The organism is Lacibacter sp. H407 (assembly GCF_037892605.1).
GTDB lineage: Bacteria > Bacteroidota > Bacteroidia > Chitinophagales > Chitinophagaceae > Lacibacter.
The window spans coordinates 3978936-4440308 of sequence record NZ_JBBKTU010000001.1 but is presented as its reverse complement, the minus strand read 5'-3'; the positions used below and the strand labels follow the sequence as shown (position 1 = coordinate 4440308).

Sequence of the window (461373 nt, the reverse complement as noted above, 5' to 3'; positions counted from 1 at the left end):
AACACAGTTAATGCGGTTGGGAATTTTGTTTTTGTTACAGGTTTCTCCCTTCAATTCATTATTCACTGAATTGCCTGTACGGCTTTCTTCCCGCCTGCCTGCTTGTCAATTCAAAAACAACATTTTAGTATGTTATCACAACCTATCAGTAAATCATTCGATTTGGGTGATGGCCGTATTGTTACCATTGAAACCGGTAAACTGGCCCGCCAGGCCGATGGTGCTGTAACCGTTCGCCAGGGCAATTGTATTTTGCTCGCAACCGTTGTTGCCAATAAGGAACCAAGAGAAGGACAGGATTTTTTCCCGTTGTCTGTTGACTACCAGGAAAAATTTGCTTCTGCAGGTCGTATTCCCGGTTCATTTTTTAAGCGTGAAGCAAGATTGAACGATTATGAAATTCTCACCAGTCGTTTAATTGACCGTGCATTACGTCCGTTGTTCCCTGAAGATTATTTGTGCGATGTGCAGGTCTTGATCAGTCTCGTTTCCTCTGATGCAGAGGTTATGCCCGATGCATTGGCTTGTTTGGCTGCATCGGCTGCTTTAGCTGTTTCAGATATTCCGATCAAAGAAATTATTTCGGAAGTACGTATTGCAACAGTTGACGGAGAAATGGTGATCAACCCAACCCGTTCACAATTGGCAAGAGCCACTTCTGAATTCCTTATCGCAGCTACTGAAAAGAATCTGATGATGGTGGAAGGTGAAGCAAAAGAGTGCAGTGAAGAAGATCTGGTAAAGGCTTTGGAAATGGCACATGATGCCATTCGTCTTCAAATTAAAGCACAAGCTGAATTAAGAGACCTGAAAGCAGTTGCCGGTAAGCGTGATTATAGGAAGCCGGAATCAAATGAAGAGATCAACCAAAAGGTGATCGCTTTTGCAAAAGATAAAGTGTATGCTATTTCAAGAGCTGGCAGTGCAAAGAACGAACGCAGTGAAGCTTACAGCAAACTGAAAGAAGAGTTGATTGCAAGCCTCGGAGAAGAAGCAACCGATGCGGATAAAAAGTTTGCAAAGAAATACTACGAAGATCTGAAATGGGAAGTAGTGCGTAATATGATCCTTGAAGATCGTGTTCGTTTGGATGGACGCAAATTAGATGAGGTACGTCCGCTTGCAATGGAAATTGAGCCATTGCCAACTCCACACGGTTCAGCTTTGTTTACTCGTGGCGAAACACAATCTTTAACAACTGTAACCTTAGGTACAAAACTCGATGAGTTGTTGGTAGAAAGTGCTGCAAACAGTAACTATTCAAAATTCTTCCTCCATTATAATTTTCCTCCTTTCTCTACAGGTGAAGTGAAAATGATGCGTGGCGTTGGCCGTCGTGAAGTTGGGCATGGTAACCTTGCACAACGTTCATTGAAACAAATGATGCCGGGCAGCGAATATCCATACACGGTTCGTGTAGTGAGTGATATCCTTGAATCAAACGGGTCATCTTCAATGGCAACAGTTTGCGCCGGTTCATTGGCGTTGATGGATGCAGGTGTGCCGATGCAAAAACACGTAAGTGGTGTTGCAATGGGATTGATCACTCGTGGCGATGGTAAGTATGCGATCTTAACTGATATTCTTGGTGATGAAGATCATTTGGGAGATATGGACTTTAAAGTAACCGGTACACGTGAAGGTATTTGCGGTGTGCAGATGGATATTAAAGTAGATGGTTTGAGCATGGATGTAATGCGTGAAGCATTGAACCAGGCAAAAGCAGGTCGCTTACATATTCTTGATGCCATGTACGAGTGTATGCCGGAAGCTCGTCCTGAGGTGAAACCACATGCACCACGTATGGAAAAACTGATCATCGATAAAGAATTTATTGGTGCAGTGATCGGACCAGGTGGTAAAGTGATCCAGGAAATTCAACGTGAAACAGGTACTACAATTACCATTGAAGAAGTAGGTAACTATGGTGAAGTAAGCATCTTCTCACAAGAGAAAACTGGATTGGATAAAGCGGTTGCTTGGGTAAAAGGTATCGTGATGGTTCCTGAAGTAGGTGGCGTATATGAAGCTACTGTAAAAGGAATTAAAGAGTTTGGTGCATTCGTAGAATTCCTGCCAAAGAAAGAAGGTTTATTACACATCAGTGAAATAAGCTGGAAGCGTTTGGATAGCATGGAAGGTGTACTGAACGTAGGCGACGTAGTAAAAGTGAAATTGATTGGTTTAGATCCACGTACCGGTAAGTTTAAACTGAGCCGCAAAGCGTTGATGCCAAAACCAGATGCAGCCCCACGTCCGCAGGTACAGCCCCGCAACGAAGAAGGAAACAATGGTGAAGAGCGTCTTTAATTTCATTTAAATAAATGACCTTTACGGTCCCGCCAAAAGCGGGACCTTTTTTATTACATATGGACAACTATATTAAGATAAGCATCACCGTTACTGAAGAACAGGAGCAGGAATTATTGCTTGCTTTGCTGAGCGAAGAAGGTTATGATGGTTTTGAAGAAACGGAAGATCAACTCAACGCCTACATCAGTGAACAGGAATTTAACGAAGCCCAACTAACAGAGTTGTTGCAACCTTTTTCTAAAACATATCAAAAGGAACTCATTGCTCCCCGCAACTGGAACCAGGAGTGGGAGCAAAATTATGAGCCGGTGATCGTGAATGATTTTGTGGCTGTACGTGCGCATTTTCATCAACCCATTACAACTGTGCAGCATGAAATTGTCATCACACCAAAAATGAGTTTTGGTACGGGGCATCATGCCACTACCTGGCAAATGATGAAACAAATGCAGCAGATCGATTTCAACAACAAAACAGTGTTTGATTTTGGCTGTGGTACAGGTGTGCTGGCCATCCTTGCAGAAAAGCTTGGTGCAACTGACATAATAGCTATTGATAACGATGAAATATGTGTTGAAAATTCATTGGAGAATGTAACGAACAATCATTGCAAAAACATTCGTGTGGAAAAAGCAACCGCACCACCGGAAGAAAAAAAGTTTGATATCATACTGGCGAACATCAATCGTCATATTCTGCTCGCAACAATGGGAACAATGGCAACTGCATTAAACAGCAATGGTTATTTGCTCATCAGTGGATTCTATGCAACCGAAGATCAATTGCTCATTGATGCTGCAAACACTCAGCAATTGCAATTGCAACAATCATCGGAACGGAATCAATGGAGTTGTTTATTGTTCAGCAAACAAGCATAAGATGAACCTTGCATTGTTGATCATAGCTGCTTATCTCATCGGTTCCATTCCAACTGCTTACTGGATCGGCAAACTCTTTTTCAATATTGATATCCGTGAACATGGCAGTAAAAATATGGGTGCCTCCAATACGTTTCGGGTATTAGGTGCTGTATGGGGAATTATTGTACTGTTGATCGATATGGGAAAAGGAATCGCTGCTGTGCAACTTGCAGCTGCTGTTCAATCGTCTTCATGGTTAGGAACGGAACTTACATTCTGGAAATTGATATTCGGATTAACAGCAGTTGCCGGACACATCTTTCCAATATTTGCAGGTTTCAGAGGAGGGAAAGGCGTGGCTACTTTATTTGGAGTGGTTATCGCTATTCAACCGTGGACAGCACTGATTAGTGTAGGCGCTTTTTTGATCGTGGTATTTTTAACGAAATATATTTCGTTAGGGTCCATCATTGCAGTAGTAGTATTTGCTGCATGTGTTTGGTTTGCGGTTGTTGAAAGTAATATTTACATGCGTTGGTTTTCGGTAATTGCAGCAACATTGGTGACCGGGATGCATTGGTCCAACATTCTCAGGTTGTTTTCGGGGAAAGAACATAAGTTTAACGGATTCAGAAAGAAAAAGAAACCTTAACATTCTGTACGATATTCTTATTTTAAACTTGGTACACAAATTGAAATCTATAAAACAAATCAACGAACGATGAAAAAAATACTCAGCTCATTTGTTGTAGTTGCCTTCCTCATGGCAGGTTGTGCAAAAAACCAGGTAACAGGCCGTAGTCAACTTCGGTTATTACCCGAAAAAGAATTGCAGTCGATGGCAACACAGCAATACCAACAATTTCTGTCGCAGAATAAAATAGTGCCGGTAAACGTAAACAAAGATGCCGAAATGGTAAGGCGTGTGGGCACTCGTATTGCGTCTGCCATTACCCAATATTTACAGAAGGAAGGGAAAGGCGATCTGCTGGAAGGTTACAAATGGGAATTTAACCTGATCGATAATAAAGAAGTGAATGCCTGGTGTATGCCGGGTGGTAAAGTGGTTGTGTACACAGGCTTATTACCTGTTACACAAAACGAAGCAGCGCTTGCGGTGGTTGTGGGGCATGAAATTGCCCATGCCATTGCCCTGCATGGTAACGAGCGTATGAGCCAGGGTTTGGCGCAACAATTAGGGGGGGTGGCGTTATCTGTTGCAGTTGCCAATAAATCAGCAGAAACACAAAATCTGTTTATGACGGCTTACGGCATTGGCTCAACAGTAGGAGGAACCTTACCGTTTTCTCGTAAACAGGAGCTTGAAGCCGATCAGTTCGGGCTTCGATTTGCAGCTATGGCCGGTTACAACCCGCAGGAAGCAATTCCTTTCTGGCAACGGATGGCACAGGCCAGCGGTGGTCAAAAACCGCCGGAATTGTTGAGCACTCACCCTTCCGATGCTACACGTATTCAAAAAATGCAGACTTACGTAAAAGAAGCGATGCCTTACTACAAACCGTTAGGTAAATAATTATAAACCAGTTGTTTACATATTAAATCCCTTCCTTCCGGAGGGATTTTTTTTGTACATACCGGGTAAAAAAGATGCCCTGTGTATGCACATTTACGGGTAAAATGGACTACTTTTGCAGTCCAACTCTAGTTCTCATCAAAATTTACATTGGCATGTCTATTTCTCTCTTGGAAAAACTCCAATTGAACGAAGAAAAGAACTTACTCATTCAGGGATTACCCTCTTCAATCGAAAAACAATTTGTGAAGCTGTCGTTTGCAAAAAACGTCACTCCGTTGTTACGTAGTAAGAAGATTGACTTCGCCCTGATTTTTGCGGTAAATCAGAATCAATTGAACGGGATCTTAAAGGAAGTGTTACCTGCTTTGGCTCCAAATGCCAAGTTCTGGGTAGCATATCCGAAAACGGCTTCTAAAATTGTGAGTGATTTAAACCGTGATGGAAGCTGGCAGTTCGTTTGCCAGTGCGGATTTGAAACTTCAGAAGAAGTGGTGTTGGATCATGTTTGGACAGCTATGCGTTTTGAACACGCCATGGCATTAGCTCCAAAACCAACAAGAACAAACAGAACTTCAAGGTTAACACCGGCTGAAGCTTAATCCGTTCACCAACTAATTACACTAGCCGTCTGCAAAGGCGGCTTTTTAGTTTACATGAGCCACCAGAATGTTGAAATAAAAGCACGCTGTGCAGATGCGTCCTTCATCCGCAACTATCTTCTTCAAAAAGATGCATTCTTCAAAGGAGTAGATGAACAAACGGATACGTACTTCCACACAAATAACGGTCGGTTGAAATTGCGGCAGGGTGCCATTGAAAATTCACTCATATTTTATAAACGAGCCGACAGTGCCGGTCCAAAGCTGAGTGAAGTGCATTTGCTGCAGGTAGAAAAAAACAGTGAACAGTTAAAAGAACTGCTGATGCACGCCAATGGTGTGAAAGTGGTAGTGAAAAAGAAACGGGAAATTTATTTCATTGAAAATGTAAAGTTTCACATTGATGAAGTGGAAGGACTTGGCAGTTTTGTAGAAATAGAAGCGATTGATAAAGATGGTACACTCGGTTTTGAAAAGATTACCGAACAATGCGACTATTACCTGAAGCAATTTAACATACAGGCGGCTGATCTTTTAACGCATTCTTACAGCGACCTGTTACTGAAAGCAACGTAGTTTTGTAAAGGAAATGAATTGGAAGTATAACCATCCTACACGTAATCTGTTTACCTATGCAACGATTCTTTTTTTGTTGCTGGGAGCGGCTGCCCTGTTTTACTGGAACAAAGAGCAGGTGTTTTTATGGCTTAATCACCAACATACTTATACCGCAGATGTGATCCTGAAATACTTCACCTATATCGGTGATGGAATTTTTATGATCGGGCTGGGTTTAGTGTTGTTGCTCTTCCGCTTCCGCAAGCTCGGTGTGTTAATGTTACTTTCATTTTTACTAAGTGGTTTGCTTGCACAATCGATCAAGCGAATTGAAGCACGACCAAGGCCGGGATTGCATTTTCAAAATCCCGATATCATTCACAGAGTTGATGATGTATTGTTGAAAGGGAAGAACAGTTTTCCAAGTGGACATACAACCACTGCTTTTGCCACATTCAGCTTACTTGCTTTCGCAACACGAAATAAATTTGTACAGTTTTTATACTTCGCCATTGCAGTAACCATTGGTTATTCCCGTATTTATTTAGGACAGCATTTTGCAGAAGATGTATTGATGGGAGCGGCAGTAGGATTTCTCAGTTCCTTTTTCCTGAGTTGGTTGCTGCGAAAAAAAGATTGGGATTAATCTGTCAACGAAAAATCACTGTGCCCATTTCTTTGGTGAGCGCCATTTCCAGTTGTTTTAAATGCTGATGTGTTTTAATAAGTGTTACCAGCTCTTCCGAAGTATGCGGACGTTCCATATCACGCTGGTTTTCATCCATCATTTTTTTGATCTTACGCAGTTTCAGATACGTAACAACCGATAATACTTCCTGCATGTACATTTCTTCTCTTGTAGCAAATGGCTTTTCGTAAATCCGGATCCAGTTCGGGCTGAGCTCTTCACTGAAATCAGCTAAGGCAACTACATTTTTACTAAGCGTTTGATCTTCATGAAACAAAAAGTTTTTCATATTCGGCTCTAACCCATCGTTGAGCCATTGTTTGTATTGCGCCGTGATCTGTTGCAGGTCCGGATGGTCGATCATTTCCCATTCATCCGCTTCTGCCATGATGTATTGAGCAACCGTTTGTGTTTCATCCCACGGCATCAAACCAAAATCAAGCAGGCATCGAACGAGTGCACGTTCATGTTGTTCATCCGTTGTGAACAATTCTGCTGTATCACCAATGCCATCCTCATATACCGGCATATCCGGTGGCATGTCTGCAGTTTGTTGTGCTTTCTGTTCAAACTTGGTAACACGTTCACGAATGAACTTATTGACCAATGCATGCAAACCTGTTTCATCGATGCGTAACAGTTCTGCACTTTTATGAATGTAATCCTGCTGACGGGTAAAGTCTTCAACCTTGTTAATACGACTGATGCTTTCTGCGATCGTATTTACGGCTGCAGCTTTCTTCGTAGTATCATTGCCCGCATCTTTCAGCATTACTTCCAGCTGAAAAAGAATAACGTCTTTTTTATTTTGTTTGATGAACTCAATAAAACCGGAAGCACCCACTTTATTTACATAACTGTCCGGATCTTCTTTATCAGGAATCAATACAAGATTTACATTCAAGCCTTCTTCCAGTGCAAGATCTAAACCACGCATGGCAGCTTTTACCCCGGCTGCATCACCATCATACAAAATGGTAAGATTGTTACTGTATTTTTTGATCAATCGCAATTGATCAGGTGTAAGCGATGTACCACCACTTGCTACCACATTTTCAATACCGGCCTGGTGCAACGAAACAACATCGGTATAACCTTCCACCAATAAACATTCATCATTCTTATCAATCGCCTGTCGTGCAAAATAAGTACCGTAAAGAATTTTACTTTTTACATAAATCTCATTTTCCGGTGTATTGATGTACTTCGGTGCATTTTCTTTTTTGCCAATGATACGTGCACCAAAGCCGATTACTTTTCCGGTGCTGTTGTGTACAGGAAAAATGATTCGCTCACGGTAGTTGTCCATCAACTCACCATTACGTTCCGCTACTAATCCTGTTTTGGTAAGTAACTCCGGGTTGTATTGTTGTTTGATGGCTTCACTTGTAAATGCATCCCGTTGCCGTGGTGAATAACCGATCTGAAATTTCCTGATCACCTCTTCACGGAAACCACGTTCTTTCAAATACGTTAATGCAACGGATGTTCCTTCTTCCGTTTCAAACAATTGCTGACTAAAAAACTGTTGTGCAAACGAATTAATGATATGTAGACTGTCGGCAGTTTGCCGTTGTTGCACCACTTCCGGTGAAGAATAGGTTTCCTCAACGGTTACGTTGTATTTCGCTGCCAGATAGCGCAGGGCATCTACATAACTGTACTTCTCATGCTCCATGAGAAAGCTCACAGCATTGCCGCTGCGGCCACATCCAAAACATTTGTAAATTTCTTTGGTAGGCGAAACTGTGAACGAAGGTGTTTTCTCATTATGAAACGGACAAAGACCGAGATAACTGGTGCCTCTTTTTTTCAGTTTCACAAAGCCGCCTACGATCTCAATGATATCGATGCGGCTGAGAATTTGTTGTATGGTATCCTGTGTAATCAATCGGTTGGCAAATTACGAAAAACAATCTTGCTTCAGGTTTTGGTTTGCGCAAACGGTTCCAAACGGAAACTCCCTTAAACTCCTTACATTTGCAACCTTATGACATTAGAAAAATTAAACGATATAAGGGAACGCATACTTGTCCTGAGGAGGTTTCTTTGACGTCGAGAACCGACTATATAAAATCGCAGAAGACAAGCAACTCTCTCTAAGTCCCGGTTTCTGGGACGATAATAAGCGGGCAACCGAAATTTTAAAGGAGACGAAGAACAACGAGTATTGGGTAAAACTTTATGAGGATACCAATTCTGCCGTTGAAGATTTTGCTGTGCTGTTTGAATTCTGGAAAGCAGGTGATGCTACAGAAGAAGAAACAAAAGAAGCATACGAGAATGCAGTGAATGCAATTGAAGATGCGGAATTTAAAAGCACGCTTAATCAACCCGAAGACGAATTACCCGCAGTTTTACAGATCAACTCCGGTGCCGGTGGAACGGAAAGCCAGGATTGGGCCGAAATGCTTGCACGGATGTATCGCATGTATGGCGAAAAGCAGGGCTGGAAAGTAACCGAAATGGATTGGCAGGATGGGGATGGTGCCGGTATTAAAACCTGTACCTACCAGTTTGAAGGTCCGTTTGCCTACGGTTTTCTGAAAGCTGAAAGTGGTGTGCATCGGTTGGTTCGTATATCACCTTTTGATAGTAATGCAAGACGGCATACTTCGTTTGTAAGCGTGTATGTGTATCCGTTAGTGGATGATACAATTACAATCGAGATCAATCCGGCGGATGTAAAAATGGAAACATCACGAAGTGGTGGTGCGGGTGGACAGAACGTAAACAAAGTAGAAACGAAAGTACAGTTAACGCATATTCCAACAGGTATTGTGGTGGTTTGTCAGCAAGACAGAAGTCAGCTGGGTAACCGTGAACTGGCGATGCAGATGTTGAAGAGCCGGTTGTATGAAATGGAACTGCAAAAGCGGAATGAGTTGAAGGATGCTACTAATGCAAAGAAGAAAAAGATCGAGTGGGGCAGCCAGATACGCAGCTATGTGTTCCATCCGTACAAAATGATCAAAGATCATCGTACCGATTATGAAGTGGGCAATGTGGGTCCGGTAATGGACGGTGAACTCGATGGATTTATCAAAGCCTATTTGATGAACGAGAAAGAAACAGAAGCGAAGTAATTAACTAATTTTCAAATTATCTCTTATGAACTTAGGTTATTTCAACTATCCTTTACCGGTGAATGAGCCAGTATTAAACTATGCTCCCGGTTCAGCAGAAAAGAAACGCTTAAAAGAAGTATTAGCTGAATTAATAAGTACAGAGATCGATGTGCCTATGTACATCGGTAACAAAGAAGTTCGTACAAATAAAAAACATGCCATGCGACCGCCGCATGAACACAAGCATGTACTCGGTTATTTTCATGAAGGTGAAGAGAAACATGTTCAACAGGCAATTGATGCAGCATTAGCAGCAAAAGAAAGCTGGGCCAATATGAGTTGGGAAAGCCGTGCAAATATTTTCCTGCGTGCTGCTGATCTTATCGCTACCAAGTATCGTCCGTACATGAATGGTACAACCATGCTGGGACAAAGCAAAAATGTGTACCAGGCAGAGATCGACAGTGCATGTGAGATCATCGACTTTCTTCGATTCAACGTCCATTTCTTAAGTGATATTTATCGTCAGCAACCGATCAGTGGTGCAGGTATGCATAACCGTATGGAATACCGTCCGCTCGAAGGTTTTGTTTTGGCAGTAACACCATTCAACTTTACAGCTATTGCTGGTAACCTCCCAACTAGTGCTGCCATGTGTGGTAATGTGGTGGTTTGGAAACCTGCGAATACAGAAGTGTACAGTGCACAAATGATCATGCGTGTATTGAAGGAAGCAGGCTTACCTGATGGTGTTATTAACCTTATTTATGTTGATGGACCAACGGTTGGTAAAGTATGTTTCAATCACAAAGATTTTGCCGGTGTGCATTTCACCGGTTCAACAGGTGTGTTCAACAATATGTGGGAAACCATTGGAAAGAACATGGGTATGTACCGCAGCTATCCACGTATCGTTGGTGAAACAGGTGGAAAGGATTTTGTATTAGCACATAAGAGTGCAGATCCTGATGTGGTGGTAACAGCTTTGTTACGTGGTGCATTTGAATACCAGGGACAAAAATGTTCAGCCGCATCAAGAGCATATATTCCAAGTAATATTGCTGAAGAAGTAAAGAAGAAATTGATTGCCGGAGTGAAGAGTTTCAAAATGGGAACGGTAGAAAATTTCTCCAATTTTATTAATGCAGTGATCGATGAAAAGAGTTTTGATAATATCAAACGCTACATCGACAATGCAAAGAAAGATGAGAAAGCAGAAATATGGGTAGGAGGGAAGTGTGATAAAAAAGAAGGATACTTTGTACAGCCAACGGTAATTGAAGCTAAGAGCCCGAAATATGTAACGATGTGCGAAGAGATCTTTGGGCCGGTACTAACAGTGTACGTATATCCGGCAAACAGTTTTGAACGTGCATTGGAATTGGTTGATACAACTTCACCTTATGCATTAACAGGTGCGGTGATTTCACAGGATCGTGATGCAGTGGAACTGGCAACAGCAAAGCTTCGCAACTGCGCCGGTAATTTTTATATCAACGATAAACCAACAGGTGCAGTAGTTGGTCAACAACCATTTGGTGGAGCAAGAGCAAGTGGTACCAACGATAAGGCAGGAAGTATTTTGAATTTATATCGTTGGTTGAGTGCAAGAACAATTAAAGAAACATTTAACCCGCCAACAGATTACCGTTATCCGTTTTTGGGTGAAGAATAGAAAATCATTCTTTTTAGTAAAAGCCACCATGTTCGGTGGCTTTTTTTATGCACCGCTTTTTTCGCTAAAAATCAGTTCATTAAACACGTTGATAGCGATGTTGCTATCGGTCTGATACATGTTTTGGCACGGTTTTTTAAAGAGGATAGTCGTCTCCGTGCACGGGAGTGTAGAATCAAAATCAGTTACGATGGAATGCGCCATTGTATTGTTCATTGTTGTATCAGGTACAACTGAAGGATTTTGTGGCGTATAACATTTGACTATAACACTAAAAAATATTCAGATGAAACTATTAATCTTTTCAGGAGCATTATTATTGGCAGGCTTTGCACATGCACAACACAAGAGTAACGTACATTATGGATTAAAAGGCGGGGTCAACATTACAAATCTTGCCAGTTCTCCTGATGTTAACTACGAAACAAAAGCAGGATTTTATGCCGGCGGATTGGCTCATATTCACTTAAATAAATCATGGGCCATACAGCCTGAGATCATGTATTCAGGTCAGGGTGCGCAGGCAAACAATGCAAAAGTTAAACTCGATTATATCAATGTGCCTGTGCAGTTGCAGTATATGTTTGATAAAGGGTTCCGAATTCAAACAGGACCTCAGTTGGGAATATTAGCAGCAGCAAATATTAAACAAGGCGATACAAAGACCGATGTAAAAAGCTCTTTTAAAACAGCTGAACTTGGCTGGACAATTGGTGCCAGTTATGTAGGTGAATCGGGACTTGGTATTGACGGACGTTACAACCATGGCATCACCCGCATCAATGATGGTGGTCCAACAGATCTATATAACAGAGGGTTCCAGGTGGGTTTATTTTATGTCTTCAGACATAAGTATTAGTCGACCCATGAAGAACGAAGAGCTGTGTGCACTTGTGCATGCAGCTCTATTTTTTTAGTTGATAAAATATGCTCCAGCCAAATGGAGAAAAGAGTGCAGTACGGATACCACATGCATGGAGTGCATTGCCCGTCCATTGATTACAGGTGGTAAAAAGATTGTAATTGAAAGTTGATCTGTAAAAATAATCGTAGCCATAAAATCCTTTGTACGATTGGATCACTGGTTTTCGCTTTTCCGTTACAAAACCTGATTGAATATAATCGATCAGTTCCAGGTACTGATCAAATGATAAAAAGCGCTTCACCGTAACCGGTAGTTTCAAGGGCCATACTGTATCCCGCCATTGAATGTGCATTACACTGCTGTTGCCGGGCTTCAACATAATTTCAGCTATGGTTGAAACACGGTGTGCTCTTTTCTGCGCAACTTCTGTCATCCAGTCCTCATCGGCCCATGCAAAACTGATCAGCTTCCGGTCGCTGTGTTTACTGCGCATGGTACTGTCATCAAACCAATCCATCCAGTTAATGATGTGCAGTGAATCCTCAACCGGCAAATACAATTCGGTATGAAATCCATCGCCGTGAATCAGTAATGGAATACCGCTGCTCTGTTTGATCTCATCTTTATTTCTCGGCCAAAAACAACCGATCAAGGCGAAGCAAACATACAGCAGCAGCAGATCGGCCAGGAGCTGTACAAAAAACAGAAGAAGCCTTACAAAGCGTTTGAGCAATTGCATCAAAACCAATTTAAGGATTTTACCACGAAGTGTTTATTTTTATCAAAATTTACGAGTAGTGAAGACCATCTTATCAAACGAACAGTTACAACTCACCATACAGCGGCTCAGTCATCAGTTGATCGAAAATCATTACCCGTTTACCGATACCGTTATCGTGGGCCTGCAACCGAGAGGTGTATTCCTTGCTGATAGAATTGTGGCAGCGATCCGGGAAAATTACCCCGATGTAAAACTGCAATACGGCAAACTCGACATTACGTTTTACCGTGATGATGTGCACAAGGAATTGCATGTGGCCAATCAAACTACGATCCAGTTTAGCATCGAAAATAAAAATGTGATCCTCATCGATGATGTGCTGTACACCGGCCGCACCATCCGTGCCGCAATGGATGCTTTACTCGATTTCGGCCGTGCATCCAAAGTAGAGCTCTGCGTATTGGTCGATCGCCGTTTCAACCGCCAGCTACCCATCCAGCCCGATTATACCGGCAAAACCATCGACTCCATCCTGAGCCAAAAAGTAACCGTTGATTGGGAAAAACCGGAGGTCGTACTCTTATAAGGCACAAGAATCAAGGTTCAAGGCACAAGTATAGCTCGATCAGTTAAAGTAATTGTAACCACATAATACATTAATCGATGTCGCTTGAATTGGAAACACGCTTTTACAACTTTGCTGAACGAAGCCGGGATTTTTGTTGTTCAGTAAAATGGGATATTGTCAACACAGAGTACATTAAGCAACTGGTACGATCAAGTGGGTCGGTTTCGGCCAACTATATTGAAGCTTCAGATGATTTGGGCAAAGCCGACGAGAAGATGAAATTAAAAATATCCCGACGTGAGGCCAAAGAGTCCATTCAATGGCTGCGACTAATACTGACTTATGGAAATGCGCACGCAGAAACTGAAAGAAGCTGGCTAATTGATGAAGCTGAACAAATCCGCAAGATACTTTCAGCTATCATCAACAAACTCGGAGGCTAAACAATCTTTCACCGTGGAACTTGTTTTTAAACTAGAGCCTTGAATTTTGTTCCTTGAACCTTTATCTTGTCCCTTGTCTTTTCTTCCTTGTCCATTGAATCTTGCGCCTTGTTTCTTCCTTCCTTGTGCCTTGAATCTTGTCTCTTGTTCCTTTTCCTCTTTTACCTTAGCTTTGCTTTTTAATGCAACTATCCACTCGTCATCTGCTCGGCATTAAAGATCTCACGGCACAGGATATTCAACTCATCCTTGATACAGCCGCCCAATTCAAAGAAGTTTTACAGCGACCCATCAAAAAAGTTCCATCGCTGCGTGATGTAACAATTGTGAATTTGTTTTACGAAAATTCCACCCGCACACGTATTTCGTTTGAACTGGCAGAGAAACGATTAAGTGCCGATACCATCAACTTTACCGCTTCAGGTTCGTCTGCTGCAAAAGGGGAGACTTTGTTAGACACGGTCAACAATATCCTTAGCATGAAAGTGGATATGGTGGTGATGCGGCACAGTGCAAGTGGAGCACCGCATTTTCTGGCGCAACATATTCCTGCAGCCATTGTAAATGCAGGCGATGGAATTAATGAACATCCCACACAAGCTTTATTGGATGCATTTTCAATTCGTGAAAAATTAGGAACACTGGAAGGAAAGAAGGTGGCGATACTCGGTGATATCATGCACAGCCGTGTAGCGCTCAGCAATATTTATTTATTAAAGAAGATGGGTGCCGAAGTTACCGTCGCAGGCCCGCCCACGCTCATCCCAAAATATTTGCAACAGGCATTTGGTGTAAACGTATCGTACAACATTGAAGAAACATTAAAGTGGTGCGATGTGGCGAATGTATTGCGTATTCAACTGGAACGACAAAATCAACCGCTCTTCTCATCATTACGGGAATACAATCTTGCATACGGTATCAACCGTCGCCTGCTCGATTCAATTAATAAAGAGATCATCATCATGCATCCCGGTCCCATCAATCGTGGGGTGGAACTGGATAGTGATGTAGCTGATAGCAAACAATCCATCATTCTGCAACAGGTGGAGAATGGAGTAGCGGTGCGGATGGCTGCGTTGTATTTGCTGGCGGGTAAACGTTCAGAAAATTAATTGTCATGCTTCGTGCAATTCTGTTATTGCTCTTCTCGAATATATTCATGACCATTGCGTGGTACGGACATCTACGTCATCAAAACGTACCGTTATGGAAAGTAGTGCTTATCAGTTGGGGCATTGCTTTTTTTGAATATTGTTTGATGGTGCCTGCCAACCGCATCGGTTACCAAAGCGGTGTAAATGCATTCGAATTAAAAATGATCCAGGAAGTAATTACGCTGGTTGTGTTCGGCGTGTTTGCGGTGGTTTATCTCAAAGAACCGTTTCACTGGAAATATATTGTAAGTTTTCTTTTTCTTTTAGGTGCCGTTTATTTCATGTTTAAGAAATAACAGTTCATTGTCGTAATAACGACATCGCATGAGATTGCAATCCGGTAGGTTTGCGTAAATCTTACAGTATGAAATTAGTCTTCACGATACTTGCTCTTGTTACTTCATTCATCACACATGCACAACAGCCAACAGGACTACCGGTAGGTGCAGCAGCTCCCGATTTTACATTGAATGATCAATCGGGTAAACCATTTCAACTCAAACAAACGAACAGGGAGAAAACAGTTGTGTTGATTTTTTATCGTGGACAGTGGTGCCCCTATTGCAGCAAGCAGATCAAAGGTCTGCAGGATTCCATGCAACTCATTGCTGATAAAGGAGCCACCGTTGTTGCCATTACGCCTGAGATACCGGCCAATGTGCAAAAGACCATCGAGAAAACAAAAGCTGCGTTTCCGATATTGACCGATCAGGGATTAAGTGTAATGAATCAATACAAAGTTGCTTTTGCAGTCGATGAAAAAACGATCGAACGATACAAGCGTTTCAATATTGATTTTAATGAAGCCAATGGAGTAAACGGAACAAATCTTCCTGTACCTGCCGTATATATCATCAAGAACGGAAAAATTGTATGGCGTTATTTTGATGCTGATTATCGCAAACGGCCATCGGTAAACGAAATTGCAGCGCAGTTATAAGGGCAGCTATTATTACAAATCAGGTAGCCTGTTCTTCAAATCCTTCTTCGTATTCGTCAACCAGGTCATCATCCGAATCATTTTTACTGAACTGGTTTACATCTTTGAGTGTAAACGTATCCATGCCTGTTGTTTGCCTCCATACGCCTTGCTCCATACGCAGCACCTGTACCGGTAAACCAAAGCGTCGTTGAAATTCAAATTCAAGATCGGTTACCTTTTCGGTGGGTTGAATATCGATGATACCATCAACATGAATTTCCTTGATGTCTTTTAACCGCTTATCATCAGGCAACACATCCCATTCATCAGATGATTCATACAGGAGATGTGGCTTCGAATAAAATTCCAGTTTCAGATAAGGATAGTAATCAGAAAAAACAGTTTTTATTTCTTTGAGCGTAATGTTATCGTGCAATTGAATATGCATAGGTTGTAATTTGAAAGTGAAGGTAGAAGCCCTTTTTTCACAACCCAATGTCAGCCATCAAAAGAAGCGATGATTGTTGTCAGATAATTTTGTTGAAGTTATTTGTCATCCCGAGGTACGAGGGATCTGCTGAAGTAAGTGCTAAAGCCCGACAGATCCCTCCTGCGTCGGGATTACTCTCTGTTTAGCGTTATTCAATTTCATCATTCAGAAATCTCCATTCAGGATTAAATGAATTGATCAGTTCTTCTTTCTTGCTTCTCCGCCATCCTTTCAACTCTTTCTCCCGTTCGATAGCATGTTCTATTTGACCGAAGCGTTCATAGTAAAGCAAATAATAAGCATTGTATTTTCCGGCGAAGCTATTATGTGTGTAAGGCGCTGCGTTCTGTTGATGTTGGATGAGTCTTGCAGAAAGATCATTGGTTACTCCAATGTAAAGAACCGTTTTGTTTTGATTAGTGGTAATGTACACGAAGTAGTTGTGCGTTCCGATAGGTTTCATTACAGTTGCGTTTACTGTAGTTTAAAATAATACAAAAGATGAAATTTTTTGTCATTCCGACGCAGGAGGAATCTGCTCAACTGTTGTACCACTGCCGGGCAGATCCCTCGTGCCTCGGGATGACAGGTCACTTGTGCTGATGACAGCCATACGCATCACCAAACCAACTTCGCCACTCTTCCTTTACCACCAGCCAAATAAACAGCCTTCCCTTTCTTCGCTTTGCGCACCACATGAAAACCTTCAGCAGAAATGGTACGCCAGTTCATACCGCCATCTTCACTCACATCAATACCGGTGATACCGCATGTGATCAATTTTGATTTCGATAAATACTCCACACAACTTCTGTAACCAAACGGTGGAGTAGTGGGCGTTAAGAAAGTTTTACCTCCATCTTTTGTAAGAACACAATTCTTTTCAACGGATGTGGCATTATTAAAATCACCACCAACAACAGCAAATGTTTTTTTATCCCACACCGCTAATGAATTAGCACCCGTTGTTTCTTTTCCCTGGATGATCGGTAATACAATTTTATCGTTACGAATAAAGAGGCGTGAATAAGTACCACCTGTAATAAACAGTAATTCCTGTTTACCAACCGTACGCACATTGGTGCCACTGCTGGCAAACATCGCTTCGCCCTTTTCTGCAGCAGGAGCAAACGCTTCAGGCATTGCACGCCAGTTATTGCCTGCATCAACTGTTACGGCCATAAATATTTTTCCATTGATCGGGTCACCTAGCACAACACCACTTTTTTCATTAAAAAATTCCATCGCATCCAAAAACATACCCGGCCGTTTATCCTGAAACACGATCTTCCAGCTGATGCCACCATCAATTGTTTTCAAGATCACGGCAGGCGTATCAATGCCCATGATGATAGCAGTGTTTGCATCAAATGCTTCGATATCCCTGAAATCAGTTTTTGCAAAACCGTCAACCTTATTCCATTTGAACGTTGCGCCACCATCAATCGAACGACCAATCATTCCATTGGCACCACTCACCCAAACAATATTGTCATTCACCACACTCAACCCACGTATGGAATTTGTTTTACCACTGTCAAGCAATTGAATGGTTTGTGCAAATGATTGCAAACTGCAAACGGCAAAAAAAACACAGAAAAGAAGTTGTTTCATATTATCAAATGTAAGTAATGCATCATTCCAAATGCACGAGAGACTTTGCATAAATCATGCCTACAAAAAAGTAGAGTGATGCACACAGTATGCTGATGTAACTCCAACTGTAATTCACCACAGTAGCACAAAGCCATAATCAAGGCGTTCGACGGAACATGGGGGTAATATGTTCCGTCTTGACTTTTTGGTTCTTTTGTGTCAAGACAAAAGAACAGAAAGAGCTGCGGTGCAACCGCCGTCAAAGTGCATTAGCTTCATTATGTCTGAAACGACGGGGGCCGTACATCTAACCTCGTACCCCGTACTTCCCACTAACACCAGTTCGCATTCTCTCCATAATTTCCTACTTTCGCCCCGATTGCAATAACTATGACCGAATACAATTATCTCCCCCTCGACGAGCAGCAACTAACCTTCGATGAAGTGAAGAATTACCTGCAGTTCAAACAGTTTGTGTCCATTACATTTCGTGCACACCATAAGATCGAAACATGCAGACAATACCTCGATAAAAAAGTAGCCGAAAGCGATACAGCATTCTACGGTATCAACACCGGTTTTGGTTTTCTGCAAAACGTAATCATTGCTGATGATCAGTTGGAGCAACTGCAGAATAATCTGTTGATGAGCCATGCATGCGGTATGGGCGAAGAAGTGCCGGAAGAAATTGTAAAGCTCATGCTCGCCTTAAAAATAAAATCGCTCAGTTATGGTTACAGCGCCGTGCAGGTAGATACGGTGAAGCGTTTAATGGATATGCACAACAACAATGTACTGCCCGTTATTTATCAGCAGGGATCATTGGGTGCAAGTGGCGATCTGGCACCACTCAGTCATTTGAGTTTGCCATTAATTGGTATGGGAGAAGTCAACTACCAAGGCACAAGGGTCAAGGCACAAGAGATACTCAAGCAACTCAACTGGCAGCCTATTCATTTAAAAAGCAAAGAAGGATTAGCACTCATCAACGGTACACAATTCATGAGTGCTTATGGCATGTACTGTTTGGTACAAGCTGAGCGATTGATGCAATGGGCCGATCTCATTGCTGCTATTTCGTTTGATGCATTTGATTGTATCGATCAACCCTTTCACGAAAAAATACAAACCATCCGTCCACACAGCGGACAGATACACACGGCCCAACAATTAAGAAACATTTTAAGCGGCAGTGAAATTGGTCAACAGAAAAAACAACAGGTACAGGATCCGTATAGTTTCCGTTGTATACCACAAGTGCATGGAGCAACCAAAGATGCCATTGCGCATGTAAAGAATGTATTCTTAACAGAGATAAATTCAGTAACCGATAACCCGAATGTATTTCCCGATGAAGATTTGATTGTAAGCGGTGGTAACTTTCACGGTCAGCCGTTAGCGTTAGCATTGGATTATTATGCAATAGCAATGAGTGAACTCGCTAACATCAGCGAACGAAGAACCTATCAACTCATCAGCGGACAACGAAACCTGCCGATGTTCCTTGTAAAAGAAGCCGGACTCAACAGTGGTTTTATGATTCCGCAATACACAGCCGCAGGTATTGTAAGCGAAAACAAACAACTCTGTACACCTGCAAGTGTGGATAGTATCTCGAGTAGCAACAACCAGGAAGATCATGTAAGCATGGGTGCCAACGCAGCCACCAAAGCCTATCGTGTGATGAAGAATGTAGAAAAAGTATTGGCTATCGAACTGCTCAGCGCTGCACAGGCATTGGATTTCCGCAGACCATTAAAAAGTTCAGCAAAGGTAGAAGAGGTGATGAGTGCCTTTCGCAAGCAAGTAAGTTTTGTTGATAAGGATCGTGTGTTGCATGATGATATGATGAATGCAGTATCGTTTATAAGTCAGGAGTTTGGCCACTAAGGCGCAAAGGCGCAAAGGAAGAAAAAAGAAGCCGGTAGTGGTTAGTCGTTTGTGGATAGTGAAAAGGCAAAAGCCAATAAACAATTGACAACAAGCAAATCAATTCGTGTGATTCGTGGTTTCTTCTTTGTGAACTTCGAGTCTTCCCGTCTTTGTGGCAAAAAAACAATTCGTGTGTATTCGTGCAATCAGTGGCAAAAAAAACTGTGTTCATTTGTGTTTATCTGTGGCCGCAATTAAATCTTATTAATCTCTTCAATCCCATAAATCATGGTTCAGACAACTTACGATGCTGTTAAATACAAAACCCCCACGGGCAGTGAAAGATCATGCAAAGGCTGGATCCAAGAAGCAGCCTTACGCATGCTCCTCAACAACCTCAACCCCGATGTAGCCGAACGTCCCGACGATCTTATTGTCTACGGCGGACGAGGCAAAGCAGCCCGCAACTTCGAAGCACTCGACAATATCATTGCTGCACTCAAAGTATTGGAGAACGATGAATCACTACTCATCCAAAGCGGTAAACCCGTCGGCATATTAAAGACACACAAAGATGCACCACGAGTACTCATCAGCAACAGTCAGTTAGTACCCAACTGGGCCAACTGGAAACACTTCGATGAGCTGGAGAAAAAAGGACTCATGATGTACGGACAAATGACCGCCGGCTCCTGGATCTACATCGGCTCACAAGGCATTGTGCAAGGCACGTATGAAACATACGCCGCCATTGCCGATAAACATTTCGGCGGCACACTCAAAGGCACACTCAACGTTACTGCCGGACTCGGCGGCATGGGGGGCGCACAACCTTTAGCTATAACAATGAACGAAGGCGTGGCACTCATTGCCGAAGTAGAAGAGTGGCGCATCGATAAACGCATCGAAACAAAATACCTCGACGAAAAATATACCAGCATCGACGAAGCCATTAATGCGGCTGTGCATTACCGTAAGGAAGGCATTGCCCGCAGCATCGGCGTGGTATGCAATGCCATTCACCTGCTCGATCATTTGATCTCACGTGATATTATCCCTGATACACTTACCGATCAAACAAGTGCACACGATCCGCTCATTGGTTACATACCGCATACACTCAGCAACGCCGAAGCAAACGAACTGCGTACAAATAATCCCGAACGTTACCTGCAACTCAGTTACGAAAGCATGTACCTCCATGTGCAACTCATGTTGCAACTTATGGACCAGGGAGCTATCACGTTCGATTATGGAAATAATATTCGTGCAAGAGCGAAAGAATTTGAAGATCGTCAGGCGGCAGTCGTGAATCGGCAGTCGTCAATCGTCAGTCGTGAAAAAGCTTCCGCTACGGAGCCCACCACTCACCACTCACCACTCACCATTCACGAATTTCCCATTGGAAGATGCTTCTCCTTTCCGGGATTTGTACCTGCTTATATTAGGCCCTTGTTCTGCGAAGGCAAAGGCCCCTTCCGTTGGGCAGCACTCAGTGGCGATGCCAATGATATTGCCGTAACCGACGAACTCATCATGAACATGTTCCCCCACAACAAAGGCATGTTGCGCTGGATGAAAATGGCGCAGGAAAAAATTGCTTTCCAGGGATTACCAGCACGCATCTGCTGGCTTGGCCAGGGCGAACGTGAAAAGGCAGGACTCGCCTTTAACGAACTCGTACGCACCGGCAAAGTAAAAGCGCCCATTGTTATTGGTCGTGATCATCTCGATACCGGCTCTGTAGCCAGCCCCAACCGTGAAACCGAAAGCATGCTCGATGGCAGCGATGCCGTGGCCGATTGGCCCATCCTCAACGCACTCGTTAACACCGCAGGCGGCGCCAGTTGGGTAAGCCTGCATCATGGTGGTGGTGTGGGTATGGGTTACAGCATCCACGCCGGTATGGTGATTGTGGCCGATGGTACCGATGATGCTGAACAACGTTTGAAACGTGTACTCCGCAACGATCCGGGAATGGGAGTGATACGACATGCGGATGCAGGTTATGATATTGCAAAGGAAACTCTCAAAGCAAACGATCTTGATTTTAAAGAGCGGTTGAAGTAATATTCAACTGCTCAATATTGCAGTCCGCCCAACATAGCTGTCATCCCGACGCAGGAGGGACCTGTTGAGAACATGCACTCATCTCAATAAAGCTGCAAAGACGAAACTCCATTGCCAAATCCAAATACAAATGATTTAGTAGCAGAAGCAAGTGCTGCTATTGAGCTGTTGTTGCGTCGCACTCTTGTGCGGTTAGTATTTCTATGCGGCAATAAACGCCTGAAAATAAATATGCTATGGTGTTGGGATAAGAGAAATATAGATGTACTTGGTTATTTGTTTGGCGTCTAATTTTTTATACTATTGCCTCAATTTTCCCTCTTATTTTACCGTTAGAATTACTTGTGACATTGAGTTTCAACATCTATATTTTTTTTTGTGGATAAGTTGTCTTATTTAAGACATTGACAATGTCTTATTTTTGACCTGAAAATATAATGTTATGTCAACAAAAAAAGCAAAACTTACTGTTATCTTAAAGGCCGACAACACAATTGTTGCTGAAGTAGAAGACCCAATACTTTGGCAGAAAGTACTCTCTTTAATACATGGGAATTTATTAGAAAATCCTATAGGTAAAAATAAATTTCAAGAGGACGGAGTAGTTGCAGAAAATATAAATGAAGTCAAACCTAAAAATGATAGTACTCTTAGTCGATTCAGTCATCTAATAGGCGTTTCGGAATCCGTGTTGAAAGGAGCACTTGACCCGTCATCTGACCCTCCATATTTACATCTTGATAGACATTGTTGGGAAGCAATGAAAAAAAATACACCTCAGCGAGGTAAAGGTGCAATTAGCCCGACAGCCCTTTCTGCGACACTTCTTTGTTTATGGTTCAATGAAATTGGTTTGGGTAACCCAATTCAATCACAAGCATTGGGTGTATTAAAGGTTATTGGTGTTTTAGATAAAAATGCAAGCCGTGGGATTAAATTAACGCCGTGGCTTCAAAGTCGGCCAGGTGGCGTGGTTGTAATAAATCCATCTCAAATCTCAAAGGCATACACTATTGCAAATTCATTTTGCACAAAAAACTGGTCAAATAAAGAAGAGAATAAAAAATAAAATATTAAAAAATGACAAAACTTAAATTAACTGATGTTACAACAAAAATTGTAGATCTGCTATTGCCTTTTGAATCGGAAGAAAGACATAGAGTAATGCAAGCGTCGTTTACGTTATTAGGGGAAGTAAACATTAAATCAAAAAGTAAGGACAATGGTAGTGAAGAGGGGGAGGAGAATGAAGTAGGTAACGGCTTTTCAAGACTGGTAACTACATGGATGAAGCAAAATGGGATTACCAATGAAGCCATTTCAGAAGTTTTTCATATTGATGGCGAAAAAGCAGACGTAATTGCCTCGGATATACCGGGGAAATTTTTAAAGACCAAAACAATAAATGCGTACGTTTTGCAAGGTATTGCTGATTTTTTGACATCAGGTATTCCAAATTTTGACGATAAAACTGCAAGATCGTTGTGCGAGAATTCTGGGTGCTACGATACAAAAAATCATGCAAAATATATAAGAGAGAAGGGTAATGTTTTTACTGGCTCCGCCGATTCAGGTTGGAAATTGACATCGCCAGGATTAAAACACGGCGCATCGATTATAAAAGAAATAACCCAAAAGTAAAATGTCTGATTCTTCTAAAGTACTTAACCATATACCTAAGAGCTTGCGTGACCCTTTAATTGAATGCTTTCAAAAAGTAGTTTCTAATTATACTGAACATAAATGGGAACCTTCTGAGTTGAACGGTGGAAAATTTTGTGAAGTTGTTTACGCCATTATCAACGGTTACATTAGTGGGGCTTATCCTTCAAAACCTGCAAAGCCTGCGAATATGCTTTCAGCATGTCAGGCTTTAGAAAGGCAACCATCAAACCCTAGTAGAGTTGGTGATCGAAGTGTACGTGTTTTAATTCCCCGGATTCTACCCGTCTTATATGAAATAAGAAATAACAGAGGCGTTGGACACGTTGGCGGTGATGTCGACCCTAATTTTCTTGATGCAACGGCAGTGTATAGCATGACTAGCTGGGTACTTGCTGAGTTAGTACGGGTTTTTCATAATGTTACAACTCAAGAAGCCCAAGAAACAGTTGATGTTCTTATCGAAAGGAAGAGTCCGCTTATTTGGGAAGTTGGTAATATTCGAAGAGTTTTAAAGCCAACAATGAAAATGGGAGACCAAACTCTACTGTTGTTACACACTAAACCTTCATGGGTAAAAGATCAAGACTTATGTGATTGGGTTGAGTATAGTACATTGAATATGTTTCGTAAGAATATTTTAGAACCTTATCATAAAAAAAGATTGATTGAATATGATAAGCGTAAAGCGGTATCTCGCATAACTCCTTTAGGTATTAAAGAAGTAGAAGAGAGAATTATAAAATCTATTACTGTATAAGTTTTTTGCCGCTGTTGGCGTTTCTTGCTCAATATAAAATTCTAATGTTCGCCACCATCTGGTCCAAGTATAGTAAGGCTGGCGCAAGAATGAGGCGCATGTTTTGTGTATTGGCTTCTTGTGCCTGAACAGAATTGTTCAAAAAAAAGCCAAAAAAAGTCCTATTACTACTTCGTCCCAATAATGGCTATTCAAATTGGTTTTAAACAAGTGTTACCACAATAACAATTATAGTAACTAATAATCCACTGGCGCAAGTGTTCCACCTCAGTGGATCACTTGATGCCCACTGATTCTGCCCCGATTGCATTGGGGAATTAGCAAACGAAAGTTCCTGTTTTGTGCTAAGCTATTTAAACATCATTCAGCATCAGCATTTCAAATGCCCGATACAATCGGGCTAAATTAAAAAGGCACAAGTGATCTTGCAGAACACTTGTGCCAGTTGAGAACGATGCACATCATTTAAATGCCGGTAACTGCAGTTCGTTCAGCTTGCTTTTTTGGGCCGCCATCTTTTCCACTGCATCAATGGTTCGGGGGGCCGCAGCTGAAATATTTTCGCCGCTTGTTTTTCCAATAACCACCACATCTTCAATACGCACAGCAATATCCCACCATTTCGGATCGCAGTTGCTTCCCTTGGGGATATACAAACCGGGTTCAACGGTTAGTATCATATTTTCTTTTAAGACCGTGCTCGAAAATTTGTCATGCACATCAAGTCCCACGTGGTGCGACACACCATGAATATAATACTGACCTACCTCTTTCACATCCTTGATAATACCCAGCTTTACCAATCCGTTGGCCAGTACTTCAGTAGCCTTTGCATTTAATTGCGGGTAAGGCGTTCCTTCTTTACAAAGAGCAATTACAGCTTCCTGTGCCTCTAACACAAGTTGATAAATAGCCCGCTGTTCGGCAGAAAATTTTCCATTAGCAGGTACCGTGCGTGTAACATCCGATGAATAACCATGATACTCCGATGCCACATCCATCAGTACCAGTTGATTGTTCACCTGCGTCACGTTGTTTTCGATATAGTGGAGGATACAGCCATTGGCGCCTGCACCTACAATGGGCGGATAGCCTTCGCCTTCGGCACCGTATTTCTTATGAATATATTCAAACGTACCCATCAGCTCTGTCTCCGACATGGCAGGATGAATGGCCTTCATCACTTCCACATGCGCCATGGCCGAGTAATAACTCGACTTGCGCATCAGCTCCAGCTCTTCCGGCGTTTTTATTTCACGCAGTAAGCCCACCAGCTCGTTATACGCATACGACTCAAACGACATCTGCTTCAGTTGTGCAATCACTTTTACAAATGTGGCCGAATCCGGTTGTTGAATCAGCTCGTTCAGCAGCGGATCTTTTTTGTATTCTTCATCCTGCAGCTGCGCCATCCTGGTTTTAAACCGGTTGACTCTCGCTGCAACATTCGCCGACGTTGTATATTTTAAAAGAACAGTATAATCTTCAACCAGGTATTTGCTCATACTTTTTTGAATGCCTGCCTTCTGCTTAAATGCATTGATGAGCGTTTGCAACATTCCGGCGCCTGCATCATCAGGAAACGCATCATACAAAACCTGGCTGAACTTTTTTAAATCAAGAGGATAACTAGCAAACTCTTCATCATTGTACACATGGGTGAAACCCAATTGTGCTTTTACACCTTCCACACCCAAACGTCTGCCCGACCACCTTTCCATCAATGCATTTCGTTTCTGTACAAAAAATAATTCATTGTATGCTCCATCTGTGCCTTGTTGCATTTCTTTAAAAATGAGCAGCACAGCATTCGGTTCTTTATAGCCGGAGAAATAATACAGATCGGGATTGGGGTGATAGGCATAAGTTACATCCCTGGAAAACACCCGCTCGGGATAAGCAAATATCACCGCCACTGAATTGGCAGGCATCATTTTCCGCAGCGCCTCACGTCTGCCTTTATGAAATTCTTTCTGTAAATAATCGTTCGGTAAAGGTTGTTGTGCCATTGCAGTATAACACAGCACACACAGCAGGAGTATAGTAATTAGTCTGGTCATTGTAAAAGAATTAGTACATGAAAAAAGAAGGCAGGATACGTTGAATGTACAAAAAATAATTGCACAAATTCTACTCCGATCCGCTAGCTATCGGATGTATCGGGGAATTAGCAAACTGAAGTTCCTGTTTTGTAATATGCTATTTCAACATCCTTTAACAACAGCATTTCAGATGCCCGATACAATCGGGCTAAACTAAAAGGCACAAGTGATCTTGCTGTACACTTGCGCAAGAGAAGGTGAATCATACATCTTTACAGGCTATCATATTTCGCTTCAACATACTGTAGTGCCTCTTCATACGCAAAGAAAATATTGATCGGATGCTGGTTAATATCAAAACCCCATAGACTTGACAAGCCATATTTATTAAGGTCTGAAAGTAGAAAAGCGATATCGTACTTATCTTCAAAAATTTGTAATTCAAATAGCGGACTTAAGGCATCAATGAATGAATTGCCAAAGGAATACTTCAACAGCGACATGTCAAGCAACAACGATATCGGACGCATGGCAAGTAAGTTGATCGTTAGTTGTTGTTTGATATAACTGCAGTCTGGCTGTGCTTTACTGCCATCAGGAAGTTCACCTGTTAATTTTATAAGCATGATACTTTTATTTTCATACTTAAAACAATCAACTTTCACATTCTCCTCTTGATAAAGCTCAGGTTCGTAAGGTTTAAATTTTGTCATGTTTAGATGAAGTGTCAGGCAACATTGCCACCAACACAAATATATCTGATATAAGATGTTGCTTATCAGAATTTTTTTGCCTTTGTTGGTCATCCTTTCTCAACAATATTCCTTAGCCGTCATTGTTTGTTATCAGCAGCGGTAATGCAGTGCTGCAGAGTAGAAATCCCTTGTTGCTGGTACATTCTCCAAACAGATACCTTCCCGCTAAGACGGGACAGGACGTTCCTCGGTACTACAACCTGTTGAACAGTAAATCAAACAGCATCTATTCATCACTATGCAGCACATAGAATGTTTGTGTAATTACAAATGTATTTCACTACAGTAGTACAAAATCTTAATCAAGGCGTTAACCGAAAACCAGGCTTTGCATTGGTTTTCGGGGTCTTTTTTGTTTCTTTTTGGACAAGCAAAAAGAAAAGGAAAACTTCTTGGTGAAAGCATCGCCAGCATTCAAATAACAAATAGTTCTGGCAGCACGGTTTTACTTGTTGATTGGTCAGGCGACCAACAACGGCGTAGTGCCTTTACGTTCATCCATTATAAAATGGTTCACCGTGTTTTCCCCATTGCATTTTTCCTCTTTAATTTCTACATTGTTACAAAACACTGCAAACATGAAAAACAGAAAGTACAATGTGGTACCTGATAAAATTGATATCAGAGACAGAATGTATCAACCAGCCGTTACAACAGCTCCTAAGAAAGAGTTCATCCAGGCAACAAAACTTCCCGTATTACATCAAAAAGAAACCAGCGCCTGCACCGGCTTTGCATTGGCCACGGTTGTAAATTATCTCGCACGGAAAATTGATCCGGAAAATAATCAACGCTTTACCGCATCACCGTTTATGTTGTATTCCATGGCCCGCCGTTACGATGAATTTCCGGGCTATGTAAAAGATGAAGGCTCCAGTTTAAGAGGTGCTATCAAAGGATGGCACAAACATGGTGCCTGCGAAAACCGTTTCTGGAAAACGCTAGTAATGCCCAAGCCCGATGTAAAAGGTGAAGAAGGTGATTGGTGGCTCAATTCAGTGAACTATCCGTTGGGGGCATATTACAGAGTAGAGCCAAAAAGTATTGAAGACATGCATTGTGCCATCAACGATCTGGGTATTTTGTATGCAAGTGCTGTTTGTCATGCAGGTTGGGATGAGCTGAAAAAATCAACGCATCATCCATACAAAGAAATTCCGAATACAAAAGTAAAAGAGAGCGATGGAGGTCATGCCTTTGTGATCATTGGGTATAATCAAACAGGTTTTATTATTCAGAATTCATGGGGCAAAGAGTGGGGCACAGGCGGACTTGCTGTGTTAACTTATGAAGACTGGCAAGTGAATGCCATGGATTGCTGGGTAGCGCAAATGGGTGTTACTACTGATCTGCATTTGGCCATTGCTCAATCTGCTACACTACGGCTCGATAAAAGAAATAAAGTTGCGATTGCTTCCGATTCAATTCTCAAAAAAAGAGAACTCGATCCGTTTATTATTGATATGGAAAACAATGGACGCTTGAGTAACTCAGGTGAATACCGCACTACTGAAATGGATATTGAAGCATTGGTAACGCAGCATGCAGGTATTGCACGGGAACGATGGGGACTAAAAAACAAAGCGATGGATGTAGCCATTTATGCTCACGGTGGTTTGGTGGGTGAAAAATCAGCGGCAGACAGCTATGCAGTGTGGTGTAAAAAATTATATGATGCGCAGGTATTTCCCATTATGCTGATGTGGGAAACGGATATTTTAAGCACCATCAACAACATGATCAAAGATACCTTGCTCGATCAGGAACCACGAACAGGTGGATTCATTGACCGCATCATCAATTGGAAAGATGAGCGACTGGAACGTTTGGCAGCTCCAATTGGCAGTAAAGTTTGGAAGGAGATGAAAGAAAATGCAAAGGCGATCAGTTACCAAAAAAACAGCGGTGGACAGTTGCTGTACAAATATGCTACATCAGCCAAAAGCGAATTAAAGAATCATATCAATATTCATCTCATCGGACATTCGGCAGGAAGTATTGTGCATAGTCATTTGGTGGAGAAATTGATCAGCCTCAGCTGGAGTTTCAAAACGGTTCAGTTTATGGCACCGGCCGTAACCAATGAATTGTTTGATGCTACTATTCTCAAAGCTATTCAGCAGAAAAAGATCAGCAATTATTATCAGTATCATTTAAGTGATGAAATTGAACTGAAAGATAATTGTTCCATCTATTCCAAATCGTTGCTGTACCTCGTTTCTAATTCGTTTGAGCTGGGCAGAAAAACACCCATCTTAGGCATGCAGAAATATTTTGAAAAAGAAAGCAACTACCAACGGGCAACGATCAAATCGTATCACAGTCCGGGCCTGTATTCAAAAAGTACGTCGCACGGTGGATTTGATAATGATGTTGCTACAATTGAAACGATTATTAAGAATATAAAGAAGTAGAAGGCAATGCATCTGATAATAGCCTGCGTAAGATGAATGATTGTGTAGGTACTGTAGCTTATCCTTCTTGTCATTTCGACGTTAGGAGAAATCTGTCTGGCATTATCTCAGCAGATCCCTCGTATCCTCGGGATGACAACTTTGGTGAGCAGCAAAATGTACAGCATCGGTAAACAAGTAACAACTGCGGAGTCCGTCATGTCGACGGCAGGAGACATCTCTACGCAGTAAGACTAGTAAATTATAATCAAGCTGATAACATACTTACTTTCCGGGTAAGTAGAGATCCCTCCTGCGTCGGGATGACGTTCTATTGGACGTCATGTCAACATTAACGCTTTCTCTTCAGCCTTTGCTCCTTCACACCTTCAAACGTTATCTTCACCGGCTTTATAAATCCCTTCTCATCAAAAAACAATTCTTCAATGCAAGTCTCCCGGTTGTTAGCAGCTGTTTCTCCTTTGGGCCTGCGGTGATAAACGATATGCCATTTGTCTTTTTCTTTGTTATGAATGATGGAATGATGCCCTGCACCAGTTGCCACCGTAGTATCCTGCTGTAAAATTTTTCCCACCCGTTCAAACGGCCCGAAAGGAGAATCGGCAATTGCATACGCAACTGAATAGTCGGGGCCCGTCCAGCCACCTTCACTCCACATAAAATAGTATTTATTATTTCGCAGAAACATGAACGGTCCTTCCACATAACCTTTGGGCGTTATCTCTTTAAATTTTGTACCATCATTAAACGGAATGATGCCTGTAAAATCGTTGTTGAGTTTACCGATATTGCAATGCCCCCATCCACCGTAGATGATATAATACTGACCATCTTTATCCTGGAAAATAAATTGATCGATCGGCTGTGCGCCATTGTAGAATTGATTGATCAGCGGCTTGCCCAAATAATCTTTGTACGGACCTTCCGGTTTGTTTGCAACTGCAATGCCGATGCCACCGAGTGTATCGTCTTTTATTCCGTTGCGTGCTTTGCTTTGAATATCATTCGCTGAAAAGAATAAATAATACTTGTTGTCTTTTTGAATAACAGCAGGTGCCCACATGGCCATATACGCCCACTTCACAGCAGCGGTATCTAAAATGCGGCTATGTTTTTTCCAGCTCACTAAATTGCTGGAAGAAAATGCATCGAGAAAAACCTGCTCTTTGTATTTGGCTGAGTAAGTAGGAAAGATCCAGTAGTTATTTCCAAAAATAGCCGCTTCCGGATCGGCATACCAACCTTTGAGGATGGGATTGCCTGATCGCAATTGCGCCGTTGCATTCGCAGACAAAAGAGTTGCACAGAAAATAAGAAAACAAAGTTGAAGACAATTGCAACCGTTACTTTTGATTCGCATTCCAAATTTATTTTATGAGAATAAATATAGCGTTTTATACTTCTACGGTTGTATGAGTAACATTAGCTCAGGTCGGAAATCTACGCCAGAATAGCCGAACACCATCCCGGCAGATCCCTCGTATCCTCGGGATGACAACTTTATTGATCAGATGATCATACAGCATCAACAAGTCACTATGCAACACAAAGGATGATTGTGTAACAACAGCTGTCCTTAACTACAGTAGCAATAAAGCTTCATCAGGGCGGTTACCGAAAACCAGGCTGTACATTGGTTTTCGGGGTCCTTTTTGGTTACTTTTTGGACAAGCAAAAAGTGACAAAGAAACTAATACATATCAATAACTCATTGTTAATGATACATTCGACTAAGCTCAGTACACAAAACAAGGGTAGCTGTAAAAACATTCGGTTGTTTTACAAATCCTGTCGATACTTTCCCGATTGCATTTTGAAGTCAATCAAACTTTCCTCAAAAAAACTTTCAAATTTCCTGTAACAATTCCTCACCCCTTGTATCATAAAGGAAATTTTAAACTTATCAGCAATGAAAAAACATGCTTTTCTTCTCGTCCTCAGCTTATTTGTGATAGTGCTCCATACAAATGCACAGCAGGCATTTCGTGTAACCGTAACCGGTAAAGGAAGTCCGGTGTTATTATTTCCGGGCTTTGCCTGCACAGGTGAAGTATTTAGTGAAACCGTTAAAGCATTAAGCCTGCAATACGAATGTCATGTGTTCACTTTTGCAGGTTTTGGTGGAGTTCCTGCCATTGAAAAACCATGGCTTCCGAAAATAAAAGACCAGGTAGTAGCTTATGTAAAAGAAAAGAAGTTGAACAGGGCAGTGATCATTGGTCATAGTTTGGGTGGCACACTCGGCTTGTGGTTAGCTGCCACCGAACAAACGCTGTTTAAGAAAGTAATTGCAGTAGATGCCTTGCCATGTACGGGAGCATTGATGATGCCGAATTACAATTCTGCAACTATGGTTTATGATAATCCATACAGTAAACAAATGCTGCAAACCGATACAGCTACTTTCCGCACACAGGCCAAACAACAGGTGTCGTTTATGATGTTAAATAAAGAAAAGCAAAGCACAGTTGTTGACTGGATGATGCAGGCCGATCGTGAAACATATGTGTATGGTTATATTGATTTGCTTAAATTGGACCTGCGGGAAGAGGTAGCCAACATCAAGGTTCCGGTTGTTGTTTTAGCAGCTACGCATCCTAACAAAGCCAGGATCGAAAAAACATACAACGAACAATATGCAAAGCTGGCCAACAAAGTGCTTCACTATGCAGACCAGTCAGCACATTTTGTGATGTATGATCAACCCGATTGGTATCTAACGAAAATAAAAGAAAACATAAAGTAACGTGCCGCAACAAGAACTGTTTACCAACATCTATCAAACGCATTACGATAAAGTGTTTCGACTGTGCAAAGGTTATTTCAACGGGCATGAAGGAATGGCGGCCGATGCAACACAGGAAATTTTTCTGAAAGTTTGGCAACACCTGGATGGCTTTCGGGGCGATGCGAAAATAAGTACCTGGCTTTATCGAATTGCGGTGAACACCTGCTTATTGCAGTTGCGCAAACCGGCCACAACAAAAGAAATAAAAACCGAACAGTTGCCCGATGTTGTTGCCGAAGAATACAATCCTGTAAAGGAAGAACGATTGAAAAAAATGTATGGATGTATTCAAAAATTAGATGAAACAAGTAAGATGATCATCCTGATGGTGCTGGAAGGATTGGAGTACAGTGCCATTGCAGAAGTGGTAGGCAGCACCGAAGACACACTACGAGTGCGTATCCACCGTATTAAAAAACAACTTTCAACTTGTGTACAACTATGAGTTCCTTTACAGATTTAGAAAACGCATGGCAACAGCAACCCGGTTCGGGTGAGCGTCGTCCGCAACCTGAAACCTTGATTAAGTTAGCTGAACAAAAAGCAAAACAAGTACGAACAAAACATTTGGTAACGATCGCTATTCTGTCGGTCACGGTTATTGTGATTATCTGGTATTTTGCTACCTATGCCGGAACAACCTTCAACCGTTTTTCAATTGGTTTATTGCTGATGATCGTTTCGTTGTTGATCCGTATTGTGATTGAATACATCAGTTTCAGAAAGCTGCACAAGATCGATATCCGTGCCGATTTTAAAACGTACACGAAACGAGTAACTGATTTTTACAGCAAACGACGGGTGATCCATCTCATCGTTACACCAGTGCTGTTTGCAGCTTATGTAACAGGATTTATTTTATTACTTCCGGTGTTTCAGGAATTGTTTTCTGAAGGGTTTTATCTCTATGTGCTCGTTTCAGGAATTGTAAGTCTTGTGGTGCTGGCATTTGTGATCATAAAGGCAAACAGAAGGGAACTGAAACTATTGAAGCATTTGAAACAATCAGAAGAAAAGGAATATATGTAAAGGACTTTTTTGGTATGGCCACATTTCACTGCTACTTGTTTTATATCAGAGTGCTGAGCAAATAATCCCGCTATCGCACACTTGTACTTGAAACTCATTTAAAATTGCAGAATACAATAGCTTTCCTTCTTAATTTCACACAATCATCATTCGTTTAAAAAAGTAAGGAAGCAGGTATGATCAACTGGGGAATTATCGGTTGCGGCGATGTAACCGAAATCAAAAGCGGTCCGGCATTTAATAAAGTGCCAGGTTCAAAGCTGACAGCAGTAATGCGACGCAATGCAGCCAAAGCAGAAGACTATGCAAAGCGACATAGCGTGCCGCAATGGTATACCGATGCCGATGAATTAATACATGATCCCAATGTGAATGCGATTTATATTGCCACGCCACCCTCATCACACGAAGCGTATACATTGGCTGCTATCAACGCAGGCAAGCCGGTGTATGTAGAAAAACCAATGACGTTGAATTATGCTGCGGCACAAAACATGGCAAATGCAGCTAAAACTGCCAATGTAAAACTAACGGTTGCACATTATCGAAGACAATGGCCGTTGTTTCAAAAAATAAAATCACTATTGGAACAACAGGCAATTGGTGATGTACGATTGGTGCGTTTGCAACTCGATCAACAACCACCCACTGCTGCACAACTCAGTGATGAAAAATATGTGTGGCGGTTTGATCCTGCTGTTTCTGGTGGCGGACTTTTTCATGATCTTGCTCCGCATCAGTTAGATATTTTGTATTACCTGTTTGGTAGCGTATCAACTGTTACAGGTTTAGCAACAAACCAAGGTGGTTTTTATACAGCTCCTGATCTTGTAACAGGCAATATTCATTTCAACAATGAAATAGTCTTTACCGGCAGTTGGTGTTTTACTGCTGCAGAACCAAATGATGTATGTGAGATCGTTGGCAGCAAAGGTTCGTTGCGTTTCAGTTTTTTTACCGGTAACAGCATAACGATGCAACGTAACAATGATACAACCCGTTTCGATTTTGATCGGTTGCAGCATGTGCAGCAACCCATGATCGAGGCAGTGGTGAATTATTTTTCGGGTGATGCGGCCAATCCCTGTTCTGCAGACGAAGGAGCGGAGATCATGCGATGGATCGGGGAGATGGCAGGGTAAATTTCACTCTATAAATTTTTAAATGTTTTTAGTTGATAGTCATTGGTCATGCGGCCAACAGAGACAGTTGTTAATACGGTTTCCTGCAAATATTAAAAACATCGGCATGCTTGCAATCCCGGTTTATTTTTTCTAATTTTCTTATCCTTCCTTTTGATACTGCTCTGTACTCCATTGGAGACTACGTTTCAATGCAACGCCACATCTGAAGAAATCACAAATTCATCTGCCAACCATGAAGTGAACCTGGTTGAGCTTCTGCTCAGTTTAGTGTAAGATCTATTCTTTAACCCAATCACTTTTGTCATGAAACAAAATTTTCTTTTGCGTTACTGCCTGCTGGCAGTGTTCATGCTGACACTTGTAACAGGTTGTCAGAAACAAATTGAACCCCAAGGTCTGACTGATAAACAGTCTGTACAAGGCAAAGCTCCTGTTGTAATTGAATCGGCTGCTGGAATTGCGGCATCGCATGCAGCTAATGCTGAATTGCTGAAATCACTTCGGGCAGCCACTGCAAGGTTTCACTCTACTACACAGGCCATTAAGGCCGGATATGAGCCGGATGATCATTGTGTATCTGTACCGGGACTGGGCGGTATGGGTTACCACTGGGCAAATTTCTCTCTTGTAGATCCGGTTTTTGATCCACTGAAACCCGAAGCGGTATTGTACGAAACAGGACCAGATGGCAACCTGCGGCTGGTGGCAGTGGAATATATTGTGATCAAAGCAGGACAGGGCTGGCCAATGTTTGGCTCCCATGCATTTGATGATGGAGGAACACCGGTTCCGGTGCCGCACTGGAGTCTTCATGTATGGGTACACAAAGAAAATCCTAATGGAATTTTCACACCGTTTAATCCAAACGTCAGTTGTCCATAAGTGCAGTAGCAAATGAAATCAAAAATTAATAATGCGGGGCGTGAATGCCCCGTATCTTTTTTATGTAAATGCAGGCTCTTTCAGAAGTGGAATATCAATAAAGAATTGCATCAACGTATACGTTGGCTATAACAACATGCAAACGAAGTAACGTTCATGTATCAGTAACAAACAAAAAAATCTCCGACACAATGCCGGAGACTTTTAAAACATTGAGGCAAGGAAATTTACGTCAGTACAACTTTCAACATTACATCACCTGCACGTATTTCATCCACAATTTCTAGTCCTTCAGTAATACGTCCAAAGCAGGTATGTACACCGTCGAGATGTTTAACGCCATTGCGATTATGGCAAATGAAAAACTGGCTGCCACCTGTGTCTCTACCACGGTGCGCCATTGACATTACACCACGGTCGTGAATTTGTTTGCTGCCTGTTAATTCGCATGGAATAGAATAGCCGGGGCCGCCTGCGCCTGTGCCATCGGGGCATCCGCCCTGGATCATAAAGCTTGGGATCACCCGGTGGAATTTTAATCCGTTGTAAAATCCTTCGCTCACTAATTTTTCAAAATTTGCAGCAGCAATGGGGGCATCGTCATTGTATAATTCAAATTTCATGATGCCTTTAGCTGTATGTATTTCGCCGGTTGTTAATTTTATTTCGCTCATAGTATAATTTAAGACTGCGAAAGTAGCATTTAGCAGTCAATTGTACTCAAGGTGCCGGTCATTTTTCTGATTCATTCGTTCTTCCCAACCTTAACAATGTTTTGGATCGTACAACTTTCAAATGCAAAATTCGTTTTCTATTTTGTGATTGTATTTATTGTTGATCAGGAGACTATTTCTTCATCAACACTCATCTAAAACGTACCGTATGCCTGTAACTCTACTCAAACATGTATGGTTGCTTCTTTTTGTAACAGCCTGCGCTTCTGTTTCGCAAGATCATATCAGTAGTAACCTTAAACAACTACAGGTTTTAACACCTGAAGTATCAACTTCATTGTTGATCGATACAATGCTTATCAACGAACAACCATTGCCCTTGACCGATCTGCCGCAAACAGAAGAGGGACAGATCGTATTGGCAGAAGGTTTTTATGAAGCGAATTATAAAAGTTATTGTTTGCAACCCGGCACACCCGATCCATCGGACAGAGATGCTTATTTACAAATGCCGTTGCAAACGAATCGGAAGGAGATCGTAGAAACGGTTTTACGCAATTCCTTGCAACAGCAACAACTCAATCAGAAAAATATTCAACTGCTGTTATGGTCTGTGGTTAGTGGGTCCGATTACAATAAACTTTCGTGGCCGGTTCAATTGACCGCACAGCAACTCTTAACCAAGAAACAGATCTTCCAGTTAAAAGGCGGGGTGATGGGTGTGGTGAAACAAGTTGCACAGGCATTGCCCGATGCACGCATTACCGGTGCACAGGTGAGTATGAAACGGATGTTTGAAACAGGTTCCAGTACATACGAATCATTTGAACGGATAGCCGTGTTGCGTGAAAAATCAGTAATTCACAAAGCCGATTATAAAAAGGAGCAGTGGTACAAGCAGGAGGGTGGTTATTACCTGCGTTACTTTCCTAACGGTTACCAGCAGGTGAAAATACAATTGTACGTTCCGGAAGGCATACTTGATTCTTCAGGAATGCAGCATGGGAATTATCTGTTGTTCGATCCGGTAAACCGGATGGCTGCTCCTGCAAATTCCAATGCGCAGCGTTTGGGTATTGGCGCACCGGTGGCAGATATCATCCGCAAGATCATTCGCATACAAAAAGATGCTCCCAAACCAAAACAGCCCACACCAAAAGAACAACCGAAAACAAGTAAGGAGCAGCAATAAAGATCGTGATGAAAAGCTGCTGGGGTTGACGTTAGCAATTGAAACCCGCCATCCCCATTTGCGGTAGCTCAACACGTTTGCAAAACAGATACTTTTGTTATGTGAATTATGTATTAGAAAATCCCGTTTACTACGCTTTACTTACCGGTGATAAACATCTCAGTTTCGGCACTGAGCAGGTAAAATATTTCAACGAAGAAGTATCGCCTTATGCCGGGTTTTCTCATGATCATGCAAACGGGTTTGCAGAGTTGTATGAACTGTTACCAACAGGCCGCAGAATATTGTATGCAAAGCCCACTACGATTACCACACCAAAAGGCTGGCAACTGCAACACGAAATAAAAGGATTGCAGTTTGTATATGAAGGCAGTAATATCATTACCGGTGATTTCCCCAACATCGTTCCGTTAACAGAAGAAAATGTTAATGCAATGAGCGAACTGGTGAAACTTACAAAGCCTGGTCCGTTTGGAAAACGCACCATCGATTTCGGTTACTACCACGGCATTTTTGACAAAGGGAACTTAGTTGCTATGACAGGGCAGCGTTTACATTGTGAAAACTATACCGAACTAAGTGCAGTATGCACACATCCCGATCATTTGGGCAAAGGCTACGCATCGGCATTAATGCAGCATCAGATGCAGATCATACTTAGTCATGGTCAACAACCATTCCTGCATGTGCGTGACGATAATGAACGGGCCATTGCCGTTTATGAACGTTTAGGTTTTGTTGTTTCCATGCCAATGAATTTCTATTTTTTGAAAAGAGAATAACTATTCCGGTACTGTATCTTTAAGCAAACAATCATCACATGAAATTCTTATCACTGCGCCCTTTTGTACCATCAGGCGGCAACTTTGAACAGGCACGGGATTTTTTTCAAGAGCTTGGTTTTACACTTGTATGGGATATGGGCGATTATGCCGGTTTTGACAACAATGGCGCAGCGTTTATTCTCCAACGCTACGATAACAAACCGTTCGCAGAAAATTTTATGCTCACTGTTGGTGTGGAAGATGTGGAAGCTTTCCGTGCAGATGTAATAGCAAGGCAATTACCGGAGAAATATGGCATCCGTATCGGAACGATCAGTAATCAACCATATGGGCGGGAAGTGAATGTAATTGATCTCGCAGGCGTGTGCTGGCATTTTGTGCAACAGCAATAATGCACCTATAAATTTTTCTTTACCGATTCAAACAACACAAATGAAAAAGGCAATTGCACAAATGCAATTGCCCGATCAAACATAGATGGAAATACAGGTCGATTATTTTCGTAACTCAACAATCAATCCTCCTTCATGCTGTGCAATAACCACCCAGTTCAATGGTTGATTACGTGAAGTCGGTGTGTCGTTGGTTTTATTTTCATCTTCTTCAATAGTAAAGTCTTCCAATGAAGCAAGATAGATGATACGCTCTTTTTTTGTAAGCGTAACAAGACTTCCTTCGCCTTCATAATAATAATGTGTAGCAATAAAACGCTTCACATGATTTCTTGTTTCGGCAGGTAAAAAGCGTTGCAGTTTCCAGAACTCACGGCTTCCCGATTGTTTAATGGCTTTGTACACATTACCAGCACCACAGTTGTAGGCCGCTACTACCAATAACCAATCATCAAACTGTTTGTATAATACGTTCAGATAGTCTGCTGCTGCTACAGAGCTTTGTATAATGTATCTACGCTCATCGGTTTTACCTGCTACATGTAATCCCAACGATCTTGCAGTAACAGGCATCAGTTGCCAGATGCCAACTGCCCCTGCACCGGAAGTAGCTTTGTTTTTTAATTTTGATTCTACTACAGCGAGATAAACCAATTCAGCAGGAATGCCACGCTTCACCAAAATCCGTTCAATGGTTTTGAACGAGCCGCTGTTTTGTTGTTTAATTTTTTCAAGTAAGTCTGCATGTTCTTCCAGGTAGGTCTCTACAAATGGTTGAACTGTTTTTTGCAATTGAACAGATGCAACAGTTACCTGTTTTGTAAGCACTGTTTTTGTGATCAATGAATCGTGTACATTGCTGTGTAACAACAATTCAACATGTGGTTGTGGTGTTTCTGCATGTAATTGATTGATGACAAGTAAGAACATACTGCACCAAACAAGTTGTTTCCATTGAGTCGTTTTCATTGTACTGTTTTTCGTAAAGAAATGCTCATGGGAAATGGATCTCTTAAAACAGTTTTTCAGTAAAGTATTGGAGAGAACTGCAGTTACAAAACAGTGAACGGATTATTAATTATAGGGTTGTAACTGCATGCATCGTTGTATGTGTGATGCGGATACAAAAGTAGATTCCCTTTTTTCCAAATCCTAACAAACAGGGTATGTAAAACTACGCTGACAGGTTAACGACCTGAGTTTCACGTTACTAACTTTTCCACAGCAATAATGTCAGGGAGTTTTACGATACTGATGAAATTTACTGTTTTTTATTTTTTAATGGTTGCTGTACAGTGAGTTGCATCCGAATATTGAATCAAAACAAAAGATGTTTGATTTTTTACAAAACTATTTCAGTTGTAATTGTATTTCACCTACGTTGGTTGTTTCGCCATCCCGTACCTGAATATCTTTCATGAATTTATGTGTGTAAGGTGCAATTGCTTCAATGATCAACTGATAAGTGCCTGGCTTTAATTGAGCCAATTGAAATGTTCCACCAATTACATTGCAGATGCTGGTGTCTTTCCCTGAAATGGCAAAAGCCTTTAATGCTTTTTCGGATGGCACTACACGTCCTTCAATGGCACCTCCGATCTGAAACGCAAAAGCTGTTAAAAAAAATACTGCAGCCAGCAGTAAAACGAAATCGAAACCTTTTGTTTTCATGCTGTAAAAATGTAAAGTGAATGAATAATGTTAACCTGGTTAACGAAACAATCACCATGCCATCAACAGTAGTTGTTGATAAAAATGAATGAGATAGTATATCTGTCTTATAGATGCATTCTTTATCAGCCTGTGGAAGAACATGTTTTTTTCCTTGCGATCCCGGATAAATGGAATAGTTATCAGTGTTTGATCTGTATTTCCAACCTGTGAACTATATAAAGTTTCGGCATAATTGTGTAACAAATTGAGGAAGCCGCAACAGCACCTTTGTGAAACCTGCTTTTTTCATCATTAAACAGCTTAACTTTTTTGGCATGAAAAATAGATGGCATGGAAATAGCATATACATAAAAAAACAAACAATGAAACAACTGGTACTTTCTTTAATGGTGGCAACTCTTTTTATAGGGTGCACACAAAACATGGTGACAGGGCGCAAGCAATTAAGCCTGGTATCAGAAACAGAATTGCAATCAATGGCACAGCAACAATACAATTCTTTTTTAAGTGAGAATAAAGTTGTGAACGCAAGTGTAAATAAAGATGCAGAAATGGTGCGTCGCATTGGCACACGTATCGCCTCGGCTATCCAAAAATATTACACCGCTAAAGGACATGGTGAGGTGTTGGATGGTTACAAATGGGAGTTCAATCTCATTGATAACAAAGAAGCCAATGCATGGTGTATGCCCGGCGGTAAAGTAGTTGTTTATACAGGCTTGTTGCCGATCACGCAAAACGAAGCAGGTTTGGCGGTAGTAATTGGTCATGAGATTGCGCATGCTGTTGCACAACATGGCAGCCAGCGTATGAGTCAGGGATTGTTACAACAATTGGGTGGAGCAGCGTTGCAAATTGCCATGGCAAACAAACCGGCTGAAACACAAAATATGTTTATGACAGCCTATGGTATTGGTACAACAGTGGGAGTGATGCTGCCGTTTTCACGTAAAGATGAAAACGAAGCCGATCAGTATGGCCTTTACTTTTCAGCAATGGCGGGTTACAATCCACAGGAAGCAATTCCTTTATGGCAACGGATGGCAGCAGCAGGTGGTCAAAAACCTCCTGAGTTTTTAAGCAGTCACCCGGCTGATGAAACACGTATTGCAAATCTGCAACGTCATATGCCACAAGCATTAAAATATTACACTCCTGTGAAGCGATAAGAGATAGTGATGAATGAAGCGGATAACGAAAAAGCCCCATCGATGTATGTTCGATGGGGCTTTGTGTTATGAGCATATTTTATTTCCGCATTGGTTGCAGTTGCCAGTAGGTGAGTGAACGCCATAGCCATTCAAACGGACCAAACCTGAAAAACTTTAACCAGATAGCAGAGAAAATTATTTGAAAGATCCATACAGCAAATACAACATAGTAGAGTTCATAAAACTGTAGTTTGTTGTACCATCCAAATCCATATCCATAAAAGAACCAGGTACAAATAATTGATTGCATAAGATAGTTGGTGAAAGCAAGTTGTCCCACATTCGCCAATGCCCGCATCAACCATGGCACTACACTACTTCTGAAAATAAGCATTAACAAACTGGCATGCCCAAGCGATAACAATACTCTGCGTATATCGTACAGCAGTGTGTGGTTCACGTAGTAACGATCAGCATACAATCCAAGGTTTCGTGCATCTTCAAGGCTTCCTCTAAAAACAAACCAGCTGATAGGTATGCCAATTCCATAGCCAACCAATAACCACATGCCATAGGTTGAACTCGATAATCTATTACTGAAAAATCCCCAACCAAACAATGCCATGCCAATAAACATCATGGTCAACCCATCCCAAAACCATTGATGATACATGCCCCATGTTTCACCATCTGCATTTTTGGGGATCCAGTATTGATAAATGGTCACATAATCCGATCGCATTGTACGCAGGTTACGATTGGTGAAGGCCGTATCGGGCTTTCTTCTTTTTTCCATTTCAAGCCATTCTTCTTTTGCTGCCTGTTGATCTCCGCTTAATTGTTTCCCTGTTTTGCTTGCTGCCACTGCTTCATTGTACGCTTTTCTTTTCTCCGTTATTTCATTCCAGTTCAATTGTTGTTTTAACATAGTAGCAGCCATGCAAACAAAACCAAGTACCAACAGCCATTTAGGATTTGTATTGCGAAAGGCATAGAGCATCATCCCGCACAAACCATAGAAAAAAAGAATATCGCCAAACCAGAGCAATACAAACGCATTGAACACACCGAACAAAACCAGCCATAACAAGCGGCGGTAATAATATTCTGTAACGGTGGGCCCTGTTGCCGTATCTTTTTTGTTGAGCGTAAATAAGATCATGCCTGCGCCAAAAAGCATGGAAAATAGTCCACGCATGGTACCTTCAAAAAAAGTAGCAATAGCTGCAAATGCATAATAATCTTTTGTGTTTTCCGGGCCGGTCATGATCCTGTTCCACGCATCCCAGTTAATACCAAAGCCCGGGATGTTCATGAGTAAAATACCGAGCAGTGCAAAACCACGTATCATATCTACTGTTTTGATACGCTCCGCCTGTTGAACCGGCTTTAAGTGATTATCGGTTGAGTATGTTTGCATGAAGTAGTGTTTGAGTTGTTAGAAATTGGTTACAGCCGTATTAAGCGTTTTCTTTTTTATTGGAAAAACGTTTCCGATACACAAGGCATCTCCATAACCATTCCACCGGCCCGTATTGATAAAACCGTAACCAGAAAACAGAAAATACCATTTGTATGATCCAGATTTCTGCAACGAAAAAATACAGTTGCGTTTGAGACAGCCTGCCAAAATATCCAAACCCATATCCATAGAAGAAGAGTGTGCAGAGAATGGTTTGCATAAGATAATTTGTAAATGCAAGCCGCCCTGTTGCAGCGAGTGCTTCCCACAACCAGTGTAGTAATTTGATACGTATCAACAACATCAGCAGGCTTGCATAACCCAAAGCCATTAACAAACGTTCAAGTGGAAAAAACTGCATTGGTGAAACTGCTTTGTTGCTGAGATATTTGATGTAATCAACATGTTTGCTGTGCTGCAGATCGAGGCGTAACCAACCTAAAAATATACCCGCAGCAATACCAATGATCGCAAGCAGTACATAAGTACCTGTTGAAAAGCGGTTGTTGAAAAAACCAAAGCCAAACAATGCCATTCCCAACAGCATCATCGAGCCGATATCCCAAATGCCGATCCTGTAAAGCCAGGCAGCTTCCTTTCCCTGTGCACGTTGGTACAGGTGTTGCCATACTTTTTTATAATTGCCCCACATGGCAGTTTTCTCGCCTTTCTCCGGGCCTTTGGTTGTATCGTATTTCAAACCTTTTGCCAGCCCTTCCCAGCGTGCTTTATCACCCTCCTGTATTCTGTTGAGTTTTGTTTTTTCTTTGAACAGCGAATCACTTTTAGCCAGTTCTGCTTTGGACATTCCCGACAAGCTGTCTTTGATATGTTGTGCAGCACTGTCTTTTTTATTTTTTTGTTCGATCAATTCGATCGCTTTGAATTTCTTATATGCTTTGTGATCATCTGCATAGAACCAATACATTTTTCCGCAATAGATGAGGGTAACAACAATGGCAGCGATCAATAAACCCTTTTTGCTCATTCTGAAAAAAGGAAATAATAAAATACCCATCACTCCATATTGAAACAGAATATCACCGGGCCACAGTAATACAAATGCATTCACAACACCAAACGCCATCAACCACATTTGGCGACGGATGTATAGCTCCTGCGTTGATGGTAATCCCGGTTGATTTGGTTTTTGCATATACAGAACGATCCCCGCACCAAATACCAATGAAAAAAGTGCACGCATTTTTCCTTCGAACAAAAGAAGAGCAGATGTAAACCAATAAAAGTCCGAACCTTTTCGAAGCAGATGCAATCTGTTTTGTTCATTTGAACTGAAGCCGCCAAACTCCCAAATGCTGATGATCAAAATGCCAAGCAGGGCAACTCCCCGAATGACATCCAATGAAAACAGCCTTGCGAAAATGGTATTCGTATTGTCCGGAAGCGGGGTAGAACTGCCCTGTTCCGTGTCAACAGTGATGTTCGACATGAGTAGATTTTGGTTGAGTGAAGGGAGAGATGACCAATAAACTTAGAAATTAGAATTGGTAAATGCAAGTGGTATTCTGAATTTTCGGTTGGGATGATCATCAACACCCGATCGGGGATCACTGTATAAGCCTTTGTAAGGATTCCTCGAAAGCCCCCTAACTTTGTGCGATAAATGAATGAATGATATGGAAAAAGAAACCACGCAATTGAACCTGGTAGTTAAGATGGCATTATCTGCATGGGAATCGCAAAATAAGTACTTAACAAAATTGATCGACTCGTTATCGGATGAGCAATTGATGAAAGAAATTGCGCCGGGAAGAAACACAGGCATTTATTTGCTTGGGCATTTAATTGCAGTAAGTGATGCATTGTTTCCGTTGCTGGACTTCAGCGACCGGTTGTATCCCGAACTCGATGAAGTATTTATTAAAAACCCGGATAAATCGGGATTGCCAATGCCTGCCATTGCTGATTTGAAAGAAAAGCTGGAAGCAGTGAATGCAAAACTGGAAACGGTTTTTCAAACAACAAGTGTTGATGAATGGCTGGAACGTCACACAGCTGTATCAGCAGAAGATTTTGCAAACGAGCCTCACCGGAATAAATTGAATGTATTGCTCAACCGTACCGGACACATGGCCAATCATATCGGGCAAATGTTATTGTTGAAATAAAAATGATCTCAATAGTAAGTGATCAGCCCATGCAATTTGCATGGGCTGATTTTTTTTATTGCTGATGTTCTTCTTTGTGTATGCTTTCGCTTGCTTTACTGTCTCTTGTATTTTTTTGTACTGCAATCGCTGCAAATAAACTGAGTGTAAACGCCATGGCATAGAAACCTTTTTCGCTTCGTTCGAGTTCGGCATTCCATAATCCAACCACTAATAGAATGATAGAAGTAATGGTTGCAAACCAGGCAATACCATAATAGAGATTTGTAACAGGAATACCTTCCAGTTGATCACGCACTGCTTTTTGCACGGAGATCGCTGCAAATAATCCAAACAGCAATACAGTGAAGTAATAGCCTTTTTCATTCAGCTGAATGTCTGCATTCCACAAGCCAATAATGAAAGCCGTGATGCCGATAATGAGTGATGTCCAGGATGCTGCAATAAATGCAGGCGAAGGAGCGAGGGTTTGTTTTTGTTCCATAAACTGTTCTGTTGTTTCCAACAAAACTATCTGTGTAATGGCAGAGACTATTTGACAAAAGTCAAAATTCAATACCGGAAATGTTAAAGACGGCTGCGGATGCGGCTCAAGGTTTCCTGACTGATGCCGAGATAGGAGGCAACATATCCAAGCGGTACACGTTCCAGGATATGCGGTGATTCAGTCATCAGTTGCTCATAACGTTCAGCCGCTGTTTTAAACTGAGCATTCACAAACCGTTCTTCCAGGCGTAAATAATAGCTTTCAGTAGCAATACGTACCAACCGTTCAATATCGTGATAGCGGTTGAGTAATGTAGAGAGTGTGTCTTTTGAGATTGACCAGAGAATGCTTCCTTCCAGCAATTGAATATTTTCTACTGAAGGCTCCTGTGTAATAAAACTGTGAAAGGAAGTAACAAAATTATTTTCAAATCCAAACCAATGCGTGATCTCTTTACCATCAAGATTGTAATAACCACGCAGGGCGCCCTTCTCTAAAAAATAAAGATGACGGCAGATTTTTCCTTCTGTGAGCAGATGCTGTTGTTTGGCAAACACAACCTGTTCAAAACAATCGTACAGGCTTTGTTCAGCTTCTTCGCTGAGTGGTGCATATTGTTTGATATGATGTAGCAGTTCCTGCATCATTAAATATAAGGAGCAGCGATGAAATATTGAACGAAGTATAAAGGCTAATTTTTTTGTGTATTTCTGCTGCAACACATGTTGAGAATAATTAACTTCATACAAACCATCAACCATGCGACTTTTTTCCTCTTTCCTGTTATTGCTTCTATGCATGTTGAATACACAAGCCCAGAATTTAAAATCAGGTGGAAAATTAAAACCCGAACAGGCGAACCTGGATATCAGGCATTATACATTATCGCTTGAAGTTGATCCTGCACAGCAAACAATCAATGGCTTTACAGAAATTGATGTGAATGTATTACAGCCAACCAGCAGTTTGTTATTCGATCTGTGGCATGGATTCACTATCAGTAATGTACTTGTGAATGGAAAGTCGCAAAAATTTTCGCATACGGAGAATGATCTGATCAACATTACGATGCCTCAACAATTAGCAGCAGGTAAAGTAAAGGTAAAGATCAGCTATGGGGGCAAACCCGGTGTTGCTGCACGGCCACCTTGGGAGGGAGGGTTTCAATGGTCAACTGATGGTAAAGGCAATCCGTGGATCGCTGTTTCAAATCAAGGCGAAGGAGGTAAAACATTATTTCCCTGTAAAGATCATCCAAGCGATGAACCTAACGAAGGCGCCGATATGATGATCACCGTTCCGAAAGGGTTGGTGGTAACCGGACCGGGATTGTTGAAAAAAGTAACCACTAAAAAAGCGAAGTCGACCTATCATTGGAAAACAAACTATACCATCAGCAACTATTGCATTCTGTTCAATATTGGTAATTACAAAGTGGCAAAGCGAACGTATACAACTATCAACGGCAATAAAGTTCCAATGGAATATTATGTGCTGGAGGAAAATTTTAACCGTGCAGAAAAACTACTCGACCTGTTTGAACAATCCTGTCGCATACTTGAAAAATATTTTGGTGAATATCCATGGGTGAAGGAACGCATTGCAGCAACCGAAACGCCCCATTTAGGAATGGAACACCAAACGAATATTGCCTATGGGAATAAATACAATTATCAACAGGTAGGTGGTAAAGATTTTGACTGGTTGCTCCATCACGAATTCGGACACGAATGGTGGGCTAATAAAGTAACCAATCGTGATTGGGCACATATGTGGATACAGGAAGGCATTTGTGTTTTTGGCGATGCAATGGCCACACGTGAGTTGGACGGAGAAGATGCTTATCGTAAACGTATGCAACAAACAGCAAGATCTGCACAAAACCGTTTGCCGATCGTACAAGGTGAGGAGATCGATAGTGATCAGGTCTATCAATCCGATATCTACGGAAAAGGTGCTTTTTTTATGCATACGCTCCGGTATGTAATGGGCGATGAAATTTTCTTTCCCACATTGAAGAAGCTGGCAACTGATCCGCAATATACTTACGATAATACGGTTACAACAACTGATGTGGAGCAACTATTCAGCAAAGCACATGGCGTAAGTTTACAGCCGTTGTTTCAATTGTTTTTGTACACAACCAATAAACTGGAAGTGCATGTAAAACAAACAGGCGACAATAATTACCGTGTTCGTTTACTCAATCTTGATATGGCGTTGCCAATGGAAATAGAAACTGATCAGGGAATTCAAAAAGTAGTAGTTGATAAGAAGGGAGTTGAAATAACCAGCAATTCAATGATACAGGTTGACCCCACTGTTTTTTATTTAAAGAAAGTGATCATCGAATAAGTTGTTGATGCGTAAGTATTGTTCGATCAATCGTTCAACAACCGCATGCGGTATGCATTCATGGCAGTGCTGCCTAATTTTTTCAGCAAGCGATAGTTCACCACTAAACCTACCGGTGCACCAATGAGTGGAATAAGCTGTGCCATTTTAGCCAGATCAATATAGTCACGGTATTCCTGTTGAAAATTGCGCCAGTCGAATTGATTGATGTCGTCGGGCAGTTGTTGTTTCTTCGTTTCCCAATCCGTCATCTTCAAATAAATTGTTTTACGATGGGCATGACTGGAAAAAGCAAGCTCAAAAATATGCAGCAAATACACCCGCTCTTTATAATCATTCACATCAAAGCCATACAGGCTGGCAATGTCAAACAGCAATTTCATTTTGATGCCGATCAATACGGGAAAATCGGCAAGGCCCAGAAGAATTCCACCGGCACCTGCAATTCCACCTTCAACTGCTGCAGTTTTTTTATACGTCTCGATTTTCTTTTCAATGGCCAGTTCCCGCTCCTGCAAACTCTTATCCAAAAGCGGATGGGCCGTTGTATGTTTTGCACCAAACAGTACAGCTTTAATTAATTGCTTAATTGTAGCAGTTACAGCGACATGAATTTTTTCGGGGATCCAGTTGTTGATCTTTGTTTGTATACGTTTCGATAAGCCATTGAAGAGCGATGGCTTACGTAACATCTCCCGTTGCCATGCAGTGAATTCTTTGCGAATAAAAGTGTTGTATGTGTTTGTCATGCGTTGTTACAAAGATAGCTCCTCCGCCTCAACTGTTGCAACGCATTCATTGCTCTGGATTTGATAAGCATTCATTTACCTGCCTGGTGTCGGGTTAAAAAGGCGGAATATTTTTTGCAGTTAGTTTGCAGGTAATTGAAATGTAATTTGAAATACAGCCGAATAAATGTTACCTTTTACTTCTTCTAATTAACCTTACAAAACAGCCATGATCAATACAGATATTCTGTTAGCCTGGGGTGCAACCTACAAGCAACTGGCAACAGGCGAACATCTTTTCAAAGAAGGTCAGGTTTGCAATTTTTACTATCAGGTAGAAGGTGGACAGCTACGCTGGGTAAATATTGATGAAGAGGGGAAGGAATATTTACAGCGTTTGGTTGAACCCGGCGAAAGTATCGGCGAATTGCCGTTATTCGACGGTGGAAAATTTGCTGCAACAGCTATTGCAAATAAAGAATCGTTGGTGTTGCGATTGCACAAGCCGGTATTTTATCAGTTGTTGAAAAGTCAACCGGAGATCCATTTTGCTTTTTCGAAATTGCTTACGGAGCGTTTGCGGTTTAAATTTTTTATGGTGAAAGAAATGGGAAACCATGATCCGGAAAAAATGGTCATGTCGTTATTAAATTATCTTAAAAGTACAAGCGATCATATTTGTGCATCCTGCAATAAAATCAAACTTACAAGGAAACAAATTTCAGAGATGACTTCACTCCGTGTGGAAACGGTGATCAGAGCTATGCGTCGTTTGCAAGACAAACAACTGGTACAAATTAAAAAAGGTAAAGTGTACTTTGGTGAAAGCATAGGATGTATTGGAAATTGTGGTGATGAAAAAGGTGAAGCACAAGCCCCCGAGTTACTTCAACAGAAATGATGCTGATTGTTTGCCTAAACAAATCTGCTAATCAAAAACTAAACGTATCAGAATTTGATCATCGTATAGCCTTGCAATTGCAGTGTGCTGATGGTGGTTAACCCAGAGCTTGCAATTTTTGTGCCCGGCATCAACTCTTCTTCTTTCATGTTGCGTTTGATCATGGTTTGTCCGCAAACAAAAAACTCTACACCTGCATCCTGCAGTTCTTTCAGTAACTGACGGTTTGGATTTTCTACCTTGAAATATTTACGAAACAATTCATCCCCCAGTACCGCATAGGTAGCAGCTTTTCGCAACACCACAGCGATATGAATATTTTTTGCAGGTACCCCTTCGGCTGCATGCAGATTAATAAGTGTTGCAATTGCTTCCAGGTAAATATTCAGTGAATCAGCTTTGGGGGTATTTTCTGTGAGCTCTACTATGATCTTGTAATCAATTGAAGGGTCGGGTTTATGATCGGCTGTTGGAATTTCAAAAACAGTACCATACGATTTGATAATGGGATTTACCTTGTTTTGTGCAGGCAAAATTGCATAGCAAAACAGCAAGGCGATGATAAGGAGAAAAGGTTTCATGTAATTGTTTTTATCAAAATAGAATTTATAAACGGAATGTATGCAACAGGAAAATACAAGCGGTAGTTTCTTGTGTTTATTGGCTTATGCAGCACATAAAGCGACAATTATTCCTCTTCTGCTTCTGTACAAGCATAAAAAAAGTTCGTGCAGGCACGAACTTTTTTTATGAGATCAATCAGTTGAATTTATTGCTTACTGATACGGTACATACTTCCGCCATCTGTTACTGCATACAACATGCCGTTGTAATACGCAACATCACGAAAACGTTCACCTTTATCAGCCAACAGTCGTTCTTCACCTACCACTTTGTTGTTTACAATAATGAGGCGTACAATATGTGCACTGCTCAATCCACCAATGAACAAGTTATTTTCCCATTCCGGAATTGCATTGCCTTTATAAAAACTCATACCACCGGGAGATAATACAGGATCCCAATAATACACCGGTTGTTCCATGCCTTCTTTTTGCTGAATAGCGTCACCAATCTTTGCACCACCATATTCAATACCGTAAGTAATGGTTGGCCAGCCATAATTTTTTCCTGCTTTGATGAGGTTTAATTCATCGCCGCCACGTGGACCAAACTCTGCAGCCCATAATTCACCGGTTACGGGATGAATGTCCATGCTTTGCACATTACGGTTGCCATAAGAATAAATTTCCGGCATTGCACCAGCCTGATTCATGAAGGGATTGCCGGGAGCCGGTTTTCCTTCTTTGGTGATCTTAAAGATCTTTCCCAAACCAGATGAAAGTGATTGCGCCTGTACACGACCTTCCATTACAGAACGTTCGCCTGTACTTGCAAACAGGTTGCCATCTTTATCAAATATCAACCGTGAGCCATAATGGTAACTGGTATTTTTTAACGCAGGTGTTGCACGAAAGATCACCACTGCATTATCAACTGTACCTGCAGCTTCATTGAGTGTTCCTTTTGCAACAGACATCAGGTTGCCCACATCATATTTTTCGGAGAAGGACCAATAGATAATTTTGTTGTTGTTGAAATCAGGGTCCAATGCTACATCGAGCAAACCACCTTGCCCACTTGCATCAACAGCAGGTAGTCCCGTAATTTTTTTGAGCGAAACACCATTGCCATCAAACAGCTGCATAAAGCCCGATTTGTGTGTGGTGAGCAACCTTCCATCAGGCAGTGGAATAATGGCCCAGGGCCGTTCAATTTTTTCAGCCAGTTTTTCCACTTTATATGGCGTGGTGGTTTTTGCACCTGCTATTCTTGTTTGTCCGGCAAATGCAGATTTATAATCTGAATTCGGTTGCTTGGTTTCAACCGGAGGAAGTTTGGTCGTATCTCCACCGTTACCATTGCCATTTTCTGTAGTAGCGGATTTATTTGAGCATCCTAAAGGAGACGTAATAACAAGGATGGCTGATAAATAAATAAATTGTTTGACCTGCATGTGTAGTTATTTAATTGAACGGTAAATGTAAAGAAAGTAAAACGATAAAAAAGCCGCTGGGTTTGGGTTTCTGCAGCACGGACTTTTTATTCGTACTTTCAAATTAAAATCACGCATAAACCTTAAACAAAATGAGTGCCATAGAAATGAAAGTAGCCTATATAACCGGTGGAACGAAAGGGATCGGTTACGGAATTGCCAAAGCGTTATTGGAGAAAGGCATGAAGGTGGCCATTACCGGCCGTTCTCTGCAATCTGCACGGAAAGCTGCTGAAACATTAAGTTCAGATGCATCGAAGATCTTAGCACTGGAATCGGATGTAAGTTCGTTGGCATCGGAACAACAGGCGATCGCTGCTACCATCAGTCATTTTGGTCAACTGGATGTGGTTGTAGCAAATGCAGGTATTGGCCATTTTGCATCAATCGAAAACATCAGCGAAGAGCAATGGAAAGAAACCATGGATACAAATCTTACCGGTGTGTTTAACAGCGTAAAAGCAAGTATTGAAGCATTGAAACAAACCAAAGGTTATATCATTACCATTGCAAGTTTGGCAGGTACAAATTTTTTCGAAAATGGCTCGGCATACAATGCCAGTAAATTTGGGTTGGTTGGTTTTACACAGGCCGTAATGCTGGATCTGCGCAAGTATGGGATCAAAGTAACCACCATTATGCCCGGTTCGGTAGCTACTCATTTTAATAATCATGTACCTAACGATGCCGATGCATGGAAAATACAACCCGAAGATATTGGAGAGTTGGTGGTTGATATTCTGCAAATGAATCCACGTTCGCTGCCAAGTAAAATTGAAGTGCGGCCAAGTATGCCGGGAGGTAAATAAATTGATCATTCTTTTTGTATTTAAATCTTGATATATGAAACAGGATCGCAAAGATTTTTTGAAGAAAATGGGAAGTGGATTGATGATAGCTGGTTTGCCAACTGTTGCTTTTGCAGATGATGATCTGTCAATTGATGCTGCCGACTTTACTGCTGAAGGCGGGGCTACGGATGAGAAATTCTGGAATAAGATCGCTAAGAAATATTATGATGTGGCTGATGATCATATCAATCTTGAAAATGGTTTTTATGGTATTCAACCAAAACCGGTGTTGCAAGCCTTTCAAAAAAATGTGGCAACAGCCAATAAGCAAGCGGCAAGGTTTGCACGAAAAGAATATCCGGGTATAGCTGCTGCTGCAAAGAAAGAAGTAGCTGCTTTCTTAGGTGTTTTGGACGAAGAGATCATCATCACACGCAATGCAACGGAAGCGTTGAATATTGCCATACAAGGCTATCCGTTTGAAAGGGGCGATGAAGTGGTATTGAATCAACTTGATTATTTCAGCATGATCGAAACATTCCGGATGCTGGAGAAAAGAAGAGAGATAGCGGTAAAGGAATTTGAAATGCCATTACTGCCTTCCAGCGAAGAAGAGATCGTTGAGTTGTATCGCAAACAGATCACTGATAAAACAACCGTTATCTTACTCACGCATGTTTCTAACATCAATGGTTTGATCGTGCCGGTTGCAAAAATTGCTGCTATGGCCAAAGAAAAAGGAGTAGATGTAATGACCGATTCGGCACATGCGTTGGGACAAATAAAATTCAACGTAAAAGAATTGAATTCAGATTTTGTCGGGCTCAATCTGCATAAGTGGATCGGTAACCCTGTTGGGGCAGGAGTTCTCTATGTAAAAAAAGAACGCATCAACGAAATGAAGGCCTTGTTTGGTGATACGAGTGCCGCAGAAACCAGTATCAACAAGCTGGCGCATTTTGGTACAACACCTTTTGCAGTGATCATGACCATTCCAACAAGCCTTGCCTTTCAACAGATGTTGGGTATTGAACGTATTTCAGCACGGCTTCACTATCTCAAAAGTATTTGGGTAAATGAATTAAAGCAACATCCAACTGTTGAAGTAGTTGTGCCGGGTGAGTTCTCCTGTGCCATTGCTTCATTCCGCATCAAACATAAAACAGCAGCTCAGGTTGCCGATTACCTGTTCACTGAACACAAAATATTTACAGTGGCCCGTACATTGGGAAAAGAAGGTTGTGTGCGTGTAACACCATCGGTATATAATTCCGCAGATGATATCCGGCAGTTTGTAGCGGCTGTAAAAGCATGTGCAGCTTCATAACTATTTTGCAGGTCGATTGTTTTTGTTGACTTCTTCATCCGCTTTTCAAAAACATCTTTAGACAGGTTTGTTAAATCAATAAAAAATTATCTCCATCGTAAACCTTTTTCTTTTGAACGTGTAATAGACGCCATAAAACACACATCATTATGAAAAAGTTTCTCATGTTATCTGCAATTGCAGTTGCATTTACAACTGTTGTATCTGCACAAAAAACAGTAGTTGATATTGCTGTTGGTTCTGAAAGTCACACGACCTTAGTTGCTGCTGTTAAAGCTGCAGATCTGGTAGCTACTTTACAAGGCGCTGGTCCGTTTACTGTGTTTGCACCGGTAAATGCAGCGTTTGATAAATTACCAGCCGGTACAGTTGCCACTTTATTGAAGCCTGAAAACAAAGCAACATTAACAAAAGTGTTGACCTATCATGTAGTAGCTGGTAATATCGATGCTGCTGCTGTAGTAAAGGCTATTAAAGATGGTAATGGCAAAGCGGTATTAACAACAGTAAGCGGCGGTAAATTAACTGCATCAGTTGTTGATGGCAAAGTGATATTAACGGATGAGAATGGAGGTACAGCAACTGTTGTGGCTACCGATCTCAAAGCAGGAAATGGTATTGTGCATGTAATTGATGGAGTAGTTCTTCCAAAGTAATTACATCGCTGATGTATAAAAACAGGTCGGTATTAACCGACCTGTTTTTGTTACCACCATTTTGGTTGCAGCTTAATGCAGATGCACCAGTTCATTGGTTGGGTTGAATACTCCGGCGGGATTGTGATACCATACCCATGCATGTAATAACCATAAGCCGAAGCCTTTGTTTTCATCCCACACATCATCCGATCCGGTAAACCCTTCCGGTGCTGTAGCAGAAAGTCCAAGTGGAATGGCATATTCAACTGCCACGAGTTGCATACTGCCATTGTCCATCTTGTTGTAAACAAGAATCTCCGGTTGCCTGTAATCGAACTTCTCGTCTACATTGGTCATCTTCATAAAATGATAGCCCATGTTTTGTGATACAACATTAATATCAACATAACCATCTTTTGCTGCATTTTTAAGATCACGATAACGGGCTGTAGCTGCACGTGCCTGTTGCAGCTCCCAGCGTGTGGTCATGCTCAGGTCACTGTAATTAGTGAGCATATCATTTGGAATAAGCATGTCGGTTTTTTTCATCGACATTTCTGCAGCGTCAACATCCGATTTGATGCTGGCTTCTTTACTGCAACTGCCTGCAGAAAAAAGTAAGACAAGCAGTGTAAAAATCAAGAATGAGTTAGCAACGGCTTTTTGCATTTGTTGTGAGGCGTGAGAGATCTGTTTCATGTTATACTCCTTTGTTTTTTGGTTATAGAAAATCGATGATTGTGTAGCAAGGGGGGATAGGATGAAAATTGATTTTTCAGGGCATAGCTCCGCCATGCTTCATTTTACGCAAACAAAAAAACATTACAGATTTGTTTGTGTAAACAAAACAGAAGAAGGGTCGATCTTAAATTGTGTCGGAGAAAATAGGAGACGGTGTTTTCGAAATGTTGTTCCTGTATTGTGTGGTAATACAGGAACAAACAATAAAAGAGGGTTTATAATAAACTTATTCCTTAGCTGTAGCAGGACTGATGGTTGTTCCGATCTCAGTAATGTTAGTAACAGGGAAACCACCTTTTTTCCCATGCTCACGTAAGAGTTCTTCGTTTTCGGCCTGGTAAACACAATAAATTTTGTTACCTGTTACATAACTGTGCAACCATTTAATTTTTGGTCCCATTTCACTCAATACACTGCACGATTTTTGGGAAATGCCTTTCAGATCGGGAGGTGTAAGTTGACCTGCACCGGGAATATCCCTTTCAATCAAATACGTTTTCATAACCGGTTCTTTCTTGTTGGCAGCGGGAGTGGTTGATTGTGCAATAGTGCTAAGCCCACAAAATAATAACAGCGTAATAAACAGATAGCGGCGTTGTGTGATTGGTTTCATAACAAACAGTTTAATTGGTTTGGAATGAAACAAAGATAGTTTCATGCAAACCGCATTTACTATCACAATTCACCCAATAAATGGTAAAATTCTGTCACACAGATGTTGTGGCTACTGCATCAGATCAAGATAAGCCATGGGAAGGAGGCCGTATTTCTTTTTAAAACATTTTGTAAAATACGATGGACTGTTGAAGCCGGAATTGAAGGTGATCTCTGTTATGTTTTGATTTTTTTTCTTCATCAGCTCACGTGCTTTTTCGAGGCGATATTCTTTCAGTAATGTGTTGGGTGAAAGTTCGCACAAAGCCATTGTTTTCCGGTAGAGTTGTGATTTGCTCATGGCAACTGAATTGCCATATTCATCCATATTAAAATCCGGATCCTGAAAGTTTTCGTCAAGTGCAGTAAACAACAGGTTCAGCAGATTTTGATCATTGCCGGATAATGTGTACAGGTTATTTTCATTGACGGGTAACAGATCTTTCGCCACCAGTTCTTTTACGGTTGATGTAATACTTACCAGTGCAGGTTTGCCAATAAAACATAAACGTTCTGCCAATTGGATCGTTTCGCCAAATAATTGTTCATTCTTTGAAACAGGTTCTCCGGCATGAATACTCATTCGCAATCCTGCCTGTTGCAGATCTGCATCGTTTATTTTTTGATGGATGGAACCGGAGCAGGAAATTGCTTTTGCAGCAGAAGTGAACGATGCAATAAAATCGGAGCCTGCATGTTCTGCTTCAATGCCATTGTGATGGCTGATCTCTTCTCGTATAATGGTATTCAGTTCCCGTATCAATGTTGTTGCCTTTTCCATACCCAGTTGATACTGTAACAACTTCGGGTCTTTCATTTTAGTAGCGAGGATAATACGGAATGATGTTTCGTTGATCAGCTTTAATCCGGTGTCTGTTAATTCTGTTTCTTCCGGATCACTGATGCGGCCGAGAAATGATTCTACCAGGTTGGGCTGCACTTCAATGATCTTGTGTGGCGTTAAGCCGTGAGCTTTGTTATGAAGTTCAGTTACTTTTTCTTTCGAAGGAGCATCGATCAAACAAAATACATGCCCCCGTAACTCATCTACCCAATAGGTCATGCATTTGCAGCTATGATCTTTTTCAAGATACACATCCAGTTTATGCGCTTCTGCAACATCTTTTGCAGTAACACCTGGAACAATATGGAGATCCATGTAAATAGGCATGCTGGCTGGTTTGTGAACCAATGTAAGCAATTTAGAAGAAGATTGCAAGGCTGCTCACAGTTTCATCGTACAGAAATTGTTGCAGAAAAATCCGATCGGGAAAAAACTTTCAGTGCTTATATTGCAATATGAGCCAGGCCAACCACTCCCCAGCACCAATCGAAATTTTACAAATGGCATTGCAGGCAATGGCCGGAATGGACGAAGACCATTTTGCATTAAGCTACGATCATTGGCAACTCAAAACATTTGAAAAGAACGAGTATTACAATGAGTACCGCCATGTATGCAAACATCTCGGCTTTATTCTCGATGGTGTGTTTCGTACTTATTATATTGATGAAAAAGGCGAGGAGAAGAATGTTTTTTTTTATTCGCAGCACCAGGTAGTGGTGTCGTTTCAGAGTTTTATTAACCAGTCGCCTTGTAATTACTATACGCAATCCATGACGGGTTCGCAAGTGTTGTATATCCATATTCAACACTTGCAGGAATTGTATAAGCAAAGTCATCAATGGGAGCGACTCGGCAGGTTGATCGCTGAAATGGCCTTTAGTATTTCCATGCGGCGAACAGAAAGTTTTTTGTTCATGACGCCCGAACAACGTTACCAGCAATTAGTGACTGACCATCCTGCCATTTTCAACAGTATTCCACTGTATCATATTTCATCCTATCTCGGTATACAGGGACCTTCGCTCAGCCGTATCAGAAAAAGAATTTCCGGGAAATAATCGATTTTAACCGAGGTTAAAGTTTTTGCGCTTGCTGTAATAGAGCTTTGTGTCATCATTCAAACAAAGCTAAAACACAAGATCATGAAAGCAATCGAATCAAAAACTATCGTCTTCGTTACAGGTGCCTTTGTTACAAATCTCGGCTGGAAACCTTGGCAAAACTATTTTGAAAGTAAGGGATACACTACCTACGCTCCGGCATGGCCCAATAAAGAAGGCACTGCAAAAGAAGTAAGAGACCGTCGGCCGAACGATCTGGCATTGGCCCGTACCAACCTGATCGATGTGGTGAACAACTATGCTTCGTTTATTCAGCAGTTACCGGAAAAGCCGATTGTGATCGGTCACTCACTGGGTGGTTTAATGACGCAGATACTTCTTAACCGTGGTCTGGCTGCCGCAGCTGCTGTCATTCATTCAGTACCACCATTGGGCGTAATACCTTACGAATTTTCATTCCTGAAAGCAGGGTGGAGGTCGTTGGGATTGTTTACGTCGCTGGATAAAACGTACATGATGTCGTTCAACACCTGGCAATATGCATTTACCAACGGAATGAGCCTGCAGGAACAGCAGGAAAGTTATGAAGCCAATACCATTCCTGAATCAAAACGGGCAGCAAGGGGTGGACTGTCACTTACCGCAAAAATTGATTTTGCAAAACCACATGCACCATTGCTTTTTGTTGCAGGAACAAAGGATAACATTATTCCATCGACCATCAACAAGCGGAATTTCAAACGTTATAGTGATAAAAACTCGGTGACAGATTATAAAGAGTTTGAAGAAAACAATCACTACGTATTGGGATTGAAGAATTGGGAAAAAACAGCCGGTTTTGTTTATGACTGGATTCAGCAACAATAATTAATTCACCCGATCATGTTCGGCAGCTGTACGTTCATTGGAATGATACAGCTGTTGTGTATTGTGCAGGAGTTGCAAAGGACAAATTTTGCTGCAATGGATTGTTATTAACTCCGTTTCCTCATCTTTGTGAAAATTGATTGCATGAAACAGATCTACAGACAAGTACCCGCAAAACTCATACTGATAATACTTGTATTGTTCAGTTTTTCAACTGATGTATTAGCGCAGCAAAAAAGAGAATTTTATCAGTTAACGATCTATCATTACAAAACAGATGCGCAGGAAAAGCAATTGGATGCATACCTGCAACAGTCCTTGTTACCTGCATTACATCGGTTACAGATCAAACAGGTGGGTGTGTTTAAAGCGATAGCGAACGATACAGCGGCGGTAAAAAAAATATATGTGTTGATACCGGGAAAAAATCTCAACGTGTTAACAGAACTCCCGGCAAAACTAAATGCTGATAAAAATTTCAAGGCCACAGGTGCAGAATATATCAATGCTGTGCATACAGCTGCTCCTTATCAACGGATGGAAACCATTTTGCTGCAGGCTTTTTCGTTAGCACCTGCAATGCAACTGCCGCAATTAAAAGCAGAAAAGAGAGAGCGAGTATATGAGTTACGTAGCTATGAAAGTGCTACTGAAAAGATCTTTCAGAACAAAGTGCATATGTTCAATGAAGGTGATGAGATCGGCTTGTTCAAGCGGTTAAACTTTAACGCTATCTTTTATGCAGAAGTAGTGGCAGGCAGCAAAATGCCCAACCTGATGTACATGACGAGCTTTGAAAACATGGCCGATAGAGATGCACATTGGAAAAGTTTCGGCAGCGATCCTGCCTGGAAAAAATTATCAGCAATGCCAGAGTATAAAAACAATGTATCGCATATTGATATTATGTTTCTTCGCCCAACTGATTATTCAGATTACTAACAAAAACGTCCGGCAGATCATCTGCCGGACGTTTTTTATTTCGTTTAACCTTTTCCGTTTTTCTTTTCTTTTTTAACCTTTTCCTCTTTCACCTTCTTCTCTTTTTGCTTTTCTTTTACTTTATCCTTTTTCTCCTTCTCTTTTTCCTTCATTTTTTGTTTTTCATTTTCCTGGATGCGGTCAAAGTCTTTTTCTTTATCCTTTCCAACGATGTTATGGATATCGTCTACTCTTCGTTTATTCAACGCCTGGATCTGATCCTGCTTTTGTTGTTGGGTAAGTGCATCGTTTTGCATGATGGCTTTATGCTCATCTCTGTAACGGCTGTTGATACTTTTAATTTGTTGACCCTGGTTGCGGTCGAGGCTTAATTCTTTTACCTGTCGTTGTTCCTGTTTGATACGTTTTTTTTCTTTGCGTACATCAGTTTCCTGCGCAACAGCAAACGAGCCGATGAACAAAAATGAAAAAATAAACATGAGTACCTGTTTCATAAAATCAATTTAAATGTGAATAATCAGGTCTGGTTGCTTTTTGGGCAATACAGATCATACTATGGCTGCTGTATCATAGTCAAGAACTGTGCCTGCTATTAAATAACGGTCATGGTTAACCATTATTTGAAGGTTGAACCAGGAAATAGTGAAAACCGTTAGCGATAATCAACCGGAAGAATGATGTGTATCATTGGAAAACAGCTCATGCTTGTTGTACCTTCTGCCAAAACAGGTAAAATGTGCAAGGATTGGTGGAGTGTTGTAAAATGGTTGGGCATTTGGCTGCTTATTGTGCAGTTAAGTTCCTGCACTACATTCTATTTTGAGCAACCATTGCCGGCCGACCGGCCAAACAGCAACGAATTCCCGACACATTTACTGGGTACCTGGGAATCGTTACCCGACTCTGCCAACTACATGATCAATCCCTTTGATTATAAATCGATGGCATCCGGCTACAATGCTGTACCGGTTTCATGGAAACAAAAAAAGCAGGAACGGTCGCCATTCTATTCCTCTGACGATAGTCTTTCGCTGTTAATTGAGGAAACATTTTTTGCTGTAATCGTTGATCGTACTGATAAAATTGCGAAAGGTGCCTGGCCTAAACTGAATGCAGCAAGAGAGTTTGTTTTTCCTCCGGGCGAAGTATATGAAGTAGAACAGCTGATCATTTACGATAGCCTGCGTCAGCCTGTCGATACAGTTGATCAATACATTTTTCGTAATGCAAAAATGTATGATGTTGATTATGATGGTACCATGTCAACAGGGAGAAGCTATTGGCAGGAGCGGGATACTTTTATAATGAGATCAACTGATACGCTGTATGTTGATCTTGGAAAAAACGCCATGCTGCGTCAATTGAATGAACGCTTTTATGTGATGAATATAAGGGGAGGAATAACAGGTGAACGAAACAACTGGTGGCAACTGTATATCATTGAAAAAAAAGCTGACCATTTTTTTTCAATATGGGAATGCAGCCGTAAAACAAAAGAGTTGCCTTCTGTTCTGTACCTGTATAAAGATCATACGTTCTACTTTAATGCAACATGGACTGCCTACGAATTACTGCAGTTAATGGAAGACGGCTATTTTGTTCAGACAGATGTGTATCGTTTAAAGCAATAGTACAGTAAACAGAATATTATTCTTTCACCTGCGGTCCGCTGAACTGGCAATTATTAAACGTTGCCCTGCCAACAAATTTCATGGGATCGGTTTTTCCATAGTAACGGAAAATGCAATTGGAAAACACCACTTTTTCATTGTTGCTGCTGAGTAATGTTTGTCTGCCTATTTTATTGGGATACACAAAATGAAAAGTACTGTTACTGATGTTCAACGGTATTTGTGTACTGATGGTGCCAATGCTGCCTAAGCTCTCTGCAAAAATATTACTGATGTTGGTACTGTACCAGCCGGCTTGTGAAATATCAAAGAGTCGAATACATCGTCCTGCAATATTGCCGCCATCGATCGTGTAACTGCCTGCCTGTGCTTTTCCATATTTACCTGCAACGTATAAGGTATGAATACTGCCCCAACTGTAAATACCACGGATCACATTTCCTTTTTCCTGTGCCTGCCCCGTTGCAAAACCAACTTTTGCATTACCGCAACGGATATTTTCAAACAACAGAATATCGGCATTCACAGTTTTTCCATTGGGGCTGATGAGATAGTTGATGGTAAAGTTGCCAATGTTCATATCGTGTACTTTAATACCTGTTGAACCGCTTGCATTTTTACTGCCATCATAATCAATCACCAAACCTGCATATTGCGGCGTGCATTTTCCATTCACATCATTGTATTTATCAAAAGGAATATTGTAATAAACAGAATCAACATCCGCAGGCGCTTTAAACTGACCAAGAATGGTAAGGTTATTAATTTCACTCCCTTTATTAAGTTGTAACCCTAAAGCAAACCCATCTGTTGCGGTGTATTGTAATGTTGTGCCGGTACCACTATCCCAAAAAGATGATTCGCCATACATATGAATCGTACAACCACCGTATTGTTCTTTATAGATACTTGCAACAGTCAGCGATTTACTGAAAGGGTACACACCACGTGGAATAAAAAACTTACGAAGCGTTCCACTATTCGCCAATACTGTATTGATTCCTTTTTGTAACACGCCTGCGTTGTCTTTTACATAACCTGCACCAAACCATTTTGCACTAAACACATTGGTGTAAGTTCCTTCAGGTGAAACAGTAAGAGTTGTATCAAAGATCCATTGCGTGTATGCCGCATCAATAATGCCGCCTTTGATGGTTCCTGTTCCATTTATTTTTCCTTTACTGCCGAATTTAAGAATAGCGCCTTTGGGAATAGTCCAGACAGTATTGATGGTTGTGTCTTTGTTGAGGAAGATATCCTGTGCATTGGTTATAGAACTTAGCAGAACGAAAAAAAGAACGGACAATGCAGAACGTTTCATATACGGTGGTTGTTTCATGAAGGATGATGTATCGGCTGTAAAAGTAAGGAACGGATTGTTAAAGTTCGTTTTGAATCACAAACACAAAGTAACAAGTGGGGAGGTTTGCACAGTATTTTTCACGAGCGATACTCATACAAGAGCTACAACGAAAAACCTCATTCGGACAAACAAGTGCAGAAGAATTAAATTATGATCCATCGTCAATCAATGCATCCATTTCTTTTGCCAATGTTTTTTTCACAGCAGCCAGCTTTTTATTTCCTGCAACATTGTTCCACTCGTAGGGATCGTTCAAATGGTTATATAATTCTTCCTCGCCATTTGAATACCTGATATAACGCCATTGTGCTGTGCGATACGAATAGTTTTGTTTGGCAACAGGTATATCAATGCCGAAATTACCAACAACCGATAATGCGCCGTTGGGGCCTTTCCACGTATCTGGTTTGTTTTCCAGAAACGGGCGCAAACTAAAACCGCCCAATTTGCCACCCGTTGCTGAAGTGGTATTGTTTCCTGTTAACGAAGTAAGATCGATCAAGGTTGGAAAAAGATCGATCAACGATACGGGATGTTCTACTTTTGTTCCCGGCTTTGCAGCAGGCGCTTTAATGATCAATGGAATGCGGGTACTTTCATCCCATACAGAATTTTTAAACAGATAGTTCTTTTCACCCATTTGCCAACCATGATCGCTTGTAAAAACAACTATGGTATTGTCTTTAAACTTGCTGTTATTCAACCCCTGCAGTAAGAGGCCAACCTGATCATCAATAAACGCCACACATGCAAGGTAGGCTTGCAAAAAATGTTTGAGAGCTAACTCCCTGTTGCCGCCATAACTGGCAAGTAAGTTTTTATAATAACGTGGGCCCTTATCTTCACCTTTAATGCTGTTATTAAAGTACGTATCAGTAGTATCATCTTTTAACCATTTGTTCAACTTCAGATTCTCCAGTGGAAACTGTTCGAAATATTTATCAGGAACGTGCAAAGGTGTATGCGGTCGTACAAAACCAACGGCCATAAAAAATGGATCACCTGCTGCAGCTGTTTCAAGTTCTTTTATTTTTTGTACAGCCCACTGTACATGTTTTTCATCTTGTAACAGATCTCTGTCATCATCGCTTACATAACGGAATGGTTCACCGTCGCCACCGTATATCCAGCCCTTTTCTCCTCTTTTTCCTGTTGAAATACCGGCAGCAGATAATCTTCCAAACGAACCATCAATGGGGCCAATGCTGCCATAGGGCAATGGCACAGCCGGATGAGCAACTCTGTCTTTTCCATTGAAATAAACCGGACCGTAGTTGTGTGCAACGTTCATTCCCCAAACATCCCAATCGGCAGGTATATGATCGTGTGTTAATTTTCCGGTGCCATACGTTTTATATCCATTTTCACGAAACAGTTGCATCATTGTTTTATTATGTGACAGTACAGGCTGCTCTTTCAGTTTGGTCCAGCCAAAGTCTTTTGAAACATGTGGATATACGCCTGTGAACAAACTGTTTCTCGAAGGGCAACAAACCGGTACATTGGAATGTGCATTCACGAATCGCACACCAGCGGCTGCCAGTTGATCGATGTTAGGTGTTTTTGCCTGCGGATGTCCGCCAAATATTCCTTCATAATCATTCAGATCGTCGCAAATAATAAACAATACATTTTGTTGTTGGGTTTTAGGTTGCGCATGTAATGACATGTTTACACAACTAAAAAAAACGGCTACTAAAAAAAGACCGCCAGATTTGTTGATCATATTCCTTTTTTGAATTGAATGAAAGAAAGCCGTTTAAAACATTGAGTAAAGTATAACAACAGATCACTCTGTTTGGGAACAAATGTTTCAAAATAAAGGAAGGGGTGGTTCAATATGCTTTTTGAAAGATCAACTTATTCCGGCAGAATTTTTTCTGGTGCAAGTATGTGGCCTTTTGCTATCCGTCACTAAATTAAAAGGAGTAAACTATTGCAAAGCAAGTAACGATCATACAAAACAAAACAGCCGGATCATTACTGTCCGGCTGTTTCTTAGAAATATGTTTTGATTATTGCTGCGCAGTACCAAACAGATCACCCTTATTCCAACTTGGCCTTTCATATGTTTGCGCAATGGAATAGCTGATGAGGAAATTCAATTGTACATATGTTTTCGCTGCAGCAAAGTTGAAGATGCCATCTAAACCATCCGCACTTTGGTGATAGTATTTTGCACGCCATTGTTTAATGAATGCATCCAGATCAAAACCGGGGATATTTGTTTTATTGCCATACTTGATATGTAATGCCGGAATTCCATTCATCACGAAACTATATTGATCGCTGCGTACAAAACGATTTTGTTCAGGCTCCGGATCTTTTTCTACATCCAGTTTTAAATACGAAGCAGCAAATTTTACATTGTTCATAATGCTTGAATGTTCGGCACCCAATGGAACAACAGAAAGGAGCGGGGCGATCACGGTTGGCATATCAGTATTTACATCAGCAACAATTGATGCTTTTGGCACAGTAGGGTTCGCAGCGAAATAAGATGAACCAACCAATCCCATTTCTTCAGCAGTAACCATCACGATCAACACCGAACGTTTTGGTTTTGCACCCGATGTTTTATACACTCTTGCAATCTCCAGCAACGAAGCAACACCCGAAGCATTATCATGTGCACCATTATAAATTGAATCGCCATTTACTGCACGGCCAATGCCCACATGATCAAGATGTGCAGAATGCACCACATATTCATTCTTCAATACTTTATCACTACCCGGAATTAATCCAACCACATTATAACTTTCAAAATCGGTATGCGATGTACTGTATGAAGCTGCAATACTGTATTGAAGTGCAAAAGAAGATGCTTTCCCTTTTTTAACATCGGCCAATACCTGCTCCAGGTTTTTACCCGAATGCATAAACAAGCGACTTAGTAATGCTTTACCGCCGTTGAGTACAACTTTCAGATTGCCTGTAAAACCACGGCCATAGGCTTCTGTTTTAGTTGGATTAACGGCTACATTCGATTGTATGGCGGCCGTAGCATTTCCCGACATTCTTGTTGTTAAATTGATCAACACCGCACCAACGGCACCTTTTGTAAATGCAGTCGTCATTTTATTTCCTGCATTAGAGAAATGCGCTGTTAGTGTTGAGATCAATCCATCAGGTGCACCTGCAATCAACACCACAATTTTTCCTTTTACATCTATACCTGCGTAATCAGAATACTGTCCGGGAATTTCTACACCATAACCAACAAATACCAATTCAGCTTCTGCCTTTGCATTCGTAAACATGGGATGTGGTGCTGCAGTATAATCAACTGCAAACTGTAAAGAATCGATATTGCCTTGTTTGTCTTTCAACATCGCCACTGTCGATTTATTATTCAACAACGAACGACGCAATACTAACTTCTGCGTATAACCGCCGTTATCGCCGCCGGGTGCAACACCCATTTTTTTATATTGATCGATCACATAATCAACCGCCATCTGGTAGCCTTCGGTGCCGGGGAGGCGGCCTTTCAATTTATCATCGGCCAAATACGCAATATGTGAACGGATCGTATTCGTATCGATCCTGTTCATGGCCTGTTGAATCTTTTTTGAAATGTTGACTTGTTGTGCAGAAGAATGGAATGCTGCAAAACCGAGCAGTAGAAATACATACTTTTTCATGCAGACAAGATAAAGAAAAACGCAATACCAGAGCCGCCCGTTATCATTTGGTTTCACCCCGTAATCGAAAAAATCCATTCGTGTTCATTCGTGTAATTGGTGCCTTGTTTTTCATCAACTTGTTTTATCTTACCCGTTCCAAAACAATACGCATGCAGAAATACTTCTTCGTTGCTCTTCTATTCACAGCAACCACCATCAACGCACAAACAAAACTCGATACAAGCAAATCCGATCTCAACAAACAATTATCCGCTGTAAAATGGCGCAGCATTGGCCCTTTCCGTGGCGGACGTTCAAACTGTGGTACCGGTGTGCCCGGCGACATCAATACCTATTACATGGGTACAACAGGTGGTGGTTTGTGGAAGACCGATGACCTTGGTCTTAACTGGAACAATATCTCCGATGGTTATTTTAAAACAGGAAGTGTGGGCGCAGTGGCTGTTCCTGAAAGTGATGCCAATGTTGTTTACGTTGGCATGGGCGAGCATGCAGTGCGTGGTGTAATGACGCATCATGGCGATGGTGTGTATAAGAGTACAGATGCAGGAAAAACATGGAAACACCTCGGCCTCGAAGCCACGCAACATATTGCACGCATTGTGGTGCATCCAAAAGATCCCAACACTTTACTTGTGGCAGCGCAAGGTGCATTGTATAGCAAGAGTAAAGAACGTGGTATCTATAAATCAACGGATGGTGGCGCCACCTGGAAGAATGTATTGTTTGTAAATGAAAACACAGGTTGCAATGAATTGAGTATGGACATGAACAACCCACGCATCATCTATGCATCCATGTGGGAGCATGGCCGCAAACCCTGGCAGGTGATCAGTGGTGGTGCAGGAAGTGGTTTGTATAAAAGTGTTGACGGTGGCGATACATGGCAGAAATTAACCAATGGACTGCCGACAGAAATGGGTAAGATGTCCATTGCCGTTAGTCGTTCCAATCCGGAGAAAGTATATGCGTTGATTGAAAGCGATAGTGAGAAAGAAGCAGGTGGTTTATTTGTGAGCAACAATGCAGGTGCCAGCTGGAGCCGCATTACCGATGATCATCGGTTGATTCAACGTGCATGGTATTATATTGAATTGTTTATCGATCCTAATAACGATCAAACCATTTATGTATTAAGTGCACCGGCATTGCGTTCAAGAGATGGTGGTAAAACATGGGAGAACCTCAGCGGTACACACGGCGATTATCATGATCTCTGGATCAATCCAAAAAATTCAAACAACATGATCATCAGTAATGATGGTGGTTGTGCAGTATCGGTGAATTTTGCAAAAACATGGAGTCCGCAAAACCAAATGCCTACGGCACAGTTTTATCGTATCAATGTAGATAATCAATTTCCGTATCGCATCTATGCAGGTCAGCAGGATAATACATCGGTCTCTATTCCGCATCGAACTTTTGGTGGCAGCTCTATTACTGCCAGCGATTGGGAAGCATCAGCAGGTGGCGAAAGTGCCTTCCTTGCATTTGACCCTAACGATCCCCGTTATGTATTAGGCGGAAGTTATCAGGGTACAATTGAAGTGCTCGATACAAAAGCAAAAGCAAGCACCAACATTATGCCTGCGCCTATTCAATATCTCGGCAAGGATGCAAAAGATATCAAGTACCGTTACAACTGGAATGCACCCATCATCTGGAGTAAGCACGAACCGAATACGTATTATCATGGTTCGCAACTCCTGTTGAAAACAACCGATATGGGTCGCAGCTGGAAAGAAGTGTCACCTGATCTTACACGCAACGAAAAAGAAAAACAAGGCAAGGGTGGTGTGCCCTACACCAATGAAGCAGTGGGTGCAGAGAACTATGGAACATTGGCTTACGTCATAGAGTCGCCACATGAAAAAGGAGTGATCTATACCGGTAGTGATGATGGTTATGTGTATATCACAAAAGATGGATGTGCCACATGGACAAACATTACACCCGCAGGTTTGCAGGAATGTTTGATCAATGCCATTGAAGTATCGCCACACGATAAAGCAACGGCTTATATTGCTACAACACGTTACAAGTTTAATGACCACGCACCTTCTATTTACAAAACAACCGACTATGGTAAAACATGGACCAAACTTGTAAACGGTTTGCCTAACAATGCATTTACACGTGTAGTACGTGAGGATGATGTACGCAAAGATCTCTTGTATGCAGGAACGGAGTTAGGTGTGTTTGTTTCATTTGATGGCGGTAAACAATGGCAACCGTTTCAATTGAATTTACCGATAACACCCATCACCGATCTGCGTGTGCACAAAGGCGATCTCATTGCAGCAACATCGGGCCGTAGTTTTTGGGTGTTGGATGATCTTAATGTTTTACGTCAATATAAAAAAGAGCAAAGCGGTTTGCAGGTATATCAACCGGAAGATGCATATATCGCAAATGGTTATAGTGCCATGAATGCAGCCAGTCCAACAGGCACTGCACGTGGTGCTGGTGTAAATCCTGCAAACGGTGTAGTGCTGTATTACAACTTGCCGGAGTTGAAATCATCTGATACAGTTACCATGACGATCACTGATGCAAAAGGAAAACTCATCCGCAGCTTTAGTTCGGTGGCAGAAAATGCTGCGTACTATGATGGCGCACCATCTCCTAATCCTACACTCAGCAAACAAAAAGGATTGAATCGTTTTGTATGGGATACGCGTCATGCAACCATGCCCGGCATACCGAATGTGTATATCGAAAGCAGTTATGCCGGACATAAAGCGATCCCCGGTACGTACACAGTAACCATCAAAGCAGGAACGCAGCAAACAACTGCTACGGCTGTGATAGCTGCTAATCCTTTATACCCCACAACGCCTGCTGAATACAGTGCCTACGATGCGTTGATGAGTACCATGGAAGCCGATGTAACGGCCATGCACACACTCATCAACAAACTAAATGGTAAACGTTTGCAGTTGAATGATCTCATCAGGAACTTAACTGATGCGAAATATGCAGCGTTGAAAAAAGAAGCTGACTCTTTAAGTAAAGACATGAAAACATGGGACGAAGACATGGTGCAGCGCAAAAGCAAAGCCTATGATGATGTAGAAAATTTCCCCAATAAATTTACCGCCAATTATCTCTTTCTCATTAATCAAACCGAAAGTGATATTCCAAGAGTAAATCAACCGAGCCTTGATTTGAAAAAGGAGTACGATGTGCACTGGGTGAAATTTAAAATACAGGCAGGAGCATTCGAGATTCGGTTGAATACATTGAATAAGAAGTTGAGTGAAGCGGGAGTGGGGGCGATTTGGAAGTGAGTTGTTGAGAAGATAGAATACAGGAGATAGAAGATAGTAGAGAAACCCCGACAGCGGTAGGAAACCCTGTCGGTGGTTTTTTTAAGAATAATTGAAAGCAAGGGCGGCTGATGATGTTGCCTTTTGTTTTGAAACAATCTAAAAAGGCGACAAACCATAAGTTGAAAAGCAAAAAATTAGGAAATTTGGTTTAATGGGAAGTGGCGCATAATTTAGTGTTAACGATAATTTTAAAAACACTCTACATCACATGGATACGGCAACCACCCCTTCTCCCATCAAAAAAAAAGCAGCGAACAAATCGAAAACAGCTTCAAAAAAGAAAAATTTGAAAGCTCCTTCTACTAAGGGGTCTGGTAACATTAATTATCCAAAGCATTCTTTTGCAAAGTCACTTCGAATTCCGAAAGCGATTATAGAACAGAATGCTGGAAAAGAATGCTCGGAATCAGAATCTGCAAAATTTGTAGGTGTAGGTTATGGTGGCCCATTTCAGGTAGAGATAAGTTCAGCAAAAAAATACGGGCTTTTAGAAAGAACAGGGCCTAAAAAAATTAGACCAACCGAGTTAGCAAAGAAAATAATTCGCCCGCAATCAAGTGAAGATGAGCTCGATGGTGTCAGAGAATCTGTAATAAATGCGCCAATATTAGGAGACGTATATAAACACTACCGAGGTGAAAATTTGCCAGATAGAACTTTCTTTGAAAATGCCTTAGCAGATACTTTCAAAGTACCAGCCGATAGAATAAGTGAATTTATAGAAGTATTTACAGATTCATTGTCGAGCGCAAAGCTTCTTGAAAAAGTTGGAGACAAACAAAGGGTAATAGATATTTCCTCTTCTCGAACAACTCCATTAGTAGATTCAACTGACGAAATAAAAAAACTTGCTAAGAGTGTTTTTATTTCTTCTGGTGACAGCTGTTTTGTTATGATGCCATTTGCTTCACCATTAGGGGAATACTATCAACAGATATATGAGCCAGCCATTAAAAAAACAGGATTAACCCCTTTAAGAGCTGACAATGACATTTTTGGTACTGGAAAAATTATTGACCAGATATGGAATGGAATTAGCTCTGCCAAAGTACTAATAGCTGAACTCACACAGAGAAACCCTAATGTGTATTACGAATTGGGCATAGCCCATGCATTGAAGAAACCGGTTGTATTAGTTTGCTCAAATGAAGAAGATGTGCCTTTTGATCTAAAACATATACGAGTAATTTATTACAACATGCATGATCCTTTTTGGGGCGAAAAATTGATTGATAAAGTTGCTGAGAATATATTATCGGCAATAAAAAATCCTATTGAAGCAATCTTGTTCAAATAAAAAACTACTGTTACCAAGAACATCTCCTTATAGCGTAAGTATCTATATAATTAAATAATTGGAAGGCTGGCGCAAGAGTTGTGCTGATGGGAAGAAGCGTTGGCTTATTGTGCCTGAATAAGGGCAGGCTATGCCATCATTAATTTTCTTAGCGGTTTGTGACTTCGCCAACCGAAACAAATCATAACAAGTGGTTGGTGAGGACACCAACCAGTAAAACATAGTTACAATGAATAAGATTAGATACCCAGATTCTGTTGTTTTTTCTACTGATGGGATGACTTATAAAGCTCCTGATTTTCGAAAGTTTTTTATTATGGCAGGGAGGGAGGCCAAGCCGTTTCACCACGAATGCCTTTACGAGGGGCCGGAAGCTTACAAAATGATTGATAATCATGTGATATTTGCTCAAATAACTGAAAGAGGAATTAGAAAGGAGGGAGATACATATAAGGATATAGAAAATACTCCAAAAGCAGTAATCAATGCACTTCCACCCCGTCCAGAAATATCAAACGAAACGAAAATATGGCGTTATTTACCCAAATTCAAATTTGATGATTTAATTAATAACGGAGTAATACATTATGCAAGAATAGATCAGTTTGCTGATAAACTTGAGGGACAAGCCCCATGTTTTTGCATGAGAAGTATTCTTCTTGATAAGCAGCAAAATGAAGAGCAAAAAAAGGAGGCGTATAGACTTTATAAATTAAGAATGGAAGCTAATCGAAAGATTGGTTTCGCATGTTGTTGGCATATCAATAACCAAATTAATTACGATTTATGGAAGGAATACGGTGGGGATAATTTGAAAGAATCCATTGGAATACTTACAAACGTAAAAAGATTAAATAAGGTATTGAGTGTTACGCAACTTCCATTCTTAAATGAACCAGTCAGGTATTTTGATGAACCATATTTTAATCAAAATGCTTATTGGTTTCCGACTCTATTTAAGCGCCTAAGATATAGTCACGAAAAAGAACTTCGAAGCATTGTTTATATGTTTGGCAATGATTCCGTATCATTTAGATTTAGGATTAATCTTTCCGACTTTATTTATAGAATATACGTGCATCCAGATGCATCCAAAGAATATTTCAAATACATACGTGAATTGATAAAGGCAAAGAATCTAAATATTCCCGTAAAACAAGAACGTCCTTAGTTCTTCTCGTTTCCATTGCTTTCAAGCAAGGTCTCCTCGTATATCGTAAGTATATACTGATTTGGCCCCACTGGCGCAAGTGTTCCACCTCAGTGGATCACTTGATGCCAACTGATTCGGCCCCGTTGCATCGGGGAATTTGAGAAACAAAAGCTGAGCATTTTTAAATATGCACAGCTTTATATTTACTGCAACGGTAGTGCGCTTGAAGTTTCCGATACAATCGGAACAGAAATAAACAGCAACAAGTGATCCTGCAGAACACTTGCGCCGAAGCGGAAAAGCCTGGTGCTATAGTCCTAAACCAAAACTCCAACAAAGGCGTAAAAAGAAGCCCGGCTCTGTGAACCGGGCTGTCTGCATTTTTTACCTTACCGTGCTTTTTTCTTTGGATCTGCTTTTTTCTGAGCTGAGCTTTTCTTTTTAGTCGGCTTATTCTTTCTGGGTTCAACTTTCTTTTTCGACATAGATTTCAATTTAAAATGAGTGAATGATTGACGCATGGCTGCAGCGTATTTCTTCCTGTTCTTTCATGTTGAGCTTTCAGAAGCGGCAACTGCACAGCCAGCGTGTAAGTAAACAAAGATATGCCTATAAGGCTAAATCGAAATTTAATCAAGGTTAATCCTTCCCCTGCCGCAATCCACCTGCATATTGTCGCATTTATGCCTGTGGAGTCGTGTTGATAAATACTAGCTTTGAAACAACATCAAACAACAAACACATGGCACACATCAATCCTCACATCAACTTCAACGGCAATGCCGAAGAAGCTTTTCTGTTTTATCAATCTGTTTTTGGCGGAACGTTTACAAGAGTCGTGCGTTTTAAAGACATGGCCAATGAGCACTTTACGCCATCTGAAAAAGAAGCTGATAAGATCATGCACATTGCATTGCCCATTGGCAGCAGCACCTTAATGGGCAACGATGTGCCCGAATTTATGGGGCCCACCAACGAGCGGGAAAACAGAAGTAAAATTGTACTCCATGCTGCCAGTAAAGAGGAGGCCGATCATTTGTTCAATGGTCTGTCGGCCGGTGGTGAAATTGAAATGCCACTTGATAACAGTCCCTGGGGTTCTTATTTTGGGATGTTCCGGGATAAATATGGAATTGAATGGATGGTGGAATTTGATGCAGCCAACAGCGGAAGCTGAAATGATGGATCATTCTTTGATAAAGTTTGTTGAAGTTGTTGCAATACCTGTGCACAACGTTCTTTGTTTGCTTTTGTGCCAAACAGCAATTATTTTGCATGCAAACAATTTGCTCAGCAACTTAAATTGCAATCATAAATGGAACAAACAGATTTTTCGACAGCATCCGATGCGGAACTGTTGGCAGAAGCAAAAAAGCTTCGGTCGACTTCAATCACAAATGCAGCATTTATTGGTTTTCTGTTAGGCATTGTTGTGTACAGTGTTTTCAACAACAACTTTGGATTTTTGATGCTCATTCCCTTGTACATTATTTACAGGTTGGTGAACGATCCGAAAAGTAAACGACTGAAAGAAGTAGAAACAATTTTAAAACAGCGAAAGCTGCAATAGGGTTTTCGTACAGTGTCATGATCTTTTAACGCTGTAACTATCTTTTCAATTAATTTCTCTTATTGCACCAACACTACATCTGCCACAATATTCCCCGACAATGATTTGGAAGAAGGCAAACTTTTCCAATAAGCACCGGCAACAGTAAGACTGTTATCCGGTTGCACTGCAGGAACAGCAGGAGGAAAGAAATAAGAATACCGTTCGATATACGATGTACTGTTCATCCATTCAGTGGATAGTTTCATAAAATACCTGTGAACAACATCAGATGAGCGGTTTGGATTTGCATTATACTCCGTAACCCAAATCGGCAAAGTGGGATAAGCCTGTCGAACTTTTTCAATAAAGCTTACAAAACGTGTAAACACTTTTTCAGCTGTTAATGAATCGGTAGCACCATTATTGGTTTGGCTTCCCCAATCGTACCAATGGACAGGAAGCACATCTACTCTTACTTTTTGCAATTGTGCCTGGTCCATAAAATTAGTGAGCCATTTTCCTGCACCAAACGTATTGCCTTGTTCTGTTACCGGAGAGCCTAATCGCAAACCTGTTTTGAGCATTACTTTATAACGTTGGATAGCAGTATCAATAACAGGAATATTTGACTGTGTAGAATTATCCGGCTCATTGAACGACAGTAAATGATCTACATCATTTCGTTCAACAAGGTATTTCACATTTGCATCGGTGCAGGAGCCTTTACCCCATGTCATAGGAATGAATTGCTGGTCGGGAAAAGAAGATTTGTTGAGGCTCCATCCATAATACCATTGTGCAGCAAATGCCTGTACTGCTGCTTCGCTTACAGAAGCAGTTCCTTTCTTGTCGGGGTTGCTGATCTTTACATAGCGTACAAATGAAATGTTATTACGCAAACGTGCCGGTAAGTTGGCTTTAATATCGTTGTCTTTTGCTACAATGCTTATAGATTCGCCGGTGCCATCAGAATTGGCGGCAAATACAACCATATAACCTTTCGGCAAAAAAAACGAAACAGCTTTGTCTTCAAAACCGGCAGGGAATGCTTTAAATAATGTGGAAATTCCACTTACCGAAGTATAGATCGTATCAGGTGAAAGTTCAACCCATGGCGAAACAACTTTCTCTCCGCCAGATACGGTGAGCTTTGTTCCTGAATAGTTTCCTTGCGGGTTGCCAACTGGATTGTTATTGTTTGGATTGTTAACAGTTTGAGCTGCTTCTTTTTTACAGGAGGCAAAGGCAATCGTTAACAGCAGGAGAACAAGATGAAGAGTTCGCATGTTCATACTTTTTATAATTCGTTGAACTGAATACAGAAATCAATCCTTGTGTTTTCTGTTGCAGCACTACCAAATATAAATTGCTGCAACAGTACAAAACAGGGCGAAACACAGTTTGAACGGAGAGCCCCTCATAATTGAAACCAGCTAGAAGGCTGGATGAAAGGTTAAATTGTTGTTCTGCGGTTATATTTGCTATCAAATCAAAAAGGAAGCATGAGATCAGTGAAGTGGTTAGCAATCATCATCCTTGTAATTTACAGCAGCAAGGTACAGGCGCAAACATCCAACATTGTATTTGGGAATGTGGTGGATAGTTTGCAAAAAACTCCGTTGCAGGGAGCAACCATTACACTTGTTGATTCAAATGGTGTAAAACTGAAAACCACCTCTTCTGATGCAAAAGGATTTTTTAAGCTGAGTACTGAAAAGAAAAGTCTGCGTGAGATCATCATCAGTTTTACGGGCTTTAAAACAAAAACAGTTCAGCTTACCTACGATCAGCTGGCACAGGAATATAAACTTGGGTCATTATATCTCTATCCCGATGTTTCATCCATGGCGGAAGTAATTGTGAAAGGGATCAAACCGCCTGTTTCATTTAAAATAGACCGACAGGTATTTAAAGCATCGCAGTTTGGAGCTGCATCCAACGGTACAGGTATTGATGTGGTGCGTAACCTGCCTTCTGTTTCTGTAAACGGACAAGGCGAACTTTCACTCCGTGGATCGACCAGTTTTTTAGTATTGGTGAACGGCAAAACAACACAGGGCGATCCGGCATTTGTGTTGAATCAATTACCTGCCGATGCCATTGAAAGTATTGAGATCATCACCAACCCTTCTGCGATGTATGATGCGGATGGTAAGAGCGGCATTCTCAACATCATTACAAAGAATGGTGTGGAAGACGGGTTAATGGTACAGGCGAATGTAATGGGCGGCTTACCTGCATTTAATACCTACAACAATCAACGCAATAAATATCCGCATCGGCACAGTGCGGATGTATCGGCTGCGTTTCGAAAAAATAAATGGGATGTAAGTGGTGGATTTAATTACCTGCGTAACGATCTGGCAGGTTACAGGGAAGGTGATGTGTTTACTGTAATCAACAATATCAAAACAAGTTTTCCTTCGAATGGCGAACGTAGTTTTAACCGCTACAATTATGGTGGAAGATTAGCAGTTGCCTACGAGATCAATAAAAACAATAACATCAGCAGTGGTTTTTATATTGGCAAGCGTTATCAAACACGTGTGGCCGATCTGTTGTACAATAATCAGCGTGAAGATCTTTCAACAGGAACGGTGAGCAACTTTACCTACTTCAATGAAAATACGCAACAGAAAGAAGGCGTGTTTACATTGGCCAATATCGATTACACGCATTTGTTTGCCGATAAATCGAAACTTGTTTTTTCGGCTTTGTTTGAACGGGCGAATCTTTCAGGGTTAACCACCAATAATAATCTTTCTTACCCATCACTAACTGATACTATACAATACACTGAAAATCCTTCTTCAAATCCATTGAATGCATACCGGTTGAAATTGGATTATAGCAGAAAAGTGGGCAACGGTAATTTTCAGGCGGGTTATCAATACAGGTACGATGTGCAGGACGGACGTTTTCTTTACCGAACAAAAGTATCGGGCACAAATAACTTTACGGTAGATCCCGATTTTACCAGCAATGTAAATCTTACCAATCATATTCATGCGGGTTATGTGCAGTATGCAGAAAAAGTAAAACGCTTCAGTTACAGTGCAGGTATTCGGGTGGAAGAATCGGAACGCAATCTGTTGTTTTCGTTGAATGATCAGAAAACAAAACTGCCGCTCACGAATTTCTTTCCCTCGTTGCAATTACGCTACGAGGCATGGGACAGGGCGGTATTGAAAACAGGTTACAGCCGACGCATCAAACGCACCAACAACTATGAATTGAATCCATTTCCTGAACGTGAACACTCAGAAACATTGGAACAAGGCGATCCGCAATTGTTGCCAGAGTTTATTGGCACCTATGAATTGGGTGTTGAGCAATCGTTCGCAAAAGGAAGTTTTTATGTTACACTGTATCATCAGCAAACAAAGAATCCCATTCAACGGGTGAATAAAGTTTTCAACGATACTATTTTGAACCGTGTTTACACCAATGCAGGCCGTGCCATACAAACAGGTGTTGAAACAAATTTTACAATGCAGGTAACTGATGTTTGGCAAACCATCGTTGGCGGTAATGTGTACAAGTACGATATTAAAGGAAGTATTTTTAATGGCGCTGTTGCTGTGCGTAACAACAGCTGGGTGTATAGCATCAACAGTACACAATCGTTTAGTTTACCAAAAAGATGGTTGCTGCAGTTGAGCGTAAATTATCTGTCGTTGCGGGCAACTGCACAAGGCGAAGACAGTTATTTCTTAACTCCGAATTTTACAGTGAAGAAAACAAGTATGGATAAGCGCTGGAGTTTTCAGTTGCAATGGCTGAATATGGATGCAGGGCTAAAGAAATCGAACCGCCAGCGCATTACCACTTACGGAGCTGATTTTTATACAACCACTAACTACATTTACGAAACAGACCAGGTGCAACTGTCGTTAAGTTTTAACCTGCTACGCAAAAACAGGAAGATCAATTTGCCGGTAAGTGAAATGGGCGAGAAGGAGTTTTAATGAAATACGATTTGAAATTGTTTCAGTTTCGTTGTTTATGGTCATCTGATAGGTTGACCAATCGCCTGCATACAAAATATTTAACCCCCATTTACATACAAAAGAATTTCAATGAATCGTACATTTGAGCGTTGTAATTATTACCTACAACCAAACAGCGTAGCAACGTATGAGCAAGAGCAAAAACACAAAAAGGAAATTAGCAGCCGCAGAGCGTGATGAGCTGATCGGTATTTTAAGGGCCCGTTTTGAAAAGAATGTGAAACGTCACAAAGGAATTGAATGGGCAAATGTACAGGCGAAACTGGATGCAAATCCTGACAAACTTTGGTCGCTCAATGAAATGGAACGCACCGGCGGCGAGCCCGATGTGGTTGGGTTTGATAAAAAAACCGGCGAATATATTTTCTATGATTGTTCACCCGAGAGTCCGAAAGAACGCAGAAGTATTTGTTATGATCATGAAGCGTTGGAAAAACGAAAAGAAAACAAACCGGCCAACAGTGCGGTAGAAATGGCATCTGATATGGGTATTGCACTTTTAACAGAAGAACAATACCGTGCGTTGCAGCAACTGGGAGAATTTGATCTGAAAACATCGAGTTGGATCGAAACACCGGCAGCTATCAGAAAACTCAACGGCGCTCTTTTTTGTGATCGTCGCTACAATACAGTGTTTTTATATCACAACGGGGCCGAATCGTACTACGCCGCAAGAGGCTTCCGTGGCTCGTTACGGGTTTGATGCAGGTAGTTACAGCATCATCTGCGTTCACAACAATTCAGTACTAGTTTTTCTTCAACAGAAAACAGTTCGATCAGTGAATCATGCATTGATCTGATTAAGTGCATGGTTGAACGATCTCATTTTTCATAGTCAGCAGTAAGCAAATACATTTAAACAAAAGAAGATGTCAAAAACAAAAATTACAGTAAACAACAACGGATCATTGAAAGTAGAAGGCGATTTTGAAGTAGTAGATAAAAATGGTGCAGTGTATAACCTGCAAGGCAGAGAAATTATTTCGTTTTGCCGTTGCGGCTTGTCGCAGAACAAACCATTTTGTGATGGTTCACACAAAGGACATTTTGAACATGAAGCGGTTGCCTTTGATCTTCCGCCAAAGAAAACAGTATAACATCAAAATAGAAAAGCTGCCTCAGTAAGAGGCAGCTTTCTTTTTTAAAACAAACCTTATTTTATTGCTGTTTGCTTTTTGCAGCAAGCATCCGTTTTTTTGCAGCACTGCTCTGTATGCTTCTTATTCTTCTTCGGTTTGTCGGCACTAACACCGGCATAAACTGTACTTACAAATGCAAAGGCGATTGCCATATAAATGATCTTTTTCATTTTTTTAAATTTTAAAGTTGAAACGAAATAAATTGAATTGTTTATCTGTGCAGATTAAGCCTATACAACTGCCGGTGGACGCCACACACTTGATAAATACGAAGTGCGGTAATGGTTCACCACATGTGCAACCGGAACAGTACAAAAAACGGTAACCGGATGATAACTGAATCCTGCATGTAGTACGTAAACCGAACCGGCAGTATTGCTGCAACAGCACGGATCTTCGTTGCTGTCAGTGTCGGTTGTTTTACGATCGGTTTTTTCAACATCGGTATTGACTGTATTGCTGTTGCAACTTTGCAACGCTACAAACAGTGATTCTATATTCTCCGTGTACGAAACAGTACCGGAGAATAAATTGCAGAAACAAACGATTACTATAATGGCCCGAAGGTTCATGATGATAGAAAAACAGTTACTGATGAATGCCCTGTGAAAATAATTCAACAGTAAGGAGTCCTGTAAAATAGTTGAGTAAAACGCAGGAAACAGTTTTTAAAGTGTAGGAAATTTCACGTGAGTTGTTTGCCGTTTCACTAACAGGATAGCTGTATCTTCAAACCGCCAAAACCTTGTCTTTACGCAAATCTTCTTTTATGAAATTATTTTTCAGTCTTGTTTTTCTTGTGCTGTCAACATTGCTTGCGGCACAACCCTTAGAAGCCATCGATCAATTGATCAAAAAACAAATGGCCGATCAAAATATTACGGGTCTTAGCATTGGCATAGTCGTAAATGGAAAGATCGTTTTGGCAAAAGGATATGGCATGGCAAACCTGGAACACAAGGTGCCGGCCACAGAACATAGCGTGTACAAAATAGGTTCGTTGAGCAAGCAGGTAGTAGCCGTGGGCATCATGACGTTGATCCAATCCGGAAAATTAAAGTTGACCGACACTGTTACAAAGTTTTATAAAGATGCGCCATCAACATGGAGCAAGATCACTATCCGTCATTTGTTAAATCATACGTCTGGCCTGGTAAGAGAATCACCTGCTTTTCAACCCATGCTGTTACAGCATGATACCGTGTTGATCAAAGCTGCTTACAAAGTTCCATTGGTATTTGCTACCGGCACCAAGTGGCAATATTGCAACCTTGGATATTTTATGTTGGCAGATATAATAAGGCAAGTCAGTGGAAAACCGTTTCAGCAATTCATGAACGATGAGATCTTTTCTCAACACGGCCTTACCAATACGCAATCCACATCAACAAGAGTACTGATGCCAAACCGTGCCGATGGCTATATATTCGCCGGAAAGGATTCGTTGGTAAATGCAACCGATTATGTTGCGTTCCGTCCAAGCGGTGCGTTTGTTTCCAACATTACCGATATGCTGCAATGGGAACTGTTGATGCAGGATGGTAAACTGTTACAGAAAAAGAACTGGGAACAAATGTGGGGTGATACAGTAACAACTGATGCTTCTAATGCAAAAGCTGAAGGGTATGGCTATGGCTGGCGTGTCGGTAACTATAACGGCCGTACTATGGTGAATCATGGCGGATCGTTGCCCGGTTTCCGTAGTACGTATTATCGTTTCCCTGCTGATAAAACTGCTTTCATCATTCTTACAAATTCAGATCATACAAATGCGGGTGTGATCGCAAATGGTATTGTGGAGTTGTTGTATAAAAGTAATTAAGTGACTTTTTGTGCTCAGCAATTATGTCTTATTGATGATTGCAACCAGCAAACAGTTCAAAAAGAAGTTTTGTATCTTACTGTCAAATCATTTCCTTGCAGGCACGATTTTATATACCGCATCCGTTGTTACAGGAATTTGTGCAATGCATTATGCTGGTGCATGCAGAAGTTGATCCTGATGCGCCTGCAGTCATCTGTCCATATCCTCCAACGCCGCAAAATTCATTGTTCTTTTATATCAACGATCGCATCAAAGTACAATTGGAGGGAACCGATACTTATATTGAACAGCCACGTAGTGTAATTGTGGGTCCGCAACTCAACCGTGTTCGTATTGATGTGGATCATGATCACAAAGCTGTTCGTGTAGGGTTTCATCCGGGAGGGTTGCATCGGTTGCTTGGTTTATCGCTGGCTGATATGATCGATGGCAGTTATGATGCGGAAGATGTATTTGGTGCAGAACTGAAAGAGCTCAACAACAAACTGCAGGAAGCAGATGGGTTTGATGCCATTAAAGATGTGGTGGAACATTTTCTTTTGCAAAAAGTGAAATCATTGAAACAGGTATTGCCGTTTGATCAGGCTATGTTGGAATTGGTGCGAAGCGAAGGCAGTATCTCCATTGAAAAAATTGCTTCGTTAGCGTGCTTAAGTTTACGTCAGTTTGAGCGGGTGAGTAAAGAACGTATCGGTTTGCCGCCGAAATTATTTGCACGGATCATTCGTTTTTCCAAAGCCTATCGCATACGGGAAAGCTCTCCCGATATCAGTTGGACAAAGATCGCTCATGAATGCAATTATTTTGATCAGATGCATCTGATCCGTGATTTCAAACAGTTTGCCGGCGTTGCTCCCGGTGTCATTGAAAAGGAACTGGACGGATTGCCCATCCGTCTGCAGGCATCACTTCGACTCTAATGTCGTTTTCGTACTATTTTCTGCATTTTCGCTGAACGAGTTTTGTTGTATAAAAAAATCATTATGCAAATCAAGGTTCATCTTTCCATGTTATTTCTGCTATTGGTAACACAAACAACAAAGGCACAGAACTTCGACAAACTAACTGCATTGGAAAGTAAAAGCATTCGTGTGTATCATAGTGCCGGACATGAACAACGGGCAACTTTTATTACACGTCGATTGGAAAAAGCCATCAATTTTCATGAGCAATTAGTGCAGTTTCGTCCAACAGTTACATTGCTGGTACTTACCGCAGCCGACTGGAATAGTTATACTGATTTTCCGGTGTACGGCATGCCGCATTATACCAATCAGCAAACGTTGATTGTAGCGGCAGAAGATAATCCGTTTTGGAAAAGTTTTATTCCGCCATTGGAGCAATTGCCTGCTGACTTGCGAAAGCAAATTGAAACAACCTATCGCAACAGTAAAGGTGAATTGAGCATGGAAGCTTTTTTTGATCTGCTGGCATTGCATGAATTGGGTCATGCATTTCACCAACAGGGTGGATTGAAAATGCATCGCAACTGGATGGGAGAATTGTTCTGTAATATTTTATTGCATACATACATCGCAGAAAATGAACCGGAGCAACTGCCCGCACTAACTGTATTTCCCAATATGGTAATTGCAGGTGGTACAAAAGAATACAAATTCACCGCTTTGCAGGATGTAGAGGAGCGATATGAAGAGATCGGAAAATATCATGCAAAGAATTATGGTTGGTACCAATGTCGCTGGCATAAATCTGCAGGGGATATTTATGAAAAAGGTGGAAAAGAGTTGGTGACGAGGTTGTGGAAAGCATTGCAGCAGCAACAAACTTCGCTGACGAATGAAAAATTGCTGTTGTTCCTTGATAGCGCTGGCGCTAAACCTGTTGCTGATATGGTTCGTAATTGGGAACGGGATATGAAGAGGTGAAAGGGAAGCTGTGAGCGATAAATGACGAATGAAAAATGCAAAATAAAAAATTGGAAATGAAGAAGTGAAAGGCAGCAGGTTGATGTAAGGGGAAATATTAAAGAAGCAATTGTTGAAAGTTGACAGCTTAAAAAGATGAAAAGTAGAGACTCTCCGAAAAATTGCTGATCTACTGTTTGTTGTTGAAGTGGAAGTAAATAAAGAAGATTAAGAAGATGTAGCACCGCTCCCTCTCTTTCGGAGAGGGAGGAGGGTGAGGTTTTATTTTTTTCAGGATTCTCTTCGGTTCCCAAAAGAAAGTTTTACATTTCCATTGAAACCAAAAGCAACGGCAATACATATTCATCATTGCCGGCTTTTATTCTTTATTGGAAATTAAAATCGGTCTATGCTGCGAATCATTCTGCTGTTAAGTATCACAACCATTGCTTTCTTATCATTCAAACAAGATCGGTCAACAGCAGATGCTGTTGATCTGGTAGTACTCAACGGCCGCATCTTTACCGGGAATGAACAACAACCTTTTGCAGAAGCAATGGCTGTGCGTAAGAATAGAATTGTAGCGATCGGTACAACAGTAGACATCAAAGCCATGATCGGCAGTTCAACAAAACAATACCAGTTGAACGGAAAATTAGTAATACCCGGTTTCAACGATGCGCATATTCATTTTCTATCGGGTTCATTGGGATTGAGTACAGTTGATCTCAACCAAAGTAAAACACCAGAGGAGGCCGTTGCAGAAGTAGTGAAATATGCCAAAAAGAATCCATCGGCCAAATGGATCACCGGTTTGGGATGGCAATACACGATTTTTCCGGGCGGCATGCCAACAAAGGAAATGCTGGATGCAGTGATCAGCGATCGTCCCGTTTATATACGTGCATACGACGGACATAGCGCATGGGTGAATTCAAAAGCATTGCAACTCGCAGGTATTACTAAGGAAACAAGTTATACGGGCTTTGGTTCTATTGTAAAAGATGCGAAGGGCGAACCCACCGGTGCATTGAGTGAAGGAGCGATGCAACTGGTTGCCAAATTTATTCCGCCAATAACAAGGGAAGAAAAGTTAGCAGCCATTAAAAAAGGATTACAGTACGCTGCATCGCTTGGCATTACCAGTGTGCAGAATGCAAGTGGTAGTATTGATGAGTTTGAATTGTATAATGAATTGTACACGAAAGGCGAACTAACACTTCGCTATGCAGCAGCATTCAGTGCCAATAAAAACACAAAGCCCGAAGACATTGCTCAATACGTTCAACTGAAAAATAAATTCAAAGGCAATCGCATGCTTACAGCCGATGCCATTAAGTTTATGCTCGATGGTGTAATTGAATCGCACACTGCTGTAATGATGGATGATTACAGTGATGCAGGCGAAGACGGAAAAACAAAAAACGGAACATTTGCGCTCCCGCTTGAAACATACCGGTTATTAGTAAGCGCTTTTGATAAAGCTGGTTTTCGCATCTATACACATGCTATTGGCGATCGTTCTGTACATGAAGCTCTGAATGCATACGAAGCAGCACAAAAACAAAATAATTCTACAGGCACCAGGCATCGGGTGGAGCATATCGAACAATGTAAACCGGAAGATGTACAACGATTTCTACAACTAAATGTGTTGCCTTCGATGCAACCCATCCATGCCGATCCTGCAACCATTGCTGTTTGGGCAAAAGCAGTGGGTGAACAACGCTTGCCTTTTTCCTTTGCCTGGCAATCGATGTTGCAGTCGAAGGCAACATTGGTGTTTGGCAGTGATTGGCCCGCTTGCATTGATCTCAATCCCATCCATGGTTTACATGTAGCTGCGAACCGCCAAACAACGGATGGATTACCAACAGGTGGCTGGATTCCGCAACAACGTATTGGCATGAAGGAAGCTCTGCTGGCCTATACAAATGCCGGTGCTTATTCATCGTTTGAAGAAACGGATAAAGGTAAATTGCTACCCGGTTATCTGGCCGATTTTGTAGTGCTTTCGCAGGATCTTTTCAGCATTCCTACTGCAGCCATCCATCAAACAAACGTATTGCTGACGGTGGTGGATGGGAGAGAAGTATTCAAAGCGGCCAAGTGGTAATGAGGAGCAGGGGTGCAACGCATCTTTTTCATCTGAAAATAGTTTTTCCAAAAAGTTTGATGCTATTTCCAAAAAGAAAGTTTAAATTTCCATTGAAACGAATGGCAGCGGCGGTTCATGTTTGTGGGCCGCTTAGCTGCATTCAATTCTTTATTCGCTCCAATTCATTTATTATTTTATTTTCGGCCCCCATATCGGGCAACTACACGAAAACAGAATGGAATGAATATCAGCCAGGCCAGCATTGAACAGTTATCAATTCATCTCGTAGGCAACAAGGTTAACGAAACCGCACCGCAATTATCCAATCGTTCATTGGAATTGAATGAAGAGCTGAAGACTGTATTGAATGATTATTTTGTACAACCGTTTACCAAAGTTCATGGCTTTGAACAATTCACCCATCCATCCAATCTGCAATACAATACCTGTTACACGATTTTACAGCAGATGTTTGCGGATGGAAATGATTTTCATCATTCATCTGTTGAGTTAGCCAACTATCTGTTCGATCGTTCTGCACATCCACTGATCAAGAAAGGTGAATTTTATGTGGTGTATTTCAAAGACATCATTTTTGAAAATCAGAATCTTGATGCGGTAGGCCTGTTCAAATCAGAAACAAAAGAAAAATTCATTCGTGTACAACAGCAACAACAGTTGTTTGATCTTGAAGTGGAAGAGGGCATCAATATTCACAAACTCGACAAGGGTGCGTTGATATTGAACGATGCAGTGGAAGAGGGCTTTCGGGTACTGTCAATCGATCACACCAATAAATCAAATGAAGCACGGTACTGGTTGCATGATTTTTTGGGTTTGCGTCCTGCATCCGATAGTTATCATACTACCCAAAATTTTCTTACACTCACAAAGCAGTATATCACAGATGCGATGAAAGAAGATTTTCAGGTGAGCAGGGCCGATCAGGCTGATTACCTGAATCGTTCAGTAGATTATTTTAAATCGCAGGAGCAGTTCAATGAAACTGATTTTGCAACCGAAGTATTTGGTCATGATACCGTGATTGACTCATTCAACAAATTCAAGGATGGATATATCCGTGAAAAAGAACTGGATATTGCAACAGATTTTACAATTTCACCAAATGCGGTTAAGAAGCAGGCACGGGTGTTTAAAAGTGTTCTGAAGCTCGACAGGAATTTCCATATCTATATTCATGGCGATAAAAGTTTAATTGAACAAGGATATGATGAACGGACAGGAAAAAAATATTACAAGATCTATTTTGATGAAGAAAGCTAACCGCCATCAGTTGCCGACAAGTCTGTTTTGTGTAGGTTTACAACAATAAAACAATCGCATGCAATTCCAATTATTTGTACAAAGTGTTTCTGAAAACAAACCACCACAAAAACTAACTGTTTATCTCAATGCATTGTGGTATGATGCAAAAGGCGATTGGCATGAAGCACATTCCATGATCGATCATCTGCACGACGAAACTGCCTGTTGGGTGCATGGCTATCTGCATCGCAAAGAAGGTGATATTGCTAATGCTGAATACTGGTATCGCCGGGCAGGTAAAACCAGACCTTCAGTATCATTGCAGGAAGAGTGGGAGATCATTGTGAAAGCACTGCTCTGATCTTTCGTTTACCGAACAGCTTCGTTATAATCAATGAAAGCTTGCAGATTCACATGTTTATGTGGTTCATAAAGCGAGCGAGTCCATTAGTTTTACAATTCATCAGCCTGTAGTTTACAGGCTTTTTTGTAAAACCTTCTCATCATGAACCGAGTTGTTCTCTTTCTTGCATTACTGTGTTTAATTGCCGCCTCTTCCTGTCGTAAGCCTGTTGAAGAAATACCTGGTCCTGTTGCTGAATCAAGCCTGGCACGTACCATCGTATTGAGCAATCAGGGTAATCTGGTGAAGGAAGCACTATACATGAATACGGCTCAATTGAAAGTAAATGCGGGTGTGGAAGCCGGTCAGCTTTTTTTCTTTTTTGATGCAACTCCATCGGCAGATAACAGCACAGGCGATGCATTGTTGCTCACCATTAATGCATCTCATCTTGAAACAGGATTGGTCAACACGTTTACGTTCGATCAGGCAACTGCTACATCCTTACATGCGAGATATGTTTATGCAGTAAGAAACTCGAGTGGCGATGCATGGTCGAGCATCACCGATTCAAGATTTGGTGTAGTGTTTGAAGGAAAGTTGATTGTTACTGCATACGATGCAAAACGGAAACTCATCAGTGGGCTGTATGAAATCAAGGCAAAGAATCTTATCAATGATCCCACTGTGAGATCGGTAGGAGCGCCAATTGATCCGCTCAATCAATGTGATTTAACAATTAGTGGTTCCTTTAAGCATGTGAAATTGCCATAAATTATCTTTACTCGAAAAATCCTCTTGATGATGTGCAAGAGGATTTTTCGTATTCGTTCCGTAACGATTATTTTTCATGCTTTCTTACATACTTCGTCAGTATCACAATCGTTTGTCCTTCTATTTTTCCTTCGATCTGTTCTGTATTCTCTTCCACCAGGCGAATATTCTTTACTACGGTTCCCATCTTTGCATTGAGTGTGGAGCCTTTTACATCCAGTGATTTGATCAGCACCACTGAATCGCCGGTTTGCAATTGAGCACCGTTGCAATCTTTATGCAGATCAACACTGCCATCATTTTCATGATCGCCAGTAGCTTTGGCCCATGCAAGTCGTTCGTCATCGAGATACATCATATCCAGGTTATCGGCGGCCCAGCTTTCGTTTCGTAAACGGTTGAGTATCCGCCATGCCACCACCTGCACACCCGGTACTTCACTCCACATAGCTTCTGTTAAGCAATTCCAATGTGCGCTGTTCAGCTCTTCTCTTTTTTCAATTTGTGCAAGGCATTTGCTGCAGATGAGGATCGTATTGTCTGCATTCGATTGATCCTGCGGCGGCACTTCGTACAACGCTACATTTGTTTCTGATTTACATAATTCACAGGTATTGTTGCTGCGCTGCCGGAGTAGATCGTCCAGTTTCATCGTTTTGGGTTTATTTATGGCGGCGAAGGTAATTATTTCGGAATGCGAAGAGCTGTTTTATCTGGCGGTACAACCTTTGATTGATAAACTGGCTCTTTTGTTGCAGTCAATTGCAGGAGTTGCTCTAAAGATCGGTAGATAAAACAAACCAGTACTTTGTTTTGCTTATCGATCAACTACCTTTAGAAGACAATCAGCAAGTAGCGTGTAATAAAAAAAACCTATTTACTGAAACATACACTTGTGTAATGAAATACATCAAATCATTTTTTTCAACTATGTGGTCGATCATCAAACAATCTTTTTCCGATTTTATTGATAACAGGGTATTGAAACTGAGTGCAGCGTTGGCGTTCTATACTATTTTTTCATTACCTGCCATGCTCATCATCATTATTTCAGTGAGTGATATTTTTTGGGGAAGAGAAGCCATTGAAGGCACATTATATAACCAGATATCCGGTTTTGTTGGAACGGAAGCGGCCATACAAATTCAACAAACCATTCGGAATGCAGCACTTTCATACGAAAGTAAGTTTGCAACCATCATCGGGTTTGTAACATTGCTTGTAGGTGCTACCAGTGTGTTCAGTGAAATTCAGGATTCCATCAACCAGATATGGAAGTTGAAAGCAAAACCATATAAAGGGAAAGGCTATCTGCGGTTGTTGGTAAACAGGTTGCTTTCTTTTTCACTGGTGGTGGGTCTCGGTTTTATTCTGCTTGTATCGCTTGTAATAAACGGCTTAATGGATCTGTTATTGAACAGGCTTACAGTTGTGTTTCCTGAAATTACTGTGATCATGGTGTATGTATTTAATCTTGTACTCACCTTTGGAATTACATCCTTACTGTTTGGAATGATCTTTAAAGTATTGCCCGATGCAAAGATCGAGTGGAAGCATGTACGTGCAGGTGCATTTACCACCGCTATTCTTTTTATGGTGGGTAAATTCCTGATCGGTTTTTATTTAGGGCAAAGTCAACTTTCAACAACATACGGTACTGCAGGATCGGCCATTGTTTTATTGCTATGGGTTTATTATTCTGCCATGATCTTATACTTCGGTGCCGTGTTTACACATGTGTATGCAGCGCACAGGGGTTCCCGTATTTACCCCAACAATTATGCTGTGTGGGTACAGGAAATTGAAATAGAATCGGAGAAGCCATTGGAGTTGCAACCCGAAGAAAAAACAGTGATCGAAGCAAATGGAACAATCGTTGATGATTCGAAAGAAAAAGAATAAGGTGTTTGTCGCATGCTCCCCGTTACATTGTCGCTTTTAGCCATTGGAGGCAAGAAAAAATAATTCGAAATTTGTTTTATCTAATTACGATCACCTTTAAAACAAATGATATGAACACACAGGCAACTACCGTTATTACAATTGAAGCAACTATAAACGCACCGGTAGCAACGGTATGGGAAAGCTGGAACAATCCTGCACACATTACTAAATGGAACAGCGCTTCCGACGATTGGCATACACCGTGGGCAAAAAATGATCTGCGGGTTGGTGGTACGCTTACATCACGCATGGAAGCAAAAGATGGCAGCATAGGGTTTGATTTTACAGGTACTTACGATGTGGTAACAGCGAACGAATACATTGAATATACATTGGAGGATGGTCGTAAAGTGAAGATCAATTTTACGGCAGATGGAAACAGCACGAAAGTGGTGGAGAGCTTTGATGCAGAAAACGAAAACCCGGTTGAAATGCAGCAGGCAGGATGGCAGGCAATACTTGATAGCTTTAAAAAATATACAGAGCAGTTGTAATCGATGCTTTGTTGTTAATCGAAGGCCGGCACATGTATATGATCCGGCTTTTTTTTGAATGGTAGCAGATGTTTGTAAAAAAGAAAATAGTTTAGCATTACAATTTATATTCATGAGAAGAAACCCCTTTTTTGTATTGCTTGCCTGTTTAAGTTGTTTGTTGTTTTGTCAAAGTGTTTGTGATAAAACAAAACAACAACCGGCAGTTACTGTAGCGGATCCGATCATTACAGGTGCCGATCAAACGCAACAATACCTGCCGTACCTCAAAGGAAAACGTGTGGCAGTGTTGGCAAATCCTACAACGATCATTGGGAAAAAACATTTGGTTGACAGTTTGCTTTCACTCGGCGTCAACATTGTAAAAGTGTTTGGCCCGGAGCATGGTTTCAGAGGCAATGCAAGTGCTGGCGTTAAAGTGAAAGATGAAAAAGATCCTGCAACAGGCGTGCCTGTTATTTCATTGTATGGTCCAAAGCGGAAGCCAACAAAAGAAGATCTGGCAAATGTAGATCTGATGATTTTTGATATACAGGATGTGGGCTGCAGGTTCTATACCTACATCAATGTATTGAGCCATATCATGGAAGCCTGTGCAGAGAACAACAAAGAATTGCTGATTCTCGACCGCCCCAACCCCAATGGTTATTTGGTGGATGGACCGATACTCGATATGACGTACAAGTCGGGCATTGGTATGTTTCCCATTCCTATTGCACATGGTATGACGATCGCTGAGTTTGCACAAATGATCAATGGTGAAGGTTGGTTGCCCGGTAAAGTAAAATGCAAACTAAAGATCATTAAAGTTGCGAACTATGATCATGACATGGAATATGTGTTGCCGGTAGCACCATCGCCGAATTTAAATACACAGCAAGGCGTTATGCTTTATCCGTCTACCTGTTTGTTTGAAGGCGCTGCTATTAATCTCGGCCGTGGTACTTATTTTCCGTTTACAGTGTTGGGTAGTCCTTTGTTGAAAGGCAAATATGCATTTTCATTTACACCCGTTGGTATTCCCGGTATGGCAGAAACACCTTTGCATGTGAACAAAGAATGTTTTGGGTTAGATCTCCGCACATACGATATCAATCAACTCCGTAAAACAAAGCGCATCAATGTGCAATGGATGAAAGAATTGTATGCAGCATTTCCTGATAAAGCAAAATTCTTTGATCGTTCACAGAGTAACCAAATGGGCGATATCAATAAACTGGCCGGTACTGCTCAGTTTAAAGAACAGATCATTGCAGGCAAATCAGCAGAAGAAATTTATGCATCATGGGAGCCAGGATTATCTGCCTACAAATCTATACGGAAAAAATATTTGTTGTATCCATAATGTAGCTTTAACAAAAAAACCATAGAAACATGAAACAGATCATCAATACAGTTGGATTGCTGGTAATGGTTATGATAACAGGTATTGCATCAACTGCTGCACAAACATCCATTGGTGGTTCATGGACAAAAACAGATGGTACAACAATTACTACCTGGCTTTTCCAGGATGGTCATTATTCATGTACGCAGTATGACATATCAAATAAACGATTTGACTGGACGCTGGGTGGCGATTACACCGTAAGTGGCGATCAATTGAATACAAAACTTTTTTTTCATACAGCCAACAAAGAAAAAGTTGGTACCGATGAGGTAATGAAATTTGCGATCAGCAATCAATCACTTGTCATAACTAAAGAGAGCAGCAGTCAAACTTTTACACGTATGGATGATGGCAAAGCTGCTTTGGCCGGTCATTGGTTTATTACCGGTCGTGTAGTAAATGGCAACATGCAAACCATTACGCCCGGTGCAAGACGCACAATTAAACTATTAACCGGTTCACGTTTCCAATGGATCGCTATTAATGTTGAAACCAAAGAGTTTTTTGGTACCGGTGGTGGCACCTACACATTTGTAAACGGCAAGTACACCGAAACCATTGAATTCTTTTCCCGTGACAGTTCACGGGTGGGCGCTTCGTTAAGCTTTGATGGTAAAGTGGAAGGGAACAACTGGCACCATTCCGGCCTCAGTTCAAGAGGGGAGCCCATCCATGAAATATGGACCAGGAATTAACGAAATTCACAGCTTTTAAAGATTAATCGAACATTCACCCGTTATCTGAACCGTTTATGTATTTATAAACGGTTGCAGCTATTGGTATGATTTCCCCACCTATCTTTAAAAATTCAGGAACAGTGTTTCTGAATTTCGTTCATAACAAACCATCACAGCATGAGAATTTTATCTGTCATTCTTCTGGCAATGTTTTCTATTGCCTTGCAGGCACAACAGCCTGCACCTAAAAAAGCAAATTATGCATTGGCTGCCCGCTTCGCCCCGGGCAAGATCAGCAAAATGTTATTCAGTACATCAGTTGATCCGCATTGGCTCAAATTATCCGATCGTTTTTGGTACGTGTATGAAACACGTGACGGAAAGTACTGGTACATTGTTGATGCTGCCAAAGGAACCAAACGAAACATGTTCGACAATGCAAAACTGGCTGCAGAAATTACAAAGATTGTAAAAGACCCGTTTGACGCACAGCACTTGCCAATCGAACGATTGAAGTTTACAAACGATGAGAACAGCATTCAGTTCGAAGTAAAAAGTACGATCGATGAAGTAAAGAAAGATACCACTACCCGTGCCACAGGTGCCGGTGGAAGAGGTGGAGCCCGCCCCGGTGCTCCGGCTGCAACCCAGAAAAAAATCTTCTACTTCGAATATAACCTCAACACAGGTGTATTAACTGAATTGAAAGATTACGAAAAACCAAAAGACCGTTTAACATGGGCTACATTTTCGCCTGATAAAAAATATGTTCTTTTTTCAAAGAAGCACAACCTGTATTACATGGATAGTGCTAACTACCGCAAAGCGCAGATCAAAGAAGATGACAGTACCATTGTTGAATATCAGTTAACAACCGATGGTGTGGAAGACTATGGTTATGGCGGAGGTTTTGGTAACGAGACCAATGTAGAAAAAGAGTTGAACAAGAATAAACGCAAGTCTGCATTTGTAATGTGGAGCCCCGATGGCAAACATTTTGCACTTACACGTACGGATAACCGTAAGGTGAAAGATCTGTGGGTGATCAACAATATTGCGGAACCACGTCCTACATTGGAAACATACAAGTACCAGATGCCGGGTGAAAAAGAAGCGCCGATCCGTGAAGTATATGTTTTCAATTTCGACAGCAAAACCTCAAAGAAGATCAGTGCGTCAGCATTTAAAGATCAGGAGATCGCTGTATGGTCGGCACCGTTAAAACAAAATCAGCGTGATGAAGAAAACCGTGCAACGATCTGGCATGGTACCAACGAAAAGTTTTACATGGCACGCACCAGTCGTGATCTGAAACGCATCGACGTTTGTGCGGTGAATGTTGCAACTGCTACCGTTACACCGATCATTGAAGAACGCATGAATACCTATGTTGAAAATCGTCGGCTTGGTTTGGTGAACGGCGGTAAAGAAATGATCCAGTGGAGTGAGCGTGATGGCTGGGCACATTTTTATTTGTATGATGAAAATGGTAAACTCAAAAATCAAATCACCAGTGGTGCTTTCCATTGCGAAGACATTGAAAGCATTGATGAAAAAAACCGTGTATTGTATTTCACAGCGAATGGCCGTAACGTCAACGAAGATCCATACTATCTCCACCTGTATCGTATCAACTTTGATGGTACAGGATTAAAGCAGCTTACAGAAACGAATTTCGATAACAGTGCAAGCATGGACGATAACAGCCGCTATTTCATCAACACCTATTCACGAGTGAATACAGCCCCTGTGTCGTTGTTGCAGGACAACAATGGCAGAACCATTATGCAGTTGGAGAAAACAGATATGAGTGGTTTGTTTGAAGCGGGTTACAAATTTCCTGAACCATTTAAAGTAAAAGCAGCTGATGGCATTACAGATCTGTATGGTGTTATGTATAAGCCGTTTGATTTCGACAGTACAAAAACTTATCCCATCATTGAGTATGTATATCCGGGTCCGCAAACGGAAGCCGTGAATAAAGCATTTGGCCGTGGAATGGATCGTGTGGATCGCCTGGCACAATTAGGATTTGTGGTGATTACCGTTGGTAACAGAGGTGGACATCCATCACGCAGCAAATGGTATCATAACTATGGGTATGGTAACCTGCGTGATTATGGTTTGGAGGATAAGAAAACTGCGATCGAACAACTGAGCTATCGTCATAAGTTTATCGATGCAAACAAAGTGGGTATTCATGGACATAGCGGTGGTGGTTTTATGAGCACAGCAGCGATGTTGGTGTATCCCGATTTCTTTAAAGTAGCAGTGAGCAGTGCAGGTAATCATGAAAACAATATTTACAACCGTTGGTGGAGCGAAAAACATCATGGCGTAAAAGAGCAGGTGAATGATAAAGGCGATACCAGTTTTATTTATTCAATTGAACGGAATCCTGAATTGGCAAAAAACCTGAAAGGTCATTTGATGCTGAGTCATGGTGATATTGATAACAACGTACATCCTGCCAATACACTTCGCATGGCGAATGCTCTCATTAAAGCCAATAAGCGTTTTGAACTGGTGGTACTTCCCGGTCAGCGTCACGGTTATGGCACAATGACGGAGTACTTCTTCTGGAAGATGTGTGATTATTTCTCCCGTCATTTGCTGGGCGATGATTCGCAGCCGGTAGATATGGAAGAAATGAACCGTGAAATTGAAAAAGGCGATCCTTCTAAATAACGAATGCAGAAATAAGCTAAGCCGGTCAGTTCAAAAGCTGACCGGCTTTTTTATGTGTAATCACCAATTGTTGTTCCACTATTCCCTTGCTGTGAATGCATTCATTTCAACAAAAACAAATAACCCTGAATTGTAAAGCAAATTCGCCGATTTTGATTAAATTAGTAGGCCGGGCCTTCCACCTGCTTACCCGGTCTACTACATTATGAGGACTCGAGAACATGGAAAATTCCTTGCATTTCTGGTAAGTACCCTTGCTGCTTTACTCTTGTGTTTACAACCTGTTGCACAGTGCCCTCCGAATATTGATTTTGAAAATGGAAGCTTTGATAACTGGACGGCTTATACCGGTTCTGTTTCTGCAGGTACAGGACAAAATGTAATGTCTCTCAATCCAACAGGAGCTGTTTATGGTGGGCAACATGAAATATTTTCAAGAGCTACTAATGCATTTGACCGTGATTTCTTTGGCGACTTTCCGGTTGTTTGTCCTAATGGAAGTGGTTATTCTGTAAAGTTAGGGAATACACAAGGTGGTGCACAAGCCGAAGGATTATCATATGAGTTTACGATACCGGCGAACATGAATACCTATTCCATTACCTATCATTATGCCGTTGTATTCGAAGGGCCTAATCATCGTGATGCGGAACAACCTCGCTTAGAAATAGAAGTAACGAATGTTACAGATAACACACTCATCGAATGTTCTTCGTTTAAATTCATCCCTTTTGGTTCTGCATTGCCGGGCTTTTTTGAATCAGGAAACAGGCAAGTGGAGAACACACCGGTTTGGTGCAAAGACTGGACAGCAGTAACGATCAATTTAAATGGACAGGCAGGTAAAACGATCCGCTTGTTTTTTAAAACCAGCGATTGCACATTTGTTCGCCATTTTGGATATGCATATATCGATGTAAATACAGAATGTACCGGTGAGTTTACAGGTGCTACATTTTGTCCGGCCGATACGTCTGTAAATGTGGTGGCACCGTTTGGTTTTCAAGAGTACAAATGGTTTAACAGCAGCTTTACACAACAATTAGGGAATAGCCCGAATCTCATTTTACGTCCACCATATCCAACCGGTTCTTTGTTAGCAGTGGAAGTAACGCCTTACGACGGATATGGATGTAAAGACACGTTATATGCCCGTTTAGTAGATACATTGACCCTTCCTGCCAATGCAGGCAAGGATACATTGTATTGTGGCACTACACCTGTACTCATTGGAGAAAATGCAAAGCCGGGTCTTAGTTATCGATGGTCGCCCGTTACCGGCTTATCCGATCCTAATATTTCAAATCCGTTTGCGAGTCCATTGTTGCCAACACAGTATGTACTAACGGTGTCGAGTGGTGGCGGAGGTTGTTTTAAACGAGATACGGTGTTTGTTAATTCATCCGTCCCTGATACCTCGTTACTGTTGTTAGGCAAAACTGATTTCTGCAGTACCACCGGCGATAGTGCGGTATTGGTTGTAGATGATGATATGTTTGTACAGTGGTACAAAGATGGTGCGGCCATAAGCGGTGCACGACAAAATCGTTATCGAGTATTAACAACGGGAAATTATTCTGCAATGGTACGTAACAGAGATGGCTGTGAATTGCCAACAAGGCGTATCCAGATAAATATTGAAGTGCCTGCTGTCGGGATAACATATCCTGTACAATATACATTTCAAAATACAGCACTCACATTAACAGCACGCAACTTCGGTGCAGAGGTATTGTGGATGCCGCCGCTGTATCTTGATAATCCAGCCTTGTTAAATCCCATCTTTCAAAACGGAACCATCAGCAATCAGTTATACCGTATTCAAATTACATCGGCAGCCGGTTGCTTGACCATCGATACACAATTGGTGAAAACAATTAAAGAGATCACCATTTTTGTTCCAAATGCTTTTACACCAAACAACGATCAACTCAATGATCGTGTTATTCCGATATCAGAAGGTATTAAAACAGTTTATTCATTCAGAGTATTTAACCGGTGGGGGCTTCAACTTTTCTCATGGACACCAGGTGCACCTGGCTGGGATGGTACATTTAAAGGATTGCCACAACTTCCCGGTGTGTATGTGTGGCAGTTCAGAGGGTTGGGAATTGATGAAAAGATTTTTGAACGCAAAGGTGTTATTACGTTGATACGTTAGCAAACCCTGCATGGATCACCGCTTTTTGTTTCCTTTTTATTTTTCATTACAGTGATGCATGCTTTTAGTATGTTTGGTTTCTTATTTTATAATATGAAATACTGTTTTTTCAGCATCGCTTTTATTTTCGCTGCTACGCTTGGAAAAGCGGCGATTCATTTTTCTGATACCACTCACTCTTTTCCCGACAGTCTTCGTATAAGTGGAGTACTTGTACAGGTGAATGCGCAGGAGATCAAAACAAGAAAAGAGGTGAAAGCGGGAGTGCAAGCAGGCGATGTAAAATTGTTTGTTGAGGCCGATAAAAAAGAAAAAGAAATCGTGTTTACATTTCCGGAAACTGCTGAAGTGGTTGCAACCGGTATTGATGTAGAACTGGATAAGCCCGGTGAACTGGAATGGGAATACGATCTTCCTGCAAATGAAAAAATGCAGCTTTATATTGCCACCGCAAGCGATTCGGCTGCCAACTTTACGCTCTACTCCGGTTATGTTTATTTAGCGAAAGAAAGCAAATGGAAACTGATCGGCACTTGTAAAATAAATGGACGTTGGGGTTTTCTAAAAACAGCAACCGGCTTTACTTCTTTACGGAAAAAATATCCACTTGCATTACAGGTTCAACAGTTGTGGGCACAACGTGTCAACGGTTCATTCAAAGAATTTACAACAACCGCTTCCAAGGCACCGGTACTTGCGCCTTTTTCAAATGTTGACAGTGTAAAACAAATGGAAGCAGATGAGCAAATGATCCTGCAAATGATCAAAGATGGCAAGACCGATGCAAAAACAAAAGGAAATGATATTTATTACAGTATTATGAAAGATGGTACCGGCAGACAAGTATTGGTAACAGATACCGTGGTTGTTTTTTACAAAGGGTATTTGTTAAGTGATGGTTCCGTATTTGATCAAACAAGAGATAAGCCGGCTACATTTCCGTTGAACCGATTGATCAAAGGATGGCAGTTGGGTGTGCCGTTTTGTAAAGTGGGAGGGAAGATCAAGTTGGTTATTCCATCAGGGCTATCGTATTCCATCCGCACCAGGGCAGCGAAGATTCCACCTAACAGTACATTGGTATTTGAAATTGAAGTTGTAGAAGTGAAATAAAGTAACAGCAGCGAATGAAAGCAGCAACAGTACAGGAAATTAAACAGGAGTTGATCAATCTGCCACAAACAAAAGTAACTGAGCTTTGTTTGCGGTTGGCACGTTTCAAGAAAGAGAACAAGGAGTTGCTTACTTATTTGTTATTTGAGGCTGATGATACAGCGTTATACATCAAACATGTGAATGAAGAAGTTGACGGGCTGTTTGAAGATATCAATAAGAGCAATGTTTATTTTGTAAAAAAGACTCTTCGAAAAATTACAAGAACAGCCGCCAAATACATTCGTTACAGCGGAAGCGAAACCGTGGAAGCAGAAGTTCTGATTCATTTGTGTACTAGAATTAAAGAACTTGGTACTGCTGTTAACAGTAATACCATCATCAGCAATATCTACAAAGCTCAGTTGAAGAAAATTGAGAAAGCTGTTGCTGCCATGCATGAAGATCTGCAATATGATTATGTAAAGCAGGTGCGAAAGCTGGAAGGAAAATAATAAAGCCGAAACAACGAAAACACCATGTTCTCTAAGCAACCTCTGTAATCTTAGTGACGCCTTTGTGTTCTCCGTGCTCCTCTCTCTTATAATTCAAACTCCCACACCGTTCTGTACGTTCCATATTCTTCTACATATGTCAGGAACTTATTATAGAACGGATCAGCGCCTATGGTTGCACTATCGCCAATTACAAATAGTTGTTCCTTCGCTCTTGTCATGGCAACGTTCATACGTCGGTAATCTTTCAAAAAGCCGATCTCACCTTCATCATTACTTCTTACCAATGACAGAACGATCGCTTCTTTTTCCTGTCCCTGAAAACTATCGATGGTGCTGATGCGGAGTTGTTTTGGCAATAATTCTTTTGCAGCACTTACCTGTCCGGCATAAGGTGAAATAAAAGCAGTAGTTAATAGATCGAGTGTTTCTGTTTCCATGATCTTTTGTACAATTGCCAGCTCACCTTCATTTTGCAAACTGCTTCCGTCCGGTCCATGCTTTTCGTTATAACCTGATCCGGCTGTATCAATAAACGTTAGATGCACACCCGTGTTTTGCAAATGCTCAGCCGTATGCAAAAGGTTCGTATAAAAATAATGACTGCTGAAACCGGCAATCGCTTGCCGCATCCGGTATTGTGTGTTCAACAGAATTACATGTTCGGTTTTGCTGACGGCTCTTTCTAAAATTGATTCGTTGAAACCAAGTGCCGCTGCTTCCCGACTTAACACGGTAGGAGGTAACTGCCAATGATCACCGGCTAACACAACTTTATCTGCTAATGGAAAAATACACCATGCCAAGGGTTCCATGCATTGCCCCGCTTCATCAATCACCAATGTTTGAAAATGAAGATGGTTGATGCCTGCATCATACAAACCAATGGGTGTGCCGGCAATTACAGTTGCTTCAGCAAATAATTTTTCTTCGTTGTAGGCCTGTAGTTTTTTTATTTCTGTACGAATATTTTTTACTTCTTTGAATAACAAGCTTCGTTGTTCCCGTTCTGCTTTGCCAAAACTGCGTTTGTATTTCAACGCCATCTTGCGGAATTCTTCCGCTCTTATTTTTAATTGCTTGATCTCTTTTTGTGCATTGCTGGTCTTTAATTTTCCTTCAGGTGTATGGGTAAAGATCTGTTCATCTACTTTGCTGATGTTACCCACACGTAACAGGTTAACGCCTTGCTGTATCAAGCCTTTAGCTAAATGATCCACAGCGGTATTGCTGGGGGCAGCAACTATAACTTTCTCTCCGGCTTTTATCAGTTGAAGGATGGCTTCGATCAAAGTGGTTGTTTTTCCTGTACCCGGAGGCCCATGTACAATGCAGATGTTTTCATTTTGTACAACAGCGGAAACTGCTTGTTGCTGACTGGCATTGAGTTTTGCATTTCGAAAATCAAGCGATGGCATTGCAGCGGGCGCAGAACTTTCAGCTACAGGATTGGCTGCATGCAGTTGTTCAAACAGTTGAAAAAGCGGTTCATTTTTTTCCAAACCCTGCATCACTTTTTTCATGATGCTGCTGGTACGTGTATCAGGCGCCAATTTTATTCCAACACCATCATCTTCGATCCAATCAGGAAAGTCGGGCGCAAATAATCGAAACTCTCCATTCTTTCCATCGAGATTCAGCAGCACGCCTTTCACCGGTTCTTCACCTGTAATAAAACATTCAATGGCTGCACCATCCCGAAACAAATTTACTTCGGGCGGAAAATTGAGTTTGAATGTGATCTCTGGATAATCGGCATAACCAAAATTTCGTCGTGTAACAACAATAGGATGCAGGGCAAGACCTTCTGCTTTTAATTGCCGAAGCGTGTGCGTCTGATCAAGTTTATAACGGTTGGCCTGTTCCTTTTCTTCTAAATCAATACAAGTCAGTAATGTTTGGATATGTGGATGCATGTAAAAAAATCAACTTCTTTTAATTTTAAATAAATAAACCCCATTCATCTTCAAATTCATCTTTTTCAAATGTGCATACCCATGCTTTGAACAGCTCACGAAACGTATCAATTTCATTTCTGATCACTTGACGATATTCTGCGCTCATCAGTCCATCGGCTAACAATCCATTAGTGGATATTTTTATATACTGCGCATTCTTCCGGATAATGGAAGCATTTTCCATTCGTATGATGTACATGCCGGATTCCGAACTTCTGATCTTTACTGCTACTTCAAATGCATCGCCTAACAGCGTGCCTTTAAAATCTTCAATATAATCTTTATCAAACAAGCCATCGTCTTTTGCTTCTTCGAGCGAATCGAGTCCTGCACGTAAAACCGTCATTACTTCGTTCCATTGTTCATACATGGCTTTACAAGCTTCCCTGGTTGGCTTAGGCTTCCAGCTTTCGCCTTCCTCATCATTATCAAATTCATCATCTTCCCAGGGAGGGAGTTCGTGAAAATCATCGTTTCTCATAATTGATCAATTTAGAAATTTTCCGGCTGAATGTAGTGTATGCTTCTTTATACGCTTCGAATCGATCCGCACAACTTACTGTTACAGCCAGCGATTGAAGATGTTCACATTGTTGTAAAGATAGGAACTCATTCAAATGCATGGAATTACATCTTGTTTGCTTTGAAGTTCGTTGATTTTTAACATTTCACTGATCACTTTTCCTGGCAGAGATGAAAGTCATCTTTTATTTTTACCAAAACAGCTATACATGAAATACAGGTTATTTTTAGCAGCTATTTTTAGCGCTGCGCTTGTTTCGGCACAAACAACTCCTCAAGTGTTTGAGCCGGGTATAATATCAACAGGTGGTGAATTTGGTTTAACTATTTCGCCCGATTCAAAAACAGCTTTTTGGGTCTGGTCGAATGGAGGCAGAGATACCTTGATCATTATGCAATCAGTTAAACGAAATGGTAAATGGCAGAAACCTGTGCCTGCCGTTTTTTCAACACGTAATGCTAAATGGAAAGATATTGATCCGATATTCAGTCCGGATGGGAAAACAGTTTTATTTCAATCGAACAGACCTGTGCCAGGGCAACCACAACGGAAAGGATTTGATATATGGCAATCAACTAAAACAAAAACAGGATGGAGTGAAGCAAAACATCTTGGCAATGTGATCAATACCGATTCTTCAGAATCATTTGCTTCTGTGAGTAAGAATGGTGCGATCTATTTTATGAAGACGAATGAAGATGGAAAGGGAAGCTCGGATATTTATTTTTCAAGGAAGGTAAATGGCCTATATCAAACCGTACAAAATATCGGCTCACCAATCAATACAACCGAACGTGAATCAAATCCATATATTTCTTCAAAGGAAGATTATATCATTTATTTTTCGACCGATCCGAAAGGATATGGCGATGTTGATCTGTATATCAGTTTTAAAAAAGATGGGAAGTGGTCATTGCCGAAAAATCTTGGACAGCCCATTAATTCTGTTGATGCAGAGTTTTGCCCGTTTGTGCACGAAAAAGAAAAACGCATTTACTTTGCACGCCAGAAAAAAATTCCAGGAACCAATCGTTATGTGGAAGAATTGTATTGGTTCCCGTTTGACGTAAACAAGTACCGCTGATATTTATCGACCGTTAACTCAAGCACTCCAGCCTGTAACTAAATTACAGGCTGTTTTCATTTTTTTTGAGTTTTAGTTTTACATCCGAAACATAAGGAAGAAGATACTTTGTATCACTTTCTGTAAACCTAAACTTAAAACGATTACAATGAAATCTATTTATGGATCACTTATCTGTCTGATGCTTTTTGCACAAAGCTATGCTCACATAATTCAACCTGATAGTTCCGGAAAGGGAACGAAAAAAGGAAATGTTGAATACGGCTGGAAAGTTGAAGCAGGTGAATCATTTTCAACAATGAGTGTGTCAGATGTTTCACCACGCACAACACTTAGTCCGAAATTTGGATTCATTGCCGGCTTATCATTTATTGCTGATGATTTTCGTATCGGCCGATTGGTCATTAGTGCACAATATCAGCAGGCCGGTTTAAAAGTTGCTACAAAAGATGTTGGTGACGGGGTAATCTTATTGCATTATTTTAAAATTCCTGTACAGTATCATTTTTATATCGGCCGATCAAAGCGATTGTTCGCCGGTGGCGGAGGATACATTGCACCGTTATTATCTCACAGTACTGAACAGATGAGTTTGAATTTTGAAAAATATAAAAACTATGATGCGGGAGCAATGTTAACCGCAGGTTATAGTTTAACTCCCCGTATTCTTTTGGAAGGTGGAGTGCAAAGGGGGTTTGTAAATGTTGATGCGTCAGAAGCACGCCGTTCATCAAGAAATGGAATGGCTTTTCTGTTACTGAGTTTCACATTAGGCTCTTCCACATCGGGTCACATAAAAGAGGCAAAGCTTACCTGTCGAAAGTCGGGTGGTGACCAACAAGAATACTGAGTAGATTATTTTGCAGGTTGCTGATTAACAAAGGGCAGGATTTATTCTTGCCTTTTTTGTTTTTGAAGTTGACCGATTGCTGTTGCGCAAATACACCCGCAGATTGTCGTGATCGCAGCTTTTATTTTTTGCAGAATGATTCTATGTTTGTTGTGTTCATCAACAACAAAAAAACTACATCATCATGCAAAAGATCACTCCGTTTTTATGGTTCGATAACAATGCCGAGGAGGCCATGAATTTTTACATATCAGTGTTTAAGAATTCGAAAATGATTTCAACGATGCCCGGACCTGACGGAACAGTCATGGGTGTTTCGTTTGAATTGGATGGTGCAGAGTTTAAAGCAATTAATGCAGGCCCAAGATTTAAATTCAATGAATCGATCTCATTTTTTGTAAGTGCAGACACACAGGAAGAAATTGATCATTATTGGGAACACTTAACAGCCGATGGCGGTGAGGAAAGTATGTGTGGTTGGTTGAAAGATAAGTTTGGTTTGAGCTGGCAGATCATTCCATCGATGCTCGGCGAATTGCTCAGCCATCCTGATCGTGAGAAAGCAAGCCGTGCTATGCAGGCAATGCTGCAGATGAAGAAGATCATTCTTGCAGATCTGCAAAATGCGTAATATTATTTTTTGTAGATTGCTGTACATCTTAAACCATTCATCATGACAACTAAAACCAATTGGCCGGAAGCAATCAAGCCTTTACTTAAAAAATACAAAGGCAAACAACATCCGTTGGAGTATAAAAATACTTACCAATTGGTGGTGATGGTGGTATTATCGGCACAGGATTCTGACAGGAACATCAACAGCCTTGCACCAAAATTATTTGAAGCCTATCCCAATATGCAGGCGTTGACAAAAGCAACAGAAGAAACATTGTTTCCTTTCATTAGTAAAGTGCGCAACTTTGGCAACAAAGCAAAATGGCTCACGGGCATCGCAGAAAAAATTAAGAAAGACAGTAATATCCCTGATACGCTGGATGCGTTGGTTGAGTTGCCGGGCATCGGTCGTAAATCGGCTTGCGTTATCCTTCGTGAAAGTGGTAAACCTGCCGAAGGTGTTATTGTTGATTTGCATGTGGTTCGTGTTGCGCCAAGGCTTGGCATTGCAACCGGTACCGATCCCAAGAAAATAGAAAAGCAGATCATGGAAGCCTTGCCGCAAAAAGATTGGGATGCTGGTATGGCGATGTCATTTTTGGGTAGGGAGATCTGCCGGCCAAAACCGAATTGTGAGAAATGTTTGATGAACACGGTTTGTGTGTATTATAGCGAGAATTCGTGATGGACTTTATTCAGTACTCTCACTTATTTTTACAGATATTTTATCTGCTCTAATGTTAACAGGATAGAGAGACGTATTCGTTTATGACATAGAAAGATGAATAAGAGGAGTCAATTTTCAACTCCTCTTATTTACAAATTAAAAGCTTTGTTCATCAGCACTGGGGCCGTAGCTGCCGGGAATAGGAATATCAAGCAAACGCAGATAAACACCTAACTGTGCACGATGGTGCACCACCTGACAAAAACATTGACGCAAAAAATCACGTTTTAATTCATTGCTGTAAATAGTTTCACCGCTTCGGAGTATCCAACGATCGGTTAACTGTTCATCTGTTACATTTACCAGAGCCTGTTGTCCTTCTGTCAACGCTTGTTCAAAGTAGGTCAGTAATTCCTGCTCTGTCGAAAGAGGTACAGGTTGGTAAGGATTGGCTTCAAAGTCGAGTTCTTTTGTTTTGATCACCAAATTGATCCATGTAGGTAACTCGGCAATATGTGTAGCCAGTTGTTTCAATGTCATACTTTTTTGATGTGGCTGCCAATGAAAAAGATCCGCCGGCACACGTTCCAGCATTTTACGTGTTGTTACTGATTCTTGTTTCAGTTCATTGAGAAATGATTCGGTAAATGTCATGATGTTTTGATTTTGAACTACAAAACAACAATGAGCCACTGACAACCCTATGGCAGTGCTTTCTCCAGCCGAAAAAATTAATAGTTTACCGGCAATTGTTTCATGAATTCAGAAATGCTGATATGGTTTTTTTTCTGAAAAGGCAGCTCGGTGATCTGAACTTGTTTGATACGTTGCAGTTTGAAATCACGATAATCTTTGCGCAAGTAGCACCAGCCGATCAAGTGCCAGCTGAATGCATAAAAGATAAGACCGATCGGCTCGAGTTTTCGTTTTGTGCTTTCTTCTTTGGCATTTGTATAATCGATCGTGATAACCGTTTGATTGGTAATTGCGGCCTGCAGTTGCGAAAGGTATTCGAAGTTTAACAGCAGGTTTGGGTGCATCTGCATACGGATGCTGTTATCAAGTAAATCGAGTTTTTCTTTTTGTGTAGAACGCAGAACAGCTTTTACTTTATTGAGTGCAGACGAATAATGTTTCTGGATCGATTTGTCGGCAAAGCCATATACAAGCGATTCTGTGAGCAACAATGCGTTTGCTTCTTCGCTGCTGAAAGCAACAGGCGGCAGAAAATAACCCTGCACCACAAAATAACCACGGTTCGGTTCAAAGCTTACCGGGATGCCCAACTCAACCAACGCTTTTACATCACGGTAAACAGTGCGTACGCTGATGCTATATTTATCAGCGATCTTTTCTGCAGGTACAAATTTTTTTGATTGCAGCAGCGTAACAATTCCTAAAAGTCGATCCATACGGTTCATACAGTAAAGTAAATGGATTTTTTCTTTATCTGAACATTCAGTGCCTGTTGTCCGGTTCCTGAAAATTGAGTTTATTTATGGTATGAAAGATATTGTGTTATTGCATGGTGCTATTGGTGCAAAAGATCAACTACAACCATTGACTGATTTATTGAAAAATGATTTTAATGTTCATGCTTTCAATTTTAGCGGACATGGAGGTAAGCCGTTTACTGAAGAACCATTTTCAATTCAGGCATTTGCAGCCGAATTGCAAGAATATCTTTTAATCCAGCAGATTAAGCACGCATCTGTATTTGGTTACAGCATGGGTGGATATATAGCATTGTACCTTGCAAAACAACAACCGCAATTATTCAGTGAAATTGTAACACTTGCTACAAAATTTGAATGGAATGAAGCAGTGTCCGCAAAAGAAGCTGGAATGTTGAATGCAGAGGTGATACACGAGAAAGTACCACTGTTTGCAGGGCAGTTAAAGCAAAGGCATGAACCAAACGATTGGAAATTGGTGCTGGAAAAAACAAAAGAGATGTTGCTGCAGATGGGAAAAGAAAAACCACTCCAATTGAACGATTATACAATAATCAATCTGCCGGTACTTTTATTGCTTGGTGATAATGATAAGATGGTAACGAAAGAAGAAACAGAGGCTGTACAAAAAGTATTACCAAATAGTCGCTTTCAACTACTGGAACAAACTGCTCACCCAATTGAAAAAACAGACATTGCTGTGTTAGCAGGTATTATTCGTGAATTCTGTAAAATAAATGAATGATGATCAGGGTTGCAACAGAAAAAGATTACCCGGTTTTAATTGATGTGTGGGAGCAGTCAGTAAGAGCTACCCATCATTTTCTGCCGGAAGATTATTTACAGGAAATAAAACTGATGTTGCCTGCGATCTTTCCTGCAGTTCCTGTTTACGTTTATGAAGATGATACAAAACAGCTTCTTGGGTTTACAGGTGTGGCAGATGGGAAAATTGAAATGCTCTTTCTTAAACCCGAAGCAAGAGGGAAGGGTATCGGTAAAATATTACTTCACTATTCAATGCATATCCTCGGTGCATATGAGTTGGATGTAAATCAGCAGAACGAACAAGCTGTTGGGTTTTATGAGCATATGGGCTTTGCTGTTATTGAGCGAAAGGAAACAGATGGTTTGGGCAGGCCGTTTCCATTACTCAGTATGAAATATATTGGCTAATCAGCCAAACAAAAAAAGGAAGGAGCTCCAGCTCCTTCCTTTTTTAATACAGATGGTTCTATTGTCCGGTATTGCTGTTTCTTTCACGAATCACTTTAGCGAAATTGATGTATTGATATTCTCCAAGAATTGTACGGTTGAGTAAAAGTTTATAAATGCCGCCTTTAAAATTCACCGAGGTTTCAATTATATCATTTTTTACAATCGGTTTTGCTGTCGTTTTGCTGTTGATGAGCAACTCATACATTACACGTCCATTTACTGTTGCAGGAATTGGTAGTTGATGCAGATGTAAAATGGTTGGCACAAGATCAACATTGGAAGTAGGTAATTCACTTTCGAACGATGGCTTAAACGATGGTCCTGCTGCCAGTAATGCAATATGCACTTCGTATGGACTTAAGCTGCCATGCCCGGCAACGCCTCTTGAATAACTCGTGCCGGCATATCCTGCAGTGTTTTTTTCATCGTTCCAATTTACATCCACCAATATATCAGCCATCCGTTCTTCGTGGTTCCAGTGAATGCTTTCAAACGAAAGTGTACCGGCAATATGCCCCTTGGTGTCGCCTTTTTTGATTCCCTTTGTAAAAATAGCGCCGATCCATTCTTCAGCTTGTAATGCAGTTACGATCTGTTGAAGTAAGTCTTTGTTATGATCTTTAATGTAAATAGCACCGCCGGCAATTACAACATCATCTGAATCTTTTTCTTTTTTTAATCCTTTGCGGATGAGAAATTCAACAAGCCCATCTTTTCCAACATGCGTAACAAATCCATGATCGGTTGAAATAACAATGTTGAAATTATCGGCTAAACCTTTTTGTTCCAGATCGGTAAGGATTCGGCCAAACTGTTCATCTACCGATTTTATCGAAGCTATTGCAGTAGGTGAACCAATACCGTCGGCATGTGCAGTGCCATCAGGATCAGAAAACCAGATCGCACTTACCAACGGACCATCCAAATGCAATCCATATTTCATCAATGCGTTAGTGATCCATGTATGCCTTGCTGTATTTGGTTTGCCGGCAGGAGGAATAGTGCCCACTTCTGCAATCACTTTTTCTTTGATGCTTTCCGGTAAAATCATGGCAGGATTAATAATAGCACCACTTACCGTATGGTTTTGCATCAATGCCTGACCGGTAGTACCAGAGCTGAACACCATCATATCTTTGCCATGTTGCTTTAATACTTCTCCCAACGAAATGGCTGTGATCAAATGGCCGTTCAGCGCTTTGTTGATGGCATTTAATTCAGATGCATCTCCTGTATTTAAACTTTTAGTTGTACTAACCTGTGGGAAATAAACACTGTTGCCCATTAAACCATGCGTGCCGGGATAGCTGCCCGTTGCATAAGATGTTGCATTCACTCTTGTTACAGTTGGAAATACACTGTGATGTGCTTTTCCATAGCTGGCTTTTTTTCTGAAGGCGTACAGGTTGGGCATTTCATCTGCTGTAATATAATCAGGTCGCAATCCATCAAAGAAAACGATCAATGTGCGGATACTGTCAGTTGATTTTGTTTGTGCAGAAAGCGTCATGCAAACAAGCAAACAAAATGCGAGGCTGCTGTTTTTTTTCATGTACTGAAGTTTATATTGAACGGTTATTTATCCCACCATACTTTTATATCGCTGTTGTCTCCGCCCATTGCTGTTTGGGCGGCAGCAAGATTTTCAGGATTGAGCGATTGCAGATAAGAAGGATAGGGAACACGGGAAGGAAATTTGTTTTCTGCCGGCACACCGTTCCCTCTTGGCAAAACAGGATAACCAGTTCTTCTTTTTTCAAACCATGCCTGATAATCCACAAAGAAGTAAGCATAGTATTTCTGCAACATGATACGCTCTAATTGTTCCTCGTTCGATGCGTTCTCATCATACACCAAACCCGACTGCTTCAAATAACCTGCAGGCATGGTTACTGCCCATTGATTCATAGAGGCTGCTACACCAGCTTCATAATGTTGTTTGGCTGTTTTGCCCGTTACAAACCCTTTTAATGCAAGTTCGGCTTTTATAAATTCTACTTCGGCATAAGTAAGCATCACACCTAATGAAGGTAGCGTACGCATTACATCATTATAACTTGAATTAGCACCAACCTGGTATTCTGTTGTTGTTGGATAACCGCTTTCGATACCACGAAATACACTTGTGCCATTTACTGTAACAGGACGAACCCATACAGCACGTCTTGGATCATTGTCTGCATTCATCTTGTCAAGAAAGAATTTGGTAAAGTAAGTACCATCTCGCCACTCAAGTTGCCTTGCATTGTAATATGGATTGAAATACGGGAAGGTGCCGGGGAAACGGAAGATCGCTTCATCTGCATTTGATGTGAAAAGCGGGTATTGAGAAGGGTTTTGCAGCATTGCATTGATCTGCTCAGTAATATTCAATTCCCCATCACGCTTTGAAAGACGTAACAGTAAACGCAACTTTAATGAATTGGCAAATTTCTTCCACTTCACAATACCCGGATTTGAATTTCCGGTTACAGTATTTGCGTTGTATAACATGTCGCCACCATACGTTAATGCCTTGGTTGAATTGAATAATGCATTTGCAGTATCAAGATTTTTCAGCAGTTGTATATAAATGTCTTTCTGTTTATCAAAAGCTGGTTTAAACACTCCATCTGTTGCTTTGATGGCTTGTGTAAACGGCACATCACCATACAGATCAGTAAGAATAGAATACGCCCAGCTTTTGTACACCAACGCAATAGCCTTGTAATTATCTTCTTTCAATGTAACGGAGATATTGTAGATGTCTTCAATATCAGTTAGATAATTATAAAAGTTGCTCCATACTGCTGCGCCAGGGTTCACAACATAGCGATGCAAACCTTGACCGCCTGGACTTGAGCGTGGCGCATCCACCTGCATTAACTCGTGCGTAAAACCACGACTTGCCTGAATGCTTGTACTAACGATGCGATATTGCACCTGGCCCAGCATCACACCGGGTGTAATTTGTTTCGGTCTGTTGGGATCTGTATTTAGCTCTTCGAATTTTTTTGAACAGGCTGTAAGCAACAACACTGTAACTAGAAGAGTTGAAAAGGAATATCTGAATTTCATGATCGTTGCTGTTTAAAATTTAAAAGTGAGATTGATTCCCATATTTCTTGTAGATGGGAATTGTGTTAACTCAACACCAGGTGTAAGTGTGCCGTTGTTCAGGTTGCCACCTTCAGGATCGAAGCCCGGAAACTTGGTAAAGTTGAAAAGTTCACGACCATACAGTGCAACACTGGTTTGTTTCACTAACAACTTACTCAGCAAACGTTGCGGCAGATTAAATTCAAATCGTACTTCACGTATTTTAAGGAATGATGCGTCAAAAATATTTGTTTCAGCATTGCCAATGGTGTAGTAGTTATCGTAGTAAGAACTGGCGGCTACATTTCTTGTATTGCGTTCATATTTCTGTGTAGAACTATTGTAAACAACGCCTTCACCAACGATGCCACCATCACGTCCGGGTAAGGTTACTTTTGTTTTACCCAGCGTATTATTTTTGTGATTGGTTTGAGAATACATACTTCCGCCCATTTGTCCATCAAGCAGAATGCTGATGCGGAAATTTTTGATCATAAATTCATTGGTTAAGCCTGCTTTCCAGTCAGCAAATGCATTGCCCCATTTTTTCAGAACCGGATCCAATTGCGCAGGTAATCCGTTTGATCCATAAATGATCTGTCCATCAGGTGAACGTTGAAATCCACGGCCATACATATCGCCCATTCGTCCACCAACTCTTGCTTCAATGGAAACGTTACTGCCATGTGAATAGATCACTTGATTGGTAATTCCTTCCGCCAATTCTTTTACATAACTTCTGTTTTGACTCCATACTAAAGTGGTTGTCCAACTGAAATTCTTTTTTACAACCGGCTTTCCTGTAATGGCTACTTCTACACCACGGCTGTTGATCAATCCGGCATTTACTAACGCATTACTGTAACCGCTAACAGGGTCTAGCGGAATTGCAAGAATTTGATTACGGCTGTTGTTGCTATATACTGCTACATCAAACGATAAACGATTTCGGAAGAAACGAAGATCAATACCCGCTTCATAGCTGGATGTAATTTCCGGCTTCAAATCAGGATTGAATAATACTGAAGGGTTGGTGAAGTTATTGCCATAGATCCTGTCGTAATATTTATCGGTTTGATAAGGCCTTGTATCATTACCAACCTGTGCCCACGACATACGCACTTTTGCAAACGAAATTTCCGACGGTAACGTAAAGATGTCCGACAAAATAAAGCTTGTACTTACCGATGGGTAAAAGAATGAATTGTTTTGATAGGGTAGTGTACTCGACCAATCGTTACGTCCTGTTACATCAACGAAAATCTGATCACGGAATGAAAGTTGACCGGTACCATAAACACTGTTGATTGCTTTTTTTGTTTTCAATGGATCTGCAACTGCCTGATCCAAGCTGTTTGAAATTTGATAGATGCCCGGTTGTGCCAACTGATCGGCGTACATTCCCGCAAAGTCATACGTTTGGCGCATCAGGTTGCCTCCAATTGATACATTGTATTTCCAGTTACTGTTGATCTTGTTGTTATAGCTCAACAAGGCATCTGTATTTGATTCATAACTGAAAACAGTTTGTTCACGAAACATACCTCTTGGATATTTCGTCATACTGAACGGACGTTGTTGCGAACGATATTCAAACGACATATCCATACCTGAACGCACCAACAATTCCAGATTATCATTGAATGTGTAAGTGGCAGATACATTTCCGATCACACCGTGTCTGTTCATTTTATTCAGCATTTCGTAGAAAGTGAGATAAGGATTATCCGGGCCGGGGTTAAATCGATTTCGTTGTTGTACATTTTCTAATCCCGGCTCCCAATAAGGTTTAAACCATTCAGGTCGAATGTTGGGTGCCGTACCGATGATGAGGAAATACATCGTTGATTGATTGTTGTAACCAGCTCCCGGAAGATTATCACTTTTTTTGTTGGTATAATTCACACGCCCGTTGATGCGTAGCTTATCCGTTACTTTTTGATTGACAGATAACGCAGCATTGTATCGTTCAAAGCCATAATTAGGAAGGATCCATTGATTTTTTAAATGTGTTAGCGATAAACGGGCACTTCCTTTTTCAGAACCACCTTCAATGGAGATGCTGTTTGTAATCGTTGAACCAAAACGGAAATAACCAGAGATATAATCATCATGTGCAACCCATGGTGTACGTACGCTTGCTTTACCGCTTGGAGTGTTCGGATCGTATTGGAAATATTGTTGACCATTGAATTTAGGTCCCCATGCACGTCCCGCAGCTACACCAGTAGCAGTATTTGCTCCATCTTCACTATCGAGATAAGAATAATAAGCATCTGTTCTTCCTTCGCCATATTCAAATTGATAATCGGGCCAACGGTTCACCTGATCAATGCTGTAGTTCATATTGTATGTAATGCCCAAACCTTTGTCTTTCCTTTGACCGCTTTTTGTTGTGATGATGATCACGCCGCCTGATGCCCGGCTGCCATACAAGGCCGTTGCACCTGCACCTTTTAATACAGATATTTTTTCGATATCATCCGGATTGATATCATTCACAGCAGAACCATAGTCAACCGGATTGTCTTGCGATAAATGAGAAGAAAAACCTGTGCCGGTTATTTTATTACTGACAGGAACGCCATCGATAATAATCAGGGCCTGGTTATTATCAAGATTCAGTGAAGATTCTCCACGCAGTGTAATACGTGATGATCCCATTGGGCCTGCACCCGTACCTTGTATATTTAAACCGGCTACTTTTCCTGTTAAACTGTTGGCCCAGTTGTTTGTACGTGCATCTTTAACTGCATTCTCTTTTACTGTTTGTGCAGCAAAGCCCAGCGATTTTTCTTCTCTTCGTATACCCAGCGCCGTTACCACCACTTCGCCCAGCATTTTTTCCTCCGGTTGCAATTGTAGTTTGATATTGTTGTTGCCATCGTAATACCATTCCAGTTCTTTATAGCCGGAATAACTGATCGTAAGTACATCTTTTCTTGTAAGATTTTTTGGTGCTGTAAAGCTGAAATTGCCTTCTGCATTTGTTTGAGTTGTTGCAGTTGAGCCTTTCAGTTCAATAGTTGCACCCGCTAACGGTTTGCCGCTACTGTCGCTCACCATTCCCTTAATAGTTTGAGCTGTGAGAGAAGTTGTAATAAACAATGTCAGCAAAAATAGTATTGCCTGTATTGTTACTAAGTTGAATGAACGTTTCATGCGCAATTGGTTTTGAACTGCAAATGTGAACGGCTCAGATTGTAAACGAACAGCTTTACAGTTTCTTAATACGGTTATAATATTGCGGTAAACATTCCATGATGATTTCATAACAATTCCGCAACAGGAAGTTTAACTGGAATGGTTAAGTATAATAGTTATGTTTTTCATTTCATAAAACAATGCACCTTCTTCTCACATCTTCTGTTTTTGTTTTCAGGCAATCTTATTATAGCTTAGCGGAAATTACAAGAACAGGAGGCAGATGAGCATTCAACCACCCGATATAAGAACAGTACAGGTAACACGCTATGTTACGCCTTTGCGTGAAGGTGGTTCATTGCCTGCCATCGCCGAAGCCGATGATGGATTTTTATATGTAGTAAAATTTCGTGGGGCAGGGCAGGGAAGTAAAGCGTTGATCGCAGATGTTATTGGTGCTGAACTTGCAAGAGCCATTGGTTTAAAAGTTCCGGAACTTGTTTTTGCTGAACTGGATGAAGCCTTTGGTCGCATGGAACCCGATGAAGAAATACAAGATCTGTTACGTGCAAGCGAAGGGTTGAATCTTGGTTTGCATTATTTATCGGGTGCTATTACTTACGATCCGGCTGTTACAAAAGTTGAACCTTCACTCGCTTCAAAAATTGTGTGGCTGGATGCATTGTTGATGAATGTAGATCGTACAGCACGTAACACGAACATGCTTACCTGGCGAAATGAATTGTGGATGATCGATCATGGTGCTTCATTGTATTTTCACCATTCAGGTTATAGTTGGGAAGAACAGGCGTTAAGACCGTTTGTACAGGTCAAGGATCATGTACTGTTGCCACAAGCAACAAATATTCAGGAAACAGATACAATGTTGAAACAGATATTAATTCCAGAACTCATCCGATCCATTGTTTCTATTCTTCCTGATACTTGGTTGAAAGATGAAGAAGGAATACTTTCAGCTGATGAAATAAGAAATGTTTATTATCAATTTCTCATAACAAGAATAACACATTCATCCAATTTTGTAAACGAATTGATCAATGCAGGAAAAATTCACATTTGAGTATGCTATCATACGTGTAGTGCCACGTGTGGAACGGGAAGAATTCCTGAATGTGGGTGTTATTGTATTCTGCAAACGCCCTGCGTTTCTTGATATGAAATATGTGCTGGATGAGAAACGGATATTGGCACTTTATCCCAAAATTGATCTTGAAGATGTTCGTCAACATTTGCATGCATTTGAACAGATCAGCAAAGGAAATAAAGAAGCCGGTCCTATTTCATTGCTCGATCATGCTGCAAGGTTTCGTTGGCTCACAGCAAAACGAAGTACGGTTGTACAAACATCGGCTGTGCATCCCGGCATTTGTACTGATACTGAAAAAACAGTAGTGAAACTATTGGAACAATTAGTGGTAAGTTAAATGAGGTATCATGATTGAAGTAAAAGGTAAACCTGTTGACAATCAAACACGCTGCACACATTATCATTCTTCCCTTGATATAATTGCGATTAAGTTTAAATGCTGTGATACTTACTATCCCTGTTTTTATTGTCATGAAGAAACAGCCGGACATAAAGCTGACGTATGGAGTAAAAATGAATTTGACTCAAGTGCTATTCTGTGCGGCGTTTGTCAGAACGAAATGACCATCAACGAATACAAGCACAGTAATTACCAATGCCCTCATTGCAGCGCCAGTTTCAACCCCAAATGCAGCAATCATAATCATTTGTATTTTGAAACTGAATAATTGCAAACCCCTCGCCGACACACCTTCTTGATGTTACATAGTTATTACCCCATCTCAAACATGGATTTTAATCAGCTTCTTTTCTAATATTCGTCATTACCTGCCTTTGGAATTATGATGAATTTTACTCCTGTTATCTGAAATCTATTCTGTAACGATTTAATGTAAAAAATATGAAAAAAGAGTATTGGATCAACGTAAAACACGTTGATAACAGGCTGGTTATATTCCTGAATGGCGAAACGGTTTGGGACAGTGGTATTGTACACGATGATCCCGAAATGAATGAGTTCATCAATATTACCGATGCACTGCATGAGCATCCTGAGTATGCAAGCGAATTGATCTTTGAGGGCTTTAATGACACTTACAATTCGCATGGTGCAGATGATGAATTGAATCCCTGGCATTTTCAGTACAGGATATTTTCAAAAACAGTTGATGAAAATGGACGTGTAACAAAGGAAAGAGATTTGATACGCCCTTATAATGAGCGCCATTTATCTAATCCTAACATCAAAGCAATTGACAACTGTTACCAGCTGTCGTTAAAGGACGATGAATTTAAAGTAGTGTCACATTCATTGGCACAGCGGTTTTATCAATAAGTTGTTATTGCAGCTGTACAACTTTTCAGTGATCGGTTCTTCACTTGTAATATTGCTCTTATGTTCTATTTTCGGGCATGGCTTTTTTAGAAGTAAAGGGACTGTTTAAGAAGGAAGGCGACGCTGATGCAGTGAATGGGATCAGTTTCAGTCAACAGCCGTTTCAAAAAATTGGTATTGCCGGCGAAACAGGATCGGGCAAAACTACACTATTGAAAATGATCGCAGGGTTTATTCAACCCGATGCAGGCGAAGTGTATTTTAAAAATGAAAAAGTGTTGGGGCCTTTGGAACAGTTGATTCCTGGTCATTCAGGCATTGGTTATTTATCGCAGCATTTTGAACTCAGGAATAATTATTGGGTCGATGATTTCCTTGAAATGGCGAATAAACTTACTGAAGAAGAAGCTTTTCAGATCTATCGGGTTTGTGAAGTGGAACATTTACTCAAACGTCGCACCCATCAACTTTCGGGAGGGGAGAAACAACGCATTGCTTTGGCAAGATTACTCACCGGCTCTCCGCAACTCTTAATTCTCGACGAGCCTTTTTCCAACCTTGATGCATTGCATAAACGAACAATGAAACAGGTGATTGAAAACCTGGGAAATCAACTTGGCATAACCTGCATCATGGTTTCGCATGAACCAGCTGATCTGCTTGCATGGGCCGATGAACTGCTATTGATGAAAGAAGGGTGCATTATACAACAGGGTAGTCCGGGGCAATTGTATAAACATCCGGTGAATGAATATACTGCCGGTTTATTAGGAGAATATAGTTTGGTTGATGCTGCTTTGTTACATCAACCGGTTACAATTGGAAAAAAACTTTTCTTACGCCCTGATCAGTTTCATATTGGCTCACAGGAAGAGCATTCGTATAAAGGAATGATTGAAGCAGTACATTATCGTGGTGCTTATTATTTACTGGAAGTAATTTTTCAGGCGCAACGATTTTTTATTTTACAAAAAGATATATCTGTTCAAAAAGGTGATTCTCTTTATTTTGACATCTCAACCTCTGCCCCTTGGTATTTGTAGTTTTACTTTTACAGTAATAAAACTATTTAAAAAGAAAGAAGGTATCACATTTGTGACACCTTCTTTCTTAAACTCAAACAAATGAGTTGCTATTTATCTTAATACAGATCAACTGGTCTGTTTTACATTCACAGCACTTGCACCTTTTGGTGTCATTTCTACTTCAAAACTAACTTTGTTATTTTCTTTAATGGCTTCTTTTAACCCGTTCACATGCACAAACACACTTTCCTGAGTTTCCAGGTCTTTTATAAAACCATATCCTTTTGATTCGTTGAAGAAGGTTACAATACCTGTGCGGATCAGATCAGCAGGATCAGTCGGCAATTGCTTTGGCACGCCTATTTCAATATCTTCCAAACGTACTTTCTTTACTCTGCTTAGATCAGGTGGTGTTGCAGAGATGTTGCCATTCTCATCAACATACGCCAGCATGTCGTTCAGATCTTTGCTTTTCGGCGCTTCTTTGCGTTCCTGCTTGCGCTCAGCTTTGTCTTTCTTTGTTTGTTGTTTTTTCTTTTCTCTTTCTTTTTTGTTCCATGTATCAGCCATGCACGATAAATAATTAAAGATGAACTTCCGTGTTACCGGAAAAAATAAATTGAATTTTCTGAGGGAGGAATGTAAGTATCTACTTCAGATCACGCTAAAGGTAAGCTTTTCTCTTTTTACACCCATACAGTGTGCAAAAGCTGTAAGTAAACAGTGCAACGAAACGCTAAAATACGATGGCTATCATCCCGCATAAGGAAATAAAAAGCTCCTTTTCCCTGAAAAACAGTAGTTTTGTGGTTCTTACTGTTATTTCTTCCTGTTTGTGAAGTAGTGCCCTCCTCAAATATGTGATGTTTTAACCTAAGGCAGATAATGTATCAAACGCTTGTTTGATAGCCTTATCACATTATTCAACAAAAAAATTAAAGTTCGTGTCATTTAACAATTTACAGCTCATTGAGCCTGTATTACAGGCCTTGAGCAAAGAAGGGTATACCACACCCACACCTATTCAAGAGCAGGCTATTCCTGCCATTTTACAACAACGTGATCTGCTTGGCTGTGCGCAAACGGGCACAGGCAAAACCGCAGCCTTTACCATTCCTATTCTTCAACTCATGCACCAGCATCAGCTGAATAACCAGGCAAAGGGACATCACCTTCAAACACTTATTCTTACACCTACACGTGAACTGGCGATCCAGATCGGTGAAAGCATCAGCTCGTACGGTCACTTTTTAAAGATCCGCCATCATGTGATCTTTGGTGGTGTGCCGCAATACAGCCAGGTGCAAGCCATCAAACGTGGTGTTGATATTCTGGTAGCTACACCCGGTCGTTTACTCGATCTGATGCAGCAAGGGCATATAAGCCTGAATCAAATACAGTTTTTTGTATTGGATGAAGCAGATCGTATGCTGGATATGGGTTTTGTGCATGATGTAAAACGCATTATTGCAAAATTGCCAAGTAAACGTCAAACCTTATTTTTCTCGGCAACCATGCCCGCTGAAATTCAACAGCTGGCAAATATGTTGCTCAACAATCCGGTGAAAGTTGAAGTAACTCCGGTTTCATCTACTGTGGAAATGATTCAGCAGTCGGTTTATTTTGTTGAGAAACATAATAAGCTCCCGTTGTTGGCGCAATTGCTGAAAGATGAAGGCATTGAGTCGTTGCTTGTGTTTACGCAAATGAAGCATGCGGCTGATAAGCTTGCACGCAGTTTAAATAATGCAGGGATTCGTACCGAAGCAATTCATGGTAACAAATCGCAGAATGCACGTCAGAATGCATTGGAAAATTTCAAGAAGCGGAAAACAAGAGTATTGGTGGCAACCGATATTGCTGCCCGTGGTATTGATATTGATGAGTTAACGCATGTGCTGAATTACGAATTACCCAATGTGCCTGAAACCTATGTACACCGTATTGGACGTACAGGACGTGCAGGGGCAAGTGGTAGTGCCATTTCGTTTTGCGATTGGGGAGAGAAGACCTTTCTAAGTGATATTCAAAAGCTGATCAAAAAACAGATCCCTGTTGTAAAAGGTCATACCTACGATATCAGTTCTATGCATAATGCGCCGCTTCCAACAACACCCGCTGCTACATCCAATTCATTTGGTGGTGCAGGCCGTGGCCGTCGTTACGGAAAAGCATTTTCGCAACGTTGATCAAATAGAAGTTCAGTAACAGTAACAAACAGCATTGATGTTCATACCGGCACCTACTGATGCAAATAAAATCACATCACCGGCTTCCAGTCGGTGATTTTTTATTTCACCTCTTCGCACCAGATCAAGTAGCGTAGGAACAGTAGCAACCGAACTGTTGCCCAACCAATGAATGCTCATTGGCATAATGTGCTCAGGCGGCTCTGCAATATTGTAGAGTTTGTATAATCGTTTGATAATTCCTTCATCCATTTTTTCATTGGCCTGGTGGATGAATACTTTTTTTAATTGCTGAATAGAAACACCGCTTTTATCGAGGCAATCTTTCATGGCTGCAGGTACATGCTTCATTGCATACTCATATACTTTTCGTCCTTTCATTTTGATATACCGCACATTCGGATCACTTCCCGGAAAAAACGAAGCACCCATATTGATATAATCCACTTCTTCCAATGAATGTGTTTGAACCGATGCACTCAGGATACCTGTATCTTGCCCTGCTGTTTCTTTGAATTCAAGAACAGCCGCACCTGCACCATCACTAAAAATCATACTGTCACGATCGTACACATCAATAACCCGTGATAACGTTTCTGCACCAATGATCAATGCTTTCTTTGCAATGCCTGCTTTGAAAAATGCATCTGCATGTATAACACCTTGCAACCAGCCGGGGCATCCAAACAATACATCGTATGCTACACAGTTGGGATTTGCAATGCCGAGCTTGTGTTTAATGGAACCGGCAAGTGAAGGCACTGCATCGGTTTGAATGGTATGCTTCAGTACATTGCCGAAGTTATGGGCAACGATCAACTGGTCAATCGTTTCAGGATCAACACCACTGTCTTCTATTGCTTTTTTTGCTGCTTCAAAACCTATGTCAGCTGTCGTCATATCGTCCGACGCATAGCGGCGTTCTTCGATTCCGGTGATCTGTTGGAATTTTTCTACAACTTCAGCTGGTGGAGTGGTCAGGGGTATATGATCTTCCGAATAAAATAAATGTTCTGCGAATTTTGAATTGGTTTGTATAACGGGAGGAATGTAAGAGCCGGTACCTGTAATAACGGAGCGAAGCATAACGTTAACTTTAGAATAAAAAAAAGCTGTTTACACCTTGGTGTAAACAGCAGTTATAGAGACATTTTTTTGGTATGATAGCGGAGCAGCTTTACTGCAATGCTTATTCAGCATGTGCAACGGCTGTGGTTTCATCAGCAGTAACAGCAGTGTCAGATTCTTCTGCTACCGGTTCTGTTACCAACAGATGATTTTTTATCGTCAGCGTAAAATCATTGGTCATTGAAAACTCAAGATGCTGATCAATAATGTATCTTCTCACGGCGGGGTCTTCCTGTAATAACACAGCAAACTCTTTTGCAAGGGGAGAATGTTTCGCATGTGAATTAAGCCTTGCTCTTGTAAGTTCCAGGTTGGAGAAGCTGTATTTTGTTTTTCTTCCACCAGATGCCCGTTCAAAATCAGTGTGATTCATTTTGAGCACCTGTTCACCTTGTGTTGATCGTTTGATCAAAATGAAAATCACAGGTAAATACTTCTTCCAGGTTTGTGTAAACATATATCGGGTTTTGAAATGAACGTATAACTCGTTTGTGACAGACCGTTAGTTCGATTCACTCAAACGTGTAAACTCTGCACCATTGAATATGCGTGCCAGATTATTATCCTTGGTGCGTTCCCATTCTTCCAGTTTGGTAATGGAAACAATGCGCCAGAAATTTTTAATCTTCAGCTCTTCATAATCACCTGTGCGGATAAACACACCTTTCACGGTATCACGCTGTTTAAAGTGAATATTCACTTTAGCGTTTTTCTGTGCTTTGGTTTCAATGAACTTTTCAATCATATCATTTGTCATGCTGTAAAAATTTGTTGAATAATAAATGTGCCCTTGTTGATCGCAATTACCACCTGTTACTGCGAGGTTTTTCTTCACGTGGTCTTGCTTCTACCACCTTAATTGCACGGCCATCATTTGTCGTTCCGTTCAGTTCATCAACAGCTTTTTGAGCCGCAGCATCATCGGGCATTTCAACAAAGCCGAAACCTCTGCTTTGATTGGTGAACTTATCAGTAATCACCTTTGCTGATGAAACTTCTCCGTAACCTGCAAACATTTGTTTTAAGTCTGCATCCTGTACGTTAAAACCCAAATTGGAAACATAAATGTTCATGACATATAAGAATTAAAATGAAAAAACTTGAGCAGAATACTGGTGTAAAAGAAAAATGCGAGGGACGAAATGATTGTTCGCTTACAAAAGACTAACTCAATTAACAACATAAAGGTAGTCTTTTCCGTGCAGAACAGCCCTTTTATTTTGCTCAGAAGGAGGCCTGTTGAAGGAAGTACTGTAAATGCATATACAATTGTTAAATAGGTGTTTTTTACAGGTTTCAAACATCGCTTTTTGTATGCAGATCGAAAAACCAGCTATATCTATCTCATTTGTCGATCTCATACATGCAAAAACTGTTTCTATTGCATGATTACTGAAAAACAACGAGTCTTCTTCCTGTACTTTTACATTACAATCAATCATATGCAACAACGAATTGCTCAATTGGCATTGCTGGTAAACGATTACGATGAAGCAATTGTATTTTACAGGGACAAATTACTTTTTCGGTTAGTGGAAGACACCGTGTTGTCTCCGACAAAACGATGGGTGGTTATGGCACCTCCGGGCAACAGCAATACCTGTCTATTGCTGGCAAAAGCAGCGAATGAGGAACAACAAAGCAGGGTAGGCAATCAAACGGGGGGAAGGGTATTCCTGTTTCTGTATACAGATGATTTTTATCGTGATCATCAACGGATGATGGCTGCAGGAATAAAGTTTGTAAGAGAGCCAGTAGCTGAGCCTTATGGAACTGTTGCAGTATTCGAAGATTTGTATGGAAATTTGTGGGATATGATTGAACCAACAGAAAAGTAATGTACCATTTGTGATTTAGTTTTACTCTCTACTGAAGGCCTGTTCCGATTAACAGTGGTCTTTAGAAATTTGTTACAACAGAACATTGATAGGGGTAAGTCGTGTTCATCTAAGCCATTGCCAGCACATCCTTGATCGATGGAAATGTTTCAGGAAGGTATTTAGCAAGATCTTTTTTCTTCACCCATTTTACTTCAAGAATATCTTCTTCTGTTTGCGGTGTCAATACTTGTTTGCCGCTTACTCTCATTCGGTACCAATGCGAATCTTTGAGTATGTGTTTCCCGAATTCATCGTAAGTATGATAGGTAACGGTGATCAGTTTTTTCAGCTCCAGATTTTGCAAGCCGGTTTCCTCCTCTACTTCACGTACAGCACACGCTTCAATGCTTTCCCCTTTTTCTAATTTCCCTTTTGGTAAATCCCATTTTCCTCTCCGGTGTATCAATAAAAATTCACCTTTTTCATTCTCCACCAAACCACCAGCTGCAGTCACTGGTACAAAGAGTTTAAAAAATGCTTTCTTCAATTTCTCCAGATCTTCATTCCACAAAATTCCGGCATGAAATTCTTCTTTTACAATTTCATGCAGTAATGACTTCAACGCCGGACCAGAAATTTCATCAATAAAAACAGCATCGGGGTGATGCATATATTCATGAATGGTTTCATCAATCGCATCGCAAAGAAACACCGGTTTATCGCCAAAATAGATTTTGATGTACATAAGATTGTTAACGGTTATGGGGTAAGGGTTGAAAATGCTTCATCCCTCCACAAATCTTTCCTGTTCCCATATCGTTTGCTTATTGTTTAATGACTGTTATCCATTACCAATTCCATATTCCCAATTCATTTGTTCCAATGTTCATCAACCAGCCACTAACTACCACCCACTACCGGCTTTCTTTTCCTCCTTTTCTCTACCTTCGCCGCATGACAAATGAACAAGCTGTTGCTGAAAAACTATTACAAGTTAAGGCCATTCGTTTAAATGTGAAAGAACCCTTTACATGGGCCAGTGGCTGGAAGAGCCCCATCTATTGCGATAACCGCAAAGTATTATCGTTTCCACATGTACGTGAGTTTATCAAAAGCGAAATGTGCAATGTGATCTTTGATCAGTTTCCTGATGCGGAGTTGTTAGCGGGTGTTGCCACAGCCGGTATTGCCTGGGGTGCCATGGCGGCTGATCAATTGAAGCTGCCGTATGTGTATGTGCGTCCCAAACCCAAAGAACACGGACTCGGAAATCAGATCGAGGGATCGTTTGAACCCGGACAAAAAGTAGTGGTAATCGAAGACCTGATCTCTACAGGGAAAAGCAGCCTCGAAGTGGTAGAAGTGCTCCGCAAAGCAGGTGTAGAAGTGATTGGTATGGTGTCCATTTTCACCTATGGGTTTGATGTGGCTGCCGCAGCCTTTCAAAAAGCAGGGGTGGAATATCGTTCCTTGACCAATTATCCTACGCTCATCAATCTGGCCATCGATAAACAAATTGTAGAAGCGTCAGAACAGGAAGTTTTGTTAAAATGGTCGAAGGATCCGGCACATTGGCTGGTTAATTGATAATTTCAGGCAAAAATCAATATGAAAACAATCCTTTTTTCCATTGCCCTCATGCTGTCCACTACCGTAATTGGACAATACAAGAAACCTATCGTGGCACAAATTAAAACACCGCAGGCGCAATGTGTGGAGTGCAAAACCCTCATTGAGCGGTTTATGAAAACCGAAGAAGGCGTGTCGAAAATTGTTGTGGACTTCCGAAAAAAAATTACAACCGTCACCTTCCTTAGCGACCGTACCAATATCGAAAATATCAAAACCGCCATCGCTAACCTCGGCTTTGACGCCGACGATATAACAGCAAATGAGGAAGTATACAAACGCTTACCGATCTGCTGTAAAAAAGTGGAAGATGGTGGCGGACCGCCGAAAAAGAATTAAACGATTCGAATCTTACTACCAGCCTGGACTACTCGTCTGGGCTTTTTTTATGCCCTTTCTGAATCCAAAAATCACGGCTTCGGTTCAAATAACCCGATCTCATGTCGGCCTTCATACGCCAACGGTATCGTTTTAAAAAGTCCGCCCACGCCGGCAGAGATAGTGCCACTTGCCCGCACTTGTACCGAGCGGTTGGAAAGTGCTGACCATGCATTTTTCAGCAAGTTTTTCATATCTGTTTTAATGCGAACAGGAATTACAAATTCTGACTTTTTGGCAACACGGATCAACGTATCGCTAATTGCCCGGCCCAGGTAAACATCATCCACGTACACATCTGCTTCCGTTCGCTTTACCTGGAAACCGATCCGGTTGGGATTGTAATACACCAGATCCATCACGATTGTGGTTTCCATAACACCAACAGATTCCGTCCGCAGATTACTGAACGTAACAAAGTCGGGGATCTTAAATGTGTTGCAGGAAAGGGTACAACAACTGATCAGCAAAAACAAGAAGGGAAGCCGCTTCACGTAAAATGGGTTTGCGTGCAAATTAAGCCAAGCTGCGCATATTTCTTTCAGCAGCTTTTTCAGAACCCTTAAATTTGCGCTAAAATCGTTAGCCTTTTTTGTACAATAGATTGGAAAACAGTTTACAAAAAAATGTAGTTCGAATTTATAGTAGTAATATATTGTTATATAGTTTATTAACATCATTTTAATTATATTAAAAATTAAATTTAACCAATATTATTTTTGCTTTTAAAGGCATTTTAAGCCAATTCAACCAACAGCCGATTTTGAATTTATAATTTAGATCCTATATGATTGATTTTAAATATTTTGGAGATATTTACTACTATTCAAGTTTTATTGATTTGTCAAATATAAAATATTCATCATGTGAGCCCTATCAAAGAGGCCTTCAATTGAATCGAATGCGGTTGATGGGAGCAAATGGTCCCCTTCTCCTAACCGTGCCGCTGGTGGGCGGCAGAGCCCCGAAACAGAAAATCAGGGATTTGCAGATCGGTTATGCCGAACCTTGGCAACGGATCCATTGGCGGGGTATCCACGACAATTACCGGAAGGCTCCCTGGTTCGACGATTATGCACCAGAGCTAGAGCAGCTGTTTCAGTTAAAGGAAAAATTTCTGCTCGACCTGAATCTGAAAACGGCGGAATGGTGTTTGAAAAAATTGAAACTGAAGCTTGACATTCTGGCGGTTGAAGAAGTGGAGTTGGGAGAGGAAAAGTATCCGTTACCTAAAACTGGGCTGCAACCAGAGCGAACTAATGATCCTTCCTATCAACAGGTTTTTACAGACCGGCATGGCTTTGTTCCAAATCTCTGCATCCTTGATCTGTTACTTTGCGAAGGACCGCTTGCAATGGATTATCTCCGCCGGATAAATTATTCCGAAGGTTGAGTTTCATTCGTTGTGTCTTGTAATGGAAAACACTTAACTTGTACGTCCACATCCACATGCTTACGTAATGAGAAAAATGTTCTTGTTGTCAGCTGTTTTTTTGCTGACGAATCTGTACTCCTTCGCTCAAGACTTTTCCAATAAGGGAAGAGATTTCTGGGTCGGCTATGGTTACCACCAGGTAATGACAACGAATAATGGTCAGGAAATGGTTCTCTATTTTGCCACTGAAGCAGCCACGAATGTTACCGTTTCAATTCCCGGACTTGGTTATTCGAAGACTTATTCCATAGCGGCAAATACTGTTGCCACATCAGAGCTGTTGCCCAAAGTAGGAGCGCTGGATGCACGGCTTTTATCCGAAAGCAGCGGGCCGGAAAATAAAGGTATCCACATCACCAGCGATCAACCAATTGTGGCATATGCTCATATTTATAATATGAGTGTATCAGGCGCAACCATTCTTTTTCCCACCAATACATTAGGGCGTGAATACTATTCGATCAACTTTCAAAACAGGGCCAATACGGTTAACGCCAATGCGTGGACCTATGTAATTGCAGCCGATACAGGTACAACCACTGTTGAAATTATACCCAGCCAGCCAACACTGAACCGGCCGGCAGGTGTGCCGTTTACTGTTCAGCTTACACAGGGACAGGTGTACAATATTATGGGGCAATTCACCAATGCCGCCAGCGGAAGTAATCATTCCGGTGTTGATCTTACCGGTACATTTATCCGTTCTATTAATACAGGTAGTGGTTGTAAAAAAATTGCTGTTTTCTCCGGCAGCGGCCGAATCAGTATTACGTGCCCCGGCAACACAACATCGTCCTCATCCGATAATTATATGGTACAGGCTTTTCCAAAAAACGCCTGGGGTAAAAAATATTTGACGGCTACTGCTTCCAATCCGCAGTCGTTTAATTTATATCGTGTTTGTGTTTCAACTGCGGCTACGGTTGTTCGGGTAAATGGAGTCGCACTTTCGCCAGCTACATTGGTTGGTGGATTTTATTATGACCTGCCGATCACTAATCAACCCATGTCGATCGAGGCAGATAACCCAATTACCGTTGCTCAATATTTTACATCGCAGGGTTCATGCGGAAACGGTTCACCCGGTGATCCGGAAGTGATTTACCTGAGTCCGGTAGAGCAAAATATCAATAAGGTTTCGTGGAATGCCACTGGTAACTTTGCGATCCTTCAGCATTACATTAATGTAGTCATTCCGAATAAAGGAACGGCCATCAGTTCGTTACGTATACGGGATGGGGCAGGGAACGTGGTTCCAACGGGAACTTTTACGATCCATCCCGGCGATGCAAATTATTCTTACATCAAACAAAGTTTACCTGGCAGCGGAGTATATACCATTTCATCCGATTCAGGTTTTAACGCTATTGCCTATGGCTTTGGTAATGCAGAATCGTATGGCTACAATGCGGGCACCAATGTAATCGACTTGTATCAATATGTAACTACACAAAATGCGAATGCAACGATCAAAAGTCCGGTAACCTGCAAGAGTTCGCCATTCCTCATGTCGCTTACTTTGCCGTATTTACCCATCAGTATGAAATGGGATCTGACAGGCTACCCCGATGTGATCGACAATGCACCCGTGGCTGATTCAAGTTTTGTATTGAATGGGAAAACCTTGTATGTATTCAAACTGCCTGGTAATTTCATCTATAATACAGCAGGAAAATATCCCGTAATTGTAACAGTGAATAATCCAACACCTGATGGTTGTTTGGGTGAGCAGATCATTAATTTTGATCTTGAAGTGTTAGACCCTCCGGTTGCAACATTTTCGTGGGCAAATAATCCGGCCGCAGGCTGTACTGATTCGTTGATCTCTTTTTCAGGTATCAATACAAGTGGTGGCCGACCGATCGTACGCCATTTCTGGGATTTTGGCGATGGTACAACAGCAGCCGCATTTAATCCCGCAAAAGCGTTTGGAACTCCCGGCCAGTTCAACGTACGATACCTTGCCATGACTGATGCAGGTTGTTTAAGTGATACGATCGTGAAAATGATTGAAGTCACCAAAGCACCGGTTGCCAAATTTGGAATTTTAGATCCGTTATGCGTTGGCAAAACACTTACGTTTAGTGATTCATCATCGCTTCCCGGTGGTTACGGTTCGATTGTGAATTGGAATTGGAATACCGGAATAGGGATACCTGTTAATAATCCTACTGGTGCAAATGTTACCGCAACGTATGCATCAACGGGAAACTATTCCACGAGTTTACAATTACGCAGCAACACTGGTTGCCTGAGTCCCGTATATAGTTTACCCGTTACCATTCGACCAAATCCCGTTGTTGATTTTACAGCTTCGTTTGGTTGTATGCCCAACCCGGTCATTAACTTCAACAGTACTTCTACAATAGCCGATGGAACACAAAGCCAGTTTTTATATCTCTGGAATTTTGGTGATCCGGGAAGTGGAGGATCGAACATATCAACAATCCAGAATCCATCACATCAGTATCCAGGTGTTGGTTCTTACAATGCGAAATTAAAAATTACATCAGCATATGGTTGTGCTGATTCAACAACAAAAATTGTTGATAAGATCTACCCGCAACCCAAAGCAGATTTTACAGCACCAACTGAAGTGTGCTGGCAAACACCCATCACATTTACCAATGCTTCCAATGGATTTACTCATCCCGTTACAAAATGGGAATGGCGATTTAGTGATGGTACTTCATCTATCCAACAAAATCCGGTTAAGAATTTTACAAACCCCGGAACGTATACCGCAACACTTTGGGTGTTTACTGATCAGAATTGTGTGAGTGATACGGTGGTAAAAACAGTAGTTGTAAATCCTTGGCCCGCTGCCAACTTTACAACAAGTGCGATCGTGTGCGAAAAGAATGCATTGACACTTACCAATACATCTACTGCCAATGCAGGATCTATTGTTCGAAGCTATTGGGATGTAGATGATAATTCAACGTACAACAGCGCCGGACTAACGGCTACGCATACCTATTCCAACTGGGGTGATTATACCATTCGTTTTGTAACAGAAACTGATAAAGGTTGCCGAAGCGATACATTGATTCGCACTGTTCGTATCAACCCGTTACCAAAACCCGGATTTATATTGCCGGAAGTTTGTTTGAGTGATGCACAGGCATTGTTCACTGATACTTCTTCAATTGCGGATAACAGTGAAGCACAGATGAGCTATCTCTGGAAATTTAATACGGGTATACCGGCTGTAAGTCCCGGACCAACACCTGTAACAAGTACAGCGAAAAATCCTTCGATCAAATTTAATAAAGCAGCTGATTATTTATTATCACTCGAAGTAACATCAAAAGATGGTTGTCGTGATTCTGTTACAGCTATTCCGTTTACTGTAAATGGTTCGATACCTGTTGCAGATTTTGCTGTTCGTTCAGCAGCCAATCTTTGCAGTAACCAGGATGTGGAGCTGGAAGACAAATCAACGGTTGATTTTGGAAATGTAACCAGAGTAGAAATTTATTGGGATAATGCAAATGCTCCAACTGTGTTTGAAACAGATGACGAACCTGCAGCAGGTAAAATTTACAAACACAAGTATCCCGACTTTCAATCACCATTAACCAAAACCTACCAGGTTCGATACAAATCTTATTCAGGTATTCTTTGTGTTGATGAGATCATCAAAACTATTACAATCAATGCAAGCCCTGCAACAGTATTCAATGCAATGGTGGGTGTATGCATCAACGATGCACCGTTCCAGTTATCGCAGGCTGCTGAAATGGGTGGATTAAATGGAGTGGGAGTTTATACAGGACCGGGAGTTGGACCAACTTATCTCTTCAATCCTGCAAATGCGGGTGCAGGAATACATAACATTCTGTACACGTTTACAGCCGCCAACGGTTGTGTAAGTACTTCCAATCAAAGTATTGAAGTGTGGCCAAAGCCAACTGTAAATGCAGGGCCTGATTTAACTGTACTGGAAGATGGTGTGCGGAAAATTACCGGCGTAACCACTAGTGGAAACGGGTTACAGTTTTTATGGACACCTTCCACTTATTTAGATGATGCGACATTACAGTTTCCAACAATTCTGCAACCGAAAGATGATATCACGTATAAATTAACAGTTACCAATGATCAGGGTTGCAGTGAAACGGATGAGTTATATGTGAAAATTTTGAAATCGCCACGACCACCTAATACGTTTACACCAAATGGTGATGGCATCAATGATTTCTGGGAAATACAATTCCTCAACGATTATCCCGGTGCTATAATAGAAGTATATAACACAGCCGGCACATTGCTGTTCCGCTCTGTCGGTTATAGTACACCGTGGGATGGTAAATGGAAAGGACAACCGGTGCCTGCAGGAACTTACTATTATGTACTTGATCCGAAAAATGGCCGCAAGCGAATTGCAGGCTATGTAACTATATTACGTTAATGCAGAAGTAAAGATGAAGAAGAGAAATCTGTTTATGCTGATGATTGTGATGGGAGCGATGTTGCATACAACTGCACAACAGCGTCCGCATTATACACAATACATTATCAACCCGTACATCATCAATCCTGCATTAACAGGGATTGAAAATTATACAGATATTAAATTAAGTTACCGGAATCAGTGGGTTGGTTTTCCTGGTGCACCACAAACAATTTATGCAACGGTACATGCACCGATCGGTAAACAGGATTACCGTACCAGTCCCACATCATTTGATGTGCCGGGTGAAAATCCAAGAGGTAAAAGTTATTGGGAAGAATATACCGCTGCAGAAGCACATCATGGAGCAGGAGTAAGTATTGTGAATTATAAAACAGGTTATATCAACCGTTTCTATGCTACCGCCTCGTATGCCTATCATCTTGGATTAACGCCAAAGTTGAATTTGTCTGCAGGTTTTGCAGCTGGTATTTCCGGGATCAATATTGATGCGGCAAAAATAGAACTCGCCAATCCGGTTGATCCGGCTGTGGGAGGTTTTACCAGTGAGTTACGAAAAATAAAACCTGAATTGAGTGCAGGATTATGGTTGTATTCCGATCGTTTTTTTGCAGGGTTATCAGCACAACAAATCATTCCACAAAAGATCAGTTTAGTGTCGAATGATCTGTATCGCTCCACATTGGTTCCGCATTTCTTTGCAACAACCGGTTATCGTTTTTTGGCGAGTGAAGATGTGAATGTATTGCCTTCAGTGATGCTTCGTTATATTCCCGGTATGCCTGCATTTGTTGATGTAAATGTAAAAGCGCAATACCAGGATCGCTTCTGGATCGGTGGTAACTATCGTATCAAAGAAGGATTTGCTGCAATGGCAGGAGTTAATGTGTCGAATGTTTTTAACGTGAGTTATTCTTACGATGTAAATAATTCAAAATACCTGTTGCAATACATGCAGCGTGGTACACATGAAATCGTGATTGGATTTATGCTTGGAAATAAATACGGCGATCTTTGTCCAAGAAGAGTTTGGTAATACTTACAAACGGATCACTTCTAAACGTTTCACATATCGTTTTGGTGGCGGTGGAGTGGCCAGCAGCATTGAATCGGGGCAGGAGCAAGGCTCCGGTTGTGTTTGCATCATCCGGACATGATCATTTTCGATAATGATCTGAATTTGTTCCTTCGCCATTTGTACATCTTCACGTAAGCCGCCTGGTTGATTATACAAATAAGCCATTACGGGTGATTGGCGCTCTCTGTTTTTTAATCTTGCATTATCGGTTGTGTCTTTAGGCGAACGTACATTGATCGTAAAACGTTTTCTGGGCTGTGGTTTATTTTCGCCGGCGCTTTGTCCTTCTCTTCTTTCTTTATCACGCTGCACATAAAAGTGTTCAAGTTGCGGGAATTGCTGAAACATGTCAGCAGGAAAATCAGAATGAAATGAGAAGTTGCCCGGAAACTGACCTTGTATTTTTTGCATCAACGAATCAGTGTTCCAATTTTTTTGAAAGTGGAGATAGGGGTTTCCTGCAATACGTTGTGCCGTTCGCTTCGGTTGTTTGTTGTTTGTTTCCCTTTCGTCTGTATTCTCTAAATAGAATTCTGCATCTGATGTATAAACAAAGGCAGCAGAATCAACTTTGTTTCGTAACAGCGGCATTGCTCTTTTTCTAAACTCCGGCTCAGTAGCCATACGCATGCCCGGTTGCACAAACCGTTCGATCCATTCTGCAGGCAGATCGTTGAAGATCACTTTATCGAATTTCATTTCTTTATCCATTGCTTCGTTCCACACCAGTAATTCATCCTCATTCACTGTTTTTTTCAATTCAACCCTGATCTGGCGTTTATCATCACGAAGTGAAACTGCTTCATTATTCTTTTTTACAACAGCATCAGCCGTAAAAAAGACCGTTCTTGTTTTTTCCAATGGGGCAGTAGTTGTGGTAACAACCTGTTCTTTTGTAGCGGTTGGTTTTACTTCTTTGATCATCCAGCCCGTTAATGCAAACAGAACAGTAAAAAATAAAAGTGCAAGCAATCGTGTACTGATCTTGTTTTTTTCAGCCGGTATATTCAGGATGCGTTTTACACGATCCATTAAATGATGTTTATTATCGCCCAATGCCATTACCAGTTGCGGATGTTTGATCCTCGCTTTCTCTACATTCAATAATGCTTCTGCATACACAGCCGCATTTTGTTGGTAATTCATTACATGATCATCGCAGCTGTTTTCCCGTTCCCTCCGTGCAATACCGATCAGCAACAATGCAAAGGGGTTAAAGAACAACATCGTTTCTGAAACAGATAATAACAGGTTCCAGAAATAATCGTTGCGTTTGATATGTGCCAGCTCATGTAGCAACACGGCTTCTAACTGAGCCGCTGTTAAATGTGTAACGGCCGTTGCGGGTAGCAATACAATGGGTTTGATAAAACCGAGTGTAGCAGGAATATCAATTTTTGTACTGATAAATAGTTGCACGTTTCTGGGAATGGCCATTGATGTAACCAGGAACGAAAAGAATTCCTGCAGTTCATCATTTACCGTACTGATACCTTTGTTGCGAAGCGAATGTGTTGCCTGTAACTGAACAAATAACTTTGTGGCAAACCATAACATCACAAAGAGATAAGCAATAGAAAGGTAGGGGAGAATGAACTGAAGTTTGTAATCTATCCAGTTAAAAAATAATTCCCAACGGTTATCGGTTGTAAAATTACCGAGCAATGAATTACTTATAGCAGCATCGTTAATGACTAACGACGTTTTTTGTTGCAGTTGTGTTTGCCAATGAAGTATAATATTGGAAATAAACCAAACAAATCCGCTCAATGCAAATACCGTACTGATGAAGTTTTTCACCGTTGCCTGTTTGATGCGGAACAGGAACACCAGCAATTGATAAATGAGAAACAACAATCCCATTTGCCAGATGCTGTCGGCAATAGCTTTTCCCAAAGCCTGTAAGAAAGCAGATTGGAACAACTGCTGCATACGGTTTACTGTTGTTTCAGGTTATCGATGAGTTTTTGAATTTCGTCGAGTTCTTCTTTGGATGCTTTGTGGTTACCGAGTGCCTGCATCACCAATTGTGAAGACGAGCCCTGGAAAAGTGTATCGATCATCTTTCCAACAAATTGCTTCTGGGTTTTTTCACGGGAGATCAGCGGAATATATTTATGCGTTTTATTACTTTCATCACGCTTCACCATTCCCTTTTCATGCATGATCTGCATCAGTTTCAAGGTAGTGGTATAACCCGCATCTTTTGTTTTGCTTAATTCTTCATGTACATCCCGAACGGTAGCTTCGCCACGTTCCCACAATACACGCAGAATCTCCAATTCACTTTCTGTTGGTTTCGTTTGCTTATTGATCATTACTTACGACTTGTTTCGTACCAAATATACGAGTCCATTCGTAAAAACCAAAACCATTCATACATTTCAGAAATACTTAACACCAACGGCGGCGGGCGCCGTGGTCGGTGTCCCCACCGACCACTTTAGGATAATACCATACACACAATAATTATTAGAACCACAAAAAAGCCGCTCAAAATGAGCGGCCTTTAACGGACATTGAAAAACGAAAGATTATTTCTTCTCCAGTTTCACTGTATCCACAATGGTAATTTGACCAAGTGTTACAGGTACAGAGCGAGTTGCTGTTTTGTGAATGGTGTCGTTTGGAACATAAGAGAAATTATAAGTTCCTGCTCCCAAATCTTTAAACATGTAGTTACCGTTGCCAACTTGTGTAAAGGTAGAAGCTACAGTATCAGGACCATTGATCGCATAAATAGCGGTTACGATTGAATCCGGTGCAACAACACCTTTTACACTACCACCAGATGGAACAAATGAAAGCACACGCAATACGGGTTTCAAAATATACTGACCACTATTGCCTGCTTTTACAATTGATTTACCGGCATCAAAATCTAATATAAGGCGATAAAGTACACCACCTGTTACATCTTCCTGAATTTGTACTTTCAAACCAGACTGTTGTGCACTTGGTGTTGTGAGATTAATTTTTTCTCCGCTTTTTGTAATGATGTAATTGTTATCACCCAATAAGAGGCGGATCTGTGAAATACGACCGACAGGAATTTCTGCATCTGCAAGAATGGTATCCTTACCATTCGTGAAGTTGAGCAGATTATAAAGCCCCGGATAAGAATTTGCCAAGGTGATCTCTGCGCTATCACCCATTTTAATAGCAATACCTTTAATGTCAACCCAAACTTCTTTTACGTTAGGATCGGGGGCATCAGTTAAACGAACCTGCAAGCGGGGCTTGTCGCCATTACTTTTATTTTTCTGGCAACCAATTGCCAGCATTGTTGCTGCCATGATCACAAATCCTGAAAGGACTGTACTGAATTTCAGTTTCATAAAGTCAATTTTTATTGTTTTCGAAGAAATATTACCGAGACGAAGCATCTTAATTCAAACATCATTCCAAACTGTGCCAAAAGCAATTTTTTGTGGATAAGATTGATGGTGTAACATATAAATGAAGAAAGCCCTCCGCATGCAGCGGAGGGCTTTCTTCATTGTTTTATTTTGCTAAAGCAAACAAAAAGAATCAGAAACAGATTATTCTTTTTCTGTATTTACTTCGATCTTGAGTTCAGTTTTGCCATTGAGCAATGAACGGTATTTTTCCAGCACTTCTTTCGGTTGTGCGGCTCCGTTAATGCTCAATTCGTCATTTTTCAGTTCCACTGTAAACGATTCTGTGGTAACAATCCCATCAGCCACAAGTGCAGCTACGAGGGGATTTTCGTACTTCACTGTTTTAGTGCCATCTGCTTCCATTTTGTTTTCGATCTTGATATCAACTGTTGCAGTTTGGCTATGGCCACCTGTGCCATACATCTGTGCAAGGGTAGGAGCAATTACCAATGAAACAATCGACATCAATTTAATAAGAATGTTCATTGACGGACCGGAAGTATCTTTAAACGGATCACCTACTGTATCACCCGTTACAGATGCTTTATGTGGTTCAGATTTTTTATAGAACATTTCGCCATTGATCTCAACACCTTTTTCAAAGCTCTTCTTGGCATTATCCCATGCACCACCAGCGTTGTTCTGGAACATTCCCATCAACACGCCACTTACAGTAGCACCGGCGAGGAAACCACCCAATGCTTCAGGTCCCATTGCAAAACCAATGATCAACGGAGATGCGATGGTAATAGCACCCGGCAACATCATTTTCTTAATCGATGCTTCGGTTGAAATCGCCACACACTTATCGTATTCAGGTTTGCCTGTACCTTCCATAATACCAGGAATGGTACGGAACTGCCTGCGCACTTCTTCCACCATTGCCATAGCCGCTTCACCCACTGCACGAATGGCCAGTGAAGAGAAGATGAACGGAATCATTGCACCAACAAACAAACAAGCCAATACATCGGCTTTATAAATATCAATACCACTGATACCTGCTACACCAACGAAGGCAGCAAACAACGCCAACGCTGTTAAAGCAGCCGAAGCAATGGCAAAACCTTTACCTGTTGCAGCAGTGGTGTTACCAACCGCATCCAATACGTCTGTTTTTTCACGCACCTCTTTTGGCAATTCACTCATTTCAGCAATACCACCGGCGTTATCGGCAATTGGTCCGAAGGCATCGATCGCTAACTGCATAGCAGTCGTCGACATCATACCCGCAGCAGCAATGGCCACACCATATAAACCTGCACATAAGAATGAACCATAAATACCTGCAGCCAAAACAAGAATAGGTAAGAAGGTAGATTCCATACCAACAGCCAAACCACCAATTACGTTGGTTGCATGACCGGTTGAAGACTGGCGGATGATGCTCAGCACAGGGCGTTTACCCATGGCCGTATAATATTCAGTAATGATGCTCATTAAAGCACCTACTACCAAACCAACTGCAATAGCGCCCAATACACCCCATTTGGTGAATTCAGCACCACGCAGCACCATTGTTTCAGGAAGAATAAAATAAACTAATCCAACACAGGCAATCGCTGTAAGAACAATTGATCCCCAGTTACCCATGTTCAATGCTTTCTGCACATTATCGGTGCTGATGCCTGCATTGTCGCTTACACGAACCATCCAGGTACCAACAATTGAAAACAGAATACCGATACCGGCAATCATCATCGGTAATAAAATAGGAGCCATACCACCGAATGCATCGATTGATTTGGTTTCCTGTCCCAACACCATTGTTGCCAATACGGTTGCAACATAAGAACCGAACAGATCGGCACCCATACCCGCCACATCACCTACGTTGTCACCAACGTTATCGGCAATGGTTGCCGGGTTGCGGGGATCATCTTCAGGAATACCTGCTTCCACTTTACCAACCAGGTCTGCGCCTACGTCGGCAGCCTTTGTATAAATACCACCACCTACACGTGCAAACAATGCAATGGACTCAGCACCCAATGAAAAGCCCGTAAGCACTTCAATGGCGGTGAGCATTTCTGCACCATTTACATCGGCACCCGCAGGTACAAAAATGGCTTTGAGAATAATAAACAAGCTACCCAAACCCAGCACAGCCAAACCTGCCACACCAAGTCCCATTACGGAACCACCGGTAAACGACACGCTTAATGCTTTGCTCAAACTGGTACGTGCAGCCTGGGCCGTACGTACGTTACTTTTGGTAGCGATCTTCATACCGATATAACCGGCAGTGGCACTAAACACCGCACCCACCACAAAGGCAAGGGCAATGCTCCAGTGGCTGTTGGGGTTTGCCATCGACATTACACCCAGCAACACGGCCACAATTACCACGAAATAACCAAGCACTTTCCATTCAGCTTTTAAGAAAGCCATGGCACCTTCAGCAATATAATTGCTGATTTCCTGCATGCGTTCGTTACCGGCATCCTGTTTCGATACCCAATTGTACTTTACAAACATGTACAGCAATCCAACGACTGCCATTGCGGGAACGAGATAAATCAAATTCTCCATAAACAATAATTCTATGTTGTTGATTTTTAAGTTAAGCCGCCGCTAAAGTCATGATAGTCAAAGGGCGGCCCGCCCGAACGTACCGTTTCGGCACGGGCGGGCAAAGATAGGGGAATGGGTGTAAAATAGTATAAGGCGTTACGGGTTGTGGAAAATAGGGAAAACAGGAATAAAATGAGGGGCTTTTGGCTTTAGAACTACGATTAACAGTGGTTCCGGCTGTACGCAGTACTCCTCGCTCACTCCATTTCATTTCGTTTGCTACGGGGTACTTGCTTCCATCCGGCAGCCCGTGAGCAATTGGTTTACAATGGGGCTTTCATTCAAAAGCAACCCAGCCAATAGTGCGTGTTTTCCAGTAAGAATGAAATCAACTTGTACGTATTGATTTACATAGAACTAAAGTGTACTCAAAAAAGGGAATTACATATATTAGAATCTTGTGGAGGTTTTGTAGTAGCGGCAGATGGATAAACCCTTCAGATCTCTTAAAAAAGCATATGGGTTACAAAAAAATCATTTGGACCATTTTTTTTCTTTTGTTTGTGCTAGTTATCTATTTTGAGTTCATCAAACCACACTTTGATACAAAGAAAGCGTCATTCGATGGAGTAGTTATAGCGATTACAAAACCAAAAAGAACAGGAAGTCATTTGATAAAACTGATGAAAGACAATTTTACTTTCTCCTTTTACTACGGACTTGATGGTACCTCGGACATCAGCATTGGGGATTCTGTTTTTAAGAATTCTGAGTCAGAAACTTTGTATGTTAAAAGCCTTAAAGATGGATTAATACGTAGAGCGAAAGACCAAGATTTTTTAGTACCGCCAAGGGCGAGACAGACTGTAAAGTAATTTGGTCGTCTTTTGCAGCCGAGCCTAGGTCTAGTCCCATCTCTTGGGCTATAAATATAGTAAGTCTGGCGCAGGAATGAGGCGTAGCAAAGTGTGCTGGCTTCCTGTACCTGATTAGTTTCCGATTGTAAACGCTTACATACTTGGAGTATTTGGGGGTTGATTTCCTGTAAGAAGTTTGTAGGGTGCGTTTATATCAAATTCTTCGAAAACATCTTCATCTTTCAAGTAATCATATGATTCTCCTTCAAAAAAAACTTCCCAAATCCATTGAAAAAAAAGCCAGCCATCATCTGGTGTTTTAAATGGCAATAAAAGTGATTCGATTCTGTCTTTAAATTCAATACTAGGGTTTAAGAGATAATAAGCCAACGAATTTTTGATTTGTTCTACCAATAGCGGGTTTTGCTTTATAAATTCTGGTAACAATAACTCTCTCGCCAAAGTTTTTGTCTGCCTTTCATTATTAGTGTCATACATCCCATATACATTGATATCATCTTCGCTATCACCCAACCCAGATAGCGTTCCAAATAAATAATCAAGATAAATGGGGTTTACGATTATTGTCATATTTATTTTCTAAATACAGGATAAAGTGTTCTTAATTTTCCACTTAAAAAAAAGCTTTTACTTCTGTTGCAGTTCGATGTCTCCCCATATAGTCCAAGTGTCTTGGCCATAAATATAGTAAGTCTGGCGCAGGAATGAGGCGTAGCAAACTGTGTTGGCTTCTTGTGCTTGCACGAAATACTTGGACTAGTTTGGCTCGGGAGCGAAGGAATGGTTATTTTTGTGGCAAGCTTTTTATTTTTATTAAGGGATGGTCATATTTTCTTAACCCATCACTTAGAAATTCTTGCCATACAGTATATAGTTTTTGTTTTGATAAATTCATTTCTATGTGAGTGTTCATCCCGCTTTGATACTTGGTTATACTGTCTTCACCATTAATATATAGGTAAAGCGCATAATCGTAGTTGGTTGAGTTCGTCAGTTCAAATGATTTACATATAATCGTATCATTCAAGGATACATAAATTAAATCTTTATACTCCTCATGATGCGTTCCATAAACTCTTGTTTGCCCGGCCTTTCCACCATGGAAGTTTTGCGACGAATAAAGGTAGATTTGACGACCATTAACTTTAAAGGTATCCTCGAGGTTTAATATTATTTCTCTTTTAGATTGATGGAAATTTATATAATTAAGCAAACCTTCTTTAAATCTGACTTCTACTCCTCCTTTTTCCTCAATTTTTTTTATTGTGTCGATGCCCTTTAGGGTAAAAAGATCAAAATGCTTGAAGTACAGGGTATCTGACTGAGTTGTTCTGCTATCACAAGAACAAAAACCTGATACAATTACGAATAGACAGCAGCTTATTGCCTTGTTCATAAAATCTATTTAATTTTTCTTTTGTCTTTCTTGTTCCATGTCTTGTCCAAGTATCATGGGCTATAAATATAGTAAGTCTGGCGCAGGAATGAGGCGTAGCAAAGTGTGTTGGCTTTGTGTGCCTGATTAGTTTCCGATTGTAAACCTACATACTTGTACTGTTGTAGATTTTTTTGTAAAAACAACTATGGGATTTCATCAAAATCCTTGTCAAGAATAATGTTTTCGATAGCATCCGTAGGAGTATTACCTATTTTACACAGATAATCATCATACCCACCATAAATACTGTTGTCATCAGCCATCATTAAAACAAAATGATCACGATATGCTGTGCCAATTAAAACTAGTTGCTTTTTTACTCTAGGCATATAATTATTAAAGATTCTATCTGGTACTTCAAGGCCTGTGGCATGGTCGAAATCAAAATTTATATCGTCGTCTTTTAAGCCATTTCGCTTGTTCGAAAATTTTATGACTAAGCCTCCAAGATTTTGCATTGTCTCTACAACGTTATCCAACACAGGATAGCCCTCGAAAGTTAATTGATCCACAACTATATTCTTACTTATTCGCCTTAACTCAGACCATCCAGCATTGATCAAAATATTTTTGACTTCTTTTATCATAATTCTTAATCCTTTTTCCCCCGTCTAGTCTAAGCATCTTTGCCCTTGATGGTGTTGCAGATCGCTGAGTGTTGTTCAAAGTTGAAAGTAGCATGACTGCCAGCCGTCGTTGGGTGTTTTCACCAACGACACAAGCACTAAAGCCGCCACTACTCACGCCAATGTGTAAGAAAACCAAATTCATCCACCAACGTTTCATAATACCTGGCCGATGAATAATAGTAGTCTTCAGGAAACTTGCATAGCCCGGCCTCTACGGGATTGTAATGTATATAATTTTCCTTTTGCAAATATACTTCCTCACTATACAAATCGATACTCAGTGAATTACGTTCCCAAAATTGGTACATACGGTCTTTAGCGTTTACCCTGAACTCTTCCAGTAACAGCGGATTGTTCTTTTGTAAATCGAATTTAATTTGTTGTGCTGTATACTTCAAAAAGCTTTGCTGAATTTGTTGAGGTGTAAATCCATTTACTGCTTGCCAGATAACATGAAGATGATTGCTCATTATTACAAAGCTGTTTACAATAACACGTTGTTCTTTTACAAGAAAACCTAAGCTATCGAGAATGATGGCTTTGTATTGGTCTTCTTTTAAAAGATGTTTCCATTCCAGAATGGTCGCCGTAAAAAATTGAGGATGATGTTCTGAGTTTATCATTCAGAACAAAATATAAAAAAGTTGTAGTAAACTTGTGTACCCTGATCTCAAAATCCCTTGCTGGTGATAACACACAGCAAGGGCGGCGTGATTTTTTCGTTAGCATACCAACAAGGGCAAAGCAAATACAATAATACAATGACATATCAAGTAATATTTACAAACGGGTATGAACATGATGATGAATCCTTAATGAAGGGCTATAGAAAAGACGTGATGATAAAGGATAATGATGATCATTATTATGAGGTCAATTTCATTGAATTAGAAGTTATAAAAAATGGTTTTCATAAAGACTCGGTTTGTTATTTAGAGAACAATATTGTCATTTTACATGAAGTAACTAAGGATAATATTCTTAGATCAATTCCTGAATTGCATAAGTGGTTGTTTTCAAAGCGATGGATTCCCTTGACAATAAATCAAGTAGAGCGTTATTATTATCCAAATAATAATTGGAAAGTTTTTGAAGTACTGGTTTCCCCTCTCTAGTCCAAGAATCATGGGCTATAAATATAATAAGTTTGGCGCAGGAATGAGGCGTAGCAAACTGTGTTGGCTTCCTGTGCCTGAGTAGTTCCCGATTGTTAACGCTTAGGCACTTGGACTAGTTGGGGTATTATTGAACACTGGCGAACAAGCTACCCACTAAATCTTCGATCTAGACAAACTTAAAAATGAGTAATATGGTTTCAATTGAATTTTTTTCAAAGTATCCAAAAGAATCTAAAAAAAGTACGATGTTTTTACTCGTGATAATTATTATATCCGTTCTTTTAAATATTTTTCTTCCTGAAAGCAAAAAAACACCTGAAGATAAAAAAATTGAAAGTAGACAGCCCAATCCAAGTCATCAGTAGTTTCCAGTGCTATCCCGAGTATACAACCCCGTCTAGTCCTAGTATCTTGGCTATAAATATCGTAAGTCTGGCGCAGGAATGAGGCGTAGCAAACAGTGTTGGCTACCTGTGCCTGATTAGTTTCCGATTGTTACGCTTACTTACTTGGACTAGTTGGGGATGTTCTGAGTTTATCATTCAGAACAAAATATAAAAAAGTTGTAGTAAAATTGTATAACCTGATCTCAAAATCCCTTGCTGGTGATAACACACAGCAAGAACGGCGTGTTTTTTTGATTTAGCATACCAACAAAGGCAATGAAAGGAAGCCGACGCACTTTGCTAAGCTTCATTCGCCTAGTTGGGGCATCCTCTTGATTTACTAAAAGACTAATATGACTTATAAAAAAATAATAAGTTTTCTTTCATTGTCATTGTTTATAATTATCGTTTTTTGGGCTTTTGTAAAACCCCAGTTTAGCACAAAAAAAGCTTCTTTTAATGGAACAGTAGTTTCAATAACAAAGAAAAAAAGATCGGACGCATATGACGTAAGACTAAAAGACGGCCTAATTAATTATGTATTTATTTACAATTTTATGATGGACACATTCGACATCAAGGTGGGGGATTCAGTATTTAAAAAGTCTAACGACAAAATCTTATATGTAAGAACTAAAGAAACCGGGGAAATAAAACCGGCAAATGAACAGGATTTTCTCGTACCTCCCGGAGCAAAAACCCTTGATAAGTAATTTATTATTTGCCAGTTATTCTTAGTCTTCAATCCATATCATACAATCAACATTTGCTCAGTATTGGTAAGCGGTTGAGTGCCCCTCTAGTCCAAGTATCTTGGGCTATAAATATAGTAAGTCTGGCGCAGGAATGAGGCGCAGCAAACTGTGCTGGCTTCCTGTGACTGCATTTAGCGATTGTGAAATTCAAGAGAAGCTAACTGATATGCAACCGTAAAGCCAAGAATTTGATTTCTTTCATCTTCCGAAAAATAATCTTCGACATTGCGTCCATTTTGAAGTATCCATAATATTGTTAATTTATAAATTATCAGGAGACAATTCATTTCAGAAAAAAAACCAAGTTCTCTCACCTCATTATACTTTGATTTAGTAGAATTAGATGCATTAAGCTGCGCAACTTTATACCATTGTAAGTCAGAAAAACTCTTTGTCGAGTTAAATAAGTCGTTTATTTCATAAGTTATTTTGAAATCAGGAATTAGTAGTTCAGAGTTAGTTAAAGCAACATTAGTTATAAAGCGCCAGCTATTTTCACCTCTTAACTTTGGGGACCCAAGTAGAAGAATTGGGCTAAAGGCATATTCACTAATTTTTTCAAGCTCTTTAATATTCTTAAGCCTCGTCTTGTCGAATCGATTTAATGGATTCACGAGTACTTTTATAATATGTACGTCATTAAAAATTAATTCATATTTTATAAGTTTTACATAACAAAATCCGTAAGATTTAAGTAATGGCACTTCATAAATATCTCCAGAAATTAATTTGTTTAAAAAAGTTGCTGCCATTAATTCTTTTTTTAAATCCCTGCCTTGTCCAAGTATATTGGGCTATAAATATAGTAAGTCTGGCGCAGGAATGAGGCGTAGCAAACTGTGTTGGCTTCTTGTGCCTGCACTACATACTTGGAGTAGATTGGGGAAAGAAAGAAATCATTGTAAATAGCTGTTAGCTTCGTTTGGATTTTCAACTTCAATGTAATTTTCAGTATTGGTAATGTAATAATTTTCAAAAGGAAACAAAACTTCCCAAATCCAAAGAAAAAAACTCCTTGGGTCTTTTGGATGGTCAAAGGCTATCAAACAGTTATCATACAGATCACCATAGTTGATTTTATCGGTTGTTAGGAAATAAGCAAGTGATCGCTTTACGGATTCTTTGTACAAATCAGATTGAATATAATAGTACGGCTTTATTTCATTGGCAATGACATGTTTTACTAGTATTTCATTGTTATTTTCAAAGTTTGTATAGTTATTTATTTCTTCATCGATGTCAGCTGTTCCACCTAAAGGCGCTAACAAATTACTTAACATATATTTATTTACGTGCTTCATAAATTACTTATTTAAACCGGAAAATTTGTGCTAATTTAAAATAATCAGTCTTTCTAGGAAATCATTTCGCATGACGGCGAGTCGGCTCCGCCAGACATCGCCTGAGAACACATTTTTGGTTTGGGTTCTCTTCCTTCTCCTTTTCAACTTGTTTCTTGGCCTTTTTCCTCATCTTTAAAGTAAAATCAATCAGCCGTCGTTCTTCTTGATACAAATGAAAGATGGCATGGAGGCAATGGCCCGTCAGCAAACAATCATATCGGCAATCGGCAGTTACAGCCGGCAGTTATTTGGTTTTATACGCAGCCGTGTAAAAACAAATGAAGATGCGGAAGACATTCTGCAGGATGTCTGGTATCAATTAAGTAACCTGGCTGCGGTTGACAATATTGATAATATTGGCGGATGGCTGTACCGGGTGGCCCGTAACCGCATCATCGATAAATCAAGAAAAAAGAAAGATGTATTACTCGATGACTTTTCCTACGAAGATGATGATGGGGTCAGTTTTTTCTCTTCCATGTTAGCAAGTGACGAGGGCGATGCTGAAATGCAGAGCATGCAACGGTTATTTTGGGATGCGTTGATGGATGCCTTGCAGGAACTTCCCGAGAAACAACGAAACGTATTTGTATGGAACGAACTGGAAGATATGACGCTGCAGGAAATTGCCGACCAAGAGAATGAGAACATCAAAACCATTATTTCACGCAAGCGTTATGCAGTCATTCACCTGCGTAGCCGGCTTGAAACTTTGTACAACGAATTTTTAAACAATTAATATTTTTACGATGATGAGGAACAGGAATAAAAAATGGATGGCCTTAATACCCTTGCTGGTTATTGCAGCGGTGTTTGCATTTGGCTGGCTGGTGATGTTTTTATGGAACACTGCATTGGTCCCGGCAACCGGTTTGTATGTGATCAATTTCTGGCAGGCGATCGGCATTCTGCTGTTGAGTAAAATTTTATTCAGCGGTTTTGGTGGACGTAATAAACACAAGGGTGGCCCGGGATGGAAACAAAATTGGGGAGCCATGAGTGATGAGGAGAAAGCCCGTTTTAAACAGGAGTGGTGGAAGCGTTGCGGTCATTATCCGCAGGAAAAAGAAATCAAACCTGAGAATAATCCCACTCAGGAACAACATCCATAAACATATTATACCGATGGTGAAGCCCGAACGTATTGTTCGGGCTTTTTTTATGTCTCCCGAAGTATCCACCGTCCCGGTTCGTGTTCACGAATCATGGCTTTATAAATGGAAAAGCATTGGCTTTCGTCATGAATATATTCCAAACCTTCATCGTAAAGTATTTTTTTCGTCGGCTCGTCTTTCTATTTGTTATCTATTTTTTCATTTAAAACAACAGACGATGTACAATCAGTCTCACGCCGCAAAAGGCGATCACTACGGAAGCAGCAAACGGCACCTGCTTTACCGTTCAATGCAACGAGCCGCCGTAAACATTTACAAAACCGGAACCAGTTACGAAATGCTGGTATTTGCACCGGGCCGCATCAAAGAACATTTTGCGGTGAATGTAAAAGGAAATGAATTAAGTATTTCCTACACGCCACCGGATGGCTTTCCACGTTTCGATTGGGTGTTGCGTGAATACAGCCGTGGAGGTTTTGTAAGAACGTTTACATTGGATGAAACCATTGATGCTTCTGCTATTACAGCAAAGTATGAAGATGGTGTGTTACAGGTGAGCCTCCCCGTTATTGCAGGAGCGCAAACCAAAGAACAGGAAATAAAGATCAGCTAAAGTTGATTTTTACCTGTTGACAAACAGGGTTTATTATGGTCAAAGGCGGTCCGTTTCGGCGGACTGCCTTTTGTTATTTACGCCCGCCCCGGTTCGTGTCTCACGAACAGGACGGAAATTGTTTATGGTTCGTGAGACACGAACCATGGCATTAGATTTTCTTACGTTCAAAGGCAGCTGGTTTAAACCGGCTGTCTTTTTTTATTTAAAACGCTTCACCAAACTGTAAATAAAAACCCTGGTTCTCTTTCCCTTTTCCAAAACCATAATCGAAGCGGATATGTAGTTTTTCATGTTTGTTCACGGCGAACCGTAAACCGCCACCCCATGAATATTTCAGTTGTGTCAAAGAAAGGGTACTGAATCGTCCTGCCACATCTCCCACGCCTGCAAAGCCAACCGCACTGATGCGTTTGTAAACAGGCACACGATATTCAGCTTGCAAACTCAGCAAATGATCATCTCTGTAACGGCCGTTGAAATAACCACGCATACGGTCGGCACCGCCTAGCGATGCAATACTTCTGATCGGCACATCTGCTCCTGTATTAAAGAAGCCATAAGCCTGCATCGCCAAAATTTGTTTTCGATAAATGCGTTTGTACAATCGTGCATCAGCAATAAAATTTGTGTAACGATGATCTGATAAAAGCAATGAAGTGAAATGCGTTGCCTGCAATGAAAGTAAATGTCCTTTGTTGGGCCAGAATGTGTTGTTGCGTGTATCCCATGAAATACTGGCACCAAGACCCGACACCTGGTAAGGTTGTCGACCTGCTACCTGTTGTTGTTCAAACAGGCCAGCATCTTTTACATTGATATCGATCACCCGTTGAAAATCATAGATCAATCCGGCAAATACTTTATGACCCAATAAACGTTCGCCATGCAGGTGTACATAGAATTGTCTGAAATCGTATTCTTCTTCGTTACTGGTTGGGGTTTTATTACCCAGTCCCCAAAATCGGTCGGGGAACGAGCTGTACGAAAAATGGCTGTTTAAAATATATTTTTCACCCGGAAAAAATACCGGTCCGTTGATGGTGAAAATAAATTGCTTCCGCAACGAATAGCTGCCGAGAAAACGAATGGAAGAAGTACGTGTGGTTGAATCTTTTTTTCGTGTTGTATAAAATGTATAGGTGCCGCCGGCACCAAACGACCAATCGGTTTCAATAGAACGGGAAATAACAGGTACTACCAGCAGATGACTTTTATTAACAGCAGAATCTGTTGACTGTGCTGTTACGTTTAATTGACTGATTAGTAACACACAGATAAACGCAACAATAAAAGAAGAAGTTGATTGTTGCTGCATGCATCAGTTGGTTTGTGAAAGTTGCAAAAATGCATCACCAATATGATTGACAATATCTCCCGCCAGCATTGCTTCCTGCGATATCTGTTGTGCAGCTAAATCGCCTGCCAAGCCATGTAAATAAACACCGAGTATTGCTGCTTCTTCTGTATTATAACCTTGCGCCAGCAAACCGGTGAGTATGCCAGTCAATACATCACCACTGCCTGCAGTGGCCATACCTGCATTGCCGGTATTGTTGAAGTATGCATTGCCGTTGGGGCAAGCAATAAATGTGTGATGACCTTTCAACACGATCACACAATTTAACTCAATTGATTTTTGTTGTGCAAGTTCGGCCCGTTCAAAATCATTTGCTGTTTTACCAAACAACCGTTCAAATTCTTTTGGATGGGGCGTGAGCAAACAATCTTCATGAAGATATGTTGCCATATCTTTTTTGATCGATAAGAGATTCAGTGCATCGGCATCCAATATAATTGGCTGATGAATTTGCTTCAACAGTTGTAACAACAGTTCCGCTGTTTTTTCGTGCAGGCCAATGCCCGGTCCAATCCCAATTGCAGCATAGCGTAAGAGATCAGTTGGAAGTGTAGAAAGAAAGCGTTCTTCCGGATCAGTATCCAGCATGGCTTCGGGAATACTTGTTTGCAAAATATCATACCCGCAGCGTGGGCTGTGCACCGTTAGTAATCCTGCACCGCTGCGTAAGCAGGCTTCTGCACTTAATACAGCAGCGCCAATTTTTCCATAACTACCTGCCGTTATCAGTGCATGACCAAAATTGCCTTTGTGTAAATGGTTTTTTCGTTTTCGATAAATGGTATTGATCAATGCCCGGTCGATCAATTGATGCTCAGCAACTGTTTGATCATAATAGGCCTGGTGCAAACCAATGTTGAGCAAATGCACATCGCCGCAATATTCTGCATTTTCAGTCATCAAAAAACAGGTTTTGTATTGCTGAAAGCTAAGTGTATAGTCGGCTCTGATGCAAGTGTGTTCTTTGCAACTTTTATCGGCAAACATCCCCGACGGAATATCAATGGAAATAACGGCAGCAGGAGAGTGGGTGATATGTTCGGCTAATGCAGCAACTAATCCATCCAATGGTTTATTTAAACCTGTTCCAAGCAAGGCGTCAATTGCCACATCATCTGATTGCAAAGCGGGAAAAAACTCCGGCGATTGTAAAAAATGAATGTCTTTTGTATGCGTGTGTAATACTGCAAGATTTTTTTGAAAATCATCGGTTCCGAGTTTTCCATTTTCAAGAATGTACACGGTTACATTGCAGCCTTCCTGCAAAAGAAGTCGGCTGATCGCAAGTCCATCACCGCCATTGTTTCCTTTACCGCAAAAAACATGTAGCTTCTTTTTGGAGAAGTGGTGCAGCATGATCCATTCTGCACAGGCGGTGGCGGCACGTTCCATCAGATCAATGGAAGAAATTGGTTCATGCTCAATTGTGTATGCATCCCATGCTTTGATCTGTTCGGCTGAAAAGATTTTCATACGCTAAAGTTACAATTGCAAATACAAAAAGGCCTGATAACGATCAGACCTTTCAAGAGACCAAGAGAACAAATTATTTTTTCAGAAATGCAAAGCGAACAGAAACGGCAACGGTTGAAGCTCTGAATTGAACACCTTCGATCAATGTTAGCTCTGGTTTCCAGTCGATCGATAAATTAATGGGCACTTCTGTAAATTGATAGTCGAGACCGGCAATTCCTAACAGGCCGAAATTATCAAACCCTGTAAATCCAACAAAAGCGCCACCTCCATAAAACCAATGCAGGTTTTCAACCGCTCCGATGGGTTTAAATATTTCATACATGGCACCCAATGCAAGTGGATCTCGGAGGTTAAGGATGGCTTCTACAGCTTTGTTGTTATTGAAATGATAGCGGTAGGTGAATCCCGTAGCAACAACCTGATCGTTACTGCCTAGCCGAACACCTGCCTGATGACGGTATTGAGCGAAAGAAGCTGAAATGGTTAGAACAGACACAATAAGAAATACGAGACTGCTTTTTTGAAACATGGATAGATGATTGATAAAATGTTTGCTAAAATAATGCCAATTGCTTTGTTACCAGTTGGAATAAAATTCCTGACCGGTTTGTGTTTTCCTGTAACTGAAACGTTGTTTTTTTGTTTTGCTGTGTGAAAGAAAGCTTAACAAATTTTACATAGTAAACTCATATCGTTGAATCAAACGCAATGATTACGACCGTTCTTTTTATTAGGGACTATCTTTGCAGCCTTTAATACAGGCACAGATGGCTACAATTCTGATCGTTTCGATATTTATACTCGGCTACCTACTGATTGCACTCGAACATACTGTCAAGATTAATAAGGCGGCGACTGCTTTAATGACCGGTGTACTTTGCTGGACGATCTTTATATTCGAAAGCGATTCAGCTCACTTTGTAAACGAAGAATTACTGCATCATTTGGGAGAGATCGGTTCTATTCTGTTTTTTCTGTTGGGAGCAATGACGATTGTGGAATTGATCGACTCACACAATGGATTCTCCATTATTACCCGCCAGATCAATACCACCAATAAAAGCCGGTTGTTGTTGATCGTTTCGGTGATCACTTTTTTCTTATCATCCTTACTGGATAACCTAACCACCACTATTGTAATGACTTCTTTGTGCGCCAAATTACTGAGCGACAGAGAGGACAGGCTTTGGTTTGCAGGTATGATCGTTATTGCTGCAAATGCCGGTGGTGCATGGTCGCCGTTAGGTGATGTTACCACTACCATGCTGTGGATCGGCGGACAGATCACTGCTTACAGTATCATTACACAAATATTTTTTCCAAGTGTAGCTGCAGCTTTTATTCCTGTTTTAATTGTGATGTATAAATTCAAAGGCAAGAAGATCATTGCGATGCCAAAAGCATCCGATTCAGATGTTGATAAAAGAGATGGGAAAATTATTCTTGTATCAGGTTTAGGTTTTCTTCTTTTTGTTCCGGTATTTAAAACCGTCACACATTTGCCGCCTTTTATGGGCATGCTGCTGGCATTAGGTTTTATGTGGATCATAACAACGATTATTCACAAGAAGAAAGAATCAACGGCCGTACAACGGTTTAGTGTTGCACATGCCTTGCAGCGAATTGATACTCCCAGCATCCTGTTTTTTCTTGGTATCCTGCTTGCCGTAGCTGCTTTGCAATCGAACGGTTTACTTGCTGAAGCTGCCACACATCTCAATGCGTTATTAAAGAACGATTATATGATCGGTACTGCGTTGGGATTGCTTTCTGCATTGGTCGATAACGTGCCGCTTGTTGCTGCAGCACAAGGCATGTACGATCTTACAACGTATCCAACCGATCATCCGTTTTGGGAATTTCTTGCATTAACAACGGGTACAGGCGGCAGTGCAATTATTATTGGCTCCGCAGCAGGCGTTGCGGCCATGGGAATTGAAGCCATCAACTTTATGTGGTATTTGAAAAAGATCAGCTGGTTAGCATTGATTGGTTTCTTTGCAGGGATCGCCGTCTTTCTTTTAGAACGTGCTTTTTTCTAAGCAAGCTTTATAAAAATAATTCCAGTTTACTTTTGGGGCGTTTACTTTCCAGCCATTGAAAGTTTGATAATTTCTTTTGATCGTTTGGTAACTGACGGATAGGGAAGGTGGTACCTTTTACTGAACTGCTGTATTTTATTTTCTGCGGACTGCGGTCTTTAAAAAACATATCGATCATATCAGCCGTTGTTCTGTTCATTCCCACATAGGCACTATCATCGTCCTGTGCATAATAAATACTTTCTGCTGTGCCTTTTGCTTTTACAAAATCAAGTTCACCATCAATAAAATAAGCATTGATAGTACGGCCTTTGATCTGGTTAAAGAACTCCGCCGTTTCTTTTACATTTTGTACCAGCAGCCCGTTCTCAAACACATACATACGCTTGGGCTTTTTGTTTTCAGTGAACACAAATATTGTGTCGCCCGATACCTGGCTGCCTTTGCTCCATGCAACAGGATTGTGGTATAATTCAAACACACTGTCAACTCCGGAATAAAATAAGCTATCGGAAGTAGCTTGTAACGAATCATTAAAAATGCGAACATTCCTGAATGCAGTGATAAAGCGGATGGTATCAGTTTCTTCTTTTGGCCGGATGCGTTTTTTGATAGTTGTATCAACAACTGCAACAAGATTACTGTCTGCAAGCGGAATTTTAATTGAATCAGTTTGTACAATCACAGGCTTATTCCGTAATACCGGTGGTTTGGTTGTGATCACCGAATCTTTTACCGGTAATGGTTTTGTTTTTTCAAGAACAGGTGGAGAAATAACCGGTACAGCGATCGAATCTTTTTGCTGCACAGCAGCAATACTATCAGCAATTACTTTTGCTGAATCGGGTGATACGATCACAATGGAATCGTTTGAAAGTATTGAATCAACTCGCAGCACCTGTTTCCCTTTCACCGTATCAAATGCAGTGATGTATCCATTCTTCATTTGTGCCAGATCTTGCATCAAGCCTGAATAGATGGTGTCGGCAGCAATGTAAACCGAATCACTTTTTTGTACCACCACCATCACCGGTTTCTCGGTAGCAAGAAAATTCTTCTTCTCTTTATTAAAGAACACTCTGTTGGCAAACAGGAGAGCGCCTTGCGCAGTGTCTTTGTATTGTACATTTCCTTTGGCTTCACCAAAACCTGTTTTATCATCAAAGGCAAAATCATCAGCCACCATTGTTGAGGTACTATCCTGCATGCGGGAGCGGCTGCCGAATTTGGCTTGTTTCAATTTCAGATCATAGTAACCTTCTCTTGTATTAATGACCGATTTGCCTGTTTTAATGGTGGTGGGAGCAATAAAGGTTGCAACCTGGCTGCTGGTATTATATAACAACGAATCGCTGGCAAGTGCAACTTCAGGGTCGCTCATTTTTACATCGCCAATGAAATAAATATCTTTTATATCTGCATAATAAAAACCCACATTACTGGTAAGTGTGGTTTGTTTGCTCTCAATACGTCCGCCATTGCGATAGGTACCCACTTTACCATTCATGTCGTAATCCATTTCATTGGTATAGAGGGTACTGTTAGGGTCGCTGAGCTTTACGTTGTTTCGAAAGGTGGCAAGTTTTTTATTGCCATCGTATTGCAGGTATTGCGAATAAATATTTACAGAGTCGGCTTCTTTGATGTGCACATTACCGTATGCCTGCAAGAAATTTGTTTTCTCATTTAACACCACACTGTCGGCCCAAAACAGTGTAGCTCCCTGGCGTATATGCACATCGCCTACAAAAATTTGGAGTTGTGTGACCGAGTCAATTGTTCGAAAGTCAAAATGATTGGTTTTGAGAATTTCAACAACACGTACCGTGTCACTTGTTTGTGATGGACGGGGAGGAGCTGTTCTTTTTTGTGCGTACAATCCATTTATACACAAAAGCAAACAGCACAGCAAACCAAAGCGAAAGCCCACGTTCAATTATTTTTGATTGTTATTGATACTGTCGGCCAATGGTGCTTTAAGTGGTTCTGTTTTTTCTTTTTTTCCAAATACAGAGAAGCTTACATAACGTTTCGGATGCAATTTGAAATCATCCAAAAGAATATTGAGGCTTCTGCTTGTATTCTGTAAATTATTATACAGTTTCGGATCATTGATCAACAATCCAAGTGTACCATCACCCTTATTGGCCTTCTGCAAAATTCCCTGTAATTGTGTGATGGTCGTGTTAAGATTGGCAACTGTTTCTTTGATCTGAATTTCTGATAAGGTTTGGGATGTGTTTTTCAGATTCTCAATGGTGGTGTTCAGCTTTTCGTTGTTTGTATTGAGATTGGTGGTAAAGGTTTCAACATTATTCAATGTCTTGGCAAGTGATCCGTTTTTGCTATCCAACATTACAGCCAGATTATCCGAAGTAGTTTTCAAATTGGCGATCACATATTTCAGGTTCGATTTTGTTTTTTCATCAAACAAACTGTTTACATTACTCAATACCAACTTGATTGAATCAACGGCCTGTTTGATATTCACCATTACCGGATCTACACTGTTCATTACTTTCGAAAGAATATCGGGATTGCTGGTGCTTTGCAACGTATCACCTTTTGCAAGAAAACTTGTTGAATTACCGGGTACCACACTAATAGAAGCACTTCCTGTTAAACTGCTATTGATGATAGCTACCGAATTATTCGGGATGTTCACATCTTCAAGCAAAGTGATGGTTACGATCACTTCACTTACATCTTTATCAAGATTATCGATCTTATAAACATTACCAATGCGAAAGCCTTTGATCTTAACCTGGTTGGCTACTTCCAGTGAACCTACATCCGGAAAACGGGCATAGAGTACGTTTGATTTTTTAAGTAAACTCTTTCCTTTTAAAAAATTAAAGCCAAGAACAAGAAGGGTAACTGCAATAACTGTTAAGGCGCCTACTTTGGTTTCGTTTGAAACTTTCATGTGTTATTTTTTTATTCACTCCATCACATGTTCCCGCATTGCTATGTAATATCAGAATGCGTGTTTTCGCTGGAATGTGTTGGTGATGGGGAAGTCTGTTAATTGGCTCCCCGGCCAAAAATAAGAAATGTTTATCCCCCACAAAGAAGAGTTACGGGGAAACTAACAGTTACGATCGCAGAATACGTCTATTTACGAACGTTATCTGCTGTATTTTGTACAGTTGGAGACTTTTCAACGAGGTCTTTATATCGTTTAATAGAAGCTGAGATACTTTGTGCCATTTGTTGTTGACCATCGGCACTCATGAGATATTCCTCTTCAGGCCGGTGTGAAAGAAAGCCCAATTCAATTAAAATACTCGGCATAGCGGTGGCCTGCAGCACCCAAATACCTACCTGCCGCTGTTTTACTCCACGGCTGAAACGGCCAATTCCCACAAATTCTTCCTCAACGATACTCGCCAGTTTTACACTATTTGCAAAAAACTGTTTGCTCCACAGCGCTACCTGCTGCTTAACAATTGGGTCGTTGATGTTCACATTCAAACTGCCATCATCTTCTTCATTATTAAAGATGTCGCCATTTTCCATGATAATATCTTCTTTCTCATCTTGCTTATGTGCCGCAAACACATAAGTTTCGGTGCCGTGTGCAGGGTTGGGGTGGTAGTATGTTTTAAAAACAGGAACTGTTCTTGTTTTCTTGATTCTTTTTTTGCTCTTTCCTTTACCAGTTGTTACATAATAGGTTTCCTTTCGTGAGCCTTCACGCTTTACTTCTCTGAGTTTGGGAACAAAATTGCAATGGATCGATACAAACAGATCGCCTTTGTTGTTATTAGCAAAGCTTGCACGGGCTCTGTTATCAACAAAATAAATCGTGGGTCTTGATTCCAGAATTTTTACATCGGGCATCTCACTTTGAAGAATGGACACTAATTTTTTGGAAACTTCGTACGAGATCTGATCTTCCGATACCTCGGTTCCAAACGATCCGTGACGTGCGCCGATGGTTCCTTTAAAACCATGCCCTGCATCAATTACGATGGTTCTGATTTTACCTGCCGCCCTTGAATTATTTTTTTGGGTGAAGGATACAATCACCAGGCTCAACATGATCAAACAGGCAATTCCGGGTAGTAAGTTTTTCTTCATCGTTCGAATTTCGTTTTTGAGTTAGTAAATTCAAAAGCAACATTCACAGTTCGTTAATGCAAATGTGATTATTTTTGTCGCCACCGCATTATGTTTAAACGCTGTAAAGTTAGCTATAAATCTGTATTAATGACTGCTTTAGGGGGCTTGCTCTTCTATGGAATAACGGTACAAGGTCGTAATGCATTTTATTCACCCGTTGATATTTTCCACGCTTTAACATATTCTCTTAGTGATACAGTGCCCGTTTCGCCCGTAAAAAAAACAAGTTCAACACCTGTATTACAGACGAGAGCAACAGAAACACCCACCGGAAAAATTTTGTTAAATGATACCATACCGCCGAAAAAAGATTCGGTTGCGGTTGCAGATTCATTACAGCTGCGGGATTCGATGGTGCAGAAGATCGATACGTTTGATTTGAAAATGTCGAAAGATACCATTGATGCACCGGTTGATTTTGAAGCGGAAGATTCAATGGTGGTGGATATTCCGGGTAAACAGATCTTTTTATATAACAAAGCATCGGTCAAGTTTAAAGATGTAGCATTAGATGCTGCGGTGATTCGACTCGATCAGCCTACACAAATACTCACCGCTTATTCAATTAAAGATTCAGCGGGCTTGCCAACAGGTGTTCCGGCGTTTAAACAGGGCGAAAGCGCTTTTACGTCTGATACTATCCGTTACAATTTCAAAACACAGCGTGGGTTGACCATTGGCACCTATACACAGGAAGGTGAAATGTATATCTATGGTGAAAAAGTAAAGCGGATCAGTCCAACTGTTTTCTTTGCAGAAAAAGCCCGATTCACTTCTTGTAATTATGATACGCCACACTTTGCATTCAAAGCACGGAAAGTAAAGTTCATCAGCAACCAGGTTGCTGTAACAGGATTGGTGAGACCTGAATTTGAAAATGTTCCTATTCCAATTGGTTTGCCATTTGGATTGTTCCCGATGAAACAGGGGCGACGTACTGGTTTATTGCCACCGCAGCCCACAGTAAATGAACAATTGGGTTTTGGATTGGAAGGTCTTGGCTATTACAAAACGTTTGGTGAATTATGGGATGCTACCATTCGTGCAAATATTTATTCATATGGATCTTATAATTTATTTCTGACACCTACTTACAGAAAGCGATATCGCTATAGCGGAGGATTTAATCTTTCCTATATGAATAACAAGTTTGGATTTAAAGGTGATCCTGATTACTCGCCACCATCAAGAAACTTTTCTGTGCAATGGAATCATAGTTTGGATGGAAAAGCAAGGCCCGGTCAAACATTCAGTGCAAACGTAAATGTGGCTACCAGTTTGTTCAACCGGTTGTTCCCGAATAATGCGCAACAGAATTTTAATAATACATTGCAATCATCCATTGCCTATCAACGAACATGGGCAGGGAAGCCTTACAATTTAACAGTAAGTGCCAATCATAATCAAAACACCAACACAAAATTGTTTAATGTAAGCTTGCCCGATGTAGGGTTTACAGTAAACACGATCTATCCGTTTCAGAAAAAAGATTTTGTTGGAACACCAAAGTGGTATGAAAAATTAGGTGTTTCGTATAACGGAACATTCCGCAACCAGTTTGCTTTTTATGATACGGCCTTTAGTTTTAAACAACTCATTGATACGTTCGACTGGAGTGCAAGACATAGCATACCGATTCAACTTTCATTACCACCGTTAGGTCCGTTGCAAGTAGGCCCTTCGATCAGTTACGATGAAACATGGCATTCCCGTACATTTATCCGTCAATGGAACCCTGCAACAAAAACGGTTGAAACAATTGGACAAAAAGGATTCTATACCGAACGTCAAATGAGTTTTGGTTTAAACTTCAGCACGGCGTTGTTTGGAACCATGAATTTTAAGAAAGGAAATGTAAAAGCGTTGCGCCATGTAATACGTCCCACATTTGGTATGGGCTACCGGCCTGATCTCAACAGAGCGAAGTGGTATCTGGCGCAGGTTGATTCAACAGGAAGACAACTATGGTTCGATAAGTTCAATGGTTCACAGGTCGCTAATATTCCTGACGGACGATCGGGCTCCATTAATTTCTCCATTGATAATAACCTTGAGCTGAAAGTAAAAGATAAAAAAGATACCAGTGCGGCGGCTGATAAAAAAATCCGATTGATTGATGGATTTGGGATGAGCACCAGTTATAATATGCTCGCCGATTCATTTGGGTTGAGCGATTTTAATTTTTATCTACGTAGCAATTTGTTTGAAAAGATCAGTTTAACGGCGGGTGCAAATGTTTCGCCTTACCAGATCGATCAGGAAACCGGTTTCAGAAAACAACAATATGCGTGGCAAGCCGATAAATTTTCGTTGGGTCGTTTCTCCAGTGGTTTTGTGTCAGTGAGTACACAATTCAAGAGCAAACCAAAAGATGAGAAGAAGCAAAAAGAGAAAGAAGATATGGAACGGAACCGGCGAAATGATTTTGATGAGCAGGGCCGGGAACTAAATGCCATTCAAAATAACCCGGGTGAGTTTGTTGATTTCAATGTGCCGTGGAGTTTAAACCTATCGTACTCATTAAATCTTACACGCATGCTCAAGCGTGATTATTCTGGATTTGAAACAATGGTCACACAGTCGATAAATTTCAACGGCGATTTTAATTTAACGGAGAAATGGAAAGTGCAGGCCAATGGTACGTTTGATATGCAAACACGTACGCTTCAATATTTAACCACATCTATTTCGAGAGATCTTCATTGCTGGCAATTGGCGATCAATGTAACACCGATCGGGCCAATCCGCTCATTTAATATTAGCATCAGTCCCAAATCCGGTTTGCTTCGTGATTTACGTATCAACCGTTCACGGATGTTTTATGCCAACCTGCCGCAATTCTAAGGGAGATCAAAAGGATTATAAAGCCGGCTTCTTTTGTTCAATATATTCCCACATCAAACCAAATACCTGCTCTTTTAATTTCTTCACATCATCCATTTGCAGGTCTTTTGTTTCAACCGGATCGAGAAAATGCATTTCAATTTTCGATGGCCAGAAATAAAATGGTTTATTCTGCGGTAAAACTTTTTTCGTGTTGAATAAAACAGCAGGTACAACGGGTTTCTTTGCTTCAATGGCTAAACGGAAGGCGCCATCTTTAAATTCTTTGAGTGGTTGATTGGTTTTGTTACGTGTTCCTTCCGGATAAATACACATGTGCAAACCCATATCCAGCACCTTGCGCATGTACGCATAACTCTTCAAACGGCTTTCTTCACTTTTACGATCCACTAATACACTTCCACGTCGGTAGATCAAACCAAACAATGGGATCTTTGCCATTTCAATTTTTGCAATGGTTTTATTAGCACCCGGAATACCAGGCGAAGTAACGGGTACATCCATGAATGAATTATGATTGCACACCACTACATAGTTTTCGCCTTTCTTAAATTTCTCTTTACCCTTTATCACCAAACGAATACCGGCTAATGGTAACCAAACAGCCATCCAAAGTCTGGACATTGCAATAAACATCCGTGTGCGTTTTGGTTCGGGGTATAAACCCATTGCCCATGTTGGCAATAAGATGATGAGCATGGTAATGATAAACGTAAGCATGGCCCATGCAGCAAAAAATCGTCCGAGTATATTCTTAACAAAGTTCATGGTAATTTCCAATCAATAGGTTCACGTCCTTCTTTCAATAACAGCTCATTGGTTTTTGAAAAATGTTTGCAGCCGAAAAAACCATTGTATGCACTAAGAGGTGAAGGGTGCGCCGCTTTTAATACATGATGTTTTGTTTCATCAATAAGGCTTTGTTTTTCCTGTGCAAACTTTCCCCACAATAAAAACACCACACCTTTTTTTTGATCAGATATTTTTTGAATGACTGCATTGGTAAAATTTTCCCAACCGATTTTTGAATGACTGGCAGCTTCGTTGGCACGAACTGTTAAAAATGCATTCAATAACAGTACACCCTGTTGTGCCCATTTGCTGAGGTTGCCATGCTTTGCCGGCATGCCAACACCCATATCAGTTTCAATTTCTTTATAAATGTTGATGAGCGATGGGGGAGGTTGAACGCCATCCTGCACCGAAAAGCAAAGTCCGTGAGCTTGCCCGGCGCCATGATAAGGATCTTGTCCAATGATGACCACCTTTACATTCTCAAACGGCGTTTGGGTAAATGCATTGAAGATAAGCGAGCCGGGCGGGTAAATCGTTTTACCCTGCACCCGTTCTGTTTTTAAAAACGTAACAATTTGCTGGAAATAAGCCTTTGTAAACTCCTGTTTGAGCTCTTTTTTCCAACTATCTTCAATCTGAACGTCCATGCACAAATGGTTTGGATGCAATGGTACAAAAAATTACCTTTGCTGCCTCTTAATCAAAAGCTGGTCCGGTAGCTCAGTTGGATAGAGCATCAGCCTTCTAAGCTGAGGGTCATTGGTTCGAATCCAATCCGGATCACTTAAAAGAGAAAGTCCTTCACTATGAAGGACTTTCTCTTTTTAAATCACTATGGTAAATCTAGTTTTGTATTTGCATATCAGCCAATGCTAACCTCGGTCCAAATTCAACATGGTTCTGGATTGAACAACGAATCAAGCAAAGAAGAGTTTACCCCTAATTTCTGAAATTAATTCCTGTTTAAATTTTGCAATCCTGTTTTTAGTTTTATATTAGATGCCTGCCGGGCTTGCCGGTTTTGACTCTACGAAAACATCCTGCCTGCTGATCGAATTACTGCCGTACCAATTATCCTTCGAAAACATTTCCTGCTTTTTTATGAACCGAACATCGCTGTAAACGTTATTTTCTGTTGTTATCTATTCTCAGGTTTCTGTGATCCATTGATAACAGTTTGCAAATAGCTATCACAAGCAGTAAATCGATTGCCCATTATAAACAAGCTGTATGTACAAACTTTCCTTTTTTGTTTTGTTTTTGTTTTTATCCGTTGATTCCATGTCACAGATGTATGTGCAGGGAGGCGCAGGGTTGGTTACCGGGTCAAACGTTGGGGTAGGTGGTGAATTGAGCATAGGTTATGTGTACAAGAAAACAACCTTCAGCACCGGTTATTTTGCACAGGTGAATGATGCAACACCGTTATTATTCAGTTTCCAGGCAGGTTATAGAGTAAATAAAGCTGTGCGTATTTACAGTGGTTATGTCCGTAAGCATTTATCAGCCCAGTTAAAAACGTCAAACTCCAATTCATGGATAGCTGGAGCGGAGTACAACGGGAAGCGTTTTAAGAAAGGCAACTTTTATTATTCCGCCAATTATATCCCTTCTTACTTTTTTGTTTGTGTGGGGATGAAGTTCAATTACAAATAATACGTTCTTTTTAAACCAAATTTGCTGGCGAAAGACCATCGTTTTGACAGCGTGTCAATGGTCTGTGAAAAAAATATTGGCAAAAGCTTGCATAATTGAAATGAAACAGTAATTTTACGGTCAGAATTGAATCCGGCCCTAACAAATTTTCTCCACCGATTTAATTCCCCATTTAATATCTCATATCCGGAAGCCCCTTCCAAAATTCCTCTATTAACCAAATTGATTCCAGTCCTATACCCGAGATTGTTTTTTAATCAATTTGTATATGAAAACGAAATTTGTACCTGTAATTGCTGCCTTCATGATCCTGTTGTTTGTAAACACAGGCATCTCCGGAACTATTTCTCCCAAACAAGGCTGGCCGAATGTATTTGATGTTCAGGTTGAACAGCAAGGTACTGTTGTTGTGCTTCAATGGAAAGCAGACAATGAACCCGCTAACATTTATTATGAGATTGAAACAAGCACCGATGGGAAAGCATTTAAAACATCTGCGATTGTTTTAGGCGGCTTCGCTGTTGATCAACACTACACGTACAAATACAAAACAAAAAAAGCAACTGCTGCAAAAACATTCTACCGTATTAAACAACTTAATAATGATGGCACTTACAGAATTGTAAACGAGCAATCATTCTAAATATATTCAACGAACTGTTGGTTCTCTTATAGGTAAATACGCCGTCCTTATTCTTAAGGATGGCTTTTTTTTGGAATGAGGTAAGAAGTAAGAAGCTTCAGTATACCGTCCTTTTATGATGGATTAGCGAAGGTATTTTTTCAAAGTGATAGTTTACATTTCCTTCAAGCGTACCAATGCGATGTCGATGGAAAGAGGTTCTGATTGTTCGAGTATGCAAACTTTATTTGCTCCGGCCATTTCTGCAAGATCACGAAGTGCTCTTTTTTCAATATCGCTTAATCCGCCTTCAAGGCCTTCCAGTTGTTGAATAAGGATATTCATCTTAGAAAGAAAAAAACGTCCTGTTAATCCCAGTTCCTTTAATGCCGACTGAATAGTTTCGTTTGCCGGATTAAAACTGCTGATAATATTCCTTGTGCTGGAAAAAGGTTGTATCGCTTGTTTGGAAACAGTTTCACCAGTATTCAAATCTGTTACTTCAACATGATTACGTTTGATTTTGATGTAGATGGATTTTACTTTGAACATAGGAGGGATAGTAGCTTGTTGTTTATATTATAGGAGTATAGCGTTTTTATAATTCGGCACAAGCGAGACGCTTGCGCCATTGTAAGGAATCGAGATACTACTTCTGACTAATAAATCCCTTGTAATAATGTTGGTTTACTTTATAAATCAGCCCTGAACCTCTTGGCCTGTTAGTTACAAGAGTATCTATACGCCGTAAAATTTCTTTGTCAAGAGAATCAAATTCAACAGTGTAATTATCGGAGGTTACTGGAATATAAATAAGAGTATCAATTTTATTCTTATTGGCATTGAATCGGTAAATATTTTTTTTGGCAGGGAAAAGTCCCCCTCCGTAGTAAAAGGTGAAGTCTAATTTTTTGTTTACATAGTTCTTTACTACTACATCTGAACAGCCACAGTGCGATTGTGTAATTCCTTCAATTATAAAATAATCTTTTTTTGATGTTGAGCTTTTATAAGCAACTTCAGAACGCCAGTCTTTGTAAATAAGGCCGAATATAAGTCCGCAGCCAGTTAAACATGCTGTTCCAAGAAGTAATATTAAAGAGTTGAGTAGTAATTTGCAATTAAACATCTCTATTGTATTTTTTGCTCATTTACGGTCTATCTCTAATCTACAATGGATTCATCACCCCGCCTTACTCTCCAACTCCATCACCTTCTCAAACGTTGCTTCATATTCTGCATTCAACTGTTTTAGGTCGTTACTTAGTTTTTGATAATCTATTTCTGTTTGTTTGAATTTGTCTTTGTCAGAATAAGTAGAAGGCTCCGAGAGTTGCGCCTCCATTTTATTTTTTTCAATGGTAGTGGTATTGATCTTTTCTTCCAACTGTAGCAAAATACGTTGCTGCTTCTGCAACTCTTTTTTCAGCTCTTTATTGATTGCCTGCTTTGGTTCTGCAACAGTTGAATGCTGTTGAACGACAGGTTTTTGTTCCACTACTTTCTTAACGTCTGTTTTTTTTTCACTGGCAGTAAGCTCTTTATTATCGGCTGCTTTTTTCGCCATCCGTTCTTTCCACTCTAAATATTCCGTGTAAGTGCCTTTGAATTCTTTGATCTCTTCATCCACAATTTCCCAGATCTTATTCGCTGTTTGCGATACAAAGAAACGATCGTGACTCACTAAAATAATACTGCCCTGGTATTTGTTCAATGCTTCGATCAGCAATTCAACCGAATGCATATCAAGGTGGTTCGTCGGTTCATCAAGCATCAGGAAATTGGCCTTGCTGATGATCGTTTTCGCCAACGCAATTCTTGCTTTTTCACCACCACTCAATACTTTGATCTTTTTATCGATATCATCGCCACCAAATAAAAAGCAACCAAGCAGGGTGCGTAATTCCTGGTCGGTTTTCTGCGTGCTGCAGGTTTTTAATTCATCAAGCAGTGTATGATTAAGACCTAATGATTCCAATTGATGCTGTGCATAAAAACTCTCGTCCACATTATGGCCCCATTTACGTTCGCCTTCATATTGTTCAACACCGGCAATAATGCGGAGCAGGGTAGATTTACCTTTACCATTCGCACCGATCAATGCAATTTTATCGCCCCGTTCAATTTCTGCACTTGCGTTTGTTACAATTTTATTTTCACCGTAATGTTTGCTTACATGTTTTAATTCGCACAATACTTTACCCGGCATTTTATCAACCGCAAAGTTGATGCGGATGTTTGGCCGATCGCTGGAAGGCGCTTCCAGTACATCCAGCTTTTCTAATTTCTTGATAGCTGTTTGTGCAGCGGCCGCCTTACTTGCTTTTGCACGGAAGCGTTCGATAAAACGTTCCTGCTGACGAATAAAGTCTTGCTGATTCTCAAATGCTTTTTGCTGCAATTCCATCCGGATCTCTTTTTCTTTGAGATAGAAAGAATAATTGCCGCCATAAATATGTAAGTCTTGCTGAAACACTTCCACGATCTTCGTCACCATACGATCAAGGAACCAACGATCATGCGATACGATCACTACCGAACCCTGGTAGTGCAGCAAATATTTCTCCAGCCATTCAATACTTGGGAGATCAAGGTGGTTCGTCGGTTCATCCAACAACAATAGATCGGGTTGTTGCAGGATCATTTTTGCCAGCAACACACGCATGCGCCAACCACCACTAAATTCTTTATATGGACGTTGCAGATCGGCGTTGGCAAAACCAAGCCCCTGCAGAATTTCTTCTGTTTTATGATGGATGTTGTACCCATCCAGCGTATCCATTTCGTGCAGCTTGTCGCTATACAAATGCAGCAACGCCTCGTCTTCATGATTTTTTTCTAACTGAAGACCTAATTCTTCAATTTCCTTTTCGAGCAACAATATTTTTTCGAATGCGCCCAATGCCACCTGTAAAATGGATTCAGACGTATCAAAACTCAACAGATCCTGGTGCAGATAACCAATACTGGTATTGCGGCTGCGGATCACTTCTCCCTTCGATGGTAAGTATTCGCCCACCAATAGCTTCAATAGCGTGGATTTACCCGTACCATTATAACCAATCAGGCCAATCCGCTCATTCGGATGGATATGCCAGGTAGCATCTTCCACAATAGCTCTTGCGCCAAACTCAAACGTTAAATTCTGAAAACCAGCCAACATAATTTTAAAAATAAGCGGCAAAGATAAGGTTAAGTACGGGGTTAGAAGTAAGAAGTACGAGCCCTTTTGCAGGGTTGCCAACCTTTTAACTGTTTGACCGATATTTCAGCTACTTCACAAAGGTTGGCAACCCTAAACAGCTCGCTGCAAACCTCACAGGTCTTATCTTTGCCAAAATTTTTTTATGAAAAAGACTTTGCTTATCCTCTCCGTCATTCTATCAGCAGTAGCTTGTAAAAACAAAGAAGACAAAACAACTGAACCGGAAGTAACTGAACCGAAAGCTGCGAACGGGTATGCTTATACTGAACCATTCAACCAGTCGATGAACAATGTGTTGAATGCGTATTACAATTTGAAAGATGCGTTTGTAGCAAGTGATACGGTGAAAATAAATACAGAAGCTGTTGTTTTGAAGAACTTATTGGATAGTTTGAAATTGGATGAGGTACAGCAGTTTGATACACTTGGTTTTTCAAGCATCAATGGACGTCCCGGTGATGTGGCAGCAGAGATCAGCGGCATGTTGGGTGAAAAAGAACTGGAGAAAAAACGTGAATCGTTTGAAATGGTGTCGAATGCATTTTATGATATGGTACGTGTGATCAAACCAACAGGAGCAACTATCTACTATCAATATTGTCCAATGGCGTTTAATGATAAAGGTGCGTATTGGCTCAGCAGTGCCGACAGTATCATGAATCCTTATTTCGGCAAAAAAATGTTGACCTGCGGTGAAGTGAAGGAGACGTTGAAGTTCTAAGAAGGCGAGTGGGGAGTTGTGAATGGTGAGTGGGAAGCCGATAGCCAGTAGTTTGTAGTTAATAGTTTTTAGTTCATTCAAATTCAAAATATCAGACTGTTCATCCCCTCCTTGGAGGGGAAACGGCCTGCAACAAAGCGTAAGGATTAATGGGGTGGGCTTTTGGTCTAAACAAAAACGCTGCCAGCTTGTAATAGAGAGACACTTCTAAAACCGGGAAAATTTCCGCATGCACTATTTGAAACCTATCATTTCTCTGCTGATCTGTGTGCTCACAATAACATCTGCATCCGCACAGGATAAATTCACCATCAGTGGGTACGTGAAAGACAGTACCAGTAATGAAACCATTATTGGTGCAACTGTTGCTATCAAAGGCCGCACAAAAGGCATCAGCTCCAACCAGTACGGATTCTTTTCCATTTCAATTGAAAAAGGTAGTTATACATTGGTCGTATCGCATGTAGGGTACGAAGCAAAAGAACTGTTCATTGAGTTGAATGAAAACCGGCAACTGAATGTTGACCTTTCTCCACGCATCAGCATTTCACAGGAAGTGATCATTTATGCACGCAAGCGTGACATCAATGTGAAAGAGGCGCAGATGGGAAAATTTGAATTAAGCATGAACCAGATACGTTCTGTTCCTGCATTGGCCGGTGAAGTAGATCCTATCAAAGTATTACAATTATTACCGGGCGTACGCAATGCAGGCGAAGGTAACAGTGGTTTGTATGTACGTGGTGGTGGCCCAGATCAGAATTTAATTTTATTGGACGATGCAGTAGTGTATAACCCCGGTCACCTGTTTGGTTTCTTTTCGGTGTTCAACAGCGATGCTTTAAAAAATGTAACGCTCATTAAAGGCGGCATGCCTTCGAATTATGGTGGACGTATCAGCAGTGTGGTGGACATTGCAATGAAAGAAGGCAACAGCAAAAAGTTTCAGGTAGAAGGGGGGATTGGTACGATTTCATCAAGAGTATCGATTCAAGGTCCGGTTGTAAAAGAGAAGTCTTCTTTTATAGTTTCGGCACGCCGTACTTATGTTGACATCCTTGCCAAGCCATTCATTAAAAAAGAAAGTGCGTTTTTTGGCAGCGGTTATTATTTCTACGATCTCAATACAAAATTCAATTATAAATTTTCAGAGAAAGATCGCTTGTATGCAAGCGGTTATTTTGGTCGTGATGTGTTTACGTTCAACAACAGTGAACGTAGTTTCAAAGCACGTATTCCTTGGGGAAATTCAACCGGTACAGTTCGCTGGAATCATGTGTTCAACAGCAAACTCTTCGCTAACACATCGCTGGTTTGGAACGATTATCAGTTTGCGTTTGGCGGTGCACAAAATAATTTCGAGATCAATCTGCAATCAGCTATTCGGGATGTGAGCGCAAAAATTGATTTTGATTATTATCCTGTTACGGGTCATCAGATCAAATACGGGATCAATTATACTTACCATAAATTCAATCCGCAAACAACCAGTGGTAAAAGCGGCGACATCGTATTTGAACCGCAAAGTGTCAATAATAAATTTGCACATGAACTGGCTGCCTATGTAATGGACGATTGGGAAGTGAATGATCATCTCAAGATCAATTACGGGCTTCGTTACACAACCTTTCAACAGGTAGGTCCTTACACCCGTTATGTAAAAGATGAGAATGGAAATAAACTCGACAGTACAGTGTATGGAAGAGGGCAGGGCATCAAAAATTATGGAGGATTAGAGCCACGTGTAACGATGCGTTATGCATTGAACGATGAAACTTCGATTAAGGCTGCCGTAACACGTAACCTGCAGTTCATTCATCTGGTAAGTAATGCTGGCACTACGTTGCCGACAGATATCTGGGTGCCGAGCACATTTCGTGTAAAGCCACAGATCGGTTGGCAATATGCAGCCGGTTTGTTTAAAAATTTTAAAGACAATATGTGGGAGACGTCCATCGAGGTATATTATAAATCGATGGCCAACCAGATCGAATACAAGGAGGGATACACACCGGGCATAGGTGATCCTGAAGAAAGTTTTGTATTCGGCAAAGGATGGAGTTATGGCGCTGAGTTTTATATTAATAAAGCAAGAGGAAATTTTACAGGGTGGATCGGTTACACATTATCGTGGACATGGCGCCGTTTTGCTGAGTTGAATGATGGTGACAAGTATCCCGGTCGTTTTGATCGCCGGCACGATCTGAGTATCGTAGCCAACTATCAAAAAACAAAAAAATGGAAATACTCGGCCGTATTTGTATTCGGCAGCGGCAATGCATTTACATTGCCCGAACGTTTCTTTTTGGTGGATGGTGTACTAACGCAGCAGTATAGCCGCATTAATCAATATCGTCTGCCTGATTATCATCGCCTTGATTTTTCCGCCATTTATACACCACAGCCAAAGAAACCCCGCAAGCTGAAAACAGAATGGGTGTTTAGTGTGTACAATGCGTACAGCCGGCAGAATCCTTATTTCATTTACTACGATCAGCAAGGCAATCCTTTGCAGGGTACATTGGAAGTAGAAGCAAGACAGGTATCCTTGTTTCCGGTTATTCCAAGTGTAACGTTGAATTTTAAATTGTAAAGCAAGGGTTGTAACATATTGTATAAAGCGGTTGCTATGTTGATCGTTTCGCAACAGAAAGCCGTGCAATTTATTTATGCACGGCTTTCTGTTATTAAATCAAACAATCAAATTATTTACACATTTCCATAGCTGTTCGACTGGCCTCCATCAATGGCAATCGTTTGTCCGTTAATATAAGATGCTTCGTCGCTTAACAGAAAGTTCACCAGTTTAGCCACCTCTTCCGGAAGACCGAGACGTTTTGTTGGGTTCGCTTGTGCATACTCAGTTTCTGCTTTTTTTGGATCGGTGGGGTTTATCTGTTTAAATGCTTCTGCCACCATCGGGGTTAGAATAGCACCCGGCGCAATTGCGTTTGTAAGAATATTATAGCGTCCATACTCTAATGCTGCGTTTTTGGTAATACCGGTTACTGCATGTTTTGTTGCTACATATGGCGTTTGATTCATTACACCTCTTATACCACCAACCGATGCTACGTTTACAATACGGCCATACTCCTGTTTCACCATCACAGGAATAATGTAACGTAAACCATAGTATACGCCCATCAGGTTAATATCAATTACTTTTTTGAAAATATCTACGTCATACTCTGTAAGTGAAGCCTGCCTTCCTTCAATACCTGCGTTATTGTAAAAGCCCTCAATACGGCCGTATTGTTTTAGGGTTTCATCAACATAGTTTTTAACGTCTGCTTCTTTTGAAACATCCGCTACCACTGTAAGCACTTTTGTTTCAGGAAATGTTTGTTTGATCTGCTCCTTAACATCTGTCAGTGCTTTTTCATTATAGTCGATCAATGATAGTAACGCACCATTCTTTGCTGCTTCAATTGCTGCTGCCTGTCCAAGTCCCATACCGGCACCGGTAATGAGTACTACTTTGTTTTCCAGTTTTTTCATTGCTTTATTTTTTAAAGTGATGGGAAAAGCCTGCTTTATCTCAAAACATTCTGTGAATAAAAAGCTTGCCCGTTATATACAATTGCAAAGGTAGAGCTGTAGTAGAGGGGCTTCCAATGACATATATCAAGTAATTAGATAAAGCCGTTTTGAAATGAGGTGATTATCATAAAGTATTTGTTAAAAGACAGCGAAGTGTTTGTTATTCTATATTACTAATGCTTTCGGAAATGGATTTCTTCTGTTCAATCTGCTATCTTTGCAGCAATGCACCGTTCTTGTTTATATAAACTTGTCTTTCTCAGTTGTGCGCCTGTTTTCATAAAATAGAATTCAGGTAATTTTCTTACGTGCAGTTTTCCATTTTTAAATTTTTAAATAATTGTATCATGAATAATGATAGAAACCCCGTTGTTCTTTGCGAAGAGGACTATAATAAATTAAAGCAGATCGTTAATATCCACGGAACAAAACAGGCGGATGAAATGAGCCTCGCATATGAAGTGGGCCGGGCGATCATTGTAAAAGATGATGCGTTTCCGCCGAATACTATTCGGTTAGGATCAAAAGTGAAAGTGGAAGATATTGAAACATCCAAGTCGCATGAATTTATGATCGTGATGCCGGAGGATGCAGACATGAAAGAGAAAAAAGTATCTGTACTTACACCAATGGCTGCAGCAATTATTGGTTTCCGTGAAGGTGAAGAGGCGGTATGGCAAATGCCTGCCGGTTTAAAACAATTGAAAGTGTTGGAAGTGATTAACAAGCCTGCTTACGCATAATACGAATTACATTCAAACTTGTTGTTTGAATGTAAACGATCTTTATACGTTTATTGCTCGATCTCTTGCAATCACCTTCCATGTAGTAACCGCTTCGTTGTTTTCAACAACAACTGCTTTTTCGTACAACGCAACAGTTGGACAAATGTGAACCGGCACACCGTACAATACATCACCAACGTTGAAGGCACTGCTGTCTGCTACTTTCAATACCAAATGCTCTTCACTTTGTGAAAAAGGTGTGGCATCAGGTGCATTCAAAAAATGAACACGTGGAAACGGATTTTCTGCCGCCACCGATTTGTGTCCCAGATCGGTGGTGATAGTTTGCCCATCAACAATCGAAATGACTCTTGTTAGAACGAGTGCTGCATAATCAAACGGTTCATCCGGCACCTGGTGCTTGTAACCCCAATCCCAATAAACAAATGTGCCGGGGCTGCACTCAATATGCCGATTTATGTGTGTAGGAAAAGTAGGGGAGCCGCCTGCAACAATTGTGATCGGTTGATTTATGATCGTTTCAATTTGTGCAGCCAGTTCAAGTACTTGATTGAAAGCTACGTTGCTTTTTTGCTGCCGTAGTTCAAGATCAGTATCTCTCAAATGTCCATCGTATGCATGTAAGCCTTTGAATTGAATACCGGGTAGTGTGATCAATTGTTCTGCCAAAACAAACGCATTGGATGGTTTGATGCCGCTTCTGTTCATACCGGTATTGAGATCAATGAATACATGGATGGTTTTGTTGTTGGAAGAAAATAATTCGGACAAGGCTTTCGATGTTTCAATGTTGTCTGTAACACAACCGAATGTTGTTTTCGGATATTGCTGTACCAGCGATAACAACCGTTTTGCTTTTGGCCCAACTGGTTGATATGCCAGCAACACGTTATTTGCCTTGAGCATGGCCAACATTTCTGCTTCAGCAATGGTAGCGCATTTGAATTTAGCAATACCAGCCTCCATCATCATTGCACATACTTCTGAAGTTTTATTTGTTTTTACATGCGGACGAAGCAGACTTACATCACCGATCATTTCCACTGCACGGCTGATGTTTTGTTGGATGCGTTCTTTGTACAGCAGTAGTGCGGGTGAATCAATTATATCGATATTTTTTACATCGTACCAATTCATGAATTGTCAATTTTGATAAAGCTACTTGATCGAAATAACTCATCCAAATAACTCAGTTCTGCATTACATCAAGCAACAGGTTCCGTTGGTCAAACGGATTAGCAGGAGGCATAAAGCTTCCTCAACTTTACACTGTTCATTTAACTACATCATTTTATAAAACGTAAAGTCATGAAAGCGAAACAGTTTTTAACAATGGTATTGCTGGTTGCGGCCAGCTCATTTATTTACTCATTCGTTACACCGGTGGGCGGAGAGGGGTTCGAAATCTATCTTGATAACAAACTGGTGCTTCAGCAGTTTAATCAGGAAATGAAGGAAAAGAAGAATATCCAACTGACTGCAGCGCACAGCAACAGTGAATTGAAGGTGAAGTACTATCATTGTGGCATGGCCGGAAAAAGCCGCACACTGGAACTTAAAAATGCAGATCAAAAAACCTTGAAACAGTGGCAGTTTGATAACAGCGAGGGAAAGAATTTTGCCATCGCATTAGCAGTAAAGGACATTCTTCATTCGCAAGAGAAATTGAGTAACAGTACCATCTATCTTTATTACAGTTCGAAGGAAGCACCACAAGGCCGTTTGCTGGCTGGTATTGTGCATGCGAAAAAAAATACAGTTACAGGCAGGTAACGATTGAATGAAATTTTACTGAAGTGAAAAGAGGTAAACAATGCGTTTACCTCTTTTTATTTTAGTTCATCCTTACCTGCGATACGCCGTGCATCTTCATAATTATTACCACAATGTGTGAATACTGTAATGGATACCAATAACTGTGTAACAGAAAGAAGTAAAAACAGTGGCACTTTCGGTACGTATTGACCATCCGGAAATTCAACAATCATATTTGCGGATGGTTTTGATACAATCATTTTAAAAGCACAACGATTATATGAAGCAGCAACAAAAAAAACGAGTGGCAGGTGTTTATCTCGACAGTCAACAGGCAGTGGTCATACGTCCTGCACCTGATTATGAAGAAGGCGATTACATTGTACAGGATAAACTTGAGGTGGAGAAAAATGATCGTTCCGGCGATAAAGATTCAAGGAACCAGGCAAAGCAAATGGATCTGCTGAAGTATTACAAAGCAGTTGCCACACTGTTATTGACATATGAAGAACTGTACATTTTCGGTCCGGGCAATGCACAGGAGCAATTTCAGAATCATTTAAAAGCTGATGCGCAGTTTAAGCAGAAGGAGTTTTCGATTGACAGCTCGGAACAAATGACCGAGCCGCAAATGATCGTAAGGGTGCGGGAACATTTTAGTGCGCCGGCAACAGTTACTGCAGAGGCCATCAAAGGGGAAGAGTAAATTGGTGTATCGGTATTCAAATACTATTACAACAATATAGTAATAAAACAAGCCACTGCTTTTGCAGTGGCTTGTTTGTAAAAAAATAATTTGTTTCAAGTTGCGATGTAAAGTCACTCTTCAGGTGAGCAGACATCAATTAACTCTTAAATCGAAACACTACGCTGCCATTCTTTTTATCATCGGCACTTAAAAAAACCTTGTAATACTGCTCTCCGTTTTGCACCCGCATGATGGCGGTGTTGGGAGGTACACGTCCCTGATTTTCGGCATACATGGTGAGTGTATTGTCTCGGCCACGGATGGCTTTCAATTTGATCGTGATCGGTTTATCGCTGAGTGTTTTTTGCGAAGCCACTAATTCTCCGTTGAACAGCACTGTTATAATATCGCCATCTATTTCTGCATTGTCGTACAGGTTCACTGTAATTTCTTCTTCATCGATCGCAATAGTCTCAAATACTTTGCTTTCACGTTTTTCCAATCGTCCCGGAAGTTTCGGTGCAGGAATGGTTGGCTTTATTTCCGTTTTAGTATCCGGTTCTTTTTCATTCTCCACTTTGGTGATCGTAGGTTGGTTCTTCACCGGTTCTTCTTTCTTCGGTTGTGTTTTTGCAGTGCTGTTGTTTTGATTATTTGAATTTGGTTTCTGCGTATTTGTTGTAGTTGGTTTTTGCGTGGCGGGTTTGTTGGGTGCCGGGTTCATACGAACCGTATTGTTTTGTGGCGGCGTTTTCGTGATCATGTTTTTCACCAACTGTTTACGTGACAGCACCGTGGTGCCTGTTCCGCATTTGTCTTCCGCACTTGCACCTTTCCAACGGCCTTCCAGTTCTTCGGTATCACCTTTTTTATAATAGGTGAGTACATGTTCCTGAAAACAATCTTTAAACCATTGTGGCGTATTGGCTTTTATGCGGGCTACTTCTTTTGATACAATGGTTTTGCTGTTAGGGTCGAGCGTGCCAACCACTTTACAAATTGTGTAATAGCGTTTGCCTTCAATCATAAAATAGGTAGTAGAAGTGCCTTCCACGTTGGTGCCGCTTATTTCCAGTTCAAGAAAATATTCAGTGCGGTTACCGGGTTCGCCGGTTGCATCAAAACTACCGCTCCACTGTCCGCTGTATTTTTGAGCAAACAGTTGTGCTGAACAAAAAAGAAAACCAAAAAGTAAAAGTTGTTTCATAATGTAAATTCTGTACCCGGCTGCAAATTACGCAATTGAAAAAAAGGGGAGGGCGAAAGGCTTTGTTAATTTTACTTTTATCAGCATCCGCAATCATTTGCTACCTTCGCCTTCATTAAAAAATAAGAAGACATTCATGAAGATCAGTTTTCCGGATGGAGCAGTACGGGAGTACGAACAGGGAGTTTCCGCCATGGACATTGCCAAATCGATCAGCGAAGGATTGGCACGAAAAGTATTGGCCGCAAGTATAAACGGAGAGGTGTGGGATATGACCCGACCAATCCCAAATGATGCGACGTTGAAATTACTCACATGGGACGATGCGGAAGGAAAGAATACCTTCTGGCATTCCAGTGCACATTTGATGGCGGAGGCTGTTGAAGCATTATTTCCCGGTGTAAAATTCTGGGTGGGCCCAGCGTTGGACAGAGGTTTCTATTATGATATGGATCTGGGTGATAAAAAGATCACGGAAGATGATCTGCTCACATTGGAAAAGAAGATGAATGAGCTGGCCAAGAAGAACAATCCTTATCAACGAAAAGAAATTTCGAAGCAGGATGCTATTGCCTATTTTTCTGAAAAGGGCGATGAATATAAACTTGATCTGTTGCAGAACCTTGAAGATGGCGGCATTACCTTGTATTCACAAGGTGAGTTTACTGATCTGTGTCGTGGCCCGCATATTCCGCATACTGGTTTTATTAAAGCCATCAAACTAACTTCTATTGCGGGTGCGTATTGGAAAGGCGATGAAAAGAACAAACAGTTGACTCGTGTATATGGTGTTACATTTCCATCACAAAAAGAACTGGATGAATATCTGACTTTGCTGGAAGAAGCAAAAAAACGTGATCACCGTAAACTGGGTAAAGAGTTAGGCATTTATACAATGGATGATGATACAGGTCCGGGCTTACCGTTATGGTTGCCCAATGGTACCATCATTATTGAAGAGTTGGAGCGGCTGGCAAAAGAAACCGAAGCTGCCGCCGGTTACAAGCGTGTAGTTACGCCGCATATTGCAAAAGAAAGCATGTATCTCACCAGCGGTCACTTGCCGTATTATGCAGATAGTATGTTTCCTCCCATGGAAATGGATGGAGAGAAATATTATCTCAAAGCAATGAACTGTCCGCATCACCACAAAATTTTTGATGCTGAACCAAAAAGCTACAAAGACTTACCGTTCCGTATAGCCGAATATGGTACCTGTTACCGTTATGAGCAAAGTGGTGAACTTTTTGGTTTGATGCGTGTGCGTTGTTTGCATATGAACGATGCACATATCTATTGCAGCCGTGAAGATTTTGCGCAGGAGTTCCGTGCAGTGAATGACATGTATCTGAAGTATTTTAAAATTTTCGGGATCGATAAATACGTGATGCGTTTGAGTTTGCATGATCCGGCCAAGCGTGGACAGAAATATGTGAACGAACCGGAGCTGTGGGAAGAAACAGAATCGATGGTACGTAAAGTGCTCATTGAATCAAATATTCCATTTGTAGAAGTGCAGGACGAAGCTGCGTTTTACGGTCCTAAGATCGATGTACAGATCTGGAGCACCATTGGCCGTGAGTTTACCCTCGCCACCAATCAGGTTGATTTCAACAGTGGTAACAAATTTAAACTGTCGTACACCAACCAGGGAAATCAGCCCGAAGTACCATTGATCATTCACCGTGCACCATTGGGAACGCATGAACGCTTCATTGGCTTTTTGCTGGAGCATTATGCCGGTAAGTTTCCGTTGTGGCTTGCCCCGTTGCAGGTAAAAATTCTGCCGATCAGTGATAAGTTTATGGATTATGCAAAAACCCTGTTGCAAAAGCTGAAAAAAGCAGATATTCGTGCAGAGATTGACGACCGCAGCGAAAAGATCGGTAAAAAGATCAGAGATACAGAACTTGCACGTGTACCTTACATGCTGGTGATAGGAGAGAAAGAAGTGAACGAAGGAAAAGTAGCAGTACGCAAGCAAGGCAAAGGTGATGCAGGTACAATGGATACCGACGCCTTTATTGCTGCAGCGGTAAACGAGATCAGCGAACGAATAGCAGAATAACAACTCTTTCCCCTAAAGAGTAAACAATAAAAATTAAAAATCAATCGCCCTCCGTAAGGGGATGAGGGCACTCGAATATGGCATTTCCATCAAGACCTCCAAGGGGACGTTTTGTTCCCCGTAAAGAACCAGAGCATCGCATCAACCACATGATCCGTGTACCGGAAGTACGTTTGGTAGGTGAGAACATTGAAGTAGGAGTTTATCCCACACAAAAAGCATTGCAGATCGCACAGGAATTAGGGCTCGATCTTGTAGAGATTTCTCCACAGGCCGTACCGCCCGTGTGTAAAGCAATTGACTATAACAAGTTTCTCTACGAGAAGAAGAAGAAAGAGAAAGAGATGAAGTCGAAAAGTAAATCGGCTGAATTGAAAGAAATCCGGTTTACACCCAATACGGATGATCATGACTTTGATTTTAAAGCCAAGCATGCCGAGAACTTCCTGAAAGAAGGCAACAAAGTGAAAGCCTACGTGCAGTTTAAAGGTCGTGCCATTCAGTTCAAGGAAAGAGGGGAGCTGGTGTTGCTGAAATTTGCCGAGCGGTTGAAAGATGCCGGTCAGGTGGAAGGCTTGCCAAAACTCGAAGGGAAACGGATGTTGATGATCATTGCGCCAAAAACGGCCAAGAAGAAGAAAGAGAATGCAGATTAAGTAATAGAAAGCCGCCCCAACAGGGCGGTTTTTTCGTTTCTGAACAGTTGCTGGAACAAGAAATTTGCCCGCTTTTCCTTGTTTTCAGGAGAATTTGCCTACATTTGCGCTCCCAAAACGGGGAGCTTTCCGAAGCTCATATTGCCCAAACGGCCCCCTAAGTGTGTTGCCTGTGCAGCGCCGCCATCAGGGTATCATTTTAAAGCGCATACAAATGCCAAAGGTAAAAACGAACTCGAGTGCCAAAAAAAGGTTTAAAGTAACCGGCACAGGTAAGATCATGCATCAGAAGAGTTTCAAGCGTCACATCCTCACAAAAAAATCTAAGAAACGTAAGCGTAACATGCGTAAGGACGGAGAAGTAGCACAATCTCATGTACACTTTGTAAAACGTTTATTGCGTCTTAAATAAGATGCATCTGTAAACAAACATTTATAATTTAAAAACATTCAGATATGCCCCGTTCAGTAAACTCAGTTGCGTCTAAAGCACGTCGCAAAAGAATTCTTAAGCAAGCCAAAGGCTTTTATGGTAAACGTAAAAACGTATATACAGTTGCCAAAAACGTTGTAGAAAAAGGGATGACCTACAGTTATGTTGGTCGTAAATTAAAGAAGAGAGAATACCGTGCACTGTGGATCGCACGTATTAACGCTGCCGTTCGTGAAGAAGGGTTGACGTACTCTGTATTCATCAACAAACTCAAAGCCAAGAACATTGACCTGGATCGTAAAATCCTTGCTGATCTGGCAATGAACGAACCTGCCAGCTTCAAGAAACTGGTTGATTCAGTAAAATAAAATCATCAATTGATTGATACAAACCCCGGCTGAATAAGTCGGGTTTTTTTGTTTTGAAATAGAGGCGGAAAGTGATCTTTTTAGTGTTCTCCAATCAAACAAATGGTTTTTACTATCTGCTACTGACTAACGACTATCGGTTCGTATTTACCGGCTCGTAGCTCATAGCTAACGGCTCGCAGCTTCTTCTTCCAAAAACTTCATGCCTGTGCATGCTTTTTTACAATAAGTTTGTGCAAAATTTTAAAGGTGACAAACGACCCACGTAATTTTCAACTGACCAACCAAACGTACAACGACCTGGTCCATCAAACCTTCAACTTTCCGCAAGAAGATTTTCATTTACAAAATGGCTATCTCCAGTTTAACAATCTCGACCTCAAAGCTCTGATCGATAAATATGGAACGCCGATGAAGCTGACGTATTTGCCGAAGATCGGGATGCAGATCAAAAAGGCGAAGAAGATGTTTGATACCGCTTTTAAAAAACACAGGTACGAAGGCAAGTACTTTTATTGCTATTGTACCAAGAGCAGTCATTTTTCTTTTGTGGTGGAAGAAACATTAAAAAATGAAGTACATCTTGAAACATCGTTTGCCTACGATATTGAGATCATCAACAAACTGTACCAAAAGAAAAAGATCACCAAGGAAATCCAGATCATTTGCAACGGATACAAACAAAAAAGTTACATCACCCGTATTGCCAAGTTGCTGAACACCGGGTTTAAAAATGTAACACCCATTCTTGATAACAAAGAAGAGTTACAGCAGTATAAAAAAACGGTGAAGGTTCCGTTTAAAGTGGGTATACGTGTGGCAGCTGAAGAAGAACCGAACTTCCCATTCTACACATCACGCCTTGGAATTAGAGCCAGAGATATTCTTGAATTTTATGTAGATAAGATCGAAGGAAACGAAGATCGTTTTCAGTTGAAGATGTTGCACATCTTTTTAAACAAGGGTATTAAAGATGATATTTACTACTGGAGTGAATTGAACAAAGTAGTGAATCTGTATTGCCAGTTGAAGAAAATTTGTCCGGAACTTGATTCAATTAATATTGGTGGCGGATTTCCCATCAAACATTCATTAGGTTTTGATTACGACTATCAATTCATGATCAATGAGATTGTATCGACCATTAAAAAAACCTGTAAGAAGGCGGGTGTGCCCATGCCGAATATTTATACCGAGTTCGGCAGCTTTACCGTTGGTGAAAGTATGGCGCATATCTATTCTGTACTTGCACAGAAAACACAGAACGACCGTGAGAACTGGTATATGATCGATTCATCATTTATTACAACCTTACCTGATACATGGGGCATTGGTGAAAAATTCCTGATGATGCCGATCAATAAATGGGAAAACGAATACCAGCGTGTGGTGCTGGGTGGTATTACCTGCGACAGTCATGATTATTATGATTCAGAAGAACATATCAACGAAGTGTTTTTGCCCAAGTTAAACGGCGAAGCAGCAGCAGAACCATTGTACGTAGGGTTTTTCCATACAGGTGCTTACCAGGATCAGATCAGCGGCTATGGTGGTATCAAGCATTGTATGATCCCTTCGCCCAAACATATTATTGTAGGGCACGATAAGAATGGTAAACTGGTTGACTGGGTGTATGCCAAAGAACAAACAGCGCAAAGCATGTTGAAGATATTAGGTTATTGATCAACCGCTTTTACAAATAAGAAACGCCCCTTGAACTTTCAAGGGGCGTTTTCTTTATCTCAACTTCTGCTACTTACATATTTGGATTTGATGTACGGCTTGGTCGCTTACCACCACCTTGCTGTGTATTACCGCCAGGGTATTGTTGTGGATAGCTGGGATACTGCGGATACTGTTGCGGATACCTTCTTACGTTTCTGTCGTCATCATCATCCCAATCCCTGTCTCTGTTGCCATGGTTGTGATTGCAATTCTTTTTTCCTTTTGCATAATCACGTGCATGACCGCCATATTTTTTCTTTGCCTGTCCCGGAGGCATGTTGTGAACACAATTGTTGTTATTGTTATTTCCCCAATTGTCATTTCGTTGATTACGAGGATAGGTCATACGTCCATCTGGATAGCGAACGGCTCCATCCGGATATCTTGTTGTACCATTGGGGTACTGAATGGTACCATCGGGCCATTGGCGGCTGCCGTCCTGCCGTACAACGGGTTTGTTGGTTCTGCTGCCGAAAATATCTCCCGCTTTCGGGAATATCTGAGCTGATGCGGTACTTGTAACAAACACCATCAGCACCAGTGACCATTTGTACAATTTTAGATTTCGCATAGTTTGTAATTTTTTATTCTTGTAATCCAAACAACCTGCCAAAGGTTTCAAACAAATAACATGAAATACGTTCTTACGCTTTCTTTAACAATGGTATTGCTTAGTTCAGCCTATTCACAAAGCACGGAGGATTCTGTGAAGGCCGTTATTAACAATCTCTTTACAGCAATGAAAACCGCCGATTCAATTGGCGTCAAAAGTGTTTTCTCTGACTGGGCCGTGTTACAAACCATTGGCCGAAACAAAGAAGGTGGAACCATGATCCGTACAGATGAAGTCGCTGGGTTTGCATCGTTCGTAGGTAAATCAACAAAAGGCGATGCGGATGAGCGGATCAGTTTTGGTGCTGTGCATATTGATGGTGCATTAGCAAGTGTATGGACGCCTTATCAGTTTTATTACAAAGGAAATTTTAGTCATTGCGGAGTAAACTCATTCCAGTTGGTACGCATCAATGGCCAATGGAAAATTCAATACCTGATCGATACCAGAAGAAAAGATAATTGTAATTAAATACGATGTGATTTATCAATAAAAAATCCCGTTGAAAAACGGGATTTTTTTATCTTTTCTTAGAGCGGTATTTCTTATTCACTTTCGGGTCATCGAAATATTTATTCGCATCCTTTTCATCGCTTACTTCAATTTCTTCCAACGGTACATCGATCAGTTGCAATTGAATTTGTTTCAGATCGGTTCGCAGCTTTGTTGTTTTGGCAATAATGTCCGGATCTTTTTCTCCGATCAAACCATTTTCTGAAAGAATATATTCAAGCTTCCTGATGCTGGTACGTACCTGCGAAACGGAGTTTTGGTCATTCACTTTATTTGGAGCTACTGCTTCTTTCACCGGTACCAATGTAACACCAACCGCAGGTAATACACGACCCACATTTTTCTGGCTATCGTTGGTAGATGTGCTGAGAATCGTTCCTGCCAAGGCAGACGAAGAAGACGTCATATCAAATGCTACTCTTCTGTTTCTTGTTTTTTTGATCTTACGGTCCATTGTGCGGAACGTAAATTTCAATTGCTGAATATACCGGTTGTAATCAGAAACAAGTTTATCGTATTCCTGTCGCTTCATCGGATAATTGATGGCATCCTTTACAATTACACGTACAACGGCCGTGTCTTTATTTCGGAATTTATCTGAACCGATAAATAACAGGTTAAAGGTTCGTTCTTTGCCTGCATCATTGTCTTTTACAAAATCATACGGAATCCACCATACAAATTCATCACGGCAGCTATTGATCGGGTAGGTAGGACTAATGGGAATACCACTTTCAAAATTGATGTATTCGATCGGGAAATTTCCGTTTTCGCAATTCAATACAAAGCGTGTGGTATCACCTTCGTAAACTGTAACGGTTGATGAAACTGACGGACGTATTTTCGATGCAATGATCTCGGTATTAAAAAATACAATGGTAAAAAACGTATCAAGCTTTTCCTCTGCCTTATTTAAATTCTGAACACCTACCTGCACTTTGTATTCAACATCATACTTCAACCGACCGGAAAGAAAATACGCTTTGTCTGCTTTAAACGTCAACAATCCATTGTCTTTGTTAATTCGTAAACCAACCGGTGAATTTTTCAGGTACCAATAATAGTTTTTCAACTCTTTATTGATCTCTAATTTATAACTTAACGAGCTGTCTACATGCAGCGTGAAGTAGGGATTGAGGTTACGGATACGCAATGCTGTATCCACATTTGCGGGAGTTACAGGAATTGTATCGGTTGCTACATCTTGTGCTGTTGAGGCAAATACAAGAAAGTATGCAAGTAAAAAGGTTAAAGAGGTTTTCATGTCGATACCGGCGAAGATAGCCATCAATGAGGAAACAGTTGTTAACACAAATAAAAAACCCCATTGTAAAAACAACGGGGGATAACCAAAACCAACTGCTATAAAACAAGCTATATAGAAATCATTACTGAATACTGATTGTTTTCACGGGTTGTTTTTCTTCTGCTTTTTTTGGAAGATAAAGTTTCAGCAAACCATTTTCGTACTTGGCCTGAATGGCTTCTGCATTAATTTTATCATCTACAGTAAAGCTGCGTTTGAAGCTCTGATAGCTGAACTCACGACGAACTACTTTTACATCTTCATTCTTTGCTTCTTCTTTTTTCTCGTAGCTGATGGTGAGCAAACCTTTGTCAACACTGATGTTGAAATCTTCTTTGTTGCGCCCGGGAGCATTCAGTTCCAGATGATACGCATCAGTAGTTTCAAGAATGTTTACTGCAGGCGAAAAAATGTTGTTGACTGTTTTACCAAAGGCTGGCAACTCATTAAAAAACTCATCAAAAAAAGTATTGATGTTTTTCTGAACCGGGCTGTGCAATTTTACCATTGTCATAGTATTAAAGTTTTAATTGTTTTTAATAATGGTATGCAATCATCAAAGGATATTCCAACAGGTTTTTGTACGCCGTGATTTCCGATTTGTAAAAAGAAATGCGACAAAAAGTCTACTTATCTGCAACAAGTGTGTCAAAATTTCTTTTTTCGCTGATTGAATTTTCAATTCCTGTAGCTTTGCATAAATTTTAAAATACTTTCAACTATGTATCCAGCAGAAATAGTAATCCCGATGAAGGGTGAAATGACAGAAGGAGGATTTGATGAATTATTATCAGCAGACGCAGTAGATACGGCATTAACACAGCAAGGTACCAGCCTTGTGTTCATTAATTCAGTGTGTGGTTGTGCTGCAGGTAGTGCCCGTCCGGGTGTTTTGATGGCTGTAAACAACAGCAGTAAGCGTCCTGATCACCTGTTGACAAGCTTTGCAGGTTTTGACATTGATGCAGTGAAAAAGATCCGTGAGCATTTGTTGCCTTACCCACCAAGTTCACCAGCCATCGCTTTGTTCAAAGATGGTCAGTTGGTTCATTTCATTGAGCGTCATAACATCGAAGGTCGTCCAGCACAAATGATCGCACAGAACCTCATCAGTGCATTTGAAGAGCATTGCAATTAATTGTTGCAACTGTTCTGTATTATACAATTGATCCCTCAACCGTCTGTTGAGGGATTTTTATTTCGTAGTTTCGCAGTTGCTGCAAGCCAAGCTATCGTTTCCCGTTTAGCGGGAAGAGGAAAGTCCGGACAGCACAGAGCAACGTACCGGTGAAGAGCCGGGTGTTCCGAAAGGAGCAACAGAAAGTGCCACAGAAAATAACTACCACACTTGTGTGGAAAAGGTGAAAACGTAGGGTAAGAGCCTACGGGTTACAATAGCAATGTTGTAGCGGGGTAAACCTTACGTGCTGAAATGCCACATATACCGTCGCTTGAGAACGGCTCGTTCGATGACGGAGGGTAGGCAGATCGATCCCTCAGCGTAAGTTGTGGGACAGATAAATGATAGCTCCGTTCACCTTGCGCAAGCATTGGTGAATATGACAAAATCCGGCTTACAGGTTTGTAGTATTTTTAAACATCGGGCCCCCGTTACAACGGGGGCCCGACCATTTATCAACGTTTACAGATAACGTTCTTCCAATATTCGTTTGTGATGAAGGAAATGTCCCAGCGTAACAAAACCTAATGCGTTTACAGTTATTGCATGTGTGTTGGCGGTGCCGCTTGTATTGAGATCTTTATCAGTAAAGCTGTTGAATAGGAATTCAGAACTTTTACGTACGGCTCTTAATTCATCGGCTAATGAAGCAACGCTGCGTTTACTTACATCTGCAACAGCAGCATATTCATTCTCATCAAAGCCGGAAAGAGGGGCAGGGCTATGGCGTGCAAACCACAATGCACGGTGTGTGAAAATCCGTTCAGCATCGATGATGTGTTGCAAGAGCTGCTTCACTGTCCATTTGCCCTCGGCATAAGCATGGTCAGCTTTTGACTCAGGGATTGAAGAAAGAAACGAATCAAGAACTGAAGATTGTTGATCGAATGCACTACGTACATCATCTTCCTGCACATTCATTACATAATTGTGGTAGAACAAAGCATAATCATGCGTGGTTGGTCTTGGCATATGAAAAGGTTTTTTTAGAACACAGTAACAGCAAACATCTGCAATTATTGTAAACTTAAAAAAAATCCCGCTTCGCAGCGGGACCTTTTAGAATATCATTAACCTTTTTTCGATTTATTCACTTTCGGTTTTGGTGCCGGATTGCTTAATACTTTGCGTTCGCCTTTTAATGTGGCAGCGATCTTAATAGATTCGTATGCATTCAACAAACCGCCTGTGCGACTGAAGTTTGCAAAATCTTCTTTTATAGTAGCTCCAGGTTTTACAACTTCCATGTTTGGATTTTGTGCGCCTTTCTCAATACAATATTTCACCTGCTCTGCACTCAGTTCAGGATAGTAGGAAAGAATAAAAGCGGCTAAGCCTGCTACCACAGGGCTTGCCATACTTGTACCTTGTGCAAAACCATAGGTATTGCCACCGGGAATAGTTGAATAGATCTTTACACCAGGTGCAAATACATCCACTTCTTTTTTCCCATAATTGCTGAAATCAGCAGCCAACCCGCCTGTCTTGGGATCGCCACTTGCGCCCACTGTAATAAAGTTGGTTGCTTTCATTTTTGTTTCTACAATATTCGGATTGGGGAAGTTTTCGGTGCTGTCAACATTCTTTCCATCATTACCTGCAGCATGCACTAATAATACACCTTTGCTTTGTGCATAACGTACGGCATCATCTACCCATTTCTTTTGTGGTGAAAAACTTTTACCAAAACTCATATTGATGATCTTGGCACCGTTATCAACCGCATAGCGGATAGCGAGTGCAATGTCTTTATCGTGCTCATCGCCATCAGGAACTGCACGGATGCTCATGATACGCACATCGCTTGCTACACCATCCACACCAATGCCATTGTTGCGTGCAGCAGCAATAATGCCGCTTACATGCGTACCGTGAAATGGTGTGCTTGCCATTACATCAGGGTTGCCATAAAAACGATCGTTGAAATCGTAGTAATTATCTTTTACAATTTCACCTCGATAATCTTTCGGTGCAATTTGTGATGCTTCTGCTTTTTTCTCCTGTCCTTTAAAATAGCTGCTGAATTCTTTAATGATAAAATCGTTGGTTGCATCCATCATTTCAAAACCCCTGAACAGTGCAAGCATTGTAGATTTTGCATCTGCGTCTTTTGAGTTGGCTGGTTTGAAAGTCACCAGATCGTTTCCGTTATACTCAGGTTTGAATTTTTCTTTCAGCACACTGTCAGCTATTGATGACTTATTGTAGAGCGAACGAAGAAACAATACTTGCGATTGTGCTTCAGTTGAACCGTGTTCAATATCTCCCTGCGCTTTTTTGAAGATGCGGTATTCTTCTTTTTCAATGGCTGATAATTTGCTTTCATCCACAGTACCACTATACTTTGGTTTGAGTGCATGATACAAACGTGCTGCTTCGTAAGAATCTTCTTTCACATTCTGACCATCTTTTCCACCCAAAAAATTCCAGCCATAATAATCATCTACATAGCCATTTTTATCATCGTCAATACCATTGTTTGGGATCTCTTTCGGGTTGCGCCAGAGAACGGGTTTGAGATCTTCGTGAAGCGTATCAATACCACTGTCAATAACTGCTACAATGATGGTTGTGCTTTTCCGGTTTTTGACAAACTCAAAGGCCTGCTCCATGCTGATACCATAAAAACCATCAGTTGATTGATTTTTCAGGTGCCATCCTTTCAACTGGTCTTCTTTTACGGAAGTTTGAGCGAGGGAAAGGGTAGCAGAGAGGGTAAAGATTGAGCTGACAAGCAATAATTTGTTGAACTGCATATGTTTTTCTGATTTAAAACGATTTGTAAAATTGCAGCTTGTTGGGCAAATAAACATACCGTTTACCCACATTTTGCAGAATTTTTTAAGTGAAACAGCCGGCGTTCTTTTTTGAACATCGGCTGTTGATTAGTCGTTAAAACGAAAGGATATAGCTGTTAACGCTTACTTAAATATCGAACTTAATTCCCTGAGCCAGAGGCAGATTTGCTGAATAGTTGATCGTGTTGGTTTGCCGGCGCATATAATTTTTCCAGGCATCGCTGCCACTTTCACGGCCGCCACCGGTTTCTTTTTCGCCACCGAAGGCGCCGCCTATCTCAGCACCGCTTGTTCCGATATTTACATTGGCAATACCGCAATCGCTGCCGGCAACTGATAGAAACTGCTCTGCTTCACGCAGGTTCAGCGTCATAATGGAAGATGATAAACCTTGCGGCACACCATTCTGAATGGCGATGGCTTCATCGATGGTTTTGTATTTCAAGAGATAGAGAATAGGAGCAAACGTTTCGTGCCCCACAATTTTGAAAGTTGGTTTTGCTTCAGCCATGCATGGCTTTACATAGCATCCACTTTCATAACCTGCACCTGATAATACGCCGCCTTTAACAATGAAATGTCCACCTTCAGCTTTGCATTGTTCAATAGCATGTAAATAATTTTTCACGGCATCTGTATCAATCAACGGACCCACATGATTGCTTTCATTTAACGGGTCACCAATGTTTAATTGTTTATACGCCGCAACTAATTTTTCTTTTACAGTATCGTAAATTGATTCATGAATAATCAAACGACGTGTTGTTGTGCAACGTTGTCCGGCTGTACCAACAGCACCAAACACTGCACCACGGATAGCAATGTTAAGATCAGCATGTTCACTGATGATGATGGCATTGTTACCACCAAGTTCTAATAAACTTCTGCCCAAACGTTGACCAACGGCTGCGCCGACTGCTTTACCCATTCTTGTACTTCCCGTTGCAGAAACCAATGGCACTCTTGGATCGTTACTCATCCACTCACCAATTTCCCTGCCGCCTTGAATTAAACAACTCACGCCTTCGGGCACATTATTTTTTGCAAATACTTCTGCAACAATATTCTGACACGCAATTCCACACAATGGTGTTTTTTCTGATGGCTTCCAGATGCACACATCACCACAGATCCATGCCAGCATGGTGTTCCAGCTCCATACTGCAACGGGAAAGTTGAATGCAGAGATGATGCCCACAATACCTAATGGATGCCATTGCTCATACATGCGATGCAAAGGACGTTCACTGTGCATGGTCAATCCATGTAATTGGCGTGACAGACCAACTGCGAAATCGCAGATGTCGATCATTTCCTGCACTTCACCGTAACCTTCCTGTAAACTCTTGCCCATTTCATACGAAACCAATCGACCGAGCGGTTCTTTCTTTGCACGTAATGCTTCGCCGATCTGGCGGACAATTTCACCACGTTTAGGTGCCGGCCATGTGCGCCATTCTGCAAAAGCTGCTTGTGCTTTTGCAATGACGGTTTCATAAGTTGCTTTATCTGCTGAAGTAACTGAAGCAATTGTTTTCCCATCAACAGGAGAGGAGGAGGTAATCAATTCACCTGTTGATGCTAACCAGTTTACGCCTGTTGAAACGCCACTGTTCTGTGCTTTGATGCCGAGTTGTTGAATAAAATCATGCATACGATCAATCGTTTTTATGGAATGCAAATATCAAGAAATTAGTTTGTATAAAAAGAAGGGGTGGGTTTTATTAACCCACCCCTTTCAATTATTCCTTGCAGTAACAATCGCCGCCCCTCCAGGGAGGAGATAGGCAGTATGAATGTTATAAGTTCACTTTTACTCCACCCATTACCCAACGTGTGGGCATAATGCTGCCGAGCAGATCGCTGTAGCGACGGTTGAAAATATTATCGGCCTGTACAAACACACCTAATTTATCTTTCAGGAGAAAGAAATCTACACGTGTATTCAAAATAAAATAATCAGTACTGATGGGCACAAACGGTGCGGCAATTGGTTGTGACCTTCTTGCTTTGAACAAACCATTTGTACTAACTGCAATTTTTTTGTAGCGGTACATTATATTAAAATTGATCAGTTCTCTTGCATGGTTTGAAACGTAGAGAGAAGGAATGGTGTCACTGCTGCGGCTACGCATCCATACAAAACCAAGTCCGCCGGATAATGAATGCTGATCACTAAACTGATGTGTGTATTGTACATCGGTTTCAATCCCCGTTGTATTTACTTTATCGATATTATTTGCCAGATAATAATTACCCCCCGGAACGAGATTCACCTGGCGTGGCATATTTGCATAAGGAGTGAAGATGTAATCGATCAAGTCTTGCTGGAAACGTTCGAACCAGGTGGTTGAAATTTTTAATGATGGAGTAATAAAATAATCTGCCCCCACTTCATAACTCAACGATGATTCTGATATCAGATCAGGATTACCAATTCGTTGTCCTGATGGAACAGGATTACGCTGATAGTTGTTAAACCGCTCAGTGAAATCTCCATCTCTTGTAGTACGACCTATACTCCCACGAAAGAGTAATGATTCATAACGATACGAGGCATTCAGTTGTGGTATTAATTCCCAACCGGCACGTTCATTCCAGTCAACACGAAGTGCAGGATTCAATTGCAATGCTTTCCCGATCTTTTGATTCAATACTACGAATGCACCTGCATTCGATACTTCATGGTTGCCTCTGTCGTTCGAAACAATTTTACGGCTGATGAATTGTACACCGGATGTTATTGTTGATTTATCATTGATCGCATAATCGTGCAATGCCAATGCCTGGAGCAAAGAAGAGTTGTTCACGTTTGCACTAACAGCTTTACGAAAACGATACACATCATTTGCTTCTTTATACCCAGCATCAAACGAAAAACTATGTTTATTTTTTTTATGCATGAATTTGAGATGATGCCAGCGACTGATGACAGATTCCGTTGCTGTGTCACTTAAGAAAGTTGTATAGAAATTCTGTGCATTAAAATCACGGTCATCATAACCAAAGCGGTAAGCAACACTTGTATTTTCACCAAGCTTTTGTTTAACAGAAGCAGAAATAGTAGTGAGATTGAAATAACCTTTTGTGCCACGCAGTTGCTGTCCTTTTGTGTTGTTGGTAATTACGCCAACAGATGCTGTTGTATTCTTTTCATGAATAAATGCACCGGCTTGTGCATTGAATAAACCAAAATCACCGGCAGTTAATTGAGCATTGATCTTATGGCCGTTGGTTTGTTTTTTATTAGCAAATGTTTTGCTGATAATATGCACAACACCACCCACAGCTTCTGTACCGTAGATAGCAGATGATGCACCTTTCAACACCTCAATACGATCGATCTCTGCTGTAGAGATAGGAATGTAGGCGCTGAAATGCCCTGTGAGCGGATCATTTAAACGGATACCATCGAGTATCACCAACACTTGTTGAAAGGTGCCGCCACGAATGGTAATGTCGGCCTGTGCACCCATGGGTCCACGGCTTTGCACTTCCACACCGGGAACGTACCGCAGTAATTCATCGATCGACTGCACCGGAAGTTTTTGCAGTGCATCCCCTTTAATAATTAAAATATTGCGACCGGTCTTTGAAGCGCTTACCGGAGTTAAAGACGCAGTAATAGTAATAGGGTCGAGTTCAATTTCTTTTTCCTGGGCAAAGCTGTTGTTGAGTAAACCCATGAAAGCAATACTCATGAGTTGAAGTTTTCTCAGTTTCATCGTTTGAGGTTTATAATCGCCGCAAAGATATAGGGAGTCGAAGTGTAAATGACCGATTTTCCTACATGAAAAATACTCATGAATGAGCGTTATTGTAAATGGCAGTTCGTGCAATCGGTTGAATAGTTGTTATTACTCAAACTTATTTTTATCCGGATGTTGTCTTGTGTCGAATAATGAGAGAATATAAATTTTTGATTCAAGGAATTGGTAGTACAGTTTATTGTGTTTTGTGAGAACAATACTTCTGATCGAATTATCTTTTTCAGATGCAATGCCTAAAAGAGGAAAAACAGCAATCCGTTCAATTCTTTCTTCTGTTGTGTTGATGAAGTGTAGTGCAACGGTCTCAGACCATTCATTTTTCAGATAAAAAATAATCTGCCTGTAATCTTCCTCTGCATGCAAAGTCCATATTACTTCGTAAGCCATTCTCTTGACTTTGCTTTAACAGCATCATGCGATACAACTTCTGCATTTTCAACCTGAAGTTTTGCTTCATTTAATCTTACGATCTGCGCAGGAGATAATTCATCAATAATATCTTTCTGATTAGGAGAGAGGTAGGCTTCTGTTGCTTCTTCGAGTAACTGCAAAGCAACTTCATCCTGTAGTTGAGCAACCTGGTCGTAAATCTTTTGTTTCAGTTGTTCAATGTTTTTCTTTTCCATAGTTGAATTTACAAAAAAAAAGTCCCGTTTAACGGGACTTTCGATTATTTCTTCTTCGCAGCCTTCTTTGGCGCTGCTTTCTTATTGGCAGCCTTCTTCGTAGCCGCTTTCTTTTTCGTAGCTGCTTTTTTTGCAGCCGCTTTTATTTGTTTTGAGAAAGCTCCCGGCATCTGTGCTTCGATCATTTTCTTAATCTCTTCCACCGGCATTTTTGCCACTTCTTCTGTGGTATATTTTTCGCCGTCTTTCTTTTTATCGATCTTCAGCATCTTTTTACCAAAGCGGATGAAAGGTCCCCAACGACCGTTCTCAACTGCAATATTTTCATCGGGCCAGCGCACAATAAAACGATTGGCTTCTTTCTCCACTTTTGCTTCGATCAGTTCATTGATGTCGTTCGCAGAAAGATTTTCGAAATCATAGCGCTTGGGTACATTGATAAACAAACCATCCCATTTAATGAACGGACCAAAACGCCCTTTGCCTTTCGTTACCGGTTTGTTTTCAAACATGGCAACAGGTGCATCGGCTGTTTGTTTTTCTTTGATGAGTTCTATTGCTCTGTCCATTGTTATTTCCAATGGTTCCTCACCACGTGGAATAGAAATAAACTGCTCACCAAATTTTACATACGGTCCAAAGCGACCCACATTCACACTCACTTCTTCACCTTCAAATTCACCCAGCGTCAATGGAAGTTTGAACAGATCCATTGCTTCTTCGTAGGAGATGGTCTCAATACTTTGATTTTTACGCAACGCAGCAAAACGTGGTTTTTCTTCATCACTCACATCACCTATCTGCACCATCGGTCCAAAGCGTCCCATGCGTGCAACGATCTTTTTACCGCTTTCAGCATCAATCCCTAATTCACGTTCCCCTTTAATACGTTCAGCATTTTCAATGGTGTTATCTACATCACGTTTAAACGGACTGTAGAATTCCTCCAGCATTGTGTTCCATTTCAACTTTCCTTCGGCCACATCATCAAACTCACCTTCAATATGTGCAGTGAAGCCATAATCCATGATGCTTTCGAAATGCTGTTTCAGAAAATCCGTTACCACCAAACCAAGATCAGTAGGGAAGAGTTTCGATTTTTCTGCACCGGTGTTTTCCTGTTCCATGCTTTTGCTCACAGCATCGTTCTTCAATTGTAACACACGGAAATCACGGCGTACACCTTCTTTGTCACGTTTCTCCACATAACCTCTTTTCAAAACAGTTGAAATAGTAGGAGCGTATGTAGACGGGCGACCAATACCCAACTCTTCCAGTTTTTTTACCAGCGATGCTTCCGTATATCTTGGCGCAGGACGGGTGAAACGTTCCGTTGCATTCATTTCATTTAGCGGTAGTTGTTGACCAACTGCCAACGGTGGCAACATGCCTTCCTGTGTTTCATCTTCGTTGATATCATCATCATCTTTGTCTTCACGATATACTTTTAAAAAGCCATCAAACTTCAACACTTCACCTTCGGCTTTTAATTCTTCATTGTTACTTGAAATAGAAATGAGAGCAGTGGTACGTTCCAATTCCGCATCAGCCATTTGCGATGCCATGGTACGTTTCCAGATGAGTTCATACAAACGACGTAGATCTTGATCCTCAACCGTTGTATTTTCCATGTAAGTGGGGCGGATGGCTTCATGCGCCTCTTGTGCACTTTCATTTTTGTTTTTGAACTTGCGGAACTGATGATACTTGTCGCCATACATACCTTTTATGGTACGTGTGAGATCACCAAGAGCCGTATCACTCAAGCTCACACTATCGGTACGCATGTAAGTGATCTTACCACTTTCATACAACTTTTGTGCAAGCTGCATAGTGCGGCTTACTGAGTAGCCAAGTTTTCTGCTGGCTTCCTGTTGTAAGGTTGAAGTGGTGAAAGGAGGTGCCGGTGATTTTTTACCGGGACGTACTTGGATATCTTTTACTTTATATGTAGCACCCTTGCAACTGTTCAAAAACTTTTCCGCATCATCTGCCGTGTTTTGCTTCTTTGCTTCGGCCTTGAACGTCACATTGCGGTCGCTCAAATCTTTGGCAGTAAACAATGCTTCTATTTTGAAGGAAGAAGTAGCAGTAAATGCATTGATCTCACGTTCACGTTCGGCAATTAAGCGAACGGCCACACTTTGTACACGGCCTGCGCTGAGGTTGTTCCGCATGCTCATTTTGCGCCACAGCACCGGACTGAGTTCGAAACCAACAATCCGATCCAAAATTCTGCGGGCCTGCTGCGCATGCACAAGATCCATGTTAACGGTCCGTGGATTTTGCACTGCTTTCTGGATGGCAGGCTTGGTAATTTCATGAAAAACAATGCGCTTTGTTTTGTAAGGATCGAGGCCCAGCACCTCACACAAATGCCAGCTGATGGCTTCACCTTCACGGTCCTCATCCGTTGCCAGCCATACTTCATCACTTTTTTTTGCCAGTGCTTTTAGGTCTTTTACCACCCGTTCCTTTTCATCGGGCACAATATAACGGGGTTCGAAATTATTGTTGACATCAATACCCATTTCATCCTTTTCGAGGTCACGGATATGGCCATAGCAACTCTTCACCTCGAAGTCTTTTCCGAGGATCTTTTCAATCGTTTTTGCTTTGGCAGGGCTCTCTACTATCAATAAATTCTTAGCCATAAGTTGGTTCCACAAGCCGGCTTTTTAAGGGACATCGGCAGCACAATATTATAAAATGATTGATAAATGCAAGAAAAGAGTGCGGCAGGAGGGGCAATTAATGAAAAAAGTTGAGTGATGAGTAGATGAAAATCAGTGGAACTTTAGCGCCTCGGTTCGGTTTTTAAAAACCGAACCGAGGCGCTATTTTTTTGAATAGAAAATGTGCAGCTTTTGTATTGTTTGAAAAAAATGAATACAGAAATTTGAGTTATTCTTTAAATTATCAGAATATTATTTTCATTGGTATAAACTCTTTAACAAGCCTCATAACATTTAAATCAGCAAGCAGTAAGTAGTGTTTATCCTCTTTTTGGATATAAGTTGATGAGATCAGACTATGGTTGTCAAATTTTTTATCATAGGGGATGAACTTGGTAGTCATCTTACCATCGTAATCGTACACCCTATATTCAAGTCCCCTTTTTCCTTTTATTCGGTTATTATATCCAAGCACGAAATTATTGTTATGAAGAAGAGTTATAAATCCACCTACTCTCGTATAGCCTTCGTAATTCTTGCTTTCCTGATAAGTAAGATCGATCCAGCCAATTTCGCCGTTTGGCTTTATTTGGTAGAACAAGGCTCCACGATATTCTTCTGATATTGTAGTGTATTTAGGAGTCGTATATTCAAACAACTTCAGGCGGTGTGCAAAGTAATACGCTGTGCCATCTGGTGCAATCAATGGTTTTGAAAGTGCAATAACAAAGTCAAGGCCATTTAATTTCTTTTCATCTTTTTCTCCAAACCATATTTTTAAGAGGTCTACAGGGTATTCTCTGGTGTTGCTTTTGAGATTTGAAAGGTCAGCTATATTTACCATGAATGAAAAAATACCATGATTTATATATTCAGTCGGGTTGTTACTATATACACCTGTAAGCAGCATTTTTCCGTTTAATGTAAAGTCCATGGACAAAGAATTGATACGTTTCCCGTTTAATGATAAAACAATCGACTTATCTTTTTCAGTTGTTTTTGCATATCGTTTATGCAGCAAGGCTTCAATAGTACTAGGGGTATTTACATCTGTTACAGATGATTTAGAAGAATAGGATAGTGTTGAAAAAAAGATGCTACCGTCGTTATCAACTTTAAAATCAGTAAGGTCAGCCACTTTTGCTTTCAATTCTATCTCATATTCATGTTCAGTAATCTCATTCTTCAAGAGATCAAACATGGAAAAATGGACATAGTTGTTTCCCTTTGCAATCGGTGTATTAGACAGAAATACGATTTTCGTCGAGTCAGGTGAGATTGTGTAAAAGAAATTTTTCGCAAGACCAAATTTATGCCGGTTATCAACTTTCAAACCTCTGCCAAATTCTGAGCCGTCTCTGGAGACTAATAATCCTGTTTTAGTATTGTAGTCAGATGTAATACTAGAAACTTTCACAGGACTACCAACGGGGTTAAGATTTTGATCAAGAGCTTGAGCATAACAAAAAAATATATTCTTGCTTGCCTTGTCATCTTTGAAATAAAAAAGGTAAATATTATCCTTGATAGCGATTAGGTCACCAAATCCAGCAAATTCGGTTTTAATTTTTTCAGTAAGTATTTTATTAATGTTCACAGTCTGTTTTACGAGCAGCGTATTTATATCAATTTGTCGGATATGCACAATGGGGTTGGAAGTAATTGGTGAACTATGTTCAATTACATAATAAGAATCACCGATAGTGCCAATCTGGTTTGTAATTCCTGATTGTAATCCCATTGATAACTCGTTGCTTTCCCCATACGAAAATGTTTGAGCACATAATTGGGGGAATAAGAACGCCGTAATTAGAAAGCTGAATAAGTTTGTTTTCATTTGATTGTTTTTTGCAGTATATCAATACTGTTGAAGTAAGAAGATGTTTCGGGTTTAAAAACTTCCAAGAAGCCCTGCACTAAAAAAGTTGAATTTGCCTTCGCTAAAACTTTTGGCGTAGGAAAGTCGAATCTGAAGAATCCTAAATCTTACTCCCCCATGAACAAGAACACCATAGCTGTTTAAATAATTAAAATCGGATTCATCCCAAGGCGGAGTTGTATAGGCAACAGCACTTATTTTGGTAAGAGTATAGTTAAAACCAGCCCCCAAAAAAACACCTCTTTTTTTATCGCTATCTCGTGTTGCTCCTTTACCAAAATTATAGTCAATTGTCAGTGGGATGTCAACTGCAAGGGGTTTGTTTGTACTTGAAAATTCACTTTCGCCTAAACCAATGGATAAAGGAATACCAATACTTAAAGAAGCGTTGTTGTTTTCTTTAAAAATGTAGCGTGGAAAAAAAAGAAAACCTCCAAAAACTGTATGCACTGGCAATGTTTCATTGTAACGATTGAGCTGTCCAAAACCAGAATGTATGGATACCCCAGGATCTATTTTAAATTTCTGTGCATATAAATAATTACAACTGAGCAAGAAAATAACTAAAATGCTTTTCATATAAATGTTAATCAAATGCAATTTAAAAAAAATGAGTAATTTCAATTACAAAAACTCCATAATCGCCTTTTTCACTTTATTATCCCTGTAAATCCGTCGGTGGCCTAAACCTTTGGTGAGCATGAACTGAAAATTGGGATGATGATCCTGCTTTACTTTTTCTGCATCAGCCCATGGGGTTACATCATCGTCTTCATCGTGAATCCACAATACGTCTGCTTTAATTTTATTCGCTGCGTGTCGAACAGAAATTTTATCGCTGGTATGTCCGCTCTTTTCAAAAATGATCTTGCGCATTTCTTCTTTTACTTCCTCATCAATCTTCAGCACTTCGGCAAAACTGGTGAGTGCGCTTTCTGTTTCGGTAGCTGGTGCAATCAATACCAGTTTCTTATTTTCCTGGTAAGGTTGTTCTTCCATAAATAAAGAAAGAGCCAGTCCGCCAAATGAATGTGCAATAAAGGAATGAATGGGCCCAAAGCGTTCGTACACTTTTTTAATGGTATCACGGTATTGATACACATTAATCGTTTTGCCATTGCTGTCGCCATGTGCAGGCGCATCAAATGCAATCACTTCATACCCTTTCTTCACCAGCGGCATTACAAAATGATCGAACTTTTTTACGGTAGATGAAAAACCATGCAGGATCAGCGCCTTCTTAGTTTGCGGATGATTCCAGCGGTAACCAACCAGGTTGTACTGTTCCACTTTTAAATGCAGTTTCTCAGCTTTTTCAAATACAGCCGGTGCCTTCTTTTTATTGGAAGTATATGGTGTGCAGAATAATTCAAATGCTTTTTCTGCTGCTTTGCGTTTCGATAATTTCGCAAAGATGTTGAGTTTGGTGCGGTAATAACCAATCACTAATTGCTGGGCGAGTTTCATTTTTTGAAAAGGATGGTTTACTTTGTTGCAAATTACTTCTTCCGTTTCATTAACTGTTGCGTTGTATGAATATTGTTCTTCTTGGTTCGGGTAATACGGCCACTGTGCTGGCGAAAATGATCAAAAAAGCTGATCACAGCATTGTGCAGGTGTGGAGCCGCAATGCTGCACATGCAGAAGCGCTTGCTGCGAAAGTAAATGCGAAAGCCATTGCTTCGCTCAACGATATTACTACCGAAGCGGATATCTGTATTATGGCTGTTACCGACAGTGCTATCCCTGAACTGGCCAAACAGCTGAAGTTAAAACGGAAGGTACTGGTGCACACAGCCGGCAGTGTAAGCAAAGAGGTATTACGTAACAGCTCGCCCAACTATGGTGTGTTGTATCCGTTGCAGAGCTTGCGCAAGGAGATGATCGTTATTCCGCCCGTTCCTTTTTTGGTGGATGGCAACTCCGATGAAGTAAATGTGCTGCTGGCCGATTTTGCTGCTTCCTTTTCTGATAATGTACAGCCGGCGGATGATGATACACGGTTAAAAATGCACCTGGCGGCAGTAATGGTGAGCAATTTCACCAATCATTTGTATGCATTAACAGAAGATTACTGCAAAGACCGTAGGCTCGATTTTAAATTGTTGCATCCCCTCATTATTGAAGTGGCCTGCCGTTTAACACAGGGCAATGCAATTGATATGCAAACAGGTCCGGCTCGCAGGGGTGATGAAGAAACCATAAAAAAGCATTTGCTGTTGCTCGAGATCGATGAGCACTTGCAGGATCTTTACCACGAACTTTCCGAAAGCATAAGAAGGCTGTATCGAAAAAAGTAAGAACTTCGACCGCAACTACTACGTATGAACCTGCTCGAACGTTTCTCCAGTATTAAGACTTTTGTGTTTGATATGGATGGTGTGCTCACCGATGGCTCACTCATCATTATGCCCGGCAATGAGCATATCCGCACCATGAATATTAAAGACGGTTATGCCTTACAGTTAGCCGTTAAGAAAGGGTATACTGTTGCAGTAATCTCAGGCAGCGTAAGTAAACCCTGTGCTGAACGCCTGGAATATCTCGGCGTACGCAATGTGTTTATGAAAGTGAAGGATAAAGAAGAAGTGCTGGCACAGTTTCTCCTTTCCAATCATTTGAAATGGGACGAAACCCTGTTCATGGGCGATGATATTCCTGATCTGGAGGTGATGAAGTTGGTGGGGCTTTCTGCCTGCCCGGCCGATGCAGTGCCTGAAATAAAAGCAGTATCAACATTTATTTCAACCATCAACGGCGGTAAAGGTTGTGTGCGTGAAGTAATTGAGAAAGTGTTAAAGCTGAATGATGACTGGGCGGTTGATGCGCAAGGAATCAGCTCATTGTAACACTTGGCAATTAAGTTAATTACGGGTCATGAGTTTTGAGTTAAATATTGACGACCATCCGTAACTCATAACCGATAACTCATAACTTATTCCCCAATTCCAACTTATCTTCACAGCATAAATTAACTGATGCAGAAGCTCTCCGATTTTTTTAAACTGATTCGTTGGCCCAATCTTGTTTTTATTGCGTTAACACAAGTGTTGTTTTTTTATTGTGTAGTGCAGCCGGTTATGTTTGGGAGTTTGTACATGACAAGAGAGTATCATCAACTGTTTTTTATTCTTTGTCTTTCATCTGTATTTATTGCTGCAGCCGGTTATGTGATCAACGATTATTTTGATTTGAACATCGATCTGGTAAATAAACCCGGTCGTATGGTGGTTGATCGAAGCATCAGCAGGCGCTGGGCAATCTTCTTTCATCTCTTCTTTTCGTTTGCAGGTGTATTGATGGGTTTTTATATCGGGTTGCAGAATGGAAACTGGATCGTAGGCTTTGCAAATATGGGTTGTGTGTTTGTATTGTGGTTTTACAGCACCACGTTTAAAAAGCGGTTATTGACAGGTAACATTCTTATTTCGCTATTAACAGCTTGGGTGGTGTTTGTGGTGTACCTGTTAACGATCCATCAACAGAGCGATTTGATGAATCCTATACAACCGGGTTCGCATCAAAAATTATTAAGGCTGGCCATTCTGTATTCCAGCTTTGCATTTATCATTACGCTTATTCGTGAAGTGGTAAAGGATATTGAAGACATGGATGGCGATGCAAAGTACGGCTGCAAAACTATGCCCATCGTGTGGGGCGTTCCGTTTTCAAAAGTATTTGTATCGATCTGGATGGTGATCTTGCTAGTGCTCCTGATAGTGGTTTTGTTTTATGTGCTTCAATTCCGGATGTGGATCGCTGCCGGTTACAATTTCCTGTTGATCATTCTTCCAACAGCTTATGTTTTGTACCTGTTATTCAAAGCGAACCAAACAAAAGATTTTTCTTTGTTGAGTAAATGGATCAAAGCGGTGATCTTCACCGGGATCGTTTCAATGATACTGTTTAAATTTTTTGCCTGATGGAACGAATCATTCTTGCTTCTCAATCGCCCCGACGCAAACAATTACTGGAGTGGGCCGAAATTCCGTTTGATGTAATAGTAAAGGAAACAGATGAAATGTATCCTGCTTCCTTGAGTATTGAAAAAGTGCCGGTATATATTGCACGTAACAAAGCGCTGGCGGTAAAAGATGAATTAAGTCACGACCGATTGATCCTTGCAGCCGATACCATTGTTGTGTTAAATGGAAAAGTGATCGGCAAACCTGTGAACAGGGAAAACGCTATTGAAATTTTGACTGAACTGTCGGGGCAAACGCATCAGGTTATTACCGGCGTTGTGTTGATGCGGGACGATACCGAAACCGCATTTGCAGATATTACCGAAGTGGAGTTTCATCAACTCAGCAAAACACAGATCGAGTTTTATGTAGATAAATATCAACCCTACGACAAAGCTGGAGCGTATGCCATACAGGAATGGATCGGTGTGGTGGGAATTAAACGGGTTAAAGGCGATTTCTATAATGTAATGGGATTACCGGTAAGCAGGGTGGTGCGGGCGCTACAGTAAATCGAAAACATATAAATAATTTAATATATTATTGGTTTAAGTGACAGATAGTTTTTACTTTTATTGGAGGATATTGATTTTGTGCATCTGATCAAACATTTCAACTGTTCTTCATGCCTGTTATGAACGAGCACCTGTTACAATTCATTTGGCAACACCTGTACTTCAACCGGGAAAACCTGCAAACTGTTTCGCACGAACCTGTTACCATAAAAACACAAGGTTTGCTCAACAGCAATCAAGGCCCCGATTTTCTTCATGCAACCATCAATGTCAACAATGTTACCTGGGTTGGAAATGTGGAATTGCATTTGAAAACAAGTGACTGGGCAAAACATGGCCACACAAACGATCCGCATTATCAAAACATTATTCTGCATGTGGTGTACGAACATGATCAAAAGAAAGTGAATGGTATACCGGTACTTGAATTGAAAGATCGTATTTCAACATCACTGCTGCAACGCTATGAACAATTTATGTTGCAGGACACATTCATTCCCTGTGCAAAACAGGCAAAGGATGTAAATGAAATTGTGTGGAGCAGTTGGAAAGAACGGATGATCGCTGAACGGTTGCAACAAAAAAGCGAACATATTACCGGCATTCTGAACAAAACAAAACAACATTGGGAAGAAACTTTTTGGCAATTTCTTGCACGTAGTTTTGGAACACCATTAAATGCCGATGCGTTTGAAGCAGTGGCACAAACCATTCCTGTTACATTGTTGGCCAAACATAAAAAACAAATTCACCAGGTTGAAGCAATGTTAATGGGTCAGGCAGGTTTGCTCAATGAAAAATTTACAGAAGATTATCCGGTGATGTTGCAAAAAGAATATCGGTTTCTGCAGAAAAAATATGAACTGAAACCGGTGAGCCATCATCTGCATTTTTTGCGGATGCGCCCGTCTAATTTTCCAACCATTCGTTTGGCACAGTTGGCGATGTTAGTTCATCAATCAAGTCATTTGTTTTCAAAAGTGCTGGAAGCAAAAACGATTGATGCCATCCGAACGATGTTGGCTGTTACCGCAAATGATTATTGGCATTATCATTATCTGCTCAATGAACCGTCGGCTTTTCGAAAAAAGCAATTAGGCAAAACAATGGTCGATAATTTACTGATCAACTGTATTATTCCTGTTCTTTTTGTTTATGCGGTTCAACACAAAGATGAGCCGACAAAAGAAAAAGCGGTACAATGGCTGCAGCAAATGAAAAAAGAACAAAACAGTATTACACAACAATGGGAATCCATTGGGGTAACGCATCAATCAGCTTTTGATTCGCAGGCATTACTGTATCTCAAGAAAAATTATTGCGATGCAAAGCGATGTTTGCATTGTGCCATCGGGAACAGTCTTTTAAAAAAAACAATTACCAGTTAAACTCTACACGCTGTTCAATATCCGGGTGAATACTTTTTGCAACAGGGCAGGCCAGTGCGGCATTTTTTAAAATTGTTTTTTGTTTTTCATCCAACTTTATATGGTCAGGGAAATAAAAAATTACATCCACTCCACCAATACGGCGTGGGTCTGATATCATGTGTTTCTGAATATCGATTTTTACACCGGTGAGGTCAAGCTGCATATCTCTTGCTTTAATACCCATAATGGTGAGCATACAACTGCCCAAAGCCGTGGCAACAAGGTCGGAAGGAGAAAAACGTTCAGCTTTTCCCTGGTTATCGAGCGGAGCATCTGTTTCAATGGTTGATTGGCTGTGGAGGTGAACAGCTTCTGTTCGCAATTCACCTTTATAAACAATGGAAGAAGTCATATCCTGTTAATTTATTTGTGAAGTTTCGGCTGGCAAGATACCACAATGTCGCATCTATCGTTTTAATCTGTAAATTTACTCTCAAACAATAATACAAGGCTTGTGAAAAGAATTATCCTGAACGTTTGTTTCGTTGTACTGGCTGTTGGATCGTTTGCCCAGGAAAAAAGTGAGCGTAGAACAGAGCGTGATGCCAAGAAAGAAGAACGCCGTCAGAAAATTGATAACCTCATCCGGCAGCAGGAAGAAGGGGCGCTGATTTTTAATAAACAGAGTGTATTTGGGATCCGCTTAAATACAGATGGGTTGGGTTTGATGTATGAAAAAGCATACATGAAAACTCCCAAGCTGGCTAACTTTTTTTCAATCGAAATCAACGAAAAACGACATACGAAAGAACAGAAAAAATCATTGCAGATACCGGCCGGAGGTGGGTTTACTTTTTTTGGTACACCTTATGTTTACGGAAAACGAAATAGTTTTTATCAGGCAAAATTGTCATACGGTCAACAACGCATGATTGGTGGAAAAACCAATAAGAATGGTGTTGCCATTTATTCAATTTATGGTGGTGGATTAGCAATAGGGTTGGAAAGACCCTATTATGTTAGGGTAGTGGACAATGGGGGCCCCGATGGCACAAGAGATATTAAATATTCTACTGAAGACAGTGCTGCTTTTCTTGCGCCTGGTAATATCATATCCGGCACGGGCTTACGGAAGGGCTGGGGCGAAATGAAAGTCATTCCCGGTGTACATGCAAAAGCAGCTCTCCGGTTCGATTACGGACGTTTTAATGAAACCGTAGCGGCCATTGAAATAGGGTTGAACATTGAAGCATATTCACGGAAAGTGGAGATCATGCTGCTAAACCCCAGTCAGCAAGTGTTTTTCAACGGGTATATCTCCCTTCTTTTTGGTAAACGAAAGTAGCCTAACTTTGCTCCTCATTTAGTTGAAATTATGCAGGAAATTGTAGTGAATGAAGCTGCCGCAGAGCAGAAACCAAAAAAACCGGATTGGCTGCGGGTACGCTTGCCTATCGGTGAATCTTACAAGAACGTACGTAATCTCGTAGATACTCATAAACTTCATACCATTTGCGAAAGCGGCAATTGCCCGAATATGGGCGAGTGCTGGGGTGAAGGAACGGCCACCTTTATGATATTAGGTAATACCTGCACCAGAAGCTGTGGCTTTTGTGCAGTTGCTACCGGTAAGCCCGATCCGGTTGATTGGGACGAACCGCAACGTGTAGCCGAAGCCATTCATTTAATGAAGGTGAAGCACGCAGTACTCACTTCTGTTGACCGTGATGAGATCAAAGACGGTGGCAGTATCATCTGGTACAATACCATCCGTGCAGTAAAAGCATTGAATCCTGATACAACATTGGAAACACTGATTCCTGATTTTAAAGGACAGATGGAAAATGTACAACGGGTAGTAGAAGCACATCCTGAAGTTGTATCACATAACATTGAAACCGTTGAACGTTTGACACGACAAGTACGTATACAGGCGAAATACTGGCGTAGTATGGATGTGCTACGTTACTTGAAAGAAAACGGAATGCGGGTGAAGAGTGGCATCATGTTAGGTTTGGGTGAAACAAAAGAAGAAGTGATCCAGACGTTGAATGATTTGAAGAATAACGGCGTGGATGTGGTAACGATCGGTCAATATCTGCAACCAACCAAAAAACATTTAGCTGTACAACGTTTTGTTCATCCCGACGAGTTTAAAGAATACCGTGAAATTGGTTACAGCATTGGTTTGGATTATGTCGAGAGCGGTCCGTTGGTACGTTCAAGTTATCATAGTGAAAAGCATGTGGTTCCCGGTTATGGCCGAGCCAAATGGGAAGAAGAGAAAGCAAATTTTATTGCATAGATTTTTATGAAAAAAATATTCCTTGGAGCAGTGTTGTTGGTAACATCTGCTCCTTTTTGTTTAGCGCAAGTGCAATGGCAGAATGTTGATTCACTGTACGGATCGTTACCATCAACTGTGCATGTGTTTCGAACAACGGATGCAATTGATGGCAAAGCCAATATTGCGTACTATGTAATTGCTGATTTGAAAGACAGGAAACTGAACTTCACAACTGATACAACGTACAACCGCCGCTTTACACCACAACAGTTTTATGAACGGAATCAACAACCATTGCTGGTAGTGAATGGAACTTTTTTTGATTTTGCTACGAACAGGAATTTGAATGCGGTTATAAAAAATGGAAAACTTGTATCGTACAATGTACATACAACTGCATTGAAAGGAAAAGATACATTGATGTATATGCATACGTTTCGTTCAGGCATTGGCATCAGTAAAAAAAGAAAAGCAGATGTGGCTTGGTTGTATACTGATTCATCAAAACGTTTTGCAAAAGCATTTCAACAGGTGCCGGGTTTTTATAAAGATTCATCCTCAACGGTATTTAGGAAAGAATTGCTGCATCAATCAGTAAAATGGAAAATGCAAACAGCTATTGCAGGCGGTCCGGCATTGATTCAAAACGGAAAAGTTGCAGTGAGTAACAATCAAGAACGCATGTTTATTGGAAAAGCTATCGACGATAAACATCCACGTACAGCCATGGGTTATACTACAGATGGTAAACTCATTATTCTGGTTGTGCAAGGTCGTATGCCGGGTGTTGCAGAGGGAGCATCGTTAACGCAATTGGCAAAACTGTTGCTTGATCTTGGTTGTGTAGAAGCATTGAATCTTGATGGCGGCGGCAGCAGCACCATGTTGGTGAATGGGAAAGAAACGATCAAGCCAAGTGATAAAGAAGGACAACGTCCGGTGCCAGGCGTATTTATGATTCAAGCGAAAAATAAATAATTTTATATCCCGATCGGGATGTAGCGCAGTCCGGTAGCGTGCTTCGTTCGGGACGAAGAGGTCGCTGGTTCGAATCCAGTCATCCCGACTTGTTAAACTCTTTTGACAAGGAGCTTTTATATTTCTCTCAAATTCTCTCTGTGGGAAAATAATCCATCAAATCAGTAAAACCTTCCATTGAACACCCCGACAGGCTGTTATACCTTGAACTTCGGATTAAACGGGTGATTTTGCCATTTTTGAAACCAACCTGTTGGTATAAAAACTGATTGCAGCCAGCTATGTTTATACAGAAGTATTTCGAGGAATTTAAACTCAATGATGTTCGCCAAACAAAAGGCAGAACCATTACCGAAACGGATATTGTGATCCATGCCGGTCAGTCAGGTGATTTTTTCCCCCATCATATGGATGAAGAGTGGTGTAAAGGCCAGCCGTTTAAAAAACGCATTGCACATGGCACACTCATCTTCACCGTGGCCATTGGCCTCACCGCTGATTTTGTAAACGAAGTAAGCATGACCTATGGTTATGAACGCCTGCGTTTTATTAAACCAGTGTTTATTAACGACACGATCAAAGTAACAGTAACCATAAAAGAGTTGAAAGATCATAAGAAACCTGAATACGGGTTAGTAACAGAATTGGTGGAATGTTTCAATCAGCAAAACGAATTAGTGATGCTGTGCGAACATATTCTCATGGTTAAAAAAGCAAACAGTTAAGCATGCAAAAGATTGTATTGAATGGTATAACGTGGGGGCATAGCCGTGGAATAACTCCTTTGCTTGCAGTTTCACAACGTTATTCTGAATTACATCCTAATGTGGAAATACGTTGGAAGAAACGTACACTCCAGGAGTTTGCTGATTTCCCTATTGAAGAATTGACAAAAGAATATGATCTGCTCATTATCGATCATCCGTGGGTGGGTTGTGCAGATGCAACCAATTGTGTGTTGCCTTTGAATGAATATTTATCTGCTGATTATTTAAGGGATCAGCAAACTAACTCTGTTGGGCTATCGCATATCAGCTATAACTATAATAATAAGCAATGGGCTTTAGCGATTGATGCAGCAACACCTTCAGCCAGCTATCGTAAAGATTTACTTACCAACGTACCGCAAACATGGAACGATGTATTGGATTTGGCAAAAGAAGGAAAAGTTGCCGTGCCTGCAATACCTATTGATCTGTTGATGAACTTTTATACATTCTGCATTGCAAATGGCACAGAGCCTTTTCAAAATGAAGAAGAAGTAATTGACGAAGCAACAGGCATCAAGGCAATTGAAACAATGAAGCAGTTGTATAGCGTGGTGGATAAAAAAATGTTCAGCCGTAATCCTATTGCAGTGGCAGAGTTAATGAGTACAACAAACGATTACCTCTATTGTCCGTTTGCATATGGTTATTCCAACTATGCTCGCAAAGGCTATGCACAACATTTGTTACACTATGCCGATGTTGTTTCATTCAATGGAAAGAAATTAAGAACAACTATTGGAGGAACAGGAATTTCTGTTTCTGCTTTCAGTAAACATAAAGAAGTGGCAGTTGATTTTGCAGCGATGGTTACATCGGGTGAATGTCAGCAAACAATGTATGTGCAACATGGTGGCCAACCCGGTCATCGCAATGCATGGACAGACCCAACAGCTAATCATCTAACCAATTACTTTTTTACGCAGGTATTACCTGTCATGGACAATGGTTATATGCGTCCACGTTACAATGGTTACCTGCATTTCCAGGATCATGCAGGCGATCCGCTGCAGGATTGCCTGGAGTATGATGGTGATCCGGTAAAAGCATTACAGGAAATGAATAAACTATATCAGCAAAGTATTTCAAAACAAACTGTAGTTACAGCATGAGTGGATTGCCATTAAATGGAGTTGTGGTGCTGGAGTTCAGCCAATATTTATCCGGACCGTCGGCGGCATTGCGTTTGGCCGATCTTGGTGCACGAGTTATAAAAATTGAGCGACCAAAAACAGGTGATGCTGGAAGAAAATTAGCCATCAAAGATTTGTGGGTTGATGATAACTCGCTGTTGTTTCATACCATTAATCGTAATAAAGAAAGTTTTACTGCTGATCTGAAAAATCCTGAAGACATTTCTATTATCAAAAAACTCATTGCAAAGAGCGATGTGTTGATCCATAATTTCCGTCCCGATGTAATGGGAAAGAACGGACTTGATTACAACACAGTTCAACAGATCAATCCACGATTGATCTATGCAGAAATTTCAGGTTACGGAAAGAAAGGTCCGTGGAAAAACAAACCCGGACAAGATCTGCTATTACAATCAATAACAGGCTTAGCATATACCACAGGCAACGGAACAAACGGTCCTGTACCATTTGGTATTTCGATTGCTGATATTCTTGCAGGCTCTCAATTGGTACAAGGAATATTAGGTGGATTGATCCGTCGTTCAAAAACCGGAAAGGGTGCGTTGATCGAAGTGAGTTTGATGGAAACATTACTCGATTTTCAATTTGAATTACTCACTACCTATTTTGCCAATAAAGAACAACCGCAACGAAGCAAGGTTGCAAACGGTCAGCCATTGTTAAGTGCGCCGTATGGAATTTATCAAACAAAAGACAGCTATATCGCATTAGCGATGATCGATATTCATGTGTTGGCCGATACAATTCATTGCGGTGCATTGAAATATTTTTCGAAAGAAGATGCGTTCGCATTGCGTGATGAAATAAAAACAGTGTTGGTTGAGCATCTGCAAACAGAAACAACTGCTTACTGGTTGGCTGCATTGCAGGAAGCCGGACTGTGGGCCATGGAAGTATTGAATTGGGATGAGATGACAGACCATCCTGCATACAATGCATTGCAAATGGAACAAACTATTCATGCAGGAGGTAAAACAATTGTTACAACAAGGTGCCCGATACGCTTCAACGGACAATTGTTAACTGCTGATAAAGCAGCGCCTCAACTAGGTGAGCAGAACGAGAAGATAAGGAAAGAGTTAGAAGTTATAAGTTAAGTGTTATGTGTTACGGGTGATGTTATGAACTGATATTCACCATTGACCATTCACAATTCACAATTAAACAATGAAACTTTTAGAAGACATATTAGTGATCGATTTCAGCCAGTTCTTGTCGGGGCCTTCTGCGGCTTTGCGATTGGCAGATATGGGTGCACAGGTGATCAAGATCGAACGACCGGGCAGCGGCGATATTTGTCGTGAGTTGTACGTAAGCGATGTGATGATCGAAGGTGAGTCAACCATTTTTCATGCCATCAACCGCAACAAACAAAGCTATGCGGCTGATTTAAAGAACCCCAACGATCTCGAAAAAGTAAAACAACTGATTGCAAAAGCCGATGTGGTGATGCATAATTTTCGCCCCGGTGTGATGGAACGTATTGGTTTGGATTATGAATCTGTAAAACTGATCAAGCCTGATGTGGTGTATGCAGAGATCAGTGGTTATGGTGTAGAAGGTCCGTGGAAAGATCTGCCGGGACAGGATCTGTTACTGCAATCTGTTTCAGGCTTAACCTGGCTCAGCAATAATATTGATGAAAGTCCCACGCCAATGGGTGTTGCCGTGGTGGATATCATGGCAGGCACGCATATTGCGCAAGGAATATTAGCAGCATTATACCAAAAAGCTGTAAATGGTGAAGGTGCATTGGTGCAGGTGAGTATGCTGGAAAGTATCCTGGATTTTCAGTTCGAAGTGTTAACCTGTTATTACAACGATGGACGACAATTACCGGTGCGTGGAGCAGTAAATAGTGCCCATGCATACATAGCAGCGCCGTATGGTATTTATAAAACAAATGATGATTACATTGCATTAGCAATGACCAATATTCCAACGCTGGCAAAGCTGCTGGAATGTGAGCCGTTGAAAGATTTCATCAACAGCAACGATTGGTTTGCAAAACGTGATGAAATTAAATTGATACTGGCAGGTCATTTAACAACAAGACCATCAGCAGAGTGGCTCAGTATTTTGGAGAAGGCAGATATTTGGTGTGCGGCGGTAATGGATTACGATGGGTTGGTGAAGCAGGAAGGTTACCGTTCACTCGAAATGGAAGTAACGGTGAAAACAAGTAACGGACTATCGGTAACCACTACACGCTGTCCGATAAAAGTGGATGGTGAAATACTGGCAGCGGGCAAAGGTGCACCATTGTTGGGTGAGCACAATAAGGAAATTGACTATCGATTCGGCATAACAGAACAATTGCAGACCGTTATTAAATGATCATTTGAAAAGAATGAGGCTTGCTGATACACATGTACATATTTGGGATTTTAACCGTGCAGAATATGTATGGTTAGAAGGCAACACATCTATACTCAATCGTACGTATAGTATTGAAGAGCTGGAACATGATCGAAATACCAGCGGAATTACAAAAGGTATTCTTGTACAGGCTGCCAATAATTTTGAAGATACAGATTGGATGTTGCATGTGGCGGTGAATACAGATTGGATCGCCGGTATTGTTGGATGGTTACCGTTGATCAATCCCGATGCTACATTAAAAGCACTGCAAAAGAAATACGGAAAAGAAAATTATTTCAAAGGAGTTCGTCATTTGATACATGATGAACGTGATCCGAAGTGGTTGTTGCAACCTGAAGTGATCAATAGTCTGCAGATATTAGCCGATCACAATATTCCTTACGATGTGGTAGGTATTTTCCCTGAGCATATTGAAACTGCATTACAGGTGGCAGCAAAAGTTCCGGAGTTAAGAATGGTGTTCGATCATTTGAATCAGCCACCTATTGCAACAAAAGAAAAATTTGGAAGATGGGGTGAGTTGATGAAAGAAGCAGCAAAGCATAAAAATTTTTATGCAAAAATTTCAGGACTTGGATTAACTGCACAAAAAGGCGATCAATGGACAGACGATGATATTAAACCTTATGTTGGCTTTGCAATAGAGCAGTTTGGAACCGACCGATGTTTCATGGGTGGCGATTGGCCCGTTTCATTATTGGCCGATTCTTACAGCAACACCTGGAAAAACTACAAGCAAGTAATTCACGATTTGGTTGATGATAATGCAGCAGATAAAATATTTTATTCCAATGCTGCAAACTTTTATTCCTTTTAACCCATCTGCATAAGAATATGGAAGTAATTAACGGAGTTTTGTTTCATGCTGTCGGCGCTTCAAGCGCTTCGCTCTGTTATACACCGCAACGAAAAGTAAAAGGATGGAGCTGGCAAACTTATTGGCTGGCACAGGCAGCAGTGTGTTGGTTATTGTTGCCATTACTCGTTGCGTATATCACCATTCCTGAAATCGTTAGCGTAATAAAAGAAGCACCTGCATCTGCCATGCAACGTTCATTCGTTTTGGGTATTGCTTATGGTGTTGGTGGAACTGCATTTGGTATTGCCATTCGCTATGTTGGTTTTTCATTGACCTATGCAATCTCTGTTGGTATCAGTTGTGTGTTGGGTACGTTGTTGCCACCAATGGTTGCAGGAACGTTAGGAACTATTCTTTCCGGAACAGGTGCAGGTTATCTCATCAGCGGTGTTACCATGGGAGCAATTGGTATTGCAGTTTGTGGTTTGGCAGGCAGAAGTAAAGAAAAAGACATTGAAAAGCAGTTGAAGACAGAATCTGCTTTCTCATTGGCGAAAGGATTGCCACTTTGTTTATTGGCAGGTGTGTTATCAGCATTATATGGCTTCTCTCTGAATCAAGGACAGCCAATTGCTGACGTGGCTGCTAAATATGGCGCAGGAAATTTCCAGGGAAATGTGATTTATATTTTTTCTAATTCAGGTGCATTCATCAGTACCTTGTTATACTGCTTGTATCTGCACCGAAAAGAAAAAACATTTGGCGAGTATAAAACAACAGGCGAGAATGGATTGGGAATGAATTATCTCATGTCGATCTTAACAGGTATGTTATGGTACGGACAATTTTTCTTTTATGGTCTTGGTCATGTGCGTATGGGCAAATATGAGTTCAGTAGTTGGGCCATTCACATGATCTTGCTGGTGTTGTTAAGTGCAGTAACAGGTTTAATGTTGAAAGAATGGAAAAACAGCAGTGGCAAAACTATTCGCTTATTGGCCGTTGCTATTATTATTTTGATCACTGCTGTTTTACTACTAACGCAAGGAAACAAACTGGGAGAGGAGCCTCCCCAAACCCCTCCAAAGGAGGGGCTTACGAACCTGAAAGTTCAGACTGACAAATTGAAATGAACGATGAGAAATTGTATTTACTCAAAATATTCAAGTAGCGAGGGCTGTGCTATGATTTCCTCACCGAAGGGGAGGTTAGGAGGGGCCGTATGACGAATCATCAAAGAGATATCGCTTCTGCACAATTACCAATTTATATTATTGGCGCCGGCGGGATTGTAAATACTGCACACCTGCCTGCTTATATGCTGGGTGGTTTTCATGTGCAGGGCATTTGTGATATTGATCCGGATAAAGCAAAAACAACTGCTGAACGTTTTGGTATTAAAAAAGTATTTGAAAGTCCGGAAGCGCTGTTGAAGCAATTGCCGGCAAATGCGATCATTGATATTGCCGTACCCGGTCCTGCATTGATTCCTTTGTTAGAACAAATACCTGATGGCTCTGCTGTATTATTGCAAAAGCCGATGGGCGAAGATCTGGATGCAGCAAAAAAGATATTATCGATTTGCAAAGAGAAGAAGTTGAATGCTGCTGTTAATTTTCAATTGCGTTATGCACCCTATATTCTTGAAGTGAAGCAAATGATCAGTGATGGATTGCTTGGTGAGATCAACGATATTGAAGTAAACGTCAACGTGTACACGCCCTGGCATTTGTGGGATTTCTTAATGACTTCACCAAGAGTGGAGATTCTTTATCACAGCATTCATTACATCGATCTCGTTCGTCATATACTGGGTAATCCAAAATCGGTGTATGCAAAATCAACCAAGCATCCGAGTATGCCTGCGCTTGCATCGGTACGCAGCAATATCATTATGGATTATGGTGACATGACAAGAGCAAACATTCTCACCAATCATTGCCATAATTACGGAACACCAAAACAACAATCCTATATAAAGTTTGAAGGAACAAAAGGTGCAGTGCTCATCAACTTTGGTGCACTCATCAATTATCCTCGTGGAGAAGCCGACAATTTTGAATATGTGTTTTTGGAGGAAGGCATAGAGCCGCAATGGCAGGAAAAGAAAATTGAAGGCAGCTGGTTTCCGCATGCTTTCATAGGCAGCATGGAACAACTGATGCTGGCCGCTGCAGGAAAAATTGAGAAACCTGACAATGCTGTGGAAGATTGCATTCATACCATGGCTTGCACAGAAGCTGCTTATATCAGTTGTGAGAAAGGCGGCATCAAGCCAAATGAATTGTTTTAATTTTTTAAGAACGAATCGTAATGAAGAAACAATCAGTGATCATACTTGTCTGTTTATTTTTTGCTCAATCTTTAGCAGCACAACAAATAGCTTTTCCCGGTGCAGAAGGTTTCGGTAAATATGCAACAGGTGGAAGAGGTGGTAAAGTAATTGCCGTAACCAATTTGAACGATAGTGGCGAAGGAAGTTTCCGCTGGGCATTGGAACAATTTCCCGGCGAACCGTTGACAGTCATCTTTCATGTATCAGGAATTATTGAACTGCAATCAAAAATTCAGATCAAACGTTCTAATCTCACTATTGCCGGACAAACCGCTCCCGGCGATGGGATCTGTTTAAAAAATCAATCACTCATTTTAAATGGTGCTTCTTCCAAAGGCAATCATGGTAATATCATTATTCGTTATATCCGCTCACGACCCGGTGGTACGTTAAAAACAGGCTTGTATGGTTTTGATATGGAGAACTGTCATGATGTAATTATCGATCATTGCAGTTTCAGTTGGGCCAATGAAGAATGCGCAGCGATGTACGATACAAAAAATGTTACCGTGCAATGGTGTATTGTAAGTGAAGGCTTATATGAAGCAGGTCATCAGAAAGGACATCGTTCATACGGTGGTGTCTGGGGTGGACAATACGCAAGCTATCATCATAATTTATTGGCGCATCTTAACAGTCGTACAGTACGCTTCAATGGTGCACGTGCACATGATACCATTGCATTGGTCGACTACCGCAATAATATTATTTATAACTGGGGTAATGCCAATGCTGCTTACGGTGGCGAAGTAAATATTGCAGATGGAGTTTCACAGGTGAACATCGTTAACAATTATTACAAACCCGGTCCTGCAACTGCAGCTGAATTAAAATTTGTAAATGCATCTTATCAAAAAGAAAACAGCAAAGGAACAGGGCAGTGGTTTGTTGAGGGTAACATCATGGAAGGCGATAAAGCATTGACCAAAAAGAATAAGAACGGTGTTGATCTGCAAGCACAGGGTTATCCTTCAGGAGCAATTGCTGATAAAGCGTTTCCTGTAAGCATTGCATTACCTGTTGAAACTGCTAAAGAATCATACGAGAAGGTGTTGAAATATGCTGGCGCTATTTTTCCAAAGCGTGATGCAACAGATGAACGTGTGGTAAACGAAACAAGAACAGCTACAGCAAGCGGCAAAGGTTCATTTGGTAAGCCCGGTATTATTGATAGTCCGTTGGCAGTTGGTGGTTGGGCCGAATATAAATCGGTACCTGCACCTGTTGATACAGACAATGATGGAATGCCTGATGCATGGGAAACAAAAAAAGGATTGAACCCGAACGATGCAAGCGATGGTAATAAAAAAGATGCAAGCGGGTTTACTATGCTGGAAATTTATTTAAACGAATTAGTGGAAGTGAAATAACATGAAGAAGATTTTCTTTGTCATATCATTAGTGGTTTGTTCAGTGCTTTCTGCGCAGGTGAAGATCGAGAATAACCAACCTTCTTCAAGAACAAAATTTGGAGAACAGCGGTTAAACGCAACCATTACGCAGTTAAAATTGAATGCCGCAAAACACAGCATTGTTCTCAGCAAACAGGCAAGTGGAAAGAAAGAAGGATTTACCATTGAAACAAAGAACAATCGAACAACCATCACCGGTAATGATGAGTCCGGAATTTTGTACGGCTGTTTAGCGTTTGCCGATCAGTTAAAAGAAACAAAGAAATTCCCTGCTACTTTTTCATTAACTGATGCACCTGAAATGGTTTTGCGTGGTGCATGTATTGGTGTGCAGAAACCGTATTACCTGCCTGGCAGAAATGTGTATGAGTATCCTTACACGCCGGAAACCTTTCCCTGGTTCTACGACAAAAAGTTATGGATACAGTATCTCGATTCGATGGTAGCGAATCGTATGAATTCCTTGTATCTATGGAACGGTCATCCGTTTGCATCTTTGGTGAAGCTGAAAGATTATCCATACGCTGTGGAAGTAGATGATGCAACGTTTAAAAAGAATGAAGATATCTATCGATTCTTAACTACTGAGGCTGATAAACGTGGCATCTGGGTGATACAAATGTTTTACAATATCATCGTCTCTAAACCATTTGCAGAACATCACAAGATCAAAACGCAGGAACGTGAACGACCCATCATTCCGTTGATCGCTGATTATACACGCAAGTCCATTGCAGCATTTGTTGAAAAATATCCCAATGTTGGTTTAATGGTTTGTCTGGGTGAAGCAATGGAAGGCGTAGGTAAGGATGATATTGAATGGTTCACGCAAACGATTATTCCGGGTGTGAAAGATGGTTTGAAAGCATTGAACAAAACGGAAGAACCGCCAATCGTTTTGCGTGCACATGATACAGATGCTCCCGGAGTAATGCGTGCTTCACTGCCACTCTATAAAAATTTATATACCGAAGCAAAGTTCAATGGTGAAGCGTTGACCTATGCACGGCCAAGAGGAAGCTGGGCTGAGTTACATCAAACATTAAGCAAACTCGGTAGTGTGCAGATTGAGAACGTTCATATTCTTGCGAACCTTGAGCCGTTTCGTTATGGCTCTCCCGATTTTATACAGCAGAGTGTAATTGGTATGCACGAAGTAATGGGTGGTAACGGTTTGCATTTGTATCCGCAGGCTTCTTATTGGGACTGGCCTTACAGTGCAGACAGTGTAAAAGGCAAACGTTTATTACAAATTGAACGTGACTGGATCTGGTACAGTGCATGGAGTCGCTATGCATGGAAAGCAAAACGCAACCGTGAAGAAGAGATCGTTTACTGGAGCAAACAAATGGCTGCAAAATTTGGTTGCAGTGAAGCAGATGGAAGAAGAATATTAACAGCATATGAAGAAAGCGGAGAGATCGCTCCGAAATTATTACGTCGTTTTGGTATTACTGATGGTAACCGTCAAACATTAACATTGGGAATGCTGATGACACAACTCATCAATCCGTTTCGTTATGGTTTGTTTACACTGTTGTATGACGCAGAAGCGCCGGAAGGAGAAATGATTCTTGATTATGCCGATAAGCAACAAAAAGGAATCAAGCATATTGGCGAAACACCGCCGCAGGTTGCATCAGAAGTGGTGGCACATGGAAATAAAGCGGTGGTTGCCATAATGGAAGTGTCAAGAAGAGTGACGAAGAACAAAGAAGAATTCAACCGTATCGTAAATGATATGTATTGCTATAAAGCAATGGCTGATCATTTCAGCAGTAAAGTGCAGGCCGCAGCGCAATTGCTTAAATACAAATACAGTGGCAATATAGCTGATCTTGAACTGGCAGTACCCATGTTGGAGAAAAGTGTAAGCGATTACAAAGAGCTGGCAGCATTTACAGCAGATACTTATCTCTATGCCAACAGTATGCAAACCCAGCAACGCAAAATTCCTATGCGTGGTGTAAATGCAACTTATAAACATTGGGTAGAGATGGTACCAGTGTTTGAAGCAGAATTAAAAACCTTTAAGTATAAAATCGATTCGCTGAAAAATACATCTTCATCAACAGTAAAAGAGCGCAAACCGCTTCAACAACTTGATGTAAAACTTAATCATGTTCCTATTGTACTGAATGAAGGTGCAATACTCTTTAGCGATACAAGCATCCGCATCAAACAATTGGCATCAGAGTTAAAAGGATTAAAAGCGGTGCAGCTTTCTTTTCAGCAACAATTGCGTCAAGCAACCGAGATCAATTTCTACACGGATAAGCCGGTGAAAATATTGGTGGGCTATTTCAAAACACAACGTGCAGCTTTCGCCACAGATACAGTGTTTGCAAAAGCACCTGAATTGGAAACCAACGCCAGTGCTGATGATTATGGCCAGGCAGAAATAAAAATTTCTAATGCTATTGCAATCGAAGGAATGCCACCTGTGAACATTCACAGTTATACATTTAAAGCAGGATCACATACGCTCAAACTGCCGAAAGGAGTTTGTTTAGTGGTGGGTTTTGTTGATGGCGCACAAATAATTCCTGTGTATGATGCAATGCTGATGAGTGATGCGAAGAATAAAAATATTGATTGGCTATTCGAATAGCAGAACGTACCCCGTCAGCGGTTGCAAACCCTGGCGGCGGTTATAAAATAAAAAGATGAAAAAACTGATTCTCTTTGCTTTTGTTACAGCCGTTTGCTTTACTGCAACGGCTCAGCGCTTTTACGATGTAACCAAATACGGTGCAAAGAATGACAGCAGTAAACTTGCAACGAAACCTATTGCCGATGCCATTGCTGCTGCATCAAAAGCAGGAGGTGGTACAATTTATTTTCCTGCTGGAAAATATTTAACCGGCCCCATTCATTTGAAAAGCAATATCACCATCCTCATTGATGCAGGTGCAGAGCTGCACTTTTCTGATAATTTTGATGATTACCTGCCAATGGTGCAAAGCCGTTACGAAGGTGTGGATGTGATGAGTTTTTCGCCGTTGTTCTATGCGTACAAAGCAGAGAATATTGCTATTACAGGAAGAGGAACGATCAATGGTCATGGACAGAAGTGGTGGAATTATGCATTGACGTTTTATAAAAATCAAACTGAACGGAATAAATACCAGCTGTTGTTCGACAGTTTAAATAAAAATATCCCGTTACCCGATGATCCGACACAAATGAAACGTGGGTTTCTTCGTCCCCCATTTATTCAACCATTGTATTGCAAGAATGTGTTGATTGAAGGAATTACCATTACCAACTCTCCTTTCTGGACAGTAACGCCTGAGTTCTGCGAAAACGTCACCATCAAAGCTGTAACCATCAATAATCCTCCATCCCCGAATACAGATGGCATCAACCCATCGAGTTGCAGGTATGTACATATTTCAGATTGTCATATCAGCGTGGGCGATGATTGTATTACTATTAAATCGGGAAAGGATCTTCCCGGAAGAACAAAAGCAACGCCTGCAGAAAATTATACCATCACGAACTGCACTATGTTAAGTGGACATGGTGGTGTAGTAATCGGCAGTGAAATGAGTGGTGATGTAAAGAAGATCACCATCAGCAATTGTGTGTTTGATGGAACTGATCGTGGTATCCGTATTAAAACAGCAAGAGGAAGAGGTGGAGTAGTAGAAGATATTCGTGTTGATAATATTATCATGAAGAATATCAAAGCACAGGCGATTGTGCTGGATATGGAGTATTCAAAAGTGCCGCCTGAACCGGTGAGCGAACGGACTCCACAATTCCGTAATATCCGTTTTAGCAATATCACTGCTTATACTAAGCAAGCCATGTATATTAACGGTCTGGATGAAATGCCTGTGAGTGAGATCAGTTTGAATGATTGTGTGTTTGAAGCGGAAACAGGCATCACCATCCGCAATGGAAAAGATATTGAACTACATAATGTTCGGGTGAATACAAAAACAGGCGCTTCTTTATCAGTTGAGAAAACAGAGCGATTAACGGTGAATGGATTTGTTTCTGCAAAGCCTTTGACAACTGCTTCGCTTATTCGATTAACCAATGTTGAGAACGTTTTGCTGATGAATAACTGGCCTTTCAACGGAACAAAAACATTTGCAGAGATAAAAGGGGCAAACACAAAAAACATTCTGTTTAAAAATAATACACTTGGTGAAGCAGCAGTAGTGGTGGCAGATGATGTGAAGAAGGAAGAAGTGATTAGGTGAGTAGTGAATGGTGAGTAGTGAGTGCGTTCCGTCAGATGGGTTGAAAAATGCTGAATAGAATTGTTGTTGCACAAGAGAGTGACACAACAGAAGCTTAATAGAATTCAAATGATGACATACAAAAAAATATTTTTCGTTTTTGCATTGCTCTTTACGTGTAATGCATTTGTTTGTGCACAGGATCTGAAACTCTGGTATCCCAGACCTGCAGTTAAATGGACGGAAGCTTTGCCAGTTGGCAATGGCCGCATTGGCGCCATGTTGTTTGGCGGTATTGAAAATGATCGTATCCAGTTTAATGAAGAAACATTGTGGACAGGTGAGCCAAGAGCTTATAGCAGACCCAGTGCATATCAATATTTAGACAGCATTCGCCAACTGTTGTTTGCTGGAAAACAGAAAGAGGCAGAAGCGTTAGCTGAGAAAGAGTTTATGGGTTTGAAAAGTTATGATGGTGAACGTAGCGGTTGGATTTCGAAAGCAACGACTGATAAAAAATATGCTGCAGCAGATTTTGATGACAGCAAATGGCAAACAATGACAGTGCCGAGTTGGGATGGTTGGGAAACAGTGGGCCATGAAGGACTGGATGGTGCAGTGTGGTTGCGAAAAAGTTTTGTGTTGCCGGATGATTGGAAAGAAGAAGATATGGTTTTTGATTTCAATCGTATTCGTGATTGGGATTATACTTATGTGAATGGGCAGTTAGTGGGTAGCCAGCAAAACACTGAGGGAAGAAAGTATACTGTTGCAAAAAATATTCTGCATAGAGGAAAAAATACCATCGCTATTTTAGTTCTCAACTTTTTTGACAAAGGTGGCATTTATGGTTATAAGGATACGGTAAAGCATATTGGTGTTTATCCTATAAATAATGAAGAAGCAAAAATTTCATTGAATGGTCAATGGAAATATTTTGTACAGAATGATAATCCACCACCAGTAGGTGTGTACCAGGCATCGTACCAACCTTTTGGTGATCTCAATTTAAAATTCAGCAATACAAGTAGTGCAACCAATTACAGAAGAGAACTGGATATTGCCAATGCAATTGCTACCACGTCGTATAGAGCAAACGGCATAAATTATACGAGAGAGTATTTTGTAAGTCAGCCAAACCAGGCAATTGTTATTCATCTCACCTCATCTCAAAAAGCAAGCATTAGTTTTACAGCTGAGTTAAGCAGTCCGCATAAAAACTATACAGTTACAAAGGTCAAGAATGATCTTGTGTTATCGGTGAAAGTAAGAACAGGTGCATTGCGTGGCGAAAGTTATTTGCGTGTTGTAGCAAAAGCAGGAACGGTTAACATTGAGAATGGGCAACTGACCGTTGCAAATGCCGATGAAGCAACCATCTATCTTACTGCAGGAACAAACTATAAAAACTATAAAGACATTACTGCTGATCCGAAACTGCCATGCTTAAATGCACTGGCATCTGTTGCCGGGAAAACTTATCAGCAAATTAAAGCAGCACACATTGCGGAGTATAAAAAATGGTTCAATGCATTTTCAATTGTAATAGGAGATAGCAATAAATCAGCGCTCTCTACCATTGACAGGTTGAATAATTTCGTAAATGGTGATGATCCGTCGTTTGCTGCATTATACACACAATACGGAAGGTATTTATTGATCTCTTCTTCACGACCCGGTACAAAACCACCAAACCTACAAGGTATCTGGAATGATCTGACGAATCCACCTTGGGGAAGTAAGTACACGACAAACATCAACGCACAAATGAATTACTGGCCGGCAGAGTTGCTGAACTTATCGCCCATGCATGAGCCGTTGTTTGATATGATCAGTGAATTGGCTGTAACAGGAAAGCAAACAGCAAAGGATCATTACAACGCACCGGGTTGGGTATTGCATCATAACACCGATCTGTGGAGAGGTACTGCGCCTATCAATGCAGCCAATCATGGCATCTGGGTTACAGGTGGTGCATGGTTGTGCCAGCATTTGTGGGAACGTTATTTGTTTACACAGGATAAAAACTTTTTGAAGAACAAAGCATATCCCATTATGAAAGATGCCGCTTTATTCTTCAACAGCTTTCTTATAAAAGATCCAAAGACTGGTTATCTCATCAGTACACCATCAAACTCGCCGGAGCAAGGTGGATTGGTGGCGGGCCCAACAATGGATCATCAGATCATCCGTGAATTATTGCAACATGTAATTAAAGCAAGTGAAATTCTGAATGTAGATGCGGCATTGCGTACAACATTAAAAGAAAAATACAAACAGATCGCACCGAACATGATCGGTAAGCATGGACAGTTGCAGGAATGGATGCAGGATGTTGATGATCCTAAGAATAAGCATCGTCATATCTCGCATTTGTGGGGCATGTATCCCGGTAGTGAAATTAACTATGATGAATCACCGGCGATGATGAATGCTGCAAAGCAATCACTCATCTTCCGTGGTGATGAAGCAACGGGATGGAGCTTGGGTTGGAAAATCAACTGCTGGGCTCGTTTCAAAGATGGTGAACATGCATTCACCATGGTGAAGATGTTGCTGAGTCCGGTGAAAGGTGGTGCAGGTAGTTATCCGAATTTGTTTGATGCACATCCGCCGTTCCAGATCGATGGAAATTTTGGTGGTGCTGCAGGTATTGGTGAAATGCTGGTGCAAAGTCATACCAAGTATGTTGACATTCTACCTGCCTTGCCAACTGCGTTTGCTGATGGTGAAGTAAAAGGTATTTGTGTGAGAGGTGGTTTTGTAATGGATATGAAATGGAATGCAGGAAAGTTGGTGAAACTCGCAGTTAAATCAAAAACAGGAAATGATCTGCTTCTTCGCTATAACGGAAAGATCATTAACATAAAAACAAAAGCAAATACAGTTTATAATTTTGATGGAGCCCTTAAACAATTATAAAAGTCTTTTTTCTTCACGCAAAGATGCAAAGAAGCAATGTGTAATACATAAGATCTTTTGCGTGAAATTCTTTGTGCTTCTCTGTGTCTTTGTATCTCTGTGGTTCAACTCTTCCGCACAACGCCAGGATATTTCATTAAACGAAAACTGGTTCAGCATTACAACAAGTAACGATCAGCAATTACCTGTCAATACTTATCAAACTGTAATCAACAGCAACTGGAAGAAAGTAAACATTCCTCATAACTGGGATCAGTATGAAGGTTACAGGAGATTATTGCATGGAAACCGTCATGGTGACTCATGGTATCGGAAAACATTTACAACAAAACAAACAACAGCTGGTAAACGTTTCTTTTTGTTTTTTGAAGGAGTGGGATCATATGCAATCGTTTATCTCAACAATAAAAAAGTTGGTGAGCATATTGGTGGACGAACAACTTTTACATTGGATGTAACGGATGTGATCAAAACAGATGGAACAATAAATCAATTAGCAGTAAGAGCTTATCATCCATCCAATATTCAAAACCTGCCCTGGGTTTGTGGTGGATGCAGTGATGAACGTGGTTTCTCCGAAGGTTCACAACCAATGGGTATTTTTCGTCCGGTTCATTTGATTGCAACAAATGATGTTCGTATTGAGCCATTCGGTATTCATGCATGGGCAGATTTAAAAAAAGAAGAAGCAACTCTATCCATCAATACAACGTTTAAAAATTATTCAAACCGCAACAGATCAGTTACAGTTGTTCATCAGTTGATGGATGCAAAAGGAAAGATCGTAAAAGAAGTTTCGTTGGTTCAACAGATGAAGGGAAAAGATTCACTGACGGTTTTGCAAAGGGATATCAGAATAACGAAACCCAACTTGTGGTCGGTTGAAGACCCTTATTTATATAAGATCGTTTCAATCGTTAAAGAGAACAATCTTGTTGTTGATAAAACAGAAACAGAATTTGGTTTCCGCACTATCAACTGGAAGAACCCAACCAACCAGTTTTTCTTAAATGGCAAACCTGTTTTCATCAACGGCATTGCAGAGTATGAACATTTGCTGGGACAAAGTCATGCATTCAGTCATGAGCAAATTCTTTCACGATTCAAATGGCTGCAGTCAGCAGGCTTCAATGCATTTCGTGATGGGCATCAACCACACAATTTATTGTACGGGCAATTATGTGATCAAAAAGGAATTTTATGGTGGACACAATTATCAGCACATGTATGGTACGATTCACCTGAGTTCAGAAAGAATTTCAAACAACTGTTGAAAGAGTGGGTGATTGAACGGCGTAACAGTCCTTCCATTATTTTATGGGGTTTGCAGAATGAAAGTAAACTGCCGGAAGATTTTGCAAAAGAATGTACAGAGTTGATCCGTTCTTTAGATCCCACTGCATCAACGCAACGTTTGGTTACAACCTGTAATGGCGGAACTGGAACTGATTGGGATGTGCCGCAAAACTGGACTGGCACTTATGGCGGTGATCCTGCAACATATGATGATGATGTAAAAAAACAAGTATTGATTGGTGAATATGGTGCATGGCGTACGATTGATCTGCATACCGAAGGTGGTTTTGTACAAAACGGAATTTTAAGTGAAGACCGCATGGTGCAACTAATGGAACAGAAAGTTCGATTAGCAGAATCGGTGAAAGACAGCAGTGCAGGACAATTCTTTTGGTTGTTAACATCGCATGATAACCCTGGTCGTGTGCAAGGTGGTGAAGGTTTGCGTGAACTCGATCGTATTGGTCCGGTGAATTATAAAGGATTGCTTACACCTTGGGAAGAACCAACGGATGCCTATTACATGTTCCGGAGTAATTATGCGCCGAAAGAAAGCCAACCGATGGTTTACATTGTTTCGCATACATGGCCGAACAGGTGGATGAAGCCCGGCATCAGAGACAGCATTTACGTGTACAGCAATTGTGATGAAGTGGAATTGTTCAATGATATAAACGGTTCATCGCTTGGTAAACAAAAGAAGAACGGTATTGGTACACACTTTCAGTGGAATAATGTCAATATTCAATACAATGTGTTGTATGCTGTGGGTTATGTAAATGGAGGAACTGTAGCAAGAGATACCATTGTGTTGAATCACTTGCCTAAATCACCCAACTTTAAACAGTTGTATGCGAACACAAAACCGTTGACTAAGCCAACAGCAGGTTATCAGTATATTTATCGTGTCAATTGTGGAGGAGGAGAATATAAAGATGAGAATGGAAACACATGGTTGGCGGATAAAGGTTTTGCCACGTCATGGACAAAGGATTTTCCGGAAGTGCCAATCAACTTTGCAAGTCAACGTAGGACATTCAGTCCAATAAAAGGAACAAAAGATTGGAAACTCTTCCAGGATTTCCGTTATGGAAAAGATAAGCTGAGTTATGAATTTGCATTACCTGATGGTGAATATTTAGTTGAATTCTATTTCGTTGAACCGTGGCTGGGAATCGGTGGAGGCATCAACGCTACCGGTATGCGGTTGTTTGATGTGGCCATCAATGATAAAACAGTTTTGAAAGATCTTGATATTTCGAAAGAGGTTGGAGTAAATGCAGCCTTAAAGAAAACAGTGAAAGCGAAAATAAGCAGTGGCAAGATGGTTGTTTCATTCCCTGAAAGTAAATCTGGACAAGCGACCATTTCGGCAATTGCCATTGCTTCCATTAATAAAGGCATTTCAACGAAATCAATTTCATCATTTATCAGTGGTCTTTCGTGTGAAAACTGTAAAGAGCAAAGCTGGCTTGATATCGGCGATAAACAATTTGCAAACGGAACAATTCAGTTCAATTCGCTTCCTTCTAATTTATATGGCGCTGATTGGATTCAACTGAGTAATAGTTCACAGAAGCAAACAGTAAGCTTTGTGCCAACCATTGACCTTGATGTTTTTCTTTCAGTAAAGAAGTCGTTAACACAGCCTCCCGCCGGAGAGTTAACCAAGACAGAACTGATCACCAATGAAGATGGTGGTACTGTTTACAACGTTTATCGCAAGCGTTATGCAAAAGATGAAAAAGTAAACTTGACAATCGATCAGAATGTTGTGCTTGCTTTTCTGCCTGTAAATAAAATGCAACCTGCATACGATCTGAAACCCATCACTCCATATCGTAGCAATGTTGCTATTATTGGCGAAGGTGTGGTAAAAGATTCGATGAATGGAAGATGGTGTACCCTCATTAAATCAAATGCTGAAACATCTATTCAATGGCCGGTGCAAACAGGTGTGGGTGATATTTATTCCATCACTGTAAAATATTATTACCCCAAAGAACAAATAGTAAAAGCGAAATTGCAATTGTTTGATGCAGGTGGCAACAGGATGATGGAGGAAGCTGTTCAGTTTACATTTACACGGGTAGGTAAATGGAACCAGTTCACCGTCAATACAGGTTCGCAGATTAATGCAGGAAATTATGTGGTGAAACTGGTAACAGAAAACGGAACTGAACTGGCCATTTCAGGTATCGAAATACAATAGATGAACGATGAAGAAAACGATTCTCATTAATGCTTGCTTTTTGCTTTGTACAATTTTTGTGCACGCTCAACAATTAACTGTTGCCAATCTTCGTTGCGAAAGCCGCAGCAATCCTTTAGGTGTTGATGCCCTGCAGCCCAAACTCAGCTGGCAATTACAATCCACTCAACAAAATATATTTCAAACTGCATATCACATTCTTGTTGCCGATGATGAAGCGTTATTGAAAAAGAATGTCGGTAATGTGTGGGACTCTAAGCAGATCAAATCTTCAGCTTCAATACAAGTTGCTTATTCCGGGAAATCATTGCTATCCACTAAAAAATATTTCTGGAAAGTGCAGGTGTGGGATAACAAAGGAAATGTGTCAGCATGGAGCAGTATTGAACATTGGCAAATGGGTTTACTACAAACAAAAGACTGGAGCAATGCGAAATGGATCGGGTATGAGGAGATCAATGATACTGCTATTATTGCTCCGCATGTGCACCAGAGTGGAAAAAAAGCATGGGGCCCGAGAAAAGACATCCTACCTGTGCTACGTAAAGAATTTGCTGTTGCAAAAAAAATCAAACAGGCGACAGTGTTTATCTGCGGTCTTGGTCATTTTGAATTAAGTATCAACGGCAAAAAGATCGGCGATCATTTTCTTGCACCTGGCTGGACGAATTACAGCAAACATGCACAATATGTAACTTTTGATGTAACAAAGAATATACAAGAGGGGAAGAATGCTATTGGCGTAATGCTTGGCAATGGATTTTATTATATTCCCTCTGAACGTTACCGTAAGATGACCGGCGCTTATGGTTATCCAAAACTCATTACAAAAACGTTGATCGAATTTACTGATGGATCGACACAGCAGATTATTAGTGATGAAAGCTGGAAGACAGATCAATCACCCATCATCTATTCAAGCATATTCGGTGGCGAAGATTATGATGCCAATCTTTTTCAACAAGGATGGAATCAACCAGGCTTTAATGATGCGAAATGGAAACAGGTGATCATTACCAAAGGCCCTGCATTACTTGAATCGCAAATGAATGAACCGGTGAAAGTGATGCAACAGTTAACGACACAAACCAAACGTGAATTAAAGCCAGGCGTTACGTTATATGATCTTGGACAAAATTTTTCTGGTGTTCCTGCCATTACAGTAAAAGGAAGCAAAGGCGATACGGTGAAATTAATTTGTGGTGAATTGATCAATGCAGACGGAACGGCTAATCAAACAGCAACAGGTAGTCCATCTTTCTTTACCTATATTTTAAAAGGTGATGCCGAAGAAAGCTGGCATCCGTTGTTTACATACACCGGCTTCCGATATGTGGAAGTGCATTGCAAACCGAAAGAAAATAATCAATCACTTCCACAAGTGGTAAAACTTGAAGGATTGCATATCCGTAATGCAGCGAATACGGTTGGCTCATTCAGTTGTTCAAACGATCTGTTTAACCGCACACATACATTGATCGACTGGGCCATTAAAAGTAATATGGTAAGCGTGTTCACCGATTGTCCGCACAGAGAAAAACTTGGATGGCTCGAAGAAACACATTTAGTCGGCACTTCTGTTCATTACAATTATGATGTGGCAGCGTTGAATAAGAAAGTGATCAACGACATGAAGAATGCGCAGTATGCCAACGGAAAAATTCCGGAGATCGCTCCCGAGTTTACTGTGTTTACACCACCGTTTGATGAATCGCCGGAGTGGGGAAGTGCAGCGATCATTTATTCCTGGTATAATTATCAATGGTATGGCGATAAAGAAACATTGTTGCAGTCGTATGATATGATGAAGGCTTATGTGCTGTACCTGAAAAGCAAAGCGAATAATAATATTTTGTCGCATGGCTTGGGCGATTGGTTTGATATTGGCCCAAAGAAATCAGGCTTTGCACAAATGACGAAGATGGGTGTAACAGCTACCGCTACGTTTTACTATGATCTCAACATCATGATCAAAATAGCCACGATGTTAAAGAAGAATGAAGATGTTAAATTCTATCAGCAACTGGCAGCAGATGTAAAAACAGCTTTCAATAAAACATTTTTTGATCCAATCAAACTGCAATACGATTCTTCAAGTCAAACTGCCAATGCAATGGCCTTGTATATGGGTTTGGTGGAAGAGAAAAACAGGCAGGCGGTTGTTGATGCGTTGATCCGTGAAATAAAAAGCAGGAACAATGCATTAACAGCAGGCGATATCGGTTACCGTTATGTGTTGAAAGCTTTGGAACAAGCCGGAAGAAGTGATGTGATCTTTGATATGAATTATCGTGATGATGTGCCGGGTTATGGCTATCAGCTCAAGCATGGTGCAACTGCACTCACGGAAAGCTGGCAGGCCTATGAATCGGTATCGAATAATCATTTTATGCTGGGGCATTTGATGGAATGGTTCTATGCAGGTCTTGCCGGTATCAAACAAACAGAAAATTCAGTAGCCTATAAAGAAGTTATGATCAAGCCTGAAGTGGTGGGTGACGTAACAAATGCAAAAGCAACGTTTGAATCGCCTTATGGTTTAATTAAAAGTGAATGGGTAAAAACAACTTCATCATTTAACTTGCAGCTGCAAATACCTGCAAACAGTACAGCAGTTGTGTACGTTCCTGCAAAGCCGGGGCAAACTGTATTGCTGAATGGGAAAAAGGTAACGGCTGTTTATGAAAAAGGAAGAGCCGTCGTGAAAATTGGTTCAGGTAATTATCAATTTAGTGTAGCAACTAACTAATAAAAGATTTTATGAAAGCATTAGTGTGTCAGCAACCGGGTTCATTTGAATATGTAGAAAAAGAAAGACCCGAAATTCAACCCGGTCGTGCAATATTAAAAGTAAAACGCATCGGTATCTGCGGAACCGATCTTCATGCATTTGAAGGAACGCAACCTTACTTTGCTTATCCACGCATACTCGGTCATGAGTTGGGTTGCGAAATTGTACAGGTTGATGCCGATGCAGAATTTGAAGTAGGAGAGCGTGTAACACTCATCCCATATTTTCATTGCGGCGAATGTATTGCCTGTCGCAATGGTTTACCTAACTGTTGTGCAGCCATCAATGTATTTGGCGTGCATGTAGATGGTGGTATGATGGAATTTATTTCTGTTCCCACTTCTGCATTGCTGCATGGCGGCGATATGAGTTTTGATGAACTCGCATTGGTGGAGCCTTTAGCTATCGGTGCACACGGCATCCGCAGGGCAGGCGTTCGTACAGGTGAATTTGTATTGGTAATTGGTGCTGGCCCCATTGGTTTGGGCATTATGGAGTTTGGTCGCATTGCAGGCGGACAGGTAATTGCCATGGATGTAAATGATACACGTTTGAATTTCTGTAAGGATAAACTAAAAGTGCAGCATACCATCAATCCATTAAACGAAGATGTGCTGCAACGTTTAAAAGAAATTACCAATGGCGATATGCCAACAGTGGTAATTGATGCAACCGGCAATCAAAAAGCCATCAACAGTGCATTCTTGTATATGGCGCATGGCGCAAGATATGTGTTGGTTGGTTTACAGAAAGGAGAGTTGATCGTAAGTCATCCTGAGTTTCACAAACGTGAAGCAACACTCATGAGCAGCCGCAATGCCACACAAGAAGATTTTGATCATGTAATGATGTGCATGCGCAACAAACTCGTTGATCCTGCAACCTACATTACCCATCGTGTACAATTTGATGAAGTGAAAGATCATTTCAAAAGCTGGCTCGATCCAAAGAATGGCGTCATCAAAGCAATGGTGGAAATTTGAACTACGAAGACGCAAAGGCAGGAAGAAGCACAAAGAAATTTTCCGTCTTCCGACAAAAAATAAAATGAAGTTGAATCGAAATACTTTACTCGTTGTTACTTTCCTGTTGTTGAATTTATTTTCAACCGCACAGGTTCGTTCGTTAGTTGATTTCAACAACGGCTGGAAATTCTTGTTGGGTAACGATAGTCTTGCAAGGAATACAAACTATAACGATGAAAAATGGAGAAGTTTAAACCTGCCACACGACTGGAGTATTGAAAGCAATTTCTCATCTGTATTTCCTGCAACCAACCAGGGTGGTGCATTGCCGGGCGGGATTGGCTGGTATCGTAAAACATTCACTCTTCCTCTTGCTTCAAAAAGCAAAACAACACGTATTGAATTTGATGGCGTTTATAAGAACAGTGAAGTATGGATCAACGGACATTATTTAGGTAAGCGTCCTTACGGTTATATTAATTTCTCTTATGATCTCACAGCACATTTAATTTATAGTAAACCCAATGTGATTGCGGTGAAAGTTGATAACAGTCTGCAACCCGATTCAAGATGGTACAGCGGTAGCGGCATTTACAGGAATGTGAAATTGGTTACAACAAATAATGTAGCAATTGCAGAAGCAGGCGTCTTCATCACAACACCCGTCATCAGCAAAAACAAAGCAACAGTTTCTGTTCAATACAAGGTTTCAAATACAGGCAATCAAAAAGAAATTGTAAAACTGTACACCGATGTGTATGATGCAGCAGGGAAGAAGATCGCTACATCAAAACATATGTTATTGCGTACAATACCTGTTGGTGGTTATTCGTATGCTGATCAATTGCAAATCAACACACCAATACTCTGGTCAACAACAAAACCATATTTGTACAAAGCCGTTACACGAATTGAACGCAACGGCCAGCTAATTGATGAGATTAATACAACTTTCGGCATTCGTTCATTCCGCTTCGATGCTGCAAATGGTTTCTTTCTCAACAATCAACCGTTAAAAATTCAAGGCGTTTGTATGCATCACGATTTGGGTGCATTAGGTGCAGCCTATAATCATGCAGCAGCAAAACGCCAGTTGAACATATTAAAGGAGATGGGCGTGAATGCTATCCGCTTCTCACACAATCCACCTGCAACTGCCATACTTGATCTCTGCGATGAAATGGGTTTCTTGGTTCAGGTGGAAGCATTCGATATGTGGAAGAAAAGGAAAAACAGATTTGACTATAATCTTTACTTCGATGAATGGCATGCACGTGATATACAGGCAATGGTGTTGCGTGATCGTAACCATCCTTCTGTTTTTATGTGGAGCATCGGTAACGAAATAAGAGAACAGTTCGACAGCACCGGTACAACCATTGCCAAACGTTTGGTTGAATTGGTAAAAGCAATTGATACAACAAGACCTGTTACCTGTGCACTTACCGAAAACTTTCCTGAGAAGAACTTTATTTGGAAGTCAGGAGCATTGGATGTACTCGGCTTCAATTATAAGTTGTACGATTATGCAGACTTGCCGAAACGTTTTCCCGGTCAATCATTTGTTGCAACAGAAACAGCATCTGCATTATCATCAAGAGGCTCTTACGATATGCCCAGTGATAGCAATCGTCTCTGGCCTCCCGATGGTAAAACGCCTACAGTAAAAGGCAATGCAGATATGAGTGTATCCGCCTATGATCATGTGTATGCATACTGGGGTTCGTCGCATGAAGCTGCATTACTTGCTGTGAACAAATACAAATTCATGTCGGGCATGTTTGTGTGGAGTGGGTTTGATTTTATTGGTGAACCTGTTCCGTATGCATGGCCTGCACGTAGTTCATACTATGGTATAATTGATCTGGCCGGTTTTCCAAAAGATGTTTACTATCTCTATCAAAGTGAATGGACAACAAAACCTGTTTTGCATTTATTCCCGCATTGGAACTGGAACAAAGGCGACACGGTTGATGTGTGGTCTTATTACAATAATGCGGATGAAGTGGAATTATTTATCAATGGGAAATCGGTAGGCAGCAAATCGAAAACAACAGATGTCTTACATGTTATGTGGCGAGTGCCTTACCAACCTGGAGCAATAAAAGTTGTATCGAAAAAGAACGGAAGGGTAGTATTGACGAAAGAAATAAGAACGGCAGATGCACCCGCAAAAATTCAACTGATTGCAGACAGAACTAAAATTAAAGCCAATGGAACAGATATCTCTTTCATTACAGCGAGGCTTTTAGATAAAGATGGAAACCCTGTTCCCGATTCCGATCAACTTCTTGAATTTTCTGTTACCGGCACGGGGTTTCTTGCAGGAACAGATAACGGTTTTCCGGCCGATAGTCTTTCGCTTAAAAGTCCGCAACGTAAAACATGGAAGGGGCTTGCAATAGCCATTATCCAATCCACCAAAAAACAGGGAAATATTACAGTAATAGCAAAAGCTGCCGGATTTAAAGAAGCCAGCCTTACGCTGCAAACCGGGAATTAACAGGCGAAAAAAAATTCCGGGAACGTTTCCGTAGTTATTTGGTGAATAGTAAAATGTTCCATCAATATAGCAAAACCTTACATTTTTATGGCTGGTGGTGAATGTACCTTTAGTTCGTGAATGAATTGATTGGGTCTCCTCCAACATCACTCATAAAAACGATTAAATGCTGTAGAATGAAACGATATTTGCTTGTATATAATAGTGCTATTTCAAAGCTGCCCGTTAAGAGCTTCTTTCAAACATTCACTTCATTTTCTGCAAGTAAAATTCTACTTTCCCTTATCAGCATCGCATCAGTTTCGTTTACATGCGCACAGGAAAATAAACAGGCCGACCTTGCTTACATCAAGGTAATAACAGAGCGTTCAGCAAAGATCGTTAACACACTTTCCATTAAAGATTCTGTGCAGTATAAAAATGTTTTAGCAGTACTTGTAAATCAGTATAACAGTATTAATAATATACACGAAGAAACTAAACTCGCTTTAGCAGCAATCAAACAGCAATCGATCACCGCTCAGGAATCTGCTCTTCAGGTACAAAAGCAGGAAGAAAAAAAGATGGCGCAACTTCAGCAATTGCATACATCCTTTCTTGCCGGGTTACAACAGTTTATTTCTGAAGAGCAGATTGAGCTGGTGAAAAATGCTATGACTTACAATGTGCTGCATGTTACTTACACTGCCTACCTCGATATGATCCCCACCCTTAAAGAAGACCAAAAAAAGAAAATCTATGATTGGCTGACAGAGGCAAGAGAATTGGCTATGGACGGCGAATCGTCTGATAAAAAACACGCCATCTTTGGAAAATACAAAGGCCGCATCAATAATTATTTATCTGCCGCCGGTTACGATCTAACGAAAGAAAGAGAAGAATGGCAGAAACGAATCAAAGCAAAACAAGAGTCTTCTAAATAAACAATAACTACTGTTCATCATCATTCATCCCAAAAGCAAAATGCCATATAACATGAAGTATTTGCGACAACCAAAACTGCTGTTACTGACTGTATTTTCATTATTTGCAGTAACATTATTTGCACAGGAAGTTACTGTAAGCGGTACGGTAACAAATAAAGAAAACGGCGACCCACTTGAGGGTGTATCTGTGCGTGTAAAAAACACAAACACGGGTACTACCACAAATAGTCTAGGCCAGTTTACAATTAAGGCACCTTCGTCAGAATCCATACTCTCCTTTTCATATGTAGGGTTTACTGTGTATGAGCGTAAAGCAGGTGCTTCAGGCACGCTTGCGATTACAATGGAAAAGAGCACCAGTGAGCAAATGGAAGAAGTTGTTGTAATTGGCTACGGTACAAAAAAGAAAGTGAATGTACTGGGGTCGGTTGGCAATATTAAACCTTCTCAGATAGAAGATTTGCCGGTGGCAAATCTTGGTGCTGCATTGATCAACCGGTTGCCAGGTGTGGGAGTCAATTTTGCCTCGGGTAAACCAGGTTCTCCTACATCGATCAATATCAGGGGTGCAAGTATATTTCCGGGTGCTTCTTTAGTGGGTGCCACTGCCGATCCTTTGTATGTAATTGACGGAATCATAGCAACGAAAGACTATTTTGATAACCTCGATGCGAGTTTGGTTGAAGATATCAGTTTCCTGAAAGATGCGGCTGCTGCCATTTATGGTGCAGCGGGTGCAAAGGGCGTGGTGTTGGTTACAACCAAAAAAGGCAAACCGGGCAAACCACGCATTTCTTACTCGGGTTACTTTGGATCTTCTACTGAAGCAGTAAAGCCAGAGATCATGAGTGCATACGAACATGCAAAAATGCTCAACAACGGATATGAACTTACCGGCGCTGCTACGAATCAACGTTTTTCACAGGCCGACCTTGATTTTCTAAAAACAAATCCATATCAAAGTTGGTATGATGAAATGTGGAAGCCAACAACGTTAATGCGTCATACCCTTAACGTAAGTGGCGGTACTGAACGAATTACATTTTTTGCTGGTGGTAACTATTTCAGAGAAACCGGTAACTACGGAGATATCAGTATCCAGAAGTATGGTTTCAGAATGGGTACAACTGCCAAGATCATTGACGGACTTACAGCCAACGTAATTTTTGCTTCCGACTTTAGTGCCGACAACCGTAACACGTTAAAAGGTGCAAATAATGAAACAGATGATCTTTCTATACGTGCTATTTATTTAACACCAAAGTGGGTGCCGTTAACCATCAATGGAAACTATGTTGGCTGGAGCGGTATTAACCCTCCCGGCAACTGGAATCCACTTGCACTGTTTAATTCAGGAAACTATAAAAGAGGAAACTCACAAGGCTTAAGTGTAAACGCTTCTTTGGAATATAAACCTACATTCCTGAAAGGCTTAACTGCACGACTTCAATTCGGCAGGCTCAACCGTAACGCAACAGGAAGAGAATATTTCCCTCCTTATTTTGTAGGCAACTTTATCCGCGGAGGTCAAAATGGTTTGTTGTTTACAGAGAATTTAAATGCCGGCACACCTTTTCAGCGTGTTGCTAACTCCGATCAGTTGGCCGAAGGTTCCGACATTAACGGAAGCTATCAGTTAATATCAACCATCGGTTATGGTACAAAGATCGACAATCATGATTTCGATATCATGGTGGGTTTTGATCAAAGCGAAGCGAACGCACAAAATATTTTCTTTTATAAAAACACACAGTTAGTTGGTGGTGTTGATCAGTTCTGGGCATTTAGTAACGATGGACAAACCATTCGTAACCCCAGTTACACACAATCGGCCAAGCGCTCGTTTCTGGGTCGTTTCAACTATTCATTCCTTGACCGTTATTTGCTGGAAGTAATTGCACGTTATGATGCATCGTCCAACTTTCCGCCTGAAACACGCTGGGGTTTATTCCCTTCAGTAGGTTTGGGTTGGAAGATCAGCGATGAAAAGTTTTTTAGAGACCGTCTTGGTTTCATCGACTTTATGAAGATCCGTGCAAACTACGGGTTGGTGGGTGAAGATCGTGTAAACAACCGCTTATGGGAATCACGGTTTACCCAAACTACAGGAATGTTATTTGGAACAACAGTTACAAGCGGGTTGGATCCTAACGTGTCGCCCAATCCAAATATTACATGGGAAAAAGCCCGCACATTCAATATTGGTTTCGATATGAACCTGTTGAGCGGAAAACTCAATTTCACCTACGATTTCTTTCACCGCTATAATTATGATGCATTTGATCGTTTAGAGAACGGTGTATTACCACCTACAGCTGGTATCAACACTGCTGTTGTGAATTATGGCAGAAGCATCAGTTGGGGTAATGAATTTTCGATCGGCTACCGGGCCAATTTCAAAAACGATTGGGGCTTTACTGCCGATGTGAACTTTGGATTTTCCAACAGTCAGATATTACAGGCGTATTATAATTCTTCACGTTTAGGTACTTACGGTTCAGACCAATTGGAAATTTCATTGGGTCGTGATCCACGTAAGTATAATGGAAGTAACATCGGATATATCGCAAAAGGTATTTTACGTACACAGGCAGAAGTAGATGCCATCCTTGCAAAAAATCCAAACTATCTGATCGGTGGAGCAAAGCCACAGGTAGGGTTTATGGACTTTGAAGATATTAACGGAGATGGCAGGATAGATGATAATGATGAAACGATCATGTTCAACCGCACAACACCGTTAGTAGGTTTTGGTATGACGTTCGGGGTTACTTATAAAACCTTCAAATTGCAGATGAATATGAACCTTCGTGTAGGTGGTAAAGTGTTCTATGATGGTGAAGCAAGAAAAGTACCAACAACTACTCAAAATGCTGCTTCATTCTGGAACGATCATTGGACACCGGAGAACACCAATGCAAAATATCCACGTGCTGATGCGCCATTGGCAAGAGAGAATTCTACGTTCTGGGCAGTTAACGGAACACAAAGCCGGATCAACAATATGGTGCTTTCATATGCATTGCCAAAACATATTTCAGAGAAACTGCGTATACCGGATTTCAGAGCATTCCTCACCGGTACCAACCTCTGGAACATTGTTAACCCGTTAAAGTATAAAGACCCTTATACATCCAACTTTGCAAGTTACCCAACGTTGCGTACAATTTCACTTGGTGTTAACGTGTCATTATAAAGTATTGCTAAAACAAGAATATTATGTCAATAAAAAATAAGTTTACCAGGTTTGCTTTAATGCTTTGCATTGGCTCGGTTGTTTTATCAGCCTGTAGAAAAGACTTTTTTGATCTGGAAGATCCAAACGGTATCGATTCTAAAATATGGGATGATGAAGGTGCTGTAAATCTGTTCCTGAATAAAGGATATGATCTGATGATGCCTGTATGGCCTGCTCCCGGAAATATCCACAATACATCCGATGAATTGAATAATGCCAATACCGCTTTTCTGTACGGTACATTGGTGGAGAACTCTGTAACAGATATTGGTACAGGCACATCCATTAATACAAACAGGTATTTTGATATACGCCGTTGCAATACTGCCATTGAAGGGATCAATGCAGGCAGTTTACCTGAAGCAACAAAACGTACGTTGAAAGGACAGTTCTTTTTCCTGCGGGCGCTTGTGTATTTCCGTTTGGTAAATCTTTATGGAGGCGTTCCCCTCATCTTAAAATCACAGGATCTAAATGGAGATGATTTAAATGTACCACGTGCTAAGACAAGTGAATGTATTGCAGCTATTGTGAATGATCTTGATTCAGCGGGTGCTTATTTACCGATTTCCTGGAACAGCACAAATATTGGACGTATCACAAAAGCAACAGCGCTTGCATACAAAGGCAAAGTATTAATGTATTGGGCAAGTCCGCAATTTAATCCAACAAATATTACAGATCGTTGGGAGAAAGCATATGAAGCAAATAAGGCTGCGTATGATACAGCGGTTGCAAACGGTTACATGTTATTTGCCAACTATGCAAACATTTTTGTTACAGAAAATAATGCAGAAGTAATGTTGGTTCGTAAGCATGATGCGGTTTCCATCAGCCCCGGCCGTGGTACAAATACAGAATATATTACCCGTCCGTTTTCTGAATCAAATGGAGGCGGCGGATCCAATCAGCCTACCTGGAATTTAGTACAGAAGTACACAACAAAAGATGGGTTGCCGATAACGCATCCTTCGGCCGATCACAATACAACATTATTTTGGCAGAACAGAGACCCACGGTTTGATATGTCAATCGCATACAATGGTGCTATCTGGCCTTTAAGTAATAAAGTAGGTCGTAAGCAGTGGAATTATACCGGTGTGCTTGATGAATCAGCTTCATCGATCGTTACCGGATTCTATTCTAAAAAGATCACCAACCCTACATTGGCTGCAACACAGGCACTGTATAACAGTAATACAGGCGGTGGCAGCGGCATGGATTGGGTTGAGTTCCGTTTTGCTGAGTTGGTCATGAATCTTGCTGAGTGTGCAAATGAAACAGGCCGTATTGCAGAATCAAAAGATATGGTGCGCAAAATACGTCAGCGTGCAGGTATCGTTCAGGGGTCATTTGATTATGGATTAGATGTTGCAACCGATGCGGCAAGTATGCGTTCACTCATTTTAGATGAGCGGATGATTGAATTTGCAATGGAAGGAAAGCGTTATTGGGATTTAAGAAGAACACGAAATTATGGCTTGATCAGCTCCAGATTTGCATTACGCTGGGCACCAAAGTCTCCTTATTTCGCTGGAACGGGTACTGTAGCTGGTCGTATTTATCTTGATAAACCGGATGCGTTTGGTGTTCGGCCAAGAGACACTGCCAACTTGAATAATCCATCTGTTTACACTTCTATTTTTACAGTTACCACAGCAACACTTGAAGGTTCAAATGTGATTAGTATTCCGGATCGTTATTATTTCTATGCGTTGCCGAATATCTTTAATCAGTCGAGCTATGTAATGGCACAAACCATTGGATGGGCTGGTGGCACATTTGATCCATTGCAATAAATCAATTCTAACAAATTAAACAACATCACATGAAATTCAGTTTTCTGAAAAATATAACTGCACTGGGTATGCTGTTGGTATTGATTGCTGCCTGCGAAAAAAAGCGTGAGCCGATCGATGCGTATAAAGTTACCGTGCAATATAAAACAGGTAACCCGTTTGCTGTTACACAGGATGTTGAGGTAAATCCGAAGGATAGTATTTTCTTCGATTTCACCATTACCTCAACAGAACCAATGACGTATGTAGAAATACAGCGAAACGGAGTACGCATTGACACCTTCAATGTAACAGGAAGTAAGAATACATTTTCCGGATCAAAAGGCTATCGGATTGATAGTACTGCCGGTACTTATAGTTATCGTGTATTAGCAAGAAACAGTCAGGCGGTGTTTCTGGGCGATGGAGATAAAGTATTAAAAATAACAGTGAAGCCTGATTTTCATTTCTGGTCGTACAGAATATTGTCTGTTCCCGATTCAGTTGCTAAAACTAATAAAAGCTACTATTCAAGTATTGATGGTAAAACCTATAGCTACAGCGATGGTGCAGCTAATTCAGCGACTATTGATTTTGGTTATTATTGGGATACTACAGGGCGTGGGACCACAGCAACAGGTGACGACTTAAAGCATACGATCTATGCATTAAGTGCAGCACAACCTCAATTGCCATTTTATGATCTGGCTTCCTGGACCAAAAATGCAACCATCTTCAAGAAAATGCCGACTTCAGTAAACTTTGTATCACAGTTAACTTCTGCCGGAGCTATTCAACGATTGATCGCTGGTAATATGACTTCGGGTACGGCATCAAAAGTAACAACAGTATCTACTACAGGAGGCAGCAACGTTATTGGTTTTAGAACGGTTACTGGTAAATATGGTGCTATACTGATCCGTTTTGTAAATGGTGATTCGCCAAATAAAGAAACATCAATTGAAGTAGATGTAAAAGTGCAGAAATAAGTTTCAGAATAACACAAAATTTGAAAAGAGAAAGTGTTATCACTTTCTCTTTTCATTAGAGCAGTTTTCGGTGTGAGAAATCGTCATAATAAGTTATAATCAAGAAGTATGAATTTCCTTTCTAAAAGAGTTTTCGCAGCAGTGGTTTGTTTCGTAGCAGCAGGAACGGTGTTTGCACAGTATCCTGATATTCCAAAAGATGTTCAACAGGCATCCGATTCATTGATGCGTGCAGCAAATAAACATTCCGATTCGGCGTGGGCTATAGCATGGCCCATCATTCAAAAAGAAGCAAGAGAAGGCAAACCTTATATTCCATGGGCTTCACGTGTGGATGAATTGCCGCAATCAGACATCCTTGCATTTCCAGGTGCAGAAGGTGGTGGCCGTTACAGCTTCGGCGGACGTGGCGGTAAAGTATATGTTGTTACAAATTTGAATGATGATGGTCCCGGTAGTTTACGTTGGGCTTGTGAGCAAGGCGGCGCAAGAATTATTGTGTTCAATGTGGCTGGTATTATCCGTTTAAAAACCCCGTTGATGATCCGTGCACCGTATATTACCATTGCCGGACAAACAGCCCCGGGCGATGGAGTATGTATTGCTGGCGAAAGTGTGTGGATCAATACGCATGATGTGATCATCCGTTACATGCGTTTCCGCCGCGGTGAAACATGGGTTGGAAGAAGAGATGATGCTATTGGTGGAAACCCGGTTGGTAATATCATCATCGATCATGTAAGTGCAACATGGGGATTGGATGAGAACATGAGCATGTATCGCCACATGTATAACGACAGCACAGGAAAAATTGAGGATAAATTCGGTACTGTAAATATTACAATTCAGAATTCAATTTTTGGTGAAGCACTCGATACATGGAATCATGCATTCGGTAGTACGCTTGGTGGTGAGAATTGTACCTTCATGCGTAATCTTTGGGCAAGCAATGCCGGACGTAACCCATCGGTTGGTTGGAATGGAATATTCAACTTTGCAAACAATGTTGTTTTTAATTGGGTACACAGAAGCATTGATGGTGGCGATTACAGAGCTCAGTTCAACATCATCAATAATTATTTTAAGCCCGGTCCTGCAACACCGAAAACAGCCATTGCTTATCGCATACTGAAACCGGAAAGCGGACGAAGCAAGCTGAAAGAAAAATATTACGGACGTGCTTATGTAAATGGAAATATTGTGGAAGGTTATCCTGTAGTAACCAAAGATAACTGGAAAGGTGGCGTACAGGTAGAAGGGGAAAATGATAAGGTGGAAATTGATACTAGTATGAAATGGCCGAAGCCATTACCAATGGCACCAATTACAATTTTGTCAGCGGAGCAAGCAAAAACATATGTATTGGCTAACGCAGGGGCAACATTGCCAAGGCGTGATGCAGTGGATGCACGGATTGTAAAGCAGGTTGCAACTGGTAAAGTTGAAGTAGATCCGAACGTGAAACCACCGGCAACGCAATTCAAGCATCGTCGCATGCCGATCGATTCATACAAGATCGGCATCATCACAGATCCAGCACAGGTGGGGGGCTATCCTGAATACAAAGGCACACCTTATATCGACAGCGATAACGACGGTATACCTGATGCATACGAAGTAAAGATTGGATTGAATTCAAAAGATGCAACAGATGCCGCCAGAATTGCAAAGAACGGTTATAGCAATATTGAAAATTATCTCAATAGCGTCGTAGATGTAAAGAATGTAAAACCAATACCAGCGGTGAAAAAATAATCAACACCGGTTATAAAGTTCTGTTTTGTATCTTTTAGTAAGCAATGACTCAACAGTAACTTTAGAGTGTATTTAAAATCAACCGGCAAACAGTGAATAAAAAAGTCGCATACAAAATTCTATTTCTATTCTGCTTATTTATACAACAGGCTTTACTTGCGCAAAAGCAGGTAAAGCCTGTTCCTCCTTTATATAGTGAGAAAGGAAAATTGATCTACACGGCAGATGCGCAGGGGAATCGCATTCCTGATTTTTCTTATTGTGGTTACAAAGCATCTGAACAATCAATACCCGATGTTGATGTGAAAGTTGTGGTACCTGTGAAAGCAGGTGATGCAACACTTCGCATTCAATCGGCTTTGGATTATGTGGCTTCACTGCCTGCAGACGCAAAAGGTTTTCGTGGAACAGTGTTATTACAAAAAGGAACTTATGAAGTGTTGGGACAGTTACGTATTGCTGCATCAGGTGTGGTATTGCGTGGAAGCGGCATCAATGCAACAACCATTGTTGGTGCAGGAACAGGGCGGTTAGCATTGATCAAGATCGTTGGAAAGAATACGATTTCAAAAGAACTCACCGGCTTAAAAATTACCGATCCGTTTGTGCCGGTAAACGCTATGAGTTTTCATGTTGATCAGATAAATTTTAAAGATCACTCAAATAAAATTATTATCCGTCGTCCTTCAACAGCCAACTGGATCAACTTGTTAGGTACTGATCATTTTGGTGGAGGTATTACTGCATTGGGTTGGAAACCCGGTGACAGAGACTTGTATTTTGATCGCACTATTACAAAGATCGAAGGCAATACAGTTTACATTGATGCACCACTTACAACTGCGTTCGATACAACTTATGGTGGAGCAACAATGTATTTCTATAACAATGATGGCCGTATTAATAATTGCGGCATTGAAAATATCAAGTTGATTTCCACTTTCGATAAAACAAATCCAAAAGATGAAGATCATCGCTGGAATGCTATCAATATTGAAAATGCAGAAGACTGCTGGGTACGTCAAATAACCTTTCAGCATTTTGCCGGAAGTGCAGTGAGTGTATTGGAAACTTCCAAGCGTGTTACTGTTGAAGACTGTATTTCGCTGGCACCAGTTTCTGAAATCGGCGGTCAACGTCGTTATACGTTTTTAACAACCGGTCAGCAAACTTTGTTTCAACGTTGTTATGCTGAAAATGGTTACCATGATTTTGCTGTTGGTTTTTGCGCACCAGGTCCCAATGCATTTGTACAATGCGAATCAATGTTGTCTTATAGTTTCAGCGGAACAATTGACAGCTGGGCAAGCGGCGTTTTGTTTGATGTGGTGAATGTAGATGGCAACGCATTGCGTTTTGGTAATCGTTGGCAGGATGCAAATGGCGCAGGGTGGAGCGCTGCCAATAGTTTATTCTGGAACTGTAGTGCAGCACGCATCGATTGTTACAAACCACCAACTGCACAAAACTGGGCATTCGGCAGCTGGAGCCAGTTTGCAGGCGATGGCTACTGGAACGAATCGAATAATACCATCAGTCCAAGAAGTTTGTACTATGCACAGTTGCATGAACGACTGAATAAAAATATTGATCAGCAAGGGCAGATCATGGATGTGCCAACAGAAGCAAGCAGCAGTCCATCGGTTGAAGTAGCACAGGCACTTACAAAAGAAGCAGCAAAGCCGAGATTACAATTGAAAGAATTCATTGCACAGGCATCAGGTCGCAATAAAATCCCTGTTGATGCAGGAAGCAGTAAAACAATTGATCAGATCGGAATTAAGAAACCAATTGTTCCAACACTTGCGCCTTCATTACAAATCAAGAACGGTGTATTAGTTAGAGGAGATGAACTCATCACAGGTAAACGTTCAAATGTGCAATGGTGGAATGGAGGTGTACAGGGTCGAGATATTCAACAGTCCAAATGGCATATCACCCGTTTTGTTCCCGGTCGTTCTGGAAAAGGTTTAACGGATGATTTGAACGAAGTAGTGAGTGAAATGAAAATTTCAAAGACTATTGCGATTGAACACAACTATGGTTTGTGGTACGATAGAAGAAGAGACGATCATCAACGTGTCCGCAGAATGGATGGCGAAGTATGGCCGCCGTTTTATGAATTGCCTTATGCAAGAAGTGGAAAAGAAACAGCATGGGATGGATTGAGTAAATATGATTTAACGAAGTTCAATTTGTTTTACTGGAGTCGATTAAAACAGTTTGCTGATCTCGCTGATCAGAATGGATTGTTACTGGTACATCAGAATTATTTTCAGCACAACATTATTGAAGCAGGCGCACACTATGCCGATTTCCCATGGCGCACTGCAAACAATATCAACAACACGGGATTTGTTGAACCGGTAAATTATGCTGGTGACAAACGTATTTTTTATGCGGAGCAGTTTTATGATATCTCCAATCCAGTGCGCAGAGAATTGCATAAAAAGTATATCCGTCAATGCCTGAATAATTTCAAGGATAATAACGGAGTTATACAATTGATTGGTGAAGAATTTACAGGCCCAACACATTTTGTAAAGTTCTGGCTCGATGTAATTCGTGAATGGGAGAAAGAAACAGGCAAGCATCCGATCGTTGGATTGAGTGTAACAAAAGATATACAGGATTCTATTTTAAATATACCTGCTTATGCTTCCGTTGTTGATTTGATTGATATCCGTTACTGGCATTACCAGACCGACGGTACAGCTTATGCACCAAAAGGCGGTGAGAACTTGGCCCCACGTCAGCATGCACGTTTACTGAAACCAAAGAAAACAAGCTTTGAGCAAGTGTATCGTGCAGTGAAAGAATACCGCACAAAATATCCAACAAAAGCAGTGATCTATAGTGGTGATAATTATCCTGAATTCGGTATGGCGGCATTCATGGCAGGCGGAAGTTTGCCTGTAATGTCTGAAAACATTGACGCAGCAATTTTAAAAGCTGCTGTTGGAATGAAACCTGTTGCATCAGCCAATGCGAGTGAGTATGTATTAAGCGACGGGAAGAACAGTATTATTTATAACACAGTTACAAGAAAACTCGAAAGACGATAATAGATGAAGAATAGATTAACGATAGTGTTTGTATTGCTTTCATTGTTTGCAAATGCGCAGGTACAACAGTTGAAAGTATCTGCCAACAAACGGTTTTTTCAAACAGCAGATGGAAAACCATTTTTCTGGATAGGTGATACCGGTTGGTTGTTATTTGTAAAGTGCAGCCGTGAAGATGCGATTAAATATCTCGAAACAAGAAAGCAGCAAGGCTTTAATGTAGTGCAGGTAATGGTGTTGCATGACATGAACAATACAAAGAATGTTTATGGTGATTATGCGTTGATCAATGAAGATGCAGCGAAGCCGAATGTTACTCCCGGAAATAATTTTGCCGATACTACTGCTTACGATTATTGGGATCATGTGGATTTTATTGTGAACGAAGCTGCGAAACGTGGTATTTATATGGCGATGGTTCCTGTTTGGGGCAGCAATGTAAAAGGAGGAAAAGTAAATGCACAGCAGGGTGAAGCGTATGCAAAGTTTTTAGCAAATCGTTATAAAAACAAAACAAACATTATCTGGCTTAATGGTGGTGATGTTAAGGGAACAGAAGGAATGGATGTGTGGAAAGTGATTGGTCCCACATTAAAGAAATACGATCCGAAACATTTAGTGACGTATCATCCACGTGGCAGAACATCTTCAAGCGATTGGTTTCATAACGAATCATGGCTTGATTTTAATATGTTCCAAAGCGGGCACAAAGATTATGCGCAGGATACCAGCAGCAACGAAACAAATCATTACGGCGAAGACAACTGGAAGTTCATTGCTGTTGATTACAACTTAAAACCGGTGAAGCCAACATTGGATGGAGAACCTTCATACGAGAATATTCCACATGGTTTGCACGACAGTTTACAGCCCCGCTGGACGGATGCAGATATTCGCCGCTATGCATACTGGAGTGTGTTTGCAGGTGGTGCAGGTTTTACCTATGGTGAAAATGCAACTATGCAGTTTAATAAAATGGGCGATTGGACAGCCAACTATGGTGTCACCATGAACTGGAAGCAGGCGTTGTTATCTCCGGGTGCAACACAAATGGTTCATTTGAAAAAACTTATGTTGAGTAAATCGTATTTCGATCGTGTGCCTGCGCAGGAATTAGTGGTTGACTGTGGCGAACGTTACAATCGTGTTGCTGCAACAAGGGGGACAAACTATGCAATGTTTTATGTGTACAACGGAAGCTCATTTACGATTGATGCAACGAAGCTGAAGTTTGCTGCATCAAAAGCAAACTGGTTCAATCCGGCTAACGGTAAACAACAACCGGTTGTGGGATATAAAAAAGGTACAACCACTTTTGATCCTCCCGGTGAACAGAAAGACGGAAACGATTGGGTATTAATTCTTGAGGCCTCCCCAAACCACTCCAAAGGAGGGACTTTAAAACCCTAAGCCATAAACAAGTCGATAGATAATAAGATGATGATGTGGAAGAACTTTAAGTTGGTGTTTGCAAGAGTGTGCCGCTCTTTTCCCTCCGGGGAAAGAGTAGGAGTATGGGGCTTTGTTTTATTGTTATTCCTTTCTTCCTGTTCAAGAAAAGCATACCTGTTCACATCCTTTCATGAACCTGCCGACGCAGGTTTGCGGATGTTGTACAGTTATGATGGAAAAAACTGGACGGATCTTGATACAGTTCTTTTACAACCGAAAGTGGGTAATCAGAAAGTGATGCGTGACCCAAGCATGGTGCAAGGGCCCGATGGTACTTTTCATTTGGTATGGACAAGCAGTTGGCGTGGTGATCTTGGTTTTGGATATGCTTCATCAAGAGATTTATTCAACTGGAGTGAACAGCAATTTATTCCGGTAATGAAGAATGAACCAACAACCGTGAATGTGTGGGCGCCTGAATTGTTTTACGATGACGAAGCAAAGCAATACATCATTATCTGGGCAAGTTGTATCCCAGGCAGGTTTGAGAGAGGGATTGAAGAAGACAGTAACAATCATCGCATGTATGTTACTACAACGCCTGATTTTAAAACATTCAGTGATACAAAATTATTTATCGATCCGAAATTCAGCGTTATTGATGCGGTAATTGTAAAACGGAAGAAAGATGATTATGTGTTGGTATTGAAAGATAATACAAGACCTGAACGGAATATTAAAGTGGCATTTGGCACATCGCCACTTGGTCCTTGGACGAATATTTCAAAACCCTTCTCGGATAATTTCACCGAAGGTCCTTCGGTGGTGAAGCTGAAAGATGAATGGCTGATCTATTTTGATTCGTATCGGAAGAAAATATATGAAGCGGTTGCAACAAAAGACTTTGTAAAGTTTGAAAATGTGACAACAAAAGTAAAAGTGCCGGAGGGGCATAAACATGGAACGATTGTTCCGGTGAAGAAAAAAGTGATTAAGAGATTATTGAAAACCTGACAGCGGTTGAATATTTATAAAAATGAAAAGAATTACTTCAATATTATTATTGATCTGTGCGAATGTAACGGCGCAAGATACAGTTCGCTACACTGGTACAACCTTATCAAACGTTGATTATCATCACGGACAATTATCACCTGCAGTTGGTGTGCATAATATTCAAACCATGCGTGCCAATCGTTCAGACACAGGTGCTGCATCATGGACATACAACCATGCGCCTATGCTGGCATATTGGAACAACACTTTCTATTTGGAATATTTAAGCGATCCTGTTGGTGAACATATTCCACCAGGACAAACACTATTGCAAAGTTCAAAAGATGGCTACAACTGGACTTATCCTGTTGTTATTTTCCCACCATATAAAATACCGGATGGTTTTGTAAAAGAAGGCAAGACAGATACAGCAAAGAATAGCTATGCAGTTATGCATCAGCGATTTGGTTTTTATACATCAAAATCAAAACGATTATTTGCATTGGCGTTTTATGGAATTGCATTGGGACAAAAAGATGATCCAAATGATGGGAATGGTATTGGTCGTGTAATCAGGGAAATAAAAGCTGATGGTTCATTCGGCCCCATTCACTTTTTGAGATATAATCATTCCTTCAGTGAAAAGAATACATCGTATCCATTTTATAAATCATCAAAAGACAAAGGTTTTGTTGCAGTTTGTGATGAAATTCTAAATACTCCATTGTTGATGATGCAAACCGTAGAAGAAGGCGATCGCAACGATCCGTTGATTCCTTTGCAAAAAGATTTTAAAGCATTCAACTATTATCATTTACCAAATGGCAATATAGTGGGACTTTGGAAGTCTGCATTAACAAGCATTTCAAAAGACGAAGGGAAGACCTGGCAATACAACCCAACAAGGGCGCCGGGTTTTGTCAATTCCAATGCGAAGATATGGGGACAGAAAACCAGCGATGGGAAATATGCAACAGTGTACAACCCTTCTGAATTTCGCTGGCCTTTGGCCGTTAGTGTAAGTGATGATGGATTGAAGTATAAAAATCTTCTGTTGGTGAATGGTGAGATCACTTCCATGCGCTATGGGGGTGCTTATAAAAGTTATGGGCCGCAGTATGTACGTGGCATACAGGAAATGGATGGCAAACCTGCTGATAATAACATGTGGGTGACCTACAGCATGAACAAAGAAGATATGTGGGTGAGTCGTGTTCCTGTTCCTGTAAAAAATAAAGTATCATCACATGTGAATGATGTATTCAACAATATGTCTGCAGGAAAAGAACTGAATGAATGGAATATTTATAGTCCGCTTTGGTGCAGGGTGAATGTGGAGACTATCAATAATCAAAAAGTTGTTGCCTTGCACGATAGCGATCCGTTTGACTATGCAAAAGCAGAACGTATTTTTCCTGAATCAAAAAATCTAACAGTTGAGTTTACTGTAAGTGCACAACAAACAAACACCGGTAATCTTGAAATTGAATTGCTCGATAAAAAAGGAACAGCTACACTTCGTTTAATGCTCGATTCTACCGGAAGTATTTTAACCAAACAAGGTTATCGAAACAAGAGTCTGGGTAAATACAATGCAGGCGAACAGCTCAATATCAAAATCGAACTGAATACGACAACCCGTTTCTATACAGTAACGATTAACAACGGTAAACCTAATCTGAATCTTTTTTTCCAGCCGGTTGAGTCTGTTGATCGGTTATCGTTCCGTACAGGAGCTGTGCGTCGCTTCCCCAATGCAGATACACCAACCGACCAGGATTATGATTTGCCGGGAGCTGATGCAAAAGCGAAGGAAGCAGTTTATTTTATTCATAGCGTAAAAACAAAATAGTCTGAACCGGGATTTACAGGATTTAAGGATGAAGAAGATGAAATGCATGTCGCCAAATAACTTAAATACAAGCAGAAACATTGATGTGAAAAGAAAATTCTTTGTATTTCTCTGTGTCTCTGTGTCTCTGTGGTTCAATTCATCCGCACAACTGAAGCCACTTGTCCTCAAACAGGATCAGTTCAAACACTACGTTGATTATTTCAACAAAATGGAGGAACCGAATATTGAGCAGGCCATCCCCAATGCAAAAAGCTGGGAATGGATGAAGAAGAATATTCCTTTGTTTGAATGTCCGCAACAGAATTTTGAAGAGATCTTTTATTACCGTTGGTGGACCTTACGTAAGCACATCAAGAAAACAGAAAAAGGATTTGTGTTTACGGAGTTCCTGATCCAACGCAGTTATGCTGATAAATACAATCTCATCTCCAGTGGACTTGGTCATCATATTTACGAAAGTCGCTGGCTGCACGATAAAACCTACATGGATAACAACCTGCATGTGTGGTACCGTGGCAACGAGGGTAAGCCCTTAAAGAAACTACGTTTTTATAGCGGATGGAATGAAGATGCGATTTACAATCGATATCTCGTAAACGGCGATATGAAGTTTATACTTGATCTGTTGCCTGATCTGCAAATCAATTATGCAGCTTGGGAAACCGAACGGAAAAGAGCAGATGGTTTATTCTGGCAGTATGATGTGCGTGATGCAATGGAAGAAACTATCAGCGGCGGCAGAACAGAAAAAAATTCACGGCCTTCCATCAACGGCTATATGTTTGGCAATGCCAAAGCCATTGCAGCAATGGCAGCGATGAAAGGCGATGCAGACGTTACAGCTTTGTATAACCGTAAAGCCGATTCGGTAAAGCAACTTACCCAAACCAAACTTTGGAACAGCAAACATGCTTTCTTTGAAGTGTTAAAAGAGAAAGGCGATACAGCAGCGAATGTAAAAGAAGAGATTGGTTTTATTCCCTGGTATTTCAATATGCCCGATAATACGTACAACGTTGCATGGAGAAGTTTGATGGACACAAGAACATTCTGTGCACCATTCGGTATTACAACTGCCGATCGCAGTCATCCGGAGTTCCGTACACATGGTTGTTGTAAATGTGAGTGGGATGGTGCGGTATGGCCATTCGCAACAGCACAAACATTAACAGGCATGGCGAACCTGCTGAATAATTACAAACAGGATTATGTAGCCGATAGTAATTACTTCAGTTTGTTGAATACTTATGTTGAATCGCAATACTATCGTGGCCGCCCATACATTGGTGAATATCTTGATGAGAAAACCGGTTACTGGTTGAAGGGTGATGAAGAACGCAGCCGTTATTATAATCATTCAACGTTTAATGATCTCATCATTAGCGGACTTGTTGGTCTGCGCCCAAGAGCTGATAATACTATTGAAGTAAATCCTTTGCTGCCCGTTAATAAATGGAATTGGTTCTGTCTTGACAATGTGTTGTACCACGGCAAGATCGTTACGATTATTTGGGATAAAGACGGATTGAAATACAAAAAAGGAAAAGGATTAACTGTGTGGGTGAATGGAAAGAAAGTGGCTTCATCGCTGAAGCTGGAAAAAATTACAGGAAAACTATGATTGGTTTATTTGCCACAAAGACAGAAAGACAGAAAGCAGCACAAAGTAAATTCTTTGCGCATCTCTGTGCTCTTTGTATCTCCGTGGTTCTCTTCTTCCCTTTGTTTTCTTCTGCTCAAACAACAGAAAAAGTCTACCTCTCCGGAACAGGGAGCGATCAAACCGTGCAATGGGATTTCTTTTGCACCGGTGGAATGAATGCCAACAAGTGGACAAAGATTGCTGTGCCCAGTTGCTGGGAATTGCAGGGCTTTGGCAAATACGATTATGGTTTCGCAAAAGACAGTGTACGTGGAAAGGAAAAAGGTTTGTACAAACATCGGTTCAATGTGCCTGCCAACTGGAAAGGTAAAGTCATCAACATTGTATTTGAAGGAGTGATGACCGATGCAGAGGTAAAAGTAAATGGTAAGTCTGTCGGTGAGGTGCATCAAGGTGCTTTCTATGCATTCAAATATGATATCAGTAAATTGCTCAATTACGGAAAAGAAAATCTGCTTGAGGTAACAGTTGCCAAACATTCATCCAATCAATCGGTGAATGAAGCAGAACGAAAAGCAGACTTCTGGATATTTGGCGGCATCTTTCGGCCGGTATGGTTGGAAGTAATGCCGATTTTCCATATCAGTCAAGTTTTAATTGATGCAAAAGCTGATGGGAGATTTTATGCTAATCTAAAGACTAAAACATATGGAAGAGCAAATTCTTTTACAGTTGAATTGCTTGACAAGAACGCTAAAACTATAGTAAAACAAAATTTGGCTATAGGTGATTATACTGACATATATGGTGTTGAAATTTTTTGTAAGGATATCTTGCAATGGAGTCCTGAATTTCCAAATTTATATACGGCAGTATTTACTCTCTATCAAGATGAAAAACCACTTCATACAGTCTCTCAAAAATTCGGTTTCCGCACAGTAGAAGTAAAACAACGAGATGGTATTTATGTCAATGGTGTGAAAGTAAAAATGAAAGGTGTGAACCGTCATGCTTTTCGTCCAGAAACTGGAAGAACCACTAGCAAGCAGATCAGTATTGAAGATGTATTGCTTATGAAAGAAATGAACATGAATGCAGTGCGGATGAGTCATTATCCGCCAGATGATCATTTCTTAGATGTGTGTGATTCCCTTGGTTTGTTTGTAATGGATGAACTCGCAGGATGGCATGGCAATTATGATGAACCGACAGGGAAAAAGTTGCTAAAAGAGATGATCGATCATGACGTCAATCATCCTTCCATCATCTTCTGGGCAAATGGAAATGAAGGCGGTCACAATCTTGCACTCGATAAATACTTTACGGAGTTTGATTTTCAACATCGTCCTGTAGTGCATCCCTGGCAATTGTTTGGCGGCTTTGATACGCAGCATTACCGTGAATATAACTACGGCATTGGTAATTATGAGAACGGGAAAGAGATCGTGATGCCAACAGAATTTTTACACGGACAGTTTGATGGTGGTCATGGCGCAGGCATTGAAGACTATTGGGAAAAGATGTGGCACAACCCGTTAAGTGCGGGTGGTTTTCTTTGGGACTTTGCAGACAATGCAGTTGTACGAAAAGACAAGAACGATTCTTTGGATACTGATAAGCATCGTGCAGCAGATGGTATTGTTGGTCCGCATCACGAAAAAGAAGCAAGCTTTTATACCATTAAAGAAGTGTGGAGCCCGGTGTTTTTTGAACGCAGAGAAATTGCTGAAAGTTTTGATGGAAAGCTCAACATTGAGAATCGTTATCACTTCACCAATACAAACGAATGCAGTGTCAGCTGGAAGCTGAAACGCTTTGATATCACCACTTCAAAAGAAACAGAAGGCAAAGCAACAGCACCCGATATTCCACCCGGCGCAAAAGGCTTTGTACAAATTCCCTTGCCAACCGATTGGAAAAATTATGATGTGCTGTATGTAACAGTCAAAGACCGTTACCAAAAAGAATTGTTAACCTGGAGTTTCCCGATCAGCAGCCCTGCAACAACAGGAGCAAGAATGATCGTAAAAGAAGGCAACAATATCATCAATACTTCAGACGCAGATTCGTTGCTGACTGTTTCGGTAAAAGATGTAACGGTTGTGCTGAATAAAAATAATGGCTTGCTTGTTTCGGTGAAGAATGCAAAAGGAGCCTTGCCATTTAACAATGGCCCGGTATTGCAGGAAGGCGTGAATAATTTCAAATCATTTAAACAATATAAAGATGGAAACAATCTTGTGTTGGAATCAACTTTCAATCAGAAGGAAAGTTACAACACACTCAAGTGGACGATCTATCCGTCAGGGTGGGTGCAGATGCAGGTGAGTTATTTTCCTGCTGCCTATTTCACCAATTTCGCTGGTATCAATTTTTCATTCCCTGAAAAAGAAATTCAGTCAGTCACTTATATGGGCGATGGTCCATATCGTGTCTGGAAGAACCGTCTGAAAGGAAATCAATTTGGTGTGTGGAGTAAAACCTATAATAATACCGAAACTGGAGAATCGCCTTGGATCTATCCGGAGTTCAAAGGTTATCATTCCAATTTCTATGGTGGTTATTTCTTCAACAAAACAAATCGCTTTACAGTTGTAACCGAAAACGAAGGACTGTTCCTGCGACTGTTTACACCTGCATGGAAAACCGATCAGTGGCATAATTATGAACCATTGTTTCCAACTGGTGACATTTCGTTTATGAATGGCATCAGCAGCATCGGCAGTAAAACACAACGCAACGAAACAACAGGCCCGATGGGCAGCAAGAATATTTTTTACGATTACGAAAAAGATCCGTCGAGGGCTTTGCATATCAATTTATACTTTAACTTCTCTGCACAGTGAAAATGAAACGCATATTAACGATACTTGTTCTGATTATTTCTATTCAGCAATTAACTGCACAGGTAACAGTGAGTAATCTCCGTTGCGAAATGCTGCTGAATCCGCAAGGCATTGATGTAAAGCAACCAAGATTAAGCTGGCAGTTGCAAAGCAACCAACGCAATGTTGTGCAAACGAGCTATCAGATATTGGTAAGCAGTTCTGCACAAAACCTGCAACTGAATAAAGGCGATGTATGGAATTCCGGTAGCATCAACAGCAATCAATCACTGCATGTGCAATACAATGGAGCAGCGTTGCAGGCAGAAAAAAAATATTTCTGGAAAGTAATTGTACAAACCAATAAAGGACAGGCGCAGTCAACACAAACGGCGTTCTTCTCAACAGGGTTAGCTAAAGAACAATGGACTGCCAAATGGATCGGCTATGATAAAGGTTCTGCATGGGATAGTATTACACAATGGAGCAGATTAAGCGCAAGATATCTGCGTAAAGAATTTACAAGCAAGCCTGCAGTAAAACGTGCAACTGTTTATATCTCCGGCTTAGGTATGTATGAATTATATATCAATGGTAAAAAGATTGGCGACCAGGTGCTGGCACCAAACCCTACTGATTATCGCAAGACTTATTTCTACAACACATATGATGTAACGTCACAGATCAAAGCAGGAAATAATGCAATTGCTACTGTATTAGGCAATGGTCGTTTTTTCACTATGCGTCAGAATTATAAAACACAAAAGCATAACACCTTCGGTTTTCCCAAATTGTTATTGCAACTGGAAATTGAATATGCAGATGGAACAAAGAAAACGGTGGTGAGTGATGAAAGCTGGAAATTAAATGTGGATGGCCCGATCCGCACCAACAACGAATACGACGGTGAAGAATATGATGCAACAAAAGAATTCAATGGCTGGGCGAATGCAGGCTTTAACGACAGTAAATGGATGCAGCCTGAATTAGTAGAAGCGCCAGCAGGAAAGATGGTAGCGCAAATGAGTGAGCCAATGAAAGTAATGAAAACCATCAAGCCTGTTTCTATTAAAAAAACTGCCAGCGGAAAATATATCCTTGATATGGGACAGAATTTCGCAGGATGGATCAAACTGCAAAACATCAACGGTAAAAAAGGAGAGAAGGTCACACTACGTTTTGCTGAGAGTTTACAATCAAATGGAGAAGTGTTTGTCGCCAACCTAAGAGATGCAAAGGTGACGAATATTTATACGTTGAAAGGAATAGCCAATGAAAGCTGGCAACCTTCTTTTGTGTACAATGGTTTCCGCTATGTGGAAGTATCAACATTTCCCGGTATACCAACCATTAACCAGTTTGAAGGAAACTTAGTGTATGATGCAATTGAAACAACTGGATCATTTCAAACGGCGAACGCAACACTCAACCGCATTTATCAAAATGCATGGTGGGGCATTGCATCGAATTATAAAGGCATGCCGGTTGATTGTCCGCAACGCAACGAACGTCAACCTTGGTTAGGCGATCGTACAGTTGGTTCGCAGGGCGAAAGTTATGTGTTCAATAATGCAACACTGTATGCAAAGTGGATGCAGGATATTGAAGACAGTCAAACAGAAGAAGGAAGCATTCCCGATGTAGCACCTGCATTCTGGAATTATTACAGCGATGATGTGACATGGCCTGCTGCATATTTCTTTGTCACTAATAATTTGTACAACCAGTTTGGTGATGTTACGCCGATTCAAAAGCATTATCCATCGATGAAGAAATGGATGATGTACATGAAAGCGAAATACATGAAAGATTATATTGTTACCCGTGATAAATATGGTGATTGGTGTGTGCCACCTGAAAGCCTGAATCTCATTCATGCAAAAGATACCAATCGTTTAACGGATGGCAAGTTGATTGCAACGGCTTACTATTACAAGTTGCTTTCATACATGCAGCGTTTTGCCAATATCACTAACAACAAAGAAGACGCAACGTATTATGGTTTGTTAAGCGATAGCATCCGCAATGCATTTCAACAAACATTCTACAATCCGAAATTGAAACAATACAGCAACAATACGGTTACTGCTAATTTGTTGCCGTTGTATTTTGGTATTTGTCCAGATTCGCTACGCACAGCAGTGTTTGAAAAGATCAGGATCAAAACGCATGTAGAAAATCATGGACATATCAGTACCGGTTTAATTGGTTCACAGTGGATCATGCGTGGTTTAACGGAGTATGGTTATCCTGATCTTGCTTACATCATGGCATCAAATAAAACCTATCCCAGCTGGGGTTATATGGCAGAGAATGGTGCAACCACTATCTGGGAATTGTGGAATGGTAACACAGCCGATCCCAATATGAACAGCCAGAATCATGTAATGTTGTTGGGAGATCTGCTAACCTGGTTCTATGAAAATCTTGCAGGCATCAGAACAAACAAAACAGATGTGGCATTCAAGAAGATCATCATGAAACCAACCAATCCTGCAGGTTTGGATTTTGTAAAAGCATCGTACAATAGTTTTCATGGATTGATCAAAAGCGAATGGAATAACTCAGTAGACAAATTTGAATGGAAGATCAGTATACCGGCCAATACATCAGCAACGGTTTATATTCCAGCAAACAGTATGGAAGAAATTACTGAAAGTGGATTGTCGATTACAAACAGCAAAGACATTAAATTCATTAAAGAAGATGAAGGATCAATTATACTTGAAGTAGCATCCGGCAACTACACATTTATCCGCAATAAGAAATTCAGAAAAGGAATAGTAAAAGATGAATTCATTTTCGATCGTGCAAGTTTTCCTGAAAGTCATGCTGCAACAATTGCAGAAACACCGGAAGGTTTAATTGCTTCCTGGTTTGGCGGTACAAAAGAAGGCTACAAAGATGTGTGCATCTGGACAAGTCATTTCAAGAACGGCCAATGGACAGCACCTGCAAAAGTTGCTGACGGTGTAATGAATGATACATTGCGCTATCCTACTTACAATCCTGTTTTGTTTTATGCACCAAATGGTGAACTGTTGTTATTTTATAAAATAGGACCTAATGTAGCAGGCTGGACGGGCTGGATGAAACGCAGCAAAGACAATGGTCACACATGGAGCGAAAGGGAAGCCTTGCCTGAAGGTTTTCTTGGCCCCATCAAAAACAAACCTGAATTGATCAACGGTGTGTTGTTTTGCCCGAGCAGTACAGAAAAAACGGGTTGGAAAGCACATATTGAATTCACAAAAGATTTTGGAAAAACATGGACGAAGACCGAAGCCATCAATGATCCTAAAATATTACAAGCTATTCAGCCAAGTATTTTAAAGTATGCTGATGGCCGTTTACAGATTCTTTGTCGCAGCAGAAACACAACATTGAATGAAAGTTGGAGCAGCGATGGTGGTAAAACATGGAGTGAAATGAAGGCATCAGCATTGCCAAATAATAATTCAGGTACAGATGCCGTAACATTGAAAGATGGAAGACAGTTGTTGGTGTACAATCATAATTTGCCAAATGCATCATGGGTAAATGGAAAAGGTCCACGTACGCCATTGAACGTTGCCATCAGCAAAGATGGTAAAGTGTGGAGTGCCGCATTGATATTGGAAGATTCACCCATCAGTCAATATTCGTATCCATCGGTGATACAAACAAAAGATGGAATGGTGCATATTGTTTATACATGGAGAAGAGAAAAGATCAAACATGTAGTGGTTGATCCGAGTAAACTGGAGTTAAAAGAAATTGTAAATAAGCAATGGCCGGGAGCGAAAGAGACTGTAGGAAAAACAACGGATGATTAAAGAATGAGTGATGAGTAATGAATGATGAGTAGGATTGCAGTAAGTTGAAGAGTGCGACGCAACCGCAGATGATAGTAGCAATGCTGATGGCTACATAAAAATATTATTCCAGACGATGCACAATTTGCCATTTATTGATCTTGCGGTGATTGCCGTATACATGCTTGCCATGATCGGCATCGGCATGTATTTTTCACGCAAGAATAAAAACAGCGATCAGTTTACCAAAGCATCCGGAAAAATTCCTGGCTGGGCGATCGGTCTTTCCATCTACGCCACATTTTTAAGCAGCAATACTTTTTTAGGCGTACCAGGCAAAGCATTCGGCAGTAACTGGAATGCATTTGTGTTCAGTATTTCTATGCCATTGGCAGCATGGCTCGCATCAAAATATTTTGTACCGTTCTATCGCAACACCGGAGAAATATCAGCGTACACACATCTGGAAAAACGTTTCGGCCCATGGGCAAGAACCTATACCGTGATTTGTTTTTTGCTCACGCAGTTTGCAAGAATGGGCTCTATCTTTTTTGGTATTGCATTAAGTCTGCAGGCACTCACAGGTTTCAGCATGCAATCGATCATGATCGTGATGGGCATCTGTATTATTATTTACACAGTGCTTGGTGGTATTGAAGCGGTGATCTGGACAGAAGTAGCACAAGGCATCATTAAAACATTGGGTGCGTTGTTGATCTTGTTTTTGGTGGTGAAAGAAATTCCCGGTGGTTTCTCAACGATCATTGATGTAGCAACAACTGATCATAAAACAAGTCTTGGCAGCTTCTCACCCAACTTTACTGAATCAACTTTTTGGGTAGTGTTGTTTTATGGCTTCTTCATCAACCTGAATAATTTCGGGATGGATCAGAATTATATTCAACGTTATCACACTGCCCAAACATCAATGCAGGCGAGTAAATCAGTTTGGCTTTGTGTATGGATCTATGTACCTGCTTCGTTTTTATTTTTTGTGATCGGCACAGCCTTGTATGCATTTTATCAAACACAACCGGGATTGATCGATCCGGTGAAATTGCAGGTAGCGGCTGAACGTTTAGGTGTAGCTGCAACATCAGCAGAAGTAAAACAACTCGCTGCATCTTTAACCGCCGCTGATTATGGTGACAAGGTATTGCCGTTTTTTATGGTGAATAATATTCCAACAGGTTTGGTTGGTTTAATTGTGTCTGCTTTATTATCAGCCGCTATGAGTACCATTAGCAGTAATATGAATGCATCAGCAACTGTATTCACCGTTGATATTTATCAGAAATATATTAAGCCTGATATTACGGATAAACGAAAGTTGTACTTACTACATGTGTCAACAATCGCTTTCGGTGTGGTTGGTTTGTGTACAGGTTTGGCAATGATCGGCGCAAAAAGTCTCCTCGATATCTGGTGGGAGCTGAGCGGCATTTTCGCAGGCGGTATGCTGGGTTTGTTTTTGTTGGGACTTATCAGCCGTCAGGCAAAAAACGCTGCAGCAATAACGGCCGTTATCATTGGTATTATTGTTATCTTATGGATGACGTTCTCCGGCAGATTGGAAGGAGAGTATGCATTTCTCCGCAATCCGTTACATAAAAACATGATCATTGTGGTGGGAACGCTGAGCATTTTCCTTACAGGTTTGCTCATAGCCAAACTCCGACCCTCGAAACAGTAAAATTGTACAGCAGAATAGTTAAATGCAGCATTTTATAAAGGTTTGAATGATTGCACATTTATGCACTCAAAAAATGGTTGTTATGCCTGATAAAAAGTTTGTCCCGGTTATGATCACTCCATACGATCTCAAAGCAGAGGTTGACCTGGATGTGGTAACTACATTGATCGAATTTTATTTAGCTGCCGGTGTAAAAGGTTTCTTCGCCAACTGTCTCAGCAGCGAAATGTTCAGCATCACAGAAAATGAACGATTGAACCTGACTGCACATATTGTAAAACAGGTGAGAGGGCGTGTGCCTGTTGTTGCAACAGGTTCGTTTGGGCTCACCATTGCAGACAAAGCACTTTTCATTCGTAAAATTTATGATACGGGTATTGATGCTGCGATCATGATCACGGGGCACTTTGCAAAAGAAGAAGATAGTGATGATGTGTTGTTACGCAATTTTGAGCAACTGTTCCAGGCTACAGGTAATATTCCTTTGGGTATGTACGAATGTCCGGCACCATACAAACGTATCATCAGTCCAGATGTGTTCCGCCAATTACTTTCAGCAAATCGATTGACTTATCATAAGGATACTTCGATCACACATGAAAATGTGCAAGCGAAACTTGCGATATTGAAAGAGACGAATAACAGTATGGAGTTTTATGATGCACATACGCCCAATGCATCATTCAGTCTGCAACAGGGAGCGAAAGGCATGTCATCCATTTCTGGTAATTTTTATCCAGAAGTAATGGTGTGGATGGTGAACAATGCAACCAATCCCGATAAACAGGAAGAAGTGAAATGGTTACAGGAAGAGTTGACAAAAGTCGATCCGCTCATTCATATTGCATATCCCATGAGTGCAAAATATTTTTTACAAAAGCGGGGCTTGCCTGTAAGAACTATCAGTCGTGCCGTTGCAGCCAAGTTAACACCAGAACAACGCAATACGCTTGATGATATACATAGCCGCTTTGAACATTGGTGCGAACGGTTACAGATTCAGAAAGTGGATGTGCAATCATTTGCCGGTTCAGGTTTTAATGAAGAAAGTGTGTTTTAAAATAATAAATTGCAAGAAAGTGAATATGGGACAAGCTTCAGTTTTTTATAGCAACATCGTTGCGTCGCACTCTTGTACTGAAATACATGACTCATCCTTTTTTTCAATTCCAAGGAACACAACGATTTTCCACAAAGCGCACAAGCCCTTTTCTAATTTGCACTTTTGCGTGAAACCCTTTCTTCTTCTCTGTGCCTTCGTGTCTCTGTGGTTTAACTCCTTCGCACAACTCAACACCGATAATCAATACAGCAAACCTTTAAAGGAAGTATTGAACGATGTACAAAAGAAATACGGCGTTACCATCAAGTTTGTTGACAGTATGGTAAAGAACAAAATGGTTACCTATGCCGAATGGAAATATCGTCCCGATGTAGAAGTAACGCTTGATAATATTCTGAAGCCGCTTGAACTAAAAGTAAAAAAGGAAAAAGACAAGCAATACAAGTTAAGTGCTTATGAATATTACCGCTGGCCGGTCGAAGAGGGATGGGCAGAAATGGATCGTATTGCCGCACAATACAAAACAGTGGAAGAGTGGGAGAAACGAAAAGCAGAATTAAAACCCTGTTTAAAAGAAGCGTTGCAGTTAGATCATTTACCGGCAGCACCAAACAGTAAGCCAATCGTTACAGCTAAACGCATCTTCGATGGTTACACAGTAGAAAATATCGCTATCGAAATTTTACCCGGTGTATGGATCAACGGATCATTATACAAACCATTAAAGTATAAAGGCAAAATCCCTGTTATCTTAAATCCCGATGGTCATTGGGAAAAACAACGTTATCGTGCCGATTGTCAATACCGTTGTGCAGCAATGGCAAAGATGGGGGCAATGGCATTCAGTTACGATCTGTTTGCATGGGGCGAATCATTATTGCAATTCAATATTGAAGATCATCGCAGAAGTTTAGCAATGACCATACAGGCATTAGGCGCTATCCGTATTCTTGATTATTTACTGGCACAGAAGAATGCAGATACAAATCGTGTAGCCATTACCGGTGGCTCAGGTGGTGGCAGTCACACTGTGTTAATGACAGCATTGGATGATCGGATCAAAGTTTCTGCACCTGTTGTTTCATTGTCGTCTTATTTCTATGGCGGTTGTCCCTGCGAAAGCGGAATGAATATTCATGCTTGCGGTGGACGTACAAACAATGTAGAGATTTCGGCAATGGCAGCGCCTCGTCCCCAGTTGGTTGTAAGTGATGGTGGCGACTGGACAGATAAAATGCCTGAACATGATTTTCCTTATTTGCAAACCATGTACAGTTGGTACAACAAAAAAGAAAATGTAACCAATGTTCACTTGCCGCAAGACAAGCATGATTTCGGTATTACCAAACGTACACCTGTATATGAGTTCATGGCAAAACAGCTGGGTTTAAATATCAAAGCCATCCAGGATGCAAAAGGCAACATTGATGAATCAAAAATCACCATCGAGCCGGAGAATAGTTTGTTTGTGTTTGGTGACAATGGAGAAAAACTTCCTGCATATGCTGTAAAAGGGTTTGAAAATTTAGAACGTGTATTTGCAAATGAAGTAGAAATGGCAAGAACCAATCAGCGTTATAAAATCGGTTTGATCGATTTGATGTTACTCAAGCGCCAGAAACTTGGAGCCATTACTTTAACTGCGCAACTGAAAGCAGATGGAGTAGAAGTGGATATGGGAGGATTGGGCAATCGTCCAACATTCGATAATCAATTATTGATCGATAGCGTCCGCAATCAATTCATCCAAACAGCTAAAGAAAATAAAGTTGAGATATTCTGTCTGGCAATGACGGGTTACTATGCACAATCATTTTGCGGCCGTGCAGAATATATCCGCAGCATTGAAGACTGTATCAAAACCATGAAGCTGATGAATGTAAAACATGCATTCCTGCCATTGGGTGTGCAGTGTGATATCAAAAAGAATCCAGCCATTCGTGATTCAGTGATTGCACGATTAAAAGTTGCAGGTAAGCTGGCTGAAGAAGCAGGTGTTATCATCGGTATTGAAACTTCACTCACTGCAAAAGAAGAAGTGGAGTTGCTGAAACAGATCGGTTCACCAGCAATTAAAATTTATTTCAACTTTTCCAATCCTTTAAAAGAAGGCAGAGACCTCATCAGCGAAATAAAAATTCTCGGTAAAGACCGTATCAGCATGATCCATGCTACTAATAAAGACAGTGTTTGGTTAGAGAACGATCCGCAAATAGATATGTACAAAGTGAAAAAGACATTGGATGAAATTGGTTGGAGTGGTTGGTTGGTGATTGAACGTAGCAGGGATGCAAAGAAACCCTCCGATACCAAGTTTAATTACGGAGCGAATACGGCTTATTTGAAGAAGGTTTTCCAAGGTGAGTAATACATTTAGCAGGGCGCTACCGGGCTGAATTGTTTTCTTCACGCCTTACCAACTTCCCGGCGAGCCCCAAAACAGGAAAATCGTCCATCATTATAGCAAATACACACATTTTTAAGGGGCGCAAACAAGGGTACATTTATCAGCGTAAAGGCCTGCTTTTGAGGCAGGTTAGAAAGCGCCAACTGTATTTGGAATGAAACGATTGCACTCCTGCCTGTTTATCTGTTTTTTACTGGTTGCCCAATTTGTGGCAGCTGCAGACATTTATGTTTCCCCCACTGGTTCCGATCGTAATGATGGTTCAAAAGAAAAACCTTTTGCCACACTCAACATGGCGTTACGTAAAGCAAGGGAATTGCGCAGGTTGAATGATGCGACGATTAAAGACGGTATTCATATTATTTTACGGGGTGGTAATTATCAGGTTCTGGAAACCATTGTTATAAAACCGGAAGATAGCGGTACACGTGAAAGTTCCACCTATATTGAAGCAGCCCCAAACGAAAATCCTATTTTAAGCGGCGGTGTACAAATCCGCAATTGGAAGAAAGTAACAACTGCTGTCAATGGGTTGCAAAAAAATAGTCAGTCAAAAATTTGGGTCGCCGATGTGCCGCAGGTCAATGGCAGCGATTTTAACTTTCGCCAATTGTGGGTGAATGATGTGAAAGCAGTGCGGGCTAAATCTTCCAATGGCGATGCGATGCTCCGCATTTTGAACTGGAACAAAGCAGAAGCGGCATGTGTGATACCAACACTTCCATTTATCAACTTAGAAAAAACAAACGGCCTTGAATTATTTATTCATCAATGGTGGGAGATTGCCAACCTGCGGGTGAAGAAAGTACAGGTGATGGGCGACAGTACGAAACTGTTTTTTCATCAACCCGAAAGTAAAATACAAAACGAACATCCATGGCCTGCGCCCTGGCTGAGTAAAGAAACCGGCAACTCGGCTTTTTATTTAACGAATGCCATTCAGTTTTTAGATGAACCCGGTGAATGGTATTTAGATAAAGCCAATAAGAAAATTTATTACTGGCCACGCAACAATGAAAATTTAGCAACTGCAAAAGCAGTAGCGCCATTTACAGAAACATTGATCAGTGTTGAAGGAACAATTGATAACCTTGTTAAGAATTTGGTCATCGAAGGAATTTCTTTTCAGCATACCGGTTGGTTGCGTCCGTCGCTGCAAGGACATGTGCCGCATCAGGTAGGTTTGTATATGACGGAAGCATACAAATTAAGACCTGTAGGTACAAAAGAGAAACCGGGATTAGATAACCAGGCATGGGTGGGCAGACAAGCAGCTGCAGTGGAATTGAGTTATGCTATTCGTACAAGAATCAAGAACTGTTCTTTCCTTCACTTAGCTGCAACTGGTATTGATTTGAAAAAAGGAGTGCAGGATAATATGACGAAGAATAATTTGTTCAGTGATATTGGTGGCACGGCTATACTCGCTGGTAATTATGGTGATGAAGGTAGAGAAATTCATTTGCCCTTTGATCCGAAAGATAACCGAGAGAAATGCGATGTGATTTTTGTTGAAAATAATTTTATTACAAATGCCACGAATGAAGACTGGGGTGCTGTAGGTATTGGCTGTGGTTTTGTGAGCAGAACAAGTATCCGTCATAATGAAATTGAAAACGTATCGTACAGCGGTATCAGTTTAGGTTGGGGATGGTCACCCGATCAGAATATGATGAAGGATAACAGGATCGTTGCTAACAAGATTCATCATTACGGCAAATGGAATTATGATTGCGCCGGTATTTATACATTGAGTGCACAACAGAATTCCATTATTGAAGATAATTACATCGACAGTATTTATAAATCGCCCATTGCTCATTTGCCATCACACTGGTTTTATATTTATACAGATGAAGGTTCATCGCATTTCAATGTAAAAAATAACTGGACGCCTTCTCAGAAGTATTTACAGAATGCCAATGGTCCGGGCAATGTGTGGAGCAATAATGGTCCACAAGTGCACGATAGTGTAAAGCAAAATGCAGGGCTGGGGAAGAGCTTTCAATATTTGACCGCTAACAAAACTGCAAAGACAGGTATCATCAACGAAGAACATAACGAAGTAGTTGAACTGGTGGTGAAAGATGGCATGCAGTTGAATTTACCCAAACTGAAAGAATTGCTGGCGAAGAATAACATGGACAGCAATGCCATTTATCATTGGCAGAATCATTATGTCATCTTTGATAAAGTGCAGGACATTGGCGTGATGCAGGGCCGCATTGCAAATAATTTTCCAGAAGCAGAAGTAAGAGTTTATCACGACATGTTTTACGAATACAGCAAGAAAAAACATTGTACGGATAAAACAGTTTCGAAGGAGTGGGAGAATATCATCCTCACTGCAAATCTTGTTGCTGATGAAAAGATGCAGAAAGAATATCTAAACTATCATGCCATACAGTTTGAAAAATGGCCGGAGATCTCAAAAGGTTTTTGCAATGCCGATTTTCAACAATTATTGCTGTTCAGAAATGGACGAAAGTTGATGTTGATCATCAGTATACCCAAAGGAGAGAGTTTGGATAAGTTGAATCCAAGAACAACAGTCAACAATCCACGGGTAGATGATTGGAATAAGATCATGAAAAAATATCAGGAAGGAATTAAAGGAACAAAGCCGGGTGAGACTTGGGTGTTCTTGAAGCAAATGAATAATGAATAATGAGTGATGAATGATGAATGATGAGTAACCCTGACGGCGGTTGCAAACCTCGGCAGCGGTTTAGTTGAAATATATAAATCGAACGAATTATGTTGACTATCGGAATTTTAGGAGTTGGTGAAGGCCGCAGTACCATGAGTGCAGCTTTGCAAAGCAAAAAGCTGCATCTCAAAATCATTTGCGATCGCAATGAAGAGTTATGCAAACAACGTTGCAAGGAATTTGATTTTAATAGTTATACAACCAACTACGAAGATCTGCTCAACGATGAAGAGATCGACATCATTGCAATTTATACTCCCGATCATCTGCATGCCGATCATATCAAACAGGCATTGCTACATGGAAAGCATGTAGTGTGCACAAAACCATTTATCGATGATTTGAGCAGGGCAAAAGAATTACTGGAGTTGCAACTGCAAACAGGTAAAAAAGTTTTCGTTGGACAAAGCTCACGTTTCTTTGAACCATACAAACGTCAACGCAAAGATTTTGAAGCAGGAGAGATCGGTGAACTCATCACAATCGAAAGTCATTACAACGCCGATCATCGTTGGTTTTTGGAAAAGAAATGGGCATTGGAAGATTCATTCAAATGGTTGTATGGTGGATTAAGTCATCCTGTAGATTTTATCCGTTGGTATTTGCCCAACATTGAAGAAGTGATGGGCTATGGTATGATCAGCAGCAATGGAAAAACTGCAGGTTTGAAAAACGAAGATACAATGCACTTCATCTTCAAAGCAACCGATGGTCGTATTGCAAGAGTGAGCGGAAGTTACACAGGCCCAACACAACCAACTAAACGGGATAGTGGCATGAGCTGTGTGCTGCGTGGTACATTAGGAGCATCACAGGCCGATTATCATGAGCTGCGTTATTCCATCACCGACAAAACAGGTGAAGAAAAAATTATTCATTGGGGTGACAGCACATTGAAATACTATTTCCGTTTCGAAGGTCAGAGTCATCATGCAGGAGAGTACCAGAATTACCTGGAATACTTTGTTGATTCAATTGAACAAAATTTCACCGCTTATCCCAACATGCAGGAAGGAATTGGAACCGTGGCGTTGCTGCAGGCAATGGATAAGAGTTTGAAAACCGGTGCGCCAGTAAAGATCAAAGACATTTGTCAGAACTATGATTTATTGGATTTGTGGGATTAACAGGAATTAAATCCTATAAATCAAAACAATCCCATGAATCCCGGTTCAGATAATTGGTGAATAAATAACAAGACGAGGAAGTGAGTGACACAACGAAGATGCAACAAGCACAAGAGCAGGTAACAAAAAATCAATGAATAAAATTTACGATAAGCTTACGCAAATTGATTTTGCCATTGTCGCAATTTATCTTATTGCGTTGCTGGCTATTGGTTATATCGCCAGTTTCCGCAACAAGAAAAAAGATGAAACGCTGTTCATGGCTGGCAATTCGCTCAACTGGTACAACATTGGGTTCAACATGTGGGGAACAAATGTTGGCCCTTCATCATTACTTGCATTTGCAAGCATTGGTTTTTCGGCAGGTATCGTGGGTGGAAATTTTGAATGGTATGCGTTTGTTTTTTTAACGCTGCTGGCAATGGTGTTTGCTCCACGTTACATTGCAAGTAAGGTAAGTACCATGCCCGAGTTTATGGGCAAACGTTATGGAAAAAGTACACAGGATATTTTAGCAGGCTATGCATTGATAAAAATTCTCATCAGCTGGCTGAGCCTTGGTTTATTCAGCGGCGGAATTTTAGTTCGGCAAATATTAGGTATACCCATGTGGCAATCAACAATAGTGCTCGTTGCATTCTCCGGTTTGTTTACCTACATGGGTGGTTTAAAAGCTATTGCAAAAGTGAATGTGTTTCAAATGATCTTATTGATCATCGTTTCTCTGGCACTAACGTTTATCGGTTTGCAAAAGCTTGGTGGAATTTCTGCCTTAATTGCCAAAACACCTAGTCATTTCTGGAATTTAATTCATCCAGCAACCGATCCCGGTTATCCGTGGCACGCATTGTTGCTGGGTTATCCGGTATCAGCCGTTGCATTTTTCTGTACCGATCAGAGTATGGTGCAAAGTGTATTGGGTGCAAAGAATTTAAAACAGGGACAGCTCGGTGTAAACTTTATCGGCTGGTTAAAAGTATTGGCATTACCCATGTTTATTCTACCGGGCATTTTGTGCTTTGCATTGTTCCCCGATTTAACTGATGATAAGTTAGCCTACATGACGATGGTAACAAATCTCTTTCCTTCAGGATTGAATGGGTTGGTGATTTGTGTGTTGATCGCTGTATTGGTGGCAACCATTGGTTCCTCCTTGAATGCATTGAGCACGGTGTTTACAAAAGATATTTATGTCAACAATATCAATCCAAAGGCAACTGTGAAACAACAGATCAATGTTGGTCGCTACACTGTTATTGCAGGTTGTGTGCTTGCTGTGTTAATGGCTATTGCGTTGGATAATGTAAAAGGTAAAACGCTGTTCGATATTTTTCAATCGATACTTGGTTACCTCGCACCGCCATTAGCAGTTACTTTTTTATTGAGTGTATTCTGGAAACGCACAACCAAGCTGGCCGTGAATTTAATTTTATCAGTCGGTTCTGCATTCAGCTTGTTTGTTGGTATGCTCAACTTGTGGATATTACCTCCCGATGCTGCAACAGGCGAAAACACATGGTGGCCTCATTATTTCCTCATCTCGTTCTATATATTCCTTGTTTTGTTTGTCGCAGCTATCGTCATTTCATTGGTAGATAAAAACAAAGTAACGGCCGCCATCGAAACAGCGCCTTTACCAAAAACAGATAAGCAGGTAAAGATTCTGTTTGTTTTATTAGGACTTGTTATACTATCTCTTTACATTATTTTCAATGGTCATTAAATATGAAGAAGAATATTTTGCTCACCAGCTCTATTGCTACTATGATACTTCGGTTGTGTCACTCACTTGTACGTTCTGTTCGTTATGCAGCGAATAGTACAACTAAGACTCAAAGTCATAAAGTTTCACGAAGTAAAGCCTTTGTGTTTCTCTGTGTCCTCTGTGCCTCTGTGGTTCAAAGCAACGCTCAAACCTGGATCTGGTATCCCGGCGATTTTGAAATAAATCTTTCAAACAAAGTACAGAACCGTCGTACCGAACGTGGCACGTTCTTTCCCGTGTTCTGGAAAATGGATAACCATTATGTGCTTATGGATTTTCATAAAGTGTTTGATGTGCCTGCACCTGAAACAGTTGATATTTATGTAGAAGGCGAATACAATGTAAAGCTCGATGGCAAAGCATTTGAAGGAAGTCCGAAACGCATTACTGTTCCGGCAGGTAAACATAAGATCAATATCAAAGTTTTTAACCAGGCCAACGTGCCTGCCATTTATGTAAAAGGAAAAACAATTGTATCGGATGCATCATGGTTGGTAACATTCGAAGACAAAGAGTGGATCGATGAAACAGGAAAAACATCCGATATCTCTGCTACCAAGTGGCTCAATGCCGGAAGCTGGAATTTTAATTCGCCTACACAATTGCCTTCACAGTTTACATTGCCGATCAAAAAACAATCAGCAGTATCAACCGTAAAAGGAAAGAACTCCATGCTGGTTGATTTTGGAAAAGAAACTCTCGGCTTTATTAAACTGCATGGGGTAAAAGGCAAGGGTAAGTTGTCGGTTTACTATGGCGAATCAAAAGAAGAAGCCTTATCAACCGAACATTGCGAAGCGTTGGACAGGGTAGATGTAAGCAATGCAGTAAAGAAAGACCAAACCATGAAGCTGTCGAAAGCCTATCGTTTTGTAAATGTGCAATACGATGCGGGTGTAATACTCGATTCGGTTTCGATGCTCTACGAGTATGCCGACGTAAAACAACGTGGCAGCTTTACTTGTAACGATGCAGAGATTAATCGTATTTACGATGTAGCGAAATATACATTTGAACTGAACACAAGAGAGTTTTTTATTGATGGTATTAAACGTGACCGTTGGGTATGGAGTGGTGATGCTTACCAGAGCTATCTGATGAATTATTATCTCTATTTCGATAAGGAAACAGTGACAAGAACAATTTATGCCTTGCGTGGTAAAGATCCGGTGACTGGTCATATCAATACCATTATGGATTATACCTTTTACTGGTTCCTCGGCATTTATGATTATTATCTCTACACAGGTGATAAGAGTTTTATTTCGCAGAACTATGATCGTATGAAAACACTGATGGATTATGTGCTGGCCCGTCGTAACAAAGATGGGTTAATGGAATGGATGCCCGGCGACTGGATCTTTATTGACTGGGCTGCTGGTCTCAGTAAAAAAGGCGAAGTAAGTTTTGAACAGTTGCTATTGGCACGAAGTCTTGAAACAATGGCTCTTTGTGCCAACATTGCCAATGATAAAGATGCAGCAGCACAATACAATACATTGGCTGCAGATATGAGTACTAAATTATTCAGCATTTACTGGAACGATACAAAGCAAGCGTTGGTGCATAGTCGTGTTGATGGTAAGCAAACAGAGAATTTAACCCGTTACGCCAACATGTTCTCCATCTTCTTCGATTATTTTAATCAGCAGCAAAAGCAACAGGTAAAAACTTCGGTGCTGTTGAATGATAATATTCAGAAGATCACTACACCTTATATGCGTTTCTATGAACTGGAAGCATTGTGTGCTTTGGGAGAACAGAATTATGTGTTGAAAGAAATGAAAGACTATTGGGGCGGTATGTTGAAGCTGGGTGCAACGAGTTTCTGGGAAGAATATAATCCAGCCAAACAAGGGACAGAACATTATGCGATGTATGGCAGGGAGTTTGGCAAAAGTTTATGTCATGCGTGGGGCGCAAGTCCGTTGTATTTGCTTGGCAAGTATTATCTCGGTGTAAAACCAACTGCACCGGGTTATGTGGCGTACCTTGTTGAACCAAACCTCGGCGGACTTGAATGGATGCAGGGCAAAGTGCCAACACCAAACGGAGACATTGAATTGTATGTAAGTAAAGAGCAGGTGAAGATCAAAGCTGCAACTGGTGAAGGAACCATCCGTCTCAAAAGCAAAACACAACCTTCCGGCAACAATGTGACAGCAGTTGCAAAAGGAAATGATGTATACGAGATCACAGTGAAAACCGGAACAGAATATACAATCAACTATAAAGCGCTGTAAGATGAAAAGGCTAAGTGCAATTTTGTTACTGACTGTTTTATTCCTGAATCAAACTTCAGCACAAACAAGTTTGGTCAATACGCAAGGCAGCAGTTATGCAAAGCTTACCGGTGTAGGAATGAGTGATGTACAGTGGACGAAAGGTTTTTGGGCCGAACGTTTTGCTGTTTGTCGAGATGCGATGTTGCCGCAGCTTTGGCAAACTTATACCAGCAAAGACATCTGTTATTCGTTTCAGAATTTCAGAGTGGCTGCAGGTTTGGATACCGGACGTTTTCGTGGTCCTTCGTTTCATGATGGTGATTTTTATAAAACACTGGAAGCTGTTGCAGCTATGTATGCATCAACCAAAGATCCGCAGCTGGAGAAATGGATGGATGAAGCGATTGATGTGATCGGTAAAGCACAAAAGCAGGATGGTTATATCTATACCAAGAATATTATTGAGCAAAAGAAATCAGGCAAAGAAAAAATGTTCGATGATCAGTTGAGTTTTGAAGCGTACAACTTCGGTCATTTGATGACAGCGGCCTGTGTGCATTACCGTGCAACAGGTAAAGCAACTTTGCTCAACATTGCAAAAAAAGCTGCTGACTTTCTTATTGGGTTTTATAGTTCAGCTTCACCTGAATTAGCAAGGAATGCGATTTGTCCTTCGCATTACATGGGCTTAACAGAATTGTATCGCACAACAAACGATAAAAAGTATTTAGATCTTGTTATTCATCTCATCAACATCCGTGGTACGGTTGAAGGGACTGATGATAACAGCGACCGTGCACCATTCCGTGAAATGAATAAAGTGGTTGGTCATGCTGTACGTGCAAATTATTTATTTGCAGGTGTTGCCGATGTGTATGCAGAAACAGGCGATGCAACCTTAATGAACACGTTGAACAAAATGTGGAGTAACGTCATCAACACAAAAATGTACGTAACCGGTGGTTGCGGTGCGTTGTATGATGGTGTGAGTGTTGATGGTACTGCTTACAAACCGGATACTGTTCAAAAAGTACATCAGAGTTATGGACGGGATTATCAATTGCCAAACTTCAGTGCACACAATGAAACCTGCGCCAACATTGGCAATGTGTTATGGAACTGGCGCATGTTTTTATTAACCGGCGAAAGCAAGTATGCAGATATTGTTGAACTCACTTTATACAACAGCGTATTGAGCGGTGTAAGCATGGATGGATCTAAATATTTTTATACCAACCCATTGGCATCAACAACAGACTATCCTTATCATCTTCGCTGGGAAGGCGGCCGTATTCCTTATATCAGCAAATCGAATTGCTGTCCACCGAATGTGGTACGCACAATTGCAGAAGTAAACAGTTATATGTACAGCATTGGTGAAAAAGGTTTGTACATTAATATGTATGGCGGCAATACGCTTGCAACAGAATTGCATGATGGTACAAAAATCAAACTGGAACAGACGACTAATTATCCATGGAGTGGAAATGTTTCACTCCATGTAAAAGAGTTATCAAAAAATGGAACGAAAGTTTTCATTCGTATTCCGGGTTGGTGCAAACGCTATGATCTAAAACAAAATGGAAAAGTTGTTACAGCTAAAAAAGAAAATGGATTTGTTGAGTTAACAGTAAAAGCAAATGACAAACTGGAGCTCAATATGGATATGCCTGCAACACTCATCGAAAGCAATCCATTGGTAGAAGAAACAAGAAACCAGGTAACGGTGAAGCGTGGGCCAGTTGTTTATTGCCTCGAATCAAGTGATCTGCCGCAACAAAAAGTATTTGATGTGGTGATTCCTTCAAACATTAAACTGCAACCTGTTGCGATGAAAATTGATAATGGAAATGTAATGGCATTAACCGGAGAAGCAAGACTGCTTGATCAGAATCAATGGAATAATACTTTGTATAAAGAAGTAAATACAAAACTCAAACCTGTCAACATAAAACTCATTCCTTACTATGCCTGGGCAAACAGGGGGAAGGCGGACATGACGGTTTGGTTGCCTTTAATGCGATAACATGGAACGGATAACAGCAACATATTTTATTGAAACGCCGTATGCACCGGAGAAGGCTGCAGCGGTGTTGGCAGGTGAACAATCATCAGGAACATTTGTAGCGGTGCCCGGTGAAACAGAAGAACTCAAACAACGTTTTGCAGCAAGAGTGGAATCGGTTGAGGTATTGGAAACAGTAAATGAACCAGCCATTCCCGGTGCAACAAGTAAGGATGGCAAGTATCACCGTGCTATTGTGAAAGTATCGTGGAGTATTGAAAATTTTGGAACCAATCTGCCGGTGATGGTTTCAACATTGCAGGGAAATTTATACGAGATCACCCAGTTCACAGGTTTGAAGTTGATGGATATTGAGCTGCCTGCGTCATTCGGAGAAAAGTTCAAAGGTCCTGCATTTGGTATTGAAGGTTGCAGAACATTAACAGGAGTGCAGGATCGACCGTTGATCGGTACGATCATCAAGCCATCGATTGGATTGTCAGTTGAACAAACTGCATCGATGGTGAAAACATTAGCGGAAGCAGGAATTGATTTTGTAAAAGATGATGAACTGCTTTCGTCATCTGCCAATTCAAATTTTAATGATCGTGTTGATGCAGTGATGAATGTCATTAATGCACATGCAGATAAAACAGGTAAGAAAGTAATGTATGCATTCAACCTGAGTGGTGAAGTAGATGAAATGCTGAAACGTTATGAGAAGATCGTTAACAGTGGCGGTACCTGTGCTATGATCAGCATTAACAGTGTTGGGTTGGCAGGTGCAAAAAAAATTATGGATCAACGTCAGCTGGCAATTCATGCTCACCGTAATGGTTGGGGAATGATGACAAGACATCCGTTGCTGGGGATTGATTATAAAGCCTATCAAAAAATATGGCGATTGGCAGGTGCAGATCAAATGCATGTGAACGGGATACAAAATAAATTCTGGGAGAGTGACGATAGTGTGGTGGCTTCAATTGAAGCATGCTTAACAAAAATGTTCGATCATAAAACTGTCGTGCCGGTTGTATCATCAGGACAGTGGGGTGGACAGGCATTTGAAACATACAGAAGAACAAAAACAGTTGATCTGTTATACATGGCCGGTGGTGGTATTATGGCGCACCCGATGGGAGCAGCGGCAGGCGTAGTGGCTTTGCAGCAGGCATGGAAAGCGGCTGTTGATGGATCAACATTGGAAGATGCAGCGAAACAGTATAAAGAGTTTGCAGCAGCTGTTGAAAAATTTGGAAAGAAATAAATTGAATCAAAAACAAAACATATTACTCGCTTTTTACGGTGATGATTTCACCGGTAGTACCGATGCATTGGAATTTATTACACGTGCAGGTGCAAAAGCTATGCTGTTCATTGAACAGCCAACAGCAGAACAGTTGCAACAGTTTCCGCAATTGGATGTAATTGGCGTGGCGGGCAAAACAAGATCATTATCACCTGTGCAAATGAAAGAGATATTGATCCCGGCATTTGAACAGTTGAAAGCGAGTGGCGCAAAGCAGGTGCATTATAAAGTTTGCTCAACGTTTGATTCATCACCTGCAGTTGGAAGCATTGGTAAAGCGATCGATTGTGGTGCTGAAGTGTTTCAGAATAAATTAATACCGGTGTTGGGTGGAGCTCCATCGCTCGGAAGATATTGTGTGTTTGGTAATTTGTTTGCTCGTATGGGTATTGGTAGTAATGGAAAAATTTATCGGTTGGATCGTCATCCATCGATGAGTAAACATCCTGTAACACCAGCTGATGAAAGTGATCTGCGTTTGCATATCGGTAAACAAACGAATAGGAAAATCGGATTGATTGATATTGCACAAATTGAACAACCAATAAAACAATGGGCTGAATCAATAACAGATGAAGAAGTGGTGCTGGTTGATGTAATGAACGAATTCCAATTAATAAAGATCGGAGAGTGGATGGAAACACTTGAAGAAAATGAAACATTGTTCAGCGTTGGTGGTTCAAGTGTGGAAGCGGCATTAGGTAATTACTGGAATGAAAATAAAATATTGAATCCAGTTACTGCATGGAAGCATCCGGGTAAAGCGGAGTCGCTGTTGGTGATATCAGGAAGTTGCTCACCTGTTACTGCTGCACAAATTGAATGGGCGAAGGCAAATGGTTTTGCTGAAGTGGTGCTGGATGCAATGAGAATTGCAAATGAGGATACGATTGATGCTTCAATAGGGGATCATGTAGCGATGTTATTACAGGAACAGAAGAAAGTAATTGTTCATACTGGAGCAAAAGAGCTGGAGAATCTTTCATCGAAGAAACTGGGGACTGCATTGGGCAGGATTGCAAAGCAAGCGGTGATGCACACAAATGTGAAACGTGTGGTAGTAGCCGGTGGAGATACAAGCAGTTATGCAGCAAGAGCAATGGAGATTGATGCGGTTGAAATGATTGCCCCTTTGGTGAGTGGCGCACCATTATGCAAAGCTTATTCGAAGAATGAAAAGATCAACGGACTGGAGGTGAATTTCAAAGGCGGACAAGTGGGTGCAGAGAATTACTTCGAAGTGTTATTGAATGGTGAGTTATGAATGGTCAATTGTGAATGGTGAATAGAATTGCTGAACGATGAAGAGTGCGACGCAACAGAAGAAAGATAGTAGCACTGATGTTCGAAACATAAAAATTAAATCATACAACAAACGATATGTCACAAAAAACTTTAGGATTGGTTCACACATCGGCAACGTTAGTGCCTGTGTTTGCAGACTTGTGTAAAAAATATTTACCGAATGTAAAAGTATTCAACATTGTTGACGATAGTTTGATCAAGAATACCATTGCACGTAATGAACTAACTCCAGATACTTCGAAACGGGTAGTGAACTATGCAGCATCGGCACAGGAAGCAGGCGCTGATTTTATTTTGTTTACCTGTTCATCAATAGGGCCTGCAGTTGAAACAGCAGCAACATTAACAGGTGTGCCCGTGTTGCGGGTAGATCAACCAATGGCCGACAAAGCTGTTGCAACAGGAAAGAAGATCGGCGTAGTAGCAACACTATCAACGACATTAAATCCCACAAGCGATTTGGTGAGAAGAAGAGCGGCTGTTGCAGGAAAAGAAATTGAATTGAAAGCTGTTTTATGTGAAGGCGCATTTGAAGCATTGATGAGCGGCGATGCAGCAACACACGATAAAAAAGTAGGAGATGCTTTAAAACAATTAGCCAATGAAGTAGATGTGATCGTATTGGCGCAGGCAAGCATGGCAAGAGTAGTGGATACATTAACCGAAGCAGAAAAGAAAGTGCCGATATTGGCGAGTCCGCCAATTGCAATGGAATACTTAGCAACAATTATAAAATAACAGGATTGCTTGTAATGAAAAATTCAGGTAAACTTTTTTTACTGTTAAGTGGCATTGCTGCAGTTGTGTTGCTCGTTGGCATTGCAATGCAGAATGCAGCTTTGTATAAACCTTTTGCAATTGGAACAGCAGTTTGTTTAGCAATCGGCTTGGGTTCAGTGCCCTCGTTAAAAGGTTATCAGTATACCGCATGGATCATTGCGGCTGTTGTTGCAGGTATGGTTTTTCCGGAAGCATTTAAAAACTGGGGAGGCGTAAACCTTCGGGATAAAACATTGATCCTTGTCATTATTCAACTCGTGATGTTCGGCATGGGAACGCATATGAGTTTAAAAGACTTCAGTGGATTGGCATCAACAGGTAAAGGTGTATTGGTTGGATTGTTTTGTCATTTCTCCATTATGCCTTTGATGGGCTTGCTGCTCACGAAAGTTTTTCAATTTGAACCGGAGATCGCTGCCGGAATTATTTTGATCGGCAGTTGTAGCAGCGGGTTGGCAAGTAATGTAATGGTATACCTGGCAAAAGCAAACCTTGTCTTGAGTGTTATTGTAACAGCAATGGCAACATTAGTAGCGCCGTTGCTAACACCATTACTGATGAAAACGTTAGCAGGTACATTGATCGAAATAAAATTTTTAGACATGATGATGGAGATCATCAAGATCGTATTGGTGCCGATCGGCGCAGCGTTGTTGCATGATTTTCTGAAACGGGCTTCGTCAACGCAGAAAAAGAAAGTAAACATCATTACTATTTTTTCTGCTCTATGGATTGCTGTGATTATTTTCTTCTTACAAAAGAATATCAGTGATGCGGGGTTGTTACAAAGTATAACTCTCTCAGGATTTTTCGCAGGTGCTGTTATTGCCGGTGTGTTGTATCATTGGCTATGGGTAAAGTTTCCAAAGCTTGATAGCATTATGCCATTAATCTCGATGTTTGGTATTATTTATTTTACAACGGTAACAACTGCAGCAGGAAGAGAAAATTTGATGAAAGTGGGTGTGTTGTTATTTATTGCATCGGTTATTCATAATGCAGCCGGTTACTTTTTTGGTTACTGGCTGAGTCGTTTGTTTGGGATGGACAAAAATTCAAGTCGCACCATTGCCTTTGAAGTAGGTTTGCAAAACGGTGGAATGGCAAGTGGTATTGCAGGCAGCATGGGTAAGTTGGGAACAGTTGGCTTGGCAGCGGCGGTGTTTAGTCCGTGGATGAATATCAGCGGAAGTTTATTAGCTAACTATTGGAGAAGAAGACCCGTTGAACCACAATGACAGGAAGACACAAAGGAGCACAAAGATTAAATCAACATACATGAAACAGATACTTGTTTTACTGATGCTTGTTGTTGCATTCAATTCGAATGCACAGATTGAGTACGCCAAGCAAATGGCTGCTACGATCATGAAGCAATACAAAGATTCAATGGTGGTGAAAAAATATGCCAGTCATTTGGAACAGGATAAATTACCTACGGGTGATCGTCCTGCGAACTGGAATTATGAAATAGGCGTTGTGCTGATGGGCTTTGAACGTTTGTGGAAGATGACGAATGATCAAACCTATATCGATTATACCAAACACATCGTTGATCATTTTATTACTGCAGATGGAAAGATCCGTACGTATGTAATGGATGAATACAACAGTGATAATATTCCTCCGGGCAGACAACTATTGCGATTACATGAATTATATAAAGAAGAGAAATACAAAATTGCTGCACAAACATTGCGTGACCAGATCAGTATTCAGCCACGTAACAAAGTGGGTGGCTTCTGGCATAAGTTGAAATACCCTTCACAAATGTGGTTGGATGGTTTATATATGATCGAACCTTTTTATGCAGAGTATGCGGTTGTGAATAAACAACAACAGGATTTCAACGATGTCATCAACCAGTTTGTGTGGATGGAAAAATACAGTCGTGATGCAAAGACAGGATTGTTATATCATGGTTGGGATGAAAGCAAACTGCAAGGCTGGGCAAATAAACAAACAGGTGTATCGCCTGAGTTCTGGAGCCGCAGCATGGGTTGGTATATGATGGCTTTGGCGGATGTGCTCGATTTTATTCCTGCTACTCATCCAAGACGAAAAGAATTGATCTCTATTTTGAATCGTCTTTCAACTGCTATTGTAAAATTCCAGGATGCAAAGAGTGGTGTGTGGTGGCAGGTAACTGATAAAGCGAATAAAGAAAAGAATTATCTCGAATCATCGGGTACGGCCATGTTTGTATTTGCATTGGCAAAAGGCATTCGTATGAATTATCTGCCTGCAACATTCAATGCGCCTTTACAAAAAGCATACAAGGGCATGATCAAAGAATTTGTAACAACAGATGCAAATGGTCAGTATCATTTTATACAGGCTGTGGCAGGTGCAGGTTTAGGTGGCATACCTTATCGTGATGGTACGTATGAATATTATGTGAACGAACCGAGAAGAGATGATGATCTGAAAGCGATCGGGCCGTTTATCCAGGCATGTATTGAAATGGATCTGTTGAAAAAGAAAAAGTAAAATGAAAGAAGAAAAGAAGAATAGAACCACAAAGTCGCAAAGGCACAAAGTAACACGAAGAAATTTCTTTGTGCTTCTTAGCGTACTTAGTGCCTTCGTGGTTCAACCTGTATTTGCACAGTTAGTTGATAAAACACCGGCTGCTGTTCCTGTTGCGCCAACAATTTTTAATAGAGAACCGTACGAAGATCCTTATGTGAGCGGAATTAATCGGGATCAATCAAGAGTAACTGCTTATTCGTTTGCGACTGTTGCAGATGCATTAACGAATGACAGAACAAAAAGCGGTCGTTATATTTCGTTGAACGGTGATTGGGATTTTTCCTTTGCATTAAAACCAGCTGATGCACCTAAAGATTTCTATAAAAGTAAAGTGAGTGGATGGAAGAAGATCAATGTTCCATCGAGTTGGGAAATGCAGGGTTATGATAAACCTATTTACAAAAGTGCAGTATATCCTTTCCGTCCTGTGAACCCGCCGCATGTGCCACAGGATTATAACGGCGTTGGTTGTTATCAAAAAACATTTACTGTTCCTGCCAACTGGAAGAATATGAACATCACGCTGCATTTCGGTGGTGTAAGTTCAGCTTATAAATTATGGATCAACGGAAAGTTTGCCGGTTATGCAGAAGATAGTTTTCTGCCAAGTGAATTCAACATCACGCCATACTTACAGGATGGAGAAAATGTAATTTCTGTCTGGGTGATCCGTTGGAGTGATGGTAGCTTTTTAGAAGACCAGGATCAGTGGCGCATGAGTGGTATACATCGTGAAGTGTATTTACATGCAGAACCTTCGTTGCGTATTGCAGATTTCTTTTATCAGACAAAACTTGATAAAGATTATAAAGATGCGTTGTTGAGTATTCGCCCACGTATTGAAAACTTAACCGGTAAGGATATGCCGGGTTATGTGTTGAAGGCCCAGGTGTACGATGCAAACAATCAACCTGTATTGCAACAGCCGCTTTCGAAAAAGACAGATGAGATCATCAATGAAATTCATCCACGGTTAGATCGTGTAAAGTTTGGACTGATGGAAACAAGCATCAGCAATCCAAAAAAATGGAGCCCCGAAGAACCGAACTTATATAAACTTGTGTTGACATTAGAAGACAGCACGGGTAAAGTACTCGAAGTAAAAACCTGCAAACTTGGCTTTCGTTCTATCGAATTCCGCAAGAGCGATAGCAAGTTACTCATCAATGGAAAACTAACTTATTTGTATGGAGTTAATCGTCCCGATCATCATCCGACAAGAGGAAAGGCTTTGACAAGAGAAGATATTCTGCAAGACATCAAAACAATCAAACAATTCAATTTTAATTGTGTTCGTCTCAGTCATTATCCAAGCGATCCGTATTTGTTAGACTTATGTGATGAGTTCGGCCTCATGGTCATTGATGAAGCGAATTTAGAAACACATGGACTGGGTGGAAAGCTGAGTCATGATGCGGCATGGGCAGGTGCTTATGTTGAGCGTATCAGTCGCATGGCCCTGCGTGATAAAAATCATCCAAGCATTATCATGTGGAGTTTGGGTAACGAAGCAGGCAGCGGGCCTAATCATGCAGCGATGGCGGCATGGATCAAAGATTTTGATATGACGAGACCTTTGCATTACGAACCTGCCATGGGCAGCCCGAAAGAAGAAGGTTATATCGATCCGAGCGACAGCAGGTATTTAAAAAGCAATGATCATTCGCACCGCATTCAGAATCCGTTGGATCAATATTATGTAGATGTGATCAGCAGAATGTATCCATCTGATTATACAGCACCATTGCTTGTGAATCAAAACAATGGCGATCATCGACCCGTTTTCTTTTGCGAGTATGCACATGCCATGGGCAACAGTGCAGGTAATCTCAAAGAATTCTGGGATCAGTGGCGAAGCATACCAAGAGTGATTGGTGGTGCCATCTGGGAGTTTAAAGATCAAGGCTTAGAGAAAACAGATTCTGCCGGTGTGAAATTCTATGCATATGGTGGTGATTATGGTGAACGCTATTTTGACAACTTCACTATCAAAGGAATTGTAAATGCCGATGGAAAACCAAAGGGAGTGATGTACGAATGCAAACGTCTTTTTCAACCCATACAGGTTGAATGGGCTGATTCTTCAAAAGGCATTATCCGCATCATAAACAGAAGTGAAGTAAAGAATGTGAATGCATACACGGCTTTTATTGTTGTGAAAGAAGATGGAAAAATTATTTCCAATCAACAGATCGGAGGGATTGATGTTTCTCCTGCAACAACAGTTGAATTTCCAGTTTCGAAATGGTTGCCGAAAACAAAAGCAACATCTGAGTATCATGTAGAGTTGAAGTTTGTATTGCAGAAAGCAGAAGCATGGGCACCGGCGGGTTTTGAGATTGCAAGTAATCAACTAGTATTAAAGCCTGCTAAGCAGGTAAAGCAATTATTAACTTCGGATACACTCGAAGTTTTACGAACTCATTATGAAATAGTTGTTAGAGGGAAGGACTTTAAAATGCGATTTCAACAAATGCACCATCCCGGCGGCATTAGTTCTTTTACATATCAAGGACAAGATTATGTTGCCAATTCTCTTGTGCCCAAATTTTCAAGACCGCTTACCGACAATGACAGCCGAGGATGGAAGCCACACCGAAAGATGAGGCAATGGTATGAGTACGAACTTAAGCATATGGGCACTTTTGTTAAAGATGTTACCAAAAATCAAGTGCAAATCGAAAGCTCATTTTACTTGATTAATGATAGCGTTCATGTAACGATTAAGTATACAATATTGTCAAATGCGGTCCTAAAAGTTGATTACTTTCTTACAGTAAAACCCGGCCTTCCAAATATTCCCAAAATCGGTATGCAGATGGGCATCAACAGACGCTACGAACAAATCGAATGGTTCGGTCGTGGGCCATTTGAAAATTACATTGATAAAAATTATGGCGCTGATGTGGGTATTTATAATTTACCGATCAATGATTTTATGGAAAACTATGTGGTGCCGCAGGAAAATGGCAATCGTACCGATGTACGTTGGATGTACCTGCACAATCAAAAATCAAAAGATGGATTATTGGTTGTTGCCGATAGTTTACTCAGCATGAGTGCTTGGCCTTATACCGAAGAAAATATTCAGAATGCCAAGCATACCAATAAGCTGAAAGATGCAGGCTTCATCACTCTCAATATCGATCTCATTCAAATGGGCGTTGGTGGTAACGATAGCTGGAGCGAAGTAGCTGCACCATTGGAACACTACCAGATCAAACCTAAAGCTTATTATCAATACAGTTTTTATTTAGTACCGTTCAATGCAAAAAAGAAATCAGCAGGTGAAAGAGCAAAAGAAATTAAGTTTTAAAATACAGGGCCACAAAGGCACGAAGGCACAAAGGAAGACTAAGTTTTTCTTTGTGCTTCTTTGCGCTCTTTACGTCTTTGTGGCAAATGCGCAAGTGCCGCAGGAAATAATGCAGAAAGTATACGAGGAAATAAAAACTCCTTACAAATACGGCTTGGTTGTTACGCCTGAAAATGATACAAAGAAAATTGATTGTCCGTCTGTATTTCGAAAGGGCAATTCCTGGTACATGACCTATATTCAGTTTGATGGTCGTGGTTATGAAACATGGATCGCAAAAAGTAAAGACTTGCTGGAATGGAAAACACTCGGCAAGATCATGAGTTTTTCTGACACTGCTGATTGGGATAATAATCAGAAAGCAGGATATATTGCTTTGCAGAATACGAAGTGGGGAAGTAATTATCAACTGGAAAAATATCAGAACAAATACTGGATGAGTTATATCGGCGGAAAGGATCGTGGTTATGAATCAGGTCCGTTAGCTATAGGTATTGCCAACACAACAAATGATCCAACCAAACCACATGAATGGAGCAGAATGCAACAACCAGTTTTGGGTTCAACTGATAAAGATGTTCGTTGGTGGGAAAACCGCAAGTTGTATAAAAGCACCATCATCCGTGATAAGGACAAAACACTCGGCAGCGAATTCATCATGTACTACAATGCCAATGGCGACAGTAGCGGCAATAAACCAAAGTGGCGCTGGTTCGAACGAATAGGTATGGCCGTAAGTGATGATATGGTTACATGGAAACGTTACCATGCCGATCCCGTAATGGAACATGGTGTTGGTATTACCGGAGATGCAGTGATTCAGAAAGTAAATGATGTGTGGGTGATGTTTTATTTTGGTGCGTTCTGGGAATCAAGAAAGAACGAAACCTTCAATCGTTTTGCCTGCAGCTATGATTTGGTGAACTGGACCGACTGGAAAGGGGATGATCTCATCAAATCATCCGAACCTTACGATGCCAAATATGCACATAAAAGTTTTGTGGTGAAATGGAAGGGTGTCGTTTATCATTTCTATTGCGCCGTTGATAATAAAGATCATCGCGGAATTGCGGTGGCAACTTCAGTTGACAAAGGAAAGAGTAAATTGCAGTTCTAAACGGCGGTTGTTTACCATATGCGAAAAATATCCCTTCACACATATTGTCTATTGATTGCGTTGATTTTTTCGATGCAGCTTTCTGCACAAACAATTGAGCAACGCTTTCTCAATCCTCCTCAATCTGCAAAACCCTGGGTATTCTGGTACTGGATGCATGCTGCAGTTTCTAAAGAAGGCATTACTGCTGATCTGCAAGCCATGAAAGAAGTAGGTATTGGTGGTGCATATTTAATGCCCATCAAGGATACGGTACACAAAATTCCTTTTCAACCAACAGTTCGTCAATTATCTCCTGAATGGTGGGCCATGGTGAAGTTTGCCATGCAGGAAGCAAAGCGTTTGAATTTACAATTAGGCATGCACGTGAGTGATGGGTTTGCATTAGCTGGTGGTCCATGGATCACGCCGGAACTAAGTATGCAGAAGCTGGTGTGGACGAAAACCTATATTGCTGATGGTTCAATTGAAAAGATCAACTTATCACAACCGGAAGGCAAAGAGGATTATTATAAAGATATTGCTGTGTATGCTTACCCTGCTGTAAGCAGTGCTGCGTTTTCCGAAGTTGTATTGGTGCCATCTGTTACTACCAGTAACGGCATCAGGGCATCTTTCCTTTCGTTCCAGGGAAGTAATAATCAAAGTTATAAAAGCGACAGTACCTGCTGGATCCAATACAAATATCCAAAACCATTTACCTGTCGTTCTATTCGAATAAAGACTGGTGGTAATTCTTACCAGGCACATCGTTTATCCGTTCTCGTGAGTGATGATGGTATTGAGTTCAGAAAGCACACACAATTACAAGCGCCACGTCATGGCTGGCAGGATGCGGATGAAGATGTTACACATGCTATTCCTGAGATCACCGCACAATATTTTCGTTTTGTGTATGAGAAAGAAGGAAGCGAAACTGGCTCAGAAGATCTTGATGCAGCTAAATGGAAGCCGTCATTAAAAGTGATCGGAATTTATTTAAGTGATGAACCAATGATCAATCAATACGAATCAAAAAATGGTTCGGTGTGGCGCATCAGTGAAACAACAACAAAAGAACAAGTGACGGATGCAATGGCGATACCAATGAAGAATATCGTCAATTTAACCGGTAAGATGGATGCAGATGGAAACCTTAACTGGAAAGCTCCAGCAGGAAACTGGGTGATTGTTCGTATTGGTCATACATCAACCGGACATACAAACTATACCGGTGGTGCTGGCTTGGGTTTAGAAGTTGATAAGTTTAATGCATCGGCCGTAAAGTTGCAATTCGATAATTGGTTTGGAAAAGCATTTGCGCAAGATGCAGCTTTAGCAAAGCAAGTGTTGAAAGTATTTCACGTTGATAGTTGGGAATGTGGCAGTCAGAATTGGGGAGCAAATTTTGCAAATGAGTTTAAGAAAAGAAGAGGTTACGATCTGATGCCTTACTTGTTGGTGATGGCTGGCGTACCGGTTGAAAATGCAGTAAAGTCAGAAAAAGTATTGCACGATGTTCGTACGACCATTGCTGAATTGGTGAACGATGTGTTTTATACTACATTAAAAAAGGAGGCACATGCATTGGGTTGTGTTGTAAGTGCAGAAGCCATTGCGCCAACCATGGTGAGTGATGGGTTGCTGCATTATAAACATACTGATCTGCCGATGGGTGAGTTTTGGCTGAACAGTCCAACACATGATAAACCAAATGATATGCGTGATGCCATCAGTGGTGCACATATCTATGGTAAGAAAATTATTCAATCTGAATCATTTACATCTGTGCGTATGAACTGGGGCGAACATCCCGGCAATTTAAAAGCACTTGGCGATCGCAACTTTGCATTAGGTATTAATAAAATGGTGATGCATGTGTTTACACATAATCCGTGGCTCGATAAAAAACCGGGGATGACCTTGGATGGTGTGGGTTTGTATTTTCAGCGTGATCAAACATGGTTCAAGCAAAGCAAAGCATGGATCGATTATTTAACAAGATGTCAATCACTCTTGCAATTGGGCGATCCTGTTGTAGATGTTGCTGTGTTTACAGGAGAAGAGATACCACGTCGTTCGATTTTGCCTGATCGTTTGGTGAACACATTGCCCGGTATTTTTGGAAAAGAACGAGTTGAAGCAGAGAAGAAGCGATTAGAAAATAAAAATCAGCCATTGCGACAAATACCGGATGGCGTAACACACTCAGCAAATATGGCTGATCCGGAAGACTGGATTGACCCATTGAATGGATATACTTATGATTCATTTAATCCGGATGCATTGATGTTAATGCAGGTGAAGAATGGAAGAGTAGTATTGCCCGGCGGAGCAAGCTATGGCGTGTTGGTGATACCGGGTAAGATGTTGATGAATCCAAACCCAACGATGAGTGCTACCCTTCAGAAGAAATTACAGCAACTTGCGAATGCAGGAGCGAAGATGGTGGTGGATCAACAATGGATAAAGTTCTTTGCTAAGAATAAGAATGTGGTGGCAGCACCATATATGGAAAGTTCATTTGAGAAGTTGGGTGTGAAGAAAGATGTGGAGATTGAGGGAAATGATCAACATGCAATTGCATGGACGCATCGTACAACAAAAGATGCGGAGATCTATTTCCTATCCAATCAAAGTAACATTACTCAAAATTTTAAAATCAAATTCAGAGTCGGGCAATATGATCATGTGGAGTATTGGAATCCTGTAACAGGTGAAATGTTGAATTGGGATTTTTTGGGCAACGACAACAAATTTGGAATAGGGATGGCTCCGGGCGATGCTTATTTTCTTGTATTCAGAAAAACAAAAGAAACAAAGGCAAAACAACTTTCGGATGGAATTACAGAGGAGTCGGAAGTGGCTTTTAATTCTACAGACTGGAAAATTCAATTTGATCCAAAAACAGGTGGACCGTCTGTGCCAGTTGAAGCAACAGAACTGAAAAGCTGGACAATGTCTGTTGATTCAACCATTAAGTACTATTCCGGCACTGCTGTTTATTCAAGGGCATTTGAGTGGAAAGATGGTGTTATAAACCGACCTGTTTATTTGGAGATTGATTCACTGTACAACATTGCCACAGTAAAACTAAACGGTATCGAGTGTGGTACAGTGTGGACCTTTCCTTATTCACTTGATGTCACCAAAGCTTTGAAACAAGGAACAAATAAAATCGAAATAGCTGTCACCAATACCTGGCACAATCGTTTGATAGGCGATGAGCTGTTACCACAGGAGAAAAGAGTTACATGGACAACGGCACCTTTCCGTTTCAAAGGAAAATCATTATTACCAGCGGGAATTGTTGGAGCAGTTAAAATAGTTGTGAGATAGAAATCAAATGAAGCCATTTATACTTTTCCTTTTTATTGCATGTTCTGTTACTCTTAGTGCGCAACAGAGCTATGATGTCATCTGGAATAGCCAAAGCATCAACGCATCTGAATCAATGCCATGCGGCGCTGGAGATATTGGTATGAATGTATGGGTGGAGAAAGGTGAGTTGTTGATCTATGTTGCACGCAGCGGAAATTTTGATGAGAACAATGCTTTGATGAAGACGGGTAGGATACGAGTGAAACTGTTTCCCAATCCATTTGCAGGAACCAACTTTCAACAACAACTGCATTTACAGGAGGGACATGTATCGGTTGAAGGCGAACACAACGGAGTCAAAGCAACAATACGAATATGGGCTGATGTGTTTCGTCCTGTTGCGCATATTGAGATCAACAGTAACAAAAAAATAAATGTAGAAGCTGCTTACGAAAGCTGGCGCTATCGTGATCGAATCATCACAACAAGAGAAAACTGGGGCAACTCCTGGAAATGGGGAGCACCCAAGAACAACGTGTATAAAAAAGATGTGATCGACTTTAACAGCAATGAAGTATTGTTCTATCATCATAACAGCAGCGAAACAATTTTTGATGCAGTGGTGAAGCAACAAGGAATGGAGTCGGTGAAAGATCAACTGTACAATCCCTTAAATCAATTGGCATTCGGTGGTTCGTTCAGCGGAAAGAATTTTGTCGCAGTTGGAACAGATACAGGTTCGTATGCGAATACTGATTTCAAAGCATGGAAATTAAAAAGCAAATCAGCATCGAAACAACATGCATTGCAACTCTCCTTACACAATGCACAGGTTTCAGATATTGCTACCTGGAAACAATCACTTGATTCTTTGCAGCAAAAGGCTAAGATTGATAAAACTTCTTTTCAGAAAACACAGCAATGGTGGAAGGAGTTCTGGAGCAGGAGTTTTATTGCTGTTGATCCAACACAAAAAGATAAACGTTCATGGGAAGTAGGTCGTAACTATCAACTCTTCCGTTACATGCTTGCATGTAATGCAAAAGGAGCATGGCCTACAAAGTTCAACGGTGGATTGTTAACAGTTGATCCAATTTATACCGATACAATCAATAAAGGACTTACACCTGATTACCGCAACTGGGGTGGTGGATTGGTTGCAGCACAAAATCAACGGTTGGTTTATTTTCCAATGATCAAGAATGGAGATTGGGATCTGTTGCAGCCGCAACTCAATTTTTATTTGCGCTTGCAAAAGAATGCTGAGTCAAGAACAAAAGTCTATTGGAATCATGCAGGGGCATGCTTTACCGAGCAGATGGAAAATTTTGGTCTGCCGAATTATGCAGAGTATGGAACCAAACGTCCTGATTATTTTGATAAAGGTGTTGAATACAATGCATGGCTCGAGTACGAATGGGATACCGTGTTTGAATTTTGTTTGATGATGTTGCAGGAAGCCGAATACACAAGTAGAGACATCAGCGATAAAGTTCCATTCATTATCAGTTGTCTGCAGTTCTTTGATGAGCATTATCAATATCTCGCCAGACAAAGAGGAGCAAAGGCATTGGATGGAAATGGGCATTTAGTATTGTTTCCCGGCAGTGCTGCGGAAACATTTAAGATGACGAATAATTCGGTTACAACTGTTGCCGCAATGCAAACCATCATCAAAAAAATACTTGCAACAAAAACTTCAAATCTTACAGCAGAACAAAAACAATATGTTGAGTCATTATTGAAACGTGTTCCTTCATTAAGCTATCAGCAATTCAATGGTCATACAACCATTGCTCCAGCAAAAACATGGGAACGCATCAACAATACCGAATCGCCACAATTGTATCCTGTGTTTCCGTGGGGGATCTTTGGCATTGGTAAACCCGGTTTTGATACTGCATTAAATACATGGCACTACGATACATCAGTGATCAAATTCCGCAGTCATGTTGGATGGAAGCAGGATAATATCTGGGCAGCACGGTTAGGCCTAACCGAAGAAGCATGGCGCTTAACTTCATTGAAACTGCAAAGCAGTGAACGTCGTTTTCCTGCTTTCTGGGGACCGGGTTACGATTGGGTGCCCGATCATAACTGGGGCGGCAGTGGAATGATCGGCTTGCAGGAAATGTTATTGCAAACAGATGGGCAACGCATTCTTTTATTTCCTGCGTGGCCCAAAGAAAAAGATGTACACTTTAAATTACATGCGCCATCTAATACTACTGTTGAAGCAGAGTTGAAAGATGGTAAGCTTGTGAAGTTGATTGTGCTGCCGGAAGAGCGGAAGAAGGATGTGGAGTTGATGATGAAATAATCTCACCAATCATCACTTCTAAAACTACTCACAGGAAATCCTTCCACACTAAACAAATCACCAATTACAAAATCCTTAAAAGCATAGCGAACAGCAACCGGCTCTTTCACATCAGGTGCTGAAAGAATAATGGTGCCTCCGCTGATCAATGCTTTTGCCGGACGAAAAATTTTATTGGCACCGGCAACTTCAAATAACAGTAATGATTTGCCATACGACGTTAAACCATTGGGTGCACCGCTGAATTTGATTGTAACTGTATTGCCGCTTACTGTCATCGATTCATAAGCCGGACTTTCATATCCAAAGCCTTTTAATCCGTAGGTTTTTGCTAGTGCCATGTAGGCTAAGCGTTTGCTGCCGTTTGCTTTATCGGCCGGATGAATATTAAATTCTTCACCAATATCCATCAACACCACCATGCCACTGTTTGGAATTTTTGCTAATGCTTTACGTTGTGCATCACGTAAATAAGCAGAGTTGTTGTTGACTGCATTCACAGCAGCATAATTGTTATAGTTGTACGGAGCGATCTGAAAAAAGTAAAAAGGAAAATCGCCTTGTGCGCTTTGCTCACGGATCTGTTTTACAAAAGCAGGAAACAATGTTTCGTATTGCTTTGGACGATCGTTATTACTTTCGCCCTGATACCAGAGACAACCCTTAATAGTATAACCAAGAAATCCTTTCAACATACCATTATATAAAACAGTTGGCGTTCGGTTGTTCAATCGAGCTGTATCAGTAGGTGATGGCACTTTTAATTCTGGAAATTGTTTTAACGTTTCTGCATCCATAAATGCTTCCACCGGTGATCCGCCATAGCTGATGTTTACCAAACCAATTGGCACTTTTAATTTTTCGTGAAGCATCTTTCCAAAATAATAAGCAGTTGCGCTGAAGTTGTTTACAATTTCTGGCTCTGCCAATTTCCATGGAGAAGCTTTTGTTGTATCCTGTGGCGTACGTTGTACCGAACGTGGCACAGTGTACAAACGTATCTGGTCATTTGCTGAATTAAAAACAGCATCGTTCGCTCCAAGTATTGGTTGGTCACGGAAACCCTTCATTGGCATTTCCATATTTGATTGTCCGCTGCAAAGCCACACTTCACCAATCAATACATTCTTTAATGTAACAGGGGTGCCATCACTTATAACAATGCTGTAAGGCCCTCCTGCAGCAGGGGTCTTCACTTTTAATTTCCATTTGCCGCTTGCATCTGCCTTGGCACTATACTTTGCTTTGTTCCATGAAGTAGTTACCTGCACATTACTTCCCGCAGTAGCCCAACCCCAGATAGCTGCATCGCTTTGTTGCTGCAACACCATGTTGTCGCTAAAGAAATAAGGTAATTTAATAGCGGCTGAAACAGGAAATGAAGCAAGGCCTGCAATTAAAAACAGGCAGAAACGCTTTGTTAGGCTAAGTTGAAACATAGTGGTTGTTTAAGGAGTTTCGAATGTACTTGTTTCTTTTATTTATCTGGAGAAATGGGAGAGATTTATGAGAGCAGGAAACAGTATTTCACAGATGAAGTTCTTTTTTAGTAATTTCCACTTTCGATCATCAGATGCTTGCAGTTATGAGCGAAAATAAAGAAGGTTCACATAAGAATATTTGGTATGGCCTGGGCCGTCAGCGGATTGAAATTCCAAAAACAATTTTAAAGGCGAGGATATTGTCGAATCCATTGCTGAAGCATTTGCATGTATGTTCCATCGGGTATTACCCAAAAGCAAAAGATCATTTTACGTATCGAAAAAAAGGGCTCCCCGAAAATTTCCTGTTTTATTGCGTAGATGGAAATGGCTGGTTTCAGGTCGGTAAACAGAAGTACGAGGTAGGACCCAATGAGTTTTTCATTTTGCCGCAGAATGTTGAGCATTCGTACGGCAGTAATCCAAACCATCCGTGGACCATTTATTGGATTCACTTTGGCGGCGATTCATTACCCCAGTTGAATGAAGTGCAGGAAGTGCAAAAGAATTTCAAACCGGTATATGTAAAAAATAATGGTGAGATCATTCCCATCTTCTCAAAAATTTACAAAACACTGGAGTTGGGTTACAGTATCGATAACCTGTTGTTTGCAAACATGTGCTTTTCGCATTTTCTAACCTTGTTCATTTACAATTCCCGGCATTATACTGCTACTTCAACCGATAAGCTGGATTGTGTGGATAGCGCCATCCTGTTTATGCAGGAACGTATCAACGACAATATTTCGCTGAATGATTTGAGCAAACAGTACAATTATTCAGTGTCCCGTTTCTCCAATCTCTTCAAACAAAAAACAGGCTATGCCCCCATCGATTATTTTTTGCAAATGAAAATGCAGAAAGCCTGTCAGCAATTGGATTTCAGCGATCGCTCCATAAAAGATATTGCTTTTAGTATGGGTTTCGACGATCCCTATTATTTCTCCAAGCGATTCAAAACCATTATTGGAATGTCGCCTAAAAAATACCGTACAAGAAGGGTAGATGAGGCCAAACTAAATATGATGTAAGCAACCTGGGCATAACTTACTGATCAAAAAAATCTTTGCGTTCCAAATTCTGCTACATATTGACGACGAAATGCTATTTCTCCTGGTATTTTGGCATTATTGCGTTCATGTTGTCAAATCGAGCAAACGTTAGGAATTTGGCTTCCCGGCAGAAACGCTAAATTGAATAGTCTGGCGCATATTAAACCGCTTGATTGCATTTGTTGAGATGAAATTAGGGGTTAATAAATCAGAAACATCTTCTAATTTCCAGCAAAAACTAATCTATTCCTCAGCTATCAAAAGGTTGAATTACCTAAGTTTTCAATTTAAGCAACTATCTAATTCAATTCTCCGTAAAATTTGTAATCTAAGAGGCTTTTTACATCAACCATTAAAAAGTTCGAACTGGCGGCAGTCATCCCGACTTCGCAAAATCAAAAAAATATTAATTACTCATCGTTGAGTTACGCTCGATCAATGTTGATGGTAATACCAGCTTGGTATCAGCAGCGATGGCATGTTTCTTTTTTTCAATTAACGTAAAAAGAATTTCTGCTGCACTTTTACCAATGTCGAAAGCTGGTTGTGTAATAGTAGTGAGCGATGGATTTAAGATCGGCGCCGTTTCCAATGTTGAAAAAGCAATTACTTTCAAATCATGTGGAATATTGATACTGCTTGAAAGACTTACCAAATAGATCTGCATGGCAAGCCGCTCAACCGAGGCAACAATACCATCGATCTCAATATGTGTTTCCATTAATTCTTTCACCTGGTCAAAGATCATTTCCGGCGTTCCGGTACAATCGATCACATATTGATAATTCTCTGTTGGTAAACCGGCATCAGTAAGTGCAGCTGCAAAACCTGCTGCCCTTTTACTGCAAATGGATAATGAAAGTGACGTGGAAAGAAAAACAGGATGCTTACAACCTTTTTCTAATAAGAGTTTTGCGGATTGATAGCCGCCTTCGTAATCGTTAGTAACTACTTTGGGTGCCTGTAAGCTTTCGAAGTCTCTGTCAAAAAAAACAAAAGGGATGTTTTCGTCCTTTAGTTTTTGGATATGATCGGCATCGGTTGTCTCGCTGGATACAGAGATCAGCACACCATCTACCCGTCCGCTGCAACAATGGTTCACCACATCTTTTTCAATGGAAAAACTTTCATGTGACAGATAAATGAGTACATGATAATTTTTTTGAGCGGCCACTGCCTGGATGCCGTTGATAGCTAAAGAGAAAAAGTTATCTGCTACTTCCGGTAAAATAACGGCGATGGTTTTGCTTTTTTGTTTGCGCAGGCTGCTGGCGTAAGGGTTAGGCACATAGTTCAATTCGTTTGCCAGTGCCATTACTTTTTTCTTTGTTTCTGCACTTATCTCGTGGCTGTCCTTCATGGCTTTTGACACCGTTGCAATGGAAAGACCAAGCTGTTGGGCTAATGTTTTTATTGTAAGCTTACTCATACAGGAAAGCCAAAGTGAATGTTTGGTTATGGTACTAATGCAATGTAAAGATATATCGGTTAGCGAAATCGGTTTCGTAAATAAAGTGAATGAAACTAACGGTATTATCCAAATAAAAATTGTCATTTTAACTTTTACAATCACCAACGACTTGCATGCATATGAAACAAGGAAGCAACTTCTGCTTTTTCCTGTATTCTGTATCAACTCTGTATGAGTTGGTGAACAGATATCTCACTTACACTTTGCTTTTAACCGCATATACAGTCATCATTTTTAAATAAGCTTTATGAGTAAAAACAACTTTGAGGCAGTGCCATTGAATAACCTTGACGAATGGGAAGATGATCTTCTCCGTCGTTATCCCGATCCGGAAGCCATTGCAACTGCAAAAGCAACCGATGAATACCGCAATTATGAAGAGCCTGCCAGAGATACGGTGAAAGAGTTTTACCGGCTCAACCATACCTATCAAACCTATGCGTTTGTACAGGAGAAGCGGAAAGAGTTTCTGCAGTTCAATAAAAAGGAAATGACGGTGTGGGATGCGTTTGATTTCCTCAATCAATTGGTGGATGATTCTGATCCTGATACCGATCTTGATCAGTTGCAACATCTGCTCCAAACTTCAGAAGCGATCCGTCGTGATGGTCATCCTGACTGGATGGTGTTGGTGGGGTTGATGCACGATATGGGTAAAGTGCTATGCCTCTTCGGCGAACCGCAATGGGCTGTTGTGGGCGATACGTTTCCTGTTGGTTGTGCCTATTCCGACAAAGTTGTATACCCGGAATACTTTGCAGCCAATCCTGATTTTAAAGATGCTGTTTACCAAACAAAATATGGTGTGTACAAACCCAACTGCGGTTTGCGTAATGTAGATATGAGTTGGGGGCACGATGAATATGTGTACCAGATGCTGAAGGGTCATATTCCGGAAGAAGGATTGTACATGCTCCGTTATCATTCGTTTTATGCGTGGCATCGGGAAGGTGCATACGATCATTTACTGGACGATCACGATCGTAACATGCTGAAATGGGTGCAACTCTTTAACCCTTACGATCTCTATTCAAAAAGTCCTGAACCGCCGGATTGGAAAAAGCTGCGACCGTACTATGAAGAACTGGTTGCAAAATATCTGCCGGCTACACTTAAATTTTAAACAACCAACTGACAGATATGAACAAGATCCAATATCCTTCAAACCGTTTCTTACTATAACTCCTAAAACAAACTGCTATGATGCAAATTTTTAAACAACGATTGCTTTACCGTTATGCATTGCCAGGCATAATGGTTCTTTTTCTTGCACTTGTTACATCAGGTGTAAGTGCACAGCAAACACAGGTTAGCGGAACTGTGAAAGATGAGAAAGGTGAACCTGTACCATCTGCAACAGTATCTGTAAAAGGCAAAACTGTTTCAGTAACAACTGCAACAAATGGTTCATTTACCATTTCAGCAAAAGCAAATGATGTGCTGGTGATCAGTGCCGTTTCTTTTGCAGAACTGGAAGTAAAAGTTACATCTGCTTCAACGTACGACATTGTGCTATCATCTTCATCAGTTGCATTAACAGATGTAGTGGTAGTAGGGTATGGCCGTAGTTCTAAACGAACCATCTCCAGTGCCATCACTTCTATAAAACCGGAAGATCTCAACCGTGGTGCTATTGGCGATGTGGGTCAGTTGTTACAAGGTAAAGTGCCGGGTTTGAATATTACAGCAAGTGGCGATCCAAATCGACCTGCTGCTGTAATCCTTCGTGGGGCATCAACTGTAAACAGTCCGCAAGGTCCGTTTTATGTAATTGACAATATACCGGGTGCAGATATCAATGCAGTTGCTCCGGATGATATTGCTTCCATGGACATTTTAAAAGATGCATCGGCAACAGCCATTTATGGTAACAGAGCTTCGAACGGTGTGATCATGGTTACCACCAAGAAAGGTAAAAAGGGCAAACTGACAGCTGCGTATAATGGCTATGTGGGATTTGAAAGTGTAAGCAGCAGCCTGGAATTGATGGATGCTTCTCAATTAAGGGCCTATGCGCAAAAAAATAGTTTTACACCCAATACAAATGATGATAAAGGTGCCAATACCAATTGGATGAAGGCAATACAAAAAGGTTCAGCGTTATCGCACAACCACAACCTTTCTTTTAGTGGTGGAACAGATAAAAGTATATACAGTGCCAGCCTCAACTATCTCAAAAAAGATGGTATCATTTTACAAAGTAGTTTGGAGCGTGTAATTGGCCGAATCAGTGCAGAGCACCATGCGTTAAACGATCATTTGACGTTGGGTTTAAATCTGATGAGCAGTAACAGTGTAGCATCCAACGTTCCGTTACAGAACATGGTGTTTCAACAAGCTGTAAAATTCAACCCTATGTCGCCGGTGTATAATGCGGACGGTAGTTTTTTTGAAAACTTCAATAATCCGGGATATTTCAATCCGGTATCAATTATCAAGAATGCCCAGGACGATACCAAGTACGGTTCATTACAGGGAAACTTTACAGCAGAGGCGAAACTGCCGTTTAATTTAACGGCGAATCTAAACCTCGCTTACCAGCGTGGCACCTGGCTGCATGGTGAATATTACAATAGTTATTATTCACAAAACTACAGTACAGGAAATTTTTATACCAATGGTGATCCCGGTGGTGGACGCAGCCTGCGTAATTTCTATTCCAACGGTCTTGCTTACAGAGGCTATTATCAAAGCAGTTCAAAAACAATGGAAACTTTTTTGACTTGGGGTAAAAAATTCGGTGCACATAACATCAAGGCTGTTTTAGGATATAGCTGGCAAAAGAATACCAACAACGAAGGATTGCAAACAAGTCAAACCAATTTTGTAAACGATTATACAGGGTATAATAATTTGGGTCTTGGCAACTACCAAACCGTAAACGGATTTGCCGTTGATTATGGTGGAGCTGTTTATGAAGAAACAAATTTCATCTCCGACTTCTTCCGTTTGAATTATGATTTCAACGAAAAGATACTGGTACAGGCTTCTGTTCGGAGAGATGGGAGCTCAGTATTTGGTAAAAATAAAGAGTGGGGTTATTTCCCCGCAGCAAGTGTGGCATGGCGCATTTCAGAAGAAGATTTTCTGAAAAACGTTTCCTTCATCAATGATTTGAAGTTACGTGTGAGTTATGGTGAAACAGGAAATGCATTTGGATTGGGTGCATACAATGCACAGCGTTTGTATAACAAATCAGGAACTTATTATAACAATGGTGTATTTGCTGCATCATTCAGATCTACGCAGGGCTCTAACCCCGATTTACAATGGGAAGTTACAGCAACCAAAAACCTTGGGTTAGATTATGGTTTCTTGGGTGGGAAAATTGCAGGTTCAATCGATCTGTATGAAAAAACTACTACCAACATGGTGTTCCCTTATGCAGTAGCTCAATCAATTGATCCAAGTGGTTTCTTATGGTTGAATGTTGGTAAGATCAGAAACCGTGGTGTTGAGTTCAGTGTAAATATCAATGCAGTAAGCCAAAAGAATTTTAGCTGGAGTACAGGTTTTAACCTTGCCAGCAACAAAAATGTGATCCTTGATCTAAAAGGACCTGAACAATATGGTGTGAATGCTGATTCTACTTATTACACACAAATCGATGGACCTGGTACTACCGGCAGCCGCCTTCAGATTTTAGCAGTAGGTGGTCCGTTGGGACAGTTTTATTCATTCCAGTACACAGGTAAAGATGCAAACGGCAACTCATTGTTCTTGAAAAAAGATAAAACAGAGACAGCCAACCCTTCCAACATTTCGGATTATCATCCTTTAGGTAGTCCGCAGCCTACATTAATGTTTGGTTGGAATAACACACTCCGGTACAAAAATTTTGATCTCAATTTCTTTGTAAGAGGTGTGCTTGGGAACAAAATTTTCAATGCAACACGTGCCGATCTTTCGTACGTGGTTACTGCAGGACAAACCAATATCAGTCCTTATGCAACTGATGATAAAAGAACCGATGCACGGAACAACCTCTTTTCATCACGCTATGTAGAAGATGGTTCTTACCTGCGTTTCGACAATGCTACGTTAGGTTACAAGTTTAATATCAAAAGCGATTACATCAGCATGTTGCGTTTTTATGCTACTGTAAACAACCTGTTTGTAATTACAAAATACAAAGGCATTGATCCTGAAATTAACCAAGGTGGTGCATCATTAGGAGTTGACTATAATAGTTTCTATCCTAAAACACGCACTGTTCTTTTGGGTGTATCAGTTGGTTTTTAATGATTAAAAAAACATTTTATGAATAAGATTTTGAAACAATTTATAATAGTGATAGCAGCCGGCTTATTTATGAGCTCCTGCCATAAAATTGAGGTAACTCCCAATTCACTTTATACAGAAGATGTATTCCCAAAAACCGATGCCGAATTTCAGTCGGTAATGGGTACTATTTATACCAGTTTGCGTGGACATTATTCACTTGCCTATTGGTTTGCACAGGAAATCAGTTCCGATGAGGCCATTCTTCCTGTTTATGGTGGTAACTGGCTCGATGGACAAGGATATATTCAACTGCACCGTCACGATTGGAACAAGGACCATGGCTGGATAACAACCGTGTGGAATGATGCCAATTCAATTGTGGGGCTTTGCAACCAAACCATGTTCATTTTCAAAAATGCACCTGAGGGTGATTCGAAAAACACCGCATTGGCAGAATTAAGAACACTGAGAGCTTATGCTTACTGGGAGTTGCTGGATATGTTTGGTAATGTTCCATTAGATACAATTTATCCAAGCCCCGGTGTGCAGGCAAAAGCTACAAGGGCCGAAGTCTTCAACTTTGTAGAATCTGAATTAAAAGCTGCTCTTCCATTCTTAAAAACTGCTACTGGAAGCAGTACTTACGGTAAAGTAACAAGGTGGATGGCGCAGGCCATGCTGGCAAAACTTTATTTGAATGCGCAGGTGTATGCTGGTACTGCAAAATACAATGAAGCGATAGCTGCCTGTGATGCAATTATCAGCTCTGGAAATTTTGCGGTGGAAGGCAGAGGTACTTATTTGAATCAGTTTTCTCCTACAAACGGTCCTTCATTCAAAGAGTTTATTTTCGCTATTCCCTACGATCCTTCTACAAGTAATGGTTATTTATTTCATGGTCGTTACGATCTCAACCGCAACCTTGGCATCAAGTATCGTTATTCAGGCAGTACGCCGGGTAGCTATTCATTCAATCAAATCACTTTAAACCAAACATCAGGAAATGGCTTGATCAATGCACGACCCAGCGGGCCACGTGCTACATTATCCAGCTTTTACAACAGTTACTTTACAGCCGATGCCAATGATATCAGAAATAATCAATGGCTGGTGGGTAATCAATTTTGGTCCGATGGTAGTCCGATCATGGTTCGAACAACCAAAAAAGGATATGACCAGTTTTATACAGGATCTGATGGAGGTGATGCGTATACCTATCAGCTTTACATTGATTCGGTTATTTCTGCACGATTGAATCCTACTTCTATCGATTGTGGTAATGATGAAATTGCATGGAATATGGGTATCCGCAATATCAAATTTTTGCCTGATGCCAATTCATCAAGCCGCAACCAAAGTAATGATGCTCCTATATTCCGGTACTCTGATATTTTGTTGATGAAAGCAGAAGCAATTTTGAGAGGAGGAACTGCCACGAATGGACAAACAGCTCTTTCGCTTGTAAATATGGTACGCAGCAACCGAACTACTTCTGCAGCCTGGGCTGCGGTAACACTTGATGATCTGTATGCTGAACGGGCTCGTGAGTTTACATGGGAGTGCTGGCGCAGAAATGATATGATCCGCTTTGGTAAGTATGAAACCGCTTATGGTTTCAAAACAAATACAGATACATATCGCCGGATATTTCCAATTCCAACTGCGGCAATGAACACAAATCCAAAACTGGTTCAGAATCCGGGTTACTGATTTTTTTAGCAGGGTTTCATAATCAATAGTTAATCACCCCGGGGTTGTCAAGCCCCGGGATTTTTCTATCACTTATATTTATAACATGCAATCACTACTCCAAAAGTCAATTCTATTTTTTGCTTTTGTTTTGTGCCATCACTTTCTGCAGGCACAGGTATTGGTAAAAGATTCAGCTGCTTTACCAAAGGCAGATGCAAAGTTGATCAAGAAAGAGAAGGCCCTGCATTTTATTGCCATGGGCGATTGGGGACGGAATGGTGCCGATCATCAACGTGAAGTAGCAAAGCAAATGGGTATTACTGCCAATGAAATTGGTTCGCAGTTTACCATTGCAACAGGTGATAATTTTTATCCAAGCGGTGTTATCAGTGAATGGGATCCGCTATGGAAGTATTCCTTTGAAGATATTTATACCGATTTTCGTTTGCAATGGGATTGGTATCCTGTGTTGGGAAATCATGATTACAAAAGCAATCCCGATGCACAAGTAAAATATTCAACCATCAGCAGAAGATGGAAAATGCCTGCACGTTATTATGCAAAAACATTTTCGATCAATGGCGATACAACACAACAGGTTTTGTTGGTATTCATTGATACCAACCCATTGATCCCTGAGTTTTATAAAAATGCAGAATATGGTCCGCATGTAAAGGGGCAGGACACAACGAGGCAAAAACGCTGGATGGAAAAGCTCCTCAGCAATAAATCGCCCAACATTAAATGGAAAATTGTAGTAGGGCATCATCCCATGTATAGCGGTGGCAGCAGAACAGAAGCTTACGACACTAAAGCCATTCGCAATACATTGAAGCCGATGTTCGATAAGTATAAAGTAGATGTTTATCTTGCCGGGCATGAACATAGTTTGCAGCATATGTTATCTGCAGGTAACATGCATCATATCATTTCCGGTGCAGCATCCGAAAAAACACCTGCACGTTTAATTGAAAACAGTTTACTGTCTGCTTCTGAGTATGGCTTCTTTGTATTTTCAGTTACCGGAAATGAATTGTTATTGCAAACAGTAAATGATACAGGGAGAATTATTTACAGCTACATCATAAAAAAATAGTTTCTGTTTGAACCAGGCCGCAACACATAACCAACCAACTAAAACAAACAACAGGCTCTTATCGCTTGATGCTTTGCGTGGCTTTGATATGTTCTGGATCGTAAGTGGCGAAGGAATTATTCATGGTTTCGCCAATGCAGTAAAACAAACACATGGACTGCAACAGGATGCTGTAAGCTGGCAGATGCAGGTGACAGATGACCTTGGGTTCTTTGAAAAACTGGCGGTGCATGCGAGTAATCAACTTCATCATACAGTTTGGAACGGCTTTACATTTTATGATCTTATTTTTCCGCTGTTCATTTTTATTGCAGGCATCAGTATGCCGTTCTCTTATAGTAAACAGTTAAGTGCAGGTGTTGATGCAAAAAAGAAAATTTACCGTTCACTCATCAAACGAACAATATTGTTATTGTTGCTTGGTATGATCGTAAATGGCTTGTTGCAATGGAAAGGATTTGAAGAAACACGTTTTGCAAGCGTGTTGGGACGTATTGCACTGAGTTGTTTTTTTGCTGCATTGATTTATCTCAACAGTTCGTTCAGGTGGCGCATTGCATGGGTTGTGTTCATCTTACTTGGCTATTGGTTGGTGATGATGGTTGTTCCTGTTCCCGGCTTTGGTGCAGGCGTACTAACTCCTGAAGGAAATTTTGCAGCATATATTGATCAGCTGTTATTGCCAGGTAAGATGCATCGGCCAACTTATGATCCGGAAGGATTGCTATCAACCATTCCTGCAATTGCAACAGCGTTGCTGGGCATTTTTACCGGAGAATATTTACGTTCAAAAAAAGAAACTGCACAAGCGAAAACAATGTACATATTGGTTTGCGGAGTAATACTTGTACTTGTTGGTTGGCTTTGGAGTTTTGTATTTCCCATTAACAAAAACATGTGGACGAGTTCTTTTGTGCTTTATACCGGTGGATGGAGTTTGCTGCTGCTTGCTCTGTTTTATTTTGTAATTGATGTGTTGGGTTTCAAAAAATGGAGCATGCCTTTTGTATGGCTGGGTTGCAATTCAATTCTGATTTATATGGCTGCACATGGCGTGGTAAATTTCATGTCAACTTCTGAATTTTTATTTGGCGGTACTGTTCAGCTGGTGGATGCCAAATGGCAGGAAGCTTTTTTATGGATCGGTGTTGCTTTTATACAGTTTGCAGGATTATATCTCCTGTATAAACGAAAATGGTTTTTAAAACTATAACAATCTTTCAAAGCGAAAGCGTTAACGAAATTGCTCATGCATACATTACAACTTGCCGATTACATTGTGTTCTTTGTCTACTTCATTGCTATATCGGCATACGGTTATTATATTTTTCATAAGAAGAAATCAAAAACTGCCAGCTCAAAAGATTTCTTTTTGGCTGAAGGTTCATTAACATGGTGGGCTATCGGTGCTTCACTCATCGCCTCCAATATTTCTGCAGAACATTTTATTGGCATGAGTGGTTCAGGGTTTGCATTAGGTCTTGCTATTTCAACTTACGAGTGGATGTCGGCTGCAACCTTGATCATCGTTGCAGTATTCATCATCCCACTTTATCTCAAGAACAAGATTTACACCATGCCACAGTTTTTGGCAAAACGGTATAACGATCAGGTGAGTACCATCATGGCAGTGTTCTGGTTGTTCGTATATGTATTTGTAAATCTTACTTCTATTATTTATTTAGGAGCATTAGCGATCTCTTCCATTTCACCTATCAGTTTTGAATGGAGCATTGTTGGGTTGAGTGTATTCTCCATCATTGTTACATTGGGTGGAATGAAAGTGATCGGTTATACTGATGTGATACAGGTGTTGGTATTATTGATCGGTGGATTAGTGACAACCTACCTTGCATTATCCTTACTCGCAGATAAGTTTGGTTTTGATGGAAATATTCTTGAAGCGTTAGGTGTATTACGCAAAGAAGCGCCGGAACATTTTCATATGATCTTCGATAAGTCGAGTCCGCACTACAAAGAGTTACCGGGGATGTCGGTATTGATCGGTGGGATGCTCATTAATAATTTAGCTTATTGGGGTTGCAATCAATACATCGTTCAACGTGCATTGGGCGCCGATCTTAAAACTGCACGTAACGGAATTTTGTTTGCAGCATTTTTAAAACTGTTGATCCCAGTTATTGCAGTATTGCCAGGTATTACCATGTATGTGCTGCATCAGAACGGAATGTTTCAACAGGAGATGGCAGATGCAGCAGGGAATATCAAACCCGATCATGCCTATCCAACCTTAATGAACTTATTACCTGCGGGTTTAAAAGGCGTGGCCTTTGCTGCATTAACAGCAGCAATTGTTGCATCGCTTGCAGGAAAAGCAAACAGTATTTCAACTATTTTTTCACTTGATATTTATAAAAAGTATTTCAACAAAGAAGCATCTGAACGAAAGCTGGTACTTACAGGTCGTTGGGCAGTGATCATTTCGATGGTTGTTGCAGCCATTGTTACACCTGCATTAAAATCACTCGACCAGGCTTATCAATTCATACAGGAGTATGTAGGATTCTTTTCACCAGGCGTATTAGCAATTTTCTTATTGGGTATGTTCTGGAAACGTACAACCGCTGCTGCTGCATTAGCAGGTGCGGTGTTAACAATTCCTGTGTCAACGGTATTAAAGTTTTTACCGATGTGGACAAACGGATGGTTCCCTGATTACCCTTTTCTTGATCGTATGACGATCACTTTCTTTGTGATCGTTGCAATGATGGTGAGCATGAGTTTGCTGAAACCAAATAAGCCGGGTGATACACAAAGCATTGAAGTTGACAAATCAATGTTTAAAGTTTCGACACCCTTTATCATTGGTTCTATAATTATTTGCGGCATACTTGCAGCATTGTATACAGTGTTCTGGTAAGCGAGACATAGTAGTTTAAAATTTTCAGATATGAAAAAGATGAACAGAACTGAGTTTTTGAAAATAGGAACAATGGCAGCCTTGAGTCCGTTGTTTGTAAAAGCAACAGCAAATGATCTTACTGTATTCATTGATGCAGAGCTGATGAATCGTTTGCTTGCAGCAAATGATAAAACAGCCTCGCAATTGATTGAATCGGTTAAGCCGGGCAACTTGCGCTTCAGCCGTATGATCGCTTATGATATTGCAGTGCTTACAGCTGCTTATTGTGCAAAGGGTTCGGCTTACTATCACAAAACAGAAGTGATAAGTAAGATCGATATACTGACGAAGTTTTTAGCATCTGCACAATCAGAAGATGGAACGGTGAATGTGGGTAATCTTGAATCGCCGCCCGATACGGCCTTTTTGATTGAGATACTTGGTCCTGCTGCTTCTATTATGCGGAAAGATAACAGCAGTGAATTGCAGGATGTGCAGCAACAACTAAAACAAATTTTATTAAAAGCAGGTGAAGGACTTGCAACAGGTGGTATTCATACACCCAATCACCGATGGGTTATTTCTGCAGCACTGGCACAGATCAATCATTTATATCCCAATAAAAAATACAGTAACCGCATTAACGATTGGCTGGGCGAAGGCGTGTACATTGATGCTGATGGTCATTATCCCGAACGCAGCGGTATTTATTCGGGTGTGGAGAATGCAGCTTTTATTACTATTGCACGATTAGCGAATAAGTCTTCGCTGTATGTACCTGTCAGAAAAAATCTTTCGATGTATCAGTACTACATTGAACCGAATGGAGATTTGGTGCGCAACGATTCAAGACGACAGGATCAGTATGAGTATGCAGCCAGAACAAGTACGCTTTTTTATCTGCAGTATCGCTTTATGGCTGTTCATGAAAAGAATAAACTCTTTGCTGCCATCTGCAAAAAGATCGAAGCAACAAAGGATTTTGAAAAAGATATTCTTACACGTTCGTTGTTTTATTTCCTGGAAGATGAAACATTGCAGCAGCAATTACCAACAGCTGATGTATTGACTGAGCGTTACGAAAAACTATTTCCAACTTCACATTTGTTGCGCATCAAAGAAAAAAATACAACAGTTACATTATTTGGTGGCACAGATCAGCCGTTGCTTATTGCATCGGGCCGTTCAAACTCTCCTGATTTTTTCTCGTACAGAAAAGGCGATGCCATTTTAAAGTATATGCGTTTGTCTTCCAGCTTTTTCAGCATGGGTTATTTTTACAGCGATGGTTTGCGTAAAGAAGGCAACAGTTATGTGTTGAGGAAGAAACTTGAGGTTCCTTACTATCAGCCACTGCCAAAAGAAAAGCGGAAGGCAAATGGTGATTATAAATTGTCGCCGAGTATTGATGATCGCTTCTGGAATAAAATGGATTTCAGCAACCGACCTGTGAGTAATGTAAAAACATTAGAAACAAGTATCCGCTTAACCGAAACAAAAGGAACAGTTGAGCTGGAGTTTGAATTAAAAGGAATGAAAGGCGTACCGGTTACCATTGAATTATGTTTTAAAGAAGGCGGGCAGTTAACCGGTGTTACTGCAGCCGATGCAAACAGCAATAGTTTTCTGGAGCAGGGTACAGGTGAATATCACTCCGGCAATGATGTGATTACATTTGGCCCCGGTGCGGTAACACATAAACAGGTAATGAATCTGGAAGGCGAACGTTACAGTACACACTTCGGCACATTGCGTACCAAAGGTGAGCATGTGTACGTTACAGGTATTACACCGTTTAAACATAAGCTGACGTTTAGTTAAGTAATCATTTTCAGAGTAAAGAAATGTATAGAGATCAGGTATATACTAAGGCATTACGTTGCAGTGTCATTGTTGCGTTATTACTTATACAACAGGTTGTAAGTGCACAAAATTTAATGCAGTATGTGCAACCGTTGGCAGGCACTGCATCGGCAACAACTATCAGTGCCATTAAACACAGCGAAGCAGGCGGAACAGAAACAAATGCCAACACCATTCCGGCAGTAACACTTCCCTTTGCCATGACGCAATGGACAGCACAAACAAGACAAACAGAAAACAAATGTGTACCTCCATATTTCTATAAAGATTCATTGCTTACCGGTTTTCGTGGTTCGCATTGGTTGAGTGGTTCCTGCACGCAGGATTATGGCAGCTTTACAGTGATGCCTGTTGTCGGCACTTTAAAAACAGTTGCAAAAGAATATGCTGTTCCATTTTCGCATAAAGATGAAACTACTTCGCCTGCTTATTACAAAGTGAAAGCGGGTACGGTTACAACAGAGATCACTTCTACTCTTCGATGTGGCTTGTTGCAGTTTACCATGCAGCAGGATGATAGTTTGTATGTACTGGTTACACCCAACAGCGATTATGCAAAAGGCTTTGTAAAAGTGGATGCAGCAAAAGGAGAGATATGGGGTTATAATCCTGCGCACCGTATTTACCAGGGTTGGGGCGAACCAACAGGTTTCAGTGGTTGGTTTTATATAAAGATTGAAAAACGTTTTACAAAGCGTGGCACATTTGCAGGTGCAACTGTTTTTGCAACCGATAGTGTGCTGCAGAAAAAAGATGCAGGTGCCTTTGCAGGATTTAAGTTGAAGAAAGGCGAGCAGTTGTTGTTGCGTATCGGTACATCGTTCAGCAGTCTTGCAGCAGCAAAGAAAAATTTAACAGCAGAAGTTGGTACAAAAAGTTTTGATGCTATACGAGCAGCATCAAAACAGCAATGGGAAAAAGCATTGGCACAGGTACAGGTGCAAACCAATACTGAAAAAGATAAGCGTGTGTTTTATACAGCCATGTATCACTCCATGCAGCATCCTCGTTTGTTTAGTGATGCAGATGGCACATATCCTGCATTTGCGGGTAATGCACAGTTGAAGAAAATGAATGGCAACTACTACGATGATTTTTCGATGTGGGATATTTACCGTGCACAACTTCCTTTATTTGAAATCCTGAATCCAAACATGACGAATGATTTTGTTCGTTCATTGATATTAAAAGGAGAACAGGGTGGTTGGTTGCCCATCTTCCCTTGTTGGAATAGTTATACTGCAGCCATGATCGGCGATCATGTAACTGCATTTATTGCATCAGCTTATAACAAAGGCATTCGTAATTACAATGTTGCATCAGCTTATGAACTCATGCGTAAGAATGCATTTGAAACACCAAACAGTTTTGCTGAATACAAGAACGGAATGGGAAGAAGAGCCTTGACTTCTTATCTCAATTATGGTTTTATACCGATGGAAGACAGTGTGCAGGAAGCCTTTCATAAAAAGGAGCAGGTGAGCCGTACACTGGAATATGCATTTGATGATTATGCATTAAGCGTTGTGGCAAAGGGATTGAACAAAGCAGAAGATCATCAACAACTGCAACAACGGTCACTCAATTATAAAAATGTATTTGATCCATCGGTTGGTATGATGCGTGGAAGATATAGCAATGGCAATTGGTTTGCTTCTTTCAATGCAGATAAACGGGAATCCTATATCACCGAAGGAACGCCCAGACAATATACTTTTTATGTTCCGCAGGATGTTCCCGGTTTGGCAAGGCTGATGGGCGGCACAAAGCAGTTTGAAAATGCATTGGATAGTTTGTTCATCAAAAACGAATACTGGCATGGCAATGAACCCGGTCACCAGATCCCTTTCTTGTACAACTATACTTCGTCGCCCTATAAAACACAACGTGAAGTAAGAAAGATTTTAACGGAAGAGTACAGCGATGGACCCGGTGGTTTAAGCGGTAACGATGATGCAGGACAAATGAGTGCATGGTACGTATTTGCAGCGATGGGTTTTTATCCCGTTGATCCTGTTTCGAACAACTACCTGCTGACTTCATCTTTGTTCGATAAAGTAACGATCAGGTTACAAGGCAATAAATTTTTCGAGCTTAGTACACACAAAACATCCACAACTGCTTTATACATTCAACAGGTAAAATGGAACGGCAAACAGTACAATAGAAATTTCATTACTTACTCAATAATCATGCAAGGCGGTAAACTGGAGTTGTGGTTAACTGATCAGGCAACTGTCTGGGGTTCATCTGCTGCAAGTCGTCCAACAGGTTTGTCCAACTAAACAAAGCCAAGCCTGTTTAGCGGCAAAATACATTGATTCTTCTTACTTTCAGGCACAACATTTGTCCAAATACCTTGTTAAAAGGAAATAAAAGGACAAACGGCCAATAAGGCTTCACCTTTTCTCGTTATTTTTACGGTATTCGTTTATGTCAAATTTTATCCAATATATGTTTAGTAAAAAGAGCCTATTGATCATACTTGTACTCCTGTTGGGAGGAAGTATCTTCTACGCCGTACAATCGTCCGCTACCCGTAATGAGCCAACCAACCGGTTTGAACGTATCCTGAAACTGATCGGAGAATTCCTGGAAGAAGGCCATTACAACCCTAAGAAAATTGATGATCAATTTTCAAAAGAGGTATTCAATAAATTTCTGAAAAGCCTGGATAGCGATAAAAGCTATTTCCTGCAATCGGATATTGATGAGTTTAAAAAATACGAGACAAAGGTTGACGATGAAATACACGGAGCCCGCCTGGAATCGTTTTACAGCGTAAATGCGGTATACAAAAAACGTATGGAAGAAGTAGGGTTGATCTACAAAGAGATCTTACAAAAGCCATTTGATTTTACGGTAGAAGAGAAATATGTGGATGATGAAGAAAAACAAACGTACGCCAAAACAGAAGCACAGCGAAAGGAAGGATGGCGCCTGAAATTAAAATACTACACACTTGACCGTTATGTTGACCTCGTTGAGCAACAGGAAAAAAATAAAGGCAAGGAAGGATATGTGGCAAAAACCAATGCTCAGCTTGAAAAAGAAGCAAGAGAGCGTGTGCTAAAATTATTTGATCGCATGTTCGATCGTTTCCGGAACAGGTTTAAAGACGAAGACCGTTTCAATTACATGGTGAATGCCATTACTGAATCAATGGATCCACATACCAGCTATTTACCACCATTGGATAAGATCGCTTTTGATGAACAAATGAGCGGTGGTGATTTCTTTGGAATTGGAGCTTCTCTTTTAGAAGAAGATGGGAATATCAAGATCACATCGATCGTTGCAGGTGGTGCAGCCGCTAAATCAGGCGAAATTCAGGTGGGTGATATTGTGTTGAAAGTAGGGCAAGGAAATGCCGAGCCACAAGATCTTACAGGTTATGAAGTACCGGATGCTGTACGCATCATCCGTGGAAAAAAAGATACAGAAGTTCGTTTAACGATCAAGAAGCCAAGCGGTGCTATTAAAGTGGTGGCGATGATCCGTGAAAAAATTGACCTTGAAGAGAACCGTGCAAAAAGCATTGTGATCAAAGGCCCTGATCAACATAAGATCGGTTATATCTACCTGCCTGCATTCTATGCCGATTTTCAGGATGCCAATGGCAACCGTTGTGCACAGGATGTAGCAAAGGAAATTATTAAGTTGAAAGCTGAAGGTGTAAATGGTCTCATCATTGATCTGCGTACAAACGGCGGAGGTTCGTTGATGGAAACTGTTGAAATGGTGGGATTGTTTATTGAAGATGGACCTGTAGTGCAAGTGAAGAGCAGGGATGAAGCACCAACTATTCTGCGTGACAGAAACAAGAATGTATTGTGGGATGGTCCGTTAACTGTAATGGTGAACGAATTCAGTGCTTCTGCATCAGAAATTTTTGCAGGTGCCATTCAGGATTATAAACGTGGACTGGTGATCGGCAGTACATCTACTTACGGTAAAGGAACCGTGCAGCGGAATATTGAACTGGATCGTGCCAGCTGGACAAGCAATAATCCTTCTGATTTAGGCAATATCAAATTAACCTTACAAAAGTTTTATCGTGTAACAGGCGCAAGTACACAGTTGAGAGGTGTGGTGCCGGATATTGTATTGCCTGATCAATATGAATACCTCAAGCTGCGTGAAAAAGATGATCCCTATGCATTGCCTTGGGATGAAATTACCAGCACGCAATACAAAGTATGGAAATCTGATTTTGACTTCAACTATATCGTTAAACAAAGTAAACAACGTATCAGCGAAAATCAATCGTTCAATATGATTGTTGAAAAAAGCAACTGGTTATCGAAGTACAACGATCAGCAGTATTCATTGAAGCTCGATAAATTCCGTCAGGAAAAGAAAACGTTGGGTAATGCGATCCAGACAATTGATTCGTTAACGAAATTGAAGACACCGTTGGAATTATCGAATCTCGAAGTTGATCTGGCTGCCATCAAAGGGAATACAAACAAGGAAGAACGAAACAAAGCTTTTGTAAACCGTTTGAAAAATGACCTGCACCTTGGCGAAACAGTGAATGTGATGAATGATATGATTCAGCAATACTTTATTGCACAGAACAAGCAGGCTGCTAAGGCAAACAATTAAAATCAAGAATCGAAATAAGTAAAGCCCCCTTTCTGAAAGGGGGCTTTTTTAATGCAGATCATTATCTTTCTCGTTCTGAAACGTTAGTTTTTATCGTTCTTTCAATGTAAACGATACGACAGCATTGCGGGATTTGCTGCTGGTTAAATTTATTGTGTATCGCTCACTTCCATCAATTATAACGATCAGTGCCGTGTTGGGTGGAATGCTGCCAAGGTTGTCTGCATACATGATCAATTCGTTTTTACTCCTTGACGGATCAATCTTAAGATGGAAGCTGAGAGGCTTACCGGTTAACAGCTGGCGTGCTACTATTATCTCATCGTTGTAGATCAATGTAACACTATCGCCGTCTATCATTCCATTATCGTATAAAAAAATACTGATAGAATCATTGATTACAATAATATTCCGCATCAACTCATTTTCTCTTTTCTCCAGTTTAATAGCAGGGATCTTGCGAGGCACGGTTGTAATAACTTCTTTTTGCGCCGGTACTTTTGTAATGAGTATTGGTACGGTTACGTTGATTTGTTTTTTAATTGTGTCTTTACATCCGGTATTATTTTCTGTAACTAACCGTACGGTATAACTGCCGGATTTATTGTAAAGAAAGGTTGGGTCAGATTCAGTTTTTGTACTGTTATTGATTCCGAAATTCCATTCGTACGATTTGCTTTTATTTTTTGCTTTGAATTGAATGTTGCCTGGTTCCCCGGATTCAGAAAAAGAAAAATCAGCATTTGATTTAGAGATGTTGACTTCTTTTGTGGAAGAATCTTTACATCCGGAATTGCTGATCGTAACAACCTTTACTTTGTATTTACCATCTCTTTTATAGTTGTGAATAAGCGAAGCTTTGCTTGCTGTAGTACCATCTCCCAAATACCATTTTACTTCTTTCAGGTTTTTATTTGCAACCGAAGAAAGATCAAATGATACAGTGGTACAGTTTTTTATTGTAACCCCGAATTTTGCAGATGCGATGTCCTTTTCGTCGCAAACTGTTTTTGTTTTTTCAGGAGTAGAATTGCATAAGTAAGAAATTTCATCTTTTGTTAAAACTCTGTTGTACAGCCTTACTTCATCCAGCAGTCCATTAAACCAATACGGATATTGGCTATTGTCCATTTTCCCGAAAAACAAATCGTAGCTATTGGAGAAGTCGGCATTTCTCACCACACCTTTTGCCTGTAATTTACAATTGACATACAGGAGTGCATTGGTTCCATCGTACGTGTAGGTGAGCAAGTACCATTTACCGGGAACGATGTAATCGTTCGTAACAGGTGAAGCAAATGCTGCATAAAATGATTGACGTAATTTATCCGTGCTTTCTGTATAACAATTGCTGCCGTTGCTTGACTTGTTGTCATCAAAGGTTAGCATATAGCTGCCCTTCAAATAATCAGCACTCCCTTTCATGATGATCCGGTTGCCGTGACATTTCCCTTCATAAAATCCTCTTACAAGTACCCAGGTAGAAATCGAAAAGCTTTTTCGGAAACGCAAACTTGTATTGTCCGGTATTTGAATAAAGTTGCTTCTGCCATTAAATGCGCAAGCTGCATTTTTGTTACCGAACCTGTCTGAAGTAAATGTAACATTGGCTGAGGATGGATTGTTCTTATAGCCACTTTCATCGTTTGGATTACCGTTAAAAGGATAATATGCAACAAGGCCTTCTTTTAGATTGACTTGTGCTACGGTTTTATTTGAGAGGCTAAGGGCAAGTAGAAAAACAGTAACCTTTGAAAGCAGAGTCATAGGTTCACGATCTTAGAGTATAAACTTAATTGTTTGGCTGATATGCATACTGAGAATCATCCGAAGGCTTATGTTACAACTTATAGTTTTTGAATGATATCAATTGTACGTTGCACCATTGCTTCGGTAATGTCGAGATGTAATACAAATCGTATTTGCTGCTTGCCCATTGTAAAACAGAGGATGCCTTTTCCTTTCAGCTGCTCCACCAACAGATCTGCATCGATCCCATCTTTTACACGAAATATAATGATGTTGGTTTCAACAGGTAATACCATTTCTACTTTCGGGTTTGATAGCAATACAGCTTCAATGAGTTTTGCATGTGCATGGTCCACGGCTAACCGGTCAATATGATGCTCCAATGCATAGATTCCGGCAGCAGCAATAAAGCCGGCCTGGCGCATACCACCACCAAATACTTTGCGCAGACGTCTTGCTTTTTTTATTTTTTGATTTGTTCCCAACAGCACACTACCCACAGGAGTGCCGAGTCCTTTGCTCAAACAAATAGAAATCGAGTCGAACATATGACCATAATCAACAGCCCGTTGTTTTTTTTCAACCAATGCATTGAACAGGCGTGCACCATCCAGATGCAAAGTCAATCCATGATCAATACAAACCCGTTTGATCGATTTGATATCTTCCATCTCATAGCAACAGCCACCGCCCCGGTTACTGGTATTTTCCAAAACAACCAGGCTGGAGAGGGGTTTGTGTACGTCCTCTGTATTATTGATCCCCTCACGTACATGTTCGGCAGTTATGCGGCCACGGTTGCCGTGTAATAAACGAACCGATGCGCCGGAGTTAAAGGCAATGCCACCACCTTCGTATTGATACACATGCGAAAGTTCATCACAGATCACCTCATCGCCCGGTTGAGTATTCATTTTTATAGCGATCTGGTTGGTCATGGTGCCCGACGGACAAAACAGCCCTGCTTCCATTCCAAACATCGAGGCAGCCATTTTTTCTAAGTTATTCACACTCTCATCTTCCCCAAACACATCATCGCCCACTTTGGCGCTGAGCATGGCATCTTTCATGTCGGGGGTAGGGCGTGTAACAGTATCGCTTCTGAGATCAATCCATTCCATATCAGTCGTTTATTAAAACTTCAAATGTACCGTTTGTGTAAAATTATGCCTGAAAATTAAACCTTCTGAAACGATAAATTGTTAAGTATCAGTACAATATTTTCGCTACAAACGTTTCAATGATGCCCAGATTGGCTTCAATTATTCACATAGGCTATGAAAAACGGCGATTGATGAGTACCTTTGCTGACGGTCACAGAGGATTCTTAACCAGTCTTTCACACTTTCAGGTAAAATTTCCCTGTCTTAGTAACGATTCAAACAATTAAGAGGAATTTAATATGCGGCAGCTCAAAATTGCAACTCAAATTACCAACCGTGATTCACAAGCGGTTGAGAAGTATCTCCAGGAAATTTCAAAGATCCCCATGATCACGCCGGAAGAGGAAACAACACTGGCACAACGGATCAAAATGGGCGATCAACGTGCGTTGGACAAATTGGTGCAATCCAACCTTCGTTTCGTGGTTTCAGTAGCAAAACAATATCAACACCAGGGTTTATCGTTGAGTGACTTGATCAATGAGGGCAACCTCGGATTGATCAAAGCAGCACAACGTTTCGATGAAACCAAAGGTTTTAAGTTCATTTCGTACGCTGTTTGGTGGATCCGTCAATCAATTCTGCAGGCATTGGCTGAGCAGGGTCGTTTGGTTCGTTTACCACAAAACAAGATAGGTACCTACAACAAAGCAAACAAAGCCTACATGGCGTTCGAACAGGAACATGAGCGTGAGCCTTCAACTGAAGAGCTGGCTGATATTCTTGAAATGAGCGAAACAGAGATCAACAATATCTTTCAAAGCAATACACGTCATACTTCATTGGATGCACCAGTGCACGAAGCAGAAGATGTGGCGATGGGCGATTTGCTCGAAGGAAGCGATGACACAGATGAAGATGTAATGAAAGATTCATTACGTAATGAGATCCGTCGTGTGTTGAAATCACTCAGTCCACGTGAAGCGGAAATTGTAAATGCTTATTTTGGACTCGATGGCGAAAATGGTGTTACCATTGAGCAGATCGGACAGAAATATGATCTTACCAAAGAACGTATCCGTCAGATCAAAGAAAGAGCCATCAAGCGTTTGCAGAAAGCACGTTACAGCAATGCACTGAAAAGTTATCTCGGTAACTAATTATAATGGGTATTAAGTATCAACCCCGACCTTCGTGTCGGGGTTTTTTTCTATGCCCTGAGCGAAGTCGAAATGCAACAATTAGCATATTCTTCATGTTTATCTCACAACATCTCATCGTAAATTTGACCTATGCAACGATTTGTATTACTGGGCATATTCTTTTTGGCACTGCTCGGTTGTGAAAAGAAAGTGGAATTTGATCTGAACGAGGCAGCAGAATTGTTAACCGTAGATGCGAGTATTGAAAATGATCAGGATCCGGTGGTGATCTTAACCCGCAGCCTCAACTATTTTTCAAAAATTTCGGCTGAAGTACTGGGGAACACCATTATTAAAGATGCGGAAGTATTTGTTTCTGATGGAACAAAAACGCATCAGCTCCGCCGGTACGATGTGGTGGTGCCAGGTACAACCATTCCATTCAGTTTTTACAGCAGCGATCCGGCAAATCCATCTACCATCATCAAAGGAGAGTTAGGTAAAAACTATCAACTTCGGATCGTATGGCAGGGGAAAGAATTTACCTCCAGCACAACCATTCCGCAACTCCGCAAAGTGATCGACTCGTTGTGGTGGGTGAAAGCACCCAATACACCCGATACAAGTACCCGTGCGGTTGTACGGGCAAGAGTAGTTGATCCTGCCGGTTTTGGAGATTATGCCCGTTATTTTACCAAAGTAAACAGTGGTATTTTTTTACCGGGTTTCAGTTCTGTATTTGATGATGCCTTTGTGAATGGCGTTACCTACACGGTAGATGTTGACAGGGGTGTTGATCGAAATGTGGAACTGGATTTCGATGATTATGGTTTTTTCAGAAAAGGCGATACCGTTACGCTCAAGTTCAGCAATATCAACAAAGCCACTTTTGATTTCTGGCGAACAGTTGAATACAGTTACCAGAGCATCGGCAATCCTTTTTCAACTCCCACAAAAATTCTCGGCAATATCAGCAACGGCGCACTGGGTTATTTTGGAGGCTACGCCAACCAGTTTACTACGGTTACTATTCCCCGTTAATTATCCACAAGCCAAGCAGATGTAATCAAGGTTACATATAGAATGGTGAGATAAGACTAAATTTGTCGACTTAAAAATTTTGAAAAGACGAATATGGAAGCAGCAGAAAAAGTACATTGTTTGATCATTGGGTCCGGTCCCGCAGGTTATACCGCTGCTATTTATGCAGCGAGAGCAAATATGAAACCCGTTTTATACCAGGGAATTCAGCCGGGCGGACAGTTGACCATTACCACAGAAGTAGAGAATTATCCCGGTTATGCAGACGGTATTCAAGGACCGGAAATGATGGTTGATTTTGAAAAGCAGGCAGCACGTATGGGAGCCGATATCCGTTTTGGATTGGCAACAAAAGTTGATTTCAGTTCTACACCACATAAAGTTTGGATCGATGATGAAAAACTGATCGAAGCAGACAGTGTGATCATTTGTACCGGTGCCAGTGCAAAATGGCTTGGTCTTGAGAGCGAACAACGTCTGAATGGCTATGGTGTAAGTGCCTGTGCCGTTTGCGATGGATTCTTTTTCCGTGGTAAAGAAGTGGCGATCGTAGGTGCAGGAGATACGGCAGCAGAAGAAGCATTGTACCTCAGCAAACTTTGTTCAACGGTTCATATGCTTATCCGTAAGGATGCTATGCGTGCCAGCAAAGTAATGCAGGATCGTGTAATGAATACGCCCAACATTAAAATTTACTGGAATACAGATACGGTTGAAATACTTGGTGAGAACAAAGTAGATGGCATGAAAGTGCGGAACAATAAAACAAACGAAGAGTATGTGATTCCGGTGCAGGGATTTTTCGTGGCGATTGGTCACGAACCAAACTCGGCTATCTTCAAAGAATTTATTGATATGGATGAAGCAGGCTATATCAAAACCATTCCGGGTACATCGAAGACCAATGTGGAAGGAGTTTTTGCAGGTGGTGATGTGCAGGATAAAATTTACCGTCAGGCAGTTACAGCCGCAGGCAGTGGTTGTATGGCAGCATTGGATGCAGAGCGTTATTTGTCGGCAAAAGGTGTTGTGTAATCACAGGGCTTGCAAGGTTGCCAACCTTTGGGTGAAAGGTTTACGAATTGTAATAACTGTTGCAAGGTTGGCAACCTTCCTGTGATAGGTTGGCAACCTTAAAAAGATAGTCCCGCTGTATTAGCGGGACTTTTTTATTTTCGGCGTATGATAGCTGTTCATTTAAAAGAATTGAAATTCCATGCACATCATGGTCTGTATCCCGGAGAAGATAAAGTTGGAGGGCCGTTTGAAGTAAACCTGTCTGTTTGGTATCAGCCAACCGGACGCATTGCCTCTATTGATCAAACAATTAACTATGTGCTGTTGTTTGAAATAGTAAAGCAACGGATGATGCAGAAAAGCAGTCTAATAGAAACGGTTGCGGAAGATATTTGTGATACGATTAAGACCCGTTTCCCCGTTATTACAGAAATAAAGATCGATATTGATAAATGTTCGCCACCCATTGAAAACTTTACGGGTAAAACCGGCATAACCATGCACAAAACATTTTAACCCGATCACATGAAGAAATACTTATTTATTGCTTTTTTCGCTTTGGTTTATTCGGGTACTTCTTTTGCACAATCCGTAGAAGAGTTGGTGAAGCAGGCTGAACTGCTGGAAAGCCAATTGAAAGAAGAAGAAGCTTACCAGAAATACAAGGAGGTCATTAAGCAACAACCCCAGCATTTACGTGCACTGGTGCACTGCAGCGAATTGGCCAGTCGTATCGGAAGAAGACAATCCACCAAAGAAAAGCAAATGGATTTTTACAAGGCTGCAAAGATCTATGCAGAGCGTGCCTTACGTGTAAATCCAAAAGATAGTGATGCCAATGTAGTGATGTCGTTAGCATATGCCCGTATGTCGTTATTGAAAAGCGGAAAAGAAAAAGTGGAATATGTACGTGAGATCAAGACCTATGCCGACCGTGCTGTGATTCATAATCCGGCCAACTTCAAAGCGCTTTTTGTAATAGCCCGCTGGCATTATGAAGTAAGTAATTTGAATGCAGTGGAGAAAGCAGCCGTGAAAGTTTTCTTTGGAGGCCTGCAAAAAAACTCACTTGATTCAGCCATCCATTATTATGAAAAAGTAAAACTGCTCAGTCCTGATTTTGTATTGAATTACCTGGAGCTTGCAAAGGCCTATCATCGAAATAATAAACGCACAAAGGCCATTGAAACGCTGAACTATATGTTGCGTTTACCTAACACGGCTGCAGACGATCCTACTATTAAAGCAGAAGGAAGACAATTACTCGCCATCTGGAAATCGTAAGCTTCAGAAGCTGTTTGAAGTAATTGTTTGATATACCTTATGGTATTTTTCAGGCTGCAACGGCGTTGAATTTTTCGTCTTAGGCGTTTAGACTATGGCTGCAAAATTCGCCTTGTTTCGCTCTGCAAAATTTCCATAATCTATTCGAAACAACTACCTCAAACAGCTTCTCAATATTTATAGATAGTTTTGCAGTTCAATCAAACCATTTGAGCGCAACCGTTTTTTTAGTTACTCCTCCGTTTACACAGTTGAATACGCCGTACCCAGCAACGGCTTATCTGAAAGGATTCCTGAATACAAAGGGTATTACTTCATTTCAAAGTGATTTGGGGATTGAAGTGATCCTGCAGTTGTTTTCCAAAACAGGATTAACTGAATTGTTTTCCCGTATTACAAACGATGCGTCGCATTCAGATAATGCAAAACGAATACTTGCATTGCAGAACGAATACATCAACAGCATTGATGACGTTGTACTTTTTCTGCAAGGAAAAAACCCAACCATCGCACATCTCATTGCATCACGCAATTTTCTACCCGAGGCAGATCGATTCAATGAGCTGAGCGATTTTCATTGGGCTTTTGGTAGTATGGGCTTGCAGGACAAAGCCAAACATATTGCTACACTTTACCTGGAAGATATTGCCGATTTAATCAAAGAATGCATTGATGAACATTTTGGTTTCAGTCGCTATGCAGAACGGTTGGGCCGCAGTGCCAACAGCTTTGACGAGTTGTATGAAGAACTGCAGAAGCCATTCACCTTGGTCGATGAATTATTGATCGATCGTTTACAACTGCATATCGAACAAGTGCAGCCGAAATTCGTTGCCGTATCGGTGCCTTTTCCCGGCAATTTGTATGCAGCCTTCAGAAGTGCACAATGGATCAAAGCAAATCATCCCCATATCAACGTAACAATGGGCGGCGGTTTTCCCAATACAGAATTGCGTTCATTAAAAGATGTACGTGTATTTGAGTTTTTTGATTTTATTACACTCGATGATGGGGAGGCGCCAATCGAACAATTACTCAAATACATCAACAGTGAAATTGAAGTGTCGCAACTCAAACGGACTTTTCTATTGCAGAATGGAGAAGTTACGTACATCAACAACAGTTCCTGTAAAGATTATAAACAAACCGATGTTGGCACGCCCGACTATTCGGATCTGTTACTGCACGATTATATCTCTGTGATTGAAGTGGTGAATCCCATGCATAGCCTGTGGAGCGACGGACGCTGGAACAAACTAACGATGGCGCATGGTTGCTATTGGGGCAAATGTACCTTCTGCGATATTTCACTCGACTACATTAAACTATACGAACCCATTGCTGCAAAGTTGTTGGTGGATCGTATGGAAACCATCATTGCACAAACAGGTAATAACGGTTTTCATTTTGTAGATGAAGCTGCACCACCTGCGTTGATGCGTGCATTGGCACTGGAGATCATCAAGCGGAAATTAACAGTAAGCTGGTGGACGAATGTTCGGTTTGAAAAAAGTTTCACCCGTGATCTGTGTTTGTTGCTTCGTGCAAGCGGATGCATTGCTGTAAGCGGTGGATTGGAAGTTGCAAGTGATCGTTTACTCGAACTCATTCAAAAAGGTGTAACGGTTGCGCAGGTAGCCATGGTGAACAAACATTTTACAGAAGCGGGCATTATGGTGCATGCGTACTTAATGTATGGCTTTCCTACACAAACGGCACAGGAAACCATTGATTCATTGGAGATGGTGCGGCAGTTGTTTAAAACAGGTGTGTTGCAATCAGCTTTCTGGCATCAGTTTGCAATGACGGCGCACAGTCCCGTTGGAATGAACCCCGAAAAATTCAAGGTGAAGCGTGCAAAAGAAGTGGCCATCTTATTTGCTGATAATGATGTGGAGCATATCGATGAAACAGGTGCTGATCATGAAACGTTCAGCTTTGGATTAAAGAAATCGTTGTTCAACTATATGCAAGGCTTGTGTCTGGATGATCCGTTGCACAAATGGTTTGAAACCAAAGTGCCGAAAACAACCATTGCGCCCGATTATATTCTGAATATCATACGGGATGAAGAATTGCCGTTGTTTAAACCGTCTGCTAAAATTGTATTTCTTGGTCATGTGTTGAAAGCAGAATTGATCACCAAATCAAAAAAAGGAAGCAGTTGGGAAGTATTGCAGATCAGCTTTGCCACAAAGAAAGAAACCATCACCATTAATACCGATAAAGAAAAAGGGGAGTGGTTCCTGCAACTCTTACCAAGGCTTCGAGTTGAAAACGAAAAACTGATGACGCTGCAGGAAATCAAAGACGAATATGAGCAGCAGGGCCATGAAGATTTTGAATTGTTCTGGGACAACAAACCGCTCAGCACCTTGTATAAAATTGGATTGTTGCGGTTATAAACCGCCGGTTGGTGAAGCGTAACGCAGTTTGTTCGTTGAATGCTTTACCTTCATTCAAATGGATGAATTGATCGTTCCTACACTGTTTGATTATGCGTTATCTGATCTCACTCATCCGGATCGATCGGTTACAATTGCAGAAGCCGAGACACTGTTTTCCTTTTTTCATACCTGTCCTTTATTCAAATGGCACGACGTACACAACAACTGTGAAGCAAGAGCCGATGCAGTTTGTTTGTTGCTGGATGCCTGGGGCATCCCGAATTACAAAGGCTGGGTGTTCAGTGGTGCTTTTCTCCGCAATCATATTGGTGGATTAAAACAATACTGGAATTACCACGTGGCGGCTTTATTGCAGGTTAAGGACGGGCACGAGTTGCGTTACTATGTGATCGATCCTGCTACAGCGCCCAACCTGCAACCCATCTACAGTTGGGCTGAAAGTATTACCGAGTACCCGCACAGCTATCATCTCATCAAGGAAGCCGATCAATATATTTTTCCCGGTGGTATTATTCTAAAAGATAACTGGCACCTGCGTGATAAGCAAAACCGCAAATGGGTGATCCAGGGTTTGTCGGGCATTAATGGTGTTTCTTCTACCGGTAAAGCACAGTTATGTTTTAATAAAAACCGCATCAAAGCAACCGCAGTAAAGTTTGCAGCTTTGCAAAAAAATAATCCGTTGAAGTAAACAATCGGGCTATTTCCTTGAGTACCCGTTATAAATTATGCCTGTTTAAAACAGTGCCATCCTTTACAGTTTTGAGATATGTAGCAATGGCCTTTCCATCTGCTGCAACTTCGCAAACACGGTACGAAGGGAAGGGGTTACCCCAGTTGCCTCCAAAATGCCCTGACCAGAGAAATGGTTTTTTCTTGTAAAGCATGATGCCATCCACATCATGATCGTGACCGTGAAACGTTGCTTTTACATTGGGGTAAGCAGCAATTGTGTCAAGTAATTCAGCACAGGACACACCATGCTGCGTCCAGCTGTTTTGAGAAATATGCACAAAGAGAAATACCTGTGGTAAATTCCGAAACTCTTCCAGTTTTGATTTAGCGTACCCAACATTTGCACAGAGATAGTTGCCTGCTTCGTTTGAACAGTTGAGCAGAATGATGCCGTGTTTTTCTTTTGAAATGAAGGCGAAATCTTCCGGCTGCTTCCATAGCCGGAGCCAGGTTTCCGGAGACACCCTGTCGTGGTTACCCCTTGCCACATAGTAAGGCACGTTCAATGTATCATACACTTTTTTTACATCCGGCATCAGCTCGGGCTTATCATGTATGAGGTCGCCATTGAACACCACAAAGTCAACATGTTCTTCTTTGCCGATCGCTTCGATGAGGTTGCGATGCGACGTTTCAAAATCAGTATTCGGCTGCCCCCAATGTCCATCGGATGCGGTAATAAACTTAAGCCCCGGAGTTGCTGATTGTTTTGTTTCTCCAAAGCTGAGATAGGGCGCTGCCATGAGCGATGAACTCAATAAACTGATCTTCTGTAAAAAGAGTCTTCGTTGCATGAAATGAAATTATGCATTCAGCATGAAAAAAATAACTGGTAACAATTTATTCTTATTCTGCAGTTGTGGGTGCTTCTGTTGCAGGTGCGGACTTCTTTAGCAGGAAACTTATTACTGCATACATTACCCATATGGCAGAAAAATAAATCAACCCCTGCAGATTGGCCGCTACATCTTCCGGATCAAACCGGCCGTGAATGCGGCTGCGGAAAAATTTGTTGGAATATTCCTGCGCCCGTTCAATGGCATAGCCGAACAAATACAGAAAACCAAAGATGAGTGAATGAATGAGCAAATTGCGTTTGGCAAAAAGGATGTTTAAGAAAGCCGCTGCCACAAAATAAAAGGCTGCATGCATTTCTTTATCCATTCCCCGGAACATCGACGGAAGCTTCCACATAAAGCCAACAACGGCAATGCCAAAACAGAAAACAGCAATCAAGAGTTTTTGTGTGATGCTAAGGTTTACTTTCATATGGGGGCCTACCAGGTGTGGGTATGTTGCATTTTAGTCGATGAAGTCTGAGCATTCTAAATATGGTATGAATGCGTTGTGAATTTTATAGCGATTAGAGTTTAACTTGTTCGCAAGTATTAGATTTTTATCATCAGAATCAAAGTCGAATTCAAATTCAAAATGAAATGGTCTTATTTCTCTACCAATAAAAGACAGGCCACATAAATGTGTAATAAAATCGTCAACATAATTATTTTCAGTAGTAATATCGGAGAGTTTCATTAACTCTTCGATTTTTTCCTTTGTTAATATCGAAGACTCCCCCATTATATTATACAGAAATTTCTGAATTTGACTCACTGTGACACCATTTTCAACTAGTATGGACTTAAATATCCAGTTTGAATAGTCCTTATGAGCTGCTAATAAATCTGTCTCTTGTATCATATTATGACCTCTTCGGACAGCGATATCTTTTGCACTGTTTATGAAATAAATTAAATCTCGAGGCCGTGGGATTATACATGAAAGTATATATTCTTTTGTCGGAATTCCATCAACTATCTTGCCTACATATGTATCCCAAAAATTTTCTTTGATTTTATTCGTTGAAAGTAACTCAACTCTCTTTTCAACTATGCGAAGTAATATTTCAGGATCATTCCATCTTAAGTTATAATACTCGATTTTATCCGGTTCTCTTGCATACCTCAGTATGAATTTAAAAATATCGCTTCTAAGAAAAACAATCAAATTGAGGTCAAAGTCATTCGGTTTACTTGGGCTCCCTTTTAGTTCTTTTGAAACTCTACCAATCACCCCCAATAAACCTAAAATGAATTTGCTAGTGATCTCAATATTATTTTCCTTTTTCCAGTTTTTATCAAGGTTGTCGATGAGGATTACTAGTTTTTTTCTTGTATTCATATAAGAAACAACTAGATCCTTTAGGTCTTTGATAATGCTCTCATGTAGAATTTCTGATATTTTATTTCTGAATTCAGTCTGCTCTTCAATTTTTTCCAACATTTCCAAATTTGTTAATTCTTGTTCAAGTCTAGTGGAAATGTCAGAAAGAATAATACTTGTATTTTGATTTACAAAGTCGATTATTTTCCGATCTGTTTCTGTTAATGCATATATCGGCTTCTTCTTTATAGTTTCATATATTCTTTTAGCTATTTCTGTGTAAATCAAAAATTTCCAAATGGATTGAATTATGTAGCCTTTTTCAAAATCACTTTTTAATTTTTTAATCAACTCGATAAGGCCATCAATTTCAAAATTTACTGGTTTTATAGGAATTACTTCATTCCTTACATCTCTTGACAATTCTGCTTCCAAATAGTAGAGTGTAGCAGTTTTTCCGCACCCTTTCCTCCCAACAACTATGTTGTATTCACTTCGTATTAAGTTTTCTTCATGTGCTGTTTCAATATAGTATTCATAAATATTACTTGCCTCATGTTCAGCAATATATTCACCGAATTTTATTTTCTGTAACTCAGAAACTGGTTTATGGCTTTCCTCGTGTGGATGTTTCTTGACGATTAATTGTGCAATATTCGTCCTAATATCATTTAAAAACGGAACAATAGCTACTTTACACAATTCTAAATTTGTAAATTTCTTTAAGTACTCTTGATAGTCCATGGAAGTAGGGAAGGGCTTTTCTGCTACCATTTGAACTTTTAAGCCTAATCCAATAGCTAAACCAGCAACGAAAGAGCATTTTGCATTATGTAATTCATACCCACTTCGATATGTAGAGGAGAACTCAACTAAGACGGCCGGTACATTTTGCACTTGGTTAAAATACCACGAAACGGGTTGAACTTTGACTTCTGTTGCGTCATCAATAACTGTTGGAAGTTTGAAGTCCGTAATTGTATTGCTTATATATTGATTATAGTTTGTATCATACTGACTTTTCAAATAAAGTAATGCATTTTCATTTATCAAACCTTCGCTCATATTATCGAAGGCATTTAATACTTTGGTTTCATCAAGATATACTTTTTTATTTAGAAATGCATTTACGATATCAGTTGAATTAGTGTAGGGAGAATATCCTATTGTTGTCAGAAAGTTTAGTTCTTTAAAACGGTTGTGTGAATCTATTATTGAAGTATCCTGAATTAGCCAGATGGGTTTTCCTTTTCCAATTGCAAAGCCAATTTCAAAAAGTACATTTTCATTTAAGCCCGTCAAGTCTGCGCACAGAAAATCTGAATTTTCTATTTCCTTCAATATTTCGGAGATGATAAATTTTCCGGCAATGCTCATTGTTTTCCAACTCTTTAGAAATACGAGGTGTCCACTTTTGTGTATTTCTTTTATTGCTTCTTCAATAAATTCTCCGCAATGTGTTGGATTTGAACTATACGCAAAAAAGCCATTTTTTATCATTGCCATAAAAAAAATTATTAGAGTGTCCTTCTTATTTTAGGTTCTTTTAAAAAGTTGCTGATAAGGAATAAATATACATAACCCTAACTAAGCCTGAAACTTAGAACTATCTATTTTTTTCGTGGCTAATGTCTCACAAACCAGTTGTTATTGAAAAACCACCTGTCAACTTGTGCGACCCGCCTTCGTTAAAACTACTGTCGGGCAGGCGCAACGAAGCTGCCATGAAACAATATCGCCGGTTACAAAATTGTTATTCTCCTTTATATCACTTTCCCCTTCCACTTTCCACTTCTGATATAAAAGAAGGCCATCAGTAAAATACTGTTCCAGTAAATGAGTTCCGACGCCCATGCCCACATCAAGTTGAGTTGGTATACTTCCAGCACTACATAAATATAAATGAGGTAGAGCACAATGGTAACGGCTTCGATGAGGAGATTCATTTTGGTATTGCCCGTGCCGGTTACTGCATTGAGCCATACAACTGACACCGACATAAACAACATGCCCGTTGTAACGATCCGCAACACCGGCACGGCCGCATCAACAAACTCTTTGGATAATCGAAACACCGATAATAATTCAACCGCAAACACATTGAACAGCAGAAACATCAACACGGCTGACACAAAACTGAGCGACATGATGCGGTAGATCAGTTTCATCACATCGTTGTTTCGCCCCTGTCCGATAATGTTGCTCACCATCGTATTCGTGGTGGCGGCAAAGGCCCAGATGAACACACCGGCCAGTGAAAAAATATTCCGCATTACATTCGATATGGCCAATGCACGCTCTCCATGATGTTCAATTAAAATATAAAACACAAACCAACTCATGATGCTGATCGAAAACTGTCCGATGAGTGGAGCTGAAATATTGAGAATGAGATTGCTCAGTTGTTTGTTATACCGCAGGTAGCGGAACAGGTGAAACTGAATGTGCATCCGTTTAATAAAAATTACCAGGAACACGACGAGCATACCGGTTACTTCTGCAATGATGGATGCATACGCAGCACCGTTGAAACCTAATTCCGGTAAACCAAAATGGCCGTAGATCAATCCGTAATCGAAAAAAATATTCGCCAATGCTTCAAACAAAGTGCCGATCATCAGGTACTTGCTGTTGTTGGTACCTACCAAAAATGCATTCCCCATTTGAAAGAGATAGAGAAAAGGGAGGCCCCATACACGGATCTTTAAAAATTCGATGGCCGATGTTTCAACGCTTTGCGTTCGCAGAAAGGAATGAAAGATGAATGGTGCAAACAAATAGGTGAGTGCAATACCAATAGCTGCAAAAATGAATGCAATGCGGATGCCTTGTGAAAACAGTTTGCCGATCTCTTCCAACCGGTTTTCACCGGCACGTCGTGCAATGAGCGATTGCAAGGCATTGTTCAAGCCATTACCGATTACGGCTACTACCAGAAAGTACACACCTGTAATACCGGCAGTACCTAACGCACTTTCGCCCAAGCCACTCAGAAAATAATTATTGGCTGTGAAATTGAGAAAGGGCACCAATAATGACAAGCTGATAGGTATCGAAATCGTTAGAATTTGTCGGTTGGTGATTTCCAGTCGCAGATCATTCTTCGGTAAGGCCGTTTCCAAGCAATTGTAGTTTGGGCGAAAATAAGAAGAAGAACGATAGATTCACAGATGACGCTGATTTGGGCAGATGAATGCGGATTTATTTGTAAGCCAGATCTGTAATATCAGCCTAAATCTGTGTTATCAGCGACTCTATCTCTCAAATTCTGGCATGATTCTTCATCCTTCCCCGTATTATTGGTATTATTGCAGCACTTGAAACTTACAAAAATTGTTACATCCTTCTATACAGATCGTATCAAACGAAATTGAATCACTCGACACTGCCAACGCTTATTTGCTGGTGCAGGCGGGTACAAATTTTATTGGGTTTGCTTCTTTTACTCCGGCAGATAAACAGGTGCATGGCTGGGTCGTTTATCCATTGGAGCCATCTGCAAGCAATCTGCAACTGGATGAAAAGCTGAGTGCTGTTGCAGCTGCCAATACCTGGGTGCACTCCAATTATCAGAAAGTGTTGTTGGTGCAATACGCACCCAATAATGTGTTGTTGCCTGCTGTGTTGAATAAAGATGAGGGTAAAGAAAATCTGTTGGCAATGGCGCATGGTCCGCAGCAACATCAATTGTATGTGAAAGATGTGGTGGTACAGCAAAGCCTGGTGAATCATTATGTGGTTGATGGAACTTTGGGTGCATTGCTCAACAAGCGTTTTCCAAAAGGAGAGTGGTGGCATGTGCAATCGTTACTGCTAACACAAAATGCAGCAGGAGGAACATGTGTTACAGCTACTATCCGTTTCCAGGAAGTGCAAATTACTGTTGAGAAAAATGGCCAGTGGTTATTGTTACAGTCGTACCACTATCATACACCCGAAGATGTGTTGTATTATATTTTGAATGCAATGCAACAGTTGGAATTGTCGCAGGTAGAAACCACAGTTTGGCTGCAGGGAATGATCGATCAACGTTCTGCCTTGTATGATGTGTTGTACAATTACATCCTGAATCTGCAATTGAAAGAAGAACTTACGTATCAATTTCCTGCTACAACCGATGAACAACCGGTTCATTTATCTGCTTCACTCGATCAAGTTTTGGCATGCGTATCATAAGTGGAAAATTTGGAGGCAGAACGTTTCAGCCACCGGCGAAAATGCCGTACACCCGCCCAACAACTGATTTGGCGAAAGGTGGTTTGTTCAACGTAATTGAAAACAATCTCGACATTGAAAGTTTAAAAACACTGGATCTGTTTGGCGGCACGGGAAGTATCAGTTACGAACTGGCGAGCCGTGGTGCAACTGATCAAACCATTGTGGAGAAGGATAATAATATGGCAGCGTTCATCCAGCAAACAGGCGAAAAGCTGGGTGTGAAAATGAATATTGTGAAAATGGATGTATTCAAATACATCGACCACTGTACAGAAAAGTTTGATTTTATTTTTGCCGGTCCGCCGTATGCATTGGGCACCATTGATGAACTGCCGAAATTGATTTTTGAAAAAGAATTATTAAATGAAGGTGGCTGGTTTGTATTGGAACACACGCCCCGTAACAGCTATGCCAAATTTCCGTTTTACCGTGCCGAACGTAACTATGGCACCACCATCTTTTCTATCTTCGTAAACAAACCAAAAGACGAATGACGAAAAAGGAGGCACGAAAGATCTACAAAGAAAAGCGTTTAAGCCTCACCGTTGGAGAGCGAAACCGTTTTGATGATCTTATCCTCATCCATTTTCAGCAACTGCCGTTACCCGATCTGTTTTATGTGCATACCTATCTTGCCATGAAAGCACAGGTGGAAATAGAAACTGATCATTTGCTGCATTTTCTGGAATTCAGAAATCCCGAGTTGAACATTGTGATTCCACGCATGAATCCTACAACCAATGAACTGGAGCATGTGGAATATAATGAAATGGTGGTTGTTGTTCCTAACGAGTGGGGAATTCCCGAGCCGGTGAATGGAACGCTGATCAGCGAAACGGAAATTGATCTGGTGTTTGTGCCTTTACTTGCTTTTGATGAGGCGGGTTATCGTGTAGGATACGGGAAAGGATATTACGATAAATTTTTGGCCAAATGCCGGCCCGATGTGCTAAAGATCGGCTTGAGCTACTTTGATGCCATCGCTTCCATCAGCGATCGTGAACAATTTGATATACCTTTAAACTATTGCATTACGCCACAGCGCATTTATGAATTTGGCTAATCTCACATTTCAATCCATCCGCTTTTTGTTATTGCCGTTTGCTTTGTTGTACGGTGCGGTTATTTGGGTGCGTAACCGATTGTTTGATCGAAACGTTTTGAAATCAGATACCGTGAACATGCCCATTATTTGTGTGGGTAATTTGAGTGTGGGCGGAACGGGCAAATCGCCGATGGTGGAATATCTGCTTCGTTTGTTGAAAGATCAATTTGTAACCGCCACCTTGAGTCGTGGATATAAACGAAAAACCAAAGGCTATGCGTTGGCGAATGAAAGCAGTACGGCGTTGGAAATTGGTGATGAGCCGATGCAGTTTCATGTAAAATTTCCGGAAGTAACGGTTGCAGTAGGTGAAGAACGGCTGGAAGCAATTCCGCAGTTGCTGCACGATCGTCCGAAAACAGAAGTGATTATTCTGGATGATGGATTTCAGCACCGCTCCATCAAAGCAGGATTGAATATTTTACTAACGGACTACAATAACCTCTTTACCCGTGATTTCTTTTTGCCCACCGGCGATCTGCGTGATGAGCGCAGCAGTTACAAACGTGCAGAGATCATTATCGTTACAAAATGCCCGGCCACATTGCAGGAAGAAGAGCGGCAGGAAATTATCGCTGAAATAAAACCATTGCCGCATCAGCAGGTTTTCTTCGCAACCATTGCGTACGGTACACCTTATCATGTATTGCATCCGCAACAGGAATATCTGTTGCATAAAAACCTGGAGATATTATTAGTCACCGGCATTGCCAATATCGAACCATTAAAAAAGCATATTGTTGAACATTCGTACAGTTATGAAAATCTGAGCTTCAGCGATCATCATATTTTTACGATTGATGATCTGAAAGAAATACGTAAGCGATTCAGTAAATTGGATCACGAACAGAAAGTTATTATCACCACAGAGAAAGATGCGGTACGGTTGGTGAAGTTCAGAGAAGAGCTGGAGCAACTTCCACTCTTTGTATTACCTATCCGGCATCGGATTTTATTTAACCAAGAAGCAAAATTGAATACCATCATTATTGATTTTATTCAACGCTTTCCAAAAAAGGAAACACATGAAATGCCCATAAGCAAGACAAACTAACAGAGGATGATTATGGATATTCTATGTGGCAAAAAACATCAGCTGCCATTGGCAGCGAATAAAAAATGAATCACATGAAAAAAAAGAAAATTAATAAAGACACGAATCGCAAAGGAGAACCGAAAGGCGATTTTCGAAATAAAGCCGGTGGAGGAAAACGTAAATCCGCATCGGGCACACATCGTGGGCAGATCGAGATCACACGCAGCGGTATGGGTTATGTAACCGTTACCGATATGGAAAAAGATATCATTGTTCGTCCGCAACATTTCAACACAGCGTTACACGGCGATAAAGTAGAAGTGGAAGTAACAAAGAGTGGCGGCGGTGGACGATTGGAAGGAATGATTACTAAAATTGTTTCCCGGAAACAAACAGAATTCATCGGCCACATCAGTGTGCAAAAGAATCATACATTTTTTATTCCGGAAACAGACCGGCCCATGCCTGATCTCTATATTCCGGCTGATAAAATAAACGGTGCAGAAAATGGCGACAAAGCTGTGGTGCGTTTAACGGCATGGGAAAAATCAAAACGTGTTCCTGAAGGTGAAGTGGTAGAAGTAGTAAAACAGGAAGCGATGAACGATCTGGCGATGAAGCAGATCTTATTACAAGCCGGTTTCTCATTGAGTTTCCAGGATGAAGTAATGGAACAGGCGGAACGTTTTCCGGATGGTGTTACTGAAAGCGAAGCAAAAAAGCGGAGAGATTTTCGTGATGTATTAACCTTCACCATCGATCCCGTTGATGCAAAAGATTTTGATGATGCATTGTCGATCAAAAAAAATGCAAACGGTTTGTATGAAATAGGAGTACACATTGCCGATGTGAGTTATTATGTAGAACCGGCTACTGCATTGGATGATGAAGCATACAGCCGGGCGACATCGGTTTATTTACCTGATCGTGTATTGCCGATGTTGCCGGAACGGATTTCGAATGAATTATGTTCGCTTCGTCCGAGAGAAGATAAGTACACGTTTTCTGCAGTATTTGAAATGACTGATAAAGCAGAGATCAAATCTGTTTGGCTGGGACGTACCGTGATCCATTCTGATCATCGATTCAGTTATGAAGAAGTGCAGGAAACGATTGAAAAAGGTGAGGGCTTGTATCTTGATGAGATACAACTGCTGAATAACCTTGCACAAAAAATGCGAAAGGATCGCTTTAAAAAAGGTGCCATCAATTTTTCATCGCAGGAAGTGCGATTTGTATTGGATGAGAACCGAAAGCCAATTGGCATCACCATCAAAGAAAGTAAAGAAGCCCATCAGTTGATCGAAGAGTTTATGTTGCTGGCGAATAAACATGTGGCCGAATATATTGGGAAAGTAACGGTGAAAGAAAAACCGGTTCCTTTTCCGTACCGTGTGCATGATACGCCTGATGAAGCAAAGCTTGCTCCGTTCATGGTGTTCGCTAAAAAATACGGGCATGTGTTCGATGTATCTACACCGGCAAAAATTGCTTCATCCTTTAACCAAATGTTGAAAGATGCACATGGCAAACCGGAGCAGCATGTATTGGAAGCATTGGGTATCCGCACTATGGCGAAAGCAGTTTATACTGCTGAAAATATTGGTCACTATGGTTTGGGTTTTGAACACTACTGTCATTTTACTTCGCCGATCCGTCGTTATCCCGATGTGTTGGTACATCGTGTATTGCAGCAGTGTTTAGACAAAGCTCCACAGATCGACAAAAAAATGGAAGCCAAGTGCAAGCATTGCAGTGAGCGTGAACGTTCGGCCATGGAAAGTGAACGTGCAGCTAATAAATACAAACAGGTGGAATACATGAGTCAGTTCCTCGGTGAGGAGTTTGACGGAGTAGTGAGTGGTGTTGCATCGTTTGGTTTTTGGGTAGAGACCATTGCGCATAAATGCGAAGGCTTGGTGAGTTTATTTTCATTGAGTGATTTTGATGATTTCCGTCACAACGAAGAAGATTATTGTCTGGTTGGCAAACGTAGTGGACGAACGTTCAGGATGGGCGATAAAGTAACGATCAAAGTGGTGGCGGCTAATTTAGAAAAGCGTCAGTTGGATTATGAACTGGTGCTGGGGCATATTGATTCTACGGAGAAGAAAGTGTTAGGGAAAACAACATTTCAACCACCGAAGAAGAAACGGAAAAAATAATGTCGGATGTAGGATTCAGGATGTAGAATTTTTTCGATGCCGTCATCCTAGTCTTACTTAACTATCTTGCAGCCGGGTTCATACCTCTTACTTCTTACATCATACTTGAACTTAACTATGCAGTCGTTTGAACAATTATTAAAGCAATTTGAAGAATATTTCAACAAGCGTCATTTTCCGGCGGAGCCGGCTTCGTTGTATGATGCGTCGCAACATATCTTAAGCATTGGCGGCAAGCGTGTACGTCCGGTGTGTGTGTTAATGGGAAATGAATTGTTTGATGTCATCAAGCCCGATGCATGGCAGGTGGCAACCGCCATTGAACTGTTTCATAATTTTTCATTGATCCATGACGATATCATGGACGAAGCGCCACTGCGTCGTGGGAAACAAACGGTGCATGCCATTCATGGTGTAAACACCGCTATCCTTGCCGGTGATGTAACGTTAACGATGGCCTATGATTACCTGAACAAAGTACAGGGTGATGTAAAACCGATTCTGTCGCTATTTAATAAAACCGCATTGGAAGTGTCAGAAGGCCAACAGATGGATATGGATTTCGAAAAACGTGCAACTGTTCATCTTGATGAATATGTGCGTATGATCGAATTGAAAACATCGGTGTTGCTGGCAGCCAGTTTAAAACTCGGTGCCATGATTGGTGGTGCAAGTGTTGGTAATACGGATCATATTTATGAATTTGGCCGCAACCTCGGCATTGCCTTTCAGATACAGGACGATTATCTCGATTGCTTTGGCGACCCTGCAAAATTTGGAAAACAGGTGGGAGGCGATATCAAAGCAAATAAAAAGACCTTCCTGATGATCCATGCACTTGAATCAGCCAATGCAACACAGCAACAACGACTGGTGGAGTTGATGCAAACAAATCCTGCAGATAAAGTAGAACAGGTCATTTCGATTTTTAAATCAGCCGGCGTTGATGCATGGGCCATGGAACTGAAAAATCAGTACATAGAAAAAGCCATGCAGCATTTGGAAGATATTGCTGTGCTCAGTAAACGAAAAGAACCGCTGCAACAGTTAGCGCAGTTTTTGGTACAACGGGAATACTAATCTTTTTTACATTCCAATGTGAGTGAGTTTTGCTGGGCTGCAACAATGCCCAGCTCGTAGCGGTATTTTCCGGGCTTTAGTTTTTCTTCACCTACATAATCAAAGGGCTGCAGCTTTACTACCTGGTTGTTGAAATGCACTTCGATATAAGAATAGTTATAGAGGAAAGTGAATGATTTATATTCCGAAAGGCTGAGAGGTGGAATATTGTAGTAAACCTGTTTGCCGCCGGGTGCGTTTACTATTACAGAATCAAAATGAATATTATTGATGTTGTAAACACGAAGTTGCGTATCTGCGTCCAGTTGTTTGGTACAGGCAGAAAAAAGTATGAGAACAATGAATATGAAAATGATCGGTCGCATACAAAGTTGACCAAGCTACAAATCGAAACGTTGCATGTATTTGTTTTTTCCCTATTTTGAACTCCGCAAAAACCAATCATATATGGCCAATCAGTTGTTCCGTAAAAAAAAGATCAATGCTGTGCTTTCAACCGAACCCGATGAAGTGCATGGAGGTACCGGGTTACACCGGATATTAAATGTAAGAGATCTTACTTTTTTAGGAATAGCGGCCGTAATAGGAGCCGGAATTTTTTCTACCATTGGCTCAGCAGCGTTTCATGGTGGGCCCGGTGTTTCCTTATTGTTTGTGATCACCGCTGTTACTTGTGGTTTCTCTGCCTTGTGTTATGCAGAGTTTGCCAGTCGTGTACCAGTAAGCGGTAGTGCTTACACGTATGCGTATGTGAGCTTTGGCGAATTGGTAGCGTGGATCATTGGATGGGCGTTGATCTTAGAATATGCAATTGGAAATATTGTGGTAGCCATTAGCTGGAGCAGTTATTTTAATAATCTGTTGCAGGGCTTAAATATTCATTTGCCATTTTGGTTAACAACCAATCTTACTACAGCAAAAGAAGCATTGGCTGCGGTGAATGAACAGTTGGCAACTGGTGTTGCAGCAACGGCAGAAATGCAAACCATCATCAACGGATTTAACAGTGCCCCCGATTTATTTGGAACAAAATTATTTTTGAATTTGCCTGCCTTCTTTATTGTGGCATTGATCACTTGCCTGGCCTATGTTGGTATGAAGGAAAGTAAGAAGAGCGCCAATGCAATGGTGATCTTCAAAATTGCGGTGATCATTTTTGTAGTTATTGTAGGATTCTTTTATGTAGATACCGATAACTGGAATCCATTTATGCCAAATGGATTTACAGGTGTATTGCAGGGCGTGAGTGCCGTATTCTATGCATATATCGGGTTTGATGCTATTAGCACCACAGCAGAAGAATGTAAAGATCCGCAGCGTGATTTGCCAAGAGGGATGATGTACGCATTGCTGATTTGTACCGTGCTGTATATTCTCATTGCATTGGTACTAACAGGTATGGTCAATTACAGTGAATTGAAAGTAGATGATCCGTTGGCTTATGTGTTTGATAAGTTGGGATTGAAATGGATCGGTTATGTGATCAGCATCAGTGCAGTTGTTGCCACCACCAGTGTGTTGTTGGTGTTTCAATTAGGTCAACCCCGCATCTGGATGACGATGAGCCGTGATGGTTTATTGCCAAAACGTTTTTCAAATGTTCACAAGAAATACAAAACACCTGCATTTGCTACGGTTGTAACTGGTTTTCTCGTTGGTATACCTGCCATGTTTTTACCATCGTCTATTATGACGGATCTAACGAGCATCGGTACTTTGTTCGCATTTGTGTTGGTATGTTTGGGCGTATTATTATTGCCGAAACTGCGTGCAGAAGGTTCGGGTAAATTCAAACTGCCGTATATCAATGCACAGTTTATTCTTCCGTTAATTGTAGCCGGATTTATTTTCCTGTTTCGTGATCGTGTAGCAGCATCTGTTACAAACCTGTTTCATGAAAATCACCAGGAAGTATTGTTTCTTATCTTCATTATAATCGCTGTTGTATTATCTATACTGACATTTATCCGCAAGTATTCACTCATTCCGGTATTGGGTGCATTAAGTTGTTTGTATCTGATGATTGAAATTCCGGTTGCCAGTTGGCTTTGGTTTTTTGTGTGGATGGGAGTTGGATTGGTGATCTATTTTTTCTATGGATATCGTAAGAGCAAACTGGGTGCAGAGCAATAGTTGTTAATGAATTTTCTGATGATAAAGCATATCGGTTATGGCAACAAGAAAAATGAAGGCAAATAAGCGGATCGCATTGGTGGCACACGATCATAAAAAAGATGATCTCATCGATTGGGCTTATTACAATCGAAGTGCATTAGCCAATCATGAATTGTTTGCAACAGGAACAACCGGGAAATTATTAGAAGCAAAACTTGATCAAAAAGTAACAAAGTACCTCAGCGGTCCGTTGGGTGGCGATCAGCAGATCGGTGCATTGATCGCTGAAGGAAAAATTGATATCCTCATTTTCTTTTGGGATCCAATGGAGGCCCAGCCACATGATCCAGATGTAAAGGCATTGTTGCGGTTGGCTGTAACCTGGAATATTCCTACAGCCTGCGACCGGGCTACTGCCGATTTTATATTTACATCGCCACTCATCATCAGCGACTATCAAATTCAGTTGGAAGATTACAGCCAGTATTTAAAACGTAAACTCAAGTAACGATCGGCTAGGTTCTCATTGGTCGGGACGTTTACAGCGATCTGATCGATGTATCTTCACTTTATTCCTATTGCCTTCCTGTGTACAATTTCACTTGCAAAAGCGGGAAAAGCGTTGTAACTTTTACACACTTCTTTCACTCTAAAATTTGCCATTATGAATTTTGTACAACGCATGGAGCAATGGGGCGACACCCATCATCCAAAATGGATCGATTTTATCCGTATTGTTTTAGGGATCATCCTTACCTTAAAAGGAGTGCAGTTCATCAACAACATGCAACCATTGTCTGATCTTATCAGTAACAGTGGATTTTTGGGTTCAATCTCTGCAGGCATCCTGGCACATTATGTTGTGTTTGCTCATTTACTCGGCGGTATGTTGGTGGCATTTGGTTTACTTACCCGTTTCGCCTGTTTAGTGCAGATACCCGTTTTATTGGGAGCGATCATTTTTGTAAATATATCCGGCGGTATTTTTCAGCCACATTCAGAATTATGGTTTTCTGTCCTTATTCTTATTCTGCTCGTGTTTTTTGTGGTTGAGGGTAGTGGTAAGTTGAGTATTGATGAATGGATGCGGAAAAATCCTGATGAGAAGCCTCACAAACATAAGTGGGGCTGATTGGTTCCAGTGTGGTGTGAAACCCCGGCAATGAATTCTCTCAACGATTGTTTGCGCAGGATTTGTTGTCCGGGGTTACTTTTGCACTTTAGTCAGAGAACGCAACAAACAACAAAATGAAATTTCAGCCCGGCGATAAAGTGTTATTGGTTCATTCCAACGAAGAAGGCGAGGTAGTAGATATTATCAACAAGCAAATGGTAACAGTGGATGTGGGGGGCGTACAGTTTCCGGTATATACCGATCAGCTTGAGTTCCCTTATTTCAAACGTTTCACCGAAAAAAAAACGCAGCCTCCGCCACAAAAAAAATATATCGACAATGTAAAAAAAGAAAAAGGAGCTTCTCTCAAACAGTATAAAGTGGGCGAAGGTATCTGGATCTCTTTTTTGCCGGTATTTGATAAAGATATTTTTGATGATGATGTGGTGGAGTACTTCCGCATTTACTTGGTGAATAATACCGACACTTCTTTTCTGTTTGATTACCATTTGCGTTTTACAGGCGATAGTGAGTTCAATTTGAAAAATGAAATTCTTCCGTACAATGATTTTTATATTCACGATGTAGAATTTGAAAAGCTGAATGATGCTCCACGGTTCGATTTTGAATTCAGCCTGGCTCAGCCGGATAAAAAGAAAGCTCCTCACTTTGAAGCATCGCTAAAATTAAAAGCCAAACAACTATTCCTGCGTATTGAAGAGATGTTGAAAAAGCAAGAAGCCAGTTTTGCTTATTTGTTGATGGAAACCTATCCGGATAAAGTAGAAACAGAAAAGCTGGATAGAGATAAATTAACCGCTGCCGGCTATAAAGTATATGATGCAGGCAAAGCCCGTCAACATTTGCCGCCGGCAAGAACAGTAGTTGATCTGCATATTGAAAAGATCAGCAACAACTGGAAACACCTCAGCAATTTTGAAATACTCACCGCTCAATTAAATGAATTTGAAAAGTATTACGAATTAGCTGTATTGCATATGCAGCCAACACTCATTGTCATTCATGGAGTGGGCGAAGGAAAACTGAGAGATGAGATACACGATACACTTCGGTTAAAACAAGAAGTAAAATCATTTGTGAATCAATATCACCCTTCATATGGATATGGAGCTACGGAGATCTATTTTCAATACTGATATTTCGTACTAAAATGACAAGTAAGGGATAATCCTAAAAAAAGCCGCAACAGCATCAATCCAATTTTTTTCAAGTATCATTGCAACTCAAATATTCAGCATGTATCCGAATCTGTATTATTTTTTTAAAGATGTATTTGGAGTGGAGTGGGAGTGGGCCAGGTTTCTCAATTCGTTTGGATTCTTTGTGGCATTGTCGTTTATTATCTCAGCAATTGTATTAACGAAGGGCTTGCAGCGCAAGGAAAAGCAAGGCTTTTTATTTCCAAAAGAAGAGAAGCGTGTGTTTGGCAAACCCGCCACAGCAACTGAATTATTATTGAACGCATTGTTGGGGTTCCTGATGGGTTACAAGATCATAGGTGCATTTATGAATGCAGGTGATGGTGTTGATCCGCAGACATATATCTTTTCTGCAGAGGGAAGTTGGGGTGCTGGTATTGTGCTGGCATTGTTTTTTGCCGGTTTAAAATGGTACGAAAAAAATAAGGAAAAAGCTGCTAAGCCGGAAGTTCGAATGGTACGGGTGTGGCCACACGAAAGGGTAGGTGATATTACTGTAATGGCAGCCATATTTGGTTTTGCAGGTGCAAAACTTTTTCACAACTTCGAAAACTGGGATGATTTTGTTGCAGATCCAATAGGCTCTCTGGTTTCGTTCAGTGGACTTACTTTTTATGGAGGTTTGATCTGTGCTGCCATTGCCATTATCATTTACGCAAAGCGGAAAGGCATCTCTATCCGCCATTTAGCTGATACAATGGGTCCTACGTTAATGTTGGCCTATGCACTTGGACGGATCGGTTGCCAGGTAGCCGGCGATGGTGATTGGGGTGTTCCAAACGCAGCTTATGTTACAGATTCAACAGCTGCGGTTCGTTTAGCGAATCCGGGCGAGTTTCAAAAAGCAGTGGAAAACAATGCAGCTTATATCAGGCAGGAGTTTAGGGCTGATCTGAAGTTTGAAGAAGTTCCTTATGCCACATTCAAAGCCCCCTCTTTTCTGCCTACGTGGATGGTAGCTTATACTTATCCGCAAAACGTAAACAGTATGGGTGTGCGGTTACCGGGTTGCGAGGGTACGGAGCACTGTAATTATTTGCCCTTGCCTGTTTTTCCTACACCTTTCTATGAAATTGTAGCCTGTTTATTGCTGTTTGGTATTTTACTTTTGGCCCGTCCAAAGATCAAATTAGCTGGCGGACTGTTTTGTCTCTACCTTGTATTGAATGGATTTGAACGCTTTTTCATTGAAAAAATTCGGGTGAATACAAAGTATGAAGGCTTGCCATTTCAGCCAACACAGGCCGAATTGATCTCGTTAGGTTTGATCGTTTTAGGCATTATACTCTATTTTGTAGCCAAAAAGAAGGCACAAGCCTCTAAATAATACTCGAAACTTAAGTTTTGTACAGGCTTTCCAACGGAAAGCCTGTTTTTTTTCCAGCTATCTCCCCAAATGCCCGTTCGTCCCTAAAAAGATGATTTTCTGTAACATGTTTGTGCGTTGTCCGTCACATGTATGTCACTGTTTTGCCGGTTGTCAATATTATTTGCCATCCACCACAAAACAATGTACTATGCAAAACATAGAACCTACTTTTGACATGTAATAGAAAAGAACAGGTACTGTGAACTGTTAAACCTTATCATCAAACTTATCATCATCATGAAAAAGATTTCAGCCATTCTAGCTGCGGCCTTGCTAACCTTCACCTTTTCCGGCTTCGCTCAAACCATTACACGTGTAAAGGGCGAAGTAAAGGACGAGAATCAAAAGCCTGTTTCGGGCATTACGGTTTCCTTATTAAAAATTAAAGACAGCTCTTTGGTGAAAGCTGCTATAACCGACAACTCGGGTAGCTATGTTTTCGAAGGCATTAAAGAAGGAGGATACCTGTTAGGTATTACAGCTGTCGGTTTTCAAAAGTCCTTCAGTCAGTCAATTGAAGTAAAAGAAGGAGCCGAAGTAGCTATGCCTTCTTTCAGTTTGTTACCACAGGCAAAGGGATTAAAAGAAGTAGTGGTTACTGCGAAGAAACCAATGTTTGAACAAAAGCCCGACAAAATGGTGGTGAACGTAGAAGCCAGTCCAACAAATGCAGGTGCCAATGCGTTGGAGATCCTCGAAAAATCACCGGGCGTATCGGTTGATCGTGATGGTAACATCAGCCTGAAAGGAAAAGCAGGTGTGCAGGTGTTCATCGACGGGAAGCCAGCTTACTTATCCGGTGCCGATCTTGCAAATTACCTCCGCAACATGCAGGGTACACAATTGGAACAGATCGAGATCATGACCAATCCTCCTGCAAAATATGATGCAGCGGGTAACAGCGGTATCATCAACATCCGTACAAAGAAAACCAAGCAAATGGGGTATAGTGTATTGGCAACTGCCGGTTTTTCGCAAGGAATCTACACCTCAAACAATCAGAACCTCACATTCAATTATCGTAAGAATAAAGTAAACCTGTTTGGTACGTTAAGCCGTAACGAGCGTAACTCTTTCCAAGTGCTTTCGATCCAACGTAAATTTATTGAAGAGAGTAGTAAAGAAATAAAATCATTGTTCGACCAGGTATCGCACATGCGTCAGTTGAATCAATCCAACAATGCAAAAGTTGGTGCCGATTTTTATCTCTCAAAGAAAACGACCATTGGTGCAACGGTCAACGGTTTTTATAATCCCGGTACATTTACCAACAACAGTGATATTGACATTGCCGATCCTAACGGAACTATTATCAGTAAGGCAAATGGTTTTTCAAGGAGTAAAAGCTACTGGAGACATTTTGGATCGAACGTTAATTTCCGTCATCTGTTTGACAGTACCGGAAAAGAATTAACAGCTGATGTTGATTTCCTGAATTACAATGTATCAAGTTCACAAAACTTAAAGAATAAATACTTCACAGCATCCGGCGATCCAACAGGAATACCTGATAATTTATTAGGTAATCTTCCACAGTTGATCCGCATTTATAGTGGTAAAGCCGATTATGTTCAGCCGTTGAAGAAAGGTGCAAAGTTTGAAGCAGGGATCAAAACAAGTTTTGTGGAAACAGATAATAATGCAGTGTATGATACGTTGCGGAATGGCAATATGATCCTTGATTCTGCCCGCAGCAATCACTTTATTTATACTGAGAATATTAACGCCGCTTATGTAAACTACAGCAAGCAGTTTAATAAAAAATTCAGCGGTCAGTTTGGTCTGCGTTTGGAAAATACAACAGCAAGAGGTAATTCAAAAGGGTTGGCTTACAGTACAACAAGTCAAAAATTTGAAGCATTCGATTCAACCTTTAACTTGAATTACACACAACTGTTTCCTACTGTTTATTTGCAATACACAGCCAGCGAAAAAAACAGCTTTGTAGTGAATTACGGTCGTCGTTTACGTCGTCCGGATTATGAAAATCTCAATCCGTTTGTAGAGTTTCTTGATCGTTACACATTTGAACAAGGAAATCCGAATCTGCGTCCGCAATTCAGCCACAACATTGAATTGTCGCACACGTTCAAAGGGTTCTTAACTACAACATTGAACTATACAAAAACAAATAATATCATTCAACAAGTAATTGAACAGAATGAAGCAACGAATGAGTCGTTCGTGAAGCAGGCGAATATTGCCAACCAGCGTCAGTTCGGTGTTGCAGTAAGTGCATTCAAGCAGATCAAAAACTTCAGCGGAAATATTTATGCCAATGTATTCAATAATGAAATGAGCGGTGTTGTAAATAATACAAAGGTTACAATGGGTGCAACAACGGCTATGTTCAATGGTTCTGTTTCTTACAAATTCAAAAAAGGATTAACTACGGAGATCAGTGGTTTTTACAGAACAGCAGGAGTGGAAGGTGTGTTTCGTATTGGTGCATTTGGAGCGATGAACCTCGGTGCAAGCTTACCGGTCCTGAAAACAAAAGGCACTATCCGATTGAATGTAAGAGATGTATTGTGGAGCCAGCGCATTAAAGGCGAAAGCAAGTTTGGTAACATTGATGCACAGTTTCAGAACTACCGTGATTCACGTGTGGCAAGTATCACCTTTACGTATCGTTTGGCAAAGGGAAAGTTGAATGGCAACACCCGTCGTAAAGCAAGTGGCGCGGCCGATGAACAAAACCGTGTAAAATCAGGAGAATAAGTTTTTAAAATCTCTATATATTTTCTCATGTTGATTGACGACCCCGGTTTCTACCGGGGTTTCCTTTTTTTAATTCACTGTTTAATTTTGCAACAATTATTTTTGTATCGAAACACTTCGTATTTTGTACTTCTCATTTCAAATTATTTGTTATGCCATCGTTTGATATTGTAAGTAAAGTTGATGCTCAGGCATTGGACAATGCAGTAAATGTTACCACAAAAGAAATCACCAATCGTTTCGATTTCAAAGCAAGTCATGTAAAAATTGATTTGAATAAAAAAGATTTCAAGATCAATATTGAAGTTGAAGATGAAATGAAAATGGGACAGTTGATGGATGTACTCATCAGTCGTGCACACAAGCAAGGTATTTCGCCGGAAGCATTTGATCAAAGCAAAGAATCGTTCCAAAGCGGTAAACTGGTAAAAAAAGAAGTATTGGTGCGGAACGGTTTGAAACAGGAAGATGCAAAAAAGATCGTGAAGCTTATAAAAGACTCTGGGTTGAAGGTACAGGCCTCCATTAACGACGATATAGTGCGTGTTACGGGTAAAAAAATTGATGATCTGCAGGAAGTGATCCAGGCGTCAAAGTCCTGGGACATGGGCATACCTTTACAATTCGAGAATATGCGTTCATAAAATGTTTATAACCGCCTGTTTCGGCGGTTTTTTTGTGCATGAAAAGGTGCGAAACCGGTGCATATCAAATGGCCTCTAAATTTGGAATCGGCCAACGGCGATAGTACTTTTAATTCACAAACCGTAGACAATTTTAGAAATAAAAAAGAAAGCGGTGGATCAGTTGAAGTCCCTTAAAAGATGGATGCTGTGTCCGAAAGCACTTGATTAGTAAGTATAAAAGCGCAAGCGATTATAAAGAAAGATCAGGTGCTTTTTTTATGTACAATTAAAAAGGAAGAATGGAAGGAAGGTTCAGGCAGCAGCTTCCTGTTTATCTGAAAAAGAGTTCTTTAAAATCTGTTGTTTTGATTGTTTGGCTCTCGAAAGCCATTGTACTGATACAAAGACAAAAATGATCGTTCCAATAACAAGAAGGTGTGTCAACATAATGTTCGTTTTAAGCTTATTAGTTCCGGATATAGAACATGTTGATTTTTCAAAGGAGTGGCAAAGAAACAAAAAAAACGGCTGATTTCATACTCGAATTGGCCAACAACGGAAAAAAAGCGGCTTTCCTCTCTTACTTTTCCAGTAATTCACAAGAATTCTACCAAAAAACCGGGTTTAGATTAAGAAATTGTTTTCTTTAATTTGTATTCTGCTTCAAGTATACCCATCGCTCAAAGCTTTTTTGAATTGCTATGAGATAAGAAAATAGTAGCAGAAATTTAAAATTTCATTTGGCTTGATTCGGCAGAATCTTTACTTTTGCGCTTTCGTTTTAAAAAATATGCACGGCTGATCCGTGCTGAAAACTCCCAGGAATTATGAAAAAAGAGCTTCATCCGGCAAATTATCGTTTTGTAGTGTTTAAAGACATGAGTAATGGCTATTCATTCTTAACCCGTTCTACAGCTCCCTCAAAAGAAGTTGTAAAGTGGGAAGATGGTAACGAATACCCTCTCATCAAACTGGAGATTTCCAGTATGAGCCATCCGTTCTTTACCGGTCAGAACATCTTGGTTGATACCGCAGGTCGTATCGACAAATTCAAGAAAAAATACGCTAAGAAAGCATAAGCTGAATAGTTTCTTTAAGAGCCACTCAGTAACTACATTATCCCTCGGTTTTCCGGGGGATTTTTTTGTGCCCCATCCCCTGAAGGTGGGAGTAACTACACCTACTAATAATTGGGCAAATCATGCAGAAAAAAACCACCCGACCGGGTGGTTAATTATTTATTTTAAACCTGCAAACACCCCTTCAGGAGGCGTGGTTTTTTACACGTTAAACCGGAAGTGCATCACATCGCCATCCTTCACCAAGTATTCTTTTCCTTCGATCCGTAATTTACCGGCTTCTCTGCAGGCAGCTTCTGTTTTATAAGTAATATAGTCGTCGTAACCAATTACCTCTGCTTTAATAAAACCTTTCTCAAAATCGGTATGGATCACCGCAGCACACTGTGGTGCTTTCCAGCCTTTATGGAAAGTCCATGCACGAACTTCCTGTACACCAGCCGTGAAATAGGTTTGCAGGTTCAATAAATGATAAGTAGTGCGGATCAAACGGTTCAGCGCCGGTTCAGTCATCTTGTATTCTTCCATGAACAATTGTTTGTCATCCGGATCTTCCATTTCGCTGATCTGTGCCTCAATAGTATTGTTCATTACAATTACTTCTGCACCTTCATTTTTCACCGAAGCGATCAATGTATCAGAATATTTATTACCTGTATGCATGCTGGCTTCATCCACATTCGCCACATACAATACTTTTTTCTGTGTAAGGAAGAATGAATCCTGTATGAGATCCAATTCAGCGGCACTCAAATCTAACCCACGAATACTTTTACCTTGTTCCAAATGTGCTTTACATTTTACCAATACTTCCAGTTCAGACTTTGCTTTTGCATCGCCTACACGTGCCTGCTTTTCAATACGCTGAATTTTCTTTTCTACTGTATCCAGATCTTTCAATTGTAACTCGGTATCAATAATTTCTTTATCGCTCACCGGATTAATAGCACCTTCTTCACGCAACACATTCTCATCTTCAAAACAACGGATCACGTGAATAATGGCATCCACTTCACGGATGTTTGCCAAAAATTTATTACCCAAACCTTCGCCTTTGCTTGCACCTTTCACCAAGCCGGCAATATCAACGATCTCAATTTGTGTGGGAACAGTACGATCGGGCACTACCAGTTCTGCCAGTTTATCGATCCGAAAATCCGGCACATCCACTAAACCAACATTGGGTTCAATGGTACAAAAACGATAATTACTCGCCTGTGCTTTGGCGCTGTTACTTACGGCGTTGAATAAGGTTGATTTTCCAACGTTTGGCAAACCCACAATACCTGCTTTTAAACCCATGATTCGATTTACGATTTTAGAAGTTAGATTTCAGATCTTGTTGTCAGCTGATCAACACGTTTGATCGTTCCTTGCGTCGCACACTTCAACTACAACAATTCTAATCTGCTTTTTTTCGAGGCGCAAAGATAAGCCTTCGCAGCTTAGCAGCGAAAGGGTTGTGAAAAGATGGTTTTGGCTGTTTCGTAAAAATCTGCAATCTTCAATCCGTAATCTAAAATTGAACTATGGCCCTAAGCAGAATCTGGACCGCCTTTATTTTACTTGCATTGCTGGCTGCATCGGCAAAATTTTTATTCGAGCCGGGGCAGGAGCAGATTTTCAGTTCATTGGTAACAGGAAAAAATACCGATACAATTGCAGCTCGTACCGTTGATGCAGCTTTGGTTCCCGTTTCCATAAAGGAGCAGTTAAAGCAACAAAAGATGGCTGTATGGGGGAAAGAAAAAGTGGTTGTCACAGCCGATAGTTCATCGTACCGTGCATTCAAAATGCAGGCAGCGAACGGGGTGTTTGATACCACAAAGGATGCAGTGAATCTTTGTATTGGACTCATCGGAATCATGGCACTTTTCATGGGCTTTATGAGCATTGCTGAAAAAGCTGGTGGCATTCGTTTTCTGTCACGCATCATCGGGCCTTTTTTCTCACGCATTTTTCCGGAAGTTCCCAAAAACCATCCTTCCATGGGGCACATGGTGATGAATTTTTCAGCGAATCTGTTAGGACTTGATAATGCAGCTACACCATTTGGTATCAAAGCCATGGAGAGTTTGCAGGAATTGAATCTTGATAAAGAAAAAGCTTCTAATTCGCAGTTGATGTTTCTTTGTTTGCATGCATCGGGGTTAACCTTAGTACCCACTGTTATTATTGCAGACAGAGTTGCGTTGAAATCAGCACATCCAACTGATATTTTTATTCCCTGCATGATCGCAACGTTTATGGCTACCATTGCTGCACTGGCTATTGTTGCATGGAAACAAAAGATCCGCATTTTTCAATCGGTTATTTTGTTGTGGGTGTTAGGCATTTCTACTGTTATTGCAGCATTGATTCTCTATATAAAAACACTGGATGTACAAGGAGTTCAATTTTTTTCAACGAACCTCAGCAATGGAATTATTCTATTGATCTTTCTGTTGATATTGCTGGGAGCGATCTATAAAAAGATTGCGATTTTTGATGCATTCGTTGATGGTGCCAAAGGTGGATTTGAAACTGCTATCCGCATCATTCCCTATCTCGTTGGATTGTTGGTTGCTATCAGTTTGCTGCGAAACAGTGGTGTATTTGAATTTGTAATGGATGGCATCAAGCAATTGTTTATCTGGGCGGGTGGCGATACACGCATTGTGGATGCATTACCTACTGCAATCTTAAAACCATTGAGCGGAAGTGGTGCAAGAGCCATGATGATCGATACACTCAATGCACATGGTCCTGATTCATTTGCTGGCAACCTTGCATCGGTGTTCAGAGGTTCGGCTGATACAACATTTTATATTATCGCCGTTTACTTTGGAGCAGTAGGCATCAAAAACACTCGCTATGCAGTTGGAACCATGTTGCTGGCCGATCTGGTAGGCATCATCACTTCTATCTTGCTGGCATATTTGTTTTTTGGCGCAGCGGTATAATAGGTGTCTGACGTATTCGACGTCCTGATATCTGTAAGAATGTTAAACCTTTATAAATTCCACCATCGGTAAAAAGTCGTTTTCATCAAACTCTATCTTCGCAAACATTAATCTATTTGCATGAGGAAATATATTTACATCGTTTTTGCCATATTCATCAGCTTCATTTCCATTGCACAAACGCCCCAAACACTCAACAGTGCCGAAATTCTCCTCGGGTTAAAAAAGCTGAAAGTTATTGGTAGTGTTTTATACATTGCAGCGCATCCTGATGATGAGAATACGAGATTGCTTGCGTACTTCAGCAAAGAGCGGATGTACCGTACCGGCTATTTAAGTATGACCCGTGGCGATGGCGGTCAGAATTTGATTGGCGATGAACAGGGAATTGAATTAGGGTTGATCCGAACACAGGAATTATTAGCTGCACGCAGAGTTGATGGTGCCGAGCAATTTTTTACCCGTGCCTATGATTTCGGATTTTCAAAATCAACGGATGAAGCATTAAAGACCTGGGATAAAGAAAAAATATTAAGTGATGTGGTATGGGTGATACGGAAATTTCAACCCGATGTGATCATTACCCGTTTTCCACCCGATAACAGAGCAGGCCATGGACATCATTCGGCTTCGGCTGTGCTTGCCCGTGAGGCGTTTGATGCGGCTGCTGATCCCAATCGCTTTCCTGAACATTTTTTCTATGCTGTGAAACCATGGCAAGTAAAACGTATTTTCTGGAACACCTTCAATTTTGGTGGAAATAACACTACATCCGACGATCAGTTAAAATTAGATGCCGGAGCATTCAATCCGTTGCTGGGAAAAAGCTATGGCGAAATTGCAAGTGAAAGTAGAAGTATGCACAAAAGCCAGGGCTTTGGTGTGCCAAGTCAGCGTGGACCTGCCACTGAATTTTTTACACTCACCGCGGGGGACCCTGTGCAGCGTGATGTAGCTGAAGGAATTGTAAACGACTGGAGCAGATTTGAGGGTGGTGCCGTGATCAATAAAATGATCGATGAAATAATTGCAACTTATTCATTTCAACAGCCCTCGGCTTCTGTAAAAGCATTGGTTGAATTATACAATGCCATTGAAAAAGTAAACGATGGCGATTGGAAAATAAAAAAGTTGAATGAAGTACAATCATTGATTGAAGCCTGCGCAGGTTTGTGGTTGGAAGCAAGTACCAACCAGGAGTTTATTGTTACAGGCGATACTCTGCGGGTGAACTTCAATATCATCAATCGTACGTCGATTCCTGTACGTTTGAATCGTGTGCAGCTCGATAGCAGTCATTACTTAACAGTGCCGGATAGTGCAAAATCAAAATGGTATGATGGTTATCTGGAAAGGGAGATGCGTGAACAAGCTTATTTTGTTGATTCAATATTCAACAAAGAGCTTGCGCCGAATCAAAACCTGAATTTCAACCGGCGTATTAATGTTCGTAAAGCAGCAACTGAGCCCTATTGGATCGTAAAGCCAATGAGTACTGGAAGCTTTACAGTTGAAGATCAACGCAAGATCGGCTTGGCCGAAAATGCAGCATCCTATACAGCCTTATTCAACGTAACAATCTACGGTACAACATTTAAAATTCAGAAGCCGGTTGTATATAAACACACCGACCCTGTGAAAGGCGAATTGTTTGAAAAGCTGGTTGTTTATCCACCCGCATTAATTAAAGCAAGTAACTCGTTGTTATTGTTTAAGGATACATCATCTAAACAAATCAGTTTTTCATTTATTCCACAGGCTAGTATTAAAACAAAAGGAGCTGTTTCCATTAACAGTGGCAATGGTTGGAAAGTACATCCTGATAACGGAAAATTTGATTTTGTTCAGGGGAATGATTACCAGATGAACGTCAAGGTCAAGCCTGAAAAATTTACAAATGGTTTAACCGGATTTATCCAGCCGAATTATACATCAGGTGTTTCATCTATTAATAAACAACGAGTACGTACCATTCGATACGATCATATTCCTGTGATCACTTATTTCCCGGATGCTGTTACAAAAGTGGTGACTGCTGATGTGAAAATTGTTGGAAAGAAGATCGGTTATATAAATGGGGCAGGTGATTTTCTTCCCTACAGTCTGCAACAGTTAGGTTACACTGTTGAGATGTTGACAGAAGACAAACTTACGTATGCGAACCTGAAACAATACGATGCCGTCGTAACAGGTATTCGTGCTTACAATGTGCATTCGTGGTTAAGCGCTGCATACGATGATCTGATGCGTTATGTAAAAGAAGGTGGTGTGTTGTTGGTGCAATATAACACCAGTAATCAGCTTGGTCAGTTGCGTGCACAAATAGCACCTTATCCATTAACCATTTCACGCAACCGTGTTAGTGAAGAAGATGCAACAGTCAAATTTCTTGTGCCGAATCATGTGGTGATGAATTATCCTAACAAGATCAATGAAGCTGATTTTAATGGATGGGTGCAGGAGCGGAGTGTGTATGAAGCAGATAATATTGATAAGGCCTTTACGGCACTTTTTGAAATGAGTGATGAAGGCGAACCAAAGCATAACGGAAGTTTGCTGGTGGCTGATTATGGCAAAGGACGATTTGTATATTCGGCCCTTGCATTTTTTCGTCAGTTGCCTGCAGGTGTACCGGGAGCTTACCGTTTAATTGCTAACTTGTTGGCGAAACCCGTGGTTCAGAAATGAGTGATGAGTTTTCTCCCTTGGTAGTTGAGTTTACAATGATGATCGTATTATGAGTAATAAAAGACAAGCAAGTATTGAACGAACGTTACTGATCGGGTTGGGTATTGGACTGTTGATCGGGTTTATCAGCAAGCGTGTTGCATACGGTTTGTTGCTGGGAATTGGAATTGCTGTATTCATGATGTGGTATTTACGTCCCCGTAATGAGGAGAAATAATAAATACTAAATGAACAACTTGCCAAATAACAATGAATCGAAATGGAATAGCTGGTACATTGCTGTAGCAGTGGTGTTAGTTGTACTCATTATTTTCTTCTATTTATTTACCCAACAGTTTGCATGAATTTTTTACTCACCGATTGGATCGTATTAATTGTAACACTGCTTGCGGTAATTGCATACGGCGTTTACAAAAGCCGTACGTCGAAAAATCTCGAAGGTTATTTTTTAGGTAACCGGCAAATGCCATGGTGGGTGATCCTGTTGAGTATTATGGGCACGCAGGCAAGTGCTGTTACATTTTTAACGGCACCGGGACAAGCTTACACCGACGGGATGCGTTTTGTGCAATACTACTTTGGTTTGCCTCTCGCAATGATTGTGGTGTGTATTGCGTTTGTTCCAGTTTTTCATCGATTAAAATTATTTACCGCATACGAGTTTCTTGAAAAGCGGTTTGATTTAAAAACAAGAACATTTACATCGTTCCTGTTTTTACTATCAAGAGGGTTAAGTACAGGCATCAGTATTTTTGCACCTTCGCTTGTGTTAAGCAGTATGCTGGGCTGGGATATTTATGCAACCAATCTTGTAACGGGTGGCTTGCTGATCGTGTACACGGTAACAGGTGGAGCCAAAGCAGTAGCATACACGCAGCAATTGCAGTTTGTGATTATTTATGCTGCGATGTTTATTGCAGGTTATTATGCTATTACTTCTTTACCGGAAGGAATCGGTTTTACAGATGCACTGCATATCGCCGGCAAAAGCGGCAAGATGAATGTGATCACTAACGGTGTCACAGAAAACGGATTCGATTGGAAAGACAAATACAATATCTGGAGCGGAGTAATTGGTGGTTTCTTTTTGGCGTTGAGTTATTTTGGAACCGATCAAAGTCAGGTGGGCCGTTATCTAACGGCGAAGGATACACGTGAAAGCCGATTGGGATTACTGATGAACGGATTGGTAAAAGTGCCGCTGCAATTCATGATCCTGTTGATCGGGTGTTTACTGTTTGCCTATTATTCATTTTTTAAAGCACCGGCTTTCTTTAATAAAACACAGGAAACTGTTGTGCTGAAAAGTGCATATGCTGAACCATACAATCAAGCCGCAGCCAAATATGCGCAACTGCAGGAAGATAAGAAGCAAATAGCCATAGCATTAACTGCTGCAAGGAATCAGAACAATGATGGGGCTGTTGCAGAAGGCAGAATCAAACTGCAGGAAGTTGAACAGCAAGGAAAACTGATCCGGGAGGAAATGAAAGGATTGATCAAGAAAGCCGATCCTGCTGCTGATACAAACGACACCAATTATATTTTTCTTCGTTTTGTGGGCGATGTGTTACCAACAGGTTTGGTAGGATTAATCATCGCTATTATTTTCCTTGCAGCCTGGGGAAGTATTGCTGCAGCATTGAATTCGCTGGCATCATGCACCATGTGCGACTTTCACCAGAAGTTTTCCAAAAAACCACTGACTGAAAAAGAAGAATACCGCTGGGGTAAGATCTATACGTTGTTCTGGGGTATATTCTGTATGGTGATCGCATTCTTCGCCTACAATCTTGGCAACAGTTTAATTGAAGCCGTTAATATTCTTGGCAGTTGGTTCTACGGTACAATACTTGGTATCTTCCTCGTAGCTTTTTGGTTAAAGCGGGTGGGAGGTAATGCTGTTTTTATTGCAGCCATCATTTCGGAGGTAATTGTAATCTCTGTTTATTACATGGATATCATCTCATTCCTTTGGCTGAATGTGATCGGTGCTGTAGCAGTGATTCTACTTTCATTACTCATTCAACCTTTTGCAGCACGGAAAGAAGCTTGATTCATTAAATGCCATTAATTTTGTTTCATGAAGAACAGGAATTTGATATTATATGCAGCGTTGTTATTAATGTCCGCTACAGGGATTCGTTGTGCCTCAAAATGCGGAACTACTGATTGCGGCAACCCAATACCCCCGGGTTTTTCGTTTCGGCTGGTAAATAATCAAGGAAGAGATTTGATAGGCAGTCCGGTTAAAGTTTATGATTCAGCGAATGTAAAAGTTCTGGGTAAGAGAACTGAAACAGGTGCAGTTGAATCTATCAGAAGGGTGTACCAGGTAGTGAGAGATACAACTTATATCGCAGGTTTTTCTGTGTCCAAAAATTATTCAGTTTATTATATTTCGATCAATAACAATATTACTGATTCGCTGACCTTTGGATTTACTAACAGGCAAACAGAGTGTTGCGATAACAGTTATTTTTCGCTTTCGAAAGTGAACACATCGGATATTAGCCCACCATTGGCGCTTCCGCTAAATGGACATCCCATCGTCAAATAAAACAACAGATCATAAAAAAACCTCACAAGATTCTTGTGAGGTTTTTTTCTTCGTTTGAACGAATGCTTATTTCAGATCTTTCTGTAATTTTTCATTCAACGCAACATAGTCATCATTCTTTGCAGCTTTTGCTAATTCCATTGACTTTGCTGATACTGCCATTGCTTCCGATTTTTTACCCAGCTTAGCGAGTGCTTTTGCTTTTTGGTAATACACCCAGAACGCCTGTGGATTTTGCTCAATTGCTTTGTCAAACCAAGCAACTGCCTGGTTAAGATCTTTCCCATTGTCAGCATAGTAAGCTGCTGCAGCAAAATAAGGACGGTTGTCCTTTGTCATGATGGTTTCAATTTGCTTCATTACTTTTCCATCAACATCTGTAGTGATCGGTAAAGAAACAAGCGTTTTATCCCAGGCGATCATCAATTCCAAACTGTTGTCTTTGATATTTTCGAACGACATGCCAAAGGTTTCAAAACTCCAAGGAAGCGCCATTGGTTTCGCCTTTACACGCACTATATCCATATCCTGTTTGTAAGCAGCAGGTGATGTAACATCAGTTTGTTTAGTGATGATGATGGTCCATTCGTTTGCAGATGGGATGGTTAATAAACCATACTTTCCGGCAGGGATTTTTGTGCCGCCAATGATCACTTCATCAGAAAATGTTAACGTAGTAGCACTGTTTGCACCGGTACGCCATACTTTATCGAAAGGAACCAAGTCGCCAAATACTTTGCGCCCTTTCATGTTCGGGCGGCTGTAAGAAAGTTCAATACCTCCCAACCCAAAATCCTGTTTTACAGTTTGCGTTGTAGATGGCTGGGGTGTTCTGAGTTGTTGTGCTTCTGTCATTACAATTGCGCCCATACAAATAGCAGCGAGAAGTAATTTTTTCATATAACTAAGTTTATTTAGGCAGCAAAGGTAGGGAACTGACTGAAAGCAGGGAGAAGATTTGATAAATTGCAGAAATCAGAATTGGACGGTAAAGCGGGCCCGCTCTTTTTTACCTGTTTTGGACTTCCATTTTGGACCTTCTTTAATAATCCTTACAGCCTCCTGGTTGCAGGTGCTGCAGGTTGAACGTTCTACTTTTATATTGGCAATACTGCCATCGGGATTTACATCAAAAGAAACTTCCACCTCTTTTTCCATTTGTGTTTCGCCAAATTTTCTTTTTTCATTGATGTCTTCCAGGCGAAGGTTGTTTACTACGTATTTGGAATAGTTGTTCCATCCGTCGGCGGGTTCGCTCTCCATTTCCGTGATTTCTTTTTTCATGGCGCTTTCCCTGTTCTTATTCCGCAGGTATAATTGATCACGTGTAGGGGCACCTGCTATCACCGCCTCATCTTTTAACGCAATGCGTTGTAATTGATTGTTACGAATTTCCAATGTTGTATTTGTATATCCAACTGATCTTGTTTCGATATTCAACACAGAATCTTCTGCAACTAATATGAAATTTCCTTTTGCATCTGCATAGGTACCAACGCCGCTTCTTACTTCAGTAATATTTGCAAAGGGTAATGGGTTATTGTTCTCATCCACAACAACACCAGTAAATTTATTGAGTGTGGCTGCTTTTGTTTTTGCTTTTGTTTCCATTCTTCCTTTTGCTATTGCCTCCTGCTTCTTTTCTTCTGCAATCACAGCAGGAGGTGGGGCACTTGCAACTTCAGCATTTTTCACTGGCTCCATGTCGGCCATTGCAACATCATTGCGGAGGGCGGCCGGTTCAGTTGGTTTTGGAGGCAGAGGTTGTTTTTGTTTAGTAGATGGAATACTGACAGGAAGTTCTGTTGCGGGTTTAATTTTCTGGACGGCAACAGAAGTTGAATCTACAAACATTTCTATTTTTCGTACAGTATCAGTTTGTTGCTTCTCAACAACAGCAATAGTTTCAACAGGCAATGGCTGATTTAAGAGAAAGTATAGTGCCGCCGCTGTTGATCCAATGATCACAACCGCCGCAGCCATACGCATCCACGGACGGAAGAAACCACCTATTACTTTACCGTTTTCTTTTTTAGGATTGAGTTTTGTTTTTAACTCAGCAAGATCGGCGTTAATATCCCGCTTACCAACAACAGCTTGGAATCCATCAACCGCATCAGCCAACATAGGATCATCCATCATGGCCTGTTCAAAGGCATGCATCTCCGCAGCATTCATTTGCCGGTTGAGGTAACGTTCAATATCGTGTGCATTATAGTTGATCTTCTTACTATTTATTTACTATTGACTAAATACTATCGGCTGTTTTTTTCTCCATACAAAGTTTCAGATTTCTTCGTCCATTCTGTATATAACTCCTCACTTTATTCCAATCAATGCCGGTTTGTTCCGTTATTTCGTTATAGCATTTCCCCTCCAGGTAAAACAAAGTAACGCAGGTTTTTTGTTCTGCCGGTAATTGTTCCATGCATTTTTCCATGCTGTTGAGCTGTTCTTCCTTCTCCTGTACAGCACTCAGATGCAGCATTTCTTCGCTTTGCATAAATGTTTCAGGAATTTCTACCGTACCATGACCTTTTTCTTTCCGTAACTGCATGAGGCAGTGGTTGCGACTGAGCGTATGCAGCCAGCTTTTGAAATTCGTTACTTCGTGTTGCTTCAGTTTATGAATCAGTTCTTCATAAATATTGATCACAGCATCTTTGGATGTTTCAGGGTCTTTCAGGTACTTCAGACAAACACCGTAGATCAAATCCATGTATCGTTGATAAAGGGTGCTCAATACATTCAAATCAGCAGTTGACCGGTACAATTGCACCAGCTCTGTATCGCTCATTGATGTGTTATCTTTTTCCCGGATAAATGCCAAGCCAACAGGTTGAAACGGGAAGTTAGGGAAAAATATTTTTTTGCACGCTTGTGTAATTCATAAAGTGGTTGCATCCAATTCTCAAATCTCAACTTATGCGTTACATATTCACCACAATCATTTTTTTGGCTGCATTGTTCAGCACCGCATTTAAAGAACCCGTAACAGTAACGGGAAAAGTAACTGATCAAAACGGCGCTGCGATGGCCGGCGTTTCCGTTGCCGAAAAAGGTAAACGAAATGGCACAACAACTGATGCCAATGGTCAATTCAGTTTGAAAGTTGCTTCATCAACAGCAACGTTAACGTTTCAGTTTGTTGGCTACGAAACACAGGAAGTAAAACTGAAAAACCAACAGACAGTAAGTGTTACATTAAAACCATCCACTGAAGATCTTAATGAAGTTGTGGTGATTGGGTATGGAACAGCAAAGCGAAAAGAGATGACAGGCTCGGTTGCTCAGATTCAAGGCAGGGCACCTGGCTTATATGTTCAGGATAATACCAACTACAATACAGAAGACTATGATGGTATTGTTGAAAACCGTTTTCGTAAAGCAACCGATGAACCACTCTCAACTTTTTCAATTGATGTTGATGGTGCAGCGTACAGTAATGTGCGTCGTATGATCAACTATGGACAGTTGCCGCCCGAAGGTGCGGTTCGTATTGAAGAGTTTGTGAATTATTTCAAATACAAATATCCGCAACCAACAGGGAACGATCCATTCAGCATCAACACAGAAATGAGTGTTTGTCCGTGGAATAAAGAACACAAACTGGTGATGATCGGTTTGCAGGGGAAAGAAATTGCTACAACCAATCTTCCACCGTCCAATCTTGTTTTTTTGATCGACGTAAGCGGCTCCATGCAGGATGCAAACAAACTTCCTTTAGTAAAGGCATCATTGAAATTATTGGTTGATCAAATGCGTGAGCAGGATCATGTTGCCATTGTTGTGTATGCGGGTGCTGCCGGTTTGGTATTACCATCAACAAGCGGTATGCAAAAAGAAAAGATCATGGATGCAATTGAAAAGCTGGAAGCCGGTGGTTCAACGGCAGGCGGTGCAGGAATTAAACTGGCATACAATGTTGCAAAAGAACAATTCAAGAAAGGCGGCAACAACCGTGTGATCCTGTGTACCGATGGAGACTTTAATGTAGGCATGAGCAGCGACGATGAAATGGAACGTTTGATAGAAGAAGAACGTAAGAGCGGTGTGTTCTTAACTGTACTTGGTTACGGTATGGGTAATTACAAAGACAACAAGATGCAGAAGCTGGCGAATAAAGGTAATGGTAATCATGCTTACATCGATGGAATGAATGAAGCGAAAAAAGTATTGGTGAATGAATTTGGTGGTACCATGTTCACCATTGCAAAAGATGTAAAACTACAGATCGAGTTTAATCCGGCATTGGTGCAGGCGTATCGACTGGTAGGTTATGAAAACCGTTTACTCAACAAAGAAGATTTTAATAATGATAAAAAAGATGCAGGTGAACTGGGCAGCGGACATACAGTAACTGCATTGTATGAAATTATTCCGGTGGGAGTGGAGAGCGATTTTATTGAAGACGTAGATGAACTGAAATATCAGAAACAATCGAAAGAAAAGAAGTCAACTATGAAGAATGAGATCATGACCATCAAGTTCCGATACAAAGAACCTGATGCTGATGAAAGTAAATTGATCGTTCATCCATTAGTTGATGCAAAGATCCCCTTTGAAAAAACATCTGAGAATTTTCGCTTTGCAACAGCAGTGGCGCAGTTTGGAATGTTGTTACGCAACTCAGAATTTAAAGGCAATGCAACCTATGCAAAAGTGATAAGCCAGGCCAATGCCGCTATTGGTAACGATAAAGAAGGTTACCGTACTGAATTTATCAAGCTTGTACAAAATGTACAATCCATTGCGAAAAAAGATAAGAAGCGTGACGAAAGCGTTGTGATCGATTAATGTTTTATCACAACACTTTCTGTGAGTCTGGCCGCTTTAAGCGGCCTGACTTTTTCTCTCCGCTTTGCCACATATATTTTCATTAACCAAAACAAAACTATTATGAGCGAAAAATTATACCTAAGCATTGCCGATCCATGTCATGAAGACTGGAATAAAATGACGGCTGTTGAACAGGGACGTTTCTGTTCTTCCTGCCAAAAGAACGTGGTTGATTTTACAACACAATCGGATGAAGAGATCATTTCTTTCTTTAACAATTACAACGGAACTGCCTGCGGCAGATTCACTGATGATCAATTGGGTCGGCCTATTCAACAAATAGAATTAAAACCGGCTTCTGGTTTATTGAAATATGCTGCGGGTTTGTTATTGCCTGCCTTTTTGTTTGTAACAAAAGCAAAGGCACAGTTTAAAGATCAGGTTCCGAAGAAAGTGCCGGAGAAAATTCAAAATCAAGTTTGTATGCCATCATCCTTAGTGGACGATGGGCTTGTAGTTATAGCAGGTGGTGTTACTGCTTCAAGACAACAACGGGTTTTTGTGGTAACCGGAGTTGTAATTGATGAAGTAACCAAAGAACCGATGGCAGGTGTTTCAATCATGATCAAAGGAACCAATCAAGGAGTAGTTACGGATGCAAAAGGAAGTTATTCCATTTATCTGCCATCAAAAAAGTCAGTGCTTCAGTACAGCAGCGTTGGTTATGAAATGAAAGAAATAAAAAGTAATGAGCTAAACAGAAAGACTGATACAGTTGTGAAAATGAGAGCAGCTGCTATGGGTATGTTAAGTGAAGTGGTGGTAGTAGGTTATGAGTCGAGAAGAATGGGTGGGATGACGGGTGCTATGTCAATCGTAACACGAAACAGATTCTCAATTATTGACAGCATACTGCCAGCTAAAATAAAAGTCTATCCCAACCCCGTTGCTGCATCAGGAACCATCAATATTTCATTTCCCAATGTAAAGACCGGACAATATCAAATTCGTATGCTCAATGCTGCGGGTCAGTTGTTTTACAGTTTTCAAAAACAGATCAGTGGCAAGGTAGAATCGGAACAAATTCATTTGAGCAATACCACTGCGCCCGGTATGTACATTGTACAGGTGCTCGACGGGGAAAAGAAACTCATACAATCCATCAAATTAACCATTCAATAAGATTTTATGAAACAATTTTACCTGCTTATCTTTTGTTTGCTGTTTGTTGTTTTTTCAAATGCACAGTCCGGAAATTTTCAAATGCCTGTATCGGTACCATCAAGTGTACCACAAATGTTACGGGGTGGGGTGCCTGGCCCATCAACAACAATCCGAATCAGGTGTGGTGCTAGTATTACTACAGGTAATGAACCTTTACTTGTTATCGATGGAATTCCGTGGGAAGCAGCAACAATAAAATCATTGAACCCGGATGATATAGAGGAAATACATGTATTGAAAAATCCTGAAGCTACTTCTCTTTTTAGTTGCCGTGCAATGCGGGGTGTAATTATCATTACCACAAAAAAAGCATTGTATCGAAAACTTGTTATTAAAGACGCTGCTAATTTAACCGGCATCGGTTCAGCAACTGTAAAAGCGGTATCTGAAAAAACAGGTAAACAATTTCAGTTTACTGCAGATGAGTTTGGCCGCATTGAAACAGATTCGCTCAGGTCGACGGACTATACAATCACAATTTCATCAACAGGTTATAAGACTAAAACTATCGGATTAAAAACCATTCTTCAAAACAAAGAAGAAATAAAACTGGAGCGTGAATTTATTGAATTGAAAGAGCTACTGATCGTGGCATATCCAACCATCAGTTGCAGAAGTATGGGTTCATCTTGTACGCTTTCCTCTTTATGTGGGCAAATTCGTTGCCTTGCTTATGGTGTTTCGATCGCTGAAGAAAAGCAAAATGTAGAACGATCATTCAATACGCAAGCAAAAGCACAGATCTATCCCAATCCGGTTGCAGTTTCCGGCATCATCCATATTTCATTCGCTGATGTAATACCCGGACAATACCAGGTTCGCTTGTTCAATACAGCAGGGCAATTATTTTACACTGTTCAACGACAGATCATGAAAGCAGAAACCGAGCAAATTCAATTGAGCAATGCCATAATCCCCGGTATGTATATTGTTCAGATCATAAACGAAAAGAATCAATTGGTACAGAGTTCAAAACTCATTGTACGATGAAGAAATCATTGCTGAATCAGTTTTAATACTTCTACAAAACCCGTATATGAAAGGCTGCAAGTGCGGCCTTTCTGCATAATATCCACATTCTTCCAGTTTGGTTTGATATTTGTTTGTTGTATTGCATCTCCTGAAAATCCTCTTTGTTATCCTTCGTAGCCAAACCGTACTGCGTGTAAAACGTACTTAAACAAGAATGAACATTATGGGTACAATCTTATGGATGCCTTGTGCTATTTACACATTGCATACGATGGAACTTATTTTAACCGTATTCGCAGCATTACTTTCCGGGTTTTTAATGAAACTGTTGACCGATCAATTCCGGAATGGGTCAAAAAAAACGGAATCGGATGAGTTGCAAACCGAACTGGAAACATTACAAAACCGTTTCAGTGCCGAAATGCTACGGAAAGAAGAAGCGGAGAAACTGTTACAGGACGAAGTAAAAGCAGCCGACATGCGGAATGTGGAGTTGCAGGTGCAATATGCAAAAGCTCTTCATTTTGTTGAACAATTGAAGGCAGGTACAGCGGCTGATATGCATGAGCTGGAAACAGATGATGGCAGGCAGATATTACATAATCTCCAGGATAAAATTGCAAAGCAGGAACGAAGTCTGCTTGAACTGGAACAGCAATTGCACCAAGCCAATAAATCGAAAGATGAGCTTTCTGTTTTGTACCGGCAGCTCGTTGATGCGGAAGTGGATGAACGGTCATTGATTGAAAAAATACAAAAGGAAAAAGAAGAATTAGCCTTGCAGTTAAAGCAACAGGCAAAGGAAAAAGAAGCATTACAAACGAACTATGAATCCAGTTTGCAGGCATCGGCCAATGAGTTAAAGCAGGCGCAGGAACAACTTTCATTTCTCAAACAAAAAGACGAACAGCAAACGCAGCTTGAAGATGAATTACAGCAGCTACGGGAACGTGTGGGCGAACTGCAACTTCAGCAACAGGAAACTGTTTCTGCTGATATGACTGTACAGAAGGCAGGAATTTCAACCATTCGCACAAAAGCGGGGGAAGTGGCCACTACCATTGAGCAGTTTCGTGATCATTTAACAACAATTCTTCGGGACAGTTATTCGTATGAGCAACTGCTTGCGAGCAATGAACGGCTGCAGTCTTCAATTCAAAAACTGCAGGACGAAAAGCGGATGGCAGAAGAGCAATTGCAATTGTTGCAACAGTTACAGGAAGAGAAAGCAAAATTGGAAGAACAATCCAAAAGCAGTTTAGCAGAATGGCAGGCAAAAGAACAAAGCTGGCTCAATCAGATACTGGCATTTGAATCAAGTATAGTAAAACTGAAGGAAGAAATTTCAGCGAAAGAAATAATACTGCAGGACTTGATAAGCGCAAAGCAGGACATGCAGGCAACCATTGATGAATTGTCGGGTAAACTTGATGAAAAAGAACGACAGTCGAGAGAAATGTTAAGTGTTGTAAAAGATATTGAAAGCAGGTTTGCTCATTTTTACATGAGTAATGGCGAGGCATCTGTGATCAATGAAAATGGTGAAATGCAGTATCGTTAAAATCAACTATCCTACATAAGATGAACTTCAATACCAATGAAATCAATGTTTCACTTCAACAGCAATTTGGAAGTGAAGCCACTCTTACAGCTTCTCTGTTTGCAGTCAACAGAGAAGCTATTTTTATTCACGCCGCCTATCAACAACAAATATTTAATTTCCTGTTTTATGAAAAACAGTGGCGTTTCGACAGGCTGCATGAAATGATGTTGTTGTTTCAACCCGGAATTGAACTGGCTGATTATTGTGTGCAGTACGAATTAAGCAGCAGGAAGTTTGAAAATAAGTTGCGGGTGATGCTGCCGTATCAATTTGAACATCCCTCACTTCATTCGCTCAGCTATTTATTTTCCAACGCAGCAGTATTGGAAAAAAAGATGACCGATATTCATCAGTTGCAGTTCAAACAAAAAACATCACGCATCAGTTTATTGAAAGAGCAGGTGAAAGCGGCATTGGTAATGTTTCCGTTCTGATTTATTTTTTACCAAATCCCGGATGGAATTTCTCCAGCGTTTTGCGCAGGTATTCTCTGTCTAAGTGTGTATAGATCTCTGTGGTGGTAATACTTTCGTGTCCCAACATTTCCTGTACAGCACGCAGATCGGCACCGCCTTCTACCAGGTGTGTTGCAAATGAATGACGGAAGGTATGTGGTGAAATATTTTTTTTGATCCCCGCCATGCCCGCCAGTCGTTTGATGATAAGAAAGATCATGACCCGTGATAATTCATTTCCGTATTTGTTGAGAAATAGAAAATCTTCCTTCCCCTTTTTTGGTTGTACATGTACACGAATGTTTTCCCGATAAATATCTATGTATTTAATAGCGCTACTGCCAATTGGTACCAATCGTTCTTTATCGCCTTTGCCAATTACTCGAATAAAACCAACATCAAGATGAAGGTTGGATAGTTTCAGGTTCACTAATTCACTTACACGTAAACCGCAACTGTACATAGTTTCAAGAATGGCTTTGTTACGGCCACCTTCGGGTTTACTCAGATCGATCTTGTTAATGATACTTTCAATTTCTGCATAGCTCAATGTATCGGGTAAAGCACGTTTCAGTTTGGGTGCTTCTAACAAAGCAGTAGGGTCCACTGTGGTTACCTGTTCCAGCAAACAGTATTTATAAAATTGCCGCAGCCCCGAAATGATACGTGCCTGGCTGCCCGCACTCATACCCAGTTCAGTGATCCATTTTAAAAAATGCTGCAGATCTTTCAGCTCAACATCCTGCGGTGTTTTGAGATCATTTTTTACTTGCAGGTATTGTGTCAGCATTTCCACATCATGCAAATAAGCTTCTACTGAATTTTCACTCAGCGAACGTTCCAGTTGCAAATACGCCTTAAATCCTTTTTTGTATGGATCCCACATAGTACACACAAGGTTGAAGTTTGGAAGATAAGAAGATTTTGAAGGAGGATTGGCCATTGTCCAATGCCAATTCACTATTGCTATTGCCAAATGCTTATTGTTCATATCCAATTGCTCATTATATTCGCTGCTTACTAATCAATCCCTGTATGCAGTCGTCGAAGCCCATGCACCTTCCTTTCTTTAAGCGTTTAATGAATACGAACCGTCGCCGTTTTCGTTATTTTCTTACCCGTTTGGAAACAGTGAAACCGAAAGGCGTTGATAAAATAGCAAAGGAAATGGATAAAGAAGTATGGGCCGAAACAGATTGTTTGGCTTGCGCCAACTGCTGCAAAACCATGACACCTACGTTTACCAAGCAGGACATCAAACGCATCTCTGCACACTTCGATCAAACACCCGAAGAGTTTACTGAAAAGTGGTTGTACAAAGAACGCAGCACGGGTGATATGATGAACAAGAAGCAACCTTGCCAGTTCCTCAACTTAAAAGATAACAAGTGCTCTATTTACGAAATACGTCCTGTTGACTGTGCTACATTTCCACATCACACCAAAAAGAATTTTACAGAGTGGGTGCATGTGTACAAACAAAATGTGGAATATTGCCCTGCCACTTATAAGTTGGTGGAGAAGATGATGGAGAAGATAGGGAAGGTTTAACTCTTGATTGATCCTGCACCTAATTTATAGTTTTTAGTTTGTAACCGGCAGTTGAATACGATTGAACTGCTGTTGCGTCGCACACTTGTACAGCAGTAATTTATTGAACTTTGCCAAAGATGCTGTCATTCTTTTCAGGATGGGAACACGGTAGATTGGACGGCTCTAAGCTCACAGCTAAACGCTCATCTCTTGCTTATCTCAAATACCATTACCTCATCGCCCTCGTGTTGCATGTTTTCTTTAAATACAAAACCGCATTTCAACAACACTTTCTGCGAGCCGATATTTTCTGCAACGGTTAACGCATGCACTTTTTCATTTGGAATAGTACGGAACACATAATCAAATGAAGCCATTACCAATTCAGTTGCTAATCCTTTACCATGAAAAGGTTTCAGCAATGCATAACCCAAATGAATATGATCGCTGTTGTTGATGGAGAGTAATGAAAATGAACCGGCGAAACGATTGTCATCTTTTGTAAACACGGCAAAGCGTCCAAGTCCGGGATGATCGGTATAAAATTTCAGATTTTCTTCAAGAAACGCATCGCTTTGTTCTCTTGTCTTTGGCTCTCGTATATACTGCATGATCTCAGCATCACCATTCAACGCAAAGAAAATAGCTTCATCCTCCTTTGTATAAGGTTGCACGTATAAGCGTTCTGATTCGAAAAGTATCATGACCAATTTCTGCTTATTTTAAACTGAAATCACAAACCAGCCTGTCAGCAGACAGCTCTATAATCTGCAATTAAGAAGTGGCGGGGGCGGCCCTCGCACTTCCAACTTCGTACTTTCAACTTTGTACTTTCTACTTCGTGCCTCGTACTTCTCTTCATCCTTCTTTATGTATCTCACTCGTAAAGTGAAATTCAATATCAGGATTATTTTGTCGCTCGGTATTTAAGAACCATTCACTTTGTGCCAGATAAACCAGGTGCCCGTCTTTATCGGCTGCAATATTATTGGTTTTAAAACGGGTGAACTCGTCCAGTTTCTTTTGATCTTTACTGGTGATCCAGCAGGCTTTGTAATAAGGCATGGCTCTGAACTCTGCACTGGCGCCATATTCCTGCAACAAACGATATTGAATTACTTCAAACTGCAGTTCGCCCACACAACCAATGATCTTTTTATTTCCACCAAACTGTGTGAACAACTGTGCAACACCTTCATCGGTCAATTGCAACAAACCTTTTTCCAGTTGCTTCGTCTTCATCGGATCTTTGTTCACCACTTCTTTAAACAACTCAGGTGAGAAAGAAGGAATGCCGGTGAAGTAAAAATTTTCACCTTCCGTCAACGTATCGCCGATTTTAAAATTACCTGTATCAAACAAACCCACCACATCGCCGGGATAAGCTTCTTCAATTACATCTTTCTGTCGGGCCATGAACGAATAAGGATTACTGAAACGTACATCCTTATCTAACCGGACGTGATGATAATATTTGTTACGTTCAAACCGTCCGCTGCATACACGAAGGAAGGCAATACGGTCCCTGTGCTTCGGATCAAGGTTGGCGTGAATTTTAAAAATAAAACCACTGAATTTATCTTCCTGCACATCTAAATGGCGGGTTGATGTTTCCCTGCTTTGTGGCAAAGGTGCAATGCGTATAAATGTGTCAAGCATTTCCCTTACACCAAAATTATTTACGGCACTGCCAAAGAATACGGGTGCCACTTTTCCTTTCAGGTATTCATTGATATTCAAATCACCATATACACCATCTACCAGTTCCACATCTTCACGCAACATGTTTGCATCAATATCACCAACTTTCTGATCAAGGATCGAATCGCTGAGATCGTTGATCTTTACAACATCCTCATCACTTGCTTTTGTGTTGGCAGTAAACAGTACCAGCGATTTTTTATCTAAGTCATATACCCCTTTAAAATCTTTACCGCTGTTGATGGGCCAGGTCATGGGGTGGAGATGCAGGCTGAGTTCTTTTTCCACTTCTTCTAATAAGTCAAAACGATTCTTTCCGTCACGATCCATTTTGTTAACAAACACGATCACCGGTGTATCACGCATGCGACACACTTCCATTAAGCGGCGTGTTTGATCTTCCACACCATTCACACTATCGATCACCAGTATTACACTGTCAACAGCCGTTAAGGTGCGGTACGTATCTTCTGCAAAATCTTTGTGACCCGGTGTATCGAGGAGGTTGATGAGCGTTCCGTTGTATTCAAACGTCATTACCGATGTAGCAACAGAGATACCACGTTGCCGTTCGATCTCCATAAAATCACTCGTTGCATGTTTCTTGATCTTATTGCTTTTTACAGCACCCGCCACCTGTATAGCGCCACCAAACAACAATAACTTTTCCGTTAATGTGGTTTTACCGGCATCGGGGTGAGAGATGATGGCAAATGTGCGGCGGCGATTAATTTCGTTTGTAAATTTCATTTCGAAGTTCATGGTTCATAGGTCATGGTTAATAGTATTTGTGGTTGGCTATGAACTATTAACTATAAACTATCGGCCTTTTTAAGCCCGCAAAGGTAAGCCTCCAGTGCCTTCCATTCGTAATAATTTTCCCTCCGGTTCAGCTTTTCAGTTTAAATTTGACGCATGCGTAAAACCTTTGAAATTTTCTGGAACAGCCTCTTATTTGCTGTGCAGGAATTGCGTAAAAATAAACTGCGTACGTTTTTAAGCTTGCTGGGTATCACCTTTGGTATTTTCTGTATCATCAGTGTTATGGCAACGGTGGGTAGTTTGGAAAGCAGCATTAAAAACGAATTCAAAACGTTCGGTAACAATACCATTTATGTACAAAAATGGCCGTGGGGCGGTGGCGGAGAATATCCCTGGTGGAAGTATGTGAACAGGCCTAACAGCAAATTCAAAGAAATGGCACCCGTAAAAGAACGGATGTCGCTGGCCAGCAATGTGGCCTATACCTATTTTAATGCATCAAGTATCGACTATAACGATGTATCGCTTGCAAGTGTAAGTTGGTATGGTATTACGGAAGAGTTCAGCGTAATACAACCCATTGAGATCGGCTGGGGACGTTATCTTTCGTCCAATGAATTTGCATACGGTACTGCGAGTGTGGTGATGGGGTACAATGTAGCAGAAAAGCTATTTGAGAAAGCAGAATATGCCTTGGGTAAAGCGGTTTCCATTAAAGGCCGTAAAGTAAATGTGATCGGAATTATTAAAAAGCAGGGACAAAACCTGCTCGGTGGATGGGACTTTGATAATGTAATTATGATCCCTTACCGTTTTGCAAGCCAGATCGGGAATGAAAACCGTAGCGATGGGTTCATGATCGTAAAGGGAAAAGAAAATGTACCGGTTGAAGATCTGAAGAATGAGTTGCGTGGCGTAATGCGTAGTGTACGGAAACTGAATCCAAAACAGGAAGATAATTTTGCACTGAATGATGTCAGCAGCGGTGCTACACAGATCAGTTCAATTTTTAGTGGAATGACGATCGGGGGAATAGCAATCACCATCCTGTCGTTTATTGTGGGCATTTTTGGTGTAGCCAATATTATGTTTGTAACTGTTCGGGAGCGTACCAGTATCATCGGATTGAAGAAAGCGATTGGTGCAAAACGCAGGACCATACTTGCTGAATTTTTAATGGAGAGTGCCTTTCTCTGTGTACTGGGTGGAATCATAGGATTGGCATTAGTATTCGGACTGACCTTTATACTAACCAGCGTATTTAAGTTTCAGGTATTTATTTCCATGGGACTATTTCTTGGTGCTGTAGGCGTTTGTATTTTCACCGGAATTCTTGCAGGTATTATTCCAGCTTTTATTGCAGCGAAAATGGATCCGGTGGTAGCAATACGGAGCAAATAAATGAGTGAAGAGTAATGAATGATGAATTAGGCAGGTTGCTGTATTTTTACATTCTTAATTTTTCATTTTTAATTTTTCATTTTCCTTTTGGTTACTATTCTTGCTATCGAATCTTCCTGCGATGAAACCTCCGCTTCCGTTTGTCGGGACGGTGTGATCCTTTCCAACATCATTGCTACACAAGCTGTGCATGAACAATATGGGGGTGTTGTGCCGGAATTGGCCAGCAGGGCACACATGCAGAATATTGTGCCGGTTGTTGATGAAGCCCTGAAGAAAGCAGGCGTTGAACAAAAAGAATTGAATGCTGTTGCGTTTACGCAAGCTCCCGGATTGATTGGTTCTCTACTGGTAGGAACACAATTTGCCAAATCACTTTCGTTAGCGTTGGATATTCCGTTGATCGCTGTGCATCATATGCAGGCGCATGTAATTGCTAATTTGATTGCAGAACAAAAACCTTCGTTTCCTTTTCTTTGTTTAACGGTAAGCGGCGGTCACACACAAATTGTTTTGTGCGAAACTGCAACTCAAATGAAAGTACTTGGCGAAACAATTGACGATGCTGCGGGTGAAGCGTTTGATAAAACAGCAAAGCTGCTCGGACTTCCATATCCTGGTGGTCCGCTCATTGATAAATATGCCCAACTTGGCAATCCCGATCGGTTTAAATTTCCTGAGCCGCAAATTCCTGATCTCAACTTTAGTTTCAGTGGATTGAAAACATCCATTCTATATTTCCTGCGTAATGCAGGTACAAGTCTTGTTTACAAAGAAGAATTTTTAAAAACGGAGGAAGAGCAAAAACAATTTATTGCTGATAACCTGAATGATATTTGTGCTTCGGTGCAACAACGTATTGTTTCGATACTACTCAACAAGCTGAAGAAAGCATCCAAGCAAACAGGCATCACACAAATTTGTCTGGCTGGTGGAGTAAGTGCCAACAGTGGTTTACGAAAAGCCTTTACAGAAATGGGAGCGAAGCATGGTTGGAAAACATATATCCCTTCGTTTGAATATTGTACAGACAATGCCGGTATGATTGCAATGACGGGTTATTATAAATACCTGGCAAATGACTTTACATCGTTGAGTGTAAACCCAAGTGCAAGAGCGGAATGGTAACATCATCAGCCTTTAGCCGATAGCCATTGGTTGTAAGCCAATACTCATCACTCATTCATAATGCCCAACAACTATTTTCAATTCAAACAATTTACCGTGCAGCAAGAGAAAGCTGCATTGAAAGTAAGTACTGACAGTTGCTTGTTTGGAGCGTGGGTAGCGGCAGAAGTAAGAAGTATGAAGTACGAGGTACGAAGTGCGGACAACTTACTAGCTACTCACCATTCACCACTCACTATACTTGATATTGGTGCCGGAACAGGATTACTGATGTTAATGCTTGCACAGAAATGCGATGCATTGATCGATGGAATTGAAATTGATGAACCATCTTATCAGCAAGCAAAAGAGAATATTGAAGCCTCCCAATGGAAGGAACGACTGCAATTGTTTCATGCTGATGTTAAGCAATTCAATTTTTCAAAAAAGTATGATCTTATTATTTCCAATCCGCCATTTTATGAAGGCGATTTAAAATCAAATGCTGCCAACCGAAATGTAGCGATGCATGATGAGGGATTGAAGCTGGATGAATTAATAACAGTTGTTGATGCTAATTTAACTGCAGACGGAAACTTTGCTGTATTGCTTCCTTATGTGCGTGCAGAGCGAATGATCGAATTGGCGAAAGGAGTCGATCTTCATCTTCAAACGCATGTGCAGGTAAAACAAACGGTAAGGCATGGGTTTTTCCGGTCGATATTAATGTTCAGCAGAGAGAAAACAGAGCCATCATTTCCAGAATTTTCGATCAAGGATGAAAACAATCAATACACAAATGAATTTGTGAGTTTATTGAAGGATTACTATTTGTATTTATGACGCACATCGTAAATCTAACATCGTATATTATTTCACAGCAGCGTACTCTTTCAAATAGTCATACTCTTCCGTTAACACGCCTTTCTTCAACATAGTTGCCCGTTCAAGAATTGCAGAACCACCTTTTGCCAGATCTTCCAGTACATACTTGATCAATTGCTCACCAAAATAACGGGATGCATCACGAGGTAATTCATTCGGCAAATTCGCAACCGCCATCACATCAACAGAAGTGGGCAAATAAGGCGCTGTTTTTTGCAATGTGGTCTTATCAACCCCATACACCGGATCTTGAATTGTTGAGTCGCCGATATTGATCGGGATAGAACCTCCGGTATCGTTAGTAACATCAGCAATGGTTTGAATTTTAAAGGAAGGATTACGGAATTCATCCAGTGTAAATAAGGAGGGAATGGTTTTATCCCAGTACACCCCATTCAATAAAATATCTGTCTGCTTTACGAAAGGAGAGAAGCTGCATTTGTATTCTTCCGGATGTTCATGAAAGTTGTCACGGTTGTAGGTACCATCGTCTTTGCGTTCATACAAGTCTCGACCTTTCAAATGCACATACACCGGGTATTCATATTGGCGATGTAAATAATCGAACGGTTCCACTTCGTTAACGCCGAGCAGGTTCATGATCTCCAATAAGCCATGCGCCACACGACCACTGCCGGTAATAGCGATCTTAATTTTTGGAAGCTTCAATCCAAAATAGGTATGGATCAGTTGGCGGTAATCCCGTACATCGCCCACACGTCCCAAATGGAATGCACCTGTGCGAGTACCGAAAGCCATCATGCCATTGTGTGCCCCAACAATGCCTGCAAAAAATCCGAAGCCAATAATGCGTTGACCGTCGTCGTGGGTTAAACATTCATAATCGATGAGGGTAATGTTTTTCTCAACCATCGCCCGCATCAGTTTTTGATTGTTTGCCTGCGCCTTTTTAGTATGCGAAAAGAAAAGGTAAGTTTTACCGGGAATCAATTGATCAACGGGCACTTCTTTGATGCCAAAGAGTACATCGCATTCGCTCAAGTCTTCTTTTACTTCGACACCGGCAGCTCGGTACTCTTTATCGCTGAAACAGCGGGAAGAACAGGTTTGAACGATCACCTTAACATTCTCAGCATTCTTATGAACCCACTTGCATTGTGAGGGAGTGAGGGCTACCCGGTTATCGGCTGGTATTTTTCCTTCTCTGATAAGTCCTATTGTAAGCATTCCAATCGTTTAAGGGATCGCAAGATAAGATTTCAGAAAAACCTAACCCGAACTCATAAAAAATTTCATACGAAAGCAAAGATTCTGTAATATTGCAGCCCCAAAGGAAAGCCTTTTGCCTCTACGTAAAATGCTTGGGCCGGAGGAAGAGTTCTTAAAAAAGTATTAGTCACATGCCCATGTGGCGGAATTGGTAGACGCAGCAGACTCAAAATCTGCCATTCGCAAGGATGTGAAGGTTCGATTCCTTTCGTGGGCACATTTTTTTTTACCCGTACTTCAAATGAAGGCGGGTTTTTTTATGTCCGTCAGTCGCCCCGGTCCAACGGCATTTAATGCGTCTTTTATGAATTGTTCTTTTGTTGTAAATTTTGTATTCCCTGTACGCATTAGAATTGCAGATACAAATGAAGTTTTATTTAACATCCGTTTGTCCTTCTATGCAATCGTTCCCATCATTCGTCCAATTTTATGAAAGTTATCGTTTGTTGAATTCGTAACTTTGTAAACCGATCGTTCGATCAACATTCGTTAAAATCCCTTGCTGAGCGAACAATTTCGCCTCCCGTTTATTATTCATTACATAATACAATCACCATGCGAAAAGGAATTGCAGAAGCCCGTAGTGCTACGATCGAATTCAATAAAAAAGCATTGGATCAATTGCAAAGCAAGGGTTACAAATTTGTTCAGGTAAAAGGATTAACAGTTGACAAACATTACGATTATGTAGAACCGCATTTTCTGGTGCTTGTCCCTATGAAAGAATTGCCTACTGATCCATTCAAGCGGGATATTTATGAGCCTATCAGCAGTGAATTGTTGTATCAGTGGGCGAGTGAGAAAAATGAGTATCCTGAAATTGTCATCGCAAATAATTTATACAATTAACCAATGGCAACGTTCTCGTTAAAGACCGTACAACAGATCCCTGTTGATATAGAAACGGCCTGGGAATTTTTTTCCAATCCGGCAAATCTGCAAAAGATCACACCAAATGATCTTGGTTTCAAAATTCTTTCGAAACATCACGGTGCAAAAATGTATCCGGGACAGATCATCGAATATAAAGTGAAGCCCGTGCTTGGAATTCCCATCTACTGGATGACGGAGATCACCCATGTAAAGGACAAGGAATTTTTTGTAGACGAACAACGCTTTGGTCCCTACCAGTTATGGCATCATCAACATCATTTTAAAGTGATTGAAGGTGGTGTGGAGATGACGGATATTGTGCATTACAGAAACCCACTGGGTTTTTTAGGGAACATTGCGAATGCCTTATTTGTGAAAGCGCAATTGAAGAAAATTTTTGAATACAGGATCAAAGTTGTAGAAGAAATGTTTGGTAAGTGGCCAACAACACAAACGAACAGTGTGGAATTTCATAAAGCAGCATAAACGAAAAACCGTTTCTATAAAACAAGAACGGCTGCCAATTGGCAGCCGTTCTTGTTTTATATTGCCTGATGGTTGAATGGTTGTACCACCATTTCACTTACCACTGCACTGGTTGGCTGCTGGCATAAAAACCAGATCGCTTTTGCTGCTTCTTCTGCCATTACCATTTTATCACGTTGTACACGCAAATCAATGGTATCCCAGAAAGGCGTATCAACACCACCAAGAAATAAATTGGTGATACGTATTTCTGTCCGCTTCACTTCTTCCCGAATGCTTTGCATCATACCGTTCAGCCCGTACTTCGATGCACTGTAAGCAGCCGCACCCAACATCGGCACTTTGCCCAATATGCCGGGAATATTAATGATCAAACCTTTCTTTGTTTCTTTCATGTTGGGTAAAAATGCTTTCACCAACAGGAAAGGTGCATACAAGTTGGTATTAATAGTTTGCATAAACTCATCTTCTGTTAATGTATCAGATGATTTGATAATACCAAGACCGGCAGCATTTACCAATATATCAATAGTAGGATATTGTGCAAAGAACTGTTCTTTCAACACTGTAACCTCAGCAGGCTTGCTGATGTCAAGTGCCAGTGTTTTGGATGAGGGAAGGTTTAACTCCTGCGCCAATGCCGCCAGTTTTTCGCTGTTACGACCTGCCAGGAATAAATTGGCGCCGCTGCCTGCTAATAATTTAGCCACTCTGCTGCCAATGCCACCTGTTGCACCAACGATCAATACATTTTTATTTTTTACTGATTCCATGAAATGAGTTTATGCTTTAACAAAAAAGAGATGCTTTGGTTGAGCGACTGCTATAAATAACGTTCACATTTTTTCCAATAGCTGAAAAATGAATTGAAGTAACCTGTAACCTGCGGAAACATCCAGTCACCGCTGTCTTTAGTTCCTGTATAATGTTCAAAGGCGGGATGTTCTTTGGAGATGATGACTGCATTGCCTGCTAATTGCATCAGTTCATTCAACTCACCCACAAAAAGCTGTATGCCTTCAATATTCTTCGACAGGTCGAGAATGAACTGCAGCACTTTTCCACTCACCGGATAATTGGTAAAATGCGATGGCTCCAGTAACAGTATTCGGTTGACATCTTCTTCTTTGCGCCAGTTAGGATCGAGGTTGTAGGAGTTATAGATCAATACAGGTTTTGATGGATCAATGTTGATTGCAGCTGCTGTTGGCAATTCTGTGTGTAATGATAAAGCAACTGTTTGTTGCAATGCATCCGGGATATCCATCTCCGGTAATTCTTCATAGCTCTTATCAAGAAATGTATTGCGTTGATTGCTGTTGCAATTCTTGTTGATGTTTTCCTGGTTGCAATAATATTTTTTTGAAGAGAAGGCTGCTGCCACCCATTGCCAGCTGCAGTTATTACTTGCCAGATCGCCATCGAGCAAATGATAATACATCCATTTCGATGGTTGCTGCCAATGAGCTTTACCGATATTACAAACAATGGATGCCGTGTACATGCGTGCATGATTGTGCATATAACCTGTGTCATACAGTTTGCTGATCTGCTCATCGATCGCTTCAATACCTGTTGCTGCATTTGCAACACACCCGATCATTTGTGTATGTTTTGCATCAAGCTGCTCTTGTTTCAACGCAGTGTTAATAGCTGCTGTTCCTTTTGCCTGCCACACACGCTGAAAATATTCACGCCAGGCGAGTTCCTGCAGAAATTTCTCTACCTGGTAAGGTTTGTAACCTTTTTGCAGTACTATTTCTTTTACCTGCTTTACACTGATCACACCACGTGAAATATAGGGCGACAGATAGGTAACATCACCATCAATAAAATTTCTCGTTTTCCCGTAACGGACGGGATCAACGTTTTCAATACGTTCAAGAATAGCAGCATACTCTGCAGGAAATGAATTCATCTTCTGTTTATTTAATTGTACGGCATTTGTATGCCCAATAGATTAAAATGGGATGTATCACAAGCAAACGAACCCATGCTACCCATGCAGGTACGCACAAGGAATCGCTTAAGCAACCACCTTTCTGGATAAAGTAAATATGTGCAGGCAAAAAAGCAATCAACAGAAACAGGATGGCATTGCAGCCAAGTTTTCTTGTTGATGGAATCAATACGGCAATGCCTGCTAAAACTTCACCTGCACCACTTACATAGTTGAGCAGTGAATGATTCGGAAAGTAATCGGGTATCAACGGCAAATAAAAATCAGGATTGATAAAATGATTGACGCCGCCGAGAATAAAAAAAATGCCTAAGAGCCAGACAGCGATCTTGGGTAAATGTTTTTTCATGCGTTCTGTTTCTCTTCTTTAATGAGTTGATTGATCATGCCATTGAAAATAAAATAGTGAAAAGGCACTACACTGTACCAATACAAACGGCCCCAGATTCCTTTCGGACGAAAGGTTGCAACCTGCCTTAACTGTAATTTATTTTTCAGCTTCATAATGCGGAATTCCAGCCAGGCTTCACCGGGTAATTTCATTTCAGCATACAACAGTAAACGTTTTTGTGTTTTATCTGCTACCAGTACACGCCAGAAATCCAATGCATCACCGGCTTCAATCCGGCTGGTATTTGTTCGTCCACGACGTAAACCAACACCGCCAAATAACTTATCAATAAAGCCACGTAGCAGCCAGAGATGATTGCCGTAATACCAACCCGTTCCGCCACCAATGCTCCAGATCTTTTTTAAAATGGCATCCACCTGCTCGGGTTTTATCTCCCGTTGTTTTACATCCCGGTAACAACCAAACTCCGGTACACGCATGTATTGCATTAACTGCAACGATGTTTTGCTGCTGCTGAATGCATCTTTCCAACTGCTCACCACCATGTTCTGTTCGATCTTTTCAAATGCAAGTGCCACCGCTTCTTTATACGTAAATGGTTTTATGTTTAATTCTTTTTCGAGATCATTTGGTCGGCAAATCACATCCACTTTCATACTGTTTACCAGGTTCACTGCAAGCGGATAAGAAGTGGACGTAAGAAAGTATAACCAATAGGAAGAAATGCGTGGTGTCATTACAGGTAAGGTATAGATGTAGCGTTTCAGTCCACGTACTTCAGCAAACTGTAAGATCATTTGTTTATAAGTAAGTATTTCATTTCCGCCAATATCAAAATCCTGATTGTAGGTTGATGTTTTCAACATCACACCCATTAAATACTGCAATACATTTCGCACAGCAATGGGCTGGCATTTGGTATTAAGCCATTGTGGAGTGATCATCACCGGTAGTTTCTCTGTAAGGTCACGAATGATCTCAAACGATGCACTGCCCGAACCCACAATAATACCTGCACGTAAAATAGTTAGCGGAATAGAGGTTGTTTTTAAAATACTTTCCACATGTAAACGGGAGGTGAGGTGTTGCGATAAATGCGCCGCATTAACAATGCCTCCGAGATAAATAATCTGTTGCGTATTCGTTTGTTTGATAAGTGCATTGAAGTTTTCTGCGCAGGTTTGTTCTTCTGCTTCAAATGTGCCTGCAGCTGATGTCAAGGAATGAATGAGATAAAAAGCCACATCCAATTCGACAGGTAATTGCACCGTACCCGGATTAAGAAAATCAATTTCAATAATATGAATTTTCGGGTGACGATACTCAGCATCAAAACGTTCTTTGTTTCGAACGCAGCAATAAATGATATGATCCTCCTGCAACAGCAATTGAATGAGTCGCTGACCGATATAACCATTGGCACCTGTAAGGAGGATGTTCATTGTTTATCGTTTGCTGATTTTGTTCATGCTGATGCTACGTTGACGATTACATTTAAAACGGTTGACATCATCACCTCGTAAAGCTATGTGTTTGGTGGATCGACCGGCCATACGTTTGCGCCACATACGAAAGCTAGATGGTTTGCTATTGGTACGCATAAAAGCAATCACATCTTTTTCCTTCAAGCCGAACTGCAGTTCAATAGCTTCAAAAGGAGTACGGTCTTCCCAGGCCATTTCAATAATGCGGTCTTTATCTTCTATTGTAAAATTCATTGGTCAAGTTGTTGTAAAAATTTTTCAGCGTTCTTCAAATGGGTTTGCTGTTTTTCAGCCGCCATCTTATCAAATGTGTTGATCAGCATACCAAGTCGTGGATTTTGTAAAAAGAAACTCCTGTGTACATGCATAAATCGCCAGAACAAACCATCCCAAACTTGTTGCCAATCACCTTTCTCATAATCACTCATCTTCATTAAGTAATTACTGCCGCTGACGTAGGGTTTGGTGGTCATGAGTCCGCCATCTGCAAACTGCGTCATGCCATATACATTAGGCACCATCACCCAATCATACGAATCAATAAATAGTTCCATGAACCAACGATATACTTCATCAGGATCAAATTCGCAGAGCAACATAAAATTACCCAGCACCATCAGGCGTTCAATGTGGTGACAATAACCCGTCTTCAATACTTTTTTTATTGTTTCATCAATCGGTAAAATTCCAGTTGTACCATTCCAGAAACTCTCCGGTATTTTCCGTTTGAACTGCCAGTAGTTGGTGGTGCGTTGTTTTGTGCCTTCACGTTCGTACACAATGCGGATGAACTCACGCCAGCCCATGACCTGTCGCACAAAACCTTCTAATGAGTTGAGTGGTATATTATGCTTCGCTGCCTCGTTCAGCACTTTGTCCAACACCTGTTGCGGTGTAAGCAAACCAATGTTAAGCATGGGAGTTAACACCGAGTGATGCAGGATGTCTTCTTTCGTTACAATCGCATCTTCATAAATGCCGAACTGTTGAAAACGTTGTTCAATAAATTCATCAAGCCATTGCTCCGCTTCATCAAAACTGCAAACAAAAAAGTGCGGAGCATCAACGGAACCATAGTTATCAGCAAAATGCTTTTCTACATAGTCGGTAGCTTCTTTGATGTAGCTGTTTTGTTTTGGAAACTTTACAACAGGCGGTGTTTGCTTCTTCGGATATTTTTCCCTGTTCTCTGCATCAAAGGTCCATTTTCCGCCGAGTGGTTTGCCATCTTTCTCTAATAATATCTTTCGCAGCTTGCGTTGATGTGTATAGAAGTCGGTTTGGAAATAAGTTTTCTTTTTGCTGAAGTAATCAGCTACCTCATCCATCGTATTCAAAAAGCCCGGTGTTGCATGAATGATGAGTTTGATCTTGTGCTGCAGGCAGGTTTCTTTGATGCGTTTCAATAACCAGTTATCAGCCACATCAGCAATATGAATTTCAGTGATCTGTTGTTTTGCCAACGAAGCAATCAGTTTGCGTACATCATTTTCTGCTTCGGTTGTTTCAATATAGTTTACCTCGTAAGTATTTTCTTTCAGCCATTGTGCATAAAACTGCATCGATGCACGGTGCAGCAGCAGCTTCTGCTTATGGAATTTGTATTGACGGAAAAATAACCATTCTTCGATCAAATAAACAGGACGGCTTCCATCAAGTGCCGGATGCGACTTGAACAATTGGTGAGGAAAAATCAACGTAACAGAACTCATAGAAAAACACAACAATTTTCAATGCAGAATGTTTAGCATTCAAAAAGAACAATGGCTTTCTTCAGTTTGGCAGATATTCAGAGTTGGGAACGTTTTTACAGAGGTAATTTCATCAACAGTCTCAGTGGTTTTAAAAGTGCCAGTTTAATTGCGACTGTTAACAATGAAGGAGTCAGTAATCTCGCTATTTTCAGCAATATTGTACATATCGGAGCTGATCCTGCACTCATCGGGTTTGTAAACCGACCACGTGAAGCTGCGCCGCATACACTCGGGAATATTGAAGAAACGGGAGCATATACTATCAATCTTATTCCTGCAAATCTCATTGAACAGGCGCATCAAACCAGTGCAAAGTATGCAGAGAGTGAATTTAACGCTGTTGGGTTAACCGAAGAATTGACGGAACACAGCAAAGCTCCATTTGTGTTTGAAAGTCCGGTGAAATATGCCATGGAATTAAAAGAGATCATTCCCATCAAATTCAACAATACATTTTTTGTGATTGGTGCAGTTACAGCTGTGTTTGCAGATGAACAGATATTGGCTGCTGATGGTTTTCTTGATTTGGAGAAAGCCAACATCATTACTTCACTCGGTATTGATGGGTATTATGCAACGGAGAAGCTGGCAAGGTACAGTTATGCAAAGCCGGGCAAAGAACTTACCCGCATCGATTAAACTCTTTCTTTATTTTTGATGTATGCACAAAAAGAAACTGGTTGTACTCACCGGAGCAGGCATCAGTGCCGAGAGTGGCTTGCGTACATTTCGTGACAGTGATGGTTTATGGGAAGGTTATCAAATAGAAGATGTTGCCACACCACGTGCATGGCGAAAGAATCCGCAACTGGTGCTTGATTTTTATAATTACAGAAGAAAGGATGTGTTGAACGCCCAACCCAATGCAGCACATATTGGTTTAGCTGAATTGGAAAATGATTTTGATGTTACCATCATCACACAAAACATTGACGACTTGCACGAACGTGGCGGCTCCACCAATATTCTTCATCTGCATGGGCAGATACTAAAAATGCGTAGCGAACGTGACGAGCATTTGATCTATGATGTTAAAGGTGATATTATGCTAGGAGATAAAGCGGAGGATGGTGCACAGCTTCGTCCGCATATTGTATGGTTTGAAGAAGCGGTGCCGATGATTGAAGAAGCTGTGCCCATTGTAGAGAAAGCCGATTTTTTTGCAGTAGTCGGCACATCATTAATTGTTTACCCGGCAGCCGGATTAATTACTATAGCTGCAGATGCTATTCCCAAATTCATTGTCGATAAAAAGATTCCATATACATCTGCAATAGAGAATGTAACTGCGATTGAAAAACCGGCAACAGAAGGAGTGAAGGAATTACGGGAACGATTATTATCTTTCCTCTAAAATTAAACGATGATGGGTGGACTTATTCAGTTAGCCTTTTTGCTGGCATTTCTTGTACCATACATTTTTTTTGTATTGACTCTTTACCGAACAGCAGAACAAATTTCAATTCAAAACAGAAGGATTGTTCCTTCGCAGGTATGGCTGCTACTCATTCCACTCTTTAATCTCATTTGGATGTTTGTAGTGATCAATAAATTGGCGGCTTCCATAAAACAGGAGTGCGACAGGTTAAATATTACCTACACGCAGCAAACACCAACAAAAGATATCGGTAATATTTATGCACTCCTGGCTATTGCAAGCCTAATGCCTGTTATTGGTTTCTTCTTCGGGTTGGGAGCGTTGATCTGTTGGATTATTTATTGGACACAGGTTGCCCGTTACAGAAAACAGTTTATTGAAAACAAGGATAACGAATTGCTTGATGTAGAAAAACTTTCAGCGTAGTATTCATTCGTTTATACAATGCATAAAAAAAAGCTCCCGGTTACAGGAGCTTTTTGTGGATAAAGAGTTTACTTATTGAAACTTCTTTGCATCTTCTAAAAATTGCGCCAAGCCAATATCTGTTAACGGGTGTTTTAACAAACCAAGGATTGAACTCAACGGACAGGTACAAACATTTGCGCCTAATTCAGCTGCCTGGATAATGTGCAACGGTGTGCGGATCGATGCGGCAAGAATTTCTGTTTCAAAACCCTGCAATGAGTAGATATTAGCAATTTGACCGATCAACTCCATACCATCCCAACCGCCATCGTCAATACGGCCAATAAAAGGAGATACATATGTAGCACCTGCTTTTGCCGCAAGAATTGCCTGGCCCGCACTGAATACTAACGTACAGTTGGTTTTAATACCGTTATCGCTAAAATATTTTAAGGCTTTAATACCATCTTTGATCATCGGCACTTTCACCACAATGTTTGGGTGAATTGCAGCCAGTTTTTTACCTTCTTCAACCATGCCTGCAAAATCGGTGCTGATCACTTCTGCACTGATATCGCCATCCACCAATTCGCAAATGGTTTTGTAATGCTGCATGATGGCATCGGTTCCTTTAATGCCTACTTTGGCCATTAACGAAGGATTGGTAGTAACGCCATCAAGAATTCCTAATTCATTGGCTTCTTTGATTTGGGCGAGGTCGGCCGTGTCAATAAAAAATTTCATTGTAAAAGTTTGGTTGTTTTGAAGATGAAAAATGCTCAGTTTGTAAAGGGGCATCTTCAAACAGAAAAAGAAAAAAATGGCAGGTTACTTACATCGCACCGCTACAACCGCTTACCCTTGCTGCGTTCCCACCCTGGGGGAGTTCAGCAGGAGCTGGTCGTGCAAGACCTGCCGGCGCAAAGATAGGGGAATGAGGGAAAAGTTGAAGGTTGAAAAGTTGAAAGTTTTAAAGTTTGTTCAAAACCCTGTCAGTAGTTTAAAACCTGACGGCGGTTGATAATGTAAACCGATTCTGTTCTTACAATATTCTGTTGTTATTAAAGTTCGGTCTGTTTGCCAACGAGTTTACCTGCATCATGCCAACTAATTCATCAACACGTCCGCCCAATGGTTTGTAATACACAAGAATGGTGTATGTGTTCTCTGCTTCCCACCAGTTGCCTTCTGTTACTTCGGTGCTTACCTCATTTGTTTTTTTATCCTTCGTTACATAAATATAATCGTACAAAGCTTGCTTCAACATCTGTTTGTTTTCGTACATGCCTGTTTCTTCATTAAAAATTAAGCGATTGGCATCCGTTAATTCATAGTTGGTAAACTCACCAAAAATGTACAAATCTTTATTGGGTATCGCTGAACGATCGGGCGTTGAATAGCGGAACAATACTGTTGCATAATCGCCCTGCCAATACGGATTGTTCTGTTCAATATTCATCAACTGGTAAAAGCCATTGAAATCCCGGTAGTACATGTACCGCAGATCTTTCCGTTCGCCTTCAGGTTTTATGTATAATGTTTGTCCCGTGTTGGTATAATCACCTTTCTCTACACGATCGGTTTGTAAACGGAAACTTGTAAGATCAACCCATCGCCATTCTTTCTGTGCCGGAAACAATGCCTGGTTTTCGGTATTGTATTCAAGAATATTCTGGCGGATAAATGTTGGCTGAAGGTTGGTAATACTATTATCCCAACGATAGTTCTGCAGAATCACTACTTTGATCTGTTGAAAAATATTGGTGGGTTTAATGTTTTGTGCATTAACGCTGAACTGTAATTTCTGATGTGTTTTACCAATAAACGTATTGAACGGCTGCACTACTGTAGCGCCGGCAGTAATTCTTGTATCAAGCACCAAAAAACGCTTGGTAAATGCCACTTGCGATGTATCGCCATTTACAAAAACTTTCAAAATATAATTGCCGCTTTTGGTGGGCGATGTATTCCGGTCGGGCAGGTTGCAGGTATAATGCGTATAACGGGTAAGTACAAGCGAAGAATTGCGATAGGTGTTGATGCGTACGTTCGAAAATCCTTTCATATAATCGAACTGACTTACCATGGCGGGTGTCCAGTCGGCATTGCAAAGTGCAAATGTGTAGGAATAATATTTTACATCGGCATCCATATCATCAAAATGAAGCTCCAGCTGATCGTTACTGTTCAACCGCATAATGGGGTAGCTCAGCTGATCGCCTTTTGCATGGAACTTGACCGAACGGATATTGCTTTTGTATATTTTATCGGCCTGCTGTGCAGCAACGGTGCTGCAGAAAAAGAAACCTGAAACAAGAAAAGGAAAAAGGCGTTTGATCTGGTGCATGATGCTGTTTATTTATAACCTGACGTTACAGAGATTCAAAACAAGTGGAAATAGTTGCTTTTTGTGCAAGGTTGCCAACCTTCTTGTAAAATGCTGAAAAAATCTGCAACCCCATACAAGGTTGGCAACCTTTATTCACAGAAACCATTAGTTTTACAACCTTTCAAAGATAAAGATTTGAACATTGCCTCCTTTATAGCACGCCGGTTGGTTTTTCAAAAGAATCAATCCTTTTCAAGGTTCATCATCCGCTTGTCAACGGTGGCCACAGCCATCAGTGTAGCAGTCATGATCCTGGCCTTTGCATTTGTAGAAGGCTTTCAATACACCGTCAGCAGCAAAGTATTCAGCTTTTGGGGACACTTGCGGGTACAGCAGCAACAATCGTCAGCTTCGGGTTTGGCAGAAGAATTGCCGGTGGAGCAAAACGATTCGGTTTATCAAATCCTCAAATCACATCCCAATGTGCAACTGGTGGATGCATTTGCAACCAAATCGGCAATGTTGAAAACCAATGAAACCATTGAAGGGGTATTGTTGAAAGGAGTGGACAAACAATTTTCCAGCAAACGGTTACAACCTTTCATGCAGGAAGGAAAGTGGCTGGCGTTTGACGATAGTGTACAGAACAACGAGATCGTTATTTCAACGTACACGGCCAAGCAGATCAATGCCAAAGTGGGCGACCGGATCCTTATTTATTTTATTGATAACAACAGCACGGCCCCCCGTGTGCGGCCTGTTACCGTAAGCGGTATTTATAAAACAGGGATCGAGGAATACGATAAAACATTTGCGATCATTGATATGAATCTCATCCGGCGTTTAAACGGATGGAGTAATACACAGATCGGGGGTTATGAAATAACCTTGAAAGATTACCGCACCGATTACAAAACCAACAATCAACTGCTCGATCAGTTACCTGTTGTTTGGTTCAGTACACCGCTGCGTGAAATTTATCCGAACATCTTCGATTGGCTGGCATTACAAAGCACCAATAAAACGGTGATCTTAATCATCATGTGTATTGTAGCAGTCATCAATTTAATTTCCTGCTTAATTATTCTTGTACTTGAACGCTCTCGTATGATAGGGTTGCTCAAAGCCACCGGTGCAACTAACGGGCAGGTACAGGTGATTTTCTGGAACCAGGCATTGATCATTACTTTGGTAGGATTAACATTAGGCACCGTGTTGGGTCTTGGTATTTGCTGGCTGCAACAAACAACAGGCTTTATTAAACTGGATGAAGCTGCGTACTATGTTTCTACTGCACCCATTCGTGTATTGTGGTGGCAGGTAGTGCTCATCAACGTCGTTACATTTGTCGTAAGCTTTTTAATTTTATTTATTCCTTCGTTGTTGGTGAGGAAGATGAGTCCGGTGAAGGCGCTGCGGTTTGAGTGATGCCGAAGTAGGAGGTAAGAAGTACGAGGTACGAAAGCCCGACTGTAGTTTTTATAGTGAAGCAATATAAACTTTATTCAACGTAGGTAATTTTGCAAATATCTAAAGATGTTCGACGAGTATAACTTCAAACCACTTTTTAAGAAACTCATGAAATCAAAAGAGTTTGCAAGCAATGAAGTATTATTTTCTGTGTTTTTAAATATTGAGAAATACTCAAGTAATGATAGGGAAATCGCTTTTATGCTCGGACATTTAGTAAAAAGTAAGGATTACGAATTGTCTGATGATACAAAAGACTACATTCTTAAAGCGATAAATGAAGGCAAGCTTCGGGAATACTTTTTTCATAGAAAAGAACCCGAAGAGTTTAATTTTTGGATGATTTTACAATACCTGTTTCCTATTGTTGGGGCTATTGCCATTGCGACCGGGATTCTTAAGCTTATCGATGGAGACTTTCGGACAGGACTTAGTATAAGGTATGGTGTTGAGATAATGCGTGAAGGAGGTTATTTTTTAATATTCGGACTTATCTTTTTTTTAGGCGGACTGATACGAATACGGCATGAACGAAAGCGGATGCGGTTTCTGAAAAGTTTGATTACTTTTTAGTGACATCCATGAAATTTATACATGAAAGCTAAACAACATCGCAAATGCATACCGACATCAAATCATACAACAACAAGCAAACTGCTGCCGACAAAGTAATTTGTAACCGTCTTGCAACTATCATTGACAGTGAACTTTCTGAAGCGGAAAGTAAAGTATGGCATGCCCACCCGGTTTGGTTTTTGGAAGGCAATCCAATTGTTGGGTACAGTAAACAAAAGCCGGGTATCCGGTTAATGTTTTGGAGTGGTGCTTCTTTTGAAGAAGATGGTTTGAATGTGGTGGGCAAAAAATTTAAAGACGCATCTGTTTTCTACAACAACGTTTCCGAAATTGATGAGGCTCAACTAAAGCGTTGGCTGAAAAAAGCAAGCGCTATTCAATGGGATTACAAAAATATCGTAAAACGGAAAGGACAACTGGAACGATTGAAATAAATTGCAGCAAACCTTAAAACAGCAAACATGAACAGCACAGCTCATCATGACGATCGTATTGCAAAAATGACCTTCGCATCGGTATATCCTCATTATGTTACAAAGGTGGAAAAGAAAGGACGAACAAAAGAAGAGCTGCACCAGGTAATTGAATGGCTTACCGGATATAATGAAAAGAAGCTGCAGAAGCTAATTGACGAAAAAGTAACTTTTGAACAATTTTTTCAGCAGGCAAAGCTCCATGCCAATGCGCATCTTATTACAGGGGTTATCTGTGGTTATCGGGTAGAAGAAATTCAAAATCCATTAACACAACAGACCCGCTATCTTGATAAGTTAGTTGATGAGTTGGCCAAAGGCCGTAAAATGGAAAAGATATTAAGAGAAGCCTGAGCTATTATCTTTTGTGATGAAAGTTTGAATGCCGTTGTCTGTTCACCTGTAAGGTGACTGTACAACGAAGCATTATCATCAAAGTAAAAATATGGCGAGAGAAGTAAGCAGATAATTTTTCAATTTTTTGCGAATCAATACATCTACCGAAATACTTTTCATTAAATAATCAACATGCAGAAACTCTTTTTTACCACCGTACTCGTTTTTATCTGCTCAATTCTTTTAGCACAACAAAAACCGGCCTATGTGTTATACAATGCCAAGGGAAAGAAAGTGAGTTATGGCAGTATGCTCAAGCAGTTGATCAAACAGGATATGGTGCTTATTGGCGAGTTTCATAATAATCCCATCAGCCATTGGCTGCAACTGGAAATCACCAAAGATGCAAAGCAGCATCGCAATTTGATATTAGGCGCTGAAATGTTTGAACAGGATAATCAAGCCGCACTTGATCAATACCTGCAAGGGAAATTATCGGCCAAAGGACTCGATTCAGCTGCAAGGTTATGGCCCAACTATAAAACCGATTATGCACCACTCGTCAATTTTGCAAAAACAAACAACATCGCATTTGCAGCTACGAATATTCCACGCAGGTATGCAGCTTTGGTTTCCAAATCCGGCGTTGCAGCATTGGATACACTTCCCGATGCAGAGAAAAAATGGATCGCACCATTGCCGTTTTCGTTTGATTCTACATTGGCAGGATACAAAAACATGATGACGATGATGGCCGGTCACGGCTCCATGAATATGGTGCGGGCACAGGCGTCGAAAGATGCGACCATGGCGCATTTTATGTGGAAGTATTTTGTGCCCGGTAGTTTGTTTATTCATTACAACGGCAGCTATCATTCCGATAAACATGATGGCAAAGCCTCTGCTGATTACGATGGTATTGTGTGGTATCTCAAACAGGCACATCCCGAACTAAAGATCGCAACGGTAACAACTGTTTTGCAGAAAGACATCCATACATTATTGGCCGAACATAAGTTTAAAGCCGATTATATTATTTGTGTAGATGAAGATATGACCACGACGTATTGAGAGTTCATAGTTCATGGTTGATGGTTCATGGAGTTAATAGCTGGTAGGGTTGTTACACACATACTATTTTTTTAATAAGATCGAAACTTCTATTTATACTTTTCCGATTACTTGCATTTAACCTGATCATTACCTATTTTGTCGGTAGAAAATCACTATCGTCAAGTTTAAAACAGTACAGGGATGCAGGATAGCATAATAACCGGCATAGAAGAATTTTCATCATCGCATCCGCATGCTGATTCCATAATACAAATTCTCAATGAGCAGGCCAGGGGCTGGAACGAAGGGAATGCAGAAATGTATGCGAATGCATTTTCAGAAGATGGAAGTTTCACAAATATTTTTGGAATGTTTTTTAAGGGGCATCAAACCTTCTTTCAAAAACACGACATGATTTTAAAGAATGTATTCAAAAACTCTCGGTTCGAATACAAATTGGTTCACTTGCAATTTCCGGTTGATGAGGTGGCCGTTGTGGAAACATTAATAACTGTATCGGCATTTAATAAGTCAGGCTCTTTTAATCTGATCCACACAGATAAGGAAGGACGGATGTTTACGAGATTGGTTCAGGTGATGGTAAAGAAAATAAATAGTTGGAAAATTATATCCTATCATAATCTTGATATAAAGGAAGGCATTGCTATACCGGAGTTAGTATAATTTATTTTATCTCTTCTCATAATTTGAAATACGATATATGATATCCCGTAACATACAACCAGCTCCGGAATTACGGGAGTATATTTATCGTTACCGCTTACGTCATTTTTATTTTGATGGTACTAAAACAGTTCCGCTAAAACCTTTCCCACCGCGGCCGGAGCAATGCATTGTTTTTTATCCCCGGGGCGCTGAAACAATTGAATATCCCTCCAGCAGCATAACTGTACAGAGGCCACGTTCCATTATTTCAGGACAGTTTACTGAAAGGATCAACCGGTTAATTACTACACCCGAATTTTTGATGATATCGGTTGAGTTCCGGCCGGGCGCACTGCACCGGCTCACCGGACTGAATTTTGCTGAGCTAACAAATAAGTGTGAAGATGCAGAAGCGATGTTTTCTCCGGAACTTTACGGCATCAACTCCCGGTTATCCGGTGCAAGCTCTTATGAAGAAATGATCATGATCATTGAAGAATATTTGAAAGTACTGGCTGTAAGATCTTCAAGACCGCTCATTGCTGCAGACTATATTTTAGATGGTCTTATCAACTCAGGTGAAATTCTTACTGTTGATCAGCTTTCAAAAAAAGCCTATCTGTCGCCCAGGCAACTTGAACGGAAAGTAATGGAACGGATTGGAGTTTGTCCAAAAACATTTCTTAAACTTTCACGGTTTCACAAGTCGCTATTGCTGCGCTATGCACATCCTGAACGAAACTGGTTTTCGATTGCAATCGAAAGCGGCTACAATGATTACCAGCATTTGGTAAAGGAATACAAGACCTACACAGTTACTACACCCAATCTTTTTATTACGGAAGAATTTCGCTCACCCGGCAGAATTCTGGGCCTTACCAAATAAATACTTCGTTTCTCAGTTCATGGCAGAATCATTTTCGGTATTCAATAATGTCGTGTTTGTACCACCTATTATTTTTATTTCCTGCAGATATTTAAGGTAATCTTGTTTTTATAGGTAATTACACCGTTATGCAAAAATCTAACTTGTTATTCCTGCTGTTTTTTGTACTGCTTTTTATTTCCTGCAAAAATGAAGCAACACTTCCATCTGCTGTAAATCAATCTCCAAATGCTCCAAAAGCGTTTGCAGGTACAGATATCTTTATGATATTTCCTGTTAATTCGTGTACACTGAAAGGGGCGACTTATTATCCACAAAGCATTCAAACTATTTCTTGGAATAAGATTGGAGGTACCGGTTCTTTCGTCATAGAAAATTCAGGTTCATTTGTTACAGATGTACGTGATCTCGAAACGGGGATCCACTTATTTGAACTGACTATTATAAGCAAAGCAGGGTTAACCGGTAAAGACACTGTTTCTGTAACTGTATTTAAAGAAACAAAAGGGGAAAATGAACTCATTTTTGAAGATCGGCAGTGGAGCTGCCCGATGGGTTGCAACATACGAATTGAAAATTTCCACTCGTTCATACCTGCTGGTACTGCATTTAAGGTGTATGTAAAAAGAGACTTGTTTACTGAGTGGGTTGAAGCAATGAGTGGTAGCTGGAGCAAATACATGTGGACCATCTATAATAATGGGTTGGAGATACTGGAAGATCAAACCGAGAATCCGGAAGATACACCTGATGTAAAGATTGTTTTTTAGTTACTATATGTAGTTGAATATCTAAACCATCTTAAATTTTCTTTGTTATGAAGCAGTTTATCTCAATGCTGTTGTTGCTTTTTATTTTTATCTCCGGCTGCGAAAAGGAGGAACGCATTACAGGATATTCTACTAACACAATAAGTACTCCAACTGTAATAATAAATACTGCACCTGCGGCATTTGCCGGGCCAGATTTTTATATTGTGTTACCTGCTGACTCATTACTATTAAAAGGAAGGGTCCACGATACTCCTTCTGATGATATTGTACAACATAGCTGGAAGGAAATTTCCGGGCCATCTCGTAGTACAATTGACAGTCCCGACTTGTTGCAAACAAAGGTGCGTAATCTGTTAAAAGGAACTTATCAGTTCGAATTAACTGTTGTTGACAAAGGTGGGCTAATTGGAAAGGATACTGTTACTGTAGATATGAGGGATCCAATGGATCCAGGTTCAGAATTGATCTTCACAAATCTGGAATGGATATTTCCCTGGTATGCAGGAGTTGAAGTTCAAAATATCTATTGGTATCCAGCTCCCAAAAAAGTATTTATACAAAGAGGTTTTGACTCTACATGGGTAGAGGTAAACTATATTTCAGACAGCTATACCAACAATCTATATGAATACTTTATAGAAAAAAGGCCAGAGGGTGCCGGTATGTACAGCTATGGCAGTTTATATGTTTTTTATTATGGCAGCAATACAGATGATAGTCCGAAAGTGAAAATTCAATTTTAGTTTTTTCTCAACACTTTCTCTGCAGGGAATTTTAAAAACTATCCGAAAGGGAATTCATGTTGCAAAGTTCAACTGCTTAATCTTATTGAAATGAAACAGGCTTTGTTTGCTATACTCTTTGTAATAATAATTGCTGCAATTGCTGTGTCTTGCAAGAAAAAGTATTCCTGTCTCGAATGCAACAGCATCATTACAAACAAGCCCCCTGTTGCTTGTGCGGGCAACGATCAAACAACTACGTTGCCTGTTAACATGGTTTTGCTGGACGGGAGTTGCTCCACTGATCCTGATAGTAAAATTGTAAGTTATCTCTGGACGAAAATAGCCGGCCCATCTTCATATAATATCACCAATCCAACTATTGTACAAACACAAGTAAATAATTTGGCAGAAGGTACTTTCCTGTTCCAATTAAAAATTACAGATGCTGGCGGATTATCATCCATGGATACCATACAGATAATTGTAAATAAACAAATTGATACGCCGCAGGTAAACATTTATATAAGTGGTGATGATAACGGGATGCCGGTATATTGGCGAAACGGTCAGGTGGTACGACTCGGTTCTTTAACTAATTCTATTGCACGATCTATTGCTCTTGTTGGTAACGATGTGTATGTAGTGGGGGATCAAAGTGATATGAATCCTTATAGCAAGGTCAAGTATTGGAAAAATGGCCAGGAGGTATTGCTTCCTGAGCCAGTTGGTTCATCTGCTAATTCAATTGCTATTGAAGGTAACGATGTATATATAGCAGGGTGGCAATGGAGTGGATCTAAATTCGTAGCGATGTACTGGAAAAATGGCCAACCCATTGCACTTACCAATGGGCTTACAAATGCTGAAGCAACAAGCATAACGGTGGTAGGCGCAAATGTATATGTTGCCGGTCAGGAAAATGGAGTTGCTAAATATTGGAAAAATTTTCAACCCGTTACTCTTACAGATGGATCACAGCAGGCTTACGCAAATTCAATTGCAGTTGTTGGAAATGATGTTTATGTAGCAGGCTCGGAATCAAACGGAACTGCTCATGTGGCGAAGTACTGGAAAAACGGGCAGGCGGTTTCGCTTACAAACGGAACAGCAGTTCATGCTGTTGCCAATTCAATTGTTGTTATTGGAAATGATGTTTATGTAGCAGGTTGGGAAGGCGATTTTTTGGGTAGAGTTGGGGGAACAGGTTCAGTTGCCAAGTACTGGAAAAACGGTCAAGCTGTGTCACTTACAAACGGAACAACCTATTCATATGCAACATCACTTGCTGTTGATGGAAGCGACGTTTATGTAGCAGGATATGAAGGGAGTACTTCTCTTAGTGCTAAATACTGGAAAAATGGACAAGCAATTTCGCTAACAGGAACAAATGCCAGCCTTGCAACAGGCATTCTTGTTGTTCCCCGTTAGTATGTTGTTCCCCGGTTGAAAAATCAAAAAGATTGTGATGCTTGCAGTGAAACATGGAATTTAACTTCAAGAATGTTGTTGCGCTGCGGTAAATGTAATGGCAACTTTTAAAGAGATGCTCTTAAACAGTGCGATTCGCTTTTTCTGCGCTCAACAAAGTCGTGTTTGTACCACCAACTATTTTTATTTCCTGTAGATATTTACTTCATCTAATCCAGTAATACCTGTGAACAATTACGAATTCATGCCTAAACAGGAACCGCAACTAATCATTCACCAAAACAAAAAACATCAGTATGAAAAAAATCAACGTTTCTGTTTTTGCCGCATGCCTTTTTGCAATGGCATTGGTAGAATCCTGCTCAAAGCCCGACGTAACAGATAAGGAAAGTGCCGCTTTACTCGGCAAATTTGATGATCCGGGTTTTGCCTCCAACGATATGGTGATGTATTGGAACGAGAAGGCTGCAACGGTTTTAACTGGTCCTAACACACCGCCTGCGCAATCCCGTTACTTTGCCATGATCCAGATCGCCGTTCATGATGCATTGAATTCGATCAAACCAAAATATGAGCGTCATGCACTGTTGAATGTGAGAGAGCAATTTGCATCTCCCGATGCGGCTGTTGCCAGTGCAGCATACCATGTTATTACCAAACTCAACCTGCAGCGAACTTTCCCTGTTTTGGCATGGTATAATGAAAGCCTTGCAACTATTGCAGATGGCAATCAAAAAGAACTGGGCAAGCAGGTAGGAGAAGCTGCAGCCGATGCCATTATTCTAAAGCGGTCAACTGATAATTTTGCTATCGCCAACCAGCAATTACCAGCTCCTGATGGTGTGTTGCCCGGGGAGTATCGCTCTACACTTCCTTTCGCCAATGTGGGTATGCCCAAAGTAAAAGGGCTTCAGCAATGGGGTACAAAAATGACCACCTTTGTGCTTGAAAACTCAGCACAGTTCAGACCTGTAGCACCTGATCCTGTTCAGTCAGATGCATATGAAAGTGATTACAACGAAGTGAAATCAAAAGGTGGATTAATGAATCACACAAGAACAGCCAATGAAACAGAGGTCGGCGTTTTCTGGGTGGAACGATCTACCATTGGTTGGAACAGGTATGCACGAAACATCATTGCTTCTAAAAAAATGGATGCATGGAAAACAGCACGCTTGTTTGCGTTACTACATACTGCCATGACAGATGGAGTGACCGCCTGTTTTGAAGCAAAATATTATTATTTCTATTGGCGGCCCGAGACAGCCATCAGACTTGGTAATGATGATGGAAACCCGTCTACTGCAGGCGATGCAACATGGCTCCCTTCTTATATTGAATCTCCCAATCTTGCAAACCCGGCAGCAAATGTATATACACCTCCAATTGCCGAATATCCTTCTGCTCATGCAAATTTCGGAGGCGCTGCTGCAGCGGTTCTTATGCGGTTTTTCGGTACCAGCAATATTTCAGTGTCGCAAACCAGCGGAACATTACCCGGTGTTACACGAACATACAAGAGTATTTTAGTTGCGGCAAGAGATAACTCACTGTCACGTATATACGTAGGGTTTCATTTCAGAAAAGCTGCACTTGAAGGTGAAGCACAGGGGATCAATGTTGGCAACTATGTGTACGATCACAGCTTTCGTTCAATTGAGTAAATAATTAAAACCCGAAAAACATTCTAAAACTAACGTCTCTCATTTGGGAGACGTTTTGTTGTAGAAGCAGTACGAAAAAAAACAGACTGTGGTTGGGTTCTTCTAAAAATCATTCATCAGGAAAATCAGGAAATCGTTCTTTCCATTAATTTCGGGCCCCAAAACAAAACTGTAAAGCCCACATGAAACGGATCATCTTTTTTCTTTTATTCAGCCCGGCCTTTGTCAGCAACGCACAAACAACTTCTACCAATCAAAAACCGCTACGCTTTTTACTCGGTGGTGCTTTGGAATTTGGAGGCGACAATCTTGCCGAAGTTTATTTTACCGATGGCAGTGTACAAAAAATGAACGCCGGGCAGGGAGGCACCGTGTTTGCAGGCGGAGAGTTACGTTTAACCAAATCAGAAAAATTATTCCTGAGAGGTAGTATTGGTTTTAAATATCTTACTACCAAAGCCGATAATGCAAACATTCGCCTTACACGTATTCCATTGCAATTATCGCTCAACTATGTACCCGTAAAGAAACTGCGTTTTGCAACCGGTATTGTGAGTCACCAGGCAATCAATTTAAAGTTTGATGGCTTGGGGCAGGATGCAAAATTTACATCAGTGCCGGGTTTGCAGTTTGAAGCCGGTTATGGTTTGTTTGCACTCTCATACACCCTCATGACTTATAAGGATGCCAGCAATGCATCGTACAGCGCCAATGCGATCGGTATTACTATTTCAGGTGTTATCAATAAAAGAAGATAATGTAGAGAAATTTTTTCTCTGTATTCTATGCCAATTCCCAACTCAATTTAACCAGCAAATTTCAATGTAAAAGCAACATCTCCCAATAGATAAAGGTGAAGTGTTTGCAGATAGATGATGGGACGTTGTGTGATTTATGTTACCACGAAATCATTTAAACGCAATGTGCCTTCATTTGCAGGCGAGTCTGGTACAACCGACTCGCCGTAATGCAACAAATAAATTAACAACGCCGAGCCCCTTTCATGAAAAGACACAGCATCTCCGGTCTACAGTTCTGGCTGAACGTTCATTTTTGGGCTTTAGTTCTTAACTTCATCTAAACAAAATCATCAACAGATGTTCCGGCGGACAGTAGGTCATTTCCACACCTGTCCAAAGCCGCCGAAGTTAGGTGCAACCCTATGAAAACCATAATATAGACAGAATGGAACTAAAAGATTATATTTCTTCAATCGTTAAAATTGACGATGAAATTCTGGATGAATTAATCAGGAATTTCAACTATTTGGAACTGAAAAACAAAGACCACTTTTTAGTCAACGGAAACAATTCAGACAAAATAGGATATTTAAAAAAGGGAATTTGCAGAGGATACTATATAGACAAAAACGGGAATGATTTAACGACAAATTTTTTTGTAGCACCTACATTCATTTCAGACTATCCAGCATATATATACAACCAAAACTGCCAAATAAATATTCAGGTACTTGAAAACTGTGAAATTGAATTAGCTACATTTAGCTTTCTGAACATCATTGCAGACAAGCATTCAAGCGTACTTAAATTCTTTAAAATCATTGTTGATAGAGCCTACGCATTTCAACAAAGCAGACAAGTTTCATTTATAAATAAAGATGCAACTGAAAGGTATTTAGACTTAATAGAAAAAAGGAAAGCCGTTTTTGACAGAGTTTCTCAAATTTATATTGCTTCATATTTGGGTATTACTCCGCAATCGTTAAGTAGGATAAGAAAAAGTTTATCGCTCTAGCTGTTTATTACCATATGTGAATGTTTTTAAGATTTCATTGCTTCAATTTTGCTCTATAATTTAATTTAAAAAGCAAATAAAAATGAAGCCATTCGTATTTACCGTTGCGTTATTTTGTAGTCTATCAATATACGCACAAACATCAGGAGAAAAACCTGTCAGAAAAGAAATAGGCAATGTTTCAATTCTATCAGGTTTACACCAACCTATTTTACTAAAAGGCGGAAACATCGCATTAAACTATGTAACAAAGAAAAACATAGTATTAGAAGCCTCGTTTGGTTTCGGGTTAAAGTACACAAGTTTACTATCCACGGAGGATAAAGAAAAATTCACGACTGTTGAGTCTCCATTTTCTTATGGATTTGGAGTTGGATATTTTTGGAAAGGGTTAAATTTATTGGTTGAACCAAAAGGAACAATTTTTAAAATGACCGACCACCAAGGAAAAGAGGAAACCTATACTACGTTTTCAGTTGGTTTAGGTGCTTACTACAATATTTATCTGTGGAAAGGACTTTTTCTACAACCTACAGTTAAATTTTGGCCTAAAGTTGGTTCAACTTTATCAAGTGATGGAGTTGAAATGCAAAATGTAAGTGGACAAAAATACATTCACGAAGCAAGAACACCAGGAAACAATGGACTTATATATGGTGCATCATTGGGCTGGACATTTTAAAGTCTTTTGCCCTTTTCTCTCAGCAACGTCTCCCAATAGATAAAGCTGAAGTGTTTGAAGATAGATGATAGGGGCGTTGCGTGATATATGTTACCACGAAATCATTTAAACGCAATGCCCCTTTCCGGAGGCATTGCTGAGAAAAAATTGTAAGCATTTTATAGCAAGGCGCAAGAAGGCTACTCACAAAAGCAACGCTTCATTTTTGCGTCGGGTTTGCTACATTTAACGGGCTTAATGTGTGAGATTCTTTGTTGGGTTCAGGTGTAAACAACAACCGAAACTGATCACAAAACATAGTTAATATGGGAAATTTATCTACTGAACCGTTGCCCTCGAACAGTTATAGCAAGATGGCATTTCGTTTTGCATTTATTTTTTTCATCCTGTTTATTGTTTTACTGGACTGGTCTGTTAATCCTGTTTTGTCTTATTTCTACTACGAGAGAGGTTTCGCCACATTTTTAGATGCAATTGTTGCATGGACAGGAACACACATCTTCCATGTTCAGAGCACGATCTTATCTCCATATGACGGACAGCATAACGACCGGACATACATCTATCTGCTTTATTTCATTATGGCAATGGTTGCGCTGTCAGGAACAATTATCTGGAGTGTATTGGACCGGAAACGTACAAACTATCAAACGCTTTATTATTGGTTCACTGCCATTATTCGTTATTACCTGGCGTTTACGCTATTCATTTTTGCTCTGGAGAAATTTTTTAAAATGCAGTTTCCCGACCTCGGCTTTTATACTTTGTCGGAGCCTGTTGGAAATCTGTCGCCCATGAGTTTAGCTTGGGCTTTTTTCGGGTATTCTTATGGCTACAATGTTTTTATGGGCATTGCTGAAAGTGCTGCATTACTTCTGCTGTTTCGCAGAACAACAACTTTTGGAGCCATCCTCACCTTGATTACGCTTGCCAATGTAATGGCAGTAAATTTCAATTACGATGTTCATGCGAAAATGTATCCCACAGCTTTATTTGTAATGGCTTTTTCGCTGCTGATTCCTCATTTAAATCGCTTGTTCAAATTTTTCTTTACCAATCAAACAACTTCACTTCCGGTTATACAAGCTCCGGTGTTTAACAAACGGTGGATCACTATTTCAAAATCAGTACTGAAATTTTTGTTGATCGGTTACTTTGTCATTTTTTCGGTGAAGGATTATATTGGGTATAAGCAAAGAATGGACAGCAGAGAAATCAGCAAAAGTCAATCCGGACTATCCGGAATTTATGATGTTCACGCATTTGTTATGAATAAGGATACCTTATCAACTGAAAACCCATTACGCTGGAAACAGATTGTAATGGGAGGTGCACGGGAGAGGATTCGCCTGCATGGTGACAGCGTTGCATACATGGATTTATCAGTTGCTGAAAAGGAAATGTTAGTGTATGGCGACAGAACCAACTTAACGTTAAAAGAACAGGAAATTTACAATGAGCTGGGTTTACAGGAAAGTACATACATAAAGCTGGATTCAATTTTGACAGCACGAGAAATAAAAAGCCGGTTTCAATTTGAGTTCATTGATTCTACTACGCTATTGCTGCGAGGGAGAATTAAAAACGATTCAGTTTTTATTACTGCCAAAAGGCAATCGGTTGAACTAAAAGACTTTAAATTAATAAAGAACGGTTTTCATTGGGTAACGGAATAACAATCCTTTTTCCCGGCAACGTTTCCCAACAGATAAAGGTGGGGTGTTTGCAGGTAGATGATGGGACGTTGCGTGATTTATGTTGCCACGAAATTATTTAAATGCAATGTCCCTTTCAGGAGATATTGCTGAGAAACAACCTTGGTTTGCTACAATGGCGGGGCAAGGGAATCAATATCGGCTATTTGCAGGCATCAGCAGCGTTTCCAGCGTAACGAATAACATTCAACTGTAGTTCTTATCTTCAACAATAAAATAAAATTGGGTAGCGGTTCGGGGCAGCATATTCAATGAATGCCGGCACAGCAGCAAGCACTTCCCGTTTGTAACAATTTAACAAGACACCTTCAATAATGATCGATAACATTAAAATTTTAGACACGAAAGTTCTTTCTGACAATTGGTATGTGCTACGGAAAATAACGTATGAATATTCCAAAAAAGACGGCACAAAACTTACACAAAGCAGAGAAGCGTACGACAGAGGTAATGGTGCAACTATTTTGCTTTACAATAAAAACCAACAAACAGTTATTTTAACCCGGCAATTTCGTCTGCCAACATTTGTAAATGGGAATGAAACAGGAATGCTAATTGAAGCCTGTGCAGGGCTGTTGGATAAAGATAATGCGGAAGATTGCATTAGAAGAGAAACCGAAGAAGAAACGGGCTACAAAATAACTGATGTTCGAAAAGTATTTGAAGCCTACATGTCTCCGGGTTCTGTTACCGAGATGTTGTATTTCTTTATTGCAGAATATTCTAACGAGATGAAGGTAAACGACGGTGGCGGTGCAGAACACGAAGAAGAAAACATTGAAGTTTTAGAACTTGCTTTTGAGAAAGCAATGTCGATGATTGAAAGCGGGGAAATAAAAGACGGCAAAACAATTATGCTTCTTCAATACATAAAACTTAACAGAATACTTTAACGGTAATTCAATTGCAAATTCCGTCGGCCCGGGTCTGGTCGCAGCCGCCCCCGACAGTTGTTATATAAAATTCCTGTGGTCCACTATATAAGACTCCGGGCAAACAAATAAAAACAGGTAAGATGGTAGCCAGGTTTTTTCTGTTACAAATTTTCTTTGCGATCAGTGTTTACTGTGAAGCCCAACCCGTTTCCGTTAAATTGAGATCCCGGGTGGATTCGTTAGTGAAGATTGAAATGCAAAAGCAAAACATCCCCGGTATGTCTGTTGCAGTTGTAAGGAATGGAAAAATTGATTATGTAAAGGGCTATGGTGTTGCAAACATTGAACATAACGTGGCCGTAAAGCCGGAAACTGTTTTTCAGGCCGGCTCGGTGGGGAAACAATTTACTGCGTTTGCTATTCTGCTGCTGGTGGAAGATGGTAAAATGGACCTTGATGACAGGCTTACAACGTTTTTTCCTGACGCACCTGCCTCGTGGAATTCGATCACTGTGAAACATCTGCTTACACATACTGCCGGATTTGGCGAGTATCCCGACGATTTCAATTACAGAGCCGATTATACCGAAGACAGTTTATTCCGAATTATCAGCAATATTCCATTGCAATTTGCAGCCGGTGAAAAATCGGTGTACAGTAATGCTGGCTATGTAGCACTTGGATTGATCATCAGCAAAGTAACGGGTAGGTTTTATGGTGAATTTTTAAAGCAACGCATTTTTGATCCGTTGGGCATGACAACGGCAAGAATTATTTCTGAGTACGATCTTGTACCCAACCGTGCAGCCGGCTACCAACTGGTGGATGGTGAAATAAAAAACCAGGACTGGGTTTCTCCGTCTATCAACACTACGGCAGATGGTTCCATGTATGTTACTGCACTTGATATGGCCAAATGGGAAGCCGGGTTAAACAGCGGCAGGCTGCTGAAAAAAGAAAGTTATGAATTGATGTGGTCGCCGGTAAAACTGAATGATGGCAGTAGTTTTCCGTACGGCTTTGGCTGGTGGGTTGATTCCCTTCAAGGTAAAAAAATTGTAGAGCATAATGGCACATGGCAAGGGTTTGAATCAACAATTAAAAAATATCCGCAGCAAAAGATCGCAGTGATTGTTTTTGCAAATCTGCGAAGAGCCAATACCAATAAAATTGCTACAAGGGTATTAGAACTATATCAACCGGAATTGCGGATACCGAGATTAAAAGCAATTAAAGACAATGAACCGAAGATTACCGCACTGGTCAAGAATTTTGTTGTTAAATTAATTGATAACAAGTTGACAGAAGATTTATTTACACCTGAAATGGCGCAGCGTTTTATTCCACGGTCGGGCCGGGCGTCTGCTCATTTGAAAAGCCTGGGATATTTTATGCGTATAGAATTACTTGACAGGAAAGATTTGCCGAACGAAAACAGGGTTTATCATTACCGGCTCATCTTTCGTAACGAACCCGAAGAGCTGCTTATAACAATTACAAAAGACAATAAGATTTCAGCGATAGAAGGACGGGAGTGATCCGTAATAACAAAACAAACAATGCAAAATTTACTATTTGACTTTATATCAAAATACGTTTCTCTTACAGATGAGGAAAAGGACGCAATTGCATCTGTGGACGTTTTTCGTACAGTAAAGAAAGGGACGGTTTTACTCAAAGAAGGACAATATTCGAACGAAAGCTATTTTGTTTTAAAAGGCTGTATTCGCTCGTATTACATCATCGATGGAGAAGAAAAAACAACCGCTTTCTACACAGAAATGGACGCCTTAACACCTCATTTTGTAATCAGTAAAGCTCCATCTGATTATTACATCAGTTGTGTTGAAGACAGTATTATTACAGTTTCGAATGCTGATATGGAAGCAGATATAAACAGTAAGTTTCCAAAGTTTGAAATCATTTGCAGAAAATTCTCGGAAGAATTGCTAGCCAGGCAGCAAATAAATTTTGACGAGTTTAAGACTTCTTCACCTGAACAACGATACCTGAACTTACTGCAAAAAAGACCAGACCTTGTTCAGCGTGTTCCACAACACCAATTGGCAAGCTATTTAGGCATCAAACCTCAATCTTTAAGCAGACTAAGGGCAAGACTTCTTGAAAAAAAGAGCTAACAGGTATTTCTTAACTTAAGTGAACGTATTGTTGTTGCCCGCCAGTCCACTTTTGCATTATCGTTTCACATAAAAAGAAAAGAAATGCAAAAGAAAATTTTATTCATTGGTTTTGTCTTACTGATGACAGGCACACTGCAGCTCAAAGCACAATATGCAAAAACAGACACCACTCATAAACGGTGGTTTGTTGGCAGCACTTTGTTTCTATTGGGTAATTTGGCTTCTACGAACAGTCCCGACTTTATTCAATTCAATGTTGGCTATCGTATTACCGGAAAAGATGTCATTACAATCGAACCCAAAACCTGGAAATATGCTTGGCCAAATGGGATTCACCCTTTTTTAAACAAATCATACGGAAAGCCGGAAGAAGAATTTCCGGGCTATGTGCGTGAGTTTGGTTTGTCGGTAGCTTATCAACGGTTTTTATGGAAAGGTTTGTATGCCGAACTGAATGTAATGCCTTCCTGGCAACGTTTTGTGGATGAGGAAGGCAAAAAAATTGACAAAGGTTTTCAGATTTTCAACACCTACCGTGCCGGTTATCACATCAAACTTTTTAAGGATCGTTTTTTTATTCAACCATCTATTGCCATTACTCACCGTGCTTATCATACAAAGCTGCCGGATGGGTTTAAACAGTTAGACGATAAATGGTCGAAATTTGTTTTCGGAGAACCGGGATTTCATTTTGGATTTAATTTTTAGTTGATCATATATGAATACACGAAACTCACCACCGTATGTATAGGACGATATCAACGTCAGTTTCCTTCCCGGCATTACATCACAAAACCAAATTCAAATTATGCTGAATACGATCCGCTCGCTGGCCGGGGCGGACGGAAGTTGTCATTCTCAATCTTATAATCATCTTTGTAAAAAAAAATCTATGCTCACAACCATTGTTCCAAAACTTCCAATGCGTAACAAATCACTAACAAGAGAATTCTATTTAACGCAATTAGGTTTTGATGATATTGGTAACGCCGACTATGATGGTTATCTGTTGGTTAAAAAAGATAATGCTGAAATTCACTTTTTTGAATTTAAAGAACTTGACCCGAAAGAAAATTATGGGCAGGTTTATATTCGCACAAACGACATTGATGCGCTTTATCAGTCAATGTTGAACAACAACAGTACCATACATCCGGCAGGCCATTTACAAATCAAACCGTGGGGACAAAAAGAATTTGCCATGCTTGATCCAGACAACAACTTGCTGACGTTTGGGCAAACAATGTAATATTTTGCTTTTGTTGGTATGTATTAGTGCTCTCCGCCATGTTCGTTGCCACAGGACGATGTTGTAACCAACCCCGGGAGTTAGAATAGATCAATCCCGGGATCTACTATGGTTCGTGAAGGCACGAACCAAGGTGTTAGTTCCTAAAGCGTTCAACAATGTTAAAAACATCACTGGCAAGTGTTATTTTTAACGAACCAACTAAACGCTATGGTTAATTTCCAGGAACGTGTATTAACATATCCCCAGTATTGTAAACAGTTTAGCTGCGGCGATTCGTTGATCACTATTTTCAACTGTCCGCCGGAGGCACGTTTAATGAAAGATAAATTTGCTGATCTGTGGAGCCATGAAAATTATATCTTCTATGTGCTGGAAGGGAAAAAAGTGTGGCATACTGCACATGGTTCGTATGAAATAGGTGAAGGTAGTTGTGTATTGGTACGAAAAGGAGCCTGCATACTTGAACAGTTTTTTGATATCGGCTTTTGTCTTGTTCTGTTTTTTATACCTGATCAATTTATTTGCGAAACACTCAGGAACAGGTCGGTTCCTATTGCAAATACAGGCCGACAATATAATTCTGTTATACCCATTAATGTAACAGATACGTTGCGATCGTTTTTCGTTTCGATGTATGCTTATTTTTCCGGAACAACAGCACCCGATCAATCATTACTCGAATTAAAATTCAGAGAATTGATCTTAAACATAGCTGACAACAGGGACAATGCAGAGCTACTTTCTTATTTCTGTTCGATGATGAACGAACCCCAATCCGTTTCATTGGAACGAGTGATGCACGACAACTATTGTTTTAATCTGAAACTTGAACAATATGCTGCACTATGTAACAGAAGTCTGTCGGCATTTAAACGTGATTTTCAAAAACAGTTTCACACTTCGCCGGGCAAATGGCTGCTTGAAAAAAGATTGCAGCAATCAATGGCTCTTTTAAAGAACCGGGGAAAGTCGGTTGCCGAAACAGCCTTTGAAAGTGGCTTTGAAAACAGCTCTCATTTCAGCCGCAGTTTTAAACAGCGCTTTGGTATGTCACCAATGGAAGCAAGGCAAACATTGGTTTTGTGAGCCGCTAAGCAAAATACCCGGACTTTACAGCAAAGGAAAGTTTCTTTACAGGCAATAGTTTCGATCTGTAATAAACAGTTATTTACTTTTTACATTTTAAAAACTTAACCATGAATCCGAACAAAGCACTTTGGGAGAAAGGTGATTTTACCAAGATAGCCGACACTATGCGTGAAAGCTCGGCAGCACTTGTTGATACACTCGGCATTAAACCCGGAATGGATGTATTAGATGTTGGTTGTGGTGATGGCGATACAGCTATACCTGCAGCAAAACTCGGTGCAAATGTAACAGGTGTTGACATTGCACACAATCTTGTTGAAGCAGGAAACATACGTGCAACGAATGAGGGCGTTGCGGAACGTTGCAAAATTTATGAAGGTGATGTAATGGATCTGAAAGATCAGCAGAATAAAAGTTATGATCTTGTGGTCAGCATCTTCGGTGCCATGTTTGCACCACGTCCGCTGGAAGCAGCAAAAGAAATGGTTCGGGTAACACGTAAAGGTGGCCGAATTGTAATGGGCAACTGGATACCCGGTGACCCAACGTTGGTAGCACAAATATTAAAGATCAGTTCAGCTTATACTCCTGCACCTCCAGAAGGTTTTGTGAGTCCGATGTTATGGGGAGTGGAAGAGGAGGTGATCAAGCGTTTTGAAACTGCCGGTATTCCAAAGGAAAACATCTCCTTTGCAAAAGAAACATTTACGTTCAAGGCTGGTTATTCACCTTCATTATTCGTGAATAATTTTAAACAGTATTACGGTCCCACTATGAATGCGTTTGAGGCCGCAGGAAAAAACGGCAAAGCAGAAGCATTGCAACAGGAACTTGAAAACCTGTTTAACAGTCAGAATAAAAGCGGCAATGAAAACAGCACGTCTATACCGGCAACTTTTTTAAGAGTAACGGTCATGTGCAAGTGATTATTAGCATGGCATTAGATGATTGCTTTCTCGTTATGCAAATATCTTTCAATATTTAGCGCAGGGTTGCCAATCTTCCAAAGGTTGGCAACTCTCTTCAAAGGCGGCCACACCCAAGTACGCACAAATAAAAGCCAGCCTGTTACCAGGCCGGCTTTACACATTGATTCTTATGCTTATTTACGATTACGCTATATCAAAACGATCAAGGTTCATTACTTTGTCCCATGCGGCTACAAAGTCTTTTACAAATTTCTCTTGACCATCGGCACAGCCATATACTTCAGCTATTGCACGCAACTCTGAGTTGGAACCAAAGATGAGATCGGCACGGGTGGCGGTCCATTTTAAATCGCCTGTTGCACGATCGGTTCCAAAGAAACCTTGTTGTACAGAGTCGGCCGCTTTCCATGTTGTACCAAAATCAAGCAGGTTTACGAAGAAATCGTTGGTGAGTGCGCCGGGGTTATTGGTAAACACACCATGTTTTGAACCATCGAAGTTGGTATTGAGTACACGCATACCACCCACCAATACTGTCATTTCAGGAGCAGTAAGATTGAGCAGTTGTGCTTTATCAACCAGCATTTCTTCTGATGATGTAATGGCACGTCTGCTGAGGTAATTGCGGAAACCATCAGCCGCCGGTTCTAATACTGCAAACGATTCAACATCGGTTTGTTCTTGTGTAGCATCATTGCGTCCGGGTGTAAATGGCACAGTAACAGTAATGCCAGCATTTCTTGCAGCCTGTTCAATACCTGCACATCCACCTAACACAATCAAATCAGCCATTGAAACTTTCTTCGTTCCATTTGCATTGTTGAATTCTTTTTGAATTGCTTCCAATGCATCCAACACTTTGCTCAATTGCTGAGGATTGTTGACTGCCCAGTATTTCTGCGGCGCCAAACGAATACGTGCACCATTTGCACCACCACGTTTATCGGAACCACGGAAGGTAGAGGCAGAAGCCCATGCAGTAGAGACCAGTTCGCTTACAGTTAAACCGCTTGCAAGAATTGTTGATTTTAATGCCGCAACATCCTGTTCATTGATCAATTCAAAATCAACTGCAGGAATCGGATCTTGCCAGATCAATACTTCAGCAGGTACTTCCGGACCTAGGTAACGGGCACGTGGTCCCATATCACGATGTGTCAATTTAAACCATGCACGTGCAAACGCATCAGCAAACTCATCGGGATTTTCGTAAAAGCGACGGGAAATTTTTTCATATGCCGGATCAACACGCAACGCAATATCAGTTGTGAGCATAAATGGTGCATGACGTTTTGAAGTATCATGTGCATCAGGCACTAATCCTTCACCTGCATTACCTTTTGGTTTCCACTGATGTGCGCCGGCGGGGCTCTTGGTTAATTCCCACTCGTAGCCAAACAGATTTTCAAAATAGTTGTTGCTCCATTTGGTAGGAGTGGTTGTCCATGCACCTTCCAGTCCGCTGGTAATGGTATCTGCACCAGCACCGGTACCATATGTATTTTTCCATCCCAAACCTTGCTCTTCAATGCTTGCAGCTGCCGGTTCACGGGAAACATATTTGGAAGGATCTGCAGCGCCATGTGTTTTACCGAATGTATGTCCACCTGCAATAAGAGCTACGGTTTCTTCATCATTCATCGCCATACGGCCAAAGGTTTCACGAATGTCACGGGCAGATGCCAATGGATCAGGATTTCCGTTTGGTCCTTCCGGGTTTACATAAATAAGTCCCATTTGTACTGCACCCAATGGATCTTCCAGTTCACGATCACCGCTGTAGCGTTTGTCGCCCAGCCACTCAGTTTCAGAACCCCAGTAAATATCTTCTGCGGGTTCCCATACATCTGCACGTCCACCTGCAAAACCAAAAGTTTTAAAATCCATTGTTTCGAGGGCCACGTTACCGGCAAGGATCATCAGATCGGCCCATGAAAGTTGCTTGCCATATTTCTGTTTGATAGGCCAGAGGAGTAAACGGGCTTTATCAAGATTGGCATTGTCGGGCCAGCTGTTCAACGGTGCAAAACGTTGCGTACCTGCACCACCGCCACCACGACCATCCCAAATGCGGTAGGTACCTGCACTATGCCATGCCATACGAATCATGAAGGGACCATAGTGTCCGTAGTCGGCAGGCCACCAATCCTGTGATGTGGTCATGAGTTCAGCAAGGTCTTTTTTTACTGCTGCCAAATCGAGTTTCTTAAATTCTTCTGCGTAATTGAATTGTTCACCCATTGGGTTTGAAAGGGTGGAGTGTTGGCGGAGGATGTTCAACTTCAGTTGATTGGGCCACCAATCACGGTTGCTGGTGCCGCCGCCAGCGCTGCTTTTCAGCGTTCCGCTGATAAATGGACACTTGGCTGCATCGTTTACGTTGTACGATGTGTTGCTGTGCGGATTGTCATTACTCATGTTGTAAACGGTTTATAGATTTTAGTAATTACAGTAACAATAATTAACAAGAGGTGGTGAATGGGATTGTTTTACGAGATGCAATGTTAACACAGCTGTTTTAATAAAGCAAATTGATTATTTTTATAAAGATATAAGCAATCTCTATGACGTTGACACAGCTCGAATATATTGTAGCACTTGATACGCACCGGCATTTTGTACTGGCATCTGAAAAATGTTTTGTTACGCAACCAACCCTCAGCATGCAAATTCAAAAGCTGGAAGAGGAATTGGGGGTAAAGATTTTTGACCGTACCAAACAACCGGTGATCCCTACTGAAATTGGTGCCAGCATTATTGCACAGGCACGTGTAGTGCTGCGTGATGCGGGATTGATTCGGCAGTTGATCTCCGAACAGAAAGACAGTATGAGTGGTGAAATACGCATTGGCATTATCCCAACCATTGCACCGTACCTGTTGCCGCCGCTTTTTAAAAACATCCGTGAAAAATATCCGCAGGTAAACCTGGTGGTACGTGAAATTATTACAGAAGAAATTGTACAGGAACTTAAAAATAACCGGCTTGATTGCGGTATTGTAGTTACGCCGTTAAAAGATTCGTCGATAAAAGAAGATGTGTTGTTTTATGAGGAACTGTTTGTGTACGTTTCAAAAAACAATGCGTTGTATGATAAGAAGTATGTGTTGCCGAATGAAATAGACCCCAATCAACTCTGGTTGCTGGAAGAAGGACATTGTTTCCGTTCACAGATCTTAAATCTGTGTGAGCTGCAAAAGTTCTCTGCGATCAACTTTCGATACGAAACCGGCAATATTGAAACATTAAAACGGATGGTTGATAAAAGTGATGGCATTACTATTTTACCCGAGCTGGCGGTGATGGAATTTACCAAACCGCAAATGAAATTTGTAAAGCAGTTGAAAGAACCGAGACCGGCAAGGGAAGTAAGTCTGGTGATTCACCGTGATCATTTGAAAACAAAATTGATCCAGACATTGAAAGAAGAAATCCTCAGCATTGTACCAAAATCTATGCAAAAGCTGAGCAGAAAAAAAGTGGTGGATATCAGTTATTGATGATTGGATGGTGGAAGGGCGTTTGAATGAATTGGTTGCTGCTTCTAGCGAAAAATAGCTATTGCCTGAACCGGCCGAACGGTTTATCTTTCTTTCGTAGTTGGATTTGTCCGGCTTTGTTTCACTTTTTTCAAACCAAAACCCATTCTGCTATGCAGCGCTACAAAAGTTTATACAAGTGGATGTTCGTACCCATGTTCTTTATGCAAGTTGGAATTTTCAGGGATTATTGGGGCGACTTTACCGACAATGCGTGGTCGGTACATATCCATTACTGGACGGGAACTGTGTGGTACCTGTATCTGATTCTCCAACCATATTGGGCAACACATGGCAAATTAAATCTGCATCGCACTAATGGAATCATTGGAATGTTTTTGGCTGGTGCTGTTTGCTTAACGGCATTGAGTATGATGCATCGTGATATTGCGACAACAGAAGCTATTATGAAAAATCCTGAACGGTTTGGTCCGTTTGAACCCTGGTTCTTTTTTGGAGTGGCTGCTGTTGAAATAGTGATGATGACGGCTTTTGGTTTTGCCATTATTAAAAGTATTATCCATCGTAAGCAAATAGAGAATCATGCATGGTGGCTTGTTTCCACGGTGTTTTTGATCATGATGCCGGCACTGGGCAGAGGCGTACAAAATGTTTACATTGCTATCAACAGGAAGGATTGGCCAAACATTGATATCATGATACCCATTTATATTGCACAGGGGCTCATCATTGCTATGTTGCTTATTGCTGCATGGAAATATGGCAAACTGAAACACCCGGCTACTTATCTTGCGTTGGATGTAAACCTGTTCATTTTTCTTACAGAACCACTTGGACGATCAGAAGCCGTGCAAACGTTTTTGAAAACAATGATCAAGGGATGATGTGCTGTTGTTGATCAACAGGCAAAGCTGCTTCTTCTTAATGCTTAATATTGCAGTGATCTCAATTTTATCAACATGAGCATTCTGTCAATTTTCCCGGGCAAGCAAGCCGCTGCCTTTGTATTGATCCTGTTGTTTGTTTCTACTTCAGTAAAAGTCTCTGCGCAACAACCAACAATTCAATTCTCCGTGTCGGTACCCGATCCTTCTTCGCATGCATACCACGTAACGATGTCTTTAGAAAGATGGAATAAGGATACGTTGTTGTTGAAAATGCCTAACTGGACGCCTGGTTATTATCAACTCATGAATTATGCAGGCGATGTGCAGGCCATCAAGGCAACAGATGCAAAAGGCAACCAATTATCGTTACAACAGATCAACTCAAATACCTGGCGTGTAACAGGTGTACGCAATAAAGTATTTGTGGTTGACTATTCAATTCAAACGAAACGTCAGTTTGTGGCGAACAGTTATGTAGACAGTAACCGTGCTTACATCATTCCGGCAAATAGTTTTTTGTATGTGGAGGGCGCTTTGCAAATGCCCGTTGCCGTTAAAGTAGAAAAAGGAAATCGTTGGAGCGGTATCGCTACCGGTTTAACACCTGATTCAAAAATCAGCAACCGTTTTAGTTCAATTGATTTTGATGAGTTGTACGATTGTCCCATTCTTGTGGGCAACCTTGAAGAACTTCCTTCATTTAAAGTAAAGGGAATTGTTCATCGGTTTATTGGATATAAGCTGGGTGAATTTGATCGGCAGGATCTTATGAATAAGCTGCAGAAAATGATTGAGGTTGCAACTGAGTTGTTTGGTGACATTCCATATCAGCAGTATACGTTTATAGGAATTGGTCCGGGCAGAGGTGGTATTGAACATGCCAATAATACAACCGTGAGTTTCGACGGTAAAGGGTTGAATACTGCTCCAGGCATGAATACCATGCTTAACTTTCTGGCACATGAATACATTCATCACTTTAATGTAAAACGTATACGGCCATTTGAGTTAGGCCCGTTCGATTACGATAAAGAAAACCGCACCAATCAACTCTGGATCAGCGAAGGGTTAACTGTGTATTACGAATACATTGTTTTAAAGCGTGCCGGACTTGCAGATGAGCAAACCATGTTGCAGAATTTTGAACGGAACATCACAGCACATGAAAAAAATCCGGGCCGCTTGCATCAATCGCTTCAACAGGCGAGTTATAAAACATGGCGGGATGGCCCGTTTGGTAACAGCGGCGATGAAAAAGGAAAGACCATTTCGTACTATGATAAAGGGCCGTTGGTAGGTATGCTGCTTGATCTGGCAATCCGTCAATCATCAGGTAATAAACGCTCATTGGATGATGTAATGCGATTGCTTTATCAAAAATATTACCTGCAATTAAAGCGTGGATTCACTGAAGCTGAGTTTCAGGAAGCTTGTGAAGTAACAGCGGGTGTTTCCCTTGCAGCATTTTTTGATTATGTCTATACTACAAAGGAGCTCGACTATAATCATTATTTATTATTTGCAGGGTTGCAATTAGTACAATCAGACGGGTTGTATAAGTTGAAGCAGATCGTTCAACCAACTGAAATGCAGCAAAGGATTTATCGATCATGGATGGGACAGCGACTTTAAACTGGTATAATTTAAATAAAAGAAGTATGCATACAATCAAGATCTGTTTCTTATTTGCATCGATTGTTTTTTATGGATGTACTGATCAGTCAACAAGCAATAATAAGGATCAACCAATAAACTATGCATTGGTTGATGCGTGGCCGAAATTGCCCACCGGTTATTCATTTGGTCAACCAACAGGTATTAGCATTGATAGCAAACAGCACGTTTTTGTGTTTCACAGAGCCGGAAGAAAATGGACCGATCCTTTTCCAGAAACATTTATTGATACGAATACAATACTTGAGCTTGATGCAGAAACTGGAACAATTATTCATGAATGGGGCGCCAACCAGTTTATTATGCCGCATGGCTTAACGGTTGATAAAGAAGATAATATTTGGGTAACAGATGTTGGTCTGCATCAAATCTTAAAATTCAGTCATGATGGACAATTGTTGATGACCTTGGGTGTTGCAAAAACTCCTGGTAACGATTCATTACATTTTAATTTACCCACTGATGTTGTTGTGGCTGATGATGGTTCGTTTTATGTCAGTGATGGATATGGTAACAGCAGGGTAGTGAAGTTTTCCGCATCAGGTAGTTATTTATTGGAGTGGGGAACAAAAGGAAGCGATGAAGGTGAGTTTAATATACCGCATGGCATAACGATTGATAAAAGTGAACATGTTTATGTAGCCGACCGGCAAAATAACCGCATCCAGGTGTTTGATAAGAATGGCAAATTTCTGCGTGTGTTAAAGAACAAAGATTCTGTACCGCAATTGCCGGCAGTAACGATCGACAGTGCACAGCATCTGTACGCTATTGATTTTGATTATACTATTACAACTGATATGGGTAACAAAGGTTCGAAAGTATTTCAATATGACACTGCAGGAAATGTTGTTTTTCAATTTGGAAGCAGCGGCGAAAACAAACGGACTGTTTCCTGGTATCATGATATTGCAGTAGATCAGCAAGGAAATATTTATGTAGGCGATATATATGGAACCAAGCTGTTGAAGTTTCGGAATAAAGGATACTGATCGAACAAACACAGCTCGTCTTTCCGATCGAGATCAATAATTTTCTTTACTTCGTGCTACATTTATCATCAAGCAAACATCATGGAAATTATATACAGTTTCGATCGCAAGCCGACTGCTGATCAACTCATCGAACTCTACAACAATGCGGGCTTGCCACGTCCAACAAATGACAAAGAGCGAATGCAGAAAATGATCGACAATTCAAATCTTATTGTTACAGCATGGGACAATGATGTGTTGGTAGGTATTTCACGCTGCATTACCGATTGGGTTTGGAGTTGTTACCTCGCAGACCTTGCTGTTAAACATGAATATAAAAAGGAAGGCATTGGCAAAACGCTCATCAACTTAACAAAAGAAAAAGTAGGAGAGCAGTCGATGGTTTTATTGCTATCTGTACCATCAGCCATGGAATATTATCCAAAAGTTGGTTTTGTAAAACAGGAAAGCAGTTTTATTATGAATAGAGACAATTGACAATAGACGGTTTCAATTTTTTTTGGTCATGCTATGTCTAAAAAAATGATCACTTCTGTTTTGCTATCTCTCTTATATGGTACTCCTGTATTAGCGGCGGGTTTTCCGGCGATAATGTAAAATAGATTTCCATATTGATGTTGGTTCCCTCTACAATAAATGAGCCTCGCAATTGATTTTCTGCTTTCATTTCTTTTACTGCAATTATTTTTCCAGCTTTGGCAAACAAATCGATTGATTGTTTCTTTAAAATATCGATCGGATAATCAGGGAAAAAGTTTTCAGCAAACAAACCGCTTTGTTCTGCGTTGGTCCAATTTGGTAATAGCTTCATCAATTCATTTTTACGTTGCTCCAGTATTTTTGATGGCGCCAATTGCCGTGGTTGCAGGCTCGCCATTTTAATTAATGTATCAAGCACCCGCAAGTTAATTCCACCCATCGGAGCATATGTACGATTGCCAAATGCTACCACACCAATTCCATAATCGGGCATAATGCGCCACTGGCTTCCAAAGCCTGGTAGTCCACCACTATGAGCAATATATGTTCTGCCTTCACAATCATTCATCCATCCCAATCCATAACAATAAGCAGATGTAATGGCGCAGTTTCTTCCATCAGGAAATTTATAATTGGGATTAAACCCATTCCATCGCCATGGATGATGCATCTCCCGTACCGAGCTTCGTTTAACAGGGCCATTTTCTGCCGCATTGTTTGGTGGCCATGCCGAAAGGTGAAACGACATGTAGGCTGCAAACTCATCAATGGAACTGATCATGCTGCCCATTGCACCCCAGCTTCCATCCTTTGTATCGTGTAACAATGTTTCTTCGTTCCATTTTTCATTGAGCCAGCGATAACCATGTGCCAGTTTATCGGGCGCTACATCTGCATATTCATACGTAGTTGTTTTCATCCCCAGCGGTTCAAGAATGAATTGTTTGATATAATCCTGATACCGCATGCCACTTACTTTTGTAATTATTTTTCCCTGCAAAGCAAAACCGAGGTTGCTGTATTCATATGCTATACCAGGTGGATTGGAGAAGGATATCTGCTTACCAATAAATTCCATCAAATCTTTATCAGTATCGGCTAATTGACGATCGCCCCATGGATTGTCTTCCGGAAAACCTGCACCATGTGTCATCAAATGCCGGATCGTTATATGTGGTGCATCTGCTGTTGGGTACTTGATATTTCTTAGTTCGGGAATATACAAATAAGCAGGATCATCTAAGTTGAGTTTGCCCTCGTCACGCAGTTTTAGAATAGCCATACAAGTAAAACTCTTGCTCATAGATGCAATTCGAAACAGCGAGGCGGTTGTTGCAGGTGTTTTCTTTTCGATATCTGTATAGCCATAGCTGTTTTTATAAACTAATTCTCCGTCTACAACAATTCCAAATGAAATGGCTGGTAAATGATTGTCTGTTGTATGGTTTTTATATAAACTGTCGATCACTGCAAAGGTTGTTTTGATTTTTTCCAGACGGTTAGGATCTGTAAACATAGCGGGTTGATACGAACTATCGAACGAAGTAGAAACCATCGTTCCTTTTTGATCAGTTTCATTGCATGAAAAGATTGCAAGTATAGCTGCTAGTGCTAAAAAGGAAGTTCTCATTGCCTGTATAGTTTAGAGAAACAAGATAATATTTAATCGAAAGCAGTTACAAAAAAAGAATCCTGTAAATTCAATCTTCAGCAGTAATCACTTGTTATGAAAAAATATGTTGCACTTGTATCACTCGTATTTATTTCTTTGATAGCGGTACAAGTATTATCAGCCCAGTCATCAAATAAAAATAAACAACAACCTGATCAGTTATCTGGCTTGCAGGACAGAGCTTTTTGGGCGAAGACCTTGTATAAAATTGCTTACCCGGTTGTACATAATCTTGCCCGGGGTACATTGAAAAAGAACATGCCGTTAGAGCTGGCCCCTGATTATTATCTGCAGGCAACAAAGGTAACTTATCTCGAAGCTGTTGGAAGAACAATGGCAGGTATAGCACCTTGGTTGGCTTTGCCTGATGATGAAACAGCTGAAGGAAAACTTCGTAAACAGTTGCGTGATGAATTACTGAAAGGCTTAGCGAACGCTGTTGATCCCAATCATCCTGATTATTTAAATTTCAGAACGGATGGGCAACCGTTGGTTGATGCTGCGTTTGTTGCACATGCTTTTCTCCGTGCACCTGATGCGTTGTGGCATCCGTTGGATGCTGTAACGAAACAACGTTTTATTGAGGAGTTCAAATCGTTACGTAACCGAAAGGGCTCTTATAGTAACTGGTTATTGTTTGCGGGTATCACGGAAGGATTTTTATTGAAGATCGGTGAGCAGCACGATCCGGTACGAATTGATTTTGCCATCAGGAAAATGAAGGAATGGTATGTTGGTGATGGATGGTACAGCGATGGTGAAAAATTCAGTATGGATTATTACAATTCGTTTGTAATTCATCCAATGCTGGTTGATCTGTATAGCGTTTTGGTGGAAAAGAAAATGGCATCGCAACAGGAATTTGATCTTGCTGTACAACGGATGGCCCGCCATGCTGAATTTCTTGAACGCATCATTGCGCCGGATGGAACATTCCCGGCATTGGGCCGTTCCATTACCTATCGCACAGGTGCGTTCCAGGTTTTGTCACAAACAGCACTCATGGAAAAATTGCCTGCAACTGTTTCGGCTGCGCAGGTGCGTTGTGGGTTAACGGCCATCATGCATAAAATGTATGACGGTGATCAGAATTTTGACAATAACGGATGGTTGGTTTTAGGATTCAATGGTCATCAGCCATCAATCGCTGACAAATACACATCAACCGGAAGTTTATATCTGGCAACACTTGGCTTCCTGAGTTTGGGCTTACCGGCATCGCATTCATTTTGGGCAGATGCAGCTGCCGATTGGACAAGTAAGAAAGCATGGAACGGTGAAGCAGTAAAAAAAGATTATAAAGTAGACTATTGAACTGGTTGTTTTGCAATAACAGATTAGATCATTTGTTATCATTCGCAAGTAGTATGTACTTTCATCTTAACAATTAGTTTTTATGAAGCAGTTTCGCCTGATCAGTATGATGTTGTTTGCGTTGATAATTTTTTCGTCAACGTTATTTGCACAAGCTAAACCTGTGTATGTAATTGTACATGGTGCATGGGGTGGTAGCTGGGCATTTAAGAAAACTGATTCGTTAATGACGGCAGCAGGAGCAATTGTGTATCGCCCATCGTTAACCGGACAAGGGGAGCGGGTGCACCTTGCATCACTTGAAGTAGGTTTGAATACACATGTCGACGATGTGGTAAATATGATCTTGTATGAAGATCTGTACAATGTTATTTTAGTGGGGCATAGTTACGGAGGCATGGTGATTACCGGTGTGGCGGATCGTGTGCCCGGTAGAATCAGCCAATTGATCTATCTCGATGCATTTGTGCCGGAACATGGTGAAAGTGTTGTACGCATACAAGGAGCACGTGCTGATGGGTTGATGAAAATGGCCAGCAATGGTTACTTAATTCCTGCATGGGTAAGGCCGGGACAATTACCACCGAAAGATGTACCACATCCTGTAAAAACATTTACCGATACAATTTCATTGACGAATCCAAAGCGGTTACAATTGACCACTACTTATATACTTACTGTTGCGAAAGGCGCCGCAGCATCAACAGATGATTTTGCATTGCAGGCCGATCGGGCAAAAAAGAAAGGCTGGTCGGTAGTTCAACTGGAAGCAGATCATAATCCGCAATGGTCGGCAGTGGAAGCATTGGTGGAACTGTTGTTGAAGACGGGCAGGAAGTAAATGCAGTGGTTTTTGTTCGTATGAGATCTTCATATCGGCTCTGCAACAAATTCAGTCAGCTGTTTTTTCTTTATCTTACTATTGCTCATCATCAAAACAAATATCATGGCACAACAACCCCTTGATCAATTAACAATTGGTGAATTAAAAAACAAAGAAGAGGTTTTGAAAAAAGCAACACCCATTCTTGGCATATCACTCGTATTAATGAGTGCAGCTTCTGTTTTTCTAACCGTACGAGGTGGCTTTGGCGTGTTTAGTATATTGCCTGTTATTTTTCTTCCGCTGTTTATTGCAAATGTGCAGAATCTGAAAAAGATCAAAGATGAACTTGTACGAAGGGAGCAGCAATAACTGATCAATTTAAAACAGAAGCGTGCTCCGTTACCGATATAACACAACAAAGCCCGGATAAACCGGGCTTTGTATAAAGGCAATGAACTATAGATTAATATCTGTTCTTGTTGTAACTGTTGCCGTTGTTGTAACCACCGCCGCTGCGAGCAGGACGATCTTCTTTTGGTTTAGCTTCTACTACTTTGATGGCACGGCCTTCAACTGTAGCGCCATCCAATTCAGCGATAGCTTTTTTAGAAGCAGCATCATCACTCATTTCAACGAATCCGAAACCACGTGATTTCCCTGACTCTCTGTCGTTAATGATTTTTGCTGAAGTAACTTCTCCGTAAGGAGTGAAAAACTCTCTTAAGTCTTCATCTTGTACGTTGAAGCTCAAGTTTGAAACATAAATGTTCATGTTCTTGTAAAATTAAAATTGATAAATCCTTGAGGAAGACATGAAGTAAGAAACTAACTAAGATGCTGATGCAAAGAAGAATAATAACGATTACTGATGCTAGACTCAAAATAACATTGCAAATGTAGTAGAATACATGCAAAGTACCAAAACTCTTATTTCAGTTTATGAAATAAGAGTTTTGGTATCGGTTGGTACAAGAACAGAAATCCGAACGAAAGTGAATTGCTGTGCTCCATTATGCCAACAAACCTTTCAGGGAAATGGTTTCCAGATAGGGTTGTAATAATTGTGTATTATCAAACACTCTGAATTCCTCGATGGCTTTGTTCTCATAATTACACCAGGTCTCAACATAATAACCTTCCAGTTGAAACAAAAAGATCATACACTGGCGAAGCTGTCGCTTACCTACTAAAATACCCTGGTGCAAAACGGCTGATGTTTTTTTCTCCTCATCTAACAGAATAAAATCAGAAAGCTTCATAGTATTAAGTTTAAAAGTGTGAACTAATAAATAACTACTAACAGCGAGGCTTTGAACAACGAACTGATTAACTGATACTGATCCGGGACAATAAACTGAATGCGAACGAAACGGACTTTTTTACAACCGGCAACAAAGAGACAAAAGCTTACTAACTGATGTGCGCCGGGTAATCTGATTGAGGCGTTGTAAAGATATAAGAATTCTGAAGCTGGCAAAGCTTTTCAAAAAAAAGAATCTGCACACCATTGTAACCATTGCATAGAGGGGCTGTTTACAGCCAGGCAGTATTACATGAAACAATAAATTTGAGTGAGACAAACTTTTTTTTCAAAATGGCAATTATCGAATTTATACTACAAAAAAGTTCGTTGCAGGCATCTACTTTTGCATCATAGGTGTTTTTCATAGGTTAGCAACGGCCGACTCTTTTCAGGGACGGCCTATTTTTTTATACCAACTCTTGCATAGCTTACTGCCATCCACTCCACTTTTTGTTTCCTTGTTTTATCATTCAATTGTCAGTTTTTTCGGCATCAGTTTAGAATGTCTTTTTAAACCACACAACTAATTCTTTTTTGCTCTATATTGCACGTAGGTGTTTTTCATAGGTTAGCAACGGCCGACTCTTTTCAGGGACGGCCTTTTTTTTGTCCGCTACTTTAGTTGATAATAAAATGAGATATGATGATTCGATCGCTTTCTCATTCCTGTTCAAAAAAAATGGATCCATCATTGATGAATCCATTGTACAATACCCAATTACATATTCTTATTTTGGATTACAAGCCAATAACATATTACAAAGTTTGTATAATACCCGTGCACCTACATTTTCATCCCATTCGGTAGTGCTGATGCCAACTTCGTTCAAGTCGAAGCCAATGAGTTTTCGTCCACTGGTGATGATTTTGCGGAAGAGATAAAAGGTTTGTTCCGTTTCCAATCCACCCATTACCGGCGTACCCGTATGTGGGCAAAGCTTCGGATCCAAGCCATCAATATCAAAACTGATATAAACATTGGCAGGCAGATGCTCGACTATTTCATCTGCAATTTGTTTCCAGGTTTGTCCTTCGTACTGGCGCTCCTTCATGTCTCGATCGAGGTAAGGAACAATGCGATAGTTGCTGTCGCATACGATCTTCCATTCGTTGTCGCCATAATCACGAACGCCCACCTGCACCAATTTTTTCAGTTCCGGAATTTCATTGAGTGCATTGAACATAACCGATGCATGCGAATACTTGAATCCTTCATATGATTCACGCAGATCCAGATGTGCATCAATTTGCAGGATACCAAAATCGCCAAACTTTTCTGCAATGGCTTTGAAGTAACCAAGTGGTGTGCTGTGGTCGCCACCGAGCAGTGCTACCAATTTTCCTTTCGCCAGTAATTCTTTGGTTTGTTCGTACACCCAGTTGTTGAGGAACAAACTTCCTTCATTCACTTCTTTAAGTGTTTTGCACATGAACTTGTTATCGTTCACATTTTCACCCTGCGATATATAATTAATATAGAGTTCTGCTTCTTTGCGGAGGTAATCGCTTTTAAGGAGGATCTTCCGATCTAAGTCACGCATATAAATACCACGTCGCCATGCATCGTTGGTATCATTATCATGCAGATCAACCTGGAGGCTGGCACGATAAATATGTTCGGGAGCCCGGGCTGTACCTGCTTTGTAGCTTACGGTTACTTCCCATGGAACGGGAAACACAACGAGGTCTGCATCTTCTTCTGAAAAAGGAAGTCCGAATATGTTGTAGTTGGGGTTCCCCGCACTGTTGGGGTCAAACCCGGATAGATCGGCCATGATCATTACTATTTGAAAAGAGTTTGCAAAGGTAATAGACTGCACAACACCAAGGCATAGTTGCATGGAAAGTTTTGCACAGCGGGGAAAGTGATCAGTTGTGAGTTTATTGTTGAGGCGGTAAAGAGGATACATTGTCCACAATTCAAATAACTATCTGTACAGTTATTGCAAGCTTTAACACCATCTATCCAATATTATGTGTTTTAATCTGAAACAGGCCATAAAGCAACTTGTTTTTGGTCTAACTTTGCGCTGCACAAAAACGAGGAGCAGATGAAGACGTCACATATCCTGATTTTAGTAGTAATTGCAGTGGCCATTGGTATATTGATAAGCACCATGAGCGACCTTTCAACCTACGATACGATCGATTCAGCCAAGGCCAAGCCCGGAAAGTTTTTACACCTGATCGCCAAGCTGGATACAGCCAATGGCAAACAGATCGAATACGATGCGTTGAAAAACCCCAACTATCTCAGCTTTCACATTAAAGATTCACTGGGTGGTGCTACAAAAGTGGTGTACATGAAAGGGAAGCCACCAACCGATATGGAGCGTAGCGAACGGATGGTGCTGAAAGGAAAAATGACCGACAGTGCATTTTTGTGTGACGATATTCTCATCAAGTGCCCGAGTAAGTACGTTGATGAAAAAACAAAGATCAGCACAGTTTCAAAATAAGCTCATCCGTTGCCTCATTACAGGAAAACGGCAATGCCTGTTTTCTCCAACCATCTTGTAAACTGTTTTTTGAACCAATTATCTGAACATGCCATTTATAGGTGAACAATTACTACCCGGACAAATAGGAAATTTCTTAGCGGTTCTCTCTTTTGTTGCTTCCCTGCTTGCCACTATTGCTTATTTCAAAGCAACACAATCGCACATACCAACGGTGCAGCAAAACTGGAAACGGATCGCCCGGGTATCGTTCCTGGCCGAGATCATTTCGGTGATCGGCATTTTCGTGGCGCTCTATTTTATTATTTCCAATCATCGGTTTGAATACAAATATGCATGGCAGCACAGCAATTATCAGTTGCCAATGCAATATATCCTGGCTTGTTTTTGGGAAGGGCAGGAGGGTAGTTTTCTCCTCTGGAGTTTCTGGCATTGTGTGCTCGGCGGCATCATCATTTTGCGTGAAAAGAAATGGGAAGCGCCTGTTATGACCACGATTAGTTTTATGCAGTTTGCATTGGCTACCATGGTAATAGGTATTTATTTCTTTGATTTTAAAATAGGTAGTAATCCGTTTGTGTTGATGCGTGATCAAGGCATGCTGAGCCCCGAACAATTCCCGATCGGGTTTGATTCGGAAGGGCATTTGCGCAGCGATTACCTCAGCTTTATTCGTGATGGAAATGGATTGAATCCTTTGTTACAAAACTATTGGATGACGATTCACCCGCCGGTTCTTTTCCTCGGCTTTGCAAGTACATTGGTGCCGTTTGCCTTTGCCATTGCCGGACTTTGGAAAAAAGATTATGGAGGTTGGGTATTACCCGCCCGTCCGTGGGCGTTGTTCAGTGCCGGTATTTTAGGGCTGGGTATTATGATGGGTGCGGCGTGGGCTTACGAAAGCTTGACCTTTGGTGGTTACTGGGCATGGGATCCGGTAGAGAATGCATCGCTTGTGCCCTGGTTGATCTCGATTTGTGGCATACATACTTTGATTGCCTATAAACACACCGGTCATTCGTTACGGGCAACATTCCTGTTCTTTATTCTGCAATTCCTGTTCATTATTTATTCTACCTTCTTAACCCGTAGTGGTATTTTGGGCGATACCAGCGTACATGCTTTCACTGATCTGGGAATGAATGCACAGTTGCTTACTTTCCTGTTGATCTTTGTTGTGCCTTCATTGCTGCTGTTTGGTTTGCGGTACAAACAAATTCCCACCATTGTAAAAGAAGAGGCGATCAGTGCACGTGAGTTCTGGTTGTTTGTGGGTTCATTGTTGTTCTTTATTTCGGCTGTATTTATTATCGGTAAAACATCGCTGCCTGTTATCAATAAAATTTTCGGAACCAAATACGCTCCGGCGCAGGATATTGAGTACTCCTATAATAAGGTATTGATCCTGTTTTCGTTTGTAATTGCAATGCTTACCGCTATTGGTCAGTATTTGAAATACAAACAAACCAGCCGTGCTGCGTTTATTAAATCAATTTGGTTGCCCACACTGATAGCCTTGATCGCTTCGCTCAGCATCAGCATTTTTGGCGATATCAACTATACCAAGTATGGTGTTGGATTTTTAGCTGCTATTCACCTCAGTATTTTTGCAGCGGTGTATTCGATCATCGCAAACGGCATGTATATCGTAACCGGCATCAAAGGAAAAATGATCAAAGCCGGTGCATCCATTGCACACGTTGGATTTGGTTTAACACTCTTGGGCATTCTTGTTTCTGCTTCCAAGAAAGAAGTATTGAGTTGGAACACCAGCGGCATCATGGTGAATTTTGGGGAGCAAAGCCAGGAAAATCCTGCTGAGAATTTAACGCTTGTAAAAGGTATTGCAACCGATATGGGTCGTTACATGGTTACCTATCAAGGCGATTCCACACATCCATCTGATCCCAAGCAATATTTCAAAATACATTTTCAATACAAGAACAAAGAAGAAGGATTTACATTGTATCCAGATGCGTTTGTGAACTTCAAAGGCAACGAAGGCATCATGGCAAATCCAGACAGTAAACATTACATCCACAAAGATGTGTTTACCTATATCACGTCATTGCCAAATCCTGATAAGAATAAGGATACATCCACTTTTAAAGACAACAAAATAAAACCAGGCGATACGGTTTTCTATTCACAGGGATTTCTTGTGCTGGATGAAGTGGGGCGGGATATTAAGCGGAAGAATGTATCGTATCAATCAACCGATTCTGTATTTGCTGCCAAGATCACTGTGTATGCGAAAGACAGCAGCAAGTATACTGCTGAGCCATTGCTTGTATTAAGTGGTAACAATATTCGTCCGGTAGCAGATACGGTTATTTCACAAAGTCTCATTCTGGCCTTTACAGGTGCTGATAAAGATGGAATTAACCTGGGTGTAAAAGAAAGTAACTCGGTACTGGAGTATGTGACTTTAAAAGCGTATCAATTCCCGGCCATCAATGTGTTGTGGTTGGGTATACTTGTAATGACAATCGGTTTTCTGCTTGCCACCTGGAATCATATTCAGAAGAACAGGAAGTCTGAGTTGAAGAAGGTTTGATGGAGGTAAAGGTGAAGTTGATTGTAAAGCTGAAGCGGATTTGTGTTTTTCAAATTCGCTTCAGCTTTTTATATCGTTGTTGTAAGGTTTTGTTATCCCTTGCTGTAAATGGTTCTGTAATTTGTTGCAAAAGGCGGTTGAACAATTTCCATGTCCCAGTCATTTGGAATTGAAGGGAATATGCTTTTTGTTTTAATTACAAATTGATACCAGCCGGGCAAATCCTCACTTATCATGAACATTTTGTCCGTATAAACAATTTCCATTTCTATTCTGTCAATTGTCATTAAATCAGCTTTATAAACGTTTATCTCTGTTATTTCATCCCATTTCATTTTTTTAGAAAAATCCCCGTAGTTGATCGAGAAGCCTTCGTCGTCGTATTGAAAACAGCCAATATCATTTAATTTTTCATCAAACGTCTTTCCCGAGGTCAAGTTGTTGGGCTCGGGATGAGGTCTTTTTAAAGAAAAAAGTTTTGCAAATAGATTTTTCAGATTCAATATAGTCGTTATTAGAGTGCCCTTTAGACTTGGCTAACGCATCTAAATATACATTCCATCTTCGTGAAAAACATGTTCTTAAACTCAACAAAAAGAGATAAATCGGTTATTGCGCAAAATATGGCCGAATGCCGGAGGCCTTCGGTATGCTACAGCAACGGATTCCTGTATTCGCTTGCAGTCAAGAGCTGGTAATTTTTTTAAGAAAATCTTCACAAGGCAGCTTCGGTTACATTCTTCCTGTCTGTTGTATTAACAGGTGAGAATGCTTAATTTACACTGTCAATGAATCGCCGGAAACGAATATCACATTTATCTGTACTCTTAGGGTTTCTTCTGCTGGGCAGTTTATCTGCACTCGGGCAGGGAGCTCCGTTACCGTCGCATCCGGATTCAATTCCCACAAAACAAACCATCAAAGTTGAGTACGGTCCCAATGATACCGTTTTTGTAAAAGCGATGATCATCGATGGAGAGATCATCGGCGGAAGGGAAATGGGCGAAGTGTTGGTGTGGGGTGGTAATCCGAAAGATGCGGCGAAATACTGGGCCAGTTGGACGAGGCTTCGCAATGCTGTTTATCTCACGTATCCGTATGCACGCTCAGCAGGCGTTGTGATGATTGATGTAAATAAAAATCTGGAACATATCAAAGGCAAAGCGGAGCGGAAGAAATACATCAAATCAAGAGAAAAAGAATTACGAGCTGCCTTTACTAATAAAGTAACTGATCTTTCAATTTATCAGGGTAAAGTATTGATGAAGTTAATCCATCGTCAAACCGGCGAAAATTGTTTTGAAATCGTTCGTGAAATGAAAGGTGGATTTACCGCAGGGTTTTATCAAACACTGATGTTTGTTGTGGGTAGCAGTTTAAAACAAGGCTGGAACCCGAACGATGATAAATTCGATAAACAAATCGAAGATATTGTACAGGAATATGACCGGATGTATTTAGGTGCACCTGCTTATTCCAAAGCCGCACCACCTTCCAGAAGCCGCTAACTTCTTTCATGTTTTCTTTGTCAACACATCGTTAATCAACTTTTCCTTTTCTTGTTGTTCTATCCTTATTTCCTACTTTCACACTCCAAATTTTAAAACATGAAATTAGATATACTCGCCTTTGGTGTTCATCCTGATGATGTGGAATTAAGTTGTGCCGGAACGTTAATGGTTGAAATCAACAACGGAAAAAAAGTAGGTGTCATTGATCTTACTCGTGGCGAATTGGGTACAAGAGGAACAGCCGAAACAAGAAAAGAAGAAGCAGCAATAGCAGCAAAGATTATGGGTGTGCATGTACGTGAAAACTTAGGGATGCGTGATGGATTTTTTCAGAACGATGAAACACATCAACTGCAGATCATTCAAAAAATTCGTCAATACCAACCGGAGATCGTTATTTGCAATGCATTGGTCGATCGTCATCCTGATCATGGTCGTTCATCAAAGCTTGTATCGGATGCAAGTTTTTTATCCGGACTTCGCAAAATCGAAACAAGTTTTAATGGGGAAGCACAACAGGCATGGCGGCCTAAATATGTGTTTCATTATATTCAGGATCGTTATGCAGAACCTGATTTTATTTTTGACATCACTTCTGTATTCGATCGTAAAGTTGAAAGTATCAAAGCATACGGTACACAGTTTCACAATCCAAATCCGGGGATCGATGAACCACAAACATATATTTCCACACCTGCTTATTTTGATACACTTATCTCCCGGCATAAAATGTTTGGCAAGCGCATTGGTGTGGAATACGGCGAAGGATTTATCACGGAGAAACGTATAGGTATCAACACGTTCGATGCAATTATACAGGTGAGCACCTAATGTTTGTTTGTAGGGCGAACTGTTAATCCATTGTCATTCTTCAACAGATTGACGGTTAAACGGCTGATAATCGTTAACTTCGCCCAATTATTTTTTAGTACATGAGCACTCCTAAATTTGCTGTAACAGCACAATCCTTCCACACAGAATTAAAGAGAAGGGTCAATTCTTACTTCGAAGAACAAAGGAAAAAGCCCACCGGAAATTTTAATCTCTATTTCAAAGCAATTGCGTTTGGTGTTGCATTGATAGCAGTTTATGTTCACCTGGTTTTCTTTACACCGGTTTTATGGTTGGGTATTGTAGAATCATTAGTATTGGGTGGATTGATCGCTGCCATTGGTTTTAATGTGATGCATGATGGATCACATGGAAGTTTCAGCACAAACAAGGTTGTAAATACAATGGCTGCGTTTTCATTGAACATGTTAGGCGGCAGCAGCTTTATGTGGAATTTCAAACACAATATTATTCATCATGCCTATACCAATATTGATGGTGTGGATGATGATATCGATATTCAGCCGTGGTTACGGATGAGCAACACTCAAAAGAAATACAAGCTGCATAAATACCAGCATTACTATTTCTGGTTCTTATATGCATTGTTGTACATCCTTTGGATCTTCGTAATGGACTATCAAAAATATTTTAAGCAGAAGATAGGTAACATGCCATTGAAGAAAATGGAAGTGAAAGATCATGTTGTTTTCTGGTCATTCAAGTTAGTGCACCTGATCATTTTTGTTGGTATTCCAATTTACTTTGCAGGATTTGTTCCCTGGTTAGTAGGTTTTCTTGTAATGACGTTGTTTGCCGGAGTGGTGATCAGTATCGTGTTTCAATTGGCACATACCGTTGAGCACACACATTTCCCTATGCCGAGTGAAGAAGATGGTCGTCTTGCAGATGAGTGGGCGATTCATCAATTAAAGACAACTGCAAACTTTGCTACAAGAAATAAGTTGATTTCAATGTTGGTAGGCGGTTTAAATTTCCAGGTAGAGCATCATTTGTTTCCCAAAATTTCACATGTGCATTATCCTGCTATCAGCCGCATTATCAAACAAACCTGTCAGGAGTTTAATGTAGAATACATTGAGTATCCGAAAATGCGGATGGCCATTGCATCGCATGTGGCTTACCTGCGTGAAATGGGACGAGGTTAATTCTTTTCAGCAATAAAAAATAGTTCAGACCCTTTGCGGGGCGGGATGGAGTTGTTACACAGCTCCATCTTTTTTATGTGCAGATGTTTGCTGAAAAGCGGTTCGTATTCTTCTTGTGTTCCGCCAAAGGGCGGGCCTCCGTCAAATTCCCGATTAAATAATACACCAACTAGTCTGCCTCCGGGTTTCAGCAATTGATGCATGTGCTCAACATACTTGCTGCGGAATGCAGGATCAAGTGCACAAAAGAATGTTTGTTCAAGAATGAGCTCATACTGTTGTTGATGCTCAAAAAAATCGGCTGTAACAATGTTGATGGGTTGATCTTTCAATCGCTCTTCCAATGCAGCTGTTAATACAGGTGAGATATCCAGCACAGTAACGTTGGTAAAAACGTTTTGCATTAACCATTCAGCTTCGTACGCATTTCCACAGCCGGGAATAAGAACTGAAATTGTTTTATCTGTCACCGATTGCAGAAATTCAACAAGAGGTGTGGAGCCATAGCCAATATCCCAACCGGTTTGATGTTGTTGATAGCGATTGCTCCAGTAATCTGCATCAAGTTTATTTTGTGACATGCGTAAAAATAATACAAGTGAAGAAACCATTCAGCCTTTAAAAAGCAGAAGTCAGAAAGAAAATTAACAGCAGGCCAACTAGTTGTGGGATAAAATACTTTTATGAATTAAAATAATTTTTGTCAGTGATGTGTTCTGGTAAGTATTTTAACTCCGTTATTCCGTTTTCGTCATCAAAATCATCAACGATAGTTATAAAATCAATTGTTTGAATTTTTAGTTTTTCTCCCAGCAAGTTTGTCAAAACAAGATCAGCAGCAATTCCTTTTGTTTCTTTATTAAGATCTGATAATGTGTCGGCCTTTACTAAAATCTCAACCTTTTCATCCTCATACTTCAACAGTACATATTTCCAATCAGAAGCATCAATTTCAAAGCCCACGTTAAACAGCCTTGCCAAATGCCAATTTTCTTTTGACTGTTTTGTGGAGTAAAATTCCCAATTGCCCAACTTGGGTGCCTTGCTGATAATCCGGTTTGTTTTGCCCAACAAATCCTTATTTCCATTTGGCGAAATTGTCAAAGAGTTTTCTTTTGACTCTCCGGGGCCGATTTCCCAACCCAAGTCCCAATTGGAAACAAGGTTGTCAAGTTCATCCAAAACTATCTTGTCGTATCTGTCGGACTGAAGGTTAGTCGAATTTTTTGCGAACCAACTCCAAAAATCTAGAATCTCTTTGTCTTGCATATTTGGAAGAAGATTATTTCTTGAAATGCCGTACAACTTTATTGCTTACACTGATAATAAAAATCTTTTGTGATATTACTGTTTGCCTCAGGCACCTGTACTTTGTTTGATTTTGATTTTACTTCCCGTGCCACCCGTTTAAAGATGTCTTCGATCTTAATATCCTGGCACATATACTTTAAATATTTCACCAGCTCTCCAGTGTAAATACCATTGGTGCCGGGCACACCATCCGATGCTGGCGTACCATCCGACGTTGCAAAGTAAATACCTGTTTCATCGGGGCGTGATTTGCTGTTTAGACTTGGTGTGGGGTCGAACTCATCGCTTGATCCTTTACCTTCTTTAAACGGTGTGCGACAGGCATCCAATATCACAATGTTCATCTTGGTTCCCGCCAATGCCATACGGGTAAGTACGTTTGATAACCCCAAACAACTGAGTGGTACATCTTCCGGATTTTTCATGTTTGCATCAACCGGTACCATATAATTTTCAGCTCCGTTTTTTACTCCATGTCCGGAATAATAGAAGAGCCCCATTTCATATCCTTTCAAACGCTCTGCAAATTCTCTTAATTTATCTACCATTTTATTTCGGTCGCCATCATTCAAAACAATTACATCAAACCCGCTTCCACGTAATGCATTTGTAACAGACACAACATCGTTGCCAGGGTTGCTTAGCTTTCCAAAGAAGGTATATTTTGAATTCCCGATCACCAATGCCAATCCTTTTTTGATACTTACTTTATCAAGAAAGTCGGTAGCACTGCCAGTGTTGGTATTTGTGGGTGTTGTATTGTTCGGCTTTGTATTATTTGGCTGAGTGTTTGGTTTGTTTGTAGTTGTAACAGGTGGGGTGTTTGGTTTTGTTGTATTCGGTTTGTTTGTGGTTGGAGTGTTTGTATTGTTGCCAACTGTATTGTTCGGTTTTGTATTTGTGTTAGAGGCAGTGGTGTTTGATGATGTAGTGCCCGAATTGTAATTGCTGTTTACCCATGCATCATAACCGGGAGGCTTAGTTGTTTTGTCCTGGTATTTTCCTTCGTGCCAGTAACCGATTTTTAAAGTGCCGTCAAACTGAACAAGCTCGCCTTTTCCGTGTGTGCGTTGATCTTTCCATTCGCCGGTATAGCGTTCGCCATTGGTATAGTAGTAGGTTCCTTTTCCGGCGAATTTATTATCAGTAAAATTGCCTGTATAAAAATCCCCAATGTCAAAATAGTATTTGCCTTGGCCATTCCGGTAACCATTTTTGAAATACCCTTCATAGTAACCGTTGTTGTAAACATACTTTCCATAACCATTCTTACAATCGCCACTGATGCAGCCTGTAGTATTTCCATCTACTCCCATGGAGCTTTTCGGTGTAATCAGCACATTATCTTTCCAAAAACCTATTTTCTTAACGCCACTGGTAGGGTCGTAGTTAATTCCCCATCCGTTCCGCTTACTGTCAACGAAATAGCCTACATATTTTTCGCCTGTAATAAAAAAATAAGTGCCATAACCAGTTAACAGGTTTCGCTCGAACTGACCTACCCAACGGGTGCCATCATCCCAATAATAAGCACCATACCCGTTTCGTAAACTGTCTTTGAAATAACCGAAATAGCGATCGTTACCACTATAATATTTCATGCCATAGCCATCATAACAATCGCCATTCAAACAACCCGTTGTGCCAACCGCTTTTCCATAATAAGATATTTTCCCAAGGTATTTTCCTTTTTCAAAAATGCCGGTTTGTTTGGTACCGCTGGATGAAGTTTTTTCACCCTCACCATCAAATTCACCATTCTTAAAATCGCCGATGTACTTGGTGCCATCCGCAAACTCCATTACACCAAAGCCACTAAATACATTGCCAAGACTTTCGCCAATAAATTTTTCGCCGCTTTTCCATGTGTACACGCCAAAGCCTTCCCGCTTATCATCGTAGAACTCGCCTTCGTAGATGTCGCCATTATCATATTTGAATTTTCCGAAACCGGAGCTGCAATTGCCACTCAGGCAACTTTGGGCGGTGGATTGAAAAGCAAGCGCAAACAGAAAGAATGTGAAAAAGCCAATTGCTTTCATGGTGTGGGTTATTTTGGGTTGAAAGTTACAAAGCTTCCTAAAGATACAAATACCCTGAAGTTGGTATTTAATTCCTTGCAAAGTACTGCCAAAGCTGTCAACTGTTAGTATCCCCTTATCTTTGCGACAAAATTTTATTCTTTTATGCATTTTGAATTCACAGAAGAACAGTTGATGATTCAGAAAGCGGCTCGTGATTTTGCCCAGGCCGAATGTTTACCCGGCGTTATTGAACGGGATGAATTACAAAAATTTCCGAAAGAGCAGATCAGCAAACTGGCCGATCTCGGTTTTATGGGAATGATGGTGAAACCGGAATACGGCGGATCGGGAATGGATACGGTGAGTTACGTGCTGGCCATGGAAGAGATCAGTAAAGTTGATGCCAGCGTAAGTGTGTGTATGAGCGTTAACAACAGTCTTGTTTGTTATGGCTTGCAAGAGTACGGAAGTGAAGAACAAAAACAAAAATACCTGACGCCGCTTGCACAGGGGAAGAAAGATGGCGAATTATACATCGGTGCATTTTTGTTGAGCGAACCGGAGGCTGGAAGCGATGCCACGTCCCAACAAACAACTGCAGAAGATAAAGGTGATCACTATGTTATCAACGGCATCAAGAATTGGATCACCAATGGTAATTCAGCTTCAGTTTATCTTGTAATTGCACAAACCGATCGATCCAAAGGCAGTAAAGGCATTAATGCGTTTATTGTTGAGAAAAGCTGGCCTGGTGTAACGGTTGGTGCGAAAGAAAATAAACTCGGCATTCGTGGCAGTGATACGCACAGCATTTCGTTTCAGGATGTAAAAGTGCCGAAGGAAAACCGCATTGGTGAAGATGGGTTCGGTTTCAAGTTTGCGATGAAGACACTGGCAGGTGGACGTATTGGTATTGCTTCACAAGCGCTGGGTATTGCAAGCGGCGCTTATGAATTAGCATTGGCTTATTCCAAACAACGCAAAGCATTTGGAAAAGAGATCATGCATCACCAGGCCATTCAGTTTAAACTGGCCGATATGGCAACAAAGATCGAAGCAGCACGCTTGCTTTGTTTAAAAGCAGCATGGGAAAAAGATAATGGTATCGATTATACACTCAGCTCATCCATGGCAAAAGTATTTGCCAGTGAAGCAGCGATGTGGACAGCAACGGAAGCAGTGCAGGTGCATGGCGGTTATGGGTTTGTAAAAGAGTTCCATGTTGAGCGTTTGATGCGTGATGCAAAAATTACACAGATCTATGAAGGAACGAGCGAAGTGCAGCGGATTGTGATCAGCAGGAGTATTTTGAAATAAAAACCCTCTAAATCTCCCCAAAGGGAAACTACGGAGCATGGCCCAAACCTAATTAAGCTAATGAGTTAATTCATTAGCTTTTATTTTTGCAACTCACTTACGAATACAATGGCAGTTAATACAGAAGCATATCAATCGATCAAGCAGGAATTAGAAGTAAAGCAGGTTACATTGGTGGCCATTAGTAAAATCAAACCTGTTGAAGACATTCTTGCATTATACGAATTAGGTCAACGTGACTTTGGCGAAAATTATGTACAGGAGTTGGTGGATAAACAGGCCCGGCTGCCCAAGGATATCCGTTGGCATTATATCGGACACCTGCAAAGCAATAAAGTGAAATACATTGCACCGTTTGTGCAGTTGATCCATGGTGTTGATAGTTTCAAATTGCTCAAGGAGATCAACAAAGAAGCAGGGAAGAACAACCGTGTGATCGATGTACTGTTGCAGGTGCATATTGCACAGGAAGAAACAAAGTTCGGGTTAAGTGAAGATGAGTTGAAAACGATCTATAATAAAAATTCAGACGGATTGCATGAGCTGAAGAATGTTCGTGTTTGTGGTTTTATGGGGATGGCATCGTTCAGCGATGATTTGGAAAAAGTAAGAGGTGAGCTTCGTTCGTTGAAATCATTGTTTGACTGGTATGCTGATGTGCCCATAGTCAATAGCCAATTTTCCATTCTTTCGATGGGCATGAGTGGTGATTATAAAATTGCAATTGAAGAGGGAAGTACTATGGTGCGGATCGGCAGCTTATTGTTTGGTGCTAGAAATCCGGTGAAATAATTATTCAGCAAATACGAACTTTCTTTTAGTAGGTCAATACGATTTTATGAAATATCTTTTGATATCTGGATTTGTTTTATTCAGTGCTTACGGCTATGCTCAAACCAAAGTTTCACAATAAGTAAGCAAAGTTTCGGACGTAGATTCTTTTTATTACTATTACAATATTTTAGATTCAATTTCGAAAAAAAATGCTGGTTACGATAAGTCAATTGTTTGTGGTACTGCTATAACATACATGGAGCGAATTACAAGTATCAAAGCACATCCTGATGGAAGCTATATAGGCTGGCGACGGTTCTCGTCTTCTGATTTAGTCAAATGGGAAATGTGGTTCAAAAGAAAATATCCAAGCTTAAAATTCGATTCTAAAGTTAAAAGCAACTGATGCTTAAATATTTTTAAAGGTTTAATGGTTAACGTCATTTACAAAGGATAACCCGGAATATTTTTCCCCAAATAAATATTCCTTTCTGCTTTTACCAAACTGCCGCCAGGTTTCATGGTAAGTATTCCACTGCCTCCACGATTTCGGCAACGGCTACGTTCTTCTGTTGTAAGAAAAGGATCATTGTCAAATACAAATTCATCGATCCAGTATTCCTGTTTGCCCGGCTCTTTAATGGTGATGTGAATGTGTGCAGGATTCTTACTGTCGGGATAAGATCCCGGCCGAAGGGTGAAGAATTTATAAAATCCATTCTTATCAGTCTTCATCCAGCCACGTAAATAACCATGGCGTTTGGCCCAACCTTTTTCATCTCCCTTTTGTGGATATATGCCCGTTTGATCGGTATGATAAATATAGATGATCACACCTTCAGCAGGTGTTTTGCCGTCAGCTTTATAAACGGTTCCATTCACCGCCAGCTTTTGTCCGGGTAATGTCCAATCGGGTAGCCACACCATCGATTCTAATTTTTCAAATGGAATGGGGCTTTCGTAAATGGCTTTACATCCTTCGCAACCACCAACATCAACTTTTATGTCCTTCGTTGTTTGCTGTTGTGCGCAGGAAATTACCGGCAAATGGATAAATAGAACAATTACGAATGTGATGATATGATTCATACAAAACGGTTTAATACCACAAAGCTTGCAAAAACTAAACGGTTCTCACAATTTCTTTACACCTGTTGCAGCTCTTTCTTGACAAACGGTGGATTTGCATTTCGTCAGCAAAAACCAACCGGAACTGTAATCCTTTTTAACAGGTGGATTTTGTACATTTATTTTGAAATATGCATAATGCAAAATTCTTTTTGAAGTATAATCTGCATCACGTAATAATCTGGATGCTCATATTCGGTACATGGTTCATGTTCCGTTACGAAAGTTATAGCTTGCCCGCCACTGCATTTAAAGTTACACTTATTAAAGTGATCGATCTTGCAGCATTGGTGTATTTCACGAACTATGTTCTCATTCCTAAATTACTGTACAGTAAAAAATATGTTTTGTTTGCGGTTACACTCATCAGCTTAATTGTTTTAAGTAGTTTGTTGAAGATGAATATCATTGGCCGCATGACCAACAACCCGGCGTTGCTGGATATATCGGGCAACTGGAAAGGAAGAGTGTATGACAATGTACTGCCGCATTTCTTTCTTGTGCTGGCAGGTGCTGCATTTAAGCTGATGTTTGATTATACGGCCATGCAAAAAAAGATGGCCGATATGGCAAAGGAAAAAGCAGAAGCAGAGTTGAGTTTTTTGAAATCGCAGATCAATCCGCATTTCCTGTTCAATTCAATTAACGCTGTTTATTTTTTGATCGATAAAGAAAATAAAGAGGCGAGAGAAGCGCTGCATAAATTTTCAGATATGTTGCGTTACCAGTTATATGAAGCAGGTGGCGATAAAATACCCATTGAAAAAGAGATCGATTTTTTAAATGATTATGTAGCGTTACAAAAATTAAGGAAGGATGACCAATACCAGGTTGATTTTTCAGCAACACCCGAGGTCAAAGGATTTTCAATTGAACCTTTATTGTTGGTATCCTTTGTTGAAAATGCATTCAAACATATTTCACACCGGAGTAATGAAACGAATTATGTAAAAGTGAAACTCTCAAAGGCAAACGGCACCATGGATTTTATGGTAGAGAATTCAAAAGAAGATGCGATCAGTACAGAGAAAAACGGTGGTATTGGCTTGCAGAATGTAAAACGCAGGTTGGAATTGTTATATCCCGGCAAGTATGATCTGAATATCCAAAATGGAGCGGAGATTTATTCTGTTCATCTAAAACTGAAAGTGTAATGATTAATGTTGTAATCATAGATGACGAACCGCTTGCCCGTAAGGGGTTAAGAGAGTATGTGGCTGATGTTGATTTTCTCCAACTTGTGGGAGACTTTGATCATCCGTTGAAAGCAGCCGATCTCATCAGCAAAGGTGAAGTTCAGTTGTTGCTGTTGGATATACAAATGCCAAAGATCACCGGCATTGATTTCTTCAAATCATTGCAACAGGCACCGCCTGTTATTTTTACAACGGCATATCCGCAATATGCATTGGATGGGTTTGAACTGAATGCCTTGGATTATTTGGTGAAGCCCATTTCATTTGATCGTTTTCTGAAAGCAGCGATGAAGGCAAAAGAATATTACGAACTGCGTCAACAAAACAAAGCCGCTGAAACTACAGAGCAACAAACAGATTTCTACATCAAGGCCGATAACCGTTTTGTACGCATCGCTTTCAATGATATACAGTATGTGGAAGCGCTGCAGAATTATGTATGTATTTATACAAAGGAAAAGAAATACATCAGCTATCTCACCATGAAATCGGTTGAAGAATATTTACCTGCAGTTCAATTTATTAAAACACACAAATCGTTTATTGTAAATGCGGCTAAGATCGATGCGATTGATGGAAACGAAATACGAATTGGTGAGCATCGTATTCCCATCAGCCGAAGTGAAAAAGATGAAGTGATGGAACAGTTGTTGAAGAATAAATTTTTGAAACGCTAATTTGGGTCGGGACGCTGGAGCGGCCTGAACCCTTCTATATAAAGAAGCCACATCGCTTTGATGTGGCTTCTTTATATAGATAATCATGGTCTGACGGCCGAAGGGCCGAGCCGACCAGAGCTTACTTCTTCACCTTCCCATAATCAAATACAATGTTGCAAAAAGCTTTTACGCCCACATCAAGCATACTGTCATCAATTACAAAATCAGGTGTGTGATGTCCGGTTGGTTGTGCACCTTTTGGCATACCACCAAGATTAAAGAAAAATGCGGGAGCCTTTTCACCGAAATAGGAAAAGTCTTCAGCTCCTGTTGTCCAGGTTTCTTCTGCTGTATTTTCATTGCCTGCTGCCCGTTGCAAAGAAGGCAATGTATTTGTAACAAGTGCAGGTGTATTATAGGTCACCAATGTTTTGGTATCGATTACCACCTCTGCCGTTGCACCATAAGCACTGGCAATCGTTTGTGCTACTTGTTTTATTTTTTCATGTACTTCTTTTTGCATTTTACTGTCGAGTGTGCGGATCGTGCCACTGAAGCTCACTTCTTCAGGAATGATATTTTCACGCACACCACCATTGAATTTACCTACTGTAATTACAACGGGCGCTTTTGTTAAGTCGGAACTACGGCTTACGATGGTTTGCAAACCATTAATAATTTGTGCGGAGATCATGATGGGATCAATACCGGTCCATGGAGCAGAACCATGTGCTCCTTTCCCTTTTACTTTAATCGTAAACCAATCGCTGCTGGCCATAAATGCACCGCTCTTATATGTAATTTTTCCAATTTCTGTGTCAGCTGAAATGTGCAAACCAAAAATCGCATCTACTTTCGGGTTTTCCATTACACCTTCTTTTACCATCAAGGCAGCGCCGCCTTCTTCATCGCCGGGAGGACCTTCTTCTGCCGGTTGGAAAATAAATTTCACAGTACCTGTTACATCTTTTTTCATAGCCGATAACACTTCAGCAGTACCCATTAAAATGGCAACATGCGTATCATGTCCGCAGGCATGCATTACGGGAACTTGTTGACCAAGGTAATCAGCCATCACAGTTGATTTGTAAGGAACATCAACACGTTCTTTGATTGGCAGTCCATCAATATCTGCACGCAACGCAACCACAGGACCAGGTTTTCCACCTTTCAGTATAGCAACCACACCGGTTTTAGCAACACCTGTTTTAACTTCCAATCCAAGACTTCTTAAATGATTGGCGATGTACTCCATCGTTTTAAACTCACGGTTGCCGAGTTCTGGGTTTTGATGTAGATGCCTGCGCCACTCAATTACTTTTGGTAATAATGCTTTTGCTTTCTGATCGATCAGTTGTTGAATGTTTTGTGCCGATGCTGATGAAACAGCAATGCACAAAACGATAAAGGAAAATAGTTTTCTCATCATGCTTTATTGTTTAGTTGGAATTGAACATTATTTTTTAAGAAACACATAGCCATCATACTCCACAAAGTCAGAAGCTTTGATTTCAATGGCACTTACTTTATTGTTCTTGATCTCAAATGGCACTGCAAACTTTCCGTAGGATGGATGGTTCCATGTAAGTAAGAAATTTTTATTGTCAATGTATTCAAGTTTGCCTTTCAGTTTTGGGTGATGACTCAATAACACTGTTAACTCATTATTCTCTTTAACGATCTGCATGTTGCCATACACGTGATTGTAATACGACCCAACAAATGCATCTGCACTTACAGGCAGCGAAGGTTTTTTCTTAGCACGTTCTTCCCAGCCTTTCATTTTTGAATCGTTCAACACCTGATCCTGCTGTTGAAACTGTAGTAAGAATTTACTTCTGTCAACATATGGAACACCTAGGTAGGCATCCATGATCTGGTAACGTAATGCTTCAAAGAAATTCTGGTTATCGTTGTTGGTCAAAATACTGATGCCGAGTTTTTCTTCAGGTATAAAACATACATTGGTAACAAAACCAAACGCACCACCTGTATGCCAATACACTTGCTTGCCATTATAATCCGTCATGTATTCACCTAAACCATACGCACGGAAATGGGTAGGGTAGTAAGCCGATTTACGTGTGCCGGTTAAAATATTTCCATCTCTTGTTTTTTGCAACACTTGCCATGGAATTACTGCTTGTCCGTTGATCTTGCCGCTGTCCAATTGAAACATCAACCATTTGCTCAGGTCATTCACACAACTCACCATGCTGGTTGCCGGACCAAGATTATCAATTTCGTCATAAGGAAGTTTGCTTAACGGTCCGAATGAATTGGAGTAGGGAACAGCTACATTCTTACGGTTAGCCATACCTGCAGTATTCATATAAGTATTCGTCATGCCAATAGGATTCAACATACGATCGCTTACATATTGTTCCCATTTAATTCCGGTTGTCTTTTGCAGAATTTCACCTGCCACCAAAAAACCTGCATTACAGTAGCCATAGTTCTGACGAAATTCTCCTTCCGGTTTCAGTAAACGCATTTTCCAGATGATAGAATCCTTTGGTAGGTTACTGTTCCAGAATGTGAAATCACCCTGAAATGTTTTGGTACCTAAACGATGACACAACATGTCTTTTACCGTTGCCAGTTTAGTTGAGGTTGAATCGTATAACCTGAACCACGGGATATGTGTTGTTACTTTATCATCCAATGATAATTTCTTTTCGTGCTCGGCCAATGCAAGACTTGTGCCTGTAAACAGTTTTGAATTTGATGCAATGATGAATAATGTATTGGCATCAACTTTTTCAGGTTTGCCCACTTCTTTTACGCCATAGCCTTTAATGAAAATGATTTTTCCATCTTTTACAATGGTGATGGCAAGCCCCGGGATATTCCAGTCTTTCATGCCACGTTCAATATAGCTTTCAAGGCTATCGGTAATGAAGGCAGGTGGTTGTTGTGAAAAAGAAGTGCTGACAGAAGTAAGGATAAGAAGAATAAACAGCAATTTTTTGAAAAGCATAAAACGGTTCATTTATGGAAAGGTATAAAAATAAAAAGCGGATAACAAAACTGTTATCCGCTGAATCATATTGAAAAAATTATCGTTCCCACAACAACTTTTTTCCAAACACCAATGTGTTATCTGTAAACTTTACACGTGTTATTTCAATCATCCAAATATCGCCACGGAAGATACCGGCAACCGGGAATTTTTTGAGATAGGTTTCCTTTGCTTTCTTACCGATCGGCCCTTCAGCTTTTAAAAAGTTTCCACTAAACTGTACGCCCTTCACTTTGGCTTTTGTGATTTTATCAGGAAGAATAGTGCCGGCTACACGGTTGTTTTTTAACGCATCTTCAATATGTCTCGTGTCCGCATCCGATTTAAACACGAGCAGATTTGCAGTTGGCTCAAATGCATAATAGCAAGAGGCACAATAAGGTTCCTCATTTACAGAAGTTGCAATGGAAATAACCGATTGCTCTTTCAGGAAAGCCGCAATATGTTCATTCATTACCGGAGAAGCTGATGTATCGTTCGATGCCATAGTTGAAATTTTAATAAAGATGAATGAATATACAAATTGCCGGGCTAACCTGTATTAGCTGAAGGGCTGATTGTGATAAGTTGGTTATTTATACTCTCCGTACACAGCTCTCAATTCATCAGCTATTTCACCCAGAGTACATTTGTTTTCAACAGCTGTAATAACGGCTGGCATCAAGTTTTCTCCGCTGCCGGCCCGGTCGTTGATCTCCTGCAGACATTGATCCACTTTGCCGGGATCACGGTTGTTTTTTAATTGGTTGAGCTTTGCAGTTTGTATGGCCCGGATACTGTCGTCAATTCTGAAAACAGGTGTTGTATTGGGTTCATTTACTTCGAATTTATTTACACCCACAATGATTTTCGAACCGTTTTCAATATTACGTTGGTATTCGTATGCACTGCGTGCAATTTCATCCTGTATAAAACCTTCTTCAATAGCTGAAACACTGCCACCCATCACATCAATTTTTGCAATGAGTTCCCATGCCATTCTTTCAATTTCATTTGTGAGTGCTTCTACATAATAACTGCCTGCTAATGGATCAACCGTATCAGGAGCGCCGCTTTCAAATGCAACCACCTGCTGTGTACGCAATGCAATACGTGCAGCTTCTTCCGTAGGCAGACTCAACGCTTCATCATATCCATTGGTATGTAATGATTGCGTGCCGCCCAACACTGCAGCTAATGTTTGAATGGTTACTCTTGAAATATTATTGAGTGGTTGCTGTGCTGTTAACGTGCTGCCACCAGTTTGTGTATGAAAACGCAACATCATGGCTTTAGGATCAGTTGCACCAAGTTCTTTCATCATGTGCGCCCACATGCGACGGGCGGCACGAAATTTTGCTGCTTCTTCAAACAAATTGTTATGCGCATTAAAGAAGAAGGAGAGACGTTTGCCAAATACATTAATGTCTAATCCTTTTTCCAGTGCTGCCTTCACGTACGCCTTACCGTTAGCCAATGTAAAAGCAATTTCCTGCACTGCTGTGCTGCCCGCTTCTCGGATATGATAACCGCTGATAGAAATGGTATTCCACTTTGGTAATTCATGACTGCACCATTCAAAAATATCAGTGATGATGCGCATGCTTGGTTTGGGAGGATAAATGTATGTTCCCCTTGCAGCGTATTCTTTTAAAATATCATTCTGTATAGTGCCTGTAATTTTTTTCAGATCAGCACCTTGTTGCTTTGCCAATGCAACATAAAAGGAGAGGAGAATAAAACCGGTGGCGTTGATCGTCATTGAAGTGGAAACATCTTCCAGCTTAATGCCATCAAACAAAGTTTGAATATCTGCAATACTGTCAATGGCTACACCCACTTTTCCAACTTCACCCTCCGCCAATGCATGATCGCTATCGTAACCAATTTGTGTAGGCAGATCAAACGCTACACTTAAACCACTTACGCCTTGCGATAATAAATAATGATAGCGTTTGTTGCTTTCTTCAGCAGTGGAAAAACCTGCATACTGGCGCATGGTCCACAGTTTACCTCTGTACATATCGGGCTGTACGCCACGTGTAAAGGGAAACTGGCCCGGTAGTTCCTGTTCACCTTGTCCGGTATAAAGTGGTTTCACCTCAATACCGGAATCAGTAGTTATCTTTTTTTCATCCATAAAGCAAGTTCGTTCGTTAGCGATGGTTACCCCATCAGTTGTTTGGCTTCGTTGTTGATGAGTGTTGCTACAATATTTTGTAACGATACATGTTCATCATGCGATAACAGCTCAACAATTTTTTTACTGAGATCAACACCGGTTGCTCCCTGTGGAAGGGTTGAAGCCAGTTCATTCACAATAAAAATGTTTTGCTCTTTCAGATTTTTAACACCATCCCATGCCGGAGCCGATACATATAATTGCTGGCTGATGTTATATTCAAATTCTGTTTTAATGCTTTGCACCATCAGGTTCTGCAGCTCAGGCGCAGAAAGTTGTACAACAGGTAAACGCCCTAACAAATTGTTCAATCCAATGCGTTCGCAAAGAATAGTAATGCGTTCATACGCCTGTAATTGTAACCGAAGCATTTCAGGATTACTTGATACGGTTGCTTTTCGTTGTGGTGCCGGAGCATTTACCTGCTGTTGTTGCAGGGCCTGTTGTTGTAATGCCAACTGCCGTTGTTCTTCCATTAATTCTTTTTTCCCTTTTGCACGCAGATAAAGTGCCAATGCTACAAAAACAACAATAGCGCCTCCAAATAAATAATAGTAGATGGTATCCATAAATGATTGAGTTGCAGCAAAAATAGGTTTTTGCTGTTGAAAACAAGGATTGTGCAGGAATGCTCATTCCGGCGTAAATTTGCAGCAAATAAGAATGATATGGAAACAATGAATAGTACACCGGTGAGTTTTACGGCAACAGCAATTGCAGAGCTGCAGCGTTTGCATGCAGAGCAGGCGCCCGGTAAGTTTCTACGTGTGGGTGCAAAAGGTGGAGGCTGTTCCGGTTTAAGTTATGTGTTGGATTTTGATACAAAAGAAGACAGTGATGAATTGTTTGATATTGATGGTATTCCCTGCATCATGGATAAAGGACAAGGAATGTATCTGTATGGTATGCAGATCGATTGGGATAATGGATTGAGCAATCGTGGCTTTACATTCAGTAATCCGAATGCCAGTAAAACCTGTGGTTGTGGCACCAGTTTTGCCGTGTAAAAATCAAATCAATTCGGTAAGATTTTGCTTCCGGAAGGAAGCTTTTTTGTACCCAGTGGCGGGTATTGAAAAATGTGAAAAAAAGTTGTAACTCGCATCTATAAATAACTTGCATGAAAAAATCAGTCCTCCCTTTTTTACTTCTCATTTTACTTGGCTTATCTGCTGAAACTGCAGCACAAAAGAAAAAGCCGGCAGCCGTAGCAGGTATTATTGGTGATGTTGGTGGCGATAACAACGAAAAGAAAAACAATGGCGGTAATAAAGAACTGAAGATCATTTCTGCTGAAAAAGTAATGGAGATGAAAATTCCTGAAGGTGGTGCCAATGGAGCAGCGGTGACGTATCATCCAAAAGAGAAATTATATTATGCGGCGCAAGCGGGAAATATGAATTTTCCGTTGGTGATCTTTAATGAAGACGGAGATGTTGTATCGGGTGATGAGCAAGCAACGTTGATCGATGTGCGTGGACTTTGGTATAATCCGAAAACAAAACAACTGGAAGGAAACGGATACAAAGATTTTGGTTGGTTTGCTTATGATCTGGATAAAAAGGGAATTCCCGAAAAAATAAATATCAAAAAAGAAGGGTCCAGTCAACCCGATGATAATAGTGCAGGTGTACTGAATACTGATGCCAACGAAGTGCTTTTTTTAGACGGACTAAATGTTGTTTGTTACAGCACCGATGGCACCGATAAACGAAAGAGCATTCAAATTCATTTTGGAGCAATGAATGCCGGCGATATAGCAATCTTCAGCCAAGCCGATTTTGAACAAACCTACAACACCCGTTCATTGATTTATACCGGTATTAAAAACGCAGAGATCGGATTGCTGAATATTGCGAAAAAGCAAGTAGAACTGTACGACAGTAAAACCGGTTACATGAGCCAGGTAATAAAGCTTCCAATCGATTTTGAAATTGAAACTTATTTTAATTTCTCGTTTTCAAACAGTATTTATTGGGTGTTTGATAAACAGAAACGCAAATGGGTCGGGTTTAAATAATTCATTCTAACGAATACAAACACGAACGCCGCTGGAAAGCGGCGTTCGTATTTGTATCAATTGATGCAATCTATTTCGCAAGCGATTGAATAATATCGTACTTGGTAACAATGTGAAAATTCCCTGCTTCGTCTTTGCTTAAAACAGCACCGTTTTCTTTTGTGATCAATGTGCTTAAACGTTCAATAGGTGTGTCGAACGATACAATTGGTAAGGGAGCTTCCATAACTGCTTCCACGCTTGCATGTTTAATTTCCGGGTTGGTGAAGACTTTATCAAACAATCCGTTTTCAGAAATCGAGCCGATCTGACCGCTTCCATTAATAACCGGTATTTGCTCAATATCATATTTTTTCATCAGTTCTACCGCTTCTGCTACGGTATGTGTTGGTTCAATACTGATCAGGCGGTTGTGTGCACGTGATGAAACAAGATCCTTGAATGTTTTTACATCGAGAAAACCACGCTCCATCATCCATTGATCGTTGTACACTTTTCCAACATAGCGGCTGCCGTGATCATGAAAAATACAAACCACCAGATCATCTTTTTTCAAACGGTCTTTTAGCTGCATCAATCCCTGCAAACAACTGCCGGCACTGTAACCGCAGAACATGCCTTCTTCTTTTGCAAGACGTCGGGCCATTACTGCTCCGTCTTTATCTGTTACCTGTTCAAAATGATCGATCACACTCATATCATAATTCTTCGGCACAAAGTCTTCACCAAATCCTTCACTGATATAAGGATGTACTTCGCCCATATCAATTTCGCCGGTACGGAAATACTTAGTCAATAAAGAGCCGTACACATCAATGGCCCATATCTGAATGTTGGGATTTTTTTCTTTTAAAAATTTTGCTGCACCGGTAATGGTTCCACCCGTACCCGCTGTACAAACTAAGTGTGTGATCTTTCCATCGGTTTGTTCCCAAATTTCAGGACCGGTTGTTTCATAATGTGCTAACCGGTTGGCAAGGTTATCATATTGATTCATGTGCAATGAATTTGGCACTTCCTTTGCCAAACGTGCAGCAACGCTGTAATAACTCCGTGGATCTTCCGGTAATACATTAGTGGGGCAAACAATTACTTCGGCACCAACTGCTTTTAAGATGTCAGCTTTTTCTTTCGATTGTTTATCGGTGGTAACAAAAATGCATTTGTATCCTTTTACCACAGCCGCCAATGCCAATCCCATACCGGTATTACCACTGGTGCCTTCAATGATGGTGCCACCGGGTTTTAATTTGCCTTCCTGTTCAGCAACTTCCACCATCTTCAACGCCATACGATCTTTAATCGAATTGCCGGGGTTGAAATAGTCTACTTTGGCAGCAACAGTGCAGGGTAAATTTTTAGTGATCTTGTTTAAACGAATGATCGGCGTGTTGCCGATCGTTTCAAGTATATTGTTTTTAATATTCATATCGCAACTTGGCTTTGAGTTGGCGAAGTTACGATGATTCCCCGAAGTGAACTTATGCCGCCTTCCTGTTACGGCGGAGATAACCATCCATTAACATTAAACCCATAACAACAGCAATCATCATGATCACATTGATCCATGTGCTGCTGAACAGCGCTGAATAATCAACAGCGGGCAATTTATAATTTGAAGTATTGGATGTTGTTGAAGATGTAGACCAATCGATGAGTGTAAGTCCATAGATCAAAAAACTTACAATGCTAACGATGAAGAATACTGCAATGCCACGGATGATCGATTTGTTGATATATTGATTGGTAGCAGGTGCAGGTTTTAAACCATGCAATTGCTCCATTACATTTTTACTGAAACGCAGTGAAGGTTGCTCCAGCTCCAATTCCGTTTGCAACAGTTGATTCACTTCTTTCAACTCATGGTATTTACTGCGCCAGGTTGCATCGGTTGCGATCATCTGTTCCACAAATGCAATTTCTTCTGCCTTAGCAGTGCCATCAATATAGTTCCAGATCGTTTCATCCATTTGTTGCGTATTCATACAAACGATTTTTTAAGATTGAATATAGTCTTCCAGCTCAATAGCAAAATATTTCTGCATGTTCTCTTTCAACTTTTGTCTTGCTCTGTGCAGCTTTACTTTTGCTGTGTTTGGCTGCATGCCTAAAATCAAACCAATTTCTTCCAGGCTTTGCTCTGCTTTATAAAATAACAATAACAGTCTGGCATCATCGGGTGGCAACATCGCAATGGCATCATTTACCAATTTCACTTTTGATTTCTCTTCCACTCTGTCAGCCCGCATGCTTGATTCATGATGATCTGCCAATTCAAATACTCCGTCCTGATCGATCGAATGCACATTCAGTTTCTTTTTTCGTAAGAACGTTAAGCATAACGACGTAACAATGGTGAACAGCCAGGTACTGAATTTTGCATCGCCCCGGTAATCATTCAAACAGCGATAGGCTTTTACAAATGCATTTTGCGCCACTTCTTCTGCATCTTCCCGGTTCTTAGTGTACCGCAGGGCAATGGTAAATACAAACGACTGGTAACGGGTAACTAATACCTCAAACGACCGTTGGTCGCCCTGTAAAACCTGTGTGATGATCTCTTTATCCGATGGACCTGCCTGCATATCTACCGGTTTAGACGCCGCCTGTTAGCGGATGGTTACAATGTTTCTATAAAGTTGCTGAGAATTTTCAGATCGTACAATTTTTTAAAAAAAATCAGCAATTCCTGTAACCGGCGCAAACAAGACGTAGTCATAGATGCTGAACACATTTTAAAACAAAAAAACAAATACTATGGGTCCTGAAATTTTAATTCCGATACTGGTTCCGCTGGGTGCAATGGCATTGGCATTTGGTCTTTACTACTTACGTAACAAAGAAAATATGACGATGATCGAAAAAGGCATGAATCCGAAAGAGTTCGCCAACCGCCCGGCTCCGTATCGGAATCTCAAATGGGGATTGTTACTGGTAGGTGCTGGTGTAGGGTTATTTCTTGCCTATATCATGCACACGTATGTATTGAAAATTGATGATGATAATCCGGTGATGTATTTCTCTTTGCTGGCGATTTGCGGAGGTATTGGTTTGATCCTTTCGTACCGCATTGAAAAGAAAGAAGTACTGGATAAAGAATAAAACGTTTTACCAAACAACCTTATCTCAAAAGAAAGCGACCCGCCGAGGCGGGTCGCTTTCTTTTTATTTTTTCAATTCCTGCAATGCTTTTACAACAAGCGGATCGTACAGGTTTCGCATTTTAATAAATCCTTCTGTGTGCCAGATGTAACGGCTAAGTGAGCTGATGAAATTCTTTTTTACAGTAGCCTGTTGCATTGCTGTAAGAGAAGTAAAACCAACACTGTCTTTTTCTGCCGCTTTGTTCAGATATGTATCGATCGATGCAGGATCAGCCGCAACAAAATTTTGCAGATCGGCCGGCGCCTTCAGTTTTGTAAGGCTTGTTTTGTTTGCAAGGAAATACAAATAAGCTGCATCGCTGATGCGTTCCCTTATTGCCATCCGGCTATTTTTTGGCAATTGATCCAACGTATCAACCGGTACATATACATCGGGTGAAATGCCGCCACCACCGTATACAATTCGTCCGCCTTTTGTTTTGAATTTCTTGCCATTGTGTGCCGCTGAATCGCCATGCAATAGTTCACCGTTGGTTAAACGTGTACTCACCTCTGAGCGATAACCCGATTTATCACCAGGGCTGTAGGGCTTTTGAATGCTGCGCCCAATAGGTGTAAAATAACGGGAAACTGTTAAACGGATGGCGCTGCCATCGCTCAAACTGAATTGTTCCTGCACTAATCCTTTACCAAACGAGCGGCGTCCCAGAATGGTGGCACGGTCCCAATCCTGCAATGCACCTGCCAACACTTCACTTGCAGAAGCAGAACCTTCATCGATCAAAAGAATCAGTTTTCCTTCTTCAAACAAACCCGGACGGCGTGCCGCATAACTTTGTTTGGGGTATGATTTTCCTTCGGTATAAACAATTTCTTTATTGCCATCTAAAAACTCATCGGCCATTTGAACAGCATCATCCAGCATGCCACCGCCATTACCACGTAAATCAAGAATGAGTTGTTTCATTCCTTCTTTCTGCAGGCGTTCAAGATTCTGCATAAACTCTTCATAGGTGGTACTTGAAAATTTATTCACCCGTATGTAGGCAATTGTTGGCTCGATCATGTAAGCTGCATCTACGCTCTTGATCGGAATGATGCCCCGTTGAATGGTTACTTCACCGGGTTTTCCGTTGCGTATCAACTTCACCGCTACCTCTGTTCCTTTTGGTCCTCTGAAAAATTTTCGCACCTCATCGTATTTGCGTTTTGCACCGGATACAATTGAATCGTTTGCACTCAATAATCGATCACCAACTTGTATACCTGCTTTATCGGCTGGTCCTTTTGGCAACACATGTAACACATGCAACGTATCATTCAGCATCATGAATTCAATTCCTACACCCTGAAAATTTCCAGCCATTTCTTCATTCACCATTTGCAGTTCAACGGGCGGAATATAAATAGAATGGGGGTCGAGTTGATTGAGCATATCCTGGATGGCAAACTGACCAAGTGAATCGGTGTTCACCGTGTCAACATATTTCTGTTTTACCAATTCAAGAATTTCCTGCACCGGGTTGCGTTGCGATTTGCCAAAAAAAGAGGGGCCATAGGCACCCATATTATCTTTGAGTTTATACCCAAAAAACATTCCGATAATAAGTGATACGGATAGGAGAACAGGCAACCAGACTTGTACTTTCTTTTGATTCATGAAAACGCTTTCGTGTAAAAAGAACGGCGAATTTCACGAAAATAAAGCATATTGCCTTCACGCTTTTGTTTCATTTTTTATATTTTACAGCAAAGGCCCGAAAAAAGTAATAGCGGTATGAGTGTGAATAAACTAATAGCAGACAGTGGAGCAACAAAGGCTGAATGGTGTTTGATGAAAGGAAAGAAGCGAACCATCTTCTTCACGCAAGGCATCAGTCCGTTCCTGATGACCAGTGAGGAAATAGCGGCCATGCTGATGAAGGAGTTGAAACCTTCGATGAAAAAAGAACGGATCGATGAAATTTATTTCTATGGTACCGGTTGCAGCAGCGAGCACAATATCAAGAGTGTAAAAAAAGCATTGAAGTTTGTTTTTCCTACAGCCGCAAAAATTAAAGTAGATCATGATATGATGGGGGCTGCAAAAGCACTGTGCGGTCATGAAAAAGGAGTGGCCTGTATTTTAGGAACGGGTTCCAACTCCTGTTACTTCAACGGGATACGTATTACAAAAAACAGTCCGGGGCTTGGTTATGTGTTGGGTGATGAAGGAAGCGGTGCCTACCTTGGACGAAAGGTGATCCAGCATTTTTTATACAACACGTTTGATGTGGATCTGCAGGAAAGGTTCACCAGCAAATACAATACAAACAGGGTTGAGATACTTGATCATGTGTACCGGAAACCGTTGCCCAACCGGTACATGGCATCGTTTGCCTTATTCCTGGCCGAAAACCGGGGACATTATATGGTTGAGAATATTATTGAAGATTCGTTCAATGAATTTTTCTTTAATCATCTCTACAAATTCAGGGAAAGCTGGCTGTACCCCATACATTTTACAGGTGGGGTAGCCTACGCTTTCCGAGATGTGTTGAAAACAATGTGCCATTCGTACGAACTGCAGGTAGGGCGCATATTAAAAAATCCAATGCAGGGTTTAATTGAATATCATAGCTAATTTTGCAAATATGTCAGACCAATTTGTACGAATTACAGAACAGGAATCGAATTATCATCATCTCGAAGACATGAGTGTGGCAGATCTGCTGCTGAATATAAATAAAGAAGATAGTGTTGTACCGGCGGCTGTTGCAAAAGCCATTCCCCAAATAGAACCATTGGTATCGGCCATCAGCGATAAAATGCTGATGGGTGGACGGTTATTTTATATCGGAGCCGGCACCAGCGGTCGACTTGGAATTGTAGATGCCAGCGAATGCCCGCCAACATATGGCGTCCCGTATGGATTGGTGATCGGCATTATTGCCGGTGGCGAGAAGGCAATAACCAATGCGGTTGAATTTGCTGAAGACAGTAAAGAACAAGGCTGGGCCGATTTGGAAGCTCACCGGGTTTCTGAAAAAGATGTGGTGATCGGTATCGCAGCAAGCGGCACCACGCCCTATGTGATCGGCGCATTGGAAGAATGCCGGAAACGGAATATCATTACCGGCAGCATCAGTTGTAACCCCGGTTCACCGGTTTCAGAAGCAGCCGATTACCCGATTGAAGTAGTGGTGGGTCCCGAATTTGTAACGGGCAGCACCCGCATGAAAAGCGGAACGGCACAAAAACTGGTGTTGAACATGATCTCCACTTCGGTGATGATCCAATTGGGCCGGGTAGAGGACAACCGCATGGTAAATATGCAGCTCAGCAACGAAAAATTAGTTGACCGTGGCGTGAAAATGCTCATGCTCCGCAGCGGCCTTTCTGATTATGAAGCATCCAAGGATCTGTTGCTTACCCATGGTACTGTAAAAAAAGCACTCAACGCTATTGGTAAATAACCGAATCGTTCCCAATTCGTTCATCAAATAGTAACAGCAGCCGCTTTGAATTGTGGTGAAATGAGTGTAACTTTTAGTTTGCATTTCAACCTTCCAATTAAAACGCTGATTATGAAAAAGAAAATTCTACTACCTGTTTTTCTGTTTTTTGTTACGTCCACTTTAGTTGCGCAACGTTCATCATTCATTTATGCCATCAGTGCTCCCAACCAGCAAGCCAATTGGGAGAACATCCAGTTGCTCAACAGCAAACAAGGAGTGGTAGTGCAAACGGTATTTGATGCATCCAAACAAAAACTTAGTGTAATAGACGCCGTTAGTAATACAGCTATCAGCAGAACAGTCAACGGAAAACCAATTGGACCTACTGCAACAACTGTTGCTGCTGCGGCATTTGATGAGGCCAAGCAACGTTTCTTTTATGTTCCGTTACGTATTCCTGAATTACGTTGGGCCGATATGCGTCAGCCTTCGTCTCCTAAATTCTTTACACTTACATCGCCATTGCTCAGTCAATTGAATATGGAGGATGCTGCAAATCATATTACCCGCATGGTGATTGGTGCCGATGGTAATGGATATGCTGCAACAAACGACGGGAATCATTTATTCCGTTTCAGTACAGGTAAAACACCAGTGCTAGTTGATCTTGGAAATCTCGTTGATGTAGCAAGTAATGGACAGGTTTCTGTACACAGTCAATGCAGCAGTTGGGGTGGCGATATGGTGGCAGGTACAGATGGATTATTGTATTTGATCACGCATCGCAAATATGTATTCAGCATTGATCCTTCAAGCAGAATGACAACTTACATGGGTATCATTAAAGGATTGCCTGAAAGTTTCAATGTAAATGGTGCAGCAGTTGATCAGGAAGGACGGGTGTTGATGAGTTGCAGTTTTGGCAACCAACTTTATTATCATCTTGATCTTGAAACACTCACTGCTCAACCTGCTTATAAAGAAGATACAAAACGTATTAACGCTTCCGATCTTGCCAGTGGAAACCTTGCAACACGACCCGCCATTAACAAAGGACAATACATAGTAGCCCGTTCACCATTCGCATTGGAGAATCAAAAAATTGCGATGTTTCCAAACCCGGTAACCGAACATCGGTTTCAATTGAACTTTGAAGAAACGGGTACAGGCATTCATACCATTCAGGTACTCGATCTTTCCGGGAAGGTAATGTTCAATAAAACAGTCAACGTTAGCGGACCCGGTCAATACGAAGGAGTGGAGTTAAAACAAACCATCACGAAAGGATTGTATTTAGTGAAGGTGTTGAACCAGGATGAGAAAACAGTTTATACATCGAAATTCATTGTACAATAGATAACCAGTTAAAAAGTAAAAAAGAGCGGTTGAAAAGCCGCTCTTTTTGTGCGTATCTCGAAATTTCAAACACATTACCAAATGAATTTTATTAGGAGAGTCTTTATCTTTTTAGTCATTTGTTTTGGCTTGATGAGATGTACAATTCTATCTGAGTTTTATATTGTAAATATGAAAGCGGAACCGGTCAAACTCTTTTTGAAGTTTAATGGGGCTGTAAAAGAACTGACGTCTTCTGTAGATATATTGCCTTTTGCATCTGGTCAAACAGCTTTAGAGCTATCGGATACTCTAACTTACCAAATTATTGATGATAGTACTTTGTCTGTTGTAATACCAGCCAATACAACTACATTGGTTGGCCAATTCTTAACGCCAAACTCATTTAATGGGATTTTCATTTTAACTGATGGAAGTTCTCAAAATTTGTCAACAGAGCAAATTAAGAATCATGTAAAAGTGACCAAGCGTTTATTCAATCCTTATCACTATACTTTTCAAATAGACTAATTTTCTAAAATATTTTAAGACTAACGCTTGTTGCATGATTCATCGTGTTTATCTTGTGGCCACATGAATAAGATAGTTGCACATATTACATTCAACACGTTGGCATCCTCTGCTAACGGCACAACTATTATTACAACTACGATCCGCTAAGCGGATTGTACATTACCATATCAACCCACGGGCAATCATTGCTGCAGAACAGGAAAAATCTTCTGATCATTTAACGTTAATCTTATATGCTGGTTTTAAAATTTGGTGGCACTTCAATGGGAAGTGCAGAAGCAATCAAACAGGTTGCTGATATAGTAAAGAATAAATTGAACGAGAGCCCCGTAATGGTTGTGGTAAGTGCCATGAGCGGCACCACCGATCTGTTGTTGAGCTGCGGCACAAAAGCGTCTGCTACAGACGAAACGTACAAAGACATTTTAAAGCAACTGGAGACAAGGCATCTTGATACAGTAAAAGCATTGATTCCTGTACAGCAACAGAGTGCAGTGTTGAGTATGGTAAAGAAATTCTGTAACGAAATGGAAGATATCTGCAATGGTATTTTTCTGTTGGGCGAATCATCGTTACGTACCAAAGATAAACTGGTGAGTTATGGTGAGTTGTTGTCCTCAGCTATTATTCATGCAGCTTTTAACAGCAACGGAACTCCGGCTGAATGGAAAGATGCACGTGAACTCATCCGCACCAATTCCAATTACAGCAATGCGGCTGTTGATTTTACAGTTACTAATCAACAAGTGAGCGATTATATAAAAAAGACATCCGGTAAACTGATCGTTGTTCCCGGTTTTATTGCCAGCGATGCAAACAATATCACTACAACATTGGGCCGTGGTGGTTCTGATTATACGGCATCTATTCTTGCTGCTGCCGTACATGCAAAAGCATTGGAAATATGGACCGATGTAAGTGGAATGATGACGGCCGATCCACGTTGGGTTCCCAATGCACGGATCATTCCATCCATTTCATACCAGGAAGCAATGGAGCTTTCGCACTTTGGTGCCAAGGTGATCTATCCGCCAACCATACAACCGGTGTTGGTGAAGAATATTCCGGTATGGATCAAGAATACATTTGCTGCTGCTGATCATGGAACGGTGATTGAAAACAAACCTGACTCGACAAATATTATTACGGGCATTTCCAGTATCAATTCATTGGCATTGCTGAGTTTGGAAGGAAGTGGTATGATCGGTATTCCCGGTTTCAGTAGCCGTTTGTTTGCTGCGTTGGCCAATGCACAGATCAACGTGATCCTGATTACACAAGGTTCAAGTGAACATTCAATTTGTGTGGGTGTGGATGTAGCATCTGCTGCAAGAGCAAAAGAAGCCGTTGATAAAACATTTGAATACGAAATAGCAACGCAGAAAGTAGATCCGCTGCAGATTGAAAAAGATCTCTCGATCGTTGCATTGGTAGGTGATCAAATGCGTCATCACACCGGTATCAGTGGACGAATGTTTGCGGCACTAGGTCGCAATGGTGTCAACATCCGTGCAATTGCACAAGGTTCAACTGAACGGAATATTTCTGCTGTTGTTGCAACGGCTGATGTGCGCAAAGCAGTAAACGTTTTGCACGAAGAGTTTTTTGAAACAACCAAAAAGCAGATCCATTTATATGTGGTTGGTACAGGAAACGTTGGTAAAAAATTGCTGGCACAAATCAAACAGCAGGCTGTGTTTCTTGAGCAGCATCTGCGTTTGCAGATCAATATCGCAGGGTTGAGCAACAGTCGCAAAATGCTTGTCAACGATAATGCTGTGAACCTCGATAACTGGGAAGATCTTTTACAACAAGGTGAAGCCGCCGATCTGTCGCAGTTTGTGCAAGCCATCACACAAAAGAATTTGCGTAATTCCGTTTTTGTGGATGTAACGGCCAACGCTGCTATTGCAGATGTGTATGCATCATTACTTGAAAAAAGTATCGCTGTAGTTGCCTGCAACAAAGTAGCTGCATCATCAAAGCTCAGCAATTATAAAAAACTCAAACATTTATCTTCAGAATACAATGCGCCTTTCTTATTTGAAACAAATGTAGGAGCGGGATTGCCCATCATTGGTTCGTTAAATGATCTGATGCGTAGCGGCGATCGGGTACATCGTATGGAAGCGGTGTTAAGCGGAACACTCAATTTTGTATTCAATCATTATGATGGTACAAAACCATTTGCAGATGTGGTGAAGCAGGCACAGGATGAAGGGTACACAGAACCAGATCCACGTTTGGATTTAAGTGGTACTGATGTGATGCGGAAAATTCTCATTCTTGCCCGTGAAGCAGGTGTGCAAATGGAAATGGAAGAAATTGCATGTAATGGATTTTTGCCCGATAGTTGTATGAAGGGAAGTGTGGATGATTTTTATGAGGCCATGAAAAAAGAAGAAGCACATTTCAAAGCCATCTTCGAAAAAGCACATGCAGAAGATTGTAAACTGAAATTTGTTGCGAGCTTTAATGAAGGAAAAGCAAGCGTTGGATTGCAGCATATACCGCCGCAACATGATCTCTATCATTTGTACGGAAAAGATAATGTGGTGCTCTTCTACACCGATCGTTACAAAGAGCAACCGATGGTGGTAAAAGGTGCCGGTGCCGGTGCAGAAGTAACTGCCAGTGGTGTATTTGCAGATATTTTAAGAGCTGCTCAAAAATAATTGTATGAAAGAAGTTGTTGTAAAATGTCCCGCTACTGTCGCTAACCTCGTTTGTGGATTTGACATTCTTGGTATGGCCTTGCAGGAACCATTTGATATCATGAAGCTGAAGTTGATCGATGAACCAAAGGTGTACATTACCAATAAAGATGCATACGATCTTCCAACAGAAGCAACAAAGAATGTTGCTGGTGTTGTACTGCTGGAGATCATGGAAAAAATGGGAAATGCATTTGGCTTTGAAGTAGAAATTGAAAAGCAGATCAAACCCGGCAGTGGGTTAGGTTCGAGTGCGGCGAGTGCTGCCGGTGCTGCTGTTGCTGCCAACAAATTGCTGAAGAATATTTTTTCAACCGACGAGTTGGTGCAGTTTGCCATGCATGGCGAAAAGCTTGCCAGTGGTGTAAAGCATGCGGATAATATTACGCCCTGTATTACCGGTGGTGTTGCGTTGATCCGTTCCATTCATCCATTGGATATTATACAACTCAAGTCGCCTCCGTTATTTGTAACGGTGGTACATCCGCAAATTGAAGTTAAGACGAGTGATGCACGACAGATCCTTCGCAAAGAAGTATTGTTGAAAGATGCGATCAAACAATGGGGCAACATTGCAGGTCTTGTTGCAGGTTTTGAAAAAGGCGATACAGATCTGATCGGCAGAAGCCTGGAAGATGTGATCATTGAACCGGTACGCAGTATTTTAATTCCCGGCTTTGATGAAATTAAAACCAGAAGTAAAGAGGCCGGTGCATTAGGTGGCGGTATTTCTGGTAGTGGCCCCTCGATCTTTATGTTGAGTAAAGAAGAAACAACCGCAAAAAATGTTGAAACGATCATGCAGGAAGTATTTCATCGTTTGGGAATAGAATATAAAACGTATGTAACGTCCATTGCACAGGAAGGCGTGAAAGAAATAAAAGCGTAGGAGGTGGCACGTCACCTCGACGAAGGAGAGGTCTCTAAAAATAAAACTGTCTCCAACTATAGAGATGTCTCGTTCCTCGACATGATGTACATATCTTAATCATTAAAACAAAACAACTTGAATTACTATAGTTTAAACAAACAATCACCCATCGTTTCATTCAAGGAAGCAACCATTCTGGGACAAGCCCCTGACAAAGGATTGTATTTTCCGGAGAGCATTCCCCAGGTTGATAAAGATCTTATCCGCAATATCGAAAACATCAGCAACGAAGAAATTGCATTTCGTGTGATCGAACCGTATGTCGGTAATGAAATTGCAGAAGATGAATTGTATCGCATTGTGTCAGAGACAGTCAACTTTCCAATCCCATTAGTACAAGTGAGTGAAAACATTGCATCACTTGAATTATTTCATGGACCAACACTCGCCTTCAAAGATGTTGGTGCACGGTTCATGAGTCGTTGTCTTGGTCAGTTTGTAAAAGGTGCTGATAAAAAAGTAACGGTACTTGTTGCTACAAGCGGCGATACCGGTGGCGCAGTTGCCAATGGTTTTTACAATGTAGAAGGAGTGGAGGTGGTGATTCTTTACCCAAGCGGTAAAGTAAGCAGTGTGCAGGAAAAACAATTAACTACACTGGGCAACAATATTCATGCATTGGAGGTAAACGGAACTTTTGATGATTGTCAGCAATTGGTGAAGCAGGCGTTTACCGATGCAGAACTCAACAAGCAGTTATTTCTTACATCAGCTAATTCAATCAATGTTGCAAGATGGTTGCCGCAACAGTTCTATTATTTCTTTGCGTACAAGCAATGGATCAGTTCCCCTTTAGGGGATGGTGGCCAGCCTCCTGTTATTGCAGTGCCCAGCGGCAACTTCGGAAATATCTGTGCCGGTATTTTAGCACACATGAGTGGTTTGCCGGTGAAACATTTTCTTGCAGCATGTAATGCAAATGATATTGTTCCCAACTTTATGCATTCACAGCAATACCAACCCAAGCCTGCCGTTGCAACCATCAGCAATGCGATGGATGTTGGTAATCCCAGCAACTTTGTTCGCATTCTTGAATTGTTTCATCAACAGTTTCCGCAGTTGAAAGAAAAATTCAGCAGCGTAAGTATTACCGATGAGGAGACAAAACAAACGATGAAACGTGTGTATGATGAATTAGGTTATACACTCGATCCGCACGGTGCTGTTGGTTACTTGGCATTGGAACGATATTTAAACAATGCTGGTGACTCGACATTAAAAGGCATCTTCTTGGAAACAGCTCATCCCGTTAAATTTTATGATGTGGTGGAACCTGTGTTGAATCAAACCATCCCGTTGCCGGATGCAGTAAAAGAAATTATTGATCTGCCGAAAAATTCAACTGTAATGGATGTTTCATTTGAAGCATTGAGAGATTATTTATTGAAAGCTGTATAATTTATTTTATCAACTAAGCTGTTTTCCCTAAATTGAGCAAAGAGTTGCCTGCCGTACATCAAACTGTACGTATGCAACTCTTTTTGCTTTATTAACACTCAAAATCATGATGGACAGCGAACTACTGATACAGCACTATCAGACCGGCCCTGCATTATTTGACGAAATGCAGCAAGGCGGCAACATCCGGCTGCCTTATCAAAAGCTGGTTGATACAATACGGGAGCACAGCGTTGATGATCTGCATCTTAAACACAAACTGGCGGGTGAACTCTTCATGAACCAAGGCATCACTTTCACGGTATATAGTGATGATGCCGGGATTGAACGCATCTTTCCATTCGACATTCTTCCCCGCATCATCACAGCAGCAGAATGGGCACATGTAGAAAGCGGCATTACGCAACGCTTAAAAGCATTGAATCTTTTCCTGAAAGATATTTATCATGATCAGCAGATCATCAAAGATGGAATTATTCCCGGTGAGCTGATTGCTTCCTGCCAGCATTACATGCGTGAAGTATCGGGTATTAAAGTGCCGCATGATATTTATGTGCACATTTCCGGCATTGATCTCATTCGTGGTGAAGATGGTACATTTTATATCCTGGAAGATAATCTGCGTACACCATCGGGTGTATCCTATATGTTGGAGAACAGGGAAGTAACCAAGCGATTGTTTCCCGATCTGCTCTCAAATGCCAAAGTCCGGATGGTGAATAATTATCCGTTGTTATTGCATAATAATTTAATGGCGTTATCACCCCGACCTGTCTCCAATCCAACAGTTGTATTATTAACACCGGGGATTTATAATTCTGCTTACTACGAGCATACATTTCTTGCACGCCAAATGGGTATTCAATTGGTGGAAGGGAGAGATCTTGTGATCGATAACCATAAAGTGTATATGAAAACAACCGGCGGTTTGCAGCAGGTAGATGTGATCTATCGCCGGATTGATGATGAGTATATGGATCCGTTATTGTTCAAACCCGACAGTATGTTAGGTGTTCCCGGCATTATGGGTGCGTATCGTAAAGGTACCGTTGCATTGGCAAATGCGGTGGGCAATGGAGTGGCCGATGATAAAGCCGTGTATGCATATGTACCAGCCATGATAAAATATTATTTGAATGAAGATCCCATTTTGCCAAACGTTCCAACCTATCAGATGAGTAATGAAGATGAGCGTATGTACGTGTTTGATAATATGCATAAGATGGTGGTGAAACGTACCAATCAAAGTGGTGGTTACGGAATGCTGATGGGCAACAAAGCAACTGAGGAGGAGATGCGTTTATTTAAAACTGCAATTGAAAAAAGTCCACGTGAATTTATTGCACAACCAATTATTCAACTGTCAACGGTTCCTTGTTTTATTGATGGACAGTTACGTGCTCGCCATGTTGATCTTCGTCCGTATGCATTATGTGGACCTGATGGAGTAAAAATTGTTCCCGGTGGTTTAACACGTGTTGCGTTGAAAGAAGGTTCATTGGTTGTAAACTCATCACAGGGTGGAGGGAGTAAGGATACGTGGGTGGTGGATTAAGAGAAAGTGGGAAATTGAAAGTGAGAAGTAGGAAGTACGAGCAGCTTGAACATTCGCCGAATTGATTGTAATGAAAACTGAAACAAAAAATTATTAACTTAAAAAAGCCTGGGCTGTGCTATGATGGCTTCACCCATTGGGGGAAGTCGGAAGGGGGCCTCTAATATTTATGCTATCTCGTGTTGCCGATTCAATGTTCTGGATGAACCGTTATATGGAACGGGCAGAAGGGTTGTTGCGTGTATTGCTTACCAATTATGTGTTGTCGCTCGACAAAGGATCGTACGACATGTATTCATGGCGGCCGGTATTGGAAACATTCAGTCATCTAAGTAATGATGAAATAAAAGAACTGGAACATTCATCTGCGGGTACATTGCAATACATAATTCTCAGGCAATCAAATCCAAATTCGCTGCGTAACATTATTAACAAAGCAAGGGAGAATGCAAGAGGCATGCAGGATCATATCACCAAAGAAGTGTGGGAAGAAGTAAACCTGCTGTATCATACAGTTAATCAATCGGGGTTAGAAAAAAAACTGGCGGGAGCAGAAGCATTACCAACCATTGATCGGTTGTTGAAACTTTGTTTGACCTATGTTGGGGTAACCGATACCACCATGCCACGTGGAATGGGTTGGAACTTTATGAGTCTTGGACGTTTTATTGAACGGGCTGTATTGACTGCTGATGTTACGTACAAACATTTTGAGTTGGTAGATTTTGAACTCGATGAACATAAAGATATTTTTTACTGGCGCAACCTGTTATTATCATTGTCAGGTTATGAACTTCATCTCAAACATTACCAAAGCAATGCCATCAATGGTAATGTGCTCAACCAGGCTGTGTTTAACCAGCAATTTCCTCGCTCGGTCATTTATTCACTTTCACGTTTGGAAAAATATCTGAAAGAAGTGTTGGAAGAAAACGAACCGCCTGAAATGGAAATGATGTACCGTGAATTTGGCCGTATTTACAGCCGTGTAAAATTTGCTGATGAAAGCTCCATCAAACAAATTACATTGCAACGCTTTTTGCAGGATACCAAAACGGACCTGTTGAAATTTTCACATGTATTGGGACAACAATTTTTCTCGTACGCTTAAATTCAAGGATGCCGGTTTTTCAGATACATCACGTTACAAAATATACTTACAACAGGCCTGTAAAGGAAAGTGTGAACCAGTTACGTATTTATCCGGTTGCTTCTGATCAGCAGGAAATATTACAACACGACGTAAACATCACATCCGATCCTGAAATGTTTTTCTTTTTAGATCATTGGGGTAACCGCTGTGCCGATTTCAGTTTAATGGAAGCACATAAAACGCTTGTGGTTGACAGTCGGGTGGTGGTTCGTACAATTGCACACGATGTAGTCTCTGATGTTGCACCAACAGTCAACGATCTCTTACAATACATCGAAAAAGATTTTCATTTACTTGAATTGGCGAGGCCCGAAGAAATACAGTCGGCTAAGGCAATACAGGAAATACTTTTATCAATTGATTGCGATCAAAAAACAGTGAAGCAGATCGTGGAAGCATGTTCAGCTTTTATTTTCTCCGGGTTTAAGTACATCAAAGGCATCACCAATATTGAAACAACGGTGGATGAAATATTGGAACACCGCAGCGGTGTATGCCAGGATTTCGCACATGTGCTGTTACAGTTGTTGCGTACCATGGGTATTCCTTCACGTTATGTGAGTGGTTATATCTGTCCTAACAAAAATGGAATGCGGGGTGAAGGCGCAACGCATGCATGGGTAGAAGCGTGGATTCCGCAGCTCGGCTGGATGGGGATTGATCCTACAAATAACGTATGGGCCACAACTCATCATGTAAAGCTGGCTGTTGGCCGGCATTTCAATGATTGCTCGCCTGTAAAAGGAACGTTTAAAGGCTTGGCCCGGCAAACACTTTCGGTGTATGTATCAGTTGGTTATGAGGATGGACATGTATTTGAAGAATTGAATGATGTGCAAATGGTCGTTACTGAATCGGCTTTGGAAGCAGAGCGACAGCAGGCCGAAGAAGCCGCACAGCAGTAAGTAGTTTCACGTAAAAATAAAGTGAAGGCCAGATTAGCTATTGTAAATCGAAAAGTTTTCACTTATATTCACATTACCAATTTATCCAATTACTGTAAAACCAAAATGATGTATCCAATGAAAAAGCCATTCTTCGACGATCAGTCGCACATCGCAGATGAGTTTATCATTTTTGAAGACCACACCAGTCAACTCGCCCGTTTAGCTTTTCACAAGATCAATGCGTACAAGCTTTCGTTACAAAATCAGGCATTTTGCATGAGCCGTAATGAACTGCAGGATCTCATTAAAGCAACTTTGCTGAATTATGTGCATCCCTGTACCATACTGCAGTTGGTGAATTATTTCAACGATAGCAGCGATAACTGATTTTAATTTTTTATTTAACGGTTCAAGTTTCAACTTTGCAATAGTTGCCTGCTTTGCTCTGGCATCTTATAACTATGCATACAATTGAACCTTTTTATAACTGGCGCCACATTTACGTAACAGAAGAAGATGAGCGTTCGCCGTTTTTCGGGCGGGAGTATTCCGAATTTGAGTTTACACATACCGTTTACAATTATTATATCCATCCGCAATGGGATGAGTTTGGCAGCCGCACCTTATACCTCAAAATATTGATCGCTGATTATGCGGAGAAATATGCCATCATTGAAATGATCGGCGAATGGAATGATGCCATTGAGAACGACATCATGGAACTGAAGCGTGAAGTGATCGATAAACTGATGGCAGAAGGGATTTACAAGTTTATTCTGATCGCAGAAAGCGTTCTCAACTTTCACAGCAGCGAAAAAGATTATTACGAGGAATGGTATGAGGAATGTATTGATGAAGAAGGGTGGACCATTATCCTCAACATGCCTGAACAAACCCAATACGATTTCAAGAAACTTAAACTCAACCGCTATCTTGAATTAATGGAACTGGATAACTGGCGCATTTATAAACCGTATCACCTGTTCAAAAAAATTGATGGCGAATTGAATAAGCGCCTGGAAGTTTAATTTGCCTGTTCGGGAAAAATACCCCCTTGTAGGTATAGATTAGTGCAAAAAGAAACTGCAATTTTACCCGTCAACTCAAATCCACATTTCAAAAAAACAAAAACGTATGAAACGTAATCGCCTCATTCTGCTTGCCGCTATTCTTTGCAGCAGTACAACCTTACTGAACGCTCAATCAACATTGGATGAGCAGTCGGGTGGTTCAAAGCAACAGCCATCGGAAGCTCCAAAAGAAAAAGCCGAAATAAAAAAGAATATTATAAAAGTAAACCTGATGGCATTGGGTTTAAAAAATTATTCGTTTCAGTACGAGCGTGTGCTTACAAAACATATTTCGGTTGCATTAGGTGTACGTTCAATGCCAACGGTTGGTTTACCTCTCAAAAGCACCATCATTGATCTTGTTGGTACCGATAATCCCGATGTAACACAAACCCTCAACGATTTGAAAGTTGGCAACTTCGCTATTACACCTGAAGTGCGGTTTTACCTGAGCAAAAAAGGATACGGCCGTGGTTTTTATATTGCCCCTTATTATCGTTTTGCAAAGTTTAGTTCTGAAGAATTACCAATTGAATTTGATACTGACGGAGGTGGTACCAATACCATTAAACTAAAAGGCGATGTAACAACTCACAGCGGCGGATTGATGTTTGGCGCACAATGGCAAATTGGTAAAATGGTTTCACTCGATTGGTGGATACTGGGCGGTCATTACGGAGTAAGTAAAGGAACCTTGAGTGGCGTTCCTTCTTCTAGCCTTTCAGCAAATGAGCAAGATGAGATAAGAACTATTATCAACGACTTCGAAAACGATATTCCGTTAACAAAAATTACAGCCGATGTAAGCGCCAACAATGTAAAGGCAATTGTAGATGGTCCGTGGGCAGGTGTAAGGGCGGGACTAACAATCGGTATCCGCTTTTAATTTTAGTAAATACATAAATAAATTAAAATGCCCTTGTTTCAAGGGCATTTTTTATTGCATTAATCATAGTTATCTGCATTTTGGAACTGTTCATACCCTAAATTTGCAACGGCTTCCCAAAACTATTTTGTTATGACGTTTAAGCAGATGTTTACTTCTTCTATTGGTAAAAAATTAGTGATGGGCCTTACCGGCTTGTTTCTTATTTCCTTTTTAATTATTCACGTAAGTATTAATGCGACCATTTTTGCTGATTTGTTTAACCCCGACGATAATGGTCAGATGTTTAACAAAGCAGCGCATTTCATGGCTTCTACCGTCCTCATCAGGATATTAGAAGTTGGATTGATGGCGGGTATTGTATTGCACATTGTACAGGGGTATATGCTTACACTGCAAAATCAAAAAGCACGGTCTACCGGCTATGCAGTTGAGATGGGAAATAAAGGAAGTAAGTGGTACAGCCGCAGCATGGGATTGCTGGGCACACTGTTGCTCTTGTTTTTTGTATTGCACTTTAGTCATTTTTGGGTGCCTGCCCGTTTTACAGAAGCCGGTCTTGAATTTCCGGTTGAATACAACGGTGTATTGATGCACGATATGTTTGGCTTAATGAAAGTAACCTTTAGTGAATTATGGGTAGTGATCGTGTACATTGTTGCATGTATCTCATTGTTCTGGCATCTGCTGCATGGTTTCCAAAGCGCCTTCCGTACCATTGGAGTAAACAACAATCGCTATTTGTTGTTATTAAATACGATTGGCCTTGGCTTTTCTTTGCTGGTAAGTGTGCTCTTTGCATTGATGCCTGTTGCAATGTATTTGAAGTGGATCGAATAAAACAGATCAGAACGTTGAAGTGTGCGACGCAACAACAGCCGAACAGATAACACAAAAGCTGGCTACAAAAAAAATACCTTATAATTTGTACGATAAACGAATTTGATACGATATGCTCAATTCAAAAATTCCTGCCGGTCCGTTAGATACTAAATGGGTTAATTATAAAAACAGTTGTAAACTGGTGAACCCTGCCAACAAACGCAGTCTTGAAGTGATTGTGATTGGTACAGGTTTGGCCGGTGCATCTGCCGCTGCGGCTTTAGGTGAACTTGGTTATAAGGTGAAAACATTTTGTTTCCAGGATAGCCCACGCCGGGCACACTCGATTGCGGCGCAGGGTGGTATAAACGCTGCAAAAAATTACCAGAACGATGGTGATAGCACCTACCGTTTGTTTTACGATACAATTAAAGGTGGCGACTACCGTGCACGTGAAGGAAACGTTCATCGTTTAGCGGAAGTGAGTGCAAACATCATTGACCAATGTGTTGCACAAGGTGTTCCTTTTGCACGTGAGTATGGTGGTTTGTTAAGCAACCGTTCATTTGGTGGTACACAGGTACAACGTACATTTTATGCTGCAGGCCAAACCGGACAGCAATTATTGATAGGTGCTTACCAGGCATTGGAACGCCAGATCGCATTGGGTAATGTAACACAATATTCACGTCATGAAATGCTGGATATTGTAATGATCGATGGTAAGGCACGTGGTATTATAGCACGCAACCTTGTAACAGGTGAGTTGGAACGCCACTTCGGTCATGCGGTACTGTTATGCAGCGGTGGATATGGTAACGTATTTTATCTTTCTACAAATGCGATGGGAAGTAATGTTACTGCTGCGTGGAAAGCACATAAGAAAGGTGCCATGTTTGCCAACCCTTGCTTTACGCAAATTCACCCGACCTGTATTCCTGTAAGTGGTGATCATCAGAGTAAGCTCACATTGATGAGTGAATCGCTCCGGAACGATGGACGTATTTGGGTTCCGAAAAAACAAGGCGATACACGCAAGGCCAATGAAATTCCCGAAGAAGAAAGAGATTATTATTTAGAGAGAAGATATCCTGCATTTGGTAACCTCGTTCCACGTGACGTGGCAAGCCGTGCAGCAAAAGAACGTTGCGATGCGGGTTACGGTGTTGGTTCAAGTAAGCAAGCTGTTTATTTGGATTATGCAGCCGCTATTCAACGTTATGGAAAAATTGAAGCTGGTAAGCGTGGTATCAATGCCGATGCTGAAACCATTACCCAAATGGGGAAGGATGTAGTGAAAGAGAAGTATGGTAACCTCTTTGACATGTATGCAAAGATCACAGGCGAAAATCCATACGAAGTACCGATGCGCATTTACCCTGCGGTACACTATACAATGGGTGGCTTGTGGGTTGATTATGAACTGATGACGAATATTCCCGGCTTGTATGCATTAGGTGAAGCAAACTTCAGCGACCATGGTGCAAACCGTTTGGGTGCAAGTGCATTGATGCAAGGTTTGGCTGATGGATATTTTGTAATTCCTTATACGATCGGTAACTATCTCGCAGACGAGATCCGTACCAAAGCAATTCCAACTGATCATCCTGCATTTGCTGAAGCAGAAAGTAAAGTTCGTGACCGCATTCACATGCTCATGAATATTAAAGGAACAAAAACCGTTGAAAGTTTTCATAAGCGTTTGGGTAAGATCATTTGGGACAAATGTGGTATGGCCCGCAATGCCGAAGGTTTGAAACAGGCGATCAAAGAAGTACAGCAGTTGAAGAATGAGTTCTGGAGTGATGTGCGCATTCCCGGCGAAATCAACGAAATGAATCCTGAGTTAGATAAAGCAAACCGTGTAGCTGACTTTATTGAGTTGGGCGAGTTGATGTGTATTGATGCGTTGAACCGTGAAGAAAGTTGTGGTGGTCACTTCCGTGAAGAGCACCAGACAGAAGATGGTGAAGCATTACGTCATGATGATAAGTATATGTATGTAGCTGCATGGGAACTGAAAGGTGATCATGAATGGCAACTACACAAAGAAGAGTTGAATTACGAAGTGGTGAAACCGAGTCAACGTTCTTATAAATAATTTAAAATCGCTTTTGATTTTATGGAACATAAAAATATCAATGTAAAACTGAAAGTTTGGCGCCAGAAGAACAGCAACGATAAAGGTTCGTTTGAAACCTACGATGCAAAAAATATTTCGCAGGAGATGAGTTTTCTTGAAATGTTTGATGTGTTGAACGAAGAGCTGATCGGCGAAGGGAAAGACCCGATTGCTTTCGATCACGATTGCCGTGAAGGTATTTGTGGTATGTGCAGTATGTATATCAATGGACGTCCACACGGTCCTTGGGAAGCAAACACAACTTGCCAGTTACATATGCGTGCGTTTAACGAAGGTGATACCATTGTTGTAGAACCATGGAGAGCCAATGCATTTCCTGTGATCAAGGATCTGATGGTCGATCGTTCAGCATTCGATCGTATCATTCAGGCAGGTGGGTATATCAGTGTAAATACCGGTAATGCGGTTGATGCAAATGCATTGCCTATTGATAAAGCAAAAGCCGATGCAGCCTTTGCTGCTGCAGCCTGTATTGGTTGCGGTGCATGTGTTGCCGCTTGTAAAAACTCTTCAGCAATGTTATTTGTGAGTGCGAAAGTGGCGCATCTCAACCAACTGCCACAGGGTGAACCGGAAAAGAAAACACGTGTGCTCAATATGGTGGCGCAAATGGATAAAGAAGGTTTTGGTGCGTGTACAAACACAGGTGCCTGTGAAGCTGTTTGTCCGAAAGAGATTTCATTGACGAATATTGCACGTTTGAATGCTGAATACGCTGTTGCAAGTTTAACTGCTACAAAATAAGTTGACTGTTCACCCGCAGGGTGACTGTTCAACATACAATCAAGAAGAGACTTCCTCACCGGGGTCTTTTCTTTTTTTTGGGAAGCCCTCCGGGTTTTTAAAAACCCTGAAGGGCTGGTTAGCACAATAAATTATACTTTTATGCATTCTTATCCTGAAAACCACTGACTTATCAGAAAACTCGTCTTTTTCATCGCCGTATTGCTATCCTCTCTGCTGTCGTTTGCACAGCAGCCCAACTCCTTATCGAATCTCCGGACGAAAAAGATCAGCACAAAAACAACTCCCGTTAAAATTGATTCGCTGAGTTTGGTGCCCAAATCGATCATTATTGCAGGAATAGCTGCGGAGAGTTACCGTGTAGATGCGATCAATGCACAACTGTTCTGGATCAATCCTCCGGCTATGGATTCTGTAACGGTAACGTACAGGGTATTTCCCTACAAACTGAATGCACAGGTACAGCGTATGAATTTTGAAGATGTGAAGAACAACTTCATGACAACACCCATCACCATCGATCAGAATACAGGATTTGGCAAAGGCATGTTCGATTTTGGCAATGTGAATTATAACGGAAGTTTTGGCCGTGGCATTTCATTTGGCAATAACCAGGATGCAGTAGTGAATGGTGTATTGAATTTACAGATCAATGGAATGATCGGCGATAGTATGATGCTGTCTGCTGCATTAACTGATAATAATATTCCTGTACAGGCAGAAGGCAATACGCAGCAGTTGAATGAATTTGACCGTGTGTGGATCCAACTCAAAAAGAAAGGCTGGCAACTTAACTTAGGTGATATTGATATCCGACGAAACGATGCTTACTTCCTCAGCTTTTTCAAACGTCTGCAGGGGATCTCGTTTCAAAACGAAAGCAATGTGTTCAAGAGCGGTAAAAATTCCACGATGGTTTCGGGCGCTATCGCAAAGGGGAAATTCAATCGCTATGTTTTTCAAGGACAGGAAGGTAACCAGGGGCCGTATCGTTTACAGGGCCCAAATGGTGAACTGTTCTTTATTGTACTTGCAGGAACAGAACGTGTGTTCATTGATGGCGAATTAATGCAGCGTGGAGAAGACCAGGATTATGTGATCAATTACAATACGGCTGAGATCACTTTCACGCCAAGAAGAATGATCAACAAAGACAGACGCATACAAGTGGAATTTGAATATGCCGACAGGAATTTTCTCAACTCACAGTTTTTTGTTGGCAACGAATTAAAACTAAATGAAAAACTAACGGTAAGGGTCAATGCATTTTCAAATGCTGATTCAAAGAACACATCCGTGAACCAGTTTCTCACAACAGAACAAAAGCAATTTCTCTTTGATGTGGGCGACAGAGTGGAAACGGCATTGTATCCATCGATTGTGCGTGATACGTTTGCTGCCAATCGAATTGTGTATCGCATGACTGATTCAACTGTAAACAGTATTACTTATGATTCGGTGTTGGTATATACAACTATCGATCAGCCGGATGTGTTCAGTGCATCGTTTACCGATGTGGGACAAGGCAATGGTGATTATGTACTGGAGCAATCGGGTGCAAATGGCCGAACCTTCAAATGGATCGCTCCTGAGAATGGTGTAAGGTTGGGACGGTATGCACCGGCTGTGCGGCTGGTAGCCCCACGTACACAGCAAATGATGACGGTGGGAACCGATTATCAGCTTAACAAAAATTTTCTCATTAAATCCGAACTGGCCATCAGCAGGTTTGATATCAATACACTTTCACGCAAAGAAAAAAGTAATGATGATGGAGTTGCAGGTCGCATGGCCTTACAATACACAAATAAATTCAAAGGCAATCCAAAAAAGCCATTGACATATAAACTCACGGGCAGTTATGAATATGTACAGGAAAGTTTTCGAGCATTGGAACGCTTACGCCCCGTTGAGTTTACAAGAGAGTGGGGGCTTCCCATTTTTCTGCAACAGGAAAAAGAGTTGTTGGCAATTGCAGGGTTGGAATTGATGCGAACCAACATGCACAAATTCAGTTACACTGTTCAGAACTATCAGCGGGGAACCTTATTCAAAGGTTATCGCCAGATACTGCAACATAGTTTTCAACAGAAAGGATGGACCTGGACCGGAAACATAAATTATTCGTCGACCGATAGTGGTTTCAACAAAGGATTCTTCCTTCGCCCAACGGTTGATCTTAAAAAACGATTTGAAAAATTAGATAATATCGAGATCGGTGGACAATACTATCTGGAACAAAACGAAACACGTAACCGTTTAACTGATTCATTATCGGCGCTTACATTTATGTGGGATACATGGACGCTATTTCTCCGTTCAAAGGAAGCTGCCAATAAATGGGGTGTGAGTTTTTTTACACGTCGTGATAAACTTCCATTGGGTAAAGCACTCGAACAAACCGACCGCAGCTTTAACTACAATGCATACGTGGAACTGATGAATAGTGAAAAACATCAGTTTCGCTTAAACGCCACCGTGAGAGAGTTGAAAGTGTACAATGCACAAATTACCGGTCAGCAGCCGGAACGTACCTTATTAAGCCGTGCGGAATATTTTATCAACGAATGGAAGGGCATGGTAACAGGAAACGTGTTGTACGAAGTAGGAAGTGGTCAGGAACAACGCAGGGATTATTCTTTTCTGGAAGTACCTGCCGGGCAAGGTGAATTTACATGGAACGATTATAATTCCGATGGCATTCCGCAATTGAATGAATTTGAAGTAGCCTTGTACCAGGATCAGGCACGATATATTCGTGTGTTTACACCAACACTTGATTTTATACGGGCGAATTACAATCAATTCAACTACAGCTTCAACCTCAGCCCGAGAGCATTGATCGATATCAACAAAGCAAAAGGGTTCAGTAAATTTTTGACTCGTATTTCTTTGCAATCGGGAATGCAGATCTTCAAAAAAGAAATCTCTGATAAAAATTTCAACCTTGATCCGTTTTCCAAACCAACGCAGGACACCAGTTTGATCTCACTCAGTTCTGTTCTTACCAATACACTTTTCTTTAACCGCACCAGCACCGTGTGGGGATTTGATGTTACGCATATCCGTAACGAGGGACGCTCTATTTTAACCTATGGGTTGGAAACAAGAACACTTCGTGATCTGTCGGGTCGTATCCGCTGGAATCTGAGCAAAAGTTTTTCAACGAATGTATCTGTAAAGTCAATTAAAAATCAATTGGAAACGCCTTCGTTTGGAAACAGGAATTATAACCTTGCACAGTTTGTAACGGAACCTTCTATCAGTTTTCAGAAAGGAACAAAGTTTCGTCTTTCACTCAACTACAAATTAGAAGATAAACAAAATCAGGAAGGGCAAAAAGAACGGGCAACCATCAATTCCATCATTACAGAGATGCGCTACAATGTTTTATCAAGCAGTACGCTGAATGGAAAATTTCAATTCAGTAATATCCGGTTCGATGGTGCTACCAATACAACTGTTGCTTTTATTATGTTAGATGCATTGTTGCCAGGTAAAAATTTTATCTGGAATCTTGATCTTACACGCCGACTTGCCAATAATATGGAAATTAATTTTACCTACGAAGGACGTAAGCCCGGCGAATCCAAAGCTATTCATACAGGAAGAGCAAGTGTGAGGGCGTTGTTTTAATTACTTTATTTTTCTTTGCGAAATTTTACCTCCTTTTTTGGTCTGACGTGCCCACCAAAAAAAAGCGGCAGAATAAATCTGCCGCCTCACTAATAAACCATCAACGTGTATGTATGCTTATGTATGCTTAGCTGAACAATCCACCTTTGCGTAATGTTTTGCTGCCTTCGCCAATTTTAAATCCGTTGTTGTACACTTCAACTTTGTACGCACCTTCTGCAAATTTTGCACCTGGCTTCCACTCAATTGAAACAGGAACTGATTTGCCGGGAGTAAATGTTAAGTTGGTCATTTTTGTAAACACTCTTTCACCTTCATCTCTTGTTGTGAAACGACCGCTACCTAATGCTTCGTTACTTACTACTTGTCCTGTAGGATCTGTGATCACTACATAAACATCTTTTGCACCTTCTTCACCCACACGGTTGAAAACGTTGAATGTTAAACGGATCTTGTCAACACGCTTTGCAACATCTTTTTCTTTTTCTTTACCATTTCTGCGCTCGTCAATTGTAACGATGTTGATGTTTGAAGCATTCAATGTAGACGCTACATCCAGTTTTGATTCTACAACCATTTTCTCAGCTGTAGTTTGATCGTACTGCACCTGTAACGCTTCTTTTTGTGTAGTTATTTCCTGCTTTTCTGTTTTCAGTTGCAGGTTTTCGCCACGCAATGTTTCAACTTCAACTACATAACTGCTAACTTTTTCATTCAACTCATTGATCAGGCGTTTTGCTTCTGCAAGATCAGCAGCTGTTTTGTTCTGCTTGTTCAGCAAAGTTTGAATACGACTCTTCATACTCGATACTTCACTGTTCTTAGATTTCACCAAACTGTCCATGCTTGCATTCATGCTGGTCAATTCATCCAAACGCTGCAATGCTGCATTGTATTCGTTTTGAACTGCACTTTTACTGCTATCGCTTGTGCTAAGTTGCGCCTGCAGTTGCGTGGTTACTTCTTTGGTTTTTGATTTGTCCCAGATAATATAACCCCATGTGCCAAGTAATGCGGCGATCAACAAACCGTAGATCAGTCCACGACTGTCTTTCTTTTGAGCTGGCGGAGGAGTATCCTGAGGAGCTGCTGAAGGATAATTTGAATAAGACATAATGTTTGATTTTAAAGTTTAAAAATTTATTTTTAAGTTATGACTAACCAGCAACACCATCAACCCGAACAAGTACTGGTACTGGATATTGAAACAGTGCCACAGTATTCATCGTTTGAAGAACTGCCGGAATTATGGAAAGTTCTCTGGGCAGACAAAATTTCCAAAACCATGCCAGAAAATTTTTCGGCTGCAGAAATGTATGTACAAAAGGCCGGAATACAGGCGGAATTCGGTAAAATAATTTGTATCAGCACCGGCTTTTTTTATGTTGATAAAGGCAGCCGTTTGTGTTTTCGGGTAAAGTCGTACGCCGGCGATGACGAAAAACAACTGTTAGCAGAATTCAGTAAGGCAATTGAGAAATTTTCGAAAACGGCTCCGCACATGCAGTTGGCCGGGCATAACATTAAAGAATTTGATATACCGTACATAAGCCGACGGATGATGATGCAAAACCTGCCGCTGCCTTCCTTTCTGCAATTAAGCGGCAAAAAGCCATGGGAAACAAATCTTATTGATACCATGCAACTCTGGAAGTTTGGTGATTACAAAAACTACACATCGCTTCACTTGCTGGCTAATTGCCTCGGTATTCCAACACCAAAGGATGGAATTGACGGAAGCCAGGTAAAAGATATTTATTACAATGAAAAAAATATGAAGAAACTGGTGGAGTATTGCCAGAAAGATGTGATTGCTACCGCACAGGTTTTTCTTCGCTTTCAACAATTACCTTTGCTGCCGCAGGAAAATATTTTCATTGCTGATTGAGTATGAATATTGATAAAATTCTGAATGAGTGGAAAAAGGGAAAGTTCAAACCGGTTTATTGGTTTGAAGGAGAAGAAGATTATTACATCGATCAATTGGTTGACGCTGCTGAACATAAAATTTTAAGTGAAGCCGAAGCAGGGTTTAATTTGAGCGTTTTTTATGGCAAAGATTCCAGTTGGGCCGATGTTGTGAATGCCTGCATGCGTTATCCCATGTTTTCTGATAAGCAGGTGGTGATATTGAAAGAAGCCCAGCAAATGAAAGACATCGACAAGCTGGAAAGTTATATCGGCAATCCACTGGTCTCTACCGTTTTTGTTGTGGCGCACAAAGAAAAAAAAGTAGATGGTAGAAGTAAGCTGGCCAAACTGTTGAAAGAAAAAGGCGAAGTGATCAGTACAAAAAAAATGTACGATAATGAACTGCCTGCCTGGACCCAGGACCTGATCGAACACAAAGGTTATCAGCCAACGCAAAAAGCGGTTCACTTGTTAGTTGATCATATCGGGAACGATCTCAGTCGTATTGCCAACGAGGTAGATAAAGTGATCTTAAACCTCGGCGATCGTAAAACAATTAACGACGACGACATTGAAAAATTTGTTGGCATTAGCAAGGAATACAATGTGTTTGAACTGCAGAATGCGGTTGGTAAAAAGAACCTGTCGAAAGCGTTACAGATCGTTGAGTATTTTGAAGGCAATCCAAAAGCTGCACCCATTCAATTAGTGTTGCCATCACTTTACAGTTATTTTTCCAAAGTGTTTATGTTGTTTGGAACGCAGGGCGATGATAAAACTGTAGCAGCACAAACAGGGATCAATGCCTGGTTTTTGAAAGATTACAAGGCATCAGCAAACATTTACGGATTTGAAGGCGTGCAATCAGCTTTATTACTCATGCATCATTATAATTTGCGAAGTGTCGGCGTAGGTGATGTGGGTACAGAAGATGCTTCACTGTTGAAAGAGATGATCTATAAGATGATGATGTAGCCCTGAGCGGCAGTCGAAGGGTGTTTTGATATGTATCGAGCGCAGTCGAGATACACATCCTTCAACGCATACGGTTGCATCAACACATTTCAATCAAACAACAAGCATTACCTTCGCAGCAAATCTGCAATCGCAAATCTAAAATCATAAATCAGTCATGGCTTTAATGAAATCGATCTCCGGCATTCGTGGTACCATTGGTGGTGCACCCGGTGATAATTTAACACCTGTTGATATTGTAAAATTCACGGCAGCATATGCAACGATTCTTGGCAAAGGCAAAAAGGTAATTGTCGGTCGTGATGGACGGATGAGTGGCGAAATGGTGCGCAGCCTGGTGGTGAATACCTTGATCGGTATGGGATTGGATGTGATCGATCTCGGCCTCAGTACAACACCCACCGTTGAAATGGCGGTGAAGTTTGAAGGAGCTGCGGGAGGTATTATTTTAACGGCATCGCATAACCCAAAACAATGGAATGCACTAAAGCTCTTAAATGAAAAAGGAGAATTCATCAGTGCTGAACTTGGTTTGCAAATGCTGGGCATTGCAGAAAAAGAAGCATTTGATTTTGCAGGAGTGGATGAATTAGGTTCCTATTCTTACGATGAAAGTTTATTACAAACACATATTGATGCCATTCTTGTGCATCCGTTGGTGAATAAAAAGAAGATCGCTGAAAAGAAATTCAAGGTGGTGATTGATGCCATCAACAGTTCAGGTGCTGTTGCTGTACCCGCTTTGCTGGAAGCATTGGGCGTAACAAACTATACTGTTTTGCATGCAGATATGCATGGCAACTTTGCACATAACCCTGAGCCGCTTGCTGAAAACCTCGTCGATCTTTGCACAGAAGTGGTAAAGCAGCAAGCCGATCTCGGTATTGCAGTTGATCCCGATGTAGATCGCCTGTGTTTTGTAAGTGATGATGGCAGTTTGTTTGGTGAAGAATATACATTGGTTGCTGTTGCAGATTATATATTATCAAAACAAAAAGGTAATACGGTTTCAAATCTTTCTTCCACACGTGCTTTAAAAGATGTAACAGAAAAACATGGTGGTGAATACTTTGCCAGTGCAGTAGGAGAGGTGAATGTGGTAACGATGATGAAGGAAGTAAATGCAGTGATCGGTGGCGAAGGCAACGGTGGTATCATCGATCCGCAATTGCATTATGGAAGGGATGCATTGATCGGCATTGCTTTATTCCTCACACATCTTGCACAAACCGGTAAAACAACAGCAGAGCTTCGCAAAACATATCCGGATTATTTCATGAGCAAGCAAAAGATCGATCTCCCAAAAGAGACTGATGTAAAAGCATTGCTGGTAAAAGTGAAAGATCAATATGCTTCACAACCTGTTAATACCATAGATGGTGTGAAAATTGAGTTCGATAAAAGTTGGGTGCATTTGCGGAGCAGCAATACAGAACCCATCATCCGGGTTTATTCGGAAGCTTCAACAATTGAAAAAGCCGATGCATTGGCAAATGAGGTAATGAATGTGATAAAGGGGTTGATGTAAGATGTGGTGAGTCGCCCGCCTGTATTGAAGGGGCTCAACGGCTCAGTTTCACAAACTCTAACACCTTATCTTTGCAGCCTCATTTCCCTTATTATGACCCGTATTTATTTTGACAATGCCGCCACTACGGCCATCGATCCGCAGGTTTTAGATGCCATGCTTCCGTATTTGCAAAACGGTTTTGGCAATCCATCTTCTATTTATTCATTCGGACGGGAAACAAGACTAGCCATTGAAAATGCACGCAAGAGCGTAGCCAAAACACTCAATGCACATCCTGCAGAAATTTTCTTTACCAGCGGAGGCACAGAAAGTTCCAATACAGCGATCACAGCATCGGTTCGTGATCTTGGTTGCAAACATATCATCACATCACGTATTGAGCACCATGCTACGTTGCACACTGTAGAATACTTAGATAATCTCGACGAAGCCAAAGTGAGTTATGTTGATGTTCTTCCCAATGGCCATATTGATCTGGAACATCTGGAGCAACTGCTTGCAGCAAACGAAGAAAAAACTTTGGTCACGCTGATGCATGCAAACAACGAGATCGGCAACATCACCGATCTGCATGCGGTTGGAAATTTGTGCAAATTATACAATGCCATTTTTCATTCTGATACGGTACAAACCATCGGACATTTTCCGCTTGATCTGCGCAGCACACCTGTTCATTTCATCAGCGGTTCAGCACATAAATTTCATGGCCCGAAAGGCGCAGGGTTGTTATATATCAACGAGAATGTTCACATCAAACCATACATTCATGGTGGCGGACAGGAACGAAACATGCGTGCCGGAACAGAGAACGTGTATGGCATTGTTGGTTTTGCTAAAGCATTGCAGATCGCAACTGAAAAACTCGAAGAAGAAAGTGCACATATACAAGGCATCAAATACTATATGATCGAGCAATTGAAAAAGCAGATCAAGGGTATCAGCTTCAATGGCGATCCAATGGGCAGAAGCAACTACACAGTGTTGAATGTAAGTTTTCCAAAATCAGAAAAATCAGAAATGTTGTTGATGAATCTGGATATGGAGGGCATCTGTGCATCGGGTGGCAGCGCCTGCACCAGTGGTGCACAACAAGGTTCACATGTAATTCGTGCCATCAACAGCAACCCCAATCAAATTCCTGTTCGTTTCTCTTTCAGCAAATACAATACAAAAGAAGAAGTGGATATTGTGGTTGAGAAACTGAAAACGTTGATCTGATCGTTCAAAAGTATTTCAATAAAATTGCAACAGGTCTAACTCAGAAATGGGAGGATATCAAAAAAGTCCTTACTTTCCCTTTTCTAAATTTTTGCATATGACCCTCCGCCAACTATTGCTTGTTGCACCCGCTGCATTTCTTTTACTTAATTCATGTACAACAACGGTCGAAAAGAAAACAACGGGAACCATTTCACCTGCTGTTCCGGACTATGTTTTGCAGTCGAATATTTATGAAGTGAACGTAAGGCAATACACACCGGAGGGAACATTTAAAGCCTTCGAGGCTCACTTGCCGAGGCTAAAAGAAATGGGCGCAGAGATTCTCTGGTTCATGCCCATTACACCCATCAGCAAAGTTGATCGCAAAGGTGAATTGGGAAGTTATTATGCAGTGGCCGATTACACAGCGGTGAATCCGGAGTTTGGAACAATAGAAGATTGGAAAAATCTGGTGAACAAAGCACACGAACTGGGCTTTAAAGTGATTACGGATTGGGTTGCCAACCATACAGGCGCAGACAATCGTTGGATGCAATCGAACCCAGATTTTTTTCTGAAAAATAAAGACGGACAATTTGCATATGCATTCGACTGGAGTGATACACGTGATCTCAACTATTGGAATCCATTATTACACGACAGTATGATCAATGCAATGAAGTTTTGGTTAACAGAAACAAATATTGATGGATTTCGTTGCGATGTGGCAGCAGAAGCACCCCGCAGTTTCTGGCAACGATGCATTACAGAGTTGAAAACAGTAAAGCCTGATATATTTTTATTGGCTGAAGGTGATGTAGCCTGGTTGCATGATGCAGGCTTTCATGCCAGCTATGGCTGGGATGGATTTGCAAAGATGAAAAAAGTTGCCAATGGAGAAGTGAGTGCAAAAGTGTTGGACACAGTGATCCGTCATTTGGATGAAAGTTATCCGCCCAACTATATTAAAATGTATTTCACCAGCAATCACGATGAGAACAGCTGGAACAAAGCCGACTATGCCACCATGCCCGGTGCAGTACATGCACCGTTTGCTGTGTTATCACAAACATGGAAAAATACATTGCCATTAATTTACAGCGGACAGGAAGAACCGTTTCTGGATTCGATTTCTT

At 40.9% G+C, this 461373-nt stretch carries 396 protein-coding genes, 3 tRNA genes and 2 other RNA genes (1 of these 401 cut by a window edge); 273 read left to right on the top strand and 128 right to left on the bottom strand.

Features of this window, described 5'->3' with window-relative positions; genetic code table 11:
• The first annotated feature begins 129 nt into the window (after nucleotides 1–129).
• The 7 genes from pnp to WG989_RS19115 all read left to right on the top strand — a co-directional run bounded on the left by pnp (nucleotide 130) and on the right by WG989_RS19115 (nucleotide 6513).
• Complete coding sequence (gene pnp, locus WG989_RS19145; protein WP_340431661.1) at nucleotides 130–2310, top strand: polyribonucleotide nucleotidyltransferase; 2181 nt, start codon at nucleotides 130–132, stop codon at nucleotides 2308–2310.
• Between the two features lie 14 nt (nucleotides 2311–2324).
• Nucleotides 2325–3191, top strand: a complete 867-nt coding sequence (gene prmA, locus WG989_RS19140; protein ID WP_340431660.1) for a 50S ribosomal protein L11 methyltransferase — start codon at nucleotides 2325–2327, stop codon at nucleotides 3189–3191.
• Between the two features lies 1 nt (nucleotide 3192).
• Nucleotides 3193–3825, top strand: coding sequence for a glycerol-3-phosphate 1-O-acyltransferase PlsY (gene plsY, locus WG989_RS19135; RefSeq protein WP_340431659.1), 633 nt, complete (start codon nucleotides 3193–3195; stop codon nucleotides 3823–3825).
• Nucleotides 3826–3894: 69 nt separating this feature from the next.
• On the top strand, nucleotides 3895–4707 hold the full coding sequence (locus tag WG989_RS19130; RefSeq protein ID WP_340431658.1) for a M48 family metallopeptidase: 813 nt from the start codon (nucleotides 3895–3897) through the stop codon (nucleotides 4705–4707).
• 155 nt (nucleotides 4708–4862) lie between these two features.
• Nucleotides 4863–5309, top strand: a complete 447-nt coding sequence (locus WG989_RS19125; RefSeq protein WP_340431657.1) for a hypothetical protein — start codon at nucleotides 4863–4865, stop codon at nucleotides 5307–5309.
• 54 nt (nucleotides 5310–5363) lie between these two features.
• The gene (locus tag WG989_RS19120; RefSeq protein WP_340431656.1) at nucleotides 5364–5885 is read left to right on the top strand and encodes a class IV adenylate cyclase; all 522 of its coding nucleotides are present in this window, start codon (nucleotides 5364–5366) and stop codon (nucleotides 5883–5885) included.
• Between the two features lie 13 nt (nucleotides 5886–5898).
• On the top strand, nucleotides 5899–6513 hold the full coding sequence (locus WG989_RS19115) for a phosphatase PAP2 family protein (protein WP_340431655.1): 615 nt from the start codon (nucleotides 5899–5901) through the stop codon (nucleotides 6511–6513).
• 4 nt (nucleotides 6514–6517) lie between these two features.
• Here WG989_RS19115 and dnaG read toward each other — a convergent pair whose 3' ends face one another.
• Entirely contained in the window at nucleotides 6518–8446 is a 1929-nt protein-coding gene (gene dnaG, locus WG989_RS19110; RefSeq protein ID WP_340431654.1) for a DNA primase, read from the bottom strand.
• A gap of 99 nt (nucleotides 8447–8545) precedes the next feature.
• Between dnaG and prfB the strand changes: the two genes are divergently transcribed.
• From prfB to WG989_RS19095, 3 genes are all read left to right on the top strand, one after another.
• Nucleotides 8546–9641 (top strand): peptide chain release factor 2 gene (gene prfB, locus WG989_RS19105; RefSeq protein WP_445298481.1). Its coding sequence is split into 2 segments (ribosomal slippage): nucleotides 8546–8593 and nucleotides 8595–9641, totalling 1095 coding nucleotides; the frame shifts between segments, so codons are not numbered across the junction.
• 25 nt (nucleotides 9642–9666) lie between these two features.
• The gene (gene pruA / locus WG989_RS19100) at nucleotides 9667–11298 is read left to right on the top strand and encodes an L-glutamate gamma-semialdehyde dehydrogenase (RefSeq protein WP_340431652.1); all 1632 of its coding nucleotides are present in this window, start codon (nucleotides 9667–9669) and stop codon (nucleotides 11296–11298) included.
• A 286-nt stretch (nucleotides 11299–11584) separates the two neighbouring features.
• Nucleotides 11585–12157 (top strand): porin family protein, encoded by a 573-nt coding sequence (locus tag WG989_RS19095; protein WP_340431651.1) that lies wholly within the window; start codon nucleotides 11585–11587, stop codon nucleotides 12155–12157.
• A 46-nt stretch (nucleotides 12158–12203) separates the two neighbouring features.
• Here WG989_RS19095 and WG989_RS19090 read toward each other — a convergent pair whose 3' ends face one another.
• The gene (locus WG989_RS19090; RefSeq protein ID WP_340431650.1) at nucleotides 12204–12902 is read right to left on the bottom strand and encodes a DUF2459 domain-containing protein; all 699 of its coding nucleotides are present in this window, start codon (nucleotides 12900–12902) and stop codon (nucleotides 12204–12206) included.
• A gap of 58 nt (nucleotides 12903–12960) precedes the next feature.
• On the opposite strand from WG989_RS19090, the gene pyrR reads away from it, so the two are divergent.
• The 5 genes from pyrR to WG989_RS19065 all read left to right on the top strand — a co-directional run bounded on the left by pyrR (nucleotide 12961) and on the right by WG989_RS19065 (nucleotide 15992).
• The gene (gene pyrR, locus WG989_RS19085) at nucleotides 12961–13470 is read left to right on the top strand and encodes a bifunctional pyr operon transcriptional regulator/uracil phosphoribosyltransferase PyrR (protein WP_340431649.1); all 510 of its coding nucleotides are present in this window, start codon (nucleotides 12961–12963) and stop codon (nucleotides 13468–13470) included.
• Between the two features lie 77 nt (nucleotides 13471–13547).
• Entirely contained in the window at nucleotides 13548–13895 is a 348-nt protein-coding gene (locus WG989_RS19080; RefSeq protein WP_340431648.1) for a four helix bundle protein, read from the top strand.
• A gap of 182 nt (nucleotides 13896–14077) precedes the next feature.
• Complete coding sequence (locus WG989_RS19075; protein WP_340431647.1) at nucleotides 14078–15010, top strand: aspartate carbamoyltransferase catalytic subunit; 933 nt, start codon at nucleotides 14078–14080, stop codon at nucleotides 15008–15010.
• Between the two features lie 5 nt (nucleotides 15011–15015).
• Nucleotides 15016–15348, top strand: a complete 333-nt coding sequence (locus WG989_RS19070; protein WP_324231817.1) for a DMT family protein — start codon at nucleotides 15016–15018, stop codon at nucleotides 15346–15348.
• 68 nt (nucleotides 15349–15416) lie between these two features.
• Nucleotides 15417–15992 (top strand): peroxiredoxin-like family protein, encoded by a 576-nt coding sequence (locus WG989_RS19065; protein ID WP_340431646.1) that lies wholly within the window; start codon nucleotides 15417–15419, stop codon nucleotides 15990–15992.
• Between the two features lie 19 nt (nucleotides 15993–16011).
• On the opposite strand, the gene WG989_RS19060 is transcribed toward WG989_RS19065, so the two are convergent.
• The 3 genes from WG989_RS19060 to WG989_RS19050 all read right to left on the bottom strand — a co-directional run bounded on the left by WG989_RS19060 (nucleotide 16012) and on the right by WG989_RS19050 (nucleotide 18078).
• The gene (locus tag WG989_RS19060; protein WP_340431645.1) at nucleotides 16012–16422 is read right to left on the bottom strand and encodes a hypothetical protein; all 411 of its coding nucleotides are present in this window, start codon (nucleotides 16420–16422) and stop codon (nucleotides 16012–16014) included.
• Nucleotides 16423–16612: 190 nt separating this feature from the next.
• Nucleotides 16613–16927 carry a GIY-YIG nuclease family protein gene (locus WG989_RS19055; RefSeq protein ID WP_340431644.1) on the bottom strand — a complete coding sequence of 105 codons (315 nt, stop codon included), beginning with the start codon at nucleotides 16925–16927 and terminating at the stop codon, nucleotides 16613–16615.
• 155 nt (nucleotides 16928–17082) lie between these two features.
• The gene (locus tag WG989_RS19050) at nucleotides 17083–18078 is read right to left on the bottom strand and encodes a WD40/YVTN/BNR-like repeat-containing protein (RefSeq protein ID WP_340431643.1); all 996 of its coding nucleotides are present in this window, start codon (nucleotides 18076–18078) and stop codon (nucleotides 17083–17085) included.
• 372 nt (nucleotides 18079–18450) lie between these two features.
• On the opposite strand from WG989_RS19050, the gene hutH reads away from it, so the two are divergent.
• The 5 genes from hutH to WG989_RS19025 all read left to right on the top strand — a co-directional run bounded on the left by hutH (nucleotide 18451) and on the right by WG989_RS19025 (nucleotide 24424).
• Entirely contained in the window at nucleotides 18451–19950 is a 1500-nt protein-coding gene (gene hutH / locus WG989_RS19045) for a histidine ammonia-lyase (protein WP_340431642.1), read from the top strand.
• Nucleotides 19951–20220: 270 nt separating this feature from the next.
• Nucleotides 20221–22002 (top strand): urocanate hydratase, encoded by a 1782-nt coding sequence (gene hutU / locus WG989_RS19040; protein WP_340431641.1) that lies wholly within the window; start codon nucleotides 20221–20223, stop codon nucleotides 22000–22002.
• Between the two features lie 442 nt (nucleotides 22003–22444).
• On the top strand, nucleotides 22445–23071 hold the full coding sequence (locus WG989_RS19035; protein WP_340431640.1) for a hypothetical protein: 627 nt from the start codon (nucleotides 22445–22447) through the stop codon (nucleotides 23069–23071).
• Nucleotides 23072–23082: 11 nt separating this feature from the next.
• Nucleotides 23083–23643: a hypothetical protein gene (locus WG989_RS19030; protein WP_340431639.1), complete on the top strand. Its 561-nt coding sequence runs from the start codon at nucleotides 23083–23085 to the stop codon at nucleotides 23641–23643.
• 1 nt (nucleotide 23644) lies between these two features.
• Nucleotides 23645–24424 (top strand): hypothetical protein, encoded by a 780-nt coding sequence (locus WG989_RS19025; protein ID WP_340431638.1) that lies wholly within the window; start codon nucleotides 23645–23647, stop codon nucleotides 24422–24424.
• A 461-nt stretch (nucleotides 24425–24885) separates the two neighbouring features.
• On the opposite strand, the gene WG989_RS19020 is transcribed toward WG989_RS19025, so the two are convergent.
• Nucleotides 24886–26484, bottom strand: coding sequence for an aminopeptidase P family protein (locus WG989_RS19020; protein ID WP_340431637.1), 1599 nt, complete (start codon nucleotides 26482–26484; stop codon nucleotides 24886–24888).
• A 254-nt stretch (nucleotides 26485–26738) separates the two neighbouring features.
• Nucleotides 26739–27179: a hypothetical protein gene (locus WG989_RS19015; RefSeq protein ID WP_340431636.1), complete on the bottom strand. Its 441-nt coding sequence runs from the start codon at nucleotides 27177–27179 to the stop codon at nucleotides 26739–26741.
• 620 nt (nucleotides 27180–27799) lie between these two features.
• On the opposite strand from WG989_RS19015, the gene WG989_RS19010 reads away from it, so the two are divergent.
• On the top strand, nucleotides 27800–29635 hold the full coding sequence (locus WG989_RS19010) for a C1 family peptidase (protein WP_340431635.1): 1836 nt from the start codon (nucleotides 27800–27802) through the stop codon (nucleotides 29633–29635).
• Nucleotides 29636–29966: 331 nt separating this feature from the next.
• Here WG989_RS19010 and WG989_RS19005 read toward each other — a convergent pair whose 3' ends face one another.
• Entirely contained in the window at nucleotides 29967–30995 is a 1029-nt protein-coding gene (locus tag WG989_RS19005) for a glycoside hydrolase family 43 protein (protein ID WP_340431634.1), read from the bottom strand.
• 549 nt (nucleotides 30996–31544) lie between these two features.
• On the opposite strand from WG989_RS19005, the gene WG989_RS19000 reads away from it, so the two are divergent.
• From WG989_RS19000 to WG989_RS18980, 5 genes are all read left to right on the top strand, one after another.
• Nucleotides 31545–32381, top strand: a complete 837-nt coding sequence (locus tag WG989_RS19000) for an alpha/beta fold hydrolase (RefSeq protein WP_340431633.1) — start codon at nucleotides 31545–31547, stop codon at nucleotides 32379–32381.
• Nucleotide 32382: 1 nt separating this feature from the next.
• Nucleotides 32383–32868, top strand: coding sequence for an RNA polymerase sigma factor (locus tag WG989_RS18995; protein ID WP_340431632.1), 486 nt, complete (start codon nucleotides 32383–32385; stop codon nucleotides 32866–32868).
• Nucleotides 32865–33452 (top strand): hypothetical protein, encoded by a 588-nt coding sequence (locus WG989_RS18990; protein ID WP_340431631.1) that lies wholly within the window; start codon nucleotides 32865–32867, stop codon nucleotides 33450–33452. The genes WG989_RS18995 and WG989_RS18990 overlap by 4 nt, the downstream gene beginning before the upstream one ends.
• A gap of 176 nt (nucleotides 33453–33628) precedes the next feature.
• Nucleotides 33629–34594 carry a Gfo/Idh/MocA family protein gene (locus WG989_RS18985; RefSeq protein WP_340431630.1) on the top strand — a complete coding sequence of 322 codons (966 nt, stop codon included), beginning with the start codon at nucleotides 33629–33631 and terminating at the stop codon, nucleotides 34592–34594.
• A 306-nt stretch (nucleotides 34595–34900) separates the two neighbouring features.
• Entirely contained in the window at nucleotides 34901–35479 is a 579-nt protein-coding gene (locus tag WG989_RS18980) for a hypothetical protein (RefSeq protein WP_340431629.1), read from the top strand.
• A gap of 227 nt (nucleotides 35480–35706) precedes the next feature.
• On the opposite strand, the gene WG989_RS18975 is transcribed toward WG989_RS18980, so the two are convergent.
• Nucleotides 35707–36153, bottom strand: coding sequence for a peptidylprolyl isomerase (locus WG989_RS18975; RefSeq protein WP_340431628.1), 447 nt, complete (start codon nucleotides 36151–36153; stop codon nucleotides 35707–35709).
• Nucleotides 36154–36361: 208 nt separating this feature from the next.
• Between WG989_RS18975 and WG989_RS18970 the strand changes: the two genes are divergently transcribed.
• From WG989_RS18970 to WG989_RS18960, 3 genes are all read left to right on the top strand, one after another.
• On the top strand, nucleotides 36362–37345 hold the full coding sequence (locus WG989_RS18970) for a hypothetical protein (protein ID WP_340431627.1): 984 nt from the start codon (nucleotides 36362–36364) through the stop codon (nucleotides 37343–37345).
• A gap of 101 nt (nucleotides 37346–37446) precedes the next feature.
• Entirely contained in the window at nucleotides 37447–38127 is a 681-nt protein-coding gene (locus WG989_RS18965) for a GNAT family N-acetyltransferase (protein ID WP_340431626.1), read from the top strand.
• Between the two features lie 38 nt (nucleotides 38128–38165).
• Nucleotides 38166–38522 (top strand): VOC family protein, encoded by a 357-nt coding sequence (locus WG989_RS18960; protein ID WP_340431625.1) that lies wholly within the window; start codon nucleotides 38166–38168, stop codon nucleotides 38520–38522.
• Between the two features lie 102 nt (nucleotides 38523–38624).
• On the opposite strand, the gene WG989_RS18955 is transcribed toward WG989_RS18960, so the two are convergent.
• Together WG989_RS18955 and WG989_RS18950 are read right to left on the bottom strand one after the other, a co-directional pair.
• Nucleotides 38625–39491 carry a lytic transglycosylase domain-containing protein gene (locus WG989_RS18955; RefSeq protein ID WP_340431624.1) on the bottom strand — a complete coding sequence of 289 codons (867 nt, stop codon included), beginning with the start codon at nucleotides 39489–39491 and terminating at the stop codon, nucleotides 38625–38627.
• Between the two features lie 381 nt (nucleotides 39492–39872).
• On the bottom strand, nucleotides 39873–40193 hold the full coding sequence (locus WG989_RS18950) for a peptidase associated/transthyretin-like domain-containing protein (RefSeq protein ID WP_340431623.1): 321 nt from the start codon (nucleotides 40191–40193) through the stop codon (nucleotides 39873–39875).
• Nucleotides 40194–40558: 365 nt separating this feature from the next.
• On the opposite strand from WG989_RS18950, the gene WG989_RS18945 reads away from it, so the two are divergent.
• Entirely contained in the window at nucleotides 40559–41365 is an 807-nt protein-coding gene (locus WG989_RS18945) for a M48 family metallopeptidase (protein WP_340431622.1), read from the top strand.
• A gap of 79 nt (nucleotides 41366–41444) precedes the next feature.
• Here WG989_RS18945 and WG989_RS18940 read toward each other — a convergent pair whose 3' ends face one another.
• Both WG989_RS18940 and WG989_RS18935 read right to left on the bottom strand, forming a co-directional pair.
• Complete coding sequence (locus WG989_RS18940; RefSeq protein ID WP_340431621.1) at nucleotides 41445–42767, bottom strand: DUF418 domain-containing protein; 1323 nt, start codon at nucleotides 42765–42767, stop codon at nucleotides 41445–41447.
• Between the two features lie 40 nt (nucleotides 42768–42807).
• A complete protein-coding gene (locus WG989_RS18935; RefSeq protein WP_340431620.1) occupies nucleotides 42808–44259 on the bottom strand; it encodes a DUF418 domain-containing protein in 1452 nt (483 codons plus the stop codon).
• Nucleotides 44260–44446: 187 nt separating this feature from the next.
• Here WG989_RS18935 and WG989_RS18930 point away from each other — a divergent pair, with 187 nt between their 5' ends.
• A complete protein-coding gene (locus WG989_RS18930) occupies nucleotides 44447–44938 on the top strand; it encodes a DinB family protein (RefSeq protein WP_340431619.1) in 492 nt (163 codons plus the stop codon).
• Nucleotides 44939–44993: 55 nt separating this feature from the next.
• On the opposite strand, the gene yiaA is transcribed toward WG989_RS18930, so the two are convergent.
• Together yiaA and WG989_RS18920 are read right to left on the bottom strand one after the other, a co-directional pair.
• Nucleotides 44994–45422: an inner membrane protein YiaA gene (gene yiaA, locus WG989_RS18925; RefSeq protein WP_340431618.1), complete on the bottom strand. Its 429-nt coding sequence runs from the start codon at nucleotides 45420–45422 to the stop codon at nucleotides 44994–44996.
• A gap of 83 nt (nucleotides 45423–45505) precedes the next feature.
• Nucleotides 45506–46225, bottom strand: a complete 720-nt coding sequence (locus WG989_RS18920; protein ID WP_340431617.1) for a Crp/Fnr family transcriptional regulator — start codon at nucleotides 46223–46225, stop codon at nucleotides 45506–45508.
• Between WG989_RS18920 and WG989_RS18915 the strand changes: the two genes are divergently transcribed.
• Nucleotides 46185–47780 (top strand): M1 family metallopeptidase, encoded by a 1596-nt coding sequence (locus WG989_RS18915; protein ID WP_340431616.1) that lies wholly within the window; start codon nucleotides 46185–46187, stop codon nucleotides 47778–47780. The genes WG989_RS18920 and WG989_RS18915 overlap by 41 nt on opposite strands.
• Before the next feature lie 26 nt (nucleotides 47781–47806).
• Here the strand turns inward: WG989_RS18915 and WG989_RS18910 are convergent, their stop codons facing one another.
• The gene (locus WG989_RS18910) at nucleotides 47807–48529 is read right to left on the bottom strand and encodes an EcsC family protein (RefSeq protein ID WP_340431615.1); all 723 of its coding nucleotides are present in this window, start codon (nucleotides 48527–48529) and stop codon (nucleotides 47807–47809) included.
• Nucleotides 48530–48737: 208 nt separating this feature from the next.
• On the opposite strand from WG989_RS18910, the gene WG989_RS18905 reads away from it, so the two are divergent.
• A complete protein-coding gene (locus tag WG989_RS18905; RefSeq protein WP_340431614.1) occupies nucleotides 48738–49409 on the top strand; it encodes a Crp/Fnr family transcriptional regulator in 672 nt (223 codons plus the stop codon).
• Nucleotides 49410–49456: 47 nt separating this feature from the next.
• Here WG989_RS18905 and WG989_RS18900 read toward each other — a convergent pair whose 3' ends face one another.
• Together WG989_RS18900 and WG989_RS18895 are read right to left on the bottom strand one after the other, a co-directional pair.
• Nucleotides 49457–49990 (bottom strand): DsrE family protein, encoded by a 534-nt coding sequence (locus WG989_RS18900; protein ID WP_340431613.1) that lies wholly within the window; start codon nucleotides 49988–49990, stop codon nucleotides 49457–49459.
• A gap of 188 nt (nucleotides 49991–50178) precedes the next feature.
• The gene (locus WG989_RS18895) at nucleotides 50179–51426 is read right to left on the bottom strand and encodes a PQQ-dependent sugar dehydrogenase (protein ID WP_340431612.1); all 1248 of its coding nucleotides are present in this window, start codon (nucleotides 51424–51426) and stop codon (nucleotides 50179–50181) included.
• A 131-nt stretch (nucleotides 51427–51557) separates the two neighbouring features.
• Here WG989_RS18895 and WG989_RS18890 point away from each other — a divergent pair, with 131 nt between their 5' ends.
• The 3 genes from WG989_RS18890 (at nucleotide 51558) to WG989_RS18880 (ending at nucleotide 54239) form a co-directional block, all read left to right on the top strand.
• On the top strand, nucleotides 51558–52274 hold the full coding sequence (locus WG989_RS18890) for an SDR family oxidoreductase (protein ID WP_340431611.1): 717 nt from the start codon (nucleotides 51558–51560) through the stop codon (nucleotides 52272–52274).
• Nucleotides 52275–52308: 34 nt separating this feature from the next.
• Nucleotides 52309–53583, top strand: a complete 1275-nt coding sequence (locus WG989_RS18885) for an aminotransferase class V-fold PLP-dependent enzyme (protein WP_340431610.1) — start codon at nucleotides 52309–52311, stop codon at nucleotides 53581–53583.
• Between the two features lie 149 nt (nucleotides 53584–53732).
• The gene (locus tag WG989_RS18880) at nucleotides 53733–54239 is read left to right on the top strand and encodes a fasciclin domain-containing protein (protein WP_340431609.1); all 507 of its coding nucleotides are present in this window, start codon (nucleotides 53733–53735) and stop codon (nucleotides 54237–54239) included.
• 72 nt (nucleotides 54240–54311) lie between these two features.
• Here WG989_RS18880 and WG989_RS18875 read toward each other — a convergent pair whose 3' ends face one another.
• The 3 genes from WG989_RS18875 to WG989_RS18865 form a co-directional block, all read right to left on the bottom strand.
• Nucleotides 54312–54920 carry a hypothetical protein gene (locus WG989_RS18875; protein WP_340431608.1) on the bottom strand — a complete coding sequence of 203 codons (609 nt, stop codon included), beginning with the start codon at nucleotides 54918–54920 and terminating at the stop codon, nucleotides 54312–54314.
• Between the two features lie 268 nt (nucleotides 54921–55188).
• Nucleotides 55189–55575, bottom strand: a complete 387-nt coding sequence (locus WG989_RS18870) for a DUF4242 domain-containing protein (protein WP_340431607.1) — start codon at nucleotides 55573–55575, stop codon at nucleotides 55189–55191.
• Between the two features lie 111 nt (nucleotides 55576–55686).
• Nucleotides 55687–56787 (bottom strand): nickel-binding protein, encoded by a 1101-nt coding sequence (locus WG989_RS18865; protein ID WP_340431606.1) that lies wholly within the window; start codon nucleotides 56785–56787, stop codon nucleotides 55687–55689.
• 173 nt (nucleotides 56788–56960) lie between these two features.
• On the opposite strand from WG989_RS18865, the gene WG989_RS18860 reads away from it, so the two are divergent.
• The 3 genes from WG989_RS18860 (at nucleotide 56961) to WG989_RS18850 (ending at nucleotide 59333) form a co-directional block, all read left to right on the top strand.
• A complete protein-coding gene (locus WG989_RS18860) occupies nucleotides 56961–57521 on the top strand; it encodes a Crp/Fnr family transcriptional regulator (protein WP_340431605.1) in 561 nt (186 codons plus the stop codon).
• 84 nt (nucleotides 57522–57605) lie between these two features.
• Nucleotides 57606–58391, top strand: a complete 786-nt coding sequence (locus WG989_RS18855) for an alpha/beta hydrolase (protein ID WP_340431604.1) — start codon at nucleotides 57606–57608, stop codon at nucleotides 58389–58391.
• A gap of 144 nt (nucleotides 58392–58535) precedes the next feature.
• Nucleotides 58536–59333 carry an NIPSNAP family protein gene (locus WG989_RS18850; RefSeq protein ID WP_340431603.1) on the top strand — a complete coding sequence of 266 codons (798 nt, stop codon included), beginning with the start codon at nucleotides 58536–58538 and terminating at the stop codon, nucleotides 59331–59333.
• A 44-nt stretch (nucleotides 59334–59377) separates the two neighbouring features.
• Here the strand turns inward: WG989_RS18850 and WG989_RS18845 are convergent, their stop codons facing one another.
• The gene (locus WG989_RS18845) at nucleotides 59378–59827 is read right to left on the bottom strand and encodes a hypothetical protein (RefSeq protein WP_340431602.1); all 450 of its coding nucleotides are present in this window, start codon (nucleotides 59825–59827) and stop codon (nucleotides 59378–59380) included.
• A gap of 180 nt (nucleotides 59828–60007) precedes the next feature.
• On the opposite strand from WG989_RS18845, the gene WG989_RS18840 reads away from it, so the two are divergent.
• Nucleotides 60008–60964 carry a hypothetical protein gene (locus WG989_RS18840; RefSeq protein ID WP_340431601.1) on the top strand — a complete coding sequence of 319 codons (957 nt, stop codon included), beginning with the start codon at nucleotides 60008–60010 and terminating at the stop codon, nucleotides 60962–60964.
• Nucleotides 60965–60980: 16 nt separating this feature from the next.
• Here WG989_RS18840 and WG989_RS18835 read toward each other — a convergent pair whose 3' ends face one another.
• From WG989_RS18835 to WG989_RS18825, 3 genes are all read right to left on the bottom strand, one after another.
• Nucleotides 60981–62285: a hypothetical protein gene (locus WG989_RS18835; RefSeq protein ID WP_340431600.1), complete on the bottom strand. Its 1305-nt coding sequence runs from the start codon at nucleotides 62283–62285 to the stop codon at nucleotides 60981–60983.
• A gap of 190 nt (nucleotides 62286–62475) precedes the next feature.
• Nucleotides 62476–64053: a sulfatase gene (locus tag WG989_RS18830; RefSeq protein WP_340431599.1), complete on the bottom strand. Its 1578-nt coding sequence runs from the start codon at nucleotides 64051–64053 to the stop codon at nucleotides 62476–62478.
• 289 nt (nucleotides 64054–64342) lie between these two features.
• Complete coding sequence (locus WG989_RS18825) at nucleotides 64343–65974, bottom strand: M28 family peptidase (protein ID WP_340431598.1); 1632 nt, start codon at nucleotides 65972–65974, stop codon at nucleotides 64343–64345.
• Here WG989_RS18825 and WG989_RS18820 point away from each other — a divergent pair.
• The 5 genes from WG989_RS18820 (at nucleotide 65935) to WG989_RS18800 (ending at nucleotide 73329) form a co-directional block, all read left to right on the top strand.
• Nucleotides 65935–69267: a VPS10 domain-containing protein gene (locus tag WG989_RS18820; RefSeq protein ID WP_340431597.1), complete on the top strand. Its 3333-nt coding sequence runs from the start codon at nucleotides 65935–65937 to the stop codon at nucleotides 69265–69267. The genes WG989_RS18825 and WG989_RS18820 overlap by 40 nt on opposite strands.
• A gap of 250 nt (nucleotides 69268–69517) precedes the next feature.
• The gene (locus WG989_RS18815; protein WP_340431596.1) at nucleotides 69518–70606 is read left to right on the top strand and encodes a hypothetical protein; all 1089 of its coding nucleotides are present in this window, start codon (nucleotides 69518–69520) and stop codon (nucleotides 70604–70606) included.
• 229 nt (nucleotides 70607–70835) lie between these two features.
• Nucleotides 70836–71777: a hypothetical protein gene (locus tag WG989_RS18810; protein ID WP_340431595.1), complete on the top strand. Its 942-nt coding sequence runs from the start codon at nucleotides 70836–70838 to the stop codon at nucleotides 71775–71777.
• Between the two features lie 724 nt (nucleotides 71778–72501).
• Nucleotides 72502–72936: a VOC family protein gene (locus WG989_RS18805; protein WP_340431594.1), complete on the top strand. Its 435-nt coding sequence runs from the start codon at nucleotides 72502–72504 to the stop codon at nucleotides 72934–72936.
• A gap of 138 nt (nucleotides 72937–73074) precedes the next feature.
• On the top strand, nucleotides 73075–73329 hold the full coding sequence (locus WG989_RS18800) for a hypothetical protein (protein WP_340431593.1): 255 nt from the start codon (nucleotides 73075–73077) through the stop codon (nucleotides 73327–73329).
• 59 nt (nucleotides 73330–73388) lie between these two features.
• Here WG989_RS18800 and WG989_RS18795 read toward each other — a convergent pair whose 3' ends face one another.
• Complete coding sequence (locus WG989_RS18795) at nucleotides 73389–74597, bottom strand: glycosyl hydrolase (protein WP_340431592.1); 1209 nt, start codon at nucleotides 74595–74597, stop codon at nucleotides 73389–73391.
• Nucleotides 74598–74813: 216 nt separating this feature from the next.
• Here WG989_RS18795 and WG989_RS18790 point away from each other — a divergent pair, with 216 nt between their 5' ends.
• The 3 genes from WG989_RS18790 to WG989_RS18780 all read left to right on the top strand — a co-directional run bounded on the left by WG989_RS18790 (nucleotide 74814) and on the right by WG989_RS18780 (nucleotide 78418).
• Nucleotides 74814–77279: a TonB-dependent receptor gene (locus tag WG989_RS18790; protein ID WP_340431591.1), complete on the top strand. Its 2466-nt coding sequence runs from the start codon at nucleotides 74814–74816 to the stop codon at nucleotides 77277–77279.
• A gap of 169 nt (nucleotides 77280–77448) precedes the next feature.
• Nucleotides 77449–78024: a DUF4256 domain-containing protein gene (locus tag WG989_RS18785; protein WP_340431590.1), complete on the top strand. Its 576-nt coding sequence runs from the start codon at nucleotides 77449–77451 to the stop codon at nucleotides 78022–78024.
• 166 nt (nucleotides 78025–78190) lie between these two features.
• Entirely contained in the window at nucleotides 78191–78418 is a 228-nt protein-coding gene (locus WG989_RS18780) for a CDGSH iron-sulfur domain-containing protein (protein WP_340431589.1), read from the top strand.
• A 56-nt stretch (nucleotides 78419–78474) separates the two neighbouring features.
• Here WG989_RS18780 and WG989_RS18775 read toward each other — a convergent pair whose 3' ends face one another.
• Both WG989_RS18775 and WG989_RS18770 read right to left on the bottom strand, forming a co-directional pair.
• Complete coding sequence (locus WG989_RS18775; protein WP_340431588.1) at nucleotides 78475–78630, bottom strand: hypothetical protein; 156 nt, start codon at nucleotides 78628–78630, stop codon at nucleotides 78475–78477.
• Nucleotides 78631–78690: 60 nt separating this feature from the next.
• Complete coding sequence (locus WG989_RS18770; RefSeq protein WP_340431587.1) at nucleotides 78691–79032, bottom strand: hypothetical protein; 342 nt, start codon at nucleotides 79030–79032, stop codon at nucleotides 78691–78693.
• 197 nt (nucleotides 79033–79229) lie between these two features.
• Here WG989_RS18770 and WG989_RS18765 point away from each other — a divergent pair, with 197 nt between their 5' ends.
• The 7 genes from WG989_RS18765 (at nucleotide 79230) to WG989_RS18735 (ending at nucleotide 86631) form a co-directional block, all read left to right on the top strand.
• Nucleotides 79230–80282, top strand: a complete 1053-nt coding sequence (locus tag WG989_RS18765) for a serine hydrolase domain-containing protein (RefSeq protein ID WP_340431586.1) — start codon at nucleotides 79230–79232, stop codon at nucleotides 80280–80282.
• 95 nt (nucleotides 80283–80377) lie between these two features.
• Nucleotides 80378–81205 carry a helix-turn-helix domain-containing protein gene (locus tag WG989_RS18760; protein WP_340431585.1) on the top strand — a complete coding sequence of 276 codons (828 nt, stop codon included), beginning with the start codon at nucleotides 80378–80380 and terminating at the stop codon, nucleotides 81203–81205.
• Nucleotides 81206–81268: 63 nt separating this feature from the next.
• A complete protein-coding gene (locus WG989_RS18755; RefSeq protein WP_340431584.1) occupies nucleotides 81269–82171 on the top strand; it encodes a hypothetical protein in 903 nt (300 codons plus the stop codon).
• A gap of 388 nt (nucleotides 82172–82559) precedes the next feature.
• A complete protein-coding gene (locus WG989_RS18750; protein WP_340431583.1) occupies nucleotides 82560–84266 on the top strand; it encodes an amidohydrolase in 1707 nt (568 codons plus the stop codon).
• 222 nt (nucleotides 84267–84488) lie between these two features.
• A complete protein-coding gene (locus WG989_RS18745) occupies nucleotides 84489–85532 on the top strand; it encodes a nucleoid-associated protein (RefSeq protein WP_340431582.1) in 1044 nt (347 codons plus the stop codon).
• 58 nt (nucleotides 85533–85590) lie between these two features.
• Nucleotides 85591–85875, top strand: a complete 285-nt coding sequence (locus WG989_RS18740) for a hypothetical protein (protein WP_340431581.1) — start codon at nucleotides 85591–85593, stop codon at nucleotides 85873–85875.
• A 144-nt stretch (nucleotides 85876–86019) separates the two neighbouring features.
• Entirely contained in the window at nucleotides 86020–86631 is a 612-nt protein-coding gene (locus WG989_RS18735) for a hypothetical protein (protein WP_340431580.1), read from the top strand.
• 67 nt (nucleotides 86632–86698) lie between these two features.
• Here the strand turns inward: WG989_RS18735 and WG989_RS18730 are convergent, their stop codons facing one another.
• Nucleotides 86699–87283, bottom strand: coding sequence for a PhnA domain-containing protein (locus WG989_RS18730; protein WP_340431579.1), 585 nt, complete (start codon nucleotides 87281–87283; stop codon nucleotides 86699–86701).
• Nucleotides 87284–87531: 248 nt separating this feature from the next.
• Between WG989_RS18730 and WG989_RS18725 the strand changes: the two genes are divergently transcribed.
• The 8 genes from WG989_RS18725 to WG989_RS18690 all read left to right on the top strand — a co-directional run bounded on the left by WG989_RS18725 (nucleotide 87532) and on the right by WG989_RS18690 (nucleotide 97592).
• Nucleotides 87532–88533: a YihY/virulence factor BrkB family protein gene (locus WG989_RS18725; protein ID WP_340431578.1), complete on the top strand. Its 1002-nt coding sequence runs from the start codon at nucleotides 87532–87534 to the stop codon at nucleotides 88531–88533.
• Between the two features lie 110 nt (nucleotides 88534–88643).
• Entirely contained in the window at nucleotides 88644–89069 is a 426-nt protein-coding gene (locus tag WG989_RS18720) for an SRPBCC family protein (RefSeq protein WP_340431577.1), read from the top strand.
• Between the two features lie 112 nt (nucleotides 89070–89181).
• Nucleotides 89182–90414, top strand: coding sequence for an exo-beta-N-acetylmuramidase NamZ family protein (locus tag WG989_RS18715; RefSeq protein ID WP_340431576.1), 1233 nt, complete (start codon nucleotides 89182–89184; stop codon nucleotides 90412–90414).
• Between the two features lie 29 nt (nucleotides 90415–90443).
• Nucleotides 90444–91154 carry a hypothetical protein gene (locus WG989_RS18710; protein WP_340431575.1) on the top strand — a complete coding sequence of 237 codons (711 nt, stop codon included), beginning with the start codon at nucleotides 90444–90446 and terminating at the stop codon, nucleotides 91152–91154.
• Nucleotides 91155–91313: 159 nt separating this feature from the next.
• Nucleotides 91314–93824 (top strand): S9 family peptidase, encoded by a 2511-nt coding sequence (locus WG989_RS18705; protein WP_340431574.1) that lies wholly within the window; start codon nucleotides 91314–91316, stop codon nucleotides 93822–93824.
• Nucleotides 93825–94029: 205 nt separating this feature from the next.
• On the top strand, nucleotides 94030–95985 hold the full coding sequence (locus tag WG989_RS18700; RefSeq protein ID WP_340431573.1) for a T9SS type B sorting domain-containing protein: 1956 nt from the start codon (nucleotides 94030–94032) through the stop codon (nucleotides 95983–95985).
• A gap of 93 nt (nucleotides 95986–96078) precedes the next feature.
• Nucleotides 96079–97098: an FKBP-type peptidyl-prolyl cis-trans isomerase gene (locus tag WG989_RS18695; protein WP_340431572.1), complete on the top strand. Its 1020-nt coding sequence runs from the start codon at nucleotides 96079–96081 to the stop codon at nucleotides 97096–97098.
• A 14-nt stretch (nucleotides 97099–97112) separates the two neighbouring features.
• A complete protein-coding gene (locus WG989_RS18690) occupies nucleotides 97113–97592 on the top strand; it encodes a hypothetical protein (protein ID WP_340431571.1) in 480 nt (159 codons plus the stop codon).
• Nucleotides 97593–97678: 86 nt separating this feature from the next.
• Here WG989_RS18690 and WG989_RS18685 read toward each other — a convergent pair whose 3' ends face one another.
• Nucleotides 97679–99508, bottom strand: a complete 1830-nt coding sequence (locus tag WG989_RS18685; RefSeq protein ID WP_340431570.1) for an AAA domain-containing protein — start codon at nucleotides 99506–99508, stop codon at nucleotides 97679–97681.
• A 25-nt stretch (nucleotides 99509–99533) separates the two neighbouring features.
• Entirely contained in the window at nucleotides 99534–100031 is a 498-nt protein-coding gene (locus WG989_RS18680) for a hypothetical protein (RefSeq protein ID WP_340431569.1), read from the bottom strand.
• A gap of 250 nt (nucleotides 100032–100281) precedes the next feature.
• On the opposite strand from WG989_RS18680, the gene WG989_RS18675 reads away from it, so the two are divergent.
• The 4 genes from WG989_RS18675 (at nucleotide 100282) to WG989_RS18660 (ending at nucleotide 103307) form a co-directional block, all read left to right on the top strand.
• Entirely contained in the window at nucleotides 100282–101157 is an 876-nt protein-coding gene (locus tag WG989_RS18675; RefSeq protein WP_340431568.1) for a TolB family protein, read from the top strand.
• Between the two features lie 148 nt (nucleotides 101158–101305).
• Nucleotides 101306–102007: an outer membrane beta-barrel protein gene (locus WG989_RS18670; RefSeq protein ID WP_340431567.1), complete on the top strand. Its 702-nt coding sequence runs from the start codon at nucleotides 101306–101308 to the stop codon at nucleotides 102005–102007.
• 184 nt (nucleotides 102008–102191) lie between these two features.
• Nucleotides 102192–102638: a VOC family protein gene (locus WG989_RS18665; protein ID WP_340431566.1), complete on the top strand. Its 447-nt coding sequence runs from the start codon at nucleotides 102192–102194 to the stop codon at nucleotides 102636–102638.
• Between the two features lie 42 nt (nucleotides 102639–102680).
• Nucleotides 102681–103307 carry an endonuclease III domain-containing protein gene (locus WG989_RS18660; protein ID WP_340431565.1) on the top strand — a complete coding sequence of 209 codons (627 nt, stop codon included), beginning with the start codon at nucleotides 102681–102683 and terminating at the stop codon, nucleotides 103305–103307.
• Between the two features lie 138 nt (nucleotides 103308–103445).
• On the opposite strand, the gene WG989_RS18655 is transcribed toward WG989_RS18660, so the two are convergent.
• A complete protein-coding gene (locus tag WG989_RS18655) occupies nucleotides 103446–103943 on the bottom strand; it encodes a DinB family protein (protein ID WP_340431564.1) in 498 nt (165 codons plus the stop codon).
• A gap of 77 nt (nucleotides 103944–104020) precedes the next feature.
• Nucleotides 104021–104701, bottom strand: coding sequence for a helix-turn-helix transcriptional regulator (locus WG989_RS18650; RefSeq protein WP_340431563.1), 681 nt, complete (start codon nucleotides 104699–104701; stop codon nucleotides 104021–104023).
• 49 nt (nucleotides 104702–104750) lie between these two features.
• Here WG989_RS18650 and WG989_RS18645 point away from each other — a divergent pair, with 49 nt between their 5' ends.
• Complete coding sequence (locus WG989_RS18645) at nucleotides 104751–105488, top strand: alpha/beta fold hydrolase (protein WP_340431562.1); 738 nt, start codon at nucleotides 104751–104753, stop codon at nucleotides 105486–105488.
• Nucleotides 105488–105919 (top strand): acetyltransferase, encoded by a 432-nt coding sequence (locus WG989_RS18640; RefSeq protein WP_340431561.1) that lies wholly within the window; start codon nucleotides 105488–105490, stop codon nucleotides 105917–105919. Before WG989_RS18645 ends, WG989_RS18640 begins: the two co-directional genes overlap by 1 nt.
• 58 nt (nucleotides 105920–105977) lie before the next feature.
• Here WG989_RS18640 and WG989_RS18635 read toward each other — a convergent pair whose 3' ends face one another.
• The 3 genes from WG989_RS18635 to WG989_RS18625 are packed head-to-tail and all read right to left on the bottom strand — an operon-like array spanning nucleotide 105978 to nucleotide 112201.
• A complete protein-coding gene (locus WG989_RS18635) occupies nucleotides 105978–107513 on the bottom strand; it encodes an alkaline phosphatase family protein (protein ID WP_340431560.1) in 1536 nt (511 codons plus the stop codon).
• A gap of 23 nt (nucleotides 107514–107536) precedes the next feature.
• The gene (locus WG989_RS18630; protein ID WP_340431559.1) at nucleotides 107537–109018 is read right to left on the bottom strand and encodes a SusD/RagB family nutrient-binding outer membrane lipoprotein; all 1482 of its coding nucleotides are present in this window, start codon (nucleotides 109016–109018) and stop codon (nucleotides 107537–107539) included.
• A gap of 12 nt (nucleotides 109019–109030) precedes the next feature.
• Nucleotides 109031–112201, bottom strand: a complete 3171-nt coding sequence (locus tag WG989_RS18625; protein ID WP_340431558.1) for a SusC/RagA family TonB-linked outer membrane protein — start codon at nucleotides 112199–112201, stop codon at nucleotides 109031–109033.
• A gap of 265 nt (nucleotides 112202–112466) precedes the next feature.
• On the opposite strand from WG989_RS18625, the gene WG989_RS18620 reads away from it, so the two are divergent.
• The 5 genes from WG989_RS18620 (at nucleotide 112467) to WG989_RS18600 (ending at nucleotide 115610) form a co-directional block, all read left to right on the top strand.
• Nucleotides 112467–113264, top strand: a complete 798-nt coding sequence (locus WG989_RS18620) for a HipA family kinase (RefSeq protein ID WP_340431557.1) — start codon at nucleotides 112467–112469, stop codon at nucleotides 113262–113264.
• On the top strand, nucleotides 113242–113628 hold the full coding sequence (locus WG989_RS18615; RefSeq protein WP_340431556.1) for a DUF3037 domain-containing protein: 387 nt from the start codon (nucleotides 113242–113244) through the stop codon (nucleotides 113626–113628). Before WG989_RS18620 ends, WG989_RS18615 begins: the two co-directional genes overlap by 23 nt.
• Before the next feature lie 10 nt (nucleotides 113629–113638).
• Nucleotides 113639–113959 carry a CHY zinc finger protein gene (locus WG989_RS18610; protein ID WP_340431555.1) on the top strand — a complete coding sequence of 107 codons (321 nt, stop codon included), beginning with the start codon at nucleotides 113639–113641 and terminating at the stop codon, nucleotides 113957–113959.
• A gap of 173 nt (nucleotides 113960–114132) precedes the next feature.
• Nucleotides 114133–114567: a hypothetical protein gene (locus WG989_RS18605; protein ID WP_340431554.1), complete on the top strand. Its 435-nt coding sequence runs from the start codon at nucleotides 114133–114135 to the stop codon at nucleotides 114565–114567.
• A gap of 77 nt (nucleotides 114568–114644) precedes the next feature.
• The gene (locus WG989_RS18600; RefSeq protein ID WP_340431553.1) at nucleotides 114645–115610 is read left to right on the top strand and encodes an ABC transporter ATP-binding protein; all 966 of its coding nucleotides are present in this window, start codon (nucleotides 114645–114647) and stop codon (nucleotides 115608–115610) included.
• A 108-nt stretch (nucleotides 115611–115718) separates the two neighbouring features.
• Here the strand turns inward: WG989_RS18600 and WG989_RS18595 are convergent, their stop codons facing one another.
• Nucleotides 115719–116162: a cold-shock protein gene (locus tag WG989_RS18595; protein ID WP_340431552.1), complete on the bottom strand. Its 444-nt coding sequence runs from the start codon at nucleotides 116160–116162 to the stop codon at nucleotides 115719–115721.
• A 374-nt stretch (nucleotides 116163–116536) separates the two neighbouring features.
• On the opposite strand from WG989_RS18595, the gene WG989_RS18590 reads away from it, so the two are divergent.
• Nucleotides 116537–117781 (top strand): DEAD/DEAH box helicase, encoded by a 1245-nt coding sequence (locus tag WG989_RS18590; RefSeq protein WP_340431551.1) that lies wholly within the window; start codon nucleotides 116537–116539, stop codon nucleotides 117779–117781.
• A gap of 12 nt (nucleotides 117782–117793) precedes the next feature.
• Here the strand turns inward: WG989_RS18590 and WG989_RS18585 are convergent, their stop codons facing one another.
• The 4 genes from WG989_RS18585 to rbp (WG989_RS18570) form a co-directional block, all read right to left on the bottom strand.
• Entirely contained in the window at nucleotides 117794–118867 is a 1074-nt protein-coding gene (locus WG989_RS18585) for a 3-oxoacyl-ACP synthase III family protein (protein ID WP_340431550.1), read from the bottom strand.
• A gap of 103 nt (nucleotides 118868–118970) precedes the next feature.
• Complete coding sequence (locus WG989_RS18580; RefSeq protein ID WP_340431549.1) at nucleotides 118971–119366, bottom strand: hypothetical protein; 396 nt, start codon at nucleotides 119364–119366, stop codon at nucleotides 118971–118973.
• 45 nt (nucleotides 119367–119411) lie between these two features.
• Nucleotides 119412–119744, bottom strand: coding sequence for a short-chain dehydrogenase (locus WG989_RS18575; protein WP_340431548.1), 333 nt, complete (start codon nucleotides 119742–119744; stop codon nucleotides 119412–119414).
• Nucleotides 119713–119982 carry an RNA-binding regulator gene (gene rbp, locus WG989_RS18570; RefSeq protein ID WP_340431547.1) on the bottom strand — a complete coding sequence of 90 codons (270 nt, stop codon included), beginning with the start codon at nucleotides 119980–119982 and terminating at the stop codon, nucleotides 119713–119715. The genes WG989_RS18575 and rbp (WG989_RS18570) overlap by 32 nt, the downstream gene beginning before the upstream one ends.
• Nucleotides 119983–120351: 369 nt before the next feature.
• Here rbp (WG989_RS18570) and WG989_RS18565 point away from each other — a divergent pair, with 369 nt between their 5' ends.
• Nucleotides 120352–120747 (top strand): VOC family protein, encoded by a 396-nt coding sequence (locus WG989_RS18565; RefSeq protein ID WP_340431546.1) that lies wholly within the window; start codon nucleotides 120352–120354, stop codon nucleotides 120745–120747.
• Nucleotides 120748–120856: 109 nt separating this feature from the next.
• Here the strand turns inward: WG989_RS18565 and WG989_RS18560 are convergent, their stop codons facing one another.
• Nucleotides 120857–121474, bottom strand: a complete 618-nt coding sequence (locus WG989_RS18560; RefSeq protein WP_340431545.1) for an NUDIX hydrolase — start codon at nucleotides 121472–121474, stop codon at nucleotides 120857–120859.
• Between the two features lie 209 nt (nucleotides 121475–121683).
• On the opposite strand from WG989_RS18560, the gene pyrE reads away from it, so the two are divergent.
• Nucleotides 121684–122316 (top strand): orotate phosphoribosyltransferase, encoded by a 633-nt coding sequence (gene pyrE / locus WG989_RS18555; RefSeq protein WP_340431544.1) that lies wholly within the window; start codon nucleotides 121684–121686, stop codon nucleotides 122314–122316.
• 21 nt (nucleotides 122317–122337) lie between these two features.
• Nucleotides 122338–122697, top strand: a complete 360-nt coding sequence (locus WG989_RS18550; RefSeq protein ID WP_340431543.1) for a heavy-metal-associated domain-containing protein — start codon at nucleotides 122338–122340, stop codon at nucleotides 122695–122697.
• Nucleotides 122698–122768: 71 nt separating this feature from the next.
• Here WG989_RS18550 and WG989_RS18545 read toward each other — a convergent pair whose 3' ends face one another.
• Entirely contained in the window at nucleotides 122769–123113 is a 345-nt protein-coding gene (locus WG989_RS18545; protein WP_340431542.1) for an LEA/WHy family protein, read from the bottom strand.
• 410 nt (nucleotides 123114–123523) lie between these two features.
• Between WG989_RS18545 and WG989_RS18540 the strand changes: the two genes are divergently transcribed.
• The 3 genes from WG989_RS18540 (at nucleotide 123524) to WG989_RS18530 (ending at nucleotide 129624) form a co-directional block, all read left to right on the top strand.
• Complete coding sequence (locus WG989_RS18540) at nucleotides 123524–124129, top strand: WbqC family protein (RefSeq protein WP_340431541.1); 606 nt, start codon at nucleotides 123524–123526, stop codon at nucleotides 124127–124129.
• Between the two features lie 85 nt (nucleotides 124130–124214).
• On the top strand, nucleotides 124215–128585 hold the full coding sequence (locus tag WG989_RS18535) for a gliding motility-associated C-terminal domain-containing protein (RefSeq protein ID WP_340431540.1): 4371 nt from the start codon (nucleotides 124215–124217) through the stop codon (nucleotides 128583–128585).
• Nucleotides 128586–128598: 13 nt separating this feature from the next.
• Nucleotides 128599–129624 (top strand): PorP/SprF family type IX secretion system membrane protein, encoded by a 1026-nt coding sequence (locus WG989_RS18530; RefSeq protein ID WP_340431539.1) that lies wholly within the window; start codon nucleotides 128599–128601, stop codon nucleotides 129622–129624.
• A gap of 3 nt (nucleotides 129625–129627) precedes the next feature.
• On the opposite strand, the gene WG989_RS18525 is transcribed toward WG989_RS18530, so the two are convergent.
• From WG989_RS18525 to WG989_RS18510, 4 genes are all read right to left on the bottom strand, one after another.
• Nucleotides 129628–131598, bottom strand: a complete 1971-nt coding sequence (locus WG989_RS18525; RefSeq protein WP_340431538.1) for a M56 family metallopeptidase — start codon at nucleotides 131596–131598, stop codon at nucleotides 129628–129630.
• A 5-nt stretch (nucleotides 131599–131603) separates the two neighbouring features.
• On the bottom strand, nucleotides 131604–131984 hold the full coding sequence (locus tag WG989_RS18520) for a BlaI/MecI/CopY family transcriptional regulator (protein WP_340431537.1): 381 nt from the start codon (nucleotides 131982–131984) through the stop codon (nucleotides 131604–131606).
• Nucleotides 131985–132200: 216 nt separating this feature from the next.
• Nucleotides 132201–133004, bottom strand: coding sequence for a DUF4382 domain-containing protein (locus WG989_RS18515; RefSeq protein WP_340431536.1), 804 nt, complete (start codon nucleotides 133002–133004; stop codon nucleotides 132201–132203).
• A 204-nt stretch (nucleotides 133005–133208) separates the two neighbouring features.
• On the bottom strand, nucleotides 133209–135599 hold the full coding sequence (locus WG989_RS18510) for a sodium-translocating pyrophosphatase (protein WP_340431535.1): 2391 nt from the start codon (nucleotides 135597–135599) through the stop codon (nucleotides 133209–133211).
• A gap of 500 nt (nucleotides 135600–136099) precedes the next feature.
• Here WG989_RS18510 and WG989_RS18505 point away from each other — a divergent pair, with 500 nt between their 5' ends.
• The gene (locus WG989_RS18505) at nucleotides 136100–136456 is read left to right on the top strand and encodes a hypothetical protein (protein WP_340431534.1); all 357 of its coding nucleotides are present in this window, start codon (nucleotides 136100–136102) and stop codon (nucleotides 136454–136456) included.
• A gap of 135 nt (nucleotides 136457–136591) precedes the next feature.
• On the opposite strand, the gene WG989_RS18500 is transcribed toward WG989_RS18505, so the two are convergent.
• From WG989_RS18500 to WG989_RS18485, 4 genes are all read right to left on the bottom strand, one after another.
• Nucleotides 136592–137029, bottom strand: a complete 438-nt coding sequence (locus WG989_RS18500) for a hypothetical protein (protein WP_340431533.1) — start codon at nucleotides 137027–137029, stop codon at nucleotides 136592–136594.
• A gap of 214 nt (nucleotides 137030–137243) precedes the next feature.
• Nucleotides 137244–137855 (bottom strand): hypothetical protein, encoded by a 612-nt coding sequence (locus tag WG989_RS18495; RefSeq protein ID WP_340431532.1) that lies wholly within the window; start codon nucleotides 137853–137855, stop codon nucleotides 137244–137246.
• 185 nt (nucleotides 137856–138040) lie between these two features.
• Entirely contained in the window at nucleotides 138041–138484 is a 444-nt protein-coding gene (locus WG989_RS18490; RefSeq protein WP_340431531.1) for an SUKH-3 domain-containing protein, read from the bottom strand.
• A gap of 149 nt (nucleotides 138485–138633) precedes the next feature.
• On the bottom strand, nucleotides 138634–139149 hold the full coding sequence (locus tag WG989_RS18485) for a transposase (RefSeq protein ID WP_340431530.1): 516 nt from the start codon (nucleotides 139147–139149) through the stop codon (nucleotides 138634–138636).
• 63 nt (nucleotides 139150–139212) lie between these two features.
• Here WG989_RS18485 and WG989_RS18480 point away from each other — a divergent pair, with 63 nt between their 5' ends.
• Together WG989_RS18480 and WG989_RS18475 are read left to right on the top strand one after the other, a co-directional pair.
• Nucleotides 139213–139641: a hypothetical protein gene (locus WG989_RS18480; protein ID WP_340431529.1), complete on the top strand. Its 429-nt coding sequence runs from the start codon at nucleotides 139213–139215 to the stop codon at nucleotides 139639–139641.
• A gap of 742 nt (nucleotides 139642–140383) precedes the next feature.
• Entirely contained in the window at nucleotides 140384–140743 is a 360-nt protein-coding gene (locus WG989_RS18475) for a hypothetical protein (protein WP_340431528.1), read from the top strand.
• A 173-nt stretch (nucleotides 140744–140916) separates the two neighbouring features.
• Here WG989_RS18475 and WG989_RS18470 read toward each other — a convergent pair whose 3' ends face one another.
• Complete coding sequence (locus tag WG989_RS18470) at nucleotides 140917–141537, bottom strand: Imm26 family immunity protein (RefSeq protein ID WP_340431527.1); 621 nt, start codon at nucleotides 141535–141537, stop codon at nucleotides 140917–140919.
• A 144-nt stretch (nucleotides 141538–141681) separates the two neighbouring features.
• Complete coding sequence (locus WG989_RS18465) at nucleotides 141682–142086, bottom strand: hypothetical protein (RefSeq protein ID WP_340431526.1); 405 nt, start codon at nucleotides 142084–142086, stop codon at nucleotides 141682–141684.
• A 214-nt stretch (nucleotides 142087–142300) separates the two neighbouring features.
• Here WG989_RS18465 and WG989_RS18460 point away from each other — a divergent pair, with 214 nt between their 5' ends.
• The 3 genes from WG989_RS18460 (at nucleotide 142301) to WG989_RS18450 (ending at nucleotide 143856) form a co-directional block, all read left to right on the top strand.
• Nucleotides 142301–142867, top strand: coding sequence for an RNA polymerase sigma factor (locus tag WG989_RS18460; protein ID WP_340431707.1), 567 nt, complete (start codon nucleotides 142301–142303; stop codon nucleotides 142865–142867).
• Nucleotides 142868–142877: 10 nt separating this feature from the next.
• Nucleotides 142878–143240, top strand: coding sequence for a hypothetical protein (locus WG989_RS18455; RefSeq protein WP_340431525.1), 363 nt, complete (start codon nucleotides 142878–142880; stop codon nucleotides 143238–143240).
• A gap of 220 nt (nucleotides 143241–143460) precedes the next feature.
• On the top strand, nucleotides 143461–143856 hold the full coding sequence (locus tag WG989_RS18450) for an Hsp20/alpha crystallin family protein (protein ID WP_340431524.1): 396 nt from the start codon (nucleotides 143461–143463) through the stop codon (nucleotides 143854–143856).
• Between the two features lie 205 nt (nucleotides 143857–144061).
• Here WG989_RS18450 and WG989_RS18445 read toward each other — a convergent pair whose 3' ends face one another.
• The 3 genes from WG989_RS18445 to WG989_RS18435 form a co-directional block, all read right to left on the bottom strand.
• Complete coding sequence (locus tag WG989_RS18445) at nucleotides 144062–145174, bottom strand: BamA/TamA family outer membrane protein (protein ID WP_340431523.1); 1113 nt, start codon at nucleotides 145172–145174, stop codon at nucleotides 144062–144064.
• Nucleotides 145175–145177: 3 nt separating this feature from the next.
• On the bottom strand, nucleotides 145178–146689 hold the full coding sequence (locus tag WG989_RS18440) for an NAD(P)H-hydrate dehydratase (protein WP_340431522.1): 1512 nt from the start codon (nucleotides 146687–146689) through the stop codon (nucleotides 145178–145180).
• 73 nt (nucleotides 146690–146762) lie between these two features.
• A complete protein-coding gene (locus tag WG989_RS18435; RefSeq protein WP_340431521.1) occupies nucleotides 146763–147221 on the bottom strand; it encodes a hypothetical protein in 459 nt (152 codons plus the stop codon).
• A 238-nt stretch (nucleotides 147222–147459) separates the two neighbouring features.
• Here WG989_RS18435 and nhaD point away from each other — a divergent pair, with 238 nt between their 5' ends.
• Nucleotides 147460–148734, top strand: coding sequence for a sodium:proton antiporter NhaD (nhaD, locus tag WG989_RS18430; RefSeq protein WP_340431520.1), 1275 nt, complete (start codon nucleotides 147460–147462; stop codon nucleotides 148732–148734).
• Between the two features lie 7 nt (nucleotides 148735–148741).
• On the opposite strand, the gene WG989_RS18425 is transcribed toward nhaD, so the two are convergent.
• The 3 genes from WG989_RS18425 to WG989_RS18415 form a co-directional block, all read right to left on the bottom strand.
• Nucleotides 148742–150613, bottom strand: a complete 1872-nt coding sequence (locus tag WG989_RS18425) for an OstA-like protein (protein ID WP_340431519.1) — start codon at nucleotides 150611–150613, stop codon at nucleotides 148742–148744.
• Nucleotides 150614–150670: 57 nt separating this feature from the next.
• Nucleotides 150671–151660 carry an MlaD family protein gene (locus WG989_RS18420; RefSeq protein WP_340431518.1) on the bottom strand — a complete coding sequence of 330 codons (990 nt, stop codon included), beginning with the start codon at nucleotides 151658–151660 and terminating at the stop codon, nucleotides 150671–150673.
• Between the two features lie 188 nt (nucleotides 151661–151848).
• Nucleotides 151849–152817, bottom strand: coding sequence for an N-acetylmuramoyl-L-alanine amidase family protein (locus WG989_RS18415; RefSeq protein ID WP_340431517.1), 969 nt, complete (start codon nucleotides 152815–152817; stop codon nucleotides 151849–151851).
• A 129-nt stretch (nucleotides 152818–152946) separates the two neighbouring features.
• Between WG989_RS18415 and WG989_RS18410 the strand changes: the two genes are divergently transcribed.
• On the top strand, nucleotides 152947–155703 hold the full coding sequence (locus WG989_RS18410; RefSeq protein WP_340431516.1) for a putative LPS assembly protein LptD: 2757 nt from the start codon (nucleotides 152947–152949) through the stop codon (nucleotides 155701–155703).
• Between the two features lie 15 nt (nucleotides 155704–155718).
• Here the strand turns inward: WG989_RS18410 and WG989_RS18405 are convergent, their stop codons facing one another.
• Nucleotides 155719–156471: a lysophospholipid acyltransferase family protein gene (locus WG989_RS18405; protein ID WP_340431515.1), complete on the bottom strand. Its 753-nt coding sequence runs from the start codon at nucleotides 156469–156471 to the stop codon at nucleotides 155719–155721.
• Nucleotides 156468–157145 carry a uracil-DNA glycosylase gene (gene ung / locus WG989_RS18400; protein WP_340431514.1) on the bottom strand — a complete coding sequence of 226 codons (678 nt, stop codon included), beginning with the start codon at nucleotides 157143–157145 and terminating at the stop codon, nucleotides 156468–156470. The genes WG989_RS18405 and ung overlap by 4 nt, the downstream gene beginning before the upstream one ends.
• Nucleotides 157146–157207: 62 nt before the next feature.
• On the opposite strand from ung, the gene WG989_RS18395 reads away from it, so the two are divergent.
• The 3 genes from WG989_RS18395 (at nucleotide 157208) to WG989_RS18385 (ending at nucleotide 158797) form a co-directional block, all read left to right on the top strand.
• Nucleotides 157208–157281, top strand: a tRNA-Arg gene (locus tag WG989_RS18395).
• 447 nt (nucleotides 157282–157728) lie between these two features.
• Nucleotides 157729–158154, top strand: a complete 426-nt coding sequence (locus WG989_RS18390; protein ID WP_340431513.1) for a hypothetical protein — start codon at nucleotides 157729–157731, stop codon at nucleotides 158152–158154.
• Nucleotides 158155–158422: 268 nt separating this feature from the next.
• Nucleotides 158423–158797: a hypothetical protein gene (locus WG989_RS18385; protein WP_340431512.1), complete on the top strand. Its 375-nt coding sequence runs from the start codon at nucleotides 158423–158425 to the stop codon at nucleotides 158795–158797.
• Nucleotides 158798–158950: 153 nt separating this feature from the next.
• Here WG989_RS18385 and WG989_RS18380 read toward each other — a convergent pair whose 3' ends face one another.
• The 3 genes from WG989_RS18380 to WG989_RS18370 all read right to left on the bottom strand — a co-directional run bounded on the left by WG989_RS18380 (nucleotide 158951) and on the right by WG989_RS18370 (nucleotide 161939).
• Nucleotides 158951–159328 (bottom strand): hypothetical protein, encoded by a 378-nt coding sequence (locus WG989_RS18380; RefSeq protein WP_340431511.1) that lies wholly within the window; start codon nucleotides 159326–159328, stop codon nucleotides 158951–158953.
• 97 nt (nucleotides 159329–159425) lie between these two features.
• Complete coding sequence (locus tag WG989_RS18375) at nucleotides 159426–159905, bottom strand: hypothetical protein (RefSeq protein WP_340431510.1); 480 nt, start codon at nucleotides 159903–159905, stop codon at nucleotides 159426–159428.
• A gap of 54 nt (nucleotides 159906–159959) precedes the next feature.
• On the bottom strand, nucleotides 159960–161939 hold the full coding sequence (locus WG989_RS18370; protein WP_340431509.1) for an ABC-F family ATP-binding cassette domain-containing protein: 1980 nt from the start codon (nucleotides 161937–161939) through the stop codon (nucleotides 159960–159962).
• 184 nt (nucleotides 161940–162123) lie between these two features.
• Between WG989_RS18370 and WG989_RS18365 the strand changes: the two genes are divergently transcribed.
• Complete coding sequence (locus WG989_RS18365; protein ID WP_340431508.1) at nucleotides 162124–162702, top strand: DUF3347 domain-containing protein; 579 nt, start codon at nucleotides 162124–162126, stop codon at nucleotides 162700–162702.
• A 229-nt stretch (nucleotides 162703–162931) separates the two neighbouring features.
• On the top strand, nucleotides 162932–165295 hold the full coding sequence (locus WG989_RS18360; protein ID WP_340431507.1) for a TonB-dependent receptor: 2364 nt from the start codon (nucleotides 162932–162934) through the stop codon (nucleotides 165293–165295).
• Nucleotides 165296–165411: 116 nt separating this feature from the next.
• Here WG989_RS18360 and WG989_RS18355 read toward each other — a convergent pair whose 3' ends face one another.
• Complete coding sequence (locus tag WG989_RS18355) at nucleotides 165412–166203, bottom strand: glucose 1-dehydrogenase (RefSeq protein ID WP_340431506.1); 792 nt, start codon at nucleotides 166201–166203, stop codon at nucleotides 165412–165414.
• Nucleotides 166204–166592: 389 nt separating this feature from the next.
• Here WG989_RS18355 and WG989_RS18350 point away from each other — a divergent pair, with 389 nt between their 5' ends.
• Nucleotides 166593–166988, top strand: coding sequence for a GreA/GreB family elongation factor (locus WG989_RS18350; protein WP_340431505.1), 396 nt, complete (start codon nucleotides 166593–166595; stop codon nucleotides 166986–166988).
• Nucleotides 166989–167030: 42 nt separating this feature from the next.
• Here WG989_RS18350 and WG989_RS18345 read toward each other — a convergent pair whose 3' ends face one another.
• The gene (locus tag WG989_RS18345; RefSeq protein ID WP_340431504.1) at nucleotides 167031–168128 is read right to left on the bottom strand and encodes a D-TA family PLP-dependent enzyme; all 1098 of its coding nucleotides are present in this window, start codon (nucleotides 168126–168128) and stop codon (nucleotides 167031–167033) included.
• A 171-nt stretch (nucleotides 168129–168299) separates the two neighbouring features.
• Between WG989_RS18345 and WG989_RS18340 the strand changes: the two genes are divergently transcribed.
• Nucleotides 168300–168764 carry a hypothetical protein gene (locus WG989_RS18340; RefSeq protein WP_340431503.1) on the top strand — a complete coding sequence of 155 codons (465 nt, stop codon included), beginning with the start codon at nucleotides 168300–168302 and terminating at the stop codon, nucleotides 168762–168764.
• Between the two features lie 56 nt (nucleotides 168765–168820).
• Here the strand turns inward: WG989_RS18340 and WG989_RS18335 are convergent, their stop codons facing one another.
• Nucleotides 168821–168979: a hypothetical protein gene (locus WG989_RS18335; protein ID WP_340431502.1), complete on the bottom strand. Its 159-nt coding sequence runs from the start codon at nucleotides 168977–168979 to the stop codon at nucleotides 168821–168823.
• Between the two features lie 47 nt (nucleotides 168980–169026).
• On the opposite strand from WG989_RS18335, the gene WG989_RS18330 reads away from it, so the two are divergent.
• A complete protein-coding gene (locus WG989_RS18330; RefSeq protein WP_340431501.1) occupies nucleotides 169027–169452 on the top strand; it encodes a hypothetical protein in 426 nt (141 codons plus the stop codon).
• 139 nt (nucleotides 169453–169591) lie between these two features.
• On the opposite strand, the gene WG989_RS18325 is transcribed toward WG989_RS18330, so the two are convergent.
• Nucleotides 169592–170641: a hypothetical protein gene (locus WG989_RS18325; RefSeq protein ID WP_340431500.1), complete on the bottom strand. Its 1050-nt coding sequence runs from the start codon at nucleotides 170639–170641 to the stop codon at nucleotides 169592–169594.
• A gap of 136 nt (nucleotides 170642–170777) precedes the next feature.
• On the opposite strand from WG989_RS18325, the gene thrS reads away from it, so the two are divergent.
• The 5 genes from thrS to WG989_RS18300 all read left to right on the top strand — a co-directional run bounded on the left by thrS (nucleotide 170778) and on the right by WG989_RS18300 (nucleotide 175849).
• Entirely contained in the window at nucleotides 170778–172709 is a 1932-nt protein-coding gene (gene thrS, locus WG989_RS18320; RefSeq protein WP_340431499.1) for a threonine--tRNA ligase, read from the top strand.
• Nucleotides 172710–172786: 77 nt separating this feature from the next.
• Nucleotides 172787–173365, top strand: a complete 579-nt coding sequence (infC, locus tag WG989_RS18315) for a translation initiation factor IF-3 (protein ID WP_340431498.1) — start codon at nucleotides 172787–172789, stop codon at nucleotides 173363–173365.
• A gap of 214 nt (nucleotides 173366–173579) precedes the next feature.
• Nucleotides 173580–173777: a 50S ribosomal protein L35 gene (gene rpmI / locus WG989_RS18310; RefSeq protein ID WP_340431497.1), complete on the top strand. Its 198-nt coding sequence runs from the start codon at nucleotides 173580–173582 to the stop codon at nucleotides 173775–173777.
• A gap of 44 nt (nucleotides 173778–173821) precedes the next feature.
• Nucleotides 173822–174166: a 50S ribosomal protein L20 gene (gene rplT / locus WG989_RS18305; protein ID WP_340431496.1), complete on the top strand. Its 345-nt coding sequence runs from the start codon at nucleotides 173822–173824 to the stop codon at nucleotides 174164–174166.
• Nucleotides 174167–174415: 249 nt separating this feature from the next.
• A complete protein-coding gene (locus tag WG989_RS18300; protein WP_340431495.1) occupies nucleotides 174416–175849 on the top strand; it encodes a type III PLP-dependent enzyme domain-containing protein in 1434 nt (477 codons plus the stop codon).
• 73 nt (nucleotides 175850–175922) lie between these two features.
• Here WG989_RS18300 and WG989_RS18295 read toward each other — a convergent pair whose 3' ends face one another.
• Nucleotides 175923–176462 (bottom strand): hypothetical protein, encoded by a 540-nt coding sequence (locus WG989_RS18295; protein WP_340431494.1) that lies wholly within the window; start codon nucleotides 176460–176462, stop codon nucleotides 175923–175925.
• 60 nt (nucleotides 176463–176522) lie between these two features.
• Between WG989_RS18295 and WG989_RS18290 the strand changes: the two genes are divergently transcribed.
• Entirely contained in the window at nucleotides 176523–176975 is a 453-nt protein-coding gene (locus WG989_RS18290) for a nuclear transport factor 2 family protein (RefSeq protein ID WP_340431493.1), read from the top strand.
• 49 nt (nucleotides 176976–177024) lie between these two features.
• On the opposite strand, the gene WG989_RS18285 is transcribed toward WG989_RS18290, so the two are convergent.
• Entirely contained in the window at nucleotides 177025–178305 is a 1281-nt protein-coding gene (locus WG989_RS18285) for a hypothetical protein (protein ID WP_340431492.1), read from the bottom strand.
• A gap of 100 nt (nucleotides 178306–178405) precedes the next feature.
• Complete coding sequence (locus WG989_RS18280; RefSeq protein WP_340431491.1) at nucleotides 178406–178837, bottom strand: Hsp20/alpha crystallin family protein; 432 nt, start codon at nucleotides 178835–178837, stop codon at nucleotides 178406–178408.
• 207 nt (nucleotides 178838–179044) lie between these two features.
• Here WG989_RS18280 and WG989_RS18275 point away from each other — a divergent pair, with 207 nt between their 5' ends.
• Together WG989_RS18275 and rnpB are read left to right on the top strand one after the other, a co-directional pair.
• Complete coding sequence (locus tag WG989_RS18275) at nucleotides 179045–179461, top strand: BrxA/BrxB family bacilliredoxin (protein ID WP_340431490.1); 417 nt, start codon at nucleotides 179045–179047, stop codon at nucleotides 179459–179461.
• Nucleotides 179462–179539: 78 nt separating this feature from the next.
• Nucleotides 179540–179916: RNase P RNA component class A (gene rnpB / locus WG989_RS18270), an RNA gene on the top strand.
• 49 nt (nucleotides 179917–179965) lie between these two features.
• Here rnpB and WG989_RS18265 read toward each other — a convergent pair.
• The 10 genes from WG989_RS18265 to WG989_RS18220 form a co-directional block, all read right to left on the bottom strand.
• Nucleotides 179966–180475, bottom strand: a complete 510-nt coding sequence (locus WG989_RS18265) for a DinB family protein (protein WP_340431489.1) — start codon at nucleotides 180473–180475, stop codon at nucleotides 179966–179968.
• A 98-nt stretch (nucleotides 180476–180573) separates the two neighbouring features.
• Nucleotides 180574–182259 carry a S8 family peptidase gene (locus WG989_RS18260; RefSeq protein ID WP_340431488.1) on the bottom strand — a complete coding sequence of 562 codons (1686 nt, stop codon included), beginning with the start codon at nucleotides 182257–182259 and terminating at the stop codon, nucleotides 180574–180576.
• Nucleotides 182260–182428: 169 nt separating this feature from the next.
• On the bottom strand, nucleotides 182429–183955 hold the full coding sequence (gene amaB / locus WG989_RS18255; protein ID WP_340431487.1) for an L-piperidine-6-carboxylate dehydrogenase: 1527 nt from the start codon (nucleotides 183953–183955) through the stop codon (nucleotides 182429–182431).
• 145 nt (nucleotides 183956–184100) lie between these two features.
• Nucleotides 184101–186026 (bottom strand): TonB-dependent receptor plug domain-containing protein, encoded by a 1926-nt coding sequence (locus WG989_RS18250; RefSeq protein WP_340431486.1) that lies wholly within the window; start codon nucleotides 186024–186026, stop codon nucleotides 184101–184103.
• Nucleotides 186027–186158: 132 nt separating this feature from the next.
• On the bottom strand, nucleotides 186159–186458 hold the full coding sequence (locus tag WG989_RS18245; RefSeq protein WP_324231366.1) for a type II toxin-antitoxin system RelE/ParE family toxin: 300 nt from the start codon (nucleotides 186456–186458) through the stop codon (nucleotides 186159–186161).
• Nucleotides 186443–186697 (bottom strand): hypothetical protein, encoded by a 255-nt coding sequence (locus tag WG989_RS18240; RefSeq protein ID WP_340431485.1) that lies wholly within the window; start codon nucleotides 186695–186697, stop codon nucleotides 186443–186445. Before WG989_RS18240 ends, WG989_RS18245 begins: the two co-directional genes overlap by 16 nt.
• 44 nt (nucleotides 186698–186741) lie before the next feature.
• Nucleotides 186742–189351 (bottom strand): type I DNA topoisomerase, encoded by a 2610-nt coding sequence (topA, locus tag WG989_RS18235; protein ID WP_340431484.1) that lies wholly within the window; start codon nucleotides 189349–189351, stop codon nucleotides 186742–186744.
• 265 nt (nucleotides 189352–189616) lie between these two features.
• Complete coding sequence (locus WG989_RS18230; RefSeq protein WP_340431483.1) at nucleotides 189617–191209, bottom strand: hypothetical protein; 1593 nt, start codon at nucleotides 191207–191209, stop codon at nucleotides 189617–189619.
• Between the two features lie 54 nt (nucleotides 191210–191263).
• Nucleotides 191264–191830 carry a hypothetical protein gene (locus WG989_RS18225; RefSeq protein ID WP_340431482.1) on the bottom strand — a complete coding sequence of 189 codons (567 nt, stop codon included), beginning with the start codon at nucleotides 191828–191830 and terminating at the stop codon, nucleotides 191264–191266.
• 45 nt (nucleotides 191831–191875) lie between these two features.
• Nucleotides 191876–192718 (bottom strand): alpha/beta hydrolase, encoded by an 843-nt coding sequence (locus tag WG989_RS18220; protein ID WP_340431481.1) that lies wholly within the window; start codon nucleotides 192716–192718, stop codon nucleotides 191876–191878.
• A gap of 65 nt (nucleotides 192719–192783) precedes the next feature.
• Between WG989_RS18220 and WG989_RS18215 the strand changes: the two genes are divergently transcribed.
• From WG989_RS18215 to WG989_RS18195, 5 genes are all read left to right on the top strand, one after another.
• The gene (locus WG989_RS18215; RefSeq protein WP_340431480.1) at nucleotides 192784–193551 is read left to right on the top strand and encodes a Rossmann-like and DUF2520 domain-containing protein; all 768 of its coding nucleotides are present in this window, start codon (nucleotides 192784–192786) and stop codon (nucleotides 193549–193551) included.
• A gap of 24 nt (nucleotides 193552–193575) precedes the next feature.
• A complete protein-coding gene (locus WG989_RS18210) occupies nucleotides 193576–194100 on the top strand; it encodes a KdsC family phosphatase (protein WP_340431479.1) in 525 nt (174 codons plus the stop codon).
• A 129-nt stretch (nucleotides 194101–194229) separates the two neighbouring features.
• On the top strand, nucleotides 194230–195174 hold the full coding sequence (locus WG989_RS18205) for a geranylgeranylglycerol-phosphate geranylgeranyltransferase (protein ID WP_340431478.1): 945 nt from the start codon (nucleotides 194230–194232) through the stop codon (nucleotides 195172–195174).
• The gene (locus WG989_RS18200) at nucleotides 195174–195728 is read left to right on the top strand and encodes a Maf family nucleotide pyrophosphatase (RefSeq protein ID WP_340431477.1); all 555 of its coding nucleotides are present in this window, start codon (nucleotides 195174–195176) and stop codon (nucleotides 195726–195728) included. The genes WG989_RS18205 and WG989_RS18200 overlap by 1 nt, the downstream gene beginning before the upstream one ends.
• Before the next feature lie 113 nt (nucleotides 195729–195841).
• Nucleotides 195842–197119, top strand: a complete 1278-nt coding sequence (locus WG989_RS18195; protein ID WP_340431476.1) for a DUF2851 family protein — start codon at nucleotides 195842–195844, stop codon at nucleotides 197117–197119.
• Here WG989_RS18195 and WG989_RS18190 read toward each other — a convergent pair.
• Nucleotides 197109–197513 carry an OsmC family protein gene (locus WG989_RS18190; protein ID WP_340431475.1) on the bottom strand — a complete coding sequence of 135 codons (405 nt, stop codon included), beginning with the start codon at nucleotides 197511–197513 and terminating at the stop codon, nucleotides 197109–197111. The genes WG989_RS18195 and WG989_RS18190 overlap by 11 nt on opposite strands.
• 102 nt (nucleotides 197514–197615) lie before the next feature.
• Here WG989_RS18190 and WG989_RS18185 point away from each other — a divergent pair, with 102 nt between their 5' ends.
• The 48 genes from WG989_RS18185 to WG989_RS17950 all read left to right on the top strand — a co-directional run bounded on the left by WG989_RS18185 (nucleotide 197616) and on the right by WG989_RS17950 (nucleotide 281290).
• Nucleotides 197616–198446 (top strand): hypothetical protein, encoded by an 831-nt coding sequence (locus tag WG989_RS18185; RefSeq protein ID WP_340431474.1) that lies wholly within the window; start codon nucleotides 197616–197618, stop codon nucleotides 198444–198446.
• A gap of 30 nt (nucleotides 198447–198476) precedes the next feature.
• Nucleotides 198477–199406: a lipoyl synthase gene (gene lipA / locus WG989_RS18180; protein WP_340431473.1), complete on the top strand. Its 930-nt coding sequence runs from the start codon at nucleotides 198477–198479 to the stop codon at nucleotides 199404–199406.
• Nucleotides 199407–199412: 6 nt separating this feature from the next.
• On the top strand, nucleotides 199413–200366 hold the full coding sequence (locus tag WG989_RS18175; RefSeq protein WP_340431472.1) for a phosphodiester glycosidase family protein: 954 nt from the start codon (nucleotides 199413–199415) through the stop codon (nucleotides 200364–200366).
• A 14-nt stretch (nucleotides 200367–200380) separates the two neighbouring features.
• Nucleotides 200381–200454, top strand: a tRNA-Pro gene (locus tag WG989_RS18170).
• Nucleotides 200455–200647: 193 nt separating this feature from the next.
• Complete coding sequence (locus WG989_RS18165) at nucleotides 200648–201091, top strand: MaoC family dehydratase (protein WP_340431471.1); 444 nt, start codon at nucleotides 200648–200650, stop codon at nucleotides 201089–201091.
• A 2-nt stretch (nucleotides 201092–201093) separates the two neighbouring features.
• The gene (locus WG989_RS18160; RefSeq protein WP_340431470.1) at nucleotides 201094–202245 is read left to right on the top strand and encodes an ABC transporter substrate-binding protein; all 1152 of its coding nucleotides are present in this window, start codon (nucleotides 201094–201096) and stop codon (nucleotides 202243–202245) included.
• Nucleotides 202242–203387: a CaiB/BaiF CoA transferase family protein gene (locus WG989_RS18155; RefSeq protein ID WP_340431469.1), complete on the top strand. Its 1146-nt coding sequence runs from the start codon at nucleotides 202242–202244 to the stop codon at nucleotides 203385–203387. The genes WG989_RS18160 and WG989_RS18155 overlap by 4 nt, the downstream gene beginning before the upstream one ends.
• 70 nt (nucleotides 203388–203457) lie before the next feature.
• Complete coding sequence (locus WG989_RS18150) at nucleotides 203458–204627, top strand: CaiB/BaiF CoA transferase family protein (protein ID WP_340431468.1); 1170 nt, start codon at nucleotides 203458–203460, stop codon at nucleotides 204625–204627.
• Nucleotides 204628–204640: 13 nt separating this feature from the next.
• Nucleotides 204641–205489, top strand: a complete 849-nt coding sequence (locus WG989_RS18145; protein ID WP_340431706.1) for an amidohydrolase family protein — start codon at nucleotides 204641–204643, stop codon at nucleotides 205487–205489.
• Between the two features lie 17 nt (nucleotides 205490–205506).
• Nucleotides 205507–206604, top strand: a complete 1098-nt coding sequence (locus WG989_RS18140) for an L-rhamnose/proton symporter RhaT (protein WP_340431467.1) — start codon at nucleotides 205507–205509, stop codon at nucleotides 206602–206604.
• A gap of 89 nt (nucleotides 206605–206693) precedes the next feature.
• On the top strand, nucleotides 206694–207764 hold the full coding sequence (locus WG989_RS18135; RefSeq protein ID WP_340431466.1) for a Gfo/Idh/MocA family protein: 1071 nt from the start codon (nucleotides 206694–206696) through the stop codon (nucleotides 207762–207764).
• A gap of 20 nt (nucleotides 207765–207784) precedes the next feature.
• On the top strand, nucleotides 207785–209176 hold the full coding sequence (locus WG989_RS18130; RefSeq protein WP_340431465.1) for a pectate lyase: 1392 nt from the start codon (nucleotides 207785–207787) through the stop codon (nucleotides 209174–209176).
• A 1-nt stretch (nucleotide 209177) separates the two neighbouring features.
• Nucleotides 209178–211829, top strand: coding sequence for an alpha-d-galacturonidase (locus WG989_RS18125; protein ID WP_340431464.1), 2652 nt, complete (start codon nucleotides 209178–209180; stop codon nucleotides 211827–211829).
• A 55-nt stretch (nucleotides 211830–211884) separates the two neighbouring features.
• Nucleotides 211885–213432, top strand: coding sequence for a glycoside hydrolase family 28 protein (locus WG989_RS18120; RefSeq protein ID WP_340431463.1), 1548 nt, complete (start codon nucleotides 211885–211887; stop codon nucleotides 213430–213432).
• Between the two features lie 108 nt (nucleotides 213433–213540).
• Nucleotides 213541–216333: a glycoside hydrolase family 95 protein gene (locus WG989_RS18115; RefSeq protein ID WP_340431462.1), complete on the top strand. Its 2793-nt coding sequence runs from the start codon at nucleotides 213541–213543 to the stop codon at nucleotides 216331–216333.
• Between the two features lie 73 nt (nucleotides 216334–216406).
• On the top strand, nucleotides 216407–219841 hold the full coding sequence (locus tag WG989_RS18110) for a malectin domain-containing carbohydrate-binding protein (protein WP_340431461.1): 3435 nt from the start codon (nucleotides 216407–216409) through the stop codon (nucleotides 219839–219841).
• Nucleotides 219842–219848: 7 nt separating this feature from the next.
• Nucleotides 219849–222590, top strand: coding sequence for a family 78 glycoside hydrolase catalytic domain (locus WG989_RS18105; RefSeq protein ID WP_340431460.1), 2742 nt, complete (start codon nucleotides 219849–219851; stop codon nucleotides 222588–222590).
• Nucleotides 222591–222601: 11 nt separating this feature from the next.
• Nucleotides 222602–223615, top strand: coding sequence for a zinc-binding alcohol dehydrogenase family protein (locus tag WG989_RS18100; protein ID WP_340431459.1), 1014 nt, complete (start codon nucleotides 222602–222604; stop codon nucleotides 223613–223615).
• Between the two features lie 64 nt (nucleotides 223616–223679).
• On the top strand, nucleotides 223680–226100 hold the full coding sequence (locus WG989_RS18095; protein ID WP_340431458.1) for a glycoside hydrolase family 2 TIM barrel-domain containing protein: 2421 nt from the start codon (nucleotides 223680–223682) through the stop codon (nucleotides 226098–226100).
• Nucleotides 226101–226276: 176 nt separating this feature from the next.
• Nucleotides 226277–227023, top strand: a complete 747-nt coding sequence (locus tag WG989_RS18090; RefSeq protein WP_340431457.1) for a DUF3826 domain-containing protein — start codon at nucleotides 226277–226279, stop codon at nucleotides 227021–227023.
• Between the two features lie 52 nt (nucleotides 227024–227075).
• Entirely contained in the window at nucleotides 227076–230222 is a 3147-nt protein-coding gene (locus WG989_RS18085; RefSeq protein ID WP_340431456.1) for a SusC/RagA family TonB-linked outer membrane protein, read from the top strand.
• A 23-nt stretch (nucleotides 230223–230245) separates the two neighbouring features.
• The gene (locus WG989_RS18080; protein ID WP_340431455.1) at nucleotides 230246–232063 is read left to right on the top strand and encodes a RagB/SusD family nutrient uptake outer membrane protein; all 1818 of its coding nucleotides are present in this window, start codon (nucleotides 230246–230248) and stop codon (nucleotides 232061–232063) included.
• A 29-nt stretch (nucleotides 232064–232092) separates the two neighbouring features.
• On the top strand, nucleotides 232093–233031 hold the full coding sequence (locus WG989_RS18075; protein WP_340431454.1) for a hypothetical protein: 939 nt from the start codon (nucleotides 232093–232095) through the stop codon (nucleotides 233029–233031).
• 108 nt (nucleotides 233032–233139) lie between these two features.
• Nucleotides 233140–234786: a pectate lyase family protein gene (locus tag WG989_RS18070; protein ID WP_340431453.1), complete on the top strand. Its 1647-nt coding sequence runs from the start codon at nucleotides 233140–233142 to the stop codon at nucleotides 234784–234786.
• 92 nt (nucleotides 234787–234878) lie between these two features.
• Nucleotides 234879–237851: a DUF6298 domain-containing protein gene (locus tag WG989_RS18065; RefSeq protein ID WP_340431452.1), complete on the top strand. Its 2973-nt coding sequence runs from the start codon at nucleotides 234879–234881 to the stop codon at nucleotides 237849–237851.
• A 3-nt stretch (nucleotides 237852–237854) separates the two neighbouring features.
• Complete coding sequence (locus WG989_RS18060; RefSeq protein ID WP_340431451.1) at nucleotides 237855–239261, top strand: glycoside hydrolase family 140 protein; 1407 nt, start codon at nucleotides 237855–237857, stop codon at nucleotides 239259–239261.
• 33 nt (nucleotides 239262–239294) lie between these two features.
• Nucleotides 239295–240257: a glycoside hydrolase family 43 protein gene (locus WG989_RS18055; RefSeq protein WP_340431450.1), complete on the top strand. Its 963-nt coding sequence runs from the start codon at nucleotides 239295–239297 to the stop codon at nucleotides 240255–240257.
• A gap of 22 nt (nucleotides 240258–240279) precedes the next feature.
• Nucleotides 240280–242091 (top strand): exo-alpha-sialidase, encoded by a 1812-nt coding sequence (locus WG989_RS18050; RefSeq protein ID WP_340431449.1) that lies wholly within the window; start codon nucleotides 240280–240282, stop codon nucleotides 242089–242091.
• A gap of 85 nt (nucleotides 242092–242176) precedes the next feature.
• The gene (locus tag WG989_RS18045; protein WP_340431448.1) at nucleotides 242177–243715 is read left to right on the top strand and encodes an MGH1-like glycoside hydrolase domain-containing protein; all 1539 of its coding nucleotides are present in this window, start codon (nucleotides 242177–242179) and stop codon (nucleotides 243713–243715) included.
• Nucleotides 243712–246543 carry a glycoside hydrolase family 2 protein gene (locus tag WG989_RS18040; RefSeq protein WP_340431447.1) on the top strand — a complete coding sequence of 944 codons (2832 nt, stop codon included), beginning with the start codon at nucleotides 243712–243714 and terminating at the stop codon, nucleotides 246541–246543. Before WG989_RS18045 ends, WG989_RS18040 begins: the two co-directional genes overlap by 4 nt.
• Before the next feature lie 2 nt (nucleotides 246544–246545).
• Complete coding sequence (locus WG989_RS18035) at nucleotides 246546–250337, top strand: family 78 glycoside hydrolase catalytic domain (RefSeq protein ID WP_340431446.1); 3792 nt, start codon at nucleotides 246546–246548, stop codon at nucleotides 250335–250337.
• 115 nt (nucleotides 250338–250452) lie between these two features.
• Nucleotides 250453–252009, top strand: a complete 1557-nt coding sequence (locus WG989_RS18030) for a sodium:solute symporter family protein (protein ID WP_340431445.1) — start codon at nucleotides 250453–250455, stop codon at nucleotides 252007–252009.
• An 82-nt stretch (nucleotides 252010–252091) separates the two neighbouring features.
• Nucleotides 252092–253069, top strand: coding sequence for a dihydrodipicolinate synthase family protein (locus WG989_RS18025; protein ID WP_340431444.1), 978 nt, complete (start codon nucleotides 252092–252094; stop codon nucleotides 253067–253069).
• 199 nt (nucleotides 253070–253268) lie between these two features.
• The gene (locus WG989_RS18020) at nucleotides 253269–255440 is read left to right on the top strand and encodes a sugar phosphate isomerase/epimerase family protein (RefSeq protein ID WP_340431443.1); all 2172 of its coding nucleotides are present in this window, start codon (nucleotides 253269–253271) and stop codon (nucleotides 255438–255440) included.
• 193 nt (nucleotides 255441–255633) lie between these two features.
• The gene (locus tag WG989_RS18015; protein WP_340431442.1) at nucleotides 255634–258147 is read left to right on the top strand and encodes an L-rhamnose mutarotase; all 2514 of its coding nucleotides are present in this window, start codon (nucleotides 255634–255636) and stop codon (nucleotides 258145–258147) included.
• An 89-nt stretch (nucleotides 258148–258236) separates the two neighbouring features.
• Nucleotides 258237–259316: a Gfo/Idh/MocA family protein gene (locus tag WG989_RS18010; protein WP_340431441.1), complete on the top strand. Its 1080-nt coding sequence runs from the start codon at nucleotides 258237–258239 to the stop codon at nucleotides 259314–259316.
• Nucleotides 259317–259449: 133 nt separating this feature from the next.
• Nucleotides 259450–261039: a sodium:solute symporter family transporter gene (locus WG989_RS18005; protein ID WP_340431440.1), complete on the top strand. Its 1590-nt coding sequence runs from the start codon at nucleotides 259450–259452 to the stop codon at nucleotides 261037–261039.
• A gap of 2 nt (nucleotides 261040–261041) precedes the next feature.
• Nucleotides 261042–263324 carry an alpha-L-rhamnosidase-related protein gene (locus WG989_RS18000; RefSeq protein WP_340431439.1) on the top strand — a complete coding sequence of 761 codons (2283 nt, stop codon included), beginning with the start codon at nucleotides 261042–261044 and terminating at the stop codon, nucleotides 263322–263324.
• 1 nt (nucleotide 263325) lies between these two features.
• Nucleotides 263326–265332 (top strand): aceric acid hydrolase, encoded by a 2007-nt coding sequence (locus WG989_RS17995; protein ID WP_340431438.1) that lies wholly within the window; start codon nucleotides 263326–263328, stop codon nucleotides 265330–265332.
• A gap of 1 nt (nucleotide 265333) precedes the next feature.
• The gene (locus WG989_RS17990) at nucleotides 265334–266578 is read left to right on the top strand and encodes a ribulose-bisphosphate carboxylase large subunit family protein (protein ID WP_340431437.1); all 1245 of its coding nucleotides are present in this window, start codon (nucleotides 265334–265336) and stop codon (nucleotides 266576–266578) included.
• Nucleotides 266565–267884: a four-carbon acid sugar kinase family protein gene (locus tag WG989_RS17985; RefSeq protein WP_340431436.1), complete on the top strand. Its 1320-nt coding sequence runs from the start codon at nucleotides 266565–266567 to the stop codon at nucleotides 267882–267884. Before WG989_RS17990 ends, WG989_RS17985 begins: the two co-directional genes overlap by 14 nt.
• A gap of 116 nt (nucleotides 267885–268000) precedes the next feature.
• Nucleotides 268001–268663 (top strand): aspartate/glutamate racemase family protein, encoded by a 663-nt coding sequence (locus WG989_RS17980; protein WP_340431435.1) that lies wholly within the window; start codon nucleotides 268001–268003, stop codon nucleotides 268661–268663.
• Between the two features lie 14 nt (nucleotides 268664–268677).
• Entirely contained in the window at nucleotides 268678–269943 is a 1266-nt protein-coding gene (locus tag WG989_RS17975; protein ID WP_340431434.1) for a bile acid:sodium symporter family protein, read from the top strand.
• Between the two features lie 40 nt (nucleotides 269944–269983).
• Entirely contained in the window at nucleotides 269984–271195 is a 1212-nt protein-coding gene (locus WG989_RS17970; RefSeq protein WP_340431433.1) for a glycoside hydrolase family 88/105 protein, read from the top strand.
• A 97-nt stretch (nucleotides 271196–271292) separates the two neighbouring features.
• Nucleotides 271293–274553: a glycoside hydrolase family 2 TIM barrel-domain containing protein gene (locus WG989_RS17965; protein WP_340431432.1), complete on the top strand. Its 3261-nt coding sequence runs from the start codon at nucleotides 271293–271295 to the stop codon at nucleotides 274551–274553.
• Nucleotides 274554–274662: 109 nt separating this feature from the next.
• On the top strand, nucleotides 274663–275670 hold the full coding sequence (locus tag WG989_RS17960; RefSeq protein WP_340431431.1) for a glycosylase: 1008 nt from the start codon (nucleotides 274663–274665) through the stop codon (nucleotides 275668–275670).
• A gap of 18 nt (nucleotides 275671–275688) precedes the next feature.
• Nucleotides 275689–278988 (top strand): glycosyl hydrolase, encoded by a 3300-nt coding sequence (locus WG989_RS17955; protein WP_340431430.1) that lies wholly within the window; start codon nucleotides 275689–275691, stop codon nucleotides 278986–278988.
• Between the two features lie 7 nt (nucleotides 278989–278995).
• Nucleotides 278996–281290, top strand: a complete 2295-nt coding sequence (locus tag WG989_RS17950) for a DUF5703 domain-containing protein (RefSeq protein ID WP_340431429.1) — start codon at nucleotides 278996–278998, stop codon at nucleotides 281288–281290.
• 2 nt (nucleotides 281291–281292) lie between these two features.
• Here the strand turns inward: WG989_RS17950 and WG989_RS17945 are convergent, their stop codons facing one another.
• Nucleotides 281293–282729 (bottom strand): sialate O-acetylesterase, encoded by a 1437-nt coding sequence (locus WG989_RS17945; RefSeq protein ID WP_340431428.1) that lies wholly within the window; start codon nucleotides 282727–282729, stop codon nucleotides 281293–281295.
• 146 nt (nucleotides 282730–282875) lie between these two features.
• Between WG989_RS17945 and WG989_RS17940 the strand changes: the two genes are divergently transcribed.
• Nucleotides 282876–283802, top strand: a complete 927-nt coding sequence (locus WG989_RS17940) for an AraC family transcriptional regulator (RefSeq protein WP_340431427.1) — start codon at nucleotides 282876–282878, stop codon at nucleotides 283800–283802.
• Nucleotides 283803–284229: 427 nt separating this feature from the next.
• On the opposite strand, the gene WG989_RS17935 is transcribed toward WG989_RS17940, so the two are convergent.
• Nucleotides 284230–285252, bottom strand: coding sequence for a LacI family DNA-binding transcriptional regulator (locus WG989_RS17935; RefSeq protein ID WP_340431426.1), 1023 nt, complete (start codon nucleotides 285250–285252; stop codon nucleotides 284230–284232).
• 289 nt (nucleotides 285253–285541) lie between these two features.
• On the opposite strand from WG989_RS17935, the gene WG989_RS17930 reads away from it, so the two are divergent.
• From WG989_RS17930 to WG989_RS17890, 9 genes are all read left to right on the top strand, one after another.
• A complete protein-coding gene (locus WG989_RS17930) occupies nucleotides 285542–286417 on the top strand; it encodes an inositol oxygenase family protein (protein ID WP_340431425.1) in 876 nt (291 codons plus the stop codon).
• Nucleotides 286418–286494: 77 nt separating this feature from the next.
• Entirely contained in the window at nucleotides 286495–289536 is a 3042-nt protein-coding gene (locus WG989_RS17925; RefSeq protein WP_340431424.1) for a SusC/RagA family TonB-linked outer membrane protein, read from the top strand.
• Between the two features lie 18 nt (nucleotides 289537–289554).
• Complete coding sequence (locus WG989_RS17920; RefSeq protein WP_340431423.1) at nucleotides 289555–291228, top strand: RagB/SusD family nutrient uptake outer membrane protein; 1674 nt, start codon at nucleotides 289555–289557, stop codon at nucleotides 291226–291228.
• Nucleotides 291229–291313: 85 nt separating this feature from the next.
• Nucleotides 291314–292306 (top strand): metallophosphoesterase, encoded by a 993-nt coding sequence (locus WG989_RS17915; RefSeq protein WP_340431422.1) that lies wholly within the window; start codon nucleotides 291314–291316, stop codon nucleotides 292304–292306.
• Between the two features lie 7 nt (nucleotides 292307–292313).
• Nucleotides 292314–293519: an acyltransferase family protein gene (locus WG989_RS17910; protein ID WP_340431421.1), complete on the top strand. Its 1206-nt coding sequence runs from the start codon at nucleotides 292314–292316 to the stop codon at nucleotides 293517–293519.
• 36 nt (nucleotides 293520–293555) lie between these two features.
• Complete coding sequence (locus WG989_RS17905; RefSeq protein ID WP_340431420.1) at nucleotides 293556–295187, top strand: sodium/sugar symporter; 1632 nt, start codon at nucleotides 293556–293558, stop codon at nucleotides 295185–295187.
• A gap of 30 nt (nucleotides 295188–295217) precedes the next feature.
• A complete protein-coding gene (locus tag WG989_RS17900) occupies nucleotides 295218–296990 on the top strand; it encodes a hypothetical protein (RefSeq protein ID WP_340431419.1) in 1773 nt (590 codons plus the stop codon).
• Nucleotides 296991–297013: 23 nt separating this feature from the next.
• Entirely contained in the window at nucleotides 297014–299317 is a 2304-nt protein-coding gene (locus tag WG989_RS17895; protein ID WP_340431418.1) for a GH92 family glycosyl hydrolase, read from the top strand.
• A gap of 190 nt (nucleotides 299318–299507) precedes the next feature.
• Nucleotides 299508–301640, top strand: coding sequence for a carboxy terminal-processing peptidase (locus WG989_RS17890; RefSeq protein WP_340431417.1), 2133 nt, complete (start codon nucleotides 299508–299510; stop codon nucleotides 301638–301640).
• A gap of 90 nt (nucleotides 301641–301730) precedes the next feature.
• Here the strand turns inward: WG989_RS17890 and WG989_RS17885 are convergent, their stop codons facing one another.
• Together WG989_RS17885 and WG989_RS17880 are read right to left on the bottom strand one after the other, a co-directional pair.
• Nucleotides 301731–303407, bottom strand: a complete 1677-nt coding sequence (locus tag WG989_RS17885; RefSeq protein WP_340431416.1) for a PKD domain-containing protein — start codon at nucleotides 303405–303407, stop codon at nucleotides 301731–301733.
• A gap of 80 nt (nucleotides 303408–303487) precedes the next feature.
• Nucleotides 303488–304510, bottom strand: a complete 1023-nt coding sequence (locus WG989_RS17880) for a threonine aldolase family protein (protein ID WP_340431415.1) — start codon at nucleotides 304508–304510, stop codon at nucleotides 303488–303490.
• Between the two features lie 281 nt (nucleotides 304511–304791).
• Between WG989_RS17880 and WG989_RS17875 the strand changes: the two genes are divergently transcribed.
• From WG989_RS17875 to WG989_RS17845, 7 genes are all read left to right on the top strand, one after another.
• On the top strand, nucleotides 304792–305652 hold the full coding sequence (locus WG989_RS17875) for a sigma-70 family RNA polymerase sigma factor (protein ID WP_129132464.1): 861 nt from the start codon (nucleotides 304792–304794) through the stop codon (nucleotides 305650–305652).
• A 132-nt stretch (nucleotides 305653–305784) separates the two neighbouring features.
• Nucleotides 305785–306675 (top strand): DUF4249 domain-containing protein, encoded by an 891-nt coding sequence (locus tag WG989_RS17870; RefSeq protein ID WP_340431414.1) that lies wholly within the window; start codon nucleotides 305785–305787, stop codon nucleotides 306673–306675.
• Between the two features lie 93 nt (nucleotides 306676–306768).
• Nucleotides 306769–307710 carry a thioredoxin-disulfide reductase gene (gene trxB / locus WG989_RS17865; RefSeq protein WP_340431413.1) on the top strand — a complete coding sequence of 314 codons (942 nt, stop codon included), beginning with the start codon at nucleotides 306769–306771 and terminating at the stop codon, nucleotides 307708–307710.
• Nucleotides 307711–307857: 147 nt separating this feature from the next.
• Nucleotides 307858–308208: a dihydroneopterin aldolase gene (gene folB / locus WG989_RS17860; RefSeq protein WP_340431412.1), complete on the top strand. Its 351-nt coding sequence runs from the start codon at nucleotides 307858–307860 to the stop codon at nucleotides 308206–308208.
• Between the two features lie 9 nt (nucleotides 308209–308217).
• Nucleotides 308218–308976, top strand: a complete 759-nt coding sequence (locus tag WG989_RS17855) for a tetratricopeptide repeat protein (protein ID WP_340431411.1) — start codon at nucleotides 308218–308220, stop codon at nucleotides 308974–308976.
• 209 nt (nucleotides 308977–309185) lie between these two features.
• Complete coding sequence (locus tag WG989_RS17850; protein WP_340431410.1) at nucleotides 309186–311381, top strand: B12-binding domain-containing radical SAM protein; 2196 nt, start codon at nucleotides 309186–309188, stop codon at nucleotides 311379–311381.
• Nucleotides 311382–311439: 58 nt separating this feature from the next.
• Nucleotides 311440–312075 (top strand): protein-glutamine glutaminase family protein, encoded by a 636-nt coding sequence (locus tag WG989_RS17845; protein WP_340431409.1) that lies wholly within the window; start codon nucleotides 311440–311442, stop codon nucleotides 312073–312075.
• 28 nt (nucleotides 312076–312103) lie between these two features.
• On the opposite strand, the gene WG989_RS17840 is transcribed toward WG989_RS17845, so the two are convergent.
• The 4 genes from WG989_RS17840 to WG989_RS17825 all read right to left on the bottom strand — a co-directional run bounded on the left by WG989_RS17840 (nucleotide 312104) and on the right by WG989_RS17825 (nucleotide 317401).
• Nucleotides 312104–312913, bottom strand: a complete 810-nt coding sequence (locus WG989_RS17840) for a metallophosphoesterase family protein (protein WP_340431408.1) — start codon at nucleotides 312911–312913, stop codon at nucleotides 312104–312106.
• Nucleotides 312914–312965: 52 nt separating this feature from the next.
• Nucleotides 312966–313388 (bottom strand): hypothetical protein, encoded by a 423-nt coding sequence (locus tag WG989_RS17835; protein WP_340431407.1) that lies wholly within the window; start codon nucleotides 313386–313388, stop codon nucleotides 312966–312968.
• Between the two features lie 33 nt (nucleotides 313389–313421).
• Entirely contained in the window at nucleotides 313422–315785 is a 2364-nt protein-coding gene (locus tag WG989_RS17830; RefSeq protein ID WP_340431406.1) for a P-loop ATPase, Sll1717 family, read from the bottom strand.
• Nucleotides 315786–316042: 257 nt separating this feature from the next.
• Entirely contained in the window at nucleotides 316043–317401 is a 1359-nt protein-coding gene (locus WG989_RS17825; RefSeq protein ID WP_340431405.1) for an MATE family efflux transporter, read from the bottom strand.
• A gap of 211 nt (nucleotides 317402–317612) precedes the next feature.
• Here WG989_RS17825 and WG989_RS17820 point away from each other — a divergent pair, with 211 nt between their 5' ends.
• The 6 genes from WG989_RS17820 to WG989_RS17795 all read left to right on the top strand — a co-directional run bounded on the left by WG989_RS17820 (nucleotide 317613) and on the right by WG989_RS17795 (nucleotide 323883).
• Nucleotides 317613–318455 carry a DUF3822 family protein gene (locus tag WG989_RS17820; protein ID WP_340431404.1) on the top strand — a complete coding sequence of 281 codons (843 nt, stop codon included), beginning with the start codon at nucleotides 317613–317615 and terminating at the stop codon, nucleotides 318453–318455.
• Nucleotides 318443–318991: an RsmD family RNA methyltransferase gene (locus WG989_RS17815; protein ID WP_340431403.1), complete on the top strand. Its 549-nt coding sequence runs from the start codon at nucleotides 318443–318445 to the stop codon at nucleotides 318989–318991. The genes WG989_RS17820 and WG989_RS17815 overlap by 13 nt, the downstream gene beginning before the upstream one ends.
• Nucleotides 318988–319560 (top strand): 5-formyltetrahydrofolate cyclo-ligase, encoded by a 573-nt coding sequence (locus WG989_RS17810; protein WP_340431402.1) that lies wholly within the window; start codon nucleotides 318988–318990, stop codon nucleotides 319558–319560. The genes WG989_RS17815 and WG989_RS17810 overlap by 4 nt, the downstream gene beginning before the upstream one ends.
• Entirely contained in the window at nucleotides 319547–320656 is a 1110-nt protein-coding gene (gene lpxK, locus WG989_RS17805) for a tetraacyldisaccharide 4'-kinase (RefSeq protein WP_340431401.1), read from the top strand. The genes WG989_RS17810 and lpxK overlap by 14 nt, the downstream gene beginning before the upstream one ends.
• Nucleotides 320657–320730: 74 nt before the next feature.
• Nucleotides 320731–322803: a ribonuclease R gene (gene rnr, locus WG989_RS17800; RefSeq protein WP_340431400.1), complete on the top strand. Its 2073-nt coding sequence runs from the start codon at nucleotides 320731–320733 to the stop codon at nucleotides 322801–322803.
• Nucleotides 322804–322920: 117 nt separating this feature from the next.
• The gene (locus WG989_RS17795; protein WP_340431399.1) at nucleotides 322921–323883 is read left to right on the top strand and encodes a polyprenyl synthetase family protein; all 963 of its coding nucleotides are present in this window, start codon (nucleotides 322921–322923) and stop codon (nucleotides 323881–323883) included.
• Here the strand turns inward: WG989_RS17795 and WG989_RS17790 are convergent.
• Entirely contained in the window at nucleotides 323880–324248 is a 369-nt protein-coding gene (locus WG989_RS17790; RefSeq protein ID WP_340431398.1) for a hypothetical protein, read from the bottom strand. The two genes, WG989_RS17795 and WG989_RS17790, sit on opposite strands and share 4 nt — an antisense overlap.
• A gap of 82 nt (nucleotides 324249–324330) precedes the next feature.
• Here WG989_RS17790 and WG989_RS17785 point away from each other — a divergent pair, with 82 nt between their 5' ends.
• The 8 genes from WG989_RS17785 to WG989_RS17750 all read left to right on the top strand — a co-directional run bounded on the left by WG989_RS17785 (nucleotide 324331) and on the right by WG989_RS17750 (nucleotide 334127).
• Nucleotides 324331–326016, top strand: coding sequence for an amino acid permease (locus WG989_RS17785; protein WP_340431397.1), 1686 nt, complete (start codon nucleotides 324331–324333; stop codon nucleotides 326014–326016).
• A 37-nt stretch (nucleotides 326017–326053) separates the two neighbouring features.
• Nucleotides 326054–326506: a methylglyoxal synthase gene (locus WG989_RS17780; protein ID WP_340431396.1), complete on the top strand. Its 453-nt coding sequence runs from the start codon at nucleotides 326054–326056 to the stop codon at nucleotides 326504–326506.
• A gap of 156 nt (nucleotides 326507–326662) precedes the next feature.
• The gene (locus WG989_RS17775) at nucleotides 326663–327130 is read left to right on the top strand and encodes a DoxX family protein (RefSeq protein WP_340431395.1); all 468 of its coding nucleotides are present in this window, start codon (nucleotides 326663–326665) and stop codon (nucleotides 327128–327130) included.
• Nucleotides 327131–327246: 116 nt separating this feature from the next.
• Complete coding sequence (locus WG989_RS17770; RefSeq protein WP_340431394.1) at nucleotides 327247–328269, top strand: Smr/MutS family protein; 1023 nt, start codon at nucleotides 327247–327249, stop codon at nucleotides 328267–328269.
• Nucleotides 328270–328369: 100 nt separating this feature from the next.
• Nucleotides 328370–329659, top strand: coding sequence for a prolipoprotein diacylglyceryl transferase (locus WG989_RS17765; protein ID WP_340431393.1), 1290 nt, complete (start codon nucleotides 328370–328372; stop codon nucleotides 329657–329659).
• Nucleotides 329660–329938: 279 nt separating this feature from the next.
• Nucleotides 329939–332422 carry a TonB-dependent receptor domain-containing protein gene (locus tag WG989_RS17760; RefSeq protein WP_340431392.1) on the top strand — a complete coding sequence of 828 codons (2484 nt, stop codon included), beginning with the start codon at nucleotides 329939–329941 and terminating at the stop codon, nucleotides 332420–332422.
• Between the two features lie 152 nt (nucleotides 332423–332574).
• Nucleotides 332575–333066, top strand: a complete 492-nt coding sequence (locus WG989_RS17755; protein WP_340431391.1) for a YajQ family cyclic di-GMP-binding protein — start codon at nucleotides 332575–332577, stop codon at nucleotides 333064–333066.
• 809 nt (nucleotides 333067–333875) lie between these two features.
• Complete coding sequence (locus tag WG989_RS17750) at nucleotides 333876–334127, top strand: type B 50S ribosomal protein L31 (RefSeq protein WP_340431390.1); 252 nt, start codon at nucleotides 333876–333878, stop codon at nucleotides 334125–334127.
• A 201-nt stretch (nucleotides 334128–334328) separates the two neighbouring features.
• On the opposite strand, the gene ychF is transcribed toward WG989_RS17750, so the two are convergent.
• The gene (ychF, locus tag WG989_RS17745; RefSeq protein ID WP_340431389.1) at nucleotides 334329–335429 is read right to left on the bottom strand and encodes a redox-regulated ATPase YchF; all 1101 of its coding nucleotides are present in this window, start codon (nucleotides 335427–335429) and stop codon (nucleotides 334329–334331) included.
• A gap of 227 nt (nucleotides 335430–335656) precedes the next feature.
• On the opposite strand from ychF, the gene WG989_RS17740 reads away from it, so the two are divergent.
• The 5 genes from WG989_RS17740 (at nucleotide 335657) to WG989_RS17720 (ending at nucleotide 342317) form a co-directional block, all read left to right on the top strand.
• Nucleotides 335657–337069, top strand: coding sequence for a spore maturation protein (locus WG989_RS17740; protein WP_340431388.1), 1413 nt, complete (start codon nucleotides 335657–335659; stop codon nucleotides 337067–337069).
• A 120-nt stretch (nucleotides 337070–337189) separates the two neighbouring features.
• The gene (locus WG989_RS17735; protein WP_340431387.1) at nucleotides 337190–339757 is read left to right on the top strand and encodes a PIG-L family deacetylase; all 2568 of its coding nucleotides are present in this window, start codon (nucleotides 337190–337192) and stop codon (nucleotides 339755–339757) included.
• Nucleotides 339758–339806: 49 nt separating this feature from the next.
• Nucleotides 339807–339974, top strand: coding sequence for a hypothetical protein (locus WG989_RS17730; RefSeq protein ID WP_340431386.1), 168 nt, complete (start codon nucleotides 339807–339809; stop codon nucleotides 339972–339974).
• A 123-nt stretch (nucleotides 339975–340097) separates the two neighbouring features.
• Nucleotides 340098–341813 carry a sodium:solute symporter family protein gene (locus WG989_RS17725; RefSeq protein ID WP_340431385.1) on the top strand — a complete coding sequence of 572 codons (1716 nt, stop codon included), beginning with the start codon at nucleotides 340098–340100 and terminating at the stop codon, nucleotides 341811–341813.
• Nucleotides 341814–341840: 27 nt separating this feature from the next.
• On the top strand, nucleotides 341841–342317 hold the full coding sequence (locus WG989_RS17720) for a hypothetical protein (protein ID WP_340431384.1): 477 nt from the start codon (nucleotides 341841–341843) through the stop codon (nucleotides 342315–342317).
• 66 nt (nucleotides 342318–342383) lie between these two features.
• Here WG989_RS17720 and WG989_RS17715 read toward each other — a convergent pair whose 3' ends face one another.
• The 3 genes from WG989_RS17715 to WG989_RS17705 all read right to left on the bottom strand — a co-directional run bounded on the left by WG989_RS17715 (nucleotide 342384) and on the right by WG989_RS17705 (nucleotide 345147).
• Nucleotides 342384–343217 carry a DUF2911 domain-containing protein gene (locus WG989_RS17715; protein WP_340431383.1) on the bottom strand — a complete coding sequence of 278 codons (834 nt, stop codon included), beginning with the start codon at nucleotides 343215–343217 and terminating at the stop codon, nucleotides 342384–342386.
• 75 nt (nucleotides 343218–343292) lie between these two features.
• On the bottom strand, nucleotides 343293–344495 hold the full coding sequence (locus WG989_RS17710; protein WP_340431382.1) for an energy transducer TonB: 1203 nt from the start codon (nucleotides 344493–344495) through the stop codon (nucleotides 343293–343295).
• Between the two features lie 70 nt (nucleotides 344496–344565).
• Entirely contained in the window at nucleotides 344566–345147 is a 582-nt protein-coding gene (locus WG989_RS17705) for an RNA polymerase sigma factor (protein ID WP_340431381.1), read from the bottom strand.
• Nucleotides 345148–345242: 95 nt separating this feature from the next.
• Here WG989_RS17705 and WG989_RS17700 point away from each other — a divergent pair, with 95 nt between their 5' ends.
• The 5 genes from WG989_RS17700 to WG989_RS17680 all read left to right on the top strand — a co-directional run bounded on the left by WG989_RS17700 (nucleotide 345243) and on the right by WG989_RS17680 (nucleotide 351329).
• On the top strand, nucleotides 345243–347114 hold the full coding sequence (locus WG989_RS17700) for a vWA domain-containing protein (protein ID WP_340431380.1): 1872 nt from the start codon (nucleotides 345243–345245) through the stop codon (nucleotides 347112–347114).
• Nucleotides 347115–347216: 102 nt separating this feature from the next.
• On the top strand, nucleotides 347217–348278 hold the full coding sequence (locus WG989_RS17695; RefSeq protein WP_340431379.1) for a carboxypeptidase-like regulatory domain-containing protein: 1062 nt from the start codon (nucleotides 347217–347219) through the stop codon (nucleotides 348276–348278).
• Nucleotides 348279–348284: 6 nt separating this feature from the next.
• A complete protein-coding gene (locus WG989_RS17690; protein WP_340431378.1) occupies nucleotides 348285–349310 on the top strand; it encodes a T9SS type A sorting domain-containing protein in 1026 nt (341 codons plus the stop codon).
• Between the two features lie 205 nt (nucleotides 349311–349515).
• The gene (locus WG989_RS17685) at nucleotides 349516–350853 is read left to right on the top strand and encodes a coiled-coil domain-containing protein (RefSeq protein ID WP_340431377.1); all 1338 of its coding nucleotides are present in this window, start codon (nucleotides 349516–349518) and stop codon (nucleotides 350851–350853) included.
• A gap of 20 nt (nucleotides 350854–350873) precedes the next feature.
• A complete protein-coding gene (locus WG989_RS17680; RefSeq protein ID WP_340431376.1) occupies nucleotides 350874–351329 on the top strand; it encodes an NADH-quinone oxidoreductase subunit C in 456 nt (151 codons plus the stop codon).
• 1 nt (nucleotide 351330) lies between these two features.
• Here WG989_RS17680 and xerD read toward each other — a convergent pair whose 3' ends face one another.
• Complete coding sequence (gene xerD, locus WG989_RS17675) at nucleotides 351331–352341, bottom strand: site-specific tyrosine recombinase XerD (RefSeq protein ID WP_340431375.1); 1011 nt, start codon at nucleotides 352339–352341, stop codon at nucleotides 351331–351333.
• A gap of 44 nt (nucleotides 352342–352385) precedes the next feature.
• Between xerD and WG989_RS17670 the strand changes: the two genes are divergently transcribed.
• Nucleotides 352386–352901: a YkgJ family cysteine cluster protein gene (locus WG989_RS17670; RefSeq protein ID WP_340431374.1), complete on the top strand. Its 516-nt coding sequence runs from the start codon at nucleotides 352386–352388 to the stop codon at nucleotides 352899–352901.
• A gap of 185 nt (nucleotides 352902–353086) precedes the next feature.
• Here WG989_RS17670 and WG989_RS17665 read toward each other — a convergent pair whose 3' ends face one another.
• Together WG989_RS17665 and WG989_RS17660 are read right to left on the bottom strand one after the other, a co-directional pair.
• Nucleotides 353087–353587 (bottom strand): GNAT family N-acetyltransferase, encoded by a 501-nt coding sequence (locus tag WG989_RS17665; RefSeq protein WP_340431373.1) that lies wholly within the window; start codon nucleotides 353585–353587, stop codon nucleotides 353087–353089.
• A gap of 154 nt (nucleotides 353588–353741) precedes the next feature.
• Nucleotides 353742–355334: a peptide chain release factor 3 gene (locus tag WG989_RS17660; RefSeq protein WP_340431372.1), complete on the bottom strand. Its 1593-nt coding sequence runs from the start codon at nucleotides 355332–355334 to the stop codon at nucleotides 353742–353744.
• Nucleotides 355335–355499: 165 nt separating this feature from the next.
• Here WG989_RS17660 and WG989_RS17655 point away from each other — a divergent pair, with 165 nt between their 5' ends.
• The 3 genes from WG989_RS17655 to WG989_RS17645 all read left to right on the top strand — a co-directional run bounded on the left by WG989_RS17655 (nucleotide 355500) and on the right by WG989_RS17645 (nucleotide 358697).
• The gene (locus WG989_RS17655; RefSeq protein WP_340431371.1) at nucleotides 355500–356747 is read left to right on the top strand and encodes an ABC transporter permease; all 1248 of its coding nucleotides are present in this window, start codon (nucleotides 355500–355502) and stop codon (nucleotides 356745–356747) included.
• An 87-nt stretch (nucleotides 356748–356834) separates the two neighbouring features.
• On the top strand, nucleotides 356835–357875 hold the full coding sequence (gene tsaD / locus WG989_RS17650) for a tRNA (adenosine(37)-N6)-threonylcarbamoyltransferase complex transferase subunit TsaD (protein ID WP_340431370.1): 1041 nt from the start codon (nucleotides 356835–356837) through the stop codon (nucleotides 357873–357875).
• 96 nt (nucleotides 357876–357971) lie between these two features.
• Nucleotides 357972–358697 carry a tRNA1(Val) (adenine(37)-N6)-methyltransferase gene (locus WG989_RS17645; protein WP_340431369.1) on the top strand — a complete coding sequence of 242 codons (726 nt, stop codon included), beginning with the start codon at nucleotides 357972–357974 and terminating at the stop codon, nucleotides 358695–358697.
• A 27-nt stretch (nucleotides 358698–358724) separates the two neighbouring features.
• Here WG989_RS17645 and WG989_RS17640 read toward each other — a convergent pair whose 3' ends face one another.
• Complete coding sequence (locus WG989_RS17640; protein ID WP_340431368.1) at nucleotides 358725–359927, bottom strand: NAD(P)-dependent oxidoreductase; 1203 nt, start codon at nucleotides 359925–359927, stop codon at nucleotides 358725–358727.
• A 175-nt stretch (nucleotides 359928–360102) separates the two neighbouring features.
• Here WG989_RS17640 and WG989_RS17635 point away from each other — a divergent pair.
• The 3 genes from WG989_RS17635 to WG989_RS17625 all read left to right on the top strand — a co-directional run bounded on the left by WG989_RS17635 (nucleotide 360103) and on the right by WG989_RS17625 (nucleotide 361328).
• A tRNA-Leu gene (locus WG989_RS17635) sits at nucleotides 360103–360186 on the top strand.
• 338 nt (nucleotides 360187–360524) lie between these two features.
• Nucleotides 360525–360818, top strand: coding sequence for a hypothetical protein (locus WG989_RS17630; protein ID WP_340431367.1), 294 nt, complete (start codon nucleotides 360525–360527; stop codon nucleotides 360816–360818).
• A 3-nt stretch (nucleotides 360819–360821) separates the two neighbouring features.
• A complete protein-coding gene (locus tag WG989_RS17625; protein ID WP_340431366.1) occupies nucleotides 360822–361328 on the top strand; it encodes an SRPBCC family protein in 507 nt (168 codons plus the stop codon).
• A 56-nt stretch (nucleotides 361329–361384) separates the two neighbouring features.
• Here the strand turns inward: WG989_RS17625 and WG989_RS17620 are convergent, their stop codons facing one another.
• The 6 genes from WG989_RS17620 to WG989_RS17595 are packed head-to-tail and all read right to left on the bottom strand — an operon-like array spanning nucleotide 361385 to nucleotide 366836.
• Nucleotides 361385–362101 (bottom strand): SDR family oxidoreductase, encoded by a 717-nt coding sequence (locus WG989_RS17620; RefSeq protein ID WP_340431365.1) that lies wholly within the window; start codon nucleotides 362099–362101, stop codon nucleotides 361385–361387.
• A 50-nt stretch (nucleotides 362102–362151) separates the two neighbouring features.
• Nucleotides 362152–363246 carry an FAD-binding domain-containing protein gene (locus WG989_RS17615; protein ID WP_340431364.1) on the bottom strand — a complete coding sequence of 365 codons (1095 nt, stop codon included), beginning with the start codon at nucleotides 363244–363246 and terminating at the stop codon, nucleotides 362152–362154.
• A gap of 7 nt (nucleotides 363247–363253) precedes the next feature.
• Nucleotides 363254–363637: a DoxX-related protein gene (locus WG989_RS17610; protein ID WP_340431363.1), complete on the bottom strand. Its 384-nt coding sequence runs from the start codon at nucleotides 363635–363637 to the stop codon at nucleotides 363254–363256.
• Nucleotides 363634–365082: an SDR family oxidoreductase gene (locus tag WG989_RS17605; RefSeq protein ID WP_340431362.1), complete on the bottom strand. Its 1449-nt coding sequence runs from the start codon at nucleotides 365080–365082 to the stop codon at nucleotides 363634–363636. Before WG989_RS17605 ends, WG989_RS17610 begins: the two co-directional genes overlap by 4 nt.
• Nucleotides 365083–365085: 3 nt before the next feature.
• The gene (locus WG989_RS17600) at nucleotides 365086–365358 is read right to left on the bottom strand and encodes a TIGR03643 family protein (RefSeq protein WP_340431361.1); all 273 of its coding nucleotides are present in this window, start codon (nucleotides 365356–365358) and stop codon (nucleotides 365086–365088) included.
• On the bottom strand, nucleotides 365355–366836 hold the full coding sequence (locus tag WG989_RS17595) for a cryptochrome/photolyase family protein (RefSeq protein WP_340431360.1): 1482 nt from the start codon (nucleotides 366834–366836) through the stop codon (nucleotides 365355–365357). The genes WG989_RS17600 and WG989_RS17595 overlap by 4 nt, the downstream gene beginning before the upstream one ends.
• A gap of 51 nt (nucleotides 366837–366887) precedes the next feature.
• Here WG989_RS17595 and WG989_RS17590 point away from each other — a divergent pair, with 51 nt between their 5' ends.
• The 3 genes from WG989_RS17590 to WG989_RS17580 are packed head-to-tail and all read left to right on the top strand — an operon-like array spanning nucleotide 366888 to nucleotide 368682.
• Nucleotides 366888–367517, top strand: a complete 630-nt coding sequence (locus WG989_RS17590; protein WP_340431359.1) for a flavin reductase family protein — start codon at nucleotides 366888–366890, stop codon at nucleotides 367515–367517.
• Between the two features lie 22 nt (nucleotides 367518–367539).
• The gene (locus WG989_RS17585; RefSeq protein WP_340431358.1) at nucleotides 367540–368232 is read left to right on the top strand and encodes a Sir2 family NAD-dependent protein deacetylase; all 693 of its coding nucleotides are present in this window, start codon (nucleotides 367540–367542) and stop codon (nucleotides 368230–368232) included.
• A gap of 12 nt (nucleotides 368233–368244) precedes the next feature.
• Nucleotides 368245–368682, top strand: a complete 438-nt coding sequence (locus tag WG989_RS17580) for a hypothetical protein (protein ID WP_340431357.1) — start codon at nucleotides 368245–368247, stop codon at nucleotides 368680–368682.
• A 72-nt stretch (nucleotides 368683–368754) separates the two neighbouring features.
• Here the strand turns inward: WG989_RS17580 and fsa are convergent, their stop codons facing one another.
• From fsa to WG989_RS17565, 3 genes are all read right to left on the bottom strand, one after another.
• Nucleotides 368755–369408 carry a fructose-6-phosphate aldolase gene (fsa, locus tag WG989_RS17575; protein WP_340431356.1) on the bottom strand — a complete coding sequence of 218 codons (654 nt, stop codon included), beginning with the start codon at nucleotides 369406–369408 and terminating at the stop codon, nucleotides 368755–368757.
• Nucleotides 369409–369482: 74 nt separating this feature from the next.
• Nucleotides 369483–369582: signal recognition particle sRNA small type (ffs, locus tag WG989_RS17570), an RNA gene on the bottom strand.
• Nucleotides 369583–369706: 124 nt separating this feature from the next.
• Complete coding sequence (locus WG989_RS17565; protein WP_340431355.1) at nucleotides 369707–371011, bottom strand: type IX secretion system plug protein; 1305 nt, start codon at nucleotides 371009–371011, stop codon at nucleotides 369707–369709.
• Between the two features lie 90 nt (nucleotides 371012–371101).
• Between WG989_RS17565 and WG989_RS17560 the strand changes: the two genes are divergently transcribed.
• The 22 genes from WG989_RS17560 to WG989_RS17455 all read left to right on the top strand — a co-directional run bounded on the left by WG989_RS17560 (nucleotide 371102) and on the right by WG989_RS17455 (nucleotide 391478).
• The gene (locus WG989_RS17560; protein WP_340431354.1) at nucleotides 371102–372421 is read left to right on the top strand and encodes an ABC transporter permease; all 1320 of its coding nucleotides are present in this window, start codon (nucleotides 371102–371104) and stop codon (nucleotides 372419–372421) included.
• 150 nt (nucleotides 372422–372571) lie between these two features.
• On the top strand, nucleotides 372572–373036 hold the full coding sequence (locus tag WG989_RS17555) for a hypothetical protein (protein ID WP_340431353.1): 465 nt from the start codon (nucleotides 372572–372574) through the stop codon (nucleotides 373034–373036).
• Between the two features lie 44 nt (nucleotides 373037–373080).
• Nucleotides 373081–373473: a DUF1801 domain-containing protein gene (locus tag WG989_RS17550; RefSeq protein ID WP_340431352.1), complete on the top strand. Its 393-nt coding sequence runs from the start codon at nucleotides 373081–373083 to the stop codon at nucleotides 373471–373473.
• A 27-nt stretch (nucleotides 373474–373500) separates the two neighbouring features.
• A complete protein-coding gene (locus WG989_RS17545) occupies nucleotides 373501–373866 on the top strand; it encodes a DUF2200 domain-containing protein (protein WP_340431351.1) in 366 nt (121 codons plus the stop codon).
• Nucleotides 373867–374040: 174 nt separating this feature from the next.
• A complete protein-coding gene (locus tag WG989_RS17540; protein ID WP_340431350.1) occupies nucleotides 374041–374919 on the top strand; it encodes a ChaN family lipoprotein in 879 nt (292 codons plus the stop codon).
• Nucleotides 374920–375102: 183 nt separating this feature from the next.
• The gene (locus WG989_RS17535) at nucleotides 375103–375585 is read left to right on the top strand and encodes an SgcJ/EcaC family oxidoreductase (protein ID WP_340431349.1); all 483 of its coding nucleotides are present in this window, start codon (nucleotides 375103–375105) and stop codon (nucleotides 375583–375585) included.
• Nucleotides 375586–375622: 37 nt separating this feature from the next.
• Nucleotides 375623–376453, top strand: a complete 831-nt coding sequence (locus WG989_RS17530) for a DUF6597 domain-containing transcriptional factor (protein WP_340431348.1) — start codon at nucleotides 375623–375625, stop codon at nucleotides 376451–376453.
• A 128-nt stretch (nucleotides 376454–376581) separates the two neighbouring features.
• Nucleotides 376582–377223, top strand: a complete 642-nt coding sequence (locus WG989_RS17525; RefSeq protein ID WP_340431347.1) for a PKD domain-containing protein — start codon at nucleotides 376582–376584, stop codon at nucleotides 377221–377223.
• Nucleotides 377224–377270: 47 nt separating this feature from the next.
• Nucleotides 377271–377969: a PKD domain-containing protein gene (locus tag WG989_RS17520; protein ID WP_340431346.1), complete on the top strand. Its 699-nt coding sequence runs from the start codon at nucleotides 377271–377273 to the stop codon at nucleotides 377967–377969.
• Between the two features lie 90 nt (nucleotides 377970–378059).
• Complete coding sequence (locus tag WG989_RS17515; RefSeq protein WP_340431345.1) at nucleotides 378060–379379, top strand: PKD domain-containing protein; 1320 nt, start codon at nucleotides 378060–378062, stop codon at nucleotides 379377–379379.
• A 296-nt stretch (nucleotides 379380–379675) separates the two neighbouring features.
• Complete coding sequence (locus WG989_RS17510) at nucleotides 379676–381043, top strand: vanadium-dependent haloperoxidase (protein ID WP_340431344.1); 1368 nt, start codon at nucleotides 379676–379678, stop codon at nucleotides 381041–381043.
• Nucleotides 381044–381225: 182 nt separating this feature from the next.
• The gene (locus WG989_RS17505) at nucleotides 381226–381801 is read left to right on the top strand and encodes a hypothetical protein (RefSeq protein WP_340431343.1); all 576 of its coding nucleotides are present in this window, start codon (nucleotides 381226–381228) and stop codon (nucleotides 381799–381801) included.
• Between the two features lie 427 nt (nucleotides 381802–382228).
• Nucleotides 382229–382798, top strand: coding sequence for a Crp/Fnr family transcriptional regulator (locus WG989_RS17500; protein ID WP_340431342.1), 570 nt, complete (start codon nucleotides 382229–382231; stop codon nucleotides 382796–382798).
• 82 nt (nucleotides 382799–382880) lie between these two features.
• Nucleotides 382881–383480 (top strand): hypothetical protein, encoded by a 600-nt coding sequence (locus WG989_RS17495; RefSeq protein ID WP_340431341.1) that lies wholly within the window; start codon nucleotides 382881–382883, stop codon nucleotides 383478–383480.
• Between the two features lie 305 nt (nucleotides 383481–383785).
• Nucleotides 383786–385156 (top strand): hypothetical protein, encoded by a 1371-nt coding sequence (locus tag WG989_RS17490; RefSeq protein WP_340431340.1) that lies wholly within the window; start codon nucleotides 383786–383788, stop codon nucleotides 385154–385156.
• 353 nt (nucleotides 385157–385509) lie between these two features.
• Complete coding sequence (gene nudK, locus WG989_RS17485; protein ID WP_340431339.1) at nucleotides 385510–386088, top strand: GDP-mannose pyrophosphatase NudK; 579 nt, start codon at nucleotides 385510–385512, stop codon at nucleotides 386086–386088.
• A gap of 122 nt (nucleotides 386089–386210) precedes the next feature.
• The gene (locus tag WG989_RS17480; protein WP_340431338.1) at nucleotides 386211–387608 is read left to right on the top strand and encodes a serine hydrolase domain-containing protein; all 1398 of its coding nucleotides are present in this window, start codon (nucleotides 386211–386213) and stop codon (nucleotides 387606–387608) included.
• A 21-nt stretch (nucleotides 387609–387629) separates the two neighbouring features.
• The gene (locus WG989_RS17475; RefSeq protein ID WP_340431337.1) at nucleotides 387630–388208 is read left to right on the top strand and encodes a Crp/Fnr family transcriptional regulator; all 579 of its coding nucleotides are present in this window, start codon (nucleotides 387630–387632) and stop codon (nucleotides 388206–388208) included.
• An 84-nt stretch (nucleotides 388209–388292) separates the two neighbouring features.
• A complete protein-coding gene (locus WG989_RS17470; protein WP_340431336.1) occupies nucleotides 388293–388919 on the top strand; it encodes a hypothetical protein in 627 nt (208 codons plus the stop codon).
• A 100-nt stretch (nucleotides 388920–389019) separates the two neighbouring features.
• The gene (locus WG989_RS17465; RefSeq protein WP_340431335.1) at nucleotides 389020–389460 is read left to right on the top strand and encodes a bleomycin resistance protein; all 441 of its coding nucleotides are present in this window, start codon (nucleotides 389020–389022) and stop codon (nucleotides 389458–389460) included.
• 210 nt (nucleotides 389461–389670) lie between these two features.
• Nucleotides 389671–390549: a helix-turn-helix transcriptional regulator gene (locus WG989_RS17460; protein ID WP_340431334.1), complete on the top strand. Its 879-nt coding sequence runs from the start codon at nucleotides 389671–389673 to the stop codon at nucleotides 390547–390549.
• A gap of 80 nt (nucleotides 390550–390629) precedes the next feature.
• On the top strand, nucleotides 390630–391478 hold the full coding sequence (locus WG989_RS17455) for a class I SAM-dependent methyltransferase (protein WP_340431705.1): 849 nt from the start codon (nucleotides 390630–390632) through the stop codon (nucleotides 391476–391478).
• A gap of 186 nt (nucleotides 391479–391664) precedes the next feature.
• Here WG989_RS17455 and katG read toward each other — a convergent pair whose 3' ends face one another.
• Nucleotides 391665–393899, bottom strand: coding sequence for a catalase/peroxidase HPI (gene katG, locus WG989_RS17450; protein WP_340431333.1), 2235 nt, complete (start codon nucleotides 393897–393899; stop codon nucleotides 391665–391667).
• Between the two features lie 146 nt (nucleotides 393900–394045).
• Between katG and WG989_RS17445 the strand changes: the two genes are divergently transcribed.
• From WG989_RS17445 to WG989_RS17425, 5 genes are all read left to right on the top strand, one after another.
• Entirely contained in the window at nucleotides 394046–394981 is a 936-nt protein-coding gene (locus tag WG989_RS17445) for a hydrogen peroxide-inducible genes activator (protein ID WP_340431332.1), read from the top strand.
• 152 nt (nucleotides 394982–395133) lie between these two features.
• Nucleotides 395134–395865, top strand: a complete 732-nt coding sequence (locus WG989_RS17440) for a hypothetical protein (protein WP_340431331.1) — start codon at nucleotides 395134–395136, stop codon at nucleotides 395863–395865.
• Nucleotides 395866–395940: 75 nt separating this feature from the next.
• Nucleotides 395941–397500 (top strand): M61 family metallopeptidase, encoded by a 1560-nt coding sequence (locus tag WG989_RS17435; protein ID WP_340431330.1) that lies wholly within the window; start codon nucleotides 395941–395943, stop codon nucleotides 397498–397500.
• 26 nt (nucleotides 397501–397526) lie between these two features.
• Nucleotides 397527–398534 (top strand): peptidyl-alpha-hydroxyglycine alpha-amidating lyase family protein, encoded by a 1008-nt coding sequence (locus WG989_RS17430; RefSeq protein WP_340431329.1) that lies wholly within the window; start codon nucleotides 397527–397529, stop codon nucleotides 398532–398534.
• A gap of 81 nt (nucleotides 398535–398615) precedes the next feature.
• Nucleotides 398616–399014 carry a GNAT family N-acetyltransferase gene (locus WG989_RS17425; protein ID WP_340431328.1) on the top strand — a complete coding sequence of 133 codons (399 nt, stop codon included), beginning with the start codon at nucleotides 398616–398618 and terminating at the stop codon, nucleotides 399012–399014.
• A 49-nt stretch (nucleotides 399015–399063) separates the two neighbouring features.
• On the opposite strand, the gene WG989_RS17420 is transcribed toward WG989_RS17425, so the two are convergent.
• On the bottom strand, nucleotides 399064–400647 hold the full coding sequence (locus tag WG989_RS17420; RefSeq protein ID WP_340431327.1) for a serine hydrolase domain-containing protein: 1584 nt from the start codon (nucleotides 400645–400647) through the stop codon (nucleotides 399064–399066).
• Nucleotides 400648–400743: 96 nt separating this feature from the next.
• Between WG989_RS17420 and WG989_RS17415 the strand changes: the two genes are divergently transcribed.
• From WG989_RS17415 to WG989_RS17405, 3 genes are all read left to right on the top strand, one after another.
• Nucleotides 400744–402003 carry a DUF2264 domain-containing protein gene (locus WG989_RS17415; protein WP_340431326.1) on the top strand — a complete coding sequence of 420 codons (1260 nt, stop codon included), beginning with the start codon at nucleotides 400744–400746 and terminating at the stop codon, nucleotides 402001–402003.
• Nucleotides 402004–402085: 82 nt separating this feature from the next.
• Nucleotides 402086–402844 carry an alpha/beta fold hydrolase gene (locus tag WG989_RS17410; RefSeq protein ID WP_340431325.1) on the top strand — a complete coding sequence of 253 codons (759 nt, stop codon included), beginning with the start codon at nucleotides 402086–402088 and terminating at the stop codon, nucleotides 402842–402844.
• Nucleotides 402845–402949: 105 nt separating this feature from the next.
• Nucleotides 402950–403198 carry a hypothetical protein gene (locus tag WG989_RS17405; RefSeq protein WP_340431324.1) on the top strand — a complete coding sequence of 83 codons (249 nt, stop codon included), beginning with the start codon at nucleotides 402950–402952 and terminating at the stop codon, nucleotides 403196–403198.
• 94 nt (nucleotides 403199–403292) lie between these two features.
• On the opposite strand, the gene rbp (WG989_RS17400) is transcribed toward WG989_RS17405, so the two are convergent.
• The 3 genes from rbp (WG989_RS17400) to WG989_RS17390 form a co-directional block, all read right to left on the bottom strand.
• The gene (gene rbp, locus WG989_RS17400; RefSeq protein WP_340431323.1) at nucleotides 403293–403601 is read right to left on the bottom strand and encodes an RNA-binding regulator; all 309 of its coding nucleotides are present in this window, start codon (nucleotides 403599–403601) and stop codon (nucleotides 403293–403295) included.
• 238 nt (nucleotides 403602–403839) lie between these two features.
• Nucleotides 403840–404088, bottom strand: a complete 249-nt coding sequence (locus tag WG989_RS17395) for a hypothetical protein (protein ID WP_340431322.1) — start codon at nucleotides 404086–404088, stop codon at nucleotides 403840–403842.
• Between the two features lie 772 nt (nucleotides 404089–404860).
• Complete coding sequence (locus tag WG989_RS17390) at nucleotides 404861–405907, bottom strand: agmatinase family protein (RefSeq protein ID WP_340431321.1); 1047 nt, start codon at nucleotides 405905–405907, stop codon at nucleotides 404861–404863.
• 276 nt (nucleotides 405908–406183) lie between these two features.
• Here WG989_RS17390 and WG989_RS17385 point away from each other — a divergent pair, with 276 nt between their 5' ends.
• Together WG989_RS17385 and ccsA are read left to right on the top strand one after the other, a co-directional pair.
• Entirely contained in the window at nucleotides 406184–406591 is a 408-nt protein-coding gene (locus WG989_RS17385; protein WP_340431320.1) for a cytochrome c maturation protein CcmE domain-containing protein, read from the top strand.
• 88 nt (nucleotides 406592–406679) lie between these two features.
• A complete protein-coding gene (gene ccsA, locus WG989_RS17380; RefSeq protein WP_340431319.1) occupies nucleotides 406680–409148 on the top strand; it encodes a cytochrome c biogenesis protein CcsA in 2469 nt (822 codons plus the stop codon).
• A gap of 92 nt (nucleotides 409149–409240) precedes the next feature.
• On the opposite strand, the gene WG989_RS17375 is transcribed toward ccsA, so the two are convergent.
• Entirely contained in the window at nucleotides 409241–409651 is a 411-nt protein-coding gene (locus WG989_RS17375; RefSeq protein WP_340431318.1) for a hypothetical protein, read from the bottom strand.
• Nucleotides 409652–409936: 285 nt separating this feature from the next.
• Here WG989_RS17375 and WG989_RS17370 point away from each other — a divergent pair, with 285 nt between their 5' ends.
• From WG989_RS17370 to WG989_RS17360, 3 genes are all read left to right on the top strand, one after another.
• Nucleotides 409937–410656: a DUF4294 domain-containing protein gene (locus WG989_RS17370; protein WP_340431317.1), complete on the top strand. Its 720-nt coding sequence runs from the start codon at nucleotides 409937–409939 to the stop codon at nucleotides 410654–410656.
• 99 nt (nucleotides 410657–410755) lie between these two features.
• Nucleotides 410756–411490 carry a bacillithiol biosynthesis deacetylase BshB1 gene (gene bshB1, locus WG989_RS17365; protein ID WP_340431316.1) on the top strand — a complete coding sequence of 245 codons (735 nt, stop codon included), beginning with the start codon at nucleotides 410756–410758 and terminating at the stop codon, nucleotides 411488–411490.
• Nucleotides 411491–411591: 101 nt separating this feature from the next.
• On the top strand, nucleotides 411592–412659 hold the full coding sequence (locus WG989_RS17360) for a fatty acid desaturase family protein (protein ID WP_340431315.1): 1068 nt from the start codon (nucleotides 411592–411594) through the stop codon (nucleotides 412657–412659).
• On the opposite strand, the gene WG989_RS17355 is transcribed toward WG989_RS17360, so the two are convergent.
• The 3 genes from WG989_RS17355 to WG989_RS17345 all read right to left on the bottom strand — a co-directional run bounded on the left by WG989_RS17355 (nucleotide 412656) and on the right by WG989_RS17345 (nucleotide 416012).
• Nucleotides 412656–413240, bottom strand: a complete 585-nt coding sequence (locus WG989_RS17355) for a methyltransferase domain-containing protein (protein ID WP_340431314.1) — start codon at nucleotides 413238–413240, stop codon at nucleotides 412656–412658. The genes WG989_RS17360 and WG989_RS17355 overlap by 4 nt on opposite strands.
• Nucleotides 413241–413340: 100 nt before the next feature.
• Nucleotides 413341–413928 carry a hypothetical protein gene (locus WG989_RS17350; protein WP_340431313.1) on the bottom strand — a complete coding sequence of 196 codons (588 nt, stop codon included), beginning with the start codon at nucleotides 413926–413928 and terminating at the stop codon, nucleotides 413341–413343.
• 38 nt (nucleotides 413929–413966) lie between these two features.
• The gene (locus WG989_RS17345) at nucleotides 413967–416012 is read right to left on the bottom strand and encodes a caspase family protein (protein ID WP_340431312.1); all 2046 of its coding nucleotides are present in this window, start codon (nucleotides 416010–416012) and stop codon (nucleotides 413967–413969) included.
• Nucleotides 416013–416156: 144 nt separating this feature from the next.
• Here WG989_RS17345 and WG989_RS17340 point away from each other — a divergent pair, with 144 nt between their 5' ends.
• Together WG989_RS17340 and WG989_RS17335 are read left to right on the top strand one after the other, a co-directional pair.
• The gene (locus WG989_RS17340) at nucleotides 416157–417311 is read left to right on the top strand and encodes an acyl-CoA dehydrogenase (protein WP_340431311.1); all 1155 of its coding nucleotides are present in this window, start codon (nucleotides 416157–416159) and stop codon (nucleotides 417309–417311) included.
• Nucleotides 417312–417419: 108 nt separating this feature from the next.
• Nucleotides 417420–418103, top strand: a complete 684-nt coding sequence (locus WG989_RS17335; protein ID WP_340431310.1) for a YggS family pyridoxal phosphate-dependent enzyme — start codon at nucleotides 417420–417422, stop codon at nucleotides 418101–418103.
• Nucleotides 418104–418529: 426 nt separating this feature from the next.
• Here WG989_RS17335 and WG989_RS17330 read toward each other — a convergent pair whose 3' ends face one another.
• A complete protein-coding gene (locus WG989_RS17330; RefSeq protein WP_340431309.1) occupies nucleotides 418530–419174 on the bottom strand; it encodes a dioxygenase family protein in 645 nt (214 codons plus the stop codon).
• 170 nt (nucleotides 419175–419344) lie between these two features.
• On the opposite strand from WG989_RS17330, the gene WG989_RS17325 reads away from it, so the two are divergent.
• Together WG989_RS17325 and WG989_RS17320 are read left to right on the top strand one after the other, a co-directional pair.
• Nucleotides 419345–420367 (top strand): sensor histidine kinase, encoded by a 1023-nt coding sequence (locus WG989_RS17325; protein ID WP_340431308.1) that lies wholly within the window; start codon nucleotides 419345–419347, stop codon nucleotides 420365–420367.
• Nucleotides 420367–421086 carry a LytR/AlgR family response regulator transcription factor gene (locus WG989_RS17320; protein ID WP_340431307.1) on the top strand — a complete coding sequence of 240 codons (720 nt, stop codon included), beginning with the start codon at nucleotides 420367–420369 and terminating at the stop codon, nucleotides 421084–421086. The genes WG989_RS17325 and WG989_RS17320 overlap by 1 nt, the downstream gene beginning before the upstream one ends.
• Before the next feature lie 121 nt (nucleotides 421087–421207).
• Here WG989_RS17320 and WG989_RS17315 read toward each other — a convergent pair whose 3' ends face one another.
• From WG989_RS17315 to WG989_RS17295, 5 genes are all read right to left on the bottom strand, one after another.
• Nucleotides 421208–422497: an amidohydrolase gene (locus WG989_RS17315; RefSeq protein WP_340431306.1), complete on the bottom strand. Its 1290-nt coding sequence runs from the start codon at nucleotides 422495–422497 to the stop codon at nucleotides 421208–421210.
• 27 nt (nucleotides 422498–422524) lie between these two features.
• Nucleotides 422525–424048, bottom strand: coding sequence for a serine hydrolase (locus tag WG989_RS17310; RefSeq protein WP_340431305.1), 1524 nt, complete (start codon nucleotides 424046–424048; stop codon nucleotides 422525–422527).
• A 79-nt stretch (nucleotides 424049–424127) separates the two neighbouring features.
• A complete protein-coding gene (locus tag WG989_RS17305; protein WP_340431304.1) occupies nucleotides 424128–424577 on the bottom strand; it encodes a pyridoxamine 5'-phosphate oxidase family protein in 450 nt (149 codons plus the stop codon).
• An 84-nt stretch (nucleotides 424578–424661) separates the two neighbouring features.
• A complete protein-coding gene (locus WG989_RS17300; protein ID WP_340431303.1) occupies nucleotides 424662–426209 on the bottom strand; it encodes an acyl-CoA mutase large subunit family protein in 1548 nt (515 codons plus the stop codon).
• A 26-nt stretch (nucleotides 426210–426235) separates the two neighbouring features.
• Entirely contained in the window at nucleotides 426236–426820 is a 585-nt protein-coding gene (locus WG989_RS17295) for a DUF7935 family protein (RefSeq protein WP_340431302.1), read from the bottom strand.
• A gap of 99 nt (nucleotides 426821–426919) precedes the next feature.
• Here WG989_RS17295 and WG989_RS17290 point away from each other — a divergent pair, with 99 nt between their 5' ends.
• Nucleotides 426920–427258, top strand: a complete 339-nt coding sequence (locus tag WG989_RS17290) for a HesB/IscA family protein (RefSeq protein ID WP_340431301.1) — start codon at nucleotides 426920–426922, stop codon at nucleotides 427256–427258.
• A gap of 113 nt (nucleotides 427259–427371) precedes the next feature.
• A complete protein-coding gene (locus WG989_RS17285; protein ID WP_340431300.1) occupies nucleotides 427372–428271 on the top strand; it encodes a hypothetical protein in 900 nt (299 codons plus the stop codon).
• A gap of 70 nt (nucleotides 428272–428341) precedes the next feature.
• Here WG989_RS17285 and WG989_RS17280 read toward each other — a convergent pair whose 3' ends face one another.
• The 3 genes from WG989_RS17280 to WG989_RS17270 are packed head-to-tail and all read right to left on the bottom strand — an operon-like array spanning nucleotide 428342 to nucleotide 430856.
• Entirely contained in the window at nucleotides 428342–429700 is a 1359-nt protein-coding gene (locus tag WG989_RS17280; RefSeq protein ID WP_340431299.1) for a pyridoxal-phosphate dependent enzyme, read from the bottom strand.
• A 52-nt stretch (nucleotides 429701–429752) separates the two neighbouring features.
• The gene (locus WG989_RS17275) at nucleotides 429753–430256 is read right to left on the bottom strand and encodes an anti-sigma factor family protein (protein WP_340431298.1); all 504 of its coding nucleotides are present in this window, start codon (nucleotides 430254–430256) and stop codon (nucleotides 429753–429755) included.
• A gap of 12 nt (nucleotides 430257–430268) precedes the next feature.
• Nucleotides 430269–430856: an RNA polymerase sigma factor gene (locus WG989_RS17270; protein WP_340431297.1), complete on the bottom strand. Its 588-nt coding sequence runs from the start codon at nucleotides 430854–430856 to the stop codon at nucleotides 430269–430271.
• Nucleotides 430857–431028: 172 nt separating this feature from the next.
• On the opposite strand from WG989_RS17270, the gene WG989_RS17265 reads away from it, so the two are divergent.
• Nucleotides 431029–431373, top strand: a complete 345-nt coding sequence (locus tag WG989_RS17265) for a DUF6249 domain-containing protein (protein WP_340431296.1) — start codon at nucleotides 431029–431031, stop codon at nucleotides 431371–431373.
• A gap of 63 nt (nucleotides 431374–431436) precedes the next feature.
• Here the strand turns inward: WG989_RS17265 and WG989_RS17260 are convergent, their stop codons facing one another.
• Nucleotides 431437–433035, bottom strand: coding sequence for a S41 family peptidase (locus WG989_RS17260; RefSeq protein ID WP_340431295.1), 1599 nt, complete (start codon nucleotides 433033–433035; stop codon nucleotides 431437–431439).
• 117 nt (nucleotides 433036–433152) lie between these two features.
• Between WG989_RS17260 and WG989_RS17255 the strand changes: the two genes are divergently transcribed.
• From WG989_RS17255 to WG989_RS17175, 17 genes are all read left to right on the top strand, one after another.
• Nucleotides 433153–433998: an N-acetylglucosamine kinase gene (locus WG989_RS17255; protein ID WP_340431294.1), complete on the top strand. Its 846-nt coding sequence runs from the start codon at nucleotides 433153–433155 to the stop codon at nucleotides 433996–433998.
• A gap of 10 nt (nucleotides 433999–434008) precedes the next feature.
• On the top strand, nucleotides 434009–434830 hold the full coding sequence (murQ, locus tag WG989_RS17250) for an N-acetylmuramic acid 6-phosphate etherase (protein WP_340431293.1): 822 nt from the start codon (nucleotides 434009–434011) through the stop codon (nucleotides 434828–434830).
• Between the two features lie 111 nt (nucleotides 434831–434941).
• Nucleotides 434942–436168 (top strand): T9SS type A sorting domain-containing protein, encoded by a 1227-nt coding sequence (locus tag WG989_RS17245; RefSeq protein ID WP_340431292.1) that lies wholly within the window; start codon nucleotides 434942–434944, stop codon nucleotides 436166–436168.
• A gap of 81 nt (nucleotides 436169–436249) precedes the next feature.
• Nucleotides 436250–436678: a hypothetical protein gene (locus WG989_RS17240; RefSeq protein ID WP_340431291.1), complete on the top strand. Its 429-nt coding sequence runs from the start codon at nucleotides 436250–436252 to the stop codon at nucleotides 436676–436678.
• Nucleotides 436679–436914: 236 nt separating this feature from the next.
• Complete coding sequence (thrA, locus tag WG989_RS17235; protein WP_340431290.1) at nucleotides 436915–439356, top strand: bifunctional aspartate kinase/homoserine dehydrogenase I; 2442 nt, start codon at nucleotides 436915–436917, stop codon at nucleotides 439354–439356.
• Nucleotides 439357–439360: 4 nt separating this feature from the next.
• Nucleotides 439361–440284 (top strand): homoserine kinase, encoded by a 924-nt coding sequence (locus WG989_RS17230; protein WP_340431289.1) that lies wholly within the window; start codon nucleotides 439361–439363, stop codon nucleotides 440282–440284.
• Nucleotides 440285–440401: 117 nt separating this feature from the next.
• Nucleotides 440402–441724 carry a threonine synthase gene (gene thrC / locus WG989_RS17225; RefSeq protein WP_340431288.1) on the top strand — a complete coding sequence of 441 codons (1323 nt, stop codon included), beginning with the start codon at nucleotides 440402–440404 and terminating at the stop codon, nucleotides 441722–441724.
• A 106-nt stretch (nucleotides 441725–441830) separates the two neighbouring features.
• A complete protein-coding gene (locus tag WG989_RS17220; protein ID WP_340431287.1) occupies nucleotides 441831–443279 on the top strand; it encodes a circularly permuted type 2 ATP-grasp protein in 1449 nt (482 codons plus the stop codon).
• A 169-nt stretch (nucleotides 443280–443448) separates the two neighbouring features.
• The gene (locus WG989_RS17215; RefSeq protein ID WP_340431286.1) at nucleotides 443449–444390 is read left to right on the top strand and encodes an alpha-E domain-containing protein; all 942 of its coding nucleotides are present in this window, start codon (nucleotides 443449–443451) and stop codon (nucleotides 444388–444390) included.
• 8 nt (nucleotides 444391–444398) lie between these two features.
• A complete protein-coding gene (locus WG989_RS17210) occupies nucleotides 444399–445337 on the top strand; it encodes a transglutaminase family protein (RefSeq protein WP_340431285.1) in 939 nt (312 codons plus the stop codon).
• A gap of 117 nt (nucleotides 445338–445454) precedes the next feature.
• Nucleotides 445455–445706: a hypothetical protein gene (locus WG989_RS17205; RefSeq protein ID WP_340431284.1), complete on the top strand. Its 252-nt coding sequence runs from the start codon at nucleotides 445455–445457 to the stop codon at nucleotides 445704–445706.
• A 74-nt stretch (nucleotides 445707–445780) separates the two neighbouring features.
• Complete coding sequence (locus tag WG989_RS17200) at nucleotides 445781–446347, top strand: hypothetical protein (RefSeq protein WP_340431283.1); 567 nt, start codon at nucleotides 445781–445783, stop codon at nucleotides 446345–446347.
• 106 nt (nucleotides 446348–446453) lie between these two features.
• On the top strand, nucleotides 446454–447275 hold the full coding sequence (locus WG989_RS17195; RefSeq protein WP_340431282.1) for a DUF3575 domain-containing protein: 822 nt from the start codon (nucleotides 446454–446456) through the stop codon (nucleotides 447273–447275).
• 132 nt (nucleotides 447276–447407) lie between these two features.
• Complete coding sequence (locus tag WG989_RS17190) at nucleotides 447408–448115, top strand: succinate dehydrogenase cytochrome b subunit (protein ID WP_340431281.1); 708 nt, start codon at nucleotides 447408–447410, stop codon at nucleotides 448113–448115.
• Nucleotides 448116–448227: 112 nt separating this feature from the next.
• On the top strand, nucleotides 448228–450198 hold the full coding sequence (locus WG989_RS17185) for a fumarate reductase/succinate dehydrogenase flavoprotein subunit (protein WP_340431280.1): 1971 nt from the start codon (nucleotides 448228–448230) through the stop codon (nucleotides 450196–450198).
• 21 nt (nucleotides 450199–450219) lie between these two features.
• Nucleotides 450220–450984 carry a succinate dehydrogenase/fumarate reductase iron-sulfur subunit gene (locus tag WG989_RS17180; protein ID WP_340431279.1) on the top strand — a complete coding sequence of 255 codons (765 nt, stop codon included), beginning with the start codon at nucleotides 450220–450222 and terminating at the stop codon, nucleotides 450982–450984.
• Nucleotides 450985–451185: 201 nt separating this feature from the next.
• Nucleotides 451186–454620, top strand: coding sequence for a DUF8818 domain-containing protein (locus WG989_RS17175; RefSeq protein WP_340431278.1), 3435 nt, complete (start codon nucleotides 451186–451188; stop codon nucleotides 454618–454620).
• A gap of 127 nt (nucleotides 454621–454747) precedes the next feature.
• Here WG989_RS17175 and WG989_RS17170 read toward each other — a convergent pair whose 3' ends face one another.
• Nucleotides 454748–455734 carry a DUF8428 domain-containing protein gene (locus WG989_RS17170; protein WP_340431277.1) on the bottom strand — a complete coding sequence of 329 codons (987 nt, stop codon included), beginning with the start codon at nucleotides 455732–455734 and terminating at the stop codon, nucleotides 454748–454750.
• Between the two features lie 39 nt (nucleotides 455735–455773).
• Between WG989_RS17170 and WG989_RS17165 the strand changes: the two genes are divergently transcribed.
• The 5 genes from WG989_RS17165 to WG989_RS17145 form a co-directional block, all read left to right on the top strand.
• Nucleotides 455774–456508: a 3'-5' exonuclease gene (locus WG989_RS17165; protein ID WP_340431276.1), complete on the top strand. Its 735-nt coding sequence runs from the start codon at nucleotides 455774–455776 to the stop codon at nucleotides 456506–456508.
• Nucleotides 456509–456510: 2 nt separating this feature from the next.
• A complete protein-coding gene (holA, locus tag WG989_RS17160) occupies nucleotides 456511–457506 on the top strand; it encodes a DNA polymerase III subunit delta (RefSeq protein WP_340431275.1) in 996 nt (331 codons plus the stop codon).
• Between the two features lie 157 nt (nucleotides 457507–457663).
• Nucleotides 457664–459034, top strand: a complete 1371-nt coding sequence (gene glmM / locus WG989_RS17155; RefSeq protein ID WP_340431274.1) for a phosphoglucosamine mutase — start codon at nucleotides 457664–457666, stop codon at nucleotides 459032–459034.
• 93 nt (nucleotides 459035–459127) lie between these two features.
• The gene (locus tag WG989_RS17150; protein ID WP_340431273.1) at nucleotides 459128–460255 is read left to right on the top strand and encodes a cysteine desulfurase family protein; all 1128 of its coding nucleotides are present in this window, start codon (nucleotides 459128–459130) and stop codon (nucleotides 460253–460255) included.
• Between the two features lie 97 nt (nucleotides 460256–460352).
• Nucleotides 460353–461373 carry the 5' portion of an alpha-amylase family glycosyl hydrolase gene (locus WG989_RS17145; RefSeq protein ID WP_340431272.1) on the top strand. Its footprint extends 338 nt past the window's final position, so only the first 1021 of its 1359 coding nucleotides appear in the window; it begins with the start codon at nucleotides 460353–460355; its stop codon lies off the right edge, out of view.

Coding starts and splice junctions, on each gene's coding strand:
- WG989_RS18915 (WP_340431616.1), top strand. CDS start 46,185: ATGCGACTTTTTTCCTCTTTCCTGTTATTGCTTCTATGCATGTTGAAT.
- WG989_RS18125 (WP_340431464.1), top strand. CDS start 209,178: ATGAAGAAGATTTTCTTTGTCATATCATTAGTGGTTTGTTCAGTGCTT.
- WG989_RS18240 (WP_340431485.1), bottom strand. CDS start 186,697: ATGGAAAAGAAAAACATTGAACAACTGAAACAAAAGATTTACGACCAG.
- WG989_RS18840 (WP_340431601.1), top strand. CDS start 60,008: ATGATGTGTATCATTGGAAAACAGCTCATGCTTGTTGTACCTTCTGCC.
- WG989_RS17255 (WP_340431294.1), top strand. CDS start 433,153: ATGAGTGTGAATAAACTAATAGCAGACAGTGGAGCAACAAAGGCTGAA.
- WG989_RS17795 (WP_340431399.1), top strand. CDS start 322,921: ATGCAGTCGTTTGAACAATTATTAAAGCAATTTGAAGAATATTTCAAC.
- WG989_RS18665 (WP_340431566.1), top strand. CDS start 102,192: ATGCAAAAGATCACTCCGTTTTTATGGTTCGATAACAATGCCGAGGAG.
- WG989_RS17740 (WP_340431388.1), top strand. CDS start 335,657: ATGGCCCTAAGCAGAATCTGGACCGCCTTTATTTTACTTGCATTGCTG.
- WG989_RS18085 (WP_340431456.1), top strand. CDS start 227,076: ATGAAGTATTTGCGACAACCAAAACTGCTGTTACTGACTGTATTTTCA.
- WG989_RS18195 (WP_340431476.1), top strand. CDS start 195,842: ATGCCTGTTATGAACGAGCACCTGTTACAATTCATTTGGCAACACCTG.
- WG989_RS18680 (WP_340431569.1), bottom strand. CDS start 100,031: ATGAGAAACGATGATTTTCACGAACTCCCTCCCTGGGAAGATGATGAA.
- WG989_RS17465 (WP_340431335.1), top strand. CDS start 389,020: ATGCTGAATACGATCCGCTCGCTGGCCGGGGCGGACGGAAGTTGTCAT.
- WG989_RS17245 (WP_340431292.1), top strand. CDS start 434,942: ATGAAAAAGAAAATTCTACTACCTGTTTTTCTGTTTTTTGTTACGTCC.
- WG989_RS18100 (WP_340431459.1), top strand. CDS start 222,602: ATGAAAGCATTAGTGTGTCAGCAACCGGGTTCATTTGAATATGTAGAA.
- WG989_RS18275 (WP_340431490.1), top strand. CDS start 179,045: ATGTATCCAGCAGAAATAGTAATCCCGATGAAGGGTGAAATGACAGAA.
- topA (WP_340431484.1), bottom strand. CDS start 189,351: ATGGCTAAGAATTTATTGATAGTAGAGAGCCCTGCCAAAGCAAAAACG.
- WG989_RS18460 (WP_340431707.1), top strand. CDS start 142,301: ATGAAAGATGGCATGGAGGCAATGGCCCGTCAGCAAACAATCATATCG.
- WG989_RS18820 (WP_340431597.1), top strand. CDS start 65,935: ATGCTGCAAAACCGAGCAGTAGAAATACATACTTTTTCATGCAGACAA.
- WG989_RS18560 (WP_340431545.1), bottom strand. CDS start 121,474: ATGTACATCAAAATCTATTTTGGCGATAAACCGGTGTTTCTTTGCGAT.
- WG989_RS17430 (WP_340431329.1), top strand. CDS start 397,527: ATGCATACAATCAAGATCTGTTTCTTATTTGCATCGATTGTTTTTTAT.
- WG989_RS19055 (WP_340431644.1), bottom strand. CDS start 16,927: ATGAAACCTATCGGAACGCACAACTACTTCGTGTACATTACCACTAAT.
- WG989_RS17335 (WP_340431310.1), top strand. CDS start 417,420: ATGGCAGTTAATACAGAAGCATATCAATCGATCAAGCAGGAATTAGAA.
- WG989_RS18345 (WP_340431504.1), bottom strand. CDS start 168,128: ATGAATTGGTACGATGTAAAAAATATCGATATAATTGATTCACCCGCA.
- WG989_RS18200 (WP_340431477.1), top strand. CDS start 195,174: ATGGAACGAATCATTCTTGCTTCTCAATCGCCCCGACGCAAACAATTA.
- WG989_RS17640 (WP_340431368.1), bottom strand. CDS start 359,927: ATGCTTACAATAGGACTTATCAGAGAAGGAAAAATACCAGCCGATAAC.
- WG989_RS17370 (WP_340431317.1), top strand. CDS start 409,937: ATGAATCGCCGGAAACGAATATCACATTTATCTGTACTCTTAGGGTTT.
- WG989_RS17420 (WP_340431327.1), bottom strand. CDS start 400,647: ATGAGAACTTCCTTTTTAGCACTAGCAGCTATACTTGCAATCTTTTCA.
- WG989_RS18960 (WP_340431625.1), top strand. CDS start 38,166: ATGAAATTCTTATCACTGCGCCCTTTTGTACCATCAGGCGGCAACTTT.
- WG989_RS17530 (WP_340431348.1), top strand. CDS start 375,623: ATGATATCCCGTAACATACAACCAGCTCCGGAATTACGGGAGTATATT.
- WG989_RS19015 (WP_340431636.1), bottom strand. CDS start 27,179: ATGACAAAATTTAAACCTTACGAACCTGAGCTTTATCAAGAGGAGAAT.
- WG989_RS18695 (WP_340431572.1), top strand. CDS start 96,079: ATGAAATACTGTTTTTTCAGCATCGCTTTTATTTTCGCTGCTACGCTT.
- WG989_RS18080 (WP_340431455.1), top strand. CDS start 230,246: ATGTCAATAAAAAATAAGTTTACCAGGTTTGCTTTAATGCTTTGCATT.
- WG989_RS17220 (WP_340431287.1), top strand. CDS start 441,831: ATGATGGACAGCGAACTACTGATACAGCACTATCAGACCGGCCCTGCA.
- WG989_RS18055 (WP_340431450.1), top strand. CDS start 239,295: ATGTGGAAGAACTTTAAGTTGGTGTTTGCAAGAGTGTGCCGCTCTTTT.
- WG989_RS17840 (WP_340431408.1), bottom strand. CDS start 312,913: ATGCAACGAAGACTCTTTTTACAGAAGATCAGTTTATTGAGTTCATCG.
- WG989_RS19000 (WP_340431633.1), top strand. CDS start 31,545: ATGAAAAAACATGCTTTTCTTCTCGTCCTCAGCTTATTTGTGATAGTG.
- WG989_RS18450 (WP_340431524.1), top strand. CDS start 143,461: ATGTACAATCAGTCTCACGCCGCAAAAGGCGATCACTACGGAAGCAGC.
- WG989_RS18650 (WP_340431563.1), bottom strand. CDS start 104,701: ATGGATCGACTTTTAGGAATTGTTACGCTGCTGCAATCAAAAAAATTT.
- WG989_RS17260 (WP_340431295.1), bottom strand. CDS start 433,035: ATGAATCAAAAGAAAGTACAAGTCTGGTTGCCTGTTCTCCTATCCGTA.
- WG989_RS19075 (WP_340431647.1), top strand. CDS start 14,078: ATGCAACTATCCACTCGTCATCTGCTCGGCATTAAAGATCTCACGGCA.
- WG989_RS17830 (WP_340431406.1), bottom strand. CDS start 315,785: ATGGCAATGATAAAAAATGGCTTTTTTGCGTATAGTTCAAATCCAACA.
- WG989_RS17320 (WP_340431307.1), top strand. CDS start 420,367: ATGATTAATGTTGTAATCATAGATGACGAACCGCTTGCCCGTAAGGGG.
- WG989_RS19010 (WP_340431635.1), top strand. CDS start 27,800: ATGAAAAACAGAAAGTACAATGTGGTACCTGATAAAATTGATATCAGA.
- WG989_RS18805 (WP_340431594.1), top strand. CDS start 72,502: ATGGCACACATCAATCCTCACATCAACTTCAACGGCAATGCCGAAGAA.
- WG989_RS18090 (WP_340431457.1), top strand. CDS start 226,277: ATGAAACGATATTTGCTTGTATATAATAGTGCTATTTCAAAGCTGCCC.
- WG989_RS18525 (WP_340431538.1), bottom strand. CDS start 131,598: ATGCAGCAGTTGTTCCAATCTGCTTTCTTACAGGCTTTGGGAAAAGCT.
- WG989_RS17735 (WP_340431387.1), top strand. CDS start 337,190: ATGAGGAAATATATTTACATCGTTTTTGCCATATTCATCAGCTTCATT.
- WG989_RS18580 (WP_340431549.1), bottom strand. CDS start 119,366: ATGTTTACACAAACCTGGAAGAAGTATTTACCTGTGATTTTCATTTTG.
- WG989_RS17200 (WP_340431283.1), top strand. CDS start 445,781: ATGCATACAATTGAACCTTTTTATAACTGGCGCCACATTTACGTAACA.
- WG989_RS17270 (WP_340431297.1), bottom strand. CDS start 430,856: ATGCAGGCAGGTCCATCGGATAAAGAGATCATCACACAGGTTTTACAG.
- WG989_RS17475 (WP_340431337.1), top strand. CDS start 387,630: ATGCAAAATTTACTATTTGACTTTATATCAAAATACGTTTCTCTTACA.
- WG989_RS17230 (WP_340431289.1), top strand. CDS start 439,361: ATGAAAGAAGTTGTTGTAAAATGTCCCGCTACTGTCGCTAACCTCGTT.
- WG989_RS18015 (WP_340431442.1), top strand. CDS start 255,634: ATGAAACGATTGCACTCCTGCCTGTTTATCTGTTTTTTACTGGTTGCC.
- WG989_RS17170 (WP_340431277.1), bottom strand. CDS start 455,734: ATGTCTTATTCAAATTATCCTTCAGCAGCTCCTCAGGATACTCCTCCG.
- WG989_RS17665 (WP_340431373.1), bottom strand. CDS start 353,587: ATGATACTTTTCGAATCAGAACGCTTATACGTGCAACCTTATACAAAG.
- WG989_RS18095 (WP_340431458.1), top strand. CDS start 223,680: ATGAAGTTGAATCGAAATACTTTACTCGTTGTTACTTTCCTGTTGTTG.
- WG989_RS17775 (WP_340431395.1), top strand. CDS start 326,663: ATGAATTTTGTACAACGCATGGAGCAATGGGGCGACACCCATCATCCA.
- WG989_RS17490 (WP_340431340.1), top strand. CDS start 383,786: ATGGGAAATTTATCTACTGAACCGTTGCCCTCGAACAGTTATAGCAAG.
- WG989_RS19035 (WP_340431640.1), top strand. CDS start 22,445: ATGTCAACAAAAAAAGCAAAACTTACTGTTATCTTAAAGGCCGACAAC.
- WG989_RS17950 (WP_340431429.1), top strand. CDS start 278,996: ATGAAGCCATTTATACTTTTCCTTTTTATTGCATGTTCTGTTACTCTT.
- WG989_RS17995 (WP_340431438.1), top strand. CDS start 263,326: ATGAAAAGGCTAAGTGCAATTTTGTTACTGACTGTTTTATTCCTGAAT.
- WG989_RS18900 (WP_340431613.1), bottom strand. CDS start 49,990: ATGAAACCTTTTCTCCTTATCATCGCCTTGCTGTTTTGCTATGCAATT.
- WG989_RS19065 (WP_340431646.1), top strand. CDS start 15,417: ATGAAATTAGTCTTCACGATACTTGCTCTTGTTACTTCATTCATCACA.
- WG989_RS18355 (WP_340431506.1), bottom strand. CDS start 166,203: ATGAAAAAACTGGAAAACAAAGTAGTACTCATTACCGGTGCCGGTATG.
- WG989_RS17190 (WP_340431281.1), top strand. CDS start 447,408: ATGACGTTTAAGCAGATGTTTACTTCTTCTATTGGTAAAAAATTAGTG.
- WG989_RS17625 (WP_340431366.1), top strand. CDS start 360,822: ATGGCAACGTTCTCGTTAAAGACCGTACAACAGATCCCTGTTGATATA.
- WG989_RS17210 (WP_340431285.1), top strand. CDS start 444,399: ATGCCGGTTTTTCAGATACATCACGTTACAAAATATACTTACAACAGG.
- WG989_RS18415 (WP_340431517.1), bottom strand. CDS start 152,817: ATGAAGAAAAACTTACTACCCGGAATTGCCTGTTTGATCATGTTGAGC.
- WG989_RS17760 (WP_340431392.1), top strand. CDS start 329,939: ATGAAAAAGATTTCAGCCATTCTAGCTGCGGCCTTGCTAACCTTCACC.
- WG989_RS18490 (WP_340431531.1), bottom strand. CDS start 138,484: ATGATAAAAGAAGTCAAAAATATTTTGATCAATGCTGGATGGTCTGAG.
- WG989_RS17955 (WP_340431430.1), top strand. CDS start 275,689: ATGCGAAAAATATCCCTTCACACATATTGTCTATTGATTGCGTTGATT.
- WG989_RS17195 (WP_340431282.1), top strand. CDS start 446,454: ATGAAACGTAATCGCCTCATTCTGCTTGCCGCTATTCTTTGCAGCAGT.
- WG989_RS18140 (WP_340431467.1), top strand. CDS start 205,507: ATGGAAGTAATTAACGGAGTTTTGTTTCATGCTGTCGGCGCTTCAAGC.
- WG989_RS18740 (WP_340431581.1), top strand. CDS start 85,591: ATGCAATTCCAATTATTTGTACAAAGTGTTTCTGAAAACAAACCACCA.
- WG989_RS17325 (WP_340431308.1), top strand. CDS start 419,345: ATGCATAATGCAAAATTCTTTTTGAAGTATAATCTGCATCACGTAATA.
- WG989_RS17755 (WP_340431391.1), top strand. CDS start 332,575: ATGCCATCGTTTGATATTGTAAGTAAAGTTGATGCTCAGGCATTGGAC.
- WG989_RS17765 (WP_340431393.1), top strand. CDS start 328,370: ATGTATCCGAATCTGTATTATTTTTTTAAAGATGTATTTGGAGTGGAG.
- hutH (WP_340431642.1), top strand. CDS start 18,451: ATGACCGAATACAATTATCTCCCCCTCGACGAGCAGCAACTAACCTTC.
- rnr (WP_340431400.1), top strand. CDS start 320,731: ATGAAAAAAAAGAAAATTAATAAAGACACGAATCGCAAAGGAGAACCG.
- trxB (WP_340431413.1), top strand. CDS start 306,769: ATGGAAGCAGCAGAAAAAGTACATTGTTTGATCATTGGGTCCGGTCCC.
- WG989_RS18910 (WP_340431615.1), bottom strand. CDS start 48,529: ATGACAAACACATACAACACTTTTATTCGCAAAGAATTCACTGCATGG.
- WG989_RS18905 (WP_340431614.1), top strand. CDS start 48,738: ATGATCAATACAGATATTCTGTTAGCCTGGGGTGCAACCTACAAGCAA.
- WG989_RS18615 (WP_340431556.1), top strand. CDS start 113,242: ATGCAGGAAAAATTCACATTTGAGTATGCTATCATACGTGTAGTGCCA.
- WG989_RS17855 (WP_340431411.1), top strand. CDS start 308,218: ATGAAGAAATACTTATTTATTGCTTTTTTCGCTTTGGTTTATTCGGGT.
- WG989_RS18220 (WP_340431481.1), bottom strand. CDS start 192,718: ATGAAACTCGCCCAGCAATTAGTGATTGGTTATTACCGCACCAAACTC.
- WG989_RS18775 (WP_340431588.1), bottom strand. CDS start 78,630: ATGAAAAAGATCATTTATATGGCAATCGCCTTTGCATTTGTAAGTACA.
- WG989_RS18790 (WP_340431591.1), top strand. CDS start 74,814: ATGAGATCAGTGAAGTGGTTAGCAATCATCATCCTTGTAATTTACAGC.
- WG989_RS18865 (WP_340431606.1), bottom strand. CDS start 56,787: ATGCCTATTTACATGGATCTCCATATTGTTCCAGGTGTTACTGCAAAA.
- WG989_RS17715 (WP_340431383.1), bottom strand. CDS start 343,217: ATGAAAAAATTACTTCTCGCTGCTATTTGTATGGGCGCAATTGTAATG.
- WG989_RS18890 (WP_340431611.1), top strand. CDS start 51,558: ATGAGTGCCATAGAAATGAAAGTAGCCTATATAACCGGTGGAACGAAA.
- WG989_RS18035 (WP_340431446.1), top strand. CDS start 246,546: ATGAAACGCATATTAACGATACTTGTTCTGATTATTTCTATTCAGCAA.
- WG989_RS17945 (WP_340431428.1), bottom strand. CDS start 282,729: ATGTTTCAACTTAGCCTAACAAAGCGTTTCTGCCTGTTTTTAATTGCA.
- WG989_RS18225 (WP_340431482.1), bottom strand. CDS start 191,830: ATGAAAAGCATTTTAGTTATTTTCTTGCTCAGTTGTAATTATTTATAT.
- WG989_RS18920 (WP_340431617.1), bottom strand. CDS start 46,225: ATGCATAGAAGCAATAACAGGAAAGAGGAAAAAAGTCGCATGGTTGAT.
- WG989_RS17350 (WP_340431313.1), bottom strand. CDS start 413,928: ATGCAAGACAAAGAGATTCTAGATTTTTGGAGTTGGTTCGCAAAAAAT.
- WG989_RS19090 (WP_340431650.1), bottom strand. CDS start 12,902: ATGCAATTGCTCAAACGCTTTGTAAGGCTTCTTCTGTTTTTTGTACAG.
- WG989_RS17540 (WP_340431350.1), top strand. CDS start 374,041: ATGCAGAAACTCTTTTTTACCACCGTACTCGTTTTTATCTGCTCAATT.
- WG989_RS18550 (WP_340431543.1), top strand. CDS start 122,338: ATGAAAACAATCCTTTTTTCCATTGCCCTCATGCTGTCCACTACCGTA.
- WG989_RS18765 (WP_340431586.1), top strand. CDS start 79,230: ATGAAATTATTTTTCAGTCTTGTTTTTCTTGTGCTGTCAACATTGCTT.
- WG989_RS17835 (WP_340431407.1), bottom strand. CDS start 313,388: ATGAAAGTAAACCTTAGCATCACACAAAAACTCTTGATTGCTGTTTTC.
- WG989_RS18245 (WP_324231366.1), bottom strand. CDS start 186,458: ATGGCTTACGAAGTAATATGGACTTTGCATGCAGAGGAAGATTACAGG.
- WG989_RS17970 (WP_340431433.1), top strand. CDS start 269,984: ATGAAACAGATACTTGTTTTACTGATGCTTGTTGTTGCATTCAATTCG.
- WG989_RS17520 (WP_340431346.1), top strand. CDS start 377,271: ATGAAGCAGTTTATCTCAATGCTGTTGTTGCTTTTTATTTTTATCTCC.
- WG989_RS18495 (WP_340431532.1), bottom strand. CDS start 137,855: ATGAACAAGGCAATAAGCTGCTGTCTATTCGTAATTGTATCAGGTTTT.
- WG989_RS17305 (WP_340431304.1), bottom strand. CDS start 424,577: ATGGCATCGAACGATACATCAGCTTCTCCGGTAATGAATGAACATATT.
- WG989_RS18745 (WP_340431582.1), top strand. CDS start 84,489: ATGAATATCAGCCAGGCCAGCATTGAACAGTTATCAATTCATCTCGTA.
- WG989_RS18670 (WP_340431567.1), top strand. CDS start 101,306: ATGAAATCTATTTATGGATCACTTATCTGTCTGATGCTTTTTGCACAA.
- WG989_RS18605 (WP_340431554.1), top strand. CDS start 114,133: ATGAAAAAAGAGTATTGGATCAACGTAAAACACGTTGATAACAGGCTG.
- WG989_RS18880 (WP_340431609.1), top strand. CDS start 53,733: ATGAAAAAGTTTCTCATGTTATCTGCAATTGCAGTTGCATTTACAACT.
- WG989_RS17920 (WP_340431423.1), top strand. CDS start 289,555: ATGAATAAGATTTTGAAACAATTTATAATAGTGATAGCAGCCGGCTTA.
- WG989_RS18795 (WP_340431592.1), bottom strand. CDS start 74,597: ATGCGAACTCTTCATCTTGTTCTCCTGCTGTTAACGATTGCCTTTGCC.
- WG989_RS18250 (WP_340431486.1), bottom strand. CDS start 186,026: ATGAAACTGAGAAAACTTCAACTCATGAGTATTGCTTTCATGGGTTTA.
- WG989_RS18530 (WP_340431539.1), top strand. CDS start 128,599: ATGAAGAAGAGAAATCTGTTTATGCTGATGATTGTGATGGGAGCGATG.
- WG989_RS18515 (WP_340431536.1), bottom strand. CDS start 133,004: ATGAAACTGAAATTCAGTACAGTCCTTTCAGGATTTGTGATCATGGCA.
- WG989_RS18025 (WP_340431444.1), top strand. CDS start 252,092: ATGCCTGATAAAAAGTTTGTCCCGGTTATGATCACTCCATACGATCTC.
- WG989_RS18350 (WP_340431505.1), top strand. CDS start 166,593: ATGAATAATGATAGAAACCCCGTTGTTCTTTGCGAAGAGGACTATAAT.
- WG989_RS17555 (WP_340431353.1), top strand. CDS start 372,572: ATGAAATCAAAAGAGTTTGCAAGCAATGAAGTATTATTTTCTGTGTTT.
- WG989_RS17460 (WP_340431334.1), top strand. CDS start 389,671: ATGGTTAATTTCCAGGAACGTGTATTAACATATCCCCAGTATTGTAAA.
- WG989_RS18405 (WP_340431515.1), bottom strand. CDS start 156,471: ATGAACTTTGTTAAGAATATACTCGGACGATTTTTTGCTGCATGGGCC.
- WG989_RS18715 (WP_340431576.1), top strand. CDS start 89,182: ATGAGAAGAAACCCCTTTTTTGTATTGCTTGCCTGTTTAAGTTGTTTG.
- WG989_RS18980 (WP_340431629.1), top strand. CDS start 34,901: ATGAAACAAAATTTTCTTTTGCGTTACTGCCTGCTGGCAGTGTTCATG.
- WG989_RS17415 (WP_340431326.1), top strand. CDS start 400,744: ATGAAAAAATATGTTGCACTTGTATCACTCGTATTTATTTCTTTGATA.
- WG989_RS18440 (WP_340431522.1), bottom strand. CDS start 146,689: ATGAAAATCTTTTCAGCCGAACAGATCAAAGCATGGGATGCATACACA.
- WG989_RS17425 (WP_340431328.1), top strand. CDS start 398,616: ATGGAAATTATATACAGTTTCGATCGCAAGCCGACTGCTGATCAACTC.
- hutU (WP_340431641.1), top strand. CDS start 20,221: ATGGTTCAGACAACTTACGATGCTGTTAAATACAAAACCCCCACGGGC.
- WG989_RS18375 (WP_340431510.1), bottom strand. CDS start 159,905: ATGTTTAATTGCAAATTACTACTCAACTCTTTAATATTACTTCTTGGA.
- WG989_RS18830 (WP_340431599.1), bottom strand. CDS start 64,053: ATGATCAACAAATCTGGCGGTCTTTTTTTAGTAGCCGTTTTTTTTAGT.
- WG989_RS17470 (WP_340431336.1), top strand. CDS start 388,293: ATGCAAAAGAAAATTTTATTCATTGGTTTTGTCTTACTGATGACAGGC.
- WG989_RS18640 (WP_340431561.1), top strand. CDS start 105,488: ATGATCAGGGTTGCAACAGAAAAAGATTACCCGGTTTTAATTGATGTG.
- WG989_RS17395 (WP_340431322.1), bottom strand. CDS start 404,088: ATGAAGCTTTCTGATTTTATTCTGTTAGATGAGGAGAAAAAAACATCA.
- WG989_RS18675 (WP_340431568.1), top strand. CDS start 100,282: ATGAAATACAGGTTATTTTTAGCAGCTATTTTTAGCGCTGCGCTTGTT.
- WG989_RS17405 (WP_340431324.1), top strand. CDS start 402,950: ATGGCACAACAACCCCTTGATCAATTAACAATTGGTGAATTAAAAAAC.
- WG989_RS18050 (WP_340431449.1), top strand. CDS start 240,280: ATGAAAAGAATTACTTCAATATTATTATTGATCTGTGCGAATGTAACG.
- WG989_RS18505 (WP_340431534.1), top strand. CDS start 136,100: ATGGGTTACAAAAAAATCATTTGGACCATTTTTTTTCTTTTGTTTGTG.
- WG989_RS18940 (WP_340431621.1), bottom strand. CDS start 42,767: ATGCAAACATACTCAACCGATAATCACTTAAAGCCGGTTCAACAGGCG.
- WG989_RS17700 (WP_340431380.1), top strand. CDS start 345,243: ATGCGTTACATATTCACCACAATCATTTTTTTGGCTGCATTGTTCAGC.
- rplT (WP_340431496.1), top strand. CDS start 173,822: ATGCCCCGTTCAGTAAACTCAGTTGCGTCTAAAGCACGTCGCAAAAGA.
- WG989_RS17265 (WP_340431296.1), top strand. CDS start 431,029: ATGGGTCCTGAAATTTTAATTCCGATACTGGTTCCGCTGGGTGCAATG.
- WG989_RS17885 (WP_340431416.1), bottom strand. CDS start 303,407: ATGACTCTGCTTTCAAAGGTTACTGTTTTTCTACTTGCCCTTAGCCTC.
- WG989_RS19130 (WP_340431658.1), top strand. CDS start 3,895: ATGAAAAAAATACTCAGCTCATTTGTTGTAGTTGCCTTCCTCATGGCA.
- WG989_RS18855 (WP_340431604.1), top strand. CDS start 57,606: ATGAAAGCAATCGAATCAAAAACTATCGTCTTCGTTACAGGTGCCTTT.
- WG989_RS18420 (WP_340431518.1), bottom strand. CDS start 151,660: ATGAAAGTTTCAAACGAAACCAAAGTAGGCGCCTTAACAGTTATTGCA.
- WG989_RS17315 (WP_340431306.1), bottom strand. CDS start 422,497: ATGATGAGAAAACTATTTTCCTTTATCGTTTTGTGCATTGCTGTTTCA.
- yiaA (WP_340431618.1), bottom strand. CDS start 45,422: ATGGAACAAAAACAAACCCTCGCTCCTTCGCCTGCATTTATTGCAGCA.
- WG989_RS18190 (WP_340431475.1), bottom strand. CDS start 197,513: ATGACTTCTTCCATTGTTTATAAAGGTGAATTGCGAACAGAAGCTGTT.
- infC (WP_340431498.1), top strand. CDS start 172,787: ATGGCATTTCCATCAAGACCTCCAAGGGGACGTTTTGTTCCCCGTAAA.
- WG989_RS18770 (WP_340431587.1), bottom strand. CDS start 79,032: ATGAACCTTCGGGCCATTATAGTAATCGTTTGTTTCTGCAATTTATTC.
- WG989_RS17595 (WP_340431360.1), bottom strand. CDS start 366,836: ATGAGTTCTGTTACGTTGATTTTTCCTCACCAATTGTTCAAGTCGCAT.
- WG989_RS18520 (WP_340431537.1), bottom strand. CDS start 131,984: ATGATCAATAAGCAAACGAAACCAACAGAAAGTGAATTGGAGATTCTG.
- WG989_RS17770 (WP_340431394.1), top strand. CDS start 327,247: ATGAAATTTCAGCCCGGCGATAAAGTGTTATTGGTTCATTCCAACGAA.
- WG989_RS18850 (WP_340431603.1), top strand. CDS start 58,536: ATGAAACAGATCTACAGACAAGTACCCGCAAAACTCATACTGATAATA.
- WG989_RS17565 (WP_340431355.1), bottom strand. CDS start 371,011: ATGCACCAGATCAAACGCCTTTTTCCTTTTCTTGTTTCAGGTTTCTTT.
- WG989_RS18735 (WP_340431580.1), top strand. CDS start 86,020: ATGAACCGAGTTGTTCTCTTTCTTGCATTACTGTGTTTAATTGCCGCC.
- bshB1 (WP_340431316.1), top strand. CDS start 410,756: ATGAAATTAGATATACTCGCCTTTGGTGTTCATCCTGATGATGTGGAA.
- WG989_RS18545 (WP_340431542.1), bottom strand. CDS start 123,113: ATGGAAACCACAATCGTGATGGATCTGGTGTATTACAATCCCAACCGG.
- WG989_RS19005 (WP_340431634.1), bottom strand. CDS start 30,995: ATGCGAATCAAAAGTAACGGTTGCAATTGTCTTCAACTTTGTTTTCTT.
- WG989_RS18445 (WP_340431523.1), bottom strand. CDS start 145,174: ATGCAGCAACAATCAACTTCTTCTTTTATTGTTGCGTTTATCTGTGTG.
- WG989_RS18755 (WP_340431584.1), top strand. CDS start 81,269: ATGCAAATCAAGGTTCATCTTTCCATGTTATTTCTGCTATTGGTAACA.
- WG989_RS17500 (WP_340431342.1), top strand. CDS start 382,229: ATGGAACTAAAAGATTATATTTCTTCAATCGTTAAAATTGACGATGAA.
- WG989_RS17690 (WP_340431378.1), top strand. CDS start 348,285: ATGAAACAATTTTACCTGCTTATCTTTTGTTTGCTGTTTGTTGTTTTT.
- folB (WP_340431412.1), top strand. CDS start 307,858: ATGATAGCTGTTCATTTAAAAGAATTGAAATTCCATGCACATCATGGT.
- WG989_RS18930 (WP_340431619.1), top strand. CDS start 44,447: ATGGAAAAAGAAACCACGCAATTGAACCTGGTAGTTAAGATGGCATTA.
- WG989_RS18380 (WP_340431511.1), bottom strand. CDS start 159,328: ATGTTCAAAGTAAAATCCATCTACATCAAAATCAAACGTAATCATGTT.
- WG989_RS17660 (WP_340431372.1), bottom strand. CDS start 355,334: ATGAAATTTACAAACGAAATTAATCGCCGCCGCACATTTGCCATCATC.
- WG989_RS18155 (WP_340431469.1), top strand. CDS start 202,242: ATGAGTGGATTGCCATTAAATGGAGTTGTGGTGCTGGAGTTCAGCCAA.
- nhaD (WP_340431520.1), top strand. CDS start 147,460: ATGGCTACAATTCTGATCGTTTCGATATTTATACTCGGCTACCTACTG.
- WG989_RS18260 (WP_340431488.1), bottom strand. CDS start 182,259: ATGCAGTTCAACAAATTATTGCTTGTCAGCTCAATCTTTACCCTCTCT.
- WG989_RS18370 (WP_340431509.1), bottom strand. CDS start 161,939: ATGTTGGCTGGTTTTCAGAATTTAACGTTTGAGTTTGGCGCAAGAGCT.
- WG989_RS18970 (WP_340431627.1), top strand. CDS start 36,362: ATGCCTGTAACTCTACTCAAACATGTATGGTTGCTTCTTTTTGTAACA.
- WG989_RS18000 (WP_340431439.1), top strand. CDS start 261,042: ATGAAGAAGAATATTTTGCTCACCAGCTCTATTGCTACTATGATACTT.
- WG989_RS18280 (WP_340431491.1), bottom strand. CDS start 178,837: ATGACAATGGTAAAATTGCACAGCCCGGTTCAGAAAAACATCAATACT.
- WG989_RS18130 (WP_340431465.1), top strand. CDS start 207,785: ATGAAGAAACAATCAGTGATCATACTTGTCTGTTTATTTTTTGCTCAA.
- WG989_RS17480 (WP_340431338.1), top strand. CDS start 386,211: ATGGTAGCCAGGTTTTTTCTGTTACAAATTTTCTTTGCGATCAGTGTT.
- rbp (WP_340431547.1), bottom strand. CDS start 119,982: ATGAACATTTATGTTTCCAATTTGGGTTTTAACGTACAGGATGCAGAC.
- WG989_RS17725 (WP_340431385.1), top strand. CDS start 340,098: ATGAATTTTTTACTCACCGATTGGATCGTATTAATTGTAACACTGCTT.
- WG989_RS17605 (WP_340431362.1), bottom strand. CDS start 365,082: ATGAACATCCTCCTTACAGGTGCCAATGGTTATATCGGTCAGCGACTC.
- WG989_RS18290 (WP_340431493.1), top strand. CDS start 176,523: ATGAAATACGTTCTTACGCTTTCTTTAACAATGGTATTGCTTAGTTCA.
- WG989_RS19030 (WP_340431639.1), top strand. CDS start 23,083: ATGACAAAACTTAAATTAACTGATGTTACAACAAAAATTGTAGATCTG.
- WG989_RS17275 (WP_340431298.1), bottom strand. CDS start 430,256: ATGAATACGCAACAAATGGATGAAACGATCTGGAACTATATTGATGGC.
- WG989_RS17815 (WP_340431403.1), top strand. CDS start 318,443: ATGCGTATCATAAGTGGAAAATTTGGAGGCAGAACGTTTCAGCCACCG.
- WG989_RS17495 (WP_340431341.1), top strand. CDS start 382,881: ATGAAGCCATTCGTATTTACCGTTGCGTTATTTTGTAGTCTATCAATA.
- WG989_RS18135 (WP_340431466.1), top strand. CDS start 206,694: ATGACGAATCATCAAAGAGATATCGCTTCTGCACAATTACCAATTTAT.
- WG989_RS18215 (WP_340431480.1), top strand. CDS start 192,784: ATGAATATTGTTCTTCTTGGTTCGGGTAATACGGCCACTGTGCTGGCG.
- WG989_RS18635 (WP_340431560.1), bottom strand. CDS start 107,513: ATGAAAAAAAACAGCAGCCTCGCATTTTGTTTGCTTGTTTGCATGACG.
- WG989_RS18360 (WP_340431507.1), top strand. CDS start 162,932: ATGCACTATTTGAAACCTATCATTTCTCTGCTGATCTGTGTGCTCACA.
- WG989_RS17290 (WP_340431301.1), top strand. CDS start 426,920: ATGGAAACAATGAATAGTACACCGGTGAGTTTTACGGCAACAGCAATT.
- WG989_RS18500 (WP_340431533.1), bottom strand. CDS start 137,029: ATGACAATAATCGTAAACCCCATTTATCTTGATTATTTATTTGGAACG.
- WG989_RS17710 (WP_340431382.1), bottom strand. CDS start 344,495: ATGAATGCTGCGGAGATGCATGCCTTTGAACAGGCCATGATGGATGAT.
- WG989_RS17845 (WP_340431409.1), top strand. CDS start 311,440: ATGGATGAATTGATCGTTCCTACACTGTTTGATTATGCGTTATCTGAT.
- WG989_RS17935 (WP_340431426.1), bottom strand. CDS start 285,252: ATGAGTAAGCTTACAATAAAAACATTAGCCCAACAGCTTGGTCTTTCC.
- WG989_RS17590 (WP_340431359.1), top strand. CDS start 366,888: ATGGCTTTCTTCAGTTTGGCAGATATTCAGAGTTGGGAACGTTTTTAC.
- WG989_RS18210 (WP_340431479.1), top strand. CDS start 193,576: ATGAACCTGCTCGAACGTTTCTCCAGTATTAAGACTTTTGTGTTTGAT.
- WG989_RS17930 (WP_340431425.1), top strand. CDS start 285,542: ATGAGTAAAAACAACTTTGAGGCAGTGCCATTGAATAACCTTGACGAA.
- WG989_RS18875 (WP_340431608.1), bottom strand. CDS start 54,920: ATGAAACAGATCTCTCACGCCTCACAACAAATGCAAAAAGCCGTTGCT.
- WG989_RS18630 (WP_340431559.1), bottom strand. CDS start 109,018: ATGAAATTCAGATATTCCTTTTCAACTCTTCTAGTTACAGTGTTGTTG.
- WG989_RS18040 (WP_340431447.1), top strand. CDS start 243,712: ATGATTGGTTTATTTGCCACAAAGACAGAAAGACAGAAAGCAGCACAA.
- thrA (WP_340431290.1), top strand. CDS start 436,915: ATGCTGGTTTTAAAATTTGGTGGCACTTCAATGGGAAGTGCAGAAGCA.
- WG989_RS17535 (WP_340431349.1), top strand. CDS start 375,103: ATGCAGGATAGCATAATAACCGGCATAGAAGAATTTTCATCATCGCAT.
- WG989_RS18750 (WP_340431583.1), top strand. CDS start 82,560: ATGCTGCGAATCATTCTGCTGTTAAGTATCACAACCATTGCTTTCTTA.
- WG989_RS18950 (WP_340431623.1), bottom strand. CDS start 40,193: ATGAAAACAAAAGGTTTCGATTTCGTTTTACTGCTGGCTGCAGTATTT.
- WG989_RS17670 (WP_340431374.1), top strand. CDS start 352,386: ATGCAGTCGTCGAAGCCCATGCACCTTCCTTTCTTTAAGCGTTTAATG.
- WG989_RS18010 (WP_340431441.1), top strand. CDS start 258,237: ATGTTGACTATCGGAATTTTAGGAGTTGGTGAAGGCCGCAGTACCATG.
- WG989_RS17545 (WP_340431351.1), top strand. CDS start 373,501: ATGAACAGCACAGCTCATCATGACGATCGTATTGCAAAAATGACCTTC.
- WG989_RS18895 (WP_340431612.1), bottom strand. CDS start 51,426: ATGCAGGTCAAACAATTTATTTATTTATCAGCCATCCTTGTTATTACG.
- pruA (WP_340431652.1), top strand. CDS start 9,667: ATGAACTTAGGTTATTTCAACTATCCTTTACCGGTGAATGAGCCAGTA.
- WG989_RS18145 (WP_340431706.1), top strand. CDS start 204,641: ATGAGGCTTGCTGATACACATGTACATATTTGGGATTTTAACCGTGCA.
- WG989_RS18870 (WP_340431607.1), bottom strand. CDS start 55,575: ATGAAACCAATCACACAACGCCGCTATCTGTTTATTACGCTGTTATTA.
- WG989_RS17165 (WP_340431276.1), top strand. CDS start 455,774: ATGACTAACCAGCAACACCATCAACCCGAACAAGTACTGGTACTGGAT.
- WG989_RS19060 (WP_340431645.1), bottom strand. CDS start 16,422: ATGCATATTCAATTGCACGATAACATTACGCTCAAAGAAATAAAAACT.
- WG989_RS17550 (WP_340431352.1), top strand. CDS start 373,081: ATGCATACCGACATCAAATCATACAACAACAAGCAAACTGCTGCCGAC.
- WG989_RS18230 (WP_340431483.1), bottom strand. CDS start 191,209: ATGAAAACAAACTTATTCAGCTTTCTAATTACGGCGTTCTTATTCCCC.
- WG989_RS18335 (WP_340431502.1), bottom strand. CDS start 168,979: ATGATTGTTGAATTTCCGGATGGTCAATACGTACCGAAAGTGCCACTG.
- WG989_RS17900 (WP_340431419.1), top strand. CDS start 295,218: ATGAAAAAGATGAACAGAACTGAGTTTTTGAAAATAGGAACAATGGCA.
- WG989_RS18815 (WP_340431596.1), top strand. CDS start 69,518: ATGGATACGGCAACCACCCCTTCTCCCATCAAAAAAAAAGCAGCGAAC.
- WG989_RS18955 (WP_340431624.1), bottom strand. CDS start 39,491: ATGAAAACGACTCAATGGAAACAACTTGTTTGGTGCAGTATGTTCTTA.
- WG989_RS18060 (WP_340431451.1), top strand. CDS start 237,855: ATGAAGAATAGATTAACGATAGTGTTTGTATTGCTTTCATTGTTTGCA.
- WG989_RS19080 (WP_340431648.1), top strand. CDS start 13,548: ATGTCGCTTGAATTGGAAACACGCTTTTACAACTTTGCTGAACGAAGC.
- WG989_RS18365 (WP_340431508.1), top strand. CDS start 162,124: ATGAAAAAGACTTTGCTTATCCTCTCCGTCATTCTATCAGCAGTAGCT.
- WG989_RS18205 (WP_340431478.1), top strand. CDS start 194,230: ATGCAGAAGCTCTCCGATTTTTTTAAACTGATTCGTTGGCCCAATCTT.
- plsY (WP_340431659.1), top strand. CDS start 3,193: ATGAACCTTGCATTGTTGATCATAGCTGCTTATCTCATCGGTTCCATT.
- amaB (WP_340431487.1), bottom strand. CDS start 183,955: ATGCATGATTTTATTCAACAACTCGGCATCAAAGCACAGAACAGTGGC.
- WG989_RS18390 (WP_340431513.1), top strand. CDS start 157,729: ATGTACAAACTTTCCTTTTTTGTTTTGTTTTTGTTTTTATCCGTTGAT.
- WG989_RS18945 (WP_340431622.1), top strand. CDS start 40,559: ATGAAACAACTGGTACTTTCTTTAATGGTGGCAACTCTTTTTATAGGG.
- WG989_RS18285 (WP_340431492.1), bottom strand. CDS start 178,305: ATGGCTATCTTCGCCGGTATCGACATGAAAACCTCTTTAACCTTTTTA.
- WG989_RS17695 (WP_340431379.1), top strand. CDS start 347,217: ATGAGCGAAAAATTATACCTAAGCATTGCCGATCCATGTCATGAAGAC.
- pyrE (WP_340431544.1), top strand. CDS start 121,684: ATGACAAATGAACAAGCTGTTGCTGAAAAACTATTACAAGTTAAGGCC.
- WG989_RS18105 (WP_340431460.1), top strand. CDS start 219,849: ATGAAGAAAACGATTCTCATTAATGCTTGCTTTTTGCTTTGTACAATT.
- WG989_RS17360 (WP_340431315.1), top strand. CDS start 411,592: ATGAGCACTCCTAAATTTGCTGTAACAGCACAATCCTTCCACACAGAA.
- WG989_RS17440 (WP_340431331.1), top strand. CDS start 395,134: ATGCAGCGCTACAAAAGTTTATACAAGTGGATGTTCGTACCCATGTTC.
- rbp (WP_340431323.1), bottom strand. CDS start 403,601: ATGAACATTTATGTTTCAAACTTGAGCTTCAACGTACAAGATGAAGAC.
- WG989_RS18690 (WP_340431571.1), top strand. CDS start 97,113: ATGAAAGCAGCAACAGTACAGGAAATTAAACAGGAGTTGATCAATCTG.
- WG989_RS17505 (WP_340431343.1), top strand. CDS start 381,226: ATGAAACGGATCATCTTTTTTCTTTTATTCAGCCCGGCCTTTGTCAGC.
- WG989_RS18115 (WP_340431462.1), top strand. CDS start 213,541: ATGATGACATACAAAAAAATATTTTTCGTTTTTGCATTGCTCTTTACG.
- WG989_RS17980 (WP_340431435.1), top strand. CDS start 268,001: ATGTCACAAAAAACTTTAGGATTGGTTCACACATCGGCAACGTTAGTG.
- WG989_RS18265 (WP_340431489.1), bottom strand. CDS start 180,475: ATGCCAAGACCAACCACGCATGATTATGCTTTGTTCTACCACAATTAT.
- WG989_RS17340 (WP_340431311.1), top strand. CDS start 416,157: ATGCATTTTGAATTCACAGAAGAACAGTTGATGATTCAGAAAGCGGCT.
- WG989_RS17510 (WP_340431344.1), top strand. CDS start 379,676: ATGAAAAAAATCAACGTTTCTGTTTTTGCCGCATGCCTTTTTGCAATG.
- WG989_RS17895 (WP_340431418.1), top strand. CDS start 297,014: ATGTATAGAGATCAGGTATATACTAAGGCATTACGTTGCAGTGTCATT.
- WG989_RS18455 (WP_340431525.1), top strand. CDS start 142,878: ATGATGAGGAACAGGAATAAAAAATGGATGGCCTTAATACCCTTGCTG.
- WG989_RS18990 (WP_340431631.1), top strand. CDS start 32,865: ATGAGTTCCTTTACAGATTTAGAAAACGCATGGCAACAGCAACCCGGT.
- WG989_RS17750 (WP_340431390.1), top strand. CDS start 333,876: ATGAAAAAAGAGCTTCATCCGGCAAATTATCGTTTTGTAGTGTTTAAA.
- WG989_RS17280 (WP_340431299.1), bottom strand. CDS start 429,700: ATGAATATTAAAAACAATATACTTGAAACGATCGGCAACACGCCGATC.
- WG989_RS17780 (WP_340431396.1), top strand. CDS start 326,054: ATGGCAACAAGAAAAATGAAGGCAAATAAGCGGATCGCATTGGTGGCA.
- WG989_RS18005 (WP_340431440.1), top strand. CDS start 259,450: ATGAATAAAATTTACGATAAGCTTACGCAAATTGATTTTGCCATTGTC.
- ung (WP_340431514.1), bottom strand. CDS start 157,145: ATGGACGTTCAGATTGAAGATAGTTGGAAAAAAGAGCTCAAACAGGAG.
- xerD (WP_340431375.1), bottom strand. CDS start 352,341: ATGAACAATAAGCATTTGGCAATAGCAATAGTGAATTGGCATTGGACA.
- WG989_RS18435 (WP_340431521.1), bottom strand. CDS start 147,221: ATGTTTCAAAAAAGCAGTCTCGTATTTCTTATTGTGTCTGTTCTAACC.
- WG989_RS18810 (WP_340431595.1), top strand. CDS start 70,836: ATGAATAAGATTAGATACCCAGATTCTGTTGTTTTTTCTACTGATGGG.
- WG989_RS17810 (WP_340431402.1), top strand. CDS start 318,988: ATGACGAAAAAGGAGGCACGAAAGATCTACAAAGAAAAGCGTTTAAGC.
- WG989_RS18885 (WP_340431610.1), top strand. CDS start 52,309: ATGAAACAGGATCGCAAAGATTTTTTGAAGAAAATGGGAAGTGGATTG.
- WG989_RS18030 (WP_340431445.1), top strand. CDS start 250,453: ATGCACAATTTGCCATTTATTGATCTTGCGGTGATTGCCGTATACATG.
- WG989_RS17150 (WP_340431273.1), top strand. CDS start 459,128: ATGACCCGTATTTATTTTGACAATGCCGCCACTACGGCCATCGATCCG.
- WG989_RS18660 (WP_340431565.1), top strand. CDS start 102,681: ATGACAACTAAAACCAATTGGCCGGAAGCAATCAAGCCTTTACTTAAA.
- lipA (WP_340431473.1), top strand. CDS start 198,477: ATGCAGGAAATTGTAGTGAATGAAGCTGCCGCAGAGCAGAAACCAAAA.
- WG989_RS19020 (WP_340431637.1), bottom strand. CDS start 26,484: ATGACCAGACTAATTACTATACTCCTGCTGTGTGTGCTGTGTTATACT.
- ychF (WP_340431389.1), bottom strand. CDS start 335,429: ATGGGTTTAAAAGCAGGTATTGTGGGTTTGCCAAACGTTGGAAAATCA.
- WG989_RS17680 (WP_340431376.1), top strand. CDS start 350,874: ATGAACTTCAATACCAATGAAATCAATGTTTCACTTCAACAGCAATTT.
- WG989_RS17215 (WP_340431286.1), top strand. CDS start 443,449: ATGCTATCTCGTGTTGCCGATTCAATGTTCTGGATGAACCGTTATATG.
- WG989_RS18465 (WP_340431526.1), bottom strand. CDS start 142,086: ATGAAGCACGTAAATAAATATATGTTAAGTAATTTGTTAGCGCCTTTA.
- WG989_RS18410 (WP_340431516.1), top strand. CDS start 152,947: ATGACTGCTTTAGGGGGCTTGCTCTTCTATGGAATAACGGTACAAGGT.
- WG989_RS18295 (WP_340431494.1), bottom strand. CDS start 176,462: ATGCGAAATCTAAAATTGTACAAATGGTCACTGGTGCTGATGGTGTTT.
- holA (WP_340431275.1), top strand. CDS start 456,511: ATGAATATTGATAAAATTCTGAATGAGTGGAAAAAGGGAAAGTTCAAA.
- WG989_RS18385 (WP_340431512.1), top strand. CDS start 158,423: ATGAAAACGAAATTTGTACCTGTAATTGCTGCCTTCATGATCCTGTTG.
- WG989_RS17960 (WP_340431431.1), top strand. CDS start 274,663: ATGCAGAAAGTATACGAGGAAATAAAAACTCCTTACAAATACGGCTTG.
- WG989_RS18655 (WP_340431564.1), bottom strand. CDS start 103,943: ATGACATTTACCGAATCATTTCTCAATGAACTGAAACAAGAATCAGTA.
- WG989_RS18935 (WP_340431620.1), bottom strand. CDS start 44,259: ATGTCGAACATCACTGTTGACACGGAACAGGGCAGTTCTACCCCGCTT.
- WG989_RS18730 (WP_340431579.1), bottom strand. CDS start 87,283: ATGAAACTGGACGATCTACTCCGGCAGCGCAGCAACAATACCTGTGAA.
- WG989_RS18330 (WP_340431501.1), top strand. CDS start 169,027: ATGAAGCAGCAACAAAAAAAACGAGTGGCAGGTGTTTATCTCGACAGT.
- WG989_RS17880 (WP_340431415.1), bottom strand. CDS start 304,510: ATGGAATGGATTGATCTCAGAAGCGATACTGTTACACGCCCTACCCCC.
- WG989_RS18720 (WP_340431577.1), top strand. CDS start 88,644: ATGAACACACAGGCAACTACCGTTATTACAATTGAAGCAACTATAAAC.
- WG989_RS17875 (WP_129132464.1), top strand. CDS start 304,792: ATGCGGCAGCTCAAAATTGCAACTCAAATTACCAACCGTGATTCACAA.
- WG989_RS18470 (WP_340431527.1), bottom strand. CDS start 141,537: ATGGCAGCAACTTTTTTAAACAAATTAATTTCTGGAGATATTTATGAA.
- murQ (WP_340431293.1), top strand. CDS start 434,009: ATGTCAGACCAATTTGTACGAATTACAGAACAGGAATCGAATTATCAT.
- WG989_RS18165 (WP_340431471.1), top strand. CDS start 200,648: ATGTTTATACAGAAGTATTTCGAGGAATTTAAACTCAATGATGTTCGC.
- WG989_RS18600 (WP_340431553.1), top strand. CDS start 114,645: ATGGCTTTTTTAGAAGTAAAGGGACTGTTTAAGAAGGAAGGCGACGCT.
- WG989_RS18985 (WP_340431630.1), top strand. CDS start 33,629: ATGATCAACTGGGGAATTATCGGTTGCGGCGATGTAACCGAAATCAAA.
- WG989_RS17185 (WP_340431280.1), top strand. CDS start 448,228: ATGCTCAATTCAAAAATTCCTGCCGGTCCGTTAGATACTAAATGGGTT.
- WG989_RS17295 (WP_340431302.1), bottom strand. CDS start 426,820: ATGGATACCATCTACTATTATTTATTTGGAGGCGCTATTGTTGTTTTT.
- WG989_RS19025 (WP_340431638.1), top strand. CDS start 23,645: ATGTCTGATTCTTCTAAAGTACTTAACCATATACCTAAGAGCTTGCGT.
- WG989_RS18785 (WP_340431590.1), top strand. CDS start 77,449: ATGAGCAAGAGCAAAAACACAAAAAGGAAATTAGCAGCCGCAGAGCGT.
- rpmI (WP_340431497.1), top strand. CDS start 173,580: ATGCCAAAGGTAAAAACGAACTCGAGTGCCAAAAAAAGGTTTAAAGTA.
- WG989_RS17585 (WP_340431358.1), top strand. CDS start 367,540: ATGCACAAAAAGAAACTGGTTGTACTCACCGGAGCAGGCATCAGTGCC.
- WG989_RS17205 (WP_340431284.1), top strand. CDS start 445,455: ATGAAAAAGCCATTCTTCGACGATCAGTCGCACATCGCAGATGAGTTT.
- WG989_RS18705 (WP_340431574.1), top strand. CDS start 91,314: ATGAGAATTTTATCTGTCATTCTTCTGGCAATGTTTTCTATTGCCTTG.
- WG989_RS18845 (WP_340431602.1), bottom strand. CDS start 59,827: ATGAAACAGGTACTCATGTTTATTTTTTCATTTTTGTTCATCGGCTCG.
- WG989_RS17390 (WP_340431321.1), bottom strand. CDS start 405,907: ATGGCCGATCTATCCGGGTTTGACCCCAACAGTGCGGGGAACCCCAAC.
- thrS (WP_340431499.1), top strand. CDS start 170,778: ATGAAGATCAGTTTTCCGGATGGAGCAGTACGGGAGTACGAACAGGGA.
- WG989_RS17445 (WP_340431332.1), top strand. CDS start 394,046: ATGACGTTGACACAGCTCGAATATATTGTAGCACTTGATACGCACCGG.
- WG989_RS17940 (WP_340431427.1), top strand. CDS start 282,876: ATGAGCGAAAATAAAGAAGGTTCACATAAGAATATTTGGTATGGCCTG.
- WG989_RS17925 (WP_340431424.1), top strand. CDS start 286,495: ATGATGCAAATTTTTAAACAACGATTGCTTTACCGTTATGCATTGCCA.
- WG989_RS18710 (WP_340431575.1), top strand. CDS start 90,444: ATGAAACAGATCATCAATACAGTTGGATTGCTGGTAATGGTTATGATA.
- WG989_RS18620 (WP_340431557.1), top strand. CDS start 112,467: ATGAGCATTCAACCACCCGATATAAGAACAGTACAGGTAACACGCTAT.
- WG989_RS17560 (WP_340431354.1), top strand. CDS start 371,102: ATGCTGAAAAAATCTGCAACCCCATACAAGGTTGGCAACCTTTATTCA.
- WG989_RS17610 (WP_340431363.1), bottom strand. CDS start 363,637: ATGAAAAAACATTTACCCAAGATCGCTGTCTGGCTCTTAGGCATTTTT.
- WG989_RS17310 (WP_340431305.1), bottom strand. CDS start 424,048: ATGCTTTTCAAAAAATTGCTGTTTATTCTTCTTATCCTTACTTCTGTC.
- WG989_RS17435 (WP_340431330.1), top strand. CDS start 395,941: ATGAGCATTCTGTCAATTTTCCCGGGCAAGCAAGCCGCTGCCTTTGTA.
- WG989_RS18175 (WP_340431472.1), top strand. CDS start 199,413: ATGAAAAAAATATTCCTTGGAGCAGTGTTGTTGGTAACATCTGCTCCT.
- ccsA (WP_340431319.1), top strand. CDS start 406,680: ATGCCATTTATAGGTGAACAATTACTACCCGGACAAATAGGAAATTTC.
- WG989_RS17515 (WP_340431345.1), top strand. CDS start 378,060: ATGAAACAGGCTTTGTTTGCTATACTCTTTGTAATAATAATTGCTGCA.
- glmM (WP_340431274.1), top strand. CDS start 457,664: ATGGCTTTAATGAAATCGATCTCCGGCATTCGTGGTACCATTGGTGGT.
- WG989_RS17410 (WP_340431325.1), top strand. CDS start 402,086: ATGAAGCAGTTTCGCCTGATCAGTATGATGTTGTTTGCGTTGATAATT.
- WG989_RS19070 (WP_324231817.1), top strand. CDS start 15,016: ATGCTTCGTGCAATTCTGTTATTGCTCTTCTCGAATATATTCATGACC.
- WG989_RS18485 (WP_340431530.1), bottom strand. CDS start 139,149: ATGATAAACTCAGAACATCATCCTCAATTTTTTACGGCGACCATTCTG.
- WG989_RS18475 (WP_340431528.1), top strand. CDS start 140,384: ATGACTTATAAAAAAATAATAAGTTTTCTTTCATTGTCATTGTTTATA.
- WG989_RS17655 (WP_340431371.1), top strand. CDS start 355,500: ATGCGTAAAACCTTTGAAATTTTCTGGAACAGCCTCTTATTTGCTGTG.
- WG989_RS17630 (WP_340431367.1), top strand. CDS start 360,525: ATGCGAAAAGGAATTGCAGAAGCCCGTAGTGCTACGATCGAATTCAAT.
- WG989_RS17345 (WP_340431312.1), bottom strand. CDS start 416,012: ATGAAAGCAATTGGCTTTTTCACATTCTTTCTGTTTGCGCTTGCTTTT.
- WG989_RS17915 (WP_340431422.1), top strand. CDS start 291,314: ATGCAATCACTACTCCAAAAGTCAATTCTATTTTTTGCTTTTGTTTTG.
- WG989_RS18595 (WP_340431552.1), bottom strand. CDS start 116,162: ATGGCTGATACATGGAACAAAAAAGAAAGAGAAAAGAAAAAACAACAA.
- WG989_RS18780 (WP_340431589.1), top strand. CDS start 78,191: ATGTCAAAAACAAAAATTACAGTAAACAACAACGGATCATTGAAAGTA.
- WG989_RS17785 (WP_340431397.1), top strand. CDS start 324,331: ATGGCCAATCAGTTGTTCCGTAAAAAAAAGATCAATGCTGTGCTTTCA.
- WG989_RS17615 (WP_340431364.1), bottom strand. CDS start 363,246: ATGAATTCATTTCCTGCAGAGTATGCTGCTATTCTTGAACGTATTGAA.
- WG989_RS17330 (WP_340431309.1), bottom strand. CDS start 419,174: ATGAATCATATCATCACATTCGTAATTGTTCTATTTATCCATTTGCCG.
- WG989_RS18160 (WP_340431470.1), top strand. CDS start 201,094: ATGCAAAAGATTGTATTGAATGGTATAACGTGGGGGCATAGCCGTGGA.
- WG989_RS18700 (WP_340431573.1), top strand. CDS start 94,030: ATGAGGACTCGAGAACATGGAAAATTCCTTGCATTTCTGGTAAGTACC.
- WG989_RS17180 (WP_340431279.1), top strand. CDS start 450,220: ATGGAACATAAAAATATCAATGTAAAACTGAAAGTTTGGCGCCAGAAG.
- WG989_RS19120 (WP_340431656.1), top strand. CDS start 5,364: ATGAGCCACCAGAATGTTGAAATAAAAGCACGCTGTGCAGATGCGTCC.
- WG989_RS17300 (WP_340431303.1), bottom strand. CDS start 426,209: ATGGATGAAAAAAAGATAACTACTGATTCCGGTATTGAGGTGAAACCA.
- pnp (WP_340431661.1), top strand. CDS start 130: ATGTTATCACAACCTATCAGTAAATCATTCGATTTGGGTGATGGCCGT.
- WG989_RS19095 (WP_340431651.1), top strand. CDS start 11,585: ATGAAACTATTAATCTTTTCAGGAGCATTATTATTGGCAGGCTTTGCA.
- WG989_RS18540 (WP_340431541.1), top strand. CDS start 123,524: ATGATTGATTTTAAATATTTTGGAGATATTTACTACTATTCAAGTTTT.
- WG989_RS17905 (WP_340431420.1), top strand. CDS start 293,556: ATGCATACATTACAACTTGCCGATTACATTGTGTTCTTTGTCTACTTC.
- prmA (WP_340431660.1), top strand. CDS start 2,325: ATGACCTTTACGGTCCCGCCAAAAGCGGGACCTTTTTTATTACATATG.
- WG989_RS18150 (WP_340431468.1), top strand. CDS start 203,458: ATGAAACTTTTAGAAGACATATTAGTGATCGATTTCAGCCAGTTCTTG.
- WG989_RS18825 (WP_340431598.1), bottom strand. CDS start 65,974: ATGAAAAAGTATGTATTTCTACTGCTCGGTTTTGCAGCATTCCATTCT.
- WG989_RS18860 (WP_340431605.1), top strand. CDS start 56,961: ATGGCATTGCAGGCAATGGCCGGAATGGACGAAGACCATTTTGCATTA.
- WG989_RS17730 (WP_340431386.1), top strand. CDS start 339,807: ATGAGTAATAAAAGACAAGCAAGTATTGAACGAACGTTACTGATCGGG.
- WG989_RS18325 (WP_340431500.1), bottom strand. CDS start 170,641: ATGAAACAACTTTTACTTTTTGGTTTTCTTTTTTGTTCAGCACAACTG.
- WG989_RS18075 (WP_340431454.1), top strand. CDS start 232,093: ATGAAATTCAGTTTTCTGAAAAATATAACTGCACTGGGTATGCTGTTG.
- WG989_RS18685 (WP_340431570.1), bottom strand. CDS start 99,508: ATGCATCCACATATCCAAACATTACTGACTTGTATTGATTTAGAAGAA.
- WG989_RS18975 (WP_340431628.1), bottom strand. CDS start 36,153: ATGAGCGAAATAAAATTAACAACCGGCGAAATACATACAGCTAAAGGC.
- WG989_RS17525 (WP_340431347.1), top strand. CDS start 376,582: ATGCAAAAATCTAACTTGTTATTCCTGCTGTTTTTTGTACTGCTTTTT.
- WG989_RS17975 (WP_340431434.1), top strand. CDS start 268,678: ATGAAAAATTCAGGTAAACTTTTTTTACTGTTAAGTGGCATTGCTGCA.
- lpxK (WP_340431401.1), top strand. CDS start 319,547: ATGAATTTGGCTAATCTCACATTTCAATCCATCCGCTTTTTGTTATTG.
- WG989_RS18120 (WP_340431463.1), top strand. CDS start 211,885: ATGAAAAAACTGATTCTCTTTGCTTTTGTTACAGCCGTTTGCTTTACT.
- WG989_RS17620 (WP_340431365.1), bottom strand. CDS start 362,101: ATGGAATCAGTAAAAAATAAAAATGTATTGATCGTTGGTGCAACAGGT.
- WG989_RS18585 (WP_340431550.1), bottom strand. CDS start 118,867: ATGCTTCGCTCCGTTATTACAGGTACCGGCTCTTACATTCCTCCCGTT.
- WG989_RS17600 (WP_340431361.1), bottom strand. CDS start 365,358: ATGAATTTTACAATAGAAGATAAAGACCGCATTATTGAAATGGCCTGG.
- WG989_RS17355 (WP_340431314.1), bottom strand. CDS start 413,240: ATGTCACAAAATAAACTTGATGCAGATTACTGGAGCAATCGCTATCAA.
- katG (WP_340431333.1), bottom strand. CDS start 393,899: ATGAGTAATGACAATCCGCACAGCAACACATCGTACAACGTAAACGAT.
- WG989_RS18800 (WP_340431593.1), top strand. CDS start 73,075: ATGGAACAAACAGATTTTTCGACAGCATCCGATGCGGAACTGTTGGCA.
- WG989_RS17990 (WP_340431437.1), top strand. CDS start 265,334: ATGGAACGGATAACAGCAACATATTTTATTGAAACGCCGTATGCACCG.
- WG989_RS19125 (WP_340431657.1), top strand. CDS start 4,863: ATGTCTATTTCTCTCTTGGAAAAACTCCAATTGAACGAAGAAAAGAAC.
- nudK (WP_340431339.1), top strand. CDS start 385,510: ATGATCGATAACATTAAAATTTTAGACACGAAAGTTCTTTCTGACAAT.
- WG989_RS18625 (WP_340431558.1), bottom strand. CDS start 112,201: ATGAAACGTTCATTCAACTTAGTAACAATACAGGCAATACTATTTTTG.
- WG989_RS17870 (WP_340431414.1), top strand. CDS start 305,785: ATGCAACGATTTGTATTACTGGGCATATTCTTTTTGGCACTGCTCGGT.
- fsa (WP_340431356.1), bottom strand. CDS start 369,408: ATGAAATTTTTTATTGACACGGCCGACCTCGCCCAAATCAAAGAAGCC.
- WG989_RS18070 (WP_340431453.1), top strand. CDS start 233,140: ATGAATTTCCTTTCTAAAAGAGTTTTCGCAGCAGTGGTTTGTTTCGTA.
- WG989_RS17285 (WP_340431300.1), top strand. CDS start 427,372: ATGAAAAAATCAGTCCTCCCTTTTTTACTTCTCATTTTACTTGGCTTA.
- WG989_RS18565 (WP_340431546.1), top strand. CDS start 120,352: ATGCAACAACGAATTGCTCAATTGGCATTGCTGGTAAACGATTACGAT.
- WG989_RS17580 (WP_340431357.1), top strand. CDS start 368,245: ATGGGTGGACTTATTCAGTTAGCCTTTTTGCTGGCATTTCTTGTACCA.
- WG989_RS17720 (WP_340431384.1), top strand. CDS start 341,841: ATGAAGAACAGGAATTTGATATTATATGCAGCGTTGTTATTAATGTCC.
- WG989_RS17385 (WP_340431320.1), top strand. CDS start 406,184: ATGAAGACGTCACATATCCTGATTTTAGTAGTAATTGCAGTGGCCATT.
- WG989_RS18835 (WP_340431600.1), bottom strand. CDS start 62,285: ATGAAACGTTCTGCATTGTCCGTTCTTTTTTTCGTTCTGCTAAGTTCT.
- WG989_RS18725 (WP_340431578.1), top strand. CDS start 87,532: ATGAAATACATCAAATCATTTTTTTCAACTATGTGGTCGATCATCAAA.
- WG989_RS17790 (WP_340431398.1), bottom strand. CDS start 324,248: ATGCGACCGATCATTTTCATATTCATTGTTCTCATACTTTTTTCTGCC.
- WG989_RS19115 (WP_340431655.1), top strand. CDS start 5,899: ATGAATTGGAAGTATAACCATCCTACACGTAATCTGTTTACCTATGCA.
- WG989_RS18510 (WP_340431535.1), bottom strand. CDS start 135,599: ATGGAGAATTTGATTTATCTCGTTCCCGCAATGGCAGTCGTTGGATTG.
- WG989_RS19050 (WP_340431643.1), bottom strand. CDS start 18,078: ATGAAACAACTTCTTTTCTGTGTTTTTTTTGCCGTTTGCAGTTTGCAA.
- WG989_RS18340 (WP_340431503.1), top strand. CDS start 168,300: ATGAAAGCGAAACAGTTTTTAACAATGGTATTGCTGGTTGCGGCCAGC.
- WG989_RS18610 (WP_340431555.1), top strand. CDS start 113,639: ATGATTGAAGTAAAAGGTAAACCTGTTGACAATCAAACACGCTGCACA.
- WG989_RS17240 (WP_340431291.1), top strand. CDS start 436,250: ATGAATTTTATTAGGAGAGTCTTTATCTTTTTAGTCATTTGTTTTGGC.
- WG989_RS17685 (WP_340431377.1), top strand. CDS start 349,516: ATGGGTACAATCTTATGGATGCCTTGTGCTATTTACACATTGCATACG.